Source organism: Limnothrix sp. CMB-01 (assembly GCF_055193175.1).
The window spans coordinates 2,480,001-2,941,373 of sequence record NZ_CM143720.1 but is presented as its reverse complement, the minus strand read 5'-3'; the positions used below and the strand labels follow the sequence as shown (position 1 = coordinate 2,941,373).

Annotated in this window: 341 protein-coding genes, 4 tRNA genes, 1 other RNA gene, 11 pseudogenes and 1 CRISPR repeat array (1 of these 358 cut by a window edge); of the genes and pseudogenes, 170 read left to right on the top strand and 187 right to left on the bottom strand. The window is 55.8% G+C overall.

Annotation, left to right across the window (positions count from 1 at the left end; genetic code table 11):
• Nucleotides 1–248: 248 nt before the first annotated feature.
• Nucleotides 249–1,979, bottom strand: coding sequence for a ShlB/FhaC/HecB family hemolysin secretion/activation protein (locus ACZA91_RS12275; RefSeq protein ID WP_463182463.1), 1,731 nt, complete (start codon nt 1,977–1,979; stop codon nt 249–251).
• Between the two features lie 341 nt (nt 1,980–2,320).
• Entirely contained in the window at nt 2,321–2,782 is a 462-nt protein-coding gene (locus ACZA91_RS12270) for a hypothetical protein (RefSeq protein ID WP_463182462.1), read from the bottom strand.
• Nucleotides 2,783–3,074: 292 nt separating this feature from the next.
• Between ACZA91_RS12270 and ACZA91_RS12265 the strand changes: the two genes are divergently transcribed.
• From ACZA91_RS12265 to miaA, 5 genes are all read left to right on the top strand, one after another.
• Nucleotides 3,075–4,163 (top strand): cysteine hydrolase family protein, encoded by a 1,089-nt coding sequence (locus ACZA91_RS12265; RefSeq protein ID WP_099534963.1) that lies wholly within the window; start codon nt 3,075–3,077, stop codon nt 4,161–4,163.
• A 112-nt stretch (nt 4,164–4,275) separates the two neighbouring features.
• The gene (locus ACZA91_RS12260) at nt 4,276–4,794 is read left to right on the top strand and encodes a SufE family protein (protein ID WP_463182461.1); all 519 of its coding nucleotides are present in this window, start codon (nt 4,276–4,278) and stop codon (nt 4,792–4,794) included.
• A gap of 119 nt (nt 4,795–4,913) precedes the next feature.
• Nucleotides 4,914–6,242, top strand: coding sequence for a recombinase family protein (locus ACZA91_RS12255; RefSeq protein WP_463182460.1), 1,329 nt, complete (start codon nt 4,914–4,916; stop codon nt 6,240–6,242).
• 423 nt (nt 6,243–6,665) lie between these two features.
• The gene (locus ACZA91_RS12250; protein WP_190528325.1) at nt 6,666–7,547 is read left to right on the top strand and encodes a prohibitin family protein; all 882 of its coding nucleotides are present in this window, start codon (nt 6,666–6,668) and stop codon (nt 7,545–7,547) included.
• A gap of 159 nt (nt 7,548–7,706) precedes the next feature.
• On the top strand, nt 7,707–8,888 hold the full coding sequence (gene miaA / locus ACZA91_RS12245) for a tRNA (adenosine(37)-N6)-dimethylallyltransferase MiaA (protein ID WP_463182459.1): 1,182 nt from the start codon (nt 7,707–7,709) through the stop codon (nt 8,886–8,888).
• 207 nt (nt 8,889–9,095) lie between these two features.
• On the opposite strand, the gene ACZA91_RS12240 is transcribed toward miaA, so the two are convergent.
• Nucleotides 9,096–10,826 (bottom strand): sensor histidine kinase, encoded by a 1,731-nt coding sequence (locus tag ACZA91_RS12240; protein WP_463182458.1) that lies wholly within the window; start codon nt 10,824–10,826, stop codon nt 9,096–9,098.
• A gap of 1,429 nt (nt 10,827–12,255) precedes the next feature.
• On the opposite strand from ACZA91_RS12240, the gene ACZA91_RS12235 reads away from it, so the two are divergent.
• Nucleotides 12,256–13,494, top strand: a complete 1,239-nt coding sequence (locus ACZA91_RS12235) for a putative bifunctional diguanylate cyclase/phosphodiesterase (RefSeq protein WP_463182457.1) — start codon at nt 12,256–12,258, stop codon at nt 13,492–13,494.
• Between the two features lie 847 nt (nt 13,495–14,341).
• Here ACZA91_RS12235 and ACZA91_RS12230 read toward each other — a convergent pair.
• Nucleotides 14,342–15,057, bottom strand: a protein-coding gene (locus ACZA91_RS12230) for an IS1 family transposase (protein ID WP_242027857.1) whose coding sequence is annotated in 2 segments (ribosomal slippage) — nt 14,342–14,772 and nt 14,772–15,057 — 717 coding nt in all. Because the reading frame shifts where the segments join, the coding sequence is not laid out codon by codon here.
• A gap of 304 nt (nt 15,058–15,361) precedes the next feature.
• On the opposite strand from ACZA91_RS12230, the gene ACZA91_RS12225 reads away from it, so the two are divergent.
• The 5 genes from ACZA91_RS12225 (at nt 15,362) to ACZA91_RS12205 (ending at nt 21,772) form a co-directional block, all read left to right on the top strand.
• Nucleotides 15,362–16,657: a response regulator gene (locus ACZA91_RS12225; protein WP_463182456.1), complete on the top strand. Its 1,296-nt coding sequence runs from the start codon at nt 15,362–15,364 to the stop codon at nt 16,655–16,657.
• 309 nt (nt 16,658–16,966) lie between these two features.
• Nucleotides 16,967–17,269 carry a glutaredoxin family protein gene (locus ACZA91_RS12220; protein WP_463182455.1) on the top strand — a complete coding sequence of 101 codons (303 nt, stop codon included), beginning with the start codon at nt 16,967–16,969 and terminating at the stop codon, nt 17,267–17,269.
• Nucleotides 17,270–17,293: 24 nt separating this feature from the next.
• On the top strand, nt 17,294–18,820 hold the full coding sequence (locus ACZA91_RS12215; RefSeq protein ID WP_463186434.1) for a UDP-N-acetylmuramoyl-L-alanyl-D-glutamate--2,6-diaminopimelate ligase: 1,527 nt from the start codon (nt 17,294–17,296) through the stop codon (nt 18,818–18,820).
• 207 nt (nt 18,821–19,027) lie between these two features.
• On the top strand, nt 19,028–20,962 hold the full coding sequence (locus ACZA91_RS12210) for a response regulator (protein ID WP_463182454.1): 1,935 nt from the start codon (nt 19,028–19,030) through the stop codon (nt 20,960–20,962).
• A 432-nt stretch (nt 20,963–21,394) separates the two neighbouring features.
• Nucleotides 21,395–21,772 (top strand): response regulator, encoded by a 378-nt coding sequence (locus ACZA91_RS12205; RefSeq protein ID WP_099534953.1) that lies wholly within the window; start codon nt 21,395–21,397, stop codon nt 21,770–21,772.
• Nucleotides 21,773–21,914: 142 nt separating this feature from the next.
• Here the strand turns inward: ACZA91_RS12205 and ACZA91_RS12200 are convergent, their stop codons facing one another.
• The 7 genes from ACZA91_RS12200 to ACZA91_RS12170 form a co-directional block, all read right to left on the bottom strand.
• On the bottom strand, nt 21,915–22,790 hold the full coding sequence (locus tag ACZA91_RS12200) for a transglutaminase family protein (RefSeq protein ID WP_463182453.1): 876 nt from the start codon (nt 22,788–22,790) through the stop codon (nt 21,915–21,917).
• Between the two features lie 78 nt (nt 22,791–22,868).
• Nucleotides 22,869–23,537 (bottom strand): pseudouridine synthase, encoded by a 669-nt coding sequence (locus ACZA91_RS12195; protein WP_099534951.1) that lies wholly within the window; start codon nt 23,535–23,537, stop codon nt 22,869–22,871.
• Nucleotides 23,538–23,589: 52 nt separating this feature from the next.
• Entirely contained in the window at nt 23,590–25,326 is a 1,737-nt protein-coding gene (locus ACZA91_RS12190) for a diflavin flavoprotein (RefSeq protein ID WP_463182452.1), read from the bottom strand.
• 239 nt (nt 25,327–25,565) lie between these two features.
• Nucleotides 25,566–26,981 carry an aldehyde dehydrogenase gene (locus ACZA91_RS12185; RefSeq protein WP_463182451.1) on the bottom strand — a complete coding sequence of 472 codons (1,416 nt, stop codon included), beginning with the start codon at nt 26,979–26,981 and terminating at the stop codon, nt 25,566–25,568.
• A 271-nt stretch (nt 26,982–27,252) separates the two neighbouring features.
• Nucleotides 27,253–28,299: an ABC transporter substrate-binding protein gene (locus ACZA91_RS12180; protein ID WP_099534947.1), complete on the bottom strand. Its 1,047-nt coding sequence runs from the start codon at nt 28,297–28,299 to the stop codon at nt 27,253–27,255.
• Between the two features lie 401 nt (nt 28,300–28,700).
• Nucleotides 28,701–29,231, bottom strand: a complete 531-nt coding sequence (locus ACZA91_RS12175) for a DUF4214 domain-containing protein (protein WP_158234531.1) — start codon at nt 29,229–29,231, stop codon at nt 28,701–28,703.
• Between the two features lie 309 nt (nt 29,232–29,540).
• Entirely contained in the window at nt 29,541–32,699 is a 3,159-nt protein-coding gene (locus ACZA91_RS12170) for an AAA family ATPase (protein WP_463182450.1), read from the bottom strand.
• Nucleotides 32,700–32,970: 271 nt separating this feature from the next.
• On the opposite strand from ACZA91_RS12170, the gene ACZA91_RS12165 reads away from it, so the two are divergent.
• From ACZA91_RS12165 to ACZA91_RS12140, 6 genes are all read left to right on the top strand, one after another.
• A complete protein-coding gene (locus ACZA91_RS12165; RefSeq protein ID WP_463182449.1) occupies nt 32,971–34,098 on the top strand; it encodes a C1 family peptidase in 1,128 nt (375 codons plus the stop codon).
• 257 nt (nt 34,099–34,355) lie between these two features.
• A complete protein-coding gene (fni, locus tag ACZA91_RS12160; RefSeq protein ID WP_463182448.1) occupies nt 34,356–35,435 on the top strand; it encodes a type 2 isopentenyl-diphosphate Delta-isomerase in 1,080 nt (359 codons plus the stop codon).
• A gap of 579 nt (nt 35,436–36,014) precedes the next feature.
• The gene (locus ACZA91_RS12155; protein WP_463182447.1) at nt 36,015–37,064 is read left to right on the top strand and encodes a diguanylate cyclase; all 1,050 of its coding nucleotides are present in this window, start codon (nt 36,015–36,017) and stop codon (nt 37,062–37,064) included.
• 112 nt (nt 37,065–37,176) lie between these two features.
• The gene (locus ACZA91_RS12150) at nt 37,177–37,347 is read left to right on the top strand and encodes a chlorophyll a/b-binding protein (protein WP_099534942.1); all 171 of its coding nucleotides are present in this window, start codon (nt 37,177–37,179) and stop codon (nt 37,345–37,347) included.
• Nucleotides 37,348–37,726: 379 nt separating this feature from the next.
• Complete coding sequence (locus ACZA91_RS12145) at nt 37,727–38,095, top strand: hypothetical protein (RefSeq protein WP_143473166.1); 369 nt, start codon at nt 37,727–37,729, stop codon at nt 38,093–38,095.
• 92 nt (nt 38,096–38,187) lie between these two features.
• Nucleotides 38,188–39,096, top strand: coding sequence for a 6-carboxytetrahydropterin synthase (locus ACZA91_RS12140; protein WP_463182446.1), 909 nt, complete (start codon nt 38,188–38,190; stop codon nt 39,094–39,096).
• 15 nt (nt 39,097–39,111) lie between these two features.
• Here the strand turns inward: ACZA91_RS12140 and ACZA91_RS12135 are convergent, their stop codons facing one another.
• Nucleotides 39,112–39,438, bottom strand: coding sequence for a heavy metal-binding domain-containing protein (locus ACZA91_RS12135; RefSeq protein ID WP_099534939.1), 327 nt, complete (start codon nt 39,436–39,438; stop codon nt 39,112–39,114).
• 97 nt (nt 39,439–39,535) lie between these two features.
• Between ACZA91_RS12135 and ACZA91_RS12130 the strand changes: the two genes are divergently transcribed.
• The 10 genes and pseudogenes from ACZA91_RS12130 to ACZA91_RS12085 form a co-directional block, all read left to right on the top strand.
• Entirely contained in the window at nt 39,536–39,976 is a 441-nt protein-coding gene (locus ACZA91_RS12130; protein WP_463182445.1) for a cupin domain-containing protein, read from the top strand.
• Between the two features lie 226 nt (nt 39,977–40,202).
• On the top strand, nt 40,203–41,588 hold the full coding sequence (locus ACZA91_RS12125) for a nicotinate phosphoribosyltransferase (RefSeq protein ID WP_463186433.1): 1,386 nt from the start codon (nt 40,203–40,205) through the stop codon (nt 41,586–41,588).
• Nucleotides 41,589–41,715: 127 nt separating this feature from the next.
• Nucleotides 41,716–42,294 carry a nicotinate-nucleotide adenylyltransferase gene (locus ACZA91_RS12120; protein WP_463182444.1) on the top strand — a complete coding sequence of 193 codons (579 nt, stop codon included), beginning with the start codon at nt 41,716–41,718 and terminating at the stop codon, nt 42,292–42,294.
• Nucleotides 42,276–43,115, top strand: a complete 840-nt coding sequence (locus ACZA91_RS12115; protein ID WP_463182443.1) for an NUDIX hydrolase — start codon at nt 42,276–42,278, stop codon at nt 43,113–43,115. Before ACZA91_RS12120 ends, ACZA91_RS12115 begins: the two co-directional genes overlap by 19 nt.
• Before the next feature lie 63 nt (nt 43,116–43,178).
• A complete protein-coding gene (locus tag ACZA91_RS12110; RefSeq protein ID WP_463182442.1) occupies nt 43,179–43,880 on the top strand; it encodes a DUF2834 domain-containing protein in 702 nt (233 codons plus the stop codon).
• Nucleotides 43,881–44,056: 176 nt separating this feature from the next.
• Nucleotides 44,057–45,154 (top strand): TRAP transporter substrate-binding protein, encoded by a 1,098-nt coding sequence (locus ACZA91_RS12105; protein WP_463182441.1) that lies wholly within the window; start codon nt 44,057–44,059, stop codon nt 45,152–45,154.
• A gap of 58 nt (nt 45,155–45,212) precedes the next feature.
• Entirely contained in the window at nt 45,213–45,890 is a 678-nt protein-coding gene (locus tag ACZA91_RS12100) for a TRAP transporter small permease subunit (protein ID WP_463182440.1), read from the top strand.
• Nucleotides 45,890–46,903: pseudogene (locus ACZA91_RS12095) on the top strand (TRAP transporter large permease); the annotation flags it as partial. The gene ACZA91_RS12100 and the pseudogene ACZA91_RS12095, both read left to right, overlap by 1 nt.
• 87 nt (nt 46,904–46,990) lie before the next feature.
• On the top strand, nt 46,991–47,959 hold the full coding sequence (locus ACZA91_RS12090) for a transposase (RefSeq protein ID WP_463186432.1): 969 nt from the start codon (nt 46,991–46,993) through the stop codon (nt 47,957–47,959).
• A 32-nt stretch (nt 47,960–47,991) separates the two neighbouring features.
• Nucleotides 47,992–48,333: pseudogene (locus tag ACZA91_RS12085) on the top strand (TRAP transporter large permease subunit); the annotation flags it as partial.
• Between the two features lie 237 nt (nt 48,334–48,570).
• Here the strand turns inward: ACZA91_RS12085 and hpsN are convergent.
• Nucleotides 48,571–49,584, bottom strand: coding sequence for a hormogonium polysaccharide biosynthesis glycosyltransferase HpsN (gene hpsN, locus ACZA91_RS12080; protein ID WP_099534931.1), 1,014 nt, complete (start codon nt 49,582–49,584; stop codon nt 48,571–48,573).
• 99 nt (nt 49,585–49,683) lie between these two features.
• Nucleotides 49,684–50,241 (bottom strand): rhomboid family intramembrane serine protease, encoded by a 558-nt coding sequence (locus ACZA91_RS12075; protein ID WP_190355647.1) that lies wholly within the window; start codon nt 50,239–50,241, stop codon nt 49,684–49,686.
• Nucleotides 50,242–51,170: 929 nt separating this feature from the next.
• Here ACZA91_RS12075 and ACZA91_RS12070 point away from each other — a divergent pair.
• From ACZA91_RS12070 to gyrA, 4 genes and pseudogenes are all read left to right on the top strand, one after another.
• Nucleotides 51,171–51,536 (top strand): annotated as a pseudogene (locus tag ACZA91_RS12070) (L,D-transpeptidase); the annotation flags it as partial.
• 159 nt (nt 51,537–51,695) lie between these two features.
• A complete protein-coding gene (locus ACZA91_RS12065; RefSeq protein ID WP_463182439.1) occupies nt 51,696–52,721 on the top strand; it encodes a HEAT repeat domain-containing protein in 1,026 nt (341 codons plus the stop codon).
• A 1,126-nt stretch (nt 52,722–53,847) separates the two neighbouring features.
• Nucleotides 53,848–55,425: a M10 family metallopeptidase gene (locus ACZA91_RS12060; RefSeq protein WP_463182438.1), complete on the top strand. Its 1,578-nt coding sequence runs from the start codon at nt 53,848–53,850 to the stop codon at nt 55,423–55,425.
• A 391-nt stretch (nt 55,426–55,816) separates the two neighbouring features.
• Nucleotides 55,817–58,438 carry a DNA topoisomerase (ATP-hydrolyzing) subunit A gene (gene gyrA / locus ACZA91_RS12055; protein ID WP_463182437.1) on the top strand — a complete coding sequence of 874 codons (2,622 nt, stop codon included), beginning with the start codon at nt 55,817–55,819 and terminating at the stop codon, nt 58,436–58,438.
• Nucleotides 58,439–58,724: 286 nt separating this feature from the next.
• Here gyrA and ACZA91_RS12050 read toward each other — a convergent pair whose 3' ends face one another.
• A complete protein-coding gene (locus ACZA91_RS12050; protein ID WP_190534639.1) occupies nt 58,725–59,207 on the bottom strand; it encodes a hypothetical protein in 483 nt (160 codons plus the stop codon).
• Nucleotides 59,208–59,676: 469 nt separating this feature from the next.
• Between ACZA91_RS12050 and uvrB the strand changes: the two genes are divergently transcribed.
• Entirely contained in the window at nt 59,677–61,680 is a 2,004-nt protein-coding gene (gene uvrB / locus ACZA91_RS12045) for an excinuclease ABC subunit UvrB (RefSeq protein ID WP_190355652.1), read from the top strand.
• 9 nt (nt 61,681–61,689) lie between these two features.
• Here the strand turns inward: uvrB and ACZA91_RS12040 are convergent, their stop codons facing one another.
• Entirely contained in the window at nt 61,690–62,895 is a 1,206-nt protein-coding gene (locus ACZA91_RS12040) for a 5-(carboxyamino)imidazole ribonucleotide synthase (protein WP_463182436.1), read from the bottom strand.
• 60 nt (nt 62,896–62,955) lie between these two features.
• Nucleotides 62,956–63,600 (bottom strand): pentapeptide repeat-containing protein, encoded by a 645-nt coding sequence (locus ACZA91_RS12035; RefSeq protein ID WP_463182435.1) that lies wholly within the window; start codon nt 63,598–63,600, stop codon nt 62,956–62,958.
• 194 nt (nt 63,601–63,794) lie between these two features.
• Between ACZA91_RS12035 and ACZA91_RS12030 the strand changes: the two genes are divergently transcribed.
• Nucleotides 63,795–64,160 carry a phage holin family protein gene (locus ACZA91_RS12030; RefSeq protein WP_099532886.1) on the top strand — a complete coding sequence of 122 codons (366 nt, stop codon included), beginning with the start codon at nt 63,795–63,797 and terminating at the stop codon, nt 64,158–64,160.
• Between the two features lie 466 nt (nt 64,161–64,626).
• Nucleotides 64,627–66,249 carry a diguanylate cyclase domain-containing protein gene (locus ACZA91_RS12025; protein ID WP_463182434.1) on the top strand — a complete coding sequence of 541 codons (1,623 nt, stop codon included), beginning with the start codon at nt 64,627–64,629 and terminating at the stop codon, nt 66,247–66,249.
• Here ACZA91_RS12025 and ACZA91_RS12020 read toward each other — a convergent pair.
• Both ACZA91_RS12020 and csaB read right to left on the bottom strand, forming a co-directional pair.
• Nucleotides 66,232–67,014: a class I SAM-dependent methyltransferase gene (locus ACZA91_RS12020; RefSeq protein ID WP_463182433.1), complete on the bottom strand. Its 783-nt coding sequence runs from the start codon at nt 67,012–67,014 to the stop codon at nt 66,232–66,234. The two genes, ACZA91_RS12025 and ACZA91_RS12020, sit on opposite strands and share 18 nt — an antisense overlap.
• 407 nt (nt 67,015–67,421) lie before the next feature.
• The gene (gene csaB / locus ACZA91_RS12015) at nt 67,422–68,540 is read right to left on the bottom strand and encodes a polysaccharide pyruvyl transferase CsaB (protein ID WP_463182432.1); all 1,119 of its coding nucleotides are present in this window, start codon (nt 68,538–68,540) and stop codon (nt 67,422–67,424) included.
• Between the two features lie 685 nt (nt 68,541–69,225).
• On the opposite strand from csaB, the gene ACZA91_RS12010 reads away from it, so the two are divergent.
• From ACZA91_RS12010 to ACZA91_RS11970, 9 genes are all read left to right on the top strand, one after another.
• Complete coding sequence (locus ACZA91_RS12010) at nt 69,226–70,125, top strand: XDD3 family exosortase-dependent surface protein (RefSeq protein WP_463182431.1); 900 nt, start codon at nt 69,226–69,228, stop codon at nt 70,123–70,125.
• 443 nt (nt 70,126–70,568) lie between these two features.
• Complete coding sequence (locus ACZA91_RS12005) at nt 70,569–71,477, top strand: XDD3 family exosortase-dependent surface protein (protein WP_463182430.1); 909 nt, start codon at nt 70,569–70,571, stop codon at nt 71,475–71,477.
• A 351-nt stretch (nt 71,478–71,828) separates the two neighbouring features.
• Nucleotides 71,829–73,403 carry an anthranilate synthase component I gene (locus ACZA91_RS12000; protein WP_463182429.1) on the top strand — a complete coding sequence of 525 codons (1,575 nt, stop codon included), beginning with the start codon at nt 71,829–71,831 and terminating at the stop codon, nt 73,401–73,403.
• A gap of 701 nt (nt 73,404–74,104) precedes the next feature.
• Entirely contained in the window at nt 74,105–74,569 is a 465-nt protein-coding gene (rimP, locus tag ACZA91_RS11995) for a ribosome maturation factor RimP (RefSeq protein ID WP_099532892.1), read from the top strand.
• A gap of 116 nt (nt 74,570–74,685) precedes the next feature.
• The gene (nusA, locus tag ACZA91_RS11990; RefSeq protein WP_463182428.1) at nt 74,686–76,197 is read left to right on the top strand and encodes a transcription termination factor NusA; all 1,512 of its coding nucleotides are present in this window, start codon (nt 74,686–74,688) and stop codon (nt 76,195–76,197) included.
• A 4-nt stretch (nt 76,198–76,201) separates the two neighbouring features.
• On the top strand, nt 76,202–76,495 hold the full coding sequence (locus ACZA91_RS11985) for a YlxR family protein (RefSeq protein ID WP_463182427.1): 294 nt from the start codon (nt 76,202–76,204) through the stop codon (nt 76,493–76,495).
• A gap of 109 nt (nt 76,496–76,604) precedes the next feature.
• Nucleotides 76,605–79,742, top strand: coding sequence for a translation initiation factor IF-2 (infB, locus tag ACZA91_RS11980; protein WP_463182426.1), 3,138 nt, complete (start codon nt 76,605–76,607; stop codon nt 79,740–79,742).
• A gap of 308 nt (nt 79,743–80,050) precedes the next feature.
• The gene (locus ACZA91_RS11975) at nt 80,051–80,878 is read left to right on the top strand and encodes a glutathione S-transferase family protein (protein WP_463182425.1); all 828 of its coding nucleotides are present in this window, start codon (nt 80,051–80,053) and stop codon (nt 80,876–80,878) included.
• 180 nt (nt 80,879–81,058) lie between these two features.
• The gene (locus ACZA91_RS11970) at nt 81,059–82,120 is read left to right on the top strand and encodes a low-complexity tail membrane protein (RefSeq protein ID WP_463182424.1); all 1,062 of its coding nucleotides are present in this window, start codon (nt 81,059–81,061) and stop codon (nt 82,118–82,120) included.
• A gap of 174 nt (nt 82,121–82,294) precedes the next feature.
• Here the strand turns inward: ACZA91_RS11970 and ssrA are convergent.
• The 3 genes from ssrA to ACZA91_RS11955 all read right to left on the bottom strand — a co-directional run bounded on the left by ssrA (nt 82,295) and on the right by ACZA91_RS11955 (nt 85,022).
• Nucleotides 82,295–82,693, bottom strand: a transfer-messenger RNA (tmRNA) gene (gene ssrA, locus ACZA91_RS11965).
• Nucleotides 82,694–82,970: 277 nt separating this feature from the next.
• Nucleotides 82,971–83,357: a DUF423 domain-containing protein gene (locus ACZA91_RS11960; protein WP_463182423.1), complete on the bottom strand. Its 387-nt coding sequence runs from the start codon at nt 83,355–83,357 to the stop codon at nt 82,971–82,973.
• 192 nt (nt 83,358–83,549) lie between these two features.
• Nucleotides 83,550–85,022 carry a flavin monoamine oxidase family protein gene (locus ACZA91_RS11955; protein WP_463182422.1) on the bottom strand — a complete coding sequence of 491 codons (1,473 nt, stop codon included), beginning with the start codon at nt 85,020–85,022 and terminating at the stop codon, nt 83,550–83,552.
• A gap of 212 nt (nt 85,023–85,234) precedes the next feature.
• On the opposite strand from ACZA91_RS11955, the gene ACZA91_RS11950 reads away from it, so the two are divergent.
• Nucleotides 85,235–86,071 (top strand): 5-formyltetrahydrofolate cyclo-ligase, encoded by an 837-nt coding sequence (locus tag ACZA91_RS11950; protein WP_463182421.1) that lies wholly within the window; start codon nt 85,235–85,237, stop codon nt 86,069–86,071.
• Nucleotides 86,072–86,177: 106 nt separating this feature from the next.
• Here ACZA91_RS11950 and ACZA91_RS11945 read toward each other — a convergent pair whose 3' ends face one another.
• The 3 genes from ACZA91_RS11945 to cobN form a co-directional block, all read right to left on the bottom strand.
• Complete coding sequence (locus ACZA91_RS11945; RefSeq protein WP_463182420.1) at nt 86,178–87,032, bottom strand: MBL fold metallo-hydrolase; 855 nt, start codon at nt 87,030–87,032, stop codon at nt 86,178–86,180.
• A gap of 568 nt (nt 87,033–87,600) precedes the next feature.
• Nucleotides 87,601–88,122, bottom strand: a complete 522-nt coding sequence (locus ACZA91_RS11940; protein WP_190534677.1) for a universal stress protein — start codon at nt 88,120–88,122, stop codon at nt 87,601–87,603.
• A 573-nt stretch (nt 88,123–88,695) separates the two neighbouring features.
• On the bottom strand, nt 88,696–92,610 hold the full coding sequence (cobN, locus tag ACZA91_RS11935; RefSeq protein WP_463182419.1) for a cobaltochelatase subunit CobN: 3,915 nt from the start codon (nt 92,608–92,610) through the stop codon (nt 88,696–88,698).
• Nucleotides 92,611–92,816: 206 nt separating this feature from the next.
• On the opposite strand from cobN, the gene ACZA91_RS11930 reads away from it, so the two are divergent.
• Nucleotides 92,817–93,599, top strand: a complete 783-nt coding sequence (locus tag ACZA91_RS11930; protein ID WP_099534558.1) for a YebC/PmpR family DNA-binding transcriptional regulator — start codon at nt 92,817–92,819, stop codon at nt 93,597–93,599.
• Nucleotides 93,600–93,763: 164 nt separating this feature from the next.
• On the opposite strand, the gene ACZA91_RS11925 is transcribed toward ACZA91_RS11930, so the two are convergent.
• The 4 genes from ACZA91_RS11925 to ACZA91_RS11910 form a co-directional block, all read right to left on the bottom strand.
• On the bottom strand, nt 93,764–94,204 hold the full coding sequence (locus ACZA91_RS11925) for an ATP-binding protein (RefSeq protein WP_099534557.1): 441 nt from the start codon (nt 94,202–94,204) through the stop codon (nt 93,764–93,766).
• Nucleotides 94,205–94,208: 4 nt separating this feature from the next.
• Entirely contained in the window at nt 94,209–95,933 is a 1,725-nt protein-coding gene (locus ACZA91_RS11920) for a SpoIIE family protein phosphatase (RefSeq protein ID WP_099534556.1), read from the bottom strand.
• Between the two features lie 616 nt (nt 95,934–96,549).
• Nucleotides 96,550–97,458: a 16S rRNA (cytosine(1402)-N(4))-methyltransferase RsmH gene (gene rsmH / locus ACZA91_RS11915; RefSeq protein WP_463186431.1), complete on the bottom strand. Its 909-nt coding sequence runs from the start codon at nt 97,456–97,458 to the stop codon at nt 96,550–96,552.
• A 94-nt stretch (nt 97,459–97,552) separates the two neighbouring features.
• Nucleotides 97,553–97,810, bottom strand: a complete 258-nt coding sequence (locus ACZA91_RS11910; protein ID WP_463182418.1) for a hypothetical protein — start codon at nt 97,808–97,810, stop codon at nt 97,553–97,555.
• A 103-nt stretch (nt 97,811–97,913) separates the two neighbouring features.
• Here ACZA91_RS11910 and ACZA91_RS11905 point away from each other — a divergent pair, with 103 nt between their 5' ends.
• The 3 genes from ACZA91_RS11905 (at nt 97,914) to ACZA91_RS11895 (ending at nt 100,675) form a co-directional block, all read left to right on the top strand.
• Entirely contained in the window at nt 97,914–99,179 is a 1,266-nt protein-coding gene (locus ACZA91_RS11905) for an aspartate aminotransferase family protein (RefSeq protein WP_368670746.1), read from the top strand.
• Between the two features lie 458 nt (nt 99,180–99,637).
• Complete coding sequence (locus ACZA91_RS11900; protein ID WP_099534553.1) at nt 99,638–100,093, top strand: hypothetical protein; 456 nt, start codon at nt 99,638–99,640, stop codon at nt 100,091–100,093.
• 237 nt (nt 100,094–100,330) lie between these two features.
• Nucleotides 100,331–100,675, top strand: a complete 345-nt coding sequence (locus tag ACZA91_RS11895) for an SH3 domain-containing protein (protein ID WP_463182417.1) — start codon at nt 100,331–100,333, stop codon at nt 100,673–100,675.
• Here ACZA91_RS11895 and ACZA91_RS11890 read toward each other — a convergent pair.
• Together ACZA91_RS11890 and ACZA91_RS11885 are read right to left on the bottom strand one after the other, a co-directional pair.
• Entirely contained in the window at nt 100,672–102,516 is a 1,845-nt protein-coding gene (locus ACZA91_RS11890; RefSeq protein WP_463182416.1) for a penicillin-binding transpeptidase domain-containing protein, read from the bottom strand. The two genes, ACZA91_RS11895 and ACZA91_RS11890, sit on opposite strands and share 4 nt — an antisense overlap.
• 70 nt (nt 102,517–102,586) lie before the next feature.
• Nucleotides 102,587–102,757 carry a hypothetical protein gene (locus ACZA91_RS11885; RefSeq protein ID WP_463182415.1) on the bottom strand — a complete coding sequence of 57 codons (171 nt, stop codon included), beginning with the start codon at nt 102,755–102,757 and terminating at the stop codon, nt 102,587–102,589.
• Nucleotides 102,758–102,860: 103 nt separating this feature from the next.
• Here ACZA91_RS11885 and ACZA91_RS11880 point away from each other — a divergent pair, with 103 nt between their 5' ends.
• The 6 genes from ACZA91_RS11880 (at nt 102,861) to ACZA91_RS11855 (ending at nt 110,118) form a co-directional block, all read left to right on the top strand.
• Nucleotides 102,861–103,991: an ABC transporter ATP-binding protein gene (locus tag ACZA91_RS11880; protein ID WP_099534550.1), complete on the top strand. Its 1,131-nt coding sequence runs from the start codon at nt 102,861–102,863 to the stop codon at nt 103,989–103,991.
• A gap of 105 nt (nt 103,992–104,096) precedes the next feature.
• Nucleotides 104,097–105,212 carry a polyamine ABC transporter substrate-binding protein gene (locus ACZA91_RS11875; RefSeq protein WP_099534549.1) on the top strand — a complete coding sequence of 372 codons (1,116 nt, stop codon included), beginning with the start codon at nt 104,097–104,099 and terminating at the stop codon, nt 105,210–105,212.
• A gap of 105 nt (nt 105,213–105,317) precedes the next feature.
• Nucleotides 105,318–106,211, top strand: a complete 894-nt coding sequence (locus ACZA91_RS11870) for an ABC transporter permease (RefSeq protein WP_190355677.1) — start codon at nt 105,318–105,320, stop codon at nt 106,209–106,211.
• A 133-nt stretch (nt 106,212–106,344) separates the two neighbouring features.
• Nucleotides 106,345–107,142 (top strand): ABC transporter permease, encoded by a 798-nt coding sequence (locus ACZA91_RS11865; RefSeq protein WP_234407040.1) that lies wholly within the window; start codon nt 106,345–106,347, stop codon nt 107,140–107,142.
• 239 nt (nt 107,143–107,381) lie between these two features.
• Nucleotides 107,382–109,112, top strand: a complete 1,731-nt coding sequence (mutL, locus tag ACZA91_RS11860; protein ID WP_463182414.1) for a DNA mismatch repair endonuclease MutL — start codon at nt 107,382–107,384, stop codon at nt 109,110–109,112.
• A gap of 169 nt (nt 109,113–109,281) precedes the next feature.
• A complete protein-coding gene (locus tag ACZA91_RS11855; RefSeq protein ID WP_190534700.1) occupies nt 109,282–110,118 on the top strand; it encodes a prohibitin family protein in 837 nt (278 codons plus the stop codon).
• An 11-nt stretch (nt 110,119–110,129) separates the two neighbouring features.
• Here the strand turns inward: ACZA91_RS11855 and ACZA91_RS11850 are convergent, their stop codons facing one another.
• The 4 genes from ACZA91_RS11850 to ACZA91_RS11835 form a co-directional block, all read right to left on the bottom strand.
• A complete protein-coding gene (locus ACZA91_RS11850) occupies nt 110,130–110,663 on the bottom strand; it encodes a hypothetical protein (protein WP_242030815.1) in 534 nt (177 codons plus the stop codon).
• Between the two features lie 110 nt (nt 110,664–110,773).
• The gene (locus tag ACZA91_RS11845; protein WP_099534544.1) at nt 110,774–112,555 is read right to left on the bottom strand and encodes an SLC13 family permease; all 1,782 of its coding nucleotides are present in this window, start codon (nt 112,553–112,555) and stop codon (nt 110,774–110,776) included.
• A gap of 287 nt (nt 112,556–112,842) precedes the next feature.
• Nucleotides 112,843–113,799: a ParB/RepB/Spo0J family partition protein gene (locus ACZA91_RS11840; protein ID WP_190534703.1), complete on the bottom strand. Its 957-nt coding sequence runs from the start codon at nt 113,797–113,799 to the stop codon at nt 112,843–112,845.
• Between the two features lie 198 nt (nt 113,800–113,997).
• Nucleotides 113,998–114,921: a LysR substrate-binding domain-containing protein gene (locus ACZA91_RS11835; RefSeq protein ID WP_190530162.1), complete on the bottom strand. Its 924-nt coding sequence runs from the start codon at nt 114,919–114,921 to the stop codon at nt 113,998–114,000.
• Between the two features lie 376 nt (nt 114,922–115,297).
• Here ACZA91_RS11835 and ACZA91_RS11830 point away from each other — a divergent pair, with 376 nt between their 5' ends.
• The 7 genes from ACZA91_RS11830 (at nt 115,298) to ACZA91_RS11800 (ending at nt 122,141) form a co-directional block, all read left to right on the top strand.
• A complete protein-coding gene (locus tag ACZA91_RS11830; protein WP_463182413.1) occupies nt 115,298–116,758 on the top strand; it encodes an APC family permease in 1,461 nt (486 codons plus the stop codon).
• Nucleotides 116,759–116,826: 68 nt separating this feature from the next.
• Nucleotides 116,827–117,543 carry a cadmium resistance transporter gene (locus ACZA91_RS11825; protein ID WP_190356268.1) on the top strand — a complete coding sequence of 239 codons (717 nt, stop codon included), beginning with the start codon at nt 116,827–116,829 and terminating at the stop codon, nt 117,541–117,543.
• Nucleotides 117,544–117,608: 65 nt separating this feature from the next.
• Nucleotides 117,609–118,337, top strand: a complete 729-nt coding sequence (locus tag ACZA91_RS11820; protein WP_463182412.1) for a cadmium resistance transporter — start codon at nt 117,609–117,611, stop codon at nt 118,335–118,337.
• Nucleotides 118,338–118,913: 576 nt separating this feature from the next.
• The gene (locus ACZA91_RS11815) at nt 118,914–119,663 is read left to right on the top strand and encodes a hypothetical protein (RefSeq protein WP_463182411.1); all 750 of its coding nucleotides are present in this window, start codon (nt 118,914–118,916) and stop codon (nt 119,661–119,663) included.
• Entirely contained in the window at nt 119,656–120,399 is a 744-nt protein-coding gene (locus ACZA91_RS11810; RefSeq protein WP_190356271.1) for a phosphatase PAP2 family protein, read from the top strand. The genes ACZA91_RS11815 and ACZA91_RS11810 overlap by 8 nt, the downstream gene beginning before the upstream one ends.
• A gap of 326 nt (nt 120,400–120,725) precedes the next feature.
• On the top strand, nt 120,726–121,562 hold the full coding sequence (locus ACZA91_RS11805; protein ID WP_190356272.1) for a sulfite exporter TauE/SafE family protein: 837 nt from the start codon (nt 120,726–120,728) through the stop codon (nt 121,560–121,562).
• A gap of 141 nt (nt 121,563–121,703) precedes the next feature.
• On the top strand, nt 121,704–122,141 hold the full coding sequence (locus tag ACZA91_RS11800) for a DUF1634 domain-containing protein (RefSeq protein WP_463182410.1): 438 nt from the start codon (nt 121,704–121,706) through the stop codon (nt 122,139–122,141).
• A 241-nt stretch (nt 122,142–122,382) separates the two neighbouring features.
• On the opposite strand, the gene ACZA91_RS11795 is transcribed toward ACZA91_RS11800, so the two are convergent.
• The 6 genes from ACZA91_RS11795 to ACZA91_RS11770 form a co-directional block, all read right to left on the bottom strand.
• On the bottom strand, nt 122,383–123,411 hold the full coding sequence (locus ACZA91_RS11795; RefSeq protein WP_099534534.1) for a sulfate/molybdate ABC transporter ATP-binding protein: 1,029 nt from the start codon (nt 123,409–123,411) through the stop codon (nt 122,383–122,385).
• 472 nt (nt 123,412–123,883) lie between these two features.
• Nucleotides 123,884–124,582, bottom strand: a complete 699-nt coding sequence (locus ACZA91_RS11790; RefSeq protein ID WP_099534533.1) for a rubrerythrin family protein — start codon at nt 124,580–124,582, stop codon at nt 123,884–123,886.
• Between the two features lie 117 nt (nt 124,583–124,699).
• Nucleotides 124,700–124,828: a hypothetical protein gene (locus tag ACZA91_RS11785; RefSeq protein WP_463182409.1), complete on the bottom strand. Its 129-nt coding sequence runs from the start codon at nt 124,826–124,828 to the stop codon at nt 124,700–124,702.
• Nucleotides 124,829–124,927: 99 nt separating this feature from the next.
• Nucleotides 124,928–125,986 carry a photosystem II D2 protein (photosystem q(a) protein) gene (gene psbD, locus ACZA91_RS11780; protein WP_463182408.1) on the bottom strand — a complete coding sequence of 353 codons (1,059 nt, stop codon included), beginning with the start codon at nt 125,984–125,986 and terminating at the stop codon, nt 124,928–124,930.
• 132 nt (nt 125,987–126,118) lie between these two features.
• Nucleotides 126,119–126,307, bottom strand: a complete 189-nt coding sequence (locus tag ACZA91_RS11775) for a hypothetical protein (protein WP_463182407.1) — start codon at nt 126,305–126,307, stop codon at nt 126,119–126,121.
• Entirely contained in the window at nt 126,298–127,833 is a 1,536-nt protein-coding gene (locus ACZA91_RS11770; RefSeq protein WP_190532126.1) for a glycoside hydrolase 100 family protein, read from the bottom strand. Before ACZA91_RS11770 ends, ACZA91_RS11775 begins: the two co-directional genes overlap by 10 nt.
• 268 nt (nt 127,834–128,101) lie before the next feature.
• Here ACZA91_RS11770 and ACZA91_RS11765 point away from each other — a divergent pair, with 268 nt between their 5' ends.
• Entirely contained in the window at nt 128,102–130,387 is a 2,286-nt protein-coding gene (locus ACZA91_RS11765) for an HAD-IIB family hydrolase (protein WP_190528050.1), read from the top strand.
• Between the two features lie 737 nt (nt 130,388–131,124).
• Entirely contained in the window at nt 131,125–133,593 is a 2,469-nt protein-coding gene (locus tag ACZA91_RS11760; protein WP_099532943.1) for an ATP-binding protein, read from the top strand.
• A 25-nt stretch (nt 133,594–133,618) separates the two neighbouring features.
• Here ACZA91_RS11760 and ACZA91_RS11755 read toward each other — a convergent pair whose 3' ends face one another.
• Entirely contained in the window at nt 133,619–134,758 is a 1,140-nt protein-coding gene (locus ACZA91_RS11755) for a metal ABC transporter solute-binding protein, Zn/Mn family (protein ID WP_463182406.1), read from the bottom strand.
• A gap of 268 nt (nt 134,759–135,026) precedes the next feature.
• Between ACZA91_RS11755 and ACZA91_RS11750 the strand changes: the two genes are divergently transcribed.
• Both ACZA91_RS11750 and ACZA91_RS11745 read left to right on the top strand, forming a co-directional pair.
• Nucleotides 135,027–135,785 (top strand): metal ABC transporter ATP-binding protein, encoded by a 759-nt coding sequence (locus ACZA91_RS11750; RefSeq protein ID WP_463182405.1) that lies wholly within the window; start codon nt 135,027–135,029, stop codon nt 135,783–135,785.
• 8 nt (nt 135,786–135,793) lie between these two features.
• Nucleotides 135,794–136,720, top strand: a complete 927-nt coding sequence (locus tag ACZA91_RS11745; protein WP_463186430.1) for a metal ABC transporter permease — start codon at nt 135,794–135,796, stop codon at nt 136,718–136,720.
• A gap of 31 nt (nt 136,721–136,751) precedes the next feature.
• Here ACZA91_RS11745 and ACZA91_RS11740 read toward each other — a convergent pair whose 3' ends face one another.
• Together ACZA91_RS11740 and pdhA are read right to left on the bottom strand one after the other, a co-directional pair.
• Nucleotides 136,752–138,266, bottom strand: a complete 1,515-nt coding sequence (locus ACZA91_RS11740; RefSeq protein WP_463182404.1) for an ABC transporter substrate-binding protein — start codon at nt 138,264–138,266, stop codon at nt 136,752–136,754.
• 381 nt (nt 138,267–138,647) lie between these two features.
• Entirely contained in the window at nt 138,648–139,682 is a 1,035-nt protein-coding gene (gene pdhA / locus ACZA91_RS11735; RefSeq protein ID WP_099532957.1) for a pyruvate dehydrogenase (acetyl-transferring) E1 component subunit alpha, read from the bottom strand.
• Between the two features lie 65 nt (nt 139,683–139,747).
• On the opposite strand from pdhA, the gene ACZA91_RS11730 reads away from it, so the two are divergent.
• The gene (locus ACZA91_RS11730; protein ID WP_190528039.1) at nt 139,748–139,915 is read left to right on the top strand and encodes a hypothetical protein; all 168 of its coding nucleotides are present in this window, start codon (nt 139,748–139,750) and stop codon (nt 139,913–139,915) included.
• Nucleotides 139,916–139,981: 66 nt separating this feature from the next.
• On the opposite strand, the gene ACZA91_RS11725 is transcribed toward ACZA91_RS11730, so the two are convergent.
• The gene (locus ACZA91_RS11725) at nt 139,982–140,233 is read right to left on the bottom strand and encodes a YiaA/YiaB family inner membrane protein (RefSeq protein ID WP_190354671.1); all 252 of its coding nucleotides are present in this window, start codon (nt 140,231–140,233) and stop codon (nt 139,982–139,984) included.
• 70 nt (nt 140,234–140,303) lie between these two features.
• Between ACZA91_RS11725 and ACZA91_RS11720 the strand changes: the two genes are divergently transcribed.
• The gene (locus ACZA91_RS11720; RefSeq protein WP_463182403.1) at nt 140,304–141,806 is read left to right on the top strand and encodes an aminotransferase class I/II-fold pyridoxal phosphate-dependent enzyme; all 1,503 of its coding nucleotides are present in this window, start codon (nt 140,304–140,306) and stop codon (nt 141,804–141,806) included.
• Nucleotides 141,807–141,937: 131 nt separating this feature from the next.
• Here the strand turns inward: ACZA91_RS11720 and ACZA91_RS11715 are convergent, their stop codons facing one another.
• The 4 genes from ACZA91_RS11715 to ACZA91_RS11700 form a co-directional block, all read right to left on the bottom strand.
• Nucleotides 141,938–142,426: a type IV pilin-like G/H family protein gene (locus ACZA91_RS11715; RefSeq protein ID WP_190528035.1), complete on the bottom strand. Its 489-nt coding sequence runs from the start codon at nt 142,424–142,426 to the stop codon at nt 141,938–141,940.
• A 310-nt stretch (nt 142,427–142,736) separates the two neighbouring features.
• Nucleotides 142,737–144,083: a class I SAM-dependent methyltransferase gene (locus ACZA91_RS11710; protein WP_463182402.1), complete on the bottom strand. Its 1,347-nt coding sequence runs from the start codon at nt 144,081–144,083 to the stop codon at nt 142,737–142,739.
• A 254-nt stretch (nt 144,084–144,337) separates the two neighbouring features.
• Nucleotides 144,338–145,693: a class I SAM-dependent methyltransferase gene (locus ACZA91_RS11705; protein WP_463182401.1), complete on the bottom strand. Its 1,356-nt coding sequence runs from the start codon at nt 145,691–145,693 to the stop codon at nt 144,338–144,340.
• Between the two features lie 165 nt (nt 145,694–145,858).
• Nucleotides 145,859–145,990 carry a hypothetical protein gene (locus ACZA91_RS11700; RefSeq protein ID WP_463182400.1) on the bottom strand — a complete coding sequence of 44 codons (132 nt, stop codon included), beginning with the start codon at nt 145,988–145,990 and terminating at the stop codon, nt 145,859–145,861.
• 152 nt (nt 145,991–146,142) lie between these two features.
• Here ACZA91_RS11700 and era point away from each other — a divergent pair, with 152 nt between their 5' ends.
• Nucleotides 146,143–147,072 carry a GTPase Era gene (gene era / locus ACZA91_RS11695; RefSeq protein ID WP_463186429.1) on the top strand — a complete coding sequence of 310 codons (930 nt, stop codon included), beginning with the start codon at nt 146,143–146,145 and terminating at the stop codon, nt 147,070–147,072.
• Between the two features lie 33 nt (nt 147,073–147,105).
• Here the strand turns inward: era and ACZA91_RS11690 are convergent, their stop codons facing one another.
• The 4 genes from ACZA91_RS11690 to ACZA91_RS11675 form a co-directional block, all read right to left on the bottom strand.
• Nucleotides 147,106–147,717: a PH domain-containing protein gene (locus ACZA91_RS11690; RefSeq protein WP_099532952.1), complete on the bottom strand. Its 612-nt coding sequence runs from the start codon at nt 147,715–147,717 to the stop codon at nt 147,106–147,108.
• 180 nt (nt 147,718–147,897) lie between these two features.
• The gene (tyrS, locus tag ACZA91_RS11685) at nt 147,898–149,106 is read right to left on the bottom strand and encodes a tyrosine--tRNA ligase (protein WP_463182399.1); all 1,209 of its coding nucleotides are present in this window, start codon (nt 149,104–149,106) and stop codon (nt 147,898–147,900) included.
• An 81-nt stretch (nt 149,107–149,187) separates the two neighbouring features.
• Nucleotides 149,188–149,259 (bottom strand) — tRNA-Thr (locus ACZA91_RS11680).
• 4 nt (nt 149,260–149,263) lie between these two features.
• Nucleotides 149,264–149,348, bottom strand: a tRNA-Tyr gene (locus ACZA91_RS11675).
• 259 nt (nt 149,349–149,607) lie between these two features.
• Here ACZA91_RS11675 and ACZA91_RS11670 point away from each other — a divergent pair.
• Both ACZA91_RS11670 and ACZA91_RS11665 read left to right on the top strand, forming a co-directional pair.
• On the top strand, nt 149,608–151,119 hold the full coding sequence (locus ACZA91_RS11670) for an HlyD family secretion protein (RefSeq protein WP_463182398.1): 1,512 nt from the start codon (nt 149,608–149,610) through the stop codon (nt 151,117–151,119).
• Nucleotides 151,120–151,151: 32 nt separating this feature from the next.
• The gene (locus tag ACZA91_RS11665) at nt 151,152–152,267 is read left to right on the top strand and encodes a universal stress protein (protein ID WP_099532953.1); all 1,116 of its coding nucleotides are present in this window, start codon (nt 151,152–151,154) and stop codon (nt 152,265–152,267) included.
• Nucleotides 152,268–152,370: 103 nt separating this feature from the next.
• Here ACZA91_RS11665 and ACZA91_RS11660 read toward each other — a convergent pair whose 3' ends face one another.
• The gene (locus tag ACZA91_RS11660) at nt 152,371–152,991 is read right to left on the bottom strand and encodes a YybH family protein (RefSeq protein WP_463182397.1); all 621 of its coding nucleotides are present in this window, start codon (nt 152,989–152,991) and stop codon (nt 152,371–152,373) included.
• A gap of 173 nt (nt 152,992–153,164) precedes the next feature.
• Here ACZA91_RS11660 and ACZA91_RS11655 point away from each other — a divergent pair, with 173 nt between their 5' ends.
• Complete coding sequence (locus ACZA91_RS11655; RefSeq protein WP_463182396.1) at nt 153,165–154,352, top strand: tetratricopeptide repeat protein; 1,188 nt, start codon at nt 153,165–153,167, stop codon at nt 154,350–154,352.
• On the opposite strand, the gene ACZA91_RS11650 is transcribed toward ACZA91_RS11655, so the two are convergent.
• From ACZA91_RS11650 to thiS, 6 genes are all read right to left on the bottom strand, one after another.
• On the bottom strand, nt 154,333–154,854 hold the full coding sequence (locus ACZA91_RS11650) for a bifunctional nuclease family protein (protein WP_099534323.1): 522 nt from the start codon (nt 154,852–154,854) through the stop codon (nt 154,333–154,335). The two genes, ACZA91_RS11655 and ACZA91_RS11650, sit on opposite strands and share 20 nt — an antisense overlap.
• Nucleotides 154,855–155,060: 206 nt before the next feature.
• Complete coding sequence (locus tag ACZA91_RS11645) at nt 155,061–155,396, bottom strand: ribulose bisphosphate carboxylase small subunit (RefSeq protein WP_099534326.1); 336 nt, start codon at nt 155,394–155,396, stop codon at nt 155,061–155,063.
• 94 nt (nt 155,397–155,490) lie between these two features.
• Nucleotides 155,491–155,898, bottom strand: coding sequence for a RuBisCO chaperone RbcX (rcbX, locus tag ACZA91_RS11640; protein ID WP_099534322.1), 408 nt, complete (start codon nt 155,896–155,898; stop codon nt 155,491–155,493).
• A 134-nt stretch (nt 155,899–156,032) separates the two neighbouring features.
• The gene (locus ACZA91_RS11635) at nt 156,033–157,457 is read right to left on the bottom strand and encodes a form I ribulose bisphosphate carboxylase large subunit (RefSeq protein WP_099534321.1); all 1,425 of its coding nucleotides are present in this window, start codon (nt 157,455–157,457) and stop codon (nt 156,033–156,035) included.
• A gap of 526 nt (nt 157,458–157,983) precedes the next feature.
• Nucleotides 157,984–160,338 (bottom strand): CHAT domain-containing protein, encoded by a 2,355-nt coding sequence (locus tag ACZA91_RS11630; protein ID WP_463182395.1) that lies wholly within the window; start codon nt 160,336–160,338, stop codon nt 157,984–157,986.
• A 628-nt stretch (nt 160,339–160,966) separates the two neighbouring features.
• The gene (gene thiS, locus ACZA91_RS11625; protein ID WP_190354566.1) at nt 160,967–161,191 is read right to left on the bottom strand and encodes a sulfur carrier protein ThiS; all 225 of its coding nucleotides are present in this window, start codon (nt 161,189–161,191) and stop codon (nt 160,967–160,969) included.
• Between thiS and ACZA91_RS11620 the strand changes: the two genes are divergently transcribed.
• A complete protein-coding gene (locus ACZA91_RS11620; protein ID WP_190528021.1) occupies nt 161,190–161,381 on the top strand; it encodes a hypothetical protein in 192 nt (63 codons plus the stop codon). The two genes, thiS and ACZA91_RS11620, sit on opposite strands and share 2 nt — an antisense overlap.
• Here the strand turns inward: ACZA91_RS11620 and ACZA91_RS11615 are convergent.
• On the bottom strand, nt 161,355–162,416 hold the full coding sequence (locus ACZA91_RS11615) for a thiamine phosphate synthase (protein ID WP_463182394.1): 1,062 nt from the start codon (nt 162,414–162,416) through the stop codon (nt 161,355–161,357). The genes ACZA91_RS11620 and ACZA91_RS11615 overlap by 27 nt on opposite strands.
• A gap of 319 nt (nt 162,417–162,735) precedes the next feature.
• On the opposite strand from ACZA91_RS11615, the gene ACZA91_RS11610 reads away from it, so the two are divergent.
• Entirely contained in the window at nt 162,736–163,155 is a 420-nt protein-coding gene (locus tag ACZA91_RS11610) for a CAAD domain-containing protein (protein ID WP_099534318.1), read from the top strand.
• A 191-nt stretch (nt 163,156–163,346) separates the two neighbouring features.
• Here the strand turns inward: ACZA91_RS11610 and ACZA91_RS11605 are convergent, their stop codons facing one another.
• On the bottom strand, nt 163,347–164,660 hold the full coding sequence (locus ACZA91_RS11605; RefSeq protein ID WP_463182393.1) for an ABC transporter substrate-binding protein: 1,314 nt from the start codon (nt 164,658–164,660) through the stop codon (nt 163,347–163,349).
• 299 nt (nt 164,661–164,959) lie between these two features.
• On the opposite strand from ACZA91_RS11605, the gene pilM reads away from it, so the two are divergent.
• The 5 genes from pilM to ACZA91_RS11580 all read left to right on the top strand — a co-directional run bounded on the left by pilM (nt 164,960) and on the right by ACZA91_RS11580 (nt 171,685).
• Nucleotides 164,960–166,111 (top strand): type IV pilus assembly protein PilM, encoded by a 1,152-nt coding sequence (gene pilM / locus ACZA91_RS11600; RefSeq protein ID WP_099534315.1) that lies wholly within the window; start codon nt 164,960–164,962, stop codon nt 166,109–166,111.
• A 221-nt stretch (nt 166,112–166,332) separates the two neighbouring features.
• Nucleotides 166,333–167,292, top strand: coding sequence for a PilN domain-containing protein (locus ACZA91_RS11595; RefSeq protein ID WP_463182392.1), 960 nt, complete (start codon nt 166,333–166,335; stop codon nt 167,290–167,292).
• A complete protein-coding gene (locus ACZA91_RS11590) occupies nt 167,282–168,058 on the top strand; it encodes a hypothetical protein (RefSeq protein WP_099534313.1) in 777 nt (258 codons plus the stop codon). Before ACZA91_RS11595 ends, ACZA91_RS11590 begins: the two co-directional genes overlap by 11 nt.
• Before the next feature lie 142 nt (nt 168,059–168,200).
• The gene (locus ACZA91_RS11585; protein WP_463182391.1) at nt 168,201–170,414 is read left to right on the top strand and encodes a secretin and TonB N-terminal domain-containing protein; all 2,214 of its coding nucleotides are present in this window, start codon (nt 168,201–168,203) and stop codon (nt 170,412–170,414) included.
• A gap of 338 nt (nt 170,415–170,752) precedes the next feature.
• Nucleotides 170,753–171,685, top strand: a complete 933-nt coding sequence (locus ACZA91_RS11580; RefSeq protein WP_463182390.1) for an Npun_R2821/Npun_R2822 family protein — start codon at nt 170,753–170,755, stop codon at nt 171,683–171,685.
• A gap of 203 nt (nt 171,686–171,888) precedes the next feature.
• Here ACZA91_RS11580 and sds read toward each other — a convergent pair whose 3' ends face one another.
• A complete protein-coding gene (gene sds, locus ACZA91_RS11575; protein WP_099535223.1) occupies nt 171,889–172,860 on the bottom strand; it encodes a solanesyl diphosphate synthase in 972 nt (323 codons plus the stop codon).
• A 679-nt stretch (nt 172,861–173,539) separates the two neighbouring features.
• Between sds and ACZA91_RS11570 the strand changes: the two genes are divergently transcribed.
• Nucleotides 173,540–173,839 carry a hypothetical protein gene (locus tag ACZA91_RS11570; RefSeq protein WP_099535225.1) on the top strand — a complete coding sequence of 100 codons (300 nt, stop codon included), beginning with the start codon at nt 173,540–173,542 and terminating at the stop codon, nt 173,837–173,839.
• A 520-nt stretch (nt 173,840–174,359) separates the two neighbouring features.
• On the opposite strand, the gene ACZA91_RS11565 is transcribed toward ACZA91_RS11570, so the two are convergent.
• Both ACZA91_RS11565 and ACZA91_RS11560 read right to left on the bottom strand, forming a co-directional pair.
• The gene (locus ACZA91_RS11565) at nt 174,360–175,565 is read right to left on the bottom strand and encodes a 4-hydroxy-3-methylbut-2-enyl diphosphate reductase (protein WP_463186428.1); all 1,206 of its coding nucleotides are present in this window, start codon (nt 175,563–175,565) and stop codon (nt 174,360–174,362) included.
• 429 nt (nt 175,566–175,994) lie between these two features.
• Nucleotides 175,995–176,882 (bottom strand): annotated as a pseudogene (locus ACZA91_RS11560) (alpha/beta fold hydrolase); the annotation flags it as partial.
• A gap of 148 nt (nt 176,883–177,030) precedes the next feature.
• On the opposite strand from ACZA91_RS11560, the gene ACZA91_RS11555 reads away from it, so the two are divergent.
• Entirely contained in the window at nt 177,031–178,242 is a 1,212-nt protein-coding gene (locus ACZA91_RS11555; protein ID WP_099535227.1) for a site-2 protease family protein, read from the top strand.
• A gap of 139 nt (nt 178,243–178,381) precedes the next feature.
• Complete coding sequence (locus ACZA91_RS11550) at nt 178,382–178,537, top strand: PCP reductase family protein (protein WP_099535229.1); 156 nt, start codon at nt 178,382–178,384, stop codon at nt 178,535–178,537.
• Nucleotides 178,538–178,639: 102 nt separating this feature from the next.
• On the opposite strand, the gene cysW is transcribed toward ACZA91_RS11550, so the two are convergent.
• The 5 genes from cysW to fraC form a co-directional block, all read right to left on the bottom strand.
• On the bottom strand, nt 178,640–179,506 hold the full coding sequence (cysW, locus tag ACZA91_RS11545) for a sulfate ABC transporter permease subunit CysW (RefSeq protein WP_463182389.1): 867 nt from the start codon (nt 179,504–179,506) through the stop codon (nt 178,640–178,642).
• Nucleotides 179,507–179,681: 175 nt separating this feature from the next.
• The gene (gene cysT / locus ACZA91_RS11540) at nt 179,682–180,527 is read right to left on the bottom strand and encodes a sulfate ABC transporter permease subunit CysT (RefSeq protein ID WP_190354571.1); all 846 of its coding nucleotides are present in this window, start codon (nt 180,525–180,527) and stop codon (nt 179,682–179,684) included.
• Between the two features lie 215 nt (nt 180,528–180,742).
• Nucleotides 180,743–181,561 (bottom strand): ABC transporter permease, encoded by an 819-nt coding sequence (locus tag ACZA91_RS11535; RefSeq protein WP_099535235.1) that lies wholly within the window; start codon nt 181,559–181,561, stop codon nt 180,743–180,745.
• A gap of 336 nt (nt 181,562–181,897) precedes the next feature.
• Nucleotides 181,898–182,494, bottom strand: coding sequence for a DUF5357 family protein (locus ACZA91_RS11530; protein WP_099535237.1), 597 nt, complete (start codon nt 182,492–182,494; stop codon nt 181,898–181,900).
• 63 nt (nt 182,495–182,557) lie between these two features.
• Nucleotides 182,558–183,139 carry a filament integrity protein FraC gene (gene fraC / locus ACZA91_RS11525; protein WP_099535239.1) on the bottom strand — a complete coding sequence of 194 codons (582 nt, stop codon included), beginning with the start codon at nt 183,137–183,139 and terminating at the stop codon, nt 182,558–182,560.
• 346 nt (nt 183,140–183,485) lie between these two features.
• Here fraC and ACZA91_RS11520 point away from each other — a divergent pair, with 346 nt between their 5' ends.
• Complete coding sequence (locus ACZA91_RS11520; RefSeq protein WP_463182388.1) at nt 183,486–184,631, top strand: cob(I)yrinic acid a,c-diamide adenosyltransferase; 1,146 nt, start codon at nt 183,486–183,488, stop codon at nt 184,629–184,631.
• 35 nt (nt 184,632–184,666) lie between these two features.
• Here ACZA91_RS11520 and ACZA91_RS11515 read toward each other — a convergent pair whose 3' ends face one another.
• From ACZA91_RS11515 to ACZA91_RS11505, 3 genes are read right to left on the bottom strand one after another with little or no spacing between them, the layout of a single operon-like run.
• Nucleotides 184,667–186,427, bottom strand: a complete 1,761-nt coding sequence (locus ACZA91_RS11515; RefSeq protein WP_463182387.1) for a SpoIIE family protein phosphatase — start codon at nt 186,425–186,427, stop codon at nt 184,667–184,669.
• A gap of 49 nt (nt 186,428–186,476) precedes the next feature.
• Nucleotides 186,477–189,773 (bottom strand): efflux RND transporter permease subunit, encoded by a 3,297-nt coding sequence (locus tag ACZA91_RS11510; RefSeq protein ID WP_190354573.1) that lies wholly within the window; start codon nt 189,771–189,773, stop codon nt 186,477–186,479.
• Nucleotides 189,774–189,778: 5 nt separating this feature from the next.
• Nucleotides 189,779–191,329, bottom strand: coding sequence for an efflux RND transporter periplasmic adaptor subunit (locus ACZA91_RS11505; protein WP_463182386.1), 1,551 nt, complete (start codon nt 191,327–191,329; stop codon nt 189,779–189,781).
• Nucleotides 191,330–191,578: 249 nt separating this feature from the next.
• On the opposite strand from ACZA91_RS11505, the gene ACZA91_RS11500 reads away from it, so the two are divergent.
• From ACZA91_RS11500 to hisG, 4 genes are all read left to right on the top strand, one after another.
• Nucleotides 191,579–191,651: transfer RNA gene (locus ACZA91_RS11500), tRNA-Ala, on the top strand.
• Nucleotides 191,652–191,858: 207 nt separating this feature from the next.
• Nucleotides 191,859–192,326, top strand: a complete 468-nt coding sequence (locus tag ACZA91_RS11495; protein WP_190528010.1) for a CYTH domain-containing protein — start codon at nt 191,859–191,861, stop codon at nt 192,324–192,326.
• Nucleotides 192,327–192,464: 138 nt separating this feature from the next.
• Nucleotides 192,465–192,692 carry a DUF1049 domain-containing protein gene (locus tag ACZA91_RS11490; RefSeq protein WP_190354575.1) on the top strand — a complete coding sequence of 76 codons (228 nt, stop codon included), beginning with the start codon at nt 192,465–192,467 and terminating at the stop codon, nt 192,690–192,692.
• 143 nt (nt 192,693–192,835) lie between these two features.
• The gene (gene hisG / locus ACZA91_RS11485; protein WP_099535255.1) at nt 192,836–193,480 is read left to right on the top strand and encodes an ATP phosphoribosyltransferase; all 645 of its coding nucleotides are present in this window, start codon (nt 192,836–192,838) and stop codon (nt 193,478–193,480) included.
• Nucleotides 193,481–193,503: 23 nt separating this feature from the next.
• On the opposite strand, the gene ACZA91_RS11480 is transcribed toward hisG, so the two are convergent.
• The gene (locus ACZA91_RS11480; RefSeq protein WP_190354576.1) at nt 193,504–194,508 is read right to left on the bottom strand and encodes a pentapeptide repeat-containing protein; all 1,005 of its coding nucleotides are present in this window, start codon (nt 194,506–194,508) and stop codon (nt 193,504–193,506) included.
• Nucleotides 194,509–194,603: 95 nt separating this feature from the next.
• Nucleotides 194,604–195,563: a hypothetical protein gene (locus ACZA91_RS11475; RefSeq protein ID WP_099535259.1), complete on the bottom strand. Its 960-nt coding sequence runs from the start codon at nt 195,561–195,563 to the stop codon at nt 194,604–194,606.
• A 773-nt stretch (nt 195,564–196,336) separates the two neighbouring features.
• Between ACZA91_RS11475 and ACZA91_RS11470 the strand changes: the two genes are divergently transcribed.
• Nucleotides 196,337–196,768, top strand: a complete 432-nt coding sequence (locus tag ACZA91_RS11470; RefSeq protein WP_190532178.1) for a plastocyanin/azurin family copper-binding protein — start codon at nt 196,337–196,339, stop codon at nt 196,766–196,768.
• Nucleotides 196,769–196,945: 177 nt separating this feature from the next.
• Nucleotides 196,946–197,788 (top strand): type I methionyl aminopeptidase, encoded by an 843-nt coding sequence (gene map / locus ACZA91_RS11465; RefSeq protein ID WP_099535267.1) that lies wholly within the window; start codon nt 196,946–196,948, stop codon nt 197,786–197,788.
• Nucleotides 197,789–198,059: 271 nt separating this feature from the next.
• On the opposite strand, the gene ACZA91_RS11460 is transcribed toward map, so the two are convergent.
• The 3 genes from ACZA91_RS11460 to ACZA91_RS11450 all read right to left on the bottom strand — a co-directional run bounded on the left by ACZA91_RS11460 (nt 198,060) and on the right by ACZA91_RS11450 (nt 200,839).
• A complete protein-coding gene (locus ACZA91_RS11460; protein ID WP_190528008.1) occupies nt 198,060–198,992 on the bottom strand; it encodes an N-acetylmuramoyl-L-alanine amidase in 933 nt (310 codons plus the stop codon).
• Between the two features lie 312 nt (nt 198,993–199,304).
• Nucleotides 199,305–200,243, bottom strand: coding sequence for an SPFH domain-containing protein (locus tag ACZA91_RS11455; RefSeq protein WP_199291484.1), 939 nt, complete (start codon nt 200,241–200,243; stop codon nt 199,305–199,307).
• Entirely contained in the window at nt 200,243–200,839 is a 597-nt protein-coding gene (locus ACZA91_RS11450) for an NfeD family protein (protein WP_242026304.1), read from the bottom strand. The genes ACZA91_RS11455 and ACZA91_RS11450 overlap by 1 nt, the downstream gene beginning before the upstream one ends.
• Nucleotides 200,840–200,943: 104 nt before the next feature.
• Between ACZA91_RS11450 and ACZA91_RS11445 the strand changes: the two genes are divergently transcribed.
• The 3 genes from ACZA91_RS11445 (at nt 200,944) to ACZA91_RS11435 (ending at nt 204,102) form a co-directional block, all read left to right on the top strand.
• Nucleotides 200,944–202,938, top strand: a complete 1,995-nt coding sequence (locus ACZA91_RS11445) for a PP2C family protein-serine/threonine phosphatase (RefSeq protein ID WP_463182385.1) — start codon at nt 200,944–200,946, stop codon at nt 202,936–202,938.
• 202 nt (nt 202,939–203,140) lie between these two features.
• Nucleotides 203,141–203,368 carry a ferredoxin-thioredoxin reductase variable chain gene (locus tag ACZA91_RS11440; RefSeq protein WP_099535277.1) on the top strand — a complete coding sequence of 76 codons (228 nt, stop codon included), beginning with the start codon at nt 203,141–203,143 and terminating at the stop codon, nt 203,366–203,368.
• Between the two features lie 437 nt (nt 203,369–203,805).
• Complete coding sequence (locus ACZA91_RS11435) at nt 203,806–204,102, top strand: DUF6439 family protein (RefSeq protein ID WP_463182384.1); 297 nt, start codon at nt 203,806–203,808, stop codon at nt 204,100–204,102.
• On the opposite strand, the gene ACZA91_RS11430 is transcribed toward ACZA91_RS11435, so the two are convergent.
• From ACZA91_RS11430 to ACZA91_RS11415, 4 genes are all read right to left on the bottom strand, one after another.
• On the bottom strand, nt 204,099–204,668 hold the full coding sequence (locus tag ACZA91_RS11430; RefSeq protein WP_099533641.1) for an ATP-binding protein: 570 nt from the start codon (nt 204,666–204,668) through the stop codon (nt 204,099–204,101). The genes ACZA91_RS11435 and ACZA91_RS11430 overlap by 4 nt on opposite strands.
• Before the next feature lie 434 nt (nt 204,669–205,102).
• A complete protein-coding gene (gene moeB / locus ACZA91_RS11425) occupies nt 205,103–206,266 on the bottom strand; it encodes a molybdopterin-synthase adenylyltransferase MoeB (RefSeq protein WP_099533643.1) in 1,164 nt (387 codons plus the stop codon).
• A 175-nt stretch (nt 206,267–206,441) separates the two neighbouring features.
• Complete coding sequence (locus ACZA91_RS11420; RefSeq protein ID WP_463182383.1) at nt 206,442–207,011, bottom strand: M67 family metallopeptidase; 570 nt, start codon at nt 207,009–207,011, stop codon at nt 206,442–206,444.
• Nucleotides 207,012–207,392: 381 nt separating this feature from the next.
• Nucleotides 207,393–208,385, bottom strand: a complete 993-nt coding sequence (locus ACZA91_RS11415) for an RNA polymerase sigma factor, RpoD/SigA family (protein ID WP_463182382.1) — start codon at nt 208,383–208,385, stop codon at nt 207,393–207,395.
• Between the two features lie 897 nt (nt 208,386–209,282).
• Between ACZA91_RS11415 and ACZA91_RS11410 the strand changes: the two genes are divergently transcribed.
• The gene (locus ACZA91_RS11410) at nt 209,283–209,423 is read left to right on the top strand and encodes a hypothetical protein (RefSeq protein WP_463182381.1); all 141 of its coding nucleotides are present in this window, start codon (nt 209,283–209,285) and stop codon (nt 209,421–209,423) included.
• 103 nt (nt 209,424–209,526) lie between these two features.
• Here ACZA91_RS11410 and ACZA91_RS11405 read toward each other — a convergent pair whose 3' ends face one another.
• Nucleotides 209,527–211,305: a helicase HerA domain-containing protein gene (locus ACZA91_RS11405; protein ID WP_463182380.1), complete on the bottom strand. Its 1,779-nt coding sequence runs from the start codon at nt 211,303–211,305 to the stop codon at nt 209,527–209,529.
• A 228-nt stretch (nt 211,306–211,533) separates the two neighbouring features.
• On the opposite strand from ACZA91_RS11405, the gene ACZA91_RS11400 reads away from it, so the two are divergent.
• The gene (locus tag ACZA91_RS11400) at nt 211,534–212,730 is read left to right on the top strand and encodes a glycosyltransferase family 2 protein (RefSeq protein WP_463182379.1); all 1,197 of its coding nucleotides are present in this window, start codon (nt 211,534–211,536) and stop codon (nt 212,728–212,730) included.
• Nucleotides 212,731–212,907: 177 nt separating this feature from the next.
• On the opposite strand, the gene nfi is transcribed toward ACZA91_RS11400, so the two are convergent.
• From nfi to ACZA91_RS11385, 3 genes are all read right to left on the bottom strand, one after another.
• Entirely contained in the window at nt 212,908–213,603 is a 696-nt protein-coding gene (nfi, locus tag ACZA91_RS11395; protein ID WP_463182378.1) for a deoxyribonuclease V, read from the bottom strand.
• Nucleotides 213,604–213,687: 84 nt separating this feature from the next.
• Nucleotides 213,688–214,197, bottom strand: coding sequence for a ComEA family DNA-binding protein (locus ACZA91_RS11390; protein WP_463182377.1), 510 nt, complete (start codon nt 214,195–214,197; stop codon nt 213,688–213,690).
• 282 nt (nt 214,198–214,479) lie between these two features.
• Nucleotides 214,480–214,884: an NINE protein gene (locus ACZA91_RS11385; RefSeq protein WP_099533653.1), complete on the bottom strand. Its 405-nt coding sequence runs from the start codon at nt 214,882–214,884 to the stop codon at nt 214,480–214,482.
• Nucleotides 214,885–215,338: 454 nt separating this feature from the next.
• Here ACZA91_RS11385 and ACZA91_RS11380 point away from each other — a divergent pair, with 454 nt between their 5' ends.
• The gene (locus ACZA91_RS11380; protein ID WP_190354588.1) at nt 215,339–215,665 is read left to right on the top strand and encodes a DUF1825 family protein; all 327 of its coding nucleotides are present in this window, start codon (nt 215,339–215,341) and stop codon (nt 215,663–215,665) included.
• Between the two features lie 52 nt (nt 215,666–215,717).
• Here ACZA91_RS11380 and ACZA91_RS11375 read toward each other — a convergent pair.
• Nucleotides 215,718–215,834 (bottom strand): annotated as a pseudogene (locus tag ACZA91_RS11375) (Uma2 family endonuclease); the annotation flags it as partial.
• A gap of 60 nt (nt 215,835–215,894) precedes the next feature.
• A complete protein-coding gene (gene surE / locus ACZA91_RS11370; protein ID WP_463182376.1) occupies nt 215,895–216,587 on the bottom strand; it encodes a 5'/3'-nucleotidase SurE in 693 nt (230 codons plus the stop codon).
• Nucleotides 216,588–216,768: 181 nt separating this feature from the next.
• Between surE and ACZA91_RS11365 the strand changes: the two genes are divergently transcribed.
• Nucleotides 216,769–217,104, top strand: a complete 336-nt coding sequence (locus tag ACZA91_RS11365) for a XisI protein (protein ID WP_099533659.1) — start codon at nt 216,769–216,771, stop codon at nt 217,102–217,104.
• A 61-nt stretch (nt 217,105–217,165) separates the two neighbouring features.
• Nucleotides 217,166–217,522, top strand: coding sequence for a XisI protein (locus tag ACZA91_RS11360; protein ID WP_099533661.1), 357 nt, complete (start codon nt 217,166–217,168; stop codon nt 217,520–217,522).
• A gap of 12 nt (nt 217,523–217,534) precedes the next feature.
• Here ACZA91_RS11360 and rph read toward each other — a convergent pair whose 3' ends face one another.
• The 5 genes from rph to ACZA91_RS11335 form a co-directional block, all read right to left on the bottom strand.
• A complete protein-coding gene (gene rph / locus ACZA91_RS11355) occupies nt 217,535–218,263 on the bottom strand; it encodes a ribonuclease PH (RefSeq protein WP_463182375.1) in 729 nt (242 codons plus the stop codon).
• 27 nt (nt 218,264–218,290) lie between these two features.
• Nucleotides 218,291–219,385, bottom strand: coding sequence for a peptide chain release factor 1 (gene prfA, locus ACZA91_RS11350; protein ID WP_099533664.1), 1,095 nt, complete (start codon nt 219,383–219,385; stop codon nt 218,291–218,293).
• 142 nt (nt 219,386–219,527) lie between these two features.
• The gene (locus ACZA91_RS11345; protein WP_190354594.1) at nt 219,528–219,776 is read right to left on the bottom strand and encodes an MbtH family protein; all 249 of its coding nucleotides are present in this window, start codon (nt 219,774–219,776) and stop codon (nt 219,528–219,530) included.
• Between the two features lie 384 nt (nt 219,777–220,160).
• On the bottom strand, nt 220,161–220,700 hold the full coding sequence (locus ACZA91_RS11340) for a TolB family protein (protein WP_099533666.1): 540 nt from the start codon (nt 220,698–220,700) through the stop codon (nt 220,161–220,163).
• 39 nt (nt 220,701–220,739) lie between these two features.
• Nucleotides 220,740–221,258 carry a hypothetical protein gene (locus ACZA91_RS11335; RefSeq protein WP_463182374.1) on the bottom strand — a complete coding sequence of 173 codons (519 nt, stop codon included), beginning with the start codon at nt 221,256–221,258 and terminating at the stop codon, nt 220,740–220,742.
• A 371-nt stretch (nt 221,259–221,629) separates the two neighbouring features.
• On the opposite strand from ACZA91_RS11335, the gene ACZA91_RS11330 reads away from it, so the two are divergent.
• Nucleotides 221,630–222,547 carry a histone deacetylase family protein gene (locus tag ACZA91_RS11330; RefSeq protein ID WP_463182373.1) on the top strand — a complete coding sequence of 306 codons (918 nt, stop codon included), beginning with the start codon at nt 221,630–221,632 and terminating at the stop codon, nt 222,545–222,547.
• 267 nt (nt 222,548–222,814) lie between these two features.
• A complete protein-coding gene (gene gshA, locus ACZA91_RS11325; protein ID WP_463182372.1) occupies nt 222,815–223,969 on the top strand; it encodes a glutamate--cysteine ligase in 1,155 nt (384 codons plus the stop codon).
• Between the two features lie 135 nt (nt 223,970–224,104).
• Here the strand turns inward: gshA and ACZA91_RS11320 are convergent, their stop codons facing one another.
• Together ACZA91_RS11320 and ACZA91_RS11315 are read right to left on the bottom strand one after the other, a co-directional pair.
• Nucleotides 224,105–224,662 carry a hypothetical protein gene (locus ACZA91_RS11320; protein ID WP_463182371.1) on the bottom strand — a complete coding sequence of 186 codons (558 nt, stop codon included), beginning with the start codon at nt 224,660–224,662 and terminating at the stop codon, nt 224,105–224,107.
• Nucleotides 224,663–224,753: 91 nt separating this feature from the next.
• Nucleotides 224,754–225,533 carry a Uma2 family endonuclease gene (locus ACZA91_RS11315; protein ID WP_463182370.1) on the bottom strand — a complete coding sequence of 260 codons (780 nt, stop codon included), beginning with the start codon at nt 225,531–225,533 and terminating at the stop codon, nt 224,754–224,756.
• 87 nt (nt 225,534–225,620) lie between these two features.
• Between ACZA91_RS11315 and ACZA91_RS11310 the strand changes: the two genes are divergently transcribed.
• Together ACZA91_RS11310 and ACZA91_RS11305 are read left to right on the top strand one after the other, a co-directional pair.
• The gene (locus tag ACZA91_RS11310) at nt 225,621–226,094 is read left to right on the top strand and encodes a Pepco domain-containing protein (RefSeq protein WP_463182369.1); all 474 of its coding nucleotides are present in this window, start codon (nt 225,621–225,623) and stop codon (nt 226,092–226,094) included.
• A 43-nt stretch (nt 226,095–226,137) separates the two neighbouring features.
• On the top strand, nt 226,138–227,979 hold the full coding sequence (locus tag ACZA91_RS11305; protein WP_463182368.1) for an SUMF1/EgtB/PvdO family nonheme iron enzyme: 1,842 nt from the start codon (nt 226,138–226,140) through the stop codon (nt 227,977–227,979).
• Between the two features lie 276 nt (nt 227,980–228,255).
• Here the strand turns inward: ACZA91_RS11305 and ACZA91_RS11300 are convergent, their stop codons facing one another.
• Nucleotides 228,256–228,477, bottom strand: a complete 222-nt coding sequence (locus ACZA91_RS11300) for a hypothetical protein (protein WP_463182367.1) — start codon at nt 228,475–228,477, stop codon at nt 228,256–228,258.
• 102 nt (nt 228,478–228,579) lie between these two features.
• Between ACZA91_RS11300 and ACZA91_RS11295 the strand changes: the two genes are divergently transcribed.
• Nucleotides 228,580–228,834, top strand: a complete 255-nt coding sequence (locus ACZA91_RS11295; RefSeq protein WP_099533679.1) for a helix-turn-helix domain-containing protein — start codon at nt 228,580–228,582, stop codon at nt 228,832–228,834.
• A gap of 5 nt (nt 228,835–228,839) precedes the next feature.
• Here ACZA91_RS11295 and ACZA91_RS11290 read toward each other — a convergent pair whose 3' ends face one another.
• Complete coding sequence (locus ACZA91_RS11290; protein ID WP_463182366.1) at nt 228,840–229,616, bottom strand: Uma2 family endonuclease; 777 nt, start codon at nt 229,614–229,616, stop codon at nt 228,840–228,842.
• A 336-nt stretch (nt 229,617–229,952) separates the two neighbouring features.
• Here ACZA91_RS11290 and dnaK point away from each other — a divergent pair, with 336 nt between their 5' ends.
• Nucleotides 229,953–232,232: a molecular chaperone DnaK gene (dnaK, locus tag ACZA91_RS11285; RefSeq protein ID WP_463186427.1), complete on the top strand. Its 2,280-nt coding sequence runs from the start codon at nt 229,953–229,955 to the stop codon at nt 232,230–232,232.
• A 116-nt stretch (nt 232,233–232,348) separates the two neighbouring features.
• Here the strand turns inward: dnaK and ACZA91_RS11280 are convergent, their stop codons facing one another.
• The 3 genes from ACZA91_RS11280 to ACZA91_RS11270 all read right to left on the bottom strand — a co-directional run bounded on the left by ACZA91_RS11280 (nt 232,349) and on the right by ACZA91_RS11270 (nt 233,981).
• Nucleotides 232,349–232,819, bottom strand: coding sequence for a hypothetical protein (locus ACZA91_RS11280; protein WP_099533683.1), 471 nt, complete (start codon nt 232,817–232,819; stop codon nt 232,349–232,351).
• Nucleotides 232,820–233,182: 363 nt separating this feature from the next.
• Nucleotides 233,183–233,614 (bottom strand): hypothetical protein, encoded by a 432-nt coding sequence (locus ACZA91_RS11275; RefSeq protein WP_158234457.1) that lies wholly within the window; start codon nt 233,612–233,614, stop codon nt 233,183–233,185.
• Nucleotides 233,595–233,981, bottom strand: coding sequence for a hypothetical protein (locus tag ACZA91_RS11270; RefSeq protein ID WP_190532238.1), 387 nt, complete (start codon nt 233,979–233,981; stop codon nt 233,595–233,597). Before ACZA91_RS11270 ends, ACZA91_RS11275 begins: the two co-directional genes overlap by 20 nt.
• Nucleotides 233,982–234,577: 596 nt before the next feature.
• Between ACZA91_RS11270 and bchL the strand changes: the two genes are divergently transcribed.
• The 5 genes from bchL to ACZA91_RS11245 all read left to right on the top strand — a co-directional run bounded on the left by bchL (nt 234,578) and on the right by ACZA91_RS11245 (nt 242,601).
• Nucleotides 234,578–235,438 carry a ferredoxin:protochlorophyllide reductase (ATP-dependent) iron-sulfur ATP-binding protein gene (gene bchL / locus ACZA91_RS11265; RefSeq protein ID WP_099533688.1) on the top strand — a complete coding sequence of 287 codons (861 nt, stop codon included), beginning with the start codon at nt 234,578–234,580 and terminating at the stop codon, nt 235,436–235,438.
• 224 nt (nt 235,439–235,662) lie between these two features.
• Nucleotides 235,663–236,109, top strand: a complete 447-nt coding sequence (locus ACZA91_RS11260; protein WP_190354603.1) for a DUF5331 domain-containing protein — start codon at nt 235,663–235,665, stop codon at nt 236,107–236,109.
• Nucleotides 236,110–236,253: 144 nt separating this feature from the next.
• Complete coding sequence (locus ACZA91_RS11255; RefSeq protein ID WP_099533691.1) at nt 236,254–237,663, top strand: ferredoxin:protochlorophyllide reductase (ATP-dependent) subunit N; 1,410 nt, start codon at nt 236,254–236,256, stop codon at nt 237,661–237,663.
• 130 nt (nt 237,664–237,793) lie between these two features.
• Nucleotides 237,794–239,041, top strand: a complete 1,248-nt coding sequence (locus ACZA91_RS11250; protein ID WP_242026303.1) for an FIST signal transduction protein — start codon at nt 237,794–237,796, stop codon at nt 239,039–239,041.
• Nucleotides 239,042–239,265: 224 nt separating this feature from the next.
• Nucleotides 239,266–242,601, top strand: coding sequence for an Eco57I restriction-modification methylase domain-containing protein (locus ACZA91_RS11245; protein WP_463182365.1), 3,336 nt, complete (start codon nt 239,266–239,268; stop codon nt 242,599–242,601).
• Here ACZA91_RS11245 and ACZA91_RS11240 read toward each other — a convergent pair.
• From ACZA91_RS11240 to ACZA91_RS11170, 15 genes are all read right to left on the bottom strand, one after another.
• Complete coding sequence (locus tag ACZA91_RS11240) at nt 242,598–243,872, bottom strand: adenylate/guanylate cyclase domain-containing protein (RefSeq protein ID WP_463182364.1); 1,275 nt, start codon at nt 243,870–243,872, stop codon at nt 242,598–242,600. The genes ACZA91_RS11245 and ACZA91_RS11240 overlap by 4 nt on opposite strands.
• Nucleotides 243,873–243,925: 53 nt before the next feature.
• Nucleotides 243,926–244,228 (bottom strand): peptidase, encoded by a 303-nt coding sequence (locus ACZA91_RS11235; RefSeq protein WP_099533749.1) that lies wholly within the window; start codon nt 244,226–244,228, stop codon nt 243,926–243,928.
• A 119-nt stretch (nt 244,229–244,347) separates the two neighbouring features.
• Nucleotides 244,348–244,845 (bottom strand): DUF4363 domain-containing protein, encoded by a 498-nt coding sequence (locus ACZA91_RS11230; protein WP_463182363.1) that lies wholly within the window; start codon nt 244,843–244,845, stop codon nt 244,348–244,350.
• 145 nt (nt 244,846–244,990) lie between these two features.
• Complete coding sequence (locus ACZA91_RS11225) at nt 244,991–245,437, bottom strand: hypothetical protein (protein ID WP_463182362.1); 447 nt, start codon at nt 245,435–245,437, stop codon at nt 244,991–244,993.
• A gap of 194 nt (nt 245,438–245,631) precedes the next feature.
• A complete protein-coding gene (locus tag ACZA91_RS11220) occupies nt 245,632–246,318 on the bottom strand; it encodes a hypothetical protein (protein ID WP_190532259.1) in 687 nt (228 codons plus the stop codon).
• A 137-nt stretch (nt 246,319–246,455) separates the two neighbouring features.
• On the bottom strand, nt 246,456–248,141 hold the full coding sequence (locus ACZA91_RS11215; RefSeq protein WP_463182361.1) for a sensor histidine kinase: 1,686 nt from the start codon (nt 248,139–248,141) through the stop codon (nt 246,456–246,458).
• The gene (locus tag ACZA91_RS11210) at nt 248,086–248,784 is read right to left on the bottom strand and encodes a response regulator transcription factor (protein WP_099533701.1); all 699 of its coding nucleotides are present in this window, start codon (nt 248,782–248,784) and stop codon (nt 248,086–248,088) included. Before ACZA91_RS11210 ends, ACZA91_RS11215 begins: the two co-directional genes overlap by 56 nt.
• Before the next feature lie 53 nt (nt 248,785–248,837).
• Nucleotides 248,838–249,074: an HNH endonuclease gene (locus tag ACZA91_RS11205; RefSeq protein ID WP_099533703.1), complete on the bottom strand. Its 237-nt coding sequence runs from the start codon at nt 249,072–249,074 to the stop codon at nt 248,838–248,840.
• Nucleotides 249,075–249,077: 3 nt separating this feature from the next.
• Entirely contained in the window at nt 249,078–249,458 is a 381-nt protein-coding gene (locus ACZA91_RS11200; protein ID WP_463182360.1) for a KGK domain-containing protein, read from the bottom strand.
• A 151-nt stretch (nt 249,459–249,609) separates the two neighbouring features.
• Nucleotides 249,610–250,002: a KGK domain-containing protein gene (locus tag ACZA91_RS11195; protein WP_463182359.1), complete on the bottom strand. Its 393-nt coding sequence runs from the start codon at nt 250,000–250,002 to the stop codon at nt 249,610–249,612.
• A gap of 43 nt (nt 250,003–250,045) precedes the next feature.
• On the bottom strand, nt 250,046–250,366 hold the full coding sequence (locus tag ACZA91_RS11190; protein ID WP_463182358.1) for a KGK domain-containing protein: 321 nt from the start codon (nt 250,364–250,366) through the stop codon (nt 250,046–250,048).
• 224 nt (nt 250,367–250,590) lie between these two features.
• Nucleotides 250,591–250,917, bottom strand: coding sequence for a KGK domain-containing protein (locus ACZA91_RS11185; RefSeq protein ID WP_099533710.1), 327 nt, complete (start codon nt 250,915–250,917; stop codon nt 250,591–250,593).
• Nucleotides 250,918–250,994: 77 nt separating this feature from the next.
• Nucleotides 250,995–253,388, bottom strand: a complete 2,394-nt coding sequence (locus ACZA91_RS11180) for a dynamin family protein (protein ID WP_463182357.1) — start codon at nt 253,386–253,388, stop codon at nt 250,995–250,997.
• 273 nt (nt 253,389–253,661) lie between these two features.
• Nucleotides 253,662–254,078, bottom strand: coding sequence for a hypothetical protein (locus tag ACZA91_RS11175; protein ID WP_190354612.1), 417 nt, complete (start codon nt 254,076–254,078; stop codon nt 253,662–253,664).
• Nucleotides 254,079–255,755, bottom strand: coding sequence for a S8 family serine peptidase (locus tag ACZA91_RS11170; RefSeq protein ID WP_463182356.1), 1,677 nt, complete (start codon nt 255,753–255,755; stop codon nt 254,079–254,081).
• A 284-nt stretch (nt 255,756–256,039) separates the two neighbouring features.
• On the opposite strand from ACZA91_RS11170, the gene rpe reads away from it, so the two are divergent.
• On the top strand, nt 256,040–256,738 hold the full coding sequence (gene rpe / locus ACZA91_RS11165; RefSeq protein ID WP_099533719.1) for a ribulose-phosphate 3-epimerase: 699 nt from the start codon (nt 256,040–256,042) through the stop codon (nt 256,736–256,738).
• Nucleotides 256,739–257,063: 325 nt separating this feature from the next.
• Here rpe and ACZA91_RS11160 read toward each other — a convergent pair whose 3' ends face one another.
• Together ACZA91_RS11160 and ACZA91_RS11155 are read right to left on the bottom strand one after the other, a co-directional pair.
• Nucleotides 257,064–257,711: a response regulator transcription factor gene (locus tag ACZA91_RS11160; protein ID WP_099533721.1), complete on the bottom strand. Its 648-nt coding sequence runs from the start codon at nt 257,709–257,711 to the stop codon at nt 257,064–257,066.
• A 480-nt stretch (nt 257,712–258,191) separates the two neighbouring features.
• On the bottom strand, nt 258,192–258,716 hold the full coding sequence (locus ACZA91_RS11155; RefSeq protein ID WP_242027882.1) for a (2Fe-2S) ferredoxin domain-containing protein: 525 nt from the start codon (nt 258,714–258,716) through the stop codon (nt 258,192–258,194).
• Nucleotides 258,717–259,042: 326 nt separating this feature from the next.
• On the opposite strand from ACZA91_RS11155, the gene groES reads away from it, so the two are divergent.
• A complete protein-coding gene (gene groES, locus ACZA91_RS11150; protein ID WP_099533722.1) occupies nt 259,043–259,354 on the top strand; it encodes a co-chaperone GroES in 312 nt (103 codons plus the stop codon).
• Here the strand turns inward: groES and ACZA91_RS11145 are convergent.
• Entirely contained in the window at nt 259,351–259,509 is a 159-nt protein-coding gene (locus ACZA91_RS11145; protein WP_158234460.1) for a hypothetical protein, read from the bottom strand. The genes groES and ACZA91_RS11145 overlap by 4 nt on opposite strands.
• A gap of 34 nt (nt 259,510–259,543) precedes the next feature.
• Between ACZA91_RS11145 and groL the strand changes: the two genes are divergently transcribed.
• Nucleotides 259,544–261,184, top strand: a complete 1,641-nt coding sequence (groL, locus tag ACZA91_RS11140) for a chaperonin GroEL (protein WP_099533724.1) — start codon at nt 259,544–259,546, stop codon at nt 261,182–261,184.
• A 685-nt stretch (nt 261,185–261,869) separates the two neighbouring features.
• Here the strand turns inward: groL and ACZA91_RS11135 are convergent.
• Complete coding sequence (locus tag ACZA91_RS11135; protein WP_099533726.1) at nt 261,870–262,694, bottom strand: acyl-CoA desaturase; 825 nt, start codon at nt 262,692–262,694, stop codon at nt 261,870–261,872.
• Between the two features lie 494 nt (nt 262,695–263,188).
• Here ACZA91_RS11135 and ACZA91_RS11130 point away from each other — a divergent pair, with 494 nt between their 5' ends.
• The 3 genes from ACZA91_RS11130 (at nt 263,189) to ACZA91_RS11120 (ending at nt 266,056) form a co-directional block, all read left to right on the top strand.
• Nucleotides 263,189–264,436 carry a methionine gamma-lyase family protein gene (locus ACZA91_RS11130; RefSeq protein ID WP_190532403.1) on the top strand — a complete coding sequence of 416 codons (1,248 nt, stop codon included), beginning with the start codon at nt 263,189–263,191 and terminating at the stop codon, nt 264,434–264,436.
• Nucleotides 264,437–264,769: 333 nt separating this feature from the next.
• A complete protein-coding gene (locus tag ACZA91_RS11125; RefSeq protein WP_347278305.1) occupies nt 264,770–265,201 on the top strand; it encodes a Fur family transcriptional regulator in 432 nt (143 codons plus the stop codon).
• 36 nt (nt 265,202–265,237) lie between these two features.
• Entirely contained in the window at nt 265,238–266,056 is an 819-nt protein-coding gene (locus ACZA91_RS11120; protein ID WP_463182355.1) for an MOSC domain-containing protein, read from the top strand.
• Between the two features lie 301 nt (nt 266,057–266,357).
• Here ACZA91_RS11120 and ACZA91_RS11115 read toward each other — a convergent pair whose 3' ends face one another.
• Nucleotides 266,358–267,395, bottom strand: coding sequence for a hypothetical protein (locus ACZA91_RS11115; protein ID WP_463182354.1), 1,038 nt, complete (start codon nt 267,393–267,395; stop codon nt 266,358–266,360).
• 651 nt (nt 267,396–268,046) lie between these two features.
• On the opposite strand from ACZA91_RS11115, the gene ACZA91_RS11110 reads away from it, so the two are divergent.
• Nucleotides 268,047–268,457, top strand: a complete 411-nt coding sequence (locus tag ACZA91_RS11110; protein ID WP_099533734.1) for a hypothetical protein — start codon at nt 268,047–268,049, stop codon at nt 268,455–268,457.
• Nucleotides 268,458–268,473: 16 nt separating this feature from the next.
• Here the strand turns inward: ACZA91_RS11110 and ACZA91_RS11105 are convergent, their stop codons facing one another.
• Together ACZA91_RS11105 and ACZA91_RS11100 are read right to left on the bottom strand one after the other, a co-directional pair.
• On the bottom strand, nt 268,474–269,079 hold the full coding sequence (locus tag ACZA91_RS11105) for a peptidoglycan-binding domain-containing protein (RefSeq protein ID WP_463182353.1): 606 nt from the start codon (nt 269,077–269,079) through the stop codon (nt 268,474–268,476).
• Between the two features lie 104 nt (nt 269,080–269,183).
• Nucleotides 269,184–270,383, bottom strand: coding sequence for a peptidoglycan-binding domain-containing protein (locus tag ACZA91_RS11100; protein ID WP_463182352.1), 1,200 nt, complete (start codon nt 270,381–270,383; stop codon nt 269,184–269,186).
• A 342-nt stretch (nt 270,384–270,725) separates the two neighbouring features.
• On the opposite strand from ACZA91_RS11100, the gene ACZA91_RS11095 reads away from it, so the two are divergent.
• The 7 genes from ACZA91_RS11095 to ACZA91_RS11065 all read left to right on the top strand — a co-directional run bounded on the left by ACZA91_RS11095 (nt 270,726) and on the right by ACZA91_RS11065 (nt 280,337).
• Nucleotides 270,726–273,305: a GH116 family glycosyl hydrolase gene (locus tag ACZA91_RS11095; RefSeq protein ID WP_463182351.1), complete on the top strand. Its 2,580-nt coding sequence runs from the start codon at nt 270,726–270,728 to the stop codon at nt 273,303–273,305.
• Between the two features lie 20 nt (nt 273,306–273,325).
• Entirely contained in the window at nt 273,326–275,713 is a 2,388-nt protein-coding gene (locus tag ACZA91_RS11090) for a protein phosphatase 2C domain-containing protein (protein WP_463182350.1), read from the top strand.
• Nucleotides 275,714–275,763: 50 nt separating this feature from the next.
• Nucleotides 275,764–276,114: a hypothetical protein gene (locus ACZA91_RS11085; RefSeq protein WP_463182349.1), complete on the top strand. Its 351-nt coding sequence runs from the start codon at nt 275,764–275,766 to the stop codon at nt 276,112–276,114.
• Nucleotides 276,115–276,366: 252 nt separating this feature from the next.
• Nucleotides 276,367–277,887, top strand: coding sequence for a photosystem II chlorophyll-binding protein CP47 (gene psbB, locus ACZA91_RS11080; RefSeq protein ID WP_190532308.1), 1,521 nt, complete (start codon nt 276,367–276,369; stop codon nt 277,885–277,887).
• A 313-nt stretch (nt 277,888–278,200) separates the two neighbouring features.
• Nucleotides 278,201–278,296: a photosystem II reaction center protein T gene (locus ACZA91_RS11075; protein ID WP_037216787.1), complete on the top strand. Its 96-nt coding sequence runs from the start codon at nt 278,201–278,203 to the stop codon at nt 278,294–278,296.
• Nucleotides 278,297–278,594: 298 nt separating this feature from the next.
• Entirely contained in the window at nt 278,595–279,122 is a 528-nt protein-coding gene (nrdR, locus tag ACZA91_RS11070) for a transcriptional regulator NrdR (RefSeq protein ID WP_463186426.1), read from the top strand.
• Nucleotides 279,123–279,413: 291 nt separating this feature from the next.
• Nucleotides 279,414–280,337 carry an SPFH domain-containing protein gene (locus ACZA91_RS11065; protein WP_190532311.1) on the top strand — a complete coding sequence of 308 codons (924 nt, stop codon included), beginning with the start codon at nt 279,414–279,416 and terminating at the stop codon, nt 280,335–280,337.
• Between the two features lie 115 nt (nt 280,338–280,452).
• On the opposite strand, the gene ACZA91_RS11060 is transcribed toward ACZA91_RS11065, so the two are convergent.
• Nucleotides 280,453–281,304 carry a tetratricopeptide repeat protein gene (locus ACZA91_RS11060; RefSeq protein ID WP_099532323.1) on the bottom strand — a complete coding sequence of 284 codons (852 nt, stop codon included), beginning with the start codon at nt 281,302–281,304 and terminating at the stop codon, nt 280,453–280,455.
• A 728-nt stretch (nt 281,305–282,032) separates the two neighbouring features.
• On the opposite strand from ACZA91_RS11060, the gene ACZA91_RS11055 reads away from it, so the two are divergent.
• A complete protein-coding gene (locus tag ACZA91_RS11055; protein WP_463182348.1) occupies nt 282,033–283,100 on the top strand; it encodes a hypothetical protein in 1,068 nt (355 codons plus the stop codon).
• A 59-nt stretch (nt 283,101–283,159) separates the two neighbouring features.
• Here ACZA91_RS11055 and ACZA91_RS11050 read toward each other — a convergent pair whose 3' ends face one another.
• On the bottom strand, nt 283,160–286,504 hold the full coding sequence (locus tag ACZA91_RS11050; protein WP_463182347.1) for an alpha-mannosidase: 3,345 nt from the start codon (nt 286,502–286,504) through the stop codon (nt 283,160–283,162).
• Between the two features lie 166 nt (nt 286,505–286,670).
• Entirely contained in the window at nt 286,671–287,882 is a 1,212-nt protein-coding gene (locus ACZA91_RS11045) for a hypothetical protein (RefSeq protein WP_463182346.1), read from the bottom strand.
• Between the two features lie 136 nt (nt 287,883–288,018).
• Here ACZA91_RS11045 and ACZA91_RS11040 point away from each other — a divergent pair, with 136 nt between their 5' ends.
• Entirely contained in the window at nt 288,019–289,209 is a 1,191-nt protein-coding gene (locus ACZA91_RS11040) for an iron-containing alcohol dehydrogenase (protein WP_463182345.1), read from the top strand.
• Nucleotides 289,206–290,399 carry an aspartate aminotransferase gene (locus ACZA91_RS11035; RefSeq protein WP_099532329.1) on the top strand — a complete coding sequence of 398 codons (1,194 nt, stop codon included), beginning with the start codon at nt 289,206–289,208 and terminating at the stop codon, nt 290,397–290,399. The genes ACZA91_RS11040 and ACZA91_RS11035 overlap by 4 nt, the downstream gene beginning before the upstream one ends.
• Nucleotides 290,400–290,641: 242 nt before the next feature.
• Here ACZA91_RS11035 and psaC read toward each other — a convergent pair whose 3' ends face one another.
• Nucleotides 290,642–290,887, bottom strand: a complete 246-nt coding sequence (psaC, locus tag ACZA91_RS11030) for a photosystem I iron-sulfur center protein PsaC (protein WP_099532330.1) — start codon at nt 290,885–290,887, stop codon at nt 290,642–290,644.
• A 224-nt stretch (nt 290,888–291,111) separates the two neighbouring features.
• A complete protein-coding gene (locus tag ACZA91_RS11025) occupies nt 291,112–292,095 on the bottom strand; it encodes a CoB--CoM heterodisulfide reductase iron-sulfur subunit B family protein (protein WP_190527924.1) in 984 nt (327 codons plus the stop codon).
• A 727-nt stretch (nt 292,096–292,822) separates the two neighbouring features.
• Between ACZA91_RS11025 and acpP the strand changes: the two genes are divergently transcribed.
• Both acpP and fabF read left to right on the top strand, forming a co-directional pair.
• Nucleotides 292,823–293,065: an acyl carrier protein gene (acpP, locus tag ACZA91_RS11020; RefSeq protein ID WP_099532356.1), complete on the top strand. Its 243-nt coding sequence runs from the start codon at nt 292,823–292,825 to the stop codon at nt 293,063–293,065.
• A gap of 77 nt (nt 293,066–293,142) precedes the next feature.
• Nucleotides 293,143–294,453 carry a beta-ketoacyl-ACP synthase II gene (gene fabF / locus ACZA91_RS11015; protein ID WP_099532332.1) on the top strand — a complete coding sequence of 437 codons (1,311 nt, stop codon included), beginning with the start codon at nt 293,143–293,145 and terminating at the stop codon, nt 294,451–294,453.
• A 172-nt stretch (nt 294,454–294,625) separates the two neighbouring features.
• Here fabF and trmB read toward each other — a convergent pair whose 3' ends face one another.
• The 6 genes from trmB to urtA all read right to left on the bottom strand — a co-directional run bounded on the left by trmB (nt 294,626) and on the right by urtA (nt 300,956).
• The gene (gene trmB / locus ACZA91_RS11010; protein ID WP_393013773.1) at nt 294,626–295,276 is read right to left on the bottom strand and encodes a tRNA (guanosine(46)-N7)-methyltransferase TrmB; all 651 of its coding nucleotides are present in this window, start codon (nt 295,274–295,276) and stop codon (nt 294,626–294,628) included.
• A 161-nt stretch (nt 295,277–295,437) separates the two neighbouring features.
• Entirely contained in the window at nt 295,438–296,154 is a 717-nt protein-coding gene (urtE, locus tag ACZA91_RS11005; protein WP_463182344.1) for an urea ABC transporter ATP-binding subunit UrtE, read from the bottom strand.
• 55 nt (nt 296,155–296,209) lie between these two features.
• Nucleotides 296,210–296,989 (bottom strand): urea ABC transporter ATP-binding protein UrtD, encoded by a 780-nt coding sequence (gene urtD, locus ACZA91_RS11000; RefSeq protein WP_099532335.1) that lies wholly within the window; start codon nt 296,987–296,989, stop codon nt 296,210–296,212.
• Nucleotides 296,986–298,155 (bottom strand): urea ABC transporter permease subunit UrtC, encoded by a 1,170-nt coding sequence (gene urtC / locus ACZA91_RS10995; RefSeq protein ID WP_099532336.1) that lies wholly within the window; start codon nt 298,153–298,155, stop codon nt 296,986–296,988. Before urtC ends, urtD begins: the two co-directional genes overlap by 4 nt.
• 159 nt (nt 298,156–298,314) lie before the next feature.
• The gene (locus ACZA91_RS10990) at nt 298,315–299,463 is read right to left on the bottom strand and encodes an ABC transporter permease subunit (protein WP_463182343.1); all 1,149 of its coding nucleotides are present in this window, start codon (nt 299,461–299,463) and stop codon (nt 298,315–298,317) included.
• 170 nt (nt 299,464–299,633) lie between these two features.
• Nucleotides 299,634–300,956, bottom strand: a complete 1,323-nt coding sequence (urtA, locus tag ACZA91_RS10985) for an urea ABC transporter substrate-binding protein (protein WP_099532338.1) — start codon at nt 300,954–300,956, stop codon at nt 299,634–299,636.
• Nucleotides 300,957–301,352: 396 nt separating this feature from the next.
• Between urtA and ACZA91_RS10980 the strand changes: the two genes are divergently transcribed.
• Nucleotides 301,353–302,939: an iron uptake porin gene (locus tag ACZA91_RS10980; protein ID WP_463182342.1), complete on the top strand. Its 1,587-nt coding sequence runs from the start codon at nt 301,353–301,355 to the stop codon at nt 302,937–302,939.
• 227 nt (nt 302,940–303,166) lie between these two features.
• Here the strand turns inward: ACZA91_RS10980 and ACZA91_RS10975 are convergent, their stop codons facing one another.
• Entirely contained in the window at nt 303,167–303,661 is a 495-nt protein-coding gene (locus ACZA91_RS10975) for a DUF4168 domain-containing protein (protein WP_190354634.1), read from the bottom strand.
• 86 nt (nt 303,662–303,747) lie between these two features.
• On the bottom strand, nt 303,748–304,320 hold the full coding sequence (locus ACZA91_RS10970) for a pentapeptide repeat-containing protein (protein ID WP_099532341.1): 573 nt from the start codon (nt 304,318–304,320) through the stop codon (nt 303,748–303,750).
• Between the two features lie 936 nt (nt 304,321–305,256).
• Here ACZA91_RS10970 and ACZA91_RS10965 point away from each other — a divergent pair.
• Entirely contained in the window at nt 305,257–306,780 is a 1,524-nt protein-coding gene (locus ACZA91_RS10965) for a SagB/ThcOx family dehydrogenase (protein ID WP_099532357.1), read from the top strand.
• 13 nt (nt 306,781–306,793) lie between these two features.
• Here the strand turns inward: ACZA91_RS10965 and ACZA91_RS10960 are convergent, their stop codons facing one another.
• Both ACZA91_RS10960 and ACZA91_RS10955 read right to left on the bottom strand, forming a co-directional pair.
• Nucleotides 306,794–308,692 (bottom strand): GAF domain-containing sensor histidine kinase, encoded by a 1,899-nt coding sequence (locus ACZA91_RS10960; protein WP_234406616.1) that lies wholly within the window; start codon nt 308,690–308,692, stop codon nt 306,794–306,796.
• Between the two features lie 422 nt (nt 308,693–309,114).
• Nucleotides 309,115–309,345, bottom strand: coding sequence for a hypothetical protein (locus ACZA91_RS10955; RefSeq protein WP_099532358.1), 231 nt, complete (start codon nt 309,343–309,345; stop codon nt 309,115–309,117).
• 590 nt (nt 309,346–309,935) lie between these two features.
• Here ACZA91_RS10955 and hemE point away from each other — a divergent pair.
• Both hemE and ACZA91_RS10945 read left to right on the top strand, forming a co-directional pair.
• Complete coding sequence (gene hemE / locus ACZA91_RS10950) at nt 309,936–311,000, top strand: uroporphyrinogen decarboxylase (protein WP_099532343.1); 1,065 nt, start codon at nt 309,936–309,938, stop codon at nt 310,998–311,000.
• A gap of 510 nt (nt 311,001–311,510) precedes the next feature.
• Nucleotides 311,511–311,819 (top strand): DUF5132 domain-containing protein, encoded by a 309-nt coding sequence (locus tag ACZA91_RS10945; RefSeq protein WP_199309193.1) that lies wholly within the window; start codon nt 311,511–311,513, stop codon nt 311,817–311,819.
• Nucleotides 311,820–311,974: 155 nt separating this feature from the next.
• Here ACZA91_RS10945 and ACZA91_RS10940 read toward each other — a convergent pair whose 3' ends face one another.
• The 4 genes from ACZA91_RS10940 to ACZA91_RS10925 form a co-directional block, all read right to left on the bottom strand.
• Entirely contained in the window at nt 311,975–312,307 is a 333-nt protein-coding gene (locus ACZA91_RS10940) for a hypothetical protein (protein ID WP_099532344.1), read from the bottom strand.
• A 107-nt stretch (nt 312,308–312,414) separates the two neighbouring features.
• Nucleotides 312,415–314,670: a heavy metal translocating P-type ATPase gene (locus tag ACZA91_RS10935; protein WP_463182341.1), complete on the bottom strand. Its 2,256-nt coding sequence runs from the start codon at nt 314,668–314,670 to the stop codon at nt 312,415–312,417.
• A gap of 43 nt (nt 314,671–314,713) precedes the next feature.
• Nucleotides 314,714–315,586, bottom strand: coding sequence for an HMA2 domain-containing protein (locus tag ACZA91_RS10930; protein ID WP_463182340.1), 873 nt, complete (start codon nt 315,584–315,586; stop codon nt 314,714–314,716).
• Nucleotides 315,587–316,127: 541 nt separating this feature from the next.
• Nucleotides 316,128–316,274, bottom strand: coding sequence for a hypothetical protein (locus ACZA91_RS10925; protein WP_158234361.1), 147 nt, complete (start codon nt 316,272–316,274; stop codon nt 316,128–316,130).
• On the opposite strand from ACZA91_RS10925, the gene ACZA91_RS10920 reads away from it, so the two are divergent.
• The 6 genes from ACZA91_RS10920 to ACZA91_RS10895 all read left to right on the top strand — a co-directional run bounded on the left by ACZA91_RS10920 (nt 316,273) and on the right by ACZA91_RS10895 (nt 321,757).
• Nucleotides 316,273–316,902, top strand: a complete 630-nt coding sequence (locus ACZA91_RS10920) for a FeoB small GTPase domain-containing protein (protein ID WP_099532346.1) — start codon at nt 316,273–316,275, stop codon at nt 316,900–316,902. The genes ACZA91_RS10925 and ACZA91_RS10920 overlap by 2 nt on opposite strands.
• A 68-nt stretch (nt 316,903–316,970) precedes the next feature.
• On the top strand, nt 316,971–318,425 hold the full coding sequence (locus tag ACZA91_RS10915) for a nucleoside recognition domain-containing protein (protein ID WP_463182339.1): 1,455 nt from the start codon (nt 316,971–316,973) through the stop codon (nt 318,423–318,425).
• Between the two features lie 197 nt (nt 318,426–318,622).
• The gene (locus ACZA91_RS10910) at nt 318,623–318,862 is read left to right on the top strand and encodes a FeoA family protein (RefSeq protein ID WP_099534029.1); all 240 of its coding nucleotides are present in this window, start codon (nt 318,623–318,625) and stop codon (nt 318,860–318,862) included.
• Nucleotides 318,863–319,026: 164 nt separating this feature from the next.
• A complete protein-coding gene (locus tag ACZA91_RS10905; RefSeq protein ID WP_190532352.1) occupies nt 319,027–319,992 on the top strand; it encodes an NAD-dependent epimerase/dehydratase family protein in 966 nt (321 codons plus the stop codon).
• A gap of 36 nt (nt 319,993–320,028) precedes the next feature.
• The gene (locus tag ACZA91_RS10900; protein WP_190808231.1) at nt 320,029–320,976 is read left to right on the top strand and encodes a peptidoglycan-binding protein; all 948 of its coding nucleotides are present in this window, start codon (nt 320,029–320,031) and stop codon (nt 320,974–320,976) included.
• Between the two features lie 88 nt (nt 320,977–321,064).
• Nucleotides 321,065–321,757, top strand: coding sequence for a response regulator transcription factor (locus tag ACZA91_RS10895; protein WP_099534036.1), 693 nt, complete (start codon nt 321,065–321,067; stop codon nt 321,755–321,757).
• Between the two features lie 89 nt (nt 321,758–321,846).
• On the opposite strand, the gene ACZA91_RS10890 is transcribed toward ACZA91_RS10895, so the two are convergent.
• From ACZA91_RS10890 to glmS, 3 genes are all read right to left on the bottom strand, one after another.
• Nucleotides 321,847–323,127 carry a sensor histidine kinase gene (locus ACZA91_RS10890; protein ID WP_463182338.1) on the bottom strand — a complete coding sequence of 427 codons (1,281 nt, stop codon included), beginning with the start codon at nt 323,125–323,127 and terminating at the stop codon, nt 321,847–321,849.
• Nucleotides 323,128–323,561: 434 nt separating this feature from the next.
• A complete protein-coding gene (locus tag ACZA91_RS10885) occupies nt 323,562–326,351 on the bottom strand; it encodes a hybrid sensor histidine kinase/response regulator (protein ID WP_463182337.1) in 2,790 nt (929 codons plus the stop codon).
• A gap of 337 nt (nt 326,352–326,688) precedes the next feature.
• Nucleotides 326,689–328,602: a glutamine--fructose-6-phosphate transaminase (isomerizing) gene (glmS, locus tag ACZA91_RS10880; RefSeq protein WP_463182336.1), complete on the bottom strand. Its 1,914-nt coding sequence runs from the start codon at nt 328,600–328,602 to the stop codon at nt 326,689–326,691.
• A gap of 399 nt (nt 328,603–329,001) precedes the next feature.
• On the opposite strand from glmS, the gene ACZA91_RS10875 reads away from it, so the two are divergent.
• From ACZA91_RS10875 to ACZA91_RS10860, 4 genes are all read left to right on the top strand, one after another.
• Entirely contained in the window at nt 329,002–329,811 is an 810-nt protein-coding gene (locus ACZA91_RS10875; RefSeq protein ID WP_463182335.1) for a 16S rRNA (uracil(1498)-N(3))-methyltransferase, read from the top strand.
• Between the two features lie 73 nt (nt 329,812–329,884).
• Entirely contained in the window at nt 329,885–330,826 is a 942-nt protein-coding gene (gene murQ / locus ACZA91_RS10870) for an N-acetylmuramic acid 6-phosphate etherase (protein ID WP_463182334.1), read from the top strand.
• An 86-nt stretch (nt 330,827–330,912) separates the two neighbouring features.
• On the top strand, nt 330,913–332,424 hold the full coding sequence (locus tag ACZA91_RS10865; RefSeq protein WP_463182333.1) for a site-2 protease family protein: 1,512 nt from the start codon (nt 330,913–330,915) through the stop codon (nt 332,422–332,424).
• Between the two features lie 154 nt (nt 332,425–332,578).
• The gene (locus ACZA91_RS10860) at nt 332,579–332,872 is read left to right on the top strand and encodes a DUF7734 family protein (RefSeq protein ID WP_099534049.1); all 294 of its coding nucleotides are present in this window, start codon (nt 332,579–332,581) and stop codon (nt 332,870–332,872) included.
• A 113-nt stretch (nt 332,873–332,985) separates the two neighbouring features.
• Here the strand turns inward: ACZA91_RS10860 and ACZA91_RS10855 are convergent, their stop codons facing one another.
• The 4 genes from ACZA91_RS10855 to ACZA91_RS10840 all read right to left on the bottom strand — a co-directional run bounded on the left by ACZA91_RS10855 (nt 332,986) and on the right by ACZA91_RS10840 (nt 335,319).
• Nucleotides 332,986–333,531, bottom strand: coding sequence for a diacylglycerol kinase family protein (locus tag ACZA91_RS10855; protein WP_463182332.1), 546 nt, complete (start codon nt 333,529–333,531; stop codon nt 332,986–332,988).
• 89 nt (nt 333,532–333,620) lie between these two features.
• Nucleotides 333,621–334,256 carry an rRNA maturation RNase YbeY gene (gene ybeY, locus ACZA91_RS10850; RefSeq protein ID WP_463182331.1) on the bottom strand — a complete coding sequence of 212 codons (636 nt, stop codon included), beginning with the start codon at nt 334,254–334,256 and terminating at the stop codon, nt 333,621–333,623.
• Between the two features lie 26 nt (nt 334,257–334,282).
• Nucleotides 334,283–334,459, bottom strand: coding sequence for a DUF3285 domain-containing protein (locus tag ACZA91_RS10845; RefSeq protein WP_099534142.1), 177 nt, complete (start codon nt 334,457–334,459; stop codon nt 334,283–334,285).
• Nucleotides 334,460–334,593: 134 nt separating this feature from the next.
• Nucleotides 334,594–335,319, bottom strand: coding sequence for a TrmH family RNA methyltransferase (locus ACZA91_RS10840; protein ID WP_463182330.1), 726 nt, complete (start codon nt 335,317–335,319; stop codon nt 334,594–334,596).
• A gap of 107 nt (nt 335,320–335,426) precedes the next feature.
• Between ACZA91_RS10840 and ACZA91_RS10835 the strand changes: the two genes are divergently transcribed.
• From ACZA91_RS10835 to cbiE, 4 genes are all read left to right on the top strand, one after another.
• The gene (locus ACZA91_RS10835; RefSeq protein WP_463182329.1) at nt 335,427–336,218 is read left to right on the top strand and encodes a Uma2 family endonuclease; all 792 of its coding nucleotides are present in this window, start codon (nt 335,427–335,429) and stop codon (nt 336,216–336,218) included.
• A 71-nt stretch (nt 336,219–336,289) separates the two neighbouring features.
• The gene (locus ACZA91_RS10830; protein WP_463182328.1) at nt 336,290–337,498 is read left to right on the top strand and encodes an RNA-guided endonuclease InsQ/TnpB family protein; all 1,209 of its coding nucleotides are present in this window, start codon (nt 336,290–336,292) and stop codon (nt 337,496–337,498) included.
• Between the two features lie 131 nt (nt 337,499–337,629).
• Nucleotides 337,630–338,550, top strand: a complete 921-nt coding sequence (locus ACZA91_RS10825) for an SWIM zinc finger family protein (RefSeq protein ID WP_463182327.1) — start codon at nt 337,630–337,632, stop codon at nt 338,548–338,550.
• Nucleotides 338,551–338,607: 57 nt separating this feature from the next.
• The gene (gene cbiE / locus ACZA91_RS10820; RefSeq protein ID WP_463182326.1) at nt 338,608–339,933 is read left to right on the top strand and encodes a precorrin-6y C5,15-methyltransferase (decarboxylating) subunit CbiE; all 1,326 of its coding nucleotides are present in this window, start codon (nt 338,608–338,610) and stop codon (nt 339,931–339,933) included.
• On the opposite strand, the gene ACZA91_RS10815 is transcribed toward cbiE, so the two are convergent.
• The 18 genes and pseudogenes from ACZA91_RS10815 to ACZA91_RS10730 all read right to left on the bottom strand — a co-directional run bounded on the left by ACZA91_RS10815 (nt 339,920) and on the right by ACZA91_RS10730 (nt 406,992).
• The gene (locus ACZA91_RS10815) at nt 339,920–340,762 is read right to left on the bottom strand and encodes an FkbM family methyltransferase (RefSeq protein WP_463182325.1); all 843 of its coding nucleotides are present in this window, start codon (nt 340,760–340,762) and stop codon (nt 339,920–339,922) included. The genes cbiE and ACZA91_RS10815 overlap by 14 nt on opposite strands.
• A gap of 202 nt (nt 340,763–340,964) precedes the next feature.
• Nucleotides 340,965–350,495, bottom strand: a pseudogene (locus tag ACZA91_RS10810) (SDR family NAD(P)-dependent oxidoreductase); the annotation flags it as partial.
• A 36-nt stretch (nt 350,496–350,531) separates the two neighbouring features.
• Nucleotides 350,532–351,620 (bottom strand): annotated as a pseudogene (locus tag ACZA91_RS10805) (beta-ketoacyl [acyl carrier protein] synthase domain-containing protein); the annotation flags it as partial.
• A gap of 402 nt (nt 351,621–352,022) precedes the next feature.
• A pseudogene (locus tag ACZA91_RS10800) lies at nt 352,023–365,177 on the bottom strand (SDR family NAD(P)-dependent oxidoreductase); the annotation flags it as partial.
• Nucleotides 365,157–366,524, bottom strand: a pseudogene (locus ACZA91_RS10795) (beta-ketoacyl synthase N-terminal-like domain-containing protein); the annotation flags it as partial. The pseudogenes ACZA91_RS10800 and ACZA91_RS10795, both read right to left, overlap by 21 nt.
• A 267-nt stretch (nt 366,525–366,791) precedes the next feature.
• Nucleotides 366,792–368,987 (bottom strand): annotated as a pseudogene (locus ACZA91_RS10790) (SAM-dependent methyltransferase); the annotation flags it as partial.
• 938 nt (nt 368,988–369,925) lie between these two features.
• A complete protein-coding gene (locus ACZA91_RS10785; RefSeq protein WP_463182324.1) occupies nt 369,926–383,812 on the bottom strand; it encodes an SDR family NAD(P)-dependent oxidoreductase in 13,887 nt (4,628 codons plus the stop codon).
• 1,511 nt (nt 383,813–385,323) lie between these two features.
• Nucleotides 385,324–393,921 (bottom strand): SDR family NAD(P)-dependent oxidoreductase, encoded by an 8,598-nt coding sequence (locus ACZA91_RS10780; RefSeq protein ID WP_463182323.1) that lies wholly within the window; start codon nt 393,919–393,921, stop codon nt 385,324–385,326.
• Between the two features lie 93 nt (nt 393,922–394,014).
• Complete coding sequence (locus tag ACZA91_RS10775) at nt 394,015–394,800, bottom strand: 4'-phosphopantetheinyl transferase family protein (protein ID WP_463182322.1); 786 nt, start codon at nt 394,798–394,800, stop codon at nt 394,015–394,017.
• A 294-nt stretch (nt 394,801–395,094) separates the two neighbouring features.
• A complete protein-coding gene (locus ACZA91_RS10770) occupies nt 395,095–396,084 on the bottom strand; it encodes an acyltransferase domain-containing protein (protein ID WP_463182321.1) in 990 nt (329 codons plus the stop codon).
• A 54-nt stretch (nt 396,085–396,138) separates the two neighbouring features.
• A complete protein-coding gene (fabD, locus tag ACZA91_RS10765; protein ID WP_463182320.1) occupies nt 396,139–397,011 on the bottom strand; it encodes an ACP S-malonyltransferase in 873 nt (290 codons plus the stop codon).
• A gap of 268 nt (nt 397,012–397,279) precedes the next feature.
• On the bottom strand, nt 397,280–398,578 hold the full coding sequence (locus ACZA91_RS10760) for a condensation domain-containing protein (RefSeq protein ID WP_463182319.1): 1,299 nt from the start codon (nt 398,576–398,578) through the stop codon (nt 397,280–397,282).
• 348 nt (nt 398,579–398,926) lie between these two features.
• A complete protein-coding gene (locus ACZA91_RS10755; RefSeq protein WP_099532233.1) occupies nt 398,927–399,232 on the bottom strand; it encodes a hypothetical protein in 306 nt (101 codons plus the stop codon).
• 854 nt (nt 399,233–400,086) lie between these two features.
• Nucleotides 400,087–400,983 carry a patatin-like phospholipase family protein gene (locus tag ACZA91_RS10750; protein WP_099532232.1) on the bottom strand — a complete coding sequence of 299 codons (897 nt, stop codon included), beginning with the start codon at nt 400,981–400,983 and terminating at the stop codon, nt 400,087–400,089.
• Nucleotides 400,984–401,149: 166 nt separating this feature from the next.
• On the bottom strand, nt 401,150–402,088 hold the full coding sequence (locus ACZA91_RS10745; RefSeq protein WP_190534432.1) for a LamG domain-containing protein: 939 nt from the start codon (nt 402,086–402,088) through the stop codon (nt 401,150–401,152).
• Between the two features lie 254 nt (nt 402,089–402,342).
• On the bottom strand, nt 402,343–404,067 hold the full coding sequence (locus ACZA91_RS10740) for an ABC1 kinase family protein (RefSeq protein ID WP_463182318.1): 1,725 nt from the start codon (nt 404,065–404,067) through the stop codon (nt 402,343–402,345).
• 116 nt (nt 404,068–404,183) lie between these two features.
• The gene (locus tag ACZA91_RS10735) at nt 404,184–404,390 is read right to left on the bottom strand and encodes a DUF6200 domain-containing protein (protein WP_099532229.1); all 207 of its coding nucleotides are present in this window, start codon (nt 404,388–404,390) and stop codon (nt 404,184–404,186) included.
• Nucleotides 404,391–405,161: 771 nt separating this feature from the next.
• Nucleotides 405,162–406,647: direct repeats of the CRISPR family, unit length 36 nt; unit sequence GTGCTCAACGCCTTACGGCATCAGAGGTTTGATCAC.
• 192 nt (nt 406,648–406,839) lie between these two features.
• Nucleotides 406,840–406,992, bottom strand: a complete 153-nt coding sequence (locus tag ACZA91_RS10730; protein WP_463182317.1) for a hypothetical protein — start codon at nt 406,990–406,992, stop codon at nt 406,840–406,842.
• A gap of 75 nt (nt 406,993–407,067) precedes the next feature.
• On the opposite strand from ACZA91_RS10730, the gene lepA reads away from it, so the two are divergent.
• Together lepA and ACZA91_RS10720 are read left to right on the top strand one after the other, a co-directional pair.
• Complete coding sequence (gene lepA, locus ACZA91_RS10725) at nt 407,068–408,879, top strand: translation elongation factor 4 (RefSeq protein ID WP_099532124.1); 1,812 nt, start codon at nt 407,068–407,070, stop codon at nt 408,877–408,879.
• Nucleotides 408,880–409,491: 612 nt separating this feature from the next.
• The gene (locus ACZA91_RS10720; protein WP_190354660.1) at nt 409,492–412,923 is read left to right on the top strand and encodes a response regulator; all 3,432 of its coding nucleotides are present in this window, start codon (nt 409,492–409,494) and stop codon (nt 412,921–412,923) included.
• Nucleotides 412,924–412,943: 20 nt separating this feature from the next.
• On the opposite strand, the gene ACZA91_RS10715 is transcribed toward ACZA91_RS10720, so the two are convergent.
• The 3 genes from ACZA91_RS10715 to ACZA91_RS10705 all read right to left on the bottom strand — a co-directional run bounded on the left by ACZA91_RS10715 (nt 412,944) and on the right by ACZA91_RS10705 (nt 418,379).
• Nucleotides 412,944–415,721, bottom strand: a complete 2,778-nt coding sequence (locus tag ACZA91_RS10715; RefSeq protein WP_463182316.1) for a CHAT domain-containing protein — start codon at nt 415,719–415,721, stop codon at nt 412,944–412,946.
• A 382-nt stretch (nt 415,722–416,103) separates the two neighbouring features.
• On the bottom strand, nt 416,104–417,258 hold the full coding sequence (locus ACZA91_RS10710; protein WP_463182315.1) for an RNA-guided endonuclease InsQ/TnpB family protein: 1,155 nt from the start codon (nt 417,256–417,258) through the stop codon (nt 416,104–416,106).
• Between the two features lie 344 nt (nt 417,259–417,602).
• Entirely contained in the window at nt 417,603–418,379 is a 777-nt protein-coding gene (locus tag ACZA91_RS10705) for a PEP-CTERM sorting domain-containing protein (RefSeq protein ID WP_463182314.1), read from the bottom strand.
• Between the two features lie 302 nt (nt 418,380–418,681).
• On the opposite strand from ACZA91_RS10705, the gene ACZA91_RS10700 reads away from it, so the two are divergent.
• Nucleotides 418,682–419,197, top strand: coding sequence for a DUF309 domain-containing protein (locus ACZA91_RS10700; RefSeq protein WP_370567705.1), 516 nt, complete (start codon nt 418,682–418,684; stop codon nt 419,195–419,197).
• A gap of 235 nt (nt 419,198–419,432) precedes the next feature.
• Nucleotides 419,433–422,147 carry a chloride channel protein gene (locus ACZA91_RS10695; RefSeq protein WP_370567704.1) on the top strand — a complete coding sequence of 905 codons (2,715 nt, stop codon included), beginning with the start codon at nt 419,433–419,435 and terminating at the stop codon, nt 422,145–422,147.
• Between the two features lie 33 nt (nt 422,148–422,180).
• Here ACZA91_RS10695 and ACZA91_RS10690 read toward each other — a convergent pair whose 3' ends face one another.
• The 3 genes from ACZA91_RS10690 to coaE all read right to left on the bottom strand — a co-directional run bounded on the left by ACZA91_RS10690 (nt 422,181) and on the right by coaE (nt 424,605).
• Complete coding sequence (locus ACZA91_RS10690) at nt 422,181–422,630, bottom strand: DUF3531 family protein (RefSeq protein WP_099534892.1); 450 nt, start codon at nt 422,628–422,630, stop codon at nt 422,181–422,183.
• Nucleotides 422,631–422,923: 293 nt separating this feature from the next.
• Nucleotides 422,924–423,928, bottom strand: coding sequence for an arsenosugar biosynthesis radical SAM (seleno)protein ArsS (arsS, locus tag ACZA91_RS10685; protein ID WP_463182313.1), 1,005 nt, complete (start codon nt 423,926–423,928; stop codon nt 422,924–422,926).
• A gap of 89 nt (nt 423,929–424,017) precedes the next feature.
• A complete protein-coding gene (coaE, locus tag ACZA91_RS10680) occupies nt 424,018–424,605 on the bottom strand; it encodes a dephospho-CoA kinase (protein WP_463182312.1) in 588 nt (195 codons plus the stop codon).
• A 140-nt stretch (nt 424,606–424,745) separates the two neighbouring features.
• Here coaE and ACZA91_RS10675 point away from each other — a divergent pair, with 140 nt between their 5' ends.
• Nucleotides 424,746–425,279, top strand: coding sequence for a pentapeptide repeat-containing protein (locus ACZA91_RS10675; protein ID WP_463182311.1), 534 nt, complete (start codon nt 424,746–424,748; stop codon nt 425,277–425,279).
• Between the two features lie 84 nt (nt 425,280–425,363).
• On the opposite strand, the gene ACZA91_RS10670 is transcribed toward ACZA91_RS10675, so the two are convergent.
• The 3 genes from ACZA91_RS10670 to ACZA91_RS10660 all read right to left on the bottom strand — a co-directional run bounded on the left by ACZA91_RS10670 (nt 425,364) and on the right by ACZA91_RS10660 (nt 428,492).
• Nucleotides 425,364–425,705, bottom strand: a complete 342-nt coding sequence (locus ACZA91_RS10670; RefSeq protein ID WP_099534888.1) for a hypothetical protein — start codon at nt 425,703–425,705, stop codon at nt 425,364–425,366.
• A 545-nt stretch (nt 425,706–426,250) separates the two neighbouring features.
• Complete coding sequence (locus ACZA91_RS10665; RefSeq protein ID WP_242030938.1) at nt 426,251–427,633, bottom strand: HhoA/HhoB/HtrA family serine endopeptidase; 1,383 nt, start codon at nt 427,631–427,633, stop codon at nt 426,251–426,253.
• A gap of 292 nt (nt 427,634–427,925) precedes the next feature.
• A complete protein-coding gene (locus tag ACZA91_RS10660; RefSeq protein WP_099534887.1) occupies nt 427,926–428,492 on the bottom strand; it encodes a DUF2808 domain-containing protein in 567 nt (188 codons plus the stop codon).
• A 674-nt stretch (nt 428,493–429,166) separates the two neighbouring features.
• Between ACZA91_RS10660 and ACZA91_RS10655 the strand changes: the two genes are divergently transcribed.
• The 6 genes from ACZA91_RS10655 to ACZA91_RS10630 are packed head-to-tail and all read left to right on the top strand — an operon-like array spanning nt 429,167 to nt 433,195.
• On the top strand, nt 429,167–429,646 hold the full coding sequence (locus tag ACZA91_RS10655) for a CRR6 family NdhI maturation factor (protein WP_099534886.1): 480 nt from the start codon (nt 429,167–429,169) through the stop codon (nt 429,644–429,646).
• Nucleotides 429,647–429,654: 8 nt separating this feature from the next.
• The gene (locus ACZA91_RS10650; RefSeq protein ID WP_190534450.1) at nt 429,655–430,665 is read left to right on the top strand and encodes a DNA-methyltransferase; all 1,011 of its coding nucleotides are present in this window, start codon (nt 429,655–429,657) and stop codon (nt 430,663–430,665) included.
• A 33-nt stretch (nt 430,666–430,698) separates the two neighbouring features.
• Entirely contained in the window at nt 430,699–431,385 is a 687-nt protein-coding gene (locus tag ACZA91_RS10645) for a PaeR7I family type II restriction endonuclease (protein WP_190534453.1), read from the top strand.
• A 50-nt stretch (nt 431,386–431,435) separates the two neighbouring features.
• Nucleotides 431,436–431,882: a D-aminoacyl-tRNA deacylase gene (dtd, locus tag ACZA91_RS10640; protein WP_190534456.1), complete on the top strand. Its 447-nt coding sequence runs from the start codon at nt 431,436–431,438 to the stop codon at nt 431,880–431,882.
• A gap of 27 nt (nt 431,883–431,909) precedes the next feature.
• Complete coding sequence (trhO, locus tag ACZA91_RS10635) at nt 431,910–432,713, top strand: oxygen-dependent tRNA uridine(34) hydroxylase TrhO (protein WP_190534459.1); 804 nt, start codon at nt 431,910–431,912, stop codon at nt 432,711–432,713.
• Nucleotides 432,710–433,195: an MEKHLA domain-containing protein gene (locus ACZA91_RS10630; protein ID WP_347343152.1), complete on the top strand. Its 486-nt coding sequence runs from the start codon at nt 432,710–432,712 to the stop codon at nt 433,193–433,195. The genes trhO and ACZA91_RS10630 overlap by 4 nt, the downstream gene beginning before the upstream one ends.
• Before the next feature lie 339 nt (nt 433,196–433,534).
• On the opposite strand, the gene ACZA91_RS10625 is transcribed toward ACZA91_RS10630, so the two are convergent.
• Both ACZA91_RS10625 and ACZA91_RS10620 read right to left on the bottom strand, forming a co-directional pair.
• Nucleotides 433,535–433,894: a nuclear transport factor 2 family protein gene (locus ACZA91_RS10625; protein WP_463182310.1), complete on the bottom strand. Its 360-nt coding sequence runs from the start codon at nt 433,892–433,894 to the stop codon at nt 433,535–433,537.
• Nucleotides 433,895–433,939: 45 nt separating this feature from the next.
• Nucleotides 433,940–434,410 (bottom strand): cupin domain-containing protein, encoded by a 471-nt coding sequence (locus ACZA91_RS10620; protein WP_463182309.1) that lies wholly within the window; start codon nt 434,408–434,410, stop codon nt 433,940–433,942.
• 187 nt (nt 434,411–434,597) lie between these two features.
• Between ACZA91_RS10620 and ACZA91_RS10615 the strand changes: the two genes are divergently transcribed.
• From ACZA91_RS10615 to ACZA91_RS10600, 4 genes are all read left to right on the top strand, one after another.
• Nucleotides 434,598–435,563 (top strand): lipid kinase, encoded by a 966-nt coding sequence (locus ACZA91_RS10615; protein WP_190528624.1) that lies wholly within the window; start codon nt 434,598–434,600, stop codon nt 435,561–435,563.
• Nucleotides 435,564–435,590: 27 nt separating this feature from the next.
• A complete protein-coding gene (locus ACZA91_RS10610; protein WP_463182308.1) occupies nt 435,591–436,247 on the top strand; it encodes an HAD-IA family hydrolase in 657 nt (218 codons plus the stop codon).
• A gap of 68 nt (nt 436,248–436,315) precedes the next feature.
• Nucleotides 436,316–437,230: a homoserine kinase gene (gene thrB / locus ACZA91_RS10605; RefSeq protein ID WP_463186425.1), complete on the top strand. Its 915-nt coding sequence runs from the start codon at nt 436,316–436,318 to the stop codon at nt 437,228–437,230.
• Nucleotides 437,231–437,293: 63 nt separating this feature from the next.
• The gene (locus ACZA91_RS10600; protein WP_463182307.1) at nt 437,294–438,232 is read left to right on the top strand and encodes a ribokinase; all 939 of its coding nucleotides are present in this window, start codon (nt 437,294–437,296) and stop codon (nt 438,230–438,232) included.
• Between the two features lie 265 nt (nt 438,233–438,497).
• Here the strand turns inward: ACZA91_RS10600 and ACZA91_RS10595 are convergent.
• Nucleotides 438,498–438,869 (bottom strand): annotated as a pseudogene (locus ACZA91_RS10595) (Fur family transcriptional regulator); the annotation flags it as partial.
• A 257-nt stretch (nt 438,870–439,126) separates the two neighbouring features.
• Between ACZA91_RS10595 and purS the strand changes: the two are divergent.
• Nucleotides 439,127–439,381, top strand: coding sequence for a phosphoribosylformylglycinamidine synthase subunit PurS (gene purS, locus ACZA91_RS10590; RefSeq protein WP_099534877.1), 255 nt, complete (start codon nt 439,127–439,129; stop codon nt 439,379–439,381).
• A gap of 24 nt (nt 439,382–439,405) precedes the next feature.
• Nucleotides 439,406–440,281 carry a 4-hydroxybenzoate solanesyltransferase gene (locus tag ACZA91_RS10585; RefSeq protein WP_463182306.1) on the top strand — a complete coding sequence of 292 codons (876 nt, stop codon included), beginning with the start codon at nt 439,406–439,408 and terminating at the stop codon, nt 440,279–440,281.
• A gap of 163 nt (nt 440,282–440,444) precedes the next feature.
• On the opposite strand, the gene ACZA91_RS10580 is transcribed toward ACZA91_RS10585, so the two are convergent.
• Nucleotides 440,445–441,392: a YkvA family protein gene (locus ACZA91_RS10580; protein WP_463182305.1), complete on the bottom strand. Its 948-nt coding sequence runs from the start codon at nt 441,390–441,392 to the stop codon at nt 440,445–440,447.
• A 242-nt stretch (nt 441,393–441,634) separates the two neighbouring features.
• Here ACZA91_RS10580 and ACZA91_RS10575 point away from each other — a divergent pair, with 242 nt between their 5' ends.
• A complete protein-coding gene (locus tag ACZA91_RS10575; protein ID WP_463182304.1) occupies nt 441,635–442,198 on the top strand; it encodes a hypothetical protein in 564 nt (187 codons plus the stop codon).
• Nucleotides 442,199–442,210: 12 nt separating this feature from the next.
• On the opposite strand, the gene crtD is transcribed toward ACZA91_RS10575, so the two are convergent.
• On the bottom strand, nt 442,211–443,764 hold the full coding sequence (gene crtD, locus ACZA91_RS10570; protein WP_463182303.1) for a C-3',4' desaturase CrtD: 1,554 nt from the start codon (nt 443,762–443,764) through the stop codon (nt 442,211–442,213).
• Nucleotides 443,765–443,973: 209 nt separating this feature from the next.
• Here crtD and ACZA91_RS10565 point away from each other — a divergent pair, with 209 nt between their 5' ends.
• From ACZA91_RS10565 to ACZA91_RS10550, 4 genes are read left to right on the top strand one after another with little or no spacing between them, the layout of a single operon-like run.
• Complete coding sequence (locus ACZA91_RS10565; protein WP_463182302.1) at nt 443,974–444,597, top strand: hypothetical protein; 624 nt, start codon at nt 443,974–443,976, stop codon at nt 444,595–444,597.
• Nucleotides 444,598–444,605: 8 nt separating this feature from the next.
• The gene (locus ACZA91_RS10560; RefSeq protein ID WP_463182301.1) at nt 444,606–445,184 is read left to right on the top strand and encodes a Uma2 family endonuclease; all 579 of its coding nucleotides are present in this window, start codon (nt 444,606–444,608) and stop codon (nt 445,182–445,184) included.
• 58 nt (nt 445,185–445,242) lie between these two features.
• The gene (locus ACZA91_RS10555) at nt 445,243–446,472 is read left to right on the top strand and encodes an ABC transporter ATP-binding protein (protein ID WP_463182300.1); all 1,230 of its coding nucleotides are present in this window, start codon (nt 445,243–445,245) and stop codon (nt 446,470–446,472) included.
• Nucleotides 446,473–446,484: 12 nt separating this feature from the next.
• Nucleotides 446,485–447,603, top strand: coding sequence for a hypothetical protein (locus ACZA91_RS10550; RefSeq protein ID WP_463182299.1), 1,119 nt, complete (start codon nt 446,485–446,487; stop codon nt 447,601–447,603).
• Nucleotides 447,604–447,651: 48 nt separating this feature from the next.
• On the opposite strand, the gene ACZA91_RS10545 is transcribed toward ACZA91_RS10550, so the two are convergent.
• The 3 genes from ACZA91_RS10545 to ACZA91_RS10535 form a co-directional block, all read right to left on the bottom strand.
• The gene (locus tag ACZA91_RS10545) at nt 447,652–448,269 is read right to left on the bottom strand and encodes a ribonuclease HII (protein ID WP_463186424.1); all 618 of its coding nucleotides are present in this window, start codon (nt 448,267–448,269) and stop codon (nt 447,652–447,654) included.
• 82 nt (nt 448,270–448,351) lie between these two features.
• Entirely contained in the window at nt 448,352–450,430 is a 2,079-nt protein-coding gene (gene rne, locus ACZA91_RS10540) for a ribonuclease E (protein WP_463182298.1), read from the bottom strand.
• Nucleotides 450,431–451,503: 1,073 nt separating this feature from the next.
• Nucleotides 451,504–454,179: a TIGR03960 family B12-binding radical SAM protein gene (locus tag ACZA91_RS10535; protein ID WP_463182297.1), complete on the bottom strand. Its 2,676-nt coding sequence runs from the start codon at nt 454,177–454,179 to the stop codon at nt 451,504–451,506.
• A gap of 267 nt (nt 454,180–454,446) precedes the next feature.
• On the opposite strand from ACZA91_RS10535, the gene ACZA91_RS10530 reads away from it, so the two are divergent.
• Complete coding sequence (locus tag ACZA91_RS10530) at nt 454,447–454,641, top strand: hypothetical protein (RefSeq protein ID WP_099534869.1); 195 nt, start codon at nt 454,447–454,449, stop codon at nt 454,639–454,641.
• Between the two features lie 345 nt (nt 454,642–454,986).
• Here the strand turns inward: ACZA91_RS10530 and ACZA91_RS10525 are convergent, their stop codons facing one another.
• Nucleotides 454,987–455,484: a hypothetical protein gene (locus tag ACZA91_RS10525; protein ID WP_190535204.1), complete on the bottom strand. Its 498-nt coding sequence runs from the start codon at nt 455,482–455,484 to the stop codon at nt 454,987–454,989.
• A 135-nt stretch (nt 455,485–455,619) separates the two neighbouring features.
• Here ACZA91_RS10525 and ACZA91_RS10520 point away from each other — a divergent pair.
• Nucleotides 455,620–455,691 (top strand) — tRNA-Val (locus ACZA91_RS10520).
• 415 nt (nt 455,692–456,106) lie between these two features.
• Nucleotides 456,107–456,232 carry a hypothetical protein gene (locus tag ACZA91_RS10515; RefSeq protein WP_255407563.1) on the top strand — a complete coding sequence of 42 codons (126 nt, stop codon included), beginning with the start codon at nt 456,107–456,109 and terminating at the stop codon, nt 456,230–456,232.
• Here ACZA91_RS10515 and ACZA91_RS10510 read toward each other — a convergent pair.
• The 3 genes from ACZA91_RS10510 to ACZA91_RS10500 all read right to left on the bottom strand — a co-directional run bounded on the left by ACZA91_RS10510 (nt 456,229) and on the right by ACZA91_RS10500 (nt 459,256).
• Nucleotides 456,229–456,450 carry a hypothetical protein gene (locus ACZA91_RS10510; protein ID WP_099534867.1) on the bottom strand — a complete coding sequence of 74 codons (222 nt, stop codon included), beginning with the start codon at nt 456,448–456,450 and terminating at the stop codon, nt 456,229–456,231. The genes ACZA91_RS10515 and ACZA91_RS10510 overlap by 4 nt on opposite strands.
• Nucleotides 456,451–456,795: 345 nt before the next feature.
• Nucleotides 456,796–458,343, bottom strand: coding sequence for a 16S rRNA (cytosine(967)-C(5))-methyltransferase RsmB (rsmB, locus tag ACZA91_RS10505; protein WP_242030976.1), 1,548 nt, complete (start codon nt 458,341–458,343; stop codon nt 456,796–456,798).
• Between the two features lie 187 nt (nt 458,344–458,530).
• Entirely contained in the window at nt 458,531–459,256 is a 726-nt protein-coding gene (locus tag ACZA91_RS10500; RefSeq protein ID WP_463182296.1) for an alternative oxidase, read from the bottom strand.
• Between the two features lie 607 nt (nt 459,257–459,863).
• Between ACZA91_RS10500 and ACZA91_RS10495 the strand changes: the two genes are divergently transcribed.
• Nucleotides 459,864–461,373: the 5' portion of a lysostaphin resistance A-like protein gene (locus ACZA91_RS10495; RefSeq protein WP_463182295.1), read on the top strand. The gene runs 161 nt beyond the window's last position; only the first 1,510 of its 1,671 coding nucleotides appear in the window; it begins with the start codon at nt 459,864–459,866; its stop codon lies beyond the right edge, outside the window.

The window sequence follows — 461,373 nt, the reverse complement described above, 5'->3', positions numbered from 1 at the left end:
CAAACCTCGCGATTTGGGTTTCTGCTTCATTGTGCCAGCCCTCTGAGATTGGTTCTCTTCGGGTCTTGCGGTTGCTCCACAGACTGAAACCGCTAGCCCAGCGGCCACCTGTAATTTAGCATGACCTGAAAGGGCGGGGTTTTAGGCCCAAATTTTTCTATAAATCGATTTTTGGCGAGATTTATGGACAGGATTTCCGCCATTGCCCCCGTGGTCTAAGGGAATTCGCCAGCGGCGGAACTCCGAAATCAAAAAGCTCGCCACTGCACGGAAAAATAGAGGCCATTTTCCTGCCAGGTGTCTTGGTCTGGGTTGTCCACCTCCACCAGGGGAATGGCGTAGTCTAGGCGCGCTGTGAATCGATCGCCCTGTTGCCATCGCAGGCCCAACCCGAGACCAACGAGGGTTTGGGGATCGGGATCGGGTCGATCGCCCCGGTTCCAGCCGGTTCCCACATCCAGAAAGGGCACAATTTGCATCACCCCTTTAATTTTGGGCGCGCGGAACAGGGGCAGGCGCAATTCAGCCGACCCAAACAGCCCGCCATCGGTCAGCAGCAAGTCTTGGCGATAGCCCCGAACGCTTTCAAATCCCCCTAGGCCAAACTGCTCCACGGGCAAGAGCGGGCGATCGGCCCATTGGGCCTCGCCTCGCACCAGCAGCAGCGTATCGGGCGCAAATTGGCGCACCCACTGGGCTTGGCCACGCCAGGCCAAGAATTGACTATCGGGCGACTCGCGATTGATGGTGGAGTCAAGGGCATCCAGTCCCAAACTCAGTTGCGATCGCAAGGCCAAAACGTAGCTTTCGCTGCGACTGGTCCACTCGTGAAACCACCGCAGGGCGGTGACGCTGGTTTGTCCTTGGTCATCGGCTCCCGGGGAAAGGGGAAAGTCAATGCCGAGCAGACTGGTTTGGCTGTCCAGGTGCGAGAGGGTCAAGCCCGTGACGACTTCATAGTTGGGCTGCTGCACCAGGGGGCGGCGATAGGTCAGTTCGTATTGGTAAGAGTCGGCTTGGATGTCGAGGGGGCCGAAGGGATCTTCAACGATGCTGCTGCCGGTCCATTGGAAGCGGGCCCCGATCGTGCTGTTGCGACTGTCGATCGGGATGGTGTAACTGGCTTCGATCGAGTCGCTGCCGTCGGTATTGGTGTAGCTGAGGCTGATGCCATCGCCTAGCCCCAGCAGGTTGGCCTGGGTGATGGTGGCGCGTCGCCGGACTGTGCCCACGCTGGGCGATCGCCCATTATCCACCGATAGATCGCCATGGAGGCTGTCGGCTTCCGTGAGGGTGATCCGCAGCAGGTTCGTGCCCGGCTCGGTTCCCGCCGAAAGTTCTGCGGAAACGGTCTCAATGAGCGGGTCGGCCTGCAACAGTTGCAGAGCGGTCAGCAGGCGATCGACCTGAAGCGGCGGCTGGGTGGCCCGTTCAATGCGCCGTTGCACGTAGCTGGGGCGCAGTCGCCGTAACCCCTGCACCTCGATCGCCTCTAGCCGACCTTCCAGCACCCGAATTTCCACAATGCCCTGGGCCGGATCAATTTCCTGGGGCGGCAAAAAGGCTCCAGAGGTCTTGTACCCTTTGTTGACATATTGCTGCGTCACCGCCGATCGCGCTTCCAGCAACTCCGCAAAGGTGAGAGGGCGATTGGTGTAGGGCTGCAGCAGGGTCGCAAATTCACTATCTGTAAAAATCGTGCTGCCCGTGACCCGAAAGGCCTTCACAACAATTTGACCGGGAATCGGCGGCAGGTCAGAGGGCGAGGTAGGCTGCTCGATCGGGGGCGGCTGCAAAGTGGGCGGGGGTTGGTCTGGCTCCGGAATGGTGATCGAATCCGGCAGGCGATCAGGACGGGGCAAAGGGGGAGTTTGGGCGATGGCCGCCACAGCCCCAGCGCCCAAACAGCCCAAGCTCGCCAGCGATCCCAGCAACCACCACCAATGGAGATCCGCGCAATGCCTGAAAGCAGGCTTCAAGTCACGGTTCTTATGGTTCAATTCAGGCTTTGAGATGGGGGATCTAAAGACTGGAGATCTAAAGACTGGAGATCTGAAGACTGGAGATCTGAAGGTCAAAGATCTCAAAGCTGGAGGTCTAAGCGCTGGAAATTGCAAAGATAGAAATTGCAAGGCTAGATATCGCAAGGCCATAGGTTAAGAGACTGATCGACCAAACGATCGCACCAACCGTAACAGATCAGGCAATCGGGGTCGAGCCATCTGCAATCCTTGGCCACAACCCGTTTGTGTTCAAAAGTGGGGAACGGGGTTGCTCCAAAACCGTCCATCACAATCATGCTTTGGCGGAAGCTGTCGCTCTAGCGCTTGCATTGCTCAAAACGGGCGATCGCCAGGGCTGTCAGGTCGGCCAATCCCGGGCCTTGGTGGGTACTGGCCGCATTCGGTAAACTGCCGGGCGGAGGCAGGGGTGCGGGAGCCTCCTGAGCCGCCCACTCCTGGGCTAGGCTCGTGGGAGCGGCCATGGTGGCCAGACGCGATTGGGTGCGCAATCCCAACTGACCGTCGCTATAGTCGCTCCAGAGGCGATCGACTTCCAGCAGCAAATCACAGTCCGTCTGCATCAGGCTGTCCACCTGAGCATTAGGAGCCAAAATTTGCCAAGTCAAGACATTGGCCGTTTGCCAATGGCCGCCGGCCAACTGCTCCGCAAGACGGCTGAGGGTCTCGTTGCGAGGCCGCATGACCACCAAGGCCGCAGCCCCGGCCCAAAGCAGAATCGCAATGACCGATAAACGCTTGAAATTCACGGCCGATGTCATGACTGTTCCCGGTTGCCCCTCCATTGCGCCAGGACAATTAGCTGCCTCAGCGGTTGTTAGTGTAGTGGCCGCTGGGCTTGGGTAAGTTGACACGAGTGAATGATGCTGGGGGCTGTTTAACAACATAAGAAGCTCGTCTGCGAGAGAGCCTTGAGCGATCGCTGCTGCTGAGGCTAAGCAACCAATCCCTTCTGTTTATTCATTCTGAGGAAAAATCAGACTATCCGAATAATCTGGCATTCATTTTTGAACCATTTGAATACAGACTTTTCACATTGGAGAAAATTGCTTGATGTCCTTATCATTACCGATTCCTGACTGGTTTGAGGGCGATCGCGTTGGTGAAGTTTGGCGTGTACCCTATGCCCAACTGGCCACCGCAGCTCAACAATGGGCGAAGGCACATCAAATTACACCGGCACAGGAGGATTCGCAACGGATTGCCCTGTTAATGATTGATGTGCAAAATACGTTCTGCATCCCTGATTTTGAGTTGTTCGTGGGCGGGCGATCGGGGCAAGGGGCAGTCGAAGATAATGTCCGCCTATGTCAATTTATTTACCGAAATTTGAGCTTCCTCACGGAACTCATCCCCACATTGGACACCCATGGGATGGCTCAGATTTTCCATCCGATCTTTTGGGTCGATGCCGCAGGAAACCATCCTGCCCCCTTGACTAACATTGACTGGGAAGCGGTCAAAACCGGCCGTTGGCGACCCAATCCCCAATTGCAAGCCAGTTTCCAGCTTCTGCCTGATTCCCTTGGCCAAGGGGCATCACCCGATCGCTCTCCAGAAGCCGGGAAGGTGCATGGAAACTTGGCCACCTACGCCGCCCACTACACCAAAACCCTGGAAGATTTAGGTAAATATCCCCTGACCATTTGGCCTTACCATTCCATGCTGGGTGGTATTGGTCATGCAATGGTTTCGGCCGTTGAAGCCGCCTGTTTTACCCATGCCATCGCGCGGCAAATTTCAACACGATTTGAGCTGAAAGGTGGTCATCCCCTAACGGAAAACTATTCGATTCTCAGCCCTGAAATTCTGAGTGATGAACATCAACAACCGATCGCCCAAAAGAATCAGGCCCTAATTCAGCATCTTTTTGAATTTGACGCGGTGATTATTGCCGGGCAAGCAAAGAGTCATTGTGTGGCTTGGACAGTGGCTGACTTTTTGCGGGAGATTCAAACGCAAAAGCCGGAATTTGTCGATCGAGTCTATTTGCTGGAAGATTGCATGTCGCCCGTGGTGGTTCCTGGGGTAATTGACTTCACGGAATTGGCCGATCAAACCTTCCAGGACTTTGCTTCAGCGGGAATGCATTTGGTGCGGTCTACGGATTCGATCGAGCAATGGCCAATGTTTAATCGCTAATCCCCAAAGGCGAAATATTCAATCCGAGAACCTGCGCTGAAGTCATTTCGACAAAATGGTAAACTAGAAATAGTTTTTCCAAAAAAAGCTCATTCAACTCGCGCTTCTGCCCATGACTGTTCCCACCTCTGCCCTGCCGGAATCCTTGGCTAAATTAGTTCAGCGATTTTCCCGAGTTACCAATCCTAAGCAAGGTTACGAGCAACTCATCTGGTTTTCGAAGCGGCTTCCTGAGCTAGATGAAGCGGATCGTAGCCCTGAAAATAAGGTTCATGGCTGCACTTCGCAGGTGTATGTGGCTTCAGCACTCACCGATGGCAAAGTTTGGTATCGGGGAGATTCTGATTCACAACTGGTGAAAGGCTTGGTGGCATTTTTAGTGGAAGGATTGAATGGTCTAGCGCCGGATGTGATCATTGCTTTGAAGCCGGATTTCATTCAACAAACAAAACTCAATGCTAGCCTGACTCCTTCGCGGGCTAATGGGTTTTTCAATATTTTCAAAAAGATGCAAGATCAGGCGCGATCACTTCAGTCAGAGTCCCATGCGGATTTAAATGCTTTGGGTTTATTGTCCTCCCCACCGAGCCTTGAATCTAATCATGAAGGGACTGAAAAGGTGACTGACTGAACTGTTGATGAACGCTCAATGATTCAAACGTGGTGATGCAAACAAAGTGGTGATGCAAACACGGTAACGCAAACGCAATGAACCAAGCACGATGAATCAAGTGCAATGAACCAGACGCGATGACTCAAACGGTTGCCTATATTTATCATGACCCCATTTTGGAATCGGTGACAGAGCCGATCGATTGGGAAATTGATGTGCAAAACCTGTATGTGGACTTGGGCGATCGGCAGGCGTTGGGGCAGCTCATGCAGTTGGTGAATCAGGGAGCAATTCACACGCTTCTCATCCGACAAATTCGCGACTTGGGCGACTCGATCGAGTCCATTCTCCATGTTTTGAATCAGTTAGAACATGCCAAAGTGGCGCTGCGGGTGATGCAGGGTGACCTCCCCAAGGGAACCGATCCTAACTGGATTCAACAGTTGCAATGGCTTCAGGAACTGAACCAAGACCAGCACCGACAGGCCATTCAAAAAGGCCATGCCCGTAATCGGTTAGCAGCCTTGCCGCCGCCGGGACGTGCTCCCTTTGGCTATCGACGGGGCAAAGATCGGTATGTGATCGATCGAGCGGCGGCCAGTATCGTAAAAGATTTTTTTGAAAACTTTTTGCTCTACGGTTCCTTGCGGGGAGCCGTGCGGTTCATTAACCAAAAACATCAAAAGAAGATTTCAATTTCGACGGGCCGTAATTGGCTGACCAATCCTGCTTATCGAGGCGATTTAGCCTATAAAAATGGTGATGTGATTTTGAATACGCACCCCCCGCTGGTGTCTCGCGAAGAAGCGGCCCAGGTCGATCGGCTCTTGCGACGTAATCAGACCTTAGCTCCCAAAACGGCCAGCGCCGCGCGTTCCTTAGCGGGGTTAGTGAGCTGCGCCCAATGCCAAGCAAAATTAGCCATAACTTCCACGCGATCGCGGGGATCCAAAACCCCCAACTATCTTTACTTGCGACCCAATCCTTGCGGAAAAGGCCCATCAGCTCCCGATCGATGCCCATTAGCGGACTATAACCAGGTTCTGAAGAAAACAATTCAGCGCATTTGTCGAGAATTGCCACAACGAGTGAGTCAAGCGCAGTTGCCCAATATTGAGCAATTAAAGTCCCAAATTCAACAACAACTTCAAGCCCAGGAAGCACGCCTAACTCAGCTTATTCAGCTTAAGGAAAATGGAATTTTAGATGAAAATACATTGCAAATTCGTTCCTATCAAATTCGGGTCGAAATGGGAACTTTGCAAGATCGACTCTCGCAATTACCCCCTGCCAGCTTATCGATGATTTCCCGATCGGTGTCAATTCCAGAATTTTGGCAAGATCTATCCGAAGCCGAACGACGTTTTTACTTTCGCGAATTCCTGAAAGGCATCTGGCTAACTTATTCAGCCAAGGGAAAGGGAGAACCGACTTGGCGGGTGCAATCTCTGGATTTTGTTTTTTAAGATATTTTAAAAAATATTTAAAATTCGGGCTGACGATTAAGGGCATTTTGAAAAATCAAACATTGATATTTTTCTGGTTTCATTGATGAGTGAAAGCAGAGAACTTTTGTCTTTTTTCTATGATTGATTTTCAAGAGAACCTATAAATCTAAAACAGATTTTGAATAGTCTTAGTGTTTTTGGTGGCTAATAATTGGGGGTTTACGCTGCAATTTAAACTGACTTCAAAATCAAATCTTAAATAAATTTTGCGTATTTTTACTTTCTCGTAAAATAAATTGCCCATCTCCACAACCTATAAATCGCTGTCTATAATGTCGCTTATGGGGCAATCTGATCACAGCTTAAAAGCTGATCGTTCAAGCTTTTAATTAGGCTTGAACTTCAAGATTCAATGGCAGTACTAGTGCTTTAGGCGGATCTATGTTTACGTTTTTTCTAATGCTATTGATTGGTGGTGGTGCAGCCTTTGCTGCTTTGAAAAGTGATGATTTACCTGTCCCATTGCCTATTCGATGGGCCGTACGGGGCGGCGGTGGCTTTGTGGCAGTTTTTGTGGCGCTCTATGTCATTAGTCGTTTCGTTGCGAATGTGCCGACGGGAAGCGTTGGTGTGCGCGATTCCTTGGGTAATGTGGAAGAGAGTCCATTGTTGCCCGGGTTGCATTTCAACACACCTTTTTCGCGAGTGGTGATGTTTTCGACACGCCTAAAAAATATTCAAGAAGGTATTGAAGCAACATCCCAAGAAGGTTTGATTTTTGATTTGAATGTTAGCCTCCAATATCGAATTGATCCGCGAAAAGTGTCCCAGGTTTATCGAACCATTGGCACTAGTGAATCAGAAATTGTCGTGTCTCGATTTCGGGCAATTGTTCGCTCAATTACTGCATTACATCCAGCCGAGTCTATTTATTCAACCAAGCGGACAATGATCGCTGAAGAAATGCGCCGACAGTTGGCGCAACAACTGGAGCCTTTGGGATTTGTGGTGGAAGCGGCTCTGTTGCGAGAAGTGAAACTGCCAGAAACTGTCCAAGCAGCAATTCAACAGAAACTGAAAATCGAACAAGAAAGCAAGCAAATGGAATTTGTGCTGTCAAAAACTCGTCAAGAGGCTCAACGAAAACAAATTGAGGCCCAGGCGATCGCCAACTACAATCGAACGGTTGCTCAGGGCTTGACCAATCAGGTCATTCAATTGAAGCAAATTGAAGCCATGCAAAGTCTAGCGGAATCCAAAAATACAAAGGTAATCATTACCAATGGCAATTCACCGATTTTGGTTTCTCCAGGTGGTAATTAGTGCAACGCCAAGAGATCTGTAGTTGATTGCTGTTGAGCTGACTCAGTTCGATCGAGCAATCTCTTGAATTGAGTCATTGATTGCGCTAAATCAATTTGCTGAAAAGCTGTGACCCAAAATTACCTATAATCTTGAGACTCTATTGATTAAATATCTGAATTGGCGACGCAAATGTCGGAACCCACCATGGCAGCGGATGAGCGTCACCTCGATCGCCCATTGAATTCAACTTCAGAAGGTGCGAATTTTGCGCCTAAGCTGATTGTGATTGTGGGGCCAACAGCTTCGGGCAAGTCTGCCTTAGCGATCGAGCTAGGGCGCTTTTTGAGTTCCGTCATTTTGGGAGCAGATTCTCGCCAAATTTATCGTAATTTTGATATTGGAACTGCTAAGCCATCGTTGAGCGATCGCGCGGTGGTTCCCCACGAGTTAATTGATATTTGTGATCCAGTTGAGGTCTTCACAGTTGCTGAGTTTCAGACCCAGGCAAATCAACTGATTCATCATTATCATCAACGTCAAATAATTCCCCTATTGGTTGGAGGAACCGGACTTTATATTAAGTCTGTGGTTCGAGGGTTACGCATTCCCAAAGTGCCACCCCAACCAATCTTGCGATCGCAATTGGAGCAACTGACTCGCCTCGATCGCCGCCAACTTTTGTTGACTGTTGATCCTGTTTCTGCCCAGCAAATCCATGAGCGTGATGATGTGCGAACCATCCGAGCACTGGAAGTTTTTTACGCCACAGGTCAGCCGATTTCTAGCTTGCAAGGGGAAGCTCCCCCCGCTTATCCAATTTTGCAAATTGGTCTAGACTGCCTCGGTACTAAAAGTTTAGATGGCCTAATTGCTAACTCGCGATCGACTACCGATTCAAACGATTCAAAGAGGGCGATCGAGCAACCCGATCGTTCCCAAATTCATCCTCAAAATTCTTCTCGTAAGCTACCTAGAAAGCACGGAAAAGAAAAATCAGCCCCAGATGAAAATGATCGATTATGGCAACGAATTCAACAGCGCACTCGCTCGATGTTTGAGCAAGGGTTTGTGGAAGAGGTTCACCAGCTAGTGAAACTTTATGGTCAAGATTTGCCCCTATTTCAAACCTTGGGCTATCGCGAAGTGTTGCAAGCAATGAATGGCGAAATAACTTGGACAGAAGCAGAACAGTTAACCGCTGTTCACACTCGCCAATTTGCAAAACGGCAGCGAACTTGGTTTCGGGCAGACCCTAACATTCATTGGTTGGATGCCGATCACCCAAGGCTCTTGGAAATGGCTCTAGGGTTGGTGCAAAACCTCTTGATTGACAGTAACAAATCCGATCAAAATTCTTGATTGAGCTGATGTAAAAATAGACTAAAAAATGACAAGATGCTCCATTAAATCAACCAAAATTGACTAAGAACCAACTAAAATTTAACCAAGCCAGTAGGTTGGGTTGAGGTACGAAACCCAACAACAGTAAGATTCGCGGTGGTCTGAAAACTAATCAAGGTTTAACCAAGAATCATATCAATAGCTAATCAAATTTCTGAATTTTTCTTAGGAAGACGATAGCCTTGGTTCTTGAGAAATGGTGTAAGTGGTTTGGATAATTCCTTCAATGTTATTACTTCGATCCAAACTATTACAATCAAGAGATCCCGGTGCAAGATGATTGGCTTCTGGATTTTGAGATTCCGGAAGCTCGCTCCAATTTTGAGGTAAAGAAATATGGAAAGTGCTGCCCTTTCCTAGTTCACTGGTAACCCAAATTTGTCCGCCATGCTGCTCCACAATCCGACGACAAAGGGTTAGGCTAACACCCAGTCCGCCGCGCGATCGGGAGTCGGAGGAGTCCACTTGATAGAAGGGTTCAAAGATTTGCTCTAGGTCTGTGGGGGGAATGCCGCAGCCATGGTCGGTGATATGAAAAATCACATCCTGCGGCGAAAGGGTGACCGCAAATCCTAAGACTGAGCCAGGGGATGAAAACTTGATTGCATTATCTAAAATGCGATCGAACAAATCTAAAATGGCATCGGGATCCGCCCAAACGGTTAAGTCGTTGGGAATTGAATAAGTAATGGATAAATTTTGAGCTTGTAATCGATTGACCACGCGATCGTAGGCTCGATTGGCCAAATCTTGAACCCAACAGCGTTGTTTGGCCAGGCTTTCGGTAGAGGCTAAATCGGCCAATCGCAACACCACATCAATCGCTTGCCCCAGCCGTTCTGCACTTCGCAGGGCCACCGCAATTAATTGTTGTCCTTGCATGGATTGCAAATCACAACGCCCCGTGGCCAAAAGCTTAATTGCACCCTGCAAAGAGCTGAAGGGGGTGCGTAACTCGTGGCTCACGATCGAGACAAATTCATCCTTCATTCGTTCGATCGCCTTGTATTGGGTAATGTTGCGACACATCAGCCGCACACCATCACCCAACTTGCAGGCATCCACCCGAAACCAACTGTTCAATCGCCGATCGAACACCTCGCGCGATTGGTTGGCTTCCTCCGTCACCACCGGCAACAACCAGGTGAATAACTCTTGGCTGGCCCTTGCCGCCTGCTCCACTTCCGACTCGCCCATCACCACCGGCTCCGCGCTAAACGGCACGGCCGCCCGTGCTCCCGGATCCGTGCCATGGGCCAGCAAACTACGCTGGGCCAGCACCGCCGCCGAGCAGCCCGTTGCCCGCTCCGCCGCCGGATTCACCAACCGCCACTGGAAATTCACCACCCGATCCCGGTCATCCCGCATCACCTGCAACACCGCGATCGCGTCCGGCGACAGGTTCAACACATCCATCAAAAATGATTGGGAATCCGCTAGCCGCAACTCCGCCTGTTTCCGTTCGATCGCATAACGCATCGATCGCACCAACAGCGTGGGCGAAATTTCCCCCTTAATTAAGTAGTCTTGGGCCCCCAACCGCAGGGCATCAACCCCCGCCTGCTCATCACCCGTTGCCGTCAACACCACCACGGGAATCGTAGGTTGGGCGGCCTGAAGTTGGCGCAGCGTCCCCAGCCCCACCGAATCCGGCAACGACAAATCCAGCAACGTCACATCAAAACGCTGCTGTCGAATGCAAACCAGCGCCTCTGCCAAGGTGCCCACCGCCACCAGATCAACCCCCGACAGCAAAAACTCCGCCTTCCGCAGCATGAGTTGCACAAGGCGAACGTCGATCGGGCTGTCTTCAACCAGCAACACTCGGGGCGAAAACAGCGAGGACGATTGGTTGAGCAAGGGATTGCCCTGAGATGCAGAATCAGAAAACGTCATACGCCCGACTGTTTGGGCCTGGTACAGCACTTGCAGAGCCACATAAGTTGCACAGAAGCAGCAGACAACATCGCTACCCGAAAAACTTTTGAATTTTAACTGCGATCGACAGGCTCTCTAGTTCATCTTATGCGTTCCCCTGAATTGTCCCCATCGTTTATTGCCTGACCCGCAATCCGATTCGTGATGAGAGCCACCCGATTCGCAATCGCCGAACCCTGGTTTCACCTTTCTTTCAGATTCAATTTTATTTGCAGAGGGAGATGAGATGCACCTGATCAGAGACGGATTTGAGCGTCTCCTGTCACCCAGCCACAGAGAATTGATTCGGTATTAACAGAGAATTTAACAAAAATCTGATGAATGAAGCAGTTAAATCAAGCACTTTGGTCTGGAGGATAGAGGTAGCTCCAAATAACAAATCGCTCCATGGCAATGTTTGAATTGCAACGGGATCGCGACATGACCATCAAGCCTTCAACTACACCCGCAATTACGACAGTGCAACCGCCATCGTTTATACCATCATTACGCGAAATTCCGTGTTAGTCATCAGGGAAATACTTCGCACGGGGCCCTTGTCGCGACCTGTTATGAGCAGGTCACCCTCAATTTCCCCAAGCAACGGGCGGCTTGTAGAACTTATCCGGTCTTCCCCTCCATTACAGCATTTGAACCCTCCCGCCGCTCGGGATTTGTTCGATCGCCCTGAAGTTCACCATCATCCGCCCCGATCGCCAATTCAGTGACCATCAGCCCATTGCAAATTGCTCTATTTTAAAAACTCTTTAAATAAATCACTTAAAATAAATTCCGTCAGGTATCTAATCGGATATTTGGCCAATTCCGATCCGTCAGGATCTTGTCTGTATGTTGCTCGCGCTTGGGTCTCAAAATTCGCTCAACAACTTTGAAAACTATCTTGAAACCTATTCGTCATGGAAATTGACTATCGTTAAAAGAACTTAACTTGAATTTTTATTCCAAGCATCCCTTTAAATTTGCAACATCAGATCAAGATTTTTGATTTGTATCAGCTCTTGGCTCATTCTTATCAGCAAACTTGCCAAGGATCAAAACTTGATGCAGTGCTATCAGTTCATTATTGATCGATTTTGAGTACGTCTGCTTTTGTGAGCTTTTTCCAAAAAAGATTGAAAATCATATCTTTTCAAGAAATTTTTAACAATAAATATCAAAACAAAGTTTGAAAAATCGCAAAAATATTCAAAATAATTTCATATTCTGAATCGAACATTGATCGAAATGGCTTGATAAAGGTGAAGAGAACTTGAGGTGTTCAGTTAATCTAAAAAATGGCTCATATACCTATGAAATTTCGCGCAATTCTCGACTTTTTCACCTTTTCTGCCTAGTCTGGCATTGAACAGCGGTGGATCCACGATACCTACTAGAGCGAGTTTGGATAATGTTTCTCATTTCTGACTCAGAGTTATCGCCCAGGGCGATCGACTTACCCGAACCAAACCCATTCGATTCCCCTTCTCCCGCTCTTGCAACGGCCTCCTTGCCCGCCCACGCGCCCGCTAACCTACCCGCTAATTTGTCTGCAAATCTGCCCCCAAATTTGCCCCAAAGTTTACCCACAAGCAATCACCTCAATGCCAAAGATCATCTGAAAACTACCGCTAACACAAACAGCAATACCAACAGCAACACCAACAGCAACACCAGCGTTTCTCTGGGGTACGAATTGCGGGCTTCCCTCGCCTCAATTCACGGGGCCCTGCGACTGCTCACCAGGGATCAAGACTCGGTGACCGACCCCAACGCACGGCGGCTGTTGCGAATTGCCATGTCTAACACGCATCGGTTGCTGAGTTTGGCCGTTGCGATCGAGGGCGAAACCCAACAACCCAACGTCCTGACAACCGCCGCGATCGAACGCCTAAGGCTGGCCAACGAACTGCAAGGGGCGGCTGAGCGGGGAGAATTTGTGCTGGTTTACCAACCTGTGATTTGCCTGGGCAGCGGGCGCACCGTGGGTTTGGAAGCGTTGGTGCGCTGGGAACATCCCTCCCGAGGATTGATGCAGCCCAATAGTTTCATCGCGATCGCCGAAAGTAGCGGTTTCATTGCTGAATTGGGCCTGTGGGCCATTCGGGAAGCCTGCACCCAGCTTCGTCACTGGCAGCGAACGGGGATGATTGACTCAAATCTGTGGGTTAGCGTGAACCTCTCCCCCTGCCAATTGTTGGAACCAAACCTGCTGGGGCAGTGCGAAGCCATCTTGCGCGAAACGGAATTACCCCCCCATTGTTTGCACCTGGAGCTAACGGAATCCGTTGCTTTGGACTTGGGCATGGATGTGCTGGCAATTTTGCAAGGATTCCGGCAACTGGGCATTGCGATCTATGTGGATGACTTCGGCACGGGCTATTCCTCCTTGGCCCGACTCCATGAGTTCCCGATCGATGCGCTGAAGATCGATCGCTCATTCATCCTGCGGGAGCAGTGGGAAATCGTGCGAATGATTGCCCTCCTGGCCGAGCACCTGGGAATTCAAATTGTGGCCGAGGGGATTGAGTCGGTACACCACCTGCACACGCTCCAAGGCTTGGGGTGTCAGATGGCCCAAGGATTTTTAATCTCGCGCCCTTTGGATGCGGCGGCGGTGATTGACTTCATTCAAGATCTAGACTCCTAGGAAATCACGATCTGACGGATTGAGTCACTCAGTAGCCAATTTAACCATCAACTCATCTAGTCAGATTTGCCCAAAAACCGAATAACCAGCAGCGGCTACTGGTCTATGGGGGCGTTCTTTAGCTGTTGCTGGCAAGTTCACCAGTTACAAATTCACGGGTTATGAGTTTATCATTCGCGGCTGTCGGTTTGGAAGCATAAACACAGCCCCAGCAGCTATTACAAACCTAATTATTGAAACTGTGCACTAGATCACATCCGCAATCGTCACTTAGCTCCTAATATAGCTACCGTTTATGGAATTGGTGTTCAGCCCTGCTGTAACGATGAAGGTGCAACTATTGTCTAACGCATCACTCTCTGATTGTGCATTGTTGCTCTCTATGATCTTCACTACCAGGCTACTTCCCAATCTCTTAAGAGTTTTGCATCAAGTCTGAACACCAACCGAGTCACTGCTCAGCCGAGAGATTAATCCAGAATTCAAACCGAAAACTCTATTGGACAAGAGTCAAAATTGGTTTGAATTCAGTATTAACACTTAATGATCGAGAGTTGAAATGATCGCTCTTGGCATAAACCTGGCTGAGTCATAGGCTCCGTAACTGATGGGTGTTAATTGTCACATGCTGGCGTTCAATTAGTTGAACGATCGATCATCCTTTCCGAGTTTTTCACAATTTTTTCCTAAAATTTTGTGCGTAACTTGGGGGTGTTCCTGCCAAATTGACCATGCTTCTAATCAACTCTAAACGAGGAGATGAAGCTGATTAATGAATGACTGAAAATGTCTGAAAAATACCTGAAAACCATGTAATCATTGGTAGTGCCTGTGAAGTAATGATGAACTATGAAGCGACTGGCAATGAGGCATTGTAGTGGTGAATAAATCGCCAAATCGCTGCTTCGTGATTGACCAAGGATTTGGAAAAAGACAGGGTGCGCCGCACTAAACGACTAATCCGCTGACGCAAGGTGTTATTCAATCGCTCCACGTAATTCGTTAATCCGGTTTCTTTGCCCACAGGCCGATGTCGTTTTCTGGGAATCACGCTGCGATAGGCTTCCCAAAAATCGGTGTAGCAGACTGCACATTGGCGATAGACACCCGGCAAGCTCTCCCATAGCTTTTGGGCTAACTGGGCTGAACGATTCCCCATGACCATCCCAACAACCTCGCGAGTCACGGCATCCAGTGCTAGCCAGATCCAGACTTTTTGCTTCTTGGAACCCACAAAAGACCAAAGCTCGTCTAGTTGCAGGATTAAACGGCTTTTTTTTTAGGGCGCACTTGCGCCTGGCGAGGGATGCGACCGGCTTCGACTGCCACATAGGATTCAATCCAGGATTCAGAGACCTGTGCGACCCGCGCAATCGCGGCTTGGGAGAGACGCTCTAGGAGCAAACGATCAATGAGGGCGATCTGCTCAGGTGTGACTCGTTTCTGAGTGGGGTGCTCAATGAACTGGCGGCCACAGGCTTTGCATTTGAAGCGCTGCTTGCCGTTGTGGATACGACCATTTTTAACCGTGTGGCTGGATTGGCATTGAGGGCAAGCAGGCATGAGCTGGAGCGGTGAATGACTATTGCTAGGCTAGCATCATTACTTCACAGGCACTACCTAATCATTTACCAAATCTTAAAGAATGGGAATGCAAATCAACTACTGAGTTAGTTTCAAGATTGATCGTAAGAGTAAATCCATTAGCTGTAAATAAGCTCTGAGAAATTCTGAGAAATTCTGGGATTGCTCTGGCGATTGATAGACCAAGAGGGATGCGCATTACTGAAATCACCTAAGATCCTCAGTTGCCTTTCCCCGGATGCAAGTCACTTCTATGAACACAGGCGCAGTTGCGAGGCACGCTATGTCAAACCAAGTTGTCGGTCTGCTATCCCTCGCGCGGGCCATCGCCCAGGTGAACCACAATCAGGTGTCTGGAACATTGATGGTTCGGCAGGGCCAAATCCATTGGCGGCTGGAGTTTCATCAGGGCAAGTTGGTTTGCACCACGGGCAGCGATCATCGGGTGCGGCGTTGGCGGCGTGCTCTGATGGGGCAACAGATTGAGCCGGCGGAATTAACGACGGGGCAGCCTCCGACTTCTTATGATCCTTGGGAATATGCGCTGTTGAGTCGGGCGGTGATGGCAGGCCGGCTAGATAGCGGCAAGGCGGAGCAGGTGTTGGCGGCACTGACCCTGGAGGCGCTGACGCAAATTGCGACCGATACGGCGATTCGGGTGACTTGGGAGGCGCGATCGAACCGGTTGCTAGACTGTGCGGCGGTTAGTTCGGGACTGCATTTGCCGGGCGATCGCCTGCAACAATTACTGAAAGATGCGCGGGACTTGAGCCAACTGTTGCCGAGTGACCGGCCGGCCCAAGCTTGGATCGATCGGGGGCTGTCGTTGGATGCCGGCATTGAGCTGGATGATAGCCGTCAGCACACTACCCTGAGCTTGCAACCGCTGTTTAATGGCCGGCGCACCTTTTGGGATTTGGCCCTGAAGTTAAACCAATCCCCTGCCATGACGGCTCGGATGCTGGGTTACTTTTTTCGGCAGCAGTTGCTGACCTTTCAGGTGTTGCCGGATTTGGAGTTTCACCCCATGCTCTCATCCACGGGTTCCGCAGCAGGTTCCGCCACCCCGGCGACTAAAGCCGAACCGCCTTTGGTGGTTTGCATTGATGACAGCATGGTGGTGCTGCAACGGCTGGAACGAATTGTGACCCAGGCGGGCTATCGGTTCTGTGGAATGCGGGATTCGGTGCAGGCGCTGACGCAGTTGATTGAGCTAAAGCCGGATTTGATCCTGCTGGATGTGGTGATGCCGGTGGTGAATGGCTATGAGATTTGTGCGCAAATTCGCCGGGTGAAGGCCCTGGAGCATACCCCGATCGTGATTTTGACCGGGCACGATGGCACGATCGATCGGGTGCGGGCCAAGTTGGCGCGGGCTTCCGAGTTTCTCTCGAAGGTTTCGGATAGCGGGCGAATTCTGGCGACGTTGGAACGGCACTTGCCGAGCCACAATTCCACCCGCCCATATCCACCCCATCCAGATCCGTCCCTGTCCGGTCGCACTGCCAATGGGCAAGATCAGGGGGCTGGCTTCAACCTGAATTCATCGCCCAGCGCGTTCAAGTCTGCTTTGGCCTGAGAGAATCTTGAAGAGGATGGCGAAAAAGCCAAACTTGCATCAGCTCCATAGACCAATCTTCATTCCAGATCCATCCCAGCCAGATCCATCGCAGTACGAATCCGGCGGATGAGCGGTTTCTGTTGCGCCCGAATTGGCCAAGATGCGCCCAAAGTGGCTCCTCGATGTTGTTGCTGGGGGTAGTTGCTGGGAGTATGATTCCGGCATCGGTGGCCGTCAGGATTAGTGATCAGTGAGCGATCGACTAGCCATTCATGAGACCTCATGAGCCATCAGCCGTCATTCAACAAGTCATTTAACGCCCGTCCCTTGTCCCATCATCTGCCCCGTCATTTGATTTTGTATAGCAAGCCCGGTTGCCATCTCTGTGAGGGATTGCAGGAAAAGTTGGAAATGGTGAACCTGTCGAGCGATCTGCGCCTCACGATCGAGCTGCGGGACATTACCACCAACGATCGCTGGTTTGCCGCGTTTCAATACGAAATTCCGGTGTTGCGTTGGCTGGCGGATGGGGAATCTGAATTGCCGATTCCGCGGCCGTCGCCCCGCTGTTCGGTGGTTCAGCTCGAACAACACCTCCGGAAAGCCTTTGCCACAATTGAGCCATCCTAGGAGAGGCAACCGCCCATGGAACCCATGACTTTGCGCGAACTGCTGGCCAGCGTCTCCACAGAACTGGTGATTCCCGACCATCCGGCACTCGATCGCCCAGTGAAGGGGCTGACGACCAATTCCCAGGCTTGCCAACCGGGCGACCTGTTCGTTGGTCTGCCGGGGACTCGGGTTGATGGCGGTGAATTTTGGCCCAATGCGATCGAATCGGGGGCGATCGCGGCGGTGGTGTCGCCGGCCATTGCTGCCGCCCAACCAACCCAGCCGGCCGGGCCCTGCCTGATTGGGGCCAGGGACGTGGTGGGGGCTTGCGCAGATTTGGCGGCGGCGTTTCATGGCCATCCAACCCAGCAGTTGCAATTGGTGGGGGTGACAGGTACCAATGGCAAAACCACCACCACGCAACTGATTGAGTTTTTATTAAAAACGGCCGATCGCCCCACGGCGCTGCTGGGTACGTTGGTGGTGCGTTGGCCGGGCTTTGAGCAAACGGCGATTCATACCACGCCCTTTGCGGTGGAGTTGCAGGAGCAGTTGGCCAATGCCCGATCAGCCGGGGCGGACTATGCCGTGATGGAAGTTAGTTCCCATGCCCTGGCCCAACGACGGGTGCAAGGTTGTGAATTTCAGGTGGCGGTTTTCACCAACCTGACGCAGGATCACCTGGACTTCCACAACACGATGGAAGAGTATTTTGCGGCGAAGGCCCTGCTCTTCCAGCCCAATTATTTGCGAGGCCGGGCGATCGTCAACTTTGATGATCCCTATGGAGCGGCCCTCGCAGCTCAGCTCGATCATGATCGTTGCTGGTGCTATAGCATTGACGACTCCGAAGCCGATTTTTATCTGAGTGATTTGAGCTATGGCCTCGATGGGGTCAGCGGCACGCTGCACACGCCGGCTGGCGCGATCGCGTTTCGATCGCCCCTCGTAGGTCAATTCAACCTGCAAAACTGGCTGGCCGCCGCCGCCACCGGTTTGCACTTGGGTTTGGATCTCTCGGCAATGGTGCAGGCCCTGGCCCAGTTCCCCGGTGTACCCGGTCGAATGCAGCTAGTCCAAGTGACCAATGCGCCCTTGCCCCAGGACATTAGCGCGATCGTGGACTATGCCCACACGCCCGACAGCTTGGACAATGCCCTGCGGGCGGCCCGTCCGTTTGTGCAAGGGCGCTTGATTTGTGTGTTTGGTTGTGGGGGCGATCGCGATCGCACCAAACGGCCCATCATGGGCGGCATTGCGGCCCAGGAGTCCGACTGGGCGATCGTCACTTCCGACAACCCCCGCACCGAAAATCCCCAGCGAATTTTGAATGATGTGGTGGCCGGGATTCCCGTCGCTGCGAACTACACCGTGGAGGGCGATCGCGCCAAGGCCATCCAACGGGCCATCCTGGAAGCCCAACCCGGCGATTGCGTCTTAATTGCGGGCAAAGGGCACGAAGACTACCAAATCCTAGGTACCGAAAAAGTGCATTTTGACGATCGGGAACAGGCCGAAGCAGCCCTACGCCTGCGATTGCAAGCAACCATGGCAACTAATGCAAATTAATGCAAGTTGCAGCAGGTTGAAGCATCTGGATCGGACTCCATGGGGTTCAGCGATCGAAAAATCAGGGGCGCATCCCAAGCTCCGACCCCGCCCGCCCGCGATCCATGGGTCAGGTCTGTTAAAAACTGTTAAATCTCATCCCGGAGCGCCCCCGTTTGGATTTGCCCATGATTCTGTGGAAGATTGATACCGTTTCTGCGAAGTTGCGTGAGATTCCTGTTAGTTGAAGATGACCCAGCCATTTCCCACACGCTCGGCGCAGCCCTGGCGGAGCAGTTCTATGTAGTGGATGTGGCTGAGGATGGGCAAGAGGGACTGGACTACACCCGATCGTTTACCTATGACCTGATTATTCTGGATGTGACCCTGCCCCGACTGGATGGCCTGAGTCTGTGTCGCCATCTGCGGCGGGAAAAGTACACGGGGCCCATCTTGCTGTTGACCGCCAAGGGCGAAACCGAAGACAAGGTAAAGGGTCTAGATGCCGGGGCCGATGATTATGTGGTCAAGCCTTGCACCGTCCAAGAACTGATGGCGCGGGTGCGGGCCCTGTTGCGTCGCCAGCGATCAACCGATGCGCCCGTGTTGGAATGGGGCCCCCTGCGTTTGGATCCGAGCGCCGGTCAAGTGACCTATAGCAATCGCCCCATTAACCTCAGCCCCAAGGAATACAGCCTCCTGGAATTGTTTTTGCGCCATCCCCGGCGGTTGTTTTCCCGCAACGCCATCCTCGAACACCTGTGGTCTGTGGGCGATTTTCCCGGTGAAGAAACCGTCAAAGCCCACATCAAAGGCGTGCGGCGCAAGTTGGCCCTGGTGGGAGCGCGGGATCTCATTGAAACGGTTTATGGCATGGGCTACCGGCTGCGGCCTGGGAGTGCTCAGGTACCGGAACCCCAGGATGGGGATGTGTCCCTGCGGTTACGCTCAGCGCTCGATCGCGCCTGGGAACGCTTTGAAGGGATGATCTATGAGCGACTGGAATCCCTGGAGCGAGTCACAGCGGGCATTGGAGCCGATCGCCTCTGCGAAGCCGATCGCCTGCGGGCCCTGGAAGATGCCCATAAACTAATCGGCTCCTTGGGGCCGTTTGGCTTAGTGCGCGGTTCCCAACTGGCCCGCGCCATTGAAGAACAGCTACAACAACTGCAACCCTACGCCCAGGATCCCCACAGCCCTCCTGACCCCAACAGCTTTGGTTTCGCCACCAATTCGGCCGCCACGAGTCCAACGGCCACCAATCGCCACAGCGTCCTGCAACTGGCCCACCAAACCCTGATTTCCCTGGTGGGTGATCTGCGCCGCGAAATTCAAAGCCGCCAGCAAATCGAACACAATCGCCTACGGCTAGTTTATTTGGGCAATAACAGCCGCTGGTCTCAGGCCCTGGCCGCCGCCATCGCCCAAGAAGGGGCCCTGATTGACCTGGCGCTGCCCAGTTCCCCCACCACTTGGCTCACACAACCTGCCACCGCCTTGCCCAGTGTGGTAATTATGGATTGGAGCGATTCGGAGCGGGCCGATTTTCTGGCGGTATTACCCAGCTTGCGCCAGCGCCAACCATCCCTGATCACGATCGCCCTGATGGAGCAGTTCGACCCCAATGATCTGCTGCAATTTGCGAACGAAGGCTGGGACACCGATTGGGCAGTCGATCGCCCGATCACGCCCCTGATCCAAGCCCTCAGTCAGTACCAAACCGAACAACGCATTGGGGGCAATCTGCGAATTCTGGCCATTGGCCTGTCTAACAACGCCAACAATCTGGTAAGGCGCTGTTGCCAGCAACAACAATGGACGCTGGCCGCCGTTTCCCAACCCCAACGAGTCAGCGCCAGCATGGCTGCCAGCCGACCGGATCTCATTTTGCTGGCGGCCGATAGCAGTCCCTGGGGAGGCGTTTTATGGACGAGGGCCCTCCGCAGCGAGGGATTTGGCGGGCGGCGAATCCCGGTGATTGTTTTTGCCTCCGAAGCCTCACCCCAAACCCTCGATCGACTCTACCAAGCCGGGGCAACTGCCTGTATCCTAGAGCTTCCAAGTGCTGAGGAATTGGCGGATAGTCTGCGACAGCAGCTCATCCGAGCCAGTCGATCAGAATTGTTCAATGGCCGAGCCACCAAACCAATCAGTAAATATTAATTGGAATAGTTACTTGAGATGAATTAAATTCGTGAATTTGACTCAATTCAACTGAATTTAACCCATTCAATCAACTGGTTTCACTCAATTAATCAACTCGTGAATTGAGCTAATAGGCTCGATTTGCTCAACTTGATTAAATCAATTGATTGGATTGACTTGCTTGATTCGATTAACGAGTTGAATGACTTGGTTAAATTAATCCATTGAGTTTACTACGTGGAACTGACAGTCCGATTAATTAACCTGATGGGCAAAACTGACGGCGCTGCTAGGACTTCCTAAGACAGTTAGACTGCTTGATTGAATCCAGTGACAGATTGAACTCCTGGACTGGCCATGGTTCCTGGATTCATACGGACAAGGCCCGCAACTCATATTTTCCCCCTTTTCCCATTTTTTCCGCAATTCATATTCTCCTCTCCATCTCCCATGACTAAACAAGTGCTTGTTATTGATGATGAACCAGACATGCGAGAAATTGCGCGCATTGGCCTGGAGGTTTGTAATGGCTGGCAGGTATTGTTGGCGGCTTCCGGTGCTGAAGGAATTGCCATGGCTGCGGCCCAACAACCTGACGCAATTTTGTTGGATGTGATGATGCCACAAATGGATGGCACGGCAACCTTGGAAGCATTGCAAAAAAATCCCTCCACCAGTCATATTCCTGTCATTTTGTTGACCGCCAAGGTGCAAGCGGCCGATCGCCAACGCTATGCCCATTTGAAGGCGGCCGCAGTGGTTACCAAGCCATTTGATCCCTTGGTGTTGGGAGATTCCATTTGTCAGATTTTGGGCTGGTCTTCCTAATAATTTCTAATACAGCCTTTACCTAAAATAATCGGCACGTCATATCGCAAATGCCATGAAGCAACGGTTCGGTGGGCAGTGCCCACCCTACGGGCAACTGTACTTAGTGATCAAGGTAAGGGCTGCAATCCAGTTGAAATCATCAGGATCTAATTGGATCCAGCGGCTCGATTTCTAATTCAAAGGTCATATGGGCCGAGGCCGATCGCCCGCGAAACGTGCCCGGCATGGGGGCCGTGTTTTGAGGAAAAGCGCTGGCAGCCAGGGGAATATGCCGATCGGCCGTGACCAGCCCTTGGGTGGGGTCATAGCCTCGCCACCCGGCCCCCGGCAAAAAGACTTCAACCCAGGCGTGCAGGTGCTTTTCGGGTAATTTGGGGTCACCCACCTCATAGCCGCTGACAAACCGCACCGCCAAGCCCACCACCCGGCAAACCTCCATAAACAACACCGACAAATCGCGACAGGAGCCGGTTTTGCGCCGCCAAGTCATGCCCGGTGGCATTGGGTCGCCGGTTTCTCGCTGCTGATAGCAACAGTGGTTATAGACCGTTTGGTTCAAGTCGCCCAAAAAGTCCAGGGTGTTGCCATGGTTTTTGTAAAGCAACCCTTGGGCCAACTCCCAAATGGCGGGATCGAGTCGATCGCTCCCCAACCGTTGATCGCTCAGGTAAGGTCGCACCTGGGCCAGCGTTGAGGCGGGATAGTCGAAGGGGAGCGACAGGGCCCAAGGTTCCAGCAAAAAGTTAAACGGGTTCGATCGCAGGGTTTCCACAATGCTGGTGGCCTTCACATGCAAGGATTCCACCAGGTCTCGGTTAAACCAACTTTGAATGACCGTGTTGCCTTCCAGGTCAAAAATATCGGCTAAACCCAGGGGGTGCGGTGACACCTGAAGCTGAAAATCGTGCAAGACCTGGGATCCATCGCAGCGGGGCCGCAATCGCAGGGTATGGGGGCCAAGTTCGACGGGTTGGCTATAGGTGTAATGAATTGCGTGATGGATGCGATAGCGCATGGCCCGGCCTAACGAACGATGGGGATTCCATGGCCATTTTAAGGAAGTCGCCCTTGGAAGTGGGTTTTCCGAGGCGGCCTACGATCGCGCCGATCGCCCCCGACGTTTGGCCGGGCGACTTCGGGGCGATCGCGCAGTGGGTTCACCCCTGGCCGCCGAGGCTGGCTGGGAAGATTGGGCGATCGCCCGCAGGCTGGCTAGTTCCGTTGCGGTCAGGAAGCGCCACTGGCCCGGCTCCAACCCCGCCAAGGTGAGCGACCCGATCGCCACTCGCACCAAGCGCAAGGTGGGATGGCCCACGGCCGCCGTCATCCGTCGCACCTGGCGATTGCGGCCCTCGGTGAGGGTTAACTCCAACCAGGCGGTGGGCACGGATTTCCGAAACCGAATGGGCGGATCGCGAGGCGGCAGGGTTGGCTCCTCGGGCAACAGACGCACCTGAGCGGGGCGGGTTCGGTAGTCTTGAATGGTCACACCCCGTTGCAGTTGGGCGATCGCCTGATCCGGGGGAATCTGTTCCACCTGGGCCCAGTAGGTGCGGGGATGGCCCCAGCGGGGATCACTTAACCGATGTTGCAGCGGCCCATCGTCTGACAGCAGCATTAACCCTTCGCTGTCCCAATCCAACCGCCCGATCGGGTAGATCTCAGGCACATCAATAAAGTCCTTCAGGGTGGCCTTGCCCTCGGAGGGGCTAAATTGGCTCATCACCTGAAAGGGCTTATAAAACAGGACGTAGCGGGCCATCGTCGGGCGGAAAAAAGGGGCAAGGGGCAGTGCGGTGTTGCAGTACGGTGTTTTAGTATTGGCTGCCCGATCGCCGGTGGTGAACCGCCGTGACTCCTGTGGTGTCGAGCACTTTGCCGCTGTTGGCAGTGGCATAAACCACCCAGTGATCGCCACATTCCATGCGACTGCGCACGGTGCATTCCAGAAAAGCCAGGGCATCGGTCAACACCGGGCAACCATTGCTGGCGGTTTCTACTTGTAACCCCTCGAACCGATCGGCCCCTGGCGGGAAGTTTTTCATGAAGTGCCGCCGCAGTTGTTTGCCTTCCGCCAACACGTTCAGGACAAACTGCGAACCCTCATGCATTAGGGACTCGATCGCCCGTTCCTTGGCCACGGCGATCGTCACCCCCGGTGGCTTGAAGGTGGCTTGGGAGACCCAGGAGGCCAGCATGGCGGTTTGCACATCATCCTGGCTGGCGGTGACCACGCACAGGGAACCCACCACGCGCCCAACGGCCTGGGCCGTGCGATCGGCCGTACCGGCGGCCGGTTTGGGAGCGCGACGTTTGTTGGCCCGTTTCAGGGCCTGGGCAAAGTCCGTGCCCGCCTCTTCGCACTGTTGCAAGACCGCTTGGGTGGGGGCAAATTTGACCCGGATTGTGGGCATGGCAAATTGGTAGCCCCCGTCCTGGAGTTTGCTTTCCAACAGGTCGATCGCCTCGCCGCTCCAACCAAAGGAACCGAACACCCCGGCGGGTTTGCTCTTGTCAGCGCTGTTCAGAACAATGCCCAGGGCCGTTTGGATTTGGGTGGGAGCATGGCCGCCCAAGGTGGGGGAGCCGATGATGAAACCGGCGCATTTCTCGATCGCCCCTTTAATTTCCTCGGGATCCAAATATTCGCAGTTGATCGACTCCACCGCCACGCCGGCCTTGGTGATGCCTCGGGCAATGCTTTGGGCAACGGCGGCCGTGTTGCCATAGGCCGAGGCAAAAATCAGGGCTACGGAAAGTTCCTTTTCTGTCTGCTGTTGCGTCCAGTGGCGATAGGCGTGGCGCAGTTCCGCAAAGCCATAGCGGACGATCGGCCCGTGGCCCGGCGCGTAGGTGGCGGCGGGCAGGTCGTCTAATTTATCAAGGGCGGTGCTGACCTGTTTGGACTGGGAAGCGTGCAGGCAGTCGTAATAAAACCGCCGATCGTCCTCGTAAATCTGCCAACCCTCATCAAAAATCTGATCGCCGCAAACATGGGCCCCGTAAAGCTTGTCGGTGAAGGCAATTTGGCTGGCGGGGTCGTAGGTAACCATGCCATCGGGCCAACGGGGAGTCGGAATTGGGATGAATTTCAGCAGGTGACCTTGGCCCAGGTCAAGGGTTTCTTCGCCACGCACCACCTCGATCGCCAAGTCCCGATCGGGAAAGAGCGATCGCAGGGTGATGGCCGCCGGGTTGGAGCAAATGAAGCGGGGGGGCTGGCTGGCTTCCAGGAGCCTTTCAATGGTGGCGGCCCGGTTGGCGTTCAGGTGGCCCAAAATAACGTAGTCGATCACCCGATCGCCCAACCGCTGCGCCAATTTATTCAAAAACACATCGGTGAAGGTTTGCCCCGGCGGGTCAATCAGGGCCACCTGATCGCCTTGAATTAGATAGGCATTGGCGGTAGTGCCTTTTTTGAGGGAATATTCAATCTCAAATTTCAGGCGTTCCCAGGTGCGCGATCGCAACACGGTGGTGCCAGGGCCGATCGGCATCACTTGCACGTCGCGGGGTTTGGCCGTTGGGGGGGTTGCTGTGGCGATCGTCATTGCTGTGGCTCCGTGGTTCAAGCCTGATCCCTATAGTTGCCATCCTAGCGGGATCGTGGGCGCAATCAACGGGCGATCGCTTTGCAAAATGTAATCGGCTGGTTAATCAAATCTGAGAGGGGGGCTGAACAGAGCCTTGAAGTCTTGGCACAGCACCCCTGGTTTTGGGTGCAAGGGGCTGAAGCCCCTTGTCTTTGTGGATTGGGAGGGATCGGGAGGAATCGGGAGGATCGCCGGTTCTAGCCCATACCCAGCAATTTTTTAATCAGGCCGACCTTTTGGGCATAGGGGGCATAGCGCCAATCTAAGTCGAGCCAAGTGGCCTTTTTCAAAACGCTGCGATGGTGCGAGAAGGTGTCAAAGCTGGCCTTGCCGTGATAGCTGCCAATGCCGCTGTCGCCCACCCCGCCAAAGGGCAGCGACGGACAACCCACATGCATCACCGTTTCATTGATGCAAGCGCCGCCGGAACTGGTGCGATCGAGCAAGTAGCGTTGGGTTTGGGTATTTTCCGAAAACACATAGAGCGCCAGGGGTTTGGGGCGACTGTTCACTTGGGCGATCGCCTGATCCAGTTGGTCGTAGGGCAACACCGGCAGAATGGGCCCAAAGATTTCATCGGCCATCACGGGGCTGTCCCAATCCACATCGGTGAGGATGGTGGGGGCAATGTAGCGATCGGCCCGGTTGTGTTGGCCGCCCAAGAACGGTTTCCCAGACTCCAGCAACGCAGCCAGGCGATCGAACTGGCGATCGTTAATAATTCGCCCAAAATCCCCACTCTGGGCCGGATCGGTTCCATAAAATGCCGTGACCGCCCCGCGCAATTGGGCCAGCAACTCCGGCATCACCGCTCGATCGACCAAAAGATAATCCGGTGCGATGCAAGTTTGGCCCGCGTTGAGGAATTTGCCCCAAGCGATCCGCTTCGCCGCGATCGCCAGATTGGCATCCGCCGTCACAAAGCAAGGACTCTTGCCCCCCAGCTCCAGGGTGACCGGCGTGAGGTGCTTGGCCGCCGCTGCCATCACAATGCGCCCAATGGCCGTCCCGCCCGTGAAGAAAATATGGTCAAACTTTTTGGCCAACAGGGCTTGGCTGGTGGCAGCATCCCCTTCAAACACCGCCACAAAAGCCGGGTCAAAGGTTTCCCGAATCAGGGTTGCCACCACTGCCGCCGTGGCCGGAGCCACTTCCGAGGGTTTCACGATCGCGCAATTTCCCGCCGCGATCGCCCCCACCAACGGTGAAATCGCCAAAGAAAAGGGATAGTTCCAGGGGCCAATAATCAGCGCCACCCCCAAGGGTTGCGGTTCAATCCAAGCGGAACCCGGCCATTGATCGATCGACAACTTGGCCTTTTGGGGCTTGGCCCATTGGGTCAAATTTTTCAGGGCCCCGTCAACTTCTGCGATCGAAGCCAATTCAAAATAGGCCTCATATTCCGGTCGGCCCAAGTCCTGTTGTACCGCCGCCACGATCGCGTCCTGTTTGGCCTGAATCGCTTGGCGCAGCTTGGTTAATTGGTCGCGCCGAAATTCCAAATCGCGGGTGCGACCGGTGGCAAAAAACTGTCGTTGGCGATCGAGGGTTTCCCGAATTTGGGTCTCAAGATCCCAATGAGCCGAATTGGTCGGTTGCGTGGCGATCACCATAACTGTTGATTAACCCTTGAATTAACCCTCGAATGACTCGAAAGGGAGTTGTCCCGCAAGTGTGCGCTGATCACTAATCTACTGAAAAATTCCGATTCCAGCTTCGGAACGGTAACCAGGATCCAGCATCCGTTCAGTCAAGTTCAATGGACACTGGAAGGCTGGTTTTTTCAACCGATCTGCCCCAGGCAAGGGAATCAAGCACCTTGTCTTCGATCGCGCGATGATGGAATTAGGCACTTGGACAAATGCTCACCAGCATTAGCCAGCCTTAGGCCGAGGTGGGCAAATCTTGCACAAAATCGAGGGTGAAAGCCTTGCGATAATCAAGTGTTTTGGGATAGACCCCATACTCAACCATGTTTTCAAAAAATTCCTGCCAGCGGGCTTCGGTCATGTAGCCAATGCCGTTAGTAATTGCATCGCCTGAAAGCACAATGCCATATTCCTTGAGCTTCCCGAGACCATAGGTCAAGCGATCGTCTGTCATTTCCGGATAGTCTTTTTTAATCAAGGCATTGCCAGGCGCTGGATCAGCTAAATAGCTATACCAACCCTTGGCAGAAGCCTGCACAAAACGTTTCACCACATCGGGCTTTTCGGCAATCATTTGGGATGTGGTGTCGATGGTGGTGGCGTAGGGTTTATAACCCACATCAGCCAGCAGGAAAACGCTGGGTTTGAAGCCGCCTTCTTTCTCGATGGTGTAGGGTTCTGAGGTGACAAATCCCTGTTGAGCGGAAGTTTTGTCAGCTAAAAAGGGTGCAGGGTTAAAGTTATAAACCCGGCGCTGACTATCCGTAAATCCGTATTTTTTAGCCAACAGTCCCCAAAAATCTGAAACGGCTTGGGGCGTGACAAACAGGGGCTTGCCCTTCAGTTCCGACAAATCTTTTACACCGGGATGGGCCACAATGCAGCGGGGATCCTTTTGGAAATAGGCGGCAACGGTGATTTTGGGAACGCCTTCCGCGACGGCATTCAGGGCGATCGTGCTGTTGCTCATGGCAAAGTCCACCACTTTCCCAAACAGCAGTTGTGTGCCCGTGGCCGCCTGGGGGCCGCCCATCCGAATTTTTACATCCAGGCCATATTCCTGATAAATGCCGGTAGCCAGGGCTTGGTAAAAGCCGCCATGTTCCGCTTGGGCAACCCAGTCTGTGGCGAGGGTGACCCGATCGAGTCCCTTTTCGCCGGTTGGGCTGGGTTCGCTGCTGGTGTTGTTGCCACAGGCGGTGACCAAGCCGGAACCGAGGGCGATCGCCCCGTATTGCAGCAACCGACGACGAGTGAAGGCGGAATCGTTCAACGGAGACATAGGGTTAATTATCGGGAAAATTGAGGATTTTGAGTTCAACGGCTCGATCGGTCAGCCCTGATTAGCCCTGCCCCTTGAATTCTAAACTTCCCATGCCTTGCGCCGTCATTTTCAAGCTTCGTTGCCAAACTTCGTTGCCAAACTTCGGTTCTCAGCCGCGTTTCCAGGTCTTATCGCTCAATCTGCGCTCAATCTGCGCTGAATCTGTGGAATGCCAGCAATTTCTAAATTGGTTTCTAAATTAGCGAGATCGCAGCAAGCCCACGCTTGCTTTCGATGGCAGCGTGGGCTTTTGGATTTTGGAATTCGTTTTGCGATTTCGGGCCGATTGGGTGCGGCTCCTGGCTGTCCAGAGCGAGACCTTCGCCAGACTCTTCGCCAGATTGGGGGTAACTGATCGCCTAGCTGGTGAGGCTGCGGCGGCGGGATTGGGCTTCGTAGCTGGAGCCAATGTCGGTGCGAACGCGACTCAGTTCCCAGCCTCGTTCCAGGCGATCGCGATAGGTATCCAGGCCTTCTTCGTCGGCCGCGCGATCGAGCACTTCTCGATAGATACGGTGAATCGCCACCTGTGCTTCGGCACTGTTGGCAATAGCCCAGCGCACTTTGCGCACTGACCAACCCTGTTCCAGCGCTCGAGCGTAGGTGCGCAGCCCGGCCAAGTCTGCCGGACGACCCAGAACGGATTGATAGAGGCGATCGACCTCGGCCGCATGACCAGGATCGATGCCCGTTGCCAACAGCGACTCATCCCAAGCGCCGGCCACACTCACGTACTGCGCGCCGGACTCCAGACAGAGGGACTGTTGGCGATCGCCCACACAAAGGCTGCTGGCCTGGCTGGGCAGGGCGATCGCGCTGGCGGCAAGGGTGGTGGCCAGCACGGTACTGAGCGATCGACGGGGCGATCGGCTCGGGAGCATTTGGAGCATCTCGTTGAGCTTCAGCATCAGATGCCAACCTAGGTTGCAAAGTCGGGTAGCAACGGCAAAGTTGTCTCCCCATTCTAAGGGGAAAGTTCCGAACCTCAAAAGGGATCCGGCACTTGTTCATGAAACTTTCACAGAAAACTTTCACAGAGGTTGAATGGCGGGAATTGGATTGCCCAAAGACTCCGCGACAGAAACCCGACTTGAGCTAGGTGGGGGAAGGGGCGTGGGCGCAAGAGGGCCCGCGCCAAATCTGGACGCTAGGTCAAAAGACTTAGAGAAAACCCTAGAGAAAAAACTGAGGGCAAAAACTTAGAGAAAAACGGCCAATTTTGAACCTTCAGCGGTTTTTTGCACTTCAATGCGGGCGGTGAACGCCTCCTTGAGTTGGGGAATGTGGGTGACCGTGAGGATGCAACCAAAATCTGGGGCGATCGCATTAATGGCTGCCACCAGTCGATCGCGCCCCGCATCATCCTGGGTGCCAAATCCTTCATCAATGATCAGGAGTTGCAACGCCGTTCCCGATCGCTGGGCTAACAGTCGCGACAGGGCAAGCCGAATTGCAAAATTAATCCGAAAAGATTCGCCCCCGGAATAGGTTTCATAGGGACGAGTGCCTTGAGCATCGGCAATTTGAATCTCTAGGGTTTCGATGGTGGCGCTGGCTAAATCGGTTGCCTTCTGTCGCTTAGTTGCGGTTTTTTTGAGACGTTGAGTCACAAAATTAATGTGCAGTTGGTTGGCACTTAATTGGGACAAAATTCGATTGGCTTCCGCTTCCAGTTGAGGCAAAAGGGTTTCGATCGCCAAGGCTTGAATTCCGTTTTTGCCAAAGGCCTTGGCTAACTCATCGTAAACGCGCTGTTGATGATGTTTTTGCTGAAGCTGTTGTCGATCGCGCCCGATTTGCTCCGCCAGTTGTTGTAAAAATTCCTGCTGTTGGGAAAGTTGGGCTTGCTTGGCTACCGTTGATTCGATCGCCCGTTGCAGATCATTGAGTTGTGCATCGAGCTGTTGTAAATCCTGGCTCGGATCCGGTTGGTTAGCCAGTTGCGATTGCACCTCTGCCCACTGTTTTGCGAGTTGATTTTGGGTTTCGGTTTGGCTCTGTTGGGCTTGGGCGAGCTGACGTTGCCGATCGAGCAGTTGGGGCGCTTCCTGTTGGCATTGACGCAGGGTTTCTGCTCGGGCTAACCACCCCTGAGCCGATCGCAATTTTGCCCGTACTTGTTCATGGCGATCGGGTTGATAATTTAGCGCTGTCAGTTGTTGGTTAATCAGGGCTAATTGAGCGGTTAATGAGGTGGGTTCGTCCGGGTCTAAGTGACTGGTTAAGGTTTTTTGAAGTCGATCGCGCTCTGCCAATAAATCTGGTCGGCGTTGTTGCAATTGCTCTAGCTTGCGTTGGGCTTGGTTCAGCTCATGTTGCTTCAGTTCCACCCATCGCCAGCGATCGACCTCAGCCCGCGCCAAAGCCAGGTTTCGATCGTCAAAATTCAAGGCTGTTAGGCGATCGTCCAACTCAGCTAGCTCATGCCGCAAATCTGGGAGCGATCGCCCCAATTCTGGTAACGATTCGGGGACTGATCCGCCCCGATCAAACCAATCCAAAGTTGCTGTGAGCTGGGCGATTGTGGCTTCCTGAGCCGTCAAAGAAATTTGTTCTTGCTCCAGGCTTTGCAGTTGTTCTTGCAGCTTGCCCCGTTCTTCAATCAAACGATTCAGGGGCTGCAATTCCTGTTTGAGGTCTCGATATTCCTGGCGCAAAATCTGAATTTCACGTTCTGTCAAAGCCAACTGCTCTTGGAGCACCCACAGGCGATCGCGCAGTTCCGTTTCTTCGAGTTTTTGCTTAGCTTGCACTCGCTCCAGGTGATGTTGATCCAAGGGTTGGTCGCACAGGGGACAAGCACCATAGTCCTCTAAAATTTCGTGAATTTCCTGGTTTTGACTCTTCTGAATCGCTGGTTGCTCTGCCAATAGGGTCATTTTTTCAGTCAGTTTTGCAAGCTGATTTTCTAAATCCACCCGCATTCCTGTTAAGCGATCAATAAACCCTTTTCGTTCAGTGCCTTTCTCTTGCACCCGATCTTGATAAACTTTGCGATTTTCAAGGGCTTGAATTCGCTGATCAATCTGTTCCCATTGCTGAATGAGTTGGGGACGACGCGCCACGGAAGCCATCGCTCGTGGCTGCAAATTTTGCAATTCTTCCAAACGAGCTACCAAGCGCGATCGCACCCGATCGCCCTCTTGAAGAAGCTGTTGCCGCCGTTGCACCAAGGGAGCCGCCTGGGTTTGCATTTGCTCCAATTGGTTTAAATGGTGGCGTGCAGTTTGCCACTGGGTGGCCGCCGACTCCACCTCCGATCGCTGATTCAGAATGCTGTGTAATTCCTGTTCCTGTTGTGCCAAATCCTGCAAGCGACTATGCAATGTGCGCTGCTCATTTTCCAATCGGTTCACTTCCCGATCGAGCGCTTGTTGTTGCCGGTTTCGCTCCGTTGTCCATTGATGATATTGCTGGGATTTTTGACCCAAAAGCTCATCTTCCCGTTGCCATTGCTGAAGCTGCTGAATTCCCGCTTCAATTTCCGTTTGAGCGGCCAGGGTGCGATCAATTTCTGCTTGTCGCTGGGCCAGCCGTTGGCCTTCCTGGGCTAACCGTTCCAGCTCTTGGTGAGCGGTTTGTTGCTGCTGCTGAATCCATTGCAATTGTTGTTGTTGGGTTTGGCGTTGCACTGCAATCGATCGCAATTGCTCCAGTCGGGTTTCTACCTTTTGCCGATCGCCCCGTAACGTCTTGAGCTGCTGCTCAACGGTGGCTAACTCTTGGGCCAAACTCGTTCGATCGGCTAGCTTTTGCTCCTGCGCTTGAATCGACTCCTCCAGTTGCTTGGCTTCACCCTTCAGCAGCTTTGAGCGTTCCCTCGCCTGTTCTGCCAAATCATCGTATTGCCCCAGCTTCAACAAATCTGCCAAAATATCCTTGCGATCGGCCGGTGTTTTCAACATGAATTCATCGGCTCGTCCCTGACGCAAATAGGCGGAATTAACAAAAGTGTCATAGTCCAGCCGCAAGCGCTGCAAAATAGCGGCTTGGGTCGCCCTTGACCCCCGTTCCGTCAGGCTGCGAAAGGCCCATTGATCGGGATCGCCCTCATCGATCGCCATCTGAAATTCCAAGGCAGTGGTTTGGCCCAATCGGCGTGTTCGGATCACCCGATAAACCTCATGCCCAAACCGAAAGGTAAAGTTAACGGTTGCTTCCGTTTCGCCCGCAAAAATCACATCATCTTCAGTGGAAGCGCGACTTTTACCCCAAATTGCCCAAGCCATGGCTTCTAGGAGTGATGACTTCCCTGCACCATTGGCTCCACAAATGCAAGCCGTTTGTAGCCCCCCAAAGTGTAGGGTTGCTTCTCGATAACTAAGGAAATTTTTGAGGATGAGCTGTTCGGGGATCACGGTTAACCTCTGCCCTGCCTCTCCCAACCCACTGCCGATGAATGAGCTGGATTAATCTTGCTGAATGAGTTACTTTTCAGGCTCATTTTGACATTTTTGGCACTCCTTTTGGGTGCTCATTCAAAAACAGGCTATAACCAGAAACGGCAGCCCCCGTATGGGGGGCGATCACCCAAGCCCTCGCCACGGCGCGGCCTGGGTAACGATCCAGCCCCCTCCAATGCCTACCCTTCTCAACCACTGATCGTCTATTTTTTAGGCTCTCTGAACCATGGCAAAAATTGGTTATTTGGTTAACCGCCGCAGCGGCAAAAAAATTCGGGTTGGCGCTTGTGTCAAATCCACAAGCAAGCCACCGAGATTTAGTCTGTTTCAGTCAAAACTTGGTGCTGATCAGTTGCCCAGCCGCGTTGATTTGCGTCAATACATGACCCCCGTTGAAGATCAATCCACCGTGGGCAGTTGCACCGCCAACGCGATCGCCGGAGCCTATGAATATTTAGCGCAGCGGGCCCACGGAGAAGCGGGCGACATCAGCCGTCTGTTTATTTACTACAACACGCGGCGCGCGGAAGGAACCGTGGGCGACGGTGGCAGTTCCATCAGCGGCAGCATTCAAGTGCTCGAAGAAGTTGGCGCTTGCACCGAAGAAACCTGGCCCTATGTTCCTGAAGACTTTGACGCGGAACCTTCCCCCGAAGCTTACGAGGAAGCACAGAACTTTTTGGTGGATGAAGCCCGTGAAATTCCCATTGATTTAGCAGCCATGAAAGGCTGTTTAGCAGAGGGTTATCCCTTTGCCTTTGGCTTGATTCTCTACGATTCTTTTAATCAAGCGGGAAAAGGCGGCCGCGTTCCGTTGCCCAGCCGCAATGAGCAAGTTCGCGAAACCCACGGGGCCCACGCCATGCTCTGTGTGGGTTATTCCGATCGCAATGAAGCCTTTATTGTACGCAATTCTTGGGGATCGGATTGGGGTGATCAAGGCTATTGCTATATCCCTTATGACTACATGACCAACACGGATTTGTGTTTCGATTGTTGGGCAATTCAGCAAGTTTCGGATCTGGATTTTTCGGCTGGTATTGACAGCGAAGATGACGAAGAATTTGCCAGTGACTACAACTCTGAGGACGATGAGAGTGATTATGACTACTCAGAGGAAGAGGACGAAGAAATCAGCGTCTCAGTAGACTACGACGACGAGGAAAGCGGCGAGGAAAGCGACGAGGAAAGCGACGAGGAAGAAGAGTACGACGACGAAGATTACGAAGATTCGGAAGAGGAGGAGGAAGAAGATTACGACGAAGAGGAGGAATATGACGAAGAAGAAGTAGAAGAGGACTACGAAGAAGAAGAGGAGGAAGATTACGACGAAGAGGAGGAAGAAGAAGAGTAAGTTGCTGATTGGGCGTTCGCTCGATCGAACCTTTGGCTGTTCTCGGTTCTCCAGTGATTAATCAATGGATCAGCCGATCGAGGATTGACCATCTTGAGCAAGGGGCTTCAGCCCCTTGTCTGAAGCGGTTTCAAGGCTTTTTGGTCATGGGCTTTGCCACAGCCATTGGCCAGCCTCAATGTTGCAAAAGTTGGCGGGGACTCATACAGGGCGATCGGGTCACGCGACACTAAGGGATGGTTCTTGTTCCCAGCGCCATGCAATCCACCGAGTTTTTGCCCCAACCCGCCCCCAGCACCGCGCCCGAGGCCGCCCAGGCGACCCAAAATCGCAAAGCCGACCACCTGCGAGCCTGCTTGCAAGACGATGTGCAGTTCCGGCAGGTGGGCAGCGGCTTGGATCGCTACCGATTTGAGCATTGCTGTTTGCCGGAACTGGATCGATCGACCATTGATCCCAGCACTCAATTTCTGGGCAAACCGCTGCGGGCCCCGTTGCTCATTTCCTCCATGACGGGCGGCACAGACCAGGCAGAACAAATCAATATGCGGTTGGCGGCAGCGGCCCAGCGCTGGGGCTTGGCCATGGGCGTTGGCTCACAGCGGGTGGCGGTGGAGCGGCCGGAGGTGCGCCGAACCTTTGCGGTGCGATCGGTCGCTCCAGACATTCCGTTGTTTGCCAACCTGGGGGCGGTGCAGCTTAACTATCGCTATGGTTTGGCTGAGTGCCAGTCTTTGGTGGATTGGTTGGCAGCAGATGCGTTGATTTTGCATCTGAATCCCTTGCAAGAGGCGGTGCAAACCAAGGGCGATCGCAACTTTGCTGGGTTGCTCGATCGCATCGCAGACCTTTGTGCCCAACTGCCCGTGCCTGTGATTGCCAAGGAGGTGGGCAACGGCATTTCGCGCACCATGGCTGAAAAGTTGCTGGCGGCCGGTGTCCAGGCGATCGACGTGGCCGGAGCGGGGGGCACATCTTGGGCCAAAGTGGAGAGCGTGCGGGCTTTGGATCCTAAACAGCGTCGCTTGGGCGAAACCTTTGGTGATTGGGGCATTCCCACGGCTGAATGTATCACTGCAATTCGCCAGGTAGCCCCAACGATTCCGCTCATTGCGTCCGGTGGTCTGCGCAATGGTTTGGATGCGGCTAAGGCGATCGCCCTCGGGGCAAATTTGGCGGGATTCGCCATGCCCTTTTTACATGCGGCCAACGAGTCCGACAGTGCTTTGGATTTTCTGTGTGATGTGTTGATTGCGGAACTGGAAACCGCCATGTTTTGCACCGGCAATCGCACGATCGAAGATCTACAAACCCGCGGCCGACTGCAACTTCAGTAGGCGACTGTGCCTGATGGCAATCGCTTCTCGGGCGCTGAGGGGATGATCCCTTCAGCGATTCCTCAAGATGGGGTCAAATTGGATCGCTGCTTGAGCCAGACTTTAAAATAGTAGAACTTTGAGTGATCACAATCACAATCAAAATGTAATTTGCAGTTTCCCGAGTTAGGGACGCGTCCCGCTTTCCTAGGGCTAGGGATTAAGATCAAGACAGCAAGATAAAGATAGAATAAGTATAAGCTTCTGACGATTCATTGTAACCACTTCATCAGTGGCTTTTCTTTGCTTTTTTGCCCTTCAAGAATGCGCCTCAAAAGGTGGCATTGCCTTTTGCGTGGCTTTTTTCATGATTTTTTCAGGGCTGTTTGGATGGCTGCTGGGATGCCCTTGATGGGTGAGTCCTGAATTCCTGGTGTTGAGTAGTTTGGCAAACGTTGCTCAACACGATCGCCCACAAGCCACGACCAATACCCTGTTCAAAATCACTGCCCGATCGTTGCTCTGGTGACCCAATGGGGAATGGCGATCCGGCTCGAAATCAAGCTTCTTTCGCTCAATCTTCTCTCTAACGTTAGGTTCATGACCAATTCCCAGGCAATTGCAGCCAATTCAGAACCCATTCGACGATTAGCGACGGGCAAGGCAGAATCGCCAGCCCGGCCGTTTGATCCCGGATCGTTTCTAGTTTTGGTGGTTGATGATGTCAGCCAAAATGTGCGCCTGTCGATCGAAATGCTAGATCAGGCGGGCTATGAAACCACATTTGCCATGACGGGAGCCGAAGCGTTGATGAGGGTGCGATCGGCCCAACCGGATTTGATTTTGCTGGATTTGATGATGCCGGGAATGAGCGGTTTGCAACTGTGCGATCGCCTGAAAGAAGATCCGATTCTGCGGGATATTCCCGTGTTGTTTGTCACGGCCAGCAACGAAGAAACCCACATGCTCGAAGCCTTTCAGCTTGGCGCTGTGGACTACATCACCAAGCCCTTTCGATCGGCGGAACTCCTGGCCCGGGTGCGGGTGCATTTGGAACTCAAGCAAGCACGCGATCGCCTTAGTCAGGCCCTGAATGCCCTGCAACGAACCCACGCCCAACTGCAAAGCGCCTACACCGAATTGGGCCGCTTGGCCACCACCGACCCCCTGACCGGTTTGGCCAATCGTCGGCATTGGATGACCCTGGCCAAAAAGGAATTTCAGCGCAGTTGTCGCTATCAACATCCCCTTTCGGTGTTGATGTTGGATTTGGATCACTTCAAGGCCGTGAACGATACCTATGGCCATGCCGTGGGCGATTTGGCCTTGGCCACGGCCACCCAAGCCGCCAGCAGCATTCTGCGAACTCAGGATTGTCTGGGGCGCTATGGGGGTGAGGAATTTGTGATGCTGTTGCCGGAGACCGATGCGGCGGCCGCTGCGATTGTGGCGGAACGGATTCGCAAGGCGATCGCCGATCCGACCATCACCAGTTTGCCCAGCGCCCCGGGCTTAACCCTAACGGTCAGCATTGGCGGCACAAGTTGCCAGTGTACCGACACCTCGATCGAGGCGGCCTTGAACCGGGCCGATCGGGCCCTCTACCAAGCCAAAAACCGGGGCCGCAATCGAGTGATGATGGTGCTGTAGCGGCCCGATTGTTTACGGTTGATTAACCTTCGGCAAGGGCCCACTGCTGGCCGAGGTGCGATAAACTGTTACGAAATGTAAAACTCAAAACGTAACAATTCAGGAACAAACCATGACTCAACCACAACCGACCACCACCCCCAACCTCGAAGAACCCAAATTTGGCTTCAATGACTATGCCGAGCGCCTGAATGGCCGCGCCGCCATGGTGGGTTTCCTGCTGGCTTTGGCGATCGAGGCGGTGACGGGTCAAGGGCTGTTGGCTTGGTTGGGCCTGCTGTAGGGGCCTGCTGTTGTCCGTTGCTTGGCAACCTGCTGCAACTGGTTGAGCTTGTTGAGCGGGATTTGCCAAGCCTCATCCTTTGCGAAATGCTTTGTGAAATTAAGGGCGCAGCCCCTGCCCGATCGCTCGGTTCAAGAGGCGGGTGGGTGTGGCTGCGTCCCTTCCGTGGGCTGCGAATGAGTTGATTCCACAACGGTAGACTCCACAGCCGCAAATGTGGAAGGTTGTTGAAGGTCTTTTTTGAAGGTCTATTGATAGCAGCAGAAAAAATTTCTAGCAGCAGAAAGGTTTATACAATCAGAATTAGGGGCGACATGGCTAGGGATTAGCCATCGTTTGGGGATCACCCTTGGGATCAAAACCGCTGAGGACTAAACCGATGGGTAAGCGTTGGCCGCGGCTGTTGCAGCAACGATATCGACGAGAGCCGATCGCCGCCTTCGTGCTAACCATGGGCCTGGTGCAGGTGACGATCGGGGGAGCGGATAGCGATGCAGGTTTGGCCGCTTTGGGGCTAATCTTTTTGGGCACGGCCGCCGCTCTCTATTGGCTGAAATATTCCGCGCGTGTGATTGACGCGGCCCGATCGCCCCGCATGACCTACCGCAGTTCCTCCGCCAGTCGCTTGCCCGTTTTGCCCGCCGCCCCCCGGCTAACCTCGGTTTACGGAGACCCGGTTTACACAGATCGATCGCGATCGCCCCTGCCACCCTTGCGCCTCCGCGATCGCCCCAATTCCGCCGACTAGCCCTTGTCGCCAGCCTCCGCGATCCCCCAGCCCTCTTGTCAGGGTGAATCCAGAGCTTTGAGCGAATCATCGTCCCGATCGAGCCGCATTGCATGAGCGATCTTTGCACCATCAGCCGTCGTGTCCAGTTTTCCGCAAGCTACCGTTACTGGTTGCCGGAACTGACGGAGGCGGAAAATCATCGGCGGTTCGGGATCGCCGCTCGATCGCCCGGCAGCACCTTCACGCTTTGGGTGCAAGTCCAAGGGCCGATCGATCCCTTTGGCATGGTGGCCAACCTATCCACCACCATCAAACGCGCCCTGCAACGGGAAGTGCTGGAACCCTTGCACGGAGCCAACCTCAACCAAATTTGGCCAGAATTTGCCAACACCCTGCCCACCAGCGAGTGGCTGGCCCAGGTGCTGTGGCAGCGTTTGGGCCAATGTTGGCAGCGGCAGGGCTTGCAACTGCGGCAAGTGCAACTGTCGCCCGATCCCGGTTTAGTTGTGGAATATCGAGGGCAAGCTATGGAAGCTCATCTAACGGTTCATACCCACTTCAGCGCCGCCCATCGTTTGGCTTTGCCAACCCTAACCTTGGCTCAAAATAGCGAAATTTATGGCAAATGTTCCCGCCCCAGTGGCCATGGCCACAACTATCAATTGTGGGTGACGGTGCGCGGTCAAATTGACCCTAGAACAGGGATGGTTGTTGAACTCAACCGGCTCCACGATCTCATTGAAATGCAAGTGGTGGAGCAGCTTGATCACACCTTTTTGAATCAGGATATTGCCTATTTTCAAGACATTGTACCCACGGCGGAAAATATTGCCGTTTATATTCGCGATCAACTGCTGGAGCCATTGCGGGAATTGGGAGTGCAGTTGGTCAAAGTTCGGCTGGATGAAACCGAAAATAATTCCTGTGAAGTGTATGTGCAAATGGAGGCTCCGTGGGTCGATCGCCCCGTAACCAGCGCGATCGACCAAGGAAAACCGGCGGGCGTGGGTGCAAACTAGGGCAGTCCGTGCCAGCTATTCAAACCGTACCGCCGTGCCGCTAACCGCCACCATCAACATGCCGCCTCCGTTGGACAGGCTAATGGTTTCATAATCAATGTCAATGCCAATGATGCCGTTCGCTCCCAATTCCGTAGCGGCGGCTTTCATTTCATTCATCGCGATGTCTTTGGCCTTGCGCAGTTCTTTTTCGTAGGAACCCGATCGCCCGCCAATCACGTCTCGGATGCCAGCGAAAAAGTCCTTGAAAATGTTCGCCCCCAAGATCGCTTCTCCACTGACCACGCCGTAATAGGAGATGATGCGCTTGCCTTCGAGGCTGGAGGTTGTGGTTAGCAACATAGTGTGATTAGGAATTCCGGTGATCGGTTCTTTTGTTGGGTTTTGCTTGATCTCATCCCTGTTGTAGCAAGATTGATGGGCGATCGACCGAGGGGTTGTGGGGGACTGTTCACGGGTTTTGGTGACTTTCACAGAAAAGACTAAACCGCTCGATCGGGTCAATGGCCACTCAATCGCCACGAATGGCGGCAAATTTTGCTTGAATGGCCCGCAGATGTTGCACGGGGTCTCAACCACGCTGTTACAAAAATTGGGCGATTGCGCAGAATTTGTGGCGGGCGACAATTCGATTTTGCGGGAGTTGTTGTACCCCGATCAGCAGCCGATCGACCTGCGCTATAGCTTGGCCCATGCGATTTTGCCCGTGGGCGAAACCTCGCTGCCCCACTCCCTGACCACCTCAGAGGTCTACTACATCATGGCGGGGCGGGGAGAAATGCACATCGATGGCGAGGTGCAAATCATTGAGCCAGGGGATGCGGTTTATATTCCGCCCAACGCTAAACAATTCGTGCGCAGCTTGGGCCCGAGCCGTTGACCTTCATCTTGGGGCATGGAAAATCAACTGTTTTCGTTGAATCCCAGGAAATGAAGACAGACCCTGACGACTTGTGCCAGTTGCAGGGGCGATCGGGAACAGGTGGGTTGCTATTTTTGGTAAAAATTACTATAAATAAATTGACCGGCCACCCGTCAACGGCCAGAGCGGTGTGACTGCCTCAAGATCCCTCCTGGCGATCGCCCGATCGATCGCTTCCCCAGTTATGTTGACCCTCACCACGCCCGACTTGGGGCCCACAACCCTGAACGCTCAAGTGGGCAACAGCGCCCTGCTGACGGATCTGTATCAGTTGACGATGATCGCTTGCTATTGCGATCGGGCGGTGGAGCAACAAACCGCCAGTTTTGAGCTGTTTACGCGCCGGTTGCCCGATGGGTTTGGCTACTTGGTGGCCATGGGACTGGAACAGGCCCTGCAATACCTGGAGCAGTTTCAGGTCAGCGCGTCCCAACAGGCCCAACTGCGGGCCACGGGGCTGTTTGACCATGCGCCCGATCGATTTTGGGACTTGTTGGCGACGGCTCGGTTTACGGGAGACTTGTGGGCCGTGCCCGAAGGAACCGTGGTGTTTGCCCATGAACCGCTGCTGCGAATTGAGGCTCCCCTCTGGCAAGCCCAGTGGGTGGAAACCTATCTGTTGAATGTGCTGAACTATCAAACCCTGGTGGCCACGCGATCGGCTCGGTTGCGGGATGTGGCGGGCGATCGGGCGCAAATTTTGGAATTTGGCACAAGGCGGGCCTTCAGTCCCCAGGCGGCCCTGTGGGCGGCGCGGGCGGCCTTGGCGGCCGGCTTGGATGCCACTTCCAATGTGGAAGCGGCGTTGCAGTTGGGGCGACAACCGGCGGGCACGATGGCCCATGCCCTGGTGATGGCCCTGGGTGCTTCCATGGGGTCGGAGCTGGCGGCGTTTGAGGCTTTTCAGGGACTGTTTCCCCATGGGGCGCTACTGGTGGATACCTTTGACCCGGTGCGGGCGATCGAACAGTTGGCGGAGCGGGTGCGGGCTGGTGGGGCCCCCGTGCCGGCCATCCGATTGGATTCGGGAGACTTGGTGAGCCTGTCACAGCTAGCGCGCGATCGATTGCCGGGAACGCAAATTTTGGTCAGCGGTGATCTGGATGAGGCGGAAATCGATCGCCTACGGGCGGCCGGTGCTGAGATTGATGGCTATGGCGTGGGCACAAAGTTGGTGACGGGCCAGCCGGTGAATGGGGTTTATAAATTAGTGGAGTTGGCGGGGCAACCGGTGGCCAAAGGCTCCAGCGGCAAGGCCACCTATCCGGGCCGAAAACAGGTGCTGCGCGATCGGGACGAGGCGGGCCGTTGGTTGGGCGATCGGCTGGTGTTGGCCGATGAAGTGCCCCGATCAGAGCTGGGATTGTTGCGGCCCGTGATGCGTGCGGGACAACGGTTGACGGATCCAGAATCCCTGCTGACCATTGCCCAACGCACCCGATCGCAGGTTCAAAGCCTCCCGGAGGCGGTGCGATCGATCCATGACCCAACCCCAGTGCGGCCGGAACTGTCGCCTGCGCTACAATCGCTCACGACTCGGGTGCATCAATCGATCCAAGCTGCTTCTTAAGCTGCTTCCCACGCTCCTTCCCAAACTGTCCCAAGGCCAGCACCCCAGTGGTTGCCAATTCCGCTCCATCAACCCGTCATTTTCCACAAACCTGTATTCCTGCCGTTGTTTTGGCGGCCAGAATCCCATGATGTCGATCGCGTTGTTTGGAACCAGTGCAGATCCCCCAACCTATGGCCATCAGGCGATTGTTGCTTGGTTGGCCCAACGGTTCGATCGGGTTGCGGTTTGGGCTGCGGACAATCCCTTCAAAAGTCATCGCGCTCCCCTCGACTGTCGCACGGCCATGTTGCGGGTGCTGATCGAGTCGATCGAACCACGGCCCGCTCATGTGCAGGTTTGTCCAGACCTGAGCCACCCGCGCACGGTGGTGGTGTTGGAACGGGCCCGGGAACGCTGGCCCCACGCCCAGTTCAGCCTAGTCATTGGGTCAGATTTGGTGGCCCAACTGCCCCGGTGGTATCGCTCGGCGGACATTCTGCAATTTGCCCAATTGCTGGTGATTCCTCGGCCGGGCTATCCCTTGGAAACGGCCGCGATCGAACATTTAGCCGACCTGGGAGCCAGGGTGCAGGTGGCTGACCTCAACAGCCCTGCCAGTTCTTCCACCGCCTATCGGGAAGCGGGCGATCGCAACAGTATCCCCCCCGAAATTGAAGCCTATATTCGGGGTGAGCAGCTTTACCTATGGCAGAACGTCGGCTAGGTTCCCATCGCCTCAATGCAAAACTCAGTGCCAAGCTTAGTGCCCAACAGAGCACCAAACAGAGCACCAAACAGAGTGCCAAACAATCGCCTGCTCCCCTGGCGGGCGATTCCCTGGCTGATTTCAAAGTAGGGGTTGATAACGTCATTTTTTCCGTGGACAGCGACAAGCGCCGACTGTTGGTGTTGCTGGTGATGCGGCAACACGAACCCTTTGCCGGTTGTTGGAGCTTGCCCGGAACCTTGGTGCGCCAAGGCGAGGCCCTGGAAGCGGCGGCCTATCGCGTCTTGGCGGAAAAAATTCGCGTCCGGCATCTGTACCTAGAGCAGCTTTATACCTTTGGTGGGCCCGGCCGCGATCCCCGGGAAGCCGCCGACAGTTTTGGGGTGCGGTACTTGTCCGTCAGCTACTTTGCCCTGGTGCGCTATGCGGAGGTGGAGGCGATCGCGGATTTTGCCACCGATGGGGCGATCGGGATTGCTTGGTATCCGTTCGATCGCCTGCCGGAACTGGCTTTTGATCACGATCGAATTGTGCAATACGGCTATCAACGCTTGCGCAACAAATTGGAATACAGCCCGATCGCCTTTGATGTGTTGCCGGAATCCTTCACCCTCAGCGATCTTTATCAGCTTTACACCATTGTTTTAGGCGAAAACTTTTCAGACTATTCCAACTTCCGCAGCCGCTTGCTGAAGCTGGGAATTTTGTTGGACACGGGCGTGAAGGTGTCGCGCGGTGCTGGTCGTCCGGCTAGTCTTTATCAATTTGATGCGATCGCCTTTCAACAGTTGGAAAATAAGCCCCTCGTTTTTGTCTAAATCTTGGGCAAAATCCTGGTCTAATAGTCCAAGTTGCCTGCAAAGACTCTGCCAAAAACGCCGATGACTGCGCCCAGTAACTCCCCCGATCTCGACCAGTTGCCGGCCGATCAAGCCAAGCAACCGGCCCAGCCTTGGTTTTGGCTCCTGTGGGCCGGCTTCACGCTCTATGCTTTCCTGCTGGCCCCGCCCGATCGCCCGGACACCTTGGATTTGATCATTCGCCTTTCGACGGGTCAAGTATCCGGCGAAAATCCGCTCATCGTGGCTCTTTTTAACCTGATGGGCATTTGGCCGTTGATTTACTGTTGCTTGCTGTTTGCCGATGGGCGGGGGCAACCGGTGCGTGCTTGGCCCTTTGCGATCGGGTCAATGGCATTGGGGGCCTTTGCCCTGTTGCCTTACCTGGCCCTGCGGCGATCGAACCCACAGTTCACGGGCGAGCGATCGGGTCTGATTCGATTCTGGGATTCCCGTTGGCTGGCTTTGGGTCTCGCGATTGGGGCGATCGGGCTGCTGGGTTGGGGTCTGTCCCAAGGCAACTGGTCAGATTTTGGGCAACAGTGGCAAACCAGCCGATTTATCCATGTGATGAGCCTCGATTTTCTGATGCTTTCCTTGCTGTTTCCTGCCCTGGTGGGCGATGATTTAGCCCGGAGAGGTTGGCATCAGCAAACCGTTTGGCAATGGCTAACGTTTTTGCCTTTGGTGGGGCCTTTTGCTTACCTTTGCCTTCGCCCACCGATTCAGGTGGCAAATGAGTAACTAGCAATTATGGTGGGAGTGAACCTGGTTGGCTTTTAGCAAATTTCTGAAGTCTCCTCAGGGCTTTTTCCAAATTTTTCAGAATTTTTTTGAATTTTATAAACTTTGCAAATTTCGTTGAAAGCTCCAATCCCTTTTGGGCTGTTCAAGCATCTTTTGGAAGAGTGTTTTAACCCATGAAACGTCGCCATTTAATGCAGTCGATCGGGCTAGGCTCCGTGACGGCCACTGCTGCCGCCTGTGCCCCCAAACCTAGTGGCGGCCCGCCCGTTGCTGCCGACTTACCCAGAATTCAGTGGCGGGCGATCGCCAGTTGGCCCAAAGCCCTCGACACCATTTTTGGTGGCTTAGTCAGCATCTGCGATCGGGTCAAAGAACTCAGCGACGGCCGATTCATCATCACGCCCCATACCGCTGGAGAAATTGTGGGCGCACTGGAAGTGATGGACGCAGTACAGCTCGGAGCGGCTGAATGCGGCCACAGTTCCAGCTATTACTATTTGGGCAAGCATCGAGGACTCGCTTTTGGCACTTCAGTGCCCTTTGGCCTCACAGCCCAGCAACAAAATGCTTGGCTCTATGCTGGCGGCGGCTTAACAGCTTTACAAGCCATTTATCGCAGCTTCAATATTATTAATTTTCCCGCTGGCAACACGGGAACCCAAATGGGAGGCTGGTTTAAACGCGAAATTCAAACCCTCAGTGATTTGCAGGGTTTGAAAATGCGAATTCCTGGTCTTGGTGGCGAGGTGATGTCGCGATTGGGGGTGAATGTGCAGGTGTTGCCCGGTAGCGAAGTGTTCTTGGCACTCGATCGGGGAACCATTGATGCGGCCGAGTGGGTTGGCCCCTATGACGATGCGAAATTGGGACTGAACCGCGCCGCCCGTTTCTATTACTATCCCGGTTGGTGGGAACCCGGCAGCACACTCGATTTCTTTGTCAACTTAGAAGCCTGGAACCGATTGCCAAAAGCCTATCAACAGATGATTCAACTGGCAGCCCAAGAAGCCAACTATGCCATGTTGTCAAACTATGAAGCCCTCAACACGGCAGGCCTCAAAACTCTCATTGCCAGTGGCACACAACTGCGGCCCTATTCCGCCGAAATTTTAAAACAAGCCAAAACGGAAACAGAAGCACTGTTTGCAGACTTAGCCCAGCGAGATGCAAACTTCAAGGCCATTTATGAACCTTGGAAAACCTTTCAACAATCGGTGATTGCTTGGAACAACACCAATGAATGGGTTTTTGCAGAAGCGGTTAAACCTTAAACCATCCAGTCTTGCCTTTAAATCTTTCAAATCCTTTAAATTTTCCCCGTTTAAACCTATGCAAACTATGCAGAATTGGCAACGGTGGCTTCAACGGCAACTCCCTCCCTGGTTGCGGCTGTCTCGACAAATCGATCGCTGGAATTTTCGCTTGGGCCAAGCCATGGGCTGGTTGGTGGTGGCCATGCTGGCGATCGGGTCTTGGAATGTGATTGGTCGCTATTTGGGCCGGGCGATCGGGCAAAATCTCACCTCCAACACCAGCATTGAGTTGCAGTGGTATCTCTTTAGCGGTGTGTTTTTGCTCGGTGCTGCCTACACAATGCAGCGGAATGGCCATGTGCGGGTAGATGTGTTCTATAAAAATTGGTCGCCCCGCACCCAGGCGATCGCCAATTTAGTTGGAACCGTTCTGTTTCTAATGCCCTTTTCGGCTTTAGTTTTGATGGCTTCTTGGCAATGGACAGCCAATGCTTGGATGGTTCAGGAACTCTCGCCCGATCCCGGTGGTTTGCCGCGCTATCCCATCAAAGGATTGATTTTAATTAGTTTTGTGGTTTTGATGATTCAGGGAGTTTCAGAAATCATTAAAAACTTGGCAATCATTGCCGGTTTAGGCACAGATCCCTCGTCGCAGCCGATCGCCCACTCGATCGCCCCCCATCAACCCAGCCAACCATCGGCCAGCCAAGCATCGGAGAACCCCTCGGAAAACTCATCGGAGGGAGATCGCTAATGGAAACCCTTGGATTTGACTGGCTGGGGCCCCTCATGTTTTTGGGGGCGCTGCTCTTTTTGTCCCTCGGCTATCCCGTCGCCTTCTCCTTGGGTGGGGTTGCCATTGTTTTTGCCCTGATTGGAATCAATGTCGATGCGTTTGAGCCAAGCTTTTTAGCTGCCTTGCCCAGCCGCATTTTTGACATTATGAAAAACTACACGTTGCTGGCCATTCCTTATTTTATTTTCCTAGGATCCGTTCTGGAAAAGTCAGGAATTGCCGAGCAACTTTTAGAAACCGTCGGTATTTTGTTTGGCCGCTTGCGGGGTGGCTTGGCCCTGGCGGTGGTGGTGGTGGGGGCCATGCTGGCGGCCACAACGGGAGTCGTGGCGGCAACGGTCGTGGCCATGGGTCTCATTTCCCTGCCCATCATGCTGCGCTATGGCTACAATCGCGAGCTGGCCACGGGGGTGATTGCCGCTTCTGGAACCTTGGGGCAAATCATTCCGCCCAGTGTGGTGCTGGTGGTGCTGGGCGACCAATTGGGCGTTTCGGTGGGCAATCTGTTCCTGGGGGCAGTGATTCCCGGCCTGATGATGGCGGGGGCCTTTGCCTTGCATGTGTTGCTGGTGGCCTTTTTGAAGCCGGAAGCCGCGCCGGCCCTGCCGCCGGAGGTTTGCCAAATGCCGCGCCGAGAATTGCGGCAACGGGTGGTGCAGTCCATGTTGCCCCCGTTGGTGCTGATTTTGTTGGTGTTGGGGAGCATTTTCTTTGGCATTGCCACCCCCACGGAGGCGGGCGCGGTGGGTTCCTTGGGGGCGATCGCCCTGGCCTTGTTGAATCGCCAATTCAGTTGGGTTGCCCTGCGGGACTCCTGCGAAGCCACCCTGCGCATTTCCAGCATGGCCCTATTTATTTTGATTGGTTCAACGGCTTTCAGTTTGGTTTTTCGGGGTCTCCACGGCGATCGGTTCATGTTCGAGATTCTGTCGAACCTGCCGGGCGAGGGAGTGGGTTTCTTAGCCCTCAATCAGAAGTGTTGAATGACAGATTCAGGTTATAAAAAAGGGGTAAGAAGATGTAATTCTTACCCCAAACAATCAAAAAGTAATACACCAATGTTACGCTCATTCTCTCAAATCGTCAAACCTATTCTCAAAAGCTTACCTGAGCATGATTACCCAGTGCTCAGCAGTCGGAGATTTTTTGAGATCTGGTTGACCTTCATTCTTGATCAAGGTTTGATGAGCATGAGAGACCTATTTTTCAAGCTCAATCACACCGGTATCTCAGTAGACATATCAACGTTTTCCAAGGCTTGTAAAAACCGGGATAATCACCGATTCTGCCGCATCTACACTCAGCTAATCAGAACACTGAAACAGCGTCATCATCCCGATGCCATGATGCTAATGCCCATTGATTCCACCGTTGTGACTCTCACTAGCCGACTGTTTTGGCAACAGAGTTATCATCGAGTCAAACTCTTAGCAGGCTTCAATCAGCAACAAGGGTGGTCAAGCGAATGCCTGATCCATTTTGGTCAAGGGCATGATGCCAAATTTTCTGGCTACCTGCCGAGTATGATTCCTGAAAACGGGATTGGGATTATGGATCGGGGTTTTGCTGATTGGCATTTCATTGATGAGTTGAGTGAAATAGGGACTTATTTTGTGGTGCGAATCAAGAACAATATGAAAGTCAATCTGAATCATGACCGCTATCGAGTAGTCACCTTTTGCGATCTAGAAAGTCGATGTGAATTTCGTTTAGCAACGAATTTAGTAGACTTTTCAAATGAAGAGATTGGAGAACTGTATCGAAAGCGCTGGCAGATTGAGTTGCTATGGAAGTTCTTAAAGATGCATTTAAAATTAGATCAGCTCATTACGAAAAATCAAAATGGCGTAGCAATACAGATCTACATGGTCTTAATTGCTTATGCCATCTTGCAGTTAATAGAATTGCCGCAATTCTATAGTCAGACGCTACTAGATAAATTGCGATATTTGCAAGTTGTACTCGGTCGCTATGGCTCAATCAGTCATTGGAGCTATGATTTACTGCCAGAAACTCTTGTTGCCTAGAATATGAAGTTTTGTGTTTAGATTCAACACTTCTGGCCCTCAATATGTTGGTGGTTTTCCTGTTGGGGTTCTTTATTGACTTCTTTGAAATCGCCTTTATTGTGGTTCCGATTTTTGCCCCCGTTGCCAAAGCCCTTGGGTTTAATATGATTTGGTATGGGGTGATTTTAGGGGCGAACTTGCAAACTTCTTTCCTCACGCCACCCTTTGGATTTGCCCTGTTTTATCTACGGGGCGTTGCGCCTGCCATTGTCAAAACGGAGGAGCTATATCGGGGGGTAATTCCTTTTATTTGTCTGCAACTGCTAGTGTTGCTGATTATTATTCTGTTCCCGGATTTGGTGATGTGGTTACCGTCTCTCAGCTTCGACTGATTAGACAGTAGATCTCTTTAGCAAATCAGTAAAAAGCCTTCATCCTCTTCTCAAAATGGGCCGATCGACGCTCATTTTTTAGTATCACGACTGCCTTAATTCTCTGGGTCAAAGCCGCAGAGCCAGTCGTCATAACAAGGGGCTTAAGCCCCTTGCTATCTAACGAGCTGGTAACCTTGCTGCCTAATGAGCTGGTAACGTTAATAGTCATTCGACGGGAAAACCAGGCAAAGAAATTTAGGAATTCAGGGCCGGGCGATCACGCTGTTGATCCTGCCGAGAATACACTTGACCATCATCCCAAAGGCCAACCAAAGCCGTGATTAAAGCTTTAGCAAAACCCATGCAGTAGCAGCCAAAACGTACCAATACTTTTAGGGGTGAACCGCTCTTGTAGCAGGGGGGATGACCCAAAACATGGCAGTCAAACAGTTTGGCAAAAAAGCGAATCTGTTGTCCAAGACTGAGGTGTTTGAATCCGAGCCAAAAATGGTTGTGATAGAAGGTGGTTTGATAGCCGATCGAACGGGTGCTGATGTCATGGCAACCGCCGGTTTCTTCGCCTAAATGCACCAAATGGGCAGCGGGGTCATACCAAATTTTGAAGCCAGTTTTACGCAGGCTTAAGCAAAAGTCGGACTCTTCGCGAACAGCGCTGCCCCGATAGCGCTCATCAAACCGCAGGCCATGCTGCACAAACAGGTTGCGCCGAAAGGACATGTTACAACCTCGGGCCGTGATCACCGGTTGGGGCTGGGTGGCCCGCACTAGGTCAATGTGATACCAGGCAATCGCGGGGTCAGAGGCTTCCGGCACTTGGTAATCAAATTCGCCCACATGTTTGGTGCATTCTTGCTCCAATTTCATGCGATCGAACACGCGCCCGGCCACCGCTCCAATCTGGGGATCGCCATAGTTCGCCACATGAGCCGCAATGAAACCTGGCTCCAGGCGCACATCATCATCAATAAAAATCAGAATTTCACCGCTCGATCGCCGGGCCGCAAAGTTTCGGGCCCCTGGCAAGCTCGCCCACCGCAGGCGATGCCATTGAATTTTGCCCCCATCGGCCCATTGGGCTAGTTTCGCTTCGGTTTCGGGCAGGTGCTGCGGGGTTTGGTCAACGACGATCACTTCAAAATCAGGATAGTCCTGGGCTAGCACATCCTCGATCGAGGTGCAAAGCACTTGTTCGCGCCCGTAGGTGGGCACAATGACTGAAACCTTTGGCAACTGGGAAACCTGACTCATATCCGCAACCGTGGGGGGATGGCTAGGATGGCTGGAGCGATTCGATCGAACCGTAAATCTTAATCCAAGAGCATCCGAGCGTTGTCCGGTGAAGGGCCGCTAGGGGCGGGGGCGGTCAACATACCGCGCCGCGATCGCCCCGCCAACGAACCCAAAAAGATGCATTTGCCAGGACACGCCCGAGCGCAACGGTAGCACCCCAAAAATCAAACTGCCATAGAGGCTGAAGATAAAAATCGAAAGCAAAATGCCGCTGGCGCTGCGTTCAAACCAACCCCGAAACAGCACATAGCTGAGATAGCCAAACACCAAACCACTTGCGCCGATGTGGATGGAGTTGCTGGGGCCAATCAGCCAGGTTCCCAGACCGCTAATGAGGGCGATCGCGCCGGTCACTTTCCAAAAGGTTTCGCGCCCACGCACCAACACCAACCAACCCAGCACCCCCAGGGGCACGGTGTTGGCCATCAAATGGGCCAAGTCGCCATGGAGCAAGGGGGCAAAGACAATCCCCCGCAGGCCGATGACATTGCGGGGAACAATGCCCAACACATCGAGATAGCCCCGGAAAACGAACTGATCAACAATTTCCAGCAGCCACAGGAGGCCAATCAGCGATGCCAAAAATCGCCCTTGGGATTTGAGTTCTTCGGTCACATGCTCAAGGAGTGATTACTGAAATTGACGACTGGAAAAGATTCCCAGGGGAACGCGATTGGAAAGGAGCACGGGGCGCGTTTTCCACTATAGCCAGGATAGCGAACGGAACCGTCGGTGGGGGCGCGATCAGGCGATTGTCGTGGGGTGCTGAATTCGAGGTGATGGCGATCGGGCGATCGACCGTTTTGGAAATCTGTCCCGCACAATCGCTAGTGAGATGGAAATGTTGGCTAGGCTGAAGACAGCCAGGCTTTTGATTCTCTGCATTCCAACGCCTTGGCCGTCCACTGCTGCTTTTCAACGACCGATCGCCCATGGGTTCCCGGACTGAGTTCAAAATTCCAGAACCTGGGTTCAGGGTCTGCGTTGAGTTTGCCAGTTCGGGCAAGTTTCCCCTGCGCTTACCTCCTGGCCAGTCGGCCTCCGTGACCAGGGAGGATGGCAAGCGATCGCTGAAGACTTATTCGGGCCCCGTCGCCATGTTTCCTAATTGTTCTCCTCGTTTGGCTGCCCAGTTGCCCCCTGCTGTTCGATCGGGCCCTGCTGCTGCGCGTCGGTGGCGGGGACTTTGGGGCGGGGCGATCGCCCTGTGGTTGGGTTGGCCCGGCGTTGCGTTGGCTTATCTCCAGTCGATCGACCCGGTTCCCAGCCCCAGTCCCAGCCGCCCTGGGACACCCACGCCCACGCCCACGCGCCCGCCGACTCCCACTCCCACCCTGACTCCCAGCCCAACTCCCACCCGTCCCCCAACTCCGACTCCCACCCCAACGCGCCCGCCAACTCCAACTCCCACCCCAACACGCCCGCCGACTCCGACCCCAACTCCCACCCGTCCCCCAACTCCGACTCCCACCCCAACGCGCCCGCCCGATCGCGCGGCTCCCTGCCTGAACGAGGGCGATCGCTACCGGGCCCGCATGTGTGAGTTGCGAGCTTCAGACGAGCGCTGGATTGAAATTCACCTCAGCAATCAGCGATTGATCGCCTGGGAAGGGAATAAGCCCGTTTATGCGGTGATTGTGTCCACGGGCAAACCGGGCACGCCAACTTGGCCGGGAATTTTCCGAATTCAGCGCAAGCTCCCGATCGATCGAATGCGCGGGGCCGATTACGACGTGCCCAACGTGCCCCATGTGATGTACTACCACCGGGGCTATGCGATTCACGGGGCTTACTGGCATCAGCGCTTTGGCACGCCGGTCAGCCACGGTTGCACTAACGTGGCCCCGGATCATGCCCGCTGGCTGTTCAACTGGGCCGATGTGGGCACCCCGATCGTGATTCGCCCCTAGGGATTGTCATCAAATTCCCTGAAACCCCTACTCCACCCTGAATTGATCGCTAGGGACAAGGGGCTGAAGCCCCTTGTTGTGATGATTGGGGTATGGCAGATCAACTACCTTCACTGGATGCCAGGAAATCGCGACAGGCCCTAATTCTCCCGATCAGGATTGGCTAATCAGCCTACGGACGAGAATCCTTGGTTAAATGGTCTCGAACTGTTTGGCAGCGAGAACCAAGTCATGATCTTTGTCGGGTTGATTTTGGGTGTCGTGATCGGCGGTGCGATCGCCTGGTATTTGATGCAACAGCGGGTGGCCGACCTGGAACGCCAGCAAAAGCAATATCTCGATCGGCAACGGCAAACCCTGGAGCAAGATTTTGAGGTGCAAAAGCAGACGGCTCGCAAAAACTTCGATCGGGAATTGCAAGCCCTGCAAACGGAAATTGCCCAACTGAAAGCACAAACCGCCCCCACCGCCGCACCGCCCACTCCCGATCCTGCACGCTCTGCTCCGCGCCCGGCGGCAACCGGTCAACCGGCGGCCCAGCTCCCGGATCCTTGGGGTGGAGCCGGTGCGCCCGCGCCAACGCCTGCCCCGGAACCCGCACCAGAGCCAGTTGCAGAACCCACGCCGGAACCTACGCCGGAACCCGCACCAGAGCCAGTTGCAGAACCGGAGCCAACGGCGGCCTCAGGGGAACCCGTTGCAGAACCCACGCCGGAACCTACACCGGAAACCGCACCGGAAACCGCGGCCGAACCGATCACGGAGCAAGCTGCGGAACCAGTCACTGAACCGGTCACTGAGCCGGTCACTGAACCGGTCACGACTCCTGAGCCGATCGCCCCAATCGCGCCCAGCAATCAACCCAGCCCGATCGAGCAAGTGACCCAACTCGCCACCAAGGTTCGGGCGATCGGCCAGCGAGCCGAGGGCCAAAAACTGATCAACGAGCTGTTGACCTTCACCAGCAGCCCCGATGCCACCGTACGTGCCGCCGCGATCGAGGCCCTCAGCGCCGTCCACAGCCCTGAAGTGGCGAGCTGCCTCGAAAAAGCCCTCCATGATGCGGCCCCGATCGTGGTGCGAGCGGCTGCCAAAGGGTTGGAGCGCTTCAAAAGCCAAGCCCCGATCGCCCAACCGGTTGAAGAATCACCGCCGCCTCCCAACGGCGGCCCCAAACAGCCCTAGGTCTGGCGATCCGGAAGCCAGCGCATGATTTCCCTTCAGTGCGATCGCTCCTCATGGGTCAAACCCCTCAATAACTGAGGACTGAAAATAGGGCAATCAATTGTAAAGAATTTCCCGAAAATCCGGATTCATTCCAGAACTAACTGAACTCACAGGGCGGAAAGTTTTTCCTTCTGCCCTGTGTTTTATTTCATACATCGTTTTGAAATGAATGTTTGATTTCGCACAGCATTGCCTGAAAGCCTTAAAATTACGTTCATTCATGTCGCATTTTGCACATCTTTATCCATTGCTTCGCCCATTATTAAAAAAGTTGTTGTAACTTAAATTCAAGCTTGTCAATTTTATGCAGAATCCTTTAAACTAATTGTAAGGATTTTAAAAAGTCCTCTACAAAAAGTCTTAACGTCTTTTGGGGCTGCTCTAGTTAGACCGCTTCCATTGGCTCATTCAAACAATTTGATTAGCCTTAATTGAGCGCATAAGTTTCTTCACAGCACTGAAGAACAGCCCACAACGATCAACCCAAATTCAAAATTCATCAGATTCGTCAGAGCTAACTCGTCACAACCAAGACAGATTTACAAGATCTGCATGATTCAATCGCTCGGATCTATCGATTCAGGTCTATTGATTCGGGTCTATCAATCTAGATCTATCCATCCAGATCCATTGATCCAAATCTATCCGTTTAACCGACTCAACAGGATCAACCCTGTCCTCCGCTGCACAGCGTTGCAGGACAATGCACTGAGGGAATGCTGAGGGAAGAACCATCACAGGCGTGACTCCTTTCAGCGCCCCAACCAGTTTTACGTCTGCCGGGATCGCTCCAATCAATTGAGACTTGATTGCCACTCATCATTGAGCCTCCATTGATCGCCAGGTTGTCTTCGCTGGGGACGAAGAATAGCCTTCGCATCACTTTGCATTTTGTGCCCGATCGCGCGGTTAAGTCTTGCGTGCTCATGGTGCATTCAAATTCTTGAATTCCAGTTGCATTTCGCAACGACGATTAAGGTCATTCACAAATCGTTGACCTCTCAAGTCTGGTGCTGAAAACCGTCGTAGCCGTCATGCAGGGTGGCTGCCTTTCTTTGACCTATCAGCGTTGGACAGAACTCCTATGGCTCTTCAGATGTCCCCGGCCGGGATCGACCAAAACAGCGCGATCGCTCCGGAAGTTTCCACCCTCCGTTGGCGCACTGCTGCCAGCACCAAAGCCATTCCCCTCAGCGGCAACAACAACATTGATGCTTTGCTGACGGTGCGTATTAATAATCCGACAATCACCCAATCGTGGAATGTGCCCCCTGGCGGGGTGATCACCTACAGTTTTCCCAATGCCAACACAGTCAATAATTTGACATCGGTTGCCCAGGGAGCCATCACCAACCCGGCAGAAATTCCCGAGCCGGTGAAACAGGCCGTGCGGCAAGTGTTGCAAAACTACTCCCAAGCGATTCCGGTTCAGTTTCAAGAAGTGCCGGACGAAGTGGGCGGAACACTGCGCGTTACCTTGGGCAAGAGTCCGCAATTGCCCGATGCCTTGGCCTGTGCCTATGTTCCAGGAAGCGCCTATGGGGGACAGGTGTTTTTGTCGGCCAATGGAATGTTTGACCCCAACTTTTTTACGAAGGGGCCCGGCAGCGCTGGCTATGGCACTTTAATTCATGAATTGGGCCATGCCATGGGGCTGAAACATCCTCGGGAATATGGCAGCGAAGCGGGGGATGTGCCCGGTAAAGCGCCTTCTAATGTGGCGGTTTTGGCTCCAGAATTGGATCATCGCCACAACACGGTGATGTCCTACAACGGGCGGGATTTTAGCAGTTTCCAGAATTCCCGCACCCTGATGAACTACGACATTCAGTCCCTGCAATATCTCTACGGGGCTAATACCAGTTGGCGATCGGGCGATGATTTGTATACCTGGAATGCCACTTCGTTTTTAGGGGTGGAAGCCATTTGGGATGGGGGCGGAACTGACACCTTGGAAATGGGGTCGTTGCCAGCCTCCGATCGCTACTATTTCGATTTGAAACCCGGCGGTTTGTTAACCACCCAAACGGGGCGCAAGGGTCGCTTTTTTGATATTTATCCCAGCTACCAACCCCTCTATCCCATGTTCGATCGGGGCAAGTCGATCGCCTTTGGGGTCACCCTGGAAAATCTCAATGGCACTGATGGAGCCGACGAGGTACTTGGCAACGATGCCGACAACGTGATTTTGGGGCGTGGGGGCAACGACAGCCTCAGCGGCGGCCTCGGTCAAGACACCCTCTGGGGCGGGTTGGACGATGATTGGCTGAGCGGCGAGGCGGGCAATGACCAACTCCAGGGCAACGCGGGCCTCGATACCCTCATTGGCGGTTTGGGCAACGACCAGCTCAACGGCGGCCGCGATGCCGACTGGCTCCAAGGGGACGCGGGCGATGATGTGCTGTTTGGTGAATTTGGGGATGACCTGTTGTTGGGGGGCGACGGAGCTGATCGATTCGTGTTGGGCACGGGCATGGGCCAAGACACAATTCAGGACTTTCAGTCGGGCATTGATGGCATTTATCTGGTCAATGGGTTGACCCCCAGCGCGATCGCCCTACGACCCCAGGGAACGAACACGTTGGTGCAAGTGGCCAGCAGCAATGAGACTTTGGCGATCGTCACCGGCGCACTCTCGATCGCTGACTTTCACCTAGCCTGAGCGCTCTAGGGGAATGTCTGAGCAGTCGCTTGCGGCACTGGCCAAGCACCATCCGATCCCGACCCGGGGCCCATGCCACAGTTCCTCTGGCTGCCCGTGGTAAAATGGGAGGCTGAAATCTCGATTTCACGGCAATTTCGCCCAACCGAGGCCGTTCTAAATGAGGCTTGCCGTCGATCTGTCCTTTGGGGCTTTTGTGCCACCACGATGCGAACGATTTGCTAGCCCTTGATGTGTACTAGCCCTTGATGTGTACTAGCCCTTGATGTGTATTTGATCCCGAACGAAAGCCGGGCCGATCGCCCGTTTGGTCTTTCGTTTGGGGTCGTGCCGTTTTTAGGCACTTGTTTTTAGGCCATAAATTTTCAGGCACTTTCTGCACCAGAGACCTATGAGTACTGCCGAAGACCGGATTGTCGCGACCGACCTACGCCAGGAAATGTCGCGATCGTACCTGGAATACGCCATGAGCGTGATCGTGGGGCGGGCGCTGCCGGATGCCCGCGACGGTCTGAAGCCGGTACACCGCCGGATTCTGTATGCCATGCATGAGTTGGGTTTGGCGGCCGATCGCCCCTTCCGGAAATGCGCCCGGGTGGTGGGGGAAGTGCTGGGGAAATATCACCCCCACGGCGACACGGCGGTCTATGACGCGCTGGTGCGGATGGCCCAAGATTTTTCGATGCGCCACCCGTTGATTAACGGTCACGGCAACTTCGGTTCGATCGACAACGACCCGCCCGCCGCCATGCGGTACACGGAATGTCGGCTGCAAGCCCTGACCAGTGAGTCGCTGCTGCAAGACATTGAAGCGGAAACCGTTGATTTCATCGACAACTTCGATGGTTCCCAGCAAGAACCGACGGTGATGCCCGCGCGGCTGCCACAACTGTTGCTGAATGGTTCTTCCGGGATCGCGGTCGGTATGGCCACCAACATTCCGCCCCACAACTTGGGTGAGCTGGTGGATGGTCTTTGTGCCCTGATCCAGAATCCCGAAATTACCAATCAGGAACTGATCCGTTGGATTCCGGGGCCGGACTTCCCCACGGGGGCGCAGATTTTTGGGACGTCGGGGATTCGGGAAGCGTATCTCACCGGTCGTGGCTCGATCACCATGCGCGGTGTGGCTAGTGTGGAGACGATCGAACGGCGCGGTGCACCCGATCGCGAGGCGATCATCGTCACGGAACTGCCCTACCAAACCAACAAGGCGGCGCTGATTGAGCGGATCGCCGAGTTGGTGAACGACAAGAAATTAGAAGGCATTTCCGACATTCGCGACGAGAGCGATCGCGACGGGATGCGGATCGTGATTGAGCTGAAGCGCGATGCCCGGGCGCAGGTGGTGCTGAATAACCTCTACAAGCACACGCCGATTCAAGCGAACTTTGGCGCGAATATGTTGGCGCTGGTGAACGGCGAGCCGCGCACCCTGACCCTGAAGGACTTTTTGCAGGTCTTTTTGGACTTCCGGGTGGAGGCGATCGAACGGCGCACCCGCTACGAACTGCGGAAAGCCGAAGAGCGCGATCACATCCTGCAAGGCTACTTGATCGCCCTCCGCAACATGGATACGATCATCGCCCTGATTCGCCACGCGGCGGACACCCCCACCGCCAAGCAGGGGCTAATGAGCGATTACAGCCTTTCGGAAGCCCAAGCGGACGCGATTTTGCAGATGCAACTGCGCCGTCTGACGGCCTTGGAAGCGGACAAGATCGAGCAAGAACACCAGGAATTGCAAGCCAAAATCACGGATTTGCAAGACATCCTGGCCCGGCGCGATCGGGTGTTGACGATCATTGAAGAGGAAGTGAGCCACCTGAAGGCTCGGTTTGCCACGCCGCGCCGCACCACCATTTCCCGCGACAGCGCCCAACTGGAAGAAATTGACCTGATCGCCAACGATCGCGCCACGATCGTGATTACGGAGCAGGGCTACATCAAACGAATGCCCGTCAGTACCTTCGAGACCCAAAACCGCGCCACCCGGGGCAAAACCGGCGCGAAAATGAAGGATGACGACGAGGTACAGCATTTCCTGACTTGCTGCGATCGCGATCGAGTCCTGTTCTTCAGCGATCGGGGCGTGGTCTATGCCCTCAGCGCCTACCAAATTCCCGCCAGTTCCCGCGCGGCCCGAGGCACGGCGATCGTCCAACTGCTGCCAATTCCCCACGACGAAAAAATCACCTCGGTGATCGCCGTTTCGGAATTCTCGGAAGATCTGTACCTGGTGATGTTGACCCAACAGGGCTACATCAAAAAAACCGTGCTCTCGGCCTTTGGCAACATTCGCGCCAACGGTCTGATCGCCATTTCCCTGGAAGAGGGCGACCAACTGCGCTGGGTGCGCCTGACCCGCGAGGAAGACAGTATTTTGATCGGCTCCCGATCGGGTATGGCGATTCACTTCCGAGCCGATCGCGATCAACTGCGGCCCCTGGGGCGGACGGCGCGGGGCGTGCGAGCCATGAGCCTTCGCAGTGGTGATGAGCTGGTGGCGCTTGATATTTTGCCCGCCGCGATCGCCTCGCGGGTCGGTCAGGCCGGCGATGATGCGGCCGACGACAACGAGCCGATCGAGGAAACCAGCGACGACAGCACCGAAACCAGCAGCCCCGGCCCCTGGGTGTTAGTAATCACCGCTCGGGGTTACGGCAAGCGCGTTCCCGTGGAGCAATTCAAGCTCTATAACCGGGCCACCAAGGGCAAAATTGCCACCAAGTTCAAATCCGCCAAGGGTATTGACGATTCTTTGGCGGGGCTGTTGGTGGTGAATGACTCCGACGAAATCACGATCGCCACGAAGCGTGCCACGATCGTCCGGCAGTCCGTGAACGCAATTCCGGTGCAATCGCGCGGGGCAACGGGCGTGATGGTGCAGCGGATTGTGGATGACACGATCGCCGCCGTGGCCCTCGTGCCGCCGGAAGACACCAGCGGCGACAGCCTCGATAGCAACACCGACTCTGAGGATCAAGTTGCTCAACCGGACGAAAATTCCTAGGCAATTGCTGCTGGGCAAATGCGCCTAGGGCAACCTAGGCCAAACTTGATCCCCAATCGATCCCATCGATCCCAGAAATCCCATCAACAAATTCCATCAACAAAATGGGGGTATGGCCGAAAACCACACCCCCATTTCGCTTTGCCAAACCTTGGCTTAACGGCTAAACGCTGACCGTACAAGTTTGAACCGGCGCTCCGGTTGACCAAATTGATTAATTTGATTCAAGTTGATCAGAGCCGACATCAACCGGCGCATTAGGCTGGGCGATCGCCCGGGCCCAAACCTAGTCGAGATAGCCCATCAGATTGGAATCTTCGCCCAAATCATTGGAAGCCATTGGCCGGTTGCTGGGCAGCCAATCACTGGTCGTAATGTCCAGCGTGTTAGCCGTCACCGGGCGATGGCCCGACAGAGTGATGGTTTCCACCACTTCCAAGTTGCTGGCCGACACCGGGCGCGCACCGTAGGCGGCCACCGTGCCCACCACCTTCAGCTCGCTCGTTTCCACGGGGCGATGCTTCGGTAGATTGCTTTGAACCAAAGACAGGTGGCTGACTTCAACGGGGCGATTGTTGGGCAGGTCGCTTTCGATGAACTTAACAGTATCTTCGCCGACGGGACGGTTGCCATAGGTGGGGGCGAGGGGGCGCTTGCGGACAACCGCAGGCAGGGCCCGTTGCTCGCGATCGTCGCGATCGTCGAGGCGCACTTCATCGCGATCGTCGCGGGCGCGGTTGTTGGTGTCGGTGACGTTGCGGTTGCTCATGAAAACGTACCTCAGATGCCGATACTAGTGCCGTTGGAAGGGGCTGATAGGAGCCGAAGCCCAGTTTGATAACCAGTTTTATAAATTGAACTGTCAAACCCAGGTCATCCTATCAAATGCGCGTGGATCGCGGTGGCTTCGATCGACAGGGGCGATCGAGCAAGGGAGACAGGGCTGGCGAACGGACGGCGCGAACTGGCCCAATACGGGAATGCCGCGCTGCCAATTCGAGCGCGTTCGGGCGGGTAGATTGCGTTGTCTCTACAGTTATATTTTAGCGGAGCTATAAAAAGATTATTAAAAAAATCATTGCTCTTATAAGTAGCTTTAAAGCAAAGCACTGCCCTCTCCCTGCAAAACCATGGCCATTCATGGGATTCAGCAGCTACCGTACGATTCAGCATCCCCTCAAATCTCCCCACCGACTCCAGACACTAGCGCCGGATCCCCTGTTGGCGAAGGACAAACCATGACCACCTTTGAACTGCAAGCACCGTTTGAACCCACGGGTGACCAACCGAAGGCGATCGCCCGTTTGGTGGAAGCCGCGCGATCGGGTCAGCGATACCAAACCCTGTTGGGAGCCACCGGCACCGGCAAAACCTTCACCATCGCCAGCACCATTGCCCAGCTCGATCGCCCGGCCCTAGTTTTGGCCCACAACAAAACCCTCGCGGCCCAGTTGTGTAACGAATTGCGGGAATTTTTCCCAAATAATGCCGTTGAATATTTCATTTCCTACTACGACTATTACCAACCGGAAGCCTATATTCCCGTCACCGATACTTACATTCAAAAAACGGCTTCCATTAACGAAGAAATTGATATGTTGCGGCACTCGGCCACTCGATCGCTCTTTGAACGACGGGACGTGATTGTGGTTGCTTCCATTAGCTGCATTTACGGGTTGGGAATTCCCACGGAATATTTAAATGCGGCGATTCCCTTTCGGGTGGGTCATGAATTAAATTTGCGGCAAACCTTGCGAGATCTGGCCTCTGTGCAGTACGAGCGCAATGATGTGGAAATTGGCCGAGGAAAATTCCGCGTCAAGGGCGATGTGCTGGAAATTGGCCCCGCCTATGAAGATCGAATTATTCGGATTGAGTTCTTTGGCGATGAAGTGGAAGCGATTCGCTATGTGGATCCCTTAACTGGGGAAATTTTGCAGAGCCTAGAGGCGGTGAATCTTTACCCCGCTCGCCACTTTGTGACCCCGGAAGATCGCCTGGAGGAGGCAATTCAAGCCATCGCTCGGGAATTGGCTGCACAGAAAATCGCCTTAGAAGCGGAAGGAAAACTCCTGGAAGCCCAACGCATTGACCAACGCACTCGATACGATTTGGAAATGCTGGCGCAGGTGGGCTACTGCAACGGCGTAGAAAACTATTCGCGTCATTTGGCTGGACGACAAGCGGGCGAACCTCCGGAATGTTTAATTGATTATTTTCCGGAAGATTGGTTGCTGATTGTTGATGAGTCCCATGTGACCGTTCCCCAATTAAGGGGGATGTATAACGGTGACCAGGCTCGCAAAAAGGTGCTGATTGATCATGGATTCCGCTTGCCCAGTGCCGCCGACAATCGCCCGCTCAAGGCCGAAGAATTTTGGAACAAGGTGAATCAATGCATCTTTGTTTCTGCCACGCCGGGAGATTGGGAGCTAGAAATTTCCCAAGGGCAAATTGTGGAGCAAGTCATTCGGCCAACGGGCGTGATTGATCCGGAGATTTTTGTGCGTCCCACGGAAGGACAGGTGGATGATTTGTTGGCGGAAATTGTCCAGCGGGTCGATCGCCAAGAACGCACCCTGATCACCACCTTAACCAAGCGAATGGCGGAGGATTTGGCGGATTATTTCCAAGAGCGCAAGGTGCGGGTGCAATATCTCCATTCGGAAATTCAGTCGATCGAACGCATTGAAATTTTGCAAGCTTTGCGAGCGGGCAAGTTTGATGTGTTGATCGGGGTGAATTTGTTGCGGGAAGGATTGGACTTGCCGGAAGTTTCCCTAGTCGCCATTTTGGATGCGGACAAGGAAGGGTTTTTGCGGGCCGAGCGATCGCTGATTCAAACCATTGGACGGGCGGCGCGTCATGTGCGAGGTCAAGCGATTCTTTATGCCGATCGGCTGACCGACAGTATGGACAAGGCGATTTCCGAAACGGAGCGGCGACGCAAAATCCAAATTGCCTACAACCAAAAACACGGCATTACGCCCCAACCGATCATCAAGAAATCCGGTAATTCAATTCTGGAATTCTTGGATTTGTCCCGGCGGCTCAGTGCCAAAGATTTGGAGCAAGCCTACGAACATGCGGCAGATTTGTCCTTGGATGATGTGCCGATGTTGATTGAAAAGTTGGAGGCCCAAATGAAGGAGGCGGCCAAAAACTTGGAGTTTGAAGAGGCCGCCAAATATCGCGATCGAATCAAGCATTTGCGCGATCGACTGTTGGGACAACGGCATTAAGCGGGCGGCTTAATGGGCTGATCCATACCAAATTGATTCCAGGCGATCGATCGCCCGTTGCAGTTCCGCCAAGCTATCCGCCAACACGGTCACATGGCCAAGCTTGCGGCCCAGGGTGGCGCTGGTTTTGCCATACCAATGCACTCGGCTGCGGGGAACCGCGGCCAAGCGATCGCGCTGCTCCTGATAGTCACTGGTGGCCACCTCAAAGCCCAACAAATTCACCATCGCCGCACAGGCACAGTGCAAATCCACCGGCCCAAGGGGCAACCCCGCCACAGCCCGCAAATGCTGCTCGAATTGAGAGGTGTGGCAGGCATCGATCGAGAAGTGGCCGGAATTGTGCGTGCGGGGAGCCACTTCATTCACCGACACCTGACCCTCGGCGGTCACAAACAGCTCAATCCCAAAAATCCCGATCGCCCCAATTTGCGACAACAGGCGATGGGCGATTTCCTGGCAGTGGGTGGCCACAGTTGGCGGAATGGGGGCCGGCGCAATTACCCGCTGACAAACCTGGTTCACCTGCTGGGTTTCCACGATCGGGTAAATGGCCACCTCACCCGTTGCCGATCGGGCCGCCACCGCCGCCAATTCTCGCTCAAAGGGCACAAAGGCTTCCAAAATCAGCGGCTGCCATTGCCACTGATCCCCAACCGCCAGCAATGCCGCCCGATCGGCCACCACCCTTGTACCTTGGCCGTCATAGCCATGGCGACGGGTTTTTAGCACGGCCGGAAAGGTTAGGGGCTGACCGTTTTCCCACCGATCGATCTGCATCGCCTGCGCCCGATCGGTAATGGCCGCAAAGGCCGGAACCGGCAAGCCAATTTGCTGCAAAAAACAGCGCTGATCATACTTATCCAGCAAGGGTTCCAAGCTTTTGAGGCTGGGGCGAAAACAGGCTCCCGATCGGGCCAATTCCCCCAACGCCGCCAAATCCACAAACTCATTTTCAAAGGTGACCAAATCCACCCGATCGAGCAATTGGCGCGTCACGGCAGCATCCCCAACCGCCCCTTGCACCACTGCCGCCGATCCCACCCGCGCCACCGCCGGGTCATCCAATTTCGGAGTTTGCACCACCAACGCCAAGCCCAATTTCGGGGCCGCTTCCGCCATCATCCAAGCCAATTGGCCACCGCCAATCACACCAATTGTTCGCACCGGCCGCTGGATGGGTTCCGCCGCCGCTGCAACCTCTACGAGGGTCATTTTTCTTACTCCCAAAGGAACATATCTCGATCGACGCTTCAGCAATCCGTTGATTAACCTTCAAGGACAGCCGAGCGATTCTTTGGTGTCGATGCCCGTGCGAGGATTCGTCCCCCGGGCAATCGCGCAGAGCTGTTTGACCTGTGCCCCATCCAAAATGGCCAGCTCAAAATCAGCCCCCTGAATGTTCACATCCTGAAAACTGGATCCCAACAAAATGGCCTCAACCAAAATGGCATCGCTCAGATCAGTGCCAATGAACTTCACGGAATCCATGAATGCATTGGTCAAATCGGCTCCATGCAAATTCGTGTCTTTGAGGAAGGATCCACTAAAGGATGCACCGGGCATTTCCGTATTTTCAAAGGTCACATCCGTTAGGTTGGCGTTGGAAAATTCCGCCGATTGCAACCGTTGATTGGAAAAATCTTGCCCAGACAATTCCGCATTGCTGTAGGACACTGGCGGCGCATATTCCTTGAATTGGGCCCAGGCCGCTGACGGGGCGATCGCTAAACCTATCACCCACGTCCCAATCAACAACACCACCGCCCACAGGCCCAGACCCCGCCCGCCCAATTGCCTCCGACCGTCCGGTTGGATCGTCGCTGGGGAACCTGAGGCAGTGCCGATTTTGGCACGCAGCCCAACGGGAACCAACCGGGCGATCGACTGGCCGATCGAAAATTTCTTCTGAACAATCATGGCTTCCAGGCCCTGCCTATGGCGGGATTCTCCCTATCAGATTAGCGGTCTTTGCGACCAATCCCAACGCTCGCCAACTCCAGCCAAGCCACTAGGATGGAAGCACAAACGGCCGGCCCCGATCACCCCGCCAGTGCTGCCATGGCCTCGCTCAGGGTCGCCCCGGAGACCGCAGAGGAGTTAGAACTCACATCATGCAACGCTTCATCATCACTTGGATCATTTCGGCCCTGGCCCTGGCCCTGACGGCGCAACTCGTCCCCGGCATTCATTTGGCAGGCTGGACCACCGCCGCGATCGCCGCTCTGATTTTTGGGCTAATTAACGCCACCGTGCGCCCCATTTTGTTCTTGTTCACCTTGCCGCTGAACATTCTGTCCTTGGGCCTCTTTTCCTTGGTGATTAATGCCTTTTGCCTAATGCTGGTGGCCTATTTCAGCCCCACTGGTTTTGCGATCGAGGGCTTCATTCCCGCTCTGATTGGTTCGATCGTCCTCGCGATCGCCTCCAGCGGCCTGCACAGCCTCTTTGGCATCTTGGGTCTGGAACCTGAATCCTAAAGCGGGCATCAATTAGGTTGGATCCTTAGGTTGGGTCCTTCAGATTGCGTTTTCCAGACATACCCTGAAGGCCCAACAGCCAAAGAGCCGGTTATCTTAGAACTTCAGCGGATCGATTTTTGTCGATTCCTGATCAATCCCACCATTAATCCCGATGGATCAAGCCGTTGGGTGACTCATCGGGATTAATTGCTATTTTGAAGATCCGCCGGGCGATCGCCCTTTTTCGGTGAACGGGCGCATCGCTTCAGCCCAGCATTTTCGGCATCTTTTCGGGAAATTCTCGGCGTTTACTCGAGATTTTCTTGGAGCTGGCTCAGGGTTTTCTCGGGGTTTTTTCGGCGTTTCATTCGTTTTTCGAGATGTTGCTTGAACTCAGGGGGCGGCTTGGCCCTGCTGAGTTTTCCCCGTATCTTGCGGCAATTTTCCGATCCTGCCTTCCTCAACCCACCGTTGTAATGAGCCAATGTCGTTTTGTTCTGGGCTATCGGCGGCAATTTGGATTGTTGATGAACATCCGGAGCCACTCCGGGAACTGTGCCAAACCCTGACCCACCGGGGATATCAGGTGCGGTTTCAGACCGGACACTTGGCATTGTCCAGCATCTTACACAACGGTTCGCAACATCCCCAGTTCCAACCCTTGGATCTGTTGGTGATTGGGCCCGGCCTTTGGCCCAACCTGACCACGGGAATTTGGGGTCCCGCGCTCCAACGATTGGGAAATCTGGGCTGTCCTTGGGTGGCGATCGGGCAAGTCAGCCAACCAGAGCAGCGAATTGCGCTCTTTCGGCTGGGCGGTGCGGACTATTTGGAATGTCCCCTCCACTTGCATGAGGCGATCGTTCGGCTAGAGCGGCAATTAATCCTTCAGCGGCAACGGGCAGAACTGCAAACGCAAATCCAACAGCTTCAGCGGGATATGCGGGACTACCATCGCGTTGAGATGGAGATGCAGCTTTTGCTGGCCCTGACCCAGGCCATTACGGAAGCCACGGAGATTGAAGGGGCGTTTCATGCGGTCTTGGACTGTGTTTATCACACGATCGGGTGGGACTATGGCGAAATTTGGATGCCCGACCCCAACCGCAACCACCTGGCGATGACGCGATCGCACTACGCCATCTCAGACCTGGCCCTCAGTGAATTTGATGACGCGAGCCAATCCTTCGTCTTTGAGCGCGATCACGGCGTGGTGGGTCGTGTGTGGCAAACGGGCCGCCCCCTCTGGATTGAGGATGCCACCAAAATTCAAGATGCCTTTTTTGTGCGACAAGAACTCGTGCTGCGGGCGGGGCTGCGCACCAACTTGAGCGTGCCGATCATTGCCAATGGACAAATTTTGGCGGTGCTCTGTTTGTTTCACCGCGTAGCCATGCCCTGCGATGGTCGCCTAATTAAGCTCATGGGAGCCGTGGCGGCCCAAATGGGGGTTTTGCTTCAGCGCAAAAAAGCGGAATTGGAATTACGACGGGCCAACCTGCAACTGGAAGTGCTGGCCAAACTGGATGGGCTGACGCAAATCCCCAACCGCCGCTGCTTTGATCACTACCTGTTGCGCGAGTGGCAACGCCTAGCCCAAAATCGCTGCCTGATTGGCGTAGGGCTATGCGACGTGGATCACTTCAAGCAATATAACGATGCCTATGGGCACCAAGCGGGGGATGAATGTTTGGTGCAGGTGGCCCGAGCCTTGAGCCACGCGGTCTCAGAATCAGCCAACCTGGTGGCCCGCTATGGGGGCGAGGAGTTTGCGATCGTTTTTTCGGACACCAACTTGGAGCAGGTCAAGGCGATCGCCCACACAATCCAGCAGGCGATCGCCCAGTTAGCGCTGGCCCATGCCCAATCCTCCGTCAGCGAGCACATCACCCTGAGCATGGGTTTTGCGATCGCCTCACCCCATTTGCCCGACAGCTCCCCAGATGAGCTATTGCGCTGGGCTGATCAAGCGCTCTATCAAGCAAAATATGCCGGTCGCAATCAGTTTCGGGTTGCGGCCCTGTCCCGGGCCGTCTGCGAAGGTTGCGAGGAAGTGGGCAACGAAATTGATCCAGGCATCGGCCAACAATCAATAATTTATAGTTAGTTGAAATTGAGGTGAAGGTGCATAGGCAGGATTGGGATGATCAATATTACTGACATGGATATCCCTCCACCCTAAGCCAGCAAACGACAGGAGCCGAAAAAAGTTATCCTTCGTCATCCAGTCTCCCTTGATATCATTACCAAACGGGCCGGCAGAATGGAACGGAAAGGAATATATTTCCGAGCCATGATCGGTTTCAATAGGGTGATCTTTATATTTAGTAGATACTGTAACGCCATCCACGAGTTTGAAGGCTTTGTACCCTCCCAAAGCCACAAATGTGCAAAAAACATCAATGCTATGAGATTCAGCAGAGATGTAAGGAGGATAGATTCTGTGCAAAAAAAGCTCTCTCAAGATGATGTTATCGTAATGTTCAATATCAATCTTGACATAGTAAGGAGTTCCGTAACATTCAAGAATATCAATGACGTTTTTCGCTGGCAAATAGACTTCTTCAAAGTGATCAATGATAGAGGGAGCTGGTTGAGGAAATTGACTTAAAACATGATTAGACTTGTGAATATAGAAAGGAAGCGGCTTTGCAGAATGACCAACATTTAAAATACAGTTTTCTACAACGAGTCTTCCTTCAGCAATTTCTTTTTGAAAACGATCTTTGATTTGATCGCAGAGTAGAGGATTCGCTTCAATAGCCACCACAAGATCAGCCTTTAGGAGATAGTAAGGTAAGTCATCTCCGTTGTTTGATCCAAAGTCGTAGAGCACTTTTTTCATGAAGCCAACATCCTGAAAATCAGCCACGATTATTCAACAAATGCCATAGATCCACAAGATCCCTATGCCATCCGTTGCATCAATATATTAGAAATGGGCAAAGCTGAACTGGCTCGGAAATGAAGCCACTGGGCAGCACCGCACCCATCAATTAGACCACGATCACTCCAGAAGTTGATCGCGCCCACAGGCAACCGCTTGAAGTCAGTAGCAAAAAGCCGAAGCGTAGTAGCATAGCTGCCTTAATTCACTGGGTTAAATGACATGGCTGTTACTGTCACCTGATCGTTAAGCAGCAAGGGGCTTAAGCCCCTTGTTACCACGACTGGCTCCGCAACTTTGACCCAATACTTTAAGGATGTCGCGCTAGTAGTCCCACAGAAGAATCAGACCTTGGCCATAACCATTGCTTTAGCCTTAGGCCGAACACCCAACTAATCGCGCAGCACACGGGCCAACATTAGCCCGTGCAGTTGGGCCCGATCGCACAACTGAGCCACCTGGGCCGGGGCGATCGGGTTGGGTTGTTCGTAGGCCGTTAGCCAAGCAGCGGCGATCGCTTCGGGATTCGTCGGCAAGGAGGCAAGGGGCACTGGCGGTGTTGCGCCAACTTGCTTGCTCACTTCAATGCCATCGATCGACTCGTCGCAGAGAGTCCACCCCGGCGCACCCACCGACTCCAGCAACACCCGCACCTTGGGGTCATAGCTGAGACCCCAACAGCGCGACCCCTCCGCCGCCGCCATGATCAGGGCATGGAGCCGCATCCCGATCGTCAGGTTCATTTGCTGAAATAGGCCCTTCAGTTGTCGGGGATCGCTGTAGCTAACAATGCGCGATCGATTGGGCCCGAGATGTTGGGCCAGGCGCTGGGCAATTGCGCCATCGGCGATCGGCTGGAAGGGCACAAACACAATCAGAGCACCGGTTTGGCTTTGGAAGCGATCGAGCGCCACGGCTAATTTTTCCAGGCGATCGGGCGTGAGGCTGGGGTGCGATCGCAAGGCCACCGCCACCTTGGGGCCCGGCGCAACCTCCGGAACCGGCACGCTGGCCAAGGCCCAAACCGGATCCGGGGCCAACTCAAACCCCTTGACTTGCCAGGTTTTGAGCAACTGGGCCGACTCCTGATCGCGCACCGTCACCCCATCGCAAGCCCGAAAGGTCGATCGCGCAATGCCCTTCACCCACCCGCGCCGCAACGGGCCAATTCCCTGGGCCCAAGCCACCCGCCGCAGTCCCCACTGACGCGCCGCCCCCATCAACCCTGCGTAATAGAGCGGACTAGCCCAACTGGTGGCATCTTGCATCAGACTGCCACCACCCCAAACCAAGGCCTGACTCGATCGCAACGCACCCCACAGGGCCGATCGATCCATTCGATCCACCGCCATCACCCCATAGCGATCATGGGTTTCCACCGGGTTCCCCGACAGCACCAGCGGCTCGACCCCGATCGGCAGCAATTGCAACAGCGTCGCCAACAAGGCCTCATCGCCCCCATTCCCTTGACCGTAATAGCCACACAACACAACTCGCTGCACAGACCCCATCCCTTCGATCGCGTCGAGCTTAAAATACCGAGATTTCAGTCCCCAGCGTCAAGACAAAACCACAGGTTTTCTATCTCCAGGCTCCACATCCGGCAAAAGCTATTTAAATTTAATGAAACCTAGTCGATTTTCCCTCTCGTCAACTTGCAAGAATAATGCAATAAAAATTCCGAGTCATTTCAAGAATAATTTCCCTTAAAAGCTTAAAATTACTCTAGGAAGATCTTTGCAATTTAGAGCAGTGATCTTAGCCAGAGCAATGATTTGAGTTCATGATTTGAGTTATTGATTGATTTTCATAATTCATCTCAATAGTTTCATCCACTCCATATCAGCAATTTATTTCAATAAGCCTCCTTAAAGTCTATCCATCATCATTAAGCGAATTGTTCTGGGATCATCCCAACCCTCGCTTCTTCAGAAGAGGTTACATTTTTTACACCGCTTCTTCAAATCTTTAACTATTGAGCGTAACATTGCCAAATTCCTTATTTCTCAAGGGTTTATAGGTTTTTACCTCAGCTTCATTAAGGACAGCCACAATTCATTTAATCTTCAACGTCAAACCAAGAAATTACCTGTTTAATGAAGTTAAGTTGATGCAAAGGTTACCCAGCCAGTAACCAGGGTGCAACCCCAATAAATCGACACTGTTTCATCAACTGCTTCTTAGGAGTAAGACCCCATGAAACCTCAACAACTTTTAGCCAGCCTCGCAACTGCCACCCTCTGCACCCTGGGTGTTGGTTTGCAAGCAGCCAACGCAGGCACAGTTTACAACGGCTGGAATTACGGCATTGATTCCTTCAAAGACGGCGTGAGCGGCTCTTTGGGTGGAATGTTTGAAATGTATGGCTTCGGGATTAAGCAAGACGGCGAAACCATCTACGTTGGTATCGATGCCCGATTGCCCATTACCGGCCAGCTTGATAACGGCGCACTCAACAAGTCCATCACCTGGGGCGACATGTTCTTTAACTTCAGTGGCAACCCGCTGCTGAATGCCCAAGGAAATCTGTTCGGCGTTCGCTTTGCCAGCACCAACGATTCAGCCGTGAAGCCCTTGGGTCTCTACAGCCAAGTTAGCGGCAAGAACGTTGCCAGCCAAAACCGTGGGTTTGCATCCTATGCGGATCAGTCGAAATACGTGACCGGTGCCAAGGGCATCGCTGGCATGGGCGAACTGACCGACGCAGAAGCCAAGGTTTATTTCAAAGATGCGTCGCTGAACGTGATCAGCAAAGGACAGCAGGTAGTGGAATCGGTGTTTGAATCCCTCGACAGCACCACCCTGTCAGCCTTGGGCTTCAACCTGAATGGCGCGTTGAACGGTGCCAAGCCTCCGGAAAGCAATGCCAATGGCGCAAAACGGCAAACCTTTGGCTTTAAGTTCACCCGAGGTGAAGGGATGGTGGGTGACTTTGTGGCCCACGTCTTCGCAGAATGCTTGAACGATGGGATGGCTGTGCGGGGCAACTTGGCTCCGAAGCCGGAACCCACGCCGGAACCTGTTTCCCTGTTGGGCCTGGCGGCTGTGGGCGCTGCGGTGGCCACTCGTCGCTACCGTGCGGCCAAGGTTGGTTAATTTAACTGACTGGTCGAAAGGGCCAATCTAATAGGCTGATATTGGCAACCTTGGCTTAGTTTGAGCCTGAGCCATGCCCGACAAAATCCAGCAATCCATCAACTCGGGGCGATCGAGCAGCAGTTTCCCAAGAGCCAGCTCATCGCCCCAGTTGTTTTGAGCTAAGGACTTTGCATTCTTGAAAAATCATTAAAATTCCGATCCCATGGGAGATTGGAAAAATATCGGATAACTAAATTAATTTTTCATCGAAGCTTCATTAAGTAAAAGTCGAATTTACAGAATCTTTAAAATTCTTTCCGGAAGTTATGACTTTAATAAGCTTAGCGAACACATCCGACGTTAAACATCCGGCAAGCAAAAAGCGGCCTCAACACTCAGTTGAGCAGGATGATTAGCCGTACTTCATTCCACTACAACGTCTTTTGGGAGCGTTAGAGACCATGAAAATTCAGCAGATTTTTGCCGGCGTTGCAACTGCAACCCTCTGCACCTTCGGAGTGGGACTACAAGCAGCCCATGCCGGCACGGTCTACAACGGCTGGAATTATGGGATTGACTCCTTCAAAGATGGCGTGAGCGACGGTAATGTCGGCGGTATGTTTGAAATGTATGGTCTGGGGATCAAGCAAGATGGCGAGACCATCTATGTGGGAATTGATGCTCGCCTGCCGCTGGCGGGGAAGTCAACCGGGGGAGTCACCAACGGTTCGATCGCCTGGGGAGACCTGTTCTTTAACTTCACCGGTAGCCCGCTGCTGAATGCTCAGGGCAGCCTGTTCGGTGTACGCTTTGCCAGCAACAATGATGCATCGGTGAAGCCTTTGGGTCTGTACAGTGGCGTTTCGGGCAAAAACGTTGGTCTGAGCAACCAAGGGTTTGGTTCCTACGCCGAGCAGTCGAAGCATGTGAGCGATCGCGGTGGTTTGCCCGGTGCGGGTGAGCTGACCGATGCGGAAGCCAAGACCTACTTCAAAGATGCTTCTTTGGGTGTGATTACCCAAGGGCAACAGGTGGTGGGGTCAGTATTTGAGGCTCTTGATGGCGCGGCTTTGTCGGCTTTGGGCTTCAACCTGAATGGCGCGCTGGGTGGTGCAACGCCGCCCCAAAGCGATGCGGGTGGCGCAACTCGCCAGACATTCGGCTTTAAGTTCACCCGGGGCGAAGGGATGGTGGGTGACTTTGTGGCCCACGTTTTCGCAGAATGCCTGAATGACGGGATGGCTGTGCGCGGCAACTTGGCTCCGAAGAAGGAAGCATCCACGCCGGAACCGATTTCCCTGTTGGGCTTGGCGGCTGTGGGCGCTGCGGTGGCCAGCCGTCGGCAACGGGCTACGGTGAAAGTCGGCTAAAGGTTGTCTGTTGACTAAAGAACGGTTCATCGGTTTGTTGATGGCGAATCCATAGCCAATCCATCGCTAAATCTTGCCTGCTGACGGGGCTGAGTCGCGCGTTGGAGCTTTAGATTCAGGAGCTTTGGATTAGTTGATTCGGTTAACTTAACCAACTCAGAACGGAGGGTTTCCCTGGAGGAATCCTCCGTTTTTGATTGGGCCGAGAGGGTTCGATCGGGGCGGATTCTGGGGCGATCGAGGCAGAGAGTCGCAGAAACTGGGGAATGGCGAGCCAAAAAATTGCCGAAAAGTATCGGTAAAGTCTTTCAAAATAGAGCGATTCCACAAAAATCGACAGGTATCAACTGGATGAATTCGGCGGCTTCAGTGATCGCAACGGTGAATTCTGGCTTGGCGAAATTAACGGCCCGGCCGTTGGCTCCCTGGCACTGGCGATCGCTCCCGCTGGCCGATCGCTCGGGGGCGGCGGTGTTTGCGGCCCTGTTTGCGGAAGAGCTGGCTCAGGGGGAAATTGCCGTTTTGTTGGAAAGTCCCCCTGCGCCGGAGCAGTGGTGTGCGGCGGCCCAGGAGTTGGCTCGCTATTCGATTTGTGCGGGTCGTCCCCGATCGGGACGGGTTTGGACTCCAGCAGTGGGGGACATTTTGCCCATGTTGGGCGATCGACTGGCGGAAGGCGGGGCGGCGGAGCGGTTGAATGCTGCTCAGGATGAACCGGGGCCAGCATTGCCGTTTCGGGGAGGTTGGCTGGGGTGGCTGGGCTATGACCTGGCTTGGGAGGTGGAGCAGTTACCCCAATTGCGATCAGATGAGTTGCCGTTTCCCGTGGCCTTTTGGTATGAGCCAGATTGCTTTGCGGTGTTGGATCACGGGGGCGATCGGCTGTGGCTGGCGGCAACGGTGGCGGCGGATCTCGATCGGCTCGTGGCCCAGCTAGACAAAGCTGCCACAGCGCCCCCACTGGCGGAATCGTCGGGGGCGATCGAACCAACCAGCACCCTCATTCCTCAATTCACCAGCGACCAAGCCGCCTATACCGCCGCCGTTCGCCAAGCCCAAGAGCACATCCGCGCGGGGGACATTTTCCAGGCTAATTTGTCCCTGCGGTTTTCGGTTCCTTGCCCCGCCAGCGGTTGGACGCTTTATCAGGCCCTGCGCCAAATTAATCCCTCTCCCTTCGCCAGCTATTGGCAAACCCCTTGGGGCGAGGTGGTGAGCTGTTCGCCGGAACGGTTGGTGCAATTGCGCGATCGCCAGGCCAGCACTCGCCCGATCGCGGGAACCCGCCCCCGAGGGATCGATCGCCCCGCCGATTTGGCCAACGAGGTGGAATTGCTGAATCACCCCAAGGAGCGGGCTGAACATGCCATGCTAGTAGATTTGGAGCGCAATGATCTGGGGCGGGTTTGCGATTGGGGCAGTGTGCAGGTGGATGAGTTCTTGACCGTGGAGCGCTACAGCCACGTGATGCACTTGGTGAGCAACGTGGTGGGACAACTTGCGCCCGATCGCACGGCGATTGACCTGATTCGGGCCACCTTCCCCGGCGGCACGATCACCGGTTGTCCGAAGGTGCGCTGCATGGAGATCATTGAAGCCCTGGAGCCGGTGCGCCGCAGTCTGTTCTATGGCTCCTGTGGTTACCTGGACGCAGGCGGTAATTTGGATTTGAATATTCTGATTCGGACACTGTTGATTCCCCGCGCGGCGCGATCGGGGGATTCGCAATTGGGCGATCGACTGGTTTGGGGCCAGGTGGGCGCGGGGATTGTGGCCGACTCCGACCCCGATCGGGAGTGGTGGGAATCGCTCTCGAAGGCCCATGCCCAATTGGCAGCGCTGCGACGGGTGTTGGGGTTGGATGGGGCTGGCCGGGCCGAGCCGTTGCCGTTCCCTGATCCCAATCAGCCCAATTACTCAAATTAATGCAGGCTAAATCATGCAGGCTCACTGGGTTTAGTTCCAAATCCCGTTCAGCCAATCCCGTTCAGCCAATCCCGTTCAGCCAATCCCGTTGGGCGAATTTAGCAGGCCCCAACAGGGCGGAGTTTTAGACCCAAATTCTTCCGTGATAGACTGAGGCAAGCGCTGCCTAGCTATTCCCCAAGTCCCCGGCTTTGAGCCTTGGCTTTCCGCTTCGGGCTTTGGGCAACAGTGCGGCAGCCGCAAACGCTTGGGCCCCAGGCCCCACCACAGCAGCATTTCAACCTCCATTGCGTTCGGTTGCGGCTGCTGTGCGGGTGTCTAGACCCATCGCCTCCAGCCTTTGCCCACCAGCCTTTCCCGGCCAGCGGCAAGGAAAGGTCAATTGGCGCGTTGCAAGTCGGTACAGTGAACCGGCTTTTTTTATGGCCCAATGGGGATCAGCTCCCTCCGTGGGTCGTGATCAGCATTGCTTTGCACTTTGATTGCTTTGCGCTCTGTCTGACCACGCCCCATGCCCTCACTCAAGGGCAATTTCTCCAACGGTGATCTTGCCGGATTCATCTCAGAGCGTCGTTACTTAGGCACGATTCTTAGGCACGATTCTGGGGACAGATCCGCAAGCGCGATCGGCCCTGTTTCCCTTCGGGCCGGATCACTGATCACGCGGTTGGGGGCCATTGCCCGCTCTATCGTTTGGTTTCATGGCTCATCCCGCAATTCCCCGCATTTTGGAACTTGCCACCCCGATCGCCACCGATTTGGGACTGGAGATCGTGGGGGCAACCTTCCACACCAATGAAAGCCCCCCTGTTTTGCGCCTCGAACTCCGCAACCCGATCGCCGATACCAGTCTGGATGACTGCGAACGGTTGAGCCGGGCCTTGGAGCCGGTGCTCGATGAGGCGGATGCCATCCCCGGAGCCTACGTGCTGGAAGTGTCTAGCCCTGGCCTGTCGGAGTTTTTGGAGACCGATCGGGAGTTCACCTCCTTTAAGGGGTTTGAAGTCACCGTCACCACCCGCGAGCCACACAAGGGCAAATCCCTTTGGCAGGGCAGCTTGCTCGATCGCGACGCGGAAACCCTGCGCATCAACCAAAAAGGCCGAGTGATCAGCATTCCGCGCGATTTGGTGGAACGGGTGCGCCTGGCCGACGGAGCCGAGTAGCTCAGCGGCCGGCTATCCTGCGCGATCGCCCCATTGCCCATCCCCACACCCGCGATCGCGCCGAATGCTTCACCACTCCCCATTCACCTTTACGAATCTTTAGGAACCCCACACCCATGTCCATGGTTCGCCTAACCGGCCTGCAAGAAATGATCGACGGCATCAGCCGCGAACGCAACTTGCCGAAAACCGCCGTTGAAGCCGCCCTGCGTGAGGCCCTACTCAAGGGCTATGAGCGTTATCGCCGCACCCAAAGCTTGGATGTGCGCAATATCTTTGACGAAACCTACTTCGATAACTTCGACGTGGAATTGGACACGGAAGAAGAAGGCTTCCGGGTTTTGGCCACCAAGAGCATTGTGGAAGAAGTGGCCGACCCAGACCACGAAATTGCCCTCAGCGATGTGCAAGAAGTGGCCGCCGAAGCCCAACTGGGCGACACGGTGATTTTGGATGTCACCCCCGATCGGGACGACTTTGGGCGCATGGCCGCCATCCAAACCAAGCAAGTGCTGGCCCAAAAGCTGCGCGACCAGCAGCGCAAGCTGATCCAAGAGGAATTCCAAGAGCTAGAAAGCACGGTGCTCCAAGGGCGTATCCTGCGGTTCGAGCGCCAATCGGTCATTGTGGCCGTCACCAGCGGCTACAGCCAACCGGAAGTGGAAGCGGAACTGCCCAAACGGGAACAGTTACCCAACGACACTTACCGCGCCAACGGAACCATCAAGGTCTACCTCAAGAAAGTTTGCGAAGGATCCCAGCGGGGGCCGCAACTCTTGGTTTCCCGGGCCGATGCGGGGTTGGTGGTTTACCTGTTCGCCAACGAAGTGCCGGAAATTGAAGATGACATTGTGCGAATTGTGGCCGTGGCCCGGGAAGCCAACCCGCCCTCGCGCCATGTGGGCCCGCGTACCAAGATTGCCGTTGACACGGTGGAGCGCGATGTAGATCCTGTGGGGGCTTGCATCGGAGCCCGGGGATCGCGAATTCAGGTGGTTGTGAACGAACTGCGGGGCGAAAAAATCGATGTGATTCGCTGGTCTCCGGATCCGGCCACCTACATCGCCAACGCCCTCAGCCCGGCCCGGGTGGTGGAAGTGCGTCTGATGAATCCCGAGGAGCGCCAAGCCCATGTGCTGGTGGGTGATGATCAGCTCAGTTTGGCGATCGGGAAAGAGGGGCAAAATGTGCGCCTGGCCGCTCGACTCACGGGCTGGAAAATTGATATTCGCGATGTGGCTAAGTACGATCGCGACGAAGAAGATGCCAAGATGGCCAGCTATCTCGCGGAACGGGAGGCAGCCCTCGCCCTGGCAGCGGCCGAAGCGGCTGACGACTTTGCAGAGGAGGACGCTGAGTTCAGCCCTGGGGAGATTGACCCATCGGCAGCCGCAGACGATGAAACAGATGATGAGTTTGATGGCGATGATCTTGGCGATGATCTTGAGGACGATCAAAAGCAGGCTCCCCTAGCCTCGGTGGCGGATGCTGACGACGATGATCAAGAGGAAGATGATCAAGACAGCGATGATTCAGACCCTGATGATCTAGCCGAGAACGACTTCGCAGACGAGGACTTCGACGGCGACGATCCGGATAGCGAGGCGCTGGATCAGGAGGCCAATTGATCCCTTGCTGCCCAACTATCGCCGTTGTTTGATTTGTCGTCGGGTGGCCCATCGATCGGAGTTTTGGCGCATCGTGCGGATGGCCCACTCCGGTTCGGTGCAACTCGACCAAGGCATGGGGCGATCGGCCTATCTTTGCCCCTGTGCAGACTGCCTACGAGCAGCCCAGCGCAAGGATCGAATCGGGCGATCGCTCAAGGCCCCCGTCCCCGCCCCCCTCTATGACCTGCTTTGGCAACGGCTGACCGCCCCGGTTCCCAACCCGGACTCTCTGGGAAATCCAACCCCACCAGAGTGAACCGCCCCCATCGCACGTCATAATAGGAAGGGACTAGACGGCTCGATCGAAATGTTTCAAATGACGGTGGGCTATGATGTCGTGACGCAATAGGATTCGAGGAAACTGGATGAGCACAGGCCGCGTGAGAATTTACGATTTAGCGAGAGAACTACATCTGGAAAATCGCGAGATCTTGGTGATCTGCGAGCAACTAAACATTCCCTTCAAAAGCCACAGCAGCACCATCACCGAATCTGAAGCCGCTCAAATCCGCGCAGCCGCTCGTCAACAGTTTGCGAATCGTCCTGCGCCCTCCAGTCCTGGCCAATCCTCTGCACCCTCGGTGAATCCAGCCTCCTCCAACCCTCCTGATTTGTCCCCATCCGATACGCCCACAGAAGGGCGCGATTCAGCACCGGCTATGCAAAAAAAGCAGCAAATTCTCGAGATTCGTAAACCAAAGCTACGCCCTAACACCGAAGGAGCAGCCCCCGAAGCCACGCCCCCCGTCAGCCGTCCTGCACCCCCGAAACTCGTTTCGCCCAAGCGGGCCGAGCCCGCTCGCCCCGAAGCGGCTAAGTCTGAGGCAGCTAAGTCTGAGGCAGCTAAGTCTGAGGCGGTCAAGCCCGAAATCGTTGCTCCTGTGAATGTCCCCGCCCAGCCGTCCGATTCGCCCGCAGCGCCCCCCGCGGCCTCGGTTGACCTGGCCCCGGCTGAACCCAGCGCCCCCCGCCGCCCCGCCGCCTCGGCAACACCGGAACCCATTGCCGAAAAGAAAGCCGAACTGAAAACCCCGCCCCGTCCCGGCACAGCGCCGCGCCCGGTCAAAAAGCCCGAGCTGGTGGGGCCGCCATCGCGGCCGGCCAAGCCCGCCGAAAGCAAGCCTGCTGAACCCCGCGCGGGTGCGCCCAGTCGCCCATCCCGCCCCACCCGGCCCGGCGAGGCCAAAGGCCCCGCAGCCGGTGGCCCTGGCAAAGGGGCCCCGCCAACCATCGTGGAGTTGCGCCGGCCGAAACCCGTGCGCCCCACCGAAGCCACAGCCGACGGTAGCGCTGACGGCACGGCCGCAGCCCCCGCGGCCAAACTGCTGGAAAAACCCACACGTCCGGCCAGCAGCGGCGAAGATTATGAAAACAAGCTAAATCGACCGACCCTGAATCGCCCCACCAAGAAGGGCAAAGATTGGGAAGCGGAAGAGGAAGAGCGGGCCAGAATTGCCAAGGACAAGGCTGGCAAGAACAAGCGCCGTAACCAGGTGGAATTCGAAGACGAAGACGACTTCGAGGAAGATGATGAACTGATGATGGAAGGGGTGGACGGTCAGCCGGCTCCCTTCCAGGTCAGCCTATCGATCGCCCGGCCGCCGAAGCCCAAGGGTGTTACCCCGCCGAAGCCCGCTCCGCAGCCCAAACCGGTTACCAAGAAAGGGGCCTCGCGCCCGCCTCAACGGGAACGTCGGGAACAACAGGTCAAGAAGGAACGACCGGAGCTGATCACCCTCACGGAGGGTCTGACGGTGGCCGAGTTGGCCGAAAAGCTGGCCGTTCCAGAAACGGAAGTGGTGAAGCGCCTATTCTTGAAAGGGATGGCCGTCAGCATTACCCAAACCCTCGATGTTCCGACAGCCACCATGGTGGCCGAGGAGTTGGGGGTGATGGTGGAAACCGCCGAGAAGGAATCGGAAGCCCGCAAGGTGACCGAAATGCTCGATGTGGCCGACCTGGAAAGCCTCCAGCGCCGCCCGCCGGTTGTCACGATCATGGGTCACGTAGACCACGGGAAAACCACCCTGCTCGACTCGATCCGCAAAACCAAGGTGGCCCAAGGGGAAGCCGGTGGCATTACCCAGCACATTGGGGCTTACCACGTGCAGGTGGATCAAGAGGGCGGCAGCAAGAAGGTGGTCTTCTTGGATACACCGGGTCACGAAGCCTTCACGGCCATGCGTGCTCGGGGGGCACGGGTCACGGACATTGCCATTTTGGTGGTGGCGGCCGATGACGGGGTGCAGCCTCAAACGATCGAGGCTCTCAGCCATGCCCGCGCGGCGGAAGTGCCGATCGTGGTGGCCATTAACAAGATTGATAAGGAAGGCGCAAATCCCGATCGGGTGAAGCAGGAACTGGCCGAGCGCGGCCTTGTGCCGGAAGAGTGGGGCGGGGACACGATTATGGTTCCCGTGAGCGCCCTCAAGGGTCTCTACTTGGATGACCTGCTGGAGAACCTGCTGTTGGTGGCAGAAGTGGAAGACTTGATGGCTAATCCCGATCGCCTGGCGCGCGGGACGGTCATTGAAGCCCACCTCGATCGGGCCCGTGGTCCGGTGGCCACCCTGCTGGTGCAAAACGGCACCCTGCGAGTTGGCGACATCCTCCTCGCCGGCCCGGCTCTGGGCAAGGTGCGGGCGATGATTGACGATCGTGGTCATCGCGTTGATGCCGCCACTCCTTCCTTCGCCGTTGAGGTGTTGGGTCTGAGCGAGGTTCCGGCCGCTGGGGAAGAATTTGAAGTCTTCGCCAACGAAAAAGATGCCCGGGCGATCGCCTCTCAGCGCAGCGACCAACAGCGCCAAAGCCGTCTGCAACAGGCCATGGCTTCCCGTCGCGTCAGCCTCACCAGCATTTCTGGTCAGGCACAAGAGGGCGAGCTGAAGGAACTGAACCTCGTGCTCAAGGCCGATGTGCAAGGCTCCCTGGAAGCCATTCTGGGATCTTTGCAACAACTGCCCCAAAACGAAGTGCAAGTGCGCGTGTTGTTGGCTGCACCGGGCGAAATCTCCGAAACGGATATTGACTTGGCTGCCGCCAGTAGTGCCGTGGTTGTGGGCTTCAACACCACCCTCGCGCCTGGTGCTCGTCGCTCCGCCGATGAAGCGGGCATTGATGTCCGCGAATACAGCGTGATCTACAAACTGCTGGACGACATCCAAGCCGCCATGGAAGGGATGCTCGATCCGGAAGAGGTGGAAGAACCGCTGGGTCAAGCGGAAGTTCGGGGTGTGTTCCCGGTGGGTCGCGGCACGGTGGCCGGTTGCTATGTGCAGTCGGGCAAGCTGATTCGCGATTGTCTGCTGCGGGTGCGCCGAGGCAAGGAACTGGTGTTCCAAGGCCGCATGGATTCGCTGAAGCGGTTCAAGGAAGACACCAAGGAAGTGAACAGCGGCTACGAGTGCGGTGTGAACTCCTCGGGCTTCAACGACTGGCAAATGGGCGACATCATCGAGGCTTACCGCCTGGTGGCCAAGCGTCGCACCCTGTCCCTCTAGGACATTTTCGGAAGGTTAATCAGCGAATCAGCCCACTGCTTCGCTGAGGGCGATCGAGTTCATAGTCCGATCGATTCCGGTTCGATCGCCCCATCACCCTTGATCTGGGTTTTCATCAGCCCCGACTAGTCACTAACCACGTGCTAATCGGGGCTGATTCTTTTGTCTGGCATCACAGCCCGATCGCATCGGGTCTGTTAAAACTGACGGAATAGTCCAGCGGGGAAACCGAAACCCAAGATGGCTCTGGATCGTCATTGAGCCATTCTGAGCCTGCTGATTATTTTTGCTGTTTTTGATTGCTTTGAATGATTACGCTCTACACTGCTCCGTCCCGTTGGGGGCTGGCTAGCGTCAGTCCGGCTTGCATGGAATTGGAAACTTGGTTACGAATTGCCGAGTTACCCTACCAAACAGCCTTAGCCACCGCTCAGGATCTGGCTCAGGCCCCCTATGGCAAAATTCCTTTTATTGAAGAAGCAGGGCAAAAATGGGGCGACACCGCGTTAATTATTGAGCGCTTTCGCCAAACCCAAGGTATTGATTTGGAAGCCGGTTTAAGCCAGGCTGATCGCGCGATCGCCCTGGCTTTCCGTCGCTTAATTAAGGAACATCTCTACTGGGGTGGAATTGCGATTCGCTACCGCGATGAAGAAAACTGGCAAGACTATCAAAACTTAGTCTTGACTCTGGTTCCCAGTCACTGGAGCAAGGCCCAGAGCGTGGCCTTTGCGGAGAAATTTCGCCAAAGCATTCTGCAACAGATGACGCAACAGGGCCTGGGCCGACTGAGTGACGCTGATTTATATCAACTCATTACGGCGGATTTGCAGGCCCTTTCGGATTTTCTGGCCGATAAGCCCTTTTTTATGGGCGATCGCCCAACCACGCTGGATGCCACAGCCTACGGTCACATCGGGAATTTCATTGAGCCACCCTATTCCAGCCCGATCGTGGACTTTGCCCGCCAAAAAACCAACCTCTGCGACCACTACCAGCGCATGTCAGCACGCTTTTTTGCCGACAGGGAGACCGAGCAGAAAGCGTCTATGCTGGTTACAAAGCTTGCCCAGCCGTTGGATAGCGCCTTCGCTGAAGAAACAGGGACGATCGGGTTGTCCATGAATGAACTTTGATGAATGAATTTTGATCAAACCAGCCGTCATTCAACTGGCCGTAGTCCAATCAGTTTGGTCTGGACTAGCCTTGATGAAACCGGTCTTGATTAAAACAGCCTTGATTCAACTGGCTTTCATTCAACCGGCTGAGCAACTAACACACAGAACGAATCAAACAGAGAGGGAAGGAGGTCGATCGTGCAGGGGCCAAAACGCGATCCGTATCTTTGGGTGCATTTGGCGGGGTTGGCAGCGCTGCCCCTCTGTGCGGAGTTGTGTTTACTGGGGTTGGCGGCGGGGGATCCTCTGCTGCCGGGTGGCTGGGACTGGCTGTTGGTGGGGCTGTTGGGAACTGCTCCGATCGTGGCCATGCAGTGGTTGCGCCCGTTTTATCCCTTTTCGGTTTTGCTGGTGAGCCTGCGGGCCGATCGCCTCAATGAAACGCAGCAACGAATTTTGCAACGCTGGGCCGGCTGGGAAACCAAGGCGATCGCGCTGATTGCGTCCCTTTTGGTGCTTTGGGCTTTGCAACGACTGGATCAACTCTCCCCCTTGGCGGCGGAAATTGCCCCCCTGGATCAACGGGCGATCGGGCTGTTGGTGGTGTGGTTGGGAGCGCTTTTGGGCAGCCTGCTGCTCACCGTTGCCCTCGTGTCTTTGTGGGTGTTGCTCACTCCGCAGACCGCCTTCAGCGCGATCGAGCCTTTTCCCGTTGGCAACGTTCCCGGCAGCTTCCTGCGCCTCAGTGTCCGGCTCACCAAAGTCTTACCGGATTTGGAAAATGCCCCAGTGGCCGCGCCCGCCAAGGTTCCTGAACCAGAGTCAGCAACGCCCCCAGCCCCTCCAGAAACCACCAATACCCCCCAGGAAGAGGCCGCTGCGATCGCCCCGGAGAATCTGCCGAGTCCTGGTGATCCCGAGCCACTGGATGCCACCGAGCCAGCGAGCACGGCTGAGCCACTGGATCCCCCTGAATTAGTGACGGATTCGGCGGCTGTTGAGGAGAGCGAGTCTTCTGAGGCGATCGAGTCTACGGAATCTGAGCCGATCGCAAGCACTCCTAATGAGCCTGAGTCGATCGAGTCTACGGAGCCTGAGTCGATCGAGTCTACGGAACCAGACTCCACCGAACCGGAACCCACCGAAGCGACCAGCAATCCCGAAACAGCAAACCAAGTCACCGATGATGATGATTGGGGCGATATGGTCAGCGATAGTGACAACCACAACGATGGCGGTAATGATGGCGACGGCTACTAGGTTCAGGGCATCGGTTTAAACAGTTTGGTTGAACAAAAAGTTGAACAAAAGCAAAACCCGACCTAGCGCAATGCCAAGTCGGGTTTTGAGTGAGTTAATGCGTTGGCTTGTTAACCAGATGACCGGCTTTTAGATCACCAGTTTCTGATTAGCAATCAGTGACTAACCGTAACGGAGTGGAGCTGGAGGGAGTCGAACCCATCGTCCGCACCAAGTAGTTATACCTTGTTCATTCACAGGCTTAGTCTCGTTGACCCTTGAGACAGGGACCGCTACTTAATCCCTAGCGGTAGGATGCCTCGATTAAAGTCTTTGCTAGCAGGCCAACCGAAGAAGACCGGACAGCGCATCCGTTGGGGTTAAACTCGGTGACCTTAACGGAGTCGGACAGCGAGTGCTCAACCGTCTAGTTAGAGGTGTTACAAAACTTAGGCAACAGCCACAGTCTTGCGAGCGAAAGGAACGATGTTGTTCGCATCTACTTTTTTGAGCCATTGATTTACGAGAGTTAGCCCGCTCTCAGCCTGCATCACTCAGTACCTGTTCCCAGCACGTCGAAACCGTGACAGCCCCGTGGTGTTAGCAGTGTTTTCCAGCGTTTTTAGGGTTGCGATCGCCCCAAGCTAGGTTTGGCAACGGCCATTCCAGGAGGGCAACAGCAAACTAAGTTGAGCTGTCAGGAATCAAGGCATTAATTAGTGCATTCCCAATTAATTTGTTCCTAGGTGCTCTTGAGCTGGCTGCTATGGGAGTAGATAACCATCGTTGAATGCTCCTGTATTCTATCGCGATTGGCGGGCGATCGGGCAAGGGCATACGGGCGATCGGGGCGAAATTTCCCTACTGGTGGCTACGGTTTTGCACCCTGGAAAGCTGCCAGCCCAAGCGCGAGCCAACTGACAATGAGACCCACGCCCCCGATCGGGGTAATGACACCCAAAATTTTGGGCGCGCCGAAACTGAGGGCATAAAGGCTGCCACTGAACAGCACCATCCCCAACAGGGCAGACACCCCGGCGATCGGGAGGCTCGGGGCCACGGGTTTGGGCATCGCGCCCATCGCCACCGCAACCATCCCCAACAGCAGCGCATGGATGAGTTGATAGCGGGCAGCCGTTTCAAAAATCGCCAAGGCGCGATCGCTCAGTTTTTCCGCTAATACATGGCTGCCGAAGGCCCCAGCCGCCACCGCCATTGCTCCTAAAAATCCAGCCCCGCCTAAAAACCAGCGTTCCATTTGATTCACACCAGATTTATTGACACCAGAATTATTAAAACCAGATTTTCTTGACACCGAATTTTAATGAATTCGGCCTTCCCTTAATTCCGAAAGCCATACTCAAGCACAAAGCAATCGGGATGAAAGCCAGCCAAAGGCTCTCGCAGTTTAACCAATTCAGATTCAGGGCCGTGAATTGCTAGGCAGAACCTAGGCAGAAGCGTGATGAATTGCCATGATCTGATCCGCAGCCCGTTGACCCGATCGATAGGCTCCGTGAACCGTGGCTGCGTGATTGCGAGAGGTGGCTTCCCCGGCAAAAAACAGGCGATCGGCCACGGGTTTGGTCAGTTGACCGCGATCGCTCAAGGTCGCCCCCACTCGCAGGAAGGAATAGGAGCCGCCCGCAAAGGGATCACGTCCCCAGCGAGTCACCCAAACCGCCGTTGGGTCAGGAATTTTGGGGCCAAACATCCGTCGCAGAGCCTTGAGGGCACTGGCGGCCTGTTGCCCATCGCTGAGAGCTTCCAGCTCGCGGCCCTGTTGAGCTGCATTAAACCCCAGCAAAATCGGGCGATCGCTGACCCGCTGGAAATTCACCCACTCATTCCACAGACCCGGCGGATCGGAAACAAACCCGATCCAATCCGGCTCTGAGGGCCAAAAGGAGCGAGGGAATTCTAAATAGATTTTGTTCAGAATACCCATTCCCAGTCGATTGATGGCGCTTTGGTGGGTCTCGGGCAGGGCCGGGACAAAGGTCACTTGACCCGACTGCAACACCCCGATCGGCAAGGTCACCACGGCCGCGATCCCAACCCATTCGCCGCGATCGGTGGTGATTTTGACTCCCTGTTGATCATGCTCAATTCGGCGCACCACCTGGTTGAGCTGCAATGTCAAACCACTGGATAAGCGACGGGCGATCGAGTCGTAGCCGGTGGGGAACAGCACATCTGCCCCCTCAAAACCGTCGCCCGCATCCCACTCATTGGCCGATAGCTCCGCCATCGATCCGGCATATTCATGCTCGATCGACCCCTTCAGTAATGTCCAAACCGCCCGTTCATCCTCGGCCGTGAGGTTAGCCCGCTGAACCAAGGCTTGCAAGTCCGCTAGCAGTGGGCGATCAGTGGAACGCTTTTCCCGCAACCGGTTCTGTTGAGCCAACACCTGCTCTAACACCTGCTCTAGGCGATCGTGCCGGGCATCATCAACTAACCGACCATCCCAGTCATAAAGCCACTGATTTTCGGCATCCGTGGCCACGGTGGGAATTTGCCACTGCTGAGCCAAGGCGGTGATCGGGTTGCCCTGGATGCCATGGATCCAACTGGCTCCCAAATCCAGCGCCACCCCCTTCAGGGCAGCGGGTCGCAAAGACCACAAACGCCCCCCGACCCGATCGCGCCCCTCCAGCACTACCGGATCCCATCCACGCGATCGCAACTGACGGGCGGCGGCCAACCCGGCAATTCCCGCCCCAATAATCAAGACCCGGCGGGACGAGTCAGCCTGCGTTAGCCCTGTCATTGATGAGGATTGTGCTGATGGGGACTGTGTTGATGGGACTTGTTTGGATGACAATTGTTGAGCATCCAGCCCCCATCCCTGACCGCAACTCACCAAACCAGCACCGGCCACACCACCCAGCATTAACCGCAAGAATCGATCGCGCTTCATGGCCAACGCGCCACCCTTTACCGCTCGTTTTTTCCAGGATAGGCCGCCAACTCCAGACCTGGATTAGCCCTCTCCCAGTTGACCAGAGGCAATCAACGGCAGCTTCTAGCCATCTCCATTAATCTTCCTGAATTACCCACTGATTCCCATGATTCGGGCCCGGTAATTGGGTTACCATCGAAGACCCGCGCTTGCATTGGGTCCGCTCTGCCATGTATCGTCCCAATCCAGAAAAAAAGCCGCTACGTAGAGCGCTGTTACTGCAACGCCAGGTTATGCCGCAAAACAAATGGCACAACCTCAGCACGGCCCTGCGCGATCGGATCCAGTCCCTCCCAGAATGGCAAACGGCACAGGTGATTTTTGCCTATGTGAGCCATCGTTTGGAGCCGGATATTTTGCCCTTGGCGCAAACGGAGTTGGGACGCAACAAAATTTGGGTGTTGCCCCGTTGCCAAGGGGAATTGCTGATTTGGCATCGCTGGCAACCGGGCGAACCGCTGGAACCGGGGGCCTATGGGGTTCAGGAACCCGCTAGCGATGCGCCCGTGGTGGAACCAACGGCGGCGGACTTAGTTTTGGCCCCCTGCGTTGGGGCCGATCGCCTGGGCTATCGGCTAGGCTACGGGGGAGGATACTACGATCGACTGTTGGCGGAGGTGCGCTCCAATACCCACACGATCGGCGTATGTTTCGACTTTGCCCTATTGGACGCGCTACCCACGGATCCTTGGGATCGGCAATTTGAAGCCTTTTGCACCGAAAGCCAGGTGATTCACCCCCAATCCCACGGCCCCACCCACATTCGGATCACGATCAAACTTTTTGCCATCTATCAAGAAACATTTGGCAAATCAGAGCTGATTTGGGAATTGCCCGCTGGCATTACGGCCGGTGAAGTTTGCGATCTGATGATCCAAAAACATCCCAACCTGGGACATTGGCGAAACATAACCCGCTTCGGCATTAACTTTCAGTTTGTGCCCGATAGTACCCTGCTGCGGGATGGGGATGAACTGGTTTTAATTCCACCGGTCAGCGGCGGTTAATTGTTCCGTTGTGATTTCCAAGTTGGATCGTGCCTGACTCAGTCATGCTGGGTCAGGCGCAGTATTGATGCGACTAATGCGTCTGAAATCTTTTGTCTGCTTTCAGTCAGGGAATTTTGAATTCCATCCCTTCACGAGCCAGGAAAGAATCGGGCGATCGCTCCTTCAGTTGCCGTTCCACTTCATCCAGAAAATCATCGCTGTGGTTTGGCTCGTGGTGAAAGACCGCCAGATGCTTTACGCCCGCCACTTCCGCCACCTTGACTCCCTCTTGCCAAGTGGAGTGACCCCAACCCACCTTGGACGATCGGGGGTTGTTGTATTCCTCATCGGTGTACATGGCATCGTAAATCAGCACGTCTGCCTCACGAGACAGTTGCACCACGTGCTCATCCATTCGATCGGGCAAATGCTCCGTATCCGTGGCATAGACCACCGTTTTTCCATTCCAGGTAATCCGGTAGCCCATGGCTCCGTTGGGATGGTTGAGCAGCCCCGTTTCAATTTCAATATCCCCATCCACCACAAATTGATCCCCAGCCGTTAGGTCATAAAAATCGACCTCCGCCTTGATCTGTCCCACGGGAATTGGGGAATGGGGATTCAGAATTCGATCGCAAAAATGATGTTTCAGCGGCTCGCCCGTATTCGTTTGGCACCCATACACCGTCAGCCGATTGCCCGGCGTGAACAGGGGCGCGAAGAACGGCACACCCTGAATATGATCCCAGTGGTAATGCGTGAAAAACAGAAAAGCATCCAGCGTTTCGCCAGGAGCCATTGACTCAGCCAAAGACCGCAGGCCCGTACCGCCATCAAAAATTAAGCGCCGCCCGCCAACACACAACTCCACGCAGGACGTGTTGCCGCCATACCGCACAGTGGACTTGCCCGGTGCAGGAATGCTGCCTCGCACGCCCCAGAAACGGACTAGAAAATCGGGTGAAAGCGCAATCTCCATATTGCCTACATCAAACAAGACCGGAGCAAGCAGATCCGGATTGGACGGGCTAGGTGATCGCAATTCTCTTAGTGAGTGCAGCACCAAGGCACTGACCCAATCGAGCAACTGAGTATTCTCTAGCCAGGGTTATCGAGCTGCGCGATCGGTTGAAAAGCCTAATCGCTGCGGATCTGAGTTGATCACTAACACTAAGTTGATCACTGAGCTGATCGTGACTGATCGTGCGGATCGAGGGTTTGCTGAGAATGCTTAACGCAAATTGCCCGATGCTATGAGGCAAACTTATGGCCCCAGAACACCTCCTGTTGAGCCTAGCATAGACCGCGAGGATGGGCACTAACTACCTAGTTCCATTCCCGATCGCGCTGTTCCGTGCAAATTATCGGGAGCCGGCCAAAATCTAGCGCATGTTTGCACCCAAGCTCAGATTTTGGCCATCCCACCCTAACCTTCAACCCAAAATTGGCTCGATCGCAGGAGTCGAAAATTCAAGCAACCGAAACAATTGAACCCCAACTCTCTGATCGGGCGCTGGTTCCGTGCTTCTTCTGGCGCTGCAACAAGCCTACGGATTAGCCACCGGTTTGCTGGAGTTGGCTTCCTCCGATACTTCTTGGGTCACCAAAACCGCACAGGGACAATGGTGCAGCACATAGTTACTGACACTGCCCATGAATAGCTCACTCAGCGTCGATTGACGACGATGCCCCACCACCACCAAATCCGCTTCCCAGGTGTGGGCAAGCTGACAAATGACCTTACCGGGTGAACCGTGGTTTTGCGACCACTCGGCAGGAATTTGGCGTTCTGCGGCCACGTCGGCCAAAACTTTGAGCTGTTGTAGATTTTGGTCAATATAGGACTGCCAAGCCTCGTGATAGCGCTGCAACAAAGCATCATCAGGCAGAAAAGCCGGCACAAAAAATAAATCGTCGCCGGGGGGCATGGGGGCATTGCCTTCGCCGGGAAACAGCACATGCAGCAACATGACCGACGCGCCTAGTTTTTCAGCCAGGTCAATCCCCTGACGAAAAGGAGCATGGTCAACGGAAGGATCTTCAATGGCAATCAAAATTTTGTGATACATGGCTAGGCTCCTTGAAGGCTGGCTGGGATCAAAAAAGCGGGCCGCGTCAGCCAGAGTTAACGAGGGATCGCTGCAAATCAAAGCCGGGGCCGTCCCAGAATGATCAGTGATCGCCGAATTTAGTCATACCAAAAAATAGTTAAGTGCTTGTTAAGTTTCAGGCTGAATTAGAAACCATCTCTAGTGTCTCCGATTCTCAATTCAATGTCTAGAAGTTGCCATATTTATTGATAATTCCATGAGCATTAGGTTCCATTATTTTGTAGTCAATTAAATTCATCAATAAATTCACCATCTGGGTTATTGTTTATTTTTTGATTAATGAGATGCGTTTTATTTTTTATCTTGGCTATTTTTGAATCCACATTCAAATCCAGATGCGAATCAATATCTTCTGCCAGGATATAATTTAAGGCTATAGTCTAGCGAGAATTTTTGACCCCATTGAATTTCTTCTTCAAGAAAAACTCGGTCTTTTATGAAGATTAATAGCAATTAGAAGCCTCTAAAACAGTAGGGATCAGCAAGAATGACGGAAATTCTTGAGCTGTGAAATAGCCGATCGCCCTCGTGCTATGAGCGAGCTTCTAGGTCGGCTTCCGCTTCCAGGGCGATCGCTTGCAGTTGATCCAACCGTTGGGGATCGGCAGGGATCCATAAACCGCGCTGATGGGCTTCTAGCAAACGCTCTGCCATATCCCGCAGGGCCCAGGGATTTTTCTGGCGCACAAAGTCCTGAACAGTGCGATCGAGCAGGTAGGCCTCTGCCACACCGTCATACATGAAGTCTTCGACACAGCGAGCTGTGGCATCATAGGCAAACAGATAATCGAGGGTGGCGGCCATTTCAAAGGCTCCCTTGTAGCCGTGGCGCATGGCGGAGGCGATCCATTTGGGGTTCACAACGCGCGATCGATACACTCGGGCAATTTCTTCCGCAAGCGATCGGGTGCGGGGGCGATCGGGTTGCGCATGGTCTCCAAAATAGACGGTGGGTTGTTGCCCGGAAATGACGCGCACGGCGGCCGTTAAGCCCCCTTGAAATTGATAGTAATCATCGGAGTCTAAAAGGTCATGCTCGCGGTTATCTTGGTTCTGCAAAACCACTTGCATTTCCCGTAATCGCTGCTCAAAGGCTTCCGGGGCCGATCGCCCGATTGGGGCCGCCAGGCCATTGCTGGGCGCATCCCCGCTGACGGGGCCCGAACGACCCGCACAACTGTAGGCATAGCTGCTCCAGTTCAGATAGGCCCGGGCCAAGTCCTGGTCGCTTTGCCAGTTTTGAGCCTCAATCAGGCCCTGAAGGCCTGCGCCGTAGGCTCCGGGCTTGGAACCAAAGATGCGGTAGTGGGCGCGGGTGCTGGCCTGCTCCTGGGTCAGGCCGCTGGCTTGCCATTGGGCGGTTTCCTGACGCACACGCTGGGCGATCGGGTTGTCGGCGGCGGCTTCATCCAACGCGGCAACCAGGTAAACCGCCCGATCGAACAGTTCAATCAGGTTGGGGAAGGCATCCCGAAAAAACCCAGAAATTCGCAGGGTCACATCCACCCTGGGCCGCCCGATCGCGGACAGGGGCAACACTTCCACCCCCACCACCCGCCGCGCCGCCCCATCCCAGCGGGGCCGCACCCCCAACAGCGCCAACGCTTCCGCTAAGTCATCGCCTCCGGTGCGCATGGTGGAAGTGCCCCAAACCGACAGCCCAAGGGTGGTTGGATAATCGCCATTTTCCTGAACATAGCGTTCGATCAGGGTGTCGGCAGCCTTGCGCCCCACTTCCCAAGCACTTTCCGTGGGCAGAGATCGCAAATCCACCGAGTAGAAATTGCGGCCGGTGGGCAACACGTCTGCGCGGCCGCGGCTGGGGGCCCCCGACGGCCCCGGCGGCACAAATTCGCCATTGAGTCCCTGCAAGAGCCGATCGATTTCCTGGGGAGTTTGGCGCAAGGCGGGCAGGAGCCGATCGCGCACCCAAGCCAAAGCCTGATCCGTGTGGGATCCCACGGACGGCCAGGGGCGATCGGCAATAAGGGCCGCCACGGCTTCGCTGGCCTGGGTTTCCAGAACGGCGATCGCGTCTCCCAAGGTGCGGCAGGTGGCTAGGTGGGGCCAGCGATCGACCTCCGGCAACGGATCGCCCCAATCGGCTGTGAGGGGATCGAAGCTCAGTTGCCAATCTTGGGCGATCGCCCGCGTCAGTCCCCCTTGGCCGCCTTGGGCAGAACGGGCGATCGCCACGGTCAAATCACGCAATTGATCGCCCGTGGGACAATGCCCAAAAATATGCAAGCCATCCCGAATTTGGGCTTCCTTCAGTTCGCAAAGATAGCCATCCAGAGCGGCGATCAGATCTTCAATGGCTGATTGGCTTTCGAGAACGGTCTGAGCTGAGTTTGATCCCTGAGTTAAGGAATAATTAGCAGCTCCTAGTTTGGTTTTGAGATCCCGATCGAGCTGATTATCTTCAATCAGTTTCAATAGTTTAGGAGCGATCACCCGAGTTCGCTTGGGATCTAAACTTTGCGCTTCATAGTATTCATCGATCAGGCCCTCAATTAAACTCAAATCGCCATACAGTTCTGCCCTAGTTAACGGTGGGGTTAGGTGATCTAAAATTACCGCTTGGGCCCGTCGTTTGGCTTGCGAGCCTTCACCGGGATCATTCACAATAAATGGATAAAAATGAGGAACTGGCCCAAGGGCAATTTCCGGGAAGCAATTCTCTGAGAGAGCAATGCCTTTTCCGGGCAACCATTCTAAATTGCCATGCTTCCCAAAATGGATGATCGCTTGAGCGGCAAATTGCGATCGCAGCCACTCATAAAACGCTAAATATTCATGGGTGGGTTCCAAGTCTGGCGCGTGATAGTTCAAACTAGGATCCCGATCGTATCCTCGGGCCGGTTGAATGCCCACAAAAACCTTGCCCCATTGCAACCCTGAAATGGGAATCACCGGCTCTTTTTCAATCACCGTTTTGGGAAACCATTGCTCATGATCCGGTTTCGGGTTGGTCAGGGATCCCCAGCGTTGATTGATGGCCCTTTGCACCTCGATCGGCCAGGTTTCAAACCAGGTTTGGTAGTTCGTGAATGATAGATATTGGCGAATGGATCGCCCCGTCCAGCCCTCAGGATCATTGGTTGTTCCTTGGGTCAGTTGCTGAATGAGTTGGTCACCAGTTTTTGGCAATTGTTCTAAATCACCCAAGTCATAGCCCGATCGCGCCAAAGCCCACAGAAAATCAACACAACTTTGGGGCGTATCCAAGCCAACACCATTGGCCAAGCGCCCATCTCGATTTGGATAATTGGCCAACACAATGGCGATCGGGCGATCGCTAGGAGCCGATCGCCGCAACTGCACCCAATTAGCCGCCAGTTTTGCCACAAAATTCAAGCGATCGGGAATGGGTTCAAGCGCGATCGTTTCTGTTTCTAAATCTCGATCGCGCTGTTGCACCGATTTGCAAGCCACCAGCCGAGTTGCCACCCGACCGTCCACCTCCGGCAGCGCCACCTGCATTGCCATATCTCGAGGGGATAACCCTTGCTGGTTGGTGAGCCATTGATCTTGGGTTCCGCTGCTCAAAATAATTTGCAAAACAGGCACATTTAACCGCTGCCAAAGGGAATGGGGTTGCGCCTGGCCAAGGGTAGATTGGGCCTTGGTGATTGCAAATCCCGTTGAAGCCAATAACAGGTCGATCGCCTGAGATTTCAGAGCGGAACCCACCTCTTCCTGAATATCCGAATCTTGCAACGAAGCCACGTAAATGGGCACTGGTTGCAAATTCACCGCCAACAGGGCATGGCATAGTTGATCGATCGCCGCTAAGTTTCCCGCTTGATAATAGGCTCGATAAAATAAAATTCCAACAATTCCAACGGTTCCAATCGGTTTAGAAACTGATGAGCTTTCAAGAGCATTATTTTTAGGATATTGGTAAAGCCCCCAACGTTCGATCGGCTGAGGGTTGGGAGGTTGATATTGCGTTTGAAAATAGGTATCTGATAACTTCAAGAGCGCATTTTGAACATTCTCTACGCCACCTTCATTCAAATAGCGCCAAATCTGGTCACACAAACTCAAGGGAGCCGTTGAATGGGAAACCAAGTCAGGATCTGGGCGATCGTCTCCGGGCAAAACCAACAGCCCAATGCCCGATCGCTCAGCGAGATCTCGCACCACCTCTAGCCCGTAGCTCCAATAGGCACGGCCCCCCAACAAGCGCAAAACAATCACCTGCGCTTGCGACAAAACGTCCTCAGCATAGGTATCGATCGTCAGTTGCTGTTGCAGTTGCAAGAGGTTAGTGGCGCGGATGGCTGGAAAATTTTCCGGCAACGATCGACGGGCGATCGACAGCGTTTGAATATCCGTATCTTTGGCCGTCAAAACAATGATCGGAGCCGGAGTTTGCTCAACAAAAATAACGCCTTCTGTATTCGGTTCCCAGCCACCGGGCAACGCAGCAATCCTATGCATTGGTCTTTTGATCGTCGTGAGCGCTAGTGGAACAATGAGCAGCGTTTAGACAAGAGCGTTTAGACAAGAGCGTTTAGAAAATTGGGCAACTTAATCCCGTTCGATCGCATCGGCCCTTAAAATTTCAAGGCGATCTTTGATTCGTCTTGCCAAAGACCGATCTTAGTCCTGGGTTCGTTCAATCTTTCATCGATTTAGTTGGAGCCATGGCCGGACATAGTAAATGGGCAAACATTAAGCGCCAAAAGGCCCGGGTGGATGCGGTGCGCGGCAGTGTCTTTACCAAGCTGTCGCGGGAGATTATTGTGGCGGCCCGCAGTGGTGCGGATCCTACCGGTAATTTCCAACTGCGAACCGCGATCGACAAGGCCAAGGCGGCCGGCGTGCCCAATGCCAACATCGATCGGGCGATCGCCAAGGGAGCCGGTCGGTTGGCGGGGGAAGGGGCAGAACTGGAAGCCATTCGCTATGAGGGCTATGGCCCCGGTGGCGTGGCCGTGCTGATTGAAGCCCTCACGGACAATCGCAACCGCACCGCTGCTGACCTGCGCGTGGCCTTCAGCAAAAACGGCGGCAACCTGGGGGAAACCGGCTGCGTGGGCTGGATGTTTGAAAACAAGGGCGTGGTCACCATCGTGGGCGAGGCGATCGAGGAAGATGCGCTGCTGGAAGCCTCGATCGAGGGGGAAGGGGAATCCTATGATCCCTTCTCTGGCCAAGACCAAAAGGGATTTGACCTCGTGGGGTTTGAAGTCAAAACAGCCCCAGATAACTTGGAAAATTTGGAATCAGTGTTGAAGGCGCGTGGCTTTCGGGTGTGGCAATCGGAAACTCGTTGGTTTCCCACCAATACCGTCGCCGTGACCGATCGCGATCAAGCCAAAGCCCTCATCAAAATGATGGACACGATCGAAGACTTAGACGACGTGCAAAGCGTCGCCACCAACTTTGAAATGACCGACGATCTGATGGCGGAAGTGATGGCTTAGGCGATCGGCCCCACAATCGGGAGGATCGCAGGCGAGCATGGGCGATCGCTCAGGAGTCAGACTAAACCCCATCGCTGACCCGATCGGACTGTTCGATCCACTAACCTGTAGTCCACTGGCCTGTAGCCCTATAGCCTGTAGTCCTAGTTTTTGAGCCTGTAGTCCTAGTTTTTGGATTGGGACTCTTCCCGAGGGGGCAACGTCGCCAACAGCACCAGGCAGTTTTTGCCATCCACCTGCAACCGATATTCCACCCGATCCATCAGCCGGTTCAAAATTAACCAGCCATAGCCATTTTCCTGCTTGGCTTCCGGCACTGGCGGCAGGTAATTATCCAAACTGAAGCCCTGGCCGCGATCCCAAATCTCGATCGCCAGCTCCCGATCCTGCACCTCCACCGACATCTCCACCGGCAGATGGGGGCGATCCTTGTGGGCATGGCGCACCACATTGGAATAGGCCTCCGCCAACACTAGCCGCAGACGGTTCGACTGGCGGGCCCAATCCACTCGATCGCCTAGCTCAATTTCCAGGGAACCGAGTAACCACTGCTCAACAATGGTTAGAAACTTCAAGTTGCTTGGGACTTGGATTTCAGTTCTCATCGGTTTACAGAACCTCCAGCAGCAGTAGGGTCTGGTCGTCTTCTTGCTCGTCGGGCGCAACCTGTTGCAAGGTCGCCAACAAGCGCTTGAGATCAAACGGGCTTCCTTGTTGCTTCAACAGTTCCCACAGGCCCTCCTGTTGCAACATTGAACCGTTCACCAAACTTGTTCCCGGGAGTTGTATGTTCGCCACTGTTGCTTCCGTAATTCCGTCACTAGCCATCAGCAGAGCCTCCCCTGGCTCTAGAGTCTGTTCCCCCCCCGTACCTTTCCACTCCGGCAAGATACCCAGCGGCACTCCCCGAGCCTTGAGATAGGTTGGCTCAATTTCCTTGAGATCGCCACCGGCCAGGACTTTTTCCTGAACCACCTGGGGCGACCAAACCACGGGGTAGACGTGACCCGCGTTGGCATAGCTCAAGCGTCTCGTGCTGGGAGTGTAGCGTGCTAGGGCAATCGTAATGAATCGATTGCTATTAAACAAATTTTCAAACAGGGCCCGATTCAGCCGCCGAATCGCTTCATCTGGCTCCGGAGACTCTGCCCGAGCCAGCTCTTGGCGCAAGACAGAAATCGAACTGGCCATAAATAGGGCCGCCGGAACCCCCTTTCCGGACACATCCCCAACCGCTAACCACACATCCCCCTGAGGATGGATAAAGACTTCAAAAAAGTCGCCCCCCACCTCGCGCGCGGGCTGGCATTCCGCCTGCACACGCACCCCGAGTACTTCTGGCCAATGTTGGCGCAACAAGTCCGCCTGCACCTGCCGCGCCACTTCCAATTCCATGCGGAACTGCTGGGTTTGGGCTTCGGTGCGCTGATACAGACGGGCTTGGGAAAGGGCCAAGGCCGCCTGTTCTGTTAGCTCCGAAATCAACGCCACTTCATCGGTTTGCCAGCCGGGTTGTCCTTGGCGCACCAGGGACAACAGGGCCAAACATTCCTGTTGATAGACCAAAGGAATGAGCAACTCATCGATGGCTCCCCCTGGGCTGTCGCTGCCATCGGTGTTGACTTGGGTTTGCTGAATGGTCAAGTGCTCCAGGGCCGCTTGCACCGGATCCCGCAATTGCCCGTCTTCGTGGGTCAGGCTCCAGTCATCCCGATCGAGTGGGTAGCGCAGGGGTTCTCCTTTGGCTTGCCCCCCTTCCACGGGCTGCAACAAGGCGCAATGGGCGTTCAGGGTGGTGGTGATGGTCTGGGCGATGGTGGGCAACATGCTGTCGTAATTCAGGGATTCCCGAATTGCGCTCATCATGGCGTTAAACAGGGATTCGCGGCGCAGGGCCCGGTTTAACTCGTTCGTGCGGCGCTTAACCACACGATAGGTTTCGGCCGCTTGGTTCACGACGGATTTGAGTTCGTCGGGACTCCAGGGCTTTGTCAGATATCGGAAAACTTTACCGGAGTTGATGGCTCCTACGAGGTCTTCTACGTCGGTGTAGCCGGTCAGAATAATGCGGATCGTGTCGGGGAATCGATCGACGGTTTTGCTCAAAAACTCAGTGCCGTTCATGCCCGGCATCCGCTGGTCTGAGACGATCACGGCCATTTCCCCGTCGCGATCGAGCACTTCCAAGGCATTGAAACCACTGTCAGCCTTATAAACCGCGAAGTCGCGACGGAAGGTTCGATACAACAAATCGAGGTTATCCGGTTCGTCATCAACCACCATCAATTTGAGTTTTGTTTCTGCTCTTGGTGTGGTTTGGACGACTAAGCTCATCGCGTGCTCCACTTGCACTGCTGGACAGGGTTGGCGGGGGTCGTGGGGGTGACCCCAGGGATGGGGATGGGCATCGGGTTAGGTTTTTGCAAACAAGGTTACCCGATCGACAAAGGGGGCTAGAAAGGAGGCTAGTTTTTATTACTTAGCCTTTTCGATTCTGGCGACCATGATCCGGTTGATCGCGCCATCCCTGAGTGAGGAATGGGCCGCTTCCAAGCTGGGAAGAGAATTGATCCTCGGGACTGGTGTAGCGATCGATACAAGTGGGCCAAGGCTCACTCGGGACAAGGTGGAATTCCCACGTTCTACCCTAGCCTACCCGATGTGCTGAAACACTGGGCGTGAAATCCTAGACACAAACCAACTGATTCAGCCCATGCCCTGGCCGTTGACGAATCAATGACTAGATGCGCTGGCTAAGCGACTGGCTGAGCGACTGGCCGAGCAACTGATTAGTTTTTACCCAGTTTTGGCTTGAGGAATCATTGGGCTGGAGAAATCATTGAGTTTTGAATAATCCTGTTCATCAATCCTTCAGTGGCCGAGAAATTTCAGCAGCCCCCAAAGAAAAATACAGGAAAAGTTCAAAAGAAACCCATTGGCATTGATTCGGCTAGATTCTTTCTGCAATTCGCAATTTTGCGGATCGCGATCGGGAATTTTGACCCATTTCAGCATCGTTGGGGCAGATGGGCTTTTTGGTGATGACTTTGAGTTGGGTTGATTCTCGCAGTCGGTGCTTCACAATTCGATCCTCAAGGCTGTGGAAGCTAATGACGGCGAGGCGGCCTTGGGGAGCGAGCCAATTGGGGGCCCGATCGAGCAGGGTTTCCAAAACTGCCAACTCTTGGTTCACCACAATCCGCAGGGCCTGAAAGGTGCGGGTGGCAGGATGGATGCGCCCATGGCGATATTTACCGGGCACACAGCGGGCGATCGCATTGGCCAGCTCGAGGGTGGTTTGGAAAGGCTGCGTTTGCCGTTGTTCCACGATCGCCCGAGCAATCCGCCGAGATAATCGTTCTTCACCATAGGTATAGATCGCGTTGGCCAGGGGCACTTCTTGCCAATGGTTCACCACATCGGCGGCGGATTCCGTGAGCCGATCGTCCATGCGCATGTCCAAGGGGCCGTCGTGGCGAAAGCTAAAACCCCGATCGGGCTGGTCAAACTGCATGGAGCTAACGCCCAAGTCTGCCAAAATGCCGTCAAATTGCTGATCGCCGGGGTTGAACTGCGCAAAGTTGCTGCGCACGAAGGTGACGCGATCGCCCCAAGGGGCCAACCGTTCCCGCGCGATCGCCAAGGCGCGATCGTCACAATCGAGGCCCACCACCCGCACCTCTGGATCGGCCGCCAGCAGGGCCGCCGTGTGGCCCCCAGCACCCAGCGTGGCATCCAGATAGCACCCGCCCGATCGAGGTTGCAAACCCGCGATACATTCATCTCGGAGCACGGACAAGTGGCCCCAGTCGATCGACTCAGCGGGGAGCACCTCCGCCCCCGATCGGCTCCCATTAATCGATTCATCCAGGCCAGAATCCACAGGGCCAGAATCCACAAGGTCAGGCTCCACAGGATCAGACCCCACAGGATCAGACGCAACGGGACTAGGCTCAGGGGCAGAACTTGCGGAACTCATGGCAGCGGCGGTCATAGCAAACATCGGCGAAGCAAACATCGGCGAAGCAAACATCGGCAAGGTGCAACATTGGCGGCCACCGGGCTGAGGCCAAGGGAACCAACGGAGTTCCATTATCCGCCCGGGTGGGAATTCGCCGATCGCGGGTCGATCGCACCGAGTCAACCGCTGCCGGGCCCAAGTCAAGATTTCCAGACCGATCGGCCCTCAGGATCCAAATCAGATCTAGCAAGCCCTTGGTTTCCTCCTCTACAATCAACCCAACCTTTAACGACGATCCCTACCGTTCCCTTCATCGGATTTGCCGTTAAAGCCATTGTTTAGGAGCAACCATCGTGAGTCCCCAAGTCCTCGCTGATCCCGCCTCGATCGCCCCAGTTGCCTTTTCCACCGAGGCCTTTGACGCAGCCGTCATGAAAACCTACGGCCGCTTCGCGATCGCCCTGGAGCGTGGCGAAGGTAGCCGCGTTTGGGACACCGAGGGCCGCAGCTATTTGGACTTTGTGGCGGGCATTGCCACCTGCACCCTGGGCCATGCCCACCCGGTGATGACCAGCGCCGTGAGCCAGCAGATTCAAAAACTGCACCACGTTTCCAATCTTTACTACATCCCTGAACAAGGCGCGTTGGCGGCCTGGTTGGTGGAACATTCCTGCGCCGATCGGGCGTTTTTCTGTAACTCCGGAGCCGAAGCCAACGAGGGCGCAATCAAACTGGCCCGCAAATATGCCCACACGGTGTTGGGCATTGATGAACCGGTGATCCTCACGGCCCACGCCAGCTTCCACGGGCGCACCTTGGCCACCATCACCGCCACCGGCCAGCCCAAATATCAAAAGAACTTCAGCCCTCTGGTTCCGGGGTTTGAATATATCCCTTACAACGACATTGCAGCCCTGGAAGCGACGATCGCCCGCTTGGAAACCAACGGCCCCCGCGTTGCTGCCATCATGCTGGAAGCGCTCCAGGGGGAAGGGGGCGTGCGTCCGGGCGATCGGGCTTATTTCCAACGGGTTCGGGAAATTTGCGACGATCGGGGCATCTTGTTGATTCTGGATGAAGTGCAAGTGGGCGTTGGCCGCACGGGGCAACTGTGGGGCTACGAAAACCTGGGCATTGAGCCGGATATTTTCACTTCCGCCAAGGGTTTGGGCGGCGGCATCCCGATCGGGGCCCTGCTGTGCAAGGCCAAGTGCAATGTGTTTGAACCGGGTGACCACGCCAGCACCTACGGCGGCAATCCCTTTGCCTGTGGGGTGGCGATGGCCGTTTGCCAAACGGTTGGCGCACCGGGCTTTTTGGACAATGTGCGCGATCGGGGCGAGCAATTGCGGGCGGGTCTGAAGGCCCTGGCGGTTCAATATCCCAACTTGATTGCGGAAGTGCGCGGTTGGGGCCTAATCAACGGTCTGGTGCTGAAGGAAGATGCGGGCCTCAGCTCGATCGATTTGGTCAAAACCGCCATGGCCGCCGGTCTGTTGCTGGTGCCGGCCGGGCCGCAGGTGGTGCGATTTGTGCCGCCCCTGATTGTCACTGCCGCCGAAATTGATGAAGCGTTGGCCGCCATCACCCAAGCGATCGCCACCTTGCAAGCGGCCTAGGGCGATCGGGTTGGCTATGCCGATTGCACGAATTGCGTCAATTTGATGAGTTGATTTGATTAATCGATTGGATTCAACAGGGCGATCGGGCAACAAGCTTGCTTCGTCCATACCCAATGATCCAAATGATCTAATCTGGCGGGATAGGCATGGCTTATCCCGTTTTTGTTTTTTTGATTGAACGAACCCAGAGCCTGATCAGTAACTCAAGTTGGTGGCTAAAGTGGCTAGAACCGACCGCCAAAATTTGCTACCAAGCCTATCGCCAAATTTGCCGATGAAATCTGCCAATAAAATTTGCTAACAAGGTGTGGAGGCTCAAGCAACCCCTGACTCAGTGGCCCATCATCCAACAGCTGAAATTCAGCGGTAGCCCCTCGGCCGAGGCCTTTTAGCCGTCGTGATTTGCTTTTGCCAGCAGGCCAGCCCCTCCGCGATCGCATCTTGCAAAAATTCCCATGAAAATCATTAAGAAAATTCTGGCGGGCAGCTTTCTCACCCTGGGCGGCTTCTTTTGGCTGGTCGCTCTTTTGGTTCCGTTGTCGCCCTTGGAACCGGGACAAACCGTTGCCGATCGGGAGCGCGAAAACCAAAGCGCTATTTTGGGATGTGTTGTCTTTGGTGCGCCCTTTGTGGCGGGTGGTGGCTGGCTGCTTTGGGATCTTAAAAAACAACATCAAACACAACAAAAAAATCAAGAGCGCCAACAACAGGAACAGCTACGCCAATGCCTGATGGAATTGTTAGCTGAAGGACAAGGCCAGGTCACCCTATTTGAATTTGCCATGCGATCGGGCTTGGAGGCCGATCGGGCCCGCGCCTATCTCGATCGCATGTCGATTGAATTTGGGGCAGAATATCAAATTGGGCAGCAGGGAGAAACGCGGTACTTTTTCCCGACCAGTCACCATTAATTTCAGAATTAATCTCAGATTCCAGATTTCAGATTTCAGATTCTAGATCTCAAATTATGGTTGATTATGGGGTGAATTCAAGGTTCCAAAATTAGCTCAATTTCGTTGTGCCTTTTGCCAGTTCCTCAGAGCCTGATTCCTTAGACTAGGCCTTTAGAAACTTCAGAAATTAAAGATTCAAACCAAGATCAGGTCATGAAATTGCTTGTTCAATCACTTCCCCTTTTGCCGACCGCAATGGGCATTGCCACAATTTTGAGTCTTGCGATCGCCCCGCCGAGTTCAGGGCAATCCCTTGGAGCCAATTGTTTTGGCACAATTCGCGGTAATTCAGCGGTGAATTTGCGATCGGGCCCGGGCACTCAATTCCCGATCGTAGATCGAGTCAATCCGAGCAGTACGGTGATTTTGCTCAACGACGCGAGTGAGCGGTGGGAACCCAATCCCCTGACCCGCACCGATGACCAGGGCAATCAGTGGCACATGGTCACCAAGTCCCGATCGGGTCAAGGCGAGATCGTGCCGCCTCATCGCCGGGCCTGGATCCGCGAAGACCTGATGAGCATTAGCTGTCCGCCCTAGGGAAGCCAGCGATCGAGCGATTGCACATAGTTGACCACCGTTGCTCCGGCAATTTGTTCGGCGGCTTGGGCAGCGGGGGCACTGGGTTCTTGGCTCGCCGCACCGTTGGATGGAGCTGCGGCGGAATCGGTGGGAACCGAGGGGCGATCGCTCGGCGGCTCCACAAAGGTAACCACAACAATTTTGGGATCGTTGGCGGGGCCCGCAGCCACGGCCCAAGCGCCGATCAGTTGGTCGCTTTGCCGCACCAGGCTGTGGGTGGCCAACCAGCCGATCGCGGCGTTGGGTTGGGGTGGGCGATCGGGAGGCTGGCTCGCCTCGGGGGCGGGGAGGCTGCTGGTGCGCGGTTGCAGGGCCGATCGCAACAATTCCAAGGTGCTGGGCTGCAATCCCAAAAACTCCCGGCTGACCTGGGCCGATCGATCCTTGACCAAATGGGGTTGCACCCGATAACCACCATTCACCGCCACGGCGGCCATCACGGCAATTTGCAGGGGGGAGGCGGCCATTTCGCCCCGGCCCAAGGCCAGATTCACCCCTTCGCCCAAATACCAGCGGGCTTGCACCGATTCCCGTTTCCAAAGGGCTTCCAAGCTGGGGCCCGGATCCTCATCCTCGGCCAGTTCAATGCCCGATCGCTGGCCAAACCCAAACCGACGGGCCCAGGCGATCGTATTGGTGCTATCCAGCCGGATCGCCACCTGCTCAAAAAATGCATCACTGTCTTGGGTGTCTAACTTGCCCAAGGCCTCTCGAAAGTTGAGGGTGACAATGCTTGGCCAGGTGACCTTGGTAAATTCCGCCCAGGGCAACCCACCGGGACGACTGCGGCGATCGATCCGCCACCGTTGATGAAGGGCCATTTGCCCCGACTCCAGCGCCGCCACAGCGGTAATCCATTTGAACAGCGCACCCGGACGAATGGCTTTCAGGGCCCGGTTGCCCCCCTGACCCGGGTTGGGCCACTGGCCGGCCATGGCCAAGACCGCGCCATTGTCCGGATCCAGGGCAACTGCGGCCCCGCTGACTCCGTTAATCAGCCCCTCCAGGGTTTGTTGCAGCGGTAAATCTAGGGTCAGGCGAACCGGCGTGGGCGGTTCCGTGGGCTTGCGGGCCAACACGCGCACGGGCAGACCGTTGCGATCGAGTTCCACTTGCTCGCCCCCGGACTGGCCCCGCAGTTGGGCCTCCAGGGCCGCTTCCAAGCCCGATCGCCCAATCAGATCGCCCGATCGGTAATCTTGCAGCGGCTCCAGGCGATCGACCTCCGCCGCGTTCACCTCCCCCACCTTGCCCAAAATGGTCTGGGCGAGCTGTCCATGGGGATAGTCGCGCTCCGCCTCGGGCTGGATTGCCAGACCGCGCACTTGGGTGGCCAACTCCGCCACCGTGGTCATTTGCGAAGGGGGCAACCCCCGGGCCAAGCGCACTAATACGGGCGATCGCCAACCGGCCTGCTCCAGTCGTGCCAGCAGTTCCGACTCCGGCCGCCCCAACACTCGGGCTAACTCCGGCAAAATGGCCCGCCACTCTTGCGGCGATTGGGCCACGGGCCAAGCCATGGCCGAAATTGAGGGGCGATTATCCACCAACACCCGCCCCGATCGATCCAGCAGGGCAGCCCGGGTTGGCAGGGTTGGCATCAGTCGAATTCGGCTGGCCGCCGCCAATTGTCGATAGCGCTGTCCTTCCACCAGTTGCAGATAGGCCAACCGGCTGCCAATGCCCCCCAACAACACCACGGCCACGATCAAACACCCCAACGGCTGGTAGCGCCGCCCGATCGTCCGTTCCGGCTGTTGATCCAATTTGGGCGAGTTGGGAGGGGGCGATGCGACCATGGAACGACAACAGCCCAGCGCGGGCGCAGCGAAAAGGGCTAATCGATGAGGGCTAATAAGGGCGATTTAATCAGCTTGCCACAGACTGCTCCCGCAGACCGCCGCCGATGGAGTTCGTCGCAAAACCCGAAATAGTCGGCATAAAATAGGGCAAGATTTGTTCAATTCCCGTTGTCCAGTTCTCGTTGTTCAGTTCCCGTTGTTCAGTGACGAAGCTCAAACCTGAGGTTCGATCGCCCATGAACCGCCAGGTTTGAACAACTGCCCTAGAACAACGACCCTGGAACAATTGCCCTGGAACAATTGCCTCGATGGTCTTTCAATCCCCGGCAGCATCACCGGCCATGTCCCAAACCGCAATCCGAGCCAGCCAGGCGATCGAAACCGATACCCAACTGGATGTCGAGTTACGAAAAGTCTTCAAAGTCTATAACGGCGAAACCGCTGTGCGCGGCGTGGATCTCCACATCGGGCGGGGTGAGTTTTTCAGTATTTTGGGTCCCTCCGGTTGCGGCAAAACCACCACCCTGCGCCTCGTGGCTGGCTTTGAGCAACCTTCGGCCGGCGAGGTGCTGGTTAGGGGGCAATCGATGCTGAATGTGCCTCCTTACCAGCGTCCCGTCAACACCGTGTTTCAAAGCTATGCGCTCTTTGGACACATGACCATTTGGGACAATGTGGCCTTTGGTTTGCGGATCAAGCGCTGTGGCAAGGCGGAAACCGAGGAGCGGGTGAATGAGGCCTTGGCCCTGGTGAAGATGGAGAAATTCGCCCGGCGCTATCCCAACCAGCTATCGGGCGGTCAACAACAACGGGTGGCCCTAGCTCGGGCCCTGGTGAACCGACCGGCGGTGTTGCTGTTGGATGAACCCTTGGGCGCGTTGGACTTGAAACTGCGCAAGGAAATGCAGATGGAACTATCCACGCTGCATCGAGAATTGGGGTTGACCTTTGTGATGGTGACCCATGACCAAGAGGAAGCCCTCAGCCTGTCCGATCGGATCGCGGTGATGAATGAAGGGCGCGTGGAACAGGTGGGCAGCCCCAGCGAGATTTATGAGTCGCCGCGCACGCCGTTTGTGGCGGATTTCATTGGGGATACGAATCTGTTTCGAGGCCGGGTGGCGGAGTTCGATCGCACCGGCAGCGCGATCGTGACCGACAGCGGCCTGAAGTTGGTGGCGGCCCCCAGTGGAGATTGGGCGGGCAGCGCGGGTGAGGCGGCGGCCGTGAGCGTGCGCCCCGAAAAAATTCAAGTTAGTCTTTACCCGCCCGACCTGGCGGTGAACTGCTTTGAGGGCTGGTTGCAGAACGTGATGTACCTGGGAACCCATGTGCATTACGTGGTAGAACTGCGATCGGGCGATCGGTTAACGGTCATGCAGGTGAATACCGGCGGCGAATTGCCCGCCCTCAAAACCCCCATTTACGCCTATTGGTCAACGGCCGATGCCCTGGCCATGCCAGCAGCCTAGGGCGAAGGGGGGCTAATCAACCATTCCCCACGGACTGACTCCCACAGTCCTGGTTCCCAAAGCATGGCCCAGCCAGCGCTCTACCCAACCTTGCTTTGATCATTCATGGCTTCCGTTGCCCCTTCTCGTCGTGCCCTCTCCCGTCGTGACTTCTTGCGCCGCACTTCGGTGGCGGCCGCTGGCCTGGCCATGACGGGCTGTGGCTGGCGTTTGGCCCAGGTGCGGCCATCGCCGGGCGCAGTCGGGGATCCTTCCAAGCTTTATATCTACACCTGGGCTGGCTACACCGATGAGCTACTGATCGCTCGGTTCCAAAAGGAAACGGGCCTGTCGGTGGTGGTGGATATTTTTGATTCCAATGAGGTGATGTTGGCCAAGCTGCAAGCGGGCGGCGGCAGTCAATACAGCATTATCTATCCCTCCGATTACATGGTGCGGCAGATGCGAGAGCGCAATCTGTTGCGGGAGTTGGATCACGATCGACTGCTGGGGTTGCAGGATTTGTTGGAAACCTACCAAAATCCCAGCTATGACCCCAAAAATGGCCACAGCGTCCCGGCTGCCTGGGGCACAACAGGCTTGATTTACAACCGGCAACGGGTCGATCGCCCGCCAACGGATTGGGAATTTTTGTGGGCTAACCGGGCCCGCCTCCAGCGCCAGGTGACGCTGTTTAATGATCAGCGGGAAACCATGGGCTTGGCCTTGCGCCGGTTGGGCCATTCCTACAACTCCCAGGATCCCGATCAAATTCGCCAGGCCTACGAAGCATTGCGGGAACTGCGACCGGCGATCGCCCAATTCACCACGGATGGTTGGAAAGACCGGATTTTGGCGGGGGACTTAACGATCGCCATGGGCTTTTCCTCTGACGCGATCGAAGCGATCGAGGAAAACGACCAGTTGGGCTATGTGATTCCCGCCAGCGGCTCTTCCCTCTGGACAGACACGATGGCGATCCCGATCAGTGCACCCAATGTGGAAGCGGCCTATGCTTGGATGAATTTCACGCTGCAGCCGGAGGTGGCCGCAGGCATGACCCAACGCCTGAAGTTTGCTACCGCCAGCCGCCGGGCGATCGAACAGTTGCCGCCGGATTTGGTGCAAAATCCCAGCCTGTTCCCGTCTCAATCGGTGCTTGATCGCTGCGAGGGCATTGCTCCCGTGGGCGCGGCCACCTCCCTTTACGATCGCTACTGGACTCAGCTAACCAGCGGCTAGGGCCGAGCAAGCCTTAATGACTGTTAATTGAATGTTAATTGAAGCTGTTCACGCCAACTGCCCAACCCCTTGAACTGTCTTTGCTGATTAGTCCTAACAAGCCCTATGACCCCCGCTAGCCCCGCCAACCCGATCGTTGAGGCTCCCACACCCAAACCCCGCCGTTGGGTTGGCCCCTGGGCGCTGTTGGGGCCGCCGGGCCTGTGGCTGTTGCTGCTGTTGGTTTTGCCGGTGCTGGTGATTTTTGAACTCAGCCTGGTTCCCGGCATCAAGCCCGGCGATTTGGTGAACCCCTCAGGGATTGACAACTACCTGACGGTGTTTCAGCCCATCTATCTTCAAGTGATTGGGCGCACCCTGTTCTACGCGATCGGGACAACGGTGGTTTGTTTGCTGCTGGGGTTTCCGGTGGCCTACTGGTTGGCGCTGATGTCGCCCAAGCGGTGGCAAAACCTGCTGTTGGTGGCCTTTACGCTGCCCCTGTGGACTTCTTCGCTGCTGCGTTCCTACGCTTGGATTACGATTTTGCGACCCACGGGCGTGTTGAACTCCCTGTTGGGGTTGGTGGGGCTGCCGGGTCTGGATATTTTGAACCAAACGCCCGCCGTGCTTCTGGGGATGGCCTACAGCTTTTTGCCCTATATGGTGCTGATTCTGTACTCCTCTTTGGAAAAGCTCGATCGCCGATTGTTGGAAGCGGCGGCAGATTTGGGGGCCACCCCGATCGAGGCCTTCTGGAAAGTGACCGTTCCCCAAAGCTTGCAGGGCATTGCCGCCGGTTCGCTGCTGGTGCTGATCACCAGTTTGGGCGACTTTGTGAACCCGGAATTGCTCGGCGGGGCCTCCAGCATGACGGCTTCCCGGCTAATCTATAACCAGTTTCTGGGTGCGACCCAAAATTGGGGCTTTGGTTCAGCTTTGAGTATGCTGATGATCCTGGCTGTCAGCTTGGGGATTGCGTTGCTCATTCGCTACGGTGATGGCCGCCCCGCTGCCTAGGGTGTTTGGGGATGCATGATGGTGCAGTGGTTCGTTTGTCTTTGCTTGATTCCCTTTGATTGCTCTTCCCGATCGCCCCATGCTCGATCTCGATCCTGCTTCAACGGATTCCCAGGAGGCCCTCGCAGACGCTATGGCTCGATCGCGTAAGCCTCGCCTGACCTGGCAGGGCGCATTTACCTCGGTCATGTTCTTCCTGATGTACCTGCCGATTCTGGTACTGACGGTCTATAGCTTCAATCAGTCGCCCTACAGCGCCGGTTGGACAGGGTTCACCCTGGAGTGGTATGCCAAGCTGCTGCGGGATGGGCGAATTTTGGGAGCCTTGCAAACCAGTCTTGCGGTGGGTTTGGGGGCTGTTTTGGTGTCGGCGGTGTTGGGAACCACGATGGCCGTTGGCCTGGCCCGCTATCGATTTTGGGGCAAGGGGCTATATCTAGGCATGTCCTATTTGCCCTTGATCGTGCCGGATATTGCGATCGCGGTGGCCACGTTGGTGTTCTTGGCAGCGCTGACGATTCCCCTCAGCTTTTGGACGATCGTGGCGGCTCATATTGTCTTTTGCTTGGCCTATATTGCCCTGGCGGTTTCCACTCGCTTGGCGGATCTCAATCCCTATTTGGAAGAAGCGGCCCAAGATTTGGGCGCAACGCCGGTTCAATCCTTCTTTCAGGTGTTGTTGCCGCAACTGGTGCCGGGAATTATGTCGGGCTGTTTGTTGGCCTTTGTCCTCAGCTTGGACGACTTTTTGATTGCCAGTTTCACGGCCGGTGGCGGTGCAACAACACTCCCAATGGAAATTTTCAGCCGGATTCGCACGGGGGTTAAGCCGGATGTGAATGCCTTGAGTGTGCTGTTGCTGTTGGGTTCCGGGGCGATCGCCTTTGCGGCTGAATGGCTCCGTTTCCAAAGCGAGAAAAAGCCCTCTTAGGGGATGTTTGAAAAGCCAAAACGGCTACCTTGCGGGTCTCACCGACCGACCAAGACAAGGGGCTTAAGCCCCTTGCCCCCCACGATTCGCTAACGGCAAGATCGGGGTTTCAGGCGATTTGACGACAGGCCCTAAGCCCCTTGCCCCCAAGACCCCTAGTGCTTTAGCTTTCAACCGATTTTTTACAATCTCTCGATTCCGGGAGGAGCCATCACCGTCGTCTGGCAACTGAGGAAAGAATGAGATCCATTCAACCGCTGCCGATCGAGGTGGTGAATTTAATTGCGGCGGGGGAGGTGATTGACTCTCCGGCGGCGGTGGTGCGCGAGTTGGTGGACAACGCGATCGATGCGGGAGCCACGCGGTTGGCCCTGTCCCTCTGGCTCGATCGGGGCCAAATTCGGCTCACGGACAACGGCTGCGGCATGAGCCGAGCAGATTTGTTGCGGGCGGCCGCTCCCCACAGCACGAGCAAAATTCACGATCGCCCCGATTTGTTCAACATCCGCAGCCTGGGATTTCGGGGAGAAGCATTGCACAGCTTGGCCCAACTGAGCCGCCTGAGCCTCAGCAGTCGGCCGGTTGGCGGGGAGGGTTGGCAAGCGGTTTATGATGCCACAGGCCAGGCTGTGAGCTGTGAAGCGGCCCCGATCGCGCCGGGAACCATTGTCTTGGTAGAGGATTTGTTCGAGGCTTGGCCGTCACGGCGCGATAGTTTGCCGTCTTTGGCTCAACAGTTGCGATCGATCCAGCAGGTGATTCAGCAAGCAGCCCTTTGCCATCCCGCCGTGGCCTGGACGGTCTATCGCAACGATCGGCTCTGGTTTGCCCTGTCGCCGGGAGATTCTGCCCGTCACCTGTTGCCCCAAATCTTGAAACCGGTGCGATCGGCAGATTTGCGAGAGGTGCAGTGGGTGGCCGCCTTGCCCAGCGACCAGGAAGGAGCCGCCCAAATCACCGTCACCTTGGGTCTGCCCGATCGCGTCCATCGGGCCCGCCCTGACTGGGTGCGGATTGCCGTGAACGGGCGAATGGCGGAAGTGCCGGAACTGGAAAGCACGATTTTTGCGACCTTGGGGCGCACCCTGCCGCGCGGCCGCCACCCGATCGCCCTGGTGCATCTCCGATTGCCACCCCAATGCATTGACTGGAACCGCACCCCCGACAAACACAAGCTTTATCTCCAGCCGATCGACCATTGGCAAGCCCAGGTACAGGCGGCGCTTCAACAGGCCCTTTCCTTTCGCGAGGCGATCGACGAACCCCAAACCAACACCTACGCGATCGGGCGAACGGCCCAGCTCATTCGGGCCGCCGAAGGGCGATCGACCTATCGTGTGCGCACCGCCGCCGATCCCAACGCCTCTCCGGATGATCCCCAAGCCCTGGGGCAGCCCCGATCGCCCGAATCACTTGACGATCCCTTGGGGGGACAACTGCGGGCGATCGCCCAAGTTCACAACACTTACATTGTGGCGGAGCATCCCGGCGGTCTATGGCTGGTGGAGCAGCACATTGCCCATGAGCGGGTCTTGTTTGAATATTTGCGCGATCGTTGGCAAATTTCCGCCCTGAAGCAACCGATCGTCCTGAATGAGCTGGGCGAGGCGGAACGGGAGGGGCTGGCGGGCTTGGGGATTGAAATTGAACCCTTTGGCGATCGCTGCTGGATTGTGCGCAGTGCTCCGGATCCCTTACTCGATCGCCCTGACTTGGCCGCCGCCTTGGGGGAGCTGGCCCACAGCAACAACCTGGAAGCGGCCCAAGTGGCCGTCGCCTGCCGCACCGCCATTCGCAACGGCACGCCCCTGACGCTTGTGGAAATGCAAGATTTGCTCGATCGATGGCAACGCACCCACAATCCTCGTACCTGTCCCCATGGGCGACCGATTTATTTACCCCTCGATGAATCGAGTTTGGCGCGTTTTTTTCGTCGCCATTGGGTCATTGGCAAAAGTCACGGCATTTAGCCCTTAATTACTCCCATTATTTCGGTAGTAATCCTGCAAGTCAGTTCGCAAATCATTCCCTCAGTTACCCCTCAAAAAGCGATTCAGCACAATTTTTCAGCTCAAGGAGTTTCAAGATCAACGTTAGAATAGAAAAATCTTCCGGAAGCGCCCATTTTAGCAACCCTTAATGATTTTCATTAGTTCCCTAAAACATATCTCTCAATTAAAAATCATTCGACTATTTGCGGCTCTTTTGTTGACCCTGATTATCCTGCAACCGCTGGTCATTATCTCGGCCGGGGAGCGGGGCGTGGTGCTCCGTTTTGGTCAGGTGCAGCCTCAAATTCTCAATGAAGGCCTACATCCGATCATCCCGATCGCGGAAGCCGTTAAAAAATTAACTGTTCGCGTTCAAAAGCGTGAAATTTCAGCCGAAGCCTCTTCTAAAGATTTGCAAGAAATTGAAACCGATGTGGTCTTGAATTGGCATTTGGTTCCCGATGAAGTTAATTTAGCGTTCCAACAGCTCGGGGATGAACTGGCTGTGGTCGATCGAGCCATTGATCCCGCCGTTGAGGAAGTTTTAAAAGCCGTCATGGCCAAGTACACGGCGGAAGAAATTATCACCCGCCGGGAAGAAGTTAAGGGAGCCGTAGACCAACTGCTGAGCAATCGGCTACGGGGATATCATATTTTTGTTGATGATATTTCGCTGGTTCATGTCAATTTTTCCGATCGCTTCAGTGAAGCTGTCGAAGCCAAGCAAATTGCGGAACAGGAAGCCAAGCGAGCGGAGTTTTTGACCCTGAAAGCCGCCCGAGAAGCGGAAGCAAGGGTTAATTGGGCCAGGGGTGAGGCCGAAGCACAACGACTCCTCAAAGAACACCTGACCCCAGAGTTAATTCAACGCCAGGCGATCGAGCGGTGGAATGGTCAATTACCGACCATCATCGGTAGCGAAGGATTAAAGCTCTTTAACCTAGAATCTCCGCCCAAGGCTGTAAATTCCACCCCAAATCGCTAGGAAAGGGATTGCTACTCTTGAAAGCTCAAACCATCCGGCAAGGTTAGGATTCCGAACTGCACCAACGCCACCACCAAAATTGTATAGGCCGTGGAAGACAGCAATCCTGTGACCAGCGTTTTCCGAAAACTTTTATTTTGATCCTCCTTTTGAACCATTTCCGTCGCCCCAAATTGCATCATCAGAATTCCCACCACATTCGAGAGCCAATAGCCCACGATCGCACCCCCGAAAAAACTGTGCGGAATTAGCCAATTGCAGAGCGCACCAAAGCCATAGGCGATCGGCAGATTAAAAATCAAATCATTCCACCAGCACAGTGGCGAGAGCAGATAGCCCACAACAACCAGCAGCCCACCTTTCAATTTTTTCAGGAGTTTGAATCCCAGCGTTTGGGATTCTACCGCTGTGATTTCTTGCTGAAACTGAGCAATCGCTTGGGCATCTTGACGGGTTGCCCCATTGGTTGCATTGGCGGTGTTCATGGCTGTGTTAAGGGATTCATCAATGGGCAACGGATGGGTGGGTGAGGGTTGGGAAGTCATAGATTCCATAGTTGTGATCAAAGGATTGCGGTAGAGAGACACAATAACTTGGCATTGCTTGGTTGAAAGTTAACCAAAGTCATTGTTTCAGCAAGAATCAAAGTCATTTTTTAATGACTTAAGTTTAGCCCATAAAACCAAATTGACATTAGCGGCACAAGGAAGGTCAGAATTAAGTTCAATGGAATTCCCACCCTGGTGAAGTCTAAGAATTTGTAGCCTCCTGGCCCATAAACCATTGTATTAGTTTGATAACCGATCGGGGTTAGGTAGCTATTTGAAGCCGCAAACATCACCACCAGCATGAACGGCAAAGTGTAGAATTCCAGGGTTTCCGCAACCTTCACCGCGATGGGCAACATTAATAAAACCGCCGCATTATTAGACAGGGCTTCAGTGAAGAGGGTTGTTACGCCATAGAACAAAACTAACAGCCAAAACCCCGAAAGATGTCCTCCCACTTGCGTTAATTGTGATGCTAACCAGTCAGTAGCTCCTGATTTTTCCATAGCGGTTCCTAGGGGCATCAGACCCGCCAGGAGAAAGATAATATCCCAGCGAATGACTCGGTAAATTTCTCGAGGCCGCAAAATTCCCGTGGCAATTACCAAGACAACACCCGCCAGAGCGCTAACCAAAATGGGAACCGTTTCCGTGGCAGCAGCCAGCACGGTTCCTAGGGCGATCGCCAGGGCTAAACCAGCCTTGTCCCGCTTTAAGGGTTCCAGTTCTCGCGGTTCTACTACTAATAATTCAGGGCTGGATTGCAGGCCGCGCAAACTGTCATGTGGCCCTTGCACCAATAGAACATCACCAAACCGCAAACGAACATCCCGCAACCGTTCGCACAAGCAATCTTGTCCACGACGAATGGCTAAAACCGTGGAGTTATATCGTTGCCGAAATCGCAGTTCTTGTAAGCTAGAACCGATGAGGCTAGAGTTCGAAATAATTAAGGCTTCCGCAATCGATCGCTCGTTAGATTCGAGGGAAAATTTGGCATCGGGTAGGATTTCCAGCCCCCGTTCATCCTTCAGGGTCAGCAGGCGATCGCGGTTGCAGCGAACCAGCAAAATATCCCCTGCCATTAACAGCCAATCGTGGCTTACAGGTCTATAGGTAATGCCATCGCGAATCACTTCCAAAACATCAAGATCATATCGGTGATGAAAGTCACTGGCTGGCAGCGATTTCCCAATCAAAGAGGACTGATGGGTCACAATAATTTCGCTGAAATAATCACGCAGCCCATAGTTTTCAACGGTTGAAATTTCACCGGGCTTCCGTCGATCGGGCAGAAGATTGGGAGCCGCCAGTGCCAAGTAGCACAGACCAATCACAAAGACGATCAGGCCCATGGGTGCAAACTCAAACAGGCCAAATTCTCCATAGCCCAGTTGCTTAGAAAGTCCACTGGCTACCACATTGGTTGAAGTACCAATTACTGTAATCGTGCCGCCAAGCACAGTGGCATAGGACAGCGGAATTAATAGCTTTGAGGTAGAGATATTCTGTTTTCGGCACCAATTTTCCACAATCGGAATAAACACCGCCACCACGGCTGTGTTGTTCAGAAATGCTGTGATCGGCCCCACAATTGACCCCAGCACAAAAATTTGACGAGTTGGATTCTTGCCGCCTTTTTGTTGCAGAAATTCACTGACCACTTGAATCGCACCTGTACGTTCGATCGCGGCACTCAGCACAAACATTGCCATAACCGTGATCGTTGCTGAATTACTAAATCCAGCGATTCCCTCTTCGGGAGTGATGAGTCCTAGGAGAATTAGCAAAACAGCAATTCCAATTGCTGTGATATCAACGGGTAACCATTCCACAATGAATAGGAAGAATGTGATCGCCAAAACACCAAGAGTAAGCGCAATAGACATTGTTAGCTACGGTTTTAAGAAAAACCGCTAGAAGCGAAGAGATTTAATTGTCATGAAATTTCTAAGGTTCTTGAGAACAACAACTTAAAATTTCATGATCATTACAAGGCAGATTTTTTTTCAAGCATCCAATCATTTAGTAGAGCACCTAACTGCACCCAGAAAATTATTCAGAGATCAGATCAAAGCACCTTAAACAGGATTGTAGATAGTTCATTCATTAATCTTGACTAAATCGACCGACAAACCGTAGTTTATGGACAAAAAAACGGTTTGTCGGTAAACTATCACTCAATCTCTTGGGACTCATCTAACTCTGCAATGGTGATTAATTCAGCCATCAAGGATTCTACCCTTTGCCGTTTTAGGGGATCGTTCAAAGCTCCCGACTGCTGTAACCGACGATAGGTATAACTCCAACGATCTCGCAGAGAGCTGGGTAAGTTGGAAGTTGTTTCAGGACTGTTGAGGCTGGCTACCTGTTTACGAATTTCGGAGAGTGATAAATCTCGTGAAATTGCTTCTTGTAATAGATGATTTTGTTGATTGGGTTGCCGAACTCTGGAAATGGCCAACGCTTTGGTGTAGGACAACTGACCTTGGCGCAACGCATTGAGAATGGCTTCTGGCAGCTTCAGCAGGGGCAGCCGATTGCTGACAAAGGACTCCCAAGTCATGGTTCCGATCGACTGGAAAATGGTGCGAATCGTCTCTCGTTCTGCATTACCCATAACGTTATGAGTTTTTTTGCCCTTGGCTTGATTTCGCAAGCGGTGCAACAGCAAAACGATCGACTCAGCAGGCTGTTGAAGCTCCAGGGACAGCAATTTTAAAATACTTTCGGTTTCCTCGATCGGGTTGAGATCTTCACGCTGCAAATTTTCCAGAAGGGCAATTCGCAGGGCTTCCCGATCGCTCAGGGCCCGAATAATTACGGGTACTTGCGATAGACCAACCTTTTGGGCCGCACGATATCGCCGCTCACCAGCTACTAATTCATAGCGCCGCTCATCAATGGGACGAACTAACAGCGGCTCCAAAATTCCATATTGGGCGATCGATTGAGCAAGGCTATGGAGGGCAATCGGGTCAAAATACCGTCTTGGCTGACTGCTTGGAAGCTGTATATCACTGAGGGCCAAGGTCGTGGGGTACTGAGCTTGGCTATGGAGAGGCACCACAGAAGATTCCTGGGACAATTCTTTAAGTTCTAGGGGGCGAAGTTGGGGATTGACAGCGCTCATTGGGTTAGCAATTCCAGGTTTAGCGCAGTTGCAAATGGCATTTTGCAGTTGCTTTTGACCTAAAATACTATATCCCGATCAAAAAACCGTACTTTATCTGGAAATTACCCAACGGGTCTCGCCCATCATTGGCGCACGACTGGCTCAGCACTGGCTCAGCAGTGACGCATCATTGGCTGATCAATGGTCTATTCCTAACTAATAACTGACTAGTAATTGCTCAAAAACCCGAGAAATTTTGGTCTGAAAGCGCTGTCGATGGCGCAACTTCAAAAAGGGGCGACGAATTTCCAAAACCGATGACTGCTCGGGATCAATGATCGGAACCGCACGCATAGTCCGAAGCTGCAACTCTTTTTCAACGATCAGTTCTGAAATGGCTGCCGCTCCCACGCCTTCCTCCACCAGAACTTTCACCATTTCTCCGGTGGTTAGCACCAGGGCGATCGGCAAACTTGAAGGATCCACCTGCCAACTCAATAAGGCTTCTTCAAATCGCTGTTGAGTGCCCGATCCTGGTTCGCGCATTAACCAAGCCGTTTCTGACAATTGATGGGTTTCCACAAATGGCAGCTCAAACCAAGGGTGCGAAGGGCCCACCACAATCACTAGGCGATCGCCCCCAACAATGGCCTTTTCTAAGTGCCGTTGGGTTGAGGGCAACACTTCCCCTTCAATTAATCCCAAATCAAACGCGCCCGTCGCCGTTCCTGTGCAAATTTCCTCAGTATTAGCGAGGGTGCAATTCACCACAATGCCCGGATGGCGACGCTTAAACTCTCCAATTTTGCGCGGTAGCCAATAATTCCCGATCGTGAGGCTAGACCCCAAATGCAATTCTCCTCGCTGCATTTCATTGAGTTCACGCAAGCCTCGTTCTGTCAAAGCCACCCGATCAAGAATATCCCTAGCTTCTGCTTGCAACAATCGCCCAGCATCTGTCAGTTCCACACGCCGCCCAATGCGATGAAACAGACGCAGACCATAACTGTCTTCTAGGGACTGAATTGCAGCGCTCACCGCAGGCTGCGTTAGATAAAGGGACTCTGCGGCTCGCGTGAAGTGTAAATATTCCGCAACCGCCAAGAAAATTTGCAACCGATCAAGAGTTATTCCAGACATTTCACCAAACTTAAAATTTCAATTAAAATCTCGATCTATTTTCAAAATTTCCGTTCGTCGCGAGAATTTTTGGCTTCTTTCAACCAAGATTTCGAGCTTGTTGAGGCTCTCATCAATTTTATTGATGGTTTTGAGAAAAAACAGTATTTGCTTAAACTCAGCCAACTCCTTAATCTGTAGTTAATTTGATCGATGTGCTCCAAAATACTTGTCAAAGCAACATCGATATGCAACACGAACAGCAACAGAATTCACCGACTGAACGGGTCATGAATGCCTAGTCACCAATCATAGAGAGTTATCCCTTTTACTTCAGATAACTTTCAGGCTTCAGATCAGTTCATCACTCAGTATTCTGGTCTCATTGAGGGATCGCATGACTACAGAACTTGCAGTGAACCGTAGTGTTCACGGTCTCAAGGCAGAATGTTTACCCTTTGGTGAAGTTCTTGGCCAATCCATCGCGGTAATTGCTCCGATCACAACCCCTGCCGCCAACTTAGGGTTAGTCTTTGCCCTGGCGGGAAATGGCACTTGTCTTAGCTTTTTGTTGGGAACAATCGGGCTGATTTTTGTCAGTATTAACATCAATCAATTTGCCCGCCGTTCCGCCTCTCCCGGATCGCTCTACACCTACATTTCCAAAGGTCTTGGCCCCACAGCCGGTGTTATCTGTGGTTGGGGTCTTCTGCTGGGCTATTTGCTCACGGGGATGGCGGTTCTTTGTGGCTTTGCCAATTTTGGTCAAATCTTTTTAGGCAGTTTTGGCATTCACACCCACATCATCACCCTGCTGGCATTAGGAACCGTGGTTGCTTGGTATGCCGCCTACCGAGATATCGAATTATCAGCAAGAACATTGTTGATTTTGGAAGGCATTTCTGTCCTGTTCATTTTGCTCTTGGGGGGAATTGTTTGGGCTAAAACAGGCTTTGCCCTTGATCCACTACAGTTGACCTTAGCCGGTGCAACCCCCAGCGGTGTTGCCATGGGATTAGTGTTAGTGGTTTTTGGCTTTTCTGGTTTTGAAAGTGCCACCACTCTTGGGGATGAAGCGCAAAAACCCCTATCAAGTATTCCGAAGGCTGTCCTAGGCAGCACAGTGCTTTCGGGGTTGTTTTTCTTGGTTATGGCCTATATCGGTGTGGTGGGGTTCAATCATGCCGGAGGAAATTTGGCAGGTCATGAAGAGCCTCTCAGTTTCTTAGCTACCTGGGCTGGTGTTGGATTCCTGGGCCAAGCGATCGGGATTTGTGCGTTGGCTAGCTTTTTCGCTTGTGTTTTAGGCAGCATTAATCCTGCTGCTCGCATCTTTTTCACCATGGCGCGGCATGGTCTCTTTCACTCGGCTTTTGGTGAAGCCCACGACACCAATAGCACGCCCCATATTGCTGTTTCTTTCATCTCCGTTCTGCTCTTTTTAGTGCCTGCTTCAATGACCATTTTTGGTCTTAAGGCCTTCGAATCCATGGCTTATTTGGGCACGATGTGTACCTATGGATTTTTGGTGACCTACATTTTGGTATCGATCGCCGCGCCGGTTTATCTCTATCGAATTGGCAAACTAAAACCCATTGACGGGGTCATTGGTCTGCTGGGCGCTGGTTTCATGATGTTGCCAATCTTGGGCATGGTCGGAATTCCCGGAAGTACTTGGTTTCCCGTGCCGGAAGCGCCTTACGATGCATTTCCCAAGCTCTTTCTGCTTTACCTAGGTTTGGGTTGTGGCTGGTTTTTCTGGCAGCGATCGCGCTCTCCCAAAATGATTCGACGAATGCAGCACTCGATCGAAGCGATCTATGTCCGGTTTGAAGAGTCCGAAGATGCTGACTGCTAATCGATTGCTTGGTTCAATCTCGATCGGCTCCACTTCGCTTCTAATCCCTTCTTCTGCAACCCTTTCCTATGGACAACTTACTGACCGTAATCCCCACGAGTGTTGCTGCCTTTGCAGCCACAAACATTGACGATATTGCAATCCTGATGTTGCTTTTTTCTCAGGTCAATGCCAATTTTCGTCATTACCACGTGGTCGCTGGGCAATATCTAGGGTTTTCAGCTCTGGTAGGCGCAAGTTTGTTGGGCTTCTTTGGGGGCATGGTTTTGCCCCACCATTGGCTAGGTTTGCTGGGTCTAATCCCAATCGGCATGGGACTGGGCAGATTGTTTGACCGGGGTGAAGATGCCACCGATGAAGAACTAAACCTAGCCATTGACGGCGATGGAACATCACCCCACTGGATGAATTTAGTGGGGCCCCAAAGTCTCAGCGTCGCAGCCATCACGATCGCCAACGGGAGCGACAATGTGGGCATTTACACGCCCTTGTTTTCCCATAGCTCAGTGCCAGAGCTAATTCTAACCATTCTGGTTTTCCTAGTTTTGGTTCCTGTTTGGTGCTACATTGCTCATCGACTCACCCATCAAGCCCAAATTGCAGATTGGTTAGCCCATCGGGGTCAAACCATGGTTCCTCTAGTACTCATCGCGCTCGGGATTTATATCATCCTTGATAGTGGAGCCATGAGTCCGGGTTTGTTGGCTGCTAGCTGCACTTGTTTGGTGGCTTTAACTTGGCGACCCCAGCAACTGAGTGAAGTTCCCGAAAAGGGTGATTCTTGAGACGATCGCTGCGATTCTTACGACTCTTGCAATGCTTTTTGCCCTAAACATCATGTCCGAGCACCATGATTGATCAGCGCCCCTTGGCTGAGCTAGCGATTAGTGCTTTTGTGGCGGGAACCAGTTCCTTCATTGCCACAAATATCGATGATGTGGTGGTACTGATGGTGTTGTTTGGTCGCCCCGATCGGCTCTTCCGCGATCGACAAATCCTGATCGGGCGCTATCTGGGGTTTGGTCTGATTGTGTTAGCCAGCTTGGTGGGGTTTTGGGGAGGATTACTGCTCCCTTCCTGGTCCATTGGGCTATTGGGCTTTCTCCCGATCGGGATCGGCATTTCGCAACTGCGCGCTTCTCAATCTCAGGAATCAGAATCCTCCGCTCCTGAACTAGATTCGTTCGGATCTGAGTATCAAGCGTTAACCGAGCGATCGCCCAATTTAGCGTTTCGACATCGAGTCAAGAAACTACGTCAATGGCTGCCTTGGCTATCCCCTCAAGTCATCCAAGTGACAATGATTACGCTTGCCTGCGGTGCTGACAACATTGGAATTTACATTCCTCTGTTTGCCTCCTGCAACTGGCTGGAACTCAGCATTATCCTTTGGGTTTTTTTTGCAGGCGTAGGATTGCTTTGTTGGCTAACACGCTGGTTCAGTCGCTATCACATGATCACCCAATGGATTAGCCGATTTGGTCATCAATTTGTTCCTTGGATTTTCATTGCTCTGGGAATAGGAATTTTCTGGGAGAGCAACCTTCCGCAACTGCTATTTTCCTTCATGCTTCCTTAAGCTCAAGATCTTGGCAAAACCAGGGGACTTTGTTAGACTTTTTGAGTCACGAAAGGCTATATCTAGCTCGTTGATTTAGTTGCTTCAATTCAGGTTTTTTAAGGGTTCAACAAGCAAAATTGCTCACTCTTGAATTAAACCAATCAAAGTAACTCAAAATAGCAATCTTTCTCAAACTTTCACCTCATTTCATTGTTCGAGAACGCATTGAAGCCAATGCATTGGTGTGGAGATTACTAACTGCCACCATGCGGTGATCTTAAACCAGACAATTCGGTTTGAATGATTGCAAGATTTTGCAGCAACAAAACAGAGTTTTAGGCATCAAATGAAAAGCCTTTTTCATCAAGGCCCATGCTAGCAGTTTTTGCTTTTTTGTGTTCTTTGAATCTTTTCAGGTTGTTTAATTTTTCCTAAATTGGGAAACCAAAGAGAGAAATCATGGGCAGTTTTTTACAAGCATTAATGTTCAGCCACCCACCATAGTTGGGATCGGTTTGAAACGTAGAGCATTGCGAAATTTGCAGAATTTTCAGTCATTAATCAGTCATCAATCAGTCATCAAGAGGAAAGAGCATGAACGTTGCCCAAGGGTTTTTAAAGGGTTTTGTCCCAGGGATTGTCCAGAATTTTCTAAGCGGGCAAGGACTGAGAACGGCGGTTTTGGGATCCTTCAGCCGCTGGATGACGATCGGGGGTTGTCTGTTGGTTTTTGTGGTTAATTTGCTTTGCGCTCCTCCGGCCTTAGCCGATCGCCCCTTGAGTGAAAATTCTGATTACTTGGCAGCCAGCCAAGCCTTGAACCAGCTAACAGCCGAACGTCAGCAAAAGCAGAATGCGGGGGAAGCCATTCCCGAACCTTTGGAATCGCAAATTGAACAACTAACAGCCCAAACCTTTGCGTTGGAGTCCGGCGAGACCTGGGGCCAATGCGAAAACACCAGCGGCCAGGTGGTTGGAGTTTACGGGCCAGAGCCGGATGATGTGGACAACTATCGCTACGGCGCTGGCCTTTACTTCTTGGCCAATGGGGAAACCACCGCGATCGAGTGGGACTGCGAAGGGGTTTTGATTCCCAAGGGAACCAAGGCGATCGCCACCCTTCCCGACGGAACCAATCAGGAATTTACCGGTTTGGCCGCGCTCAAAGTTGCTGACGGCACGCGCGTCACCATCAGCCAAGATCCCGAGGGCCAATTAACCCTCAGCACAGCGCCCACGGCAGCAGTTAACACTAGCAAAGCAAAATGGCCGCTGCCCAGCCTGTCCCAGAAAGTGATTAATCAGCGCCCTCTGGATGCCCCAACCCTCACTACCGATGACTGATGGGCTAAACACCACGGGGATCAGCACTTTGGGCAAGCATTCATCATCCCAACCAAACCTGCTGGGCATCGGCGGGGCGGTCACAATTCAAGGACTCTGTGCGCTATACCTGGTTAGCCATCTCCAGCAACCAGCGCCCTGGGATGTGCAGTTTTTAGAACTATTGCACCAACAGGCCACCCCTTGGCTCGATCGCCTCGCCCTTTGGCTCACACCGCTGGGAACCCGCTGGGGAACGTTTCCGCTGTTCATCATGGGTCTTTTGTCCCTAGCGAACCAACGGCAATGGCGTAAGTTGCTCTACTGGATGAGTGCGATTGGCGGTACAACAGTCATAGCCACTCTGCTGAAAGTGGTTTGGCATCGAGCGAGGCCCAGCCTTTGGCCCTCGCTGCTGGCCCCAGACCATTACCCTGCTGATTGGGCCTTTCCCAGCACCCACGCGGCCGCTAGCCTCTCGTTGGTTTTGGCCCTTGGCGCTTTGTATTCCAGCCAACAGCCGCTCGATCGCCCCTATGGATGGGTCTGGCGTTGGTCGATCGCGGGGCTGGGTGGTGGCTTTGTTCTGCTCATTGCCTGGACAAGGCTCTATCTCGGGGTTCATTTCCCCAGCGACATCATTGGCGGCTGGTCGATCGCCTACCTGATCACACAAGTGGCCAATCGATTGATCCTCAGCCCCACGGATCCAGTTCAGCTACCATCAACCCCTTCAAGTTTGCTTACTCGCCGTTGATTCGTGATTCATGATCCAGGGTGATTAATGCTCAACAGCTTAATGCTCAACAGCGATCAATCATTCTGGATCATTGACTGCGAACAATGACTACGAACAGTGGCTGTGAAAAATGATTGTGAACAATTCACCAGCAGTCTGAAAATTTGCTTGCCCAGATACCATCATTAACCTGGTTTCTAGCTTCCAACTTTCTCAACTCAGCAACCAAGCACAATGGCTGAATTCCTTGGTGTGACCAAGCACCAAGAGCCGGATTCCTCCAGTTATTTTTCAGCCATTCCCTATGGATTTTCTCTAATTACTAGTCATCAGGATGGGGCGGGGTGAATATTTTTGAGTTTTCATTCTTAGTTTGGGCCGGTTCATTCGCGGCCGGCTTCTTAGGAGCCTTGACCGGTCTTGGGGGCGGCGTGGTGATTGTGCCTCTGCTCACCTCGGTTTTTGGGGTCGATATTCGCTACGCGATCGGGGCTTCCTTAATTTCTGTCATTGCCACTTCCGCCGGTTCCGCCGCAACCTATATTCGATCGGGGTTTGCCAACTTACGTCTCGGGATGTTTTTAGAAGTGGCAACGACCCTTGGATCTTTTGTAGGAGCCACCTTAGCCACCGTTGTGCCCGTCAAAGCCCTGACTGTTGTGTTAGGAACCGTCCTGCTTTATTCCGCTTTTTTTGCTCAACAATCCACCCCCAAGGAAGCCGAATTAACCGAGCCAGGTTCCTTGGCTGAACGCTTGCAACTCGATAACTGCTACCCCGCCCCCAACGGAGAAGGAACGATCGCCTATACCGTTCGTTCGGTTCCCACCGGTTTTAGCTTAATGGCCGTGGCCGGGCTGCTTTCAGGATTGCTCGGCATCGGTTCCGGCTCCTTGAAAGTCTTGGCCATGGATCGCGTCATGGGTTTACCGTTCAAGGTTTCCACCACCACCAGCAACTTCACGATCGGGGTTACCGCTGCCATGTCGGCCGGCGTTTATTTATCCCGAGGCTACGTGGATCCCGGCCTCTCAATGCCCGTGATGTTGGGCGTTTTGATGGGAGCCATGGTCGGTGCAAGAGTGCTGATTGGAGCCAAGCCAGAATGGTTGCGCTGGCTCTTTTCCATTGTGTTGGTACTCCTAGCAATCAAAATGATTTATAACGGATTAATTACTTAGAAATTACGCACTTTCAGCTCATCAGCTCAATTGCAAAGTTGAGACCAAACAGAATTTTAACGCTCGTAATTCACAGCAGCCCAAGTGACGATGGAGATGACATCAATGATGAAGGGTAAGTCTTCCGATCAGGCGATCGCTATGACTGCAGCGAATAGTCCCATTTCTCCCTTGGAATCTTCGCCAGTTGATTTAGAAACTCGAAAAAGCACCGATCACAGCCTTGAGTTAGCCGTTAGCCACGTATTGTGGTGGGGAATGATCATTGCGAGTTCGATCGTCTTTGCCGGCGGCTGCATCTATATCTTTCGCCATGGGGGTGAGCCAGCCAGCTTCCGTGTCTTTGTAGGAGAACCTCGAGAACTTTGCTCTCCTTGGGGTGCTGCGAAATCTGCCCTTTCGGGTCATGGTCGCGGCTGGATTCAAGTGGGCATTATGCTGCTAGTTGCAACACCCATTATTCGTGTTGCTCTGTCTTGGCTCACTTTTTTGCGTCGTCAAGATTGGCTTTATTTTGCGATTACTTCGATTGTTTTCGGAGGACTCATTTACAGTTTTGCGGGTGCTTATTTCCAGTAATTCCCAAGACTGGTTTTGCTGGCACTGATCTTATTTCTGCCAGTTCCCAGAATTAGAGTCTTGCAAGTTTCTAATTAATATTTAGTATTTGAAAATTTGGACTTGAAAATTTGGATTTGAAAACTTGGCATTTGGGCGGGAGCACTCTATCGCGCACCCGCCGAAATGGCATATCCAGGGATTTCACGAGCAATCCCATTAGGGATCACCCTATTCAGCAATCCTCTTGAGGGCTGGTTCTCTAGGTTGCTAAGGGAAAAACACGCACCGATCGGGGCCGTGCGTAGACCTGTTGCTCTCGTTCAATGTGGAGTCGGTGATAGTGATCTCGGTTCACAGAAGCCGTCAAAGATGGGCCATTCTCCAGTTTCAAATGCACCTGCACTTCCCATCCCAAATGCATGATGCGATCGACCGTCGCGGGTAAGGCCTTGTCATCCACAGGATCGGTCACAATTTCCACATCATGGGGCCGCAAAAAGAGTCGCCAATTGTCACTGTCTTCCCACACCCGATCGCCCGCCCAGCGCGACACAGACCCCGGAAAAATAGACAACACATTCACAGGCCCCACAAAACTCATCACAAAGGGCGAGGCCGGGTTGTCATAAATTTCCGCAGGCGTGCCCACTTGTTCAATTTTGCCTTGGTTCATCACCACGATTCGATCGGCAACTTCCATCGCCTCTTCTTGGTCGTGGGTCACAAAAACCGTGGTCACATTCATATTGCGATGCAGGTTATGCAGCCATGTTCGTAATTCCTTGCGCACCTTGGCATCCAAAGCACCGAACGGTTCATCCAGCAGCAAAATTTGGGGTTCCACGGACAGGGCCCGCGCCAAGGCCACTCGCTGCCGTTGCCCACCGGACAATTGCGCAGGATAGCGATTGCCATAGCCCGCCAGTTGGATCAAGTCCAACAATCGATTCACGCGCTCTTGAATTTCAGCCGGCGGAGTTTTGCGCAACTCCAACGGAAAAGCAATATTTTGCCGAACGGTCATGTGCTTAAACAGCGCATAGTGCTGAAACACAAACCCAATTTTTCGCTCTTGGACGCTTTGATAGGTTGCGTCCCGCCCGATCAGTGAAATTGTCCCCGCATCAGTGGATTCCAGCCCCGCAATAATTCTGAGGAGTGTGGACTTTCCTGAGCCGGATGGCCCCAACAACGCAACCAAAGAACCCGATTGAATATCTAGCGAAACATCATCAACTGCTCGAAAATCGCCATAGTACTTGGAGACATGCTCAACCGCGATTCCCATTTCTTTTGACTCCCAGCTTGTCTTTAACTACAGTTACCCGATCGGAATACTGTAATATACAGATAGCATATAGCCCATTCCTCTCAACTAGGCTGTTTTTTTAGCAAAATTTTCGCGCGATCGCTTTCAGTTGAACCCAACTTGATTCTCACAAAACCAAAAAAATGCGCCATTCCAGGTTGGTGAATGGCGCACTTGATTGTGCTGTTCAATTACTGAAAATTAGCTATTTTTTCGTCTTCTAGAGCTAATTTCAGAGCTGATTTCAGGGCTGATTGCAGATCTGAGTAGATCTCAGTCGATCTAAATTAATGACCAATGGCCCAGCCTTGTAACATGACAGGCTTAATACATTGGGTCAAAGTTGCGGAGCCAGTCGTGGTAACAAGGGGCTTAAGCCCCTTGCTGCCTAACGATTTGGTGACGGTAACAGCCATGTAATTTAACCCGGCGAATTGAGGCAGCCACGCTACTAGGCCGCGATCGACTCTTGATAGGGTACGAACAGGGCCTTCTTCGCGCCGCAAATTGGGCATTCCCAATCATCAGGAATGGCTTCAAAGGGAGTCCCCGGAGCAATGCCCGAGTCGGGATCGCCCTCAGCAGGGTCATAGATCATGGAGCACTGGCGACAAATCCACTTGCTGCCCGCGGCCTTGTTTGCCGGAGCCACACCATCCAACCCGCGCAGGGCTTCGCTGTATTGGTCGGCGTGGTGATGTTCGATCGCGGTCAGCAGTCCAAAGTTGCGGGCGGCCGTGCGGAAAATTCCCGCATGTTCCCGCGACTCATCGGCCTGTTCTTGGAATTCCCGCTCCGCTTCCCCATCCCGATCGACCCGGGCGGCGGCGGCAAAGTTGGGGTACATGGTCTGATACTCGTAGGTTTCACCCTCGATCGCCAGCTCCAAACAGCGGGCCGCGATCGCCTTCTTTTGTTCGTCGCTGAGGCTGGCCGGATCGTCCACCACCAACTCCGGATGCATCAGCCGAAAGTGGGCGAACGCATGTTCCGTTTCTTGGTTGGCCGTTTCCCGAAACAGCTTGGCCAAGTCGCCCAGGCCCAGCTTTTTCACCACTTCCGAGAAGAACAGATATTTCCGATTCGCCATCGATTCACCAGCGAAGGCATCGGCCAAGTTTTTGGCGGTGTTGGAGTTTGAAAGATCCATAAGACGCAAGAAAACGGGTGGGGTTAGTTGTGGTTGCACCATCCCGGTCAGCCCCCGTGCGGAAGGCTGGCGAGGTGGCGGCGGCGTGAACTTCTCTCTAAGTCATAATCATTATGACTATGAATAGACTAACACAACTTTCTGGGAATGGCCAAAAACCCCAGCCCCGATCGGGCCAATCATCGTGCCCACAAGTCCCGCAGGAGACCAAAAAAAGGGCGCGATCGCGTCGATCGCACCCTCCATTCATGATCTGTCTCTGGTTAATTTGAGCAATAGGCGATCGCAACGGTTTGACGAGAAAACGCGCGATCGCTTTGATTCAATTCAGACTTCGCTCAGCCCTTACAGTGCGTTACCGCGAGGCAGCACTTCTTCGGGGAAGATGAAGTTTTCGTGGGGTTGGTCTTGCGGAGCCATCCAAGCGCGGATGCCTTCGTTCAACAGGATGTTCTTCGTGTAGAACGTTTCGAATTCGGGGTCTTCAGCCGCCCGCAGCTCTTGCGACACAAAGTCGTAAGCTCGCAGGTTCAAGCCCAATCCCACAATCCCGATCGAGCTGGTCCACAATCCCATCACGGGCACGAACAGCATGAAGAAGTGCAGCCAACGCTTGTTCGAGAACGCAATCCCGAAGATTTGCGACCAGAATCGGTTCGCCGTCACCATCGAGTAGGTTTCTTCGGCTTGGGTCGGCTCAAATGCGCCAAAGGTGTTCGCCTTTTCACCGTCTTGGAACAGGGTGTTCTCTACCGTTGCACCGTGAATGGCGCACAGCAATGCACCGCCCAGAATCCCGGCGACACCCATCATGTGGAACGGATTCAGCGTCCAGTTGTGGAACCCTTGCAGGAACAGCAGGAACCGGAAGATCGATGCCACTCCAAAGCTGGGTGCGAAGAACCAGCCCGATTGACCCAACGGGTACATCAGGAACACCGACACAAACACCGCGATCGGCCCCGAGAAGGCGATCGCGTTGTAAGGACGAATCCCCACCAGTCGCGCAATCTCAAACTGACGCAGCATGAAGCCAATCAGCCCAAATGCGCCATGCAACGCCACAAAGTTCCACAGGCCGCCCAACTGGCACCAGCGCACGAAGTCTCCCTGGGCTTCGGGACCCCACAGCAGCAGCAGCGAGTGACCCAAGCTATTCGCCGGGGTGGACACGGCGACGGTCAGGAAGTTGCACCCTTCCAGGTACGACGAAGCCAATCCGTGGGTGTACCACGAGGTGACGAAGGTGGTGCCGGTCAGCCAGCCTCCGAGGGCGAGGTATGCGCAGGGGAACAGCAGCAGACCCGACCAGCCGACGAAGACGAAGCGATCCCGCTTCAGCCAGTCGTCCACTACGTCGAACCACCCGCGTTCCGTGCCCACGCGTCCAACTGCGATGGTCATGGAAGAACTCCGAGTAAGAAGGGAAATAAATGACAAAAATGAGAGGTCAGGGATGATCGATGGCCAAGGGCGACTAAGCACAAAGCGATCGAATCGCCACAATCACTCTCAGAAAAGTTTAACTTTCTTTACCTAAATCCGGCTAGGGGATTGCCCCAGGAATTCGGCCGGGGGTTCCCCGGCATTGTGCGGGTCACTGCTCAGGGCGGTGCCCTGGGGCGATCGCCGGGCCCGAACCGGCAACTCACGCGATCGCCCGCTGCGGGGCCTGGTTCGGTCGCCATGGGCGATCGCGTTGGCTGCCAGCATCCTCAATCCCATCGCAAATCCTGATATTGCGCCTCGATCGACAGGATCGATCGCAATCCCGGCATATCCAACACCGTGGCATCGGCCGGCTTATTCAAAAAATGATGAACCAACAGCAGGCCCGTAAAAGTCCAGGTTTGGTAAAGACGCGCCTCTTGCCCCAACCAAACCCCCGTGGGCCCATCAAAATATTCCGGCCATTTTTGTTCCGGTAACCGCTTCAACAACACCTGATAGGCATCTTGCAAGCAATCCCAGAGCGACTCATGCAAATGTCCAAAGCGATAGTAGGGCGTGGTTGACGTTTGTTGATGTCGCAAAACAGCGACCACAAAATACCAAAGCAGGCAGGGCCAGTGACCGCCATTGTGATAGCACCAGGGGCGATTTTTGGAGTCATACCCGGTCTTATTGCGCCAATCACTGGCATCCAACGGAGGATGACAAATGCGCAAAGGCATTTCTCCAAACAAATCGGCTTGGTTATTCAGCACCAATTGAAAGAGGGCACGCTGTTGGGAAAAGGTGAGCACATCAAAAATCGCGCCCAAGCAATTTCCCAAGGAAAAAAAGCGAAAATCGGGGCGACCTGTACGGATATTACCAATCAGATATCCCCCTTGATCGCCCAGCCAGGTTTGCAACCAGTGGGGAATCGTTTCGGTGCGAATATTATATTCATTGGAGACTCGCTCACCATATTGATCAGTGGGGCGACGGCGCAGGATTTGAATGGTTTTGCCATTAATCCAATAGTGCTGAAGCAGATAGCGACGCAGGCGACGGGCCAGGGCAGTGGCGTATCGTAATTGCCAAATTTGCTGCCGAATAAAGGGATCGGTGAGGGCTGCCGATCCGGCAGTGCTACCAATCACTTTTTCCTTCAGATCGCTATGAATTAAAACGACGGAACTGAGCAAGGCTCCATACAGCAAGGTTTGAATTTCTAAGGGTGCGCCCCACACATCCAAGGGGCGATCGATCATGAAGGCTCCATCGGGTACGTAAAGGGTTGGAGCGTGCCGAAACCATGGATGCAAAATCAGCCGCAGAAACCGCTGAATTCCCTGTTGGACTTTGGGTTGTTGGCTCCAACTCCAATCGCCCGTGCGTTGCACATAAACATGGGCCAAAATCGGCCACCAAAGGCTGGCATCAACGGAGGAAACCCGCCCGATCGCCCGTTGGCCATAGTCAGCCACCAGGGTTTGGCTGTTGGGTTCCACATAGAAGCTGCTGGGAAAAATGCCTTCCGTTTGGGGATCGGTGCTTTGCAAGTCCAGACAAATATCTAGGAAATCTCGCAGTAAATCCGCTCGTCCATCCACCAAAAAATAAATCATCACGGGTACGTTATCCCGGATGAAAACTTCGTTGTAATTCAGGTCAGGATCCGGCGGGGCATCGGGTCGATCGCGCCGAGGTTGTGGCAAGGCGGCAAAGGTTCCCACGGGGCGATCTCGACAGTAAACAATTGATTTGTCATAGAGCAAATGCCGCGCGTGATGAATACTTTGAACGCTGTCAAATCGAGCCATAAATGCAAATCCTTAGCGGAAATCTATCGCCTTGTGGCCGGTGCTTAACCGATCGCTGGGCAATTTGAGGTTCGGGTAACCCCTCCAAGCTACTCAAAATTCGCTGGTTATGCTGGAGAGGCCGAGCGGCACGTTTCGGCCGGTCGTTCAACCAGTCGTTTCACCGTCAGTTGCCGAGTTACTCAAGGCTCGATTCAGCATCCCGAGGGTCATTGGTCATTACCCATCGCTGAAGAACGGGCTGTTCATGGAGGATTCCAACAGAACCATGACTGACTTGAAAAACCTGTATATCGTCACCATTAGCATTCACGGCTTGCTGCGGGGCAGCAATTTGGAACTGGGCCGCGATGCTGATACGGGTGGTCAAACCAAGTACGTGGTGGAGCTGGCGCGATCGCTTGCCCAGCGTCCAGAAATTGATCGGGTCGATCTCATCACTCGCCGCATCCAAGACCCGAAAGTGAGCGCCGACTATGCCCAGCCCATTGAACCCCTCAGCCCCAAATCGCAAATCGTTCGGCTGCCGGCCGGGCCGCGTCGCTATCTGCGCAAGGAGGTACTTTGGCCCCATCTCGATATCTTTGCCGATGAAGTCTTGCGCTACCTGCGCACGGTGGGCCGCACGCCGGATTTGATTCACAGTCACTACGCCGATGCGGGCTATGTGGGATCCCGGGTGGCCGGGTGGCTGGGGGTGCCCCTGGTACATACGGGCCATTCACTGGGGCGGGTGAAGTTGCAGCGGATGTTGGAGCAAGGCAGCAAACCGGCCGCCCTGGAGGAGCAGTTCCACTTCAACACCCGCATTGAAGCGGAGGAAGTCACCCTGGCCAGTGCCAGCTTGATTGTGGCCAGCACACAACAGGAAGTGCAGGAGCAATATCAGGTTTATGACAATTACCAGCCCGATCGGATGGTGGTGATTCCGCCGGGCACGGAGCTGCAGCAGTTTTATCCACCGCCGGCCCAATGGCCCACCCCACCGATCCAAACCCAGCTCGATCGATTCCTCACCGAGCCGCAAAAGCCGATGATCCTGGCCCTGTCGCGGGCGGAGCGGCGCAAGAATGTGGCCAGTTTGGTGCAGGCCTATGGCGAGTCGCCGGAATTGCAATCCCTGGCCAACCTGGTGTTGGTGCTGGGCAGCCGAACGGACATTGCAGCCATGGAGCCGGGCCCCAGGCAGGTGATGACGGAACTGATGCTGTTGATCGATCGCTACGATCTCTACGGCAAGGTGGCCTATCCCAAGCAACACCAAAGCACCGACGTGGCGGATTTATATCGCCTGGCCACCCAAACTCGGGGCGTGTTCATTAATCCGGCCCTGACGGAACCCTTTGGCTTAACGTTGATTGAGGCGGCGGCCAGCGGTTTGCCGGTGGTGGCCACCAATGACGGCGGCCCGCGCGATATTCTGGCGGCCTGTGCCAACGGGCAGTTGGTGGATCCGCTGAACCTTGACCAAATTCGATCGGCCCTTTACCAAGCCTTGACCCAGCCCGATCGTTGGCAACAGTGGTCTGAGCAAGGTTTGGCAGGCGTGCGACGCACCTTTTCCTGGGAAGCCCATACGGAAAAATATCTGCAACAGATTCGGCAACTGTTACAACCCAAGGCCTTGCATGTGGGCAGCGCCCTCAGCGTCACCACCCCGGCCCATCGCCAGCGGCGGGAGGTTTCCACGAATCCGCTGATTCGGGCAGAACATCTGTTCATTTCCGACATTGACAACACCCTGATTGGCGATCGCGAAGGACTGGATCAGCTCTTGGCCCAGTTGCTGGTGGACGATCGGGCGATCGGGTTTGGTGTGGCCACCGGGCGCACCCTGCCCAGCGCCCTCGAAACCCTGCAAGATTGGCAAATCCCGCTCCCGGATGTGTTGATCACGGCCGTTGGCAGCGAAATTCACTACGGCCCCGACCTGGTTCCCGACACCCGTTGGCGACAATACATCAGCCACAATTGGCAACCGAACGCCATCCGCAACGCCTTGAACGACATGGAAGGCCTGGTGTTGCAGCCCGCTGCCAACCAGCGATCGCACAAGATCAGCTATTGGATTGATCCGCAAATTGCGCCCCAAGTTCGCCAAATTCGCCAATATCTGCGCCGTCAGGGGCTAAATGTCCGGCTGATTAGCTCTCACGGGCAATATTTAGACATTTTGCCCTGGCGTGCCTCCAAGGGCGATGCCCTTCGCTACTGCGCTCTGAAGTGGGGATTTTTGATCAAAAACCTGCTGGTGGCGGGCGATTCGGGCAATGATGTTTCCATGCTGCGGGGCAACACCCGGGCCGTGGTGGTGGGGAACCACAGTCGCGAACTCGATCGGCTGCGCACTCATCCAAACATCTACTTTGCCGGAGGGCACTACGCTTGGGGCATTTTGGAAGGGTTGGCCCATTACCAAATTCCTGGCTTTGGCGATCGGCCTCCGTCCCCGTTGGTGTATCCCAGCCCGATCGCCCGTTTCGGTAGCAGCTCGATCGCAGGCGATCGCCCCGGTGGCCCCAAACAGTCAACCTTGCAGCGGGCCCTGTCTTGAGCCTAATGGGCGACAACCAAGTCACATCCCCAAACCGATCCTTCCCATAATTCAGTGCTCGATCGGGCGCTGGTTGGTCTCCGAAGCGTGATCGTTGCGACGGAAGCTAGCAGGGTCTCATGCTCAAATCATGAGGGATCGGGCAACTCCAACAACATCCATGCGGGTTCAGCAGTCCCATCCTGGCGAGGCTGCTTAGCCCGCATCTGTTTTGTTTTCTGTTTTATAGATCGGCTGATCAATCGGCTGGTCGATCGGCTAGTCGATCGGTTGGTGGGTTCGGCCTAGATGTCAGTTTGCATCTCTGTTCGCATCTCTAAATTTCGCATCTCTAATCCGGTGGGCTTCAGGGAGCGAATCAAAACCTTGAAATCGGGACTTTCTGCGGCAGCGTCCGGGTAATCTCAGTTAGTCTGTGCTGAGGGAATTGTCGCTTGCTCAAACCAAGCCTCTTGCACCATGGCCGATCGCGTGCTGCCCTGCCCCATTCGCTTGTGCCTCTATTGCCCTGGAGTCATGCCCACAAGCCGCTGGCCCCAGTCTCCTCAGCTTCAACCCAGTCCCCCAATCATTCCCGACGGACTTTCCAAAGTCATTCTTCCCAAAGCAATTCTTCCCAAAATAATTCAGGCCGTCCTTTCAGACTGTTGTTAACGTATGGGAAGCGTTGATCGTCCCGTGCGATCGCCCCTGGGGATCCGTCATCCTGCCTTCGAGAAGTCCTGTTGCCTAGCCCCATGACCGACCCGTTCAGCACCGCCTCATCTCCTGCTGGATCGACCTCACCATCGACCCCACCGTCTCGGTCAGAACCTGACGCGAGCATTGCTCTGCACCCGGAGGCCGATTCGGCTCCCCCCTACCGGGCCGTGAGCTTTGATGAGCATCAGGTCAATTTTCAGTCTCTGATTGAAAAAGCCACGGATATTGTAGTGATTTTGGACAGTTGCGGAATTTTTCGCTACGTCAGTCCCTCCACCGAGGGCATTTTGGGCTACACCTCCGCTGAAACCGTGGGGCAACCGGTCGAAAACTTCGTGCATCCGGTAGATTTGCCCGCCGTCCAAGGCACGATCGCGGCGGCCCTGGCCCAACCCGGCGTGAGTCAAAGGCTGTCGGATTATCGCGTGCGCCATGGGGACGGCTCTTGGCGTTTTTTTGATGCGGTCACCACCAATCTGCTGGACGATTCGGCCGTGCGCGGCATTGTGGTGAACTGCCACGACATCACGGAACGGCGCTTGGCCGATCGGGTGTTGATTGAACGGGCCCGGCTGTCCAAGTTGGAGGCGGAGGTGGGGGCGGCCCTTGCTTCTGGGGGATCGCTGTCGGAAGTGTTGCAACGTTGCACCCAAACGATCGCCGGGGCCCTGCAAGTGCCCTTTGTGCGGGTTTGGACCTATAACCGGGAGGCGCGGTTGCTGGAGTTGCGAGCCTCAGCCGGTCAACATTCCCTGGTGGCGGAATTTCCCACCTATATCCCGATCGGGGCTTCCCTGGTGGGGGCGATCGCCCAAAGTCGCCAACCCTACCTGACCAACTGCACCGCCACCGACCCCAACTTTGAGGCCCGCGATTGGCTCGACAGTGAGCAGGTTGTGGCCTTTGCGGGCTATCCCCTGATTGTGGATGACCAATTGGTGGGGGTGATGGCCCTGTTTGGGCGGCGGCCCATGGTGTCGGCGGAACATGGGGCCCTGGGTTGGATTGCCAGCGTCTTGGCCATGGCCATTGACCGAGCCTGGGCCCGCGAGGCGCTGATGTCGCGGCGGGAGGCGCTGCTGTTTCGGTTGGCGGGGCAAATTCGCCAATCCCTTGATGTGGAAGTGGTTTTGCAAGCGGCGGTGCAGGAGATTCGATCGCTGCTGCATGTCGATCGCTGCTTGTTTTTGAACTATTGCCCCCGGCCGGTGAACAAGGATGTGACCTTCCTGGAGCAATCCTATTGGGAAGTGGCGGCCGAGTCGGCCCAGGGCGGTCTACCGAGCTTTGTGGGCAAGCAGTTACATGGCTTGGCGGCGGGAGTTGCGCCGTTGCTGTTGCAGTGGGAAATTGTTTGCACCGATGAGGTGGTGCGGCCGGCGGCGATTACGGTGCAGGAATTTTTGGCGCAACTGTCGGCGGGGGCCGCGTTGATTTTGCCGGTTCAGGGCAGCCGCACCACCTTTTTGGGGGCGGTGGCCTGTGTGGAGCATCGGGGCGATCGAATTTGGAGCGAAAGCGAGGTGGGCCTGTTGCGGGGGGTGTGCGACCAATTGGCGATCGCCCTGGATCAAGCGGCCCTTTACACCGATGCCCAAGACAAGGCCCGCCAAGCCCGCGACCAGGCCGATCGCCTGGCCCAAGCCCTGGATGAGTTGCAGTCCACCCAAATGCAACTGTTCCAAAGCGAAAAGATGTCCAGCTTGGGGCAAATGGTGGCCGGCATTGCCCACGAAATCAACAACCCGATCGCCGTTGTCCATGGCAATTTGAAATATGCCCGGCAATATTTGGCGGAATTGCTGAGGGTGATTGACACCTATCGATCGACCTATCCCGAAGCCCACGAGGCGATCGACCAACTGTTGCGGGACATTGACTTAACCTTTGTTCGCCAAGACTTCACGAAACTCCTAGAAGCCATGGGGTTGGCAGCGGAGCGAATTCGGCAAATTGTCCTTTCCCTGCGCAACTTTGCTCGCCTCGATCGGGCAGGAATGAAACCCACCAATCTCCACGAATGCTTGGACGAAACCCTCACCCTCCTGCGCCACCGACTGGAACCCAATGGGCGGTTTGGAGGCATTCAATTGGAGATCGATCGGGGAGAATTGCCCCTGGTGACCTGCCATGGGGGGCAGATGGCCCAGGTGTTGATGAACCTCATTGGCAATGCCATTGACGCGATGGAGTCGATCGATCGGCCCGCCATCTTGAAAATCAGCACTCGCCTGTTGAGCAACGGCCCCCAATCGATCGCGGAAATTGCCATTCGTGATTCGGGCTATGGGATTTCTGACGACATTCGCCCCCATCTGTTTAATCCCTTCTTCACCACCAAGCCCGTGGGTCGCGGCACGGGCTTGGGCCTGTCCATCACCTATCAAATTGTGGTGGAAAATCACGGCGGCACGATCGACTGGACTTCCGACCCGGAATGGGGCACAGAATTTGTGATTCGGCTGCCGGTGTTGCTGCCCCTGCCGCCCAGTTGCCGCACCTGAGCGGTTGCAGTTTGGCCAACCAGCCCTAACGCGGCATGGCTGGGGTGCTTGAGGGAGTGGGTGCGCTGGCGGGCGCAAGGTTTGGCGCAAAGGGGCGATCGTGCCCACCCAAGGCCCGCACGATCGCCCGCGTATTTTGCGCCAACATCTTCACGTAGCTCTCGGCCGGCCCCCCAGCCACCCCGATCGAATCCGCATAGAGCTTGTCGGGAGCCAGGGCGACCCCACTTTCCGCCGCCACCGTCTCAATCAAAGCCGGGTTAATGGTTGTTTCTGCAAAAATTGCTGGCACTTTGGCTTGGCGAATGGCCGCCGCCATCCGGGCCATGGTTTGGGCGCTGGGTTGCTCCTCAGTGCTAATGCCAATCAGGGTTCCGAGCACCGGAATCCGATAGGTCTGGGCATAGTACTGAAAAGCATCGTGGGTGGTCACCAGTCGTCGCTGGGCGGCGGGAATGGTTTGAATTTGGACACCAATCCATTGATCAAGCTGTTTGAGTTCCCCCAACAACTGATCGGCATTGGCCACAAACTCCGCCCGATCGCCTGGGGAAAGCTTGCTTAATTCATCCCGAATCGCCATCACCATCACCATTCCATTGCGGGCACTGCCCCACACATGGGGATCCGGAACCGTTGCCCCCTGCTCGGTCAAGGTGAGGGCCGGCACTCGCTCCCCGATCGCCACGGCCTTAGCCGTCTGTCCCGAAGATTGAATCAGCTTAATAATTCCCGGCTCCAGGTTATAGCCATTGTAAAAAATCCGATTTGCTCGCTCGATCGCCACCGTATCGCGCGGCACGGGTTCATAGAGGTGGGGGTCATCACCGGGTCGGAGCAAGCCTTTCACGATCACTTCATCACCCGCCACCCGTTGGGTTAAGTCCGTCAAAATCGTGCTGGTGACCACCACCGTGGGCCGATCGGGCCCACTGGGTCGTTCTCCTAACCCACAGCTCACCAGCAAGACCCCAATCCCCAGACTGCCCAGCCATCGCCCCCAAGAAAAACCGGGGCCCCGCTGCCCGATCGAGGGCTGGCCGGTTGTGTGGTGTTTTTGCAGTGATGCCAGTTGTGATTGCTGGCGTAATTTCTGGCGTGCTTTCTGGGGTAATTGCTGGGGTAATTTCTGCCGTGGTTTTCGGGGTTCTAAGGGTCGAATCATGTGCCGTTTCTCCATTGCCATCATCAAGCCACCGTCAGCAGTCCAAGACCGGGGCCAACCCCAGCCCGATCGCGGTGTTTTTGCCCAAGGGCCCGCAGCCTGGCCCCAATCAGAGCACTGGGAGGGCTTGACTTAACTTTCATTATCATTTCATAATTGCATTCATAATCTTTTCATGATCTTTCTCGGTTTGATATCGTGAAAGGCAGGTAGCTGCTAGATCGGGTTCAGGTCATTTCGCACGATTTGATCTGGACTTTTTTTGCCCATGGGCCCAACTCCAATGATGATGAGCACTCATGCGATCGAAATTGACCACTTAAATGCTGCCTATCGCGGCGTGCAGGCGCTCCTGGATGTGAGTTTGCGCATCCAGCCCGGACGGCTGACGGGCGTGGTGGGGCCCAATGGGGCGGGCAAAAGCACCCTGATGAAGGCCATGCTGGGCCTGGTGCCGATCACGGCGGGGCGGGTGGTCTATGGCGATCGCCCTTTGCAACAACAGCTCGATCGCGTGGCCTATGTGGCCCAACGATCGCAGGTGGATTTGGATTACCCGGCCACGGTTTGGGATGTGGTGTTGATGGGGCGAACGCGCAAAACGGGCTGGCTGCGGCCCTTTTCCAACACCAGCCGCCAAGCGGCCCGGGCGGCCCTGGAGCGGGTGGGCCTGTGGGAATTGCGCGATCGCCCGATCGCTCAGCTATCGGGAGGGCAACAGCAGCGGGTGTTTTTGGCACGCTCGATCGCCCAAGAAGCGGATGTGTTTTGTTTTGATGAACCCTTCGTGGGGGTCGATCGGCGCAATGAAGCTATCTTGTTTGACCTGTTTCGGGAACTGGCCCAAGACGGCAAGGTGGTGATGGTGGTGAATCATGACTTGGGCGAGTCGATTACCCATTTTGATGATTTGGTGCTGCTCAATCGCCAACTGGTGGCCGCGGGCGATCGGGCGGCGGTGTTGAATGACCTGAATTTGCAACGGGCCTATGGCAGCCGGGTGAAATTTTTCCAGGAGGCCGCCTAATGGACGGGCTGCTGCAAGCCCTAGCGGAACCGCTGCAATACACCTTTTTTCAGCGATCGTTGGTGGCGGCGGTGGTGGTGGGCCTGCTTTGTGCCTGCACGGGCAGCTATCTTTTGGTGCAGCGCATGGCCCTGTTGGGCGATGCCATCAGCCATTCTCTGTTGGTGGGCTTAGCGATCGCCTTTGCCATGGGTGGCAGCTTGTTCCTAGGAGCCCTGGTAGCTGGGTTGGTGAGCGCGGCGGCCATTGACTTTATCCGCAATCGATCGCCCCTCAAGGAAGATGCGGCCATGGGCATTGTCCTTTCGGCCTTTTTCGCCCTGGGGATTGTGCTGATCACCACGATCCAAAAAGACAACAAAATCGATCTCAATCATTTCCTGTTTGGCAACCTCCTGGCGGTGACCAGCGGTGACCTGTGGGATACGGGGCTGGCGGCGGCGCTGGTGCTCGGGGCGATCGCCCTTTGCTACAAGGAACTGCACTTTTATACGTTCGATCGCCTCGGGGCCCAAGCGGCTGGCTTGCCCGTCCGTTGGCTCGATTGGGGGCTGACCACCGCGATCGCGATCACGATCGTGGCCAGCATGAAGGCGGTGGGGGTGGTGTTGGTGTTGGCCCTATTGATTACGCCGCCAGCCACAGCCTATTTGCTTGTCCCTCGACTCCACCAAATGATGGGGCTAGGGGCCCTGTTGGGTTGTTGCTCCAGCGTGGCGGGGCTATATCTCAGTTATTTTTTCAATTTGCCTTCGGGGCCGGCGATCGTGCTGGTGGCTTCCGGGTTCTTTGTGCTGTCGCTGTTGTTTAGCCCGCGTCAGGGGGTTTTGTTCCAAGGCTGGCGGGCCAAGGCCGCGGGCCACGCCCCGATCGATTCCAGCTCGATCGATTCCAGCTCGATCGGCTCAGAATCCACGGACGGAACCGATCCCTAGAAATCAACAGAAATCGGCAAAAATCGGGCGCTTAGGGGCCAGGATTCAACAGTCGGAAATCAAACCCCGTTCCCGATCGATTGCCCTCCCGCACTGTGATCAACACCAGGGGCAATGAGCGATCGCCCGTATTGGCAAAGCGCACGGAGGCGGAAGACCCCGCCGCTTGGAAGTCTGGCCGATGCAACGCAGCCTTCACAGCCGATCGCGTGGGGTCTTGGGCTTCATTCAAATCGCTGCCAGAAACCGGTTTTTGGTCGGGTTTTTGAGTAATTTCCTGATTAATTGCTTGAATCAAAGCCTGGGCCGCATCGTAGGCCATCGCCGTTCGCCAATTCACATCCCCACCCCAACGACGACGCATGGCCTTGGCAAAATCCAGCGATTGGGGCAAATCCGGATGCCAAGGAATTGCCAGAATCGTGCCCTGCGCACTGGCTCCCAACTTCAACAAGTCCAGTGAATAAATTGAATCACCCCCCAACACCGGCAGCCGTCCTTGATTGGCTTCCACGATCGCCAAAGCGGACGGCAGCGTCGAGCGATCGCCCAAAAGCACTAACCCTTCGCTACCCTGGCTTTGGCGTTCCCCAAACAGCACCAAGCCCTCCGTGTTGAACGATTGGGCCTGACCGATCGCCCGTTGCGCATCGATCGGCTCGGAACCCATCTCTTGCAACTGCACCTGGCCCTGGCCGTCGGCCATGAACTGTTGCACAAATTCCGTTTTCAGGGATTGGCTGTAAGTGCTTTTGGGGTTGTAAAACACCGAGACCCGCGCCAGTTTCAATTGCTGACGGGCCACCATCGCCAGGGCCTGTCCCGCCTGGCGATCGCTCGGAACCGTTCGCAACACCGCATCCCCCAACCCACTGAGGGTCACCGCCGTGCTGGAAGGGGAAATCATCGGCAGCCCAGCCCGTTGATAAACCCCAGCCGCCGCCAGCGAAGTGGTGGAGCTGAAGTGGCCCACCACCCCCAACACCCGAGGATCTGCCGCTAGGGTTTCGGCCACGGCCTTGGCGGTGACTGGGTTGTTGCTGTCGTCCGCAATCACCACTCGCAATTGCCAGGCAGGTTTCGGGCCGGATCGCTCCCGATCGCCCTGGTTCCATTGAGCTTGGGCCTGCGCCACTCCCCGCAGCAACTCCTTGGCCACATCGGGCAAATTAGCCGCCGGTACAACCACGGCGATCGTCCGTTGCGGAGCCTCCCGCGCCAGCCAATTATTCAAATAAATCAGGGCTTCCGGATCGTTGGGCCGCTGTTGCAGACTTTTGCGCAACAGGGCGATCGCCTGGATTGGATCTCCAGCTTGCCCCGCCGCGGCCGCCGCCAACTTATCGGGCGAGTCTGCCAACAAGACCTGCTCACCACTGCTCAAGGACGGGGCCGGCCCCCCTTGAGGATTAGCGGTTGGCGGGGTCTGGCCCTCGTTGCCCAAAAGACCGTTCGATCGCACCAACCAATAGCCCCCACCCAACAGGGCCAAGGACATGAACAGAGCCGTAATCAGTAATGGGGCATCTTGGGAGCGACGACTCATGGGCAAAACCGCGATGGCTGGATCAAGATGGCTGGATCAATAGGTCACCCCACAGCCCATCAATCAAAACAATGACCCGATCAACAACGACCCGATCAACAATGACCCGATCCGGCAGTCCTTGGTTTTGACCATTTCTGTTTTGCCCCATTGCTGTTGCCAGTCTTCGATCGATGGGTTCGCTCAATCATTCGCGCCAATCGCTCGATCGGAAAATCTGTGCGATCTGTTTGTCCGATTTGTCGGATTTGTCCGATCAAAAACTGGGGCAGGAAGGATGACCCTTTGCCCCAGTTTATGCGGAATTTCGCGGTTTCTGACGGACGATCGCCTTAGCTTTCGATTAGCCCGTTCATTCGATCTTTGACGGTTCTGGCTAGCCTAATCTTCCGCAAAAATGTACTTGTACAGATCCTTGGGATCCGGTTCAGGGCTGTCGAGGGCAAATTTCACCGCATCGTTCACATGCTCTTGGATCCGGCGATCGATCTCCTTCAGTTCTTCCGCCTTCACCAATCCTTCACCAAGCAGGTGATCGGCCAGGCGAGTGATCGGATCTCGCTTACCCCAAACTTCCTTTTCTTCCTTCGCCCGCAGTTCATCCGGATCGGCCAAGGAGTGACCCCGGAAACGATAGGTCAAGGCTTCAATGACCGTGGGGCCTTCACCAGCGCGGGCCCGGGCGATCGCCTCTTGGGCCACACCGCGCACCGCCAACACATCCATCCCGTCCACTTCTACGCCGGGCATCCCAAACGCGGGGCCTTTTTTGTAGATTTCGGGTACCGAGGTGGCCCGTTCGTGGGCCATCCCGATCGCCCATTTATTGTTCTCAATGACATAGATCACCGGCAGCTTCCAAAGGGCCGCCATGTTCAAGCATTCAAAGAACTGGCCATTGTTTGCGGCTCCGTCCCCAAAGAAGCAAACGGTCACCCCGTCGGAACTGGGGTCATTCATGGCTTCTCGTCGATACTTGCTTTGGAAGGCCACGCCCGTTGCCACCGGAATTCCTTCCGACACAAAGGCATAGCCCCCCAGCAGGCGGTGCGGCTCCGAGAACAAGTGCATGGAACCGCCACGGCCCTTGCTGCAACCCGTCACCTTACCAAACAGCTCTGACATCACTTCCCGGGCAGGCACACCAGCACTCAGGGCATGAACGTGATCGCGGTAGGTGCTACACACGTAATCATTGGCATCGCGGCGCAAAGCCCGAATCACCCCCGTCGAAACGGCTTCTTGGCCGTTGTAGAGGTGAACGAAGCCAAACATTTTGCCGCGATAGTACATCTCGGCGCACTTGTCTTCAAAAAGGCGACCCAGCACCATGTCTTCGTAGAGCATAAGCCCTTCTTCGCGGGTGACGGTGGCGCGGGTGGTCGGGGTTGCGGGAAGTACGCGTTCTTGTACCATTTCGCTGGTGCTGGGGTTGCGGGCTGAGTCGGTCAATTCAGAGGGTTCGGATTGCCTAGGCAAGGGTGGCGGCGATCGATTGCGCCATCCCACCGGTTGCGCGGCTAATTTTTTGGGAAATCCAGTTCAACATAGTACCGGACTTTGGCAGTCCCCGCGCGGTTGGGCGATCGCGGCGCTGGTTGGGCGCGGGGGCGACGGGTCAGGTTGCCGTTGTGGATGACTACCCCTAGAGATTGCCCAAGCCAAGGTGATTGGTGATTTGCGAGCACCTCAAGAGATGTCTCAGTCTCCTTCTGTTAATGATGTTGGGCCAACAGTTTTTCAACCTTTGCTTCTTCGACCTTGGCCACCAATTGTTTGACTTCATATTGGTCGCGGGTGGTTTTGGCCAGCGTCAGGGTTGAGCTGATGGTGAAACCCAAACCCATGGACATGGCAAATTTCATCCAGGTATCGACCGGAAGGTAATAGATGCAAAGGGCTGTCCCCCCGGTTGAAAACAGAAACGATAGCCAAACTTGGACGATCCAGGCGGTGGTGTGGCGCATGGTAGAGGGTGTTTTGGGTGGAAGGAATGGCTCTTGAATGAATTGATTGTGAAATACAGGATGGGGATGCATGGAATTGGGGGGACAGTTTGAGATCGCAAACGCAATCACGGGTCATCACACGGGTCATCATGCTGAGTGTCAGCAAGCCGCACCCCTGCTCGAAGCGCTGGCCGATCGCGCGGGCCGTCGATCGGGGCGGTTTCATGTGCCGGGTCATAAGGGCCGGGCGATCGACCCGCTGTTGGCGGATACTTGGGGCGATTGCTGGGCCTGGGATTTAACAGAACTGGATGGGTTGGATAATTGGGCGGCTCCCCAGGGCGCGATCGCGGCGGCCGAAGCGTTGGCGGCCGATTGCTTTGGGGCGGGCCTCACTCGATTCTTGGTGAATGGGGCCACGAGCGGACTGGTGGCGGCGATCGGGGCAGTTTGCCAAGATGGCGACTCGCTGATTGTGGCTCGCAATGCCCATCAATCTGTTTTGGCAGGTTTGATTCTTGCGGGGGCACGGCCCTGCTGGGTTTGGCCAACGGTCGATCGGGAATGGCAAATGCCCACGGTGGTGACTCCCGAGGCGATCGCCCAAGCCCTGGCGACCTATCCCCAAGCGAAGGCGGTGCTGCTGGTGTCACCGACCTATCACGGTTGGGTTTCGGATTTGCCCGCGATCGCCCAACTCACTCGATCGCACGGTATTCCTTTAATTGTCGATGCGGCCCACGGGGCCCACTTGGGGCTGCATCCGGAACTCCCGATCGCTCCCTTGGCGGCCGGCGCTGACTTGGTGGTGGCTTCGGCTCACAAAACCCTTGGTTCCTTAACCCAATCGGCGCTGCTTCATCTACACCCCCAGGCTTTGATCGATCGCGATCGGCTGAATCAAGTGTTGCGATGGGTCACCTCCAGCAGCCCCAGCTATTTGCTGATGGCCAGCTTGGACGCGGCTCGGCGGCGGGCGGCGCTGTGGGGTCAAGTTGATTGGGGCCAAACGTTGGTGCGGGTCGATCGGGTGCGATCGCAGTTGGCGGGCAATCGAGCGATTCAGGTGCTTTCGGGGCCAAATCTGGATCGATCGCGCTTAACCGTTCACTTGGCTGGCTGGAATGGTTACCAGGCCGATGAAGCGTTAGACCAAGATTGGGGCATCACCGCCGAACTCAGCAGCCCCCAGCACCTAACCTTTGTTTGGACACCGGCCAACACCGACCAGGAAGCCGATCGCTTGGTGGCGGCTTTGGGGGCCCTGGCGCGATCGCCCCAAATGGCTCCCGATCGGGGGCTGGATGCCATTGTCGGGTCGCTTGCGCCCCCCAGTCCAGCCCCGCTGACCCCACGCCAGGCCAGCCAGCGCCCCGCCGAGGCGATCGACCTTAACCGGGCGATCGGGCGCATTGCCGCTGAGTGGATTTGTCCCTATCCGCCGGGAATTCCCGCAATCGTGCCTGGGGAAATCATCACTTCCGAGGCGATCGGCCAAATTCAGCAAACCCTGGCCCTCGGCGGCGACTGCACCGGCTGCGCCGACCCCAGCGTTCAACAATGTCTTGTCCTCATTTCAGCCGATCACTAGCGATCAGCTCCTTGAAAAGTTCCCAAGGAAAAATTCCCAAGGAAAAATTCCCAAAAAACAAGGTGGAGCCAGCGACAACACTGGCTCCACCCAAGGCTATCCATTTTCGCAATGGACTGCGCTAGCCTTGATTAGTTGCAATCCTTGGTAGAGTCGCTAGCCAACTTGGTAGCAGAGCTAGCAGCTTCATTTTCCTTAGCCGTGATGCACAAGATAGCCTTGGCTTGTTGGTCTTCCAACTTCACCACGCCCTTGAAGCTCTTCAGAGAAGCTTGCAGCTTATCAGCGGTGCTGGTTGCTTCCGTGTCGGTACCAACGGTCTTGTACTCGAAGTTATCGGTTTTTTCCTTGATACCAGCGTTCAGGGTCTTCAGGTCAGCAGCAAACTTACCTTGCTCCACGTAGTAAGCCTGTTGAGCACGGTTGAGCGAACCAACATAGGTGCTACCTTCCGACTGACGAGCCTTAGCGGCTTGGTTGAGGAAGGAGGGCAGAGCAATTGCTGCCAGAATACCGATGATGATGATTACAACCAGCAGTTCAATCAGGGTGAAGCCTTCTTCGCTGTTGCGGCGCTGGGCGAGGTGTTGGATCAGCTTGGCTTTGAATTCAGCTTTCATCTGGGATAGTCTCCTCGAGAGTCGGGGGAGGAAGGTTGGGAAGGTGGGGATTTTGTTCCCCTCATGCTTGCAACTTACCCAGGTTACCGGGGATTCATATCAACCGCAGCAGAATTTTTTTGGGGTCAAGGGAAAAAGCCTGAAAACCCTTGCTAAACAAGCATATTCGAGAGTTAACCCCAAGGAATTTTTAGGTGGCTTTTGGATCAGGATCATGATTTCCGCGATCTTGGCGGGCGGGCGCAGCACCTGTTCAGCACCATGTTGCGGAGTGCCCAAGGGATGCCTTTTTAGGGATTCTGGATCGACTCTAGGCTTCAGTGGACTCTAGGAAGATGTAGCCGAAGGTTTCCAGTTCCCGCAAGAAGCTGCAAACCGCTTGGGTGGCACTGGCGCGATCGACTGGTGAGCGATCGACTGGGTTCAGGGGCCGCACCCGCATGAACCGATCGATCAGTTGCGTAATCGGTTGGGGCCCCGTCAACAGCGGAACCAACACAGGCACTAGGCTGGCACTGGCCGCTGCGATGCCTTCCGGCCGCCGCAAAAATTTCGCGAAGTTCAGGGGCTTGAGATAGCGGCAGGATTCCACGAGGGCGGCTTCAAATTCTGGATTGTTCAGGAGTGGGTGCAGCACCGCTTGGGTGCGATCGGGCTGCTGGATCAACTGCTCAACCGTGGGCGACTGCGGCGGTTCTGCCATGGTTTTTGGCGTACAGAATATGTCGATCAATCGGTTGCGGCTAACCAACAAATCGTGCCAATACATTTGTTCACGACAACTGATTTGCGCAAATCGCGATCGCAGTTCCTCGGGAAATTGCTCCAGATCCAGCATGGTTTTCACTGTCCAATCCTGGGGTTCCACCGGGGCAATGACCTGTAAGTTTGCACCATCAACTAGGTCAAACACCTCCGGCACTGAAAATCCCCGATCGCCGTGGAGCATGAAATTAAAAGCCAAGATCCGCTCGCGAATATCAGGATTTTCGGTGTCATTGCGATCCCACATTTTCCGCACATCCACATTGCGCGGATTCAGGGACAACACAATGGATTCCACCAGGGCCATGGTGGTTTTTTCATCCCGATCGGGTGTAATTGCGCCCACATCCCGCAAAAATTCCTGGGCACAAAGCACGGGAATTCGAGTGTTGAAGCTATGCAGATTCACTCGCAAAATACCCGTTGGTTTCAGCACACTGGCCATCAACCGCAAACTAGCGAGGGGATCTTCCAACAGGTACAGCACCTCATCGCAGTTGATGTAGTCAAATTGCTGATTGAGGCTAGGAAGCTGATCGATATTGAGGGTTAAAAATTTAGCCCGATCGAGCAAATCAAACCGCCGAAACCGCTCGATCGCCACGTCGATCGAAGCCGGAGAAAGATCGATGCCGGTAATGGTTGTTCCCGGGTTCAGATGAGCCAACATCAACCCCTTAAAGCCGCTGCCGCAACCCACATCCAGAATCTGCATTCCTTCGGAGCTGACCGATCGGCGATCGCGGGCATAGAATGCGGTGGCCAAGGAGTGGGCATGAAATTCGTCGGGCTGACTATCGGGAGCCGTTTCGATCGGTTCGCGAGGATAAGGCGTTTGGTCAAACTGTCGCTGAATCCAGGCTTCTCGTTCAGCGGAAGATTCAAAATTCATGGCAAATCAGGGCTTCCAATCAGGGCTGCGAAATCAATCAATTCGATTCAATTTGATTCAATCTGACTTGACTTGAATTTGACTTGAGTTTGGTTTGAATTTGATTTGATTCAAATTAATTTGGCTTTACTCAGTTCGAGTTTTCGTGAATTTTCAAAAAATCGCGCTAAGTCAAGTTAATTCGTCAACTCGTCAGTTCAATTCACCAATTAATTCAGTTCAATTCAGGCAAGTTCAATCCAGGCAAGTTCAATTCAAGCGAGTTCAACCAACAAATAACCCGCTTGACCCAATTCCGAGAGCAGATAACGCAAGGCGGCTTCCACTTCCGATCGCGCAATGGGTTCCAAGGTTACTGGATCCACAGGACGCAATTGTTGCAGCGAATCTGCGAGTTCCGTAAAGGTTTTCATCCCTTCCAACAGGGGCAACAACCCAAGAGCGATCGCGCTGCTGACCGACTCCCAACCCCAGTTCAGAGACAAGTGTTGACTCAACTTTAAATCAGTGCCCTTTAAAACCACATTTTTGAGGTCTGCGGCAAATTCTGGCGTATCTAACTGCGGGTGAAGCGCGGCTCGGGATTGATGCCAATCTTCTGGTTCCCAATCGCTGAGGGCTGTCCAGGGTTGCGCCGCGTCAGGATGACCACACCAGAAATCTAAAAGTCGATGGTTCGATCGAATCAAATCAAAAAAGTGTAGTTGATCGGAAATCGGCGCTTCTGATAATCCAAAAGCGATCGAAATGGGCATATTCTCTGGGTCTTTGAACAGATCCGTCACTTCCCAGGACTGCCAATCGGTCATGCTAATGAATTCCAGACCGGAGCGATCGATATAGTCAAAAAGCTGCGGAATGGTAAATCCCCGATCACGCTGAAACAACAGGTTCATCATCACCCGCTGTTCATCCTTCATTTTCCCAGAATCCCAAACCCGCATTTTCAGGAGTGTTGTATCCTTCAAAGACTCCATCAACTCAGTCAGAATTCCCATTTCCAGCTCACCCGGATTGTCATCCATCAACCCAATCAGGTGAGCCAAGCTTTGGGCCTTGAAATAGTCAAATCGCTGATAAAGACTATGGAGATTGGAACGAATAATGCCATCGGGTTTCAAGACGGCTTTCATGGCCGCCAACCCATCGGCAGGATCCGGTTGCAGATATAGCAATTCATCGCAGTTAATGTAGTCAAATTCCATGCCTAATTGCGGCAATTCTTCCATTGCCAATGCATGAAATTCCACGCGATCGCCCAATCCATGATGCTCCAAGCGCTTTTGGGCCAAGTCCACGGAAGCGGGCGACAAGTCCACCCCCACAATGCGCGCACCGGGGTTGGCCAAAGCCATGCTCAACACGCCGTATCCACTGCCACAGCCCACATCCAGCATCAACCGCCCTTCGGTGTTGGCGATTTTTTGGTTGCGACGATAGTAGGCGGTGCGGAAATCGTGCCAGTAGGTATGGGTTTCGGCCGGTAAACGATCGAGCGGAATGCGGGGATAGGGGGCGCGATCGAACTGGGCCCGCACCTTGGCAAGGGGATCCTCAAGCGGATCGTCAGCGGGGTTCGTGGGAGAAGGCAAGAGGGATGGCTCGGTCATGCGGGGGTTGACGAATAATTGTCCTAACGCAAGGGTGGGAAGACCCAACGGCAAGGGCGGGTTAGAATCTTGACGGGGCCATGGATTGGCCGTGGTCAAGCGGTTGCCGAGGCTACCTTGGCCATATTGCCCCATTTCGATCCCGAAGCGATCGCCCCAAATCCGCTACCCGCCGCCCGATCGTCGATCCGTTTTAACAGTTGGTTTCACAATTTGTTTAACAAGCTGTTTAACAATTTGTTTAACAACTTGTCTAGCAATTAGCTGCACAATCGGCTCAGCAATCGGCTTCACCATGGATTTCACCGTGGGCTGAAAACTTTTGAACGGCTTGTCCTGCTATCTTCTCCAACACCATTTCCCACATCGTCAGTCGCAACCCTATGAGCATTGAACAGCATTCCCAGCCAACGGACGATCGCGCCGCTGTGGCCAACTCGTTGGATGAAATGCTAGAGGCGCTGAACTTGGGAATTCCGACGGCTCCCGACGATTTTCGATCGGGCTTTGTGGGAATTGTGGGGCGGCCAAACGTTGGCAAGTCCACGCTGATGAATGGTTTGGTGGGGCAAAAGGTGGCCATTGTCTCCCCGATCGCCCAAACCACTCGCAACCGACTGCGGGGCATCCTGACCCGGGATGATGCGCAAATTGTGTTTGTAGACACGCCCGGCATTCATAAGCCCCACCACGAATTGGGCAAAGTGTTGGTGGCCAATGCACGCATGGCCATCCATTCGGCGGATTTGCTGCTGTTTGTGGTCGATGGGTCGGTGGAAGCAGGCGGGGGCGATCGCTTCGTGGCCGAGTGGCTGGCCCAAGCGCCCGTGCCGGTGGTTTTGGGGCTGAACAAAATTGATCTGCAAACGGATCCGACGGTGGAAGCGTCCTACGCGGCCTTGGCGGCCGATCGGGGTTGGCCCATCGTGCGGTTTTCGGCACTCCAGGGCGAAGGGACAGAAGACCTATTGCAGGCGCTGATCGATCGACTGCCGCCGGGCCCGTTTTATTACCCCCCGGAATTGGTGACCGATCGCCCCGAACGATTCATTATGGGCGAACTAATTCGCGAGCAAATTTTGCTCCATGCCCGGGACGAAATTCCCCATTCCGTGGCGGTGGAAATCGATCGGGTAGAGGAAACCCCGAAAATTACCCGCGTATTAGCCACCATTCACATTGAACGGGCCAGCCAAAAGGCAATCTTGATCGGCAAAGGTGGTTCCATGCTGAAGGCGATCGGCACGGCAGCCCGCGAACAAATTCAAAAGTTAATTGATGGCAAGGTTTACCTGGAGTTGTACGTGAAGCTGCAACCCAAATGGCGGCGATCGCCCGCTCGCCTGGCCGATTTGGGTTACCGAATTGAAGAAGATTAGGCGACAAACCCGCAAGAAGTTAGCCGCGAGCGATTAGTTATTAATAAACTTCTCGAAAACTTCCCCAAAATCCTTGCGTACATAGGACTCATGGGCCAGCTTTAACCAATTGAATGCGTATTGGTTAATTGCCTTGAATTGCTCTTCGGCCGTTGAAGTGCTGGTCGATCGACTGATGGTGGTGGCCGCCGTGTTCAAACTGGTTTGCGCATAGCCGTGGAACGCAGTATTTTCCTGCTGAATCAAGGCAATTTTCAGCAGGGCCTTATACAAGTCCTTGAGTTCGTGAATATGGACTTTGGCCACATCGATCGAGTAATGCTGGCTGCCCATGGAAAACTTAATTTCCACATCCCGATCAAGCGTTCCCGCCGTTTCCAAAGTCACATGGGAAATGGCATGGTGGGCATAGTTAAAGCGCCGCAAAGTGCGTTTTTTGCTGACAGCCGATGTGCCATCCACATGGATCAGCGCCAAGTTGGTGAAGCAATATTCATCCATCTTGGACTTAATCAAAAAATAGATTTTCTCGCCTTCTTCATTGATGATGTAGTCGTCCGCATCAACCTTGCCGTAATCCTGGGGACGAATCACCACCCCAATATCACTGAGACCCAAGGCATCCGAAGCCAAACTCTTAAACATGGGAATCACCGATTGTTGATTAGCCCTAGCCCAGCATTGCCCAGCCCAGCATTACTTTGCCCAACCTTGCCAGGCTGGCTTGAGTAACCATTTTGAGGCTAGCCCGACCAGCCAGTATAACAATCGGATTTTGTTGGTTGCCAGGGGCAATCAACTCTCAGGCTAGGCTTTGGGCTGTTCCTAGGCGACTAATCGCACAAATTTCTTTTTTCCCACTTGCAGCACTTTGCCCAACAAATCCGTCGCTGATTCAAACTTTTGGTTCACATCCGCCAGCTTTTCGCCATCCAGTTTCACACCGCCCCCTTGAATTTGGCGACGAGCTTCGCTACTGGTGGTGCATAACTTTGTGGCACTCAAAAGATAGAAAATTGGAGCCGGAAATTCCACCTGCGCCAAGGAAAATTCCGGTACATTTTCCGCACCGCCACCGCCCGACACCAAATTCATGGCATCTTTTTGGGCTTGCAGGGCGATCGCCTCGCCATGGATTTGTTGAGTAATTTCCAGGGCCAACAATTTCTGGCGATCGCGGGGATTTTCGGGCAACTGATCCAACGGTAAATCCGTCATCAGTTCAAAGTAGGTTTCCAGTTGCGCATCGGCCACCTTTTCCAGCTTGGAATACATGGTGAGCGGGTCTTCTCGCAGGGCCACATAGTTCCCCAAGGATTTGGACATTTTTTGCACCCCATCTGTCCCGATCAAGATGGGCGTGAGCAATCCAAATTGTGGTTTTTGGCCAAAGTGGCGCTGCAAATCTCGCCCTACGGCTAGGTTGAACTTTTGGTCTGTGCCACCCAGTTCCACATCCGCCCGCACAGCCACGGAATCGTAGCCCTGCATCAACGGATAAAGAAATTCATGCAAAAAGATGGGACTTTCCTGCTGATAGCGCTCCGCAAATCCTTCCTTGGCCAACATTTGGCCAACGGTCATGGTGCTGAGGAGTTCCAAGATTTTGCCTAAGTCCAGCTTGGCTAACCACTCGGAGTTGTAGCGCACCTCCAGGCGGCCAGGCGTTTCAAAATCCAGGATCGATCGCACCTGTTCCAAATAGGTTTCCGCGTTGGCTTGCACTTGCGCTTCGGTCAGTTGCTTGCGCACTTCCGATTTACCGGTGGGGTCGCCAATGCGAGCGGTGAAATCGCCAATAATCAGAACAGCGGTGTGGCCCGCATCCTGGAAAGCGCGCAATTTGCGGACGGGAATGCTGTGCCCCAGGTGAATCTCGCTGCCGGTGGGGTCAATGCCGAGCTTGACGCGCAAGGGGCGATCGGTCGTGGCCAACAACCGCTCTAGGTTCTGGGTCGGATCCGTTGAGTCGGGTTGGTTGGGAAAAATATCGGCGGTTCCGCGATGGAGCCAATCGAAGTTAGACGCTGCCATAACTGGTGCGCTCAATTCGCTATAGGGATTGAATAGGGGTTGACAATCGACGCTCAAAGATTTCAATGAGCTGATCAAAAGAGCCTCTGACGAGGATTGAACTCGTGACCTCACCCTTACCAAGGGTGCGCTCTACCACTGAGCTACAGAGGCGGGGTGGTGGGCCGAGCTGGATTTGAACCAGCGTAGGCATAGCCAACGGATTTACAGTCCGTCCCCATTAACCACTCGGGCATCGACCCGCTTCCACCACGGGAGATAACAATAGCACAAGGATCGAAAATTCCCAATAGGCAGCCCAAAATTTTTTTTAATTTTTTTGAGGCAGCGCTTGGCCCGGTTAGGGCGGGATCTTGGGCGACGCTGGGGGCAAAAACTGGGGACGATCGGGAGGCAGCTGGGGCGATCGTCGGGTGTGGAGATTTCGCCGGGCGGCAGCTCCCGCAGTTCGCCCAATCCCTTTCATAATGAATATAGTTAGCGCGTTCTGAGTAGCAACCTGTGCAACTTGAGTCTCAGCCTGATACCCAGCGATCGAATGCGGGTCGATCGGGCACGGCCCAGCGATCTCCATCAAGTGCCCCGGCTGCTGATTCGGACTCTGGATCTGCCCCCCCAGCCTCACCCTCGGCACTCCAGGAGCTGAACCAATGGGAGCAGCGATCGCGCCGTTTGTTTTGGCCTTTGTTTGGGGTGGCGGCCACGGCCATCTTGGGGGCTACCGGTTGGGGTCTGTGGCAATTGCGCAAGCCAGCGGATCCGGCGGTTGATCCCTTGGCCAAGCTGACCGTTCCGGTCACCTCCGCTAATTTGACGGTCAAGATTGATGCAAGCGGCACTATCCGCCCGATCCAAACCGTGAACCTGAGTCCCAAAACCTCCGGGCGACTGCTGGAGTTGTATGTGGAGCAGGGAGATGCGGTGCAAAAGGGCCAAGTGATTGCCCGGATGGATGATGCGGAACTGCGGGCGCAACTGGCGCGGGCCCAGGCCGGCTTGGCGCGGGCCCAGGCAAGGCTGGCGGAGGCCCAAACCGGCAACCGACCGGAAGAAATTGCCGAGGCGGAAGCTCGCGTTAATCGATCGCGCGCGGATGTGGTGAGTGCCCAGGCGCGGCTGGATTTGGCGCGGGAACGGCTGGAACGCAACCGATCGCTGGCGGAAGCGGGAGTGATTGAGCGCGATCGCCTGGATGGGTTTGAGCAAGAGGCCCGCAGCGCCAAGGCGGATGTCGATCGAGCCAAGGCGGCGTTGGTGGAATCCCAAAAGGGGCGCGATCGAATTCGGAACGGTTCCCGGATTGAGGACATCGCTGCCGCCCGGGCCGATGTGGCCGAGGCCCGCGCCCAAATGGCCCTGATCCAAACGCAATTGAATGACACCGTGGTGCGTGCGCCCTTTGCCGGATTCATTTCCCAAAAGTATGCGGAACCCGGCTCCTTCGTGACTCCCACCACGTCCGCTTCCTCCGGCAGTGGAGCAACTTCCACCTCGATCGCGGCTCTGGCCAGCGGGTTGGAGGTGTTGGCGCGGGTTCCGGAAGTGGACATTGGGCAAATCAAGTTGGGGCAAACGGTGGAAATTACGGCCGATGCCTATCCCGATCGGGTCTTTCGGGGACGGGTGAAGCTGGTGGCTCCGGAAGCGATTCGGGAGCGCGATGTCACCTCCTTTGAAGTGCGCGTGGCGATTCTGTCAGGGCAGGAGGTGTTGCGATCGGGCATGAATGTGGATTTGGTCTTTGTGGGCGATCGCCTGCCCCAAGCCGTGGTTGTGCCGACGGTGGCCGTGGTGACCGATCGCGGGCGCACGGGCGTTTTAGTCCCCAATGCCACCCAAAAGCCCGAGTTTCGCGCAGTGGTTTTGGGCCCCACCTTAGGCAATCAGGTGCAGGTGCTCCAAGGCATTAAACCGGGAGATCGGGTCTTCACGGATTTGCCACCGGGGCAGACCCTCGACAGCATCTTGAACAACAAGGCGAAACCCGGCAATGGGCGATCGGCCAATCCCTAGGGGCGCAGTCAGTTTCAAAGGGCGATCGGCTCATGCATATTCCCAAACGCGGTAAACATAAAGTCTTCATTGGCATGGCTCCCGGTGTTGGCAAAACTTACCGCATGTTGGAAGAAGGCCAGCAATTAAAAGCAGAGGGCGTGGATGTGGTGATTGGGTTATTGGAAACCCACGGCCGCAAAGAAACCGCCGACAAAGCGATCGGGTTGGAGGTGGTTCCCCCTGCCCAAATTGCTTATCAAAATCGATTGCTGCCGGAAATGGATGTGGCCGCCATTTGCGATCGCCAGCCCCAGTTGGTGTTAATTGATGAGCTGGCCCATACCAATGTGCCCACGAGCGATCGCCCCAAACGCTATCAAGATGTGGAGCTGATTTTGGCGGCGGGGATTGATGTGTTTTCCACGCTGAATATTCAGCATTTAGAAAGCCTCAATGATCTCGTGACTCAAATTACCGGTGTGGTGATTCGAGAGCGCGTGCCCGATCGAATTCTTGAGGAAGCGAATGAGGTCGTGGTAATTGATGTCACCCCTGAAACCTTGGAAGAGCGCCTACAGGATGGGAAGGTTTATGCCCTGGATAAAATTCCCCAAGCGTTGACCAATTTCTTTCAACGTCGCCACCTGATTGCTCTGCGAGAATTGGCATTGCGGGAAGTGGCCGACAATGTTGAAGAACAGGCGATCGACCAAGATCCCAGCACTCCATTTTGTAACATTCACGAGCGCGTGTTGGTCTGTGTTTCGACCTATGAAGGATCGATGCGCCTATTACGACGGGCAGCGCGTTTGGCGAGCTATATGAATGCGCCCTTGTATGGCTTATTTGTTTGTCCGCCCGATCGGTTTTTAAGCAAAAGCGAAGCGCTCCAAATTGAGGGCTGTCAGCGACTTTGTGAGGAGTTTGGGGGGGAGTTTTTACAAGTTCAAGCGTCCAACATTCCCCAGGCGATCGCCAAAGTGGCCCGAGATTATCGAATTACACAAATTGTGCTGGGCGAAACCCGTCGATCGCGGTGGCAATTATTGCTGCGCGGCTCTTTAACCTACCGATTGATGAATCTCCTAACGGAGCAGTCAGTGGATTTGCACATCATGAGTCATGACAGCCGCGCCCCACGCTCTCAGAATTCTGCTGAGTCTTGATCAATATTTTCCAAGGAGTTTCCGGTTTTCAGCGCGGGAATTTTCGGGAATTTTTAGGTAATTTTCCCGGTCACGAATTTCCCACAGGGTCGCTAGGTTGGAATTAATTTTTGGGAAAGCTACGACTCGTTTCCTCAGAAATATCTTCGGTAATCAGAATTTCTTGATCAATGACGCGAAACACCAACCGCTGATTCGCCACACTGTTCAGGGGCTGATCGCGAGCCAGCGCTGACTGAAACAGGGTGCAGGTCACCACCGCTTGGGAGCGATCGGGCGAAATCTCAATCACCAAATCTTCGTAGCGAACGGCGGTCATGCGCATTTGGGGATAGGCTAGCTCCAGCAAATCTCGAATTTGTTGGCGACCGTCAAGCCGAATCATTTGAGATCCTCCGGCGAGGTTCACCGTTGCCCGAATTGCCGCATTAGGTGCATAGAAGCTGACGATCGCCTCAATATCTTGGTTTTTGATGGCGGCCAGCAGCCCTTCCAAGCGCGATCGAACCTGATTTTCGGTCAATTCCACGGGTGAACGCATCCGGGGTGGCGTTCGGGGTGGCATTCGGGGTGGCATTGGGGGGCGCTCCGGTTGGGTCTCGGCCCGGTGGGGCTGAGTGAGGGCGGCGGCCAGCGACTGCGGGCAAACCATGGCTCCGGTTCCGATCGCGCCAATTACAGCGCCGAGGATCGCCACTCGCAACCGCCGCCATACCTGTGCCATGCTTGGATCCATCATCACAATTCCTTCCCCTTGAATCGTTGTTAGCGTCTAGTTTGGGATCTAGATTTTTGGGATCTAGGTTTTTGGGATCTAGATTTTTGGGTTTGGTTGAATTGAGTTGAGTTTAGTTCCCCCATCCCTTGCTGCAACGGCCATCGTAGGTTCGATCGCCCATGAGTCGTCCTCCCGAAATCGATCGCGTGATCGAAGCCTTTAAAAACAAGGACTATCGCACCGCCGCCCGGTTGCTGAATCCACTGCTCACCAGCCACCCACGCGATCCTTGGGTGCAACTCTATGCGGCGCGGCTCCATGAGCTGGCGGGGCGGCCGACGGTGGCGGAACCCATTTATCGAGAGCTGCTGCGAAACACAACCAACCCCAATCCCAAGATTTTGGCCCAAGCTCGCCAGGGGTTGCAGCGCTTGGAAACGGCCGATCGCACCCAACGTCAAGCCGCCATTACCCAAGCCCGAGCCGCCGCCAGCCAAGCCACCCATCAAGGCACGAACCAGGGCGATCGACCCCAAAAACCAGCCCACGGCATTTTAATTTTGGAGCCGATCGCCTCGGACGATCGCCCGGAAGCGGCGAAACAATTTGCCCGCATTTTTGACTTAGATCCCTACACCGCCCGGATGCAGTTGCCCAGCCGCGATTGGCGACTCTATCGCACCGGCCTCTTGGGAGAACTGCAAGTCTATGCGGAAGCCCTCCAATCGCACCAAATTCCCTGCTTTTGTGTGGATGAAAAAGCGGTACAAGCCATCAAAACTTTCACCATCAAGCATTTCCAATCCGTGGATCCAGACCCGATCGTGATTTGCGAAAACGATCGACACCAGTTGGGAACCTTGGCTTTTCGGTGGGCAGAGGTGAGCCAGCGCGTGTTGGGAGCCGTGCCCGTGGTGGAATCGGTGATTGATTTGAATGCACGCGGCCAAATTGTGCGCCGAGATCAAACCCAAGATTGGGTTCCTCTTGTGGATTTGCATTTGCCCGATCGGGGCTGCATTTTGCGCCTTTGCGAAAGTGCCTATCAGTTCGATCGGGGTGTGGCCTTCGCGCCCATGGGATTCTCGCCCAACTCCTTTGTGCAGGAATTGGATGACGGTCGCCCCACCCGGCGCACCCAATGGAACGCCCTCGTGACCTTTGTGGCTCAACAAACCCCGATCGCCCGGGTGTTTGATCGGTTCACCGGTTTTGCGGAAACAGCCTTGGATTACCGAGAATTGCTCGATCGGCTCAATCCCCAAATCCCTGTTCCTCGCCGCAACGCCCAGCCCATGCGCGAAGATGCCGCCTTCGCCCTTTACAGCCGCGTCAGCTTCTGTCGTCCTAACTCTCCGATTCGCTAGTCGGCTCGCCCTGGAAACGATTGCCCCGCTCCGAGAAGTCCTCCGGGCGTAAATTGGCAAGAAAGTCCCGAAAAGCGGCTTGCTCGGCCTCGTCCGCGTCCCGATCGACCGGCACCGAAGCATCGGCAATCACCTCCTCCATCACCCAAATGGGGCTATCGGTGCGCAGGGCCAGGGCGATCGCGTCGCTTGGACGCGCATCAATATCCTTTTGCACATCCCCTTGCCGTACACAGAGCACCGCATAGAACGTGCCATCTTGCAGCGAATGGACAATCACCTTCTCCAGGGTCATTTCCCAAGCCTGGAGCAGATTCGCCATCAAATCATGGGTGAGCGGGCGTGGCGGTGGCCGATCCTCCATGGCACTGATGATCGCCTTGGCTTGATCCGGCCCAATGTAGATCGGGAGGGCACGCCGATCGGCCGTATCTCGAAGCAACACGATCGGCGTGCGGCTCGCCGCATCCAATGCAATTCCCGCAACCTTCATTTCCACCATAGACCCAGCATCCGTAGCATCCGTGAGCGATTGACCGGTATTCGCCTTCAAGCCTGTTCTCAGTATGCCCTGCCAATCGGCGGGATTACGGAAAAAACCCGCAGAAAAACAAACAGGGGCGAGTCAACCTCACCCCTGTTGCTGATTCAAAATGACCACTTTAGCCGCTAACGATCTCGATCGCGCTAGCTAGCTCCCACCGCGACTTAGTAGCGGCTCAGGTTAGGACGGTGCACAATGAAGCCCACCGATTGGCACTGCTTGATGTTGTCGAAGCCCACAACACGGATGTAGCAGTTGCCATATTCCGAGCGGCAAGCTTGCACTTCGGTCAACACTTCTTGCACCGAACGCGCGTTGAACAGAGGCAACTTCCACATCGTCCAGTAGTACACCTCGGGATCCGAGTTCTCGTTGAACTCAACACCGGGGATGTAGCCCTGGTCGATCATGTACTGGATTTGCTTGGCGATCTGTTGGTCGCTGAGGGGAGGCAGATACGAGAAGGTCTCAAAACGACGCTCTTTGGGCAGAGTCTTCATGCCAGTTGTCTCCAAACGGGGCGAAGAGAAAAAACTTCAACGAATGCAATTCGAATGCGATTCACTCATCCCGTGGCTAATTCCAGGAGTGGAATTAATCATCGATCGAGTGGTCACCCGATCGCCGCTCCGATTCCAGGAGTCGATCGGGTTCCTCAGCCAAAACCAGTTGTGTTAGCCGTTCGAGGTGCTGGCGACGGAGATGGCCATTGGACTTTTGAACCCCTTCACGCACCATCTCCGGCAAATAGTCAGTCACATCACTGACCAACTCATCACGCACCGTCATCAGACGAAAGGCCAAATCCGGATCAACAGTCAGCAGGGATTGCAAGTAGGCTTCCCCATCTTGCAAGTTGCTCTCCGCCGAAAACCGATGCAGCCAAACCGCCTTGGGGGGATTAGTTTCATGTAGTTGCGCGAGGACAGTCCGCATTGCCTGGTAGGTCAAATAGCTTTGCAGCGTTTTGGCCGTATCCTTGGCAATTTGCTTGAGATCCATACGCAGCCTCCGCGATCGCCCAACGTTCTCACGATGCTAGACGATCGCAGCTTCAGAAACCGCTACCGGCTTACCGATTTCCATCGGTGCGCAGCTTCCCCCTCGATCGGCCAATCAACCGGCTCGCCGCATCATCAGACGGTATCAACCGCCTCGAACTCGAACTTGATTTCCTTCCACAGTTCCAGGGCCACAGCCAGGTCAGGAGACCAACGAGCAGCCTCACGCAGGATGTCGCCGCCTTCACGCAGCAGGTTGCGGCCTTCGTTACGGGCTTGGACGCAAGCTTCCAGAGCCACGCGGTTGGCCGTTGCACCCGGAGCATTACCCCAGGGGTGACCCAGCGTACCACCGCCGAATTGCAGCACCGCGTCATCGCCGAAGATGTCAACCAGTGCGGGCATGTGCCACACGTGGATACCACCCGAAGCCACGGCCATCACGCCCGGCATCGAAGCCCAGTCTTGGGTGAAGTAGATCCCACGGCTGCGGTCTTGCTCGATGTAGTTTTCGCGCAGCAAGTCCACAAAGCCCAGGGTTACGGCTTGGTCGCCTTCCAGCTTACCGACCACCGTACCGGTGTGGATGTGGTCACCACCGGACATCCGCAAGCACTTCGACAGCACACGGAAGTGGATCCCGTGGTTCTTCTGACGGTCGATTACCGCGTGCATTGCGCGGTGGATGTGCAGCAGCACGCCGTTGTTACGGCACCAGTGCGACAGGGTGGTGTTGGCGGTGAAGCCAGCCGTCAAGAAGTCATGCATGATGATGGGCATTTCGAGTTCTTTGGCGTACTCGGCCCGCTTCAGCATTTCTTCGCAGGTGGCAGCGGTCACGTTCAGATAGTGACCCTTGATTTCGCCGGTTTCCGCTTGCGCCTTGTGAATGGCATCAGCCACAAACAAGAAGCGATCGCGCCAACGTTGGAAGGGCTGCGAGTTGATGTTTTCGTCGTCTTTGGTGAAGTCCAGACCGCCGCGCAGACATTCGTACACTGCACGACCGTAGTTCTTCGCCGACAGACCCAGTTTGGGTTTGATGGTGCAACCCAGCAGGGGACGACCGTACTTGTTGATCCGATCGCGCTCTACTTGGATCCCGTGCGGGGGGCCTTGGAAGGTCTTCAGGTAAGCGACGGGAATCCGCAAGTCTTCCAGACGCAGCGCTTTCAGGGCCTTAAAGCCGAAAACGTTACCCACCAGCGAGGTCAGCAGGTTGGTAACGGAGCCTTCTTCGAACAGATCCAGGGGATAGGCGATGTAGGCAATGTATTGGTTGTCTTCACCGGGAACCGGCTCTAGATCGTAGCAACGACCCTTGTAGCGATCGAGGTCGGTCAGCAGGTCAGTCCACACAGTGGTCCAAGTCCCGGTCGAGGACTCAGCGGCCACGGCTGCCCCAGCTTCTTCCGGGGGAACGCCCGGTTGCGGGGTCATGCGGAACGCAGCCAAAATATCAGTATCTTTCGGCGTGTAGTCCGGCGTGTAATAGGTCAGCTTGTAGTCTTTTACGCCAGCGTCGTAGCCAGCTTTTGATTGCGTCTGTGCGTAAGCCATAACGTCCCTTCCTAAGAACTGCTTCGTCGATCGAGGGTCGGCGAAAGTGGTGGGCGATTGAGAGATCAGCAGCGTCTTCACAGCAGAATCTTGCGAAGCCCCTTAGATCTTGGAGCTTCGCAAACCGAGGAATGCGAACCGCATTATGCAAATTGCATTATTTTCGATGAATCGGCGCTTAGACGAGCGATCAAGCAGCTAGAAATCCGAGAGAAGCAGTTTCTTCAAAGGTGACGGTCGAGACGATACCGCCAACGGGCTGCACTCTCGCGAAGTTGTAGCCGAATTGCCCAAAAAAAATATATCAGGAAAGGTATAGCTAGAACTTTGCAAATACTTTGGGATCTTATGAATTTTCGTAATTAACGTTACGGTTCGTAGCAAAGGCGATCGAGCATTGGGATCGAGAAAACGGAGCAAAGGGGCACAGCGCAAGCCAACGGAGCCAAACTCTGGCCAACAAAGGGGGGATCTGGCCCTGGTTTTGGGGTCGCTCGATCGGGGCAAAGGGCAAGATTTCAAAAGATTACGATCGGCTGAGTAGTTGCTGCCATTGACTGAGGGCCAGCTCTGTCCAGAGCCAATTTTGCGCCAAAACAGGGGGCTGAAACTGGCTGCCAGCGTTGGCTTGCACCTGATCACGGTAGCGAATGGCCTGTTGCAGGGCGGCGGAGTCGTTGTTTTGTTGGGCCCGGGCCTGGGCCACCAGTGCGAGTCCGGCTTGGGCGGTGAGGGCCAGGTTATCGCTGAGGATGGCTCCGTCAGCCGTTTGGGAGAGGTTCAGGGATTCGGCAAAGGCTTGCTCAGCCCGATCGAGGGTTTGGGTCTGAAAATGCGCAAACCCTAAGGCCAGGTGATAGCGCGGATCATTGGGGTTTTGTTGAATGGCCAGCTCCCAAAACCGCTGGGCATCATTGAAGCTGTAGTCCGGTTGCTGTTGGCGTGCCAGTTGCCAGGTCACTCGCCCGCGCAAGAAGAGGGTTTCGGCGGTGTCTTGGCTGTTGGGGAGGGTTTGCAGCACGTCCCGGGCAATGGCGGCGGCGTTGCGGTTGGGGGCCAGCAGGGCTTCGATCGCCTGAACAGCGGTGGGGAGTTGCTTTTGGCGTAAGGCTTGCAGGGCGATCGCCTGCACTGTTTCCGTGTCGGTGTTGTTCCAATCGTTTGGCGGATTCAGGGATTGGGCGATCGGGGCGGTGGGTTGGGGCGTTGGCTGCGATTGGGTTCCCGATCGGGCCCCCGTCCACCACAATCCGCCCGCCCCCAACAGCACGGCCAAGGCTCCGGCCACTAACCAAGATTGAGGCACTGTGACGGCCTTGGCAGCCCCCGATCGGGCAGCGTTGTCCGCGTCGGCGGATCCCAGGTCAAACCGAGGGTGCGATCGATCCGCCGATGGAGCCGCAGGGGATGAGGCCGCAGCGGATGAGGAGGCCGCAGAAAATAAATGCCCCTGCCCCTCTGGGCCCCTTTGATGATTGGAGCCACCCTGGCTCGCTGCCGGGTGATCACCCCTTGAGGCATCTGAGGGCGATCGCGCCACCAGTTCCTCCAGATTCACCGCCATGGTTTGGTCAGCCCACTGATCATCCGCTAGCTGCTCATCCGCCAGTCCCTTGAGGGGCATTGGGGGCCGCAACCCCGACTCATCGGGCGATCGGGGCGTGGTGGGCAGTGGCTCACCGTTGGGAATTAAGGGCGATCGCCCCGGCAGCGAGATGGGTACACCCGCCGCAAATAGCAGCCCGTCAAAATCGGGATGCAAATACAAAATGGGCAAGGCCCAATAGAACTGAGCCGAACCATAGGTGGAAACCAACCCCTGACGCATTCGACTGGTGGCTAAATCTAGGGAATAGTCTGGACGCAGGTTGCGATAAAACAACTGCATCAGAGTAATCGCCACATCGTCGGGAATTTGCTCCGACATGGCCAGCACCCCCGGCACACCGCGCCGCATCAGGGCCGCCGCCAACGTGTCCGCATCGGTTTCCGGCGCATCCGATCGATAAACCGGCGAGTCGCTGCCCCGACAAGAATTCAAAAAAGCCAGCCACACGCCGTTATTCACCAACAGCCCCGCCAGGTCGTTGCCCGCCAAGGGTTCCGCCAGGCCCGTGCGCCGATTCACCAAGTGCAAACTGCCCCCATCGGGGCCCGGGTCACTGTGGCCGGCGTAGTGAAAAACATGGTATTGCCCCTGTTCAAGGGCGTGGGTGAGTTGTTCCCGATCGGGCTGATCCAGCACATCAATTTCCATGTGGGCGGTGGTTTGTTGCAGCTCTTGGCGCAACCGCCCCACTTCTTGCTCCACGGCCAAGGCCGCTTGGTCGTCGGGAGCCGCCAGGGCCACCAAAATTCGCAATGAGTCTGAACGGCGCAGGGTCAACCGCCGCGCATCAAAGCTACCGGAGCGGCCAAACTGCGATCGATAGCGAGAAAAGGTGATGTCCGTGCCCGTGGTCAACAGCCGCCCATCGCCATAGAGCGCTTCCCAGGGCAATTGCAGCAGTCGATCGCCCCGCAGTCCCAACCGCAAATGCAGTGCCGCATCTTGGCTATCGGCCACGCTTTGGGCAGAAATCCATCGATCGCGAATGGAGCCTTGAAATAGAGCGCTGTATAGCTGTTCTCCCAAGGCCACCAGACTGGCCAGACGCTCATCGGTTGCTGGCTCCGTGCGAAACAGATCCCACAGGGGATCCGCCATCAACCGTTCCGCCTGCACCAACCATTCCCCGATCGGCCAAATGGCTTGCTCTTCCGCCAACATCACTCCCTTAGGCGCTCGCTCCGTGCGAATCAACACCCGATCGTCCCCACCCAACGGCGTAATCGACAGGTGAAATTCCAAGACGGCTTTGGCGATCACGGAAGTCGGCATAGGACAAGGGCGCTACAGCGGGCGAACAATCAGACAGCCAAAAATCAGACAGCCATAGGGTGGCAATGGAAAAAAGCGAACAAAAGGAAAGCGAACAAGCGGAAAGTAAATAAGAACAATCAAAAACCAAACTAGCTAAAACTTTTTTCGTCAGCTTCTCCGGATCAACCGTATGGTTCTGCGAAGGGAAAAGACAGGTAGATGCACCCTGACGATATCTCAGCTCTCCGCCTTCGGGTGGGGAGCTTTTTTTGCGATCGCGCCCCATCGGACGATCGGTTTAGATGATCGGTGAGCAATCGGTGGAGATCACTGGGTGATCACTGGGCGATCAGTAGCGATCGGTGAGCAATCAACCTGATGGGCAATCAACCTAAATCGACCTAAATCAACCTAAATCGACCTAAACCGACCTCAATCAACCTGAATCGTTATTGCCCTAGATCCCAATTTCCTGAATTGCAATTTCCCGAGTCGCAATCCTTCAAAATCATCCGCCTTTGATGGTTTGGGTATCGGTGGGCAATCCATCCCGATCGGGCCCGATCGGGCAATTCCGACGACTCCATCTCCAGATTGTCGGCCCGCCTACCTGACAGACAAGGGGGCTAAACCCCTAGCCCCACCCTTAGCCGCCACCCACGATCGTGACAATCTCCAGCCGATCGCCCCCCTGTAGCGTGGTGCGCTCCCAGAACTGCCGATGCAAGATTTCACCGTTATATTCCACAGCCACCAAACGCGGATTTAGTCCCAATTGTGTCAAAAAATCCGGGAGCTGCGTGCCAGGAGCACAGTGGCGGGCTTCGCCATTCACCTGCAAGGCAATGGTTGAACTGGATAGCTCACTCATGAAGGATCCTCCAAAACGGCTCAAAAACGGCTCAAAGGGTCTGGATGTGTGGAAAGTTTGCTGCAATTGGGGCAACAGTCCCGGCGATCGGGTTGTGCCCCCCGTCCTGCCCAAAGGACTCAAGGGCTTGGAGTTAAAAGGCGCGAAGTTAGAAGACGTGAAGTTATCGGGCGTAAAGTTGGGACAGTAAATATTGAGTGACTTGTTTAGGTTGCTCTGCGGCCATCAGGGCCCGCACCACGGCCACCCGTTGCGCACCGGCTTCCAAAACGGCCGGCAAGTTTTGGGCATCAATGCCCCCGATCGCAAACCAGGGAACCGGCGACTTTTCCGCCGCAAAAGCCACATACTCCAACCCAGCGGCCGCCTTGCCCGCTTTGGTGGGGGTTTCATAGACGGGGCCCACACCGATGTAATCAGCACCGCCTCGCAGGGCCCGCTCCATTTCAGTCGGGTTGGTGGTGGAGCAGCCAATGAGATATTCGGGCCCCAAAATCTGCCGGGCCGCTTCCAAAGGAAAATCCTGCTGACCCAGGTGAACCCCATCGGCCCCGACGGCGATCGCCACGTCAACCCGATCGTTCACCAAAAACAGCGCCCCGTAGTGATGGCACAAGTTGCAAAGTCGTTGGGCATTGGCCAAGCGCCGCCCATCGTCCTCGTTTTTGTCGCGATATTGCACGAGGGACAGACCCCCCTTGAGGGCCTCTTCCACCACCTCAAAGAGGTATTCATGGGGTGAGGTGACCAAATAAAGCCGGGCAGCCGCCAATTGTTGGTGGCGGTTCCGTCCCTGCAAACGGCTCTCTAGGCTGTAGGTTTGGTAGCGCAGTTGCTTGCAAGCTTGGGATAGCTCGGGGGATAGCAGCTTGCCATATTCCTCGATCGAGCGGAGGGCTTCCTGCACTCGGCACAGATTGGCCTGCAAAACGGCTTGAATACTCGATCGGGTCTCTTCGTTGCTGTGGGTCAGGGCTGTGCCGGGATCAGCGGGGGTGTTGCGGGCCGATCGCATTTCATCGCTGTGCCATTGGGCTAATTCGTGGCGCATGGCTTTGCACTGCTCGGTGAGTTCAGCACTTTCTAGGCCAAACCGACACCATTCCTCCACAATCCGTAGCCCCTCCCGGGCCCGATCGAGGTTGGCATCCAAAATTCGCAAAACGGCCGATCGGGTCGATCGGGATTGAGAAGCCAGTCCCCGTTGTTCCGTTGGTTCACTCATGGTTTCGCCCTGCTCAACAAAACTTCCATCTACCGATATTCATCGGCCGTGCTAGCTTGGTTAGACTTTCGGCAGGCCCCTTGCCGGGCGATCGTCCCAGGATTGCAGTTCTGAAGAGTCTAGGGTATTTTCCTAGCTAAACCACGATCGCTCGATCGGGAATGCCCCTCGCTCCAGCCCAACCCACCACACACCGGACTGACTGCGTAAACCGTGAGCTGTCCCCCCAAAACAACTGTTCCCATCGGATGTTTTGATCGGACAGTCCCCCTTTGCGGCAGCAGTCTACTATCGAAACGCTGTATATCGGTCGTGAACAATGGAACCCGAACTGCAAAAATCTGACTATGCCGACGCTGGCTCCGTAAGTGCCGAAAAAGGCGGTTCGCTAGCCCCGGCCAGTAGCGAAGAAGCAAGCAACGCTGAGTTTCAGCAAATCCTTGACCAAGTTTCTGACTTTTTGGCCAAACTGCCGGAATACATCGGCAAGTTCTATGGCGAATACCGTCAGCCCGTAGTCACCGTCGCTCTGATTGTTTTCGCGCTGATTTCAGTGAAGATCCTGTTGGCCCTGTTGGGTGCAATCAACGAGATCCCGCTGCTGTCGCCCACGTTCGAGCTGATTGGGGCCACCTACACCGGTTGGTTCATTTATCGCTACCTGCTGCGGGCCGAAAACCGTCAGGAACTCTCCAGCAAGATTGCAACCCTGAAGGGTCAGGTGTTGGGTCAAAAGTAGTTTCCTGGTTGGCTATGGAGATTGGGCAATCTCAGGCCGCGCCAGTTCCTATCGCTCGATCGCCCCTTGCCACGGGTGAGGTGTTTGATCGCAAACCGGTGCGGTATCGATCGCAACCCCAATTTTCGACCAAGACCGATGAAAGGGACAGCCCTGTGTGGTGCTGTCCCTTTTGATGTTTGGGAATCTACCTAGCTGGGGGCTAAACGATTCCACTCGATCGCCGCATCCCGCAGGGCTTGATCAACGCTCTTTTCGTCTAGCAACGCGCCTTGGATGTTTTCATACAAAATTTGCTGAAGATCCTTCAGGTTTTTAATTGGGGGCAGCAACACGCGGGCGCTGGTCAGTTGGTCGGCGGCAATTTTGCGGGCTTGGTCGATCGCGCTGGCGTTGCCTTGGCGCGTGGCCTGGGCCAGGCTAGCCCGCAAGCTGGCCAGAGCGCCTTGGGTGGAGGGCAACACGTTGGCAGCCTGGGCAAAGCTGAGTTGGTGGCGATCGTCCGTTAAAAACAGGGCAAAATCGACGGCCGCTTCGGCTCGGGGCGATTTTTTGGGAATGGTGAGATTCATCACGGCCACACTGCGCACCCCGGAAGAACCGACCACTTGGGGAGCCGCCGCCGACAGGGCCGCGATCGAGGGGGCATTGGTGGCGATCGCATTCAAAAATTCAGGACTGGAACCAACCAGGGCCGATTCTCCCGCCTGATATAGCTCAATGCCGCGACGGTGGCCTTGGGTGAGGGCTTCCGGGGGTAACCAGCCCCGCCGAAACAGGTTAACCCAGTAGTTCACGGCGGCTCGCCCGGCGGCCGACTCAAAGGCGGCCCGCCCCCGATCGTCCACCAAGGTCACCCCCATTTGCACCAAAGCTTCCAGCACCTCAGCCGAATCATTGGGCGCAAAGGTGATGAAAAAGCCGTATTTGCCAGTTTTTTCGCGCACCCGTTGGGCCAGCTCCGCCAAGTCTTCGTAGGTGGCGGGCGGCCGATCGATCCCGGCCCGTTCCAGGAGCGATCGGTTATAAATCGTCACCTTGGTGGTCAAATACCAAGGCACACCAAAGGGTTCGCCCCCAATCGCGTTCGCTTGCCAGATATTGGGCAAATAGCGCCTTTGAACGGCAACGGGAACCCGATCGCCCAAGGTCAGCCAAGCCCCGCGTGCCGCCAGCCGGGAGGCAAAGCTAGGGTTCAAATTCACCACATCCGGAGCCTGGCGGGCCGCCACCGCCGTCAGAATTTTGCTTTCCATGGCGGCCCAGGGCACATCGAGCCAATTCACCCGCAGGCCCGATCGAGCCGATTCAAACTCCCCGATCGCCCGCTGAAAATAGTCCGTGAATTTGGGCTGGAGCTGCATCGTCCAAAATTGCAGCGCCGATGATGAATTCGATCGGCCACAGGCCGCCAGCCCGATCGCCGTGCCGCCAGCCAACTGCAAGAACGATCGACGGCTCCACCCTCCGTGCTGCCCTCTCCGCTGCATCTTGGCCATCCCCATGGTGCTCTCTCCGAATTTACACGGAATTTTGCGGCGATTTCCCGATCGCCGTCAATCGTGAAAACCTACGGCCAGCAAGATTTCTTTACCCTCGGGTATGGCGATCTTAAACGAAATTGGATACCATGCGTCGTAGTCCATGGTAGTGCTGAAACCATCAGCGTTTTCGGCTTTTTGAGCCATCCATTCCCTGCCTGCCAACCCATTTGGGGCCAAACAATCCCCCTGATTTTGGATCCCTGATGGTTGCCCATCGGCCCCTTGACTGCCATTTTCGGGTCTCCTAACCGTCCCCAACTATGAACGCTGCTGGAAACTTGTTTGCCCCCTTAACCAACGCGATCGGCAGTCTCTTAGGAGGCGGTAAAAAAGGCATCGGCATCGAAATTTCACCCGAACGAATTAACCTGGTTCAACTCCAAAAAAAGGGCCAGAAATTTAAGCTCAATATCCTCTCTTCCGTGGAAGTTCCTGAAGGCGTGATTGAGGAGGGAGCAATTGTGGATCCCCCCGCCGCCGCCGAACTCATTCAGGCGGTCATTCAAGATAGCCGCGTCAAGGTCAAGGAAGTGGCCACGGCGATTCCGGGGCGCGAAACCGTGATTCGTTTGATTCCTGTGCCAGCGGAACTCAATGATGATGAACTGCGGCAATACATGAACCAGGAAGCGGGTCTTTATCTGCCTTTTCCTCGGGAAGAAGCGGATGTTGACTATCAAAAACTCGGCTACTTCACCGATGAAGATGGGATCGAAAAGGTGCAAGTGTTGCTGGTGGCCACACGTCGGGAGGTCACTGATGCTTATCTGGACACCTTTGAGCAGGCGGGGCTACGAATCAAGACCTTAGAAATCAGCAGCTTTGCCCTGATCCGAACCATCCGCGAACAGCTCCGGGGCTATGCTTCCAATCAGGCCGTGGTGCTGGTGGATATTCAGTTTGATAGCAGTGAAATTGCGATTGTGGTGGATGGCGTGCCGCAATTTTCGCGGACAGTCCCGATCGGGACATTACAAATGCAAGAGGCCTTGAATCGGGCCATGAACACGCCTCCCAGCCGCAGCACGGACATGCTGATGGAGATGACCATTCCCATTTCGCAAATCGAGGCCGTGGGGGCCGCTTCGGGCACAACGGGCATGAGTCCCGGTTCGGTGGCAATCGTGAAGATGATGGGCGAGTTGGCCGATGAGTTGCGGCGATCGGTCGATTTCTATCTCAACCAAAGCGAAAATTTGGAAATTGCCCAGTTGATGTTGGCGGGGCCCGGCGCGGCGATCGGGGAAATTGATGAGTTTTTTACCCAACGGTTAAACGTGCCTGTAATGCGGGTTGACCCGATCGAGTCCTTGGGTTTGGAGGCCGACAGCGACATCACCGAAGCCCAACGCGCCAGCTTGGGAGTCGTGTTAGGGTTGGGGCTGCGGAATGCACTCGATGACCGGGAATAGGGGGCCCTAGCACGTAGCCACCGACGCGCAGCCATTGACTCGCAAGGGTTGTTGCTGTTACCCCTGTTGGTTAATGTCGGTTCAACCGCTCAACTTCTGAATTGACCCATCGACTCCCTGCCCGATCGCCCCTGATCGATCATTCGCCTTTCTGCCCCGGGTGATGACCGAGCTGAATCCCGAGACTGCAAACCCCGAGCCACCCGACTGTTGCCCTCGCTATGTATAGTCTCAACATCAACTTCCTGAAGGATCGCCCCGAGTACCAAACCGCCGGGGCTGGCAAAACAGCGGGTGCGGCTGTCGCCCAGGCGAGTAAGTTGCCGCTGATTTTGGGTGTGATGGTGGGTTTGGCGGTTCCGGCGGCCATTGGTGGATTTTGGGGCTATCTCCAGTTCCAAAAAGCCGCCTTGGAACAGAGCCAAGCCGAACTCAATAAAGACTTGCAGGAATTGGAAGCGGAATTGGCCAAAGCGGCCCAGGCCGAAGCAGAGATGAAGGCGATCGACCAGCTCACCCAAGGTTTGGTGGGGGTGTTTAGTCGCGTGAAGTCTTGGTCTGCCCTGCTGGGTGATTTGCGCGATCGACTGCCGGTGGGCGTGCAGATGACGGCCATCCGCGAGGTCGAAGACAAGAACGCTGCCACCGCTGCCGCCGCCAGCACCCCCAAACCCAGCCCTGGCGCAGCCGCCGCGCCCGCGGTCAACAAACCCATTCGTCCCCCGAAAACCCTGACGATCGAGGGTTATGCCAACTCCCTGGAAGGGGTGGGCGAGTTTTTGCTGCTGCTGCAAAAGTCGCCCTTTTTGGATGCGGCTAAAACCCAGTTAGTGGGCAGCCAGGCGATCGATAACCCCGCCCAGATCGTCCAGGCGAACCAAGAGGTGCAAGATGGCATTGCCTATGTGCTAGCCGCGCCCCCGCCCACTGCGGCGGCCGCCGGTGGCCAAGTTAGAATCGTTGCGCCGAAGGTCATTAAGTACACGATTCAGTCGGCTTACACGACCAAACCTGCTGAAGAGTTGCTGCCGGTGCTCGATCGCAACGGAGCCTCCGGCCTTGTGGTGCGCATCGAAACCATTCGCCGCATTTTGGCTGAACAAGGCAAAACCCCCAACACCGGTCTCACCCCACCGGCCGGCGACAGCGAGCCTAAGGAGAATACCAACAATGGCGTTTAGCGCACAGCAAGCGGTCACGGAACCCAGCGATCCCGTTGTTTTTGGGATTACCTTCACACCCACCATCCTGGGCGGTGTTGTGGCCGCCGTCGGTGTCATTGGCGGCGTAGCGCTCCTGATTCAGGTGGTGATGCCCCAATACGAAGAATACAAAAAGCTTGAAGAGGATGTGGCCACCAAACGAGAACGCCTAGAGCAGGTGGCCGAAGAAAAGCGCAAGGTGCAGCAAACCCTCGACAATTTGCAGCGGGCCCGCGCCACCCAAGAGCAAGTGCTGGCTTTGTTTCCCGCTCCCACCACGGTTTCGGTGCTGCCGCTGGATCTCAACCGGATTGTTTCCGAACAGTTTGGCCAAATCACCAAGCTGGAACCTGTCCCGGTCAAAAGTCCATCGGAGGAGATGGTCACCGATGGCTCTTGGGGCGATGCGGTCAACAGCAAAATTCGGCAACTGGTGCTGAAGGTGGGGTTCGAGGCGGACTACGATCGCACCGGCAACATCCTGCGCAACCTTGAGCGCTATCAGTCAATGCTGGCGATCGATGATTTGACCTCCGAGCTAAAACTCTCCAAGCAGGCGGTGCGGTTTGATGACAAAACTGGGCAGTTTGTCGCCCAAGGTGCGCCCCAGGTTCGGATTCAAACCAATTTTTCGTTAAAGGTGCTCCTACCACTCTCGGCTCGGGAGTTGGCCCAACAGGCCGCCGCCGAAGCCAACAAAGCAGGCGAAAACGCAGATAAACCGGAGGGCGAAGCACCCAAGTAATCGCCAGAAAGTAATCACGAGATTGGTGGCCGAGGGATCCGCAGCATCATGATGTTCTGACTCGATCGCCCTGGCGAACACCCATTTTCCTTTCCCTAACCCCAACAACCACGATCGACAAAACAGCAGTGAGGAGCGAACGGTGAACTACGAGCGGATTTTGGGCAATGCAGCGCTGATGGGTGGGTTGGCAACGGTGGCGATCGTGCAGCCCGCCTTGGCCGAAACCAACGTGCTGGATGTGCGGATCAGCGGCAGCGGCAGCGGCGTGGATGTGGAATTGGTGACCGATTCGGTCGATCGACCCCAGGTGTTCCTGTTGCCTCCCCAAGGAACCAGCCTGATTGCCCATGTGGCCGGCGCGCGGTTGGTGGTTCCCGGCGGCAACGTGACCCGAGCCAACCCAGCCCCCGGGATTGCAGCAGTGGAAGTGACCCAACTGGATGGCAGCACCGTCCAGGTGACGGTACGTGGCACTACGGCTCGCCCCACCGGTCGCATTCGCCCCAGCAACAACAATGCCGTTCTGCTGAGCTATGCCGGCACGACCACCCCCAGCACCCCAAGCACCCCCAGCAATACTGGCAGCCCCGTAGCCCAAACACCGGCCAACACCGGCTCACCGGTTGGCAACGGCGCACCCAACGTCCTGGTTCCCAACCCCACCATCACCATCGATGGTCAACCGGCCGTGCTCAGTCCGGCGGTGGCTCCCCCCACCATGCCCCGGGCGATCGCCCCACCCGTTGGCGACATTGCCATTTCCGATCTGCCGATCCAGCCCTACACCATTAACCTGGGCAGCAACCAAATCATTCCCCGTTTGGTGTTGCGAGAAGCCCCCGTGCGCGAGGTGTTGTCGCTGCTAGCCCGGGCCAGCGGCGTGAACATCGCCTTCGCCGACAACGCGGCTGGCCCCACCCCCGGCAGCCCCACCGCTCCCGGCACGCCTCCCACCACCGGAGCCGACGCTCGGATTAGCCTCGACATTGAAAACGAATCGGCCCAGGACGTTTTTAACTACGTCTTGCGGATTAGCGGTCTTCAGGCCAGCCGCAATGGCCGCACCATTTTTGTGGGCCGCAGTTTGCCCAACGCGGCCCGGGAGGTGGCCATGCGTTCCGTGCGCCTCAACCAAGTGCGGGCCAACGAAGCAGCCGGTTATTTGGTGATTTTGGGGGCCGAAAGTGCCACGGCGGCCACAGAGCGAACAACGGAAGTTGTGCGGATCGGGGCAGAGCAACAGCAGCAGGGCGGTGGTGATGCGCAAGTCCAAGCGGCTCCCTTGACCCAAACCCGCACCAGTGAGCGCACGGTCATTAACCCGCTTCGCTATGACCCGAAAGATTCGGTTCCGATTCTCCGCGGCCTGCAAATTGCGGTAGATCAGCGCACCAACACCATCACCTTGGTGGGGCAGCGGGATTTGGTTGCCCTGGCTTCTGAGCAGTTGTCGCGGATTGATAGCCGCCTGCGTCAGGTGGTGGTGAATGTGCGGGTGATTGATATCAACCTGCTGCAAAACGATCGCCTGGGTACGAGTTTCTCCTTTGGGGTGGGCGGCACTCGCATCGTCAACACGGGCGGCATCGGGGTGATTAACTGGAGCGATCGGGGCGCGCCCTACTCCACCAGCCTGGCTCCCGAGTCCGTTGGGTTTGGGCCCGTTTCGGTTCCCCTGTCAATTTCAGGCGATGTGAATGGCCAAAATCCCAATGGCTTTAACATCGCCAACGACTTCCTCGCTCAGCTCCAAGCTTCTGTGGTTAACGGAAATGCCAAAATTCTGACCGATCCAACCTTGGTGGTGCAGGAAGGGCAAGTGGCCAACGTGGAACTCACTGAAGAAGTGGTGGGAACCGTGGAGGCGGAAACGGAAGTTTCCAATGGTGTGAGCAACACGACTTTCACCATTGAAAAGGAAAAGGCCGGCCTCGTTTTGGGCATTCAAGTCGATCGAATCGATGACAATGGGTTTGTTACCCTGTCGGTTTCGCCCTCGCTGAAAGTCCCGGTTGATCGGTTTGGGGCCCTTGAAGATAACGCCTTTGCCACTTTGTTGTCTGAACGGAAGCTATCATCCGGCACGATTCGGATTCGGGATGGCCAAACCCTAGTCCTGGCGGGCATTATTCAAGACACGGATCGCAGCGAAGTGCGCAAGATTCCGATTTTGGGTGACTTGCCGCTGTTGGGTTCTTTGTTCCGCCGCACCGATCGCCGCAACGAGCGCAAGGAGTTGGTGGTGTTGCTCACACCGCAATTGCTGGACGACTCGAACGCTTCAACCGCTGGCTACAGCTACACGCCTAGCCGAGAAGCCCAAGAGCTAATTCAACGCACCAACATGCGATAGAAAAACACTGGTGGTTGCCGTTTTCAAGGGTTGACGGCATCCATCGAGTAAATTAAGGGGCGATCGAGCGGGTTCGATCGCCCCTTTGAATTTCTGAGCCGGTTCAAGTTTCTGAGCAGATTATTCTTGATCAATCTCATTGCTCAATTCTTTCTCAGCCGATCAGCCCTAAGCACATCATCCTTGGGCGCATCCTCCTTGGGCACATCATCTTTGAGCACAATCCAAGATGGCTCCGATTTATGGGGATTTGGCAACCGATGACAAGAATAAAGGTTCAGGCCTATGCTGAAATGGCCAAGGATCGGCTGAACTGAATTGCAAAGGATCGATCGACTATGAGTCGTGGATTTTATATCATCGCCAATGACAAAGTAACGGAACATGCGATCGCGCTGCTCGAAAGTATTCGGGCAACTGATTCCGAAACGCCCGTTATGCTCATTCCCTATGATGATCACTACCAAAAGGTTGCCAAAATTCTGAGCGATCGCTTCGGTGTTTTATTATTTGAAGATCTAGAGTTTATTCAGCGTCTTTCTGTTCAGCTTCAAAGCATCTTTGGTCAGGAATTTTTCGCTCGTCCTAATCAGTTTCGTAAACAAGCTTGCTGGTTTGGCCCCTTTGATGAATTTCTCTACATTGACACAGACCTGATTGTTTTTGAGCCGATTATTCAATGCCTTGATGCCCTCTCTGAAGCAGACTTTGTTTGCTATGACTATCAACATGCTGGAGGTCTGAAGGACGTTTTCACATCCACCGTTCTCGATCAAGGCATTTTTACAGAAGAAGATTTGCGGGGAACTTTTAACGGCGGTTTGTGGGGATCTCGCAAGGGATTAATTACCGAACAGGATTTGTACGACACCTTTGCTGAATGTGCCGCCCACCCAGAATATTTTGATTTTTCTAAGAAAACATCCGACCAACCGATCATTAACTACATGGTTTTGCGTCGGTTTCCTCGGCGTTGGAATTGGACACAGCGACCCGCAAAGGGGCCCGGAAGCTGGGCCGGTAGCAAACATTTTGTTTGGCAGGGCGATCGCTTGATCGATCCGAAAGTCAACAAACCCGTTCCCTATCTGCATTGGGCCGGCATTCGACTCCAGCCCGGTTGTCCCTACTGGGAACTGTGGGAGAAATATCGGTATTTACACGAACCGAAACCGACCGTTTCCCCGTTGGCCCCGCCACCCCCGCGATCGATCTGGCAACGGGCCCTGACCAAGGCCAAACGCATCCTGAAGCCCCATCCCAAACGCTAGGGGCGATCACTCGGATTCGCCAAACCCCGGTTCTTGCGTCGCAGGATCCTAGGGAGCAAGGGGCTTAAGCCCCTTGTCTGGAGTGGCTGTTGGTTTGAGATCGTGATTGATCTGGATCGTGATTGCTCTGGATCGTGATTGCTCTGGGATGATCACCCGTTGGCAACCATCACCCGATCGCCCCCCTTGAAACCCAGCCAACCTTAGTAAATCCGTTCGATCGCGTAATGTGCCAACCCCACCAAGGCCTCCCGCGCCGCCGACGGAGCCAACACCATCACATCCTCGATCGCCTGCTCCACGTGATGTTTCGCCAAAGCACGAGACCGCTCAATACCCTGGCTTGATCGCACCAATTCCAGGGCCGTTTCAATATCGCCCTCCTCTGAAAACTCCCGCTCGATCGGCCCCTCCAGTTGGGGGAACTCCTCCAGCGCATACAAAACCGGAGCCGTCAGATTGCCGCTGCGCAAATCCGACCCCGCCGGTTTCCCGAGCACTTCATCGGAACTGGTGAAATCGAGAATGTCATCCACCACCTGGAACGCCAAACCCACATGACGACCGTAGCTATAGAGCCGCTCAGCCACCGATCGCTCCACATCGCTCAGAATCGCCGCCGCCTTGGAACTGTTGGCCACCAGCGATGCGGTTTTGTAGTAGCTCTTTTGTAGATAGGCTTCCAGGGTCAGGCTGGTGTCAAAGCGATTGAGGCCCTGGTCAATTTCGCCCTCCGCCAAATTCATAATCACTTCCGAAAGCAGCTTCACCACTTCCAGATTGTCTAAATTCGCCAAGTACCAAGAGGACTGGGCAAAGAGGAAATCGCCCGCCAGCACCGCCACCCGGTTGTTGAAACGACTGTGTACGGTGGGCACACCCCGCCGCGTTCCGGCTTCATCCACCACATCATCGTGAACCAAGCTGGCCGTGTGGATCATTTCCGTAATTTCTGCCAACCGTCGATGTCGGGCCGTAATTTCCGCTGACCCCATCGTGGCCCGGGCCACCAACAACACAATCGCCGGTCGCAAACGCTTGCCGCCTGCACTGAACAAGTGCTCTGCCGCTGCATAGAGGATCGGATGCTTTGCGCCAACCAGCTTGCGCAGGTTCATCGTCATGGCATCAAGATCGGCTTCAACCGGAGAAAGCAGGGAAATCGTCGAGGTCATGGATTGGCCCGGTGCAGCATCAGGTTACGAAATTTTACGCATTCTGTGATTATTTTAAGCTAACCCCAGACCAATCCGTGTAGATGAGTGGGATCGGGATTTGTCAAGGTTACGGTGATTGATCGGGGATCGCTGTTGCACGAATGCCCATCAATACGGGCTTTTGGGGATTTCTAAAGATTTGTAAAAACCACCAAAAATTCACTGTCAACCCTGAGAAATCAGGTGTTATTCTATAGGTCAGGGGTTTCTAAAAACTTCATGGGAAAGCTGCCCGCTGCAAGCTTTGCCGAATTGAATAGGACTGGACTCCGAAATGTGAATTGCGTGAGCACTATCACACAAAGACGACCAGATCCAAGCCGCTATCAGGTCTGCTGACCCGAACCAATCCGGTAGCGATCGCGAATCAGCATCCTTAAGGGTGTTCCGGTTCCCGATGGGATGGTTCTATTCAGTGAGGCCCAGACCCAGATAGGGGTTAAGCACTAGGTTGGACTCCGATTCTCAATTGCCTTGAGTCAGGGTTCGGCCTTGGTGTGCGCCATGGTGAGTGCTGTCATTGTTTTGAAACGGCGACCGGGGGATGTCGATCGCGTTTTGAACCATATTTCAGTGCTGGCTTCAGCGCGACCATATTTTCAGCTCACAAAAACTATATTCATGTACAGTTACTGCTATGAACGCGCTGGGACTGTTGGTGGGATTGGCCCTCTACCAAGGATTGGTGATCGCAAATCGGTATTCATTACCGATTAATAACGTGGCGCATTTGGTGTTTCCGCAGCAAACGTCTTGGACTATTTTGGGGGCATCGGTAGTCTATTTGGCGGTGGTTTATTTGCTGCTGTCGATCGCACAGCAACGCTATAAAAACCGCTACCAAGAAGTCGCTGAACGAGTTACGGAATCCAGAGGCGATCGGGTGGAATCGTTGGGGTTATCGGATGGTCGCGACCTGGCCACCAGACGCTTTTAGCTCCAGGAGCAAAAGTTGAATAAAGGTCAAACCAAGAAGGCAAAGGACACAATATCCAACAGGTTCTCTCTAGCAGCATTTCTCTGATGAAATGATTGAGTTCAACCAAGATTGGATTCAACTCTTGGGTTCAACTAAGGAATTTAAACACCTTAGTCAGCTCAAGTTACTGTGAGGGGATGTCTCAACAATCAAAATGCTACCTTGTGGGTCTCATCGATCAATTTAACCGATAGAGACAAGGGGCTTAAGCCCCTTGTCCCCACGACTGCTAGTGCTTTACAAGCCATTACCGCTCAGACATCCTCTAAGCTTTTGCCACAACAGAAACGGGGTGCTGGTTAAGAGCCAGTACCCCGTTTTTATAGCGTTTTTGGCGGGACTTTTGATGAGGCTTTTGATGAGGCTTTTGATGGGGCTTTCGTGGGTTAACAAAGTTGCCCATCACGATCGCCCATTAAGATTGCCCATCAACCGTTAACGTTCTAGACCGCCTCTCAGAATAAAAATTCTGGCTAACCTATTGAGCGAGGCGTTCTTTGCAGGCAAAAATCCGCTCGATCGTTTCCTCAACGGCCTTATCCGGCGTGGATGCACCGGAAGTGATGCCCACGGTGATCGGCCCGGCGGGTAACCAGTTTTCGGCGCGTTCGATGTCGCCGTGGAGGGGTTTGTGCTCGATCGCCCGCTCATCCACAATTCGATCAGCACTGTCAATGTGATAGGAAGGAATATGGCGTTCGATGGCAATTTCCTGCAAATGGGTGGTGTTGGAAGAGTTAAACCCACCAATCACAATCATCAAATCCATCGGCGAATCCACCAACTCAAACATGGCATCTTGCCGTTCTTGGGTGGCATCACAAATGGTGTTGAAACTCATGAAGTGCTCGTTCAGTTTGTCGGGGCCAAACCGTTGCATCATGGTGCGCTCAAATAGTTTCCCGATCGCCTCGGTTTCGCTCTTGAGCATGGTGGTTTGATTCGCCACACCCACCCGATCGAGATCCCGCTCGGGATCGAACCCTTGAGAACAGGCCTTGGCAAACTTAGCGAGAAATTCTGTCTTATCTCCGCCGTGCAGAATATAGTTGCTGACGTATTCCGCCTGCTCCATATTCAGCACAACCAAATATTTATTGGCAAAGGAACTTGTGGCGATCGTTTCCTCATGGTTGTATTTCCCATGAACGATCGAGGTGTAATCACTTTTTTTGTGTTTTTCAACGCTGTTCCACACCTTCGCCACCCAGGGACAAGTGGTGTCTACGATGATGCAACCGCGATCGTTCAGCAGTTGCATTTCCTGCACACTGGCCCCAAACGCCGGCAGAATCACCACGTCTCCTCGTTCCACCACCGAGAAGTCTTTTTGGCCATGGTTCACTTCAATGAACAACACACCCATCTGTCGCAAATGGTCATTTACCGATGGATTGTGGATGATTTCATTGGTGATCCAAATGCGCTCCGTGGGGAATTGTTTGCGGGCTTCATAGGCCATGGCCACCGCCCGTTCCACCCCCCAACAAAACCCGAATGCCTGGGCCAAGCGAATGGTCACATCGCCCCGGGTCAACACGTTGCCATTGGCCCGCAGTTCTTGAATTAAACCGCTTTGGTAAGAGGTGGCCATGGTTTCAGCCACCGCTTCTCCGTGACCAAACCCGCGCCGAAAGTAATTATCGGAATGGTTCAGCGATCGCCGAAATGCTTTGGTATCCAGAGGGGCGGCGGTTTGGGCGGCGCTGTCTTGGGTCTCGGGGGCCGGGTCGGTGACGGGCGTTTCCATGCGATCGCTCTCGGGATTTAAATCGAGTTTTGTTTAAACGGCTCGGCCCCATTGTATCAGGGGCGATCGGGCAGTGATGGGCCGGATCCGGCGGCAGTGATGGACTTCCTGCGCAACCTATTCCCCATCTTTTTCCCACTCCAAATCCGTTGGCGGTTCGATCGCCCTCACATCTTCTCGATAGAAGTGCCGGATGCCTTGGCCCTGTTCCACTCGCACCGTCACCGCCCGATCGCCCACCTGTGCCACCTGGCCGCGCAGGCCGTTCCAAATTGGGTCTCCGTCGGGCCGCACCACTGCAATTTCCACCCAATCCCCGATCGACAAGGGTGAATGCTGCTGCTTGGCTGCCGCTTTCCAAAGAATCCAATCCCGCAGCAAATAGTTCACCTGCTTGGGAGCCTCGTCTTGGGGGCAGTGGCCGACTCCTTCCAAATTCACAAACCGCTCAACGGCTGGGTATTGCTCGAAGGCCAACCCACGCTCGATCGGCTCCCAAGGATCCGCCGCGCCCCACAGAATCATGGCCGGACAAGGCAGTTTCGGGAGCAAGTCCTCTGGCAACGGCCCTTGGGAATAGCGCGTGAAGGCCAAGAACACATCGGCCGCCCCCGGCTCACGTGCCGGTTCCATCAGGATCTCCACCAGCTCATCCGTCACCGCGCTGGTGTCTCGGTAGGCTTGGCAAAGAATTTTGCGCACGGTGGCCGGCTGGGCAATTTGTTGGAAAAAAGTTCGGCCCAACCAAGGCCAACCCAAGATTTTTTGCAAATAGCCGGAGCCAACTCGCTTGAACCAGGGCAGCTCGGCCCGGCGGCGATCGTGCAACAGGCGCAAGGAACAGTTCAACAACACCACCGCCCGCGCCAGCTCGGGGTGGTCAACGGCCGCCTGCATGGCCACCACGCAGCCGATCGAGTTGCCCACCAAAAACGCCGCTTCCCCAACCACCTCGCGGCAAAAGTCCGCCACCAACTGCCCCCAAGTCTCGAAGGTGTAGCGGATTTCCCGATCGGGCGTGGGCTTGGCTGACCCCCCAAAACCAATTAGATCAAGGGCAAATACTCGGCAATGTTGCGCCAAAAAGGGAATATTTTTACGCCAATGCCGCCAGGAAGCGCCAAACCCATGGATTAAAACCACAGCGGGGCCAGCATCACCCGAATGCTGATAGCAAATGCGATGGCCTTGCCAAGTCCAAACATAAGGACAAGCATCGGTGGCGGAAAATTGGGTGAGTTCAGGGGCGATCGCAGTCACGGCAGGGGGAAAGGGATTGGAAAAGGGAGCCTAACGAGATTGTAAAGCTGATAATTATCAATTTCCTTGCGTCGATTCAGTCGATCCAAGGAAGCGCGTTACCCTGGAAGAAAGAGTTCGATCGATTGAGGCGGTTACCATGCAAAGCGGTTGGCGCGTGGGGTCGATCTTTAACATTCCGCTACTAGTCGATCCATCGTGGTTTTTAATTTTGGTTTGGTTTTCGGCCGCCAACAGTGTTGAGTGGGCGAACCGCTATCCCGATTGGGGCGCGGGGCTAACTTGGCTGTTGGGTTTGCTGACCGCTTTGTTGCTCTTTGGCTCCGTGCTGGTGCATGAGTTGGGTCACAGCTTGGCGGCCCGATCGCAAGGCATCGCCGTGAATTCGATCACCCTGTTCATGTTTGGCGGTGTGGCTGCGATCGACCGGGAATCCAAAACCCCCGGCGGCGCAATGCAAGTGGCGATCGCGGGGCCCCTCGTCAGCTTGAGCCTGTTTATTTTGCTGTCCGCGATCGGGCGGTTGGCTCCCACCAGCCCGCTCACCATTCTTTGCTTGAATTTGGCACGGATTAATTTAGTGCTGGCGGTGTTTAACCTGATTCCCGGTTTGCCCCTCGATGGCGGCCAGGTGCTGAAGGCGCTGGTTTGGAAAGCCACCGGCAGCCGGTTTACGGGCGTGCGTTGGGCCGCCAAAGCGGGCCAGGCGATCGGCTGGTTGGGCATCAGCTTGGCGGCCTGCCTGATCCTGTTTGTGCCCGGTGGTCTCCAGGGGTGGTGGATTGGGTTAATTGGCTGGTTCTGTTTGCGAAATGCCGCCAGTTACGAACGCCTGACCACCGTGCAAGAAGCCCTGGTGAATGAACGGGTGGCCAATGCCCAGTCCCGGGAATTCCGGATCGTGGACGGTCACCTGAGCCTGCGGGATTTTGTGGATAACTATCTGCTGACGGCCGATCGCCCGGAATACTTTGTGGCCATGGATGGCCGCGATCGGGGCCGGATTGATCCCGAAAGCCTCAAAGCCATTGACCATGAGCGCTGGCCCTGGATTCGGGTGGTGGATGCTATCGAACCCATTGACCGCCTCGCCTCGATCGCGGACAGTGCCACCCTGGCCGAAGCGGCCCTGCTGATGGAAGAACGGCAGGTGAAGCGGTTGGTGGTTTTGAGTCCGATCGGTTCCGTGGTGGGCACGCTCGATCGCGCTGACCTCACCCGCCAAATCATGCAGCGGCTCAAAATCGTGATCAATGAAACGGAACTGAAGCGGTGCAAAGCCGAACATTGCTACCCATCGGGCTTTAACCTCGGGGCGATCGCCCGCACCCTGGCTGAAGAGATGGCCTAGGGGCCTGCTGACCCGGTTGCCACCGCTCTCAGTTGCCGCTGTCCTGGGTGGCGACCGCTTGGCCAGTCTTGAATCCCAGGCAATCTTGTTAACTTGCTCGTCTTGATTTGCTTCCTGATTTGCTTACTTTTGCTTACTTATGAACTGGACTCCCGAAGCCGAAGCCAAGCTCAAAGAAATTCCGTTTTTTGTACGGCCCGCCGCTCGCAAAAAGATCGAGAAATTCGCCCAAGAAGCCGGTGAAACCACCATCACCGTTGAAGTTTACGAAGCCGCCAAGAAAAAATTCGGCTAGGGATTGCTCAAGGCTATTCTCCTGTGGCGGCTCGGGGCGATCGACTCGATCGGCTACTGATCTACTGATCTATTGGTGGCGCGGGGCGATCGATTCGATCGACTACTCATCCCCTGTGTGCGTTTGCCGCTCCAGCACCGTTTTCAGCACCAACGTCACCAACGCCAAGCAAGCCAACAGCAACGCCGCCGTATAGGACGCTTGGGTTTGATATTGCTTGTAGGCTTCCTCCACATACAGCGGCAAGGTCTGCGTTTTGCCCGCAATGCTGCCGGAAACCACCGCCACCGCTCCAAACTCGCCCATGGTGCGGGCATTGGTCAAAATCACCCCATACATCACACTCCAGCGAATGGATGGCAGCGTCACTCGCCAAAAGATTTGCCACTCATTCGCGCCCAAGGTGCGGGCGGCTTCCTCTTGGTCTTTGCCCAAGTCCTCAAGCACCGGCAACACTTCCCGCACCACAAAGGGCATCGTTACAAAGGCCGAAGCCAACACGATTCCCGGAACCGCAAAGATGATCTTGACATCCCAATCTTGGAGCAAGGGGCCAAACCAACCTTCCCGCCCATAGAGCAGCACCAACATCAACCCCGCCACCACCGACGGCACGGAAAACGGCAGGTCAATCACGCTTAACAGAAAAGCGCGACCGGGAAAATTGCGCCGCGTCAAAGCCCAAGCCGCGCAAAGCCCAAAAACCGTGTTCAAAGGAACCACAATCACCGCAATCAGCAGCGTCAGCAGAACGGCTTTTTGAAAGTCGCTCTCTTGCAGCGCAGCCCAAAACCCCGGAAAACCGCCCGCAAGCGCTTGGTAAATCACATTCAGCAGGGGAATTACCAGCACCAGCAATAAATAGGCGGCAACTCCCACGATGAGAGTTAGTTTCACCCAATCAACTTTGAAGTTTTTTTGGGGCAAGGACTGGGGAGCGTTGGGGGGATTCAGAGGGGTCGAAGCCATAGTGACCGACGGAGAAAAGTTCGCAAAGGTGGATTGACGAAGGGGTGGCGTGCGGCTGGTGGCGGCCGGCGCGACGCACTTTTAACGATTAACTTTTAACGATTAACTTTTTAACGATTAATCGTGAAAGGACTGCAAACAGCGGTTGCGGTGGTCGCTTCCATTGGGGAAAAAACTAGTCGTAGCGGCGACCCCAAGCTTGCAGCAGGTTAATGATCAACAGCATGACCAGGGAAATCAGCAGCATGGTGGTGCCAATGACGGTGGCTCCTTCAATGTCGTACTGTTCCAGCTTTTGGAAAATCAAGACGGAAGCGACCAAATCTTGAAAAGGCACGTTGCTGGCAATCAACACAACTGAGCCGAATTCCCCTACCGATCGAGCAAATCCCAGGGCCACCCCCGTGATGGTGGCGGGCAGCAGGGGCGGCAACAGCACTCGGGTGAAGGTTTGCCAAGGGGAAGCCCCCAAGCTCCAGGCCGCTTCTTCCAGTTCCGATTCAATTTCCCGAATCACGGGCTGCAAAGTGCGCACCACAAAGGGCAGGGAGATGAAGAGCATAGCTACCCAAACCCCTGTGATGGTGAAGGAAACGCGGACTTTCAGGGGAGCCAGCAGGGAGCCAATCCAACCCGTTTCGCTGTAAACCGTGGCCAGGGTCAGGCCGGCTACGGCGGTGGGCAGGGCGAAGGGCAGATCGATCGCCGCATCCAGCAGCCGCTTACCGGGAAATTGGTAGCGCTCCAGAACCCAAGCAACGATGAACCCCGCCAGACCATTGACCGCAGCGGCCAAAAAAGCCGTTAAAAAGGTGGCTTGATAGGTAGCCAGGGCGATCGGGGCGGTGGCCGTTTCCCAAAAGCTCTCGATCGGGAGGGTGCTGGCTTTGCTGAACATGGCCGCAAAGGGCAACAGCAACAGCAGCAACATGTAGCCGATCGTGACCTGCCAGGGAATGGAGAGGTTCTGGGGCCAGGCCCAGCTGCGACGCGGACGGCGGGAAGTTGCGTTGGCAGTCATAGGGATTTTGCAACGAAGTCGTTTTCAGGATAAGCCAAAGGGTTCCCGAAAGTACACATTTCCAATCGATTTAGGGGAGATTCTTCAGAAACTCGGGGTCTAGCGTCATGGGTGTGATGCCCGGGTGATACACGGGCAATGTGTGGGTGATCTCCGGGCAAGTCGCTATGGAATTCGTTGAATGGGCGATCGCCCCCTGAGCGGAAGAATGGCCCTTAGAACTCTCGTCGCGAAAAGGCGAAAATTGCCCCACACAACAGCAGCACAGCGTATAAAACCCCATACACCGCATCACCGATCAACAGATGCCCCTCGGGAATCAGGCCATACACGGCGAGGTTTTTGAGGTTAAACCGCTCCAAATCCGGCAGGATCAGATAGAGAATTTCCGTCAGCCGCTGCATGAAGGGATCTTGAAGCTGAATCCCGATCGTCAGCAGGTTGCGGCTGATGTGGCCCATCAGGTAAATCGCCAGGGTCAGCACAACCGCCAGCAGGGGGCTGGTGAAGGATCCCAGCAACAGGGTCACCGCCGCAATCAGCACCAGCTCCAGCCAAGCAAACAGAGCCGTCAACACCATGGCACTGAGTTCAAAGCTGGCCCGTCCCCACAACCACAGGCCCACCGTTTGCACCAGCGTGGCCCCCGTGACCCAGGCCGCCAACAGCATCGACAAACCCAAGTGCTTGCCCAGCATGAATTCTGTGCGGCTGAGGGGCTTGGCGATCGCGAGCAAAATGGTGCGGCGTTCGATTTCGCGATCGATCAGCCTTGTGCCCACCAAAATTGTCACCAACAGCCCCAGCAGACTGGTGGCGGCCAAGCAGCCATCGAGCACAATTTTGCCAGCGGAATCACCGGCGGAAATTAAGGGTACTAGGGCGATCGCCAGCACCAAGGCTACGGCATAGACCAAAAGTAAGTAGCCGATTTTGGCGCGCCAAGCCTCCAGAAAAGCATTGTGGGCGATCGCCCAAATTCGCTGGCCACTGAACCCAGCCAAGAATGCTCGCCAACCTGTTAATTGACCCATGTTCCTGACGAATTCTGAACGCAACGTGAATACAAGAGAGAAAGGGCAAAGTCGCTGAATTCAACGTTGATTGATCGGGTGTCGATTCCTTCAGGATCAATCAACACTAATCAATCCTAAATCAATTACAGCCTTTACCTAGAACGATTGGTACACCGCATCACGGGTGTCATGGAACAATTATGAGGTGGGCACTGCCCACCCTACGGGCTAACGCTGGATCTGATGCTAATTAGTTCAAGGATGATTGATCCAAAACTAATTAACTCAAAGCCAATTAAGCCGAAGTTACGATCACTCTGTTGATCCTAATGATCCTGATGAGATCGATCAACCCTATTGAAACAGATCGACCGGCCAGACAAACATGCTAGCTGCATAGGCTCGGACATCGTTATTATTCAGAGCTGGATGTTGATCAATCCAGGATTGGATCATGAAAGCAAACCGAATCCAAAAGGCCAGCAAGAAATGGCCCAGCAACCACATCGCCAAAGGAATGCGTTCTTTGATCGGCACTTTGTAGCGAGAATCCGTGGGCTTGCTGAGAAAATCTTGGACAATTTTGATGGTAATTGAACTGAGCGGAAAGGTTAAGCAAGCTAGGTACAGGGCATCGGTGCGATCGCTGCTGGGATCCGCCAAAAACCGATAGAGCAACAGGGAGCACAGAGCACCGGCCATCCAGGGGCCAAGGGAAACGCCCCGAATTTGAATTGGCTTTTGCTCGATCGACCAAACCACCCCAGACAGGGCCAACATCAGGGCACTGAAGCCCGCAAAGGTGCGCTGTAATTCCAGGTTATTCGCCCCCAACCGTGCCATCACAGACAAGATTAAAAAGCCAATGCTGACCCAGAGCAGAGTTTGCCAGGAAAAGGCTTTTCTGGGTTGTACAATCTTCCAAAAATCACCGCTGATTTCTTTGAGCATTGTCTGTCAATTTCCTATAACTTACAGTGGTCTTACGGTTGTCTTTGAACTCGATGAGTCACCCTAAGCCTGACGAAGGGCAAAGAGAATACTTTGAATGGCAATCACCAAAGCGCCAATGCCGGTGCTGGCAATATGTCCCCAAAAGATCGTTTTTTTGGCCAATTCACTTTGAATGGACTGGTAGCGCTGAAAGAAGCTCTGAAGCTGCTTGCGCATGGTGATGGTGAGGGTGGGGGTTGTTTCGGTTTCCGGCTCTTCCGGAAGGCCCAAATCAGCACCGGGGGCAGGATATTTCAAGATTAAGTCTAGGAATTGGACGGCGATCGACTTCAGTTCAAAGATCAGGAAAAAGACGATCGGGACAACAATTAATAACCAATTATTTAGCTCGCTCGACCAAACGCCTTGCAAGATCAGCGACTGCAAATCGTTTTGAATTGAGGGCGGGAACAGCTCATAGGCCGTGAAGAAACAGGCCCACCCCACGCACAGCACCAGCAGTTCCATGGCGGCGGCATATTCCACGCTGCGGCGCTGGTTCATGCCCGCCAGTCGGTTGAAGATCACCGCTTCACTGGCGATCGCGATGAACAGAAACAAAATCTGAAAAATAACGGTGGGCAAAGGCAGGATCAGAGGCATAGGGGCGATCGGGGGGGGTGTCAGGGTTTGCGGGCTGGAAGTTGGGGCCGGTTAATGCTGATTTTACCGGGCTGGCTTCTCTGCGATCGGGGGGGTTCGGTCGCGATCGAGCTGATCGGGGCGATCGGGTCTGGGCGCTTCGGTCTAAGATCCTGAGGGCGCGGCATTGGGATTATGGCCCTGCATTTTGCATCGCTGGCGCTGCGGGAAAAGCGGCGGCCGGAGCCTGGGGCGATGCCTTGTTCCCTGTCCCGTTGACGACCCGAGCGGCACCAGACACAGGCCCCTGAGCAATGGCTCAGATTCCGGTTTTTCAGTAACCTTCAGCAACGTTTGTAGCATCGGCATGAGAACCGCACCACGAAACGGCATTGGTATTCGCACAGCCCAGACCCGCGACGATCGGGAATTGGGGCAAATCCACGTCTACGATGGCGCGGGTAAGGGCAAATCGCAAGCGGCCTTGGGCGTTGTGTTGCGATCAATTGGCTTGGGCATCCACAGCGACTGGCAAACCCGAGTTTTACTGTTGCGGTTTTTGAAGGGGCCCGATCGCCCCTACGACGAAGACGCGGCGATCGCGGCCTTGCAGCGCGGCTTTCCCCACCTGATTGACCAGGTACGCACAGGGCGATCGGAATATTTCGGGCCCGAAGGCGTGACCAAGTTCGATCGCCTGGAAGCTCAGCGGGGTTGGGATGTGGCCAAAGGGGCGATCGCCTCGGGGCTATATTCCGTCGTCGTGTTGGATGAAATTAACCCTGTGTTGGACTTGGGGTTGCTGGATCTCGATGAAGTGATCAGCACCCTGAAAAACAAGCCATCGGAGTTGGAAATTATTGCCACGGGCCGCAGCGCCCCCACAGCCCTGCTGGATATTGCCGATTTGCACTCGGAAATGCGCCCTCGAGAATTGGATCCCAACCTGAACTTGGAAGGCATTGAAGGCATTGAAATTTACACGGGCGCGGGCAAGGGCAAATCCACTAGCGCCCTCGGCAAAGCGCTCCAGGCGATCGGGCGGGGCATTGGCCGGGACAGTTCCCACCGGGTGCTGATTGCCCAATGGCTGAAAGGAGGCAGCGGCTACACCGAAGATGCCGCGATCGCCGCCCTGCAACAGAGCTATCCCAGCCTGGTGGATCATCTGCGGTTTGGGCGCGACGCGATCGTCTGGCGCGGCCAACAACAGGAACTGGACTACATCGAAGCGGAGCGCGGCTGGGAACTGGCCCGCGCGGCGATCGCCTCGGGGTTATATAAAACGATCGTTCTGGATGAGCTAAACCCCACCGTTGATTTGGAATTGCTGGATGGGGAAGCGATCGCCCGCGACCTATTACGCAAACCCAAAGATACCGAAATCATCATCACAGGCCGTTGTTTGCATCCACCGGCTTATTTCAACCTAGCCAGCGTTTATTCGGAGATGATTTGCCACAAGCACTATGCGGAAAAAGGCATGGATCTGAAGCGCGGCGTGGATTTTTAGGACTGAATTTCAGGTTTGGATTATTCACAGGAATCCTAGCGTTGTTTCAGCACCAACAGGGTCATATCATCCTCAGGCTGCTGGTGATTGAGATGACTTCGTAAATCAGCAACAATCGCCTCGATAATTTCCGCTGCTGGGCGATCGCGCTGTTGACAAGCCACCCAACAAAGCCGCTCTAATCCATAGGCTGTCTGCCGATCGCCCTGGGCTTCCGTGATGCCATCCGTGTAAAGCACCACCACATCACCCGCTTGTAGTTCCAGGGTCGCTTTCTGCACCCAATGGGCAATATCTGGCTCAATCCCGATCGGGAAACCCAAATCCATCGTGTCAAATCGCTCGATCGCGCCGTTCGATCGAACCACAATCACCTCCTCATGTTGCCCCGTTAAACACAGCCGCCCCCCTTGATAATCCAACAGCGCCAGGGTGGCATGTTTGTGCAAGTTCATGCGCTGTAGGTTTTCATAAATTGCACGGTTAATCGTGTTTAAAAAGCGGGCCGAGTTATGCTCACAGGCCGCCAACAGGGTGCGAGCCGCCATCTGAATCATCAGCATTAAGAGGCCGCTTTCTAGGCCATGGCCCGTCACATCACCGATGCCAATTTTGATGTGATCGCCCTGACAAATCACATCGTAATAATCACCGCTCACTTCCGCCGCGGCCGCCGTGAAGCTGGCAATTTCTAACGATTCGATCGCCGCCAGTTCGCTCTTGGGCGGCAGCAACATTTTGTGTAAGCGATGGGCAATTTCTAACTCCGCTTGGGTTTTGGTTAAGGCTAATTGGCTGTTGCTCAAGGCCGCCTCCACCTGCTGGCGGTTGTCCATTTCCTGGCGCAAATCCTGCAAGGCCGTTTGCAACTCCGCCGTGGCTTGGTCAACGGCCCGTTGCAGGCGGGTTGGTTCGCCCATCAGCTTCCAAACCACCGCCCCCACCCCGATCGACAGCGCACCGCCCAGCAGCCAAATCACCCCCGCGATCGGGGAGCGATCGCGCCAGCCCGATCGGGGAATTGCCGCCAACTGCCAAGTGCCATTGGGAATCGCCACCCCCACCAACACCGGATCCTGTTGAAAAACCTGAGCCTGGCCCCAAAACACATCGCCCCGCTCTCCCAGGCCGTCCTTGCCCCGAATGGTAAGCGCCAATTGCTGGCTCACCTTTGGCAAATCCGCCGCTTCATAGATCGCCATTTCATCCACCACCACACTGGCCAGGCCCCAGTAGGTCGGTGACGCATTCAAGCCCGGTTGATCCACCACAAAAGCCGGGGTGCGGTTAATGAAAGCGACTCCCCCTTGCACCAACTTCACGGGGCCGGCAATGGTGGAGCGCTTTTGTTGAATGGCGCGTTCCACGGCGGCCCGTTGCTCCGGTTTGGCCACCAAGTTCAATCCCAGGGCCAACTCATTCCCCTGCAAGGGGTAGATATGGCTAATGACGGAATTTTTAGCCAAGTTGACGCTGCGGATGCCGTTGTTTTTTTCCAGCAGCACCGTACCCATGCGGGCAAATTCCGCCTGAGTCACTTGGGGATTGGCCGCCACATAGGCCGCCAGAGACTCGGCCAGCAGCAGTTGGGAGTTGATATAGCCTTCGAGTTTGGCGCGAACCGTGCTGAGTTTGCTGAGTACCGTGGCCCGTTCCTGGCTGCGAAATTGGCGGTTTTCGGAACCGACCAACACACTGGTTGCCACAAGCACAATCAGGGCCGCCGCGGCCGCGGCCCCGATCGACTGGGCCTGGCCAAATCGCAGTGGGGGCGATCGGCGCAGGGAAGTGGGCATAGACGAGATCTCCAGAGAATGCTGTTGCAATCGCCGTTGGTCTCTGAGTTTAACGGGTATAGTCCGGCGGCCGATCTCCGGCTGTGGCGGCTTCGGACGGTTCGATCGGAACGGTCACCGGATCCAATTCTGGCTCGCCATCCAGGGGCCCTTCCAGCACCGGGGCGATCGCCCGGGGTCGGCGGTTCAGCAAGGCCGCCGGCCAAGTCACCCACTCATGCATCAACACATAAAGGCAGGGGATCAAGAACAGGGTCAGCAACGTGGCCAGAGACAACCCCGAAAACACCACAATCCCCAAGGGTTGCAGAAATTCTCCGCCAGCCCCCATGCCCAGGGCCATGGGCAACATCCCCAAAACCGTGGTGATCGTGGTCATCAGGATCGGGCGGAGCCGCTGGGGTGCGGCCTGGACGATCGCGGCTTTGCGGGTGAGTTGGTATTGTTCGCGCAGTTGGTTCGCCAGCTCTACCATGATGATGGCGTTATTCACCACGATCCCCACCAACAGCACCGCGCCCACCACCACCGTGGCCCCGATCGCCGTTTGAGTCCAATAGAGACCGAGAATCCCGCCGGCCACCGCCAGGGGAATCGCAAACATGATCACCAGCGGGTCAATTAGGGAGTTGTATTGCACCGCCATCACCACAAACACCAGGAAGGCCGCCAAACCACCCAACAGGGGCAAGGCTCCTTGGATTTGGCGATTGCTTTCGGCGGCGGGGCTGGGCAACCGGGTCACCCCCGCAGGCAACTCCAGCTTGCTGAGGATTTGATCCACTTCCGCCAGGGCATCGCTGAGGCTGGCTCCGGGATTCAGGTTCCCGGCCACCAAAAACACCGATCGCTGGTTAATCCGCTGAATTTCGCTGGGGGCTTGGGCGCTGTCGAGGCTGGCCACTTCGCCCAAGCGCACGAGCCGATCAGCCCCGGCAAACAGGGGCAGGTCTAGCAGTTGGGAGGGGTTGCTGATGGCAGCGCGATCGAGCCGCACGCGCACATCAACCAACCGGTTCCCCCGCTGCAATTGGGTGGGCACGGAACCTTGAATCGCCGTTTCGATCGCCCGACCAATGTCCGTGATGTCCAGATCCAGGTCGGCCAAGCGGGTGGGATCCGGGCGAATTTGCACCTCCGGCTGCGGGCGATCGCCATCGGGACGAAAGGCCGCCAGCGTGGCTTGCTCATCAAGGGCTGTCAACACCTGCCGCCCGGCCCGTGCCAGGGCTGCCGGATCATTCCCCTGCAAAATCACATCCAACTCAGCCCCCCGCACGGGCGAGTTATTCAAAATCAAGCCCCGCACTTCCCCGGGCCGCAACCGCAGGCGAATATCCACCAAATTCAGCTTTTGCAGTTGCCGATTCACCCGCTCCACATAGGCTTCCACATTGGCTCCCGGTTTCAGGGTGATGGTGCTGGTGCTGCGCAGGGGATTTTCGTTGGTGTTGCTGCCAAAGAGGGATCCCCCGATCGTGGTGAAGGCGTATTCCGTTTCCGGCTGTTGGCGCAGGATTTGGTCAACCCGTTCCATCACCTGGCGATTGGTTTCCAGGGTGGTGCTGGGTGGAAAGATCGCCACCAATTGCGCCTGGCCCGTGGCAATGCGCGGCAGGATTTCTTGGGGAATGTAACCAATCACCGACAGGCTGCTGACCGTGAGGGCCGTGGCAATGACCAACACCACCAACAGCCGCACCCGCATTAGCCCGCCCAGCAGCCGGCCATAGTTGACCATCACCCCATCCATCCAGCGATCGAACGCCCGCAGGGGCCACCAACGACCCACCCCGCTCGACCAACGCACCGCCAGCAACCGCGCTGCCATAGCTGGAACCACCGTGGCCGCCACCAAAATTGAGGCCGCCACCGCAAAGCTAATGGTCAAAATCAGTTCATTAAACAGCAGGGCAATGAACCCGCCAATGAACAAAAAGGGCAACACGGCCACCAAGTTGGTGCTTGTGGAAGCCAACAGGGCCGACTCCACCGCTTGGCTGCTGGCGATCGCCCGATCGACCACTTCCGCTGGCTCCACCTCTCGGCCATTGGCGCGGGTTCCTTCCACGATCGCTTCCATCATCACGATCGAGTTATCCACCACAATCCCCACACCGAGGGCCAAACCACCCAAGCTGAAAACGTTGATCGTCAGGCCCCAAAACCGCATCAAAATCACCGCCGCCAAGGTGGCCAGCGGAATTGAAATCGACACAATCAGGGTTTGGCGCAGGGATCCCAAAAAGACAAAGACCGCAAAGGCCGCCAACCCTGTCCCCATCAAGCCTGAGGAAATCACGTTGGAGACAGCGTTTTGAATAAACACCGACTCATCTAGGGTAGGCAACAGGGTCACATCCGCCGGAATCGTGCCATTGGCCGCCAGTTCCTGAAGCCGCTGTTTGACGGCGGCCACCACGGCGATCGAGTTGGCATCGGGCTGCTTTTGCACACTCAGCTTCACCGACGGCTGACCATTCAAGCGCACTTCCACCCGCTGCTCCGCCGTGCCATCCACCACCGTGGCAAAGTCGCTGAGGGTCACGGTTTGGGTGGGGGCGCTGCCGTTGCCATTCCGCACCACAAAGGGCAATTGGGCTAACTCAGCCGCACTGCGAAACCGGCCCGTGGCCCGGGTCAAGGGTTCCCCATCGGGGGCATAGATTCGGCCACCGGAAATATCTTGGTTGCGATCGCTCAAGCCATCCAACACCGTTTGCAGATCCAGCCCGATCGCCTGGAGCCGTTGCAGATCCAGCGTGACCCGCACCTCTTCTTCCACCCCACCGGACACATCCACCGAGGCCACCCCATCCACCACATTCAGCTCGCGCGAGAGTTCCTCATCGGCAAACACCCGCAACTGAGCAGGGGATTGGGCAGGGGAGGTCACCGCCAACTCATAAACCGGTAACTGGGAGGGGTCAAATTTAAACAGCCGAGCATTTTCCACCGCGTCCGGCAGTCGGCCCCGGGCCCGGTTAAAGGCCGCCGTTGCATCATTCAGGGCCTGATCTAAGTTGCCGCCCGGCTGGAAATATAAATCTAGACTGATGCTACCCTCTCGCGTTTGGGAATACACCTGCACCACGCCTTCGGTGGCGGAAAGGGCTTCCTCCAGCGGACGGGTGATTTCATCGATCGCCACTTCCGGCGACACGCCCGGTGCATCGGCCCGTAAACCAATCCGGGGATAGGTGATGGAGGGCAGCAAGTCCACTTGCATGGTGCTGACGAAGAAGCCCCCGAGGACGATCGCTGCCACTGCCAACATCAGGGTGGCAATGTGACGACGAATCGACAGGGCGCTGAGACTAAAGCCCGTGGGCCGCGAATCAAACATTTGCCTTACCTCGCGGGTTCAGAAATTGCACTCAGTCGCACCCGATCGCCCGCGGCCAGGGGGCCGCTACTGCGCAGGACATAGCGATCGCCCGGTTGCAGACCCGAGAGCACCTGCACCTGGCCATCAAACCGGGATCCCAACTGCACCACCCTTGGTGCAACGGTTACGGCTTCTCCTTCCCCTTGCACCACAAACACCGTGCCTTGGGTGGGAGCAGGCGCGTTGGCGGCGGATTGCCCAGCTCCGGCAGAACGCCCCCCTCGTCCCCCCGGCCCACCGGGAGCGCGATCGGCCAGATCGGCCACCGCCAAGGCCCGCTCGGGAATGGTGACTCGGGCGGTGGCCGCCTGGGCAAAGCTCACCCGGGCCAACAGTCCACTCCCCAAGCGCCCATCGGGGTTAGGAATGGTGATTTCTACGGGCACTTGCCGAGCCACCGCGTCGCCCAAGGGAGAGATGGCCGTGACCCGCCCGGTAAATTCTTGACCCGGCAAGGCATCCAGCCGCACTCGGGCCCCCTGCCCCAGCCGCACACCCGCCAGGGCCCGATCGGACAGACGCACCAGAATCTTGAGCTGGCTAAAGTCACCAATGCGGATAATTTCACTGCCCGGTTGGGCCAGGCTGCCGGGTTCCAGCAGCTTGGCCAGCACAAGACCGCTGAGGGGCGATCGCACCAGGGCAAAATCCTGGCGTTGGCGAGCCTGATCGGCAATCGCCTGTTGGGCGGCCACCCTGCGCCGGGCTACGGCCACGGTTTGCTGGCGGGTTTTCACCTGTTGGCGGGCGGCCTGGAGGGCTTTGGCGGCAGTTCCCACGGCCGTGCGGGCATTTTCCACACTTTGCTCCGCGATCGCCCCTTCCCGAAACAACCGCTCCAGGCGATCGAGATCAGACTTAGCCTGTTGCAGTTGCAGTTCTGCTTCGCCCACTCGGGCCTGGGCTTCGCCAATTTGGGCTTGGCTGCTGGCCACTTCCAGCTCCCGAGCAGAAACCTCCGCTTGGGCTTCCACGGCCTCGGAGGTCAACAACCGTGCATCCACTCGCGCCAACAATTGTCCTTGGCGCACCGGTTGCCCCACGTCCGATCGCATGTCTAGCACATAGCCTTCCACCCGCGATCGCACGGCCACTTCTCGAAAGGGCTGAGTCGTCCCGCTATAGTCCTGGGTGGTTTGCTGAGTGGCGGTTTTGGCCAAAGCCACATCCACCGAAGGCGGCCCCGCTCGATCGGCGGCTCCCGGCGGGGCCGGTTGGGCATCGCTGGGGGGAATGGCGTTTTGGCAACCGCTGGCCAACAGGGCCAAGCCACAGAGGCCACTGAGCCACCGCCGCCGGATCGACTGTGGGCCAAATTGTCGTTGCCCCCGCGTCACGGGCATGAAACCGAGCCTGACGCGGGAATTCGTTTCAGGCTCGGTTTCAAACCCAAGCTTTGCAAAAAGGCCAGGGCGGTGATTACAGCGACCCGATCGAGACCGCCTTTGGGGCGATCGATCCAAGCCGATCGGCAACCCAAAGGACACCGTTGGAGGAACTGAAAGGTTATTCATGGGTCGATCAGTTGATGGGAGCAGTTAAAGCTGTGGAGCAGTTCTGCCGGAGCCGATCGCCCCGAAAGACTCGATGGCTCGTGCCATTGGCTAGTCGGACTGGCGCGATCGACGGGAGGATTAATTTCGTAATGCTTCTTTACAGAAGCAGTGCTACCTTAGCGCACCTGATCCCAATCCCGCCGAAAAAAATTTGGTCGATTGGGTTGACGAATCCAAACTTTTAGGCGATTATTAACTTCGCTGAACGGGGCTATAGCTCAGTTGGTAGAGCACTTCAATGGCATTGAAGGGGTCAGCGGTTCGAATCCGCTTAGCTCCATCCCGTTCCTTCAGGAACAGCAAACTAACAATAAACTTAAAAATAAACCCAAACGGTTGAAGAGATCCCTGAGAATTTAGGGGAGATCTGAAGCCCCAGTTCTGAATATTCCAAACTGGTTCCAAAGCGGTTCCAAACTGAACATTCAAGACTAAACACTCCAGGCTGAATATTCAGACTCAATATCCTGATCAGCAGCTACTTCCCATGGCGATCGAGATTGAGCGGAAATTTTTGGTGCGATCGAACCGTTGGCGCGATCTTGTCCAGCCGGGCAAACGCTACCAACAGGGCTATCTGTGGTCGGATCCCGTGCGCACCGTGCGGGCACGCATTGCAGGCGATCGGGCATTTCTAACCATCAAAGGCCAAACCGATGGCCTGGCGCGATCGGAATACGAATACGAAATTCCCGTTATTGATGCCACGGAAATGTTGGCAACGCTCTGTGTTTCACCCCCGATCGACAAAGTTCGCTATCGGTTACCCTGTGCGGAAGGTTGCTGGGAAATCGATGAATTTTTTGGCAGCAATGCAGGACTCATCGTGGCGGAAATTGAACTCGATCGCCCCGATCGACCGGTGCAATTACCAGACTGGATTGGTGAAGAAGTGTCTCATGATCCCCGCTATCGCAATTCTGCCTTAGCCGATCGCCCCTTCAGCACTTGGTAGTTTTTAAGGCAGATTGGTAGCTTTCCAGGCAGTTTTTTTAAGCAATTGTTTAATTGAAAGCAATTCAAGCAATTGTTTAATCACCCGATGGCAAATACCAAATTCAGTCCAAACGATAGGTCAAAAATCAGGTAAAAAATGGGCAAACTAGCCAATCTGACGATCGCTCTGATTGTGGCCACAGGAACGATCGGAATCGCTCTCATCTCCGTCCAAAACGCCACCCTTGTTTCCATGCAGTGGTTTGGATCTCGCACCGTGCAAATGCCCTTTGGTTTTCTGTTGGCAACGGGATTTGGGGCGGGCGTGGTGGTGGCAGGTCTGTTTCCCCTGTTGCCCAGCGGTCGATCGAGTCAGCGACGTTAGCGCCAGCTTGGGCCGCAATGAAGCCCAAAGGACACAAACACCCAAGCAAAAACAAACACCCAAACAAAAGATGCGCCACGCGGGAAATAGATCTATACAATAGGCGGGCGAAACCTTGCCCCATCCCACCCCCCGATCGCCCTGTGCTGACCATCGCCATTCCCAAAGGCTCCCTTCTGGCCGATAGCGTGCAATTGCTAGCCGCTGCGGGCCTAGACTTCAGCGTTCTGCTCGACAAAAGCAACCGCCAACTGCAAGTGACCGACCCCACCGGCACGGCGCGGGCCATGCTGGTGCGCAATGGCGATGTGCCGGTTTATGTGGAATGCGGCCAAGCGCAGTTGGGCATTGTGGGCTACGACGTGCTGCGGGAAAAAGCGCCCAACGTTGCCAACGTGCTGGATTTGGGCTTTGGAGGCTGTCGCATGTCGGTGGCAGTCCAGGCGGATGGGCCCTATCAACGGGCGATCGACCTGCCGGCCCATAGCCGCATTGCCTCCAAGTTTGTGCGCTGTGCCCGCGAATATTTCCAGTCGTTGGATCTACCGGTGGAGATTGTGCCCCTTTACGGCTCTGTGGAGTTGGGGCCGATCACGGGCATGTCTGAGGCGATCGTGGACTTGGTGGCCACGGGGCGCACCCTCAAGGAGAACGGCTTGGTGGAAATTGAGGTGTTGTTTGAAAGCACAGCCCGACTCATTGCCCACCCGGTGAGCTATCGCCTCAACACTTACAACGTGGGGGGCTATTTGGACGCGCTGCGATCGGCCCTGGCTCAGGTGGCCTAGGGCCTGTCGTCGGTTGAGGGAGTTTAGTAATTTTGATAATAAATTTGGCCGTCGGGCATGGTGGCGTTGGTCAAGTTTGCGCCGTTGAGGTTTGCACTGCTCATTTCCGCCCGATTTAACAGCACCTTGGTCATGTTGGCATCTCGCAAATTGGTGCGCGTCAAGAACGAGTCCACCAAATCCGCCTGGGACAGGTTCGATCGGGTCAGATCCGCCCGGCGCAAATCAGCCCGAGTTAAGCGTGCATAGGAAAAATCCGACTGCAACATCTTGGCGTGGGCAAATTTAGCATCCGCAAACAGCGCCATCTGACAAACACTGCCGTTGAGATTACATTCATTGAAAATGGTTCGCTCGGCCCGCACACTCGTGAGATTTGCCTGAAGCAGCGTGGCCCGCTCCAAGTTGCTGTCGCTGAGGGCCGCATTACACAAAATGGCTCCGCTCAGGTTGGCTTCCATCAGGTTCACCCCGCGCAGGACGGTTTCCCGCAAATTGGCCCCCGTCAAATTCGCACGGGTCAGATCCGCCCCAGACAAATCCGCCCCTTGCAGGTCTGCAAAGCTCAAATCGGCTCCCCGGAGGTTGGCCCCTTGATAGACCCGCTTTTCTTCGCGCAGATTGGCCCCCCGCAGGCAGGCTCCTCGGGCATTGATGCCGCTGAGGTTGGCGTTGCGCAAATCCGCCTCCACCAGGTTGGCATCGGTCAAAATCGACAGGGAAAGATTCACGTTGCGCAGGTCGGCTGCTTCCAGCCGGGCCCCATGCAAGTCCGCATCCCGCAAGTTCGCCGCACTCAGGTTGGCGCGATCGAGGTTGGCCCCGCTCAGTTTGATGTGGGTTAAGTTGGCCCCTCGCAGCACCGCCCGATTGAGGTAAGACAAAATCAAATTGGCGTGGCTGAGGTCGGCTCCGGTGAAATTCACACCCACAAGATCCGCGCGAATCAGTTTGCAGCCGCTCAGGTTGAGGCCACTGAAGTTGGTCTCACCTGCTTTGTAGCGTTGCAAGATGGCTTGTGCGTCCATGGGTCTGTTGGGCTTCCAGGAAAGAAGACAGGGAATTTTGCAGGCCGCGCGAAGAGCTGGGCCAAGGGCGATCGCTCAGGTCAGCCTCAGTGTGCCTAGGGATGCGATCGGGTAAAGACATTTTCGATCGCAAACATCGATCGTTCTGTCTCATCATCCTCATCCTCAGCTTCCATGGGTAAGCCAGAGCTAAGTTGCGTTTTTTCCGCCGCCTCGCCAAACATTTCAAAGCCCGGAAAACGTCCCGTCGCACCAAAGGATTCTTGGGCCAGGGGTTTCGGTTCCGGATCCGCTGAATAGATGGCTCGATCGAGCACGCGAATCATTGACTCCGCAGCCTGGGCATATTCTTCCACTTCCGGGAAACGATTCACCGTGCTTTGCAAGCGTTCTTCCAAATCATCCAGGGTTGGACAAGCTTCGCAGAGCCGATACAACAGGCGATCGAGCAATTCCGACTTAATAGAAGCCCAAGTATAGGCATTGAAACTAGTTTGGGGATCCAGCGTGAAAAAGCTGAGAATCTTCACCCGCAACGGGTTTGTGGCCCGCAATAATTCAAATCGCACCGCAAACCAATCGTAAGCCGCCAAATTCACCACCGGCCGGTTGGTCATGGTGTCCTGGGATGGATCCCGAGCCACAATCGCCGGCTCTGCGCTTTGGCTGGGGCCTTGAAAAGACAGCACCGTCCGCTCGTCTCCAGACTCCACCGGCAAACGCGGTTCCGTGCTGGTGAGGGTGGCTTCCCCGTCCGGATCATGACAAAGATTTCCCAACCGCTGGCTAATGCGACTGGCAATTACCCCATACACCTGAGGCTTATTCAGGTGAGCTGCTGCCCGGTTTAACCGAGTCGTTAGATGATTCATCGTGGGCGACAAGGATTGCAGCCGTTGCAGCAACCGCCCCGTATCAAGCAGGGCAATTTTCTGGTTATCGCCTTCCCAGTGGCCCGTACAAGCCAACAGCAGCAGTTTTTTAATGCGAACAATTTCTGGGTCGCGTTCTAACTCCCGTGCGAGGTCTTGGAGGATGGAGGGAATATCGCTCATAGGGCCAAGGGGTCAAAACGCGAGAGTCCAGGGAGAGGAAATCGGGCTGCACCCAAATTGAGTCGATCGCAGTCGAACCAGGGCGATAACGGGAGCTTACCAGTCGCTTTTGGCAGCATCAGCATCATCCAGGGCAATGAGCGCAACAGTCCGTCGATTACCGCCAATCATGCAAATCTCCTCCATTACATCAGGAATTAGACAACAAACGCTGTGCTCTTGCAGACTGTTCAGAGCACAGGGCGGCTGTTCGGGAGAAGTGGCATGGTCAAGGGTCACTTTGAGTATGCCTTACCCTGGCGAGATCGATCCACCAATATCGATCTCGCACGTGGTTTTCCAATCTTGTTTTTTAGTCAGTAACCGCACTCCTGTGCAGTGATTCACCATTTGTGAAGCCACCAACCCGTCCTACACTAGATTTAGGACAATTAGGGCCGTGGGGTAATCGATCCAATTCATTACCAAAATCGAGCTCCGGGCTTTTTTGTCTTGTTTTGAAAGATGTTTTTGACTGTTTCTCAATCATTGAATGGGTTATTGATTTGTTGATTAATCAAAGATCAAGAAAATGGCGAGGTAACCCAGTTTGATTGAATCACCTTTTCGAGAATTGGGAAATTAGGAGTATGAAAATTCAGAACTTACGGAAATTGACATTTTTTCCGATCGATTCCCATGCGTCAACAAGGACAACCTTACTTGCTAAGACGCAACTGGGGTTCAAAACAGCCAAACGAGCGATCGGGCGATCGATCCTGATATCGATCCTGATGCCATTGCTGATTGCTGGGCTGTGGCTGACGGGAATTGGGTGCGCACCGGCTTGGGCCGCTCCGGCCGTGGCCTTAAGTCAGCAACCCCCCGTGGAAGTGGCCGTGGAACTGGGAACCACTTCTGGAGAATTGCGCTTTGTGCCCAATCAATTGACCTTCGAGGCCGGCAAGCGCTACAAACTGCGCCTGAGCAACAACAGCCCCACCAAACACTATTTCACGGCCAAAGATTTTGCCGATGCCATTTGGTCGCAGAAGGTCGATGCGGGCAACGTGGAGGTGAAGGGCGCGATCCATGAGTTGGAGTTGCGCCCTAACACGGTGGCCGATTGGGTGTTTGTGCCGGTGCGATCGGGCAAATATACCCTCCGTTGCACCGTGCCTGGCCACCAGGCGGCGGGCATGACCGGCGAAATTTTGATTCAGTAGGGAGCCTTGACCTCCCCGGGGCTTTGACGGGCGATCGCCGCTTGCGGTTGGGCAAGCACCCGGCTGTTACCCAGCCCCGGCCAGAGTCCCCCAGGCTTGTAAAGTTTTTTGATAAGCTCTAGAGGGACATTGCCTTCCCCACTGTCGCTTCGATCGCTAACACCACCTGCTAACACCATGAACGTTTTTGCCGACCTGCTGCCCAAGTCCAAGCCTGCCGACTCGCAAACGGGCCCGCGCATTCAAAAAAATCGCCGGGGTATTGAAATCAAATCGAAGCGCGAGATCGAGATCATGCGGCAGGCTTCGGCGATCGTGGCAACGGTGCTGAAGGAAATTCTGGAGTTGGCAGAACCGGGCATGACCACGGCTGACCTCGATCGCCACGCAGAAAAGCGAATTCGTGAAATGGGAGCTGTGCCCAGCTTCAAGGGCTATCACGGGTTCCCAGCTTCCATTTGCGCCTCCATTAATAATGAAGTGGTGCATGGAATTCCCAACTCGAAAAAGACGATCCAAAGTGGTGACCTTGTGAAGGTAGACACGGGAGCCTATTTCAACGGGTTCCATGGCGATTCCTGTGTGACGGTGCGGGTGGGGCAGGTCTCTCCGGAGGCCGATCGCCTGGCACGAGTTGCTGAAGAAGCCTTGTTTGCCGGAATTCATCAGGTGAAACCCGGTGGAACGCTGCTGGACATTGCCGGGGCGATCGAGGACGTGGTGAAGGCCAATGGCTACTCGGTGGTGGAAGATTTCACCGGTCACGGCGTGGGGCGCAACCTGCACGAAGAACCGGCGGTGTTTAATTTCCGAACCCGTGAGCTGCCGAATGTGCGGCTGCGGGCGGGGATGACCCTGGCGATCGAGCCGATTTTGAATGCGGGTTCCAAGAAAACCAAAATTTTGAGTGACAAGTGGACGGCCGTAACGGTCGATCGCTCCTGGTCAGCCCAGTGGGAGCATACGGTGCTGGTGACGGAGGATGGCTTTGAGATTTTGACCGATCGCACCAAGGTTTAGCTGCCACAAAGGTTTAAAAAGGTTTAAATCGTGGCCGGCTTGGAGCCGGCCGCTGAATCGAGGGCCGGCCTTGAAGTTGCAATTTTGAAGTTTCGGGCTTGAATGCTGGGATTCAGTCTCGGCGACTGCTCAACAACCGAGCAAAGGTTGGGAAACCCAAGCCCTTAGCCAGGCCGATCGATTGCTATTCATGGGCAATTGATCGGCCTCTTTATGTTTTCTAGTGCATGAGCGGGCGATCGTGATTACTCAGGCCTTGAGGCCCATTCCGCTAGCCAATCAGGGCAGCCCAAGCCTGCGGCCCCACAATGCCATCCACCGTCAGGCGGTTTTGGGTTTGGAAACGGCGCACCGCATCCAGAGTTCCGGGGCCATAGATGCCATCGATCGCCACGCCCACCCGAAATTGCAAGTAGCGCACAGCGGGGCCGGAGGTTTGGTTGGGCCGCAAAATCGGCTTGGCCAAAATTTGCCGAATGTTCACCCAGGTGCGATCGCCAGCCACCCCATCCGTCACCAAACCCAAAATCGCCTGCAATCGTTGGGTGGCCGATGTGGTGGACGGGCCAATGAACCCATCTTCGGCTAGGCGCTGGTTGTTGCGATCCAAAATTCGGAGCCGGTTCAAGGTGCGCTGCAATTCCAAAACCTGGGCACTGGACTGCACCGGGGTTGGGGTTGGCTCCGGCTTGGGTAATTGTCCCGTTAACCCCTTCACGATCGCGTTAGCCATCTTTTCGGGATCAAACAAATCCATATCCCGACGAGAATCGCAAAAACAGCATTCCACCAAGATGGCCGGCGCAGACGTGTTGCGAATCACGTATAAATGTGCGCCATTTTTGACCCCACGGCTGTTGAACCCCAGGGCCACAATTTCGCGAAGCACGGGAGCCGCCAACCGTTCGCCCGTGGCGCTGGCCGCAAAAACTTCCGTACCACTCACCACCGTGTTGAAGGAGTTGAAGTGAATCGACACAAACGCATCAACCCGGTTGAGATTTGCCACATTACAGCGCTGCCAAAGGGAGTTGGTGACGCTGGAGGCGCTACGCGGTGAGCAATTCACCACCGTATGCCCCAAGGCCCGCAACTTGTTGATCACCCTTGTGCCAACGGCCATGGTCAGCTCGTCTTCAAACCGGATGCCGCGTGCCCCCGTGTCGGGAGGGGCGTTGTGGCCAATGTCGATTCCGTACTTCATGGTTGGGTCAATGCCTCGCTGAGTCCCGGGGAAGCTGATTGGGAAATGGTCGCAACGGCTCGATCGACTCGATCCGAGTCCAGATCCAAACCCAGAATCCATCCAGTCCCGATCGATCCTGACCGATCCCGATCCATTCCGATCGATCCAAGGCCGAGCGCCGCAAGTCCCGCCCCCATTTAAGCGCAGGGCCGGAAGATTGCCCAAGCGCCTGAGACCACTGGTGCAAGTTGATGAACCGTTGATGAGTGGTAAGGGCTGAGGGATTGGCTCGATCGCGCATTGGAGCCGCCGCCCGATCGCCCCCTATGCTTAATCGCCCGTCAATGTCTTCAGGCTTTCGAGGGTGGACAAAATATTGCGCGGATCCATGAACATCACCTTGCTGCTGTTGCTGCTGCCGATCGCCTGGCCCGTCGCCAAATAGCTTTGGGCGATCAGAAATTGCAGGGCCTCCGCTGCCTTGGGATCTTGCTGAAGTGACTGGGCCACAATTTTCAGGGCCTGCGCCGTGGCCTGGGCTTGCAGCACCTGCCGCTCTTGGTCAGCCCGGGCCTTCAGCACGATCGCCTGACGTTCCCCCTCCGCTGCCAAAATCGCCGCCTTTTGCCGAGCTTCCGCCTCCAGCACTTGGGCCTCCGCTTGGCCGCGGGCGGAGTTCACCGCCGATTCCCGCTCCCCTTCCGAGGTGAGAATGGCCGCCCGTTTGCGTCGCTCGGCGGACATTTGCAACTCCATCGATTCCTGCACGGCCTTGGAGGGAATGATGTCGCGTAGTTCCACCCGGGTCACCTTCACACCCCAAGGATCCGTGGCGATGTCCAGATCCTGAAGCAGAACTTCGTTAACCCGTTCCCGGGCGGTGAAGGTTTCATCCAGTTCTAACTTGCCCATTTCCGATCGAATCTGGGTCAACACCAAATTCGTCATGGCCATTTGCAGATTTTCAACCTTATAAAAGGATTTCTCGAGATCCACCACTCGCCAATAGACCACGGCATCGGCCGTAATGCTCACGTTGTCCCTGGTGATGCATTGCTGGGGCGGAATATCAATCACCCGTTCCCGCAAGGTTTGCCGATAGGCCACACGCTCCAGCACGGGAATCACGTAGTTAATGCCCGGTTCCAGGCGTTTTCCCTTGTATTTTCCCAACTGCTCCACCAAGGCTTCATCACCCTGGTTGATGATTTTGATGCCCGAGAGGGCTGTGCCGCCCAGGGCGAGGGCAAGGATCAGGAAAGTGCTCATTATGCCTCTGGTTCTAGGTTGTCTGGCCAATGCTCGATCGGTAGCACCCACAGGGTTGTCCCCTGGCGGCCAACGATATACACAGGGGTTTGCGGGGCGATCGCTTGGCTGGTGTCTTGGCAACGGGCGGCCCAGGATTGTCCTTCATAGAGGACGCGGCCGGGTTGGCCGGGGGCGATCGCGGTGAGGGTTTGCCCCTCGATCGCGTCCCAATGTTGCTTCGGGGCGGGGCGATCGAGCCATTGCCGGGCCGCCCGAATCATCACCACCGACAACCCCAACCACAGCCCCACTTGCAGGGGCGCACTGGGCAACACCACCGACACCAGAGCCACCACCAGCGCACTGACTCCCATCACCGCCGCCACAAAGGCCGTGGGCACAAACAGTTCTGCTAAACACAACCCTGCACCGAGCAGGATCCAAAGGGTGGTTAAGGACATAGGAACCGGCTGTTCAGAAGGGAGGGGTGGCAAGAGCCGACCGGTCTGAGGCCATTCTAGCTTTCGGGTTTTGGGCTGTCCTGTTGATGGGGCCCGTTGATTCGTTTCCGGTGAACGGTGAACACTGTTGAATCGATCGATCCACGGAGTCATCCAGTTGAATCAACTGGATTCATCAATTGGGATCCGTGGATCGGCGGGATCCGGAAGATTCCAGGGATACAATCGAGCGGTATCCGCTACTGTGCTTGCCAGCAATGAACGGACTTGAGCCGCCCATCTACTGCGTAAATCCAAGTTGTGCCCAACCTCGCAACGCGATCGGGCGGGAGCGCTGTAGCGAGTGCCAAACACCGCTGCTCTATCGCTACCTGTGGGCCGTGGGAGAAGTGGCGGCAGCGATTCCGGTGGGCAGCATGGTGGCCGGGCGCTATTACGTGCAAGCACCGTCCGTGTGGCTGGAGACGGAACCGGCCCGATCGCCCGATGTGCCGCCCCAACTGCCCGATCGGGCCCTGCCCTATCTGCGGCTCCATCGCTGGGCCCGCCACTTGCCTCAGTTTTATGGTCTTTGCTTAATGGGTGATCAGTCACCCGATACGATCCTGCTGGAAAACGCTCCCCTGAACGATCAGGGGCAACCTTACCCGAGCATTAATGAGGCTTGGGGTGGGGCCCGGAATCTGCGGCGGCTCCACTGGTTGCGGCAACTGTTAGACCTATGGCCCGCCTTGGCAGCGGAAGGGGTGACGGCCAGCCTGCTTTCGTTGCAAAACGTGCGGATTCAGGGGGGGCGTTTGTGGCTACGGGAGTTGATGGCCGATGAGGCCGATTGGGAAGGGAATTTTCGGCGGTTGGGGGATTTGTGGTTTGCTTGGCTCACCGGTTGGTTGCCGCAGGTCTCGACGGAAAATGATGCCCTGCTGGGGGTTCGGCTTCAGGACTGGTGTACCCAAATTCGCCAAGGCGCGTTGAATCCGGCCGGAGCGGCCACCCTGCTCGATCGCCTGATCCAAGAAACCCAAGCCCAATACGATTTGACGGTGATCGCAGCGGGCCTGACGGATCCGGGCCGCCAGCGATCGAACAACGAGGACACCTGCTATCCCGACACCTTTTCGCCCTTGCCGCCCGTGGGGGCGATCGATCCCGGCGTTGCAATTGTTTGCGATGGGTTGGGTGGGCGCGAACGAGGTGAAGTGGCCAGCCAAATGGCCATGCAGTCGTTGCAATTGCAGGCCCAAGCTTTGATTTCCGAGGCGATTACAAGTGGCGAATCGATCGAAGCCCCGATCGCCACGGAACAGATTCGGGCCATGCTGCGGGTAGCCAACAATCTGATTGCCACCCAAAACGACAGCCAAGGCCGGGAAGCCCGCCAGCGGATGGCCACCACCGCCGCCCTGGCAATCGCCCTGCCCCAACCCCTGCGGCCCCCCTTCGTGGAGCAAACCACCATTGCCCGCGATCTCTACATTGCTCATGTGGGCGACTGCCGAGCCTATTGGATTTCCATGGGCGGCTGCATTCCCTTGACGGTGGATGACGACCTGGCGGGCCGCGAAGCAGAAACCGGTTTCCGTTCCTATCGCGAAGCCCTAAACCAACCCAATGGCAGCGCGATCGCCCAGGCCTTGGGAGCGAAGGAAGCGGACAATCTGCAACCCCATGTTCAGCGCTGGATTGTGGATGAGGATGGGCTGCTGTTGCTTTGTTCCGATGGGTTCAGCGATCAGGGTTGGGTGGAACAAAGCTGGCGGGAATATGGATTGGGAATTGTGACCGGCACGCGATCGCTCAACGAAACCCTCAAGGCCTGGGTGGCCGCCGCCGTCGCCACCAATGGCAGCGACAACACCACCGCTGTGGCCCTGCTTTGTCGTCTCAGTCCCCTGAACGTGGGCATTCCCGATCCCTGGACGGCGGCCCCCGAAGCCGTGGCCCTGGCTCCAGCCACCTGGGAATCGGAAATGTCCGAAGCGTCCCAAGCCCTGTTGCAAACCACCAGCCGTCCTCCCCGTTCCCAGCGTCGCCGCCGATCGCACCCGGGCCTGAGCAAACCCCAGTGGATAGGGCTGGGCGCGATCGCCCTGGTCATTTTGGGGGCGATCGCCTTGGCCCTCACCCTGCGTCCCTCCGGGGGCGATCGACCCGATCCCGACCGTACGCCCTCCGCACCCACCCGCTCCACACAGCCGGGCACGCCTGCGCCCAACACCACCACCGAAGAACTCCCCGTTCCCGGCCCTTAGCCCGTGAATTTTTTGATGGCTAGTTTTTTGATGGCTAGTTATTGATCTCTTAATCACCCGTTTCCGCTGCGGTTTGTGTGGGAAAATCCAGAATCACGACCAAAATCGCGACTGGAACCGAACGCCACGTAGGTAATCCTGCGTTCTGGGCATTCCAGATCGTGCTCAACCACCCAAGTTTATTAGCGAGCTGTCAGAGGTTATGAAAGTCGGCGATCGCGTGCGTGTCAGCACCACCGTAGAGGTCTACCACTACCCGGAGCATCGGGGCAAACCCTACAACTTGGAAGGCAAGGAAGGGGAAATCATTGCGATCGTCACCGAGCACCAGGGCCGCCCCGTCAGCGCCAACTTTCCTTTCCTGGTGCAATTTGAAGGGAAGTTTCGCGGCCATTTTCGGGATGGTGAATTAACGATCGTGGAATCGTAATTGCGCAACCAGTAACCTGAGCCGATCGTGGCCTCGAAATTGCCGATCATTTCGCGATCAGGGGGCAAGGGGCTTAGGGGATATCGCCTTTTCCATATTTCCATCGCCGTAGGGGTTGGGTCTCCCAACCCTAACCCGGGCGATCGCTACAACCCTATCCACCCCTGGGAACACCCAAGGATCGCGGGGGCTGGGCGGGGACTGGGCGGGGAGACCCCGCCCCTACGACTGATCGGTTGGGAGGATGAGATCGTCAGGGTTTTGGGCGATTTGACGACAGGCCCTAAGCCGCCTGTCTCTGGTAGCTTGGACAAATGGTTTGGATCCCATGGTTGGGATCAGTAATTAGATTTGATTTTTTTGGGAAAGGTCGCCACACTGAAGGCAACATTTCTTGATTTCTTGCCCCCAGCTTCAATTGGGCGATCGAGCAACCCATGAAACCTTCCCTTTTTGCCCACCAGCCGATTACCAACCCCCTGGAAGCCAAGTCCTGTCAAGAGCTGACCGATTTAGAACTGGCGCAGGTGCTCACATCGCGTTTGGCGCTGGGCAACGGGGATTGGCATCGACAAAAGGGCAATCGATCGATCCGGGCCCGGGAACAGGCGGCGGCGGCCTTGGTGGCCCTGTTGCGCGACCAACCCCAAATGGCCCTAGAGCATTTGCAGCAGGCGGCGGGATGGCTCGATCGCACCGTGAGCGCCCCGCCCTGCCCGGATCATGGTCGCTAACGCACTAGCGCCACATAGCGTTCTCGCAAACTGGCCCGCAAACCTTGGGCCGCTTGGGCCAACCGCTGCCGTTTCGAGACCCGGATCGGATCCGTTTCCTTGTACAGATGCAACACGCGGCCGCCTTCCTGCCACTCCACCCGATCGAACACTTGATGCAGGATGAACAAACCGCGGCCGCATTCCCCCTCGTTACCCGGCAGCAAGTCTTCCACCGCATCCAAATCCATAGTCACATCATCCAGATCCGCATCCATGGCCACGGGTGGCAACGGCGGCGCATGGCAACAACAAGGGGGCTTAAATCCTCCCCCCCGATCGGCAATCATCCACCAGTAGCGGTGGCTGCGAGCAGAAAAGTGAACACACACTCGTTTTCCCGGATCAAGGCCATTACCATGCTTCACCGCATTGACCAAAGCCTCCTGTAACCCAAGGCGCACTTCAAAGCGCCAAGGCTCCGGGACATCTTCCACTAACAAATCCAGAACAGGGCACAAATGCAGCGTTGAAGGGAAACTCAGCTTGCGCCACTGATGTTTTTCTTGGCGAACTGTGGGGGCCATCACAACTGGAGACAGAGCATTTGGACGACCAGAAATACCGAGCGGAACTGAGGCAGGGACAGCCAATTAGCCCAAGAAAGTTAAGGGATTGGGCAATGCTGACCGGAGGGCCAAAGCACCGAACGATCGCACCCTCGATGGACGAATCGAGCGATGGAAGTTAGGAATTTTTACTGAACCGTTCAATTTCCATTGTATCCAAAGGGGTTGAAAAGTCTAGGCGACCCCATGTCCCGGAACGGGCGATCGCCCTCTGCCCAAGGATCTCAGGAAACTGAGCCATGCAAAAGCGGCGGACCTCTTCATGAAGATTAACCGCCGCTTTTCACCAACCAGATTTTCACCAACCAAGTTTGCGCCAACCAGATCTGCGCCAACCAGATTCGCACAACTCAGTGGGACTACAAGCTGGGATTTTGAGCTGGGATCAAGAACTAGTATTGGGGAACCGAAGGATCCACTTCTTGGCTCCAAGCATTGATCCCGCCCTTGACGTTGATGCCGTCAATGCCAGACTTTTGCAGGATCCCGAGGGCCTTGGCCGATCGCCCGCCCATCTTACAGTGAACCACCAACTTGCGGCCCTTGAGCAGGTCTTTCACCTTCCCAACCCCGCTGCCACTTTCGATATCTGGCAACGGCACCAACACCGATCCCGGAATGCGGCCGATTTCAAACTCGTTGGGGTTGCGCACATCCAACAGCAGGAAGTCTTCGCCGCTGTCGATCAACGATTTCAAGTCCGTGACGCTCATTTCGGCCACGTCGGGTTTTTCTTCGGCTTGGCCCACGGGCGGTAACCCACAGAATTGTTGATAGTCAATCAACTTTTCAATGACGGGACGTTCGGGGTTGGGCCGCAACTTCAGTTCCCGGAACTTCATATCCAAGGCGTTGTACAGCAACAGGCGACCATTCAGGGTCGTGCCCTTGCCCAAGATGATTTTGACGGTTTCCGTGGCTTGGATTACGCCAATGATCCCCGGCAAGATTCCCAACACGCCACCTTCGGCGCAGGAAGGAACCATGCCCGGCGGCGGGGGTTCGGGATAGAGGTCGCGGTAGTTGGGGCCGCCTTCGTAATTAAAGACGGTGGCTTGGCCCTCAAACCGGAAAATGGAACCGTAAACGTTGGGCTTGTCAAGCAGAACGCAAGCGTCGTTCACCAGGTAGCGGGTGGGGAAGTTGTCCGTTCCGTCTACCACGATGTCGTAGGGGCGGAAGATGTCGAGGGCGTTTTCAGAACTGAGCCGCGCCTCGTACAAATCCACTTGGCAGTAGGGGTTGATTTCGAGGATCCGATTTTTGGCGGATTCGATTTTGGGTTTGCCAACCCAGGATGTGCCGTGGATGACTTGGCGTTGCAGGTTGGAGTAGTCCACCACGTCAAAGTCCACCAAGCCAATCCGGCCAATGCCGGCGGCGGCGAGGTAGAGCAGCAGGGGCGAACCCAAACCGCCACTGCCAATGCAGAGCACGCTGGCGGCTTTCAGACGCTTTTGGCCTTCCAGTCCCACTTCGGGCAGGATGAGGTGTCGAGAGTAGCGTTCGTACTCTTCTTTTAGGAGTTGTGTGTTGCTGGTATCGATATTCAGCATAGGTTGCGAGGTGGTTTGGGTTCGATGCCCGATCGCGGGGGGGCGATCGCGCCTTCGATCGCTGTGAGGGGTTTCCCGTCCAGGCATCGCCTTGGGGGGCGATCGGCCTTGGGGGGAATCAACGAATCGCAGTGGCTAAGCAACCGGGCGCGCCAGGGGCAGTTGAGATCAACAATCAGGATCCACAAAGAACGATCGGCTCGGGCTGAAACTGGCGATCGAGATTGAGTCGCCAGCTTTGCCAGTCCACGGTTTGATCGCCTTTTACCGACAGGATCAGGTACGAGTAGTCAGGCCAAGCACAGGCGCGATCGAACTCGGATGGAACGGCCGGATGTTGCGGGTGTGAATGATAAACCCCAATGATATCAAGGTTACGGACACGACCGGCCCGCATGGCCGCCAACATCGTGGCCGGGGCGATCGCATAGCGACGCTCAGGACTGGTTTCGCCAGCGGGGATCGGATCCAAGGTACGAAAGGGTTCATCGGTGAGTTGCTCCCAATCGTTATTGGCGGGCCACAGCTCATAGACGATCGCCTCGATCGCCTCGATCTCCCCCATGGAACCTGCGGGGGCTGGATTCCTTGGGCCGACTGGTGACTCAATCGGTAATTCAACCGGTAATTCAACTGGGGTGCGCACTTGCCGGCCCAGCAACAGGCCGCAACATTCATAGGGCAAAGCCGCTTCCGCTGCTCGACACAGTTGCTCCAGGAGCGATCGGGAGAGTTGGAGAGTCATCTTGCAAAAGCTATCGCCGTTACCGGTGCTTTGGGAGGCGCGAGGAATGCAGCAGGTATTTTGAGATTTTGCAAATTCTTTACAGAATCTTTGCCAGATTTTGCAAAAAAATGTTACAAAATTTTTCGTATCTTCAGCTACAATCAGGTCGAAGCAAATCCGACCGGATACCACACTGCGAAGATTGAATTCCTGATGCAATCGCGTTTTGGGAGACGCGGCTTGCCTCACGACAGATTTTCCGTTTCCTCGGATGCACTAAAACGACGCAACTAGAACTGGAAAGCGGCGACCCGATCGGGAACGCCGCTTTTTGTTGCAATTCGTTTGTTGAAATCAGTCGGTCGCAATCGGTTTGTTGCAGGCGGATTAAGGCGGCCGTTAGCTCGCCAAATATTCCCGCACATCGGTGCGACGGCGCAGTTGCTTCAGGGCTTGGTGTTCCAACTGACGCACCCGCTCACGGCTGATGTTGAGTCGATCGCCCACCTTGGCCAAAGACAGTTCCCGACCATCTTCGAGACCAAAACGCAGGGTAATCACATCCCGCTGTTGAGGAGTCAGCTCCGCCAACAGGGCTTGCAAATCCAAGCGCAGGGCCTCGCGGCTGGCGTAATCTTCCGGCAGATCGCCTTCATCTTCCAGCAAGTCCTGAAGTTCCGTGTCTTGGTTGTCGCCCACTCGCAACTCCAGGGAAACCGGTTGCCGCGAAATCAGCATGAATTCCCGCACTTGGGCCGGTTCCAATTCCAGCTCGGCCGCCACTTCCGAGAGCTTGGGCGATCGACCCAGTTTTTGGGTTAACTCCCGCTGCACCCGCTTCACCTTATTCAGCTTTTCGGTGATGTGAATCGGCAGGCGAATGGCGCGTGATTGTTGGGCGATCGCCCGCGTGATCGCTTGGCGAATCCACCAGTAGGCATAGGTTGAAAATTTGTAGCCCATCATGGGGTCAAACTTTTCCACCCCGCGCTCCAAACCCAAGCTGCCTTCTTGGATCAGGTCTAAGAGTTCTAGGTTGCGTTTTTGGTATTTCTTGGCGATCGAAACCACAAGACGCAGGTTGGCTTCAATCATTTTTTTCTTTGCCCGATCGCCCACCCGCAACTGCTGGCGCAGATCTTCCACCGAAAGCTGGGCGGCGGCGGCCCATTCGTGCTCCGTGGGCGATCGATCCAACTCGCCCATCAGCTTCTCTTGGATGTCCAAGAGCCGCATCATTTGCTGAACTTGTTTGCCCAGAATAATTTCCTGTTCATCAGTCAGCAACGGAACTCGGCCAATTTCGTGCAAATAGGCGCGAACCAAATCGGCACTGTCACCTTCTCGCGACTTGGATCGCTGCGTTTGGGGGCGAATCATAGCGGTCGGCATGGTCAGCATCCTATTTTCAATCACAAAGACGCGAGCACAAGAGCTTGCGGGTCGGCGTTATTCGTCAGCGTTATCGGCGTTCATTGATGAGCAAGTCTGTTTCAAAAAACGCCCTGGGAAACGAGTCCCACAAATTCCAAATTCGGATCTACACTGAAGATCCAAAGGTCAAGAGTCCACAAACCAAGAGCGGCCAAAACCCACCTGGCAACACTCAAAGGGACAAAGAATTAGACGGTCTTGGATTGCAAAAAGTTCATTAAATTAACCTTGGGCAACAGTTCCCAGCAGAGTTACGGCGAGCCATTAGGCGACAATTTCGCAAAACAACGAAAAACGCAACCAAAGTCAGCCAAAACTCAGTTAGTCAAATTCGGTCACAACTGAAAATTCAGCAACCAACCAGAAATCAACCGGAAATCCATCAAAACTTAACCGAAAATCAGCCAGAATCCATCAAAACCAGTTCAGAATCAGCCAGAAATGCACTGGAAATCAGCCATTCAAGAAGGATTGGAGTGTGATCACAAAGGGAGTTATGGGCATTCAGTTTCCTTGAAGTTCATTGGTGAATCTCCCGGAAGCAAGATCTCAGCTCGATCGGTAACGTTAAGGGTCGAAACAAATACCGAAGCACTGAAATTGGGCTGTTATTCACTCCACAAACTTGAATGAAGAATCAGGCTTTTTCAGGTTTCTGAGCGCGACTCTTTTTCCATAGTGATCGCAAAAGTTGGAATTGGGTACGACAGACTGGGGAGCAATAACCGAACCTGAAAGATTGGTATCCCGCCCTGCGCTTGGTTGGTGCGCTGGGTTGGGGTTTTGGAAACCCCTTCAGCCGCTTCCGAGGATCAGCATCATGGTCTAGGTATAGCCAGCGGGTGCGACATTGCCATGGCAGTCATACGAAGTTTTTGTCACACCACTGTTAAGCTTTGCGGGCCCGCGCGATCGCCCCTGATCGCCGTAGCCGTAGCCATGGACATTGCCATAACTGGTCGCTTGGGGGTTGAGGAAAAATCACGGCTGTTGTAGGGATTTTGGGCAATCAAGTTTCAGGTGCTCAAGATCCTGCGGGCGATCGCCCGATCAATCGCCTGCCCCATAACCCAACCCCTCAACGTTCCATGAGCACGTTTTAAAATCCCAAATCAGCCTTGGCTTTGTCCCCTTCCGCGATCGCGATTTCATCGGGCAGTTCTTCCCAAAAAGTGTCGCCAATTTCTGCGTAGAACTTCTCATCATAGGGACGAGTTCTAACCACTACAGGCATGGGCACGGCATGGCCCAAAACTAGGGCCTGTTGCTTGGAATCCAGCTTGGCCAAAACCGATCGCAGGCTTTGTCCTCCTGCCACGCCGGTAAAGATAGCTTCAATATCTTTTTCGTCATTCAACAGGGCTGTAATTCTAGTCCCAATTTGCGACATGACCTCGTTATCAATCCCCGAGGGACGCTGATCAACCACCAGCAAGGTGACAAAATATTTCCGCATTTCACGGGCGATCGTGCCGAAAATAGTTTGCTTGGCGGTGGCGGGATCCAGGAAGCGGTGTGCTTCCTCAATCGTGATCATCAATTGGCGGGGCTTGTCGTTGGGATCCTTGGTTTGCAAAAAGCGCTCGGCTTTGCGCACGTAAATGCCATGAATCCGACGAGAAATAATATTGGTGGCTAGCATATAAGCCAGCATGTTTGATTGGGAACCGAATTCGATAATGACGTGTTTTCCAGCTTCCAGGGAGTCCAAAATTTGCTTGATATAATCCGAGCCAGCATTTCTCATATATTTGATTTGATCAAGACGATTCAACTTTCGTTGCAGCGCCATGATCGAAGATTTGCTGCCCATTTTGGTTTCGCAAAAATCCTGAATTTCCTCATTGGTCATGCTGAGGAGCCGTGAAATCCAAGATTTACCAAATTCATTTTGCAAAATAATTGCATTTTCAACGCTGGCTTCGGAAAGATTCAGTTCCGCACTCACCAGCATCAAATCTTCCACATCAATTTGGTCATAGCTGATGTAGAGTTCTCGGGCATCGCGCACGCCTCGGCGCTTGGTGGATTCCGCATCCAGGGTGTAAATTTCCACTTGCCCCGGGAAAAGTTGTCGCAACCCTTTGACGGTGTTGATTCCTTTGCCTTCGCGCATGGCTTCCCAGCCATATTCCGAATGCATATCAAAGATTAAGTTCACCGCCACTTGCTTGCGAATTGTGCCCGCCAACAGCAGACGGGTGAGGAATGATTTCCCGGTTCCCGATTTCCCAAAAACGCCGTTACTGCGCTCCACGAATCGATCGAGGTCAATGCAAACGGGCACATCGGTATCGATCGGCATTCCAATCGCAAAATTGCGTCGCTGGGGATCGTCTTCCCAACCAAACACGATCCGAAAGTCCCGATCGCTCGCTTCATAGACCTGCGAAAAGTGACTAGGAATGGTTTTCACGGGTAACAATTCCAAATTGGCATCGCGGTTAGCAGCAAAGGAGGCTAAATTACTGGATGCTTGGTTGCCGTTTTTGTCCTTGGCTTTGCCGTTTTTGCGGGTCGATCGGGCAGGTTCTGGAGCCAAGCGATCGGGTAAAGGCAGGTTTTCCCAGTCCATCTCTGCCTGGGGCACAAACATCAGCATGGGAGCGAGTTCGATCGTCCCAAACGTACCACTGCCGGCCAGCACATCGCGCAAAAAATCATCATCGGGATGGGGCGGATCGATCGTAATTCGTTGGCTGGAGGTTCCCAAAGCCACATCGGTTAACATGCAAAAAAAGTGCGATCGCCGCCCCCGCACCACCAAAAATTTGCCCACTCGCATCTCTTCCACGGAAACATCGGCATGGAGCCGCACCTCCAGCCCTTCGCTAAGGGAACCTTGAATGACTGAGCCGAGTGGAACGTCTTGGGGCATAGGATGAGACAATTTAGGAAACGATTTAGCCAGTATGAAAGCGGGAGGTTGTGATTGGGAATTGCGCACAAACCGCAATTTAAGGACTGATTAAGATCTGGTTCAAGCCGGAATCGATCAATATCAGATCAGCATCAGATCAGCGCTCAGATTGACGAAGATCAAACGATCATCTCGTTATTTTAACGGCATTATCTACCCTTCAGATTTACACTCGGTGTTTCGGCCATGAGTATCTGTTTATCGCTCATTGTCAAAAATGAAGCCCATCAGATCGATCGCTGCCTCAACAGTGTGCGCAACTGTGTGGATGAAATTTTAGTGTTAGATACGGGTTCCACCGATGACACCGTTGAGCGGGCCCGATCGCATGGGGCGCGGGTGGCTTTTTTCGATTGGTGCAATGATTTTGCGGCCGCTCGAAACGCAGCTTTGGCCCAAATCGAGAGCGATTGGGTGTTGGTGTTGGATGCGGATGAGTGGTTGCTGCCGGAAGCGATCGAACCGATTCGCGAAGCGGTTAGCTATCCAGAGCATTTAGTGGTGAATTTGGTGCGTCGAGAATTGGGCGCAGTGCAATCTCCCTATTCTTTGGTCTCGCGCTTGTTTCGGCGGCATCCTGAAATTCAGTTCGATCGCCCCTACCACGCCATTATTGATGACAGTGTGGTGAGGCTTTTGCAACAGGAATCCCACTGGAAAATTGTGTCTCTTTCAATGCCGGCCATCGATCATGATGGTTATCGGCTCGATCGCATCGCCAGCGCTTCCAAAGCCGATCGGGCTAAGGCTGCCATGGAAGTTTTTTGGAAAGCAAATCCAGAGGATCCCTACGTCTGTAGCAAGTTGGGGGCCCTGCTCATCGACTTAGGAGAACCAGAACAAGGGATCGTACTCTTAAAAACCGGTCTCAAGCGGGCAGAACAAGAAAAAATGACCGAAGTTTTATATGAGCTACACTATCATTTGGCAATTTTTTATAATCAACAACAGAACCTCGATTTAGCCCAAGCCCACTATCGTGCGGCTTTGCGCCAACCAGTTCTGCCAATTTTGAAATTAGGTTCTTTGATCAATTTAGGTAATCTTTACCGCCAAAAAGGAAACCTACAGGCGGCCTATGAGAGCTATCGTCAAGCAGTGATCATTGATCCCAACTTTGCGATCGCCCATTACAATTTAGGTTCAAACCTGCGAGCAATGAACCGTACTTTGGAGGCGATCGAGCATTATCAAAAAGCTATTGAACTCGATCCGGCGAAGCCCGAATTTCACCAAAATTTAGGCGCAGCTTTCTTGAAAGGTGGCAATGTGCCCGAAAGTCTGAAAGCCTTCAAGACAGCCGTTGAATTATATGATCAACAGCAGTCACCGGAAGCGGAGCGAATTCGCCAAACTTTGCGAGAGCTGAAATTCGAGATTTAGTTTGAAGTTTAGTTTGAAGTTTAGACTCAGAAATTCAAAAAGCGCTAAGCAAGCCCCTTGCGTTCATCGCCAGTCCATCACTGCAAAAAGCGCCTAAAACAACACCTAAGCAACAGATTGGCATCGCAGCAATATCTTGAATCAGGATCGAATCAGGGTTGATTGACCATTGCTGAGCTATGGGTTGACCTTACCAGGCTCAGGATTCTTGAAAGCCCCCCGTTGAGAGGCGATCGCGTCGGCCCAGCGGGTAGTTTCTGGCAGTCTGTAGCGCGGGGTGCAATTCAAAACCAACTCGATCGCCGTGGGCAAACTCACTCGATGCCCCGAGGAAACATAAAGCGGCCGACAATTGTGGCGCGATCGAACAATTGCACCAATGGTTTCTTCGCAATCGATCAAAGGTTGCCAACTTCCCTTCGCCAAATCTAGCGGCTCGTGGGTTCCAATCAAGTGGGATTTTGCCACACCAATGGTTGGCAGGTTCAACAACAATCCCAAGTGGCAAGCTAACCCAAACCGGCGCGGGTGAGCATAGCCTTGACCATCACATAAAATCAGATCTGGTTTTTGCTGAAGCTGATCAAAAGCTTGCAAAATCACTGGCACTTCTCGAAAGGATAAAAATCCCGGCACATAGGGAAAAGGAGTGGGAATTCGAGCGATCGCAAATTCGAGTCGCTCCAAGCCAGGAAAGCTCAAAACCACAACGGCTGCACGGGCGATCGCGCCATTTTCTTCAAATCCCACATCAGCTCCCCCAATCAATTTTGGGGCAGAAAATTGATCCTGCAAGATCACTCGATCGCGCAGTTGATTTTGAATTTTTTTGGCGGCTTCCGTCGTTTTTGGCCAATCATCAATTAAGTTCATTTCATCAATCTCATCTGTTACATTTTTCTTTTAAAGATTTGATATCAATAACATTTTTATTAAATTTCCTGCAATGCGTATCATCTAAGACGTTGGGAATCGCAAATAGTGCATTAATTCTCCAAGCAGCTCACCAGATAAATTCAAGCGGCGTTTTAAATCAATTAAACTGCGGAAAGCACCCCGCTCTTGGCGATCGCGAATCATTCTTTCTGCTAAGGCGCGATCGACCCCCGGCAGCCGCTCCAGTTCATCAACCGTGGTGTGATTAGCATCCAAGGTTCGTTGAAAAGAAGCCGCCTCCGGATCGTAAAAATAAAACCGTAAAACCGGTGTCCAAGGCTCCAACTGCGCCACCGTTACCCCTAAAGCAGCAGCCAAATCTTCTAATCCATAAAACACCACTCCACTCGCACTCAATTGAGTCAGCAAGGTGGCTTGCCGAATCGATAACCCTGGCAATCGTAACCAATCATCAATGCTGGCGCGATTAGCATCAATTGCAATGCCCATTTCGGCCGCCACCGCCACTTCCAACGCAGAATTGAGCCGACAAAATGGATCACGCGCAATTTTGCTGCGAGCTGCTTTCAAAGCCGGGTTCGCAGGCTGAAAGGGAGCTTGAAGCCAACTGAATAGTGGATTTTGAGAAGAGAACTGAGACACAAAAGTCAACAAAAACTATGATGATTTAACTAACTGGAAACTTCTAGCTAATTGGATTTCAGTCAAGCCAAACTTGAGTGGCTACTAGATTTTGATCTAACTTAGATCAAGATCTGAATCAGTGCTCAAAAGTTGAGATCAGGTCATGGTTCGCCCAGTAACCAAGGTCAAATCTTTTAATCTTTCAAACTTAGATTGATGACAGCCAATCTAAATTTGGTCGAGTAGCAGACGGCGCTTTTGTTCAAACTCTGCCTCAGAAATTAATCCCTCTTGGCGAAGTCGATCCAATTCTCGCAGGGCATCCCCCACCGCATTTACCCGCTCCGGTTGCACAGTAACCGTGACAGTTCGTTGGGCGGCCGGTAGCTCTTTATTAAAGTTGCGGTCGAACTCTTCTTGGTCTTGGGAAAGATACCAAATTGCCTCGATCGCACTGGCAATTTGCGGAATCATTGTCCAAAAAAACAGAAAATAAGCCACGCCCCACCATCGTTGCCGCAAATAGAACTTGTGCAACCCCGATGCAAAGGGAACCACAAAACAGGTGAGGGCCAGGGCCACGGCCATCGTTCGCTTGCGTGGTCGGGTTAAGGTTCCTGCCACTTCCGTCATGGTTCTCTCCTCAGTTAACTGGCTGGCAATGGAAGTTACTCGTTAGACAACGGATTCAGCAACGAAACATAGAAAAAGCAAGGAAAAACAGGCGAACAATAGAGCGTTGACCGTTGCCAAGCTTCGGTCACTCTGGGGACTCAGCACCGGTCTGGAACTCCCTTGGCTGAGTTGGTGGCAGCGATGTTGCGCCCATTGTTCATGATAGTTGGCAAATTGGCGGGTCGAGGGGCGGCGCGCGCCAAAGCAACATCGGTTACACCCATTGAACACCCATTGAACCGCAGACCGAGCAAACCAGCCATCGATCGCCCCCTGTTCATTGCCCTAATTTCTCTGCGCAAAGTCCGATCGTTCAAGTTCGGATCTCCCGACTGGGTGGGCGTTTTGCCTCAGAGGAGAATCGGCTAAGATCAAAGACAAATGGGTGTTAACAATGACCCAGGCATAAAACATGAGCATTTTTGATTCTGAAATTGTCCAACAGGAAGCCAAGGAAATTTTTGGCACTTATCAATCCCTAGTGCAGCTTGGGGGTGACTACGGCAAGTTCGATCGCGAAGGGAAGCGACTTTACATCGAACAGATGGAAACCGTGCTCGATCGCTATCGAATTTTCATGAAGCGATTTGAATTGTCAGATGATTTCATGGCCAAAATGCAGGTGGAGCAACTGAAAACCCACCTCTCGCAATTTGGGATGACTCCTCAAATGATGTTTGATCAGATGCACGTCACCTTGGAGCGCATGAAAGCAGAATTAGAAGCATCCAAAAATTAGGTCGTTTTCCTATTAATTTTCAATGGATTGCCTGAGCCATTTCAATTCAAAGTGGCATTGGCTTCTGATGAGCCTGGCTGTTGATGTATTCGCTGGCCGGTTGAGTTTCAGGCAATGCGAGAAACTCAGCCAGCGACAGGGCCCGATCGCGGGAGACAGCAAGCACCATAACCAGCCTTACGAGGGAGACAAACTGATTCAATTCTAGCGATCGCCCGCGATCGGCTCCCTAAACTCGCAACTGCGTAACAGCGATCGCGCCACCAAAGCAAATGGCCACATCGGTTCCGGGTTTGTAGGGACGACCCCCATAGATGCCGTTGTACTGATAGCCCTCCTCTGTACGCCGGTAGATCGGTGGAACCGGGTCACGAGACAGCTCACAAAACACGATTTCGGGATCGGGAGCGCCGGGGTCAAGGTGCGGGAAATTCACATTCCAAAAACTGTCCGGTTCCCAGGGGCGATCGAGCAACAGGGGCAACACCCGCGCTGCTTGTTGAGCTGCCCAGTCCCAATCGATTTCCAAGGGCCGTCGGATCCAGTGCGACAGGGCGATCGCCCGTCGGCCTTGCAGCGTTGCTTCCCGAGCAGCCGCCACCGTACCCGAGTTATAGACATCCGTGCCCAAGTTGCCGCCCGCGTTGATTCCTGACAGCACCAGGCCCACTTCGGGAACCAGCTCACTGACGGCCAACCGCACACAGTCAGCCGGTGTGCCCGCCACGGAGAACCCGCGATCGCGCTCCTGCACCGCCAGCACCCGATGGTTAGTAATCTGGTGGCCACAGCCCGACTGTTCCGCTGCGGGCGCAACCCACCGCACTGAACCCAACTGCAATTCCGTAACGGCGCGATCGAGCGCGGCAATCCCCGGCGCATCGTACCCGTCATCATTCGTCAGCACCAAAACCTGCGCCATAAGTCCTCAGCGATCGCGAACAGGTTTCTATTGTTCCACTGACCAGCCAGCCACAGCATCCACCCACGCCCCGCGACACCATCAACAGACAAGGGGTTTAAACCCCTTGCCCCCACCACCGGACGATCATTAACGACAGTGTTGGAGGATCTAAAATGCTAAAGATGAGAGAGTGGCTGTCATGGAAAAACTAAATCAATATCGCCAAGTCATTCAAGAAATTTTGCTTGAGCACAGCCAAATTCAGCCAGCCTATGGCGAGATTGAAATGGCAGCCATATTTGACCATGAACGTGATCACTATCAAGTTATGCGGTCAGGGTGGCTTCAAAAACAACGAGTCTATGGCGTTCTAATTCATATCGATCTCAAGGGGGAAAAGATTTGGATTCAATATGATGGAACAGAAGTAGGCGTGGCCAATGAACTCCTAGAAAAAGGCATTCCCAAAACAGATATTGTATTGGCGTATCACTCACCATTTATGCGTCAATATAACGGATTTGCTGTTAATTAATTCTGGTTTTTAAGTAATTTGCCATGGAATCTCAATCATTTTGAGTGAGGTTAATTACCCGATGACAGCCTTGAATTCGGAAACAGAAAAACTGCAAGCCTATCGAGCTGTCATTAAGCAGCTTCTGACAGATTATGCAGCTTACAAACCATCCTATGGTGATATTGAAGTTCAAACCTTATTCGACAGCGAGCATGACCATTACCAGGTTTTGGCGATCGGCTGGTACAACAAACAAAGAATTTATGGTTGCTCAATGCACCTTGACCTAAAGCAAGGAAAAATCTGGATTCAGGTCAACAATACCGAACTGGATATTGCTCAAAATTTGGTTGAACGAGGTATTCCCAAAGAAGATATTGTGATTGGGTTTCATCCACCTCATTTCCGCCGTTTTTCAGGCTATGCGATCGCCTAAAAACTGCGATTTCTAACCATTTGAGTCGGTCAGAGCAGCCGCTTGGGCCGCCATCAATTCACCGATGCCTTTTTCGGCTAAATCCAGCAGTGCATTCAGTTGCGATCGGCTATAGCTGCCCGATTCCGCCGTCCCCTGCACTTCAATTAAATTACCCTCGCCGTTCATCACAACGTTGAAGTCCACATCGGCGGCCACGTCTTCCGGGTAGTTCAAATCCAGATAGGCGGCCCCCTCAATCAACCCCACGGAAACAGCAGCGACTGGCGAGGCGATCGGCAACGTTGTCAACTCCCCAGCGGCCACCAGCGATTGCAACGCATCCACCAGCGCCACATAGCAACCCGTGATCGCCGTGGTGCGTGTGCCCGCGTCGGCCTGCAACACATCCGCATCGATCGTCAGGGTACGCTCCCCCAAGCCCCGCAAATCCACCGCCGCCCGCAAACTCCGGCCAATTAGCCGTTGAATTTCCTGGGTGCGCCCGGACAGCTTGAAGGTTTCTCGCGACTGCCGATCGGGTGTGGCCCCGGGCATCATCCGATATTCTGCCGTCAGCCAGCCCTGACCCGAATCAGCCAGCCAGCGCGGCACACCGGACTGCACAGACACGGTGCAAATCACCTGCGTGTCACCACAACAGGCCAACACAGACCCAGCAGAATATTTGGTGAAATTTCGCTGAAACTGAACGGGGCGGAGCTGGTCGGGCGATCGACCGTCGGGACGTTGCCAGGACATGGTTAGGGGTGCAAACAACGGATAACGTTAACCAACCTGGGCTGCCAGTTCTTCCAATTGGGCCTGTTGATCTTGGGTGATGCAAGACTGAATCATCTCGTCAATGTCACCTTCGAGGGCCGCCGTGAGGGTGAAGTTTTGGCCCAAACGGTGATCGGTCACGCGATTGTCTTTGTAGTTATAGGTGCGAATTTTTTCCGATCGGGAACCGCTCCCCACCTGCGATCGCCGGGCAGAAGTCACCGCCTCCTGTTGTTCTCGCATCTTCATTTCGTAGAGCTTGGCCCGCAGAATTTGCATCGCCCGCTCCTTGTTCTTGAGCTGCGATCGCTCCTCCGTACAAAAAACCCGAATGCCCGTCGGTTTGTGGTACAGGTCGGCGGCGGTTTCCACCTTGTTCACGTTTTGGCCACCAGCCCCGCCCGATCGCGCCGTGGTTAGCTCAATGTCCTTCGGGTCGATGTGAACTTCCACTTCATCCACCTCCGGCATAATCGCCACCGTGGCGGTGGAAGTATGTACCCGGCCGCCCGCTTCCGTGGCCGGCACGCGCTGCACCCGGTGAACACCCGCTTCATATTTCAGCTTGCTGTAAACCCGATCGCCCTGCACTTCCAGGATCACTTCCTTAAAGCCGCCCGCCTCCGACAGCGACTCGCTCGCCAACGCCACCTTCCAACCCTGAGTGGTGGCATAGCGGGAATACATCCGCAGCAAATCGCCCGCCCAAATACAGGCTTCATCGCCACCCGTGCCGGCCCGAATTTCCAACATGATGTTTTTGTCATCATTGGGGTCGCGGGGCAACAGCAAAATTTTCAGTTGATATTCCAACTGGGCGACCCGATCGTTCAGCTCTTCAACTTCCAGTTGCGCCATTTCCCGCAACTCCGGGTCATCGCCCGACTCCTTCAGGATTTCGCGGGCCCCTTCCAGGTCGCTGACGGCCGTTTTCCATGCGTCATAGGTCGCCACCGTTTCTTCCAAGGACGATCGCGCCTTGGCCACGCGCTGAAATTCCGTCGGATCCGTGGCCACATCAGGATCCGCAAGGCGGCGGGTTAACTCATTAAAGGTTTGCTCAACGGATTGCAGCTTATCGAGCAAATATTGTTCAGCCATCGGGTCGCAGGGCGATCGTGAAATCGAATGAAGGGAGCAAAATACTACCACCATGCTATCAACGATCGTCCCCCGACCGCCGATTTAGCCAATACCGCAAAAATACGGAGCTAGGACAGATCAGAGGCTTGCCACCTCTCGATCAGACCAGATCGACTGGCCAACCCCGCCACGGAATGGCACCGCCACATGGCGAATCAAAAATGACTGCATACCCAATGGCCGCACACTCAACTTCTTGAATATATTTCAGGCATTCACTCTTCGGCCCCTCTTTGCCTGCATCCCGCCATCCCCAGGGATTTCCTCGATCCACAGGCCAGATGGAATACTGCGGCTCATGGTTAACCACCACCTTATAAATTCTTTGGTTTTCATTCGTCATTGCCATTTCTCCGAATGAAATAAAGGAACTATATAACTCGTCAGTACTATTTCAGTTATAAGTTTGCTCGTCAGTTCATGGAGCAATCAAAATATTAGCTTTATATTTTTGATAGAGATTAAAATTTCTTGTAAAAATCCTTAACCCAAGAACTAATCAATTCATCTTTTTAGTCCAGAAAAGTCAATTGGAGACTTTAAATCATAAAAACAAGATACGAAATTCTTTAAATCAGAAGAAATTGCCCATTGTCAGAATTCATAAAAACCAATCATCGAAGCTTGGTTTTAGTCAAGGGTAAGACTGCGCGATCAGAAAATCAGGACACAGAAAACCAGTGAGGGAATATTAATGGGCTGACTATTAGGAGATTAGGGGAGAGGAAATTAGTTAGGGAATATTAATGGGCTGGCCATCGCGGGTGTAAATTGCGATATCCCACTGGCCACTCCGTTCAATTTCAAAGGCGATGCGGCTGCCGTCGGCGCTCAGTTGCGGGTTGCGGGTTTCCAGTTGCAGGGCTTGGGTCAGGTTGCGGAGCTGGTTAGTGGTGCGATCGTACAGGTAAATGTCGGTGCGGCCTTGGCGACTGGCAGAAAAGGCAATCCAACGGCCATCGCTAGAAATGCTGGGGCTGGCGGCGATCGTGTCAAAGGCGTTTAGCTCTGGCAGCTCGATCGCCCGTCGTTCCTGGAGGTCATAGAGCAACACATCCTGGCTGCCCCGACGATCGGACACAAACACCAAGAAGCGCCCCGCCACGGCCGGGCTGGTTTCCGAAAAGGCGCTGTTGAGGCTGTTGGGGTTGGCTCCGGCCGCATCGAAAGGGAAACTGAGGGTGCGACCACTGGCGCAACCCACCAACCCGATCGCCCAACTGGCGATCCAAAGCTGTTGCAGGGGCGATCGCCCTCGACGGCATTGGCTCATGGCACGGGCCCCTCGCTGGTCAAGATCTCGGCACAAGATCTAGGGCAACAGCTTTTTGAGGGCCAGCAGGGATTCTGCATTCAGCGTCACTTCCACAGCTTGGCCCGCTGGGCGATCGATCAACGTGAGAATGCATTGACCACCACCGGTTTTGACCGTGGCGGTGGGATTGTTGAGGGCGATCGTTTCCAAGCGAGCTTCCGGCTGCCCCACCCGAATCACCACATCATTTTGAGATTGGGGATAGATGTAGAGATATTGCCCATTGGCTGACAGCTTTAAGGATTGGGGCGTGCTGTTGCGTTCCAAGTCGCTGCCCAGCTTTTTGTAATAGAACGTGATGCCTCGCACTTCTGGCCCTTGGATGGTGAATTCATCGTCGAAGCGCTCCGCATCCCAATCGAGGGTCTGGGGATCCGTGGCGCGATCGAGCAAGCGCTGTCGCCAGGTCACGGACTTGCCTGCCAAGCTCACCCACCATTGGCGGATCGTTTCAAAATAAGCAGCATTCTCCGGATCGTTGCTGCTGTAAAGCCAAGTTGCACTGAAAGGTTGCACGGACAAAATCCCGTTTCAAAATCCCATGAACTAATTGAACAATTAATCTTTCAATTATTTTCAATTCATTAGTTTCAGTTCATTAAATCGTTGGGGGGCGATCGCCCAGATTACCCAAATCGCCAAATCACCCGAATCGCCCAAATCGCACAACGAAGGCGAGAGCGTTACCCTAGGAAGACGTTTGGGGACAATCATGGGGGAATCATCAACCGGAGCAATCAACCGTTGATTAGCCCCATAGCCCCGGGATGGGAACCGGGTTGATCGCCCCGCCATCCCAGGCTTGTTAACCCAACTTGAACCAGCGATGAACCGGCGACCCACCGCAGGTCGGCCCCAGGAGCCAAAATTGCGGAGCCAAGATTGCGATGAATGTGCCGCTAGTTTATCACCCCGATTATGTCGCGCCGTTGCCACCCGGCCACCGGTTCCCGATGCAAAAGTTTGCAAGGCTCTATGACCGGTTACGCAGCGATGGCACGGCAACCCCAGAACAGTTTCACCAACCCGATCGGCCGCCCCAGGACTGGATTGAGCTGGTGCACGATCGCGCCTATGTGGAAGCCTATTGCCAAGGTACTTTGGATCCAAAAGCCCAGCGCCGAATCGGGTTGCCCTGGTCGCCAGCCTTGGCCAATCGCACCTGCGTGGCGGCTGGTGGCACGGTGCTGACGGCTCGGCTGGCCCTGCGCCATGGGCTGGCTTGCAATTTGGCGGGCGGCACGCACCACGCCTTCCCCGATTTTGGCTCCGGGTTTTGCATCTTTAATGATTTGGCGATCGCCACCAGGGTTTTGCAGGCCGAAGGCTTGGTCGATCGGGTTTTGATTGTGGACTTAGATGTGCATCAAGGTGATGGAACCGCCTGGATTTTTCGCAACGAACCGCAGGTCTTCACCTTTTCCATGCATTGCGAGGCAAATTTTCCCGCCCGCAAACAGGCCAGCGATTTGGATGTGGCATTGCCAGAGGGCATGGAAGATGATGACTATTTACAAACGCTCGATCGCTTCCTGCCAGATTTGCTCGCCCAAGTGCGGCCCGATCTGGTGATTTACGATGCAGGGGTGGATCCCCACGGAGGCGATCGGCTGGGCAAGCTCGCCCTCACCGATTCTGGTTTATTTCGGCGGGATATGCAGGTGCTGACCACCTGTGTAGCGACGGGCTATCCCGTGGCCTGCACGATCGGCGGCGGCTACTGCGATGATTTGGCGGCCCTGGTCGATCGCCATGCCCTCATCCACCGAGCAGCGGCTCAGGTCGCCCAGTGCTACGGCCTCTGAGCTGCTACGGTTTCTGGGCCACTGATGCTCAGCAAGGGCGATCGCGCAAGATATCATCCACCGGCCAGGCAAAACCAGATCCAACAAAAACTAGATCCAACAAAACCAGGCCAGAACCCGACAGAACGGCCGCCGGGCGATCGCCCCTTTCAAGACCCAAAAAATCCCAGCAACGACAGAACAGCCATCGGGCGATCACGCCGCAGGCGACAATAGAAATCGGGCTGGCAGAGCAGACCGACGCGCACAATTGCTTCACAACTCCCTATGATGCTGTCCAAAGGCTTTGAAATTGAAATCTATACCGGAACCCACGATGGGCAAATTGTGGGCCTGTCCGATCGAATTACCGCCAACCTCGATGGCTTTGTGCGCGAACCCGACAGCCGCAACGTGGAATACACCACCGCTCCCCTGTGCAGCTATGAGCGGTTGCTGTGCGATTTGCTCGTTCCTCGGTTGCGCCTGCGCCAATACCTGAAAACCCTGGGCCCCTACACCCTAGTGCCCGGCGGCACATTAGCCCTCGGCGGGAGCGATCGCTTCTACCGATCTGACCCGGCCAACCCTTACCACGCCTACATTGAACGCACCTACGGAACCAAAGTCGTCACCGCCAGCGTTCACATCAACATTGGCATTGCCGATCCAGAACTGTTGATGCGGGCCTGTCGGCTGGTGCGGGTGGAAGCGCCGCTTTACCTGGCCCTGAGTGCTTCCTCTCCTTTCTTGGATGGCGAACCAACCGGATTCCATTCCACCCGCTGGCATCTGTTTCCCCAAACGCCCGATCGAGTGCCCCTGTTTGAAAGCCACGCGCACTTCATTCGCTGGACGGAGGAGCAATTAGAACTGGGAACCATGCAAAATGTCCGCCACCTCTGGAGTTCCGTGCGGCCCAACGGCGATTGCCGACCCTATAACCTGAATCGATTGGAAATGCGGATTTGTGACCCGGTGATTGACCCATTGGCCCTGCTGGCGATCACGGCCCTACTGGAGGCTCGGCTGTGCCAACTGATGGACGATCCCAGCTTAGATCCACTCACTGCGAGCCTGTTGCCGGCCGCCACCCGCAATGACGATTTATTGTCGTTGACTCTGGCCAACGAAATGGCCGTCGCTCGCCACAGCTTGGATGCGTCCCTACGCCATTGGCAGGATGGCCGCACCATCAAGGCCAGGGATTGGATCGCCCAACTCTATGCAGAATTACGCCCGATCGCCAAAGAGCGCGGGTTTAGCTGCTTCCTGTCACCCTTGCAGCGCATTTTGCGGGAAGGCAATGCCGCCCAGCAGTGGCTCCAACAGGTGGAAACGGGCCACAGTTGCCAAGCGGTGGTAGCCCAGGCGATTCAAGAGGCCCAGCAGTGGGAACGGGAATTGGCAGACCAAACCTGTCAAGGTTCATTGGTGGCCTAGGTCGCGGGTGAGGCCAGCCTGGTTAATCGCGCCCATGGATTGCGCTTCAGCCGATCGCGCCGATTCGATCCGCATGATTCAGATCAACTTAGATCAAGTCCAATTGAGTCAAATTGGGATGATTAATCAGGACAATCAGCGGTTCGATCGCCAATCTTGCCAGCGCAACTTCAACGACACATAGAGCGGCCACTGGTAATGTTCCAGCACCAACCAGGCGGCCAAAATGAAATGCCCGATCGCCGCTGAAATTAACCACCCTTGGCCAAATCCCACCGATCGGGAGCTGGGCAAAGGGGGAAAGAGGTATTGCGACAAACCAATCAACCCCACCGGCCCGATCGCCAAAATCACAGCCAGCAGCCAAATGGTCGGTGTGAGCGCTTCATTGCTGTAGCGCACCGGTTGCCACGATCGCCCCAACCAACGCCACTGCAAGGGCTGGGTGCTGTCCTCCACCCGCAAAATCCGAGATTGCACATCCAGCGTGAACAGATGCCGACAAAAATCGCAGGCCCAGGCATCCTCCATCATCGGCATCGGCTGAATTTGTCCGTGGCGACAAATGGGACAGGGGTGCTGATCGCGATCATCCAAGGGAGCCAACACCGACCACCCCAACTCCCGAGGCTTGGGCGCTTTGCTGAATCTGGGGGGGCGATCGCCCGATCGCTGAAAATCAAACGCACTCATGGTGCCCCTGGCTCTCAAAACCGTTCTCGCTCAGTCTAGCCAGTTGCCCCCGCGAATTTCCCATCCCTTAAGAAAATTCACGCCTCTTGGGCTAATCAACGGCTTCCCCCGCCTCCGGATCAATACCCAACTCCCGCAGCCGCGCCGCCAAGCGATCGGCTCGTTGCTGGGCCTCGTCAGCTCGCTGGGCCTCGGTTGCGGCCCGTTGGCGTTCGGCGGCGGCCCGATCGCGCTCCACCTCCGCTTCACTGCGATAGCGTTGGCCCCGCGCGTCGTACCAGGTGAGAACTTCCCGATCGAATGGGTCATCCACCAGCCGATCGCGCCCAATTCCCAAGCCAATTTCCGGCATCCAGCAAGGTTCACCACTTTGCCGTTGATAGGCTCCATCAATGAGTTTGTAAACCTCAAAGGGGTCGTGACCATCCCGCTGCCAAAACTCGGGGTTATAAATCACGTAATACAACACGCCCAACCCGGCGTAGATCGCCATTTTGCTGTCGTATTCTCCACCCGGTGTGTGGGATACCATCTCCAGGGTCAAAATGGGCGGGATGTTGTTTTCCTTCCAGGTGATATAGCTACGGCGCGATTTCCCGTCTCTACGGCGCTCGACCCCAATGCTCAAAAAGGCATCGGGAATCGCCGGCACTCGCGGATTAGAACCCGTGGTGTGATAGATACCCATGTCCCCCGAGAAAAACCAATCTTCCCGCTGTCGCCAGATGTATTCCAGCAAGAACAACAGCAGGACAATATTGAAATGGTGATCTTCATCATCCAGGGGCGTATCGTCGGAGTCGGGCAACTCGTCAACGGGGGGCAGGGAATCTAGTAGTTCTGCCGATAATTCCACAGACAAGGGCAGCATGGCGCGGCGCTCCTGGTATTGCGGCCTAATGGTTCTATCTTGGCAAATGGTTGCCTGAAATTCGTCACTCCCATGGGAGGGATTATCATGACCCCCGATCGCCCTGAAAATTTATCCGCTTCGTCTGAAAATTCTGAAGATCTGGTGTCGCTGGTGCTGTTGGTGGATGAGTCGATCGCCCCATCGGTGGATCTCACAACGCCTGATCCTGAACCCGGTCGTAAAGGAGTGATTTCGGACTTTATGGGGAATCTGAGCTATTTTCCCGACGAACAGCAGGAAACCCAAAATCGTCAAATACGTGACCAGATCGACCAGACGATCAATCGGGTGAGCGCCAAGATGGTGGACGTGTCGGCGCGCCAGTTGGCCCAACAGATCAAATTGTTTGAAACCCTGGTGCAACGGGCGATCGCCCAGGCGGATTTGCAAACCCTGGCGATCGAGAAGGTGCAGCTTCAGTTGGGGATCTCGGCAGAGGGGTCGATCGGCATCCAAGCGGTGGGGGCTAAGGGCGGTGTGACGGGGACGATCGCGATCGAATTGAAGTTGAAGGGCTAAACCGGCTATGGTGACGTGAAAGCAATGAGCCAACCTGGAATAGATGAGCGCTGAGGGGCGGAACTGGGCGATCGCGATCGGGGTGAACCAGTACGATCGGTTGCCGTCGTTGAAATATGCCGAACGCGATGCCCAGGAAATGGCGGCGTTTTGGCGGTCGATCGGCTTTGAATTTGTGCAGTTGTTTGACTCGCAGCAGGGCGATCGGCTGCGGCAACCGACCCGGGCCAATGTGATTGAACTGTTGGGCCAAATTGCCGCCAACCGCAGTCTGAAGGCGGGCGACAATTTTTGGTTTTTCTTCAGCGGCCACGGAATGCTGGACGCGGAAGGGCGCGATTATCTGATGCCTATGGAAGCCTCGCCGAGGAGCGTGGCCGAAACGGGCATCCGCGTGTCCTACGTGGTGGAGCAGTTGCGGCAATGTGGCGCGGACAATGTGGTGCTGTTGTTGGATGCCTGTCGGGATGAGGGGCGATCGACGGGGGCCAAGGGGGTGGCGGGCGTTGGCGAGGACACGGCGAACCAGGGGCGGATCAAGGGCGTGGTCAGCATTGCCTCTTGCAGTCGCTATGAGTCGTCCTATGAGTTAGAAGAATTGCAGCACGGAGCGTTTACCCACGCGCTGTTGGAGGCGTTTCGCAGTCAGCGGGGCTATGCGACGGTGGCGAGTTTGGATCGCTATTTGGAACACCGCGTACCGCAGTTGGTGGGGCCGAACCGTCGCCAAACGCCGCACACGGTGGTGGAGCCGATCCGCAAGTCGCACCTGATTTTGTTTCCGCGCCAATCGGAGCCGGGAGACTGGGCAGTGCTGGAGGCTGATGCCCTGCAAGCGGAATTTGTCGAGGGCAACTTGCAACTGGCGGATCAACTGTGGCGACGGATCAACATTGCGTCTCAGGGCAAGCTCACGAGCAAATTTATTGATGCGATCACCCGAATCAAAGAGAAACAGAAAGGAGTTGCGCCGTCGCCGGTTGTTGTGCCTGCTAGTCCGAAGCGGGTTGAGCCAGTCGTTGAACCCGTGGAGCCGGTGAGAACGGAGCCAGCAAAACCCCAGGCGATCGTGGAGGAGTTGGGCGGCGGGGTGACGCTGGAACTGCTGCCGATTCCGGCGGGGCGATTTCTGATGGGAGCACCCGAGTCGGAGTATGGTTCTGGTCCAAGCGAGCAGCCGCAGCATTGGGTGGATGTGCCAGCGTTCTACATGGGGCGCTTTCCGGTGACGCAGGCTCAGTGGCGGGCTGTGGCGGCCTGGCCCAAGGTTTGCCGGGATCTTGACCCTGACCCAGCCAGCTTCAAGGGCGATGAGCGTCCGGTGGAGCAGGTGAACTGGTTTGAAGCGATGGAGTTCTGTGCGCGGCTCTGGCAGCGGACGGGGCGACGCTACCGACTGCCCAGCGAAGCCGAGTGGGAATATGCTTGCCGCGCGGGCACAACGACGCGGTTTCATTTCGGTGATAACCTGAGCCACGATTTAGCGCGCTATGGCCAAGCCTCCGATGTTGGAACCACGCCGGTCGGTCGTTTCCCGGCCAATAATTTTGGCTTGCAGGAGATGCACGGGAATGTGTGGGAATGGTGTCTGGATGATTGGCATGGGAACTATCAAAATGCGCCGGTCGATGGTCGTCCATGGTTTAACAATTCAAAGGATAAATATATATTCATAAGGGAATTTCGAGAAGGCGGACAAATAGACAATAGGACTTTCCAGAATTTGACTGATGTTGACAATAGCCAACACAAGCTCCGACGCGGCGGCTCTTGGAACGACGGTCCGATTGTTGGCCGTTCTGCGGATCGCAGCACGAGGAGGGCTGACAATTTGGGCGACACCATCAACAGCTACGTTGGGTTTCGGGTTGCGGTTTTGTCCTAGCCAGGACTCTTTTCCCTTCTACGCTTTTTCCCTCTTTTCCCTTCTGCTTTCCCCCGCGCTCTGCGCGATCGATTTTTTTCACGGGTCGGGTGCATGGGAGAACGTTTGGCGTGAAACGATTATTTTCCCCACCTCTCCCATGCACCACAATTGACCGCAACAAACCGATGATCTTCGATCGGTTGTGTCGCCAAAATCCACAGTGCATGGGAGCACAAATCAACCGTTTCGCAATCCTTTGACCGTCCTCCCACAGCACCCTACCCAACGAGATCGCTACAGACGAGATCGCGCCAAAATCCGCACCCGTTGCTCACCCTGGCCGGTAGGGACAGCCGGACTCCACAAAATTGGCTCCCCCACGCCACACAGGTGCAACGTTTTGATCAATTGCTCAATCCACTCGCCCTGACCAACCAGGATGATCCGATTACAGCGATCGTCCAGGCGGTTTAACCGTTCCAAGACCGGGCTATCGTCACTTGCTTGAGAGTTCATAGGACGCTAGATGTTCGTGATTATGAACATCTCCCATCATACTGCACCTGCTCATAACTATGAACATTTACCCGATCGCCCCCCTTTGAGACCATTGGGGGCATGGCGCGAGCAGGAAAAGCACTCAAACAAACCTTGCAAGACTACGGCATCAGCCAAAACCGGCTCGCCGTCACCATGGGCATTGCCCGATCGACCGTGCATTATTGGTTCAACGAAACCCAAGATCCCCAAGCCGACGCAATTCCCGCCATCGTGGCCGCCCTAGAGGCGATCGAACCCGCCGCCGCCCGGGCCTTTTTGGAAGCCTACCTGGGGCGATCGCTCACGGATTGGATCACCCCAGACCCGCCATAACCCAATCAATCCAACTCGATCGCCTCCGGATCAATACCCAACTCCCGCAACCGCTCCGCCAGGCGATCGGCTCGTTGCTGGGCCTCGTCAGCCCGTTGCTGGGCCTCGTCAGCTCGCTGGGCCTCGGTTGCGGCCCGTTGGCGTTCGGCGGCTGCCCGATCGCGCTCTACCTCGGCCTCGCTGCGATAGCGTTGGCCCCGCGCGTCGTACCAGGTCAGGACTTCTCGATCGAACGGGTCATCCACCAACCGATCGCGCCCAATCCCTAAGCCAATTTCCGGCATCCAGCAGGGTTCACCCACCTGAAGCTGATAGGTTCCCTCCACCAGCTTGTAAACCTCTAAGGGCAAGTGACCATCCCGCCGCCAAAATTCGGGATTGTAGATCACGTAATACAACACCCCCAGTCGGGCGTAAATTGCCATTTTTTCGTCATACTCTTCACCCGGTGTGTAGGAAACCACCTCCAGGGCCAAAATCGGTGGAATGTTGTTTTCCGTCCAGGTGATGTAGCTGCGGCGCGGTTTACCATTCTTGCGGCGATCGACCCCAATGCTCAAAAAGCCATCGGGAATCACCGGCACTTTCGGATGAAGCCCCGTGGCGTGGTAAACCCCCATATCAACCGCAAAAAACCAGTCTTCCCGATGCTTCCAAATGTATTCCAGCAGGAACAAGAGGACGTTGGGAATAAAATTCTGGTCTTCGTTATCCACGGGAATATCGCAAGAATCGGGGAGTTCGTCAGCGTTGGGCAATGATTCTAGGAAGGATGGCAGCATGGGGCGACGCTCCTGGCATTGCGGCCTAACAGTCTCCATTTTGGCAAAGGATTTTGGCCAAGGTTGATCCCGGTTTCGATCGCGCCTCGGTTCGGTGGATGGGAAGCCACAGGATAGAATGAAGCCGACAAGATTCTTAACGCGCGATCGGGCGCTGAGTCTGTCCCCCGCAAATTCCTTGAGATCCGGGGGGCAAGGGGCTTAAGCCCCTTGTCTGGACTCCTCAATCTCAAGCGCCAGTCATTGGGCTGGTTCATTCATCCAACTCGGCTGAACGGCCCTCCCGATCGCCCCCTCAGCCACTCGCAGCCGCAACAAGAGACAAGCAACCAAGCAATGGGAAAAGTCGTTGGCATCGATCTCGGTACGACCAACTCCGTCGTGGCCGTCATGGAAGGCGGGAAACCCGTCGTCATTGCCAATGCCGAAGGGATGAGAACCACCCCGTCCGTCGTTGGGTTCAACAAAGATGGCGAAAAGGTGGTGGGGCAACTGGCTCGCCGCCAAACGGTGTTGAATCCGCAAAACACTTTTTATGGGCTGAAGCGGTTTATTGGCCGCAAATACGATGAGCTATCGCCTTCTTCAAAGCGCGTGCCCTACACGATTCGGCGCAATGAGGAGGGGAATGTGCGGGTGGTGTGCCCCAAGTTGCAGCGCGACTTTCCGGCGGAAGAACTGTCGGCGATGATTTTGCGGAAGCTGGCGGACGAAGCCGAGCGCTATTTGGGCCAGCCCGTGACCGGCGCGGTGATTACGGTTCCGGCCTATTTCAACGATTCCCAGCGGCAGGCCACGCGCGATGCGGGACGGATTGCCGGGCTGGAGGTGAAGCGGATTATTAATGAACCGACGGCGGCGGCCTTGGCCTATGGTCTCGATCGCGCCAGTAGCCAAACGGTGTTGGTGTTTGACCTGGGGGGCGGCACGTTTGATGTGTCCCTGCTGGAAGTGGGCGATGGGGTCTTTGAGGTGAAGGCCACCAGCGGCGACACGCAGTTGGGCGGGAATGATTTCGATCGCAAAATTGTCGATTGGCTGGCGGAACAGTTCCTGGAAACCGAGGGGCTGGACTTGCGGCGCGATCGCCAATCCCTGCAACGGCTGACGGAAGCGGCGGAAAAGGCCAAAATTGAGCTGTCCGGCGTGGGCGCGACGGAAATTAACTTGCCCTTCATCACCGCCACGGAGGACGGGCCGAAGCATTTGGAAACCCGCCTGACCCGATCGCAGTTTGAGGGCCTTTGCACGGACTTGATCGAACGGATTCGCGCACCCCTGAAGCGAGCTTTTGTGGATGCGGGGTTGCGGCCGTCACAAATCGATGAAGTGGTGTTGGTGGGCGGCTCCACACGAATTCCCTTTGTGCAAGACGTGGTGCGATCGCTCGTGGGCAAGGAACCGAGCCAAAACGTCAACCCTGATGAGGTGGTGGCCGTAGGCGCGGCGATCCAGGCGGGCATCCTGGGCGGCGAGGTGAAAGATATTTTGCTGCTGGACGTGACACCCCTGTCCTTGGGGCTGGAAACTTCCGGCGGCGTGATGAAAAAGCTGATTCCGCGCAACACGACAATTCCCGTGCGGCGATCGGACATGTTTTCCACCAGCGAAAACAACCAAACCCAGGTGGAAATCCATATCCTGCAAGGGGAGCGGGAAATGGCCGCCAACAACAAATCCCTCGGGAAATTTATCCTCAAGGGCTTGCCACCCGCGCCGCGTGGTGTGCCCCAAGTGCGGGTGGCCTTTGACATCGATGCGAACGGCATTTTGCAGGTGACGGCGCTGGATATGACCACGGGCCGCGAGCAAAGCGTGATTATTCAGGATGCTTCGACCCTGAACGAAGCCGAGGTGCGCCAGGCGATCGAGGAGGCCCAGCAGTTTGCCGACCAGGATCGATCGCAGCGCGATCGGGTGGACAAGCGCAACCGGGCCGAAGCGCTCACCTTCCAGGCCGAGCGGCAACTGCGGGAAGCGACCCTCGACTTTGGGATGCAGTTTGTGGAGGTGCATCGGCGGGCGATCGAGAAAACCGTCAAGGCCCTGCGCGAGGCGATCGCCGCCAGTGACGACATCGAGATCGATCGCACCCAGGCCGACTTGCAAGACGCGATCTACAACCTGAATCGGGACGTGCGCGATCGCTATGCCGAAGAAGATGACGACAACTTCTTTGGGTCGATTCGGCGCACCTTCCAGGACGGACGCGACGCGGTGTTGGGTGGCGGCGATCGCTACGATCGTGACTACAACTACGGTCGGAATGATTACGGACGCAACGACTATGGCCGCAACGATTACGGCCGAGGCGGCGACTTGGGCCGAGGCGGCGACCTAGGCCGAGGCGATCGCGGGTGGAATGAACCCAACGGCCAGGGCGATCGCCGCCGGGAACCCAGCCGCCCGGCATCGCGCGATCCCTACGATTTGGGCTATGGCGGCGGCTATGGGAATCCAGCCGATCGCCCCAGCCGGCCCGCCCCCCGAGATGGGTCAGGGCGATCGGGCGATCGACGGGAAGCCCGCAACAACAACCTTGGCGGCAGCAACCAACCGCGCGATCGGCGATCGACCTACAACGACAATTGGGACGATGAGGACGACTGGTTCTAATGCAAAGGTTGATCGCGAGACTGATGGCCCCGCGATCGACCTCCAGAAAACCGCGCTTTGTGGGTTGTCTCAGCGGGAATTAGCGGGAATCAGCAGGAATCAGCGGTGAACGGATCTCACGGCGCTGGGGGATTCGGCTGGGTCGGATTGCTGGCGGCAGATTCAGCCACCTGACAGGTTTGATTAATGGTTTGGATCAGGTTGCGCTCATTGTTGGCGGACTGTTCCAGCGATTGCACCGCAATTTCAGCCAGGTTGCGATCCTTTTGCTGAATGGCGTTCAAAAATTCACGGGTGCTGCGGCTGGTGTCGGTGTAAATATCCGCCAAGCGCGATCGATGGTCTTTTAATTGCGTGTCACTGAGCGGCAACTTGCCCAAATCCTGGGCAGCTCGATCAAACGATTCAGCAGCACGGCGCATGGCCTCCGGTTTGCCTGTGGCGGCTTCCCGGGCCGTTTCGTTGGCCAAGTTGGCAATGGTCACCAATTGTTTGCATTGGGCCACTTTGCTTTGGGCGCAACCGGTCAAAACGCAGACAAGGGCGATCGCAGCGGGCAATTTAAGGGCAGGGTTTGACAAAACCATAAACAGCTCAGACCAGGTTTCCCGGCTTGCGAATCGAAGAAACAGTTTCCCAAACAAAACTTTCAAGGCTGATGCCCGAGGCAGTTCCAAGAATGAGTTCAGCCTGTAGGGTGGGCACTGCCCACCTACGACGCATCACCCAATGAATCCGGTCACTACTGGGGAGAGGGGAGTTGTGACTTTGGGGCTGGATACTACTTGGGCTAGAGGGTGGTGGGCGATGCCCACCCTACTAGCTACTGGGCGAATCCTAAAAACAAACTTTAAAAACATTACTGCCAAAAGCTGTTGCCACATCTCCAAGGGGAAAACTCACCCCGCGATCGCCCGGAGGAGCAACCTTCAGCACCTGTGTGATCATTCCTACGATCGAACGGCAATATCGTTCATGACTCGGCGTTCATCATCCAACGAAGCCACCCCGCCCGCAATCTTGCCGTAGTGAATTCGGCCCGCCTCTAGCACCGTTTTGCGCAGGGTTTTATCACCGGAGTTCGCCTCAAAAAGCGCCAACAGGGAGCCATAACCCAGGCCGGTTCCTTTGGCATCCTCCTGCACTCGCATCGAGGCTAAAACCTGTTGTTGCAAGCCCATGTCGCCAGGGTTCGCCGCCAATTTTTTCAACAAATCTGCCAAGGATTTACGCAACATCAACATATTGAGGAGATCCGCTTCAGCCTTTTGGCGCACTTCAATTGCCTTGCGTCGATCGCGATCGAGTCCATCAAGCCACTGCAACAGAAAAATCAGCGCCAGGATCAGGATCAACAACACCTCAAAAGACATAACGGGCAACCCTCGGCAACAACAGGACTCGGAGAGATTTCAAAAACAGCAGGCGTTTTGGGCCGTTGCACCATTGGGCAACACCAGATGGCGTAACACAACTGGCTCGATGCTGCCACCAATTTGCCACAAACCACTCGCCAGCGGCCGATCGATTCTGGCTTCCTTGACGAGTGGGCGCAACTCCCGATCGGGGATCGCTGCTAAGGGTGAGCTGATCGATCGATCCCGTCGCCTGGTTTTCTGCCAACCCTCCCCGCTTTGATTGAATTCTTAACAAACAGCGCCAAATTTCCCGATCGCCCGACTGTTTTGGGGTGCGATCGCCCTCGGATCCGCCTTTGGGAAAGCCCAAACTGATGAGGGAGTCGAGCAAGTTTTGAGTTAAGGGCCGGGCTGGTCTAGGAAGTTATGTTTTGGTTTTGTTTTTATTTTTATATAAATTAGACCCTAAATTTGATTAATTTGGCTTAAAAACGCATTTATTTAATTTTGATAGGCTTTAAAATCCTTTTTTGAGTTTAGGGTCAGCTCTTAGGCTGCTGGCGCGGCCGGACAAAATTAGCCTTGCTTTCCTTTCGGGAAAAATCTGCTGATAATGCCATCGGTGGGGCAACCAACCGCGATCGCTCCAGGGCTGCCCACCCCCAACTCAGTTTTTTGGCTGCATTCCCGATTTTCGTTACCGCTGAGCTTCATTCGCGATTAATCCCATTCCCGATCGGCCCCTCTGCTCAGGCTTCAATGCTCCGGTTTTGATTTTTGCCATCTCGCTCATTTCGATCGCGCTCGGTCTGCCGGTTCAGGACTCGGGCAGCTCACCGAGATTGGCGAAGACTAAGCGAGATTGACCCCGCCTGACTGAGCTTGATCGAGGTTGACCGAGATTGATTGAGCTTGACCGAGACTAAATTCCCGTTGCATTCCTGCTCTAGTCCTGTTCCAACCAGATTTCCCCAGAGGACTCCCCCCGTGAAACTCGCTGTCTATGGCAAAGGTGGCATCGGCAAATCCACCACCAGTTGCAACATCTCCGTAGCCCTCGCCCGTCGTGGCAAAAAAGTGCTGCAAATTGGCTGCGATCCGAAACACGACAGCACCTTCACGCTCACGGGCTACCTGATCCCCACGATCATCGACACCCTGCAAGCCAAGAGCTATCACTACGAAGACGTTTGGCCCGATGACGTGATCCACAAGGGCTATGGCGGCGTGCATTGCGTGGAAGCGGGCGGGCCGCCGGCCGGCGCGGGCTGCGGGGGCTACGTGGTGGGCGAAACGGTGAAGCTGCTGCGGGAACTGAACGCCTTTGATGAGTACGACGTGATTTTGTTTGACGTGCTGGGCGATGTGGTTTGCGGCGGCTTTGCGGCTCCTTTGAACTATGCGGACTACTGCGTGATCGTCACGGACAACGGCTTTGATGCGCTGTTTGCGGCCAATCGGATTGCGGCTTCGGTGCGCGAAAAGGCGCGGACGCACAAGCTGCGGCTGGCGGGCTTGATTGGCAACCGGACTTCCAAGCGGGATCTGATTGATAAATATGTCAGCGCCGTGCCGATGCCGGTGCTGGAAATTTTGCCGCTAATTGAAGATATTCGCGTGTCGCGGGTGAAGGGCAAAACGCTGTTTGAGATGGCGGAGTCTGACCCGTCGTTGCTGCCGGTTTGTGACTATTACTTGAACATTGCCGATCAACTGTTGGCGATGCCGGAGGGCGTGGTTCCCGATGGATCGCCCGATCGGGAGTTGTTCTCGATGCTGTCGGACTTCTATCTGAATCCGCAAGAACCGAAGACAACGGAACCCGAACCCGAATTGATGATGGTGTAAGGGCGGAACCCCAGTCCAGACAAGGGGCTGAAGCCCCTTGCCCCCCAACGACAGGCAATCGGTTGGGCGATTGACAAAACCAAGGCAAAACGTAGGGGCGCACAGCGGTGCGCCCTCCGCCCAAGGCCCCACAATTCCCCTGCAACCGCTGCGCCCGGATAGGGATTAATCAGGTAGGCTCGATCGAGGTTTGATATCTCCAAAGTCCACCGATCTTCCGCCCTATGAACGTTGAACAGTTGCGCCGATCGCTCCGTCAAAAGTGGCTGGACTATTACCGCGATAACCGTTCCTGGTTGGCCCGCATGGCGATTTGGACGGAAAGCGAGCTGGGCCACCGCCGCCCCCTGTCGAGTTTTTTGTTGGCGACGGCGACGGTGCTGGAACCACGAGTGACGGAGTTGATGCCGCTGTTGGTGGATCTCAGCAGCGATCCCGATCGGGTGATCGAAGCGCTGGGGCTGGACTTTGACCCCGATCGGGAATTGGAGCTAGCCGCCAAGGCCGCCGCCCGCGAACGCCGCAACCGTCCCGCCATCCTGTTACCCGCCAGCGATCCTGCGCCGATCGAGTTTGCCCAACCCCCGATCGAACAGCTTGAGGAAACCGACTGCAATGGCCGCACCCGCGATGCTGAGCTGATTCCCATTTGGGAGCGATCGACCTTTTAAGTTCAGCGAAATTCCGCGAAATTCAGGGTTCGATCGCGGTCAGGGTAGCGGGTTGCAGTCAAACTTCTGGATCAGGACGTACGGCCATACGCCCCTCCGATTCATCCCCCAAAACTCAACCGTTTTACCTGTGAGGAACAGCCGATGACCGCCACGATCGAACCCAACACCCCCGCCCTCCAATTCGACTGCGAAACGGGCAATTATCACACCTTTTGCCCGATCAGTTGCGTCGCTTGGCTCTATCAAAAAATCGAAGATAGTTTCTTCTTAGTGATTGGCACGAAAACTTGTGGCTATTTCTTGCAAAATGCCATGGGTGTGATGATTTTTGCCGAACCGCGCTATGCCATGGCGGAACTCGAAGAAGGGGATATTTCCGCTCAGTTGAATGACTATGCAGAACTGAAGCGACTCTGTGAAGATATCAAGCGCGATCGCAACCCGTCGGTGATTGTTTGGATTGGCACTTGCACCACCGAAATCATCAAGATGGATCTGGAAGGAATCGCCCCCAAACTGGAAGCAGAAATCGGCATCCCGATCGTGGTGGCCCGCGCCAATGGGCTGGATTATGCCTTTACCCAAGGGGAAGATACGGTGCTGGCGGCCATGGTGCAGCGCTGTCCCGATGCCACCCAACAAACGCCCGCCGCTGCAGACGATCGCAACGCCATTCAAAAGTTGCTGAACTTTGGCAAAAAGAAAGAAGAAATCCAGGAAGACGAAGCGGGCTATGTAAACCATCAACCGCTGGTGTTGTTTGGCTCAGTGCCTGACCCGATCGTCACGCAATTGACCCTCGAACTGAAGCGCCAAGGGATTAAATTAGCCGGCTGGTTGCCCGCCAAACGCTACACAGAATTGCCCGCTTTGGCCGAAGGCTACTATGCATCCGGGGTGAATCCATTCCTCTCGCGCACGGCCACGGCCTTCATGCGGCGGCGCAAGTGCAAATTGATTGGTGCACCCTTTCCGATCGGGCCCGATGGCACTCGCGCTTGGATCGAAAAAATCTGTGCTGTGTTGGGCATTGAACCCCAAGGACTGGCCGAGCGGGAAGCACAAATTTGGCAGAGCGTGGAAGACTACGTGCAACTAATTCGCGGCAAGTCGATTTTCTTCATGGGTGACAATTTGCTCGAAGTTTCCATGGCGCGGTTCCTGATTCGTTGTGGAGCAACCGTGCCGGAAATTGGCATTCCCTACATGGACAAGCGCTACCAAGGAGCCGAGCTGGATTTGTTAACCAAAACCTGTCAGGAAATGGGGGTGGAATTGCCCCGAATTGTTGAAAAGCCGGACAACTACAATCAAATTCAGCGCATCTATGATTTGCAGCCGGATTTGGTGATTACCGGCATGGCCCACGCCAATCCCTTGGAAGCACGCGGCATTAATACCAAGTGGTCGGTGGAGTTTACCTTTGCCCAAATTCACGGCTTCGGCAGCACTCGCGACATTTTGGAATTGGTGACGCGCCCCTTGCGTCGTAACGGCGCACTGAAGGAGTTGGGTTGGGACAAATTAGTCCGGGAAACCACCTCCGTGTAAATCCAAATAGCTCCTCACTTCATTTGCAACAGTTCGCTGCACGATCGCCCTTGGCCAGAGGCTCCCGGGTTAGGATCTTGATCCGACTCGATCCGAGCGATCGACCCGCGCCCGCAGGAGGACAACCCCCATGAGTGACCAAATGAAATGGGTCAGCGCCGTTTCCAAGCAACCATCCCTAGAAGCGGCCATTGATGAGGTCAGCCAGCGTGTTTTGGCCACCTTGGGGCAACCGCCAGATTTGTTGCTGGTCTTCATTTCATCGGCCTTTAGCAGCGAATATGCGCGGCTGATGCCCCTGCTGCGCGATCGCCTGCCTGCTCGGGCCATGGCGGGCTGTGGGGGCAGCGGCGTTGTGGGCAACCTGGATCCGCAACAGGTGGAAGAGGTGGAAGATGATCCGGCCCTCTGCGTGATGGCCGCTCGGTTACCCAACGTCACCATCCAAACCTTTCACATCGATCGCGAGGCCCTGCCCGATTTGGATGGGCCGCCCCAACCCTGGATTGAGGCGATCGGGGCCGATCCCGCCACGAACCCTAACTTTTTGGTCTTTGCGGATCCGGGGTTGGTGCAAATGAACGACCTGCTGCAAGGGCTGGACTATGCCTATCCCGGCTCCGTGACCGTGGGCGGCTTAGCCAGCGGGGACTCCTTTCGGGAAACCAAGCAACTCTTTGCGGACTATCAGGCCTATCGATCGGGCGCGGTGGGGGTGGCCCTCAGCGGCGATGTGGTGATTGAGCCGATTGTGGCCCAAGGTTGCCGCCCGATCGGTCAGCCCCTGTGGGTCACGGAATGCGAGCGCAACATCGTGATGCAAGTGTCGATTCAGATGGACAAAGACACGATCGCCGACAAGCCCCAAGCTCCCCTCAAGGCCCTGCGGCAACTAATTGAAGAACTCAGCGACAAGGATCGCGAACTGGCGCAATATTCCCTTTTTGTGGGTTTGGCCCGCGATGCCTTTCGCCAAACCCTGGAACCCGGCGATTTCCTGATTCGCAACCTGTTGGGGGTGGATCCCAGCGGCGGCGCGATCGCGATCGGCGATCGAATCCGCCGGGGCCAACGGATTCAGTTTCATTTGCGAGACGCGGACACCTCCGCCGAAGACCTACGCGCCCTGTTGGAACGGTATTTGCGCGATCGCCCATCGGAACAGCCCGACCCGATCGGGGCCTTGATGTTTGCCTGCGTGGGCCGTGGCCAAGGGCTTTATAACAAAGCCAATTTTGATTCCTGCCTGTTGCAAAAATATTTGGGTCTGATGCCCGTGGCGGGCTTTTTCTGCAACGGTGAAATTGGCCCCGTGGGTGGCACAACCTTCATTCACGGCTACACCTCCGTTTTTGCCCTGTTTCGCCCCAAGGCCTAACCATTCAACTTCGGGCAACTCAACTTAGCCTGTAGGGTGGGCAGTGCCCACCGAATCATTGCTCCATGGCATCGGCGATATGGCGTGCCAATTATTTTCGGTAAAGGCTGTAGTGCAACTCAGCTCAGGTTTTTCGCTTCAGTTCTTTCGTTCAAGTGAGCTAAAGTTAGTCATAGGTTAGAACAAAGGGTTGTTCTGGCCCGTTGGAGTTAGGAGTTTGAGTTGTGCGCGTCACCTTTCCCGCTTTGTTTCATGGCAAAACCCTACAAACTGCCCTCAAAGCGTTTGAATTTCCAGCAGATTTGGAGGCGCGCCATGCTCCCGTTAAAAATTGGGCAACAGTGCTCAAAAGCAACTCTTTAAAAGCCGTCAAAGAAACCTCTTTGCATGGCGATTTCCTGGGCGATATTTTCCGGGATGCCTTGGGCTATCGCAGCATTGTGGGTGGCCAAGGACAACATTGGGAATTGCACGCCGAAAAGCATATCGATGGCGGTGGCGGCTTTGCGGATGGGGCGATCGGGCTGTTTTCTGCGGTTACGGGTTCCGGCGGCAAACAAAAGCTCACCGGCCGTGTGGTGGCCCCCATTGAACTGAAAGGAACCAAAACCGATCTCGACACACGCCACAAAGGACAAGAATCCCCGGTGGAACAGGGCTGGCGCTATGCCAACTACACCATGGGTTGTCGCTGGGTAATTGTTTCCAACTATCGCGAATTGCGGCTTTATCACACCAACAAAACGCCTGCTTGCTGTGAGCAATTTTTCTTAGAAGATTTAGCAGATTTGGAAGCATTCAAGCGCTTTTATTTTCTGCTTTGTCGGGAAAACTTTTTGCCCGCCAGCGCCCATGAGGGCGATCGCTCGCGGCTGGATGAGTTGTTGGCAGAGTCCAACGAAGCCGAAGAAGCGATCACCGAAAAGCTCTACCAAGACTACAAAGATGTGCGCCAACAGTTGGTGCAGTTTTTTAAGGGTCGGTATAGCAAAGATTGGAGCGATCGACAGGCGGAGTTTATTGAAGCGGCCCAAAAAGTTCTCGATCGAATCCTGTTCATTGCCTTTTGCGAAGATCGAAAGCTATTGCCAGCCAAATGCCTCAAAGAGGCCCATGATTTTCATAACCCTTACAACCGATCGAGCATTTGGCAGCGGTTCAAAGCCATTTTTCGGTGGGTTGACCAAGGCAACGATCAACCCCCCATTTCGGGCTACAACGGCGGTCTTTTTAAGCTTGATCCGATCGTTGATCAAGAGATTGAGGTTCCCGATTGGCTTTGCACCAGGCTCAAAAACCTGACGGCCTATGACTTTGACACAGAAGTTTCAGTTGATGTTCTGGGGCGAATTTTTGAGCAATCGGTCACGGATCTAGAGGAATTGCGATCGCTGGCGGCCGGTGAAACCTACAACGTCAAGCAAGGAAAACGCAAAACCCAAGGTGTTTTTTACACCCCAACTTGGGTGACGCAATACATGGTGGAAACAGCCTTAGGTGGCTATTTATCCAAGCGATCGGCATTGCTGCGCGATCGGCTTCAGTTAGATGCCATTCCTGAACGCAACACCAAGCAACGACAAGCAGCCGAACTGGCTTATTTGAAAGCTTGGCGCGAAGAACTCAAAACCATTCGCGTTTTGGATCCGGCCTGTGGATCGGGCGCTTTTTTAATCGCGGCCTTTAACTTTTTGGCGCGGCAATACGAAAAAATCAACACGGAAATTGCCAACTTACAAGGCGGCATTCGGGAAATTTTTGACCTGAACAAAGCAATTCTCAATCAAAACCTTTATGGGGTTGATTTGTCTTCCGAGTCGGTCGAAATTACCAAGCTTTCCCTATGGTTACAAACGGCTGAAAAGGGGCAAGCACTCACTAATTTGGATGACAACATTAAAGCAGGCAATTCAATTGTTGCCGATCGGGCAGTTGATCCCAGGGCGTTTGATTGGGAAAGGGCATTTCCAGAAGTGATGGCCGATGGGGGCTTTGATGTGGTGTTGGGCAATCCGCCCTATGTACGCCAGGAGTTGCTATCGCCCTTTAAGCCCTATTTGCAAACCCATTATGCCTGTTATGACGGGGTGGCGGATCTCTATGTTTATTTCTATGAACGCGGGGTAAAGCTGCTGAAACCGGGTGGGATGTTGTCTTACATTGTCACCAACAAATGGTTGCGATCGGGCTATGGCGAACCGTTACGCAAGTTCTTTGCAGAACAAACCATTTTTGAACAAATTATCGATTTTGGCCATGCACCGATTTTTCGCGATGCGGACACGTTTCCTTGCATTATCGTGTTGCAAAAAGCTGCTCTCAATCCTGGGGCAAGGGGCTTAAGCCCCTTGTCTGATGGGCTTGGGGGTGGGTTGTCTGGCTCGGCAAATCAAGTGCTGGTTTGTGCGGTTCCTCGGGAGCAGCTAGAGGGCCTCAATTTGGCGCAATTTGTGGAGCGGGAGGGCTATGAAATCCCCCGATCGCGCCTGTCTGAAGCGGCCTGGAGTCTGGAAAATCCGCAGGTCGATGCGCTAATGCAAAAAATCCGTAGCGTCGGCGTTCCCCTCGTTGACTTTGCAGGAACCAAACCCTATCGCGGGATTGTAACGGGTTTAAATCAAGCTTTTTTAATTGACAATCAAACGCGCCAAAGCCTGATCAGTGCAGATCCTAAGTGCGCTGAATTCATTAAGCCTTACTTGCGCGGTCAAGACATTAAACGATGGCATTCACCCGGATCAGAGAGGCATTTATTATTCATTAGCTGGGATTTTCCAATTAATGAATATCCATCATTGCTCAATTGGCTGAGACAATATGAAAAGTCATTAAAACAGCGACCAGAAGTTCAGCAAAATCGATTTCCTTGGTATTGCTTAAGTAGATATGGAGCAAACTATTATCATCTATTTGATTCCACTAAAATCATCTATCAAGTCATTCAAACTTTACCAAATTATGCCTTAGATAGTTCTGGAATTTTTGGAAATGACAAAACGTTTTTTCTTCCTTCTGAAGATCGATATTTACTTGGAGCTTTAGGTTCTCCTTTGATTTGGTCTTACAGCCATCGCAATTTTACACGGATGCTATCCAATGCAATTAGTCCAATGGGCTATTTATTTGAGCAATTACCGATCGCCCCGCCCACCGAACCGATCCGCCGAGAAGCCGAAGATCTCGTTAGCGAATTGATCGAACTCACCCAAGCCAACCAAGAAGCAACCCGCGACGTAATGGGCTGGCTTGCCTTTGAATTCAACATCGAAAAACCCGGCCAGAAATTAGCCGACTTTGCCCAACTCAGCCTCGACGAATTTCGTGCCGAACTGAAAAAACGCTGCCCCAAAGGAACCGCGATCGGCCCCAAACAAGTTAAATCAATTGACCTTGCCTATAGCGATTATGCAACCCCAATTCAGCAGCGCAATGCAGAAATTTTGCGACGAGAACAGCGGCTTTCGGACTTGGTGAACCAAGCCTATCAACTCACTCCCGAAGAAATCGAATTGATGTGGAAAACAGCACCGCCCCGAATGCCCATCGCCCCGCCTAATTAACCCTCAAAATCAGCCAAGCGGCCCTGCCAGTGCCACAACGCCACAGGAACACGCTTGCCCTTCGCCTGAATCGACGGTAATGTTTGGCAGTGAATCTGTAGCTCGATCGGGAGTTGTTGATAGGCCGCATCCGATAGATAAAGTTGATGGGCAGGCGTGGCTCCCTCAATCCGCTTGGCCGTGTTCACCGTGTCCCCGATCGCCGTGTAAGTGCGCACCCCGTCGCTACCAAACAGCCCCTCCACCACCGGGCCGTAGTGCAATCCACAGCCCGCCCCCAACCCTTCCGCCGACAGCACCGATCGCGCCGCCCGCTGCATCGCCACCGCCGCTCGCATCGCCTGGGGCAAATCCGCATAAATCACCATCACTTCATCCGCCGTAAACGTGACCCGCAGTGGCCGATGCACCGTCGCCACCGGCTCCACCACTTGGTAGTAACAATTCAGCACCTGCGCCACCCGCTCCGGCCGCGCCGCCTCACACCAAGTCGTGAAACCCCGAATATCCATAAACACGATCGCCCGTTCCACCCGCTGAAAGGTCAGGGCCGACGGATTGGCGATCGCTGAAGTCACCACATGATTGCCCATGCCCCATTGGGCCAAATTGCGCAAAATGGCCGCAGTTTCCTGAGTTTGTTGCTGTTGCTGAGCCAGTTGCAGCGATTGCAACCCCAACAACACCCCCAAAAACACCAGCGCTGAAAATAGAAATTCGTGGCTTGCGCCCGTAAAAAAGATTTGAATATAGGTCAACGTCACCGGCTCTTGGTGCAACGCCGCCGTCGTAATCAAATAGGCAACCCACACCATCACCGTGCGGGCAATGCTTTCCAGGGGCAATAGATATCGAGCGATAGCAGGCTTCCAGGCCAACCTGAGTCCCTGGGCAATGGCCACCAACGAGCAAAACCCCCAAAGCATCCAATGACTGGGGTTTTCAAAAAATTCCCAACCATCCAACGGCAAATCAACCAGCGTGTAGCAACTAGGGCCAATTAAGTTGCCCCAAAATGGATGAATCTTGCGTTGGCTGAGAAACCAAGATTGCACAGTAAAAGCCCCAATCAAAGACCAATCTGCAATGTCATTGATGGAGGCATACCAGCCATCTTTGGCGATATCAGACAAAATTTTCAGAATCAGGAAATGGCCACTGTTGCCCAAAAATTCCTGCCAGAAAGCTTGCCAGGGTGTGCCGTGAAATCGACGATTCAGCAGGTGATCTAGATTGAGGCTAGGAAGCTGTTGAGGAGAGCGATCGGTCATAAATTTCGGGTGATGGGTGCTGACATCAAGAAGCAACCCGACGATCCCTTAGCCTATTCCAGCGGCTTTGGGCTGCGCTTTGGTTTAAACCATCCCAACATCGAGATACCCGTCAGGATTAAAGCCAACAAACCCAACCCATCCAAGAGGGGATAAATCGCTTCCAGATGGAAAATTTCGCCCGTGTGAATATCCATCAAAAGGCTGCGTTTAATTCCGGGCAGATGCCATTCTTCCACCAAGGTGGCCAACATGCCCGTAATCACCGTCAAGATCAGGGGCAACAGCAAAATCGGAGCCAGAAATCGATGATATTTGCGTTGGTATTTCTGGAATGTTTGGAAATTTTTGAACATGGGCGATCGAGCCTCTAGAAACAAGTTGCCTGAACCTGGCAAATCACGCGATCGGTTCAGGCCTGATCCGCAAGCAACAACACCAGCAATCAGAATCAAGGAAATTGCCTGATTTTGCCCTATTTCGCCTGCCCGATCGCCCCTTCCAAACTGCTCAGAGCCGTCAGGGCTTTGGCTTTATCCAAATTGCCGCCCAGTTGCCCGCTCACACCGTCCATGGCTTCCTCGATCGCCTCATAGGCCTTGGGATTTTTTTCCTTAATCCCATCTTCAACGGGTTTCCAAGCGGCTTCAAATTGCTCAAATTCCGTTTTGGCCTTGGCTGCGTCTCCCGCTTCCACCGCCGCCCGGGTTTTGGTCACCACGGCGGTCAATGCGCTGAGGTCACCGCCGGCCACCGGACTAGGGGCGTGGCTGGCGGCCGGTTCAACGGGGCTGGCAACGGGGCTAGCGGCGGCCGACTCGGCGGGGCTGGCCGCAGGGTTGGCAGCGGTTTGGGAACTGCAACCGGCGCTGGTCACAATGCTGAGGGCGGCAACCAAGGCCAGGGTCAAACGCCCCCGGGTCAGGACTCTTGCCGGTGCAGAAGATGAGCGAGCCAAGGGAAGCAAGGACATGAACATTCTCCAAGAGAGGTAGCGGCTGGGCGATCGGGATTGCAAAACTCGCGTTTTCAGCGATCGCCTAAACCGTAACCAACAAAAATGACAAACTCATGACAGCCACAGAGTTGGGATTGTGGGTCTCTCTTGGAGAAGGTTATTAGCGCGATCGACGGCGACCACCCGCCCAAGGCGGCGGGCCCGATCGCCCTCGCAATTGCACCGTTTCGCCGTTGGCTAATTGCACCCAAAAGGCATCCAATTCGCCATCATCCAACTCGCCTTCAACGGTGAGCTGATCGCCCACGGAAACAGGTAAATTGCGCCACCAACGCGGCCCCGCATCCACGCGATATCGCCGGCCATTGGCTTCCACAATCCACTCATTTTCGTCCCGCTCGCCAAAGCGAATCACCCGGCCCGAAATGCGAATGATGGGTTCATCATCGTCGTCATCATCCCAGTCATTATCATCATCATCCTTGGAGCGATTCCATGCCTCAATCCTTTGATTTTGCCGTACTTGATCCGGTATAGATTGCCCCCCAATCAGCGTGATTTGAATCAAAGGCTCTGAGCGAGATTCGGCCAAGGCAGAACCTGTCATGATGATCAAAGGTGCAACGCTACCTAGGGCGAGGAAAAGCAAAGGCTGCTTAAGGTTAAACATGGAATTTCTCCAGTGATGTGAAGTTCAGGCAACAGATTTGAGAATCAAACTCAAGAACCATCTATGGCAAGCCTGAGATAGTTCAATTGAGTCCATGGTGCTCGAATGACTGAACAAGGGATCTGGTTGACCTAAAAACCCACTTGAAGCCGTTGAAAGGTGTTAGCCATACTCTTTACTAAATCTGGGGTTGCATTGGGAGCTGGCAACCGTCCTTCAGCAGCTCCATTGAAGACAAAATGTTCCCAGCCCGATCGCACGGTTCCTGCTTGTCGTGCCAGACGGACATCGGGATTTTGGTCTAGATAGAATTGCTCGTTGAACAGATTTTGAGCACGCCCTTCAACGGCTCCATTGTTCACGAAATGCTTGAGGGCGGGAATGTTGCTGCGGGCTACATCGGGAAACTGAGTGAGGTAGCCTTGGGGGCTAAACCACTGACCGGTGAGTTGATCCCATTGCAAACCCGGCCGACTGGTGAAGCTCTGCAGCCGATCGGTTTGAGAAATCGTGGTGGCGGTGGCGGAAAGTTGACCTAAAACAGGAGTTCCGTTGGTTCGGGCGATCGCGCGGGTGTCAATTTCTTGGGGATTATCCGATTCCCAGTCCCACACCTGAACTTGAACGGTTTCGCCAGGATTCAAACCAAGGCGATCGGCTCGCACATCTTCAGGATCAATGCGCCATTGACCATTAGGAGTATTCAGCAGAAAGTCATCCCCTTGATCTACAAATCCAGCCACGGTTCCTGTAATAACTTGACCGATCGTAAAAGGGCTACTGAAGGATGCGTTGGACTGATTCAGGTTGGTGCTCATGATGTGTGGTGGGAGCTACTTTAAAGTCATCACGGTTTCAGCCTAGGGAGAGAAGATGACAAAAAAGTGACAACCAGCCATGACTCAGCCAGTCTGATTTCCGTCCACTAACTAATCGTGAAAATGACTCATCAGGGCTAAGGCAATTGAGTTTGGCTGCTCGGTACAAGAACCGGCAAGGTGACAGTGAAGCAACTGCCTTGGTTCAGTTGGCTGCGGACAGTGATTTGGCCCTGGTGCGATCGGGCGATCGCCTGGGCGATCGACAGGCCCAGCCCTGAGCCACCTTCTCGGTGCGATCGCACCCGATCGGCCCGCCAGAGTCGATCGAACACTTGGGGCAAATCCGCCGGGGCGATGCCGATGCCCGTGTCGTGAATTTCGACCCGCACTTGTCGATCGCGCCCGATCGGGAGAATCACCACCCGCACCCGGCCGCCCGCTGGCGTGTATTTGAGGGCGTTGTCCAGTAGGTTGCCAAACAGCCGCCACAGCAACAGCGGCTCGCCCAACACAACGGCGGGGGCCAGCTCACCGGTCAGCTCCAGTTGCTGCACGGCGGCCCGATCGGCGTAGGTTTCGATCAAGGATTCCAGCAATTCGGGCAGGTCGATCGATTGGCGCGGGTGGGCAGCGGCTCCGGGGGTGTCCTGACGCGCCAACAGCAACAGGTCTTCCACCAGTTGGGTCATTTGGCCAGTGGCGTTGTGAATTGCCGCCAGCTTGGCCACGTCGGCCGGGTCAATCCGCTCGGGATGGGATTGCATCACTTCCACGGAGGTGCGAATGGCCGTCAGCGGCCCGCGCAACTCATGGGAGGCATCGGCGGTGAACTGCCGCAGTTTCCGAAAGCTGGCTTCGATCGGCCGCAAAGATTGCCGCGTCAGCCACAGCCCCCCGATCGTACTCAGCCCGATCGCCAGGCCCGAGCCGATCGCCAGGCCCGTTCCCAATTGCTGGATGGCGCTGTTGATCGGGTCGATCGATTCCGTCACCCGCACATAGCCCCGGAGTTTGGGGGGCTGCTTTTCCCCGTCATAGAACGGCGTGGTCAGAGTGCGGAGTTGTTGATCTTGGGCGATCGCCCCTTGGGGTTGGGCGATCGGGGTTAGGGGCCAGGTGGGAAATATCCGACCTTGGCGAGCCAACAACTTACCCCGCGCATCAAACCACTCCACCCCCTGATCCGGTTGCTGCAAACTTTGCCAGGGAATATCCAAATCCCCATCGTTATCCAGGCGTGGCCGCAGTTCTTGCCGTTCTTCAAAGAAGCGATCGTCTAAAAAGTTGGCAGCATTGGGGCGATCGGTATTGAGGGTTCTTGCCTGATTTTGATTCGCTTGATTTTTGTCCTGATCTTCATCCTCATACTCATCTTGATCGTCGTCTTCATCATCTGATTCTTGCTCTCTTGCTCGCTCTTTTTGCACTTGCTTTGCTTGCTCTTTTTTGGCTTTTCTTTCCTGCTTTGCTCGCTCTTTTGCTTGCTGCCGATCGTCCTCGTCGCTGTCGTCGCTGTCGTCGTCAAATTGCTCTTCGTGGGCTTCCTCGATCGCTTCCAAACTGTGGCCGGCTGCTTGAGCCAACACCAAAAGCTGTCGATCGACCTGCTGATAGAGGCTATAGATCAAAAACTCGATCGCCACGATCGACCCCAGCCCCACCACCGTCGTCATCACCGCCAAAAACGACAGCAACAACCGCCGCCGCAGGGCCCGAAACTGGGCGGCTTCGGTGGCAGCCAGGGCAGTTCCAGAGCGCGATCGCTTAAGAACCCGCGTCCAGTTCCGGCAGTTGTGGATGAAGTCGGTAGCCCATGCCATAGCGCGTTTCGATTGCTGTTTTGGGTGCGCCTGCTTCGGTCAGTTTTTGGCGCAGGCGGCGGATGTGGGCGGTGATCGCTTCTTCGGTGGGTGGCTCGTCAAAATTCCACAGGTTGTCGAGAATGCTGGCGCGATCGAACGTGCGGCCCGGATGGCGCAAGAACAATTCCAACAGGGCATATTCCTTCGGTGACAGGGCGATCGGCTGGTGGCGGTAGGTGACTTCGCACGATCGCGGATCCAGCGCCAACGCCCCCCAACTCAGCACCGGATTGGTGGCCACGGTTCCCCGCCGCAACAGGGCCCGCACCCGCGCCAAAAATTCCGACAAGTCAAAGGGCTTCACCACATAATCATCGGCCCCCGCATCGAGACCATCCACCTTGTCGCGGCTGGTGTCTCGCCCGGTCAGCAGCACGATCGGCACGGTTTGCCCAGCGGCTCGCAGTTGCCGACAGAGTTCCACCCCGCTGAGTTGGGGCAGCATCCAATCCAAAATCAGCAAGTCATAGTCCAGGGATTGGGCCAACTCCAGCCCCGATCGCCCATCGCTGGCCAGGTCTACGGTGTAGTGGCGATCGCGCAGGGCCTCGGCGAGGGGCTGCAAGATCCGATCGTCATCCTCCACAAGCAAAATCCGCATGACCTGTGATCAATCCTCTGGGCCCGATCGCCGTGATTGCAATAGGGCGATTATTACCAATTAAACCGGCGATCGAACCGCGAATCGAAGCGATCGCGCTTGCGGGCATTGCAACTGCGACAAAGGGTTTGCAAGTTACTAATGTCGTTGGAGCCACCAGCGGCGAGGGATTTGATGTGGTCAATTTCTAGGCGATCGCGGCTGCCGCAACTTTGGCATTGGTGATTGTCGCGATCGAGTACAAATTGTCGAACGGCTGGATCAATTTTGATGCGGGGAGTTTTAGCCATTTCCTATTCCTCTGCCAATCGCCGAATTTCATCTAATGGAGAGTCAGCCGGTTCAATGCTGGCTTCTAATAAGGGCAATTCTGGCGCTTCTAGTTCTGGCTCTGGTTCATCGGGACAAAACTCGATCCTTAATCGCAAAGTTCCTGACTCCCACTCATGTTGCCCAAACCTCAACACTTGTCCTTCAACGCCTTCTTCAGTGAACCACTGCCCCCGCCCTTCAGTCCAACGATAGTTGCCATAACCCCTTACATAATTCTCAACTACACTAGAGAGTCCTCTCATGAACTCTTTAACTGTGCAGGTTTCATTGGTTATACTGATGTGTTGAGCAGTAGAGGTGGAGATCACCTCACCTAGCTTCATTAATTGATGATTCTCCACTCTGACTACCTCCAAATATAGTGCCAAGAGAATTAGATTCTTACGAATCTTTTTGGCGCTGAATTTTGCACCACAACTCAACTTACAGATTAATCAAATTCGTAACTGTCACGCTACGAGTCAATTTTAGTGCGAGGTGTTTTGGCCATTGCTATTCCTCTGCCAATCGCCGAATTTCATCTAACGGAGAGTCAGCCGGTTCAATGCTGGCTTCTAGCAAGGGCAATTCTGACGTTTCTGGTTCTGGCTCTGGCTCTGGTTCGTCGGGACAAAACTCGATCGACAACCTCAATCGTCCCGACTGCCAACCCTTTGCTCCAAACCTTAAAGCTTCTCCCTTAATCCCTTCTATAGAAAACCATAAACGACGGTTTGAATTCCACTCAATGGTGGATATGTTATAGCCGGAATAGTGTTGCAGCGCATTGGCAATAGCCTGTAGAAATTCTTCAACCGTGGAAGTTGGAGTTTTTAAGCCAATCTGATATCTCATTTCGCACGAGATCACTTCATGTGGTTTGAGAGATGTAAATTCCTGGGGCATGGTTTTAACAAGTCCTGACTAAGGATAAGACTCCGGATCAACTTTATCCATCAGCCAATCTACGAATTTCATCTAGAGGCTGATCAGGGTTGCCAGTCAAGGACTCTACTTCGTCTGGTTCATCTGGCTCAAAAAGCAATGTTAGTCGCAGTCGTCCAGATTTCCATTTTGGTGCGCCTAGTCTTAAAACTTGGCATTTCAGTCCTTCTTCTGAGAACAAAATTCTAAGATCTCCACCAAGACGATCATTGATAATTTTTTGAATTTCTGAGATCTGGCTAGTGGGACGATTATTGATATAGTACCCATACTCCATCGTGACCACTTCGTTGGGCAAAAGTTCTTGCATTTTAGAAAAATCCATGATGAATAACCTCTTGAAGATTACAGTTCTACTTCTACCCTATTCCCCAGCCAGCTTACGTAGCTCAGCCAACGTCAAGTAGCTGGTAGGGTGGGCAATGCCCACCACTATTATTTAACAAAGACAACATTTATCCTCAATAATTGCTTGTTCCCAAAACATGACCAGATTTCTTCGGCACGGTCTATAGGTGGGCAATGCCCACCCTACAGGCTACTTCTACCCTATTCCCCAGCCAGCTTACGTAGCTCATCCAACGTCGAGTTGGATCCTTCGGGGTTAGTAATCTCTTCTTCTTGATCTGGATCAAGCTCAATTTCCAGAAAGAAACGCACCTTCCCTGACAGCCATTGTTTTTGACCAGGACGCAAAACCCTACAGGGAAAACCATCCGAAAAAGCAGCCTTTTCTAAGTCCTCATCGTAGGTTTCTTCCAAGTTGGCAGTCATATCCGTAGCCAAGCAAGTCGAAATTTCCACAAAGGGCAAGTTGCCATCATCCGATCGAATGACATCCTCGGCATCAAGACGATAAACAATTGGCTCAGTCATTCACAAACACCTCAAAAATCCTGATTTCTGTCCCTAGACAAGATGCTCAAGCCCCTTGTTACCAAACACGGTTGGGGCTAGTTTACCAACTCAACGATCGGGAGTTGGTAGCGATCGCACCCCATGGATTGCAAACAAGAATCGATCGCCTCCACCGCCTGGTTATAAGTCGCAATTTGCTCTTGCAAAGCAGCTTTTTGTTCAGCCAGTTGCTCCAGTTGCTCCTGGGCTTCCTTCTCGATCGTTTTTTCCAAATGGTTACGGGCGATCGTGTATTGCTGCAAAATCACCTCTTCATATTCCACCGCTATGGGCAACAGTTGCGACTTCAAAGTTTGGCTCACCGCTTGGCGAAAGGTGCTCGTCACGGTGCGCTTGACCTTGGGTGCAAAATCGAGTTCTAACAATTGGCGAATGGCGGGTTCTGCTTCCACCATCGGCAAAAAGTCATAGCCCACAGAAGTTTGGCGCAACACTTCCCGAAACTGATAGAGCGAAACCGAGCCTTCCTGATAGAAATCGGGACTTTCACGCACATAGCGATCGCACTCAGTGCTCGCCTCGCTGCGAAGGGCTAATTGCACGGATTGTTCGATCGCCTTCAATCGATCTTCTAGCCCCGCATCATCTCCCACCAATCGGCATAGCTCCCGATAATAATCCTGATGGCGAATTCGATCCATCAACAATGAAAAGAGCCGCCGAATCACCCGCTCAATTTCCGCAGTTAGCACTTCTTCGAGTTCATTGGCTAAGTAATAGAACGCCTCAACCAAAATTGCTAACAAAGGAGCAGTGGAATTGCGCGGGTGAGCCAACGTAGCCCGCTGATAGGCTTGCTTAACGGAAAATCCGTTCAGCAGCTCGCCCATCCGGCCCTGCATCCGCACTTGTAAATTGCGGAAATCGTCTTCAAAGCTGACACATTGATTGGTGACAATCTCGTTAACTTCGCGCTTTAAATGATCCGCAAAGTTTTCGGCTAGGCGCTTCAAATCGGTGTTGAGTCGATCGAGCCGATTGCTTTTAATGCCTTCGAGTTCCGTGGGCTGGCTATCGAGTTCTCGGTAGCGATCGCTATACAACCGACGCAGGGCTACACAAAGGGGCTGTAAATCATTGGCCAAAGTCGAGAAGAGTTGCGGCCGCTTTTCCTCGGTCAAATAGCGTGTGATTCCTTCTCGAAATACTTCAATGCCGCTGTCATGAATCAGTTGATCCACCAAGGGCGAACCATATTCACCCAAAATCCGAACATAGTTTTCGTTCTGGCTTTCGTAGTTATTGACCGAAATCCGAAAACGATTGGCCGGTAATTTGCCAGAACTGGAGCAATAGCGATTGAATTCATAGACGAATTGCGGTGTTTCTTCGGCAATTTCTGCACTTTTGATGCTGCTGGCAAAAATGCTGTCGAGGCCGAAGCGATCGCCCGCACTGGTTTCTCGAAGCTGGCTGCCATAGAACCCCAGCAGTCCACTGGTTTTATAGAGCCGCTGTCCATCTCGAAACTGACTGGCAATCAGGGACTCTAGGCGTTGCCGCAGTTGAACGTTGTACCAAGTTTCATCAATACGATTGAAGACGAAAAAGACCCGATCGCGAATTCCCGAATTGCTGCGCATCGCTTCCAGGAGTTCGGTTTCCTCTTTCGTCATGTCACCCGCTGCGGCTGGTTTCAGCACTGCCACCACAGCAGATGTGTCTTCATTGCTAATTTTGCTGTAGGTGAGGGCAGCATCCTTTTTGATCGGGGCATCAATTCCTGGCAAATCAACCAGAACGTTGCCATCTTCCAACAAAGGATGACAGCAGTAATATTCCACCCGTTTGAGCACAGCGCTATTGCTGCCGCGTCTGGCATAGGCTGCTGCATCTTTGAGGTTGGTGAAATTAAATTGCTCCATTGAGTAGGTGGTGTTACTGGTGGGATGGATGCGATCGCGATTAGTCCACCAGCCTTCAATCAGCAACTTAAGAGCTTTTGCTTGTTTAGCCCGTTCAGATTTGGACTCGCCACCTTCTTTTTCGATCATTTTTTCGCAGGCGGTGAGAATCGTTGAAACGGTCTCTTCTCGGCTCAAATCAATTGCCGAAGAAACCCCCAGCCGCTCCAGCAAGACCTGCACTTCTTCGTGAACTTCAGCCGCACTAGCAAAGGTCAATACAACCCGTTCCCGATCGCTTGGCGCATAGGCGATGTAGCATTCAATTCCGGTGGCATGGCCTTCAGCACTATAGAGCAGTTCCCGACCCAACAGGGCATTAATTAGCATTGATTTGCCAGCGCTGAAAGCCCCCACAAAAGCCACTTCAAAGGTCGGGGCGATCGCCTTACGCAGAGACGTATGAACTGACGTAATATCTTGATTTTGGAGTGTGGACTCTTGCTCAACCAGATGCACAATGGCTTCAACGGATTCCTGGAGATTCTGACAAGCTGCGATCTGATTGCTATCCAGTTGAGCCATGGGATTTCCAACCAATTGAGATCGGTTTAAAGATTCAGAGAATACTGGCGAGAACAAAGGCTGCTGTTTGAGTGAGCCTTTGTTCTTGCAAGTGGCTGGGATTAGGATAGCGCAAAACAATACCTATCCCAGTTATAGGGTCGCACAATACGGCTTTTGTGAACCTTAATTAAATCCCAAACTTTAAGTGGCTGCATCAGGTTGAGAGGTACGAAAAATCGTCAAGTTGGCAGAAGTTGGGCTACCGTTTTTTGCACATCAACCCAATCGATCTCAGTCAGAATCCGGCCGATCGCCCGATCGCCCCCGGCCCGGCCCGATCGCCCAGGAGCGTCGCCGCCACACGGACACCATCAGCCCCACACAAATCAGGCAATAGGTGCTTGTCCAGGCGCTTTGCAGCAACAAAAAACTGAGACTGGGGTTAGCGAGCTGTTCGCTGACGGTACTGCCCACGGCCAGCCCGATCGCCCAGCCGATCGCCAACTGCACTGATCGCTTGGCCGCCACAAATTCCCGCTCATCCAAACCCGATCGCCGCAGGGCCAGCAAGGCCGGCAACCAACCGGCGATCGGCGCGTAGTAGAGATACAGCCGCAACCGGGAGCCGATCGGGTCGAGATCCCGATCGCGCACCCCCAGCTCGGTGCGATCAATCAGGGGCGGCACATCCTCGGGCGGCTGGTGCATCTAGTTGGCTCCCTTCGTCCACCAAGCGAGGGCATACTCATCACTTTGACCCACAGCCGCTTCCTTGAGGGCCACGCGCACCCGATAGCGGCCGGTTTTGGGCACTTCACAAAACACATGCTCCACGCTGTCCACGGAGCTGATCGATCGACAGGGGTTGGTGGTGGTGGCCACGGTTTCCCCTTCCGGAATCAGGTACAGATCAAAATCGCTCAGACCTTTGTTCACAAAACCTTCACCCCGATCAAACCGGTCATTGTTATTGCGATCGAGCAATTCCACATGGCGGCTCCAAGTGAGAGTCAAGGCCGCAAAGCTGCCACCCTGGAGTGGTTGGGCGATCGGGTAGTCGTGAACGGCCGGTTGGTCATCCTTCAGGGCCAAGGATTGGAACGCCCAGCCCACCAAGGGCACAGCCTCGCCCGGCTGCCATTGACCCGGTGCAAACTGTTGATAGGCCCGGTAGGCGTTCAGTTGACCCGCACCAATTTGCTCATCGAGCGGAATCGTCGGATCGCTGGCGGCATCGGAATCGAGCCAGGTTTTCTCGTCTTCGCGCCACACATCCCGGGTCATGCCCAACCGGTTGCCATCTCCCGCGTCCTTGGCTTTGTCTGCGGAATTCATCAACACCGCTTTCATCACCTGGTGGCGACGGGCATCTTTGCTCCAACGGACTTGCTTTCCGGCAATTTGCCGCTCGGCCCATTCCTGAAGCAGGGCCACGGTGGCGGTGACATGGGGGGTGGCAAAACTCGTGCCGCTGGCATAGATCACCTGGCCGCTCAGTTCATACAGCCCCACATCGGCCCCCGGAGCCACCAGCCCGATCGACCGCCGCAACCCCGCATTGCTTTCGAAGCCCACCAAATGCCGACCAACCCCCGTGACCACGTTCCCCAGGTTGGCAAAATCCAACTTGGAAAACTGCCCCCGAAACCGCCGGGTAAAGGCCACATTGATGCCGTTAAAGGTGTCCGTGGGAATTGAAATGCCCCCATCGCCCTGATTGCCCGCAATCAGATACAGCACGTCATGGGCCCGCGCCGACCAATCCACACAAAGGGTGAGCAGGGAATTGCCATCCAACATGGCGTTCAGTCGCTGATCCTGGCTGAGGGGTTCGCCAAAGCTGAAGTTAATGGCTCGCACATCGCCATGGTTTTGCAGGGCCACGGACTGGCTAGCTAAACATTCCCCAATTTGGCCATTGCCTTCGGATGGGCCCGTGGCTGCGGAATAGAGCATGGCCCCAGGAGCCACGCCCCGCGCCAATTTCCCCGATCGCCCAATCATCACCCCCGCCACACTGTGGGCATGGCCATCCACATATTCATCGGGCCCTGGCCGCTCTTCCAAAACCAACAGGCCCGCAGTTCGAAAGTCATCCGCGTTCCCCACCGCTTTGTCGTAGCCAAAACGACCGGGCCGACCAATTTCCACTTGGCCAATGCCAATTTTGCGGCCGGTGATGTTGTAGGGCGCTTGGTGCAGTCGATCGGAATCGATGCCATCGGGCCCTGTGGACAGCGGCAACAGCACGGCGGGCAAAGTGGCACTGGCGGTCGTGGCGATCGAGCAGCCGATCGCCCCTAACAACACCAAGCGCCCAGTCCGAAGCAGGGCTTGGCCGAGGCGATCAAATTGGAGGGAAAACAAATGGCGCGATCGACCCATAACTCCTCACTGACTGATAGCTGATGAAAGCTGACCAAATTGCTGGCTCAATTAGGGCGACGAACAGATTTTGGGCGAATTTTGGACGAATCTTGGGCAAATCTTGGGCGAACAGATCCTGATCCTGTCTTGATCGTGGATAGATCGGGGATGCTGTTTGGGTTGTAGCGCGATCGCTCGTCAAGAAACCCTGAAAAACCTGCAAGTTTTAACAAATATTGTTCATATTCTGTTAAAACAAATACAATTTCTACCCTTGCCCGCCCCCAGAGGACGCACCCACCATGAGCCAAAAGCCCATCGTCGTCGCCCCTTCCATTCTATCCGCCGATTTCAGCCGCCTGGGTGAAGAAATTCGGGCCGTAGATGCTGCCGGTGCTGATTGGATCCACGTTGATGTCATGGATGGTCGCTTCGTGCCGAACATCACGATCGGCCCGCTGATCGTTGAAGCCGTGCGTCCTCACACCCAAAAGCCCCTCGATGTCCACCTGATGATCGTCGAGCCGGAAAAATATGTGGATGCGTTCGCCAAGGCCGGCGCTGACCACATCACGGTTCACGCAGAGCACAATGCCTCGCCCCACCTGCACCGCACCCTCGCCCAAATCAAGGAAGCCGGTGCCAAGGCTGGTGTGGTGTTGAATCCTTCGACCCCGCTGGAATTGATTGAATACACGCTGGAACTGTGCGACCTGGTGTTGATCATGAGCGTCAACCCCGGTTTTGGCGGCCAGAAGTTCATCCCCGGTGTGTTGCCGAAGATTCGCAAGCTGCGTCAAATGTGCGATGAGCGCGGTCTCGATCCTTGGATTGAGGTGGATGGCGGCCTGAAGGTGGACAACACCTGGCAAGTGCTCGAAGCGGGTGCAAACGCGATCGTGGCCGGTTCGGCGGTGTTCAATGCGCCGGATTATGCCACCGCGATCGAAGGGATCCGCAACAGCAAGAACCCCGCCACTCGCGAGCTGGCTGCGGTCTAGGATTTTTCGGGTGGCCAACGGGCTGGCGACTATTCGATCATTGCAGATTGACCGCCCGCCCAAAGCCATCAATCAAGATTGCTGTAGCTAGACCATCACTCACCACTCAATCAATATCAATTGCGATGAGCGATTTTAGCCAATTCAGGCGATCGCTCATTTTTTTTATTAAGGTTTCGTTTGAGTTTTTGTTTGAGGTTTTGCTTTTGATTGTTTGAGGTTTTGCTTTTGAGTTGTTGGCTTAAGCTGTTCACTTATTTTTTGCTTAAGCATTTTGTCTATCGCTGATCTATTTTTTTGCTTAGTGTTTTCCTTAAGTTTTTGGTTATAACGCCATCCGAGTTTCGATCGCCCAGCGTGCCAGTTCTGTGCGGTTGCTGAGTCCCGTTTTGCCTAACATATTACTAACGTGACTTTCGATCGTGCGTTGGCTGACACTCATCAATTCAGCAATTTCTCGATTTGCCATGCCCCGCGCCACCAACTGCACCACCCGCGACTCCGTGGGGGTCAGTTCCACGTCTTTTGGCACTTTGAATTTGGGCGATCGATCTCCCTTGGCTTGGTAACGAATTAACCGAGAAGCCTGTTTTAAGGAAGACTCAACTTGGGCCACCAATTCTTCCGGTTCAAAGGGCTTGGTCATGTAGATATCGGCCCCCGTGGTCAGCCCCTTAATTCGATCCTGGCTTTGGCCCTTTGCCGACAGCAACAGCACCGGAATCCAGTTCGTTCGCGGGTCTTGGCGCACGGATTTCACCAAGCTGTAGCCATCCATTTCCGGCATCATCACATCGCAGATGATCATATCCGGCAAATCTTGCTCAAGCTGTTCCAGGGCCTCGCGACCGTTGCTCGCCGGAATCACCACATATCCGTGAAATTCCAAATAATCTTTGACGAGCAAAATCAGATTTGGATCGTCATCGATGAGTAAGATTCGTTTTTGAATACCAAGATTGCTTCTTCTCATAGGAAGCGAAAAGATCTTTAGGAAGAGCGGAAGTTAGCACGATCGAGTGCGATCGCCTACCTTTTTAATCACTCAGGTTAATTTCAGTCCCGTTGAATGAGCTGCTCAAGGAGCTGCATAGCCCAAGGAACTGCATAGCCTACGGGTCGGGAATTTAAGGGGGAAATTAAATTCACCGCAATTGTTCACAACCACTTCACTGCCATTTCACCAACATTTCACCAAAACTTTGTCGCAATCCGCCGCAGGAATGCGCCGCAATCATACGACTAGGATGAACTTAGGGTCGTGGTCGTTGGGCCACGGGCAGGAAATCCGAAAAACCAACCACGGCTGGACAAGTTAACCAGCTACGGACAGGATTGATGGGTATTTTTTTAACCTGCCTCCTAGTTTAGGGCAATGCTGGTGTTGAGTGCTACCAGTAATTTCGCTAGGCAGTCCTGATTCCCGAGTGCAACGGCTGCCCAGTTCCGCCGCTCAGGGAGCCATTTGGGGCAAAGATCGCTCAAAGAAAGCCAAGGACTGCACAACACGCCCACCAATGAGATGTTCCTGAATGATCTGCTCAATCGCGGCTGGGGTGGCGCGTCGATACCACACGCCTTCGGGATAAACCAGCAGGATTGGCCCTTCCGTGCAAACCCGCAAACAGTTCGCTTTTGTCCGAAAAACCACGGAGGATGGGGAAAATTCTGAACCTGAGGGGTTGCCTGGGCCGGTTCCATCAAGACCCAGTTCTCGCAATCGCCGCTTCAGATAGTCCCAGGATTCCAGGCTGGCATCCTTGGGGCAGCAAAGGGGTTTGGTTTGGTCGGCGCAAATGAAAACGTGGCGTTCGATGCGATCGATTCCCAATGTCCGCACCACGGGCAGGAGCGATCGGGCCTCCTCGGTGGGGGAATTGGTTTGGGCCTCGGCAGGGCAAGGGGTTGAGGCATCGGGATCGAGATCGGGTCGATCGGCCTCTGGGTTCGCAAGGGAAGAGTGCAATGGGGTTGCCATGGGGCAATGCGGTGGGGCTGAGGGTGGTTGGCAAGGTGTGTCGGGCGGCGGGTGACGTACTGGGCGGGGCGATCGAGATCTTTCCAAGTTACGCCCTGGTTGCCAGTTCGGAAACCCGTACAGAGGGGTCTGTTGTCAGGCCCCATGGTCTCCAGTAAATTAGCACTCGGATGGAGAGAGTGCTAAAAGCCGTTGGTCAGGCTGCAACAGACACCCTGTCAGCACCGCGCAGTCAGCACTGCGTAACCACGGGTTTTCAGCCTTTCGCCTATCCGCTTCACCATTGGTCTAGCTTTTCACTTCAAACCTCTGGAGACAGATTCTGTATGGCAGCCGTATCGTTGAGCGTATCGACCGTGACTCCTTTGGGCGATCGCGTATTGGTCAAAGTCGCCGCCGCTGAAGAAAAGACCGCTGGCGGTATTCTCCTGCCCGATAACGCCAAAGAAAAGCCCCAAGTTGGCGAAGTCGTCGCTGTGGGCCCTGGCAAGCGCAACGATGATGGTAGCCGCCAAGCTCCCGAAGTCAGCACTGGTAACAAAGTTCTCTACTCCAAGTACGCTGGCACGGATATCAAGCTGGGTGGCGAAGATTACGTCCTGCTCTCTGAAAAAGACATCCTGGCGGTTGTTGGCTAATTAAGCCATGGCCCGAGCCGTCCCGATCGACCGCTGCTCTTTAAGGGCTGCTCTTCAAGGGTTGACGGTTCCTCGGCTCGATCGCCCCGGTTAAGCCGATCGCCAAACCAGCCATCGTCAAACCGGACTAACCAGCCCAATCCTGGGTTTCGCAAAACTCCTCATTCTTCAATCTCCAACAGGCAGATCATGGCTAAGAAGATTATCTACAACGAAAACGCCCGTCGTGCCCTTGAGCGCGGTATGGACATCCTGGCGGAAGCCGTGGCCGTCACCTTGGGTCCCAAGGGTCGCAACGTTGTGCTCGAAAAGAAATTTGGCGCACCTCAAATCATCAACGATGGTGTGACGATCGCCAAAGAAATTGAACTGGAAGATCACGTGGAAAACACCGGCGTGGCCCTGATTCGCCAAGCCGCTTCCAAAACCAACGACGCAGCGGGCGACGGAACCACCACCGCCACCGTGTTGGCCCACGCGATCGTTAAAGAAGGTCTGCGCAACGTGGCCGCCGGTGCCAACGCCATCACCCTGAAGCGCGGTACTGAAAAGGCCGTCGCTTACCTGGTGGATCAAATCAAGGCCCACGCTCGCCAAGTCCCCGAAAACGACTCCAAAGCCATCTCGCAAGTGGCAGCCATCTCCGCCGGCAACGACGAAGAAGTTGGCCAAATGATCGCCGATGCCATGAGCAAAGTGGGCAAAGAAGGCGTGATCTCCCTGGAAGAAGGCAAGTCGATGACGACTGAGCTGGAAGTCACCGAAGGGATGCGCTTCGACAAGGGTTATATCTCGCCCTACTTTGCCACCGACACCGAGCGGATGGAAGCAGTACTGGATAACCCCTTCATCCTGCTGACCGACAAGAAGATCACCCTGGTGCAAGACCTGGTGCCGATCCTGGAGCAAGCCGCTCGCGCTGGCAAGCCCCTGCTGATCATCGCTGAAGACATCGAGAAGGAAGCCCTGGCTACCTTGGTGGTGAACCGTCTGCGCGGCGTGCTGAACGTGGCTGCTGTGAAGGCTCCTGGCTTCGGTGATCGCCGCAAGGCCATGCTGGAAGACATCGCCATCCTCACCGGCGGTCAACTGATCACTGAAGATGCTGGCTTGAAGATCGACAGCACCAAGCTGGAGCAACTGGGTCAAGCCCGCCGGATCACGATCACCAAGGACACCACCACGATCGTGGCCGATGGCAACGAAGCCGAAGTGAAGGCCCGTTGCGAGCAAATCCGCCGTCAAATGGAAGAAACTGAATCTTCCTACGACAAGGAAAAACTGCAAGAGCGTCTGGCCAAGCTGGCTGGCGGTGTGGCAGTGGTGAAGGTTGGCGCGGCCACCGAAACCGAAATGAAGGATCGCAAGCTGCGTCTGGAAGATGCGATCAACGCCACCAAGGCGGCCGTTGAAGAAGGCATCGTGCCCGGTGGTGGTACGACCCTGGCACACTTGGCTCCTAGTCTGACCGACTGGGCAAACGCCAACCTAAAGGACGAAGAGCTGACCGGCGCACTGATCGTGGCTCGTGCCCTGACGGCTCCCCTGAAGCGGATTGCTGAAAACGCCGGTCAAAACGGCGCGGTGATCGCTGAGCGCGTGATGGAAAAAGACTTCAACGTGGGCTACAACGCTTCGAGCGGCGAATACGTAGACATGTTTGAAGCCGGGATCGTTGACCCCGCCAAGGTGACCCGCTCGGCCCTGCAAAACGCTGCCTCGATCGCGGCGATGGTGCTGACCACCGAATGCATTGTGGTTGACAAACCCGAACCGAAGGAAGCTGCTGGCGCTGGCGCTGGCATGGGCGGCGGCGACTTCGACTACTAAGTCTCGCCCACAATCCTTGTCCCGGGAATGGTTCAGGGAATCGTTACCCAACTTGTAGGTGTAACGATCCCTCCATAACCCAGGCCAACTCAAAAGTAAATCGGTTGGGAGCTATGCCACAGGCAGTTAGTTTCCAGCCGATTTTGCATGAACGGTGATTCCGGAGGGGCTGGCTTCGCTGGATTTTTTGCACAAATCCGCAAGAAACCCTCATCCCCAAACCCCTTCTTTTCAATTGGGCAGTGGGAAGCCAGCGCTATGGATCTTCAGCGCTATTAATCTCCGGCGATCTCATGGCGGCTGGTTGAGTTCCTTTGAGGGTGGCCTCATGAACAAAACAACCCATCAACCCAATTCATGTCAACCCAATTCATGTCAACCCAAGTCATGGGCAACAAAAAAGCAGCACTCCCATGGGTACTGCTTTAAGACTGAAAGCTTAATCGCGGGTTGAGTTCGACAGAAATAAACCAACCCGTCGATCAATTTGCAATTGAATGGTAGGGATTTTCAACCGTACAGCGAAAGAGGGCTAATCAACTGGTTTTAAAGATCGTTGAGTTGAAACGACTAAAGACAATTCTTGAATCAAGCTTTGAAGCTTTTGGGGCCAAGCTGGGATTGAATCAGAATTTTCCTCAAACCGTTGTCAAGCGATCGGGGCTGAACGGCCGCTCACCCCAAGTTACGATTCCGCCTTCACCAACTTGACGTTCTTCGCCAAGCCCAAGAACTGCAACAGTTGGATCGTCATCCAAGTGGCATCAATTTCCCACCAAGCCAAACCATGGCGAGCGGAGTATTGATGGGCATGGTGGTTGTTGTGCCAGCCTTCGCCATAGGTCAGGAGCGCCACCCACCAGCAGTTGGTGGAGCGATCGCCTGAGTCTTCAAAGGTGCGATAGCCAAACTTGTGGGTGGCGCTGTTCACCAGCCAAGTGCAATGCCACAGGGAAACCATCCGCACGCAGATGCCCCAGAGCACAAACGACCATCCACCCATCAGGTACAGAATGGCGGCGAGGGGAATTTGCAGCAGCAGGAAGTAACGATCGAGGAATTTATAGAAAGGATCGTCGCCGATATCCTTGGTGAAGCGGGGAATTTCGCTTTCGGCGGGCACTTCGTACATCATCCAACCGATGTGGCTCCAGAGGAAACCCTTGGTCGAATCATGATGATCCGGATCCGTGTCCGAATGCAGGTGGTGGTGGCGGTGCAAACCAACCCACCAAATGGGGCCACCTTGGCAGGAGAGCGTTCCACAGAACACGAAGAAGTACTCCAACCACTTGGGAACCTCGAAACTGCGGTGGGTGACGAGGCGATGCCACCCAAGGGTAATTCCGAGGCCGCCCGTCACCCAGTGGAGGAAGATCATCAGGCCAACGGCTGCCCAGCTAAAGTTTTGCGGCAGAAATGCCACGACGGCTGCGATGTGCATCGCCGTCATAAAGATAATTACGCCCCAGTCTGGGCGCAAGTTCTGTGCGGACGTTGCGGCAGTCATTCAATTACCTATGTCATCGATGCGCTAAATCAGCGTATCATTTCCTATTTGAATTTCTTCACAATGGACTGAGCATCCAGTTTGACCGAAATTCAGCGGTGGTGTGGGTTGGCGCTGCGAAATCTAGGAATCGGCAGCAGCCGCAGAGGGGCGGCTTGATCGCGATCGGGGGTTTAGGGAATTTTTGGGATCGCGAAACCTTTCGATCGCGATCGAGCCGGGGATCAACGCCAGTCTAGGTCAGGAATCCCTGAAAACATTGGGGATCAGGGGCGATCGGCCGGCTCAGATTGGTTGTGTTTTGACCTTAATCAGTGCATCCTTGACCCTCAATTTTGGGTTTTTGGTGATCTCGATTGAGCACCGGAGCGGTATTTTGGAAAGCTTGCCTAATTTTGGCAATTTTTTGGGCGCAATTACGAAAATTCAAGCCATTTGGGGTTAGTTCGGTCATGGGGATTCAGATGGATCAGGCCACCAAGGGCGGTGTCAAGGTGGATGCGGCAGCGGTGGTGCAGCAAGCGGTGGAGGAGTTGGGGCCCCGATTCGGGCAAATCGATCGCGCGGTGCAGGTCAAACTGAAGCGTGTGCTGGATGCGTTTCGGGCGGAACGAGTGGGGGCCCACCATTTTGCGGGGGTTTCGGGCTATGGCCACGATGATTTGGGTCGGGACACGCTCGATCGAGTCATGGCCCGGGCCCTCCAGGCCGAAGCTGCGATCGTGCGAGTGCAAATTGTGTCGGGAACCCACGCGATCGCCTGTGCCCTCTTTGGGGTGCTGCGGCCCGGCGATGAGCTGCTGTCCGTGGCCGGCAAACCCTACGACACCCTGGAAGAGGTGATTGGCAAGCGGGGCAGCGGTCAGGGATCCCTGATGGATTTTGGGATCACCTACCGGGAATTGGATTTGACTCCGGCCGGGACGATCGATTGGGAAGCCCTGGCCCAAGCAATCCGTCCAGAAACAAAGATGGTCACGATCCAGCGATCCTGTGGCTATGACTGGCGACCCAGCCTCTCCGTTGCTGACATTGGCCGGATCGTGGCGATCGTGAAGGCCCAGAATCCAAACACGATTTGCTTTGTGGACAACTGCTACGGCGAATTTGTGGAAGACAACGAACCGACCGCCGTGGGCGCAGACCTGATGGCCGGCTCCTTGATCAAAAACCCCGGCGGCACGATCGTCACCGCTGGCGGCTATGTGGCCGGCCGGGCTGATCTTGTGGAGCAAGCGGCCTGTCGGTTAACGGCTCCCGGCATTGGTTCCGAGGGCGGGGCGGCCTTCGACCAACACCGACTGCTCTATCAGGGTTTGTTCTTGGCTCCCCAAATGGTGGGAGAAGCGCTCAAGTGCAATTACCTAGCAGCGCGGGTGTTTGCCAACCTGGGCTATCCGGTGAATCCGGCTCCGGACGCAGCCCAAAGCGACATCATCCAGGCCTTGAAGCTGGGCAGTGCCGAAAAGGTAATTGCCTTTTGCCGGGCAGTGCAACAGGCTTCCCCGATCGATTCCTACGTGGATCCCGTGCCGGCCGTGATGCCCGGTTATGAAGACCAAGTGGTGATGGCTGGGGGCACCTTCATTGAAGGCAGCACCTCAGAGCTGTCGGCCGATGGGCCCTTGCGCGCGCCCTATGTGGCCTATTTCCAAGGGGGAACCCACTGGACCCACGCGGCGATCGCCCTGGAAACGGCCGTGGCGGCGATCGGCCCCGCAGGCAGTGCCCTGGAGTCTTAACCACCAGTGATTTGGCTCAATGGGCGGTTTAATCAGCAGCGCGATCAACTGAACCGCCCAGACAGTCCATGGGAGCATTCCATTCGCACCAAACCCTTGTTTCCAAGAGGTGCGCTAAAATCAAATCAGTCCGGGTATGAGATAGCCCCCTGATGTGGTAAAGGCTCGCAACAACGCCAGCCCCGATCGCCCATCTCCCAGCGGTTTACACCCCTGACAGCCACCCCCGGCATCGAACGGCCCGCCGCTGTCAAGAGACCGTCCGCGCTCTCGCCCGTCCCTGAACCTGCCCTCAAACCCAGTTGTCTAACCCGTTCTGCTGAGAAGCCGCCCGTGAAACCCATTCGATCGCTTGATGATGCCCTAGAACGCTGCCAAACCCTGGGAATGCGCGTCAGTCGCCAGCGCCGCTTCATCTTGGAACTGCTATGGGACGATCAGGAGCACCTATCGGCACGGGAAATTTATGACCGACTGAATCGGCGGGGCAAAGACATTGGCCACACCTCGGTTTACCAAAACCTGGAAGCCTTGGCCCGTAACGGCATTGTGGAATGTATCGATCGGGCTGATGGTCGTCTGTACGGCAACATTAGCGACCCCCACAGCCACATCAACTGCCTAGACAGCGGCCGAATTGTTGACGTGCATGTGACCCTGCCACCGGAGCTGATTGCCCAAATCGAGGCCCAAACGGGGGTCAAGATCGCTGACTATCGGATCGATTTTTACGGCTACGATCAGCAGTCTGCCCAGGCCAGCTAGTGCCAGTTGCCCCATCGATCACCCCTCTACTCCCCCATGTCCACCCACCCGAGGCTGGCCCGCATCACCCTGTTTCCGATCAAGTCCCTGGATGGTGTCGCGGTCGATCGGGTTGCCCTGACGGCGGCTGGATCCTTAGTGGGCGATCGGGAATTTGCCCTGCTCGATACCCAAGGCAAGTTCATTAACGGCAAGCGCAACGCCGCCATTCACCACATTCGATCGACCTTTGACCTAGCCCAACGTCTCGTCACCCTGCGCTTACAAGCAGGCTCTCAAGCCGCCGCCACCTTCCATTTAGATCGCGATCGGGAAGCATTAGCCACCTGGTTCAGCGACTATTTTCAGCAACCGGTCACCATTGCCCAAAACCACGAGGCCGGCTTTCCCGATGATCCGGCCGCTTGGGGCCCCACCTTGATTAGCACAGGGTCGATCGCAACGGTGGCCAGTTGGTTTCCAGACTTGACCGTCGCGGAACTGCGCGATCGGCTGCGAACCAACCTGGAAATTGACGAGGTGGAGCCTTTTTGGGAAGAACAGCTCTACAGCACCGCTGGCAACGGGATCCCGTTTCAAATTGGCGCAGTGCCATTTCTGGGCACGAATCCCTGTCAACGCTGCATTGTCCCCACCCGAAACAGCCAAACCGGCGAACCCACGGCTCAATTTCAAAAAACCTTCATGGCCCAGCGCCAAATCACCCTGCCACCTTGGGCCGAGCGATCGCGTTTTAATCACTTCTACCGATTGGCCATCAATACCCAAGTTCCGGCGATCGACCTCGATTCTGCCTCTACCAACGAAAAATCTAGGATGTTACAAGTGGGAGATCGGTTAACGCTAATGAATTAGCTAATGGGTCAATTCCAATTCATTAGACTTCTTGAATAAATTGACTAGAAGTTCTCATCCTTAGCCCCTCTTCTCAAGAGGAGCTAATCAACGATCATTTTGTAGTAACACAGAAAGTTTAATGTGCTGGATTTTAAAATCACCAAATTCTTAACCAGCAGAGGTTTTAAAATTTGACTACCCAGTATTTTAAGAATGTCGTGCTACTAACTAACACGTTTCGAGATAACTGTGAACTATAAGACGCTTGTCAGGAAAGTACGAAAACTAGCCAATCACTAAATGTCGAAGAACTTTAGAATCAAAAAAAATATTCCATATGAGATTCTCCGCTCCATTGTTTTAATAACGAAACTTTAAAGGAGACTTCTTTAGACACCAGCTTAGGCTGGGGATGATCGTTGGGGACTGGCACCCTCGAACAAAACCAGTCCTGGTTTGAGTAAAAGTCGTCCCAACGCTCGACGTGAGGATTTTCCAGGCATTTTTTAATTTCTGACTCCATCCAATTGGTTGCTGAGGATGAGCTTTCGAGGGCACTCCCCCAGGTAATGAAGCGGAACTGCCTGCCCTGTTGATTGTGATAATCCGCCATAAAGTCGGAAGCAAATAGTCCTCCCAGACTATGGGATAGAACAGTTACTCGCTCATAAGAACCTTCACTGATGACGTTATCAACCACCTGTTTAATCCGTTTGCGGAGCAGTGTCCTGACCGGAGGGCTACCCTCACTCGACTCATTTTTCAGGTAAGTAATGAAGAAATCGGTAAAGTCGATGACTAGATTGATAGAGACAGGCAAAATTGCCAGCAGAGTGCTAATCACTAGCCAGATTTGCCAACCTAAGCCATGTGTTGCCCAACCAATGACGGGATCCAAAAAGGTTTGTAGCCAGGGAATAGACTTAAGTGCTGTTTGATCGGCCAGAGCTGCCAGCACCAGCACCACAATGCCGAAATACCAGAGCAGCACCAGCACCAAAATGATACTGGTTTGAATAAAGAAGACCGGAGATATCTTCATGATCTTCCAGCCTTTGCTAGCCCAGTAGACAATCATGGCAAAACCTCGACATAATTGTTGCCGAATTTCTTTAGCACTCAGGTGATCAACCAAGTCATTCCAGTAGACCTCGTAAATATCCATCGTTTTTTCTCCACCTTCGAGCTGGCAGAGAAAACGCTTGCCCGTTTGCCCCGGAATCTTGACCTCTTCAGGATCAAGCTGAATATTGATGTCTTCAAGTTGGGTTAGCAACCCAGGCTCTAGAAATGTATCAAGGTAATAGTTCTGGCACTTAGCATCAAACCCTGGCACAAAAACAACAGCTTCCTTCATAACCACACGAACCTCAATAGATGGACAAATTGCTTAATCGCTTAACACCTATTTTCTTAAAAAGAAGACACGGGGTTGCAATGACTCTAGAGAATTAAAACCAAGTAGTTTATAGACGGGAAAGACAACAAGAGAATTCAGCTAAAACGATTAGCGTTCCTGATCTCTTGAGAATGGATTTTGTATTTCTTTACTATATGGTCAAAAAATAATTTGAAGTGAGAAAATTAATTATATGTTAGACAACAAGCACGGGAAAAGCTTTCTAGGCAGAGTGTTATTAGGAAGCTATGGTCTAGGCTCGGTATTTTGGATGTTTTTCTGTAACTACGGAATAACAACCCCGTCTAAGGAAATTTTACCGCAACTAGAGTCATGCGAGCATTGCCGGATCCTTAAACTATTCAATTGACAGTCTCTGTTGCGTTTGAGGTAAAAGCTGTAATTAATTAATTCAAGTAAACTTCAGGATCGTGGTTGGGGAATCTTAAAATGAGATTTGGGTTGGAAATCTGAATTGCAATCTCGGACCAAAACAATGAGGTGCTCAACGAGGTGCTCGACCCTAGGCGATCCACAACATCCACAAGACCCGTAAAATCAGCAAGATCATCTCCCAAATTATCCAATTCGTACCCCCGCAACGGCCCTATGGAACATGGTTTGATGTGGCTGCCCCTCCTGGGGCTGTTTATTGGTCTCGCCTATGCCGGTTGGAATGAATACCAACGGCTAGAGGCTTACAAAATTTGGGCAAAAGGGTTCGATCGCGCCAAATACGACATTTACGCCGTCTTGGGCCAAAAGGGTCGTGAATTGGTTTGGGGCATTCCCAACCGCAAGGGGCCGATCGAGGTGCAACGGCTTTCCCTGGAGCAAGTGCAGGGCGTGGTGCTCATGGCCGATGGCCAGGCGATCAACCCCGAGAAATATCCCACTCAAGCCAAGCAGGTGATTTTGGAGCTGGTGCGCAAGGACAGCGGCCCAGCCATGAAAATTCCTTTCACCCAAATTGATATCGCGGCCCAATGGGCGATCGCCCTGGAGCGGGATTTGGGTTAGGGCGATCGCGTCAAACCTAGCCCAACAGACCCAGAGCCGCCTTGGTGCGCGGCCCGGCTACCCCGTCAGGAACTAAGCCAGAGTCCCGTTGGAAGCGCTTGACCGCCGCTTCGGTGATCGGGCCGTAATACCCCGTGACCCGGAAGCGGAAATAGCCCAAGTCTTTCAGCCGCTGTTGCAAACGACTGGTGTTGACGTTGCGACCGCCCACACAGCTATAGCAGGGGCCGGCTCCCGCGCCCCATCCGCCGCTATTGCGAAGATAAGGGGGGCGGTAAACGTAGCTGCTGATGGTTTTGAAGGTGGGGCAAGGGCGAACGGTGATGGGTGGCAGGGGCTTGGTGACGGGGCGATCGGGATTGACGAAGGCGGGGCCGTCGCCCACGCCGCCGCCACCGCCACCACTGCGGAGGGTTTCACCCGCACGCTCAGCGGCTAAGGCCGGGCCGATCGCCGCGCCCAGAATGCTGACGGTCAACAGCAGCGACAAAAAGCGCAACCAACCTTGGGACGACAGCCGCTCCCAGGCGATCGCCCGACTGAGGGCCGCTTCTAGGGACGGGAGTTCCAGGAAATCAGACCGGTAGGCCGCTGCCAAGTGGGGATAGCCAAGACTTTCCATAGATAATTTGCCAAACCTAAGAATCCAAAGAATCCGAACCTAAGCAATCCGAAGCGTCCGCAACCGGGGGCACAGACTCAACTGCAATTAGCATCACTGTTGAATCACTGCCAGCCGCCATAGCCAGAGCCACAGATTCGCACGCAACAGGGATTATAAACAGGCTGCCAACTGGAATCGGTCGCGGGTCGCACCCAGTTTCGGGCCCGGCGCACATGGCGCTTCACGGGCAAATAGGGAGAGCCTCGGCGGCCGGAAACGGGCACGGTGGCCAGGGCATTGACCGTGGTTGCATCCACGTAGCCGGTGGCGGGAATGCGACGCGATCGCTGGAAGGCAACCAGGGCTGTTTGGGTGACTTTGCCAAAATGGCCCGTATTGGTGCGCGATTTTTGGAAGCCCAGGGTGCGCAGCTTGCCTTGGAGGGTGGCCACGCGATCGCTCGTTTCGCCCCCATAGATCGGCGCGGTCAGGGTCCCATAACTTCCTGTGTTGACCTCGGAGTTGGGGCGAGCGCTCGGGGGCAGCACCACCGGAGCCACCGGGCGCGGACGGTTAATCACCGGCTGCCAACCACCCGGCTGATTCCCCCGATCGTTCGTGTTGCCCGTGTCGCCGCGGCCGTCCGATCGCCAAGGATTGCGTGGCTCCACCGTTTCCGCATCAAGCTTGGCTTGGGTTTCCAAATCCAATACGCCGGTTCCTGGCAATCGGTGCTGGGCCTGATAGGTCAACAGGGCGGTGCGGGTGGCTTCGTCAAAGGTTCCAGTCACCAACAGGGGCAGGTTAAAGGTGCTGGCCTGTCGCAGTCGCCATTGCAGAACTTGCACCGAAGGGCCCTGGTCGCCGCGCACCAAGTAGGGGGCGGGCGTTTGGCGGGCGGGCGCACCATTGGCCGCCATCAACATCATGGTGCTGGTGCGATCGAGCACGCCCGTGGGGGTGAGCTTGCCGGTGCGCCGTTGGTAATTGCGCAGGGCAAGTTCCGTGGCGCTGTCAAACTCAGCGGTAATCGGCACTTCCAGCCCGGCCCCCTTGAGCAGTTGCTGAAGATTTTGAACCGCCAAGCCCCGATCGCCAAATCGCAGGCTGTTATAGGCCTGGGCCCCTTCGGCCAGAAGCGGCCAAGACAACACCCCAAGGGCGATCGCCCCCAGAAGCATTCGGCCCGAGGTGATTCGATTGAGCTGCCCCGTGGCCCGATCGGTGACCTGATCAGTTCCCTGATCTTGGTCTTCCAGGTGTTCCGGGGCATCCAGCGCCTCTAACGCCAGGGCATAGTGCAAATAGGCCCAGCTTTCCATAACAAGCCCATCAAAAGTGGATTGAGTTCCTAAACTGAATTCTTGACTCTGACTGGAGTGCTAAACGACTCGAATTTTTTTCATTCAACCGCGATCGATTGAACAGCGATTGGTTGAACGACGATCGGGAATGGGTGAATGTTGGTTGCAGAATCATCCATCCCCGTTGTACTGGAGAACAGACCTCAGACACAAGGTGGGAGCCACCGGGCGATCGGGCATGGGGGTGGGAATCGGGGTGATCTTCTCGTCAGGTGATCTTCGCGTCAGACGCTGATTAACCGTCGAATCTTCAACCAAAGTCCTAGGCGCGATCGAACAAAAGACCTTAGAATTCTGGGCATGGTTCAGGCAAATCCCACAAACAATTCCCCCGCGACCCCGATCGCGCCCCCCACCGGTCACCCCTCCGCCGGGTCGATCCCCCCATGCGCTTGGAGCCGCCCGATCGGCCTTGGTTGGGAACGTCCTTACACCGTCCGCTATGCCAGCAATTTGGACGATGGCCCCTGGCATGGTGCGCCCTTGGGTGGGTTTGGGGCCGGCTCCTTGGGTCGATCGCCCCGGGGTGAATTTAACTTTTGGCACATGGACGGCGGGGAGCATGTGTTTGCCAACCTGCCCGGCTGTCAGTTTGCGGTTTTTGAGCAAGCAGAGGGCGACTTACCCCGAACCTATGCCCTCAGCAGCGAACCACCCGCCGATGGCAGTCTGGGGGATTGGGCTTGGTATCCCGCCTCCACGGCCGAGCGCTCAACGGGCACTTACTCGGCGCTCTACCCGCGCAGTTGGTTCACCTACGAAAACGTGTTGCAGACCCACCTCACCTGCGAACAGTTTTCACCGATTTTGGCGGGCAACTACCAAGAAACCAGCTATCCCGTGGCGGTGTTTGAGTGGACGGCCCACAACCCCACCGATCGCCCCATTACAGTCAGTATTCTGCTCAGTTGGGAAAACACGGTGGGTTGGTTCACCAATGCCCTCAAGAATCCCGAAATTACGGTGCGGGACGACGGCAGCCCCGAGTATGAATATCAACCTCGTTGGGGCGAGAGCGAGGGGAACTTTAACCGCTGGATTGAAGATTTCTCGCGGGTGGGCTGCACGCTCCTGAACTTGGAAGGCTTGATTGATCCGGGCGATCGCCCCCTGGCCGAAGGGATGGGCCAATGGGCCTTGATGACGGTGCAAAACCCGGCGGTGGAGGTGTTTCACCACACCCGCTGGAATCCGGCTGGCGATGGTTCGGATCTGTGGCGCGATTTTTCCCGATCGGGTGACCTGTCCGACGAAAGCGACGATCGGCCCGCCAAGGCCGGTGAACGGATTGGCGCGGCGATCGCCGTTCGCTTCACCCTCCGACCCGGCAAAACTCGCAAAATTCCCTTCATCTTGGCTTGGGACTTTCCCACCACGGAATTCAAGGCCGGCGTGACCTACTATCGGCGCTACACGGACTTTTTCGGGCGCAATGGTCAAGGGGCCTGGTCGATCGCCCGCACCGCCCTGAAGCATTACGATGCCTGGCGCGAAGGGATCATTGCCTGGCAAAAACCCGTGCTCGATCGCCCCGACTGGCCCGATTGGTTCAAAATGGGCCTTCTCAATGAGCTATACGACCTGACGGCCGGGGCCACCGTTTGGAGTGCCGCCGATGAGCGAGATCCCAAGGGCCAGTTCGCCGTGGCCGAATGTCTGGATTACCGCTGGTATGAAAGTTTAGATGTGCGGCTCTATGGTTCCTTTGGGCTGCTGTTGCTGTGGCCCGAGCTGGAAAAGGCCGTGATGCGAGCCTTTGCGCGGGCAATTCCCACGGCCGATGCCACCCCTCGAATCATTGGCTATAACCGGGCGGCGGCGGTTCGGAAGATTGCCGATGCCACCCCCCATGATTTGGGCGCACCGAACGAACATCCCTGGGAAGCCACCAACTACACCAGCTATCAGGATTGCAACCTGTGGAAGGATTTACCCTGCGATTTCGTGTTGCAGGTCTACCGGGACTATCAACTCACGGGGGCCAGCGATCGGCAATTCTTGGTGGACTGCTGGGATTCGGTGGAGCGATCGCTCGCTTACCTAAAAACCTTTGACCAAGACGGCGACGGCATTCCCGAAAACTCCGGCGCACCCGACCAAACCTTTGATGATTGGCGACTGGTGGGCGTGAGTGCCTACTGCGGCGGCCTGTGGATTGCGGCCTTGGAAGCGGCGATCGCGATCGGGCAAGTGCTGCTGGAAGCGGATTTGGATGATTTAACCTATGAATCAGACCGGGCCCGCGCCGCCCTCGATCGCTCCCGCTTGGCGGCCACCCTGGCCACCTACCAAGACTGGCTCACCCAAGCCCGATCGGTTTATCATCTGGCCCTCTGGAACGGGCAATCCTATCGGCTCGACACCGGCAGCGGTTCCGACGTGGTGATGGCGGATCAGCTTTGTGGTCAGTTCTATGCCCGATTGCTGGGGCTGCCGGATGTGGTGGACAGCGCCGCCGTTCGCAGGACGATCGAAACGGTTTATGACTCCTGTTTCGTCAAGTTCAACGCTTTCTGTCGGAGCGATCGGGCCCGGGAACTGGGGTGGAACATTCCCCACGACCTGCCTAACCTGGGGGTGGCCAACGGCGTGTTGCCCGATGGTTCCCCCGAAAACCCGAAGGCCACCCATCCGTTAGAAGTCTGGACAGGAATTAACTTTGGGCTAGCGGCTTTTTGGTTGCAAATGGGCTACCAGCAGGAAGCCATGGAAGTGGCCGCCGCCGTTGTGAACCAAATCTATAGCGGGGGCTTGCAATTCCGAACGCCGGAGGCTATTACGGCTCAAAACACCTTCCGGGCCAGTACCTACCTGCGACCGATGGCCATTTGGGCAATGTATGGCATTCTGACGGAGTTTGCGCCCTTAACGGCCCGTTAGGGAGCAGCAATTGAGGAGCTATGACGGTGCCGATCGGGTCGATCGAATGCAGTAATTCCCACTGCGGTCACGGGAATCCCGCCTCGGCCAAGGTCTGTGCTGCCTGTGGTGCTCCGCTGCTGCATCTATACCTCTACGGGATTGGATCCGACCTGCGGTCGCTGGCTCCCGGCACTTGGCTCGCCAATCGCTACTACTACTTGGGCGATCGGCGCTTTTTGGACGGCAAACCAGGCCAAGTGCCCGAAGTACCTGGGGAGGTGACGCGCCTGCTTCTCAGCTATTTGCGGCTGGTGGAGCATCGGCCCCAAGTGCCCCAAATTTACGGCGTTGTCAAACAGTCGAACTTTAGCCGGGAAGCCATTTTGTTGCTTGAAGGGGCCCCGATCGGCCCCGATGGATCCCTGCTGCCAAAGTTGGTTGACCAATGGGCCAAGGCCACACCCCTGCGCCAACTGAATTGGCTGTGGCAAGTGGCGCGACTCTGGGAACCCTTGCAAGACGCGGGGGTCACGGCCACCCTGTTGGAGCCGGAGCGGTTGCGGGTGGGGAGCGGCTGGGTGCGGTTGCTGGCCCTGAAGGACAATGCGGGGCGATCGCCCAGTTGGGCCGAGTGGGGGCGCTGGTGGGTGCAACGGCTGCGGCCCCATCCGGCCTTGGAATCTTTGGTGTCGCCCCTGTTGCAACAGGTGGCGTTGGGTAATTGCGATCCGCCGACTCTGGTGGCGAATTTGGAGCAGCTCATCACCCAAGTGGCGGCCCAGGATGCGCCCGTGGAGCTGGCCGTGGCCAGCCTGAGTGACCCGGGGCCGAGCCGATCGCGCAATGAAGATGCTTGCTATCCCTTCAGCCAAGATCAGACCCGAGGGCAGCGGTTGGGCTTGGCGATCGTCTGCGATGGGCTAGGGGGCCATGAGGGCGGGGACGTGGCTTCCCGTTGGGCGATCGAACAGCTCACCACCGAGTTAGTGCCCTTTGTGGAAGCCGCCGCCCAAGCCCCCCCAAGTCCTGAGTTGGTGAATGCCACCCTGCTGCGGGCGATCGGGCTGGCCAATGCCGTCATTACCCAGCGCAATGTGCAGGAGGGGCGAGCCGAGCGCCAACGGATGGGCACCACGGTGGTTTTGGCTCTGGTGATCGATCGATGGCTGTACATTGCCCATGTGGGCGATAGCCGCGCTTATCAAATCACGCCCACGGGCTGCCATGCCTTGACCTTGGATGATGACCTGGCTACCCGCGAAACCCGTTTGGGTCTTGGGTTCTATCGAGATTTGTTGCAAATCAGCGCCGCCGGGGCCCTGGTACAGGCCTTGGGCATGGGCAATTCTGAGCAACTTTATCCCAGCGTGCGCCGCCTGGTGCTGGACGAGGATTGCGCGATTGTCCTCTGCTCCGATGGGGTGAGCGATTTTGACCTGATCGAGCGATCGTGGCGTGACCAGTTCCCGGTGCGTTGGGGCCAAGGGGATCCCGGCCAAACCGTGGCCCAAATGATTGCCCTCGCCAATCAGCACAATGGCCACGACAACGCCACCATCAGCCTGGTGCAAATTGGAGCCACGCGCCAGCTCGTGCCGGATCCAGCCCGCCTGCGCCGCCCCGTGATGGTTCCTAGTCCACCGCTCGATCGGGAATTGGAGGTTTCGCCCGCCGCCAACCCCAATAACCCCAATAGTTTTCAAGGGGATGACCTGTTGCCCTCGGTGGTGGCCAAAATGCCTCAAACGGAACTGGTGACTCCTTCGGTGGAACCCTCGCCAATTCCCCCTGAGGGCCGATCGCCCCTGGTTCGATCGCCCTGGGTTGGCCGCTGGTTCAGCCTGTTGGCCCTAGTCATTTTCGGCGGTGGGCTGTTGGCCCTGGTGATCATGCCCCTGGTGCGGCAACTGGTCGATGCCAATGCCCCCAATACCCCGGCTCCTAGCCCCACCCCGATCGCCTCGCCCAGTGGGATCAACACCACACCCAGCCCCGTACCCAGCCCGATGGCTCTGAACGTGGGCGAGGTGCTGCAAATCAAGCCCCAAGCTGCCGCCCTGGGGTTATACGGGCCCGATCGAACCACCCTGGTTGGTTGGTTACCCCCCAACAGCACCATTCAAATTCTGCGCATTTCCTTGCCGATCGCCCCCGTCCCCACAACAGCCGCCCCAACGGCCACCCCGATCACCAGCCCACCAACCGGCGATCGCCCCTCTGGGCCGCCACCGGGACTGACCTGGGTGGAACTCAAAATCTGTACCCTGGGCCGCAGCAATCCCAACGGTTCTCTTGCCAGCGGTGCAACTCTCTGGGCCCGCCAAGCGGACTTGGGCGATCGCGTTGTGGCCGCCGCTCCCCTCCCCTTGCCCAACGGCTGCCAAGCCTCGACAATCACTCCCGATGCTGTCAACAACCCGCCGTGAATTGGTGATAAGTTGAGCGCGGACTTGCGATCGCCTCCCCGGGGACAGCCATGAACAGCACTGAATCTTGGAAATATTTCTTTCTTGCGGACGGGTGGGTTGTTGGGCGCGTTTGGAGCACCGATGGCCCCTGGAGCACCATCGCTTGGCGACGCGGGCCCCGCATTGAACGCACCCACCTCTCCATCACCCAGCAGGACGAAGTGCTCTGGCTGTATCGAGCCGAGTTCAACATCGTCACCATCGAAGTCAAGCCCGAACCGACCACCACGGGCGACGGCAACTTCAATCAGCCGATTGGGCAAGTGCTGCTCACCCGTTTAATCAGCGCCGACCAGGTAATCGAACGGCTGAGCCTGGCCCAAGCCCACTTTCAAACCCAAAAAGCCGGCCAGTTCTAGGGTTTCCCCGATCGCCACGGTCTCGATCCCCAACCGTCAACAACGGCTGGCGCATTCCCCTGCCAATCACCCATTGCCGCCATCACAGGGCGATCGGCCTCCCCGTTTGCTTGCGATCGGTATGTGGACTCTATACACTTTTTTAGATAACTGCCTTAACGGATTCTTTCGAGAAACTGCATCGCGACTTCCATAACAGGCGATCGATTTACTGCACTGCTGTATCACCAACGATTGAGGAGGCCGTAGTCAATGGGACTACCCTGGTATCGAGTGCATACAGTCGTCCTGAATGACCCAGGCCGACTGATTGCCGTACACCTAATGCACACAGCGCTCGTGGCCGGCTGGGCCGGTTCCATGGCGCTGTTTGAGCTATCCAACTTCGATCCGAGCGATCCCGTTCTGAACCCCATGTGGCGGCAAGGCATGTTCGTGCTGCCCTTCATGGCGCGTTTGGGCGTGACCGAATCGTGGGGCGGCTGGAGCGTCACGGGTGAAACTGCCACCAACGTCGGCTTCTGGAGCTTTGAAGGCGTAGCAACTGCCCACATCGTCCTTTCGGGTCTGCTGTTCTTGGCAGCCGTTTGGCACTGGGTGTTCTGGGATTTGGAACTGTTCACCGATCCCCGCACGGGCGAACCCGCCCTCGACTTGCCGAAAATGTTCGGCATCCACCTGTTCTTGTCTGGTCTTCTCTGCTTTGGTTTCGGTGCATTCCACCTCACGGGTCTGTTTGGACCAGGGATGTGGGTGTCTGACCCCTATGGCATCACTGGCCATGTCCAGCCCGTTGCGCCCGAGTGGGGGCCCGATGGCTTTAACCCCTTTAACCCCGGCGGGATTGTGGCCCACCACATCGCTGCGGGGATTGTCGGGATTATTGCCGGTCTGTTCCACCTGAGCGTCCGTCCGCCCGAGCGCCTCTACAAGGCCCTGCGGATGGGGAACATCGAAACCGTGCTGTCGAGCAGTATCGCTGCGGTGTTCTTCTCGGCCTTCGTGGTTGCGGGCACCATGTGGTACGGCAACGCCACCACCCCGATCGAACTGTTTGGCCCCACCCGTTATCAGTGGGATAGCGGCTACTTCCAACAGGAAATCCAACGTCGCGTTCAAACCGATGTGGCGGCTGGCAAGAGCTTGGATGAAGCTTGGTCGGCAATTCCCGAAAAGCTGGCTTTCTATGACTACGTGGGCAATAGCCCCGCCAAGGGCGGTCTGTTCCGCGTCGGCAAGATGAACAGCGGCGACGGCATGGCCAAGAAGTGGCTGGGTCACGCGGTGTTCACCGATGCTGAAGGTCGCGAACTGAACGTGCGCCGTCTGCCGAACTTCTTCGAAACCTTCCCGGTTGTGATGACCGATGCGGATGGTGTGGTGCGTGCGGACATTCCGTTCCGTCGTGCAGAATCGAGGCTGAGTGTTGAGCAAAGCGGTGTCACGGCTAAGGTCTACGGCGGTGCGCTGGGCGGCCAAACCTTCACCAACCCGGCGGATGTGAAGCGGTTGGCTCGCCGTTCGCAGTTGGGCGAACCGTTTGAGTTCGACACCACCGATGCAGATGGCGTGTTCCGCACCAGCCCTCGCGGTTGGTTCACCTTCGCCCATGCTTCGTTTGCGCTGCTGTTCTTCTTTGGTCACATCTGGCACGGTGCTCGGACGCTGTTCCGCGACGTGTTTGCTGGGATTGAAGCTGACCTGGGCGAACAAATCGAGTTTGGTGCGTTCCAAAAACTGGGCGACTTGACCACCCGTAAGGAGTCGGTCTAGGGCTTGGCTTTGGTCACTCTAGCTTTGGGGTGCTAAGGGTCAGACTCTGACTCCTTGGTAGCCCAAAAATTAACGGGAGAGTCTGGGATTCCAGGCTCTCCCGCTGTGTTTTGGGGGTGTTGGGCAGTGGGGCCGATCGCCCTGGGCAGCTTGTCTTCAGTGCCAGCCCCAGGTTTTTTCGAAAGTTCTTTTTCGGAAGTTCCTTTTCAGAAGATTGTTGCAGGTTGTAAATCCTGATTTGACGGGATTTTGGAAACTGAACGTTTTCGACCCTTGCTTGATAGACTGAGGAAAAGTTGTTAGGAAATGAACGATGGAAAGCGTTGCCTACATTTTGATTTTGGCGTTGGCGATCGGGACGTTGTTTTTTGCAATTGCCTTCCGCGAGCCTCCTCGGATTGGCAAGTAGGCAAGGCTTGGCCGCATGGGCTGCGTTGAGCTTGATTGCACGGAGCCTCACGATATTGAGCTTCCCGACATTCGGCTTGGCGGCATTAGCGCCAGGGGCTGTATTAGCCATATCGGCTGTATTGATATTTGGATCGTTGGCCCGATCGCCCAATCTAGGGTTGGGAGCTAGCCCTTCGGTGGCTCGATCGACCATGATCACCGTTCAACCCGAGTGATGAATCGTTTGGATGGAGGGTCTGTGGGGCAACTCGATCGCACGGTTTGTCACTCGGGTTCTGTTATGAGGGGTGATGCCTGTGCGGTGTCCGTTCTGCCATCACACGGATAGTCGGGTGCTTGAATCGCGGGCGGCGGAAGGCGGACAAAGCATTCGGCGGCGGCGCGAGTGTTTGGCTTGTTTACGGCGCTTCACAACCTACGAACGGGTGGAATTTGTGCCGATCGCTGTGGTCAAGCGAGACGGGCGGCGGGAATCGTTCGATCGCTCAAAACTACTGCGGGGGTTAATTCGCGCCTGTGAAAAAACTGGCATTGGCGTAGAACAGTTGGAATCGATCGTGGACGAAATTGAAGCGGAAGTCCAACAGAGATCGATTCGGGAAGTGAAAACCAATGAATTAGGCGAACTGGTGCTCGATCGGTTGCGATTGCTCAGCGAAGTGGCCTACGTGCGCTTTGCCTCGGTATATCAGCAATTTCAGGGCATTCGGGATTTTGTGGAAACCCTCGATCGATTGCGAGCCGAGCGGGCTGAAGCGCATATTTGGCCAACGGCCACCTCCCTTCTGGAGGATGTTGCTCTGGGCGGCGACCATAATTCCTGAAGCTGCTATTCCTGAGGCAGCCATTCCTGAAACAGCCAGCAAGAGTCACGAAAAGCCCCGCAATCAGCAATTTCGATTATTTTTTGACTATCTTTTTTGGGTTATCTTGAATTCATTTTTTGATCCTTCCAGGAGATTTCTGGGGCGATCGCTGTCATCCCCCAACCACACAGGGGGCCCGGCCGCTTGTCAAATGCCCCTAAGAGTGGCAAAACCAAAGTGGCAAGACCAAATATCGGCATTGGTTGCAGCGTCAACCAACGGTCGCACCTAAGCATGGAGTGAATCAAAGTGGATGCAGTGTTGGGGCTACTCGTTTCTCTCGCCGTGGGCTTGGGCTATTTTGCCAGCTCCGCTCGGGTGATTGAACAGGGAAATAAAGCATTGGTTGAGCGCCTCGGTCGCTATCAACGCACGCTCGATCCGGGATTGAACTTTGTGATTCCGTTCGTGGATTCGCTGATTGTCGAAACCGTGCGGGAACGCGACCTGGATATCGCCCCCCAGCAAGTCATCACCAAAGACGGCTTGGCGATCGAGGTAGATGCCCTCGTTTCTTGGCGCATCGTTAACTTAAAAGCCGCCTACTACAACGTTGATAATCTAGATGATTCCCTCAGAAACCTGGTTTTGACGGAATTACGCGCCCGATTCGGCCAAATTGATCTAGAGGAGACCTTCTCCAAAATTGAAGAATTGAATAATTACCTGCTGGAGCGCCTCGATACGATTACCACTGAGTGGGGCATCAAGGTGCTGCGGGTGGCCATCCAAAACATCAAGCGCCCTGAAGAGATCGATCGCGCCATGGAGCGGGCCCGAATTGCCGAGCGGGAACGTCAAGCCGCCGTTCAAGAGGCAGAAGGAAAGCGCGATGCAGCCATTGCCGAAGCGGAAGGGCGCAAGCGGGCCGCCGTTTCTGAGGCGGAAGGGATTGTGCAAGCGGTGCAGCTCATTTCGGCCGCCATGCAGGATCGTCCCCAAAACAAGGGGGTCTTGGAGCAAATGGTGAAATTCCTGGTGGCTCAGCGCTATGTGGACGCTAGCCAGCGCATTAGCGAAAGCCCCAACTCCAAGGTGATCTTTATGGATCCCAAAGCCCTCACGGAAACCGTCAACGGCATCATGGAAGGCGAGGAATCAACCCCCGCTCGCCACAACCATGTACATGGCAAAATTGACTTCGCAGACTTGGATGGCCCGGGCGGCGCTTAGGCCGATTGGTTGGCGCGGATCGTTGGAGCAAGGGGCTTAAGCCCCTTGTCTGGGGCCGTTAGGGTACGCATTGATCGACCGCTTTCACTGGGTTGCAGGCAATGACAACCAGAGCCTAGGGCTGTGCGGGCGACGGACTGGGGCTGGCGGCGGGGGTTGGTTCAGCGCCGGGTTCCGTAGCAGCGAGCTTGCGAATTTGATCTTTAAATCGATCGGGTGCTAACCCCGCAGCCGTTGCAAACAATTCCTCAGCCTGTTGAGTCTTGCCTTGGTTGCGCAGCACGATCGCCTTGGCCAAAACCGGTCGAAAATCCTTGGGATTGCCCTCTAGGGCCTTGTCAAACGCAGCGATCGCGTCGTCATACCGCTCCAACTTGACGTAAACCTCGCCCAAGAGCAGCCGAATTGATACCACATCGGCGCTGTTGGGCTTGCTTTTATTGGCCGCGATCGCCTGATCCAACGACTCCTGCACCAAACCCACGGCCGCTTGGGGGCGCTGCTGTTCCACCAACAGGGTGGCCAATCCTTGCAGGGCCTTGAGGCTGTTGGGCTGGCGATCGAGCAGGGTGCGGTAGGTGGCTGCCGCCGCTTCCAAGTCCCCCGCCTCTTTCTGGGCTTGGGCTAACAGAATGCCGTAGTCCGGTTCGGAAGGGTTCAGCTCCGCTAGCTTGGCCAACGGCGCGATCGCCCCCTTGCGATCGCCCATTTTCAGCTTGGCTTCCAACAGCCCCCGCAGGGCCGTTTGATTGTCCGGCTCCCGTTGCAGCACCAACTCATAGCCCTTGGCCTCATTCATGAGTCGATCGCGCTCCGAGCTGGCCGGGCTAGTTCCCGGGCTGGCGGCAGAATTGGGGGTTTGGCGTAGGCCTCCCAACAAGGGCAGCACCGACAGTCCAACAAAAGCGAGTAGCGCCAAAAACAGCACAGCGCTCGTGAGCCAACGGTTTTGCTTTTGATTCGTCACAGTTTTTGCCTCGTTTGCCTGACGGAAGAGCCGCCCCGGGCTGGGGAGTCTCTTGGGGGGCCGTAACCCGACATTTTGACATCCACACGCTCTCAACCGACAGGAATTCTTGGATCCGATCCCTTCGGCAACCGAGCAAACCCCATGCGGCGATCGATCCCTAATTTCGCTCAAATGGTGATGACATCAGGGTTTGAGGTCAAGTCTAAATCGGCAACGCTTCCCCGAACTCCCAAAAAACCAGAAAAATCTTCTGACTCCCTTGGGCTATCCATGCATTCAGTAGAATAGGCAGATTGACAGCCCCCGGGTCTTGGCCCTTGAGCCGTCACCTTCAGTTTCCCCATGAACCCATGGGGTGATTGGTCTCTGGAAAATGCCATTCCAGGGGTTTGGGTGAGTCCTGGGTTGGCCCCGTCAATATCAGTTCCGAATCGGTTTCGTCTGAGGTCTCTTGGCTCATTTCTTGGCTCATCTCGGGAAGCTGGCTGAGGCCCGGCCCTGAAGGATCTTTGCCAAATGATTTTTGCCAAATGATCTTCAATGGCTGTGGCGCGATCGCCCTGATTTGCATTTTTGATTTGCATTTCTGATTCGCGCTGATCCAGTGTCATACACATCGTCATGCGCACCGTGATGCACCGATCGCCGGGCTGACCGATCGCTGACCGATCGCCGAACTGATCTCTGTTCCTCGCTCCTGTCTCCGTCCCCTGCAAGGAGGTCTTATGTGTCCCCCGTCTGAGCCGCCTGCGGCCGAGTCATCCACACCGAACAACGGGCCCAAGCGGCCAAACCCGCCCCCCGTCCGTCCCAATCCACCTGCCGCTCAAGCCGAAGAAGCCCCTCGCAAGGAAGCCGCTAAATCGGAAAAAGAGTCCGCCAAAATCGTTAGTATTTCCAAGCCCGTGCGGCGAGACCCAACCGCCACCCCCGAACCGGCCGCCACGCCGGAACCCGTGGAACCGGAGGAAGCCGCTCCCGTCTCGGAAGAGGACAGCACCCTTGGGTTGCGACTGCATCCCATTCCACCCCCCAGTGACCCCATGCAATACCGGGCGATCGGGCTGGTGCGAGGTCGCTATCTGCCTTCCGAAGAGCGCCTAACCAAGGGTGCTTTGGTGGTGGAAAACGATATCCAGATCGATGCGGTGTTGCTGGGCCGGGTCATGAGCCTTGTCAAAAACCACATCGACCTCGATAAGGAACACCTGTGGGTGGTTTATCCGCGCACCCGTGAAAATCACCTGCATTTGCAAGTGGTGGGCGTTTGGGAGCCGGAAACCTTGCACCGCAAGCCGCCGGAAGGATCCGATGAGCCGGTTTTAGAACCAGCCGTGGTGGATCAAGAATTTTTCTCGATCCGAGGCGAGGTGATGTTCCATCGGGCCGACCAAGAGGCGGTAACCATGCGCATCCAGCAAGCGCCGCGTCGCCCCGATGACAAGGCGAAGGCGTTCAAGATCCACTTGAAGGGCGTGCTGGGTGAGCGAGCCGTGGGCCATTTCTGGGATGTGGAGGTGAAGCGAGAAGGGGATGTGCTGACAATCGTGCAGGGTACATCCATTCGACGAATGCCCCCCCGCAAACCCCGCAAGCCGACGGGTAACCACAAGCCTCGGGGCGGCGGAGGTCGCCGGTTTAATCGGAACGATCGCCCGCCGGGGGATCGGCCCGAAGGGACTCGGCCCGCCACACCACGGCCCCAACGGAACGGAGACCAAAAGCCATCGAAACCGCGGCCACGCAGCGCGGCTCCGGAGGGCGAGGCTCACGAATCTTCAAGGGAATCCTAGGCGGCTAACGGAGACCGTGGTTCCCAGCCAGTCTGGGAAATAAGTTCAATTGGGAGCGATTAGTTGAGGCGATCGAGTTCCAGGCAACAAATTTGCCAGGGCTTGATCGCCTTTGTGCTGGCGGGGTCTGCTGGGGTTGTTGCTATGGGCGTTGGGGTAGAGTCCGACAGGGGATCGCCCAACAAATTGACCCGATCGCCCCAGGTCAAGGGCAAATCGCTAGTCAGGTGCAACTGACCCGATCGGCCGACACTTTCATAAAGCCGCAACACCCAGCGATCGGCCCGTTGGGGATGGCGGGTGAGGGCCATCAGTTGGGCATAGTCACAGCCCAAGTTGAGCAAGGTGGCTTGGGTGGGCAACTGGGGCGCGATCGCCGAATCGGCCGCAGCTTCGGCTAATTGCGGATCCTCAGTGGCGGGCACAGGAACCCAACAGGCCAAGAGCGGTGATTGCAACTCGGCCGATCGCTGCACCGTCTGGGCCCCTTGCCAGCCGCCCAAGTGGGGATAGATTGCGTAGGTGAATTCCCAGGTACCTCGATCGCTGTGGGGATCGGGCCAACAGGGCGATCGCAACAAACTCAGGCGCAATTGCCCCGGCTTGGCATCAAACCCATGGGGCCCCGTGGTTAATAAACTCACCCCCCAGGCCGCCACATCCTGCGGCGTGGGATCCGCAATTTGGGGAGTCCGATCGGGGGTTGCATCAGGGGTCGCATCGGTGGCCACATCGGGGGTCGATCGCCCAGGCACAGCAGGATGATCCGCAATTAACCGGGCGGCCAGGTCAGCCCAGCGCAGGGCGGGCACTTCCCACTTCGCTTGTTCGGCGGCGGTGCTGGGTCGGGTGGGGCGAACAATTGCCCCGCAAGGAATTTCGTAGGTGGCGAGATCCGGTTCGTCACTGAGGGGAAAGGCGGCTTTTAAAAGCACTTGGGTTTCTTGCCATTGGGCGGTAGTGCGAATTTGCAACAGGGGCGATCGGGACTCCAGAACGTAATCTTGAGCGATCACCGATTGCCCCACCTGTCGTCGCACTCGCAGAACTTGGCGCACGGGGCCGGACTCTTCCCATCGCCAATCCAACAGTTGAGCCGGAGGCAGCGCGTTGGTTTCGTAGGCGGGATCAATATTCCAAGCGTCCCAATATTGCCCCGCGTCCCGAAAGGCTTGCAGCTCGTTGCCGGGGCCGGACAAGATTTCGCAATTTTGGATGATGTCAAACAAACTGCTGATGTTGCCGGTAATCGGATCGATCGTGACCCGTAACCAGGGATTTTGCAGAATCGGCGGCTCGCTGGGTAAATGTTGCAAATCCACCATCGTGGGTTCGGCATCGGGCACTAACCACAGGCATTGATAACCCACGCCGGGACAGTCATTCACCTGCACCAACAACCGATCGCCCCGGGGCCCCGATCGCTGAGTTAACAACGGTTGCCCATCGCCACTCACCGCTCGCCAAGATCCCGGGGGCAACGCCAGTTCCACCACGCCCGATCGCTCCCAACTGAGGCTGTTAAAAATTACCACGGGGGAAGCTCCGGCCACGGGCGGTTGGGTCAGGTCGATCGCAGCGCACCAGTGACTTAATGCGCGATCGCGCCCGGCCAAGGCTCCGGCTTCCGCCACCTGCCAATCCCCATTCACCGTTTCATAGACTTCGGGGATCGAAGTGCCGGGCAAAATGTCATGGAATTGGTTAAACAGCACCCGTTTCCAGGCCTGCTCTAAGTCTGCAAAAGCAGCGGTGGCCAACTCGGGAGTCACCAGCCCTGCCATTTCCGCCAAAGACCACCAAAGTTCCGCTTCATACAGCAGTCCTTCACAGCGACGGTTGGCCAGCTTTTGATCCAAGTGGGTGGTGTAGCAGCCGCGATGAAACTCCAGATACAGTTCATCGCGCCAGCGGGGCCAGATGTCGATCGCGGCGAGTTTTGCACCCAAGTCGGTCACCCGTCCAAACCCTAGCTGCGGGAACAGGGGAGAGGCAGACCAGCGCTGCCACTGCTCCAGCATTTCCCGGGTGGGGCCGCCTCCTCGATCGCCCAGCCCCGGTAACCAAAGGCTGGTGGGTTGGCCGGTGGCCTGTTCCCAATCGACGGCATACCGAGCGATCGCCAGGGGATCCGCGTCCGTGCCAATGGGCGGCAACATCCAGCCCAACACTTGCGACCCATCGGGGCTTTCCCAGGTGATGACCTCGTGGGGAAAGCGGGTGGTGTCGTTCCAGCGCAGTTTTTGGGTGGCAAAAATATCAATGCCCCCTAACCGCAACAGTTGCGGCAATTGCCAGCAGAACCCAAAGGTATCGGGCAACCAGGCAATCCGGGCCGGTTGATCCGCCACCCACTGGCCTTGATGGTTCAGGGCAAATTGTTGACCGTAAAGAATTTGGCGGGCGATCGATTCGCCGCTGATGCAGTTCAAGTCCGGCTCAATCCACAGTCCCGCCGCCAGTTCCCACCGCCCTTCCCCAACCCGATCGCGCACTTGAGCCATCAGGGCCGGGCGATCGGCCGCCAACCACTCAAACAGGGCCGGGCTGGAATGGGTGAAGGTGAGGTCAGGAAATTCCGTTTGCAACTGCAAGACCGATCGAAAGGTGCGATCGGCCGCATCCCAGGTATCCGCCACGGGCCAGAGCCAAGCCATGTCCAGGTGGGCATGGCCCACGGCGTGAATTTGTCGCTGCTTGAGCCAGTCGGCCCAACCGGCGGCCACCAGGGTTTGGCGGGCCCGTTGCAGGGAGGCTTCAAAGGCCACCCGATCGGCTAAGGCCGCCCAGTGAATTTGCCCGATCGCCTGATCCAAACTGGCGCGATCGGGGCGATCGGGCGATTCCAAAGTGGCAAACTGAGCCACCACCGCCAACTCATCGGCCAGCGTTCCCGGATCCAGGCGATCGACCAAAGAAGCCGTCTCAAAAATCAGCTCTGCCTTCACCAGCGCCCCTTGATCATGGCCGGGTGACACCAATCGAATCGCCAAATCAAACGCCATGCCCGGTTCCGCCGCCGCGCTCAGCAACCGCCGACAGGCCGGATCGAAGAGATCGCCCGCTTGGACAAATTGCCCATTCAGATAGATTTCCGCCACTTCCGCCCACCAACCCAAGGCCAGTCGCAGCGTCAGCCCCGCGATCGGGTAGGGTTCTGCCAAATATTCCGGAATCACAATCCGTTGGGCCAACCACAGGGTCGATCGCCCCGCCGCCACAGGGATGTGGCCCTTGTCATTCACCGCCATCTGCGGCCAACGCGACCACCGATCGGGATCCAAGGCCCAATCTAGGCGCAATTCCCCTCGCCACCCCTGCCAAGCGGTTTGGCAGCGATATCGAGTGAGGGAACGCAGCCGATCAATCGAGAACTGCCAAGGCTCAGAATTCTGCGGAGTCACGGGAAGCTAGGCTCAGTGTATGTATACTTTCTCCAATTTAAAGGCCATTCTCCCGTCGCTCTTTCGCTGGCTCGTTCACTATCCACGGAATTTGAGGCCACTGAGATACAAATCAGGCTCAAATCAAGTTCAAATCAGGCAGAACTCAGGCTTAAATCAGTTGCCATCAGAATGATGGCCCCGCAGGACGTTGGGGAGAAAACCACAACACCCGATAGCTCGGCCACTGCTCCACCTGGGTTAACTGCCGCAACCGCCGACCATCCGCACTCGCCACATAGATATGGTCACTACAGGTGACCTGACCAGCGGTCACCAGCCGCCGACAGGGGCCCGCAAAGCCGGCCACCAAAGCCAGTTGTTGGCCGTCCGGTGACCAGGTATAGGCCGATAAATCCCCCAGGCGCTCCCCTTGGGTCACCAGCGGCAATTCCTGAAATTGGCGCGATCGAGTATCTAAAATCCAAATTGAGGACTGGGATTTCACCCCGGACGATTGGGGAAAAAGCCACTGAAAACTCAAAAATTCATCAAGCGGATCGTCGTTGCCGCGCACGGCCGGGTTGCGGTGATTTAAAAAGCTCAGCCGCTGACTATCCGGTAACCATTGGAAGTCGTACATGGCGACTTCGGGCACTTGAAAAGGCGTGGTTTCCCCTTCCCGAATCAGCACTTGGGGCGGCTTTTGCAAATCCAGCAGGGTCAGATCCACCGCCTCTTGCCCCAGTTGATAGCGGGCAACGGCCAGGCGCTGACTATCGGGAGACCAGCTCATCCAGCGAATTTCCCGATCGGCATCATCGTTCGCGAGCCAAAGGCGCTGTTGGCCCGTTTGCCGATCGAGTAAGTAAATTTCCGAAAAAGTGGCTTCACCACGCGACTCAATTCGTTCATAGGCCAACCAACGGCCATCGGCACTCCAGGCCCGCCGGCCATTGGAGCTTTGGGCGGCGGGGGGAACGGTGAGCGATCGCACTCCCCCTTGGGGCGTAATCAAAAAGGGACTCGATCGCCCGGAAAATACACCTTGATAGATCAACCCGCTGCCATCCCGCAACAAAACGGGCGGGCCATTTTCAATTAGGGCTTGATTTTTGTTGGGCTGCTCAATTTCCACGTCGTTTTGCAGCAGCCAGCGAGCCACCAAGCCCGTTTGTAAATCGGCCGTATAAAATGCCAACCGTGATGGGTCGGGGCCTTGATTGTTAATGTCCGTGGTCACGATCAGGGTGTCCCGATCGTTGGGCAGTTCTGTAACGCTCGGTAACTGTGCCTTGGGCAAGTCACTGACGCAACCTAAGAGTAGAGAGAGCAGGCCAAGGCTTGAGCAGCGCGCCGCGATCGCCCGCCACCGCCAGAGTTGAAAATTGGATCGCAACAACATTCGATAAGGTCACCATTGGCGACAGCCAACAACAGCCAACGACAGCCAAAAAATGATCGTGCGCTGTCTATTCCCGCCATAGAGTAAAGTGTACTTTCTGGTCAATTCCTAATCGTAGTGGGTGACTGCCATGCCGACTGCTCCTATTGCCGTGACCGTGCCAATTCCAGCCTTAACGATCGCCCCGGCCAGGGTGACACGCGGTTGGGGTGCGATCGCCCAGGCAGGAGCAGAACTGGCCCGGTTGGGCAAGCGACCCTTGATCATCGGGGGCGATCGCTCCCTAGCAGCCCTATTACCTCCTTTGCAACCGATCCTGGAGCAAATCGGGGCTAAAAGCACCGCCGCCAATTATTTGCCCGATTGCTGTGAAAGCAGCCTGGAACGCCTGCGCGTGGCGGCCAAGGCCCATCGAGCGGACTACATGATCGGAACCGGCGGCGGCAAGGCCCTGGATGCGGCCAAACTGGTGGCCCACCAGCTAAAAATCCCGATCGCCACGATTCCCAGTTCCGGAGCCACTTGCGCCGCCTGGACAGCCCTCTCGAATGTTTATTCCGAATCGGGAGCGTTTTTGTATGATGTGACGCTCGATCGCTGCCCCGATTTGCTGATTTTGGATTATCAACTGGTGCTGACGGCCCCCACTCGCACCCTGGTGGCGGGCATCGGTGACGCGATCGCCAAATGGTACGAAGCCGCCATCAGCAGCGGGCGCTCTGAGCAAACCACGATCGTTGCCGCCGTTCAATCGGCCCGAGTGTTGCGAGATTTGCTATTGCAAAAATCCGCCGAGGCGATCGCCCAACCCGGCGGCCCCCTGTGGCAAGAAGTGGTTGATGCTTCCGTGCTGATGGCCGGGGTGATTGGCGGTTTGGGCGGGGCCCAATGTCGCACCGTGGCCGCCCACGCGATCCACAACGGTCTCACCCACATCAGCGCCAGTCACGGCACGCTGCATGGCGAAAAGGTGGCCCTCGGAATTTTGGCCCAACTGCGGCTCGAAGAAATGATCCAAGGCAGTCAGTTGGCCGCCGCTGCCCGGGCCCAATTGCTGAGTTTTTACGAGGCGATCGGGTTGCCGCGCTGCCTGGAAGACCTGGGCCTTGGGCAAATGACACTTCAGGATTTGAAACAGGCCGCAGAGTTGGCCTGCCATGAGCGATCGGATATTCATCACCTCCCCTTCCCCGTGAGTGCCGACCAAGTGATGGCGGCCCTGGTGTCAACCCTCGCCCCCTGCCGCAGCAGCTTCAGCCCCGATGGCGGGCCGATCGCCGCGGCCCCCATCTACACCGGAGAGGAGGTCACTCAGCCATGAAAATTCAACCAGCCGATCGCCTGCGCGTCCTACCACAATACGTTTTTGCTCGCCTTGACGAACTGAAAGCCCGCGCCCGGGAACAGGGCCTAGATTTGATTGATTTGGGCATGGGCAACCCCGACGGCCCCGCGCCCGCCCCGGTCATTGCCGCCGCCAAAGAAGCCCTCGACAATCCCAACGGCCACGGTTACCCCCCCTTCGAGGGCAACGCCAGCTTTCGACGCGCCATCACCGATTGGTATGAGCGGCGCTATGGCGTAAAGCTCAATTCCGACAGCGAAGCGCTGCCCCTGTTGGGTTCCAAGGAGGGCCTAACCCACCTGGCGCTGGCCTACATCAATCCGGGCGATACCATTCTTGTTCCTAGCCCTGCCTATCCTCCCCATTTCCGGGGGCCCCTGCTGGCCGGCGCTGATCTGTACACGATCATGCTCAAGGCAGAACAGGATTGGCTGATTGATTTTGGTTCCATCCCGGACGACGTGGCCGATCGCGCCAAAATTCTCTACTTTAACTACCCCAGCAACCCCACCGCCGCCACCGCCCCCCGTGAGTTTTACGAGGAAGCCGTGGCCTTTGCCCGCAAGCACGAGATTCTGTTGGTTCACGATCTCTGCTATGCCGAGCTGGCCTTTGATGGCTATCAACCCACCAGCTTGCTGGAAATTCCGGGCGCGAAGGAGATTGGCGTGGAATTCCACACCCTCTCAAAAACCTACAACATGGCCGGCTGGCGGGTTGGTTTTGTGGTGGGGAACACGGAGATTGTCCAGGGGTTGCGCACCCTGAAAACCAATTTGGACTACGGCATCTTTTCAGCCCTGCAAAAGGCGGCGGAAACAGCCCTTTCGATGCCTGATACCTACCTGACGGAGGTGCAAACACGCTATCGATCGCGCCGGGATTTCCTAGTGGAGCGGTTTAACCAATTGGGTTGGTCTCTGAAGCCCACCCGCGCCACCATGTACCTGTGGGTTCCCTGCCCGCCGGGTCTGACTTCTACGGATTTTGCCCTTTCGGTGTTGGAGCAAACGGGCGTTGTTTTCACGCCGGGGAATGCTTTTGGCCCGGGGGGCGAAGGCTATGTGCGGGTCAGCTTGATTTGCGATTTGCCCCGATTGGGTGAAGCGCTCGATCGCCTGGCTGCCGCTGGGATTCACTACGACATGGCCGCCACAACGGTTTAAAACGGTTTAATTGGAAATTGCCAAAATTCTAAAACCACCAAACTTCAGCAAAGTTCAGCAAAGTAAAGAGTACGCAAAGGGTGCGTACTCTTAAAATCATCTAAAAAATTCCTGCAACGTTGTCCCAAGTTCACCACCCCAGCGGGGGATGCGATCGAGACTCCCGGCAAGACAACTTAGCCAACCAGCAAAGATGCGCTAATTCAGCCAAGCCAACTTCAACCAACATCAAAAGCCGTGGCTTAGTAAGCCAAGCCCATGCTGCGGGTGGTTTCGCCGCCCAGATAAACACGGATGCTCAAGAAGTCGGTGGGGCAAGCGGTTTCGCAACGCTTGCAACCCACGCAATCCTCGGTGCGGGGCGAGGAAGCAATCTGAGCGGCCTTGCAGCCATCCCAGGGAACCATCTCCAGCACGTCGGTGGGGCAAGCGCGCACGCATTGGGTGCAGCCAATGCAGGTGTCGTAAATTTTTACCGAATGAGACATTGAAGCAATACTCCCTTCGATTCCTTGGTTTGAAGTAAACGGCGATCGTGCCGAGAATCCGTTGAAATCACCGTTCAGTGTATCTTGCGAGTTTTGGTGGCTTCCTTGAAGGTTGCAAAAATTTAAAGTTGGTAAACCAAGCTTGACGACGGGGGCCAGTCATTGTGGGTCATTTGGGGGCCGGTTCCCGTCGGGGTCGATCGCCCGTCGCCGGGGGCTGATGCCTAAGCCAGACCCAGCTTTTGGAGCACTGGGCGCGTGGAAACAATGTGGCGATCGAGGCCTAAATCGCGCGGGGCCAGGCCCAATGCCAGGCCAATCAGTTGCGGCAGATGCAGCACCGGGATGTTGAGCGATCGCCCGGTCACTTTTGCCACTTCCGGTTGTCGGGAATCGAGGTTGAGATGACAAAGGGGACAGGGCGTGACCAGGCAGTCGGCCCCCGCTGCGATCGCCTCGGCAAGGTGGGTTCCCGCCAACTGGAAGGAGGCCTCAGTGGCATAGCTGGCCAGGGGCCAACCGCAGCATTGGGTGCGCCCACGGTAGTCGATCGCCCCAGCGCCCAAGGCCGCAAAAATTTGCTCCATCGATCGGGGGTTGTCGGCGTTGTCGTAACGATTGAACGACTGGGCCCGCAGCAAATAGCAACCATAAAAGGCGGCGCAGTTGAGGCCGGCCAGTTGGCGAGTCACCCGCTGGGCGATCGCTTCAATGCCATAGTCGGCCACCAGGGCCCAGAGCAAATGCTTCACCTCCGTGGAACCTCGGTAGGGCAGGCAACCCTGATCCGACAGCAGGCCATTAACCTGTTGGAAATAGTCCGGTTGTCGATCGCGGGCGGTTTTGAGTCGCTCATCCACATGGCCAATCACCCCTTGGCAGGTGCTGCAATGGGTCAGCATCGGTAAATCCAAGGCCTCAGCTAGGGCAATGTTGCGAGCATTGACCGTATCTTCAAGCAGTTGGGATTCTTCCTTGAACGTGCCTGACCCACAACAGGCGGCCGCCGTCAATTCCACCAGTTCAATGCCTAAAACACGGGCGATCGCGGTGGTGGATTGGTGCAACTCGCCACAGGCCCCCTTGGCTACACAGCCCGGGTAATAGGCATATTTCAGCTTGCCCGATCGACCCTGTAGCGGCTGGCGATCGGGAAAAGAACCGGTCGATCGCGATGTCGTCGGTGTTCCACTTTGGGCAACAACCATCGTTAAATTACTCCCAAGGGTTAATCAAACGCCCAATCACTTCATTGCCAGTCGCGTCATTGCCAGTCGCGTCATTGCCGATCGTGGCCACTGCCGAATCATGAGCCATCGATTACGTGACAACACATGACAACCGAATCGCGGCAGCCGAATCGTGGCAACTAAGGCATGGCAACTCAGTCATGGCAACTCAGTCATGGCGCTGTCATGGCGTTGATGGTTCTGAGTTTAAAGGGCGCGACTGGGGTTTAGGGCAAATCTTTTGGATTCTGTTCCATTCTGAGCCAGTTGCTTGGTTCCAGTATCTGTACCTTGATCCCACCCCAGAATTTCTGCCCCGCCAAGTCAACCCAAACCGCCCACCGCTTCGCATTGGGCTGCGGGGAGCAATCGCCCGTAGAATCTCACCCGCAACGGCCGCTTTCCGATAAGATGAAGGAATGCTTAGATGCGCCCTCATCGGTGACCCGTCTCGATGCCCCTTGGTCGCGGCCTGGTTATCGTCATCTTCGAGCCAGCCGACTGCCTCGCTGCGGTCTATTCAGACGCAAGCCGACTGAGCCGGATGCAAGGCCCGCCCGCTCACCTTCTCGATCGCAGCATTTTCAGAGTTTTCAATAGCTCAGATCTGTTGTCGGATCGATCATTGCACCCCCGTTGTGCGACGATAACCCTCACCCCGTCAGACTAGAACCTGGGCGGCTTGGGGGGCTGTCCAATAGGAGTCATCATGTCAGCTCTAATTTTCGAAAAAGTTAAAAAAATCGTAGCCGATCAGCTCAGCGTTGAGGATGAAAAGGTCGTACCGGAAGCTAGCTTTAGCAACGACCTGGGTGCAGACTCCCTGGACACCGTTGAGTTAGTCATGGCCCTCGAAGAAGAATTTGATATCGAAATTCCTGACGAAGCGGCTGAGAAAATCACCACCGTGCAAGAAGCGGTTGACTATATCCTCGCTCAACAATCTTAGTTATTGCAGCCCGATCGCCCACTGACGGCTCGTAGACCTCTCGTGCTGGGTTTGCAGACCTCCAGACTGTTATCACCATGACCAGTTCCAACCGCGTTGACACCCCTGTGGCAAGCGCTGCCGGTGCGGCCCCCGCTGACGAACCCCGTCGGCGCGTTGTCGTCACCGGTCTGGGCGCAATTACCCCCATTGGCAACACCCTCAGTGAATATTGGGATGGGCTAATGGCGGGGCGTAACGGCATTGGGCCGGTTACGCTGTTTGATGCCTCACGCCACGACTGCCGAATTGCCGGCGAACTGAAGGACTTTGATCCGCTGCAATACATCGATCGCAAAGATGCCAAGCGGATGGATCGGTTCACGCAAATCGCGGTTTGTGCCAGTAAGCAAGCCGTTGCAGATGCCCAGTTCGTGATCAACGACCTGAACGCTGAGCAGGTTGGGGTGTTAATCGGAACCGGCATTGGGGGACTGAAGGTTCTCGAAGACCAGGTGGAAGTGCTACTCCATCGTGGGCCCGATCGATGCAGCCCCTTCATGATTCCCACCATGATTGCCAATATGGCCGCTGGTCTGACGGCAATCCAACTGGGGGCCAAGGGGCCAAACTCTTGCACGGTGACAGCTTGCGCGGCGGGATCCAACTCGATCGGGGATGCGTTCCGACTCGTGCAGCGAGGCTATGCCCAGGCGATCGTGTGCGGCGGCTCAGAAGCAGCCATCACACCGCTGGGGATGGCCGGCTTCGCAGCCATGAAGGCCATGTCCACCCGCAACGATGATCCCACCCGTGCCAGCCGTCCCTTTGACCAAGGACGTGACGGCTTCGTCATGGGCGAAGGAGCCGGGATTCTGTTGCTTGAAGAACTGGATCACGCCCTCAGCCGGGGAGCCAAAATTTACGCGGAAATCATCGGCTACGGGATGACCTGCGATGCGTACCACATGACGGCTCCAGTTCCCGGCGGGGAAGGCGCAGCCCGAGCCATTCGCTTGGCCATGAAGGATGCAGGCATCACTCCCAACCAAGTGAACTACATCAACGCCCACGGAACCAGCACCCCTGCCAACGATTCCACGGAAACAGCGGCCATCAAAGCGGCTTTGGGTGAGGACGTGGCTTCCAAGGTGGCCATTAGCTCTACCAAGTCCATGACTGGCCACCTCCTGGGTGGCTCCGGTGGAATTGAAGCAGTGGCGACGGTTATGGCGATCGTCCATAACAAGGTTCCGCCGACCATTAACCTGGATGATCCTGACCCCGCTTGCGATTTGGACTATGTGCCCAATCAAGCAAGGGAAATGCCGGTGGAAGTGGCCCTGTCAAATTCCTTTGGCTTTGGTGGTCACAACGTGACGCTCGCCTTCCGTAAATATCGCGGCTAGGATTTTTCCTAGCATCGCGATCGACTGGAATGCAAGGGAGTTCAAACTGAATTTGGCGCTCAGTTCGGTGCAATCCGTAGGGGTGGGTTCTGGGAACCTGCCCCTATTGGTTTGGTGGAATTAATTCGGTGAAATTAATTCGATCGATTCGGTGAATTGCTAGATTTCGCCATCAAATGCGATCGAACAAGGCCCGATAAACCGGTAAGCCTTGATCCAAAACCGATTTTTCCCGTTCGGTGGGAATCGGTAACGGATTTTGCGTCAACCAAGGAAGGGAATGGGTGAGCCGAAAAGCCGCATGTTCACAGAAGCGATCGCGCATTTCGATCGCCACTTCTTCGATGTCTGATTGCACAAAAACCTGTGCCCCCAAGGGTAAAAACTCCGCCAAATCCTTGACCAAGCTGGGTTGCACGACCCGGCGCTTTTGGTGGCGTTTTTTGAACCAAGGATCGGGAAATTGAATCGTTACCCGCTGCACAATTCCTGGGGGCAAGGATGCCAACAGAGGACGGATTGAGCGATTGGCATTACAAGGCAAATACCGCACATTTTCGAGGCCGCGTTCTTCGGCCCAGCGGTTGGCTTGATGCACCAAGGGTTCGCGAATTTCGAGGCCCAAAAAGTTCCAGGTTGGCTCTTGGGCCCCCATGGCTAAGATGAAATGCCCCTTCGCACAGCCAATATCGAGATGAAGGGGCCGATCGAGTTGGCGAAACAGTTGCGACCAATTGGGGGGTTCGATCGCCCGATCATAATGGCGACTGAGGGGATTGACATGCTCACGAACACGCACCAAGGCCACGGGAGGTTTCCTCAACTCAAAACCTCCCGATCCTACCGCTTCAATTGAATGCGATCGCGATCGGGAGCAAGATTTTGGAAAGTTGAGGGAAGTCCCCGCAATAAGAACGCGATGAGAGCGCAATGGGAACGCAATGGGACTGGCGAAATCCGGCATTCACGCCCTACACCAATTCCCTAAACCGCCAGGAATTGTTGGATGGTTTCGTTGCTGAGTTCGCTCGTGTCACCGGAGGCCACCATTGAACCTTTTTGCATGGCGTAGTAGTGATTAGCCTTGCGCACAAAGTGCAAGTGCTGTTCCACTAGCAACACCGCAATGCCGGTTGATCGAATGATATGTTGCACCGCTTCTTCAATCTGCAACACGATCGAAGGTTGAATTCCTTCCGTGGGTTCATCCAGCACCAAAAGTTTCGGTTTGCCCATCAAAGCCCGCCCGATCGCCAGTTGCTGTTGTTGACCGCCGGACAGGTCGCCCCCCATCCGATTCAGCATGGTTTTCAACACCGGAAATAGATCAAAAATTTCTTCAGGAACCGTTAAGTCTTTGGCGTTTGCTCCGGCGCGATCGGTTCCTCGGCAAGCTTCCAAACCCAACAGCAGGTTTTCCCGCACCGTCAGCCGGGGAATGATATCGCGACCTTGGGGCACATAGCCAATGCCCAACTTTGCTCGGCGATCGGGAGACAAATGGGCGATCGGAGAATCAGCCAGGGAGATCGCACCGCTCCGAGGCGGCAGCAGTCCCACAATGGTTTTCAAGAGTGTTGTTTTTCCCACCCCATTCCGACCAATTAAGCAAGTCATTTCCCCTTCGCGCACGGTCATATCCACGTCGCGCAGAATATGACTTTCACCGTAATAAACATTCAAGCCCGAAACCTTCAACATCCCCAGTCCTCCATCTCAATTACTTGGGTCTTTTCTAGGGGCAATTGCCAGATCCCTAGTCCTCGTCTTCTTTGCCCAAATAGACTTCAATCACCCGTTCATCGCTTTGCACTTCATCCATCGTGCCTTCAAACAGCAATGATCCCTCATGTAAAACCGTCACTGTACGGGCAATTTGCCGCACAAATTCCATATCATGCTCAATCACAATGATCGAATGAACTTCCGCCAAAGAAATCAATAATTCTCCCAGTTGGTAGGTTTCTTCGTCGGTTAAACCGGCCGCCGGTTCATCCACCAACAAAAGATCGGGCGATTGAGCAACCAACATGCCAATTTCTAGCCGTTGTTTTTCCCCATGGGAGAGCAGGGCCGCCGGTAATTGGGCTTTGCTGGTGAGTCCTAGGGTTTCCAAGAGCTGGGCAACGGACTGTCGTTCCGATCGCAGGGGTTTCCGAAACAAACTATGGAGCACGCCTTTTTGGGGATTGCCCGACAGTTCCAAATTTTGGGCCACGGTCAAGTTTTGATAAACCCGAGGCGTTTGGAATTTGCGACCAATACCCAAGCGCGCAATTTCGTATTCACTGCGCCCTTTGAGACTGCGGCCCTTAAACAACACATCCCCTTGGGTGGGCTTGACCTTGCCCGTGATTGTGTCCAAAAACGTGGTTTTTCCTGCACCGTTGGGCCCAATCACCACCCGCAATTCGCCGGGGGCCATGCTGAAGGTTAGGTTATTCAGGGCCTTGAATCCATCAAAGTTGACGGTCAGGTTTTGAATGGCGAGGATTGGCTGAGCCGCCGCCGTCGGCAGATCCAAAGAATGGGTCATGATTTATCCTGCAATTCTTCGCGCTCAAATTGAACTTCGGGATCGGTTTCCAAGCTGGGATAGGTAGCAACCGGCTGGGGCGATCGACCGATCAGTCGATTGATTAAATCCATGCCAGAGGTCTTGAGCCAACCAACAATACCGTCGGGCAACACCATCACCACCAAAAGGAACAAGCCCCCTTGGAAAAAGAGCCAAATTGCTGAGAATTGTTCACTCAAAAGGCTTTTGGCAAAGTTCACCAACACCGCTCCCACTATTGCGCCCAGGAGCGTGGCACGCCCGCCAACGGCCACCCAAATCACCATCTCGATCGAGAAGGGAATATCCATGGTTTTGGGCGACACAATTCCCGATTGCAGGGTAAATAATGCCCCTGCCAACCCCGCCAGGGCCGCAGAAACCGCAAACACCACCACCTTAAAACCCGTGGGGTTATAGCCAGAAAAACGCACCCGAGGTTCATCGTCCCGAATGGCGATCAGGAGTCGCCCAAAGCGGCCAGAAATGAGCCAACGACAAACCAAATAGGCAACCACCAATCCACCAACTGTGATGAAATAGATGATTTTTTGGGTTCCTGGGGATGAAATATCAAAGCCCAGAAATTGCCCAAAGTTGGTCAACCCATTGGTACCGTTAATTAATTTTTGCTGACCATTGAAAAAGTTGAAGAAAACAATGGTCGCCGCCTGGGTCAGAATGGAGAAATAAACGCCTCGAATTCGGTTCCGAAACACCAAATAGCCCAGAATACTAGCGGCAACCATGGGAACGGCAACCATGCCAACCAAGGTTACCGGAAAGTTATAGAACGGTTGCCAAAACCAAGGCAGTTCCGTCACCCCATACAGGGACATAAACTCTGGCAATTTCACCGTGGCATCGGGCGGAATTTGTACTAGCTTCAGGTGCATGGCCAAGGCATAGCCACCCAGGGTAAAAAACACCCCATGCCCCAAGCTCAACAGACCCGTATAGCCCCAGATCAGGTCAATACCCAAGGCCACGATCGCCAGGGACAGATAGCGACCCAGAAGGTTCAGGCGAAAATCCGACAGCAACAGTGGAATCAAAAGCGCCACAATGAGGAGAACAATGGCTGCCCAATCCTCCGAACTGAGGGGAATTGATCGCTGTTTTCGGGTTGAAGGTAAAGATCCCATACTCACATCCCGCAATGAGGATTGTCGTTAGCAATTGCTGCAATTCTCGAATTGGAATTTGAGAATCGAAACTGAAGAATCGAAACTAAAGAATCAAAGCTGGCAAAACGCACAATCTGGAGAAATGGATAAGCCGCAAAACATTTCCCAGATTGCTGTTTAGGACTCGACCGTCCGTCCCTTTTGGGGGAAAAGACCGCCTGGACGCACTTGCAAAAAGACGATGATGGCGGCAAAAACCATCACCTTAGCCATGCTGGCGGTGGCAAAGAAGTTGAAGAACTCCGCAAGGGGGGGAATCTTCTCAAACACAGCGGCCAGGGTTCCGGAACCAATCAGGAAACTCGCAGTACCAATGGCCAACGCGGCGACGATCGAGCCAACCAGTTTGCCAACACCACCCACCACCACCACCATGAAGGTATCAACGATGTAGTTTTGACCGGTGTTGGGCCCCACGGAACCCAACAGGGCGATCGCGCTGCCCGCAATTCCCGCCAGCCCGGAACCGAGGGCAAAGGTCAAGGAATCGACGGTGTTGGTGGCAATGCCCAAGCAGGCACTCATGCTGCGATTTTGGGTAACGGCACGAATGCGCAGGCCCCAGAGCGATCGATTCAGGAACCAATACAGGCCAAAGAGGCAAAGAATCGTTAGGGCAATGATGAACAATCGGGTGGAAGGTAATTGCGAATCCCCGATCGGAATCCCGCCCCGCAACCACCGGGGAGCCGTCACGTCCACGTTTTGGGCCCCGAACCAGGGCTTGGTGACCGTTAACTTAAATTGTTGAGCTAACAGGCTGCCCACGGCGAGCGAAATCCCCGCTGAAACCGGCAACAAAATGCTCAGGGCCTGGGTTTTGATGGCCACCCAATTGGCGCGTTTACCCAACAGCCCCCAAGCCCCAAAAAAGAGGGCACAAAACAGCACCAGCCCGATCGCCATCACCCAATTAATGCTGCGCACAAACTGCTGCAACATCAGGCTCACCCCCCAGGTGGCCAACAGGGTTTCCAGAGGGCGACCGTAGAGAAATCGCACCACCCCCCGCTCCAAAATTACCCCCGCGATCGCTGTCACAATAAAAGCAGCAATCAGCGCTGGGAAAATATAAATTTCAAACGCCCCCTCTCCGAAGGATTTGAACAGATTCTGAACCAAAAACGTTGTGTAGGCTCCGAGCATCATCAGCTCGCCGTGGGCCATATTAATCACACCCATTAGCCCAAACACAATTGCCAGGCCTAATGCTGCAATGAGCAACACAGAGCCAATGCTAATTCCGCTAAAAATGGCATCAAGCATCTCAAGAACTGGGTTGAGTGTGCGGGTGAAATAAACCTCATTACCATAGCCCTTCAACAACAAAGGGGCAGTGACGACTTGGCCGACTGCCCCTTGGCTGCTGTAGAACCGATGCCTATGCAGTGGCTATTGCCCGCCAAGCATCATCAGGGTTACAAAGATCAAATGGCTTAGATCTTGTACTTGCCGCCCTTCTTCGGATCCGACCAGTCGCAAGCGAAGCCCTTAGTTTCAGCCACAAATTGGTTCCAGGGCACCGGCTCGATCGCCTTATCCGTTGAAAACACGACCTTGAATTGACCGCTCTTTTCAATTTCGCCAATCCGCACCACCTTCGACAGGTGATGGTTAGCGTTCATGGTCACCATGCCTTCTGGGGCATCGAAGGTTTGACCATAGGCAGCCGCCCGCACTTTTTCCAGGTCATCGGCGGTCTTCGCCTTTTCGACGGCTTGCTTCCACAGATAAACGGCAATGTAGGCCGCTTCCATGGGGTCATTCGTAACGCGATCGGGGCCATATTTAGCCTTGAATGCGTCCACGAACTTCTTGTTCGCCGGAGAATCCACCGACATGAAATAGTTCCAGGCGGCGTAGTGGCCTTCTAGGTATTCCACCCCGATCGCTTTCACTTCTTCTTCCGCAATACTCACGGACATTGAAGGATATTTGTCAGGGCCCAAACCAGCCCCTTGCAACTGCTTGAAGAACGCAACATTGCTGTCACCATTCAAGGAGTTGAAGATTACGCCACCGTTGGGTAGAGCGCTGCGAATCTTGGTGATGATGGGCGTAACTTCCGTGCCGCCCAGGGGAATGTAATCCTCACCAACAACTTTGCCGCCCAGCTTTTCCACTTGGGCTTTGATGATCGTGTTGGCAGTTCTCGGGAAAACGTAGTCAGAACCGACCAGGAAGAATTCTTTACCTTTGTTTTTGAACAGCCACTCAACGGCCGGTTCAATCTGTTGGTTCGGCGCAGCGCCCGTGTAGAAGATGTTTTGGGAACATTCCTGCCCCTCATACTGCACGGGATACCAAAGCATGTGCTTCTTCTCCTCGAAGACCGGCAGCACTGCCTTGCGACTGGCAGAAGTCCAGCAGCCAAAAATGGTGACCACCTTGTCTTGGTCAATCAGCTTCTTCGCCTTTTCTGCGAAGGTGGGCCAATCAGAGGCTCCATCTTCCACAACCGGCTCGATTTGCTTGCCCAGGACACCGCCGGCCTTGTTGATCTCTTCGATCGCCAGCAGTTCAGCATCAATCACGCTCTTTTCACTGATCGCCATCGTGCCGCTCTGGGAATGCAGAACACCGACTTTGATCGTGTCACCACTAGCAGCAGGGGATCCGGCGGGGCTAGCCCCGGGGCTAGGGCTGCCCGGCGATGGAGCGCTTTCCGGGGCTTGGCCACAGGCCTTGAGTAAAACACTGGCACTCAGGGCAGCGGAGCCGTAAAACAGAAATTTACGGCGATTAAATTGACCGGACATTGTATTGTTTTACACTCCTCAGCTTTGCGTAAAAATCAGTTACAAACCCCGCTTATTGCCTGGATAAAGGACTCAAAAAAGCCCTGGCTTGTCCCGATTTTAGCGTCATCCTAGGGCGCTGAAATATAGGTCGTTGTATCTGAAGATACAGAATTTTTTTTTCCTGTTTTTCTGAAAGTCCTGAGGGGGGTGAGTTTCAACGGTGGCCATCATTACGGATTCTGATTGTTGCCATTCGATAATTTGGATATTGTGCTGTTTTAAAAAAAACGTTATAACCGATACTTAACTAAATCCTTACTGATTATTTACTATCAGGATCAGCTTGTTTGCCGTTGCTTGCAAGGGTGATGAGCTGAGCGAGGATTTCCTAAAGTTTTGGTGTGAGGATAGATCGTGTTGAAAAGTCGCTATGGAATCCTGATGGCCGCCTTGGCCATTTCGGGTGGGGCAATGTTGGGCACGGCCGATCGCGCAGCTGCTGAAAGTCCGGTTGGGGTAAACGCCTCCACGGAAGCGACGCTGCTCGGGTCGATCGACTCGGAAATGGCGCTGGATCAAGTCACTTCCGTTTCGCAACTGTCGGATGTACAGCCCACCGATTGGGCATTCCAGGCATTGCAGTCCCTGGTGGAGCGCTACGGCTGTATTGCGGGTTATCCCGATGGCACGTTCAAGGGCAACCGCCCCCTCAGCCGCTACGAGTTCGCCGCTGGTTTGAATGCTTGCCTCGATCGGATCAATGACCTGATCAAGGCCGCCACCGACCCGCTGGCCACCAAGGAAGATTTGCGGAAGCTGCAAAAGCTGCAAGAAGAATTTGCCGCTGAGTTGGCAGCCCTGCGCGGCCGGGTTGATTCCCTGGAAGCACGCACCTCGGAACTGGAAGCCAACCAGTTTTCAACCACCACCAAGCTGTCCGGTCAAGTGATCTTCGGAATGCAGGGTGGCACGCTCACGGGCGACGACAGCGACGATAGCGGCGCAGAAAACGTCACCTTCAGCCAACGGACGCGGTTGCTGTTGGTCACGAGCTTCACCGGCAAGGACAAGCTGTTCACCCGTTTGGAATCCAACAGCGTTCGCAGCCCGCTGAACGATGTGACGGGGCTAACTAACCTCAGCTATGGCAACGGTTCCGATACGAACTTCCGCCTGACCTTCTTGGCCTATGAGTTCCCCCTGAGCGATCGCGCCACGGCGATCGTGGGTCAAGATTTGCTGCTCGAAGATGCCCACCCGGTTCACACCCCCCTCTATGGCGGCGGGAATGGAGCCATTAGCGCTTTTGCCGACTTGAACCCGATCTATCGCCAGCCCACCTACGGTGGTGCCGGGATTCGTTGGCGGGCTAGCGATAACTTCACGGTGGCCGCGCTCTACTCGGCCGGCAACTCCGCCAGCCCCGATGAGGGTCGCGGTTTGTTTGACGGTAGCTACAGCGCCAGCGTCAGCTTGAACTACACCAGTTCAAACGATCGCTTCTCGGCCGGTCTGCTTTACGCCCACTCCTACTACTCTCGGGTCGATCGCCCCTTCAACGTCCTGGGCGGCTCGGGCACGAAGAACACCTTCAACTTGTTCAAGGGTGACTCCTTCGACAGCGACAACATTGGCTTCCAAACCCAATACCGCTTCTCGGAGCACTTCGGAATGCATGGCTTCTTTGGCTACACCTGGGCCGACAGCCTGAACAACGATGATGCGAATGCCGACATCCTGACCTGGGGTGTGGGCTTCACCTTCCCCGACCTGGGCAAGGAAGGCAGCATGGGCGCACTGACGGTGGGTCAACCGCCGACGGTGGTGAATGCCGACGGCGTTGATGAAGACGACAACACGCCGATTCTGGTGGAAGCCATGTACAAGTTCGCCCTCAACGACAACATCTACCTGACTCCGGGTGTGGTGGCTGTGTTTGATGCCAACGACAACGGTGATACGGCTGTGATGGGCGTACTGCGCACCGAGTTCAAGTTCTAGAACTGGCCTCGTTGCCGCCACTGCCAGGCCTGCCGATGGCGTGATCAGGTGTGGTTGCAATCCGGACAGGCCGGGAGGTTCAAGGCAATCGGTCTCTATGGATGGGTTGCCTTGATGCCAAATCTCAACTAAAAGCGTTTTCTCAATCCGATACCAAATTGAGCACCCCGCGATCACTAACGCCGGGGTGCTTTTTGCTGTGTCGGGATGTCTTTTGCTGCGAACAGTTAGGGCTGCGACGGAGCCTGTAGCTTGACCAACTCCTCTTGGATCCGTTGGCGCAGGGCAGGATCGATCGCGTGGGTTTGAGTCATTTGATTAAACTGGGCGATCGAGAGGCCCGTTCCCTCAATGATGCCCTTGGTTTGGTTGCAGAAAGAAACGGCAATTTCCCGCGCCTCCCGCGACAGCGACTTCACCGTATCGCCCTGAGAGCAAATCACCACCGGCAGGGGCCGATCGCCCATGACGGTTTTCAGTTGGCTCGCCGCGGCCTGGCGCACCGGCTCGATCGCCAACACCGCATCGGCATATTGGGCGATCGCCGCAGTTCCCGACGACTGGGTTTGGGCCTGCGCTTGCCAAGCCCCGAACATCCCCAAGCCCAATACCCCCAAAGACAGCCAGCCCCCAGAACGCAATCCCAGCTTTCGGGGCGATCGACCTTCTTTCGGGATCACCGTTGCTTGTTCATCAATGCGATTGCGCTGTTCTTGTGCCATAGCCCCATCCACTCTTTCCGAGCATCAACCGCCATTGTAGGGTCGAGTTGAATTTCCCCGTCAATCCGGAGCGCTGTCTAATCTAACTAATCCAAAGACTGCTGACCGGTTGGCGATTGGCGCTCATTTTCCATGGCCCGGTAACCATCGGGGAGCAGGGTTGTGTGGTCATAAAAGGCTTGGGAAAGATCTGGATCCTTCGCCCGAAACAGATTAGCCCGCTGGAGCTTGGCCCCTTCCAAATGCGCTGACTTCAGGTTGGCACTGGTCAAGTCGGCCCCTCGCAAATCCGCCTCCCGCAGATCGGCACTATATAGATCGGCCCCACAGAGATTGGCATGACGCAAATCAGCCGATCGCAGGTTGGCATAGCGAAAGTTGCTGCGCACACATTGGGACTCCTGCAAGTTCGCGCCCGCCAAGTTGGCCTGATAGAGCTGAGCATTTCCCAACTCCATCCGTTGTCCCTGAACTTTCGCCAGTTGCGCTTGGCTCAAGTTGGCATAGGGCAGGTAGGCCATGACCAAACAGCTCTGTTGCAGATCAATGTCTGGTAACGAGGCTTCAAACAGATCCACTCCCTGAAGATCACTTTTTTGAAAATTGCGTTGACCTTGCTGATATGCAGATTGGAGTTCTGCTGCGGTCAGTTTTTGCATACCATCGACGACGATACAACAGGCTCCCGAGCGACGGCGGGAGCGACGGTGACAGGTCAGTTTCTGCTCAATTTCTGCCCAAAGTGGTGGCGGGAGCTTATTCTACTGCCGGGGTAAACCCTTGGGGTGATTGCTGACTGGGCAAATTTTGGGCTGCATTCCTAAACCATCGACGAAAGCTTAATTAACTAATATTGGCTGGATATTGGCTGGATATTGGCTGACTGTAGGTCTCAGGAAGAAGTCAGAATTTTTCTAAAATTCAACCGTTTTCTATCAGAATTTTTCGGATATTTTTGCAGACCTAAGATTTTTTTTAGATTCATTTTCTGGGGTTACTGTCTTTCCAGTCCATGATCAGGTATCAATTTTGTCAGTTTGTGAATTTGCTTCTCCAGCAATCCCAGCAGCGATCGGGAGGTTGCATTAGAAAATAATCGAGAAAATTATAAACCAGGAAAACACATTTAAAATTGCCAAAAAATAATTAATCTTACAGACATCATGATCCCTCGATCGCCTTGAAGACTCCTAGGCTTCCTGGGAGATCCGCGCTCCAGTAGTGGTGCAAATTGCGAACTGGGGCCATCGGCCAAGGCCACATTCCCAAGGACAGGAACGTCTGTATGGGCTGGCGATGGAAGTGGGATCAGCAGCCAATTCAGCATTGAATAGAGGGCGAATTTATTAATCAAAAATAATTATCATTTGATTTAAAAAAATCATCATTAAGCCATTTTCAAAAATTCTCCCAGGCGGCCACACCCTTGACTCGGAATGGAGAGATGTACCTCACGGCGCTGATGGTTGATCTTGCTCCCGTGGTGGGACGATCGGGGGTGTAATTGGGCGATGATGTTTACCGCGAGTGGATTGATTTGTCTCCGTTGTTGTTGGATATTGATTGCGCGATCGTTCCTCGTTCAATTGGAAGCCATGCCCGAGGTAGAGTTGTCTATCGCTCAGTACTATCACGAGCGCACTAAGTATGATCCTGAAACGATCGAGCGTCAATCTCGACCGCTGAATTGGGACGATCGCCCGGAACTATACAAGGACTATCGATTTGGCACAGTGCTGGATCTCAAGCCCAGCGCGATCGATGTTTTAGACAGCCCGATCGCGACCTGGTGGCGGCGACTGTCCAAGTTGCTCTATTGCGCCTATGGGATCACAGCTCGGCTGCCGCAAATGGGCGTGGCGCTCCGTTCGGCTCCTTCGGCGGGGGGGCTATATCCAGCGGAGGTTTATCTGTTGTCGCCGGGCAATGGCCCCTTGGCGGCGGGGTTATATCACTACCAAGTGAAAACCCATGGTTTGGTTCAGGTGTGGGACAGCGCCCTTTGGCCCGACCTGCAAGCGGCCTGCTTTCAGCACCCTGCGTTAACCGACGCTTCCCTGGCGTTGGTCACCACAGCGGTTTTTCAGCGCTCGGCCTGGCGTTATGGCGATCGAGCCTATCGCCGCATTTGTCTGGATACGGGGCATTTGTTGGCCAATGCCACGCTGGCCAGCTCCCTAGTGGACTATCAGGCCACGCTGATCGGTGGTTTTGATGATGAGCAACTGGAACGGCTGCTGTTTCTGGAACCCGAGCAAGAGGGCGTGACGGCGGTGGTGGCCCTCACCGAAGGAACCGGGCCCGATCGCCCGCACCTGTCCGCCCCCAGCGCCCTGCCCTCCCGGGCCGATCGCGCCTATCCTGACTTGCCCGATGGTCAACTACTGCGCTACCTACACCAGGCCACGCGAATCACGTCCCAATCCGCCGCGATCGATCCGAGCTTGCTCACCCAGGACAACCGCTTGGTCGCCGCCGACAAGTACAATCTGCCCTTTGGTCTCAAAGCCCCGATCGCTGCGCCGCCAATCCATTGGGGTCAGCAGCTTCAGGAGTTGGAGCGCACCATCTTGCACCGTCGCTCAACCCGGGCCTACAGCGGTGACAGCCTCAGCCTCAGTGACCTATCCAGCATCCTGACCTTCGCCTACCATCCCCGCGATTACGCCGATCAGGGTCTCGATCCTGACCCGGACTATTTCGACCCCTATTTGATCAACAGCTTCGTGGCGGTGTCCGATGTGGAGGGTCTCGAAGCCGGTTGCTACTACTACGCTCCCCAGGCCAACGAGTTGCGGCAAATTCGCTTCAAAAATTTCCGAGAAGAGTTGCACTTCCTCTGCTTGGGTCAGGAACTGGGGCGAGATGCGGCGGCGGTGGTGTTCCAAACGGCAGACCTAGACGCGGCGATCGAGCGCTATGGCGATCGCGCCTATCGCTACTTACATCTAGACAGCGGCCACCTGGGCCAGCGGCTGAACTTGGCGGCCATCCGCCTGGGGTTAGGGGCCAGCGGCATCGCCGGATTCTTTGACAACCAAGTGAACGAGGTGTTGGGCATTCCCCCGGCCGAAGCGGTTTTGTATATCACCACCCTCGGTCGAATCCGTCGTCGCTAGCGGGCGATCGCCCCTAGGTCTCCACCAATCGCATCACCGGTTCCTGATATAGGGGAACCGTGAAGGTCACCGTGGAACCCAGCCCTTCACCCAGGCTGTAGAAGTTCATATCACCCCCCATCGCTTCCACCAGTCGCCGGGAAATCACCAGCCCTAACCCCGTGCCCCCATAGCGTCGGGTGCGGGCCCCATCCACCTGGCTGAAGGATTGGAACAGCCGGTCTTGTTTATCGAGCGAAACGCCAATGCCCGTGTCGGCCACCCGAATTCGCACAAATCCCGGTAGCTCGCGATTTTGCACCACCACCGGTTGCCAAATCAGGTCAGCGCTGACGGTGATGCCGCCTTCGTGGGTGAACTTAATGGCGTTGCCAATTAGATTCAGCAACACCTGAAGCAACCGTTGATCGTCCCCATACATCAACACATCGTCGTGGGTATCCGGGAGCTGCAAGTCATAGCGCAAGCCCTTTTGCTGAATTTGGGCCAAGGTGAAGTCCGAAGCATGGCGACAGAGTTCCCGCAGGTTCACCGGCACCAGGTGCAATTCCAGGCGATCGGCCTCAATGCGGGCAATGTCCAAAATGTCGTTCAGGATATTCAGCAGGTGAACGGCGCTGTTGTAGGCCTCCTGCAAAAAGTCCTGCTGCTCTTCGGGATCATCCACCATCCCATCCAAAATCAGCTTCAGAAAGCCAATCACCCCGTTCAGGGGCGTGCGAATTTCGTGGGATGTGTTGGCCAAGAATTCACTCTTAAGCCGCGAGACCTCCTCCGCCTGTTCGCGGGCTTCCTCTAATTCCTGCTGCTTTTGAATCAGGTGAATGTTTTTCTCTTGCAGCTCGTGGGTCAGGGCTTGGCTTTCCGCAAAGAGGGTGGCATGGGCAATCGCCGTGCCCACTTGGTCGGCCAACTCTCGCATCAGTTCCGCTTCGGCCGTCGTCCAGTGGCGGGTGCGATCGTACTGATAGAGCGCAATCAGTCCGTTCACCTTGCCCTGGTGACGAGCCGCCACAATAATTGCCGACTGATTCCCAAAGGGATCTTGGTTTAGCCGATCCATCACCACGGGTTCCAGGCTAATCAGCGCCTCTCCCATCGGTGTGTCATGGGCCACGGAGAGATCAGCGCCCAGCATGGGATGGGGACTGGGGCTGCGGGTATGTTCCGCCACGACTCGCACCACCCCCTCCTGGGGGCCCGGGTAGGCACAAACAACGGCCCGACAAACACTGAGGGCTTGGACGAGGCCACAAACCGTTTGTTGCCAAATGGTGTCGAGATCGAGCGTTTTGCGAATGTTGCGCGCAATCTTGGTCAAGAGAATTTGATAGAGAGCCGAACTGAGGGGCAGGGTGCGCCGAATGCTGGTGGCAATTTTGCTCAGGAGCTTTTGATGAGCATCCAGGGCAGAAGGGAGATTCGCCGGAGTCATTGGCTCGTGCGATCGCGTTGAAATCGATCGCCCCATGACCAACACCCGATCGGCTCGCCCATCGTCCCCCAGCATCGGACTGAGCACTAAATCAAAAGTACGCGACTGATTCGCCCAGGCCAGGCGACAAGTTAAACGTTCTGGAGCACCCTGCAAGATGACCCGGTTCAAAATCTCAAAATACTCAGGCAGGCTGATTGGCCCAAAGAGGGGTTCTTCGGGCGGAGCCGCGCAAATCAGTTGGGAATCGAGTCCCACGGCGGCGGCTTCTCGCCAGTGGAAAGCTCGATAGTGACCCTCGTTGTCTTGGATGTAGGCCAACTCGGCCCCCAAGTGCTGAAGCGCGAGGGGTTCATCAATGGTCATGCCCGATCGCCCTGGCTTCGCGGTTGCTTCCGGCAGGCTGGATTCAGGCGCACCAGATTCGGGCGCAACCCCTCCCGACGGCACAGAATCAGATGGCACAGAGCCAGACACGACGGATCCCGATCTGACGGATCCCGAGGCGATCGATCCCGGTGCGGTCGATTCTGGTGCGATCGATCCCGGCGCGATCGATTCTGAGGGAACGCTAACCGGAGATGAACCCACACCAAGAGACCCAAGCGGCGCTGGATATGTCGTCAGATCCCGATGATCACCAGGGCGATGCGGGAGGACAGTCGGATCCATGGCGGAGTTGTCCGGGGAGGTCAACGTAGATGGCGAAAAATCCGAAGACGAAGGGGATCCAGACATTACGCGCTCGCTTACAGGGCCATAACCGCTCAATAACCTCAGTGGTAACATCTCTGAGCTTCAATCCTGAGGCCCAGTTCACCACAATTTCCGCGATTCAACACAACTGGCAACGCAATCTAAGAACACAAGCTCAGGGAACACAAGCTAAGGCCGATCGGCTAATCGTTCCATTCGCCACGGGGCGGCACAACGGGATTGCGCGGCAACAACCGCGAGAGGTCATCCTCGCGGGCTGGGCCACCCCGCAACCATTGGCGCACGGCGGCTTCGATAATTTTGCTTGGGTCGTCGGTCAGGTGATTGACTCGATCGAGCAAGTCCGGATCGAGACGAATCGAAAGCTCAACTTTTTCGCGTTCCGGGCGGGGGCTGGCGGCGCGATCGCCCATGGTGGAGGGTTCCATGTGTTTGGGGGGGGTTAGATAAGGCTAACGGTCAGACTCGGCATGGAGGGGGAATTGCCAGCAGCATAGCGGATTGATTACCCACCGTCCTAGCATTTTTGAGCGCTGGGTTTTCTCAGCGCTAGATTTTCCGGCTTTGTGGCAGATGCACCTGTGCCTTTGCCCCATTGCCCACGGTTCATCTAATTGTCCGGATTAAGAATCCTCCCAGAAGGGATCGCCATCCATGCAGATAGCTCAATGAGTTTTATCTTTATTTTACCTGGTTGAGATTTGACCGGGGCGGATGTAGTTTGGCTAGGTTATTGGCACAATTGCGAGAGTCGCTTGAGTGGCGCATGATTCTTGGAGCAATCCGATTCGAGTGGTCTCGAAATTTGGGTCCCGGAATTTTTCCTGGCTCAAATCTCCGTCCCATGACTGCTTAAATCTCCGTCCCATGACTGCCTAAATTGCGGCCCGAAAATCGTTGCAAACCGTTACGAAGCAAGAGAGTCGCCCTTGCTCGCACGGGTGGTAAGCTGTCAAAGCACTCGATTTAACAAACCGGTTTTTGTAAGAAGGAAGCGGCGACGATGACCAGCGCAAACGATACGCCTTATTTGTTGCGAGCGCTGCGGGGCGAAGAACTGCCTCGCCCGCCCGTGTGGATGATGCGCCAAGCAGGGCGTTACATGAAGGTTTATCGGGATTTGCGCGAAAAATATCCGTCCTTCCGCGATCGCTCGGAAATTGCTGACTTGGCGATCGAAATTTCCCTGCAACCCTTCCGCGCCTTCCAACCCGATGGCGTGATCATGTTTTCGGACATTCTCACGCCCCTGACCGGGATCGGCATCCCCTTCGACATCATCGAAAGCCGCGGCCCCGTGATTGAGTCGCCAATTCGGACGATGGAGCAAGTCCAGGCCCTGACTCGCCTGGATCCCGATGCGGCCATGCCCTACATCCGCACCATCTTGACCACCCTTCGCCAGGAAGTGGGCAACAAGGCGGCCGTATTGGGCTTTGTGGGCGCGCCCTGGACATTGGCGGCCTACGCGATCGAAGGCAAAAGCTCCAAGGAATATGCCGTGATTAAGCGGATGGCCTTCTCGGAGCCAGCCGTGCTGCACGCTTTCCTCGAAAAGCTGTCGGACATGGTGGCAGATTACATGTGTCACCAAATCGATTGCGGCGCACAAATGGTGCAAATGTTCGACTCCTGGGCGGGTCAACTGTCGCCCCAGGATTACGACACCTTTGCCCTGCCCTACCAACAACGGGCCTTCAAGAAGGTGCGCGATCGCTACCCCGATGTGCCCCTGGTGCTTTACATCAGCGGCAGCGCCGGCATTCTGGAACGGATGGGCCAATCGGGCGCAAATGTGGTCAGCGTTGATTGGACGGTGGATATGGCCGATGCGCGTCGTCGCCTGGGCCCGGACATCATGGTGCAGGGCAACATCGATCCCGGCGTGCTGTTCGGCTCCAAGGCATTCATCCGCGATCGGATCATCGACACGATCAACAAGGCCGGCCGCAAGGGTCACGTCCTGAACCTGGGCCATGGCATTCTGTCCACCACCCCGGAAGAAAACGCCGCCTTCTTCTTTGAAACGGCGAAGAACGCTGACAAGCTGTTGGTGGGCGCACGGTAAGACCGTTCGGCCCTTCATGCGGCACAGCTTCAGTGCGTCGATAAAGGGCATCGATAAAGAGCATCAATAGCGAGGGCGATCGGGAATCGATCGCCCTCGCTTTTTACGGCCGCGACGAACTGGAACCAGCACCACCAGGCGACCACCAACCCAAGTTTTCTCCTAGCTTTGGCTTTTCAGACATCCTCGGCATCCAATTTCTGGGTTCCTTGAGATTAGTTGGGAGATCCGTTGGCGTAAAATTTGACAGAAATTCTCTATAGGAATCTGGAATCATAAACGAATCACAGGACTGCTTTGGGTCATTTTTCAATCATTTTGCAGCCCAAAATTGCGATTACAATCCTCTAAAAAATATTCAATAAGCTGACTGATGTTGTCCTGAAATCTAGATTGTTTTAATCCAATCCTTTTGGAAAGACTTGATAGAATTAGGGCATGTATCGTCGGTGGCGAGTAACTCCCATGATGAATCTTGGCGAACTTCGTCTGAGATCGCGCATTATCGGTTTGGCTCAAGAACCTGCGGCTAAGGTGGCCTTGGCCGGTGTGGCAACGGTGGTGGTTGCCCCGATTATTTTGCCTTTGTTGAAACCAGCGCTCAAAGCAGGGTTGAAAACCGGGGTTGTGTTGTTTGAAAAGACAAAAGCCGCGATCGCGGAAACCGGCGAAATGATCGCGGATATTGCGGCGGAGGCCCGTGCTGAAGCCCTCGCGGAAGCCCGGGTACCGCTGGGTTTAACGGCCAGTGCGCCCGGATCGGAGGTGACCCCGGCGTTGAATGCAACCTCGCCGGAAGAAGAACACCGACTGGTCTAATGGGAAGGGTGAGCGATCGGGCTGGATGCGCCAGCCGATCCACTCACTGCCCAATTCCGTCCCGATGTCATCAAACAATGAGCGCCCAGTTATAAGCGCCCAGGAATGAACACCAAGGTGTTCCTGCCGAGTTCGATCGAGCGGTTAACGCTCTCCTAAGCGGCGTTGTTGGTTTGTGCTGTGCCCTGAACTGAATCCTGCTGAGAAGCCCCAATTGCCATTGCGCGGTTGGGGCGTTGGTTTTGGGCCGCGGGAGCCAGGCGCAGGGTGGGAGCGGGGGCCGTTTGTTGGGCTTGGGTAATCCAATCGCTCAGGGCGATCGGGCGTTGGCGCTGGTGCAAGGATTGCAGGAGCGATCGCACCACCACGGGCCCCACCAGGACGGCCCCCAACCCCAGCAAGGCAGTCAAGTCCTGTTGACAGCCATCCTCAATCATTTCCTTGACATGAAAGGTGATCACGGATTTATCCAGATGAATCCAAGCCATGGGTCTGAAGGGGGTGAAGGGTTTGCAAATCGAGGCAGTGAACGCAGGTTGAACGACGAGGTGAACGCTGGGGTGAACAGGGGCGATCGGTGGGCGGGGAGGGAACGCTAGCGATCGCGGGGTCGCTCAAAAAAGTGGTGCTGAATCAGGGGGCGCAAACTATTGAGGCCGGCGGCGATCGCGGAGCCGTTGTGGATGGCGGTGGCGATCGGGGGGCTGAGGCCGCGGGTGGTGGCCAAGCCCAAAGCAATCAGGTTTGGCAGCACCACCAAGGCGGTGTTTTGTTCAATCAACCCTTGGGTTTGGCGGGCGATGGTCAACACCTCCAGCAAATCCAGCAAATGGTTATTCATCAACACCACATCGGCGGTTTCGCGGGCAATTTCCGACCCCTGCTCAAAGGAAATGGACACATCCGCATAGGCCAGGGCCACGGAATCGTTGAGGCCATCGCCCACAAAGGCCACGGTGCGCCCCGATCGCCGCAGGTCGCGAATGATGGTGGCTTTGCGATCGGGAAAGGCTTCTGCATAGACCCGATCAGTTGGAATTTCCAGGGCCCGTGCCACCTGGGCCGCGCGGGCGGGCGTGTCGCCGGTCAGCAACCGCACATCCAACCCCAATTCCGTTTGTAGGGTTTGCACCAGGGCCGCGCTTTCGGGCCGCAGGGGATCGGTGTAGCGCAATTCGCCCATGAATCGGCCATCCACGGCCACATAGATCGAAGGCTGGGCGATCGAGGGTTGGCTGCTGGCCTGTTGATCCAGGGTGGTCAGCCATTCGCCCAAACCTGTCACACCCTGCTGAATTAAAAATCGCGCACTGCCCACCAGCACATCACCCGCCGCCAGTTGGGCCCGCACCCCCAGGCCCACTTCATAGTTCCATTCACCCCGATCGCTCAGGGTCAGGCCCCGATCGGCCGCTGCCCGCACGATCGCCTCGGCCACCGGATGGGTCAGCCGCTGTTCCGCCGAAGCGGCCAGTTGCAGGAGTTGATCGGGGGTGATGTCCGGTTGGGCGGGCAACACTTGCTCTAAAACAATGTCGCCCTGGGTGAGCGTGCCCGTTTTGTCGAACACCACCGTATCGATCGCCGCCAACTGTTCCAGGGTTCGCCCGCTGCGCACCAACACACCGTGACGGGTGGTGTGGTTCAAGGCTCCCAGGAACGCCGTGGGAATCGATAGCCGAATGCCGGTCACAAAGTCCAGGGTCAGAATGGCCGCCGCCCGAGCCGGATCGCGGGTGGCAATCAGCACCACCAGGGCCAAAATCAGGGCCGGGCCGATCGCCCTGTCAGCCAGCCGTTCGGCATAGTTGGCCATCCGAGTGTCATAGACCGGGGCCTGTTCCAGCAGGGCCAAGCTGGCGGCGGCACGGGTTTGATTGCCCACCCGTTCAGCTCGCAGGTAAATTTGCCCCGATCGCACCAAGGTTGAAGCATGAACCCAACGGCCGGCGCTGGCGGCCACAGGCAAGGGTTCCCCAGTCAGGCTTTTTTCATCGATCGTGGCTTCACCGGACAGCACCGGCCCATCGGCGGGAATTTGCTCACCGGGATAAACCACCACCAAATCGCCCACCTGGAGCTGGTCACTGGGAATTCGTTGGGGCGGCCCGTCGTTCATTTTCACCCAAGCAAACCGCCCGATCGCGTCGGACAAATTAGCCGTTCGCAGGGCCGTGGCCCGTGCGGTGCGATCGCGAATCGCATCCCCCAAGGCGTGCAGAGTCAAGACCAAGGACGGAACCACCAAAGATCCACCGCTGCTGCTGAGGCCGATCGCCAACAGATCCATGCAATCAATGTTCAAGCGGCGATCGACCGTCACGCTTTGCCAAGCCCGCTGGGCCACGGGCCAAACGGCCCGCAACAGGGCCACCGTCGCCAACATCCGCAACGGCAACAGGGGCCGCCACCGGGCCAACCCCGCCAGGGCCAAGGCCGTCAAGGTTTGGGACAAGGAGGCTTCTTCCTCTTCTTCATCCTCCGCCGTTTCCGTCGGGTCTCCGACTGTGGTAGGAGCTGGCGGTTCTGGGGCCGGTTGCAACAGCAGGGCCCGATCGGGCCAAGCCAGGGCCAGCCAGTCATCCAAGCGCAATCGCAGGCCGGCCATTGGTAATTGGCGATCGTGATACACAATCGTCACCGAAGCGGCCGCCCGCACCACCCGCACCGCCGCCACGTCCGATCGCGCCGCCAGGGCCGTTTCCAACCGTTCCACCGCCAGGGCCGAAGACCGTGCCGGCCACCAACGCACCCGCACCCGGCCCGGCTGCCAATGGATTAATTCCCAATGGGTCCAGGCCGCCGGTCGTTCCCAGCGCCAGGTGCGATCGTCCGCCACGGTCTGCCCCATGTTTGCCATTACCATGCCCTTTTCGCTGAAATCCTGATGGTGGCTAATCCTGGTTGGCGCGATTCAACACCTGCAACAATCGCAACCCCAACTCCAAATCCGAGAGGCCCGTGGAGTCGTATTGAATCGCCAAGGAGGCCGCCGCCTGATTGATCCGCGTGCCCAACACGATCGGCTCATCCTTCAGCAGGGTTTCCAGCCGCTTGCCATAGGCTCGATCGGTGCGGAGGCGATCGATCCGCAACCGAATCCGCCCCGGCACGGAATGGACGATCGTGCAATCTTCGCAACCCAAACCAACGCCCAAATTATTGCCCAGTTCAGTGAGGGAAATGGGACTCGTCTGGGCAGCGGCGGTGGATTGGTTGCTGGGGGCCGGCGCTGCGGTCACCGTGGCCAAAGCCGCCCCCGCCGTCACCATGGCCAAGGTTCCCGCCGAGCTGTTGGCCTGCTGTTTGAAGTACAGAATGACTTGGCGCACCACCGCCGCGATCGCCAGATTGGTCAACAGGGCCCGCGAACCGCGCAGTTGAAACCGGGTTGTGACAAACAAGCCCGCCAACACCGGCAAAATCGTCGTAATTTCCCCGTATTCCTGCAACCATTGCCCCAATTGGGCAGACAGGGTGAGGTTGCTTAACGCAGAGTCAGGGCCCGGCTCGATCGCGCCGGATGGGGTGGATTGCGCCAACGCACCCGTTGCCGTTGCGGCCAGATCAGAATCAGAGTTCACAGGTTGGGATTGAGGAGGGGCAGAAGAAGCGTTGATCACCAGCCGATCAGACTCGGGGGGCTGCTCCTGGAAAGCTGGGGCGATTGGAGAGACCTCAGCGGCCGAGTCCAACCCTGAATTAGCCAACGGTTGCGGCTCAGGGGTTACGGATGGCTCGCGATCGGGGTTTGAGGAATGACTCATGGCTTTAGTTCCCCATAACAAGGATGGGGGGCACAAACAATCCCAGCCAGTGGCCCACGACCCAGCGGGACAAACCCCCAGGGGCGCGGTGGCTTCAAGGATCTTAGGGGAAAAGCTTTTGGAGGGACAGAACTGTCCAAACTCATTAGCAGTGTAAGTGCAATAGACGGATATTTTCAATAAAATTGCTGATTTTTCTTAATAGAGTGGCATGGCTCTCGGGAGGCTAATTGCCAAAATTACAGAATTTGACCCTCCATGGTTTGTTGGCAATGGGTGAAAGTTCCACTATTCCCAATACCCACCCAATCGCTGCAATTGTTGAAAATTCTGAATTTCTTGCGCTTGCTGATTTCGGTTTGCACTGTCCAGATCGGCCCGGACACTTCCCAAATTTCGGCACAGATCAGGGCCGATCACTCCGCCCCAGCACCGGTTCTCTAGACTCTAAATTGCTCAAGAAGTAGAATCAGGATTATTGAGAAAGTCTTGCAGATTTCCAGTAAGCTATCCTGCCACTCCTAAAATGAGAGCGACCGTCTCAAAATGCTCTCAATCCGGGGCTGGCGTTGGCATTGGCTGCTTGCAGGTGTTTGAGCACTTGGGTTTGAGCACTTTGGGATAGCGTCTTGAAATAGCGTCTGCAAATTACGTTGCCCGGCAAGATTGCCAGGGAGAGTTGGGTCATGGATTGTCATCAGTGCCATCAAAACAACGGGAGTTGTGGGTCTAAGCGATCGCTGCGGTGGTTGCCCTTTGGTGAAAACTTCAACCGGCCCCCGATCGAACCCAGTGGGCCACAAGTTGCCCTGGTGGGAATGCCGAATGTGGGCAAATCCGTCCTGTTCCATGCCCTGACTGGCACTTACGTCACGGTGTCTAACTATCCCGGCACAACGGTGGAAGTGACGCGCGGGGCCATGACCCTGGACGATCGCGCCGTCAGTGTGATTGATACGCCGGGAATGTATTCCCTGTTGCCGATTAGCGAAGAAGAACGGGTGGCCCGAGATTTGCTGATGTCGGAACCCTTTGGGGCGATCGTCCATGTGCTGGATGCCAAGAATTTGGGGCGGATGTTGGCGCTAACGGTGCAGTTGCTAGAAGCAGAGCTGCCCGTGATTGTGGCGGTGAACATGATGGACGAGGCCCAGCGTTGGGGCCTGACCATCGATCGGGAAGCCCTGATTGAAGAATTGGGCGTGCCGGTGGTGTTGATGGCGGCGGCCCGCAACTGGGGTGTGGATCAATTGCGAGAAACCCTGGCCGATCGCCTAGCCAGCACCCCAGCCCCAGTCTTGGCCGCGGTGGGCTAGGACGTGCCCTCGCTGAACGATTGCTGAACTATCAAGGCCGCCCAGGAGCAGGCCAATAGAAAACAGAAATGAGTCTAACAATCCAATATTTAGAGCCGATCGAAGTGGCGATCGCCCAAATTGAAACTTGGTGGCGATCGGGCTGGGGTCAAGACTTTGCCGATCGTCATTTGTCATCTCGCAGCTTTGCCCTGTTGTTGCTGCAAAAAGACCCCAATTTGTGGGAGCAATTACCGGGCGATCGACAACAGGATCTAGAGCAATTAATTGCCACGACCCAAGCCCAACTCAACCGACCGATTTCGCTGGAAATTGCCCAGGCACGCCAAGGATTTGCCCAGGCGATCGAACAAAACACCTTAGCGGAACCGAACCCCAGCCAGCGCCGTTGGGGCGAGCGGATCCATAAGCTAACGGTGAACCCCATTTCGGGTTTTCCCATTTTGGTATTGGTGCTCTATTGGGGGGTTTATAAATTCGTTGGGGAATTCGGAGCCGGGGAACTGGTCGATCGGATTGAAACCTTCTTTGAGGAACAAATTAACCCCGTTGTGAACCATGTCACGGAGCAAGTAATTCCCTGGCCCACCTTGCAGGATCTCTTTGCCCATGATTACGGGATTATTACCCTCGGAATTCGCTACGCCACAGCGATTGTGTTGCCGGTGGTGGCGACCTATTTTCTAATGTTTTCCCTGTTAGAAGATAGCGGCTATCTGCCTCGGCTATCTCTGATGCTCGATCGACTGTTTAAGGCGATCGGCCTCTCGGGCCGAGCTGTTATCCCGATCGTTTTGGGGCTGGGATGTGACACCATGGCCACGATCGTTACTCGCACCCTGGAAACCAAGCGGGAACGACTGATCGCCACTTTTTTGCTGTCCTTGGCTATTCCCTGTGCAGCCCAATGGGGTGTGATTTTGGGACTCCTGGCCCAGCGCCCGGCGGCTTTGGTCACCTGGGCTGGGTTGATCGTGGGCATTTTCCTGCTGGCCGGCTTCTTAATTGATAAATTCCTGCCCGGTTCTGCGGCTCAGTTTTATATTGAACTGCCCCCTCTGCGCCTGCCCAAAATCCGCAACGTGATCACCAAAACTTGGGTGCGGATGAAGTGGTATTTCTGGGAAGTATTGCCGCTGTTCATTTGGGCTTCGGCCATTATTTGGGTGGGTCGCCTAACGGGAATTTTTGATTGGCTAATTAGCGGCATTGAGCCGATCGCCCTAGGTTTGGGTTTGCCCAAAGAAACCGCACCTATTTTGCTCTATGGCTTCTTCCGACGGGACTATGGCGCTGCGGGTTTGTTTGATTTGCAGCAGGGCGGTCAGCTCACGGGCGATCAACTGCTGATTGCAGCAGTGGTGCTGACTCTGTTTTTGCCTTGCATTGCCCAATTGCAGATGATCATCAAGGAGCGGGGTGTCAAAACTGCCCTGTTGATGGTGTCATTTATTTTCCCCTTCGCTTTGGCAGTTGGCTATGTTTTGAATTGGGGGCTAAATCTGTTTCATATTGTGCTCTAGGGCAGTGATTTTTGAACGCTGGGTATAGGGGGCTATCGTCCAATCCCCGAGGCTTGCATCCTGCCACTGCAAGATCTCGGGGGACAAGGGACTTAAGCCCCTTGTCTGGGACAATTAGGCTAGGAAAAATCAACCCTTTTAACCCTGAGCAATCCTATTCGTCCTAGCCCGTTTTTTACCTCTGGAGACTGATTGCCATGAATGCGTTGTCCACGATTCGATCGAGCGATCCCCATTGGATTGCCCATTTGGAAACCCAGGATGATGCCATGCTCCGCAAGCTCACGGCGCTGGGCATTTTGCCGGGAAATCAAATTGCGATCGAGCAGCGGTTTCCGTCCTATATCGTCAGCATTGGTCGCACCCGAGCCGCCCTCGATCGGGAAACGGTGCAATGCATTTTTGTGACTCGGGAACAACATCCAACCGCCATTTAAACCGCCATTTAAGTTGATTACCCCCGTCGCACCCTAGCAACCTCGTGGCCCTTCCATTCGCCTCATCGGTTGGTGTTGCCATCTAGATCACAAGCACGCCGGTTTGTTAAGATTGCCCGGCTGCACTCAGACAAGCCAATCGGGGCGGGGAGCAACCAAGCCATATGGGGCCGATTTTGATCACGGGGGCGAGCGGCTGTGTGGGCCACTATTTGGTCGATCGCCTGTTGCAATTGACCGATCGCCCCCTGTGGTTGTTGGTGCGCAGTCCCCAAAAATTGCAATTTGATTGGCAAAATCACCCGCAAATTGAGGTGCTGGCGGGCGATTTGCGCGAGCTTGATCGCTTTGTCGATCGCCTGAAGCAGGTGCAAACGGCGATCCTGGCGGCGACTTGTTGGGGCGGGCCGGAAACCTTTGCGGTGAACGTGGGTCAAAACCAAGCGCTGATGGATGGGCTGGATCCCGATCGCTGCGATCAGATTCTGTATTTCTCCACGGCCAGCGTCTTGGGGCGGGATGGGCATTTGCTTTCGGAAGCCCTGCAACTCGGCACGGACTACATTCGCAGCAAGGCCGAATGCACCCAGCAATTGACCGATCGCCCGCTAGCCGATCGCATCACCGCCATCTATCCGACGATCGTCTTGGGGGGCGATCGCGATAAACCCTACTCAGAACCCACCAAAGGCCTGCCGGAAGCCCTGCGCTACATCAGCTTGATCCGGCGGCTGAAGGTGGATGGCAGCTTTCACTTTGTCCATGCGGCGGATATTGCCCGGGTGGTGGCCCACTTGGCCCTCAATCCACCGTCGGAACCCGGGCCGCGCCATTTTGTGTTGGGTCAGCCGGCCCTAACGGCCAATGAGCTGGTGGATATTGCTTCCACGGTGCTGAAGGGACGACCAGCGCGGCTGAAAATTCCCCTGTCGGTGGGCTTGGCCGATCGGCTAATTGATTGGTTCAACATCCAGATGGGCCCCTGGGATCGGTTCTGCATGGCCTACCGGCACTTTACCTATGACCAAATTTGGTCGCCGGCCAGCTTTGGCCTGGAAACGGCCTATCCCACCCTGGCGGACATTTTGCGCCAGTACGGCCGGCCAGAAGTCAGCGGAGCCAAGCGGTAATTGGCATCCCGTTTCGCCATCGGATTAAATCAAGGCATGGAGTTGAAATATCGCGGTCTGGCCTATCAACGCCCGGCCCCCAGCATTGCCCAGGACAATCCCGATCGCCCCTCGATGTCCCCATCCAGGGTCAGCGATTCCGTGACGATCGGCCCATATCTCGGCAAATACCGGGGCTGTGAGTTTGTGCTGCAAGCGGGGCGATCGATGCTGGCGGCAGGGTTGGCGGCTTGGCCCTGGCCCCGATCGGTGGTGTTGAAATATCGCGGCTTGGCCTACGGGCCCGGCGCAGATCGCCCCTTGCCGCCGGACGCAACACCCACCAGCGCCCAGCCCAACGCCACCCACAGCGCCAATCACGCCGTTGATCGCCTGGCCAAAACCATTAGCCGCGATCGCCAAGCAACTCCCGCGCGTCCTTTGCCGGCCGATCCTTGGCCCCAAGGGCAAGCGCCCCCCAGCCGATCGACCCTCTATCCCGGTCAGCGGGGTGATCGCGTGGCCGTTCTGCAAGCCGCCCTCCAACGTCAGGGCCTGTTGCGCGCGCCCTATCAACCGGGGTATTACGGCCCTCTGACCGATCGAGCCGTTCGCAAATTACAGCGGGCCTGGGGCGTGCCGATCACCGGCATTGCCGATGCCAGGGTTTGGCGTTGGGTAGAAGGCAACCCCCAACGGCCCAGCCCACCCCCCAGACCAACCGTTGCGCCGATCCGGCCCGATCAGCCCCTGCAAACGGGCGATCGGGGGCCTTGGGTGGCCGAACTGCAAGCCCGGCTCCGCTGCCGAGGCTACTTTGACCACCGAATCACCGGCCACTTTGACGCAACCACCGCCACCGCCCTGCATCAGTTCCAGGGCGATCGGGGTTTGGCCCCCACTGGCCAGGCCGATGCCACCACCTGGGCCGCCCTGGCCCAGCGCAACCCAGCCACGAACACCACCGCGCGATCGATAGCCCTGCACCCACAACCGCTAGGCTAGGGTTCAGGATTTCCAAACCGACCGATCGGCCCCTGGGGCTGGTTGCCATCCTGCCTGTTCCGTTCCTCCTTCCTTTCTTCTCAGTCCCATGTCTGCTCAATTGCTGTTAGTTGATGATGAACCCAGTCTCCGGGAAGCGGTGCAAGCCTATCTAGAAGACAGTGGTTTCACGGTGCGTGTTGCCCGCGATGCCACCGAAGGATGGGAAATGGTGCAGCAATTTGCCCCGGATCTCGTCATTTCCGATGTGATGATGCCCAAGGTGGATGGCTACCAGTTTTTGCAGCAGTTGCGTGATGATGCCCGGTTTCGATCGATTCCCGTGGTTTTTCTGACCGCCAAGGGCATGACGGGCGATCGCATCCAAGGCTATAGCGCCGGTTGCGATGCCTATTTATCCAAACCCTTTGACCCCGATGAACTGGTGGCGATCGTCGAAAACCTACTGCGCCGACGCGATGAAGTGACCGCCCCGACGGGTGATGGCGAACATGACATCGCCGATTTGGCTCGGCAAATTGCGGAAATCAAAGCCATCTTGACCCAACGCGGCGGCATCACTCCCACCCCGCCCCCGATCGCCGTGGATTTGACCCCCCGTGAACAAAGTGTTTTGAATTTGGTAGCCGAGGGGCTAATGAACAAGGAAATTGCCCGCCGGTTAGATACCAGCGTGCGCAATGTGGAAAAGTACGTCAGCCGCCTATTCAGCAAAACCGGCACCAACAGCCGCACCGAATTAGTCCGCTTTGCCCTGGAGCATGGTCTCACCAAAAACTAAATCTGAGCACCGGTTGCCTATGCCTGGGAAAACCCCCAAACCACGCATCTGGTGCTCAACAACCCCTCAAATTGCCAGCAACCCAGCCATCAAGCAGGCTCAGATTCAACGTCTAGCTGAGTGGGCAAGCGAATTTCAAACTCAGTACCTTGCCCAACCTGAGACTCCACCGTCAAAGTACCCAAGTGCTTTTCGGTCACAATTTGATGGGCGATCGCCAGTCCCAAACCCGTTCCTTTTCCAATTTGCTTCGTCGTAAACAAATGCTCAAAGATTCGGGGCTTAATCTGCTCCGGAATTCCCTTGCCGTTGTCACCAATCTTGATTGACAAAAACTCGCCATCAACCCGAGTCCTAATTGTAATTTTCAGCACATCTGGCAGCGGATTAGTCTCTTGCCAATCACTCACCATTTCATCCAGCGCATCAATGGCATTCGCTAAAATATTCATAAAAACCTGATTTAACTGATCTGGAAAACACAAAATATCTGGGATTTCATCATAATTTGTCACTACTTCAATTGCTGGACGATCTTTTTTGTAAATTAGTCGATGGCGCAAAATCATCAATGTGCTGTCAATGCCATCATGCACATTGAAAAGCTGCGGGCGATCGCTTCCCATTCTAGAAAAGGTTCTCAGACTACGACTAATTGTCGTAATTCTTTCACCACTGCCTTTAATCGAATTCAGCAACTTCGGCAAATCTTCCTGTAAATAATCCAAGTCAATTTGAGCCAGCAGTTTCAATAACTCAGGACTCGGTTCCTTCAGTTCCTGTTGATAACCCCTAATGACTTTGAATAAGTCGCCTAACGCATCTTCTGCCAACTGAATATTTCCGAGAATGCAGCCCACAGGATTATTGATTTCATGGGCCACACCAGCAATGAGGCTTCCCAGGGCAGACATTTTTTCACTCTGCACAAGCTGCATCTGCGAAGCTCGTAGCTCAGTGGTCGCGTTTTCAACTTCTTGGGCTAATTTTTCCGTTAAATGATAAAGCCTTAAATGGGTTCTAATTCGAGCCAGCACTTCTTTGGCATGAAATGGTTTTGTAATATAGTCAACGGCTCCTACTTCCAGCCCACGCATCTTACTATTAATATCCGTGAGCGCAGTCATAAAAATAACCGGCACTTGAGCAGTTTCAGGATTTTCTTTTAACCGGCGGCAAGTTTCAAACCCATCAATTCCCGGCATCATGACATCCAGCAAAATCAGGCTGGGCAAACACCTGGCAACTTGCTGCAAAGCACGTTCACCACTCGTTGCGATCGCCACCTCAAATCCTGAATTACTCAAGGTCAAAGACAACACATCTAAATTAGTAGGGGTGTCATCAACAATCAGTACAAGATCCGTCATAGTTTGCGTCAAGCCACTCAGCAAGTCAACAGTAATCTTTCAGCTAAAAATAATTAGTCAACGCATCAATTCGCAACTAATTTACAATTTATATTGTTTTAATCGAATATCAATTTGATCAAATTCACATTTGACCAAGTATAACTTTTGACACCGAACGTTATCTTTGATACATTAAACGCCAACGTATGAATTTTGGCTCATTGATCATAGCTTTAATTGCTCGAAGCTTTTGATCAATTAACGGATTGTTACCCATTCATTATATTCTGAGGCTTTCAAAGCCTTAATTCAAAGTCTTGGTAGTGCTTGTGAGGTGATGATTTTTGGTGACTGATCGCCTACACCGCAAGACTTTCACCAGCTCATCATTACTGAATTACGGCACTATCCATAATTCTCACCAATCCCTATGATTAGTAGGGATCGAGGGATCAATCCTGGGAATTAACAATCGCAGCCTGAATCATTTCCTCAAGCTCTTCTAATTTAAACTGCTTGGCTAAGTGCAACACATCTCGCGCAAAAGGCTCATAGGAACCGGACTCCAGATGCTTATCTGGGGTTGTGGCAGATTCTTGCAGCAGTGATTCCACCACAGTGACTAACTTTTGAAGACGGCCGACCTGCACCAAATACAACCAGGATTGTAGTTCTGTGAGGGGGGGAGCGATTCGGTCTTGTGGGTTGTCGAATGAAGCGGGCTGCACCGAGTCTTGCTTTTCCAGTTGCCACATCACGCCCAAATGTTGAGCCAGAAGACTAAAGAGGCGATCGGCCTTGACTGGCTTTTCCAGAAAATCATCGCCACCCACATCTAAACTCATTTGTCGATCGAGCTGGGACACGGAAGCCGACGAAACAATGACCTTTAAGCTGGCCCATTGTTGATGACGACGGATCTGTCGAATCAGTTCAAACCCATCCATCACAGGCATTGACAAATCCGTAATGATCAAGTCGGGTAGTTGGCGTTCCAATTCTCCTAAAGCCTGTTGCCCTTGATCCGCTTCTATGACTAAAAAGCCAACTGACTCTAATAAATTCCGCAAAACAGCTCGATTATCTGGAACATCATCAACAATCAAAATAGAGCGTTTCAGACCTTGATAACCCACCACTTCACCCATGGATTTCACCGACTCCTGCAACCAATCTGTTGCTAGGGGAACATTCAGTTGAAAGAAAAACTGACTTCCTGCACCCAGTTGGCTCTTGATTTGAATCATTCCACCCATCAGGGAGACAATTTTTTGGCTAATAGCCAAGCCCAAACCGGTGCCTGCTGCTTTTCGCCCTGATTCACCTACTTGCTCAAAGGATCGGAATAACTTCTGGATATCTTTTGGTGCAATACCAATTCCTGTATCAATAACTTTAAATTCCAAACAGCAGTGATCTTGAGTGGTTAAATCAAGCTGAGATTGATGGGATGAGTCAGAAACCACTCGATTAATCATTAAGGTAACGGAACCATAGTCAGTAAATTTAATGGCATTGCCCATTAGATTAATGAGTACCTGTCTTAAGCGTTTTTCATCTACTAAAATTCCTGTTGGCAGATTAGGATCTGGTTGATAGTAAAATTCGATATTTTTTTGATCTGCACGAACCCGACAAATTTCAATCACCCCCTGGAGGAAAGTTTCCAGGTGAACTGGTTCTGGGTCAAGCTCCAGCTTTCGAGCTTCAATTTTGGCCAGATCTAGAATGTCCTCAATGAGGGTCAGCAGATGCGAACCACATTGATAAATAACATCAATACCATGGAGATCTTTATCGGTAAGTGCTTTCGATCGCGCCAAAATTTGGGCATAGCCTAAGATGCCATTCAGTGGTGTTCGCAGTTCATGGCTCATATTTGCCAAAAATTCACTCTTGGCATGATTGGCTGCATCGGCCGCAATTTTTGCAGCTTCTAATTCCGCAGTTCTTTCCGCCACGCGATCCTCTAAAATTTCAAAGGAATGCTTTAGCTGAGTTGCCATTTGATTAAAAGATTGCGCCAAGCCTTGAAGCTCAACAATCTTACTCTCCTTAATCAGTAAATTAAGATTGCCACTGGCGATCGCGTTACTTGCCCTCTGCAAGCTAAAAACAGGATTGGTGATCCAATTTGCCGTGCAGATGCTCAAGACAGTGACGATCACAGCCGTCCCAAAACAGAGCCATAGGCTCATGCGTGTGTTGGCATCAATGGCCTCCATGAAATCTGACTCTGGCACTGTGATAATGATGAGCCAATCGATGCCATCTGGATCCTGCCAGGGGGTTACCTGCACAAATTGCTGGCGCTGATTAATGGAGGCCATGAATGTATGCCCCTGATAGATGGATTGAAAGTTGCCAAATTTTTGTTGAACTTTTTGAGCCGTATTCCGAATTATTGAATCGGGAATATTATTAACGTTATAGCGAAGTGTTTTTTGATCGCCTAATTTTGCAAATACCAGTTGCTGACCAGAGCTAGCAATTAATTGACCATTGCGCTCAACAATAAAGATATAACCAGATGGACTGATTTTTAGATTCTGCAAAAATTTGCTGATATGATCTAATTGCAGGTCAACTGACAACATCCCTGAGATTTTATTGTTTTTATCAAATAGCGGATAAATTGCGCCAAGAGCAACGTAATAATTAGAATCAGTGATCGCTTGAACAACCTCAGAAGATAAATTCGGATTAATAGTCAGGTTTTTTCCTGCATATTCATAAACTGTTCCCCAAGAGAATCCTCGTCTATATTTGACTTCCGCATAGGATTGATTAATATCAAGAGGATCAGCAAAATAACGCTGTAATTCTTGAGAACGGCGACCATACTGATCGCTACTATATTCTTGAGATAAATTGTTTCTGGCGTGATGCTCATACAGAGTAACTTCCTTGGGATTAATCCATCTTCCAGCCCCAGTTGCTGAACCATCTGGCAACAAATAGCCAATATAGCTAATAGATTCAAATGCGGAGGATTGCCTCCAGAAATAGAGTTCTTTTTCTCGTGGATTAGACAGATCTAATTGATTGGTCAGGACGGCTTTGGCGGTGGCATCCAGCAATTGCTTAGGCAGTTTCAGATAAGACTTGAGTTCTGAGTCAACTCGCTGAGTGGTACTATCCATGAGCTGGCTGGCTAGGCTGCGCACTGCCTGCTGGCCATTTTTAAAGGAAAAGAAAGCAACAAGTCCCACGGCCGTCAGAATTTGCAGCACAAAGGGCACAACTAAAATGACTCGTAGTGGCAATCGCAAGCTCAAGTTTTTGATCCTTCAGTCCTAGTCGTGTAGGAAGATATAATGCAGAAAAATAAGTAAAAACTCGTAATAACGATTCGGAAATTTATATCAGTCAAAAATTTTAGGATTTCTTATAGGGCTGTTTTTAGATTCGAGGAGCACCACTTAGTTTGTTGCCCATGCACCATCGATCTGCGTCACAGGTGATTGGGTAGGGGCGCACCGCTACTATTGGCTTCAACTTGAGACCGAGAAAATCCGGGTAGGGGCGTACGGCCGTACGCCCCTACAGGAGTTGACGGGTTTCGATCAGCGATCGGGACTATTCCACCGTGACGGATTTGGCCAAATTGCGCGGTTGATCCACATCCAAGCCCCGACGGGCGGCGATGTAGTAGGACAGCAGTTGCAGGGGCACAACGTTCAAGACCGGAAACAGCCACTCATCGGTGACGGGAACCGAGATGGACGGGTTGAACAGATCGGCCGCGAGGGCATCCCCTTCCGCCACCACGCCAATGAGCCGAGCATCGCGGGCCCGGGCTTCTTGGGCGTTGGACATCACCTTGTCGTAAACATTGCCAGGGGTCGCGATCGCCACGACGGGCACTTTGTCATCCAACAGGGCGATCGGGCCGTGTTTCAGTTCGCCGGCCGGGTAGCCTTCCGCGTGGATGTAGCTGATTTCCTTCAGCTTGAGGGCCCCTTCCAGGGCGATCGGGAAGTTGAGACCGCGCCCAATGAAAATAAAGTCGCGAGTTTCGCTGAATTCGTGGGCCAGGGCTTCAATTTTGGCGTTTTGTTTGTCCAGGATATGTTCAATGTGGCGGGGCAGTTGGTGCAGCCCTTCAATCAGGACATTGGCGCGATCGACCGCCAGGGTTCCCCGACGCACGCCCAAATCAATGGCCAGGGCATAGAAGGCGAGCAACTGCGTGACAAAGGTTTTGGTGGCGGCCACACCGATTTCAATGCCCGCGTGGGTCGGAATCACATAATCGGCAATCCGCCCGATCGTGTTTTCCGGTCGGTTGCTAATTCCAATCAATCGCGCCTGGAATTCCGGGGCCAACTGGGCCCGACGCTCACGATCGACCTCCAGGGCTGCCAAGGTGTCGGCCGTTTCGCCCGATTGGGTCACCCCGATCGTCAGGGTGCAAGGGCCCGCTGGGGATGGGGCCGATCGAAACTCCGAGGCATATTGCACTGAGGTGGGCACACCGGCCAGCCCTTCCAGCAGATACTTACCCACCAAGCTAGCGTGCCAACTAGTGCCACAGGCCAGAATTTGGATTTGCTGCACATCCTGCAGCCATTCTGCGGGCAGCCCCAAGGTGACCGGCGACCCGTCGGCGGAACAGTTCGGGGTGGGAGTGATGCCGCCAAAATAAGCCGCGAGACAATCGCGCACCACACCCGGTTGCTCAAAGATTTCCTTGAGCATGTAGTGGCGATAGCCGCCTTTTTCAACTTGGGTGGAACTCCAGTTGAGCAAATGGGGATATTTCACCCGGCGATCGCCCTCAAAGCCGTAAATTTCAACCCCCAGCGGCGTTAAACGGGCGATTTCACCATTGTCCAGGTGCAAAACAGCGCGGGTGTAGGGCACGATCGCCGGGGTATCCGATGCACAGAAAAATTCCCCCTGTCCAAACCCGATCGAGATGGGAGCCTGTTGCCGCACCACAATCAACTCGTCGGGTGAATCAGCCGCCACAATTGCCAGCGCAAAAGCCCCTTTCAACTGCCCGATCGCCCGGCGCGTGGCCTCCATCAGGCGCGACCCACTCAACCAACCACTGGCCGACTCCTGCGCCAACTCTCGCCAACAACGGGCGATCAGATGGGGAACCACTTCCGTGTCCGTCTCAGAACTGAAGCTGGCCCCTTCGGCAATCAGCAACTCTTGCAGTTCACGGTAGTTTTCAATAATTCCGTTCTGCACCACCGCAATGGTTTGGGTTGGATCCATGTGCGGGTGGGCGTTGCGCTCCTCGGGCTTGCCGTGGGTGGCCCAGCGGGTGTGCCCAATGCCCAAACGGGCGGGCATTTCCCAGCCCTCCAGCTTGGCTTGGAGGTTGTAGAGTTTGCCTTGGGCCCGAATGGTGTGTAGTTGCCCTTCCCAAACGGTGGCAATTCCCGCCGAATCATAGCCGCGATATTCCAGTTTGCGCAGCCCTTCAAGCAGAATGCTGACCGCAGGTTGGGTTCCGATATAGCCGACAATACCGCACACGGTTGCTACTCCTTAAAAGACCAACAGGAAATCTTAGCGGGACAGTTCTAGCGGGATCAGACAGTGGGTTGAGGCGATGTTGCGCATAATAGCGCGACGAGTTGAAGCATAACCGCTCCCTGATCGGCTGCTGGGGTCAGTCCCAGATTGAGTTGGCAATCATTTTCAATCTCTTTTCGCTCGATCTTTTTCTCATCAACGCTTTTTCAGGCAATTTCTGGCGGTTCAGTCCCGTTTCACCCTCTGCACAATCAACGTTCGATCGATGTGCAATTAACTGCAATTAACGTTCAATCAGCGTTCAATCAGCGTTCAATCAGCACTCAATCAACGTTCAACCAACGTTCAATCAACGTTCAATCCACCTTCAAGACAACGCCCAATTAACCCTTTTTCAGCATGAAGGAACTCCAACGCTTGGCGATCGACCCGGCCCAATGGCATGGGGGCCAAATTCAGTTCACCGCCGACCAAGATCGCTATCTGCGGCGGGTGTTGCGGTTGGAACCGGGCGATCGACTGGTGGCCCTGCTGCCGGAGCCAATCGGGGACAGCCGTTGGTGGTTGGTTGGTCTCGGGTCCACGGGAGCCACCGCCCTGAAACCCCTGCCGGAGCCGATCGAACCCATCCAAACCCTGACGCTGTTGGCGGCTTTGCCCAAGGGATCGGGGTTTGATGAGGTGGTGCGGCAGGCGACGGAGTTGGGTGTCACGGAGATTGTGCCGGTACTGAGCGATCGCACGCTGATGCAACCCAATGGCAACCGGCTGGAACGGTGGCGACGCATTGCCCGAGAGGCCGCCGAGCAATCCGAGCGAGCCACAATCCCGACGGTGACCGAGCCGCTGGCTTGGCCCGCCGCGATCGCCCAGATGGTCGAACATGACGGGCGGTTTCTTTGCGTGGCCCGGCGATCGGCTCCCCACCTTTGGCAGGCTTTGCAATTGCTGGCTGATCCTGTGCGCAACCCAACTTCAGCCCCCGCTTCAGCACAATCCCAGTCTCCACGGGCGATCGCCCTGGCCGTGGGGCCAGAGGGAGGCTGGAATCCAGCGGAGGTAGACCAGGCCTTAGCGGCCGGTTGGCAGGTGGTTTCTTTGGGTGGGCGGGTTTTGCGGGCCGTGACGGCTCCGTTGGCGGCCCTGGCGATTGTGAATGCTTGGGGCGAAACAATCGCCCATGAGCTGGCCCCCTCAGCCGTTGATTAACCCCTGAGCATTCCCCGCTGGGCCGCTCACTCCATATGATTGCGGGATATCTAGAATTGGGTGGAAATTTGCCATGTGTGCTGCTGCGATCGACCGAGGCCATTTGCTGACGGAACAGGCTAACCCCAACAGCGAGGCACTGGATCAACTGTCTTCCCTGGAACTGGTGGATTTGTTTAACCAGGAAGATGCCAAAACCCTGGCGGCGATCGCCCAAGCGCGGGAACCCCTGGCCCGAGCAATCGACCTCGCGGCAGCGGCCTTGGCCCAGGGCGGGCGACTGTTTTATATCGGCGCAGGCACCAGCGGCCGGCTGGGGGTGCTGGATGCGTCGGAATGTCCACCCACCTTTTGCACGGATCCCGAACTGGTGCAGGGCATCATTGCCGGGGGGCCGCCAGCCCTGTTGCGCAGTTCCGAAGCCTTGGAAGATCGCGCAGAAGATGGGGCCGCAGCCATGGCCGAGCGATCAGTGGGCGATCGGGATCTGGTGGTGGGAATCACGGCCGGCGGCACAACCCCCTACGTCCAAGGCGCGTTGATCGAAGCGGCCCACCGGGGAGCGAAAACGGTCTTTTTGGCCTGCGTCCCGATCGACCAAGTGCCGCCGCCCGGTGGCTCGGTGGATGTGGATTTGCGATTGCTGGTGGGGCCAGAAATCTTGGCCGGTTCCACCCGGCTGAAATCGGGAACCGTGACCAAAATGGCCCTGAATATCCTGTCCACCGGGGCTATGGTCAAGCTGGGCAAGGTCTATGGCAATCGGATGGTGGATGTGTCAGTCACCAACAGCAAGCTCCGCGATCGGGCGGTGCGCATGGTGCGCGACTTGGCCAACCTGAACCGTGCCGAGGCGGAAGATCTGCTGGATCGATCGGGCAACCGCGTCAAAACCGCCCTGTTGATGCATTGGGCCGGAGTCGATCGGCCCCAAGCAGAACAGTTCCTCACCCAAGGGGGCGGCCAACTGCGGCAAGCCGTGACCTTAGCCCAAAGCGCCAGCAGCCCCGCGTAACGGTTCGGCAATCCCGATCCGCCCCGGCCAAGCAACTGCGATAGGATGGGGCGTACTGCATTCCTGAACTGAGACCGGAAACCGCCATGCCCCTTGCCTCCGAAAATTTGGCAACCAGCGCGATCGCCCTCGCCGCCCTTGTCATTCTCGGCTGGGGGTTTTACCGGGCCCGCCCCTTCGGCAAGCTGGGCATTCTGGCTTGGCTGCAATCGGTGGCGCTGATGTTGCCCTGGTTGGCCTTCTTTGCGCTGTTTGCGGCCGGTGTTTATCTCAACCTGGCGGGCATTTTGTTGGTGTTGGCCCTGTCCACGGGGTTGTATATCTTCCTGGGCAACCGATTGCGGGCCGCAGCGAAGGAGTTACCGCCCCCGAACCTCTCGGCCTTGGCCCATCCGGAAACCACCCCCGATGCGGAATCGGCCGCGATCGAAGGGGCCGCCGCCCCCAAACCGCCCACGCCGCCCCTGCCCGGAATGTCGGAGGTGGTTCCCATCCCCGCTGAAGACCTGAAAACCATTCAAGGCATCTTTGGCATTGACACCTTTTTCATCACCGAAACCGTGCCCTACCAGGAAGGTGCAATCCTGAAGGGCAACCTACGCGGGGAACCGGCGAAAGTTCATGCCAACTTAAGCCAAAAACTGACAGAACGCCTGGGCGATCGCTACCGGCTGTTTTTGGTGGAAGGGCCCGACGAGCGGCCAACCTTTGTGGTGTTGCCCAGCAGCACGGATCCCAAACCCGCTTCCTTGGGGCAAAAGCTGTTTGCGGTGGCCCTGATGATCGCCACGATCGCCACCTGTCTGGAGTCGGCCGGGTTGCTGCAAGGGTTTGACCTGTTCTCCACGCCCGCTCGGGTGATGGATAGCCTCCCGATCGCCCTGGGGCTGCTGTCAATTTTGGGCGTTCATGAACTGGGTCACCAAATCCTGGCCCGCAAACTGAACGTCAAACTCAGCTTGCCCTACTTCCTTCCCGTTTGGCAGATTGGCTCTTTTGGGGCCTTTAACCGGTTTGAATCTTTGCTGCCCAACCGCCAAAGCCTTTGTGATATTGCCTTGGCGGGGCCGGTGGCGGGTGGAACCCTGTCCCTGTTGCTGTTGTTGGTGGGGTTGGAGCTGTCGGGGCCGGGCAGCCCTTTCCAAATTCCCTCGGAATTTTTCCAAGGCTCCATTTTGGTCGGAACCCTAGCCAAGCTGGTGCTGGGGGCCAAGCTCCAGGATTCCTTGGTGGATATTCACCCCCTCGTGGCGATCGGGTGGTTAGGGTTGGTGATTACGGCCATTAACCTCATGCCCGCAGGCCAATTGGATGGGGGCCGCATTGTCCAAGCGATCTACGGCCGCAAAACCGCCCGCCGCACCACGATCGGGACAGTGGTGGTGTTGGCTTTGGCTTCGTTGGCCACGCCGTTGGCGCTCTATTGGGCCTTGGTGATTGCCTTTTTGGTGCGCGACTTGGAGCGGCCCGCCTTGGAAGAACTGTCGGAGCCGGACGATGCCCGCGCGGCGTTGGGACTGTTGATGTTGTTTTTGATGGTGGCGACCCTGTTGCCCCTCACCCCCAGTCTGGCCGGGCGGTTGGGCATTGGCGGCTAGGGCCAATCTCAAGACTTCCCAATCTCAAGACTTCGCAATCTCAAGACTTCATGGGTTTGAGCAATTCACAAGCACTTCATTGATTGAGGATTGCTGATGTGGGTTGCCGCTCTTGAAATGCTTCTCCAGAAGATCCATTCACAGGAGACCCCCTATGACCCTGTTGCAACGACTGGAACGCTACACCCAAGGGCGATCGACCGAAGTTTGGATTGTCCATGCGATCGTGGATGGCGAGCCGGATCAGGTGATGGTGTTTAAGGGCTTTTCTAGCTCCCTGATGCGCCCCACGGCTTTTGATCCGGATGTGCCGGTTTTGCCGCCCGATGCCACGATTACAGCGGTCGATCGGGCCATGGCCCCTTTCAAGCCCACGGAGCCGCGCTATCTTGACCAGGGCCTCTCGATCGACCATGTGGATGCGCTGCTGGCGGCGGCCGATTGCTAGTTGTTCGGCCAGCCAACGGTTAGCCGCTGGTTTTGGAAATTAACCAGGGCCGAATAGATTCATAGTCTGAAATTCAGAGTCTGATCGTGGCGCTTTGACAGTGAGACTGGTTTTCAGACTCCCCACCAGCCCAAGGTGACCAGCAGCGGTGGCACCAACAACACCACTCCCACCAACACCGCCACGATCGCCGCCATCAACACGGCCGCCGCTGCACAGTCCTTGGCGACCTTGGCCAAGTCGTGGTAGTTCTTGCCCACGGTCAGATCCACCACCGACTCGATCGCCGTATTTAACAACTCCAGCGCCAACACCAGCCCGATCGTTAAACCCACCAAGGCCAGCTCAACCGGGGGCCGCTGCAACCCCACTCCCAGCCCGATCGCCACCACCGCCACCACCGTATGGAGACGGAAATTGCGTTGGGTCAAAAACGTATGCACCAACCCCGCACCGGCATAGCGAAAGCTAATCAGCAGATTGGGGGCAATTTTCCAAGCTTGGTCGCGGCGGGTGGCGGATGGTGAAGGTTTTTGGGGTTTCTGTGAATCGTTCATCAAGGCTGACGACGGATGACGGGGAAACCGGCGGGCACGCGGCGGAACATCCAAGGCGGCGCGACGGAAAACAGACAGCAGGAGTCGGCGGAGTCTCAACAAGATCAAAAATTAACAGGAGCAACCGGTCGGCGAGCCACCCATCAACCAGTCCAGGGGCGGAATTTGCCCGGAACCTGGCCCATGGATTGTTATCCAGCCAATAGCTTGGCGAGATCGACCTGCGGGGTCAATCCAACCGCTTTGAGCAGGGCCGTTTGCCGATCGAGCATTTGGTTGAGTTCCGGCTCCGTGGGGTGATCCCAACCCAACAGGTGCAAGAATCCATGGGCCGCCAGCCAGGCTAACTCCGTGGTTAGGTCATGGCCCGCTTCGGTGGCTTGGCGTTGGGCCGTTTCCACGGAAATCACCACATCGCCCAGTTCGATCGCCCAGTCCCCCAATTCTGCATCGTCCACCTCTTCGAGATCGGCAAAATCCACCTCGGGCGCTTCCCACTCCAAGGCCGCAAAGGCCAGCACATCCGTGGGTCGATCGACCTGGCGAAACTCCGAATTCAGTTGATGGATTTCCCGATCGCCCGTTAACCGCAAGCTCAGTTCCAGCGGCGGCAGTTGGCCCGCCTGATCCACCTGATCCACCAAGTAGGGCATGTCCTGGGGCGATCGGGCATCTAGCTGAGCTAACCAGGTTTCAAACCAACCTTGCCAAGTGCTATCCGCGATCGCCACGGTTAGGGGACTGTAGCCCGTTGGCTCATCCTGCACACAGACGTAAATCGGTGCGTCGTCGTCCACTTCCGCCAGCTCCATTTCAAATTCGCGCATGGTTTTGGGCCTCGGGAGAGCAGATCCTAGCGGGTGAGATAAGCCAAACCCACCAACGCCCCCAACAGGACGATCGTGGTGAGGGCAAAGTGCTGGAGGGATTTGCCCCCCTTGCGCACCATGTTCCGCATGGCCAACTTCACGTAGCTGGGCGGTGGTTCCGAGGGGGAAAGGTTGGGGGGCGTTTCGGTTTCGGGAGCCATGGAAAAACTCTGGAAAAGCTTGCGGATTGCGAAGGGATTGAATCGAGTGGCGTTGCGGGTGGCCATTGGGGTCACCGCCCCGCTCGATCGTCAATGGTACAGGAGCAAGATTGGCCGCGACCGATCGACCTCCCCTAAATCCATCCCCGATCGCGCCCAAATTGCATCACCAATTGATCGCCCGCCTTCAGGGACTTCACGAGCCAATCCAGTTGCAATTGGGCCTGGGCTGCCGCATCCAAGGCCCAATCGGGGCGATCGGCCCGCAACCGCGTGGTTAGGTCATAGAGACACAGGGCCACGCTCACGGAAATGTTGAAACTTTCGCTGAAGCCAAACATCGGAATCACCGCGTAGTGATCCGCCAGTTCCAAGGCTTCCGGCGTGAGGCCCGTCAGCTCTGTGCCAAACAAAATGGCCAAGGGCCGATCGATCGGCACAGCCTGAATGGTAGTGCTGCGTTCGTGGGGCGTGGTGGCCACCAGCGTATAGCCCTTGGCTTTAAGATCTTGCAAACAGCGGGCCGTGTTCGAGGGGGCCGGCGCGGCTTCTCGGTAGTGCCGCAGGGTTAACCAGCGATCGGCCCCAATGCTCACCCCCCGGTTCGGTGCAAACTGATTGCGCGTTTCAATCACATGCACATCTTGAATGCCAAAGCCATCGCAACTGCGCAGCACAGCGCTGGCGTTGTGAGGTTGATAAAGATCCTCCAGCACCACGGTGATTTGGCGGGTGCGCTGGGCAACGACCGACTGAATGCGCCCCCAGCGATCGGGCGTGACAAAGGTGCAGAGATGATCGATCAAAGCCTGGCGATCGGTCGGGGTCAAACGGTCAAGGTCAATGGCAGCAGCGGGCATGGGCAAGCGATCGGCAGAACCTGCCCATCATAAGGCGATCGCCCCCGGCTTCGCCCCTCGCTAAAATGAAGTCAATCTGTGCCTATCTCCCAGAGGTTGCCATCAGCATGGTTATCAGCACTGAGGTTTCCCAGGCTTCCTCCGCTCATCGGCCGGGCGATCGTCCAGATCCAGCCCTCAACCCAAGCCCCGCCGAGCACCGAGCGATCGAACAGCAGTACCCTTCCTGTGATGGACAGCCCATGGCCGAGAACACTGAGCATTTTGACTGGATTGCCAAGTTCAAAGCCAACCTAGAACTGCTGTTTGCGCAAGATCCACAGGTGTTTGTGGCCGGCGACTTGCTTTGGTATCCCGTGGAAGGCGACCCCAAACAGCGGCAAGCCCCCGACACCATGGTTGTGTTTGGGCGGCCCAAGGGGCCGCGCAGTTCCTATTTGCAATGGCGAGAAGCGGGAATTGCGCCGCAGGTGGTGGTGGAAATTCTGTCGCCGGGCAATCGGTTTGGCGAGATGCTCAAGAAATTTCAGTTTTATGATCGCTTTGGCGTTGAGGAATATTACCTCTACGACTATGGCCGCAATGAGTTAACCGTTTGGGTGCGATCGCCCGAAACCAGCCAACTGGCAGAAGTGGAGTTTGGGCAAACCTGGACCAGTCCCCGCACAGCGGTGCAATTCCACCTGAGCGCTGATCGGTTGGCTTTGATTCGACCCGACGGCCGGCCATTTTTAAGTTTTGTGGAACTCGACCAGGAGCGTCAGGCGGCGGTGGACTTGGCCAGCCAAGAACGCCAACGGGCAGAACAGGAACGCCAACGGGCAGAACAGGAACGCCAACGGGCCGATCGCCTGGCGGCCCTGCTTCGGGCCCAAGGAATTGATCCCGACCAGCTTTGACCAAAAGAAAGGGTACAAGCCCCGCCCTTCTAGGGCGGCTTTTTCGATCAACCCCGCTTATAGTGTTAGTTATGAAAGCACGATTTCGCTACCGAATTTATCCCAATCGCCTGCAAAGATTAATGCTGGCGAAGACGTTCGGTTGCGCTCGTGTGGTCTACAACGATGCAATTCGGTTGCGTCAAGACCTCTATCAGCAAGGGGAGAAAGTTAGCGATACTGAAATTCAGAAACGGGTGATTACCCAAGCCAAGCTAACCGTTGAACGTGAATGGCTATCGGAAGTTGCATCTGTGCCGTTAGTTCAATCCTTGCAAGATGTTCATCTGGCTTTTCGTAATTTCTTCAAAAGCTTGAAGGGTGAGCGCAAAGGCCGCAAGATTGGGTTTCCGAAGTTTAAAAAGAAACACTCAACTCAATCCATTCGATTCACAACTAACGGTTTTTCGGTTAAGCCCAACTCGGTTTACCTAGCCAAGATCGGCTGTGTTCGAGTCAAGTGGTCACGGGAGCTGCCATCCGATCCATCATCAGTGACGATCATCAAGGATGCAGCCGATCGCTACTTTGCGTCGTTTGTCTGTGAAGTGGATCCGATCGCTCTGAAGGCTATCAACAATGGAGTTGGCATCGACTTAGGATTGACCACCTTTGCCACTTTGTCCACGGGTGAAAAGGTACGAAGTCCCAAGCCTTTAGCCAAATCCCTCAAGCGATTGCGCCGTGCTCAAAAATCCCTCAGCCGCAAGGTCAAGGGCAGCAAGCGGCGGTATCTAGCCCGCCGCAAGGTGGCTCGGATTCACGCCCGCATCAAAGACCAACGAACCGACTTCCTACACAAGTTATCGACCCGGATCGTTCGCGAGAACCAAGCGATAGTTTTGGAAGATTTGAATGTGTCGGGCATGGTGAAAAATCGCAAGTTGGCGCGGGCAATTTCTGATGCTGGCTGGTACAGCTTCCGCCAAATGATCGAGGGCAAATCGATCCGCTACGGGCGGGATTTCCAGGTGATCAGTCGATGGGAACCGACTAGCCAGCGTTGTTCATCTTGTGGTCAATTGGGCGGCAAGAAACCCCTTGATGTACGCGAGTGGGTCTGTATGCAATGCGGGGCAATTCACGATCGCGATGTGAATGCCGCCATCAATATCCAAGTCGCGGGCGGGCAGTCCGAGACTCAAAACGGACGTGGAGGCCAGCGCAAATCCAGTTCGCTGGTAGCAGCCGATGAAGCGTCAACCCGTGGTCTAGTCGAGCAACTTCGGTTGTTTGCCTAGGGCCGGAATCCCCGCCCCTTTAGGACGGGAAGGATGTCAAATACCCCCTGCAATCAATCAACGGGCATTCTCAAAGGATTTATGGGCCGATGGTGATACCATCGGACAGCCTTCTTTGCCCCTTGTTTGCTATGCCCTTGAAGGATTTTGAGCAAGACTCAGCCGGCCGTCACTTCAGCTCCTCGCCGGCCACCCTCACCACCGAGGCAGACTCCTCGATCGCCCGAGAATGGTGGGTCGAGCGTTGGCTAGATCTGCTCAATGGCTATCGTTTCAAGAAGCGGCTGGAACGGGCCCGGGACTATGCTCGCCAAGGCCATGTGCTCAGTATTGATTTTAAAAATGCCAAGGTAATTGCCCGCGTTCAGGGCACGGAACCGGAACCCTATCGCGTGTCCCTGTCGATCGACCCGTTCACCGATGAGGATTGGGCGGCGGTGGCGGAAACCCTGGCCCAACAGGCGGGTTTTGCGGCCAAGCTGTTGGCGGGTGAAATGCCCCAGTCGATCGAGCGGGCCTTTGCCACCAACGGCCTGTCCCTGTTTCCCTTTGCCTTGGGCGACATTCACAGCCAATGCACCTGTCCGGACAAGGCGAACCCCTGCAAACACATCGGCGCGGTCTATTACCTGCTGGGCGATCGGTTCAGTGATGATCCCTTTGTGTTGTTTCAACTGCGGGGCCGCACTCAGCAACAGTTGCTCAAAGCATTGCGGGAGGTGCGATCGCGCCTGGTGGCGGAACTGCCGGAACCCGTCGTCGCCAGTGAGCCGATCGCCCTGGAGCCGATCGACCCACAAACTCCGATCGCCCCGGCCACCGTCCCCGTGAACCTCCAGCAGTTTTGGGACTATGACCAACCCTTGGAACCATCCCTAGTGGTGATTACGCCGCCGGCCGATGGTGACACCCCCCTCAGCCTCTTGGGGCCCTTGCCCTTACCAACGGACGGCACCACGGACAATCGATCGACCCAAAAAGTGGTGACCCAATACCTGGAAGATGTCTATCGAACGGCAGGCCAGGCGGCCACCGTGGCGGCCCTGTCCTGACCCTCCACCCTCGCCATCTGTCCTCGTGCTGGTTCTTATCGTCCTGGAGGCAATGCCATGACCACCCCCCTGAATGGTTCGGTGCGCGGTGAACGCCCGATCGGGCCGCCCGCGCCCGTGCAGGTGGTGGGCATTGGCTTGGACGGGGCCGCCGGTCTGAGTGAACAGGCCCGATCGCTCATTGCGGAAGCCACCTTGCTGGTGGGCAGCACCCGGCAATTGGCCCTGTTTCCCCAAGCCACCGCCGAAACCGTTGTGCTGGGGGATTTGGATGATGTGGTGGCCGTCATTCGGGCCCACATGATCACCCAAGCAACGGAATCGGAGCCTCGGTTGGTGGTGGTTTTGGCTTCCGGCGATCCGCTTTTTTTCGGGATTGGTCGGTTTCTGTTGGAAAAACTGCCCGCCCACTGGCTGGACTTCACCCCCCACCCCAGTTCCGTGCAGCTCGCATTTGCCCGGGTCAAGCTCCCTTGGCAAGATGCAGTCATGTTCAGTGCCCATGGCCGATCGCTCGATGGGGCCGTGCGCCTGTTGCGCCAGGGGGTGGAAAAACTGGCGGTTTTGACCGATGGGGTCAGTCATCCAGGGGCGATCGCCCGATTGGTGCTGAGTTTGCGGCTGCCCGTGCGCTATCGGCTTTGGGTTTGTGAAAATCTGGGAGCACCCGAAGAACGCACCCAATCATGGGTTTTGGACGAAGCGGCCCTCACGGAAATTAGCGGCGAACTGTTTGCCAACCTCAACGTGGTGATTTTGGAGCGAATCCCCAATGCCGAGGGGATCGATCGCGCCGCCCTACCCCTCTTGGGCATTGCCGACGGCGACTTTTGCAGCTTTCCCGATCGCCCCGGACTGATGACCAAGCGAGAAGTGCGGGTGCAAATTTTGGCGGAATTGGCCCTGCAACCGAACCAAACCGTTTGGGACATCGGCGCGGGAACCGGTTCCGTATCGATCGAAATGGCGCGGCTTTGCCCCAACTCCCGCATCTACGCGATCGAACAAACCCCCGCCGGCATCAGCCTCATTGAGCGCAACATTGAACGGTTCCAAACCAGCAACCTCACCGCCATCAAAGGCAAAGCCCCGGAAGCCCTGCGGCCCCTGCCCGCCCCCGATCGAGTCTTCATTGGTGGCAGCGACGGCCGCCTTGGCTCAATCCTCGACTGGTGTGCTCCCCGCATGGCCGTTAACGGGCGCATGGTGGTGGCCCTGGCCACCCTCGACAACCAAGCCACCCTCCTCGATTGGGTGTCGCACCAAACCGGTTGGCAAGTGCGCTGGCTTCAGGTCAGCCTCGCCCAAGCCGTCCCGATCGGGCCGCTCTGTCGCTGGTCGCCCCTCAATCCGGTGATCTTGGCCACCATTACGCCGCGCTAGATCGAGTCGCGTAAAGCAAATAAACCTGAGATCCTTTCAGGATATCCATCTGGTCACAATCAACCTGCGCAAACCCCTGGGAGGTGAGGTGGTTGCGCAGTCGGTCTAGTCGCCCGTCCAAATCATGCACCTCCACCACAACCTGTTGAATCACGCTCCAAAGTTGCTCCAACCCCTGAAAAATCATTTCCTCTGACTTTTCCGCATTAATTTTGAGGAGGTCAATCCTAGGAATGGACTGCATTGAAGGAATTTGATCGAGGCGATAGACAGGACAGCTTAAGCGCTCATGACGAAAATGCTTCTTCAGGGTTTGGTCTAGCAAAAAGCCCCGCAGAAACCGAGGAATTTTGCTGAGCGCCTGCAATCGCTCCGGCACATCGGGGCCACTGGAATTGCGAATCAGGGTTTCCCGAAAGTCCACATATTCCTGATCGGTTTCATCGGGAAAAGCACTGGACAGCATGGGCGTTTCGGGATGAAAAGCAAACTCCGCCGTTCCCGTTTCACTTCCCAAAGCGCAGTTATAAATCTGCACATCAACCGGCTCCAACTGAGCCATATTTTGTGTCAGCAATGAGGCGAGCTGTGGAATGGGTTCAAACACATAGGCAGTCATTTTGCGCTGGCAAAGTTCAGCAGCCATGCTCGTAAAAATGCCCACATGCGCACCAACATCCACGACCGTTGCGCCCGGTTCCAGCTTAATTCCATGCTTGAAATACCATTGGCAATCTTCATAAATTGCCAGGGCTTCTGCCGCATTCGGACATTGCAAATGCACCTGATTTGGCAGGGTGGCCGTCGCGATTTTCATCACTGCTGTCATGGCTAGTTGATCAACGGGTTATTGACAATTCATGATCTGAATTTAGAATTCAAAATTCAAGATTGAAAGTTCAAAATCCAGATTCAGATTTAGGCTTCAGATTTAGGCTTCAGTACAACAATTTTCGGCTTCACGGATGACGAGCATTTGGGTTTGTTTTTCAGGGGTGGCGTTGGAGAATTAATGGTGAAGGATTGGTGTTTTAGCTGGATTTTGGCAGCGCGGTTTCCGCAAAACCCGTGGCGATCGGGCGGTGGCCGAGCAGGGTCTTGAGCTGATTAGCCACCGATTGGCCAGCCGCGCCCGCGAGCAACCCGAAGTGATCGCTCGCAATGTCGTGGGTGGTGATGGGGGTTTGGAGCAGGGTTTGCCAGATGGCGGGGGAGTCGGCCAGGTCTACCTGAATGGCCGGTAGGGCGAGGGGATTGTCGGCCGCCGTGAAGCCCAAGGTGCTGCGGAACAGGGTGACCCGCGCCCGACAGGCAAAGGGTTCGGGGTGATAGGCGCTGAGGAGGCGATCGTGCCGAGCGGCCAACCGCAGATTTTTATCCAAGAGTCGCCGCAGTTGCTCTGGGCGCAGGGGCGAACAGGCCGCCAGGTGATCGGTCATCAGGCTCGCATAGTCCGCTGGGGCGACGGTTTGGAAATCGTCGAGACTCAGGGGGCGAGAACCACGCCAGCGGTGAACCAGCAGGTTGGTGATCAACAGGGGAGCAAAGGCCGGATCGACGATCGCGGGGTGCTCCTTGATCGATCGCAAGTCTTCGGAGTCGGGCGCATAGGTATCCAGCAGGATCAGATCGGTGACGGACTGGCCCCGCTGCTCCAGCAGGCGACACATTTCCACGGCTACCGTTCCACCGAATGAGTATCCCCCCAAGCGATAGTCGATCGCGGGGTGAAAGGTTTCAATCAGCGACAGGTAATGTGCGGCCATCGCCGTGATGCTCTCTTGGGGCACGGATTCATTGGCTTCAATGCCCATCAGGGGGAAATCTGGCCCCAGGGATTGGCTGAGGGACTGGAGCCAGTTGGTATCTCCCGGCGCACCGTGGATCCAGAAGGAAGCGGGCTGGGAACCTTGGTCGTGGAACACCATCAGGGGGCTGGCTCCGACGGGCGCGACCGGCGCAGGTGGGGAGCCAAGGGCCACTTGCAGTTGCGCCAAGGTGGGGTGCGCCAAGAACAGATTGGCGGGCAACGATCGCCCCCATAGCCGCTCAAGGGATCGCCGCAAATCCGCTTGCACCAAAGAATCGACCCCCACGGTGCTCAGATCGGTGTCTTCGGTGAGCAACACCGGATCCAGGCCCAGGGTCTGGCTGAGGAGCGATCGAAGGGTGGCCATGGCAGTGGGAGCGGGAGTGGCCAAACCGGCGGGGGTCACCAGGCCAGCGGACACCGCCGTGGAAACCGCTGCCGAGACCACCTCCGAAACTGCCTCCGAAACCGCTTCAGCCCCCGTTGCCGCAACCGCACTGGGCGATCGGGGAATCCAATGGCGGGTTTGGCTAAAGGGATAGCCGGGTAGGGAGACTTTTTGGGGAGGAATGGGGCGATCGCTGGCCTGGGCGATCGCGCTGAGTTCCGCCTGAGCGGCTTGCCAGGCTTGGGCCAATTGCGCGAGGGGCGATGTTTCAATCAGCTCCCCGATCGGCCATTGCCCCTGTGCCAGCCAGGTTTGCATCTGCTCAAACAGGGTCGGGTAATCGGGGGCCACAAAGGCCACCCGCTGGGCCAAGGCCTCCCGGCCGGTTTGCAGCGTATGGGCAACATCGGCCAAAGCATAGCGCTCGCCTTCGGTTTGCAAGGCATCGCGCAGGGCCATCACCGCAGTCCGGAGGGCTTGGGGTGTTTTGGCAGACAGGGGAATCACTTCCGGCTGCGGCTCGGCCAGGGCCGGCGCGGGGGTGGCCGCCGAATCCAAGACGCGCTCTAGCAACAGATGGCAATTGGCACCACCAAAGCCAAAGCTACTGACCCCAGCCCGCAACACCGCTTGCCCGGAGGGGTCGATCGCCGGTTCCCAGGGCTGCGGGGCGATCGGGATTTGGAACCCGCCGCGCTCCAGATGCAGCAACGGATTCAGGGATTGTTGGTGGAGCGTGGGCGGAATTTGGCGGTGTTGCATCGCCAGCACCACCTTCAGCAGCCCCGCAATGCCGGAAGCCGGTTCCAGGTGACCAATATTGGTTTTGACCGATCCCAACCAACGGCGGGGAACTGGTCGATCGGCTCCCTCGATCGTGGTTGGGCCCGTCAGCCGACCAAAGGCCTCCGTAAGGGCATCCACCTCGATCGGGTCTCCCAGGGCCGTCCCCGTGCCGTGGGTTTCAATCAAGGTAATGGAAGCCGGATCCACCGCCGCTTGCTGATACACCTGGGCGATCAAGTCAGCCTGGGCCTGAGGGTTCGGAGCCGTCAGGGACATGCCATGGCCACCATGGTTCACCCCAGAAGCCCGAATTACGCCGTAGATATGATCGCGATCGGCCCGAGCTTGGGCTAACGATTTGAGGCAGACCACGCCCACGCCTTCGCCCTTCACATAGCCATTGGCCCGCGCATCAAAGGTGTAGCAGCGTCCCTCCGGCGACAAAACCCCCATCCGCGCCGCCATCATCACGGCGGTGGGAGACAGCAGCAAATGCACACCCCCCGCGATCGCCAAGGGGGCCTCGCCGGAGCGGATGGCCTGCACCGCCCGATGCACAGCCACCAGGGAGCTAGAGCAAGCGGTGTCAATAATTTCGCTGGGGCCGCGCAGATCCAGCAGGTAGGACAGCCGGTTGGCAATCATGGCGTGGGCGTTACCCGTGGCCACTTGGGGGCCCGCATCGGGGCCAAACCGCTCCACATATTCATTCATCTGCACCCCCACAAACACGGCGGTACGGCTGCCAGCCAAGGAAGAGGGCCGAATGCCCGCATCTTCCAAGGCGTGCCAGGCCTGCTGCAAAAACAGCCGATGTTGGGGATCCATCTGCTCCGCTTCCCGAGGAGAAATCCCAAAGAATAGCGGGTCGAAGGTGGCCACCTCCGTCAGAAACCCACCCCAGCGGGCAGCCTCTTCCCGGCCGGTCCCGGTCAGTTGGGCAGCGCAGTCCCGCCAATCCCAACGCTCCGGCGGGGTTTCCACAATCAGATCCTTGCCTGCTGCCAGGTTTTGCCAAAAGTCCTGCAAGCTGGGAGAACCGGGAAACAGGCCGCTGATGCCAATGATGGCCACGCCGGAGTCTTGATCGGGCAAGGCCGACGTGACGGGCCCGGCGGGCGCTGGGGGCGTGGCGACCACGGCATTTTCATCACTCAGCGCCGCCCCATCAACCTCGGGGGGAACCAAAACCGCCGCGATCGCGCTGGCATAGTCTGTTTGCAGATGTTCAGCCAAGGTAGCCAAGGTTCCCACCCGGAAGAAGAGGGAAGGACTCAGATCGATCGCGTAGCGCCGGTTAATGCGCGTGGCAAATTCCCGCAGCAGCATCGAATCAAACCCGTATTCACTGAAGGGAGTCTGGGGCTGGAGTTTGTGGGGAGCGATCGCCAAAACAGCTCCCGCCATCTCGGCCAATTCTTGGGTTAATGGCTCGGTGGTTAATGGGTTGGTTAAATCATGGGTGACCCGAGCAGCCGTGGGTGGGGCGATCGCCGGGGTCTTCTGCTCGGCGATCGTTGCCGCGATCGGGGGTGGCGTGGTCGCCGCCGGAACCACCCCGGGCAACCAAGGACGCAACAACCGTTCCAGGGCGGGCGGCTCCCCATCGCAAATCACCACCCGGGTATGTTCCGAGGCCAATAACCCTGCCAAGACTTGCAGGGCAGCGGATGTTTGCAGGAGCCGCAGCCCCGTGGCCGCGAGATAGAGATCTTGGGACTGGGGATCGAGGGTCATGCCACCTTCGGCCCACAGGGGCCAAGCGATCGCCACGCCGCCGTTGGCCTCCGCGATCGCATCAAGATAGCGATTGGCGCAGGCATAGTTACAACTGCCCAAGTCCCCCGCCACCGCCGCCAGGGATGAAAACAGAATCCGCAACGAGAGTGACGACCAATCCAGAACGGTTTGGAGCACCTGAGTGCCCAGGATTTTGGGACGCAACGCCGCCGCAAACTCCGGCCAACTGAGGGATCCCAAGGCCGCCTGCCCCTGAAGACCCGCACAGTGAACCAAGCCCTCGATCGCCCCCCATTCCGTGGTCACATGGGCCACCATCACTTCCATGCTGATCAGATCCGTGAGATCCACCGCGTAGTAGCGTGCTTCACCACCGGCCCGACGAATGGCGGCCAACTGCGCCTCGATCGCCGGAGAGAGGGGCGATCGCCCGGTCAGCACCAATCGCGCTTGATGGTGTCTGGCTAAATACAGCGCCACCTGAGATCCCAGGGCCCCGGCCCCGCCGGTCACCAAAATGACGCTGCGAGGGCGCAAGGTCACCGCAGGCGTAGCGGCAGCCTCCCAGGCCACCCAGTCTTCGCCGTAGCGTTTCCCCAGACGATAGAGAATGTCCGCATCCATCCAGGGGGTCTGCACCTCATCGGTCAGAATCCCAGCCCAATCCCTGGCCGCCGCTTCCACGCGAATGGTGCGCAACCGCAGTCGAGCACAGGCGGCCGTGAGCGATCGCCGGAAGCCACCCACCGCCACACGGCCCGGCACATCGCCCCCCGCCCCGGAAAACACATAGTGAATATCCAAGGGTTCAGATTGGGTTTGCAGCAGGGCTTGACTGAGCAAGAACATGCGGTGCAAAGGCGTTTGCTGTAAATCCCGGTTCGATCGGGAATCCGCAGCCAACTCCGTGAGATCCCAGGCTTGGATCAGGCATTGCACGGGCGGACAGGCCGCCAACAGCCGGGTATAGTGCTCGGCCGCATGGGGATCGATCCGAAAATCCATGGGCAAGGGGTCGGCAGCCAACGGCTCAAAGGGCCCTGACCCTGGCAACACCCCAATCACCACCCGGGGAGCCAGGCGATCGCGCACCGCTTGCAACACCTCTGGATTGGGCGCAAAGAACAGCACCGCCGCCGCCGAGGCACAACGCTCCAGGGGGGCCGATCGCCAAATGGGATAGAACCGGTGGGGCGGTGGGGTCAAGGGCGCGGGAGTTGGCTCCGCTGGCAGGGCCAGCCAGTGCCGTTCCGGCTCAAAGGAATAACCCGGCAGGGGCACAGGATTCCCCGATCCCTCCCAAGGGGGCAGCGGGCCGCCGGCCAACCAAGCTTGGGCCGCGGCGGGAAGGGCATTAGCAAGCGCACCGATCGACCATCGTTTCAGGGCTTGGATTGCCGCTGGCACCGAATCGGCCATGACCGCCGCCCGGCACTCCATGGGCACACGGCCCCGGTGAAGCGTGGCCGCCACATCCGCCAAGGCCAGCGTTGCGCCATGGGTTTCCAGATACTGAGCCAGGTTCCGCACTTGCCGTTCCAAGGCGGCAGGATGACGGGCCGACAGGGGCAACAGCAAGGGAACCTGGGGCCGATCGCCCGAGGCAGGAGCCACGGTGGCAGGGGTTGGCTCATAGCTGGCCAAAATCACATGCACATTCGTGCCCCCCGCCCCAAAGGAACTGATGCCGGCCCGACGCTCACCCACCCAGGGCGATCGCGCCGTTTGCAACACAAAGGGACTGTGGCTGAAGTCCAGGACTGGGTTAGGCGGTGTGCAATGGAGCGTGGGCACGAGGGTTTGGTGACGCATCTGCAACGCCACTTTGATCACCCCCGCCACCCCCGCAGCGGCTTCCAAATGACCAATGTTGGACTTCACCGATCCCAACGCACAGAAGTGCGATTGATCCGTGTAGCGGCGAAAGGCCTTGTCTAGGCCCCGCAATTCCAAAGGATCCCCCACGGTCGTTCCCGTGCCATGGGCTTCCAAATAGCTCAAGGTGGCCGGAGAAATGCCCGCATCCTGTAGGGCCAGCTCAATCAGTTCCGCTTGGGCCTCGGGATTGGGAACCGTGTAGCCCGTGGTCAGGCCATCTTGATTGATGGCGCTACCGAGAATCACCGCCTCAATTCGATCGCCGTCGGCCTCCGCCAACGACAGGGGCTTCAGCAACACTGCCCCCACCCCTTCACCGGGCACAAACCCATTGGCCCCCTGGCCAAAGCTATGGCAGCGACCATCGGCCGCCAGGAAGCCCAAACCGCTCAGGGCAATGTATTTGGAAGGATGTAACAGCAGATTCACCCCACCAGCGATCGCCACGGCACATTCACCCCGCCGCAAGGACTGGACAGCCAAGTGAATGGCCGCCAAGGACGAAGAGCAGGCCGTATCCACCGCCAAGCTGGGGCCCTTGCAATCCAAAAACCAGGACACCCGGTTGGCCACGGACCAATAGGAGGAGGATCCGAGAATTTGGTTACTGCGCAACCATTCCTGGGCCGAGAGCAACTGATAACTGCCCCAGGTGATGCCCACAAAAACGCCCACCCGACGCGGGGAACCATCGGCCGCCTGACGCAGGCGATCGGGGGTGTAGCCCGCATTTTCAAGGGTGTGCCAGGCGGTTTGCAGAAACAGCCGCTCTTGGGGATCCATGGAGACCGCTTCTCGGGGGGAAATCCGGAAAAACAGGGGATCGAATTGATCAACCCCATCCAGGAATCCGCCCCAACGGCAGACGCATTGGCTAGCGTATTGGTCAGGATTCCAGCGGCTGGCGGGCACTTCGGTAATGCAATCTGCGCCCGCCGCCAGGTTGTCCCAAAAGTCCTCCAGGGTGTTGGCTCCGGGGAAGCGTCCGGCCATGCCAATGATGGCGATCGGTTCCTGGGGATTGAAGCGGCGCGATCGGGGGGTTTGGGCTAAATCTCCCGGGCGATCGGGCAGGGGTGGGGCGCAGGTTGGTTCCACCACCGAGATTTCCGCCCCGGGGGATTGCTTCCCAGGAACCTCCACCAGCCCCAAGGGGGACACCAGGGAATCGGTTGGTTCCGGTGTCGGTTGGGGTGCGGGTTCTGGGGGTTCCGCCGCTTGGTTCGATCGCAAATACGGGGTCAGGGCGGCCACGGTGGGATTTTCAAACAGCAGGGCTGAATTGAAAGCCCGGTCTGAGGGCTGCTTTTGAATGGCTTCACCCAGGCGCGCCAATTGCAGCGAATCAAACCCCAATTCTCCCAGTCGGGCTTGGGGGTCAATTTCTTCGGGCCGCAAACCCAGCAGGTCAGAAATGATTGATCGCACAATGGGCAGGGTATCCGGAGCCGCAGCCTGAGCAGCCTGGGGAGCCGCAGGCATCGGATTGGCGACCAGGGGCCGAGCTGCCTGAACGGGTGTTGCGGAGGGGGCTGGGGAGCTGCTTTGGAAGCGGCCCTGAAGAAACGCTTGGAATTTTTCCGGCTCCCCCGGGGCGATCGCCACTTGGGGATGGGGTTGGCGGATGGCCCAATGGATCAGTTCCAGTCCCTGAGCGGGGGTTAGGGGTTGCAGTCCCGCCATGTCCGCCATCCAAGCCTGGGAAACCTCTGTCAAGGCCATGCCGCCCCCTTGCCAGAAGGGCAGATTGAGGGTGCGACTCACGCCCGATCGCTGTTGCCGTTGCCGCTGGGTTTCCCGTTGCTGAATCCAAGCATCCAAGAACGCATTGGCGGCGGCATAATCGCCCTGGCCCGGGGCCCCCATCAGGGCACTGAGGGAAGACAGGCACAGGAAAAAGTCCAGCGGATCCTGGCGCGTGAGGTAATCGAGATAAACGGTTCCTTGCACCTTGGGCCGCAAGACTCGCCCGAAGGTGGGCCGGTCTTTGTGGATCAGAAGCGCATCTTCAATCAGGCCGGCGGCATGGATCACGCCGCGCAGGGGCCGGCCCGTTTGGCGAGCAGCGTTGACCACAGCGATCGCCCCGTCCCAGTCGCCCACATCGGCCGCCACGTAGGTGATTTGGGCCCCTTGGGCCCGCCAGGCTTCCAGGCGCGCGGTTTTGCGATCGTCTAGGGGCGATCGACCCACCAGCACCAACGACACCGGAGCCGAACCGATCGCGTCTTCCACCAACTGTTGGCCAATGGCCCCCAAACCGCCAGTGAGGATATAGCAACCGCCCCCTTGCCAGAGGCCGGACGGGGACGGGTTCCCTGGCGCGATCGCGGGATCCAACAACTGCCAGGTGCGCACCTGAGATCCCGTTGCTTGAAACTGAAGATGGTTCAGTTCTGGACGCTGCCACAGCAGAGCGATCGCCCGCAGCAGGTCTCGGGAAGGATGGTTCAGCTCCGTCACCCCCGACAGCACCGCCGGCCGCAATCGGGTGCTTTCCTGGCCCACGGCGGCACAGAAGGCCGCCGCCGCCGAAGTCCAGGGAGCGGCCGGGTCATCTCCCAAATAAATCCAGGACACCGGACTAGGGATGGTTTCGGACGATCGCAACAGGGCCCGGCATCCGTAGAACAGGGGATAGAGCGTTTGGGTCAGGCCCTGGCGGATCGCCTGCGGGGGCGCATCACCCGGGGCCGCCGTTGCCACCCCCCGGATCAACACATGGGTGGGCGCGAGGCCTTGATGGGCCAAGTGAGCCAGCAGTTCGCCAAAGTCCGATTCCCGCGAGCTGTTCAATCGGTAGCGATCGCCCGGTAGCGGTTCAAAGGCCAGGCCCGGGAGCACCTGAATCACCCGCTGGAACCGGCAGCAATCGGGATGGGCCTGCACCGCAGCGGCCATGGCCGCTCCCTCGGCTTCGGGGCCAATCCAGAGGAGCACTTCACCAACCACGGGAGCGGCCACAGTTCCTGGAGCGGTTTCCGGGGCGATCGCCCGCCAATCGGGAATCAAAACCCCTACCGCTCCCTGGGACGAGGGCGGCTTTTTTGCCGAGGGTGAATCGGCAGAACGGGCTGGGGAACTCGCCGGGAGCGGCTCCGCTCGGCCGGTGTTGAGCGAAGCGGTCAGGGGTTGGGCCGGCCGGGGAAACCAACAGCGGCGCAACTCAAACGGATAGGGCGGCAGGGTGACGCGGCGGGGTTTGGGCCCCAGCCACAGGGCTTCCCAATCCACCTCGGCCCCTTGAACCCAGGCGGTGGCCAGGGCAAGGGGGGAATCGGGCCAGGTGCGAATCACTCGATCGTCTGGCCCGCAACGCCCCACCGATCCTTGGGCGATCGGCCCGTCGGCCAAAAAGGCTTCCCATTGGCTCAACAGGTCATTGAGATTTTTGGCCACCACGGCCAAGCGATAGGGCAGGGCAACGCGCCCGGTTTGCAGCGTCCAAACCAGCGCCACCCAATCGATCGGGGCTTCCGTTGCGAAGAGTCCTGGGGCTGGGTTGGGGGTGGAGTCTGGCTGGGGGGAGTTTTGAGCTTGAATCAGCACCGATCGCAGTTGGCGCACCCAAGCTGCGAGTCGTTCCCGATCGAGGGCCGAAACTGGCACCACGTATTCCGGCTCTGACACCCTCAGCCCATCCGCAGTGACCGGGGCCGCCACCACTGGATTCAAGGCAGGGCGATCGAAGCCGTTGCGTTCAGTTTCCCCGTAATGCAAGTCTCCCGCACTCGATCCGTTGCGATCGATCCCTGGGCGATCCCACAGGGTTTGGGCCCTGGCCGGGTCGGGATTCGATCCCGATCGCCCCGATTCCGATCGATATTCCTCCACAATCAGGTGCGCATTCACCCCACCGGCCCCAAAGGAGCTGATACCCGCCCGCCGAGGCAGGCCGGGCCAAGCTTGCCAAGGCGTGGCCTGGGTTTGCACCCGCACCGGGGCTTGGTCAAAGGCAATATGGGGATTCGGATCGGTGGCATACAACGAGGGAGCCAACTGGCCATGGCGCATCTGGAGCAGCACCTTGGTGAGTCCCGCAATGCCCGCCGCCGCCTCCAGGTGGCCAATGTTGGCCTTCAACGACCCGATCGCACAGTAGGGCTGGTCATGGGTCCCGAGGGCTTCGGTTAGCCCCGCCACCTCGATCGGGTCTCCCAAGGTCGTGCCCGTGCCGTGGGCTTCGATGTAGGACAAGCTGTGCGGATCCACCATTGCATCCTGAAGCGCCGATCGAATCACCGCCGCCTGGGCCGTGGGGTTAGGTACGGTGTAGCCCGACACCTTGCCGCCACTGTTGACCGCCGAACCGCGAATGACTCCCCAAATTCGATCGCCATCCCGCTCTGCGTCGGCCAGGGGTTTGAGCACCACCACGCCCACCCCTTCGCCGGGAACCATGCCCGATGCTCCGGCCCCAAAGGGACGGCAAACCCCATCGTTCGCCAACATCTTCAGCCGATGCAGGGCCAGCAGATGCCGAGGATGCAAAATCAGATTCACCCCACCGGCCAAGGCCGCCCGGCATTCTCCCCGCCGCAGACTTTGCACCGCCAGATGAATGGCCACCAGGGAGGAAGAGCAAGCCGTATCCACGGCCAAGCTGGGGCCTTGGAAATTGCAAAAGTAGGAAAAGCGATTGGCGATCGAGGACGGGGAAGCACCGGTCAGCACAAAATCGCCTTGCAGCGCAGCCTCGGCAGCCAGGAGCTGATATTCGCCATACATCACCCCCGCAAACACCCCAACGGCTCGCTGGGCGGCCGGATCGGGCGATCGCACCAGGGTACTGGGGGTTAAGCCCGCGTCTTCCAGCGCGGCCCAGGCCACTTCCATAAACAACCGCTCTTGGGGATCAATCCCGGCCGCTTCCACGGGCGAAATGCCAAAAAAGCGTGGGTCAAAGGTATCGATCACCCCTAACCAGCCCGCCCGCCGCGCCGTGGGATGCCCGGTTAATTCAAATTCGGGCGACTCAAATTCACGACCGGGCGGCGGTTCACTAATCGCATCGCGCCCGGTGATCAGGGTTTCCCAAAAGGCCGCCAAGTCCGGACTGCCTGGGTAACGACCCGCTAACCCCACAATGGCGATCGCCCCATCATCCACAGCCAGGTTCGTCGGGGCCATCGATCGATCTTGACTAGGGCCCTGGCTCGATCGGCTCGTGGGCCCTGGGGCGATCGGCTCCGCAACCGGCTGGCCACCACCCGCCAATTCCGGTGCGGGTGCGGTGGGGGTCAGCGATGTTGTTGAGGCTGAGATGGTTGAAGTTGAAGTTGAAGTTGAGGCTGAAGTGGTCGATCGGGGCGCAGATGTCAGTGGTGATGGAACCGGTACTGGAACCGGTGCGGGCGGCAACCCTGGGGAGGGCGCTGACAGTTCCCCAGAAGACCCAGGGGCAGCCACAACCGACGGAGCCGCCGGCCGAGCCGCCGCCACCAAAGCAGCGATCGCCTCAGGCTTATTCGCCTCCAGCCATTGGGTCAACGCATCCAGCGAAGGGCATTGGAACAGCAGCGTTTGGGGCAGCAGGCCAAAGGTTTGCTCTAAGGCGCGAATCAACTCCAAGGTCACCAACGAGTCCACCCCATAGGTCTCGAAGTTGGCTTGGCGCGATAGGGTTGTGCCCTCTAGGCGCAACACTTGCCCAAACACCTGCCGTAAATGGGCCAACACCACCGTTCGGGAATCCCCTTCGGCCAGGGTGGGAGCCGCCACCGCTGATGAGGGTGCAGCGGCCGGAACCGATGGCGGAACCGGCCGATCGGGAACCATGGGGGCCCCTTGGGGAGCCGTCGCCACCGTGGGGCACTCAATCCAACCATCGCTCGCCCCCAGAATGATCGTCTCGATCGGCAAGCCCGCATCGGGCCGGGCAGGACTCGCCAGGTGAATGGATTGGAACCCGGCCGCCCGCAACAGGGCTTCCCACTGGGCGGGACTCAGGAGCGGCGCGTGGGGCAAGCGCCAATCCCCATCCCCAAACAGCCACCAGCCCTCCGTGAGTCCAAAGGTCAAGGTAACAAAGTCTTGAACCCGGGTTCCTTCATTGAGCACCAACAGGCCGTGGCGCTTCAGCAGCCGTTTCGCCTCACGCACGGAAGCGGTCACACTCTCCGTGGCATGGAGCACATTGGCCGCCAACACCAGGTCATAGCTACCGGGTGCAAAGGACTGGGCCGCCACATCTTGGGCAATATTCAACACCCGAAATTCACAGAAGGAGCGGCCTTGAGCCAAGGTCTGCTGGGCTTGGTGTACCAGGGTGGGCGAAATATCGGTGAAGGTGTAATGAACGCTGGCGGCATGGGGATCCAAGGCTTTCAACACCGCAAAACTGGTTCCCCCCGTGCCGCCACCAATCTCCAAAATGCGGAAGGGCTGTTGGGGCGTGGGCTGGGCGGCCACCACCGCCGCGGCCACGGTGGCGGCGGTCAAGTCGTTGTAGTAATCCATCAGGGGATTGCCGCGATAGATCCCTTCCACCTGGGCAGCGGATCCGCGAGGAAAGAGAATCTCGAGCGGATCGCAGGCCCCGCGCAGGATATCGCCATAGCGTTCTAAGCAGCGATCGAGCAGGGTCAGACAAGGATCAATGCCCACGTAGCGCGATCGCAGTCGATCGGCTTCGGCGGAGCTGTTGGCAATCCGGCGATCCATCTCCGGCGTGAGGCACAGGGGCGTTAAGCCCAACCCATCACCCTGTTCCGCCAAAAATCCGGCCCGGATCAGCAAGTCATCCAAGGCCCAGAGCAGGCGTTCATAACGGGGCTGCACTGCCAGTTGCGTCATCACCGATCGCACAGACCAGCGATCGGCCGCCGATCGCAGCACCCCCAGTTGGCGCAGGGTAGCCAGCAGTCGTCCATGGGCATGGGCCTCAAGCTGCTGGAAGGCCTCGATCGACTCAGGCGCGATCGGGCGTTCCTGCACAAACCGGGCCATGGCCTGGGCCGCCGCCGGGAGCATGGGCGGGGCGATCGCCCCTGCCGGTTCCGTGGTCCAGCCCGTTAGCTGCAACTGATCCAAAATTTCCGGCGCAACCAGCATGGGCAAACATTGGCGCACTTCCCAACGCAACAACCGCGCCAGGGTTTCCACCCCTTCGGCGGTGTTGATGCCCAAAATGCCCTGCTTTTCAATGCGTCGGCTATAGAACTCGGTGGCCACAATGCCCGTTTCGCGCCAGTAGCCCCAGTTAATGATCTGGATCCGGGGCCCCGTGGGCGGCAGCGCCAGGGCAAAGGCATCTTGGAAGGTGCAACCGGCCGCGTAGTTACTTTGCCCCGCATTCCCCATCAAGGCATTGGCCGACGAGAAGAAGATCAGAAAATCCAGGGGTTGTTGGCGAGTCAGTTCCACCAGCAGCCAACTGCCCGCCACCTTGGGAGCCAGGGCCGCTTGCAGGGCCGCCGGGGTCATGGTGCGCAGGCTGGCATCTTGTAACACCAGGGCGGAATGAATCACCCCTCGCAGGGGCCCCCAGGTTTGCTGAATCTCTTGGATCAGACCGGCCATGGCGACGGGATCCGCCACATCGACCGCTCGGTATTGGGCGATCGCCCCCAAAGCCGTGAGTTCCCGCAGTTGGGCGGCTCGCCCTTCGGTGAGAGGGCGGCGACCCGTCAAAATCAATTTGACCCCGGTAATCGCCGCCAGACATTTGGCCGCTTCGTAGCCAATGCCGGTCATGCCACCCACGATCAGGTAGCAGCCACCGGAATAAATCGGCAAGGGCCGCGGATCCGGAGGCAAGGCCATGGGCTGAATCGCCCGCCGCAGCCGACGTGTTCCCCGATAGGCCAGCTCCAACCCCGGTTCCGCCGCTGGTTCCGTGGCAATTCGGCGGGCCAGATGGGCGAATGGGTTCGTTAGATCAGTGAGATCAAGGCGATCGATTGGCTCAACCAGCTCCAGATCCACCCGGCTGAGATCCAAACAGGTCACCGCCAGATCCGTGAATTCCCGGGACAGGGCCTTGGTGAAGCCAATTACCGTGGCTTGCCAGGGCTGAATCGGCCCGACTCCCACGGCTTGGGCATCTTGGGTGATCACCCGCAGTCGCGCTCCCGATCGCCACAGTCGATGCCGATCGAGGCCTTGGATCAGATGAAACAGGCTGACCACCCCTTGATCTTGCAGGGCCGTCAGTTCCGCAAGGCTGGCGGGCGCGATTCGACTCCCCGCCGCCAGGAAATAGATCGTTTCCAAGGGGGGGAGTTGCGGCCAAATTGGCTCCCAATCGCTGGCCGCCGCGCCCACTTGCCAATGGTTCGGGCCCAGGGATTGGCGGGATCCCGCAAGCTGCACTTGATAGGTCGGAGCCGAGGGGTGCTGTGCTTGCAAGGCCGCTGCCAAGGGCCGATCGCCCGGTGCATAAACCATTAACACCGCCCCGGATCCGGGGGCGATCGGCTCTGGCCAAGGGGTTTCTTGCCAAACGGGCCGGTAGCAGGGCACGGCTTCCACGGCACTGGCTGGGGCCGCCGGGGAACCGGCCAGGGCGATCGCTCCCTCGGAACCGAGGGCCACGGGTGCGCCGTTGTGAGCAGGAACCGGCCCAGTTCCCACGGGCAGCCCCGATCGGGACAGGCCCTGACCATAGCCCCCCGGAACCAAAGGCGGAATTCCAGGATGGCCATTGGGCGATGTACCCAGCAAGCTGCCTTCCGTGCGCAAGGGACGGAGGGTAAAGGTGTTGATGCGGATCAAGTCCTCGCCCGCCAGGTTTGTGATCCGTAAATCAAAGGAATATTCCGAGATGGGTGCTTGCGAAGGCCGCACATAAACCCAGCAATCCTCCGTCAGGGGTTGCAGGATTTGCAAGGTGGCGATCGAGGCCGGCAGTAGTAGGGGCAAATCCGCCGCCCGAGGAGCCAACAGGCCCATCACGCATTGCAACGCCCCATCCAGCAACGAGGGGTGCAGCGCCATCCGAGGCAACCAGGCCAATTCTGAGGCGGGCGCTTTCAGCTTGCCCAGGGCCTCAAAGGGACCGGCCCACAATTGCTCAACGGTGCGATACAGCGGGCCATGAACCACATCGCGGCCATCCACCAGGTCGTAGAACGCCTTTTGCGTCCAAGCGCTGCCACAACGTCGTTGCACGGCATCGGGATCGAGTCTGGGGGTTTCCGAGGGCGATGGAGCGCTGGGGGTAGAGATCCAAACGGCGGTGGCACAGGGGCGATCGGGCGATGCCGTGACCCCGCTGGGATCTGTCTCCATGCTGGCTTGCAATTGCAGCAACAACCGCGAGTCCTGGGTTTGCCATTGGGGAACCAACGCCATGCCCGCCTGCACCGGGTGCAACCAACCGATATCCCGCAGTTCCCCGATCGGGTGGCCCGCCGCCTGGCCGGCTTCCAGCATCTGTTGCAAAATCGCCGCACCGGGTAAGACGGCTGTGCCTTGCACATGATGCTGACTCATCCAAAAGGTGAGATCGCGGGTGGGGGTTGGGGCCGGGGATAGGGCTGAGGGGGTGGGCTGGGGCGACCGTTGCACCCAGTAGCGGGTGCGATCGAACGGATAGCGCGGCAAATCCACCAACCGGCCCGGCTGCGGGTAAAGCGCCGTCAGATCCGACAGGGTTCCCGCCACAAACTCCGCCGCCAAAGACAACAGGAAGGGGCGATCGCTCCGGCCGCTTTGGAGCAGTTGAGCCACCTGGGCCCGCTGGTTGTCGCTCAGTGCGCCATCGGGCGTGAGGATTGGATCGTCCGACGGGGTAATCAACCAGGACTGAGCCGGTGTGGCTTCCGGGGCGATCGCCCGAGGCGTAATTACCAACAGGGCCTGGTGAATCTGTCGCAGGTTGGCCAGTTGCTCATCCCAACTGCTGGCCACCCAAGCCGCCCGCACCGCCAAATGGCTGCGCTTGGTGGCCAGGGTCACGGCCAAATCAGCCAGGGGCAGCGGCTCTTGGCTGGTCAGGTGCTGGAGCAAATCCGCCACCCGTTGTCGCAACTGGGCCCGATCGCGCGCCGACAGCACCAACAGATATTCCGGGCGGGCGGGCAGGGCCGGAGCAGCCACCTCGGGAGCCGCCGCCAAGACCATGTGGCAGTTCGCCCCATTGGCCCCAAAGGAGCTGATGGCAGCTAGGCGCGGGGTCTGAGTCCAAGGGCTGCCGTAGGGATCCAACCGCAGGGGGCTGGCATCCAGTTGGATATGGCCATTCAGACCGGTGGAGAGGGGGCAAGGGGGCAACGATCGATGCTTCAGGGCCAACACCACCTTCAACAGGGAAGCAATCCCGGCGGCGGTCAAGGAATGACCAATCACCCCTTTCACGGAGCCGATCGGGATGGAAGCGGGGGGCAGATCAGCGGCGCGGAGGGCATCGCTCAGGGCATGGAGTTCGATCGGATCGCCCAAGGGCGTGCCCGTGCCATGGGTTTCCACATAGCCGATCGATCGGGGATCCAGGCCAAACCGCTGATAGACCTCCTGAATGAGGGTGGTTTGGGCCGGGCCGCTGGGGGCCGTGAGGCTGCTGGTTTTGCCATCCTGATTGGTGCCTGACCCTTGAATCACCGCATGGATCCGATCGCCATCGGCCAAGGCCCGATCCAGGGGTTTCAAAATCACAACCCCCACCCCTTCGCTGATCACAATGCCATCGGCGCTGTGGTCAAAGGGTTTGCAGGTTCCCGTGGGCGACAGCATTCCCACCTTGCCCAGCAGCAAGTGCAGCCGAGGCGTGGCCAACACGCTCACCCCACCCGCAATCGCCAAGTCGCAATGGCCCTGCTCGATACTTTCGCAGGCGGTATGCACCGCAATTAGGGACGAAGAACAGGCCGAGTCGATCGCCAGGGTCGGCCCCTTCAGGTTCAACCAGTAGGCAATGCGTGCTGGCAACATGGCCCCCGCGTTACCCGTGAAGGTGTAGCCATCCACCGGTAGCCCCGATGCCAGCAACAGTTCCCAATAGTCGCCACTCGACGCGCCCACAAACACGCCCGTGCGGCTGCCATCCAAGCGCTGCTGCGGATAGCCCGCATCCTCCAGGGCGGCCCAGGTTTCCATCAGCAACAGGCGCTGCTGCGGATCCATAAACTCCGCTTCCCGGGGCGAAATTTGGAACAGGGCCGGATCAAACGCCCCCACGTCATCGAGGAAGCCCCCGTGGCGGCTGGGGGTTTTGTGGGGAGCCAGTCGATCGGGGTCATAGATGGCCCGCCAATCCCAGCGATCGGGCGGCACTTCACCCACCACCGGCTGGCCTCGTTGGATCACCTGCCAAAATTCCGCCAAATTCCGGGCCCCAGGAAACTGGCCGGCCATGCCAATGATCGCAATTTGCCGACCGGGGAGCTTGGTTCCAGGCGAGGACACCGGGGGCGCGGCCGCTTGGGGCAAGGGCGCGGCCTCGGGAGCGGGAGCCGTCCCGATCGGCGGTGTGGTGGGCCGTCGCCAATCGGGAAAGGCTTGCTCAATGTGGCGGGCCAATTGCTGCCCGGTGGGGTAGTTGAACAGATCCGTCGATCGCAACTCAATGGCCAATTCAGCATTAAGCAACTTGGCTAGCTCGATCGCCACGATCGAATCAACCCCCAAATCGGCAAAGGGACGCTTGGGATCCAGGCGATCGGCCGGCACATTCAGATAATTCGCCAACAATTCCACAACCCGTTGCTCACAGCGATCGGGGCCCCCCTGGGCCGAAACAGGCACGGCGGGCACGGGCTGGAAGGATGGCTGAGGCGCTTGATTGGCGAATTGATTGGCGAATGGGCCAGAGGCTGGGCTGGGTAATGGATCCGACACCTGATCGGTCACTCGATCGGGCGCAGGGGAAACCGCCTGGGCCGCAGACTGCGGACTACGTTGAGCCACAATCAAACTTTGCAGGTAAGTTTCGGGCGATTGGGGATGGCGCACCCCCAAGGTGCGCACCCGGGGAAAGCCTTGGGCCGCCAGGCAACGCCGCCAATTCAACGGGGTCAGCAACGGTGAGTGGGGAATGCGGTTGGGGGCATCCTCAAACAGCCACCAGCCCCGAGTTAAGCCAAAGGTGAGGGTTGCAAAAACCTCGAAGTGACAAACTTCGCTGAGAATCACCAACCCTCCAGGGGCCAAGAGCTGATGCACTTGGGCCAGGGTGTGATCAATGCGGCGCGTGGCATGGAGCACGTTGGCCGCGCAAATAATGGCAAATTGACCGGGGGCAAACCCTTGGCTGGCCAAATCCGCTTCAATGTCCAGCGGAGCATAGCGGGTGAAGGGATACTGCTCGCCCCAGCGATTGCGCCCCCGGTGGACAAAGGCCGGCGACAAATCCGTAAAGTGATAGGTCACCTGGGAGCCGAGGGGAGCCAAGGCTTGCAATACCCCAGCGGTGGTCGCGCCGGTTCCCGCACCAATTTCCAGAATTTGAATCGGTGCTGAGCCGGACTGGGCCACCCGATCGCGCACGGCCGTGGCCACCGCCGTGGCCACCAACCCGTTGAAGTGATCCGCAAGGGGAGTTTCACGGTTGATTGCTTCCACCCAGGGTAAAACCTCGGGGGTGTAGAGCAAATCCGTGACGGCCAAGCGCCCGGCCAACAAATCCGGGTAATGATTCAGGCACAGTTGCAGCAGATCGAGATAGGGACGGCAGGCTGGGCATTGGCTGCGCAGTTCTGCCTCCAAGCGCGATCGGGTGGCGGCCACTTGGGAAGCGCAACCTTCGGGGCGATCGGGATTCAACGCCAGTTCCCCCGCCACCTCCACCAGCCATCCGGTGTTTTGGAGAATCGCCAACAGGCCCGCAAACAGCAATTGATGGTCTGGGGAAAGCTGAATCAAGGACTGCAAAGCGGCGGGGGCGATCGGGCGGTGGGCTTCTCGCAGGGCCCCCGCCTGTTGGAAGGTGGCCAACAGGCCCAGCGCACCCAAATTATCCAGACGCTCAAACACCATTTCCCAACCGACGAGCGGGTCTCCCTGCTGGCTGGCTTGGGCCTCCACCCGGTGCAAGGTGCGATCGAGCCAATCCTCAATCGGTGGCTCCGGCGCGAGGGGAGTTGGTTCCGTGGGTTCGATCGGGGCCGCTGGGATCACCGGAGTGGCCAGGGTCGGAGCCACCGGGGGCGTGAGGGCGCAAATGTCTCGCTCAAAGGCGTAGGCGGGCAAGGAAATCCGCCGGCCGGGCGGCCCTTCCCAAACCTCAGACCAGGCGATCGCCGCCCCCGACAGAAACTCCCGGATCTGGGCCGCATGGGGCAAGGAGGCGGGCACGGCCGCCGGATCCCGCAGGGGCGAGGCCGTCACCAAATCCGCCGTCCACTGCACCACCAACACCGCCCGACAGTCGAAATGCTGCCGGCCAAAGGTCAGCGTCCAGGCCACATCCGCCAAGGAAGCGGCCGAATTGCGATCGGCCCAGGCGGCCAATTGGGCCAAATTACGCTCCAGGGCCGGGCGCGATTGGGCCGACACCGGAATCACCCGCCAAGGCAAGCTAAACGAACTGGTGGGCAAGGGTTCCCGGGCCGGGCCCTCTTCAATCACCACATGGGCATTCGTGCCGCTGAAGCCAAAGGCACTCAAGGCCGCCCGCCGGGGACGATCCCCCTGGCGCGGCCAGGGCTGCGGCTGTGTGGGCACATAAAACGGGGATTGCTGCCAATCAAAGGCCGGATTGGGTGTTTGCAGATGTAATGAAGCGGGCAAGGCCTCATGCTTCAAGCTCAGGAGCACTTTGATGAAGCCCGCCATCCCTGCCGCTGCCATGGCATGGCCAATGTTGCCCTTCACCGAGCCGATCGCACAGAACTGCTTAGCATCGGTCCAATGCCGAAACGCCTTCGTGAGGGCTTGCAGCTCGATCGGGTCGCCCAGTTTTGTGCCCGTGCCATGGGCTTCCACATAGCTCAGGGTACTGGGGTCAATTTGCCCCTTGGTGTAGAGGGCCTGTTCCAGTTCCGTTTGGGCTTGGACATTGGGAGCCGTAATCCCATTGGAGCGCCCATCCTGGTTCATGCCCGAAGCCCGAATCACCCCATAGATTGGGTCGCCGTCCCGTTGGGCCTCGCTGAGGCGCTTCAACATCACCACCCCGCAACCTTCGGCCGGCACAAACCCATTGGCCGCTTGGTCAAAGGGACGGCATTGATTCGTGGCCGACAGCATTCCGCTGTAGTCCAAAAATTGATGCACCCTGGGCGAGAGCAACAGCAGGGCCACCCCGCCGGCCAGGGCCAAATCACAATCCCCTTGCAGCAATCCCTGACAGGCCAAATGCAAGGCCACCAGGGAGGAAGAACAGGCGGTATCCACGGGGATCGCCGGGCCCTTGAGGTTGAGGTGATAGGCAATCCGCGCAGGCAAGATGGCCATGGAGGATCCCAAGGAAGCCATGGCGTTGGGTTCGCGGTTGGCCGATCCGTTCTGGCCGTCCTGGCTATCGAGGCCATAGAAGTTGTGGGCGGCTCCCACGTAAACGCCACAGCGTGTGTCTGCAAGGGATTCGGGAGCATACCCAGCATCCTCGATCGCCTTCCAAGCCTCTTCTAGGAAAACCCGCTGTTGGGGATCCATTTGGGCCGCTTCCCGAGGAGACAGCCGGAAAAAGAGTGGATCGAAGGCCAGGGCATCGGGCAGCAACCCCCCTCGCAGGGGCCGATCACTCACAGTGCCCCACCGTTCGGTCAGGTCGGAGAAGGGCGTTTGTCCCGATCGCAGCACGTCCCAAAATTCATCCGCATTGCGGGCCCCGGGGAACCGGCAGGAGAGACCAATCACCGCGATCGCCTCTGTTCCGGCGCGATCGGGAGCGGTTCCGACCGGGGTTTGCGGCCTGGCGACCTGGGAATTCCCGGCAGTCATACCCGCAGGAGCGGCCATACCCACAGGAGCGGCTGCCGTCAGCTCCGCCGCCACCCCTGAACCCAGCGATGGATTGCTCCGGGCTGGACTGATCACCGGATCCACCACTGGCGGCGGGGCCGGTGCTGTCGGAGCCGGGGTTGCCACCACCTGGGATTCCAAATAGGTGGCCATCTCCAGGGGCGTGGCATAGCGATAAAAATCCGTGGGGGCAATCTCGCTGCCAAACCGGGCATTGATGCGCCGGGCAATCTGGGAAGACAGGATCGAGTCCACCCCCAAATCCGAAAACGTTTGCTCAGGATCCGGGTGGTGATCCATCTCCAGCACCGCCGCGATCATTTGCCCCAACTCTTGACTAATGGCCAAAATGCGCGCGGGAGAGGGGCGATCGTCAGGAACGATCGGGACAGGGGCGATCGGGGCAGGGGCGATCGGGGCAGGGGAATTGGCGGCGGGACTAACCAAGACAGGAGCCACCACCGGGGGGCTGGCGGCCGCAGTCCGGGCCGCAATGAAGAGCTGTTGATAGGCATTGCCCAGGCCCGACTTGGCCGTTGAGCCGGGGGGGGAGCTGACCGTTAACCCGGCCTCCGCCAGCAGTTGTACCCAGTTTTGGGGAGGCAGCAAGGGGGAATGTTCCAGGCGCACCGCCGGATCCTCGAAGGCCCACCACCCATCCAGCAGGGCGACGGTGATGGTTTGGCAGTCCGATTTGCGGGTTAGCTCATTCAGCAGCAACAGGCCACCGGGTTTGAGCAGTTGGGCAAGGTGACTGAGCGATTGCTGAATTTGGCGCGTGGCGTGAACCACATTGGTCGCCACGATCGCGTCGTAGACCCCCAATTCAAAGCCTTGGGCTTCGGCGGATCGATCGAGATCAAACAGCCGAAACTGCATGAAAGGATAGGTCTGGCCAAAGGCCGCCTTACCCGCCTGCAAAAAGCTTTGGGACACGTCGGTGAAGTCATACACCAGCCGATCGGCCAGGGCCGCCACGGCCGGTAGCGTAAATTGCGTGGTGGAACCGGTTCCCGCACCCACTTCCAAAACCCGCAGGGGCCGCCCCGGTTGGGCCGCCATCCCGCCGCCCAAGGCGGCCGCCAGCACCTGGTTAAAGTGATCCACCCAGGGATTGTCGCGATACATCCCCGTCACCAAATCCAGGGATGAGCCAGGGAACAGGATTTCCGTGGCCAATTTCTGACCTTGCAAAACGGCCCCGTAGTCCGCCACGGTCAAACAGGCCTCCAGGACTCGAGTGAAGCCCACCATGTCCGGGTAGCGCTGCACAAAATCCCGGTGGCGCTCCGCCAGGGTCGTGGGGCCGAGGACGGCCCGGATCGCCGGCAGGGCTGGGCCCGATCGAACCGCTTCCCCATCCCCCCGCAGTTCCAACACTTGCTGGGCCGCCAGCAGGTTGCAGTGGGCCTTCAAAAGGCGCTCGTATTTGGGCGATCGATAGAGCCGTTGTCGCAACTGCTCCAGAGTCCGCCACTCTCCCGGGGCCGGAAACAGATCAAACTCCACCCAAACGCGAATCAGATACCAGCGGCTGAGGTCGTCGAGTTCCTCCAGGGCTTGGATATAGCGAGGCACATCCAGGGTCGATCGGGTCACGTAGTCTTGGGCTGCCAACCGGGCTGATTGGCTCGGATCGGCCACCGTCGGCCCCGAGTCAGCCCCGTGATTCGTCAAAGGGTCTGACGGGCGGAATCCCAGCAGATCCAGCACCTTGGCGGAAGCCCGCAGGGGAAGGGACTGGCGCAGGCCCCGTTGCCAAACCATGGCGAACGATCGCAGGCCCAGGGCACGCCCCATAGCCTGCACCCCCCATTGGGCGAGGCGGGTGCGGCCGGCTTCCGTGGACAGTTGGCCCACATCTCCCCAAAATCCCCAATTGATCACCGAGGCAGACAGGCCTTGCACATCCTGGAGATAGGTTGCAAAGGCATCTTCAAAGGCACAGGCGGCCACATAGTTGGCGCTGCCCGGCGTGGGCGCAAAGGAAGCCAGGGAGGAGAAAAATAAAACGAAGTCTAGGGGATCTTCGCGCAGGGCTTCGATCAGGGCCACGCTGCCGGCCACCTTGGGGGCGAGCACGGTGCGATAGGCCTTGGCCGGCATGGCGGTCAGGGGATGATTATCCAAAACCATGGCGGAATGGATCGCCCCGGTGATGGGGCCAAACTGTTGTCGGGCCTGGGTCAGGGCCGCCCGCAACGCCGCCCGATCGCTCACATCCGCCTGTAGATACAGGGCATCGCCGCCCCGTTGGCGAATTTGGGCGATCGCCTGGGTTTGGCGCTCTCCTTGGGGCGATCGCCCGAGCAACACCAACCGGGCCCGCACCTGATCCGCCAGCCATTGGGCCACCTCCAGCCCCACCCCAGACGCACCGCCCACAATTAGGTAAACACCCCGATCCCGCAGGGTCGAGATCGCGGAACCTTGGGATCGATCGGGATTCGCAGTGGCCGGGGTCGGTTCCGCCTCAGCCATGCCCCGCACCCAACGCTCACCCAATCGCCAGGCCACCTCCAGCGCCCCATCGCTCCCCAGTTCCCCGACAATTTGGGCCGCCGCTGGGGCGGGATCCGTTGCCTCTAAATCAACGCAAACCACGGGCAAGCTGGGGCATTCAGCGCGGCAGGCCCGGCCCAAGCCGATCGCCGGTGCGGCCCAAGGCTGCATGAGGCGATCGCCCGGAACCACCGATTGGGCCCTTTGGGTCACAATTCGCAACAGGGGCAGCGGATCGTGACGGTGGGCCAAGACCTGAATGCCTTGTAGGAACGCCCAGGAATCATCCACCGCATCCTGCCAGTCGCAGGCATCCATCATCCCCAAGAAGTCAATGCTGGCGATCGGGGTCGTCTGGGCCAGCCAATTGCGCCACAGGGTTTCTCCCGCCAAGGGATTGAGGGTCAGCACCTGGCTAGTTTCCCCCAAGCTGCGATAGTGCTGGGCTAGGGCTTCGGCCCAAGGGGAGGGCGATCGCTGAACAATCAAATGCAGCCCGGGCCGTTGGGACGGGGCCACGGGCAGAGGAGCCGCAAACCAACGCGGCACCAACAGGCGAAAGTCTTCTTGATCAGTGGGCTGTTCAATGAACTGATCGATCGGCTGAGGGGCAGCGGACGATCCAGCAGACGATCCAGAGGGAGTAAACATCAACTCTTCATCCGCCTCCACGGGCCAGTAGCGCACTCGTTCAAAGGGATAGGTGGGCAGGGTCAACAGACGGCGGGGCTGCGATCGGGGCAAGGCTTCCCAGTCGGGATCGCCCCCTTGAACCCACCACCGGGCAATTTTGGCGTAGCGCCGCGCGGCCCAAAGGTCGGGCAAGGTGGGAGCCTCGGCCTCGGCGGCCTCTTGGCTTTGGGGCGTAACGCGGCCCACCCACCCCTGAGGCAGGGTCGCTTCGGTCAAAAAGGCCTGCCACTGTTCACAGCAGTCCGCCGCCGAGGCCGCCACCAGGGCCAAACGATGGGGCATGGCGGCCCGGCCCACCTGCAACGTCCAAGCAAAATCGCGCCAAGCATCACCATCGGGGGATAAATCCCGCAGATGTTGCAGCAATTGCTCCACTTGGGCCCGCAAGGCGGCGGCGGATTTGGCTGAAACAACGATGATTTCTTCGGGAATTTCTCCGGGGATTTCGGTGATTGCTGCGGTTGCGCCCGTTCCGGCATCGGTTGCCCCGTCAACGGCCCCGTTAATGGCCCTGTCAACGGCGCGATCGCCTGCGGGGAGGGGCGTTGCGGAGCCGGAAACCGGCGACAGCTCCCGCCGGACAGACTCCGGCCCCTCTTGCACAATCAGATGCACATTGGCTCCCCCGGCTCCAAAGCTGCTGAGGGCCGCCCGCCTTGGGCGGTGAGTTTCGGTTGGCCAAGGGGTGCGATCGGTTTGCAGATAAAACGGAGTTTCCGCAAACGGAATCAGTGGGTTTGGCGTTTCGCTGTGGCGAGAAGGCACCAGTTCGCGATGCTGGAACTGCAACAGAATTTTGGTTAAACCGGCAATACCCGCCGCCGATTCCAGGTGGCCAATGTTGGACTTGACGGAGCCGATCGCACAAATTTGGTTGGCGGCGGTGTGTTTGCGCCAAGCCTCCGTCAGGCCCCGAATCTCGATCGGATCCCCAAGGGCGGTTCCTGTGCCATGGGCTTCCACATATTGAATCGTGGCGGGATCAACCTCCGCCTGTTCCAAGGCATCCAAAATCAAATCCGCTTGGGCCAGGGGATTGGGTACGGTATAGCCCTGGGTGCGGCCGGCGGAGTTCATGGCCGATCCTAAAATTACGCCCCGGATTCGATCGCCCGCCGCCAGGGCATCGGCCAAGGGACGAATCAGAATCGCCCCCACGCCTTCACCATCCACAAACCCGTTGGCCCCCGCCCCAAAGGCCCGGCATTGATCACCGGGCGCGAGCATCCGCAACTGGCTGAGGTTCACCAGGTGCAGGGGATGCAAAATCAGATTCACCCCGCCAGCGATCGCGGCTCGACATTCACCCCGCCGAATGCTTTCACAGGCCAAGTGAATCGCCGCCAACGAGGAGGAGCAGGCCGTATCCACACTCACGCTGGGCCCTTGGAAGTCAAACAGCCAGGAGGTGCGATTGGCCACGGACCAAAAGGCCGCATGGGCCCCGGCCCGTTGCCCCCGTTGCCACTGCTCGATCGCGTAGAGCTGGTAGTTGCTGTAAGTAATTCCCGCAAAGACCCCCACATCATTGCGATTCCCCGGCAACCGCCGCCCCGCCCGATCGCCCTCGGCCTTGGCCCGGCGAACGGCCGCTTTCAGGCGCTGGGGCGGATAGCCCGCATCTTCCAAACAGGCCCAAACGGTTTCTAAAAACACCCGTTCTTGGGGATCCATATCCCGCGCTTCCCGGGGGGAGATGCCAAAGAAGGCCGCGTCAAATTTATCCGCGTCCTGAATGAACCCACCCCAGCGGCTGTAGCTCTGGCGATCGCCCCCTTGAGGGTCAAAAATCTGCTGCCAATCGAAGCGATCGACGGGCACTTCTTGAATGGCGCTGCGACCGGCGGCCAGGGTTTGCCAAAAGGCTTCCAAGGTTTCGCCCTGGGGATAGCGACCCGCCAGGCCCACGATCGCCAAGGGTTGGTCACCGTTGGTGGGCAGTGAGTCCATGGCCGCCATGGCCGCTGCTTCGGGGGCCACCGGGGGGCGATCGGGTTCCTCGGCGGTGAAGGGGGCCGCATTGGGAACATCGGGAGCCATCGGGTCGATCGCGGGCGTTTCAGACACCGGGGAGCTAGTCACCGGGGAGTCGATCGCGATCGAAGGGGTTAACACCGAATGGCTAGACGGTGAGGGAGGGAGCGTTGGACTGGTTAACGCGGGACTGGGGGCCGGGGGCAAGGAACTGGCATGGTTTTGATCGAAATAAGCCCCTAAGCGGCTCAGGGTGGGGTATTCATAGAGCAAGGTTTTGGACAGAGACCCGTAGTGACGCTCCAGGGCTTCGGTTAACTGCAACACCGTCAGCGAATCCACCCCCATCGCCTCAAAGGTGGCCTCGGTGGCCAGTTCGGCGGGATCCATTTTCAAAACTTGGGCAAAAATTCCCTTCAGGGTTGCCCGATGACTGGCGGCCGATTGGGGCGATCGCCCAGATTCTGGGCCCGCAGGGGCCTTTGTGTTGGGATCGTTATTTGCGTTATTTGCACCATTGGTGCTTTCGGTACTGGCCTGGGTGCGCGGGTTCGCACCGGGATCAGTGGCTAACCGGGGGGCGATCGGGAGCAGGGCCGTTTCGGGAACCCAACCGTCACTTTCTGCCACAATCACGTGATAGGGCGCACTGACCGGGCCAATCGCGCTGGCCGCTGGGGATCCGAGGGCGATCGCCCGAACCCCTTGAAACCCTGTGCTGACCAAATGGGCTTCCCAACCTTGGGGATCCAACAGGGGGCCCCCGGGCAGGCGTTGTTGGTCAGGGTCGTGGGCCCACCAGCCCTTGGTGACCCCAAAGGTCATGGTCGAGAAAAGCTGGCTGGAGGTGGCTTCCGCCAAAATCAGCAGGCCATGGTTGCCCAGCAGCAACTTCACCCGGCTCAGGGTGGCATCCATATTCGCCGTGGCATGAAGCACATTGGCCGCCAAGACCACATCGAAGCTCCCCGGGGTGAATCCCTGGGCGATCGGGTCTTGTTCAATGTTCAAGGTTTGGAACTGGCAGCCACGATAGTGACCCAGGCGATCAGTAGCTCGGCGCACCAAGGCGGGAGAAATATCGGTGAAAACATAGCTGAGTTGCGGGTGATCTTGCAGGGCCGCCAAAACGACGGCGGCCGTGGCTCCCGTGCCTGCTCCAATTTCCAGAATCCGCAGGGGGCGATCGGGGCCCCGTTCCGCTTGCCAGGCCGCCAACACCGCCACCACCGTGGCATTCATGCGCTGGGCCAAAGACCCACTGGCATAGACCGGAGCCACCAGCTCACTGGAACCCTGGGGAAACAAAATTTCATGGCCCGCCACTTCCCCCCGCCACAGCCGGGGATATTGCGCCACACAGGCGGATAGCAACTGGAGATGGGGAGTCAGTTCGGGGAACTGCTGGGCCACCCGATCGCGCACCGATTCCCACTGGGCGGCCTGGTCGCGCCAGCCGGGTCGGGCCGCCGCCGCTTCCCACAGGGGAAACAGGGACAAGCTGAGGGCCCGGGCCCCTTCGTGGGTGGTGGCCAGGTCAGAGCGCTGCGGAAAAGCCGCCAACAGCGCCAACTGACTCACTTCCTCCAAGACAGCCAAGGACTCGGCCAGGGCCTGATCCGCCACCGGATCCGTCCGATCGCCCATGCGGGTCAGGGCCGCCGATAGGTAGGCTCCGGCATCGGGCAGTTGACTTTGCACGGGGCGATCGCCCGTTAACCCCAACTCCCGGCGCATCGCCTCCCCACAGCGCAAAACCAGGGCCTGACGCAGACCACTGCCCAGCATCCAAGCAAACCCCGCCAACCCGAGGGCGCAGTCAATGGCCGCCACCTCCAGTTGCGCCATGCGGGCCCGGTAGTCGGGGGAGGCCACAATGCCCACCTCTCCCCAAAACCCCCAATTCAGGCACTGCACTTGAATCAAACCGGAGCCGGCCAACTGACCCGCCCAGGCATCCTTGAACGTGCCACCGGCCACATAGTTGGCTTGGCCCGGCGTGCCATAAAACACATTGGCCGAGGAGAAGAAAACCAACAGCTTGGCCCCGGAGGCGATCGCCGCCTGGGATAGGTACAGGGATCCCGCCACCTTGGGAGCCAACACACGGGCCGCCGCCGCCTCCGTCAGCCGATGGAGAGCGCTATCTTCCAGAATCAGGGCCGAGTGGATGACCGCATCGATTTGGCCAAAGCGATCGAGCGCGGTTTGAAACGCTTGATGCAGTTGCTGCGGATCGGTCATATCCGCCTGTAGATAGATCGCCTCGCCGCCCGCCTGTTGAATTTGGGTGAGTTGCTGTTGAATGGTCTCGTTCAGGGCCCGCCGGCCCAGCAACACCACCCGCGATTGGCACTGCTCCGCCAGCCATTGGCCAATGGTGTGCCCAATGCCGCCCGTGCCGCCCGCAATCACCACCACCCCCTGGGGAGTCAGCATGGGGCTAGGCTGGGAGCCGCCCGTGGTGGGGCTGGGGCCGGAGAGTTGGGCGAGGGTTTGCACAAACCGCCGGCCCCGTCGCCAAGCGATCGCGCGGCCCCAGGGATCCCCCGGATCCGCCAGCAGTTGTTGGAAACCAGCGGCGGCCGTGGTGGCGTTCTGCCAATGGGGATCGTAAAGATCGAGGTCAAAACCGGTGACCCGCAAGCTGGGATATTCCCGCCGCAGAACTTTGACCATCCCCGCCAAGACGGCTCCCATGGGCAAGTTGGGGGGCGAGGTTTGTTCCGAATCCAGCACCCGGTGGGTATTGAAGGTGATCAGCTTCAGGGTGAGGTTGGCGGCTTTGCCCTGGTGATGGATGGCCCGAATCAGGCGCAGCAGGGCGGGAATGGTTTCCGCTTCGAGGGTGGCCAAAGCTGAAGCGGGTGACTGCCAATCGGTGCTCGGCTCGCGATCAACCCAAAGAATGGTGAGCGGCTCGATCGCCCCTTGCAAATCCGCCCTCAAGGCCGCTTCGGAGGCTGAATCAGTGGCCCACGATCGCAACTGAGCCGAGGGGCCCAGCACCGTCGCGAGCTGCTGAATCCATTGGTGCTGTAGGTCGCGGGAATGGGGGTCGGAGCGCTGGACAGCCGACTTGGCCCCGTTGATCGAGGGGCGATCGCCCGGAATTTCCGGAGCCGCCTCAACCGCTGCCCCATAAATCCAGACTGGGGTAGCCGTTGCGGTGGCCGGCGGCACAGTCGGAGCCGACAGCAAATGCCAAGCCGGACGATAGAGCACACCGGTTAGATCCAAATCCGTCAAGGGTAATTGCGGAGCACCCTGGGGTTGAACCTCAGCCTGCGTCTCCCCCACAGCCAAGCGACGGGCTGCCTCCTGGGGGGACAGTTGTCCCATTTGGACTTGTTTTAAAATCTCAACCCGGTTCATGGTTACGGCTCTACCTTGACTGCACGACTCAAAAGGGTTGCCAGTTGGCGATCGGTTTCTTCTAGGGATTGCTCTCCTTGGGCCAGTTCCGCGAGCACCGTGAGCAATTCCCGCTCCAGGCTGGGGGGTGGCAGGGCCGACGGAACCACCGCTTGCACCGGCGGAACGGCACTGCTGGCCTTCACGGCCTTGACACAGAAGTTGCGGATGATCGCCACTAACTGCCCTTGGGGATCCAGCAGGGCCAAGTGGAACCGCCGCAGGGCCTGTTCATCGGCCGCCGTGGCCGAAGCTGAACCGAGGGGACTCGATCGCACCAGCACCGTTCCGGCCGCAGGCCAAGGGCCAAACCACTGCACCGACTCGACCATGAACGGCAGCCAGAGCTGATGGTGATCGCTCTGGCGTTGCAATTCCGCCTGTACCGTTTGCCAAACCATGTCCAGCCGTTGGCCCATGGGGCTGAAAACCGGCGCAGTGAGAGGCGGAATGGCCAGTTGGGCCCGCGTGCCGCCCGGGAGCCATTCAACCTGCTGAACGCCCCGGAAGTTGGCCCCATAGGCCACGCCCGTTTGGTCAAAGATTTCGTAGAACTCCTGAATCGATAGCGGTTGCCCCTTGGCTTCCAACAAATCAGCAAACTCGGCGGGGAGGGCAGGGGGCCGCTCGATCGCCCGGAGGGCCTGACCCGAGGCATAGGCGATTCCTTGGGCATTCTCCACGGTGAAGCGAATCCGATCGGCGCTGGCGGTCAAGGCAACTCGCAGCGTCAGGCCCTGGTCTGGCACTTCGGCCCGGCGCATCCAGGTCACCTCGGCAAACCCGCCGACGGTTCCCCAAGCGGCGGCCCCGTCCCCTTGGCGAATGGTCTCGGCCACCAGATCCAACAGGGCAGATCCCGGCAAGGTGGGGCGGCCGCTCACCCGGTGTTCTTGGGCGATCGGGTTGTGGGAGTCAATGGTTTGGCTCACGCTCCAGGGGCGATCGGGCGCGGGGGCCTGTTCCCCATTCGTCATGTCCGGTAACACCGGGGGCGACTCGGGGGCCAATTCCTCGGGAGCTAATGGCGGCGAAACCGTCTCGGGGAGAGGAATCCAGCAGCGTCGTCGATCGAACGGCGATCCAGGCAGGGCCAGGCGCACGGGCGGAACGGGCCGCGGCAGGGCAGTCCAATCCACGGAGCCGCCTTGGATCCAATGCTGGGCAAGGGCGGATAGGGCGGATTGATCAGCGAGATCAACGGCGGTTAACGGGGGCGGAACGGGTTGACCGGGCTGCACTTCCCCCAGCCACCGGTTGGTTGTGCCATCGTCCTGGGTTTGACCTTGGCCATAGGCAGTTAAAGCCCGCTGCAATTGGGCGATCGAATCAACCACAATTGCCAACCGCTGGGCCGCGGGTCGCCGGCCCACTTGCAAAGTGAAGGCCACATCGGCCAGGTTGACCGTGGGATGGTTTTGGAGGAAGTTTGCGAGGTTCTGGGCCGTGATCCGCAACAGTTGCGGCGTGCGGGCCGACAAAATGATCAGTTCCGCTGGTGCCGATCGCGGTGACTCTGATCCCGATCGAACAGTGGCGGGGGCTTCCTCCACAATCAGATGGGCATTGCTCCCACCTGCCCCAAAGCTGCTGAGGCCCGCCCGGAGCGGGCTGGGCCCTGCCCAAGGCGATCGGGTTCGTTGCAACCGGAAAGGACTGTGCGCAAAGTCGATCGCCGGATTGGGCCGATCGGAATGCAAACTGGGCACCAATTGGCGATGCTTCAGTTGCAGCAGGATTTTGCACAGCCCCGCAATGCCCGCCGCCGATTCCAGGTGACCAATGTTGGATTTGATCGACCCGATCGCGCAATGGCCGGGCTGCACTTGGGCATCCCGCGCAAAGGTCAGTTGCAGGCCATCCATTTCAATCGGGTCGCCGAGGGCGGTTCCGGTGCCATGGGCTTCCAGGTAGGACAGGTGATGGGCATCGAGCTGGGCCCGTTCCAACGCCAGGCGCACCACTTGGGCTTGGGCTTGGGGATTGGGCACGGTGTAGCCATTGGTTTTGCCCCCGTGATTCATGGCACTGCCCCGGATCACGGCTTGGATCGGATCTCGATCGCGCAGGGCCGCCGCCAAGGGCTTCAGAATCACCGTGCCCACCCCTTCGCCGGGCACATAGCCATCGCCACCGGCCCCAAAACTGCGGCATTTCCCATCGGTTGAGGCAAACCGCAGATGGGCCATTTGCACATATTTCACGGGATGCAGATAGAGATTCACGCCTCCAGCGATCGCCAGTTGACATTCCCCCCGGCGCAAGCTTTCGCAGGCCAAATGAATCGCACTGAGGGACGCAGAGCAGGCGGTATCCACAGGCATACTGGGCCCTTGCAGGTTCAGGATATAGGACACCCGATTCGCCACCGACCAAAAGGACGAGTTGGGGAAACTGGGCAACCCCGCCCGCCAAGCATCCAAGGCCAGCAGGTGATAGCTGCCCCAGGTCACTCCCGCAAAAACTCCGGTGGCATGGGGGCGATCGGGATCGTCCGAATCGAGGGCATCCGGGCGATAACCCGCATTTTCCAGAGCTAACCAGGCGGATTCGAGGAACAGTCGCTCCTGGGGATCCATCAACTCAGCATCCTTCGGGGTGATGCCAAAAAAGAGCGGGTCAAACTGATCCACCTGATCCAAAAAGCCCCCCCAGCGGGCGTAGGTTTTGCCCAGTTGCCCCGGTTGGGGGTCATAAAACAGGGAATGATCCCAGCGATCGGGCGGCACATCCGTGATGGACTCGCCCCCTTGGACCAACAACGTCCAAAGATCGTCGAGGGTTTCTGCGCCGGGAAAATGGCCATGGCAACCAATGATGGCGATCGGCTCCGGGGTGGCTTCCCGAGCGACGGGCGCGGCCGCCAAGGGCAGCGGGTCGGGGTTGGCACTGGCAGCCACCGGGGCGATCGCGGGTTGGGGCGATCGCGCTTGGAGGTGTTCCGCCAGCGATCGGAGAGTTCTGTGATGGAAGAGTAGGGTCTTGGGCAAGGGGCCAAACCGCGTTTCAAGCTGCGCCGTTAATCGCCGCACCGCCACGGAATCCAGCCCGTAGATATCCAACCCCGCTTCCGGATCCAGCCGTTCGGGGGCAATTTTCAGCTCCCGACCAAACAGGGTTCGTAGCTCCGTTTGCAATGACTCCTGAGCCGCCGCCGGGTGGGATCCCCAGTCATGATTTGGGGCATGGTTTGGAGTTTGGGCTGGCTGAGGGTTAGATGCCAGACCCGATCGAGCAGTGGATTGCAGTGCTGATGGCGATTCCGGTTGCGATTCCAGGCCCAAAAACCGGCGCAACAACGCCCGATCGCCCCAGGCTGCCACCAGCGCCGCTGGGCCTGTAGCCAGCCAGGCCGTTAACAGCGCCAACCCCGCCTCCGTCGGCATCGGAGCCAGCCCTATGGTTTGCCGCAGGTAGTCCAAGTGCTCGGTAGGAATCTGCATTCCGCCGTCCTGCCACAGGGGCAACCCAATCACCCAGCGCCGAGGATCCTGGGCCGCAAACTCATTCAAAAATGCATTCGCCGCCGCGTAGTCTCCCTGTCCGGGGTTGCCCAAGACGCTGACCAACGATGAGAACAGCAAGAAAAAGTCCAGGGGATCCGTGGCCGTGGCCGCCGCCAACCGGCGCGTTCCCGTCACCTTCGGAGCCAACACCTGCCGGAACGAGGCCTCATCCTTCAGGGCAACGGCCTGATCGGCCAAGACTCCGGCTCCATGAATCACCCCTTGGAGGGGGCCAAAGCGTTGGCGGGCCCGGCGCAGGGCCTCATCCAGGGACTCAGAGCAGGTGAGGTCAGCACTCAGGTAAATGGCCTCGCCCCCCAAGGATTGGATCTCTTGGATGAAGCGCACCCGTTCCCGATCGAGCCGATGACGACCCAGCAGGATCAAGCGGGCTTGAAACTCCCGGGCCAAATACCGCGCCAGGAGCTGACCCAGGCCACCAAAGCCCCCGGTGATCAGATAAACACCCCCTTTGCGCCAACCGGGCCCGGGCGATCGGCCGTCCGATGGGGCCGAAGGATCAAGGGCAATTTCCACCAGCCGGCATTCTTGCCAGTGACCGTTGTGCAAAGCCAGTTCTCGGGCCTGGCCGGGATGGGGTAGGGGAACTTCCGGGGGCCAAGCCAAGGTCAGTTCGGTGGGCAGTTCCCCGATCGCCAGGGAGACCGCGGCCCAGTGGGGATATTCCGCCACCAGGGTGCGCAAGAAGGCGGCCTGCATGGCGGCGGTGGGGTTAGGGGCGATCGCCACCAGGGTCAAGGGGCAATCGTCTACAAGTCTTTGGCTGAAGGTCTGGCTAAACCGCAGGAGGCCCAACAGGCTCTCGATTTCATCGCCACTCCCCACATACCAGCCCTGGAGGGGGCCCGGGGGCAAGGGCTGGCTGGGCGCTGGATTTTGGATGACGGTGGCGGCGGGATAGCGATGCCGTAAGGTTTCGGCCCAAGCCGCCGCCTGTCCCTCGGGGCAACTCAGCACCAAGGTAATCGGCTCGGAAGGGACGATCGCCCCTCGGCCAGCGCCCCCTAAGGCATCAACATCATTCCGCCAAACCCGTTGGGCCAGGACAACCCCTTCCACAACGGGCAATTCCGGGTGTTGGGGGTGGCGCATTGGCTCCCCGGCGGACAACCAGTGCCGCTCCGGCGCGAATGGGTAACCAGGCAGGGAAATGATTTCACCCACGGCCGGCCAGGACACCTCGTTTCCGGCCACCCACCGGGGCGCAACGGCCAGCCAATCCCCTTGTTCCAGTAGCGTTTGCGTCACGGAACAGCGATCGTGCATCAAAGCGGGAGGGGCCTGAATCCGCTGACTGGGCAGTTGTCCGCTAAATGTCCATCGATCGGGTTGACCGGCTAACCACGATCGCAGGGATTGCCGCAACTGTTCCACGGACTGGGTGACAACGGCCAAGCGCGTTCCCAAGGGTTCACGACCCCGTTGCAGGGTGGCCGCGATCGCCCCCAAGGGTCGATCGGGATGGGCCGCCAAGTCCGCTTCCAAATCCGCCACCAAAACTCGCAATCGATCGGGATTAGCCGCCGACAGGGGAATCAGCACTTGGGCAGTCTGATCCGTCGGGGCTGGGCCCGAGGGCTGGCCTTGGGCATCCGTCACCGATTCCAAAAGCAGATGGGCATTCACGCCACCTGCGCCAAAGGAACTCACGCCCGCCCGCCGCAAGCCGGCCACGGGAACCCAGGGCGCAAGTTGTCGCTGCACCCGAAAACCCATTTCCGCAAAGGCGATCGCGGGATTGGGAGGATCCGCATGGAGGGACGGAACCAACTGCCCATGCTGCATCTGCAACAGCACTTTGATCAGGCCCGCAACGCCCGCAGCGGATTCCGAATGGCCGATGTTGGATTTCACGGAGCCGATCGCGCAGGGGGTGGGTCGGTTGCCCCCCAACACACGGCTGAGGGCCGCCATTTCCACCGGATCACCCAATTCCGTGCCCGTGCCATGGGCCTCGATGTAACTGACGGTTTCGGGAGCAAACCCCGATTGATCCAGCGCTTGGGCGATCGCCGCTGACTGGGCCAGCGGGTTGGGCACGGTGTAGCCATGGGTGCGCCCCCCGTGGGTGACGCTGGAACCCTGAATAATGCCGTAGATTCGATCGCCATCCGCTCGCGCCTGGGCCAACGGCTTCAAAACCACCGCCCCGACTCCTTCGCCGGCCCCATAGCCATCCCCTCCGGCTCCAAAGCTGCGGCAACGGCCATCCCGGGAGGCAAACTGTAGCTGGCTCATGGTCACAAACTTGGAAGGGTGCAAATAAAGATTCACGCCCCCCGCCAAGGCCAAGTCGCATTCTCCGCGCCGGATGGCTTCACAGGCCAAATGCACCGCCACCAAGGACGACGAGCAAGCCGTGTCCACGGTCAGGCTCGGGCCGTGCCAATTCAGCACATGGGAAACACGATTGGCCACGCCCCAATGGGAAGGTCCAACGGAAACTACCCGCCCTTGGGCCCAAGCTTCTGCGGCCAGCAGTTGATAGCTGCCCCAAATCACCCCCGCAAAGACCCCGCCCTTGGGCCCTTGGCCTTGGCGGTCCATTAACCGAGAGGGCGCGTAGGCCGCATCCTCCAAAGCGTGCCAACAGACTTCCAGGAACAGCCGCTCTTGGGGATCCATGGCCTCGGCTTCCTTGGGGGAAATGCCGAAGAACAGGGCATCGAAGCGATCGACCTGATCCAAAAAACTGCCCCAACGGGTGTAGCTGGTGGTGGGGTTGTGGGGATCCGGGTCGTAGATTAGGTCATGGTTCCAGCGATCGGGCGGCACTTCTTGGAGCGCTTCCTGGCCCGCCGCCAACTGTTGCCAAAAATCCTGGAGCGTTGGCGCACCGGGATAGCGCCCCGCCATGCCAATCACGGCAATCTCTAGCGATCGGGGTTCCGCCTGGGGGTTTGTTCCGGTGGGTGCGATCGGCTGGGCATGGGTTCCATTGGCGTGAGTCCCATTGGCATGAATCCCATTAGTTTCATGGATGCCGTTGGCTTGAATCCCGTTAACCTCATGGGCCCCATTGGTCTGCATTCCTATGTCTTGGGTCGCCTGGGGCGGGTTCGGGGGTTCCTGATTCTTGGGCAGCTCTGATGATCCGGTTAAATCGGGTAACTCAGGCCCGGCCAAGGATTTGGCAAAGTGTTCAGGATAGGTCTGTTGCAAAAATAGGGTGAGTTCATGCAGATTTCGCCGCTCAAAGAACAGACTCGGGGGCACTGGGCCAAAGGTTTGACTCAACCGGGTATTCAGTTTTTTGATCAGCAGCGAGTCCAGGCCAAAGCGATTCCAAGGCTCAAAGCGGGTGAGGAGATCGGGGGGAATGGCCAAGGTTGTGGCGAGCAGTTGCCGCACTTGGGCCAGGGCTGCAATGTAGGCGGTGTCTTGTTCTGGGGATGGGAGATCGGGTGACTGATGGGCGGCTGGCGAATCAATTGGCGGATCGACTGACTGATGGGCGGCTGGATCAACTGGCGGATCGACTGGTGGATCAACGGGGCGATCGGGCGATCGATCGCTTGCTCCATCCTCAGCCCCGGAGACCACCGGCAAGGAACTGGTCTGGGCAAATTGCGGCGAACAGCGCACCGGCAACCAGGGATAGGCCGGCAAATCCAGGGGATAGGCCACTGCCTTGGAATAGAGCCGTTCCCAATCCAGGTCATGGCCCGCTCGATAAAGTTCGCCCAAGGACTCCAACACTTGCCAGCGGCCGGCTCCCGTGGCGATCGCGGCTCCCGCCAACAAACCCGCCGCCGCGATCGGGGCGGCCGACGGTTCCACTCCCGGGCAAGGGGCCGCTGCCTGGGCCAGAAGATAAGCCTGGAGCGTGGCCGGTTGATCGGCCACCCAAGCCACACGGTAACGGAAGTGGCTGCGACGGGTGGCCAAGTTGGCCGCCAACCGCCGCAGCGACAATTGCGGATTAGCCGTCAGGAAATCTGCCAAATCCTGACACCGCCGTTGCAGGGCGGCTTCTGACTTGGCCGAAACCACAAACAACTCCGCGATCGGGGCGTGACCAGCCGGATTGAGGCGGGCCGGAGCCACGGCCGGTGGCTCATCCAACACCAGATGGCAATTCGTGCCACTGAAGCCAAAGGAACTCACTGCGGCTCGGCGCGGCATTCCGGCCGGCGGTTGCCAGGGGAGCAGTTCCCGGTTCACATAGAACGGACTGTCCGCCCAGCGAATGTCCGGGTTGGGGGTCTCGAAGTTCGCGGATGGGGGAATTTGTTGGTGTTTAAAGGCCAACAGCACTTTCAGCAAGCTCGCGAGACCAGCGGTATAGATGGTGTGACCGATGTTGGTTTTGCCGAAGCCAAGGGCGCAAAACTCGTTGGCTGCCGTCTTGTCTCGAAAGGCGCGCGTGATCGCTTCAAACTCAATGGAATCCCCCAGCGCTGTGCCCGTGCCATGGGCTTCCACATAGGTAATGGTGGCCGGGTCAATGTCGGCTTCCGCATAGACCCGACGGAGCAGAGCGCTTTGGCTTTGGCTGTTGGGGGCGGTGATGCCATTGCTTAAGCCATCTTGGTTGACACTAATGCTCCGAATCACCCCATGAATTCGATCGCCCTCGGCCAAGGCATCTCGCAACCGTTTCAGCACCACCACGGCAATTCCTTCACCGGGCACAAAGCCATCGGCTCCGGCCGCAAAGGCCCGCAACTGCCCCGAGGGCGACACCATTCCCGCCTTGCCGCACAGCAGATGGATTTGGGGGGTATGCATGAGGAAGGTTCCCCCGGCGATCGCGGTTTGACAGCGGCCCGATCGCAGGGACTGACAGGCTAGGTCGATCGCCACCAAGGACGAGGAGCAGGCCGTATTCACCGTTAAGCAGGGCCCCTGTAAGTTCAGGAAGTAGGCGAGTCGAGCGCCCAAAATGGCCACATTGTTGCCAATCAACACATGGCCATCGGGGTTCACGCCCCCCTGTTCCAACCAGCGGTCATAGTCCCCGGTTCCGGCGGCCACAAAGATACCGCAATCGCTGCCGTTGAGCTGTCGATCGGGAATGCCCGCATCCTCCAAGGCTTGCCAAGCTTCGGTCAAGAACAGCCGCTGCTCAGGACTCATGAGTTGCGCTTCTGCCCCGGTGATTCGGAAAAAGAGCGGATCCCAATCGTGAACCCGATCTAAGAAAGCTCCGACCCGGCAATAGTGGTGGTAGTCCGGATCGCCCGTTTGGGTGGCCAAGGCTTCGGGATCCCAGCGATCGGGGGGAACCGGGCCACAGGATCCAACCCCCCGTTGCAGGTTTTGCCAAAAGTCGTTGAGGGTCGGCGCATCGGGAAAACGGCCACTCATGCCCACGATCGCGATCGGCTCGGGCATGGCGAGATCGGCCCCCTCCATCACCCCTTCCAGGGCGGCACTGTCGGAACCTCGGCGCAGGTTGCGAGCGCTGGGGGCAGGGGGCGTTGGCATCGTAATCACCACTTTGCCGATGCTTTGCCGACTTTCCAGGTAAGCGAGGGCCGATCGCACCTCCGCTAGCGAAAAGGTGCGATCGACCATGCCTTCGCCGGCCCCTTGGGCCAAGGCCTGGGCCATTGCCTCCAGCGCCAGGGGCACTTCGGGCGATCGGCGCAGGAACCACCGCCGCAAATCCAAGCTCAAAACCGATTGGTTATCCACCAACGTGGACAGATCCAGGGCGGCCGACGTTTTCCAGGCCGTCATGGCCAGTTCCACATAGCGCCCACCGGGGGCCAAACACCGCAAGCCCTTGGGAATTGCATCCCCCGCCAGGGTGTTAATCACCACATCCACCCCGCGCCCCTCGCTCAGGCGCATCACTTCCGTCTGAAAGTCCAGGTCTCGATAGGCAATGACGTGATGCACCCCGATTTGGCGCAAATAGTCCAGCTTATGGGCACTGCCAGCGGTGGCAAACACTTCCGCCCCGATCGCCAAGGCCATACGCACCGCATGAAGACCCGTGGCCCCCGCCGCCGTTTGGATCAAAATGCGCTCTCCCGGTTGCAGCCGGGCCCGCTCAATGGCTTGGTGGGCCGTCAGCCAAGTGACGGGGAAGGCCGCGGCGGTTTCGTGGCTGACGGTGGCGGGTTTGCGCACCGCCAGCACCGCATCGGCGTTCACAATTTCCGCCAGACCGCCCAAGGATTCCCCCAGCAGCGCCATCACCTGGTCGCCCACTTGGAAGTTTTGGACATTGGCCCCCAGGGCAATGATTTCCCCCGACACCTCAAACCCCGGAGTCATGGGATAGGACGGCATGGTGGGATAGAGACCTTTGATGCAAAGCAGGTCGCCAAAGTTGAGGGCGGCGGCGCGCACGGCAATTTGCACCTGATCCGCCGCCGGAGGAGTGATGGGCTGCGATCGCCACTGCACTTGGGCCACGGAGCCGGGTTGCGTTAACCAAACGGCTCTGGGGAAGGTCAGGGATGAGAAGTCAACTTCGGGAATGGCTGCTGCGGTCGATCGGGCGGCTCGGGGCCGATCGGGAGTCGGGCTGGGGACGCTGACCGGCGGGCTGTTGTCGGGGATGGGTGGGGCGATCGGGGAACCAGCGGCCGGGCGAGTTTCTGGATTGGGCTGAGTGAAATTAGGCTGAGTGAAATTAGGCTGACTGGCAACCGGATCAGCCGTTGGCGCAACAGCCATTGGCAGCAACGCCGGCAGCAACGTTTGCAAGTGCTGGGCCAAGCTGCGCACCGTGGGATAGTCAAACAGCACGGTGGTGCGCAACTCTAACCCAAAGGCTTGATTGACCGATCGAATCAGATCCACAGCACTGATCGAGTCCAGTCCATAGTCTGCAAATCGCCCCTCCGCTTCAATTTCCTCGGGGGCAATTTCCAAACAATCCGCCACCAAGCCCCGCACCTGAGTTTCCAACCCATCCAAGCTGGGGGGAGCAGGGGCCGCAGGGGAAACCGAAGCAACGGGGGCAGCGAGGAGATTGGGGGTTGCCAAGTTTGGTGGCGCAACGGCGGCGGGAACCGACTCCAACGGAGCCTGCAAGTTGGGCAGGGTTTGCAAGTGCTGGGCCAAGCTGCGGGCCGTGGGATAGTCAAACAGCACGGTGGTGCGCAGCTCTAACCCAAAGGCTTGATTGACCGATCGAATCAGATCCACAGCGCTGATCGAGTCCAAGCCATAGTCCGCAAACCGCCCCTCCGCCTCAATTTCCTCAGGGGCAACTTCCAAACAATCCGCCACCAAGCCGCGAATTTGGACTTCCAAAGCACTGATGTTGACCGTGGGTTGGGTGACAGGATTGGCGGTGGATGGTGCGATCGAGGAACTCAAGGCGCTAGCAATCTCCGGGCGATCGGGAGCTGGGGGTGCTCCCATGGTGACGATCGGGTCTGACTCGCTGGCCTCAGGCGATCGGGCAACACAACCGAGCCGATCGCAAAGGGCATCAGTGCCTCGAAAGATGGCCACTTGGGTCGCATCGCTGGCCAGAAGTTGTTCAAAGGCGGCCAGTCCTTCTTCCGTGCCAATGGCCCCAATCCCTAGCCGCTGAAGCCGCTTGCGATACATGGGCGCAGTGACCCGGCCGCTTTCGCCCCAATAGCCCCAGTTACAGACCACCCAGTGAACCGCCGGGCGTTGCCGCTGCATCTGGGTCATGTAGGCATCTTGGTAGGCACAGCCGGCCACGTAATTCCCCTGGCCCGCATTGCCAAGGAAGGAATTCAAGGACGAAAAACAGGCGAAAAAGTCCAGCCGATCGAGAACCGTGGCCTGGGCCAAGGCCCGGATGCCCGCGGATTTGACCCCAAAAGCCACCTGAAAGTCGGTCTCGCTCATTTGTGCCAACAGGCCATCCCGCAACACCAGGGCGGAATGAATCACGCCATGGATTGCGCCATAGCGCGATCGCAAGGTGGCAAACAGGAACTCGATCGCGGCCGCATCCGTAATATCCACCGCCTCATAGGTGGCCGTGGCTCCGGCGGTGGTCAGGGCTTGCAGGAGTTCTTGAATCGCTGCATCCAGCGGCCGCCGCCCCAACAACACCAGCCGCAGTCCCGGGATCTTGGCGGCCCATCGCTGGGCCAGGGCCGCTCCAATCCCCCCTGCGCCACCCGCAATCACGTAAACCCCGCCGGGTCTGAGGGGCAAGGGCGATGGGGTTGCAGACGTGGGAGGGGCTGGGATAGCAACCAGGTCGCGTCGATAGAGACCGCTCGATCGCAGCGCCAGCTCACAACGCTGGGAAGCCGCCGACAGATTAATCGCCAAAGCTGCCAGCAGGGAGGACGCTTGGCCGTTAGCCAGCCACGTCTCATCCACATCCACACGACCCACCTGCCAATGGGGAGACTCCGCCGCCAAACTGTGCAGCAAGCCGACGATCGCCGCCGCATCCGGTTGCGGGGTTTCGGTGGGTTCCACCGCCGCCGCCCCTGTTGTAATCACCCGTAGCGCTAAGGGCGTTGGGGAGGGGAATCGCTCCTGAAGCGTTTTCAGGAACCGCCATAGCAAGATTGGCCCTTCCTCCCCGATCGCGGGCCAATACCAAACCGTGGTGATGGTCGGGGCGGAATCGGAGCGATCGGGCCATTGCTCCAGTACCTGTCCCCGGTGGGCCAGGCTCACCGCCTCGCGAATCACCGCCGGAACCGGCCCCTGAGCGGAGCAAAGCAACCCCCAGCCCGTTTCCTCCAAGACCGTTCCGCTGGCAAGGTTCGGGACGGGGCAAGGTCGCCATTGGGGCTGGAACCATCGCAACGGCTCTGGGTCGATCGGCTCTGAGGGGGGTTCCCGATCGGGCGGGGCGGAATGGGGTGCAGCCGGTTGCTGCCCTTGCGCGGGTTGCCATTGGGCCATTTGCAACCGCCCCCCTTGAATTAGAAACACTTGATTGCCGTGGCGATCCAAGCCCATCAAATCAAATTGCCCACCGCGCGATCGGCGATGGGTACAGCGAACCCCAATCCGCCGCACATCCACCAGCGAGCCATCTAGCCAGCAGGCATCGATGCCGTAGGGCACTAATAACGGCTCCAAGGGCGGCTCTGGTTTCGGTTCCCGTTGGGGAGCATGGGAATTCAAGGAACCGGTCGGCTGGGGTAATGCACCCACTGGGTTAGCCCCATTCGCCAGCAACGTGGCCGCCACCTGAAACGCCGCATCCACGATCGCCCAGTCTTCGCCCCCCGTTTCCCGAACCTCTCCCCAAGCCCAGTCCTGCAAAACCGTCACTTGGGTTAGGCATTGGCAACTGAAGCCATAGTCCAACCCTCGACCCAAGAAAAATTGCCGCAGGGCGATCGCGTCGTAAACCGTTGCCGCCGCCATGGTCTGGGCGGTTAACTCCGGTGCTTGCTCCCACAGGGCTGGGGCTGACTTGGCCGGCCCGCCATGGGTGGCCCGACAAAACACCTGGCCCGCCGAGTCCACAATCTGGAAAATTTCCCCTTCGGCCCCTTGGCCGCCGGTTTGCAACATCACGGTTAACGGGTCGCGATCGACCACCGCCGGGGCCAAAAACCGCACATCACGCCACTGTGATCGAGATGGGGCAGGCGCTCCGGCAGCCCCAGCCGCCCCAGCCGCCAACAGCATCGTTAAGAAATAGCCCCCCGGAACCACCCCGAGCGATCGCACCCGATGATCTCGCAGCATCGGATCCGCAGAGGTGAAGGTGACCGGCCGAGACCAGCCAGCCCCCAGCGAGTCAGATGGGCGATCGAGGCCAGGCCCCACCGCCGCCGGCCCCGATCGGCCCAGGAAATCAGCCCCATTCTGCACCCAAGACACAGCACACCCCCCCAGCGATGCCACCAATTGACCATCAGCCGACAACAACAGCAGATCGAAGCGGTCTTGCGACCAGGGCAACGGTATTGCCGCATAGTCGATCGCCACCCCCGGCCGCCAAACCCGACAGGAAGCCACCTCCGACACCAGCGGAATCCCCCGCCGCCCCATCGCCGCCTCGCCCAGCGGCATCAGCAGCGCCGCCGTGAGCCAAGCCGGATGCAGCAGAAAACTGTGACCATATCCCGCAGCCAGTGAGCTAAGTTGCCACCGGGTCACAAGCCATTCTTCAGTTCGCCACAAAGCACCTTGACCTTGATAAAACTCGCCTAACTGCAAGCCCAATTCTTGCAATTCTGCGATCCGATGTGGCCAAACATCACTAGGCTTATGACTGTCTAAATCACGCAGCAAAGATTGGGGCAGAGGCGATCGAGCGGCCCCCTCCATTGCTAGCTTTTTTGTTTCAAGCTGGCAATGCAAACAAATTTGCCAGTGGCCTTGGTCTTCCGAACCTTGAGCCGCCTCAGCGCTGGCCACCGTAATTCGAGTTTTGGTAATTCGCGCCTCCGATTCCATGGGCTGAAATACCACTCGTAAATGATGCTTCTGAGACCCCCTGAAAATGATTGGACGAATATAGTGCAAATGATTAATGACTAATTCTGTTTGATCCTCGTTTAGTTTTGCATCGCGACTCAGTGCAATCCGCAGGATCAGATCTAGTAAGCAACTAAACGGCAGCGTTGGCTGCTCAAAAACACAATAGTCACGAATAACAGGGTCTTGGAGCTGAACATCAACTTGATAACTTTGTTCAGCACTTTGATTAAGGTCATTCATTGGTCATGAAGGATTTTGAATCTCAATCTTTCAGGAATATTGACCAGGCTCAAGATCTTTATAGAAGCTCTGACATCGACTGGTTTTAACAATCGGGTCACAATTGATCGGCAATTGTGCAAATAGCGAAAATTGTGCCAATTCGGGATCAATTCGCTAGTCAAAGTTAGGTTAAAACAAGTTCATTCTTCCGAAAGCAGAGCTTGAAAGCACAGAAAATGCCTGAAAATGATGAAAAACTATGAATTCTTGAGAAAAAGAACAAACCAATTAAGGCTTGATCGGCATTAGCTTTTGATAGATAAGCAAAAGCAATTTTGATTCTTTGGGTAAAATTTTTGAATTTGGTTCAGCGTTATACAGTTTTTCGGCAGCAAACTTTTCTGGATCAAGGTTAATTGTCCTTGATTAGTCATTAGTAGTGAATACCAAATTGGTTCACCTGAGAACCAAAAGGCATTTTCCACAAGACATTAAGACGTTCTATAACCGAAGTTTTCGATGAGGAACCTATCGGACGAAATTTCGGTGAAAGCTTGGTGGCACTTCAAACGTTAACCTGTGGTTACCCCCTTTGTCGAGTATATCATCAGCCCCTAATTCCGATGATCGGGTTGCCAAGGAAATCCTGGCAACAAAATATCCAATAATAAAATTATGTTTATGGATCGGTTTATGGAGATGATACTCCTTGGCTGATCATGCGGAAGTCAAGGACAAAACCTAAGCATTGCTCGCTTTACAGGATTCCGGCATCTCTAAAACTTAGTTTTGTTTACGGTTCTTAACTTGAATTTTTCAAGAGCAACTCTCATGAAATAGCAAGTATTGAAAGTTACACAGGATGAGTCTCAAATATTTTCGTTGGGCATTGGGGTTCCTTGATTTGTTAATTTCAATACAATCACCTTCAGAATCTGGATGACTCCAAGATTGCAAGGAGGTTCAAGGGAGGCTCACCGGATTTCTTTGGGCCTAATTTTGCGATCGTCAAGGACTTTTAAAGGAGGAAAAACTAGAGGGCTATTTGTGATCCTGTTTGAATTGAGACGGTTGGAGGGTCTGAATAGCCATCGTCCAAGCCGCAACTTGAATAGCTGCGGCCTGGCGGGCAGTCTGATCGGCATGGTCTGATCGGCACGGCCGGAGATGCGGGTTCGTTGCTGGCAAATGCTGGCCGCCTGGCGATTTGCGGTTAAACATCGCCCCACGATCGAACCAAGGCCGCTGGCTGCTGTCCCGATCGCTCAAGTCTTGCTGAACGTCAACTCCCGAAAACTCAGCAGGGCGGGATAGGACGAGGCGATCGATCGGCCGGCGGCCACTGGGGCCGATCGGGACTGGGGTTCCTGGGGAATCTGCAATTCGGAAGCCACGGCGGCCATGGGGGAAAAATCCCGCAGGATCGCATGGCTATTGCTGCCATCCAGACCAAAGGAACTGACGGCGGCTCGGCGGATGGGGTGCTGGGATGGCCAGGGCTGGGCCTGACGCGCCAAAAAGAACGGCGATTGTTCCAGGTTCAGGCGCGGGTGGGGGTGGTCACAGTGCAAGGTGGGTGGAATTTGGCCATGATGCAAAATCAGGGCGGTTTTGATCAGGCTGGCAATGCCCGCCGCACTGAACAGATGGCCAATGTTGCTTTTCACGCAGCCGATCGCACAGAACTGCGTGGCGGTGGTGTGTTGGCGAATGGCCTGGGAAAGGGCCTTCAGTTCCACAGGGTCGCTCAGGGGGGTAGCCAAGCCGTGCGCTTCGAGGTAGCCCAAGGCGGCCGGATCCAGCCCCAATCGGGCCCAGGCCTGTTCAATCACCCGTTGCTGGCCGGTGACGGTGGGTAGGGGTAGCCCAAAGGGAGAGCTATCTTGGGCGATCGCGGAACTTTCAATGACGGCATAGATTCGATCGCCCTGCGCGATCGCCTGGCTCAGGGGCCGGAGCAACAGGGCCCCACATCCTTCTCCCAGCACTGCACCCTTGGCCGCTGCATCAAAGGCCCGGTGCTGGCCATCGGGGGACAGGAGCTTGGCCGCCGCCCAACTGGCAGGGAGCTGGCCCGCCTCCAGCAAGTGCAAACCGGCCACCAGGGTGGCGCGGCATTCTCCACTGCGCAGGCTTTGACAGGCGAGATGCAAAGCGCCGAGGGAAGCGGAATCCGTAGCATTCAGTACCAAACTGGGGCCGCGCCAACCAAACAATTGGGCAGCTAAACCGGGAGCAAAGGTGACTCCCGTGCTCACAAATAAGCCAACGGACTCGCCCCGCCAATCTCCCACGCCATAGCCAGCATCCTGGAGCGTCTCCGCAAAAATACTGAGCAGTTCCACGCTGCCCGGATCCAAGGACTGGGTCATACCATCGGGCCAGAGATTCGGAAACTGAGAAGAGGAACGGGGGGTAATTCGACCGGCCCAACTCGGGGGTGTGCTGGGGGCGTTGGGATCGATCGCGCCTTGCAAGTCAGAAAACGATGACATTTCCGGCGATGCGGGCCGATGCCAAAAATCGGGCGGCAATTCCTCAATGCTGCTACGGCCCGCTAGCAGGTTGGCCCAAAATTCGGCGGGGTTTTGGGCGTTGGGAAAGTGGCAGCCCATACCAACGATCGCGATCGCCTCGCCCTCACCGGAAACGGTCGATCGCCCGGTCGGCAAAGGCGCTGCCGATGGGGGTGTGGGCGGCGAGCTGGTTGGGGACGCAGTTTGGGCCTGAGCTGGAGCTTGAGTTTGAGCCTGAACTGGGGATGACCCTTGCGGGGGGAACGGCGGCGGCGCGGCGCTGGTGAGCCAATAGGCATCCTTCGCAAAGGGATAGCCCGGCAGGGGAATCCGTTGACTCCCGGGCGATCGCAACCGTTTCCAGTCGATTTCGGCCCCCTGAGTCCAGGCCTGGGCGAGCAATGCCAGCGTGGCAGCCGTGGGCATCCCAGATTCGGGTAGGGCGGGCGCGGGCATCGGGTCGGCCCCCGCCAGCACCTGACCTCGCCATCCGCCAGTGGGGAGTTGGCCTTGGCGAAACGCTGCAAGCTGCTCCAACAGGGTGTCTAGCCGATCGGTCACCAGAGCCAAGCGTTCCGCGAGGGGTTCGCGCCCCCCTTGCAGCGTCCAAGCCAGATCATCGAGGCTCGGCCGCTCGGTTCGCAGATGGCGATGCAATTGGCTGGCCTGTTGCGTGAGTTGATTGGCCGTGCGGGCACTCAGGACAATTAACCAAGGGCCGGCGCTGCTGGGTTTTGGCTGCTGGGTGGGCCAATCTTCCAAAATTAAATGGGCATTGGATCCACCGGCTCCAAAGTTGTTCACACAGGCCAACCGGGGGCGATCGCCCTTAGGCCAAGGTTGCGCTTGGGCTAGAACCTGAAAAGGTAGTTCCGAAAACGCAATATTGGGATTCGGCGGGTTGCAGTGCAGTGTGCCGGGAATCGTGTCATGGCGCATGGCCAGCAAAACCTTGGTCAGGCCAGCGATGCCCGACGCGGCTTCCAAATGCCCAATGTTGGACTTGACGGAACCCAAGGGAATTCGATCGCCCTGATATCCCTGCCGTTGGGCCACGGTGGCCAGCCCGCCCACTTCGATCGGATCGCCCAGGGCCGTGCCCGTACCGTGACATTCCACATACTGCAAGTCCCCAAACTGGATGCCTGCCGCCGAGAGCGATCGCTCGATCGACTCCGTTTGGGCTGGCCCGCTGGGAACCGTAAAGCCATTCACCCGGCCTCCGTGGTTAATGCCACTGCCCCGAATTACGCCCCAAATAAAGTCACCATCCGCCCGGGCCCGGGCCAAGGGCTTGAGCAACACAGCCCCCACGCCCTCGCCCGGCACATAGCCATCGCCCCCTTCCCCAAAACTGCGGCAACGGCCATCGCGAGATAAAAAGCCCCATTGACTGAGGTAGAGATAGCGGAACGGGTGCAAGGTGAGGCTCACGCCCCCGGCCACCGCCATGGTGCAGTCACCGGCCAGCAGGCTTTGGCAAGCCAGGTGAATCGCCGTCAGGGACGAAGAACAAGCGGTATCGATCGCCAAACTGGGCCCGGTCAAATCCAGGAAATGGGAAACCCGATTGGCAATGATCCAAAACAAGGCCCCAGCACCACTGGGCTGATCGGCACTCCAACTCAAATCCCGCGCCACGTGGGAATAGTCGTGCCACATGGCCCCAACAAAGAGGCCAACCCGTTCCCCCTGGCGCGATTGACGGCTGCCATAACCCGCATTTTCCATCGTGTGCCAAACCGACTGGAGAAACAGCCGCGCTTGGGGGTCAATTTGCTTGGCTTCCTTGGGCGCAATGTTAAAAAACAGCGGGTCAAATTCTTCAACCCCCGGGATAAAACCGCCCCACTTGCCATAGGTGCGATTGGGTTGTTTGGTTTCCGCAAAGTACTGCTGGTAATCCCAACGGTTGGCGGGCACTTCCGTGATGCACGATCGCCCTTGATACAGGTTTTGCCAAAAGGTTTCCAGGTCAGGAGACTGGGGATAGCAACCATCCAGGCCAATAATCGCGATGTCATAGCCACCAGGGGGCCGCTGCCGATCGGGCAACTCTAGGGGCTGGGTTTGGAGGATGGAGGCCTGAGGATTGGCGGCTCCGGTGTTGGGAGCCTTCACTTCAGGGGTCTTTACCTCAGGAGCCTTCACTTCAGGAGCTTTGGGGGCCAAAGCTTGCGGCTCCGGGGAGGGTGCAAGATTGGGCGATCGGGTGACCTGGGTGGGGGCTGGCGCGATCGAGCTAGGAACTGGGGCCACCGGAGATGGCGTGGCCGGCGCGGTGGTTGCGCCAGCAGGCGCGGTTAGCTGGGCCAGGTGGTTGGCTAGCACTTTGATGTTTGGATAGTCAAACAGGACGGTGGGTCGCAGGCCGGAATATTGCTTTTCGAGGGTTGCCACAATTTCCTCGATCATCAATGACTCCAGACCCAGGCTGAAAAACCCTTCCTGACGGGGCACGGATTGGGGATCGGTGTTCAGGGTGCGGGCAACCAGAGCGGCCAATTCTTGCTCGATGGTGGCGATCGAGGGGGTGGGCAGGGGCGGCGGGGCGGATGGGGCGATCGCCGCCGGGGTCAAAGGGGCAGGCAAGGTTGGGGGCACATTTGGGGCGGGGCGCGATCGGGAGAAGCGCTCAAAGATGGTTGCGTCCGTGCCTTTACCGGTGACCAGAACGGGCTGAGGGAGATCGCTAGTCAGCAGATCAAGGAAGGCAAACCGACCGGCCGCCGCGCTGAAGGGTTCCATGCCCGATCGCTGGAACCGCTCGGCCAGCATGTCGGTGGCTCCCATGCCGCGCGATCGCCACAGACCCCACTGAATCGCTCCAGCGCGTCCGGGCCAATGGCGATTGCGGTAAGCACAAAAGGCTTCCAGCAGTCGATTCGCCACCACGTAGTTCGCCTGCCCAGGGTTGCCGGCCGCCACGGTGATTGAGGAAAATCCCAACCAAAAGGCCACGGGTTGATCCTGCAACCGTTGTTCCAAGCGCAAGGCCCCAAGGAATTTGGGAGCAATCAGCCGATCGAGGGAGGCGAGGGTTTGGGCATGGAACAGCCGATCGTCTAACTGCCCGGCCGTATGAATCACGCCGTGAATGGTGCGGTGGGTGGTTTTCAGAATCCCTGTGAGGCGATCGAGGTCGGCTTCTTGGCAAAGGTCTGCTTGTAGATAATCCGCCGTGGATCCCAAGGATTCCAGCAGGGCGATCAGTTGGTCGGTTTGGGCCCGGCGGGGCGATCGACCCACCAACAGAAAATGAACGGCCGTTTGCAGCGCGATCGCCTCGGCCACTTCTGCGGCCAAGGCCCCGCTCCCACCCGTGATTAAAATGCAAGATCCCGGCTCCAGGACGGAAACCGGCAAAGGAGGCGCAGATCCGGGGGCCACTTCCCGCAACTCGGCCCCATAGCGATCGCCCCCACGATAGGCCACGCGATCGTGGTCCCAAGGGGTTGCCGCTTCCGCCGCGATCGTGGCGCTGGCTTCTCCAACGGTTAGTCCCAACTCCAAGTCCAGGGATTTCAGACGGATTTGGGGCAACTCCAGGGCCACCGTGCGCCCCAGGGCATCAATCCCCGCCGTGGCAAACCCCAAAACCCGATCGCTCGGGGTCACGGCCTGGGCATCAAAGGTCACGGCCAAAAGCTGGAGCGGATCGGCGGGGCGCACTTTCGCCCACTGTTGCAGGAACAGAAAACAACCGCGCACGCCCTGGTTCAAATCGGCTTCGGCTTGGGTGACCCAATCCCGATCGCCCTGGGGCCCATGACCTGACCCCGCTGCCGGGGGAGCCGTGACCCAATAGACCAGGGCTGGGGAAAAGGGCGAGTCGATCGCGTCGGCCCCTGCGATCGCCCGGAATTGCTCGGGAGCCAACAGATGCGTCAGGCCCTGGCGCACTTGGTCTGGGTCAGTCCAATCCCACTGGCAAACCCGATCGCCCAAAACCTCAAAGGTTGAACCGGCTAGGCACAACTGAGCCTCAATCCCCTGCGATCGCAGCCGCTGGCGCAAGGCCAAACCCCAAGCAGCCCCCTGGGCAAAAATGATCGTCGGCGCGGCGGTGGCCTGAGTTGGGGGCGCAGTGGCGGCGGGCAAAACAGTCCAGTCGGTTTCAAAGTAGGACACCTCCGGCGCAAGCAAGGGAGCCGCCGCCAGGGTTAACTCCCGAATCACGGCCAGGGGGCGGCCATCCGTCCCGATCGCGATCGCTGAAAACTGGCTTTCGGTAGCCTGGACCCGGCATTGTTGGCGATCAAACCGGACGGTGACCCAGGATGAAGGCTCGCCAGCCGCCGGATCGTCGGATCGATCGGGCGATGCTGTGGGGGCAATTGCGGCAGCGGATGACGATTCCCACTGGGCTTGCAACTGGGATCCCCACCAACAGCCCGCCACTTGCCCCGGCACAACAAAATCTCCAAAATCTCGGGCATCGCCGCCCCGTTCCGCAGACCATTGCCGGTGTAAATACACGGCCGCTTGCAAAATCCCATCCAAAAAGGCGGTGCGATTGGGGGCTTGCAATTGAAAGAGGGCTACTTCGTCGGTGATTTGGGCCTGATGGATCACCTGCAAGGCCCTGCCGTACTGATAGCCGCGCGATCGCAAGGCGGCATAAATGGCCGTTCCCGGAATCTCGCCCACCCGATCATGGCCAACCGGGCGATCACCTGATGCTCGCCCGGCCACTGGATCGAGGGGCGGCCCTGAGGATGACTCCGCAAAGGTGGCACTCAAAATCAGTCGATCGCGCTGCCAAACCTGAACCCGATTCGGCAACTCCACCTGGGCCCCCAGGGTCACGGCCTCCGCATCCCCCACCCCCAAGGCCACGGCCTGGTGCAAGGTAATCTCTGTCAGCAATCCGGGCGATCGACCCAGCGATCGGGTCACCGCATCCCAGGCCAAGCCAATGAAGCTGGCGGCGGGCACAATCCAGCGCCCATTTAAAAAGTGCGATCGGAGCACCAAATCGGTTTCGGGAAACACCTGCTCCCAGCGATCCGACGATGCCCCGGAGGGGGGCAGTACCTCGCGGGCCGCCGGGGCAGCGGGCAACGGAGCCAGCCGATCGCCCTCGGATGCCTTGGGAAAGAGCCAATACAACTGGCGATCGAAGGGATAGCGCGGCAAGGACAATTTGGGATAGGTGGCCGGGAAATGGGCTGACCAATCCACCGGGCTGCCCGCCAGCCAGGCCGCCAAGGCCGACTGCACCGAATTTCCCACATCCTCGGGAGTCAGCACCTCGGGTAGTTCGGCCAGCGAGCGCGGGCGATCGGGCAGCAATCCCGACAGCAGAACCGGCCAATCCATGCCCGGATCCAGCACGCCCATGGTGAAGGCCCGCACCAGTTCCGCCAAGGCCGCCGAACCCGTGGGATAGCGATCGGTCAAGTCCCACTTTTGGCACAAGCGAGCCAGGCTGCTGCGAATGGCCACAAACATCAAAATTCGATGCTCTGGGCGAGGTGCGTTCGATCGCAATGGGGACTGCAATGGGGCTTGCAACACTGAATCAAGGTCAATGCCCACCTGCTCCAACGGTTGCCGCCAGGTTTCCACAAAGCGCGTAAAGGTCATTTGCCGTCGCCACAGGGTGCAGGCCACCTGCAAAACCGATTCCCAATCTGCCTCCGGCAACGCCACCGAGGCCCAAAGGGTCTTGAGCGCTTCGGCATCCTGCACCAACCGGCCCAAGGTTGATCGCGCCTCCGAAGGTGTTTCCACCGTTGCCGCCACGGGCTGAGACGGCAGCTCAAATTGCGCCAACGCCCGCTGCACATCGGCCCAACTGCTGGCCAAACAACCAAATCGCCAAGGAAAGCTTTCGCGCCCCAGGGCCAGGTTCGCCGCGATCGTCCCCAAGTCGGCTGCGGCCACCCGTTGCGCCCCTTCCTGGCCCCACTGGGCAACCAAGGCGGCCAAGCTACGTGCTGATTTGGCAGACAACAGGAAGGGAATCACGGCAGTTGCCCGATCGCCCGTCTCCGAGGCCCCTTGACCCGCGATCGCGTTCCCTGTCGCCAACGCCAACGGCGATCCGGCTTCCGCAGCCACAGCGGGCGACCGGGGCGGCTCTTCCAACACCAAATGAGCATTGCTGCCCCCAAAGCCAAAGGAACTTACCCCCGCTCGCAACGGCAAATCCACCGCCGCCGGTTCCCAGGGGCCAAGGGCCACCGCTGGCACAAAGGGAGAAGTGGTGAAGTCAATGAGCGGGTTGGGAGTCGTTAAGTTCAAGCTGGCGGGAATCTGACGATGCTGCAACATCATCAAGACCTTGATCACTCCGGCAATTCCCGCCGCCGCTTCCAAGTGGCCGATGTTGGTTTTCACGGAACCCACCTGGCAATAGCCGATCGCCTGGGCCGTGGTGCGGAAGGCCTGGGAAAGGGCCTCCATCTCGATCGGGTCGCCCAGGGAAGTCCCCGTGCCATGGGCCTCCACATAGGTCACCGTGGCCGGATCCACTTGGGCATCGGCGTAGGCCGCCTTCAACAGTTGGGCCTGTCGTCCCACGTTGGGGGCTGTGATGGACTCGCCCACCGCCGAATGGTTCACCGCACTGCCCCGAATCACCCCAAAAATTCGTCGATTCTGGGCGATCGCCCGTTCCAGGGGCTGAAGCAACAGCACCCCACAGCCCTCGCCAGGCACATAGCCATCGGCCTGAGCATCAAACGTGCGGCATTGACCCGTTGGACTCAGCATCCTTGCTCGGGAAAATGACAGATGCTTCCAAGGGCGATGGTTGAGGGTCACACCACCCGCAAAAGCTAATTCACATTCGCCCGATAGCAACGCCTGTCGAGCCAAATGGATGGCCACCAAAGACGAAGAGCAGGCTGTATCCAGGGTCAAGCTCGGGCCGCTGAGACCCAACACATGGGACAACCGATTCGACAGAATGCAACTGTAGCTGCCTAACCCCGAAAATCCATCAATTTCCACCTGGGGATCCGTCGTGACTTGCCAATAGTCCATGGTCATTGCGCCCAAGTAGACCCCTGTTGGCTGCTGACGGAGCGAAGCTAAGGACAGGCCAGCTTCTTCCACGCAATGCCAAGCCACTTCCAATAGCAACCGCTGCTGAGGATCCATGTACTTGGCTTCTCGGGGAGAAATGGCAAAAAATCCCGCATCAAACGATCGCCAATCCTTTAGGAAACCGCCCCATTTATTCCCCGTTTGTTCGCGGTAGGCTTGGTGATCCCAGCGATCGGGAGGAATTTCCCCGATCGCGTTCACGCCCGCCGCCAAATTGCCCCAAAATTCATCAATATCCGCCGCCCCAGGAAAGCGACCAGCCAAACCAATTACAGCGATATCTTGAGTCATGGTGGGGTATCTCAAACCGGCTTTAATTTTTCGTGGGGCAGTCATTACTGAGGCGATGGAAGCGACTAGAGCAATTAGGATGAGGCTTTCAACTCATCCCGCCAAGTCGAATGAGTCAACCATTGGATGGAGAGCATTTTGGCTAAACCATGATTTTTGAAAAGGATCAAAGTTAATTTCCGTTTGTCGCGGGAAGACCACTGAAAGCACAGTTTGATCGGCAATCCAAAGACGCGCTTGATATTGAGCAAAATGCCGAAAGCTGGCTCGATAGTGATTTGGAAAAATGCATTGCAAATCCGCGATCGATAATAACTCCATCGGCACAGTCATGCCGCAACGCAACACTTTTGATAGGGCTTCTTTTAATGTCCAAAGAGCCAGTAGCCGCTGAGGATATTGAGGATATTGAGAATATTGAGGATATTGAGAATATTGAGAATAGTAATCAAAGGTTCCGTCACACCAGCTTTTTTCGGAATCTGGAACCGCATCAATCAAGGTTTGATAAAGCGTGGGATTAAAGGTTTCCACATCAATGCCCACGGGGTAGCCCGCCTCAAAAGCAACCGCCACTGCCTGACCCGAATCATGGGCGATGCTCACCTCAAATGGCTCCTGCCCTCCATACCGCACCACTGGCTGCCCAAAGCTACCCGGTTCAATGGAGATCGATCGATAGTCACAATCGCCAATTAACTGAACCAAAGCCCCTTTGGCCGCCATGCGCCCCATCAAGTACGACATCCGCCGCCTCAAAACGGGCAACTTTTCAAAATAGTCCAACTCCGCAGGCGAGAGCAGTTGCGATCGATAGGGTGCAACGTCAACGTAGTTGGCAATGTTCACACATTCAAATCGGCAAGTAATCGATCGCATGATGACAGCCCCTGTTTTAATTTGGCTTTGATTTGGCTTTAATCTGGCTTTGATTCAGCATTTTGCTTATTCAGGATTTTCATTAAATTGTTTCGGTGACCTAATCTAATTCTTAGGTTCCATTTGTTCATTAACTTGACCTAAAACTAGAAACCTAATTTAGTAATTCAGCGTAGGAGCTTAACTTAAACAATCAATTTGAGAATTTCACTGAACCACTGAATCAAAGAGCTGAATTGGATGTTGAATGTAGAATTCTGAATTTCAGCGCCTACTTAAAACCCAATTAAGCGATTACTCTGAACGCCATTTTTTCGCTAAATTAACGGCTCGTTCGAGCGATTGCACATTCTGTCCAAAACGATCCATCACTGCCATACCTTTTGATGAGGAAGATGCATCCAAAATTACCCGCACAAATCCAGACAAAGTGCCATTTGATCCCACATCTAGATAAAGATTGGTTCCCATTGATTCCAAGCCTCGCAACGCCTTTTCAAAGTTAATGGGATTGCGAAATGCTTCCCAGAAAGTACGCACCGCCTGAGTTGGTTGCTGGTCATCGGCGCGATCGCCACACCCATAACGCCAAAAACGACCGGTTTGGAACTGAGGTAGGCGATCGAACTCTCGATCAATAATCTCTTGGGCTGAATCAATCCAAGGGGAATGAAACGCTTGGATCACCGGTAAGCGCTGAAACAAAACCGATTGACTCTGTAAGATTTGCTCTAGCCGATCGAGACTGCTCGATCGACCACTGACCACAAAACTCTGGTTGCAATTAATACTGGCCAAAGCAGTGTCTTGAAACCAATCAGGATGTTGATGCCAGAGATTTAAGCCATCCAAAATGGCTAGCATTCCCCCAACCGGTGTGTAAGATTCAAAGGCGAAGGATGCGCGAATTAAAGCAACCAGCAGTTGAAAGCGATCCACCACACCGCTGTAGGCCGCCGCTGTCAACTCTCCGAGGCTATATCCCAAAACCAAGTCAGGAATGATACCCATCGACTCGATCGTGGCCGCCACCGCATAGTTAAACGTAAATAACAGCGGATTACTGTATCGCGTATACAAAAGTAGTTTTGAATCTTCTGCCAGTGCCATTTGCGAGTCAGCAAACAGCTCAGTGGCCAAATGAATACCTAAAAGCGGCAACGCTACCTCAGAAAATTCATTCATGCAGTTCCGAAAAACAGGATGGCAGCGATATAGCTCCTGCCCCATTTCCATATACTGCGATCCTTGACCAGGAAACATGAAGACAACTTTCGCAGCCATGGCTTCAACTCCTAGTCTTCAACTGAGCTTGCAACTTGCGCTTTCAAATTTCCCTTAAACCTTTTCGGGAACCAAATCTGGAGAGATTTGATACAGCAGTCGGGTTAGCGTGTTGCCCACTCCCAATTCTTGAAACGTGCATTTTCCCCGATCGCACAAATGGGCGATCGTTTCTGTCCAGCGCACCGGACTCGCAATTTGCTGCGTTAAATTCTCAACCACATTCTCCAGCGTATAAGGCTGCGCTGAAGTGTTAGCAATTACTGAAAATCGCGGAGCACGAAAATTCATTGTCCGAATAAATTCTCCAAACTCTCGCGCTGCTTCTTGCATGTAACGCGAGTGAAAAGCCCCGCTAACATTCAACACCACATATCTCGTGTCTGGAATTTCCTCAAACACAGCCGCCAAATCATCAATATCGCGCTTGGGCCCTGAAATGACCACTTGCCGAGGCGAATTATAGTTCGCAATATCAACCGTATCAAATGCAAAATCATCTAAGATTTTGCGAATTTTTTCCGCATTGCTACCAATCACTGCCGCCATTCCACCACCCTGCTGACGGCCCATCAATTGTCCTCGATATCGAATTAAATTTAGCCCCGTTTCAAAATCAAACACTCCCGCCGCAAACAACGCATTGTATTCGCCCAAAGAGTGCCCGCAAGCCGCACTAGGCCAAAAACCACCCGAATCAATATGGGACTGCCAAGCCAAGGCATTCACCACAAATAAAGCAATTTGAGTGAATTCTGTTCGGCTCAAATCACCATTGGGATCATGCAAACACAGCTCTTTTACAGAAAAGCCAAGAATATTATCTGCTTGCTGCAAAAGCTGCGGATAATGAGGAAATAGTTCACTCCCCATTCCACAAAATTGGGATCCTTGACCCGGAAAGAGAACAACATTTAAATTCATCATGCCGCTCCTTCAGTGCGTCAATCAGGACATTTAGGTAACATGAGGGAAGTTCGGTGAAGCCAATTAAGCAGCGCAAACTTCAAAGTGAATTTCAAAGCAAGCTCGTAGTCATCAGCTTCGAGAAACAGATCTTTAACAACAGGCCCTTAAGATTGAAAATTAAAGAACCTGGCAGTTTTCGTCTTGTCAAATCCATAGGATTGAGACCTAGGTCAAGCGTCAACAGCCCTGATTCTTCAAGCCAAGTTTTTAGAATCGGAGGTTGTAATCAGGCAGTGCAGCTTGCAAATTCCTCAACCATCAGATCAAAGATTTTGCCCATATCGCCACGGCTAATTGAAGACTCGCAGAAGCCCACACCAAGCGTGACGGTGTTCCTAAAGGTAGAAGCCGTCATCATAAAAGCTGGGGCATAGGCAACGGGACCCAAGCCGTAGGAATAAACCACTTGATGTCCTGGGATGGGGATGTCAGTGTTGCCAACATCCGAAAATAGGGGTGTGCCAATTCCTGATTCAGCAGCTTGGTCAAAAGCTTGGTTAAGTAGCCAGTCTACCCAGGCAAAAGGAATGAGAAAAAGAATTTCCATGGCGATTGCTGGCAAAACGCCAGGCATGGCTCTTTTTTGGCTGATTAAGTCAGATTTTATGAAAGACAAGGTGTCTGCAAAGGAGTCTGCTTGGTTGACATGAATGTTAGAAATCAATGGAACCGCGAGATTACAAATTTTAGGCATATCTCCATGCCGGAGATAATGGCGAAGATCGAGGGTGTTAATAATCGGAAGTGATGCATCAGGCCCTGCATTGGTGAACCGACGCAGAGCACGCGCAAACCCTGTCAACATCACTTGATTTAGGGTTGCTCCACGATCTTTCGCATACTGAATTAGATTCTCAATCTGCCCCCGATCCAATTTGTAGGTTATGTATATTTGATTTTCATGGGTGCAATTGCTAAATGGCACTTTTAATTGACCTGGCTTCAAGAAGTTCTTCTTGCCCTTTCTCAGCAATTGCCATCTCTTTTTGGCAGGAACCTTGTCAAGAACTTGCCATCCATCACGCCGAACGGTTACAGAACTCGGGGTATGTTCCTGACCGTTTTGCAGCACCCCATAGGTTTCAGCAAGGGACTGAAGCAAACACCGCAGTCCACTGCCATCAGAAACAACGTGGGACATCTTGAGGCAAAACGTATCTTGAAGTGCGTTTTCGCCTTGGTGCCGGAAAATTCTCAGTTGCACCAAGCTATCGGTTGTTGGATCGATCGATCGAGATCTAAACTCTTCAACAGCCTGTTGCACATCGGCGACTTCAATCAGCTTGAATCGGTCTTTATGTTTTTCCTCAGATCGCAGCCAGTAGGGCGATACACTGTTGTTCACCCACTGGCATTGCAGGATCACCTCTGAATCTAAAACCAAATCGAAGCTCTTGAAAAATAGATCTTCATTCAGGCAACTATCTAGCGTAAAAACGCATTGAACAACGCCATTACAGGTTGCGAGGCTAATGTATTGGATTTTGTCTTGGGCCGAGGCAGGAAATTCTGAAGATGAAAACATAGCTTTATCCTTACTTTGTCCTTCGCCGCTTCAAGAGTCAATCACAGCTATTGCTAGCCTTAGGAATTTTTTGAATTGACTGATCAACAATTTTGTCAACAATCTTTTTTTGACAAACTTCGACAAATTTTCGACAAAAATATTCTTAGTTCCTGAGCTAGTTTTTCAATTAAAACCTCTCAGGAAAATTTTTCAAAAAGACCCTCTCTTAAGACAAAAGGCCGAAGTAGTTTGGCGTGATGTCTAAGTTTTTTGTCAATTTGAGTTTTCTACAGGTTGAAGTTATGGTCAAACAAGGATGCCAAACAAGCCAGCACCCTTGCTTAATCCAACCCCGAAGATCGCTGTTTAAGTAAGTGCATCTCCGCCTTTAACAAGGGCAAGTGAGATATTCTTGGCCAGGTCTTTGAGCCACTTCTCCCCTGATTGCTCATTGAGAGTCTTGAATTCACTGGCAGCCTGGATTTGCGAATCGACAATCTTTTCCAAAATTCCCTTGGCAGAAACTGGAGCAGCCTCGATCGCGCCTGGTTGAGCAGCAGGGTCAACAACCTTCTTCTTGTAAATCACAACCGGCATGGCTTCACCAATTGAGTTAGCCTCAAATGTGATGATTCGCTTGATTTCTGATCCAACCTGGATAGGGGTTCGCATGGCTTTTGGTATTCCTCAAAATCAAACTCAATCCTCATTCAGATTAATGTATTCTCTTATTAAATGTCAAGTCAAATTGAAGCATTAAATGATTTTCTAAAAATCTTTTAAAAGGTCATTTTTTAAAAAATCAAAGACCAAGTTTAGGCATCAAAAGATTACCTTTTCAAGGCAGAAATTATTTGGAAAATGATTTTAAATGGAGTTATTTTTCTCGAAAATTTTTCTCGAAAACAATTGATTAATGAATAATTTGAAGTAATTAAAAGATAGTGATGTCGAGAAAACCATAGCGAAGAAATTGGTCTGCAATTATCAGTCGGTTTAGCCCAACTGAATTATTTTCTACTAGTTAATTGAGCTTATTGCTTCAGTTTATCTCTGATTAACGAAAAGCAGAAATTAAGGCGAGATTAAAGACTGATTCAAGTGTATTAACGCTGCTACATTGTGAATGAGGTCGCGATATTGATCCCAAGGTCTAGTGGAAAATTGCTCTTTTCCAATCTGAATTAGACCACTCCCTCCTGTTTGAGCGTAGGGTTCAATGTGTCCGATTCCTAAGGGATAAACGGAGTGGCTAGGCCTTTCTAGTTCCTGCCAATGCTCATCATCCCGTAGAGGTATTTTGGGACAAAAGGGCAGGTAATTCCAAACTTCACGGGAGCCGCCATTTCTTTTTCGCAAGCCAGAGAAGAGCTAACTGACCAATTAAACAAGGTTCAGCATAGAGCGCTCTTGTTAGCACTGATTATGCTTATCCGCGTTGGGAATGGATGTGCAAATTAGTCAACACCGTGCCATGGCCAACTCAGAGAGGGAAATGACGTTGCTCCCATGAATTCATGATTCGCTTAGGCAGCAGCAATCGTTGCCAATTCGTCCTTGAGTTTAAAGAACTCCGCCGTCGCCTCATAACCACTCTTCACCAGCCGCAGCTTGTCCTCGTGGCTCATGTTGAAATCAGTGGGCGAGAGCTTTAAGGTGTCAATGCTGATCGTCCGTGCCTTGTTGCGGGCGCTGATCCGAATGGAGGACGTAGCCTCAAATAGGCTTTCGAAATACTCCTTCAGGTCAAAGCCTTTCTCTAGACCAGAGGGGCTGAAGCCGGTTCTTAAGCTCACTCCCAAGGTTTCTTCGTTGTAGCCCTCTTCGCTGGTGAAGGGCGCATAATCAAAAGTCCACAAGGGATAGGGCAAGATCAAGCCACCATCAACATAGTAGTGATTGTCGGGAATGCCGCCGGGGAATCGCCAAGCTTGGAAGAAGAAGGGAATGGACATGGAAGCGCGCACTGCGCCTGCAATTGGCGTGTCAGGAGTCGCACGGTAGGAGAACTCCCGCAATCCTCGAGCGGTCAAATCTGTACCGAAGACATAAAGATCTGCAAATCCAGCATCTACGAGATCTTCAAAGGTGGCCTTCTTCGTTAGTTTGCGCGCAATGATGTCTTGGATCCACTGATAGAAAACATCCCCGGCATAATAACCATAATTCTGGACGAGGTTAATCGGGCTGGTGGGATCGGTGAACTCCCCCATGTTCAGGTTCATCATGATGTCTTCGATCTCTGCTGCTGAAAACCTCAGGGCAATTAAGGTTCCCATGATGGCTCCCGCAGAAGACCCAGCAACGCGCTCAAATTTGGAGAGGAGGCCGCGCTCGTTCAGGGATTGCACAACCCCTACGTAGGCTGTTCCTAACACGCCTCCTGCTTGCAGTGCCAGGTTTTTGTAGTTACCGCTGCTCATGAATCAAACTCCTTGTAGGTAAAACTCGTGACTGGAATGGGTTGACCTGTGAAACTCGTTCCGAAAAGCTCTGAGGCGAGGCAATGAGCGGCATAGAAACGTAGACTCAGGGCGCTTGAACGGTTCAGCCCTTTGCCTAAACCACTAGCCTTGGCGCTCGGGGATGCTACAGAGCAAATGGCAGCAAGCTCTTAGATTCAGGAGTGCGCCGAACAATGACAAAAACGGGGGTTGTTGCTTGGGTGATTTGCCCCTGTTCCCGCATAGCAAAAAGGGTTTGGGTGACTCCGTCGTAAATCGCGCCATCTCCTCTGGTCAATAACTCTTCGAAGCAACGATCGGGGGTTGCTTCATCGGATTCCAGTTCAACAATGATGGGGAAGGAACCAGGGCTGGGGATGGTCTCGCTGGCGGCAGCGGCTTCGGCGGCAGCGGCTTCGGCTTCCTGAACTTCAGCGGGCAGCGGGATGTTGGGGAGAATTTCTGGGAGTTCCAGTGCAGCGCTCTTCCAAATAGGGGAGCCTTGCAAGGTTCCATGGTTGGCAGCGGTGCTCTTGTCGTTGATGACATCTCCGCTGCCTTCGTTCAAAGGCCAATAGCCCAACAAATTCTCTTCGGATCCGAGCAGTCGATAGGACTTGTAGGCTTGAATTTGCTCTTGAGTGCGTGCAGTGCCCCAGAACCGAACTTCGGTCAAATCGCCTTGGAAATATTCGCCATGGCCCTCTGCTTTGCGGCCAATTTCGAGGGGGCCTTGGGTGATGGAGGCGGGGGTGTCGCCCAGGATGGTTTGAACTAGCTCTCCATCGAGGTAGAAAAACACATCGTTGTCAGCATTGAAGACGATGGCAACGTGATACCAAGATCCCGCTTCGATCGAAACAGAGGCTGCATAGTCAACAATCCAATATTCCGTAAAAAGTAGCGCTTCGTTGATGAGGCCAAAGCCAAAGCCTGGAAATTTAGAAAATAAGCGTAGGTAGCCACCAATTTGCGCAACGTTCACCCAAGCTTCGAAGGTGAAATTATTAGCAGGGGAGAGGGACTCTTGATGGGGAATTCGGATGTAATTCGACTGACCATCAAAATGAAGTACTGAAGTCATGGTGATTAGAACCTTGGATGATTGGTGTCATTTCCAAACCAAACTATTGAATAAAAACAGACATGTTTATTAATACTGGAGTATTTAACACTGAAGTATCTAATACTGAAGTATCAACATTCGTCTGAATTCAATTCACAAAACAACCATCTCTCGCAAATTCTAGAATATTTCTTGATAACCGAACAGGCATATTCGGCTTTCTTAATATTCTACATGAACCCAATTAACCTCCAGAAAAAATGTCATCAAAGCTAGAGAATTTTGAGTAAGTAGATCCAGATAATTAGGATCCCAGCCCAAACTTCAATAGCAAGATTGGGAACACTTTTAGCCCAAGCTGAGTATTGATTCGGTGGTAACCAGCTCACGGCTGTTTCGAGGTGTTGATGCAGAAAAATCCAAGCCAAAACGATGATCCCAAGCCAGAGTAATTTCTTGGCTTTGTCAGCGAGCTTTGACGAGGTTTTTTGCTCAGCGACTATTCTTTTGCGAACTGCCTTGCCACGAAGCTCGATCGTTGTCAGATCGGAAAATTCGGCAACTTTCTCCGTGAGTTGCATCACAATTTCCGTGATGCCCAGTTGCTTAAGCTGAAGCTGACTGCGCTTAACGGCCCCTCGAAAATATCCCCCAACGAGACTCATATAATCTGCGTTGGGAACTAGGTAATTCAAGGATGCATCCATCAATCCCCAGGTGCGGAAGACTCGCAGCAGTTGCCAACTGGAGGAAACGCGGTTCCTGCGCATGACCGACCCAATTTGAACCCCGATCGAGCTGATCGACTTCTCATGGTATGAGAGGCTGCGGATGTTCATTTTGGCATCCCACTGGCGATAGCACTGGATCAGTTGCGCTTTGACGTTTTCAATGTCTCCTGTGGGCAGGGAATCGCACAACATCAAACTGTAATCCAGTGCTCGATCGTAGTCCCGTTCTCCGAGAGCCTGCATACTGCGTCGGTAGTAGCGCAGGAAGTGGGAATCGAGGCTACCGATCGCCCCCAAATCAATGAGGCAAATGTGGCTATCTCGCAACAGCATGACGTTGCCAGGATGCAAGTCTCCATGGAACAAGTTATCTTCCAGCATTTGACGGAAGAAACTTTCAAAAAGGCGCTTTCCCACCAACTTCGGGTCAATATTATTGAGTCGAAGAATCTTTTCCAGATATTCGGGATCAGTACTGGCGGCACGGATATAATCTGACATCAAGATGCCGGGAATATATTCCATGGTCAGGACTTTCTTGGTGCTGTAATCACCAATCACAGCGGGAACATAGATGTTGTGTTCCCTGAGCGTCACCGTCATCCGTTCCAGGTTGGATGCTTCGTAGCGATAATCAATTTCCTCCTGAATCATTTGATCAAGCTCTAGGCTGATGTTGTCCCAATCCACATAGCTCTGTAGCTTCAGCTTCTTGATCAGGGAGAGCAAGAAGCGGATGAGTTGTAGATCTTGACCAAACTTTTCTTCAACATCTGGGCGCTGAACCTTTACAGCAACCACACCAGGAAAGGATGGGATTCGGGCCCTGTGGACTTGCGAGATTGACGCAGCCGCAAAGGGCCGCTCTTCAAATTCAATGAAGATCCTTTCCAGAGGGAGGCCTAATTCCTCTTGGATAATTTGCCGAACATAGTCCAGGGAAAACCCATAGGATCGATCCTGAAGCTTGGAGAGTTCTTGGCAAATTTCGGCGGGGAAGAGATCCAAGCGAAGCGACAGGAGCTGACCCACCTTAATCAGCAATCCCCCCAGCTTTTCGATGGAGAACCGAATATCCCGAGCCAGCTCTGTTTTGAGGTTGGCTGCACCTATCGCATTCTTGAGGGAGTACTTGAGGGTCAGCCGAGAAACCTCGTACAGCACCAAAACGATTCGGTTCTTCAGGAAGCTTAAGTTGTTGACCGGGAGCAGCCTTTGCTCTGGCGGCAATTCCAGTGGGATCGGGATCAGATCGGGCTGAATCATTAAATTTGCGCTGATGCTTACACGGGACGATCGGACACTTGCGAAATCTGTCCCCAAAACTTCAGCTTAAGCTTCAGCTCAGCAGCCTTTGGGGATGATTGCACATCAGTTCTTCACTAGTCGTCGGAGGATGCAACAACAACAAATACGGGGATGACGCTTTCGGGCAAAATTCCTTGGGCTTTCAGTTGCTCTAGGGCAACGGATACGTTGTCACAAATGAGACCTTTGCCGGAGTTCACCAATTCTTCGATGTCAGAGTTTGCCTGTGGCTCCATTTCAATAACAATCGGAAATTTCGAGGACTTTGTGCTATTTCCCATGACTGTCACTGTTTACGTTGCTAACGGTCGGCGACGCTCTGTATTTGCACGCCTGCACTCCCCAGGTAGTGTACTCCAATTTTTTTGGAAAAGTCACCGTGAATTATTTTTTTACAAGTTTTTGAAATTCTTTAATTTTATCTTAAACCGTATTCAAATATACAATTTTTCAGTCTTTGCACCTTTGATCGATCTTGGCGTTTGATGAATGTTTTTATACTTGAAAAATCTCGATTTTGCTGCCTTTAGGTATCGTTAAGCACATAAAAACAGCATGAATGCAAAGCGATCAAATATTTCAGCAACCTATGATTGCCGCAAGCTTTCCTGATTAGTTTCATTAAACCTAAGAGACAGCCAACCGCAGTCGATCGATTAGAACAAGACTTTCCAGATGAAGGTTACGGAATAGGCTTCAGAATTGAGGAGTAGACGAAAATGCAAAGATTATCTTTCGGCTGATTTTCGCTCTCTAATGAACGCGAAAGATGGGCGTTTTCTGAATCAATTGGTGGTGTGGTGACAGATCACAGGCGATCGGGGGGTGACGGAGCGGAGGCAAAGAGCGGCGGATAGTAAGCCAGGTATGAATCGGCGGGTTAAAGCTCCGATTTTGGGGAGTACGGGTTTCTACTGATGCGAAAGGATTTGAAGGAGGTGGAGGCGATCAAAAAGGTGAGGTGGCGAATCTGACGACAGACTCACCACCTCACGGGATTGGAAAGTTTGGAACAGGGCTGAAACGAGTGTTTTTCGGTGCTGTGCGGTGCTGTGCTCAACGCCTTACGGCATCAGAGGTTTGATCACAGAAGGTCATAAAGGGCAGGGTCGGATCAAAGTCAGCGTGCTCAACGCCTTACGGCATCAGAGGTTTGATCACCCCCGTCGCACCATTTTTACCGTTGGAACCGTCACGACGTGCTCAACGCCTTACGGCATCAGAGGTTTGATCACTTCGTTTTTACGATTTTTGACTGCAACGTTGCTCGGTGCTCAACGCCTTACGGCATCAGAGGTTTGATCACTGCCGGCCCGAACCCCTTCGCGCACCCGCAGCACGTGCTCAACGCCTTACGGCATCAGAGGTTTGATCACATTTTCCGGTTATTGAGGGGAGCTTGTGGCTATTTGTGCTCAACGCCTTACGGCATCAGAGGTTTGATCACCGCCCCTCCCCTTCGCTACTGGCCCAGACCGACAGTGCTCAACGCCTTACGGCATCAGAGGTTTGATCACGATCGCGCCTTTTGGTGGTAGCGCTTGGATCCCTATTGTGCTCAACGCCTTACGGCATCAGAGGTTTGATCACAGGCTGGCATCTGTGGGTAGCGGGCGATCGTGAATTTGTGCTCAACGCCTTACGGCATCAGAGGTTTGATCACGAGGCCGCAGCCCGCGCGGGCGATGCCGTCGCAACGTGCTCAACGCCTTACGGCATCAGAGGTTTGATCACGAGGCCGCAGCCCGCGCGGGCGATGCCGTCGCAACGTGCTCAACGCCTTACGGCATCAGAGGTTTGATCACTGCTGTCACCCATCGAGGCTGAGTGGTGATGTGCAGCTGTGCTCAACGCCTTACGGCATCAGAGGTTTGATCACACCGCAGAGGTGGACAGCTTCGACCACACGAACAAGGACTAGTGCTCAACGCCTTACGGCATCAGAGGTTTGATCACCGCCAACGCCACCCTCGAAACGGATAAGCGCTACTTGTGCTCAACGCCTTACGGCATCAGAGGTTTGATCACTTGTCGCAAGTGCCCAGCATTTATCCACCCAGTTGTGCTCAACGCCTTACGGCATCAGAGGTTTGATCACTCAAGATTTCCTGGGCGATCGCTCTCTCCTGGGCGAAGTGCTCAACGCCTTACGGCATCAGAGGTTTGATCACAGGCGGCGGAACGGCCCGGCGTAGTCAACCTTCCATGTGTGCTCAACGCCTTACGGCATCAGAGGTTTGATCACAGGCCGAAACCCAGGCCCGGGCCCTACGCCGATCGCTGTGCTCAACGCCTTACGGCATCAGAGGTTTGATCACTTTGGGTAATCGTGCCGCGATAACGAACTCGCCGCTTGGCGTGCTCAACGCCTTACGGCATCAGAGGTTTGATCACGTCAAGCGCCGCAGCGTATCTGAGCATTTCGATGTATTGTGCTCAACGCCTTACGGCATCAGAGGTTTGATCACGTATTTACCTGGAAAGGTAACCGGCATCACCGATGTGCTCAACGCCTTACGGCATCAGAGGTTTGATCACCCCGCCGCTTGAAACCCTTACGGAACAAGCGCCGAAATAGAACCTTACAAGCATCTTAGCCGATCGCCCCGCATCTGCCAAAACATCACCCCCGATCGCCCTTTTGCCGATCGCCCAACCCTTGCCCCATCACCCTTTCAGCCATTTACAAGCATCTCCAAAGATCCCAAAAATCGCCAAACCCAAACCCCATCAACATTCTGCGCCCTTCCAGCCCCTCGCCCCGCCGCCACCGCCCCAGGTGCTTGTTTTTGAGCAACATTCCCGCCCGATCGCCCCCGCCCGATCGCGATCCATGCCGAAAGCCCGATCGCCCCATTGGCCCCAAACAATCCAGAGCACCAAGGCGAATTAGACGCTATGGAATTCGTTACAATGCGGTTGGCTTCCTTTCCCCGTTTGCCCTACCGTTCCGCTCCTATGACCGACGTTCCCGTTTCGCGCATCCGTAACTTCTCGATCGTGGCGCACATTGACCACGGTAAATCGACCCTGGCCGATCGCCTGCTGCAAGATACGGGCACAGTGGCCGCGCGCGACATGAAAGAACAGTTCCTCGACAACATGGAACTGGAACGGGAACGGGGAATCACCATTAAATTGCAAGCGGCGCGGATGGACTACCGGGCCAAAGACGGCAACGACTACGTGATCAACCTGATCGATACGCCCGGTCACGTGGACTTTTCCTACGAAGTGTCCCGCAGCTTGGCCGCTTGCGAAGGGGCCCTGCTGGTGGTGGATGCGTCCCAAGGGGTGGAAGCCCAAACCCTGGCCAACGTTTATTTGGCCTTGGAAAATAATTTGGAAATTGTGCCGGTCTTGAACAAGATCGACCTGCCCGGCGCAGAACCCGATCGGGTGGCTGGCGAAATTGAAGACACGATCGGCCTGGATTGCAGCGAGGCCATTCACGCCTCAGCCAAGGAAGGGATCGGGATCCGCGAGATTTTGGAAGCGATCGTCCAAAAAGTGCCCCCACCAGCGGACACCGTAGACAAACCCCTGCGGGCCCTGATTTTTGATAGCTATTACGACAGCTATCGGGGTGTGATTGTTTATTTCCGCGTCATGGATGGTCGGGTGAAAAAGGGCGACAAAGTGCGCCTGATGGCCTCCGGTAAGGAATACGAAATTGATGAATTGGGCGTGTTGGCCCCGAATCAATGCCCGATCGATGAGCTGCACGCGGGAGAAGTGGGCTACTTGGCCGCTTCGATTAAGGCCGTGGGCGATGCGCGGGTGGGCGACACCATCACCCTGGTCAGCAAACCGGCGACGGAACCTTGGCCCGGTTACACCGAAGCCAAACCGATGGTGTTTTGTGGGCTGTTTCCGACGGATTCCGATCAGTTTGGCGAGCTGCGGGAAGCACTCGATCGCCTGCGTTTGAACGATGCGGCCCTCAGCTACGAGCCAGAAACCTCCAGCGCTATGGGGTTTGGCTTCCGTTGCGGCTTCCTGGGGCTGCTGCATATGGAAATTGTGCAAGAGCGGCTGGAGCGGGAATATAACCTGGATTTGATCGCCACCGCGCCTTCGGTGGTTTACCGCGTCACCAAGATTGATGGTGAGGTGGTGATGATTGACAATCCCAGCGAGCTGCCGGAGCCGCAATATCGCGAAACAATCGAAGAACCCTACGTGAAGGTGGAAATGATCACGCCCGAAAGCTTTGTCGGGACGTTGATGGAGCTATCGCAAACGCGGCGCGGGGTGTTTGTGGATATGCGCTACCTGACCCAGGGCCGGACAACGTTGATCTATGAAATTCCGCTGGCGGAGGTGGTAACGGACTTTTTTGATCAAATGAAGTCACGATCGCGCGGTTATGCCAGCATGGAATATTCTCTGATTGGCTACCGGGAAAATCCGCTGGTGCGGCTGGATGTGCTGATTAATGGCGATCGGGTGGATTCCCTCTCCGCGATCGTCCACCGGGATAAGGCCTACTACGTGGGCCGGGCCCTGGTGGAAAAGCTGAAGGAGCTGATCCCGCGCCATCAGTTCAAAGTGCCAATCCAGGCCACGATCGGCTCGCGAGTCGTGGCCAGTGAAGCGATCCCCGCCCTGCGCAAGGATGTCTTGGCCAAGTGCTATGGCGGTGATATTTCCCGGAAGAAGAAATTGCTGAAGAAGCAAGCGGAAGGGAAAAAGCGGATGAAGGCGATCGGCACGGTGGATGTGCCCCAGTCTGCGTTCATGGCCGTGTTAAAAATCGATCGGGAATAGGGCGATCGACCTGGGGCCCATGGGAGCCAACCCCTTGCAAGATGGTTCAAAGCTTGAGAATTTAGGGTGCATTCTGGCGTAACTTTCGGATCAGTGGGGGTTAAGGGCTGTTTTCAGGGACTTTTGCAGGGCGATCGGGACTCACCATCCCCATGCACCCGGTGAACCTCCCACAGTCGCATCCGGAGTTCGTTCCGCAAAGGGCGTAAGGAACATTGAGTCCTTACTGGGTCACGGAACAAAGCCGATCGAGGCCGAGTGGGAAGGAAGCCAGTCAGCGGCGCTCCGAACTACAATAGGTCATCAAAATTCGCCAAGAGCCTGATCGGTGGTCTGAGTCCTACTCCATCCGGCATCAGTCCCTGGGTAACCTGTTCTGAAAACTCGCAGTCGCCAATGCCCTAAACCCTTACCATTCGTTGGCTGAAGCGATCGACCAGTTGTTCGTTGCCCTTTGGCATTTCAACTCCCCATCATCCCGCGCTAGGGCGCTATGGCCGGCTCTTTGCTCCCACAATGGATGCTTCTTCACTCCCAACGGCAACTTGGCCCGCAGTTTCTCCAGCACCACAGCCTGGGTTGCAACCCGATCGGGGCTGGGGGGCAAGCCCCATGATGACCAAGCCCACAGTCCTGGTCATTGACGACGAAGCCGATATTCTCGATTTGCTCTACCGAACGCTGCATCGAGAGTTCCAGGTTTTGCGGGCCAACAATGGCCCAGAAGCCTTGGACATTTTGGCCAAAGACCCCAACGTGGCCGTCATCATCTCGGATCAGCGAATGCCGCTGATGAGTGGGACGGAATTTTTGAGTTTGACGGCCGAGCAATATCCGGACGTGATGCGGATTATTGTCACCGGCTACACGGATGTGGATGACCTGGTGGAGGCCATCAACTCCGGCAAGGTGTTTAAGTACGTCACGAAGCCTTGGGATGACGAGGATCTGAAGGCCTCGGTGCGCAAGGCGGTGGAAACCCACAATGTGTTGCGATCGCGCACTTGGGAGTTGCGCCAAGCCCTGCGGCGGGAGTCGTTGCTCAACGAGGTTTCCACCACGGTGCGCAGTGTCATGGACTCGCGCACGATGCTGCAAACGATCGTGGAGGCGGTGGGCCAGGCCTTGCAGTCAAACTGCTGTTTGTTGCGGCCCGTGGAAGATGGCCACCTGACCAATGAGCAGTTTGTCCATTGGTCGAGCGATCCCACGGCGGTGACTCAGCAGTCGATCGAAACGATTTTTGAAAGTTTGCGGGAAACGGTTTGGCTGGTGGAGTCGGCCACGTCGGTGGATGATGCGGCCACGGATCAGCGGCTGCAAACCTCGGAACCGGTTTGGCAAGGGCGGCAATCGGCCTTTGAGCGATTGGGCATTCGATCGAGCGCGATCGTGCCGATGGTCTATCGCGGGGAAGCCATGGCCGTGATGGCGCTCCATCGCTGCGAAACGGTGCAGCCCTGGAGCGAGGAAGATCTGCAGTTGGCGGTAGCGGTGGCGGATCAGGCGGCTTTGGCCCTGGCCCAAGCGCGGGCCTACGATCGGGTGCGGGCCCTGGCCGATCAAGAAGCCCTGGTGAACGCGATCGCCACGGCCATTCGATCGAGCCTGGAACCCAAAACCATCTTTGCCACCATCACCCAGCAGTTACGCCAGGCCCTGAAGTCCGACGGTTGCGCCCTCTCCCTTTGGACCAAGGACGATGAGTATGTGCAATGTGTGGGGTTTGATGAGGTTCCGCCCTTGGGCGGCGATCATCACGATTGGTCTTGGAGTCCCCAGCAAGTGGATCCGGTGGCGGCGGCCCGGCAACATGAACCCCTGCCCCGCTCGATCGCCCCGATCGTCAGCAACCCCGTTTTGCAACAACTGATCGACACCCAACAGCCGATCGCCCTCGATGACCTACACGAAAGCAGCCTCTCCGCCAGCTTGCCCCTGAAGCAGCAGGCCCGGGCCCTGTTGGTGGTTCCCTTGCTTTCGGAGGGAAAAATCATCGGCAGCATTTCCCTGCGCCAGGCCAATCCCCGCCCCTGGAAACGCACGGAAATCAAGCTGGTGCAAGCGGTGGCCGTCCAAGCGGCGATCGCGGTGCAACAGTCGCGCCTCTACCAAACCACTCGCCAACAGGCAGAACAACTGCTGGCGCTCGATCGGCAAAAGACCGAATTTTTCCAAAACATTTCCCACGAGTTCCGCACGCCCCTGACCCTGATGATTGGGCCCCTGGAAGCGGCGGTGAATCAAAAGCAAGGCTTGCCCTACGAGCAGGCCGACGTGGCCCTACGGAACTCGCGGCGACTGTTGCGATTGGTGAATCAACTACTGGACTTGCAGCGGGTGGATGCGGGCCGAATGCAGCCCACCTTCCGCCCCTGCGATTTGGCGGAGTTTGCCCGCTACATTTTGGAATCCTTCCGCCCCTACTGCGATCGCAAGGAGATCGCCCTGGTGGCCAACCTCACCCCCTGCCCCGATACCTATCTGGACAGCGAGCGCTTCGATAAGGTGCTCTATAACCTGCTCTCCAATGCCATGAAGTTCACGCCGCGCGGCGGAACGATTACGGTCACGGTGGAAGCCACGGGGCAGCATTATCTGTTGCAAGTGAGCGATACGGGGATCGGGATTCGGGCCGACCAAATTCCCCACCTCTTTGAACGGTTCCGCCAGGCCGAAGGTTCCGTGAGTCGGGGTTACGAGGGCACGGGTCTGGGCCTGGCCCTGGTGAAGGAGTTGGTGGAACTCCATGGCGGTCGGGTGACGGTGGAGTCGGACTATGGCCAGGGGGCAACTTTCTCCGTTTGGTTAGACCGGGGTTCCACCCACCTGCCGCCCGATCGAACGATCGAGCAACCGGTGGCGATCGAAGGCAGCCGCGCCGCGATCGAGCTGGCAGACCTGGCCGCCGAATTGCTGGAGCATGATGCCGCCACCCGCGCCAACGATCCATTGCCGGATCCGGAACCGCAGGACTTGGGCGATCGACCATTGGTGCTGGTGGTGGACGACAACCCCGACCTGCGGAGCTATGTCAGCAGCATTTTGCGTCGGAATCAATACGGGGTGATTGTGGCCCGCAACGGGGCCGAAGGCATCGCCGCCGCCGAGCAATACCAACCCCATCTGATCTTGACCGATTTGATGATGCCGGGGGTTTCCGGGTTAGACCTGATTCGGCAGGTGCGCCAAGACAAAGCCCTCCAGGGCACGCCAATTATCTTGCTGACGGCCAAGGCCGATGCCGACACCCGGGTTGAAGGGGTGGAAATTGGTGCAGATGCCTATCTGGCCAAGCCCTTTGACGATCGGGAATTGCTGGCGGAAGTTCATAACCTGATCGCCCTCAAGGCCAATGAACGCAAGGTTTCGGAACTGAATGCCTACTTGACCGAATCGGTGTTGCGGCGCTTTTTGCCGGGATCCTTGGTCAACAAGGCGGCCGCGGGCGAGTTGATGTTGGACTTGCAACCGGAGCCTCGGCTCATTACGGTCTTGTTCAGCGATATTGTGGGCTTCACGCAGCTCTCGAACACGGTGCGATCGCGCAAGGTGGCCGAGCTGCTGAATGAATACCTGTCGGAAATGACCCACATTGCCTTTGCCAACGGCGGCACGATCGATAAGTTCATGGGCGATGCGATTTTGGTGCTGTTCGGTGCGCCCGAGGAAGCCACCCCCAACGAGCAGGTGCAGCGGGCCGTGCGCACCGCGCGTCAAATGTCCGAACGACTGCACCAACTGAATCAGGTCTGGGGCGAGCAGGCCATTCCCCCCGTCCGGTTCCGCTGCGGCATTCATCAGGGTACGGCGGTGGTGGGCATGTTTGGCAGTGCGGAGCGATCGGACTACACGGCCATTGGCCCCTGCGTGAACATCGCTTCTCGGATTCAGCAAGCGGCCCGACCGGGCACGGTTTTGGTGTCGGCGGCCGTGGCGGACTATTTGGATGAAAACGACATCGAAAAAGTGGGGCCCTTGGAACTGAAGGGCGTTGATGAAACGGTGTTGACCTTCTCGGTCAATCTCAACCTAGAAGACTAGGACTAGCCCATGCTCAATCTTCAGTCGGGCCGACCCACGGCAGTGAAAGCAGCCCATTGGAACGGGTTGGGGTAGCGATCGCGGGTTTGGATCATGGCTTGGCGCAGGGCCGCCACGGGCGAACTACCCTGCTGAAGCGCTGCATAAAAATGGCCCATTAGGATTGCGGTGGGTTCATCGGGAATTTTCCAAAGGGTCACCACCACCCGATCGGCCCCCGCCGCCAAAAAAGAACGAGACAACCCCAACACCCCATCGCCGGTAATCCGGCCGCGCCCCGTATCACAGGCACTGAGCACCACCAGTTCCGCCGCCAACCGCAATTCCATAATTTCACCGGCACTGAGAAGGCCGTCATCACCGGCAGCCGGTGCAAGGGCAATCGCCCCGGGCATTCCCGAATTACCCAAGTCATCTAACAACCCATGGGTGGCCAGATGAATTCGGCGCGCTTGGGTAATCCGATCCAAAATTTCGCCTTTGGTGGCCTGGGCCCCCAATAGCGGCTTGACCTGAAGCAGTTGGGCCACTTGGCGCGCTTCCGATTCGGCCCCGGGTAAGTTGCTCAGGGGACTGGGGGCCGCTCCCCAAACGGGAGGCACGGCCGGCATCACCGGATTGCCCACCACCAGGGCCGCGCGATCGACCCCCACCACCACATCGGATGCTAAGGGGCGATCGGGCGGGGTTTCGGCAAATTGCAACCGCAACACATCGATCGCGGGGGTGAGAAACAAACTGTGGCGATCGATCAGCATCTGACCATCCTCAGCTTGCAAAGCGGCAAAGGGCACTAAAAACAGCAGCCCTTGGGGCACGATCGCCACCGGTTCCTGGGGATCTGTGGGCAACAAGTCCGAGATCGGGGCGATCAGTTGCCGATGCAACCCGTTCAGTTGACGGCGCAACTCTGCCGCCAGCAGTTGTCCTTGGGGCAGGATTCGCCGCAGCTCTTGAATTTGGGTAGCCAGGGTGGCTTCGGCTGAGTCGCCCGCCACAGCTACCGTGCGGAGGGTCACGTCTCCTTGGGGATTCACCACCCAAATGTGGAGCGATCGCTGGCCGATCGTGTATTCCACCAAGGTCAAGCGGCGATCACGCGCTAACTGCTGAATTTGGCTGAGGGTGGGGGGTGGGCTGACCGCTGGGCTGGGTTGGTTTGCCAAATGGCCCGATCGGGCGGCCAACAGTTCCACAAAGGCCCGGGCCCGGGCCCGTTCCGCCACCTCCAAGGCTTGCCCCGCCTGACCTTGGACAATCAAAGCCTCTTGCAACAGGCGATAGGTTTGGGCTTGGGTGTCCGCCAGGGCGATTTTGTTGTCGTCGCTCAGGCCCGGCCGCACCGACTCCCACCGCGCGATCGCCTGAAACAGATGGTCGATCGCCCGAGGAGCCGCCCGCTGCTGCAAATAAAACTCCCCCAACCGGGTTAACAAACGCCCCTCTTCGGCCCGGGCCCCTGTGGCCCGATGGATCCCCAGGGCGGCCTCGAAACCGGCCCGGGCCTGCTCGCGATCGCCCGCATCATTGGCCAACAGGGCCAACTGTTCCCAGGCTTGGGCCTCACCGGGGCGATCGCCATGGGTTTGGGCCAACTGGCGCACCTGCTCAAGGGCGTTGCGGGCCTCCGAACGGCGACCCACCGCCCGCAAGGCCTCACCCAACATCAACTGGGCCTTGGTCATCCCGATCGCCTTGCCGGGATAATCCTCCGGCAGCAGGTTATAGAATTGCACCCCCTGCTGGGCGCTGATCACCGCTGGGGCCGCCTTGCCCTGGCGCAACTGCACTTGCGATAACCAAGCCGCTAAATAGCCCTGCTGCTTGGGCAGTTCATACAGCCCCCCATCCAGGGGAATCGCGGCGGTGGACTGTTCAGCCGCATTGGCGATCGCCCGATCGAGCCAAGCCTCCGCCTGGTGATATTGACCCAAACGCTCATAGGTTTCCGTCAAATTCGCCATCACCAGCCCGATCGTGGGCCGATCGCCCGTTTCCGCAATCACCCCATGGGCCGCCTGCTGCACCTCCAACGCTCGGGCGAATTCCCCCAATTGCAGATAAACATTGCCCAACTGCACCTGGGTTTTCGCGAGCCGCGAACGATCGCCCAAGGCCTGGTACTGGTCACGGGCCTGTTGTAACTGGGCGATCGCCTCGGGCCAATTGCCCTGGTCGATCGCCGCCTGGGCCCGCGCCGTCAATGGGGCCCCCGGATCATCAAACAGACAAACCGTAATCGGCCGAAACGGGCAGGTATGTTGCCGCAGGGGGTTACCCAACAAAATCAGCGATCGCAACCGGGCCAATCCCGGCTGCTGGGGCAGTGCCGTGATCTGATTGCGGGTCAAATCCAGCATTTCCAACTGATCCAGGTCTTGCAGGGGCGAGAGATCCTGCACCTGATTGAACCCCAAAATTAATTGGCGCAAGGACGACATCCCCGCCAAGGGTCGCAAATCCCGAATTTGGTTCCCCGGCAGCGACAGGGCCCGCCAATGATTGAAGGTGGCGATCGGTTGCAAATCCTGAATGTTTTGGTTGGACAAATCCAACACGGGCAGGGCCGCCAAATTGCGCCAAGCCTGTTCACAATTCTCGGTCTTGGCTACCCGCAACAAGGCTCCCACCGTGTGCCGCGCCGCCGGATCCAGTCGATCGCGCTGCCGACACCAATCGGCAAAATTCACCAGTCCTTGGGCCGATCGGGAGTCTTGGGCGATCGCCGGTTCGATCGCCATCCCCAGCCCCCAGCCCACCAGCACCACCAGCAGTCCCAGCCGCCCTCGATCGCCCATGGTGTTTTTCCCAAACCAGCGCCTCCAATCTAGATCGCTTCGGCGGGAACGCCACCTCAACCGCCTGGCAACTGCATTTCCCTGGGATTAGGCCTGACGAGTGAGCTTGGCATTGACACTCCCCGCTCTAAAAAGACAGAGACAAGGTTTTCACGCTCCCGTGCGACCTGATAACAGACAGACAACTTGTACGTTTCCGTCATAACAGACAGGCGTAGACTATTGCTTGCTTCAAGGTCATTGAACCCCACTCAGCAAGCGCGGCTCTCATCCCGACATTCCCCTTCGGGAGAGCGCGGGGCTTCCCGCCGATTAGCTAAAATTGCATTCAGCCGTCACTAATTCACTAATAATTGCTGCAATTGACTAGCAAATACAGCAATCAGGAAGCTTCCTGCTTCATCGCGGCGAAGTCGGCTTCATCCGCTCCACAGGCTGACACGACCGGACTGGCCGCCTTTTGCAGATTAATCGCGGCATTCAAATCGCGATCAATCTGCAATCCACAGTGATCACAATCAAACACCCGCTCTGAAAGAGATAGGGTCTCTTTTTTCGTGCCACAACGGGAACAAGTCTTGCTAGATGGAAACCAGCGATCCACGATCGCCAGTTCAGAGCCATACAACTTTGTCTTGTAATCCAGTTGCCGCCGAAACTCGTAGAACCCCATATCCTGAATCGCCTTGGCTAGCTTGTGATTCGCCATCATTCCAGACACATTCAGATCCTCAATGACTACCGTGCCGTGGTTCTTGGCTAGGTAGGTCGTGAGCTTGTGGAGCGTGTCTTTACGGATGTTGGCGATCCGCTGATGCAGTTGGGCGATCCTCAATTGAGCCTTTTTCCAGTTCTCAGATCCTCGCTGTTTGTGGCGATTTAGCCATTGCAGGCGAGAGAGCCGGGACTCCAGTTGTCTATAGGCTTTAGCGCCTTCAAACACTTCTCCAGTGCTGAGAGTTGCTAAGGATTTGACACCCAAGTCAACACCTACAACATCAATCAATTTAGGCGTAATGACAGGTTCTATCTCGATCCGAAATGAGATAAACCAATCATGCGCCTGGCGGCTGATGGTGACTGATTTGGGTTGAACATTCTGGGGCAAGGCTTCATAGGTCTTCAGGATGCCAAGTTTAGGAACCTGAATCTTTTTGAGTCCCTTAATTCGTACGGTTCCATCCAATTCACAAGAATCATGGTGACCCTTTTTCTTGAATTTAGGAGCGCCTGAAGTCTTTTTGAAGCATCGATCCCAAGCCACCCGTAAATGGCGTAAAGCATTCTGGGGTGAGCTTTTGGAGACTTCGTAGTACCAGGGGTGTTCAGATTTAACTAAGGCTACCAACCACTTGTGCAAATCAATGGCCGATGGGAATTTGATTTTGTCTTCGGGATGTAATTGGTTATGGTCAAGGATGCTCTTAGTCAGTCCCAAACCCCAATTCCAAGCATGACGTGCGACACCGGCATGGCGAGCTAATACGGTGCGTTGTTGGTTGTTGAGCTTGAGTTGAGTTTTGAATCCGAGTAGCATCTGTTCATTGTATGACAGCCCCTAGGATGGATTCGCATTTTTCAGAGAATATGAGCAAGTGAAAGGAAGTCAATCACTGTTGATTAACCCTCCATCGGTGTTTTTGGCTTTTTTTACGAATTAGGTTTGACAATGGAGCAATCTCAACAGTAACTCTGTCTTCTAGGCTTTTGCTTTTCATTTCATTAGAAAAAAGGCATGGGGGAAGCGACTGATTGGAAAGTAACTTCCCCCATGCCCGTGAAGCATCCAGGTAAATAGTTGCTTGCCTGACTACAAGTTCTGTTTACCCCAAGTCTTGGGTGAGCGTTGCAAGTAACTGGATCTTGGCTTTGGTTTGTGCACTAAGGATGCTTGGCAACTTCCACTTTCTGTGGGGGCTGACTTTTTGAACTAGCCCACAGTCCGAGGAGTGTAAATCCCAGCAATAGCGAGGGTTCAGGAGTTGACTGGGGAGTTTCCGGCTCAGGGGTAATCACTGGTTTGTCAGAGGCAACAATCGAGCCAGCCGCCAGCTCTCCATTATCCCCCACTTCAGCCAGGTATAGATAGAGTGGGTTGACAGTTTCAACGGCAGAGGTCAGATCAAAGCTGATCCGACCACCATCACCTAGGCTCAGAAAGCCTTGCCACCCTTCCCAGAAGTCAAATACCGCATCAAAGCTATTGAGCGTTGCTAGACCTTGATTGATCGTTGTTCCGATCGAGCCAAATAGGTTAGGTGCATCTTCTGGAGAACGTTGAGTGCCTGGAGAAAACAGGGTTTTGCTTGGAGAAAAGTCAAAGACATCCAAGCCACTCAGGTCAGTCACCGAAGAAGCATCATCAATCAGGGTACGGCTTAGACGGATTGCGTCTAAGTCAAAACCACTGTACTGTCCGGTTGCTCCACCCAGTCCAAAACTTCCATCTTGAATGGTCAAAGATTGCAGATCAAAGCCCAAACCAGAAAGATCTGCACGATAGATAGCTGTATACCCAAAGCCAGCCAAGCCATTTAACTTGGTGAAATTCAGGTTAATAGCGCCAGCTAGGGCAGGTGAACCGAGCCCAACGATCATCGTTGTGGCTACTGACGCTACCGAGCGAGTCAATACCGATCCCAATTGCATCGAATTCATAGGGGTCACCTTTTAAAGATGAGGTTATCCAGGAGATCCTGAAAGCGGCTGACCGATCCAGCACCGAGGTGACTTAATGTTGCTAAACGTCAGTTCCTCAAACTTGCTTACCCGGCCTACGATGTGATGGTGGCCACGAATGAGCAAGGGTTGATCCTGGGGCTGTCGAACTGGATCTGTGCTGTTCTTAAGAACTATCTTTTAGATGGAAAAATTTTGTGCAATTCTCGTTGGCGGGACTGGCGCACCTGCGGCATCCAAAGATCAGCCTAAAACGATCTTGAGACGATGACGATCGCCCTGTGGATCGATCGCGCCTTTTCATCCCTGACCCATTACCCAGCGCCATGATTGAGGAATCACAACCCAACACTCCGTTTTGGCAAGGAATTGAGGAATTTAATCGTGGGGAGTTTTATGCTTGCCACGACACGATCGAGGCATTATGGGTGGTGGCGAATGAGCCGGAGCGCACGTTTTATCAAGGGATTTTGCAAGTGGCGGTGGCGCTCCATCACCTCAGTAATTTGAATTGGCGTGGGGCTGCAATTTTGTTGGGTGAAGGGCTGAGCCGCTTAAATAAATATGACGATCACTACAGTGGAATTGATGTAAACCAGCTCATTGCCCAGGTGGCGGATGTTTTGCACTTTATTCAAGTAATGGGGCCCGATCGGGTAGAAACTGCCGCAATTGCCTTGGGATTACGAACTGGGTTGCTTCCTCTGGAGTCTGGAAATTTGGAATCATTTGCTCAGCCATCTTTGCCGCGTATTCTGCCGGCTGCCCAAGCCTGTTCGGGAGAAGAAACCCCGTAAAAAAAGGGACTTGGTAGCAAAATTTTGTCCACAATTCTCTAAATCTGTCCGATTGATCGGTAAGATTCAAAAACATCCCCATTGAAATTCAATCGGGCGAAATAGCAATCGAGTAGGACTTAAATACCCCTTGTAACGATTGTCGGTTGGCAGTGAGGCCATTGGCACTCGCCTCCTGACTGATCGGATCGTTCGGCGCGATCATGCTGCGTGATCGTTTTCAGGAAGCGCGTTTGTGGCAAACGACTGGTATCACCGCTACAACCCCTTTAGCGAGCAATGGCATCCCCTGCGGTGGGTACGCCCATTCATGCGTCCCAAGACCTTGGCCCTGCTGGAGTCTTGCACGATCGGGCTAATTGCTGGGTTGGCGGCCGTGTTGATGAAGTGGGGGGCGGCTTGGGTGGGAACCCAGCGGATCGCGATCGCCACCCGTAGCCCCTTGCCAGCCCTGGCGTTGGCGGCGGTGGGGGTGGTGGGTTGTTGGCTAGCTGGCTGGTTAGTGCAGCGCTTTTCGCCGGACGCTGGGGGTAGCGGCATTCCGCAGGTCAAGGCCAAGCTGGCCTTTGGGCCGATCCTGTTGGATTGGCGGGCTGTTTGGGTCAAATTATTGGCCACCACGCTCACCTTGGGGTCTGGGTTAACCCTGGGTCGCCAGGGGCCCACGGTGCATGTGGGCGCTTCCATCGCGGCCCAACTCAGTCGTTGGATTCCCACTTCGCCGGCCTATCGTCGCCAAACAATTGCTGCCGGGGCCGCGGCTGGTTTGGCGGCTGGGTTTAATGCCCCGATCGCGGGTGTGCTGTTTGCGGTGGAAGAGCTGCTGCATGATGTGTCGGGTTTGACCCTGGGGCCGGCTCTGTTGGCGGCCTTTGTGGGAGCGGTGGTGGCGCAGTCCTTGGGCGGTGATATTTTGCCCGTGAGCTTGAACCTATCGCGGGTGGCCACGGAATTTACGGCGCGGGATATTCCGGCCTATCTGTTGTTGGGTTTGTTGGCCGGTTGGTTGGGAGCCAATTTCAATCGGGGGGTGATTGCCAGTTTGGGTCTCTATCGCCGGTTGCAATGGGGGTTGCCGGAGCGGATGGCCCTAGCTGGTGGAATTACGGGCCTGGGTATGGCGATGTTGCCAGCGGCGTTTTGGAACTATAGCTGGCTGCGGGAAGATTTGGTGCTGGGGGGGACGGCTTGGCAGGGCGCGGCGATCGCCTTTGGGGCCCATTTCCTGTTGACTTTGGTGGCCTTTGGTTCCGGTGCGCCGGGGGGCTTGTTTGGCCCTTCGCTGATTTTGGGGGCCGCCTTGGGCAGTGTGGTGGGGGCCTTGGTGGGGGCCCACTCGATCGCCACCTATGCTCTGGCCGGGATGGGGGCATTTTTTGCGGCGGTGTCGCGAGTGCCAATCACGGCGATCGCGATTGTGTTTGAAATGGCGGCGGATTTTAACCTGGTGTTGCCGCTCACCATTGGTTCCACGGTGGCCTATTTGGTGGCCGATCGCCTGGATTCTGGTTCTTTATACGATCGACTGCTGGCCCTCAAGGGGTTGGAGTCGGAACCCATTCCCGATGTGGATTTGCTGGCGGATTTAACGGCCAAGGATGTGATGAATCATCCGGTGGAAACCCTGCGGGCCAGCCAAACCCTGGAAACGGCTCGCCAGCGGTTTGCCGATTCGCACCATCGCGGTTTTCCGGTGGTGGACGATCGGGGAAATTTGGTGGGCATTTTGACCCAATCGGACATCACGGATTTGGATGCCGAGGATTTGGCCGCCACCGATCGGGTGACGGCGGCCATGACTCCCCAGCCGATCGCGGTGCAAATTGACGATCGGCTGTCGGATATTCGCTTTTTGCTCAGTCGCTACAAACTGGGACGACTGCCCGTTTTGGAAGGGCAAAGGCTGGTGGGCATTGTCACGCGCAGCGATCTGTTGCGCGTTGAGTCCAAACGACTAGGAGGAGAAATTAATCCCCAGCAGCCACGCCGGCCCGCCTATGCCATCTATAAAACCCGGGGGCCGAACACGGGGCGATCGCGAATTTTGGTGCCAATCGCCAATCCAGCGGCGGCCTTGGGGCTGTTGCGGTTGGCGCTGGCCATTGCGCGCGATCGACAGGCGGAGGTGGAATGCTTGCATGTGATGTTGGTTCCTGTGGGTCAGTCCCCGGCGGAAACCTCGATCGATCCGGCGCTGGTGGCCCCCATGCGCAAACTGTTTGAACGGGCAACCCGTGCCGGTCGTCAATGGCGCATCTCCATCCATAGCCAAATTTGCTTGGCCCGGGATCCGGCCGAGGCCATTTTGGAAGTGATTCAACGGCGGCGAATCGACTTGGTGATTATGGGTTGGCAAGGGGCGATCGCCCGGCCGGGATTGCCAGTTTTTGGCGACTCGATCGCCCGGCTGTTGAACGATGCCCCCTGCGAAATCATGTTGGTGAAATGGGGAGAAGACCTGTTCAAACGGCCGCGAATCCGTCAGCAAGAGGCGGTGCAAGCCATGCTCAGTCTCGATCGCTGGTTAGTGCCGATTAGTGGTGGGCCCAATGTGGAGCGGGCCCTGAATCTGTTGCCGCCGCTGTTGGGCCTGACCCGATCGGCCGCCGTCACCCTCTGCCAAGTCGTGCCCAAGGTGGCCACCAGCGAGGAACCGGACTTCAGCGAATCGGCGGCGCAACCCTGGACGACCGATCTTTTGGATCAGGCCACCGCTCGCCTCACCAAAACCAGCCCCACTTCAGTCACGGCGCTGGCTCTCTGTGCGGATCAGGTGGCTGAAACCATTTTGCACTTGGCCGAAAGCCTAGATAGCCAAGTGATTGTGTTAGGAGCCAGCCGAGAAAGCCTACTCAAACAGGTCATTCATGGCAACTTGCCGGCCACGATCGCCCAGCAATTTCAAGGCACAATTTTAGTGGTTCGTGGCCCATTGACTGGCAATGATTAAGTGCTTGCTGCTGAATTAGCTGAATTAGCTGAATTAATTGAAATCCGAACTGGATTGGCGTTTGCTTTCATCAATCGGCCAATCTTCATCTTCACCACCGATGCTAATACGGCGAATTTCCAAAAATTCTCGACTCAGTTGAGCAAAGGCATTAATCAACACATCCAGGGCGATCGCGTCACTGGTTCCCAAGTCAAACCAACAACGGGCGCGGGTTCCTTCAAACTCCACCTCGCCCATGTTGTGCATCAGGGCCATCATCGATTGATCCAGTACTTCACTGTCATATTCCATATAGCTCAAGTCCAAGCCCACCTCTTGAACCTGCGCGTTTTCGGCATTGAATCCACCTAATTTCCCTAAGAAAAACCAGGAATCAAAAACCTCTTCAATGTACTGCTGCTCCATGCGCCCTGGAACGGTGTCCAGCTCCAGCCAAATCCAAACATTAAAGGGGTCAAATTCGCGAAATTGAATGTCCATGGAAAAGAGAGAGAAAGGGATGAATTGCCAATCACTGAATTGATTCGATCAGTCAAATGAATTCAATTCAATAGACCAACGCAATCACAAGCATTAACCAGCCGCTAATGCACTACAGCCTTTACTGAAAATAATTGGCACGCCATATTGCAGATGCCATGAGGCAACGGTTTGGTGGGCATTGCCCACCCTACAATCGGCTGTGCTTAGTTAGTGAGGTAAGGGCTGTCAGTTGACTGGATTGAACTGAATTGCATGGATGAACTCAACCGATCGAAATCAACGGGAGCTGCCTAAAGCAACGCGCCGCCACAACTGGAACCAGCGCCGGCCGTGCATCCGTAGCAGTGGCGATCGGTCTGAACCGTTTGGATTAAATCCAGGGAACCGGCTGCCAACAGATCCGCCAGGGTCAGCATTTTACCATCGGGCGATCGGGCTGGGATCTCCTCCATTTGGTTAAAGTCGCAATCGTAAAGATAGCCTCGATAGTCCACCGATAGCTGATCACGACACATCAACCCTGCCACGGTGTCGGCATTGAAATTTTGAGCCAAAAACTGACAATAATCGGCTTCCAGTTGGCGAGCTTGCAGGGCTAATTTAGTCCGCCCGATCGGGAGATTGGTGATGGTCAGCAAATGATTGAAATCAATGTTGTGATCAGCTTTTAAACGCTGACGATAGGCCACTTCCAAACCCGCTTGGGCCGGTGGCAGTGAAAAATTAGCCCCCGTGGGAACCGGCGGGTTATAAACCAAGTCGATTTGCAGTTTTGGATCTCGCCCATAGCCCCGCTGATTTAGGAGTTTGAGGGCGGCAATGGAGCGATCGAACACACCGCGTCCCCGTTGTCGATCGACATTTTCGGACAAATAACAAGGCAGCGAAGCCACGACTCGGACATGATAGTTTTGGAAAAAGTCCGGCAAATCTTCAAACCCATCCTCAAAGAAAATGGTTAAATTTGACCGAACAATCACTTCCTTTTTGGCAGCGGCCGCCGCTTGCACCAAAGCCCGAAAGCCGTCGTGCATTTCTGGTGCGCCGCCCGTTAAATCCACCGTTTGAATCTGTGGAAATTGCTGAATGATGGCAATTAACTGCTCACAGACTTCCGGGCTAATGGCTTCAGTGCGTTTTGGCCCCGCTTCCACATGGCAATGGGTGCAAGCCAGGTTACAGCGTTTGCCAAGGTTGATTTGCAACACACGAATGGTGCGCTTCGTTAGGCAAGTGCCAAGGGCTTCGGCAAAAGGACGCGGAGAATCAACGGTGGCAATCACAGGACTATGCATGAAACTTCTAGAACTTCCTAACGATCCAACTTGAAGCTTAGAACTTGAAGCTTGAATCTTGAACTTTGAATCTTGAAACTTGAAACTTGTTAACAACTTTCCCAGGCGTGATCCACTTGCTGAAATAGCTCCGGTAAAGTTCCCTGGTTGTGCAAAACCACGTCGGCCCGCGCCATTTTTTGTGCCAGTGGCCATTGGCTGTTGATGCGAGCTTTGGCCTGATCAACCGTCAAATGATTTCGGGCCATTAACCGGTGCAATTGCTGGGCTGGCTCACAACTAACCACCCAAATTTCCGTGACTAAATCGGTCATTTGGGCTTCAAATAGGAGGGGAATGGCTAAGACAATGCTGTTCGATCGCCCTTGATGAGCCGCAATTCCAGCCAACAAATGGGCCCGCACGATCGGGTGAATTTGGGCTTCTAACCATTGGCGCTCGGCCGGCTGCTGAAACACAATTTCGCCTAAGCGGGGTCGATCGAGCGAGCCATCAGCACCAATCACATCAGCACCAAACCGCTGGGCGATCGCTGGCAAAAGGGGTGACCCCGGTTCCACGGCCGATCGCGCCAACTGATCCGCATCCAACACCGGCAATCCATAGCGTTCTGCCAAATAGTCTGACACTGTGGTTTTGCCCGTGGCAATGCCGCCCGTAAGTCCAATGATTCGCACCTGGGCCCCCTGATTGATTCCGGGACTGAACTCCTACAATAATCGTAGGGATGGCATCCCGGTTTGTTGGGGCTGTTTGGCCTTGTCTCCTGTCTGCAATTCTGGTTCCATTTTTTCCCTGCCCCATTTTTTGCACCCCCATGTTGAAGGTTCACCGCGCGATCGGCATTGCTCTTGTGGGCGCTTGGTTGAGTAGCCCGGCCCTGCCGGTGCGAGCCTTCTCGGAAAATGATCTGCTGCGATTGCGACGCACCAACGAGTGCAGCGGTTGCGACCTCAGCGAAGCCGACCTGTCGGGCAACAGCTTCATTGGAGCGCGGTTGGTGGGGGTGAATTTATCAAAGGCGAAGTTGGCGAATACGGATTGGTCGGGGGCTGACTTCACGGGGGCGAATTTGGAGGGGGTTGACCTGTCGGGGGCCCGGTTGTTTGAGGCCAAGTTTCAGGCGACAAATCTAATCGGTGCAACCCTTTCCGGGGCTGATTTGACCAATGCCAATCTATTCCAGGCGTTTTTGCGTGGGGCCAAGCTCGATCGCGCCGTGTTGTTTTATGCCAACCTCAGGAACGCTGACCTGACCAACGCGGACTTAACCGGCGCAGATTTGACCCTAGCGGAACTGAACGGGGCTAAGTTGAGCGGGGCCCAACTGCCACCGGGTTTTCGACTTTAGGCCTGGGGCTAGCCAAGGCCCCGAGGCTGCCTTGGAACCTGGGCGCAAGCTGACCGACTTTGGCTTCATTCGGCTCTAGTTGGCTTAACTCAGCAGCGCCTCAAATTCCTGGCGCAACCCATCCGCATTGCCCAACCGCGACACCATTAAACTACCCTGGCCCGCGTCCGCAAGGCGATGTTTCCAAAAGGCGATCGCCTCAGCATTTTGCATCCAAAAATCCACCACCGTGGCGGAAATATCATTCCAAGACCAGTCATGCCGCCAAAGCACCGGTTCGATCGATTCCAAGGTGGCATCCAGCGTGCATTGAAAACTACCGATATATTCCACAGGGGGAGCGGGCGATCGCTCAATTAACTGTTGTTGCTCATGAAAAAAGTGCAGCACTGGAGACACACCCACAATTTCAAATGTGTAATCCATGGCAAACTCCCACAAATTTCAAAGGGCATTTCTGAAAAATAGAGGCGCAATCTTCTCCGAGCGCATGTCTCAAGGGCTGAGAAGGTGATTGCAAACGGTGAGGGTCATGAAATTGAATGAAAAGGGATTCGTTCTGATTCGTTCTGAGCTGTGAATGGGGGCTATGAATTGATTCTTGACTTTATGTATTAGCGCAAATTTTTTGAGCTTGGCAATGATTTTAGAAATTTATTGGCAAATGCAACAACCTTGTAAAAATCTCAAGTTATAAAAGACTCAATTGATACAAAAATTTCGTTTTATAGGCTGCAATCTGTTAGCACTCTCAGCTTTTTAGTGCTAATTGCTGAAGACTGACGCGATGTTCGATTGCCTGCCAGCTCATCAAAAATCGGCGTTGACCAAAAGCCAGGGATCGATCGACCCCTGGCGCTTGTTTTTTGAATTGGAACGAGCAATCAATTAGCGCACCATGGGCACACCATTGACGCACTATTGACGCACCATTGGCGCAGAAGGTGGATGGCGACGATCGGGGTTGAATCCTAGCGATCGTCCGCAAAATCCTGCATTTGTCCAGTGCGCACCGAGAGCTGTTGATTGCCACCCCGATCGCCCCGTCGCACAGTCATGGCCAGGGCCTGACCCACGCGGCGGCGTTCCACCAGTCCTTGCAACTGTTCCGCGCTGGTGACCCCCGTGCCATCAATTTGCACAATCACATCACCCCGCCGCAGGCCACCCCGGGCCGCAGGCGAATCGGGAATCACATTCACCACCAACACCCCCGACACTTCCGGCAGCATGATGGCGGCGTTGGGGTCGCTGTTGTTTTTGCGGGCCAAGTCGGGAGTCAAGGTGCGCATCTGAATGCCCAGGAACGGATGGGGCACGGCCTGACCCTTCGACAGCAAAGGCAAAATGCTCTTTACCTTGTTGATGGGAATGGCGAACCCAATCCCCATCGCGTCGGCACGGATGGCGGTGTTAATGCCAATCACCTCGCCCCGATCGTTCAGCAGCGGGCCGCCGGAGTTTCCGGGGTTGATGGCCGCGTCGGTTTGGATGAAGTCTAGGCGCTTGTCGGGAATGCCCACCTGCACGCTCGATCGCTTCAGGGTGCTGACAATGCCCAGGGTGACCGTGTTGTCCAGCCCCAACGGGTTCCCCACCGCGATCGCCCAATCGCCCACTTGCACCAAATCCGAATCGCCCAGGGGAGCCACCGGCAACCGTTCATCACCGGGGCTGATTTTCACCACCGCCAAATCGGTGACCTCATCGGCCCCCAGCACGCGCCCATCAAACTCTCGCCCATCCTTGAGGGTCACGGTCACGCGATCGGCCCGATTCACCACATGGGCATTGGTCAACAGCAGACCATCACTTTCAATAATGAAGCCGGAGCCTTGCCCCGCAATCCGTTGGCGCTGTTCTCGGGGCATTTGCCGAAAAAACTCATCCCCAAAGAAGCGCTCAAACAGCGGATCGTTAAAAAACGGGTCAACCCGCCGGGTCACGGTGCGTTCCGTGTCGATGCGCACCACGGCCGCACCCACCCGGTTCACAGCCGCCGTCACAAAACTGTTGCTGCGGGGAGCCGCCACCTCCGCCGGGCGCTGGGCCGTGGCGCTGTCATCCACCAGGGCAACGGCGGGGGCAATTGGGCCCCCCAGGGCGATCGCCCAGAGCAACACCGCCAGCCCGATCGCCCCGATCGCCCGTTGCCATGACGACGGTTGCCATGGTGACGATTGCAGTTGAGACCGTGGCGATGGTTGCGTTTGCCCGCCGAAAAATATTAAACCCAGGCGCTGTTTCAGGCGTTGTTTCAGGCGTTGTTTCAGGCGTTGTTTCAGGCGTTGTTTCAGGCGTTTCAGTGGGTTTTGTTGATGATTGGCCCCAAGTCCCATAACGCTAAATTCCATTGCGGTTGTTTGGTTCCAAATGTTCCAGATTTTCCAGAGCTTCCAGGCAATCCAGGTGATCCAGGTGATCCAGGTGATCCAGAGGCTTCAGGTGTTCTAGGTTTCTTGGCTTCCGGGTTGCTAGGGGTTCTGAGCACAAGTCCCTTGCGAACTGAATGCCAGCCCATATCGACATCAAGACATCAGGGGAGCCAGAAAGCGAAATCCGAAACAGACTCGCGCCCGCTTCGGATTCAAAATGGCTGGCAAGGGCGGGGCGATCGACTCCCCAGAACCATACCGGAGCTGAACGTTAGGTAATTTGAATCAGCCAGGTACCGATATAGCGCAGCAAGGGCGTGTCACCGGGGGTCAAAATCCGGCAGTTAAAGTAATACATCCCGCCCATGTCCGGGTTGCGCACATTGCTGAGCACCACCTCAAGCTGCTTACCCGAGGGAATCGGTTCCTTAGGATAAATCTCGATCGTGTAGTTTTCCGGATTCCAAACCACCCGATCTAGCTCAACCTTCTCGCCACCGTTCTTGTACCGCACATCAATGCGATCGGTGTCGAAACGTCCCTTGTAATAGTCGGGATAGTCGATCGCGATTTGGGCGATCGCCAGGTTCTGAGCCGGAATCCGCAACCGGTAGCGATCCCAGGAGCTTTCACGACCCCGATCGAGCCGGAAGCTCAGTTGACTTTCGCGACGGGGGCCACCAAAGAGCGTGAATCCAGGCAACTCCTGCGCCACCACTGCCGGCACAACTGCCAGGCTGCAACTCAGCGCGGCCAAGGCTGCCAAACCGCGACGCACCCAACGCTGCGACAGGGCACGCGGCTGACTCGAAGCCGGGGCAAAAGACTTAAAGGGCATGGATGGTGTCTCCCAATTGGAGCCAAACAAATGGAGCAATGAAGCGGCGATAAACCTTGGACATCGGGAATTTTCACCGCGAAAAGCTCACCGGGGCAACTCATCGAAAGCTTTCATTTTCAGAAGACTCACCGAAGAGTTTTGCCGAGGGAATTTGCTGGTGAAACGCTGTCGATCGCTGATGGTGACTGGGTTTTGGGCCCCATCCCCATAGGTATCGTTGATGATCACTGAGACAGCACAAAAATGGCCAAGATTTACCAATTTTCTAAACAAAGCGTATCAAAACTTTGACCGCTTGTGGGGAGCGCGATCGCCCCAACCCAAATCGCTCGCCAATTGTCGCGCCAAGCGGCGCTCAAAGAGAGGCTCCGAAAGAGGCTCAAAGAAGTACTCAAATTCAAGGCTCAAATTTAAGGCTCAAACTTAAGGAGCGCTCAAATTCAGGGGGTGCTCACGGGTTCTCGATCCTGCACTGACGCGAGTTCGCCCCCAATCCCATGGGCCATTAGCTGCCATTGGGCCAACGATTAGCAGTCCTGTGGCTCCGGTTTGCCAAAAGGGCCCACCCCCGCGCGACACTAACGAAAGGCAAATTGCACCATGGTCGGGCCCCAACCCCGCGCCACTTGCTGTGATTTAGCCCTCAGAATTTGCACCGGGAGCAAAATGGCATGACAATTACCATTTCGATCGCAGCGGATCATCTCCAAACCCTAGACCTCAGCCCCATCCAACGGGCGATCGAGCCGCTCTTGGCCAGTGGCATTGCCGCCGCCGAACAACAAGTGCAACTCACCATTGACCTGCCCCGCGACCCCACCGACCCCCGCGAGCTGTCGGAAATTCCCGAAGTGCGGCTTTGGTTTCTGCGGGCAGACGCGGTTTATCCTTGGTTGCCCTTTGTTTTGGACTGGAAAGCAGGCGAACTCGGTCGTTATGCGGCCATGCTGGTTCCTCACCAATTCCATCCCACCGACGGAATTCAGTTCAATCCCGAAGCCTTGGAACTATTCGTGATGGGCAAGATTTTTGTATTAGCCAACTGGCTGAAAACCCAAGGAATTGGCACGCGATCGCGGCTTCAGGGCATGGCGCAAATGCTGGGCTACGACCTAGACGAGTCCTTCTTCGACTTGCTGGATTTGAGTTAGGTACTAACATGATCTCCGCTCCGGTCACCAGCCCTTTCAATGCCTTGGAAGAGCAGCCAAAACTAACTAGCACCTTGCTATCAGCCCTTGGCGATTTGAGTAATATTCAGACTGCCATTCCCAGAATTGCGAAAGACACTCGGCTCATGCAGCTCATCCAAGAGCAGGTTGCTGATTGGCCTAGTGAACATCATCTTCATCTGGGTGATGCCCGAACAAGCCTGAATCTTCCACCCGAAAGTGTCCATCTCATTCTGACTTCGCCGCCCTATTGGAACCTAAAGTCTTACAACTCAATTCAAGGACAAATGGGAGCAATTGACGATTATGATCAATTTATTCATGAACTCAATTTAGTTTGGGAGCAGTGCTTTCAACTACTCGCTCCCGGCGGTCGATTAATTTGCGTTGTGGGTGATGTTTGCTTATCTCGACGGAAAAATAACGGCCGCCATTCCGTATTTCCTCTTCATGCTTCCATTCAAGAAAGTTGCAGAGCAATTGGCTTCGATAATCTTTCTCCCATCATTTGGCACAAAATCGCCAATGCTTCCCTAGAATCAAAGGGAAATGGCACGGTTTTTATGGGTAAACCCTATGAACCCAACGGAATTATCAAAAACGATATTGAATTTGTTTTGATGCAGCGTAAGCCAGGGGGATATCGAAAAGTGAACTTAACAACTAAGTTGCTGAGTATTATTCCAGAAACAGATCACCGCACTTGGTTTCAACAGATCTGGAGTGACATTCCAGGTGCATCAACACGTCATCATCCAGCTCCTTATCCCCTAGAATTAGCCACAAGATTAATTAAAATGTTCTCGTTTGTGGGTGATGTGGTGCTTGATCCTTTTTCTGGCACAGGAACAACATCCCTCGCGGCTGCTCAGTGTGGACGCAATAGCATTGGTTATGAAATTGACCCCACATATCTAAAACAATCCTATGACCGTTTAGCCCAGGAGCTAACGAGCCTGTTCAGCAAAACTACGGTGATCCTGCATTCTGATTGCTAATCATTAAGACCTTAGTGTTTAAAAATAACTGAAATGCAAAATGTACTCCAAGATCTGGATACTAGGCTGGCGGTTGCTGTTCAACGGTTTTGGCAAATACGATCTGAGTCTGCTCAAGCAGTCCGTTCAGGAAAGCATCTTGATGATTTTCGTGAATTAGTTGCCAGCCTCTTAATCACGGCTGGCGTTGAGGAGAGTTGCATTTACTGGAAACAAGATACAGAGCTGCCAGGGTGGTTTCGCGCAGAAAAAAGTTGGGACTTATTAGTGATTATCAATCATCGGTTGGTTGCTGCGATTGAATTTAAATCCCAGGTTGGGTCTTTTGGGAATAATTTTAACAACCGAACTGAAGAAGCATTGGGTAGTGCAACTGATCTATGGAATGCCTACGAAAAAGGGGCATTCTATCCTTCACCGCGTCCCTGGTTAGGCTATTTTCTTTTGCTTGAAGATGCTGAAGCTGCTCATCGACAAGTTTCAATCAAGGAGCCTCATTTTTCAGTCTTTGAGGAATTTCAAGGTGCTTCCTATGTCGCTCGATATCAGCAACTACTCATCAAGCTAATCCGCTCTCGGTTGTATGATTCTGCTTGCTTTTTAACTGCTCCTCAAATGGGAACAGAATCAAAAATCTATGATCAGCCAGAGCCTGAATTGACGTTTCGAGGGTTTATGGTTTCACTGTTGGGACGAGTCATTGCAGCGCTGGAGCTTTGATTTTCATAAGTTTTCGATTCCAGGTTGATGAGTTTTGAGATGTGGGCACAATGCGGGTCGTAATTCAACGGGTGACGGCTTCTCGTGTGGCGATCGGGGGGGAAACCGTCGGGCAAATTGGCCGGGGGTTGAACCTGTTGGTGGCGATCGCCGCGACCGATACGGAGGCAGAGTTGCAGTGGATGGCGCGTAAATGTCTGGATTTGCGGCTGTTTCCCGATCCGGCGGCGGCTCATCCTCGGTTTGATTTGTCGGTGAGTGAGATTGGCGGCGAACTGCTGGTGATCAGTCAATTCACGCTCTATGGCGATGGGCGCAAGGGGCGGCGACCCAGTTTCGATCGCTCCGCCGCGCCCGATCGGGCCGAGGCCCTGTACGATCGCTTTGTGGAATTGCTGCGGGCCAGTGGTTTGCGCGTGGAAACCGGCCGGTTTGGCGCAATGATGCAAGTCCAAATCGACAACGATGGCCCAGTGACCTTGATTTTGGATTCCTAGAGTCTGGATTCCTGACGGAGAGAGAAGATGACGGTGGTGGTGGCCGCGCTCTATCAATTTGTGGCGGTGGATGATTGGGCCGATTGGCGATCGCAGTGGCTCGATCGCGCCGAAGCCTTGGGGATTCGCGGCACGTTGCTGCTGGCCCAAGAAGGGATCAACGGCACGATTGCGGGGACTCGGGAGGCGATCGATCAGATGTTGGTGGCCCTGCGATCGCACCCGGCCCTGACAAATTTGAGCGCGCGCGAGTCGATCGCCCCGGCCATGCCCTTCCAACGGCTAAAAATCAAACTGAAGCGGGAAATTGTCACCTTCAACCAACCGGTGGCCCCCACGGAGCGGACGGGAACCCGCGTGGCTCCGACCGAATGGAACGCGCTGATTGCTGATCCGGAGGTGAAGCTAATCGACACGCGCAACCAATTTGAAGTGGCGATCGGTTCGTTTCAGGGGGCGATCGACCCGGAAACCCAGACCTTCACGGAATTTCCCGACGCGGTGGAACGGTTGCTGGATCCCCAGCGCGATCGCAAGGTGGCCATGTTCTGCACGGGCGGCATCCGCTGCGAGAAGGCTTCGGCCTACCTGTTGGCCCAAGGGTTCGAGCAGGTTTATCAACTGGAGGGCGGCATTCTCAATTACTTAGCCACCGTTGACCCGGCGGAAAGCGCCTGGCAGGGTGAATGCTTTGTGTTTGATGAGCGGGTGGCACTGCAACATGGCTTGCAACCGGGGACGTATCAAATGTGCCGTGCCTGTGGTCGGCCGGTCGATCGCAATCTCGACATCTGTCCCCACTGCCAATCCAGTTTGGGAGATGCCTCGTGAGCGATCGGGTGATCGAAATTTGGCAGGATCCGGCGGTGGTGCGCCATGTCGATCGCCTCTGGGCCAGTTTCCAGCAGGTGGTGGGGCGATCGTTGGGGGATTTACCGGCGGATCTCGACCCGATCGAGCGATCACGTCGGATTTTTCACGCACCTTTTGTGGTGGTGTCCCACGGCACGGAAGCCGACCCGATTTTTAACTATGCCAACCAACGGGCGATCGAGTTGTGGGAGCTGAGTTGGGATGAGTTTGTGCAGTTGCCATCTCGGTTGAGCGCCGAGCCGATCGCCCGAGAAGAGCGAGCCAAAATGTTAGAAGAAGCAGCCGATCGGGGCTATATCAGCAACTATCAAGGGGTACGAATTTCCAAAACCGGTCGTCGATTTCGGATCCTCGATGGTCTGATTTGGAACCTAGTCGATGAAGCGGGTCAACCCTACGGCCAAGCCGCCACATTCCAGCAAATTAAACCAGTCAATTGATATGAATTAATTCATCAAAATCAATTCATTAAGCTGCTTAATTGTAATTCATTCAAGTGTGCAACGACCAAGTGTGCAACGATTGCATTTTCATAATTCACCCCCAGTAGGGGCGCACCGCTGTGCGCCCTATGCCGCATGTGACGATTTAACCAGTCATTTTCACCATAAATGACACATTCAACCATCAAACGAATCAAGGATAAATGACCATTTACCTCATGCCATATGTGACAGTTTAGCCAGTCATTTTCATCACGAATCATGCATTTAACTATCAAGCGAATCGAGGGCGCACGGCGGTGCGCCCCTACCAGGATGGTTGGCGATTTGCGTGATTCAATTGTTGTAATGAGCGATCACCTGGGAGACCTTGCCCGTGCTGCTGAGTTTCATCAACTCACCCGACTGCGTGCCCTGTTGATTGATGTAGTAAAGCACCAAACTTTCAATGCCCCACATCACATCTAACAGCTCAAACTTGAGATTGGGATAGACTTCCAACCCCTTTTGGAAATAGCGACGAAGGGCAGCTTTTCCTTGCACCCTTCCCGTCGGGTCACCCAAGAGCCGAGCCGCGATCAGGGAAATCAACACCACATCTTCCTCGTAGTGGCTCAAAATGCGATCGAGGTCGTGGCTATTCCAAGCCGCCACCCACTCTTGCGCAAATTCCTGGGCCTGGGATTGAGTCAGCATTGGGGTTTTCCTCATTGAGTCGATCGCCTGGAATTTTAGGGGATCTCAATAGGGTTGACCATCTCGATGATAGATAGCCCAAGAGCCATCTACTTGTTGACAAGCTTTTAAATCATCGTTCGGATAGGTCACTTCATCACCCGCCGTGCGATCGCCCACTTCCAAATAAACTGCATCTTCAGGCGATCGATTGATCAGTTGATGAGCAATGCCAGTTCCCGCCTTGAAGCCATAGCAATCACCGGAATGCAACTCAAATTCTCGATCGCCCACAATGAGGGTGAGCGTTCCCGCCAAAACAAAAATAAATTCATCTTGTTTAGAGTGACAATGGGCAAGAGCCGACGCGGAACCGGGCGCAAGTTCGGTTAAATTTACCCCAAAGTTTGACAATTGAAAGTAATCGCCCAATTTTCGCTTTAATCGACCCTTAACCACCGCGTCATAGGGTGATGGATAGATGGTTTGGCCACGCTGAGCGGGCACATGGCTGGCCGTAATCGGGTTAGGTTCCATGGAGTTACTGGGCGCGATCGCGCAAGGGATGTGAATCGATCGATTCTCCAGTTTTAGCCTAGGAGTTTAGCGGCCCTTGCTTCACAAAAAATGCCCCATCGCGATCGCCCTGTCCAAACAGTGGGGGCGGCAATGGCACAATAGAAACCGTTAGAAACCGTTTTCCTTTCTAGATCGCGGGTGCATTATGGACTCCGTTGCTCCTCAGCGGGCCTTGCTGCTAGTGAATTCCAAATCGCGCCGAGGGCGGCAACTGCTTGGCCGGGCGATCGCCATTTTGGATGAAATGGGGTTCGAGCTAATTTTTCGCAGCACCAAGCGATCGAGCGATTTTCGCGATCTGATTCGGCAATATGCCAGCCGGATCGATTGTGTGATTATTGGCGGCGGTGACGGAACCCTGAATGCGGCCCTGCCAGCCTTGATCGAGACTCGGTTGCCCCTCGGCATTTTGCCCCTGGGAACCGCCAACGACCTGGCGCGCACGTTGGCAATTCCGGCGGACTTGAAACAGGCCTGCGCAGTGGTGGCCCAAGGGGTAACCAAGGCGATCGATGTGGGGCAAGTGAACGATCGCTATTTTTTCAATGTGGCCAGCCTGGGGTTAAGTGTCAGCATCACTCGCCAATTGAGCGGCGAAATCAAAAAGCGTTGGGGTGTGTTTGCCTACGCGATTGCTGCCATCCAAGCCCTTTGGAAATCGCGTCCTTTTACGGCAAAAATTGAAGTAAATGGTGAACTACTGACAGTCAAAACGGTGCAAATTGCGGTGGGTAACGGTCGCTATTATGGTGGCGGTTTAAGCGTGGCTTGGGATGCTTCCATTGATGATCAACGGCTCGATTTATACAGCCTGGAAATTGCCCATTGGTGGCAAATGTTGCCGCTTTTGCCTGCAATGCACGCCGGTCGCCTCAATGATTGCGTGAATGTGCGGACGATCGAGGCCACATCCTTAAAAATCATCACCAGTCGCCCCAAGTCCATCAACACCGATGGAGAACTATCGACCACCACGCCCGCTGAATTTCGAGTGCTGCCGGCCCAACTGAAGGTTTTTGTGCCAGCGGCGCGATCGAGCAGTGTTCAATCGAGCAGCGCCCAATCAAACAATCCCCAATCAAATAATCCCCAATCAAACAACTTAGACTGAGAATTCATTCAAGATGTTGTGCAGCTCATGAACCAAAAAAACTATCCTCAAGTGATTTTTCTCGATGCCGTGGGCACGCTATTTGGCGTGGCGGAAAGTGTGGGTCAGCAATATGCCCAAATGGCGAATCAACTCTTTGGGTTGCAACTCGATGATCAAGCCTTAAATCAAGCCTTTTATGATTGCTTTAAGGCGGCGGATCCTTGTGTTTTTCCAGGGGTTGATCGCGATCAATTACCCCATCTGGAATATCAATGGTGGGAAAGTCTGGCAGAACAAACGTTCACGCAAGCAGGATTATTTTCCGAAATTCCGGATTTCGCAGACTATTTCGCAGCGCTTTACGATCGCTTTGCCACGGCGGCCCCTTGGTATGTGTATCCGGAAGTGCATGACACCTTAGCCAAGTGGCAGCGGTTGGGCATTGAGCTGGGAATTCTCTCCAATTTTGATACGCGGCTTTATCGCGTGTTGGATGCGTTGGATTTGACGCGCTATTTCAAGAGCTTCACCCTCTCGACGGAGGTGGGAGCCGCCAAGCCCGATCGCGCCGTGTTTGTTGCGGCCCTGGCCCAGCATGGCTGTGAACCGGCGGCCGCTTGGCACATTGGCGACAGCTTGGAGGATGACTACCAAGGGGCCACAGCGGCGGGGCTGCGGGCCCTGTGGCTAAACCGGCTGTAAAGTGTAGTGGCTCTGGGCGCGATCGACCGCAGCCGCGATCGCCGCCCGCCGATTGCCATTCTTTAGCCATGACCTCCTTGAACGCCGTTACCGTCACCGTTCCTGCCACCACCGCCAACTTGGGCCCCGGCTTCGACTGTTTGGGGGCTTCGTTGGCGTTGTACAACGAATTTCGCTTCACCCGAATTGAGTCGGGCTTAGAAATTATTCCCACCGGCACGGAGGCGGATCGCGTCTCGCGGGATGAAACCAACCTGGTTTATCGCTCCTACGCCAAGGTGTTTGAACTGGCGCAGGAAACGCCTTACCCGGTGCGGATTGAGATTGGCTTGGGTGTGCCCTTGGCCCGGGGATTGGGCAGCTCGGCCACGGCGATCGCGGCGGGCATTGCCGGAGCAAACTATTTGTTAGGGGGGGCGCTGTCGCCGGCCCAGGTGTTGGCCCTGGCGATCGAAACGGAAGGCCATCCCGATAACATCGTGCCGGCCCTGTTGGGGGGCTGTCGTTTGGCGGCCGATCGCGAAGGGATTTGGACCCAATGCGAAGTGCCTTGGCATTCCTCGATTCAACCGGTGATCGCAGTTCCCAACTTTGAGCTATCCACCGAAGCGGCTCGCAGCGTGTTGCCCCCCAGCTATTCCCGGGCCGATGCCATTTTCAATGCGGCTCACTTAGGTCTCTTGTTGCGGGGCATCAACGAAGGGCGCGGCGATTGGCTGACCACTGCCATGCAGGATCGGATTCACCAACCCTATCGCATGACCCTAATTCCCGGCTTTGAGGCGGTACGGCAGGCGGCGATCGAGGTGGGAGCCTATGAGTTGGTGATTAGCGGAGCGGGCCCAACCCTGCTGGCCTTGGCCCACCGAGACAAGGCGGCGGCCGTGGGTGAAGCCATGCAAGCGGCTTGGACAGCAACGGGCATTGGAGCTGTGGCGGGGCCGGTGGAGTTGGATGTGTATGGAACCCGAGTCCAGCCGTAAACTGGCCCCAAATCTGGGGAATTCGCCCACGGGAGTTCCCTGTTATTGATCGGGGGGCAGACTATGGCACAGGTTTGGGTTTTGGGCAGCATTAATGCCGATCGCACGGTGGCGGTGGCCAAGTTGCCACAACCGGGAGAAACGGTCTTGGCTGGGGCGATCGGGGAGGCCAGCGGCGGCAAAGGGGCGAATCAGGCCGTTGCGGCGGCCAAGTTGGGAGCGGCCACGGCTCTGATTGGCCGCGTGGGTGAAGACGCGATCGGGGAAATCCTGTTGCAAGATCTGCAAACCAGCGGCGTTGATGTCAGTCGGGTGGCGATCGATTCCTTGGCTCCCACGGGCCAGGCCTGGATTGCAGTGGATAGCCTGGGCCAAAACCAAATCATCGTCCTGCCCGGGGCTAACCAGGCGGTGGGCGGTGCTGAGGTTGATCGCCTCCAGCGCTCCTTGGGCAGTGCGCCGCGCCCGATCGCCCTGTTATTGCAACTGGAAGTACCCTTGGCGGTCGTGGTGGCTGCGGCCCAAGCGGGTCAAGCGGCCGGGGCGATCGTTCTTTTGGATCCGGCCCCGGCTCCCGAGCACCTCCCCCCGGAACTTTGGGCCGCGATCGATTGGATCACTCCCAACGCCACGGAAGCGGCCCAACTGGTGGGCTTCCCGGTGCAAACCCCCGAGGATGCGGCCCGCGCGGCTACCAGGCTCCAGGAGTTGGGAGCCAAGGGGGCCATTGTGACCCTGGGCGAGCAAGGGGCTTGGGTGGCTGGGCCGACGGATTGTTTTTGGCAACCGGCCTTCCCGGTCAGGGCGATCGACTCTGTGGCAGCGGGTGATGGGTTTAATGGAGCGCTGGCGGCGGCGTTGGTGGCGGGGCAACCCCTCTCGGTGGCCGTGCGACGAGCAGCGGCGGCGGGCGCACTCACAACCACCCGATCGGGGGCCCAATCTGCTCTACCCAACGCTGGAGAGCTAACGGCTTTTCTGGCCCAAAACGCATCGAACTAATTCCGACTGTGCCCAAAGGTAAAAGTCCTTTTTCGGGATCCGCTCAGCTTCCCGCTGAGCCGGCCCCCAGATCGAAGCGATCGCCCAAAGAACTGAGTTGCACCGAGCTAGATGAGTCTGCCAAGGAAGTGGGATGGCAGGCACAATCCACCTTAGGCAAGTTTGGTTCTGGGTGACTTTCTGGGTGATTCTCTTGGTGATTGGTGCGATCGCCATTGGCCGAATCGCCATGACCCCGATCGCCCGTTCCCTCATCCCGCGCACTACAGCGATCGCACAGGCCGTAAAACTCCAACGTGTGATAAAACACCCGAAACCGGTGCTCCATGCTCAATCGCTGGGTCAAATCCTGCACGGGACATTCATGAATCGGTTGTGATCGCCCACATTGGATACAGTTCAAGTGGTGGCGATCTTTCTTGATAAAACTGTAGAGCGATTCACCGCTGGCCAGCATTCGCACCTGCACCGCCCCGTTCAGCTTCAGGGTTTCCAGGGCCCGATAAACCGTGGCCAGCCCCATGCCTTGCCCCACGTCGCGCAGTTTGATGTAGAGCGCTTGGGCAGAAATTTCGCCTTCAATGGTTTGCAGCACCTGCAAAACACGCTCTTGGTTTCGGGTCAGGGGTCGTTTCATGGCGATCTCAGACCCCGAAGAATGCTGGCTCGATCGGGGTGGTTCTTTTCCTATTCAATCAGGTTTTTCAGCCGGTTCCTGGCGGAATCTGGCTCCCGAGGGAACTCCCGCAGCCTGGCTGCGGGAACCGGCCCCCCTCGCTTTAAGATAGTGTCTTGATCGTTGGATTGCCGTGGTTGCTCAATCCCAACCCAAAAGTTAGCATCACCCTTGGTTCCCCCAACTCGATCGTCGCCATCCCAGAGGTTTCTAGCCCCGTGAGTACCCAGCAATATCGCGCCAAAATCCACGTTACCCTGCGTCCCTCTGTGCTCGATCCGGCCGGTGTGGCGGTGCAGTCCGGCCTGAAGCAGTTGGGCTATGAAGGGGTGGATTCTGTCCGCATTGGCAAATACATTGAGCTGACCGTGGCGGCGACGGATCCAGAAGCGGCCCGCAGCCAAGTGGATGAAATGTGCGATCGCCTGTTGGCCAACCCCACCATCGAAAACTACTCGATCGAAATTGCCTAAACGCACCCATCCCCACATTCACCCATGGGCAACCTTCAGCAAACAGGGCGGGCGATCGTGCGGTTGCTGCGCTGGGACAAACCGGCGGGGCGGCTGATTCTGCTGATTCCGGCCCTGTGGGCCCTGGTGTTGGCCAGTGACGGCCGGCCCCATCCCCTGTTGGTGCTGCTGGTGGTGGTGGGCACAATCACCACCAGTGCCGCCGGTTGCGTGGTGAATGACCTGTGGGATCGCAACATTGACCCCAAGGTAGAACGCACCAAACAACGGCCCCTGGCCGCCCGATCACTCTCGGTGAAAGTGGGCGTGGGGGTGATGCTGGTGGCGGCCCTTTGTGCGGCCGGGCTGTTGCCCTTTTTGAATGGCTTGAGCGTGCTGCTTTCTGTGGCGGCTGTGCCGGTGATTGCGCTCTATCCTGCGGCCAAGCGGGTGTTTCCAGTTCCGCAATTGGTGCTGGCGATCGCCTGGGGGTTTGCGGTGCTGATTCCTTGGAGCGCGGCGATCGACCCGCCCAGTTTGGACTTGCCGGCCTGGTTGCTGTGGGGCGCGGTGGTGCTCTGGACGCTGGGCTTTGATACGGTTTATGCCCTGGCCGATCGGGAGGACGATCGCCGGTTGGGCATCCACTCCAGCGCCCTCTTCTTTGGCGATTTGGCTCCCCAGGCGATCGGGGCGTTCTATGCGGGTACGGCGCTGCTGTTGGCCTACACGGCTTTGGCCCTGGAGCTAAACATTGGTTTTTGGCTCACCCTATTCGGGGCGATCAGTCTCTGGGTTCAGCAATATCTGCGCCTGAGCGATCGGCAACTGTCCCGCGCGGCCTACGGCAAAATGTTTGCGGAAAACGTGACGATCGGCTTTGTGCTCCTAGCCGGAATGCTGGTCGGCTGCTGGTTTTAGGGGTGGCCATTCGCGATCGGTTCATTAACTCTTTCCGATCCTAAGCATCCTCCTCATGAGTCAACTAGCCGCAGAACGAGCCACCGATTTAGAACTGCTAAGTCGTTTCTAGCTTCTCTTCATGAGTTAGCTCTAAAACTCGATTACAGTCAATCGCAAGTTTTCACCATGGAAATTTGCCTGAAAATAAATCCTCTGCTTGTTGTTTTGATAGATCTCGAACATTGGCATTATTAAAATAGGTCGAGAATAAAGCAATTGTTGCTGCCATTGTAGACAAATCATCGCTATACCCAACAGCAGGCAAAATATCAGGAATGGCATCAAGGGGCATTCCAAAGTAAGCCAAAGCAGTCACGATAGCAACTTTTGCAGTCACGGGAACAGATTCATCATGTAGAGCATTCCACAACATAAAGCCATGCTCGACAACTACCTTCCCTGCCTGAACACCAAATCCTTGCATCTTCGCAGCAAAGGTTTCATCCGAGAACTCTACATAGTTAAGAATTTCTTCATCGCCAGAGTGGGATAGCGATTTTACAGGAATACCAAGCATCTCCATACGTTCAAGTAATGCTTGTACCTTCTCTCTCAAATTGGACGTGTCATCATTTTTGGCTACTGACAATAATTCCACAAATTCCCGGATAACCTTAACTTGAGCAGAGTTAATATTTAGCTCCTTTTTAGCAATATTGATTGCCTCCTCTTCACCATCCGTCATTACACCATCAATAAAGACTAAGTTGATAATGAAGAAGATGAGTCCAAATTTCAGTTCTGGATGGGCTGTTGAAAGTTTTTGAATTGATTCTTGCAAGTTAGGAGGATTGCATGAATACACTTGAACTTGTTTCTTCCCCTCATCCGATAAACTGGCAAAAGAGGGGCTAGTCAAAATCATAACGACTTCATCTTCACTGATTTCCCCATCAGCCGCAGCGACTGCTAGAAGTACAGCAAAGAACGTCACCATTTCGTCATCTGAAAATGGCCACAAGCCTTGAATTGCTTGCACTAATCCGAAGGCTGTATCACCAATTGCTTGACCAATGCTACCTGCCGTGTTGGTAACGGCATCGAATGCGGAATTAAACCAATTACCCATGATTTGAAGCTGTTGGTAATTTTTCGATGGGGAGATTCCAGCTTTAGTCAGCTCGGCTATGAAGCGGTCTAGCCAGATTTCGGGACTGTGATGAGTTAACCTCACCCACTAGGTAGTGTACAGGCTCACTCTTGATTTGTACAGAGATCTTTGCATATGAGTGATATGGATAAAATCATAGCAAACTAAGATTATTCGCTATGACAGGGAGAGGCGAAACATGTTCGGGAGAGGGATATTCCATGAAAACCTATATTGTTTGTCAAGGACGAACTGAGGTTCAATTACTGAAGAAAGTACTACCATTAGAATCAACCAAAAATGTTGAGATTGTAGAAGGCGGTGGGCTATATGCTCTCAAGTCTCTAGCCCTTTCTTTAATTGTGCGCCGCCAGTCTCCCGTGGTGGTTGTAGTTGATTCAGATTCGGTAGTGCCTGAGCAAGTTCAGCAACGAGTGAGAGATATTGAAGAACTCCTCAGCAGTCTTGCCGCCAATACACCCGTGAAGGTTATTCCAGCAATTCCAGCTTTAGAAAGCATCTTTTTTTACGATGTTCCTTTGCTGACACACTTGTTAGATTATGCACCTACCCCGGATCTCCTGAGTCAGGCAACTTATCAGCCTAGAAAGGTCTTAGATCAGTTAATTTCTCAATCCAAAGATATAAAGAATATTGCTCAGTTGATCGATAATTTGACTGAGCAAGATATTACAATTTTGCGTGAATCCAGAGTGATTCAAGAACTAATGGAGTTTCTTCAATCGGTTCAGGTCACTGATGAAGTTTTGGATCGATCGCCCTAGCTAAAATCTGCATCAAAACCCGGCGGCGGTCATTTGGCGGACGGTGGTGAGGGCCGAATAGCTCGTGCCCGCTGTGCCCTCGCCCGGGTGGGTGGAGTCGCCCACCAGCCAGAGACCCGGAACCGGCGTGCGATTGCCGATCGCGAAGGGGCCAAAAGTGGAAACGCGCATTCCCAGACCGCCCACATAGCCGAACTTGCGGCCCGTGAAGTCTTCAAAGGTGCGGGGGGTGGCGGCTTCGCAATGGACGATCGCCCCCGGATCGAGCCGGAAATAGCGCCCGAGTTTGTCGATCGCCTCTTCCGTGTAGCGGGTTTTCAGGGCTTCGTACTCGGCTTGATCGCGGCAACGATACCAGGGCTGCGGATCGACAAAGGAGGACGCGGTGATCGTCGCCATCCCGGCCGGGGCACGCCCATCGCCCTCGCGGCTGACGGACACAAACAGCGAATTGTTTTCGCCCACAGGGCCGTCCCAGTCGTAGAGGAATTGCAAGTGGGGCGGGCAGTCGGCGGGCAGGGCGGCGCGATCGACTCCCAAATAGACCACGAATGCGCCCGAGGGTTCCGGCAGTTTCTCAGCGCGCGATCGATAGAAATCCGTGGCCAGGCGATCAAACCAGGGGCGATCGCTTGGCCAATCCACCATCTCAATTAAGTTCTGGATCGGCACATTGGCCACCACCGCCGCCGCCGGTTCCACCCAGGTCTCATCGGTTTTCAGGTTCCGCACCACCATGCCCGTGGTTTCGCCGTTTTCGGTGATGATCCGCTCGACCCGATGGCGCATCTGGAGCTGACCGCCATCCCGGGTTAACGATTCCAACAGGCGATCGCTCAACACCTGCATACTGCCCTCCAAGTGGTACAGCCCAAAGGGTTCCTGGGATAGCCCCAACGCCGTCGCCGCATAAAGCAGCGCCGTTTCATCCGCCCCCACCTGGGAATAGAGTTTCAGTTGCATATCCAAAAAGGTTTTCAAGCGGCGATCGCCCGCCAAGCCCAGCCGCTGCAACAGGTCGCCCACCGTCGAAAAAGCATGGGGAGCCGTCAGCAAAGTGCTGGGTTTCACCGCCTTCAGCAGTTGCACCACATCCCAAGCATTGCCCGGCGGCAGCACCGGATCGCCCGCCTGAAACTCCCAGCTATAGCGAAACAAATCCGCCAGCAACCGCCAAAAGGGTTCGCTACCGGGAAATTGCCGCTCCCGTTCCGCCCGCCAGCGATCGGGGTCGCGCCACACGGAAATCGGCTCCGTTTCCCCCGGCAAAAACACCGCACAGGCAGGATCGCAGGGCGTGGCGGCCGGCAACTCGATGCCCAACTCACCAAAAATCCGGTGATGGATGCCGCCCGGCTCCAGCCCCGCCACCTGGGTCGCGCCCACCTCAAAGGTGAAGCCCCGCCGCCGAAAGGTAGACGCACAGCCCCCCGGCACGATCGCCAGGTCAAACACCTTGACCGATCGCCCTCGCCGCGCCAGCAGGGCCGCCGTGGTCAGGCCGCCAATTCCCGCCCCAATCACCACGATCGGGCGGTTTGCATCGGTTGCGGTGGATTGGGTCATAGGACAGGGCGATCGGGGATGAGTCGCAGAATTTGTAAACTTTTGTAAATTATCACTCATCTCCGGGCCGATCGTCAGGGAATGCCATAATCGGGACAACCCAGGGCTAGCCTCAGTCACCGTATCGTGGCTTGGGTGGGGCAGGATTTCCCCAGTGCGCCCAAATTTGCAAAATCTCCAGCAAAATTGCGGATAGCCAGCCTTCCAAAATGGCCTACAGCAAGTTTTCTCTTAAAACCGTCAAGGAAACATTTGGCATCACTTTAATTGAAGATCAATCGCTCTTTGATCTCAGCCAGATTCCATCCGTGACCATTAGTCCTTATTTGGAATTAACCCTGGCCGAAGGGACTTCTATTGCCCTCGCAATTAATACGGAAAAGTCCCGATCGGAATGGATTATTGCACCCATTTTGACGGAAGTTCGCAAGCAGGTTCATGCCCAAATTAGCCTGTTTTCGGGACGGAGTTTCACGGTCGATCGCAAGCGGGGGTTATATGGTCAGTGTGACTACCTATTAAGCCTGAGTCCTGAGCAGCTCTATATCGCAGCACCCGCGATCGCCGTTGTGGAAGCGAAAAAAGAAGACATCGTAGCGGGCTTGGGTCAATGCATTGCCACCATGTATGCCGCTTGGTTGTTTAATGAGCGAGAAAATCGCCCTTTACCTTGGATTTATGGAGCCGTGACAACGGGCACGACTTGGAAGTTTTTGAAACTGCGCGATCGCATGGTCTATATCGATCAAGACGAATATTACTTCAAAGAAATCCAAACAATTCTAGGAATTTTCCAAGTGATCTTGACAACCATCGACCATCCACAGGAGTAAATACCATCATGCTGGCGGTTGAACAGCGCTATTCATTGGCTGAGTATCGATCGCTTGAGGAAAGATCGGAACAACGCCACGAATATGCCAATGGATTGATTTGGGAAATGCCGGGAGGATCGATTAATCACAGCCGGATTGCGACGGAGATTTGCAGTCTATTAATGAGCCAACTGGATCAAACCCAATTTGAGGTTTTTAACAGTGATCTACGGCTCTGGATTCCTACCTATCAACGGGGAACCTATCCCGATGTGATGGTGATTGCTGGGCTGCCACAACGGCATGACGATCGAGATGATGAGGTGCTGAATCCTTGTTTCCTGGTTGAGGTTCTGTCGCCTTCTACGGAACTGTTCGATCGCGATGATAAGTTTCGATTCTATCGATCGATTCCTGAGTTTGCGGAATATCTGTTGGTGCGGCAAGATGAACCCTTCATCACCCATTTTTGGAAGTTGGATGACTCCAACTGGCAATTTTGCGACTATTGCGATCGAACCCAAGCGATCGCCCTCAAAACCTTACCCGCCACCCTGTCGATCGCCCAAATTTATCGCCGCGTCGTGTTTCGCGAATCCAAATAACCAATCCCCACAGACCAATCCATATAATGGTCGAGACCTGCGCTCTAGTTGAATTGCCGTGGCTCGTGTCGTTTTGGATAACGTCTACAAAAGCTATCCGCCCCGCGATCGCGCGCCCGGTGGCAGTCCCACGGCCGTGTTGCGGCGGATTAGCCTGACGATCGAGGACGGTGAATTTTTGGTGTTGGTGGGCCCGTCCGGTTGCGGCAAAAGCACCCTGCTGCGATCGATTGCCGGACTGGAAGATGTGACGGGCGGCGAAATTTGGGTGGGCGATCGGCGCGTCGATCCGTTGCCCCCGAAGGCGCGGGACGTGGCCATGGTGTTCCAAAGCTACGCGCTCTATCCACACCTGAATGTCTACGACAACATCGCCTTCGGGCTGCGGCGGCTGAATCCCCCGCCAGCGGAGGGATGGCAAAAATGGGAACCCTTGGCGGTGGGGCTGACGCGGCGACTGCCGGCCCCCTTGCGGTACGAGTCAGCCCAAGAGCGGGAAATTGGCCAGCGGGTGCGTGAGGTGGCCACCATGTTGCAAATTGACCATCTGCTCGATCGCCTGCCCAAGGAATTGTCCGGCGGTCAAAAGCAGCGGGTGGCCCTGGGCCGGGCGATCGCTCGAAACCCGCAGGTATTTTTGATGGATGAGCCGCTGAGTAATTTGGATGCCAAGTTGCGCACGGAGACTCGATCGCAAATTGTGCAGCTCCAACGCAAGCTGAAAACCACCACGGTTTATGTCACCCATGACCAGGTGGAAGCGATGACCATGGGCGATCGAATTGCGGTGCTCAACGGTGGGCAAATTCAGCAAATTGCGCCGCCCTTGGAACTCTATCACCAGCCAGCCAACCGGTTTGTGGCGGAGTTTATCGGCTCGCCCACCATGAATTTTTTGCCCGTATGGGTGAAGCGGCCGGCCCTGCTGACCAATGGCGAATTTCGGATGACCCTGCCGGAAATTTGGGACAAAACCCTAGAACCCTACGACGGCCGAGCGCTATGGCTGGGAGTACGTCCAGAACACTTGAGCGATGGTTTGCCTGCGCCCAAAAATTTACCGGTGCGCGTGTTGCAAGTGGAGGCGCTGGGGTCGGAAACCTACGCGCTGGTGGAACCGATCGACCGGGGATTAGTGCGCACTTTGGAAGAGACCCCGGCCAAACCGTTGCAAGTGCGCCTGCCACCCGATCGCCCGATCGCCCTGGGTGATGAATTGTGGCTGTCGATTCCCAGCGAGCAACTCTACCTATTCGACCCCAGCACCGGCAAGGCTCTCTATCCCTAGGCGCAACGAGCAATGTTGATTGAAAAAGACGGTCAATGGCAATTTGAAAGTGAAGCCACTTTTGAAAGACTCCTTTGGCAAAACCTCGAAGAATGGCTAAATTTTCAGCCCCTCGCCCGCCAACTCAGAATGTGCGGCGAGCCTTGTGACATCATTGCCAGGAGTCCCAAGGGGAGGCCCGTTATTTTAGAACTTAAAAATGAAGAAGATCGCTATGTTGTCCAGCAACTCACGCGCTACTATCACAACTTTCTAGAGGAGCGTCCTGATTTACCTCAGCTTGATGCATCTAAAGCGCCCCGATTAGTTGCGATCACCCCATCTCTCCATCGACACAATTTCATCGATCGGCTATACCATCGCCTCACTGTCGAATTATGGACATTCCACATTCGGAAACAGCACGATCAATTTCTGTTGGAGTTGGTGTCTTGGGAGACTCCTGATGCAAAATCAACGATTAAAACTATTGATCTAACACCTCATATTCAAATTCCGACAATAGCGGAACCTGATCCACAGAGTCAGCTTGATAAAAATTGGAAATCGATTCTATCGAAGCGCTCGGAGCTTGATCAAAAAAACCTCTTGGCAATTCGTGATTACATCCTAAGCTTCAGCCCAAAACTAGGAGAAGTCGTTACACCTAGCACAGCAACCTACGGTCAAATGCGGAGTAAAACAAGTCTCTGTGAGTCAGAGGAAAGGCTTTTAGCCCGATTTGAGCAGCTTTCCCTAGATAAGGCTCCTAGGCTTTTTCTATATCTACCAAGCATTGTCAAGTTATCTTTTAACACCGTTAAGGTTGAAGTTCTCTTGCAAAAAAGCGATTTAGGATATTCCCTTAGTTCTTCAATTCAGACTTTAAGAATGCCCAATAGATGCAGTAAATGGCATATTCATATGATGATGCGAAGTACAGCAGAGCAAGCGAAATCCTATGGATATGAAGTAACGCTCACAGGATATTTGAATTTCTATCAATCTGTTTATGAAAAGAAGTTCTGGAATCCACACTGGGATGATCAATTTTCTTCACTAGAAGATTTGCTTGATCTGGCGATTTTGGATTGGCAACGGCGACAGGACAAATTGACTGCAAAACGTCGTCCTTCGCCCAGTGCAGAGTGAGGGACGGAAAATCATTAGATTGCGCGGATTGACGATGCTAGAAGAACCCTAACCCGTGACTCCGTTGAGATTTAGGGTCAATTGACAGGGGGCGAAAGAACGTCGATGGAGCGGCGTGGGGCCAAGAGTTTGTAAGGCCGCCCGATGGGCCGCCGTGCCATAGCCCTTGTTGGCAGCTAGGTCATAGCCCGGATATTGCGCCGCGCAGTCAATGATCTGTTGATCGCGGTGAACTTTCGCCAAAATGCTGGCAGCGGCGATCGCGATCGATTGTCGATCGCCCTGAATGAGCGTTTCTTGGGGGCAAAACAAGTTGGGAATGGGTCGATTGCCGTCCACCAAGCAGAGATCGGGTCGCGGGTGCAATTGCTCCAGGGCCCGCCGCATGGCCAGGAACGTGGCTTGCAAAATGTTGAGTTGATCAATTTCGGCCACGGAAGCTTCCGCGATCGCCCAGGTCACCGCCCGATCGCGAATGGGTTCCACCAGAGCTTGACGCTGGCGAGCCGACAGTTGCTTACTATCCCGCACGCCCAAAGCCCGCAAGTCGCTCTCTGCCTCGGCCGTTAAAATCACCGCCGCTGCCACCACGGGCCCAAAAAGTGCGCCGCGGCCCACCTCATCCACCCCCGCAGTCCAAGGGGATTGAGCCGGAGCCGGAACCATGGAGTCGGCCAGGGAGCGATCGGGCAGCAATTCCGTCACGATCGCCCCATTCCTAGACCGCACCGCTTTACTCCCCATGGGGCTAAGCGCGAGTGCTCGATCGACGACGACGGCGGCGCGGCCGGCCGTTGGCATCCCCACCGGGCGTGACGGACACGATTTCCGGCAAGCCACTGGGCGGCTCCTCGGCCCCATTCCCATTGGAAACATTCAAAGGCAGAGATTCCGTGGGAACCGGTTCCGCCGCGATCGGGGCTGGGTCATTCCCTTCGGCCGGCTCGATCGAGTCCACCACCGGTTGCGGAGCCGGAACGGGCGGAGCCGTTTGACCCGGTAACAGCACCGAGACGATCGCGCTTTCCGGGTTTTCCGGCTGTCGATCGCTCAACAGCAGCGGCGATACCCCCATCCAGGCATAAACTTCCTGCTCTTCCGAAGTCATGGTCACGGCCACCACTTCCCGGGGTTCCGCAGTCCGAGCACCACGCCCTCGGCTCCGTTCCGGTCGGCCATTGCGGCCTTGGGCGGCGGGGGCGGGGCTGGGTTGGGCGGCGGCGGCCACCGTGGGCGGCTCCAACGGTGCTTCATCCACCTCGGGTTCTGCCGCCACCGGCAAACTGGCCGCCCCACGCCGACTCACCGGCTCATCGTTCCCTCCGCGACGGCGACGGCGACGGCGGCTGTTGCTGCCATTCAGGGACTCTTGATAGTTGGGATGGTTGCTCAGATCCAAATCCTGCAAGTTAGGCAAGGGATCTTCCAAGCTGGGGAGGCTGGCGATCGCAGCGGCCGGGGGGAGTTCGCGCGATCGGGAAACCGAGCGCCGACTGCCAACACTCGATCGACTCTTTTGCAGCATCGGAATACTGCGGCGATCGCCACTTTCCACATTGGGCAACAGGCTCACCGGTTCCGCATCGTCCGCCTCATCGGGCAGGTGGGCCAAAATGCCCAGGCCGCCACAGGTGGGGCAAGCACGGCCAAACAACTCATAGATGTTTTGGCCCTGGCGTTTCCGGGTCAGTTCCACCAAGCCCAACTCGGAAAGCTGGGCAATTTGGGGCCGGGCCTTGTCGGACTTCAGCGCCTTGCTGAAATGTTCCAACACTTGCAGGCGATCGCGGTGGGATTCCATATCAATGAAGTCCACCACAATTACCCCCGCCAAATTTCGCAGGCGTAACTGACGGGCAATTTCCGTGGCCGCCTCGCAGTTCGTCCAAAGCACCGTTTCGCGGGCCGTGGCCGATCGGGTGAAGGAACCGGAGTTCACATCAATCACCGTCAGGGCTTCGGTCGGTTCAATGATGATGTAGCCACCGGAAGGCAAATCCACACGCGGCTTCAGGGCCTCGCGAATCGCCGCATTCACCCGGAAATATTCCAGAATCGACGCTCGCTCCCGGTGATGGTCGATCGACACGCCCGGTAAGGTTTTGCTGCCCGCCCAGAGGGTCACCTGCTGCTTAATCCGCTTCATGCCCGAGTGGGAATCCACCACCACTCGGTTCACTTCTTGGGTATAGGCCTCGCGCAACACTCGCTGAATAAAGTCGTCGTCCCGTTCCAGCAGGGCCGGCGCACGGGTCGAAGCCGCCTCCTGTTGAATCGACTCCCAACGGCGTTGCAGGGCTTCAAGATCTTCCATGATCGCCTCTTCGGCCACGCCCTCGGCCTCCGTGCGCACCAACAGCCCCATCCCCGCTGGCTTGATCAAAATGGCCAAGGCCCGCAGTCGGTGGCGCTCGTTCTCGCGCTCAATCCGCCGGGACAGGTTCACCCCCGACCCAAAGGGCATCAGCACCAAATAGCGACCGGGCAAACTGACTTTGCCGGTTAACCGAGGGCCCTTGTTGCCCGTCGGTTCTTTCATCACCTGCACCAAGACTTTTTGCTGCGGCGCGAGGAGTTCAGTAATCGAACCAGCGGTTTTGCGCAACCGCAGCGGGCCCAAGTCGGAAACGTGAATGAACCCGTTGCGTTCGGAATCCCCAATGTTGACGAAGGCCGCGTCAATGCCGGGCAGCACGTTCTCCACCACCCCGAGGTAAATGTCGCCCACCTGGTGACTGCCGGTGGCCACGATCAATTCTTGAACGCGATCTTCGCTAAAAACGGCAGCAATGCGGTGCTGTTCGGCGATGATAATTTGTTTGGGCATGCAGATTCCTCTGGGAATTCACGGGCGATCGCCACATGCGGTCTACTGCACCGCCGAGAGGATGCAGGGGGCGACCGTCGCCGGGGATAAGACAGTAATTAATCGAAGGCTCGCTGACCAACCGCTTCATGCAGGTTCGATCGAGAAAAGCAAACAGGGTGTGCGGCTGCATCCATCAAGGAGCAGCACAGCATCGATTGATTTCTCGGTTCAATCGAGCAGCTAGAAATACCGAAGACATTCACCTCGACCGGGGAATTGCCCAGAAGCAGAAGTCAAGACTGAGGCAAACTGCGCAGGGCCAAACCAACGAACAAACTCGCGATCAATCAAGAAGACCCCGGTATGGGGCTTTGATCGAGACTTGACCCAAAAGGGTTGCGACTGAATGGCGATCGACAACTTGATCCAGACACAATTCGATCAAAGCACGTTGGATTTGTTGGCCTGTTAAAACCCCCCTATCCAGCACAGCTTGAGCAACTCTCACTCAGTCTGGAACCGGTGACTTGTTAACAGGGATTGGCCAAAGCAGATGTTACGAGCTTAACCCTGCATCTTGCGGGTTTCCTACATCATCGAGAGCAAGTTTGGCTCTGAGGTGTGGTTGCCCGCAAAGAGTTAGATTCGTGGGCGGCATTCAATCGCCGAGGCAATTCCTGAGGATTGGCGGTGGCTCGGGATATTTTCGCTGCTGCACAGGCGCTCGATCGAGGACGGGCACTAAGCGCGTTCTGGGTAAATGCCTGGCTCGATTGATTTTGAAGGCGATCGGCTGCTGAGGCTTTGTCTTTGGTGGTGTCGCGCACCGGGACAATTGCCTAGCAGTCATCTCCAGTGTAGCAGGTGGCTAGCACAGAACTGGGGGGTTCACTAGAATCATGCGACTCTTCTCGCAAATTGTTACGAATTGCAATGATTTGCGAGGCTTGTTCACGGTTCACGGTAACAGCGTGCAGCAGCAACCCAGGAATGCAGCCACCAATGGACGATCGCCTCTACCTAACCACGCCTACCTAACCACGCCTACCTAACCACGCCTCAGTTACCCGATCAATTCATTGCCCGATCAATTAGTTGCTAATTGCCAAATCAATTGCCAACTCGGGAGATGCAACCGATCGCACCGTGGCCGCCAGCAGCAGTTGCAACCGGTGCGATCGCACCAAGCTGATGGCTTGGCCCGTGGCTTGCTCCAGCAACCACACCAGATGCTCGGGCCGCAGTTGTTGCCCATCGTTGCGGCAGAGGCCCCGGAATCGCAGGGTGGCGGATTCGCCCGTGGGTGGCTCGGTGGGGTCAATCAGTTGCACCTGATCCAGCCAATCGCGCAGGTTCACTTGGGTGGTTTTGCCGGATTTGGTGGTTTTTTCCCAGAGCCATTCGGGGCGATCGAGCACCGCAGCCAAGGCAACGGCCCAATCGATCGCCCCGCCATCGGTGGCAGTGACGGTGATTTCGTATTCCGCGCGATCGAGCAGTTGGTTCGCCGCCGGATCTTTCAGGGGCACTTCCTCGATCGCCAGCAGGGGCAAATCCACCGGCAATTGGGCCGCCAAAGCGGCCTGGATCTGCGCCAGGGGCCAGAGATCCGTGAGTTCTAGATCGAGAATTTCTCCCTCACTGGTCACGCCCAAGGAGAGGGCATGGGCCGGCACAATCCGGGGCGAGGGATGGAAACCGCCCGTGTAGGACACCGGAATTGCTGCCCGACGCACGGCGCGATCGAGCAGACGCATCAAATCCAAATGACTGAGCAGGGCCATTTCGCCCCGCTTGGCAAACCGCAGCCGCACCCGTTGGGCCCGGGTTTGGTTGGGCTTGAAGTGGCCCTGAAATTGCGGAATCACAGGCGGCGGCACTACCACGTTATTGCCAAAGTCATAGCCACAAACCCCGCAATGGGAACAGCCCTCAAAGGAGCAGTCGGGAACTGTGGCCGCTTCGAGGGCACGTTGCAGATCCTCTTTCAGCCATTTTTTGTCCACGCCGCTGTCCAGGTGATCCCAAGGCAAGGGGCGATCGAGCAGGGCGGTCGGGTCGATCGCCTCCGGTGCGGCCGATTCTCCTTCTTCAAAGGCGTTCCACTCACCCGCTTCCACTTGGCGATATTTCCAATGCAGGCCGGCTTCCTCGATCGCCTGTTGCCAAGCCCCAAAGGCCCGATCGAGGCTTTCCCACCAGGAATCCATCCCCGCACCCAACTCCCAAGCCCGGCGCACCACCGGCCCCAACCGGCGATCGCCCCGGCCCACAAAATCTTCCATGGCCGAGATCCGCACATCGGTGAAATTCGCCTTTAGGCCGCGAATCGTCCGAAATTCCTGGCGTAAGAGATCTTGTTTACGCAAAAACTCCGCCGTAGACACCGTATGCCACTGGAACGGCGTGTGGGGCTTGGGCGTGAAGTTGGAGATCGTCAGGGTGAACTGAATCCGCTTGCGACCGCGTGCACCACATTCCCGCTGGAGCCAACGGACGGTTTCCGCAATCCCCAACACATCCGCATCGGTTTCCCCGGGCAGCCCAATCATGAAATAGAGCTTGATTTTGTCCCAACCCTGTTCCCAGGCAGTTTTCACGCCCCGCAGCAGTTCCTCATTGGTCAAGCCCTTATTAATGATGTCCCGCAGGCGCTGGGTTCCCGCTTCCGGGGCAAAGGTCAAGCTGCTTTGGCGCGTGCCCCCGAGGATGTTGGCGATGTTTTGATCGAAGCGATCGACCCGTTGGCTGGGCAATGACAGGGTAATATTTTCGCCCTGGAGCCGGTTTTTAATCTCCAGTCCCACGGCCGGCAGGGCCAAATAATCGGAGCAACTGAGGGACAGCAACGAAAACTCGTTAAAGCCCGTGGCTCGCATCCCGTCGGCCACCGCGTCAATCACTTCTTCGGGGTCTACGTCGCGGGCCGGGCGGGTCAACATGCCCGGTTGGCAAAACCGACAACCCCTTGTGCAGCCCCGGCGAATCTCTACGGTTAGGCGATCGTGCACCGTTTCCACATAGGGAACCAGCCCGATCGAGTAGTGGGGCATGGGGGTGGCTACCCGCCGCAGCACCCGGGCCGGCACATCGGGCCGGGCAGGATGCACTGACCCATCGGCCGCCATCTCGTAAAACTGGGGCACATAGACCCCCGGCACTTGGGCCAAGTCCAGCAAGATTTCCTGGCGACTGAGGCCCGCGTCTTTGCCCTCTTGGATCACGAGGCCAATTTCCGGCAACAGTTCTTCGCCATCACCCAGGGCCACAAAATCAAAAAAGTCCGCGTAGGGTTCCGGGTTGGAGGTGGCCGTTTGCCCGCCCGCAAAGATCAAGGGACAGTCAGCGATCGGGCGATCGGCTCGATCGGCCCAGGTCAGGGGCAACCCGGCCAAAGCCAACATTTCCAGAATGTTGGTGGCCCCCAGCTCGTAGCTGAGACTAAAGCCCAAGATGTCGTAATCACTCAGGGGGCGGCGACTTTCAACGGCAAACAGGGGCGTTTGGCTGGCTCGCAGCTTGTCGGCCAAGTCCTGGGCGGGTAAATAGGCGCGATCGCACAGTTGGCGCGGCTGGGCGTTGATGATGTTGTAGAGGATCACATGGCCCAGGTTCGACGCGCCCACCTCATAAATTTCCGGGTAGGTCAGCACCCAACGCACCGTGGCCGACTCCCAGGGCTTGTGGACAGACCCCAGTTCGTTCCCCAGGTAGCGGGCAGGACGATTAATCTCAGTCGTGATCAGTTGGTCTACAGCAACGGTCACAGGCATTCTCCAGTGGACTCAGTTCGATCGTACCGAGCAAACTTCCGAATTCGGCAAAATCCAGCCAAACTCAATCCGGACAAAACAGTGGCACAGCGATCAATTCCAAGGAAGTCGCTTGTTGAATAGGCTAATTTCAATCGTCAGTGGGCATCCGTGCGATGGTGATAAAGATCACGCAGACAAAAGCGGCGCGATCGCATCAGCTCCCGCACCAACAACCGACAATACCAATAGCCAACTGTTCGTAATTAACAGGAGCTGACCGTGAAAGCAACCCATGCAATCCGGCGGTTGGTGGAAAAGGCCCTCTATCTCCGCCAACTGACTCCCGATATCGAGAACGAGATCAATTATGAGTTAACCCGCCAGGGTTATGTTTCAGATGCGGATTATGAAGCGCTGGAACTTCTCATGAGCGAGATGGATGAAGGTCGCATCCAACTGGTTCCGAGCGTTTAGTCAAAAGCTTGATGCCTAAATCTTAAGCTCCTCTTAAGCTTCATGGCAACTACCTGATCAAAACTTTTTGATCGAATCCCTGATCAAACCGATCAGCCGGATTGGCCTGATCCAATCGATCGAGATCCAGTCAATCCAGCCCCACGGATTCCGATCAAATAGACTTTCAATTCAGTCAATTCAGTTGAGTCAGGGGTCTTAGTCCACAGCTCCCGATCGCAAGCTTCGGTCAAAGTCTTTGAGCCAAAAAGTCCTTGATCAGAGATCTTGATCGAAAATCGCTGCGGCACGACTCAGCACCCTTGGGCCCGATCGCCCCTTGTTCAACACCTCAGCGAGGGTTAATCAACGGACTTCCGGGATCCCACTGATCCGCATCGGTGGGAGCTTGCGGGCGAACAGTAGTCGCACAAATTTTTGGAAAACCATGCGGCCCGCCGCCGGTTCAATGTTGGGCAAGCAATGGGGCTTCAGGGCCAGCAAGTTCAGCAGTTCCAGATCGAATGCCGCCCGGAACAGGGCACTTGGCAACACCAAGTCCACAGCATATTCTTCCGAATAGATCGTTTGGGGACGATCGCTAGCTTCCCGGGCTAGTTGATCGGCGTATTCCGCCAGCACGATCGGTCGCACCCAGGTGGTTTGACGTTCCAAATTTTGGTCGATCGCCTCCGCCAACAATTGCCACCGATCGTGCTCCAAACAGAGCACCGGCCTTGCAGTCAGGGGCGGGGTTGGTGAGTTCCCGGAATCATCCACCGTTGGCCCAGGTTCCGATTCAATCTCGATCGCGGGGTTAATCAACGGCGCAGCGGGCAAAGCGGGCAATGGCAAACCATCCATCGGAGCCAGACAGAATCAATCAGAAAGGACAATTTTGCAATCTCAGCGATCTAAACCGTAGCAAAATTCCAAATCTCTGGTATATTGTTATCCGGTCAGCGGTCGAAGCGCCTGACAACGACTCAAACCCCTTAGGGGCGGTTAGCTCAGCGGTAGAGCTCCTGCCTTACAAGCAGGCTGTCATAGGTTCAAATCCTATACCGCCCATTTTTTGAAACGGTCACTCAGACCACTCTTCCTCATTCACCCGCGAGCACCAGCTTGCTAGCACCAACTCGTGATCGTCGAGACGGCTAGCGCCAGTCAGTCATATCCCTAATTGGATTTTGCTAATTGGGTTTTGGCTTTGGATTTTGGCTTTGGCTTTTGGCTTTAGAGTCTCACGCTCAAACTTTGTGCCGGTGCTTGCTTGCAGTCACATGGTTGAGCCGTCCATCGTTGGGGCATTTCGCTGATGGGCGGCTGGTCGGGAATTTTGATTGCGTCATATCCCATTCGGCTAAGCCAAGTGAATGCTGAGCCAGATTAAGTTTTTGCCAGTTGCTGCCAAACTCAGTTTTCGCCAGATTCACAGACTACTCTGAGCGCTGCTCTGAGCAATCCGCTGGCAGGTTAGAAATGATTGATTAAGCGATCATTGAGCGATCGCTGTGCCGACTGTTCGGCTGTTCGATTGCTGAGCATGTGGCTGGATTTGAGCCTGTGCCTGGTGATGGATTCAGGGGCCACGATCGAGCCAGCCACCTAAGCCACTGAGCGCCCGTTGGCCAAATCGCGAATTAGGGAAACTTTGGCTTGCAGGTAGCCATCCAGCTCGGCCCGATCGCTGCGATCAATTCCGGGGCAACCGGTCATGAGGCGATCGGCCAAAAAGTTCACCAGACCGTCATCATCCAAGGCCAAGAGGGTGCTGGTTTGGATCGATTCAACCACCGACCACAGTTGCCGCATCAGTAGAGGTTTCATGAGAGACCCTCCTTAAGGTTTTCTTTATGTTGATAAGATAACCGCCATAGCCACCAACAGCAGGGAATGATACAAGACGATAGCTGTTGCGCGAGGTCATGCAACAAATCGATTCACAGCGTTACACTCGGCTCGATCCTGCCCTGATCTCCCTGATACCCCAATTTTGGCTCAGACCCTGACTGGCTCTGGAATTGCGGTCAATTTGTCAGTAGTCAATTCTTAAAATTCCCGCCTAAAACGCAACAATTGCCGTTAATAATCAAAAATTAATAATGAGTAATTTCGGCGACCATAATTTTGCTCGTCTATTCATTGAAACATAGTGGTCGCCGCTCGCAACGCTCACGGATCTGATGGCTGTCGTCGGAGTTTGACCATGAAAAAGCCGTCCATTTGCCAATGGTGGGGCCACAGTTCCAGCCAACCGGCGGCGGTCACAAAGGGAGCCAAGGGAGAGTCAGGGGTGGGCGGTTCGATCGACCAGTGGGGATGGCGTTGCAAAAAGTCGCGAATAATCGCCCCATTTTCCGGCTCATGCACGGTGCAGGTGGCATAAACGGCTACACCGCCGGGCCGCACCCAAGCATCGGCGCGATCGAGTAAATCTCGCTGAATTTGCACCAACTGGGCCACGGTTTCTGGAGTCTGTCGCCAACGGGCATCGGCCCGACGATGCAACGTTCCCAACCCAGAACAGGGCACATCAAGCAAGAGGCGATCGCACTGGGTGGGCACTTCCTCTAAACCGCTGATCGGGCCCGATTTCGATCGAGACCGATCGCGCTTGCGGGCAGCGGTGACCAGGGGTGCTTTGCCTCCGGTGCTGTCCGCTTCCACCATCCGAATTGATCGCAATCCCAACCGCCGCACCGTGTCTTGCACCTTCCGCAGGCGAGATCCAGCGCGATCGATTGCCCAAATCTGACCCTGATCTTGCATTAGCGCCGCAATATGGGCTGTTTTTCCGCCCGGCGCAGCACAGGCATCAATCACCGTTTCGCCCGGTTGCGGATCCAACAACAGAGCCACTAACTGGGCGCTGGCATCCTGCACCGTCCACCAACCGGCTCCATAGCCCGGAAGGGTGGCGATCCAGGCCCGGCCATTGTCCGGCCCATTGGTTGATCGGGAATCTGGCTCGGTGGCGATGGTTTCTGCCAAAGGGTCATCCCCGTGGCCCCGTTGGGCAGCTAACCGCAGAGCACTGGGCAGGTGGTCGATCGGGGTGACGGCCACACCGGCCGCCGTTAGGGCCGCCATCACCGTTTCGCGATCGGTCACCAAGGTATTCACCCGCAAGTCGATCGTCGGGGGCTGGTCAAACCATTGGCACAACCGTTCCGTTTCCGCTTCCCCCAGGCGATCGAGCCAGGTTTGCACAATCCAGTTTGGGTAACTGTAGGTTTGGGCCAACCGTTCCACCGGCTCAAGACCCGCCACCGAGGTCAGCGGGTTCGGATTTTTGGCTTTTTGGCGTAAATATCCCCGCAGCAAGCCATTGACGAACCCACTTAGCCCCTTTAATCCGCAGAATTTGGCCAACTCCACGGTGGTGTCCACGGCGGCCGAATCTGGAATTCGATCAAGATAAATAAGCTGATATAACCCCAACCGCAACAAATTGCGGAGGGTCGGCGGCTGTTCTTGGGCGGAACGGGTCGCCAGGCGATCGATCCAACCGTCCAAGGCCCGCAACTGTCGGGTGCAGCCATAGACCAACTCCGTCACCAACCGGCGATCGCGCCCGTCCAAATCCCCATACTGACGCATGACCCGATCGAGCGCCGCATCCGCATAGGCCCCCGCTTCAATCATCCCCAAGGCCGTGAAGGCCGCGTGGCGAGCCACCAGGGCGCGATTTTTAGGAAGTGTTGCACCTTGCATAGCCATGACAAACACCCAAAAACGGGAGCACAGATAGAGAACAGGGGGACTGTCCAGAATACAGGCGAACCGGGCAAACCCGATCCGCCTGGAAAAGTTGATGGTCATTAAGGAGCGATCGAGGGCGACCCGTGGCGGTCAGTCATTGCTATGGTTTCCGGCCCACCAGTCCCACAATAGTTTGCGCCGTTGGTTAACCCATTTGCGGGCGATCGGGAGTCATCTCCAAAGACGGCGCGATCACCTCCAGCGACTCGGGGGTCTTGCTAGCCAAACTCCCCGCCTCATGGGGACTCAGACAAGCCTGATCCTGGGGCTGCTGACAGGCCACCATCGTTTTCACATGCTCCATTTCGTCGTCGCGGATGGCCACAAACACATCGTAGAGGTTGTCAATGATTGGGCGGCGACTTTCGGGCACTTGGGCCGTTTGGAACTCATCAAACAGATACAAATCTCCATCGCGGTAGTAGCGCTGGGCAATTTCCGGCGCAGGTTCCGCTTTCAACATGGCTTCCGCTTGATGCAAAAACTTGTTGTAGGACGCATAGGCGTGTTTTTCCACCAGTTCCATGAAATGGTAGGCAGATTGGGGAGACACCAAATACACCCCCACAATGATCCAGTAGTAAACCAGGGCGGCAGACTTGGCGATCAGGCGATCGCTCCAAACCCGATTTCCTCCCAAGGCTTCCATGATCAGCAAGTGGTGCAATTCATTCCAAGATTCCGCAAAATGCACCTTCAGCCAGTCCGCCTTGCGCCACCAACCGAGGGTTTCGTAAAGGTGCAACACGGACATGTAAGCAAAGTAGGGAACGCGGGCCACGGTTTCCAACACGTAAAACCGAGGATAGGGGCGATCTTTATACAAAACATTGATCACCCAAACAAGAATGCCAACTAGCAAACGAATCATGGTGCTGCTCCAGGAAGGTTGCAGGCAAAGGTGCTATGGCACGGAAGAACTGGGAAGCTGTGGTTGAAGATTTTGATCGAATAACCTTGTGCAGGAACCAGTGCTGGTTTTGAGTGCTGGTTTTGGGTTTCGATCGCTCACCCTGGTCACGCCGTGCCAGCCTTTGACCTAAGCTGGTTTGATCCTAACGACCGCTGTAGGAAATAGCTGAGTGGTGAAGGGATGAAAGGGCTGAGTTAGGCAGATTTAGGTAATCTCGCCCCGGCCAAAGAGTTGTCAAGTCACCCGATCGAGCATTGCTAAAGAAATTCCGAAAAACCCTAACAAATTACAAAACTGATACAAATAAATTCAGTAAGATTTCGGAATCTATCAGAACTTATCGGATTACTAGCTTCCGCAACGTGGTTTATAAGTTTGTAAGGGCCAGGTAAGCTGTTAAGGGTTTCATTACCTTTGGCTGGACAATTTTGATGATTTCCCAAATTCCATGACATTTTGCGATGCGGTTCTGCATGGATCGTCTTGATCGGGCGATCGAGCGATCAAAGCCATCGAATTTGTCGAATTGATCGAGTTGGCTAGCCTTTAAAACAGCATTTGAACGGTGGACAGCAACATTGTGACGGGAATAACTGGAAGCGGAAATTTCAAGCGATTGGTTTTAGTGGTGCTGACCGTGTTGGCCTTGTCGGTTTCTGGGTTGTCCTTGGTGGGCAGCTTTACCCAAACCCAGATCCAAAGTCGTCTGGAGCTATATCAAACCAATCTGATGTTGCGGGCCACGGGAGAACTGGACTTACCGCCCGATCGCCCGGCCGAAACCGACGACCCGATCACCGTCCTGCGGCAGCAACTGTTGGGTGATCGCACCTTTGCCGATGCTCGTCAGCAATATCAGGCCTTTCGCGAGAAAGCTGCCTTGAGTGCAGAAAAATTCATCCGCGAATTAACCACCCCGGCGAACAATCGATCGGCAAATTCTGAGGCCAGCGACTTAGCCACAGCGGGGCCAGACTCTGACTTCGATCGGCTAGCCCAACAATTGCGCGAGCTGGCCGCCGTAGACCTACGATTGGGCCTGCTTCAGGCCCGGTTGGGAGATTCCGCCGCCGCATTGACCACTTGGCAGCAGCTTGCCCGCCTTTCAGCTTCCGTGCCCGACTCGATCGATCCCCAAAGTTTCCTCAGCGACTTTGACGAAATTCGAGAAAATTTGGCTCTGTTGTGGGGAAATCGCAACCAAATCACCAACCAAGTCACCCCAGCGCTACCGCCCGCCATCGCCCAAGGTATTGAAGACAACATTCGACAATTTTTGGGGGGATGGTTCCGCAATGCCAGCTTGGCCAGACTGTACCGTCTGCAACAGCGACCGGCTGAACTCAGCCTCCTGGCCGCCGAAACCAACCTGCAAGCCGAGTCCCTGCTGTTGAAACTGGCCGCCGTTAACCTCATCCCCGGCCTGGCCCTTCTCTGCGGCATCATTAGCCTGATCGTCTTGCTGGTGCAACGCTTCCTGAAGGGATCTAACTCACTGCTGTCCCTCGCCTCCGTGCAATGGACGGTTCCTTGGACGGGTGAAACCATCTGGGAAGTGTTCATCCTTGGCTTTTTTGCGATCGGACAGATTGTTGTTCCCCTCATCCGTTCGATCGGGCTGCAACTGCTTGGCATTCAGCCCAGCGCCCTCACGGGCGGAACCCAAGCCGGCATCATCCTCTTCAGTTACGGACTCATGGCCGCCGGGAGCGTCCTAACCCTGCGCTACGCCGTCAAATCCTATCTACCTCTTCCGGAAGGCTGGTTTCAGTTCAAATGGCAAAATGGCCGCTGGCTGGCCTGGGGCATCGGTGGTTACTGTGTGGCGCTCCCGATCGTCATTCTTGTTTCCCTGGCAAATCAGCAAATTTGGCAAGGACAAGGGGGCAGCAATCCCATCCTCTCGATCGTTCTCGAAAACCGCGACCCCGTCGCCATCACCTGCTTTTTTCTCACCGCCTCGATCGCGGCTCCCCTGTTTGAAGAAACCCTCTTTCGCGGCTTCCTGCTTCCTTCCCTCACTCGCTACCTACCCCCATGGGGAGCCATTGGCCTCAGCAGCTTGATCTTTGCCC

Bases quoted from the DNA above. Each gene is read 5' to 3' on its own strand.
- ACZA91_RS11455 (WP_199291484.1), bottom strand. From the start codon at position 200,243: ATGAGCACTTTCCTGATCCTTGCCCTCGCCCTGGGCGGCACAGCCCTC.
- ACZA91_RS11110 (WP_099533734.1), top strand. From the start codon at position 268,047: ATGGAACATGGTTTGATGTGGCTGCCCCTCCTGGGGCTGTTTATTGGT.
- urtC (WP_099532336.1), bottom strand. From the start codon at position 298,155: ATGGGATCTTTACCTTCAACCCGAAAACAGCGATCAATTCCCCTCAGT.
- ACZA91_RS10615 (WP_190528624.1), top strand. From the start codon at position 434,598: ATGGACTCCGTTGCTCCTCAGCGGGCCTTGCTGCTAGTGAATTCCAAA.
- infB (WP_463182426.1), top strand. From the start codon at position 76,605: ATGAGCACAGGCCGCGTGAGAATTTACGATTTAGCGAGAGAACTACAT.
- ACZA91_RS11845 (WP_099534544.1), bottom strand. From the start codon at position 112,555: ATGTCTATTGCGCTTACTCTTGGTGTTTTGGCGATCACATTCTTCCTA.
- ACZA91_RS12195 (WP_099534951.1), bottom strand. From the start codon at position 23,537: ATGGCCCGCTACGTCCTGTTTTATAAGCCCTTTCAGGTGATGAGCCAA.
- rsmB (WP_242030976.1), bottom strand. From the start codon at position 458,343: ATGGCTATGCAAGGTGCAACACTTCCTAAAAATCGCGCCCTGGTGGCT.
- ACZA91_RS11090 (WP_463182350.1), top strand. From the start codon at position 273,326: ATGACGGTGCCGATCGGGTCGATCGAATGCAGTAATTCCCACTGCGGT.
- uvrB (WP_190355652.1), top strand. From the start codon at position 59,677: ATGACCACCTTTGAACTGCAAGCACCGTTTGAACCCACGGGTGACCAA.
- ACZA91_RS11930 (WP_099534558.1), top strand. From the start codon at position 92,817: ATGGCCGGACATAGTAAATGGGCAAACATTAAGCGCCAAAAGGCCCGG.
- ACZA91_RS11220 (WP_190532259.1), bottom strand. From the start codon at position 246,318: ATGAGCACCAACCTGAATCAGTCCAACGCATCCTTCAGTAGCCCTTTT.
- ACZA91_RS11360 (WP_099533661.1), top strand. From the start codon at position 217,166: ATGACAGCCTTGAATTCGGAAACAGAAAAACTGCAAGCCTATCGAGCT.
- ACZA91_RS10955 (WP_099532358.1), bottom strand. From the start codon at position 309,345: ATGGGCGATCGCGCCGCCAGCCCCCGCCCGGAACGCGAAAAAGTTGAG.
- ACZA91_RS10975 (WP_190354634.1), bottom strand. From the start codon at position 303,661: ATGGCACAAGAACAGCGCAATCGCATTGATGAACAAGCAACGGTGATC.
- ACZA91_RS11645 (WP_099534326.1), bottom strand. From the start codon at position 155,396: ATGAAGACTCTGCCCAAAGAGCGTCGTTTTGAGACCTTCTCGTATCTG.
- ACZA91_RS10780 (WP_463182323.1), bottom strand. From the start codon at position 393,921: ATGACTCAAGATATCGCTGTAATTGGTTTGGCTGGTCGCTTTCCTGGG.
- ACZA91_RS11295 (WP_099533679.1), top strand. From the start codon at position 228,580: ATGGCGCGAGCAGGAAAAGCACTCAAACAAACCTTGCAAGACTACGGC.
- urtE (WP_463182344.1), bottom strand. From the start codon at position 296,154: ATGTTGAAGGTTTCGGGCTTGAATGTTTATTACGGTGAAAGTCATATT.
- ACZA91_RS11160 (WP_099533721.1), bottom strand. From the start codon at position 257,711: ATGAGAAGAAGCAATCTTGGTATTCAAAAACGAATCTTACTCATCGAT.
- ACZA91_RS11955 (WP_463182422.1), bottom strand. From the start codon at position 85,022: ATGAAGCGCGATCGATTCTTGCGGTTAATGCTGGGTGGTGTGGCCGGT.
- ACZA91_RS11255 (WP_099533691.1), top strand. From the start codon at position 236,254: ATGACCGCCACGATCGAACCCAACACCCCCGCCCTCCAATTCGACTGC.
- ybeY (WP_463182331.1), bottom strand. From the start codon at position 334,256: ATGCGCGAATTTGAAATGGAGCTGGCGGAAGTGGACGACGACGCACCG.
- groES (WP_099533722.1), top strand. From the start codon at position 259,043: ATGGCAGCCGTATCGTTGAGCGTATCGACCGTGACTCCTTTGGGCGAT.
- ACZA91_RS10875 (WP_463182335.1), top strand. From the start codon at position 329,002: ATGAAGGAACTCCAACGCTTGGCGATCGACCCGGCCCAATGGCATGGG.
- ACZA91_RS10830 (WP_463182328.1), top strand. From the start codon at position 336,290: ATGAAAGCACGATTTCGCTACCGAATTTATCCCAATCGCCTGCAAAGA.
- cobN (WP_463182419.1), bottom strand. From the start codon at position 92,610: ATGCATAGGATTGCTGCGTTGCCCGGTGGCTGGGAACCGAATACAGAA.
- surE (WP_463182376.1), bottom strand. From the start codon at position 216,587: ATGGCGCAGGTTTTGGTGCTGACGAATGATGACGGGTACGATGCGCCG.
- ACZA91_RS11700 (WP_463182400.1), bottom strand. From the start codon at position 145,990: ATGGTGAAGCCGATTGCTGAGCCGATTGTGCAGCTAATTGCTAGACAA.
- ACZA91_RS11775 (WP_463182407.1), bottom strand. From the start codon at position 126,307: ATGGGATTGAGGATGCTGGCAGCCAACGCGATCGCCCATGGCGACCGA.
- ACZA91_RS10650 (WP_190534450.1), top strand. From the start codon at position 429,655: ATGATCTCCGCTCCGGTCACCAGCCCTTTCAATGCCTTGGAAGAGCAG.
- ACZA91_RS12105 (WP_463182441.1), top strand. From the start codon at position 44,057: ATGAAACGTCGCCATTTAATGCAGTCGATCGGGCTAGGCTCCGTGACG.
- ACZA91_RS11215 (WP_463182361.1), bottom strand. From the start codon at position 248,141: ATGGCATGGGCTACCGACTTCATCCACAACTGCCGGAACTGGACGCGG.
- ACZA91_RS12180 (WP_099534947.1), bottom strand. From the start codon at position 28,299: ATGTCTCCGTTGAACGATTCCGCCTTCACTCGTCGTCGGTTGCTGCAA.
- ACZA91_RS10660 (WP_099534887.1), bottom strand. From the start codon at position 428,492: ATGCCCTTTAAGTCTTTTGCCCCGGCTTCGAGTCAGCCGCGTGCCCTG.
- ACZA91_RS10705 (WP_463182314.1), bottom strand. From the start codon at position 418,379: ATGAATTCGATGCAATTGGGATCGGTATTGACTCGCTCGGTAGCGTCA.
- ACZA91_RS11115 (WP_463182354.1), bottom strand. From the start codon at position 267,395: ATGAAGGAAGCTGTTGTTTTTGTGCCAGGGTTTGATGCTAAGTGCCAG.
- ACZA91_RS11170 (WP_463182356.1), bottom strand. From the start codon at position 255,755: ATGGGTCGATCGCGCCATTTGTTTTCCCTCCAATTTGATCGCCTCGGC.
- ACZA91_RS11795 (WP_099534534.1), bottom strand. From the start codon at position 123,411: ATGGGAATCGCGGTTGAGCATGTCTCCAAGTACTATGGCGATTTTCGA.
- ACZA91_RS10690 (WP_099534892.1), bottom strand. From the start codon at position 422,630: ATGGACATTCAATTTCGCGAATTTGACCCCTTTAATGTTTGGATTTGG.
- ACZA91_RS12090 (WP_463186432.1), top strand. From the start codon at position 46,991: ATGTTACGCTCATTCTCTCAAATCGTCAAACCTATTCTCAAAAGCTTA.
- ACZA91_RS11790 (WP_099534533.1), bottom strand. From the start codon at position 124,582: ATGGATCTTTCAAACTCCAACACCGCCAAAAACTTGGCCGATGCCTTC.
- ACZA91_RS11855 (WP_190534700.1), top strand. From the start codon at position 109,282: ATGATTTTCATTAGTTCCCTAAAACATATCTCTCAATTAAAAATCATT.
- ACZA91_RS11155 (WP_242027882.1), bottom strand. From the start codon at position 258,716: ATGGCAACCCCATTGCACTCTTCCCTTGCGAACCCAGAGGCCGATCGA.
- ACZA91_RS11095 (WP_463182351.1), top strand. From the start codon at position 270,726: ATGGTTCAGGCAAATCCCACAAACAATTCCCCCGCGACCCCGATCGCG.
- ACZA91_RS12120 (WP_463182444.1), top strand. From the start codon at position 41,716: ATGATGTCGATCGCGTTGTTTGGAACCAGTGCAGATCCCCCAACCTAT.
- ACZA91_RS11300 (WP_463182367.1), bottom strand. From the start codon at position 228,477: ATGAACTCTCAAGCAAGTGACGATAGCCCGGTCTTGGAACGGTTAAAC.
- ACZA91_RS11690 (WP_099532952.1), bottom strand. From the start codon at position 147,717: ATGTTTAAGAGTTTGGCTTCGGATGCCTTGGGTCTCAGTGATATTGGG.
- ACZA91_RS11225 (WP_463182362.1), bottom strand. From the start codon at position 245,437: ATGACAGGTTCTGCCTTGGCCGAATCTCGCTCAGAGCCTTTGATTCAA.
- ACZA91_RS12265 (WP_099534963.1), top strand. From the start codon at position 3,075: ATGTCCTTATCATTACCGATTCCTGACTGGTTTGAGGGCGATCGCGTT.
- ACZA91_RS10900 (WP_190808231.1), top strand. From the start codon at position 320,029: ATGGAGTTGAAATATCGCGGTCTGGCCTATCAACGCCCGGCCCCCAGC.
- thiS (WP_190354566.1), bottom strand. From the start codon at position 161,191: ATGAGTGAGCTATCCAGTTCAACCATTGCCTTGCAGGTGAATGGCGAA.
- ACZA91_RS11310 (WP_463182369.1), top strand. From the start codon at position 225,621: ATGACCCCCGATCGCCCTGAAAATTTATCCGCTTCGTCTGAAAATTCT.
- ACZA91_RS10815 (WP_463182325.1), bottom strand. From the start codon at position 340,762: ATGACAGCAGTGATGAAAATCGCGACGGCCACCCTGCCAAATCAGGTG.
- prfA (WP_099533664.1), bottom strand. From the start codon at position 219,385: ATGGCTGAACAATATTTGCTCGATAAGCTGCAATCCGTTGAGCAAACC.
- ACZA91_RS11530 (WP_099535237.1), bottom strand. From the start codon at position 182,494: ATGCTCAAAGAAATCAGCGGTGATTTTTGGAAGATTGTACAACCCAGA.
- ACZA91_RS11760 (WP_099532943.1), top strand. From the start codon at position 131,125: ATGACCGACCCGTTCAGCACCGCCTCATCTCCTGCTGGATCGACCTCA.
- ACZA91_RS11135 (WP_099533726.1), bottom strand. From the start codon at position 262,694: ATGACTGCCGCAACGTCCGCACAGAACTTGCGCCCAGACTGGGGCGTA.
- ACZA91_RS12110 (WP_463182442.1), top strand. From the start codon at position 43,179: ATGACTGCGCCCAGTAACTCCCCCGATCTCGACCAGTTGCCGGCCGAT.
- ACZA91_RS12100 (WP_463182440.1), top strand. From the start codon at position 45,213: ATGCAAACTATGCAGAATTGGCAACGGTGGCTTCAACGGCAACTCCCT.
- ACZA91_RS11975 (WP_463182425.1), top strand. From the start codon at position 80,051: ATGATTACGCTCTACACTGCTCCGTCCCGTTGGGGGCTGGCTAGCGTC.
- ACZA91_RS11925 (WP_099534557.1), bottom strand. From the start codon at position 94,204: ATGAGAACTGAAATCCAAGTCCCAAGCAACTTGAAGTTTCTAACCATT.
- ACZA91_RS10565 (WP_463182302.1), top strand. From the start codon at position 443,974: ATGGCCTACAGCAAGTTTTCTCTTAAAACCGTCAAGGAAACATTTGGC.
- ACZA91_RS11175 (WP_190354612.1), bottom strand. From the start codon at position 254,078: ATGCACCAGCCGCCCGAGGATGTGCCGCCCCTGATTGATCGCACCGAG.
- ACZA91_RS10770 (WP_463182321.1), bottom strand. From the start codon at position 396,084: ATGGCTGCGAAAGTTGTCTTCATGTTTCCTGGTCAAGGATCGCAGTAT.
- ACZA91_RS11040 (WP_463182345.1), top strand. From the start codon at position 288,019: ATGCCGACTGCTCCTATTGCCGTGACCGTGCCAATTCCAGCCTTAACG.
- ACZA91_RS10545 (WP_463186424.1), bottom strand. From the start codon at position 448,269: ATGGTTCCGGCTCCGGCTCAATCCCCTTGGACTGCGGGGGTGGATGAG.
- ACZA91_RS11850 (WP_242030815.1), bottom strand. From the start codon at position 110,663: ATGACTTCCCAACCCTCACCCACCCATCCGTTGCCCATTGATGAATCC.
- ACZA91_RS12260 (WP_463182461.1), top strand. From the start codon at position 4,276: ATGACTGTTCCCACCTCTGCCCTGCCGGAATCCTTGGCTAAATTAGTT.
- ACZA91_RS12200 (WP_463182453.1), bottom strand. From the start codon at position 22,790: ATGCGCTATCGCATCCATCACGCAATTCATTACACCTATAGCCAACCC.
- ACZA91_RS11715 (WP_190528035.1), bottom strand. From the start codon at position 142,426: ATGAAAGCTGAATTCAAAGCCAAGCTGATCCAACACCTCGCCCAGCGC.
- ACZA91_RS11865 (WP_234407040.1), top strand. From the start codon at position 106,345: ATGGCTCGATCGCGTAAGCCTCGCCTGACCTGGCAGGGCGCATTTACC.
- ACZA91_RS10930 (WP_463182340.1), bottom strand. From the start codon at position 315,586: ATGAGTCATTCCTCAAACCCCGATCGCGAGCCATCCGTAACCCCTGAG.
- ACZA91_RS11520 (WP_463182388.1), top strand. From the start codon at position 183,486: ATGAGAACCGCACCACGAAACGGCATTGGTATTCGCACAGCCCAGACC.
- tyrS (WP_463182399.1), bottom strand. From the start codon at position 149,106: ATGGCAGCGTCTAACTTCGATTGGCTCCATCGCGGAACCGCCGATATT.
- ACZA91_RS11385 (WP_099533653.1), bottom strand. From the start codon at position 214,884: ATGACGGAAGTGGCAGGAACCTTAACCCGACCACGCAAGCGAACGATG.
- ACZA91_RS11665 (WP_099532953.1), top strand. From the start codon at position 151,152: ATGCATATTCCCAAACGCGGTAAACATAAAGTCTTCATTGGCATGGCT.
- csaB (WP_463182432.1), bottom strand. From the start codon at position 68,540: ATGGGGTCTGTGCAGCGAGTTGTGTTGTGTGGCTATTACGGTCAAGGG.
- ACZA91_RS11120 (WP_463182355.1), top strand. From the start codon at position 265,238: ATGTCCACCCACCCGAGGCTGGCCCGCATCACCCTGTTTCCGATCAAG.
- ACZA91_RS12060 (WP_463182438.1), top strand. From the start codon at position 53,848: ATGGCTCTTCAGATGTCCCCGGCCGGGATCGACCAAAACAGCGCGATC.
- ACZA91_RS11180 (WP_463182357.1), bottom strand. From the start codon at position 253,388: ATGGCTCAACTGGATAGCAATCAGATCGCAGCTTGTCAGAATCTCCAG.
- ACZA91_RS11785 (WP_463182409.1), bottom strand. From the start codon at position 124,828: ATGGAGGGTGCGATCGACGCGATCGCGCCCTTTTTTTGGTCTCCTGCG.
- ACZA91_RS11475 (WP_099535259.1), bottom strand. From the start codon at position 195,563: ATGAGCGATATTCCCTCCATCCTCCAAGACCTCGCACGGGAGTTAGAA.
- dnaK (WP_463186427.1), top strand. From the start codon at position 229,953: ATGGGAAAAGTCGTTGGCATCGATCTCGGTACGACCAACTCCGTCGTG.
- ACZA91_RS11235 (WP_099533749.1), bottom strand. From the start codon at position 244,228: ATGTTCAAAAATTTCCAAACATTCCAGAAATACCAACGCAAATATCAT.
- ACZA91_RS11535 (WP_099535235.1), bottom strand. From the start codon at position 181,561: ATGGGTCAATTAACAGGTTGGCGAGCATTCTTGGCTGGGTTCAGTGGC.
- ACZA91_RS12140 (WP_463182446.1), top strand. From the start codon at position 38,188: ATGAGCGATCTTTGCACCATCAGCCGTCGTGTCCAGTTTTCCGCAAGC.
- nusA (WP_463182428.1), top strand. From the start codon at position 74,686: ATGTCCATGGTTCGCCTAACCGGCCTGCAAGAAATGATCGACGGCATC.
- ACZA91_RS10845 (WP_099534142.1), bottom strand. From the start codon at position 334,459: ATGGCTCCCGAAACCGAAACGCCCCCCAACCTTTCCCCCTCGGAACCA.
- ACZA91_RS11025 (WP_190527924.1), bottom strand. From the start codon at position 292,095: ATGGTTGTTGCCCAAAGTGGAACACCGACGACATCGCGATCGACCGGT.
- ACZA91_RS12145 (WP_143473166.1), top strand. From the start codon at position 37,727: ATGGGTAAGCGTTGGCCGCGGCTGTTGCAGCAACGATATCGACGAGAG.
- ACZA91_RS10585 (WP_463182306.1), top strand. From the start codon at position 439,406: ATGGGCAACCTTCAGCAAACAGGGCGGGCGATCGTGCGGTTGCTGCGC.
- ACZA91_RS10775 (WP_463182322.1), bottom strand. From the start codon at position 394,800: ATGCGATCGATTACTTGCCGATTTGAATGTGTGAACATTGCCAACTAC.
- ACZA91_RS11820 (WP_463182412.1), top strand. From the start codon at position 117,609: ATGATTGATCAGCGCCCCTTGGCTGAGCTAGCGATTAGTGCTTTTGTG.
- ACZA91_RS11100 (WP_463182352.1), bottom strand. From the start codon at position 270,383: ATGGAAAGCTGGGCCTATTTGCACTATGCCCTGGCGTTAGAGGCGCTG.
- ACZA91_RS10500 (WP_463182296.1), bottom strand. From the start codon at position 459,256: ATGATTCGTTTGCTAGTTGGCATTCTTGTTTGGGTGATCAATGTTTTG.
- ACZA91_RS11035 (WP_099532329.1), top strand. From the start codon at position 289,206: ATGAAAATTCAACCAGCCGATCGCCTGCGCGTCCTACCACAATACGTT.
- ACZA91_RS10905 (WP_190532352.1), top strand. From the start codon at position 319,027: ATGGGGCCGATTTTGATCACGGGGGCGAGCGGCTGTGTGGGCCACTAT.
- ACZA91_RS11800 (WP_463182410.1), top strand. From the start codon at position 121,704: ATGACTGCAGCGAATAGTCCCATTTCTCCCTTGGAATCTTCGCCAGTT.
- rne (WP_463182298.1), bottom strand. From the start codon at position 450,430: ATGCCCAAACAAATTATCATCGCCGAACAGCACCGCATTGCTGCCGTT.
- ACZA91_RS11815 (WP_463182411.1), top strand. From the start codon at position 118,914: ATGAACGTTGCCCAAGGGTTTTTAAAGGGTTTTGTCCCAGGGATTGTC.
- lepA (WP_099532124.1), top strand. From the start codon at position 407,068: ATGACCGACGTTCCCGTTTCGCGCATCCGTAACTTCTCGATCGTGGCG.
- ACZA91_RS11620 (WP_190528021.1), top strand. From the start codon at position 161,190: ATGAAGGATCCTCCAAAACGGCTCAAAAACGGCTCAAAGGGTCTGGAT.
- ACZA91_RS10860 (WP_099534049.1), top strand. From the start codon at position 332,579: ATGACCCTGTTGCAACGACTGGAACGCTACACCCAAGGGCGATCGACC.
- psaC (WP_099532330.1), bottom strand. From the start codon at position 290,887: ATGTCTCATTCGGTAAAAATTTACGACACCTGCATTGGCTGCACCCAA.
- ACZA91_RS12050 (WP_190534639.1), bottom strand. From the start codon at position 59,207: ATGAGCAACCGCAACGTCACCGACACCAACAACCGCGCCCGCGACGAT.
- fabF (WP_099532332.1), top strand. From the start codon at position 293,143: ATGACCAGTTCCAACCGCGTTGACACCCCTGTGGCAAGCGCTGCCGGT.
- ACZA91_RS12270 (WP_463182462.1), bottom strand. From the start codon at position 2,782: ATGACATCGGCCGTGAATTTCAAGCGTTTATCGGTCATTGCGATTCTG.
- ACZA91_RS11920 (WP_099534556.1), bottom strand. From the start codon at position 95,933: ATGAGCTTAGTCGTCCAAACCACACCAAGAGCAGAAACAAAACTCAAA.
- dtd (WP_190534456.1), top strand. From the start codon at position 431,436: ATGCGGGTCGTAATTCAACGGGTGACGGCTTCTCGTGTGGCGATCGGG.
- ACZA91_RS11410 (WP_463182381.1), top strand. From the start codon at position 209,283: ATGGCAGTCATACGAAGTTTTTGTCACACCACTGTTAAGCTTTGCGGG.
- crtD (WP_463182303.1), bottom strand. From the start codon at position 443,764: ATGACCCAATCCACCGCAACCGATGCAAACCGCCCGATCGTGGTGATT.
- ACZA91_RS10740 (WP_463182318.1), bottom strand. From the start codon at position 404,067: ATGATTCAGCCCGATCTGATCCCGATCCCACTGGAATTGCCGCCAGAG.
- ACZA91_RS10755 (WP_099532233.1), bottom strand. From the start codon at position 399,232: ATGCGAACCCCTATCCAGGTTGGATCAGAAATCAAGCGAATCATCACA.
- moeB (WP_099533643.1), bottom strand. From the start codon at position 206,266: ATGCTGAATATCGATACCAGCAACACACAACTCCTAAAAGAAGAGTAC.
- ACZA91_RS10620 (WP_463182309.1), bottom strand. From the start codon at position 434,410: ATGGAACCTAACCCGATTACGGCCAGCCATGTGCCCGCTCAGCGTGGC.
- ACZA91_RS11725 (WP_190354671.1), bottom strand. From the start codon at position 140,233: ATGCGCCACACCACCGCCTGGATCGTCCAAGTTTGGCTATCGTTTCTG.
- ACZA91_RS11870 (WP_190355677.1), top strand. From the start codon at position 105,318: ATGACCCCCGCTAGCCCCGCCAACCCGATCGTTGAGGCTCCCACACCC.
- ACZA91_RS10610 (WP_463182308.1), top strand. From the start codon at position 435,591: ATGAACCAAAAAAACTATCCTCAAGTGATTTTTCTCGATGCCGTGGGC.
- ACZA91_RS10625 (WP_463182310.1), bottom strand. From the start codon at position 433,894: ATGCTGACTCAATCCCAGGCCCAGGAATTTGCGCAAGAGTGGGTGGCG.
- ACZA91_RS11765 (WP_190528050.1), top strand. From the start codon at position 128,102: ATGACTGACTTGAAAAACCTGTATATCGTCACCATTAGCATTCACGGC.
- ACZA91_RS12190 (WP_463182452.1), bottom strand. From the start codon at position 25,326: ATGACGATCGCCACAGCAACCCCCCCAACGGCCAAACCCCGCGACGTG.
- ACZA91_RS10825 (WP_463182327.1), top strand. From the start codon at position 337,630: ATGCCCTTGAAGGATTTTGAGCAAGACTCAGCCGGCCGTCACTTCAGC.
- ACZA91_RS12000 (WP_463182429.1), top strand. From the start codon at position 71,829: ATGAATTCGGCGGCTTCAGTGATCGCAACGGTGAATTCTGGCTTGGCG.
- ACZA91_RS11630 (WP_463182395.1), bottom strand. From the start codon at position 160,338: ATGCCGACTTCCGTGATCGCCAAAGCCGTCTTGGAATTTCACCTGTCG.
- ACZA91_RS11740 (WP_463182404.1), bottom strand. From the start codon at position 138,266: ATGAGTCGTCGCTCCCAAGATGCCCCATTACTGATTACGGCTCTGTTC.
- ACZA91_RS11885 (WP_463182415.1), bottom strand. From the start codon at position 102,757: ATGGGCGATCGAACCTCAGGTTTGAGCTTCGTCACTGAACAACGGGAA.
- ACZA91_RS12235 (WP_463182457.1), top strand. From the start codon at position 12,256: ATGTTTCTCATTTCTGACTCAGAGTTATCGCCCAGGGCGATCGACTTA.
- ACZA91_RS10710 (WP_463182315.1), bottom strand. From the start codon at position 417,258: ATGCTACTCGGATTCAAAACTCAACTCAAGCTCAACAACCAACAACGC.
- ACZA91_RS10840 (WP_463182330.1), bottom strand. From the start codon at position 335,319: ATGCCCGCTGCTGCCATTGACCTTGACCGTTTGACCCCGACCGATCGC.
- ACZA91_RS11405 (WP_463182380.1), bottom strand. From the start codon at position 211,305: ATGCCCCAAGACGTTCCACTCGGCTCAGTCATTCAAGGTTCCCTTAGC.
- groL (WP_099533724.1), top strand. From the start codon at position 259,544: ATGGCTAAGAAGATTATCTACAACGAAAACGCCCGTCGTGCCCTTGAG.
- ACZA91_RS11185 (WP_099533710.1), bottom strand. From the start codon at position 250,917: ATGACTGAGCCAATTGTTTATCGTCTTGATGCCGAGGATGTCATTCGA.
- ACZA91_RS10600 (WP_463182307.1), top strand. From the start codon at position 437,294: ATGGCACAGGTTTGGGTTTTGGGCAGCATTAATGCCGATCGCACGGTG.
- era (WP_463186429.1), top strand. From the start codon at position 146,143: ATGCTAGAGGCGCTGAACTTGGGAATTCCGACGGCTCCCGACGATTTT.
- urtD (WP_099532335.1), bottom strand. From the start codon at position 296,989: ATGACCCATTCTTTGGATCTGCCGACGGCGGCGGCTCAGCCAATCCTC.
- ACZA91_RS10965 (WP_099532357.1), top strand. From the start codon at position 305,257: ATGCCCGAGGTAGAGTTGTCTATCGCTCAGTACTATCACGAGCGCACT.
- ACZA91_RS10785 (WP_463182324.1), bottom strand. From the start codon at position 383,812: ATGGAATCGGAGGCGCGAATTACCAAAACTCGAATTACGGTGGCCAGC.
- pdhA (WP_099532957.1), bottom strand. From the start codon at position 139,682: ATGGTACAAGAACGCGTACTTCCCGCAACCCCGACCACCCGCGCCACC.
- arsS (WP_463182313.1), bottom strand. From the start codon at position 423,928: ATGCATAGTCCTGTGATTGCCACCGTTGATTCTCCGCGTCCTTTTGCC.
- ACZA91_RS11195 (WP_463182359.1), bottom strand. From the start codon at position 250,002: ATGCCCCAGGAATTTACATCTCTCAAACCACATGAAGTGATCTCGTGC.
- cbiE (WP_463182326.1), top strand. From the start codon at position 338,608: ATGACCACCCCCCTGAATGGTTCGGTGCGCGGTGAACGCCCGATCGGG.
- ACZA91_RS10895 (WP_099534036.1), top strand. From the start codon at position 321,065: ATGTCTGCTCAATTGCTGTTAGTTGATGATGAACCCAGTCTCCGGGAA.
- ACZA91_RS11550 (WP_099535229.1), top strand. From the start codon at position 178,382: ATGAACTGGACTCCCGAAGCCGAAGCCAAGCTCAAAGAAATTCCGTTT.
- ACZA91_RS12165 (WP_463182449.1), top strand. From the start codon at position 32,971: ATGGCAAAAATTGGTTATTTGGTTAACCGCCGCAGCGGCAAAAAAATT.
- ACZA91_RS11490 (WP_190354575.1), top strand. From the start codon at position 192,465: ATGGGCAAACTAGCCAATCTGACGATCGCTCTGATTGTGGCCACAGGA.
- ACZA91_RS10835 (WP_463182329.1), top strand. From the start codon at position 335,427: ATGGTTATCAGCACTGAGGTTTCCCAGGCTTCCTCCGCTCATCGGCCG.
- ACZA91_RS11940 (WP_190534677.1), bottom strand. From the start codon at position 88,122: ATGTATCACAAAATTTTGATTGCCATTGAAGATCCTTCCGTTGACCAT.
- ACZA91_RS11580 (WP_463182390.1), top strand. From the start codon at position 170,753: ATGAGTCGTGGATTTTATATCATCGCCAATGACAAAGTAACGGAACAT.
- ACZA91_RS12005 (WP_463182430.1), top strand. From the start codon at position 70,569: ATGAAAATTCAGCAGATTTTTGCCGGCGTTGCAACTGCAACCCTCTGC.
- ACZA91_RS10915 (WP_463182339.1), top strand. From the start codon at position 316,971: ATGAGTCTAACAATCCAATATTTAGAGCCGATCGAAGTGGCGATCGCC.
- ACZA91_RS11705 (WP_463182401.1), bottom strand. From the start codon at position 145,693: ATGACCGAGCCATCCCTCTTGCCTTCTCCCACGAACCCCGCTGACGAT.
- ACZA91_RS11660 (WP_463182397.1), bottom strand. From the start codon at position 152,991: ATGGCACAGGTATGGCGGCGGTTGCGAGTGGCGATCCTCGGCGCTGTA.
- ACZA91_RS10525 (WP_190535204.1), bottom strand. From the start codon at position 455,484: ATGGATGGTTTGCCATTGCCCGCTTTGCCCGCTGCGCCGTTGATTAAC.
- ACZA91_RS11330 (WP_463182373.1), top strand. From the start codon at position 221,630: ATGAATGTGCCGCTAGTTTATCACCCCGATTATGTCGCGCCGTTGCCA.
- hemE (WP_099532343.1), top strand. From the start codon at position 309,936: ATGACCAGCGCAAACGATACGCCTTATTTGTTGCGAGCGCTGCGGGGC.
- ACZA91_RS12175 (WP_158234531.1), bottom strand. From the start codon at position 29,231: ATGCTCCAAATGCTCCCGAGCCGATCGCCCCGTCGATCGCTCAGTACC.
- ACZA91_RS12125 (WP_463186433.1), top strand. From the start codon at position 40,203: ATGTTGACCCTCACCACGCCCGACTTGGGGCCCACAACCCTGAACGCT.
- ACZA91_RS11240 (WP_463182364.1), bottom strand. From the start codon at position 243,872: ATGACCGATCGCTCTCCTCAACAGCTTCCTAGCCTCAATCTAGATCAC.
- sds (WP_099535223.1), bottom strand. From the start codon at position 172,860: ATGACCTCGACGATTTCCCTGCTTTCTCCGGTTGAAGCCGATCTTGAT.
- ACZA91_RS11420 (WP_463182383.1), bottom strand. From the start codon at position 207,011: ATGACTCTCCAACTCTCCCGATCGCTCCTGGAGCAACTGTGTCGAGCA.
- ACZA91_RS11570 (WP_099535225.1), top strand. From the start codon at position 173,540: ATGAACGCGCTGGGACTGTTGGTGGGATTGGCCCTCTACCAAGGATTG.
- ACZA91_RS10925 (WP_158234361.1), bottom strand. From the start codon at position 316,274: ATGACCCAACTCTCCCTGGCAATCTTGCCGGGCAACGTAATTTGCAGA.
- ACZA91_RS11250 (WP_242026303.1), top strand. From the start codon at position 237,794: ATGAGTGACCAAATGAAATGGGTCAGCGCCGTTTCCAAGCAACCATCC.
- ACZA91_RS12225 (WP_463182456.1), top strand. From the start codon at position 15,362: ATGTCAAACCAAGTTGTCGGTCTGCTATCCCTCGCGCGGGCCATCGCC.
- ACZA91_RS11825 (WP_190356268.1), top strand. From the start codon at position 116,827: ATGGACAACTTACTGACCGTAATCCCCACGAGTGTTGCTGCCTTTGCA.
- ACZA91_RS11510 (WP_190354573.1), bottom strand. From the start codon at position 189,773: ATGTTTGATTCGCGGCCCACGGGCTTTAGTCTCAGCGCCCTGTCGATT.
- ACZA91_RS12025 (WP_463182434.1), top strand. From the start codon at position 64,627: ATGTCGTTTTGTTCTGGGCTATCGGCGGCAATTTGGATTGTTGATGAA.
- gyrA (WP_463182437.1), top strand. From the start codon at position 55,817: ATGAGTACTGCCGAAGACCGGATTGTCGCGACCGACCTACGCCAGGAA.
- ACZA91_RS11840 (WP_190534703.1), bottom strand. From the start codon at position 113,799: ATGAGCGCTGTCAATCCCCAACTTCGCCCCCTAGAACTTAAAGAATTG.
- ACZA91_RS11495 (WP_190528010.1), top strand. From the start codon at position 191,859: ATGGCGATCGAGATTGAGCGGAAATTTTTGGTGCGATCGAACCGTTGG.
- ACZA91_RS10715 (WP_463182316.1), bottom strand. From the start codon at position 415,721: ATGGGCGATCGAGGGCGGCTGGGACTGCTGGTGGTGCTGGTGGGCTGG.
- ACZA91_RS10920 (WP_099532346.1), top strand. From the start codon at position 316,273: ATGGATTGTCATCAGTGCCATCAAAACAACGGGAGTTGTGGGTCTAAG.
- ACZA91_RS11345 (WP_190354594.1), bottom strand. From the start codon at position 219,776: ATGGCAATGACGAATGAAAACCAAAGAATTTATAAGGTGGTGGTTAAC.
- ACZA91_RS11075 (WP_037216787.1), top strand. From the start codon at position 278,201: ATGGAAAGCGTTGCCTACATTTTGATTTTGGCGTTGGCGATCGGGACG.
- ACZA91_RS12035 (WP_463182435.1), bottom strand. From the start codon at position 63,600: ATGATTGTTCAGAAGAAATTTTCGATCGGCCAGTCGATCGCCCGGTTG.
- murQ (WP_463182334.1), top strand. From the start codon at position 329,885: ATGTGTGCTGCTGCGATCGACCGAGGCCATTTGCTGACGGAACAGGCT.
- fraC (WP_099535239.1), bottom strand. From the start codon at position 183,139: ATGCCTCTGATCCTGCCTTTGCCCACCGTTATTTTTCAGATTTTGTTT.
- ACZA91_RS10655 (WP_099534886.1), top strand. From the start codon at position 429,167: ATGACAATTACCATTTCGATCGCAGCGGATCATCTCCAAACCCTAGAC.
- ACZA91_RS11900 (WP_099534553.1), top strand. From the start codon at position 99,638: ATGAAAATCATTAAGAAAATTCTGGCGGGCAGCTTTCTCACCCTGGGC.
- urtA (WP_099532338.1), bottom strand. From the start codon at position 300,956: ATGTCCGGTCAATTTAATCGCCGTAAATTTCTGTTTTACGGCTCCGCT.
- ACZA91_RS11445 (WP_463182385.1), top strand. From the start codon at position 200,944: ATGAACGGACTTGAGCCGCCCATCTACTGCGTAAATCCAAGTTGTGCC.
- ACZA91_RS10745 (WP_190534432.1), bottom strand. From the start codon at position 402,088: ATGACTTCAGTACTTCATTTTGATGGTCAGTCGAATTACATCCGAATT.
- ACZA91_RS10940 (WP_099532344.1), bottom strand. From the start codon at position 312,307: ATGGCTTGGATTCATCTGGATAAATCCGTGATCACCTTTCATGTCAAG.
- ACZA91_RS10560 (WP_463182301.1), top strand. From the start codon at position 444,606: ATGCTGGCGGTTGAACAGCGCTATTCATTGGCTGAGTATCGATCGCTT.
- ACZA91_RS11105 (WP_463182353.1), bottom strand. From the start codon at position 269,079: ATGGAAAGTCTTGGCTATCCCCACTTGGCAGCGGCCTACCGGTCTGAT.
- ACZA91_RS11710 (WP_463182402.1), bottom strand. From the start codon at position 144,083: ATGAATTTTGAATCTTCCGCTGAACGAGAAGCCTGGATTCAGCGACAG.
- ACZA91_RS10935 (WP_463182341.1), bottom strand. From the start codon at position 314,670: ATGGGGCAGACCGTGGCGGACGATCGCACCTGGCGCTGGGAACGACCG.
- ACZA91_RS11470 (WP_190532178.1), top strand. From the start codon at position 196,337: ATGCCATTGCTGATTGCTGGGCTGTGGCTGACGGGAATTGGGTGCGCA.
- ACZA91_RS12115 (WP_463182443.1), top strand. From the start codon at position 42,276: ATGGCAGAACGTCGGCTAGGTTCCCATCGCCTCAATGCAAAACTCAGT.
- ACZA91_RS12215 (WP_463186434.1), top strand. From the start codon at position 17,294: ATGACTTTGCGCGAACTGCTGGCCAGCGTCTCCACAGAACTGGTGATT.
- ACZA91_RS10750 (WP_099532232.1), bottom strand. From the start codon at position 400,983: ATGAGCAGCGGTAACTACAAAAACCTGGCACTGCAAGCAGGAGGCGTG.
- ACZA91_RS11290 (WP_463182366.1), bottom strand. From the start codon at position 229,616: ATGCTGCCATCCTTCCTAGAATCATTGCCCAACGCTGACGAACTCCCC.
- ACZA91_RS11320 (WP_463182371.1), bottom strand. From the start codon at position 224,662: ATGAGTGCGTTTGATTTTCAGCGATCGGGCGATCGCCCCCCCAGATTC.
- thrB (WP_463186425.1), top strand. From the start codon at position 436,316: ATGACCTCCTTGAACGCCGTTACCGTCACCGTTCCTGCCACCACCGCC.
- ACZA91_RS11830 (WP_463182413.1), top strand. From the start codon at position 115,298: ATGACTACAGAACTTGCAGTGAACCGTAGTGTTCACGGTCTCAAGGCA.
- mutL (WP_463182414.1), top strand. From the start codon at position 107,382: ATGAGATCCATTCAACCGCTGCCGATCGAGGTGGTGAATTTAATTGCG.
- ACZA91_RS12250 (WP_190528325.1), top strand. From the start codon at position 6,666: ATGTTTACGTTTTTTCTAATGCTATTGATTGGTGGTGGTGCAGCCTTT.
- ACZA91_RS11205 (WP_099533703.1), bottom strand. From the start codon at position 249,074: ATGGCTAAAACTCCCCGCATCAAAATTGATCCAGCCGTTCGACAATTT.
- ACZA91_RS11230 (WP_463182363.1), bottom strand. From the start codon at position 244,845: ATGTCCTTGCTTCCCTTGGCTCGCTCATCTTCTGCACCGGCAAGAGTC.
- ACZA91_RS11515 (WP_463182387.1), bottom strand. From the start codon at position 186,427: ATGCCCACTTCCCTGCGCCGATCGCCCCCACTGCGATTTGGCCAGGCC.
- ACZA91_RS11450 (WP_242026304.1), bottom strand. From the start codon at position 200,839: ATGACTCCGTGGATCGATCGATTCAACAGTGTTCACCGTTCACCGGAA.
- ACZA91_RS10865 (WP_463182333.1), top strand. From the start codon at position 330,913: ATGCCCCTTGCCTCCGAAAATTTGGCAACCAGCGCGATCGCCCTCGCC.
- ACZA91_RS10550 (WP_463182299.1), top strand. From the start codon at position 446,485: ATGTTGATTGAAAAAGACGGTCAATGGCAATTTGAAAGTGAAGCCACT.
- ACZA91_RS12205 (WP_099534953.1), top strand. From the start codon at position 21,395: ATGACTAAACAAGTGCTTGTTATTGATGATGAACCAGACATGCGAGAA.
- ACZA91_RS11055 (WP_463182348.1), top strand. From the start codon at position 282,033: ATGTGTCCCCCGTCTGAGCCGCCTGCGGCCGAGTCATCCACACCGAAC.
- ACZA91_RS10675 (WP_463182311.1), top strand. From the start codon at position 424,746: ATGTTGAAGGTTCACCGCGCGATCGGCATTGCTCTTGTGGGCGCTTGG.
- ACZA91_RS11340 (WP_099533666.1), bottom strand. From the start codon at position 220,700: ATGAGCCAATGCCGTCGAGGGCGATCGCCCCTGCAACAGCTTTGGATC.
- ACZA91_RS11810 (WP_190356271.1), top strand. From the start codon at position 119,656: ATGACTGATGGGCTAAACACCACGGGGATCAGCACTTTGGGCAAGCAT.
- ACZA91_RS11605 (WP_463182393.1), bottom strand. From the start codon at position 164,660: ATGGGGATGGCCAAGATGCAGCGGAGAGGGCAGCACGGAGGGTGGAGC.
- fni (WP_463182448.1), top strand. From the start codon at position 34,356: ATGCAATCCACCGAGTTTTTGCCCCAACCCGCCCCCAGCACCGCGCCC.
- ACZA91_RS10575 (WP_463182304.1), top strand. From the start codon at position 441,635: ATGAAAACCTATATTGTTTGTCAAGGACGAACTGAGGTTCAATTACTG.
- ACZA91_RS11615 (WP_463182394.1), bottom strand. From the start codon at position 162,416: ATGAGTGAACCAACGGAACAACGGGGACTGGCTTCTCAATCCCGATCG.
- ACZA91_RS11635 (WP_099534321.1), bottom strand. From the start codon at position 157,457: ATGGCTTACGCACAGACGCAATCAAAAGCTGGCTACGACGCTGGCGTA.
- ACZA91_RS10670 (WP_099534888.1), bottom strand. From the start codon at position 425,705: ATGGATTACACATTTGAAATTGTGGGTGTGTCTCCAGTGCTGCACTTT.
- ACZA91_RS11835 (WP_190530162.1), bottom strand. From the start codon at position 114,921: ATGTCTGGAATAACTCTTGATCGGTTGCAAATTTTCTTGGCGGTTGCG.
- trhO (WP_190534459.1), top strand. From the start codon at position 431,910: ATGACGGTGGTGGTGGCCGCGCTCTATCAATTTGTGGCGGTGGATGAT.
- ACZA91_RS12185 (WP_463182451.1), bottom strand. From the start codon at position 26,981: ATGGTGATCGCCACGCAACCGACCAATTCGGCTCATTGGGATCTTGAG.
- ACZA91_RS11505 (WP_463182386.1), bottom strand. From the start codon at position 191,329: ATGAATAACCTTTCAGTTCCTCCAACGGTGTCCTTTGGGTTGCCGATC.
- ACZA91_RS11720 (WP_463182403.1), top strand. From the start codon at position 140,304: ATGGAATTGGGGGGACAGTTTGAGATCGCAAACGCAATCACGGGTCAT.
- ACZA91_RS10890 (WP_463182338.1), bottom strand. From the start codon at position 323,127: ATGACGGATCTTGTACTGATTGTTGATGACACCCCTACTAATTTAGAT.
- cysT (WP_190354571.1), bottom strand. From the start codon at position 180,527: ATGACTGCCAACGCAACTTCCCGCCGTCCGCGTCGCAGCTGGGCCTGG.
- ACZA91_RS12150 (WP_099534942.1), top strand. From the start codon at position 37,177: ATGACTCAACCACAACCGACCACCACCCCCAACCTCGAAGAACCCAAA.
- ACZA91_RS12030 (WP_099532886.1), top strand. From the start codon at position 63,795: ATGCAACGCTTCATCATCACTTGGATCATTTCGGCCCTGGCCCTGGCC.
- ACZA91_RS12010 (WP_463182431.1), top strand. From the start codon at position 69,226: ATGAAACCTCAACAACTTTTAGCCAGCCTCGCAACTGCCACCCTCTGC.
- psbD (WP_463182408.1), bottom strand. From the start codon at position 125,986: ATGACCATCGCAGTTGGACGCGTGGGCACGGAACGCGGGTGGTTCGAC.
- ACZA91_RS11755 (WP_463182406.1), bottom strand. From the start codon at position 134,758: ATGATTCGACCCTTAGAACCCCGAAAACCACGGCAGAAATTACCCCAG.
- map (WP_099535267.1), top strand. From the start codon at position 196,946: ATGAACGTTTTTGCCGACCTGCTGCCCAAGTCCAAGCCTGCCGACTCG.
- ACZA91_RS10510 (WP_099534867.1), bottom strand. From the start codon at position 456,450: ATGAAACCTCTACTGATGCGGCAACTGTGGTCGGTGGTTGAATCGATC.
- ACZA91_RS11610 (WP_099534318.1), top strand. From the start codon at position 162,736: ATGGAACCCGAACTGCAAAAATCTGACTATGCCGACGCTGGCTCCGTA.
- ACZA91_RS12155 (WP_463182447.1), top strand. From the start codon at position 36,015: ATGACCAATTCCCAGGCAATTGCAGCCAATTCAGAACCCATTCGACGA.
- ACZA91_RS11380 (WP_190354588.1), top strand. From the start codon at position 215,339: ATGAGCATTTTTGATTCTGAAATTGTCCAACAGGAAGCCAAGGAAATT.
- ACZA91_RS10735 (WP_099532229.1), bottom strand. From the start codon at position 404,390: ATGGGAAATAGCACAAAGTCCTCGAAATTTCCGATTGTTATTGAAATG.
- ACZA91_RS11315 (WP_463182370.1), bottom strand. From the start codon at position 225,533: ATGCTGCCCTTGTCTGTGGAATTATCGGCAGAACTACTAGATTCCCTG.
- ACZA91_RS11555 (WP_099535227.1), top strand. From the start codon at position 177,031: ATGCAAAGCGGTTGGCGCGTGGGGTCGATCTTTAACATTCCGCTACTA.
- rcbX (WP_099534322.1), bottom strand. From the start codon at position 155,898: ATGGATCTCAAGCAAATTGCCAAGGATACGGCCAAAACGCTGCAAAGC.
- ACZA91_RS12135 (WP_099534939.1), bottom strand. From the start codon at position 39,438: ATGTTGCTAACCACAACCTCCAGCCTCGAAGGCAAGCGCATCATCTCC.
- ACZA91_RS11895 (WP_463182417.1), top strand. From the start codon at position 100,331: ATGGGCATTGCCACAATTTTGAGTCTTGCGATCGCCCCGCCGAGTTCA.
- ACZA91_RS11880 (WP_099534550.1), top strand. From the start codon at position 102,861: ATGTCCCAAACCGCAATCCGAGCCAGCCAGGCGATCGAAACCGATACC.
- rph (WP_463182375.1), bottom strand. From the start codon at position 218,263: ATGTCCTGGCAACGTCCCGACGGTCGATCGCCCGACCAGCTCCGCCCC.
- ACZA91_RS11770 (WP_190532126.1), bottom strand. From the start codon at position 127,833: ATGGCTCGATTTGACAGCGTTCAAAGTATTCATCACGCGCGGCATTTG.
- fabD (WP_463182320.1), bottom strand. From the start codon at position 397,011: ATGATGAATTTAAATGTTGTTCTCTTTCCGGGTCAAGGATCCCAATTT.
- ACZA91_RS11085 (WP_463182349.1), top strand. From the start codon at position 275,764: ATGAACAGCACTGAATCTTGGAAATATTTCTTTCTTGCGGACGGGTGG.
- ACZA91_RS10910 (WP_099534029.1), top strand. From the start codon at position 318,623: ATGAATGCGTTGTCCACGATTCGATCGAGCGATCCCCATTGGATTGCC.
- psbB (WP_190532308.1), top strand. From the start codon at position 276,367: ATGGGACTACCCTGGTATCGAGTGCATACAGTCGTCCTGAATGACCCA.
- hpsN (WP_099534931.1), bottom strand. From the start codon at position 49,584: ATGAGTCAGGTTTCCCAGTTGCCAAAGGTTTCAGTCATTGTGCCCACC.
- ACZA91_RS10990 (WP_463182343.1), bottom strand. From the start codon at position 299,463: ATGCTTGATGCCATTTTTAGCGGAATTAGCATTGGCTCTGTGTTGCTC.
- rpe (WP_099533719.1), top strand. From the start codon at position 256,040: ATGAGCCAAAAGCCCATCGTCGTCGCCCCTTCCATTCTATCCGCCGAT.
- ACZA91_RS10970 (WP_099532341.1), bottom strand. From the start codon at position 304,320: ATGCAAAAACTGACCGCAGCAGAACTCCAATCTGCATATCAGCAAGGT.
- ACZA91_RS10665 (WP_242030938.1), bottom strand. From the start codon at position 427,633: ATGGAATTTAGCGTTATGGGACTTGGGGCCAATCATCAACAAAACCCA.
- ACZA91_RS11430 (WP_099533641.1), bottom strand. From the start codon at position 204,668: ATGGCCCCCACAGTTCGCCAAGAAAAACATCAGTGGCGCAAGCTGAGT.
- ACZA91_RS11750 (WP_463182405.1), top strand. From the start codon at position 135,027: ATGGGCCCAACTCCAATGATGATGAGCACTCATGCGATCGAAATTGAC.
- ACZA91_RS11875 (WP_099534549.1), top strand. From the start codon at position 104,097: ATGGCTTCCGTTGCCCCTTCTCGTCGTGCCCTCTCCCGTCGTGACTTC.
- pilM (WP_099534315.1), top strand. From the start codon at position 164,960: ATGAACGCTGCTGGAAACTTGTTTGCCCCCTTAACCAACGCGATCGGC.
- ACZA91_RS12040 (WP_463182436.1), bottom strand. From the start codon at position 62,895: ATGACCCTCGTAGAGGTTGCAGCGGCGGCGGAACCCATCCAGCGGCCG.
- ACZA91_RS11590 (WP_099534313.1), top strand. From the start codon at position 167,282: ATGGCGTTTAGCGCACAGCAAGCGGTCACGGAACCCAGCGATCCCGTT.
- ACZA91_RS11440 (WP_099535277.1), top strand. From the start codon at position 203,141: ATGAAAGTCGGCGATCGCGTGCGTGTCAGCACCACCGTAGAGGTCTAC.
- ACZA91_RS11260 (WP_190354603.1), top strand. From the start codon at position 235,663: ATGAACGTTGAACAGTTGCGCCGATCGCTCCGTCAAAAGTGGCTGGAC.
- gshA (WP_463182372.1), top strand. From the start codon at position 222,815: ATGATGCTGTCCAAAGGCTTTGAAATTGAAATCTATACCGGAACCCAC.
- ACZA91_RS10580 (WP_463182305.1), bottom strand. From the start codon at position 441,392: ATGGGTAATTGGTTTAATTCCGCATTCGATGCCGTTACCAACACGGCA.
- ACZA91_RS11280 (WP_099533683.1), bottom strand. From the start codon at position 232,819: ATGGTTTTGTCAAACCCTGCCCTTAAATTGCCCGCTGCGATCGCCCTT.
- ACZA91_RS11890 (WP_463182416.1), bottom strand. From the start codon at position 102,516: ATGGTCGCATCGCCCCCTCCCAACTCGCCCAAATTGGATCAACAGCCG.
- ACZA91_RS11595 (WP_463182392.1), top strand. From the start codon at position 166,333: ATGTATAGTCTCAACATCAACTTCCTGAAGGATCGCCCCGAGTACCAA.
- ACZA91_RS11365 (WP_099533659.1), top strand. From the start codon at position 216,769: ATGGAAAAACTAAATCAATATCGCCAAGTCATTCAAGAAATTTTGCTT.
- ACZA91_RS11210 (WP_099533701.1), bottom strand. From the start codon at position 248,784: ATGCGGATTTTGCTTGTGGAGGATGACGATCGGATCTTGCAGCCCCTC.
- ACZA91_RS10720 (WP_190354660.1), top strand. From the start codon at position 409,492: ATGATGACCAAGCCCACAGTCCTGGTCATTGACGACGAAGCCGATATT.
- ACZA91_RS12240 (WP_463182458.1), bottom strand. From the start codon at position 10,826: ATGACGTTTTCTGATTCTGCATCTCAGGGCAATCCCTTGCTCAACCAA.
- ACZA91_RS11190 (WP_463182358.1), bottom strand. From the start codon at position 250,366: ATGGATTTTTCTAAAATGCAAGAACTTTTGCCCAACGAAGTGGTCACG.
- ACZA91_RS11435 (WP_463182384.1), top strand. From the start codon at position 203,806: ATGAAACCTTCCCTTTTTGCCCACCAGCCGATTACCAACCCCCTGGAA.
- cysW (WP_463182389.1), bottom strand. From the start codon at position 179,506: ATGGCTTCGACCCCTCTGAATCCCCCCAACGCTCCCCAGTCCTTGCCC.
- ACZA91_RS10645 (WP_190534453.1), top strand. From the start codon at position 430,699: ATGCAAAATGTACTCCAAGATCTGGATACTAGGCTGGCGGTTGCTGTT.
- ACZA91_RS11400 (WP_463182379.1), top strand. From the start codon at position 211,534: ATGAGTATCTGTTTATCGCTCATTGTCAAAAATGAAGCCCATCAGATC.
- ACZA91_RS11305 (WP_463182368.1), top strand. From the start codon at position 226,138: ATGAGCGCTGAGGGGCGGAACTGGGCGATCGCGATCGGGGTGAACCAG.
- ACZA91_RS11415 (WP_463182382.1), bottom strand. From the start codon at position 208,385: ATGCCGACCGCTATGATTCGCCCCCAAACGCAGCGATCCAAGTCGCGA.
- ACZA91_RS11960 (WP_463182423.1), bottom strand. From the start codon at position 83,357: ATGGAACGCTGGTTTTTAGGCGGGGCTGGATTTTTAGGAGCAATGGCG.
- ACZA91_RS11650 (WP_099534323.1), bottom strand. From the start codon at position 154,854: ATGGTGGAAATGAAGGTTGCGGGAATTGCATTGGATGCGGCGAGCCGC.
- ACZA91_RS12255 (WP_463182460.1), top strand. From the start codon at position 4,914: ATGACTCAAACGGTTGCCTATATTTATCATGACCCCATTTTGGAATCG.
- ACZA91_RS11950 (WP_463182421.1), top strand. From the start codon at position 85,235: ATGTATCGTCCCAATCCAGAAAAAAAGCCGCTACGTAGAGCGCTGTTA.
- ACZA91_RS11460 (WP_190528008.1), bottom strand. From the start codon at position 198,992: ATGAAGTACGGAATCGACATTGGCCACAACGCCCCTCCCGACACGGGG.
- ACZA91_RS11945 (WP_463182420.1), bottom strand. From the start codon at position 87,032: ATGGAGATTGCGCTTTCACCCGATTTTCTAGTCCGTTTCTGGGGCGTG.
- rimP (WP_099532892.1), top strand. From the start codon at position 74,105: ATGGCTCATCCCGCAATTCCCCGCATTTTGGAACTTGCCACCCCGATC.
- nfi (WP_463182378.1), bottom strand. From the start codon at position 213,603: ATGAACTTAATTGATGATTGGCCAAAAACGACGGAAGCCGCCAAAAAA.
- ACZA91_RS11655 (WP_463182396.1), top strand. From the start codon at position 153,165: ATGAGTCGTCCTCCCGAAATCGATCGCGTGATCGAAGCCTTTAAAAAC.
- ACZA91_RS11480 (WP_190354576.1), bottom strand. From the start codon at position 194,508: ATGGACGCACAAGCCATCTTGCAACGCTACAAAGCAGGTGAGACCAAC.
- ACZA91_RS10760 (WP_463182319.1), bottom strand. From the start codon at position 398,578: ATGTTTTCATCTTCAGAATTTCCTGCCTCGGCCCAAGACAAAATCCAA.